The organism is Bacillus sp. C1, assembly GCF_054570475.1.
Genome location: NZ_JBTMZT010000004.1, coordinates 1 through 461,373, shown reverse-complemented (window position 1 = coordinate 461,373; position 461,373 = coordinate 1). Strand labels below are relative to the sequence as shown.

General features: G+C 36.6%; 445 protein-coding genes, 1 tRNA gene, 1 rRNA gene, 1 other RNA gene, 7 pseudogenes, 3 riboswitches and 2 other annotated features (1 of these 460 only partly in view). Of the genes and pseudogenes, 337 read left to right on the top strand and 118 right to left on the bottom strand.

The features are described 5' to 3' along the window. The 4 genes from acdA to pyrG form a co-directional block, all read left to right on the top strand. On the top strand, positions 1 to 629 hold the 3' portion of the coding sequence (gene acdA / locus ACX5JI_RS16050) for an acyl-CoA dehydrogenase AcdA (protein WP_459502020.1). It extends 511 nt beyond the left edge of the window; 629 of the gene's 1,140 nt are visible here — the last part of the coding sequence; the start codon falls outside the window, past its left edge; its stop codon occupies positions 627 to 629. A 63-nt stretch (positions 630 to 692) separates the two neighbouring features. Beyond that, positions 693 to 1,322 (top strand): TetR/AcrR family transcriptional regulator, encoded by a 630-nt coding sequence (locus ACX5JI_RS16045; protein WP_459502019.1) that lies wholly within the window; start codon positions 693 to 695, stop codon positions 1,320 to 1,322. Positions 1,323 to 1,674: 352 nt separating this feature from the next. Beyond that, on the top strand, positions 1,675 to 2,196 hold the full coding sequence (gene rpoE / locus ACX5JI_RS16040) for a DNA-directed RNA polymerase subunit delta (protein ID WP_459502018.1): 522 nt from the start codon (positions 1,675 to 1,677) through the stop codon (positions 2,194 to 2,196). Between the two features lie 257 nt (positions 2,197 to 2,453). Then, entirely contained in the window at positions 2,454 to 4,061 is a 1,608-nt protein-coding gene (gene pyrG / locus ACX5JI_RS16035) for a CTP synthase (protein ID WP_459502017.1), read from the top strand. 35 nt (positions 4,062 to 4,096) lie between these two features. On the opposite strand, the gene ACX5JI_RS16030 is transcribed toward pyrG, so the two are convergent. Continuing rightward, entirely contained in the window at positions 4,097 to 4,624 is a 528-nt protein-coding gene (locus ACX5JI_RS16030; protein ID WP_459502016.1) for a DUF2529 domain-containing protein, read from the bottom strand. A 205-nt stretch (positions 4,625 to 4,829) separates the two neighbouring features. Between ACX5JI_RS16030 and spo0F the strand changes: the two genes are divergently transcribed. The 14 genes from spo0F to ACX5JI_RS15960 all read left to right on the top strand — a co-directional run bounded on the left by spo0F (position 4,830) and on the right by ACX5JI_RS15960 (position 18,583). Continuing rightward, positions 4,830 to 5,198, top strand: a complete 369-nt coding sequence (spo0F, locus tag ACX5JI_RS16025; RefSeq protein WP_000398590.1) for a sporulation initiation phosphotransferase Spo0F — start codon at positions 4,830 to 4,832, stop codon at positions 5,196 to 5,198. 211 nt (positions 5,199 to 5,409) lie between these two features. Further along, on the top strand, positions 5,410 to 6,267 hold the full coding sequence (locus ACX5JI_RS16020; RefSeq protein ID WP_459502015.1) for a class II fructose-bisphosphate aldolase: 858 nt from the start codon (positions 5,410 to 5,412) through the stop codon (positions 6,265 to 6,267). A 421-nt stretch (positions 6,268 to 6,688) separates the two neighbouring features. Further along, complete coding sequence (gene murA / locus ACX5JI_RS16015; protein WP_459502014.1) at positions 6,689 to 7,978, top strand: UDP-N-acetylglucosamine 1-carboxyvinyltransferase; 1,290 nt, start codon at positions 6,689 to 6,691, stop codon at positions 7,976 to 7,978. A 309-nt stretch (positions 7,979 to 8,287) separates the two neighbouring features. Beyond that, entirely contained in the window at positions 8,288 to 9,253 is a 966-nt protein-coding gene (glpX, locus tag ACX5JI_RS16010; protein WP_459502013.1) for a class II fructose-bisphosphatase, read from the top strand. A gap of 514 nt (positions 9,254 to 9,767) precedes the next feature. Next, complete coding sequence (rho, locus tag ACX5JI_RS16005; RefSeq protein ID WP_459502012.1) at positions 9,768 to 11,039, top strand: transcription termination factor Rho; 1,272 nt, start codon at positions 9,768 to 9,770, stop codon at positions 11,037 to 11,039. A gap of 377 nt (positions 11,040 to 11,416) precedes the next feature. After that, a complete protein-coding gene (locus tag ACX5JI_RS16000; protein ID WP_000643436.1) occupies positions 11,417 to 11,662 on the top strand; it encodes a type B 50S ribosomal protein L31 in 246 nt (81 codons plus the stop codon). 108 nt (positions 11,663 to 11,770) lie between these two features. Next, positions 11,771 to 12,355 carry a thymidine kinase gene (locus ACX5JI_RS15995; RefSeq protein WP_459502011.1) on the top strand — a complete coding sequence of 195 codons (585 nt, stop codon included), beginning with the start codon at positions 11,771 to 11,773 and terminating at the stop codon, positions 12,353 to 12,355. 271 nt (positions 12,356 to 12,626) lie between these two features. Continuing rightward, a complete protein-coding gene (prfA, locus tag ACX5JI_RS15990; RefSeq protein ID WP_459502047.1) occupies positions 12,627 to 13,694 on the top strand; it encodes a peptide chain release factor 1 in 1,068 nt (355 codons plus the stop codon). Next, positions 13,694 to 14,545 carry a peptide chain release factor N(5)-glutamine methyltransferase gene (gene prmC, locus ACX5JI_RS15985; RefSeq protein ID WP_459502010.1) on the top strand — a complete coding sequence of 284 codons (852 nt, stop codon included), beginning with the start codon at positions 13,694 to 13,696 and terminating at the stop codon, positions 14,543 to 14,545. The genes prfA and prmC overlap by 1 nt, the downstream gene beginning before the upstream one ends. 360 nt (positions 14,546 to 14,905) lie before the next feature. Continuing rightward, entirely contained in the window at positions 14,906 to 15,730 is an 825-nt protein-coding gene (gene spoIIR, locus ACX5JI_RS15980; protein WP_459502009.1) for a stage II sporulation protein R, read from the top strand. 50 nt (positions 15,731 to 15,780) lie between these two features. Next, a complete protein-coding gene (locus tag ACX5JI_RS15975) occupies positions 15,781 to 16,239 on the top strand; it encodes a GNAT family N-acetyltransferase (protein WP_459502008.1) in 459 nt (152 codons plus the stop codon). A 109-nt stretch (positions 16,240 to 16,348) separates the two neighbouring features. Then, positions 16,349 to 17,392: an L-threonylcarbamoyladenylate synthase gene (locus ACX5JI_RS15970; RefSeq protein ID WP_459502007.1), complete on the top strand. Its 1,044-nt coding sequence runs from the start codon at positions 16,349 to 16,351 to the stop codon at positions 17,390 to 17,392. A 205-nt stretch (positions 17,393 to 17,597) separates the two neighbouring features. Next, positions 17,598 to 18,146: a manganese efflux pump MntP gene (locus ACX5JI_RS15965; RefSeq protein WP_459502006.1), complete on the top strand. Its 549-nt coding sequence runs from the start codon at positions 17,598 to 17,600 to the stop codon at positions 18,144 to 18,146. Positions 18,147 to 18,307: 161 nt separating this feature from the next. Next, complete coding sequence (locus ACX5JI_RS15960; protein ID WP_459502005.1) at positions 18,308 to 18,583, top strand: DUF3935 domain-containing protein; 276 nt, start codon at positions 18,308 to 18,310, stop codon at positions 18,581 to 18,583. 174 nt (positions 18,584 to 18,757) lie between these two features. Here the strand turns inward: ACX5JI_RS15960 and ACX5JI_RS15955 are convergent, their stop codons facing one another. Then, the gene (locus tag ACX5JI_RS15955; RefSeq protein ID WP_459502004.1) at positions 18,758 to 19,369 is read right to left on the bottom strand and encodes a flavin reductase family protein; all 612 of its coding nucleotides are present in this window, start codon (positions 19,367 to 19,369) and stop codon (positions 18,758 to 18,760) included. A 526-nt stretch (positions 19,370 to 19,895) separates the two neighbouring features. Then, on the bottom strand, positions 19,896 to 20,282 hold the full coding sequence (locus ACX5JI_RS15950; protein ID WP_459502003.1) for a DoxX family protein: 387 nt from the start codon (positions 20,280 to 20,282) through the stop codon (positions 19,896 to 19,898). 390 nt (positions 20,283 to 20,672) lie between these two features. Here ACX5JI_RS15950 and ACX5JI_RS15945 point away from each other — a divergent pair, with 390 nt between their 5' ends. The 34 genes and pseudogenes from ACX5JI_RS15945 to spoIID all read left to right on the top strand — a co-directional run bounded on the left by ACX5JI_RS15945 (position 20,673) and on the right by spoIID (position 49,571). After that, positions 20,673 to 21,170, top strand: a complete 498-nt coding sequence (locus tag ACX5JI_RS15945; protein WP_459502002.1) for a PTS sugar transporter subunit IIA — start codon at positions 20,673 to 20,675, stop codon at positions 21,168 to 21,170. A gap of 399 nt (positions 21,171 to 21,569) precedes the next feature. Then, on the top strand, positions 21,570 to 22,010 hold the full coding sequence (locus ACX5JI_RS15940) for a low molecular weight protein arginine phosphatase (RefSeq protein ID WP_459502001.1): 441 nt from the start codon (positions 21,570 to 21,572) through the stop codon (positions 22,008 to 22,010). Between the two features lie 139 nt (positions 22,011 to 22,149). Then, positions 22,150 to 22,593, top strand: coding sequence for a ribose 5-phosphate isomerase B (gene rpiB / locus ACX5JI_RS15935; protein WP_459502000.1), 444 nt, complete (start codon positions 22,150 to 22,152; stop codon positions 22,591 to 22,593). Positions 22,594 to 22,648: 55 nt separating this feature from the next. Continuing rightward, entirely contained in the window at positions 22,649 to 23,221 is a 573-nt protein-coding gene (locus ACX5JI_RS15930; protein ID WP_459501999.1) for a TIGR01440 family protein, read from the top strand. 253 nt (positions 23,222 to 23,474) lie between these two features. Beyond that, positions 23,475 to 24,716 carry a serine hydroxymethyltransferase gene (gene glyA / locus ACX5JI_RS15925; RefSeq protein ID WP_459501998.1) on the top strand — a complete coding sequence of 414 codons (1,242 nt, stop codon included), beginning with the start codon at positions 23,475 to 23,477 and terminating at the stop codon, positions 24,714 to 24,716. A gap of 289 nt (positions 24,717 to 25,005) precedes the next feature. Continuing rightward, positions 25,006 to 25,635, top strand: a complete 630-nt coding sequence (gene upp, locus ACX5JI_RS15920; protein WP_459501997.1) for a uracil phosphoribosyltransferase — start codon at positions 25,006 to 25,008, stop codon at positions 25,633 to 25,635. A gap of 368 nt (positions 25,636 to 26,003) precedes the next feature. Beyond that, positions 26,004 to 26,117 (top strand): DUF4024 domain-containing protein, encoded by a 114-nt coding sequence (locus tag ACX5JI_RS15915; protein WP_459501996.1) that lies wholly within the window; start codon positions 26,004 to 26,006, stop codon positions 26,115 to 26,117. A gap of 26 nt (positions 26,118 to 26,143) precedes the next feature. Beyond that, positions 26,144 to 26,368, top strand: coding sequence for an AtpZ/AtpI family protein (locus ACX5JI_RS15910; RefSeq protein WP_459501995.1), 225 nt, complete (start codon positions 26,144 to 26,146; stop codon positions 26,366 to 26,368). Next, on the top strand, positions 26,368 to 26,760 hold the full coding sequence (locus tag ACX5JI_RS15905) for an ATP synthase subunit I (protein WP_459501994.1): 393 nt from the start codon (positions 26,368 to 26,370) through the stop codon (positions 26,758 to 26,760). Before ACX5JI_RS15910 ends, ACX5JI_RS15905 begins: the two co-directional genes overlap by 1 nt. A 7-nt stretch (positions 26,761 to 26,767) precedes the next feature. After that, the gene (atpB, locus tag ACX5JI_RS15900; RefSeq protein ID WP_459501993.1) at positions 26,768 to 27,490 is read left to right on the top strand and encodes a F0F1 ATP synthase subunit A; all 723 of its coding nucleotides are present in this window, start codon (positions 26,768 to 26,770) and stop codon (positions 27,488 to 27,490) included. A 59-nt stretch (positions 27,491 to 27,549) separates the two neighbouring features. Continuing rightward, on the top strand, positions 27,550 to 27,768 hold the full coding sequence (gene atpE / locus ACX5JI_RS15895; protein WP_000052064.1) for a F0F1 ATP synthase subunit C: 219 nt from the start codon (positions 27,550 to 27,552) through the stop codon (positions 27,766 to 27,768). A 127-nt stretch (positions 27,769 to 27,895) separates the two neighbouring features. Next, positions 27,896 to 28,402 (top strand): F0F1 ATP synthase subunit B, encoded by a 507-nt coding sequence (gene atpF / locus ACX5JI_RS15890; protein ID WP_459501992.1) that lies wholly within the window; start codon positions 27,896 to 27,898, stop codon positions 28,400 to 28,402. Continuing rightward, complete coding sequence (locus tag ACX5JI_RS15885; protein ID WP_459501991.1) at positions 28,399 to 28,941, top strand: F0F1 ATP synthase subunit delta; 543 nt, start codon at positions 28,399 to 28,401, stop codon at positions 28,939 to 28,941. Before atpF ends, ACX5JI_RS15885 begins: the two co-directional genes overlap by 4 nt. An 11-nt stretch (positions 28,942 to 28,952) precedes the next feature. Then, positions 28,953 to 30,464, top strand: a complete 1,512-nt coding sequence (gene atpA / locus ACX5JI_RS15880; RefSeq protein WP_459501990.1) for a F0F1 ATP synthase subunit alpha — start codon at positions 28,953 to 28,955, stop codon at positions 30,462 to 30,464. A 210-nt stretch (positions 30,465 to 30,674) separates the two neighbouring features. Next, positions 30,675 to 31,535 (top strand): F0F1 ATP synthase subunit gamma, encoded by an 861-nt coding sequence (atpG, locus tag ACX5JI_RS15875; RefSeq protein WP_459501989.1) that lies wholly within the window; start codon positions 30,675 to 30,677, stop codon positions 31,533 to 31,535. Between the two features lie 236 nt (positions 31,536 to 31,771). After that, a complete protein-coding gene (gene atpD / locus ACX5JI_RS15870) occupies positions 31,772 to 33,166 on the top strand; it encodes a F0F1 ATP synthase subunit beta (RefSeq protein ID WP_459501988.1) in 1,395 nt (464 codons plus the stop codon). 20 nt (positions 33,167 to 33,186) lie between these two features. Further along, the gene (gene atpC / locus ACX5JI_RS15865; protein WP_459501987.1) at positions 33,187 to 33,588 is read left to right on the top strand and encodes a F0F1 ATP synthase subunit epsilon; all 402 of its coding nucleotides are present in this window, start codon (positions 33,187 to 33,189) and stop codon (positions 33,586 to 33,588) included. Between the two features lie 199 nt (positions 33,589 to 33,787). Beyond that, positions 33,788 to 34,576 carry a DUF975 family protein gene (locus ACX5JI_RS15860; RefSeq protein ID WP_459502046.1) on the top strand — a complete coding sequence of 263 codons (789 nt, stop codon included), beginning with the start codon at positions 33,788 to 33,790 and terminating at the stop codon, positions 34,574 to 34,576. 89 nt (positions 34,577 to 34,665) lie between these two features. Then, positions 34,666 to 35,319, top strand: a pseudogene (locus ACX5JI_RS15855) (DUF975 family protein). Positions 35,320 to 35,589: 270 nt separating this feature from the next. Then, positions 35,590 to 35,958 carry an NADH-quinone oxidoreductase subunit A gene (locus tag ACX5JI_RS15850; RefSeq protein ID WP_459501986.1) on the top strand — a complete coding sequence of 123 codons (369 nt, stop codon included), beginning with the start codon at positions 35,590 to 35,592 and terminating at the stop codon, positions 35,956 to 35,958. Then, positions 35,949 to 36,467 (top strand): NADH-quinone oxidoreductase subunit NuoB, encoded by a 519-nt coding sequence (gene nuoB, locus ACX5JI_RS15845; RefSeq protein WP_017153544.1) that lies wholly within the window; start codon positions 35,949 to 35,951, stop codon positions 36,465 to 36,467. Before ACX5JI_RS15850 ends, nuoB begins: the two co-directional genes overlap by 10 nt. Next, on the top strand, positions 36,464 to 37,513 hold the full coding sequence (locus tag ACX5JI_RS15840) for an NADH-quinone oxidoreductase subunit C (RefSeq protein ID WP_459501985.1): 1,050 nt from the start codon (positions 36,464 to 36,466) through the stop codon (positions 37,511 to 37,513). The genes nuoB and ACX5JI_RS15840 overlap by 4 nt, the downstream gene beginning before the upstream one ends. A gap of 3 nt (positions 37,514 to 37,516) precedes the next feature. After that, positions 37,517 to 38,617 (top strand): NADH-quinone oxidoreductase subunit NuoD, encoded by a 1,101-nt coding sequence (nuoD, locus tag ACX5JI_RS15835; RefSeq protein ID WP_459501984.1) that lies wholly within the window; start codon positions 37,517 to 37,519, stop codon positions 38,615 to 38,617. Further along, positions 38,617 to 39,618: an NADH-quinone oxidoreductase subunit NuoH gene (nuoH, locus tag ACX5JI_RS15830; protein ID WP_459502045.1), complete on the top strand. Its 1,002-nt coding sequence runs from the start codon at positions 38,617 to 38,619 to the stop codon at positions 39,616 to 39,618. The genes nuoD and nuoH overlap by 1 nt, the downstream gene beginning before the upstream one ends. Positions 39,619 to 39,643: 25 nt before the next feature. Next, positions 39,644 to 40,063, top strand: a complete 420-nt coding sequence (gene nuoI / locus ACX5JI_RS15825) for an NADH-quinone oxidoreductase subunit NuoI (RefSeq protein ID WP_042981023.1) — start codon at positions 39,644 to 39,646, stop codon at positions 40,061 to 40,063. Next, positions 40,060 to 40,584 carry an NADH-quinone oxidoreductase subunit J gene (locus ACX5JI_RS15820; protein ID WP_459501983.1) on the top strand — a complete coding sequence of 175 codons (525 nt, stop codon included), beginning with the start codon at positions 40,060 to 40,062 and terminating at the stop codon, positions 40,582 to 40,584. The genes nuoI and ACX5JI_RS15820 overlap by 4 nt, the downstream gene beginning before the upstream one ends. Beyond that, the gene (gene nuoK / locus ACX5JI_RS15815; protein ID WP_459501982.1) at positions 40,577 to 40,891 is read left to right on the top strand and encodes an NADH-quinone oxidoreductase subunit NuoK; all 315 of its coding nucleotides are present in this window, start codon (positions 40,577 to 40,579) and stop codon (positions 40,889 to 40,891) included. Before ACX5JI_RS15820 ends, nuoK begins: the two co-directional genes overlap by 8 nt. Before the next feature lie 28 nt (positions 40,892 to 40,919). Continuing rightward, positions 40,920 to 42,779: an NADH-quinone oxidoreductase subunit L gene (gene nuoL / locus ACX5JI_RS15810; RefSeq protein ID WP_459501981.1), complete on the top strand. Its 1,860-nt coding sequence runs from the start codon at positions 40,920 to 40,922 to the stop codon at positions 42,777 to 42,779. Beyond that, on the top strand, positions 42,779 to 44,281 hold the full coding sequence (locus ACX5JI_RS15805) for an NADH-quinone oxidoreductase subunit M (protein WP_459501980.1): 1,503 nt from the start codon (positions 42,779 to 42,781) through the stop codon (positions 44,279 to 44,281). The genes nuoL and ACX5JI_RS15805 overlap by 1 nt, the downstream gene beginning before the upstream one ends. A 7-nt stretch (positions 44,282 to 44,288) precedes the next feature. Next, a complete protein-coding gene (gene nuoN, locus ACX5JI_RS15800) occupies positions 44,289 to 45,803 on the top strand; it encodes an NADH-quinone oxidoreductase subunit NuoN (RefSeq protein WP_459502044.1) in 1,515 nt (504 codons plus the stop codon). Between the two features lie 216 nt (positions 45,804 to 46,019). After that, positions 46,020 to 46,256, top strand: coding sequence for a DUF1146 family protein (locus tag ACX5JI_RS15795; protein ID WP_003202077.1), 237 nt, complete (start codon positions 46,020 to 46,022; stop codon positions 46,254 to 46,256). A gap of 52 nt (positions 46,257 to 46,308) precedes the next feature. Next, the gene (locus tag ACX5JI_RS15790; protein WP_459501979.1) at positions 46,309 to 47,016 is read left to right on the top strand and encodes a YwmB family TATA-box binding protein; all 708 of its coding nucleotides are present in this window, start codon (positions 46,309 to 46,311) and stop codon (positions 47,014 to 47,016) included. Between the two features lie 35 nt (positions 47,017 to 47,051). After that, positions 47,052 to 48,356: a UDP-N-acetylglucosamine 1-carboxyvinyltransferase gene (murA, locus tag ACX5JI_RS15785; RefSeq protein WP_459501978.1), complete on the top strand. Its 1,305-nt coding sequence runs from the start codon at positions 47,052 to 47,054 to the stop codon at positions 48,354 to 48,356. 201 nt (positions 48,357 to 48,557) lie between these two features. Next, positions 48,558 to 49,571, top strand: coding sequence for a stage II sporulation protein D (gene spoIID, locus ACX5JI_RS15780; protein WP_459501977.1), 1,014 nt, complete (start codon positions 48,558 to 48,560; stop codon positions 49,569 to 49,571). Between the two features lie 145 nt (positions 49,572 to 49,716). On the opposite strand, the gene ACX5JI_RS15775 is transcribed toward spoIID, so the two are convergent. Next, positions 49,717 to 49,905: a hypothetical protein gene (locus ACX5JI_RS15775; RefSeq protein WP_459501976.1), complete on the bottom strand. Its 189-nt coding sequence runs from the start codon at positions 49,903 to 49,905 to the stop codon at positions 49,717 to 49,719. Positions 49,906 to 50,249: 344 nt separating this feature from the next. Here ACX5JI_RS15775 and ACX5JI_RS15770 point away from each other — a divergent pair, with 344 nt between their 5' ends. From ACX5JI_RS15770 to ACX5JI_RS15370, 81 genes and pseudogenes are all read left to right on the top strand, one after another. Beyond that, positions 50,250 to 51,257, top strand: coding sequence for a LytTR family transcriptional regulator DNA-binding domain-containing protein (locus ACX5JI_RS15770; protein WP_459501975.1), 1,008 nt, complete (start codon positions 50,250 to 50,252; stop codon positions 51,255 to 51,257). A 190-nt stretch (positions 51,258 to 51,447) separates the two neighbouring features. Further along, the gene (locus ACX5JI_RS15765; protein WP_459501974.1) at positions 51,448 to 52,290 is read left to right on the top strand and encodes an ABC transporter ATP-binding protein; all 843 of its coding nucleotides are present in this window, start codon (positions 51,448 to 51,450) and stop codon (positions 52,288 to 52,290) included. Beyond that, positions 52,290 to 52,994, top strand: coding sequence for an ABC transporter permease (locus ACX5JI_RS15760; protein ID WP_459501973.1), 705 nt, complete (start codon positions 52,290 to 52,292; stop codon positions 52,992 to 52,994). The genes ACX5JI_RS15765 and ACX5JI_RS15760 overlap by 1 nt, the downstream gene beginning before the upstream one ends. 161 nt (positions 52,995 to 53,155) lie before the next feature. After that, complete coding sequence (gene spoIIQ / locus ACX5JI_RS15755) at positions 53,156 to 54,079, top strand: stage II sporulation protein SpoIIQ (protein WP_459501972.1); 924 nt, start codon at positions 53,156 to 53,158, stop codon at positions 54,077 to 54,079. A 142-nt stretch (positions 54,080 to 54,221) separates the two neighbouring features. After that, complete coding sequence (locus ACX5JI_RS15750) at positions 54,222 to 54,356, top strand: ABC transporter ATP-binding protein (RefSeq protein ID WP_459501971.1); 135 nt, start codon at positions 54,222 to 54,224, stop codon at positions 54,354 to 54,356. Between the two features lie 329 nt (positions 54,357 to 54,685). Next, positions 54,686 to 54,958, top strand: a complete 273-nt coding sequence (spoIIID, locus tag ACX5JI_RS15745) for a sporulation transcriptional regulator SpoIIID (RefSeq protein ID WP_000544009.1) — start codon at positions 54,686 to 54,688, stop codon at positions 54,956 to 54,958. 161 nt (positions 54,959 to 55,119) lie between these two features. Beyond that, positions 55,120 to 56,121 (top strand): rod shape-determining protein, encoded by a 1,002-nt coding sequence (locus tag ACX5JI_RS15740; protein ID WP_459501970.1) that lies wholly within the window; start codon positions 55,120 to 55,122, stop codon positions 56,119 to 56,121. A gap of 306 nt (positions 56,122 to 56,427) precedes the next feature. After that, entirely contained in the window at positions 56,428 to 56,823 is a 396-nt protein-coding gene (gene tagD, locus ACX5JI_RS15735) for a glycerol-3-phosphate cytidylyltransferase (RefSeq protein WP_459501969.1), read from the top strand. Between the two features lie 6 nt (positions 56,824 to 56,829). Beyond that, positions 56,830 to 58,008: a CDP-glycerol glycerophosphotransferase family protein gene (locus tag ACX5JI_RS15730; RefSeq protein ID WP_459501968.1), complete on the top strand. Its 1,179-nt coding sequence runs from the start codon at positions 56,830 to 56,832 to the stop codon at positions 58,006 to 58,008. A 136-nt stretch (positions 58,009 to 58,144) separates the two neighbouring features. After that, complete coding sequence (locus ACX5JI_RS15725; RefSeq protein ID WP_459501967.1) at positions 58,145 to 59,344, top strand: CDP-glycerol glycerophosphotransferase family protein; 1,200 nt, start codon at positions 58,145 to 58,147, stop codon at positions 59,342 to 59,344. A 1-nt stretch (position 59,345) separates the two neighbouring features. Beyond that, complete coding sequence (locus ACX5JI_RS15720) at positions 59,346 to 60,149, top strand: ABC transporter permease (RefSeq protein WP_459501966.1); 804 nt, start codon at positions 59,346 to 59,348, stop codon at positions 60,147 to 60,149. A 15-nt stretch (positions 60,150 to 60,164) separates the two neighbouring features. Further along, positions 60,165 to 61,814 (top strand): teichoic acids export ABC transporter ATP-binding subunit TagH, encoded by a 1,650-nt coding sequence (gene tagH / locus ACX5JI_RS15715; RefSeq protein WP_459501965.1) that lies wholly within the window; start codon positions 60,165 to 60,167, stop codon positions 61,812 to 61,814. A gap of 160 nt (positions 61,815 to 61,974) precedes the next feature. Continuing rightward, the gene (locus ACX5JI_RS15710) at positions 61,975 to 63,567 is read left to right on the top strand and encodes a CDP-glycerol glycerophosphotransferase family protein (protein ID WP_459502043.1); all 1,593 of its coding nucleotides are present in this window, start codon (positions 61,975 to 61,977) and stop codon (positions 63,565 to 63,567) included. Between the two features lie 63 nt (positions 63,568 to 63,630). Continuing rightward, complete coding sequence (locus ACX5JI_RS15705; protein WP_459501964.1) at positions 63,631 to 66,867, top strand: CDP-glycerol glycerophosphotransferase family protein; 3,237 nt, start codon at positions 63,631 to 63,633, stop codon at positions 66,865 to 66,867. Between the two features lie 14 nt (positions 66,868 to 66,881). Continuing rightward, positions 66,882 to 68,090 (top strand): glycosyltransferase family 4 protein, encoded by a 1,209-nt coding sequence (locus ACX5JI_RS15700; protein ID WP_459501963.1) that lies wholly within the window; start codon positions 66,882 to 66,884, stop codon positions 68,088 to 68,090. Between the two features lie 201 nt (positions 68,091 to 68,291). Continuing rightward, positions 68,292 to 69,173, top strand: coding sequence for a UTP--glucose-1-phosphate uridylyltransferase GalU (galU, locus tag ACX5JI_RS15695; RefSeq protein WP_459501962.1), 882 nt, complete (start codon positions 68,292 to 68,294; stop codon positions 69,171 to 69,173). Between the two features lie 788 nt (positions 69,174 to 69,961). Then, positions 69,962 to 70,660, top strand: a complete 699-nt coding sequence (locus ACX5JI_RS15690; protein WP_459501961.1) for a YveK family protein — start codon at positions 69,962 to 69,964, stop codon at positions 70,658 to 70,660. After that, positions 70,650 to 71,309, top strand: a complete 660-nt coding sequence (locus ACX5JI_RS15685; protein ID WP_459501960.1) for a CpsD/CapB family tyrosine-protein kinase — start codon at positions 70,650 to 70,652, stop codon at positions 71,307 to 71,309. Before ACX5JI_RS15690 ends, ACX5JI_RS15685 begins: the two co-directional genes overlap by 11 nt. A gap of 385 nt (positions 71,310 to 71,694) precedes the next feature. Further along, complete coding sequence (locus ACX5JI_RS15680) at positions 71,695 to 73,509, top strand: polysaccharide biosynthesis protein (RefSeq protein WP_459501959.1); 1,815 nt, start codon at positions 71,695 to 71,697, stop codon at positions 73,507 to 73,509. Between the two features lie 93 nt (positions 73,510 to 73,602). Further along, entirely contained in the window at positions 73,603 to 74,769 is a 1,167-nt protein-coding gene (locus ACX5JI_RS15675) for a glycosyltransferase family 4 protein (RefSeq protein WP_459501958.1), read from the top strand. Next, positions 74,732 to 75,799 carry a glycosyltransferase gene (locus ACX5JI_RS15670; RefSeq protein ID WP_459501957.1) on the top strand — a complete coding sequence of 356 codons (1,068 nt, stop codon included), beginning with the start codon at positions 74,732 to 74,734 and terminating at the stop codon, positions 75,797 to 75,799. Before ACX5JI_RS15675 ends, ACX5JI_RS15670 begins: the two co-directional genes overlap by 38 nt. An 11-nt stretch (positions 75,800 to 75,810) precedes the next feature. Next, positions 75,811 to 76,923 carry a glycosyltransferase family 1 protein gene (locus ACX5JI_RS15665; protein ID WP_459501956.1) on the top strand — a complete coding sequence of 371 codons (1,113 nt, stop codon included), beginning with the start codon at positions 75,811 to 75,813 and terminating at the stop codon, positions 76,921 to 76,923. A gap of 27 nt (positions 76,924 to 76,950) precedes the next feature. Next, the gene (locus ACX5JI_RS15660; RefSeq protein ID WP_459501955.1) at positions 76,951 to 77,853 is read left to right on the top strand and encodes a glycosyltransferase family 2 protein; all 903 of its coding nucleotides are present in this window, start codon (positions 76,951 to 76,953) and stop codon (positions 77,851 to 77,853) included. Positions 77,854 to 77,994: 141 nt separating this feature from the next. Next, positions 77,995 to 79,062, top strand: coding sequence for an EpsG family protein (locus tag ACX5JI_RS15655; RefSeq protein WP_459501954.1), 1,068 nt, complete (start codon positions 77,995 to 77,997; stop codon positions 79,060 to 79,062). A gap of 49 nt (positions 79,063 to 79,111) precedes the next feature. Next, entirely contained in the window at positions 79,112 to 79,876 is a 765-nt protein-coding gene (locus tag ACX5JI_RS15650; protein WP_459501953.1) for a glycosyltransferase family 32 protein, read from the top strand. Then, positions 79,869 to 80,486: an acyltransferase gene (locus ACX5JI_RS15645; RefSeq protein ID WP_459501952.1), complete on the top strand. Its 618-nt coding sequence runs from the start codon at positions 79,869 to 79,871 to the stop codon at positions 80,484 to 80,486. Before ACX5JI_RS15650 ends, ACX5JI_RS15645 begins: the two co-directional genes overlap by 8 nt. Positions 80,487 to 80,571: 85 nt before the next feature. Continuing rightward, positions 80,572 to 81,774 (top strand): glycosyltransferase, encoded by a 1,203-nt coding sequence (locus ACX5JI_RS15640; protein ID WP_459501951.1) that lies wholly within the window; start codon positions 80,572 to 80,574, stop codon positions 81,772 to 81,774. Positions 81,775 to 81,862: 88 nt separating this feature from the next. Next, positions 81,863 to 82,894 (top strand): glycosyltransferase, encoded by a 1,032-nt coding sequence (locus tag ACX5JI_RS15635; RefSeq protein ID WP_459501950.1) that lies wholly within the window; start codon positions 81,863 to 81,865, stop codon positions 82,892 to 82,894. A gap of 18 nt (positions 82,895 to 82,912) precedes the next feature. After that, positions 82,913 to 84,073, top strand: a complete 1,161-nt coding sequence (locus ACX5JI_RS15630; protein WP_459501949.1) for a polysaccharide pyruvyl transferase family protein — start codon at positions 82,913 to 82,915, stop codon at positions 84,071 to 84,073. Positions 84,074 to 84,087: 14 nt separating this feature from the next. Continuing rightward, complete coding sequence (locus ACX5JI_RS15625) at positions 84,088 to 85,278, top strand: glycosyltransferase (RefSeq protein WP_459501948.1); 1,191 nt, start codon at positions 84,088 to 84,090, stop codon at positions 85,276 to 85,278. Positions 85,279 to 85,290: 12 nt separating this feature from the next. Next, positions 85,291 to 86,484, top strand: a complete 1,194-nt coding sequence (locus ACX5JI_RS15620) for a glycosyltransferase (RefSeq protein WP_459501947.1) — start codon at positions 85,291 to 85,293, stop codon at positions 86,482 to 86,484. Between the two features lie 48 nt (positions 86,485 to 86,532). Beyond that, the gene (locus tag ACX5JI_RS15615) at positions 86,533 to 87,093 is read left to right on the top strand and encodes an acyltransferase (protein ID WP_459501946.1); all 561 of its coding nucleotides are present in this window, start codon (positions 86,533 to 86,535) and stop codon (positions 87,091 to 87,093) included. A 39-nt stretch (positions 87,094 to 87,132) separates the two neighbouring features. After that, positions 87,133 to 88,314, top strand: coding sequence for a glycoside hydrolase family 88 protein (locus tag ACX5JI_RS15610; RefSeq protein WP_459501945.1), 1,182 nt, complete (start codon positions 87,133 to 87,135; stop codon positions 88,312 to 88,314). Between the two features lie 114 nt (positions 88,315 to 88,428). Further along, positions 88,429 to 89,517 carry an acyltransferase family protein gene (locus ACX5JI_RS15605; protein ID WP_459501944.1) on the top strand — a complete coding sequence of 363 codons (1,089 nt, stop codon included), beginning with the start codon at positions 88,429 to 88,431 and terminating at the stop codon, positions 89,515 to 89,517. Between the two features lie 279 nt (positions 89,518 to 89,796). Further along, the gene (locus tag ACX5JI_RS15600; RefSeq protein WP_459501943.1) at positions 89,797 to 90,678 is read left to right on the top strand and encodes a glycosyltransferase family 2 protein; all 882 of its coding nucleotides are present in this window, start codon (positions 89,797 to 89,799) and stop codon (positions 90,676 to 90,678) included. A gap of 1 nt (position 90,679) precedes the next feature. Then, complete coding sequence (locus ACX5JI_RS15595; RefSeq protein ID WP_459501942.1) at positions 90,680 to 92,221, top strand: lipopolysaccharide biosynthesis protein; 1,542 nt, start codon at positions 90,680 to 90,682, stop codon at positions 92,219 to 92,221. Between the two features lie 643 nt (positions 92,222 to 92,864). Beyond that, positions 92,865 to 93,482: a sugar transferase gene (locus ACX5JI_RS15590; RefSeq protein WP_459501941.1), complete on the top strand. Its 618-nt coding sequence runs from the start codon at positions 92,865 to 92,867 to the stop codon at positions 93,480 to 93,482. Beyond that, positions 93,473 to 94,108, top strand: a complete 636-nt coding sequence (locus ACX5JI_RS15585; RefSeq protein ID WP_459501940.1) for an acetyltransferase — start codon at positions 93,473 to 93,475, stop codon at positions 94,106 to 94,108. Before ACX5JI_RS15590 ends, ACX5JI_RS15585 begins: the two co-directional genes overlap by 10 nt. 13 nt (positions 94,109 to 94,121) lie before the next feature. After that, entirely contained in the window at positions 94,122 to 95,291 is a 1,170-nt protein-coding gene (locus ACX5JI_RS15580) for a DegT/DnrJ/EryC1/StrS family aminotransferase (RefSeq protein WP_459501939.1), read from the top strand. Between the two features lie 538 nt (positions 95,292 to 95,829). Further along, positions 95,830 to 97,767: an asparagine synthase-related protein gene (locus ACX5JI_RS15575; protein WP_459501938.1), complete on the top strand. Its 1,938-nt coding sequence runs from the start codon at positions 95,830 to 95,832 to the stop codon at positions 97,765 to 97,767. Between the two features lie 14 nt (positions 97,768 to 97,781). Next, entirely contained in the window at positions 97,782 to 97,913 is a 132-nt protein-coding gene (locus ACX5JI_RS15570; RefSeq protein WP_141497346.1) for a paeninodin family lasso peptide, read from the top strand. Between the two features lie 108 nt (positions 97,914 to 98,021). Further along, positions 98,022 to 98,951 (top strand): aldolase, encoded by a 930-nt coding sequence (locus ACX5JI_RS15565; RefSeq protein ID WP_459501937.1) that lies wholly within the window; start codon positions 98,022 to 98,024, stop codon positions 98,949 to 98,951. Further along, the gene (locus tag ACX5JI_RS15560; protein ID WP_459501936.1) at positions 98,951 to 99,250 is read left to right on the top strand and encodes a lasso peptide biosynthesis PqqD family chaperone; all 300 of its coding nucleotides are present in this window, start codon (positions 98,951 to 98,953) and stop codon (positions 99,248 to 99,250) included. The genes ACX5JI_RS15565 and ACX5JI_RS15560 overlap by 1 nt, the downstream gene beginning before the upstream one ends. A gap of 45 nt (positions 99,251 to 99,295) precedes the next feature. After that, positions 99,296 to 99,748: a lasso peptide biosynthesis B2 protein gene (locus tag ACX5JI_RS15555; protein ID WP_459501935.1), complete on the top strand. Its 453-nt coding sequence runs from the start codon at positions 99,296 to 99,298 to the stop codon at positions 99,746 to 99,748. 22 nt (positions 99,749 to 99,770) lie between these two features. Further along, complete coding sequence (locus tag ACX5JI_RS15550; protein ID WP_459501934.1) at positions 99,771 to 100,955, top strand: nucleotidyltransferase domain-containing protein; 1,185 nt, start codon at positions 99,771 to 99,773, stop codon at positions 100,953 to 100,955. Between the two features lie 2 nt (positions 100,956 to 100,957). Then, complete coding sequence (locus ACX5JI_RS15545) at positions 100,958 to 102,760, top strand: ABC transporter ATP-binding protein (protein ID WP_459501933.1); 1,803 nt, start codon at positions 100,958 to 100,960, stop codon at positions 102,758 to 102,760. 968 nt (positions 102,761 to 103,728) lie between these two features. Then, positions 103,729 to 104,163 carry a 3-hydroxyacyl-ACP dehydratase FabZ gene (gene fabZ, locus ACX5JI_RS15540; RefSeq protein ID WP_098338285.1) on the top strand — a complete coding sequence of 145 codons (435 nt, stop codon included), beginning with the start codon at positions 103,729 to 103,731 and terminating at the stop codon, positions 104,161 to 104,163. Positions 104,164 to 104,237: 74 nt separating this feature from the next. Then, on the top strand, positions 104,238 to 104,390 hold the full coding sequence (locus tag ACX5JI_RS15535; protein ID WP_459502049.1) for a hypothetical protein: 153 nt from the start codon (positions 104,238 to 104,240) through the stop codon (positions 104,388 to 104,390). 8 nt (positions 104,391 to 104,398) lie between these two features. Continuing rightward, positions 104,399 to 104,497 (top strand): annotated as a pseudogene (locus ACX5JI_RS15530) (UTP--glucose-1-phosphate uridylyltransferase); the annotation flags it as partial. 464 nt (positions 104,498 to 104,961) lie between these two features. Next, entirely contained in the window at positions 104,962 to 105,699 is a 738-nt protein-coding gene (locus ACX5JI_RS15525) for a YveK family protein (protein ID WP_459501932.1), read from the top strand. Beyond that, positions 105,689 to 106,378, top strand: coding sequence for a CpsD/CapB family tyrosine-protein kinase (locus tag ACX5JI_RS15520; protein WP_459501931.1), 690 nt, complete (start codon positions 105,689 to 105,691; stop codon positions 106,376 to 106,378). Before ACX5JI_RS15525 ends, ACX5JI_RS15520 begins: the two co-directional genes overlap by 11 nt. Positions 106,379 to 106,450: 72 nt before the next feature. Continuing rightward, complete coding sequence (locus ACX5JI_RS15515) at positions 106,451 to 107,218, top strand: tyrosine-protein phosphatase (RefSeq protein ID WP_459501930.1); 768 nt, start codon at positions 106,451 to 106,453, stop codon at positions 107,216 to 107,218. 242 nt (positions 107,219 to 107,460) lie between these two features. After that, positions 107,461 to 108,342 carry a UTP--glucose-1-phosphate uridylyltransferase GalU gene (gene galU / locus ACX5JI_RS15510; protein ID WP_459501929.1) on the top strand — a complete coding sequence of 294 codons (882 nt, stop codon included), beginning with the start codon at positions 107,461 to 107,463 and terminating at the stop codon, positions 108,340 to 108,342. A 120-nt stretch (positions 108,343 to 108,462) separates the two neighbouring features. Next, positions 108,463 to 110,271, top strand: a complete 1,809-nt coding sequence (locus ACX5JI_RS15505; protein WP_459501928.1) for a polysaccharide biosynthesis protein — start codon at positions 108,463 to 108,465, stop codon at positions 110,269 to 110,271. A 34-nt stretch (positions 110,272 to 110,305) separates the two neighbouring features. Next, entirely contained in the window at positions 110,306 to 110,821 is a 516-nt protein-coding gene (locus ACX5JI_RS15500) for an acyltransferase (protein WP_459501927.1), read from the top strand. Further along, positions 110,818 to 112,053 (top strand): oligosaccharide flippase family protein, encoded by a 1,236-nt coding sequence (locus tag ACX5JI_RS15495; protein ID WP_459501926.1) that lies wholly within the window; start codon positions 110,818 to 110,820, stop codon positions 112,051 to 112,053. Before ACX5JI_RS15500 ends, ACX5JI_RS15495 begins: the two co-directional genes overlap by 4 nt. Positions 112,054 to 112,101: 48 nt before the next feature. Then, complete coding sequence (locus ACX5JI_RS15490) at positions 112,102 to 113,337, top strand: O-antigen ligase family protein (RefSeq protein ID WP_459501925.1); 1,236 nt, start codon at positions 112,102 to 112,104, stop codon at positions 113,335 to 113,337. Between the two features lie 80 nt (positions 113,338 to 113,417). Then, positions 113,418 to 114,548: a glycosyltransferase family 4 protein gene (locus tag ACX5JI_RS15485; RefSeq protein WP_459501924.1), complete on the top strand. Its 1,131-nt coding sequence runs from the start codon at positions 113,418 to 113,420 to the stop codon at positions 114,546 to 114,548. A gap of 21 nt (positions 114,549 to 114,569) precedes the next feature. After that, positions 114,570 to 115,697, top strand: a complete 1,128-nt coding sequence (locus ACX5JI_RS15480) for a glycosyltransferase family 4 protein (protein ID WP_459501923.1) — start codon at positions 114,570 to 114,572, stop codon at positions 115,695 to 115,697. Positions 115,698 to 115,705: 8 nt separating this feature from the next. After that, complete coding sequence (locus tag ACX5JI_RS15475) at positions 115,706 to 117,847, top strand: bi-domain-containing oxidoreductase (protein ID WP_459501922.1); 2,142 nt, start codon at positions 115,706 to 115,708, stop codon at positions 117,845 to 117,847. 3 nt (positions 117,848 to 117,850) lie between these two features. After that, positions 117,851 to 119,950 (top strand): alginate lyase family protein, encoded by a 2,100-nt coding sequence (locus ACX5JI_RS15470; protein WP_459501921.1) that lies wholly within the window; start codon positions 117,851 to 117,853, stop codon positions 119,948 to 119,950. 6 nt (positions 119,951 to 119,956) lie between these two features. After that, positions 119,957 to 121,186, top strand: a complete 1,230-nt coding sequence (locus ACX5JI_RS15465; protein ID WP_459501920.1) for a glycosyltransferase family 4 protein — start codon at positions 119,957 to 119,959, stop codon at positions 121,184 to 121,186. A gap of 12 nt (positions 121,187 to 121,198) precedes the next feature. Further along, positions 121,199 to 122,494 carry a nucleotide sugar dehydrogenase gene (locus ACX5JI_RS15460; RefSeq protein WP_459501919.1) on the top strand — a complete coding sequence of 432 codons (1,296 nt, stop codon included), beginning with the start codon at positions 121,199 to 121,201 and terminating at the stop codon, positions 122,492 to 122,494. A 9-nt stretch (positions 122,495 to 122,503) separates the two neighbouring features. After that, on the top strand, positions 122,504 to 123,124 hold the full coding sequence (locus ACX5JI_RS15455; RefSeq protein WP_459501918.1) for a sugar transferase: 621 nt from the start codon (positions 122,504 to 122,506) through the stop codon (positions 123,122 to 123,124). Next, the gene (locus tag ACX5JI_RS15450; protein ID WP_459501917.1) at positions 123,121 to 123,744 is read left to right on the top strand and encodes an acetyltransferase; all 624 of its coding nucleotides are present in this window, start codon (positions 123,121 to 123,123) and stop codon (positions 123,742 to 123,744) included. Before ACX5JI_RS15455 ends, ACX5JI_RS15450 begins: the two co-directional genes overlap by 4 nt. A gap of 31 nt (positions 123,745 to 123,775) precedes the next feature. Beyond that, positions 123,776 to 124,936, top strand: a complete 1,161-nt coding sequence (locus ACX5JI_RS15445) for an aminotransferase class I/II-fold pyridoxal phosphate-dependent enzyme (RefSeq protein WP_459501916.1) — start codon at positions 123,776 to 123,778, stop codon at positions 124,934 to 124,936. Between the two features lie 58 nt (positions 124,937 to 124,994). Further along, entirely contained in the window at positions 124,995 to 125,276 is a 282-nt protein-coding gene (locus ACX5JI_RS15440; protein ID WP_459501915.1) for an NAD-dependent epimerase/dehydratase family protein, read from the top strand. 1,052 nt (positions 125,277 to 126,328) lie between these two features. Then, on the top strand, positions 126,329 to 126,475 hold the full coding sequence (locus ACX5JI_RS15435; RefSeq protein ID WP_459501914.1) for a hypothetical protein: 147 nt from the start codon (positions 126,329 to 126,331) through the stop codon (positions 126,473 to 126,475). Between the two features lie 108 nt (positions 126,476 to 126,583). After that, positions 126,584 to 127,104: pseudogene (locus ACX5JI_RS15430) on the top strand (class D sortase). 78 nt (positions 127,105 to 127,182) lie between these two features. Beyond that, a complete protein-coding gene (galE, locus tag ACX5JI_RS15425) occupies positions 127,183 to 128,217 on the top strand; it encodes a UDP-glucose 4-epimerase GalE (RefSeq protein ID WP_459501913.1) in 1,035 nt (344 codons plus the stop codon). A 294-nt stretch (positions 128,218 to 128,511) separates the two neighbouring features. Beyond that, positions 128,512 to 129,423: a polyisoprenyl-teichoic acid--peptidoglycan teichoic acid transferase TagU gene (gene tagU, locus ACX5JI_RS15420; RefSeq protein ID WP_459501912.1), complete on the top strand. Its 912-nt coding sequence runs from the start codon at positions 128,512 to 128,514 to the stop codon at positions 129,421 to 129,423. Positions 129,424 to 129,598: 175 nt separating this feature from the next. Continuing rightward, the gene (locus ACX5JI_RS15415) at positions 129,599 to 131,545 is read left to right on the top strand and encodes a BglG family transcription antiterminator (RefSeq protein WP_459501911.1); all 1,947 of its coding nucleotides are present in this window, start codon (positions 129,599 to 129,601) and stop codon (positions 131,543 to 131,545) included. A 152-nt stretch (positions 131,546 to 131,697) separates the two neighbouring features. Further along, positions 131,698 to 133,629, top strand: a complete 1,932-nt coding sequence (locus ACX5JI_RS15410; protein WP_459501910.1) for a fructose-specific PTS transporter subunit EIIC — start codon at positions 131,698 to 131,700, stop codon at positions 133,627 to 133,629. A 17-nt stretch (positions 133,630 to 133,646) separates the two neighbouring features. After that, positions 133,647 to 134,591: a mannose-6-phosphate isomerase, class I gene (manA, locus tag ACX5JI_RS15405; RefSeq protein WP_459501909.1), complete on the top strand. Its 945-nt coding sequence runs from the start codon at positions 133,647 to 133,649 to the stop codon at positions 134,589 to 134,591. Positions 134,592 to 134,842: 251 nt separating this feature from the next. After that, positions 134,843 to 135,871, top strand: coding sequence for a UDP-glucose 4-epimerase GalE (galE, locus tag ACX5JI_RS15400; RefSeq protein ID WP_459501908.1), 1,029 nt, complete (start codon positions 134,843 to 134,845; stop codon positions 135,869 to 135,871). Between the two features lie 217 nt (positions 135,872 to 136,088). Next, on the top strand, positions 136,089 to 137,081 hold the full coding sequence (gene galE / locus ACX5JI_RS15395; protein WP_459501907.1) for a UDP-glucose 4-epimerase GalE: 993 nt from the start codon (positions 136,089 to 136,091) through the stop codon (positions 137,079 to 137,081). Between the two features lie 111 nt (positions 137,082 to 137,192). Continuing rightward, entirely contained in the window at positions 137,193 to 137,864 is a 672-nt protein-coding gene (locus ACX5JI_RS15390; protein ID WP_459501906.1) for a response regulator transcription factor, read from the top strand. Positions 137,865 to 137,875: 11 nt separating this feature from the next. Further along, the gene (locus ACX5JI_RS15385) at positions 137,876 to 139,306 is read left to right on the top strand and encodes a HAMP domain-containing sensor histidine kinase (RefSeq protein WP_459501905.1); all 1,431 of its coding nucleotides are present in this window, start codon (positions 137,876 to 137,878) and stop codon (positions 139,304 to 139,306) included. Between the two features lie 66 nt (positions 139,307 to 139,372). Further along, positions 139,373 to 140,155, top strand: coding sequence for a DUF3919 family protein (locus ACX5JI_RS15380; protein WP_459501904.1), 783 nt, complete (start codon positions 139,373 to 139,375; stop codon positions 140,153 to 140,155). Continuing rightward, a complete protein-coding gene (locus tag ACX5JI_RS15375) occupies positions 140,152 to 141,186 on the top strand; it encodes an ABC transporter substrate-binding protein (RefSeq protein WP_459501903.1) in 1,035 nt (344 codons plus the stop codon). Before ACX5JI_RS15380 ends, ACX5JI_RS15375 begins: the two co-directional genes overlap by 4 nt. Before the next feature lie 19 nt (positions 141,187 to 141,205). Further along, positions 141,206 to 142,546 (top strand): MFS transporter, encoded by a 1,341-nt coding sequence (locus tag ACX5JI_RS15370; RefSeq protein WP_459501902.1) that lies wholly within the window; start codon positions 141,206 to 141,208, stop codon positions 142,544 to 142,546. A gap of 237 nt (positions 142,547 to 142,783) precedes the next feature. On the opposite strand, the gene ACX5JI_RS15365 is transcribed toward ACX5JI_RS15370, so the two are convergent. The 3 genes from ACX5JI_RS15365 to ACX5JI_RS15355 all read right to left on the bottom strand — a co-directional run bounded on the left by ACX5JI_RS15365 (position 142,784) and on the right by ACX5JI_RS15355 (position 144,004). Continuing rightward, positions 142,784 to 143,200: a PH domain-containing protein gene (locus ACX5JI_RS15365; RefSeq protein WP_459501901.1), complete on the bottom strand. Its 417-nt coding sequence runs from the start codon at positions 143,198 to 143,200 to the stop codon at positions 142,784 to 142,786. A gap of 99 nt (positions 143,201 to 143,299) precedes the next feature. Then, on the bottom strand, positions 143,300 to 143,809 hold the full coding sequence (locus tag ACX5JI_RS15360) for a DUF3278 domain-containing protein (RefSeq protein ID WP_459501900.1): 510 nt from the start codon (positions 143,807 to 143,809) through the stop codon (positions 143,300 to 143,302). A gap of 3 nt (positions 143,810 to 143,812) precedes the next feature. After that, the gene (locus ACX5JI_RS15355; protein ID WP_459501899.1) at positions 143,813 to 144,004 is read right to left on the bottom strand and encodes a helix-turn-helix transcriptional regulator; all 192 of its coding nucleotides are present in this window, start codon (positions 144,002 to 144,004) and stop codon (positions 143,813 to 143,815) included. A 386-nt stretch (positions 144,005 to 144,390) separates the two neighbouring features. Between ACX5JI_RS15355 and ACX5JI_RS15350 the strand changes: the two genes are divergently transcribed. From ACX5JI_RS15350 to ACX5JI_RS15320, 7 genes are all read left to right on the top strand, one after another. Then, on the top strand, positions 144,391 to 144,819 hold the full coding sequence (locus ACX5JI_RS15350) for a helix-turn-helix domain-containing protein (RefSeq protein ID WP_459501898.1): 429 nt from the start codon (positions 144,391 to 144,393) through the stop codon (positions 144,817 to 144,819). A gap of 239 nt (positions 144,820 to 145,058) precedes the next feature. Next, a complete protein-coding gene (locus ACX5JI_RS15345) occupies positions 145,059 to 145,502 on the top strand; it encodes a hypothetical protein (protein WP_459501897.1) in 444 nt (147 codons plus the stop codon). Between the two features lie 347 nt (positions 145,503 to 145,849). Beyond that, positions 145,850 to 147,040 (top strand): efflux RND transporter periplasmic adaptor subunit, encoded by a 1,191-nt coding sequence (locus tag ACX5JI_RS15340; protein WP_459501896.1) that lies wholly within the window; start codon positions 145,850 to 145,852, stop codon positions 147,038 to 147,040. Further along, a complete protein-coding gene (locus ACX5JI_RS15335; RefSeq protein ID WP_459501895.1) occupies positions 147,037 to 147,717 on the top strand; it encodes an ABC transporter ATP-binding protein in 681 nt (226 codons plus the stop codon). Before ACX5JI_RS15340 ends, ACX5JI_RS15335 begins: the two co-directional genes overlap by 4 nt. Further along, positions 147,714 to 148,913: an ABC transporter permease gene (locus ACX5JI_RS15330; RefSeq protein ID WP_459501894.1), complete on the top strand. Its 1,200-nt coding sequence runs from the start codon at positions 147,714 to 147,716 to the stop codon at positions 148,911 to 148,913. The genes ACX5JI_RS15335 and ACX5JI_RS15330 overlap by 4 nt, the downstream gene beginning before the upstream one ends. A 335-nt stretch (positions 148,914 to 149,248) precedes the next feature. Beyond that, on the top strand, positions 149,249 to 149,923 hold the full coding sequence (yknW, locus tag ACX5JI_RS15325; protein WP_459501893.1) for a YknW family membrane protein: 675 nt from the start codon (positions 149,249 to 149,251) through the stop codon (positions 149,921 to 149,923). Between the two features lie 414 nt (positions 149,924 to 150,337). Further along, a complete protein-coding gene (locus tag ACX5JI_RS15320) occupies positions 150,338 to 150,805 on the top strand; it encodes a sigma-70 family RNA polymerase sigma factor (RefSeq protein ID WP_459501892.1) in 468 nt (155 codons plus the stop codon). Between the two features lie 53 nt (positions 150,806 to 150,858). Here ACX5JI_RS15320 and ACX5JI_RS15315 read toward each other — a convergent pair whose 3' ends face one another. Beyond that, positions 150,859 to 151,338: a competence protein ComK gene (locus tag ACX5JI_RS15315; RefSeq protein ID WP_459501891.1), complete on the bottom strand. Its 480-nt coding sequence runs from the start codon at positions 151,336 to 151,338 to the stop codon at positions 150,859 to 150,861. Between the two features lie 251 nt (positions 151,339 to 151,589). Between ACX5JI_RS15315 and ACX5JI_RS15310 the strand changes: the two genes are divergently transcribed. Beyond that, a complete protein-coding gene (locus tag ACX5JI_RS15310; protein WP_459501890.1) occupies positions 151,590 to 151,991 on the top strand; it encodes a DUF4359 domain-containing protein in 402 nt (133 codons plus the stop codon). A 21-nt stretch (positions 151,992 to 152,012) separates the two neighbouring features. Here the strand turns inward: ACX5JI_RS15310 and ACX5JI_RS15305 are convergent, their stop codons facing one another. Together ACX5JI_RS15305 and ACX5JI_RS15300 are read right to left on the bottom strand one after the other, a co-directional pair. Then, complete coding sequence (locus ACX5JI_RS15305; RefSeq protein WP_459501889.1) at positions 152,013 to 152,228, bottom strand: DUF2922 domain-containing protein; 216 nt, start codon at positions 152,226 to 152,228, stop codon at positions 152,013 to 152,015. Between the two features lie 28 nt (positions 152,229 to 152,256). Beyond that, positions 152,257 to 152,481, bottom strand: coding sequence for a DUF1659 domain-containing protein (locus ACX5JI_RS15300; protein WP_459501888.1), 225 nt, complete (start codon positions 152,479 to 152,481; stop codon positions 152,257 to 152,259). Positions 152,482 to 152,591: 110 nt separating this feature from the next. Here ACX5JI_RS15300 and ACX5JI_RS15295 point away from each other — a divergent pair, with 110 nt between their 5' ends. Beyond that, positions 152,592 to 153,077, top strand: coding sequence for a VanZ family protein (locus ACX5JI_RS15295; protein ID WP_459501887.1), 486 nt, complete (start codon positions 152,592 to 152,594; stop codon positions 153,075 to 153,077). A 29-nt stretch (positions 153,078 to 153,106) separates the two neighbouring features. Here the strand turns inward: ACX5JI_RS15295 and ACX5JI_RS15290 are convergent, their stop codons facing one another. Next, on the bottom strand, positions 153,107 to 155,863 hold the full coding sequence (locus ACX5JI_RS15290) for a DEAD/DEAH box helicase (RefSeq protein WP_459501886.1): 2,757 nt from the start codon (positions 155,861 to 155,863) through the stop codon (positions 153,107 to 153,109). Then, complete coding sequence (locus ACX5JI_RS15285) at positions 155,847 to 157,466, bottom strand: SWIM zinc finger family protein (RefSeq protein WP_459501885.1); 1,620 nt, start codon at positions 157,464 to 157,466, stop codon at positions 155,847 to 155,849. The genes ACX5JI_RS15290 and ACX5JI_RS15285 overlap by 17 nt, the downstream gene beginning before the upstream one ends. A gap of 155 nt (positions 157,467 to 157,621) precedes the next feature. On the opposite strand from ACX5JI_RS15285, the gene ACX5JI_RS15280 reads away from it, so the two are divergent. The 3 genes from ACX5JI_RS15280 to ACX5JI_RS15270 are packed head-to-tail and all read left to right on the top strand — an operon-like array spanning position 157,622 to position 161,049. Further along, a complete protein-coding gene (locus ACX5JI_RS15280; protein WP_459501884.1) occupies positions 157,622 to 158,113 on the top strand; it encodes a zinc ribbon domain-containing protein in 492 nt (163 codons plus the stop codon). Between the two features lie 5 nt (positions 158,114 to 158,118). Next, positions 158,119 to 159,657 carry a zinc ribbon domain-containing protein gene (locus ACX5JI_RS15275; protein ID WP_459501883.1) on the top strand — a complete coding sequence of 513 codons (1,539 nt, stop codon included), beginning with the start codon at positions 158,119 to 158,121 and terminating at the stop codon, positions 159,655 to 159,657. Positions 159,658 to 159,669: 12 nt separating this feature from the next. Next, entirely contained in the window at positions 159,670 to 161,049 is a 1,380-nt protein-coding gene (locus ACX5JI_RS15270) for a zinc ribbon domain-containing protein (protein ID WP_459502042.1), read from the top strand. 260 nt (positions 161,050 to 161,309) lie between these two features. On the opposite strand, the gene ACX5JI_RS15265 is transcribed toward ACX5JI_RS15270, so the two are convergent. Next, the gene (locus ACX5JI_RS15265) at positions 161,310 to 161,582 is read right to left on the bottom strand and encodes a DUF3910 family protein (RefSeq protein WP_459501882.1); all 273 of its coding nucleotides are present in this window, start codon (positions 161,580 to 161,582) and stop codon (positions 161,310 to 161,312) included. A gap of 324 nt (positions 161,583 to 161,906) precedes the next feature. After that, positions 161,907 to 162,785: a cell wall-binding protein EntA gene (locus ACX5JI_RS15260; protein WP_459501881.1), complete on the bottom strand. Its 879-nt coding sequence runs from the start codon at positions 162,783 to 162,785 to the stop codon at positions 161,907 to 161,909. Between the two features lie 735 nt (positions 162,786 to 163,520). On the opposite strand from ACX5JI_RS15260, the gene opuD reads away from it, so the two are divergent. Next, a complete protein-coding gene (gene opuD, locus ACX5JI_RS15255; protein ID WP_459501880.1) occupies positions 163,521 to 165,038 on the top strand; it encodes a glycine betaine transporter OpuD in 1,518 nt (505 codons plus the stop codon). A 488-nt stretch (positions 165,039 to 165,526) separates the two neighbouring features. Next, complete coding sequence (locus ACX5JI_RS15250; protein WP_459501879.1) at positions 165,527 to 165,661, top strand: hypothetical protein; 135 nt, start codon at positions 165,527 to 165,529, stop codon at positions 165,659 to 165,661. Positions 165,662 to 165,843: 182 nt separating this feature from the next. Here ACX5JI_RS15250 and ACX5JI_RS15245 read toward each other — a convergent pair. From ACX5JI_RS15245 to ACX5JI_RS15225, 5 genes and pseudogenes are all read right to left on the bottom strand, one after another. Beyond that, a pseudogene (locus tag ACX5JI_RS15245) lies at positions 165,844 to 166,098 on the bottom strand (dGTP triphosphohydrolase); the annotation flags it as partial. Between the two features lie 32 nt (positions 166,099 to 166,130). Continuing rightward, positions 166,131 to 167,342: a NupC/NupG family nucleoside CNT transporter gene (locus tag ACX5JI_RS15240; protein ID WP_459501878.1), complete on the bottom strand. Its 1,212-nt coding sequence runs from the start codon at positions 167,340 to 167,342 to the stop codon at positions 166,131 to 166,133. A 336-nt stretch (positions 167,343 to 167,678) separates the two neighbouring features. Beyond that, a complete protein-coding gene (locus ACX5JI_RS15235) occupies positions 167,679 to 169,367 on the bottom strand; it encodes a C40 family peptidase (protein WP_459501877.1) in 1,689 nt (562 codons plus the stop codon). A 210-nt stretch (positions 169,368 to 169,577) separates the two neighbouring features. Beyond that, positions 169,578 to 170,462: a D-amino-acid transaminase gene (locus ACX5JI_RS15230; RefSeq protein WP_459501876.1), complete on the bottom strand. Its 885-nt coding sequence runs from the start codon at positions 170,460 to 170,462 to the stop codon at positions 169,578 to 169,580. 721 nt (positions 170,463 to 171,183) lie between these two features. After that, on the bottom strand, positions 171,184 to 173,112 hold the full coding sequence (locus ACX5JI_RS15225; RefSeq protein ID WP_459501875.1) for an LTA synthase family protein: 1,929 nt from the start codon (positions 173,110 to 173,112) through the stop codon (positions 171,184 to 171,186). 661 nt (positions 173,113 to 173,773) lie between these two features. On the opposite strand from ACX5JI_RS15225, the gene ACX5JI_RS15220 reads away from it, so the two are divergent. The 8 genes from ACX5JI_RS15220 to thiC all read left to right on the top strand — a co-directional run bounded on the left by ACX5JI_RS15220 (position 173,774) and on the right by thiC (position 184,106). Next, positions 173,774 to 174,139 carry a YkvA family protein gene (locus tag ACX5JI_RS15220; protein ID WP_459501874.1) on the top strand — a complete coding sequence of 122 codons (366 nt, stop codon included), beginning with the start codon at positions 173,774 to 173,776 and terminating at the stop codon, positions 174,137 to 174,139. A gap of 15 nt (positions 174,140 to 174,154) precedes the next feature. Beyond that, positions 174,155 to 174,649 carry a metal-binding protein gene (locus ACX5JI_RS15215; protein WP_459501873.1) on the top strand — a complete coding sequence of 165 codons (495 nt, stop codon included), beginning with the start codon at positions 174,155 to 174,157 and terminating at the stop codon, positions 174,647 to 174,649. A 408-nt stretch (positions 174,650 to 175,057) separates the two neighbouring features. Further along, entirely contained in the window at positions 175,058 to 176,713 is a 1,656-nt protein-coding gene (locus ACX5JI_RS15210; protein ID WP_459501872.1) for a lactate permease LctP family transporter, read from the top strand. Between the two features lie 514 nt (positions 176,714 to 177,227). Further along, positions 177,228 to 178,124, top strand: coding sequence for an N-acetylmuramic acid 6-phosphate etherase (gene murQ / locus ACX5JI_RS15205; RefSeq protein WP_459501871.1), 897 nt, complete (start codon positions 177,228 to 177,230; stop codon positions 178,122 to 178,124). Positions 178,125 to 178,178: 54 nt separating this feature from the next. Continuing rightward, positions 178,179 to 179,600, top strand: a complete 1,422-nt coding sequence (locus ACX5JI_RS15200; RefSeq protein WP_459501870.1) for a PTS transporter subunit EIIC — start codon at positions 178,179 to 178,181, stop codon at positions 179,598 to 179,600. Between the two features lie 218 nt (positions 179,601 to 179,818). Continuing rightward, positions 179,819 to 180,847, top strand: coding sequence for a MupG family TIM beta-alpha barrel fold protein (locus ACX5JI_RS15195; protein ID WP_459501869.1), 1,029 nt, complete (start codon positions 179,819 to 179,821; stop codon positions 180,845 to 180,847). Between the two features lie 114 nt (positions 180,848 to 180,961). Continuing rightward, positions 180,962 to 181,807: a MurR/RpiR family transcriptional regulator gene (locus tag ACX5JI_RS15190; protein ID WP_459501868.1), complete on the top strand. Its 846-nt coding sequence runs from the start codon at positions 180,962 to 180,964 to the stop codon at positions 181,805 to 181,807. 205 nt (positions 181,808 to 182,012) lie between these two features. After that, positions 182,013 to 182,128, top strand: a riboswitch (TPP riboswitch). Between the two features lie 217 nt (positions 182,129 to 182,345). Beyond that, positions 182,346 to 184,106: a phosphomethylpyrimidine synthase ThiC gene (thiC, locus tag ACX5JI_RS15185; RefSeq protein WP_459501867.1), complete on the top strand. Its 1,761-nt coding sequence runs from the start codon at positions 182,346 to 182,348 to the stop codon at positions 184,104 to 184,106. Positions 184,107 to 184,378: 272 nt separating this feature from the next. On the opposite strand, the gene ACX5JI_RS15180 is transcribed toward thiC, so the two are convergent. After that, a complete protein-coding gene (locus tag ACX5JI_RS15180; protein WP_459501866.1) occupies positions 184,379 to 185,401 on the bottom strand; it encodes a cytochrome d ubiquinol oxidase subunit II in 1,023 nt (340 codons plus the stop codon). Beyond that, a complete protein-coding gene (locus tag ACX5JI_RS15175; protein ID WP_459501865.1) occupies positions 185,394 to 186,749 on the bottom strand; it encodes a cytochrome ubiquinol oxidase subunit I in 1,356 nt (451 codons plus the stop codon). The genes ACX5JI_RS15180 and ACX5JI_RS15175 overlap by 8 nt, the downstream gene beginning before the upstream one ends. A gap of 266 nt (positions 186,750 to 187,015) precedes the next feature. Here ACX5JI_RS15175 and ACX5JI_RS15170 point away from each other — a divergent pair, with 266 nt between their 5' ends. Then, positions 187,016 to 187,159: a hypothetical protein gene (locus ACX5JI_RS15170; RefSeq protein WP_459501864.1), complete on the top strand. Its 144-nt coding sequence runs from the start codon at positions 187,016 to 187,018 to the stop codon at positions 187,157 to 187,159. A gap of 217 nt (positions 187,160 to 187,376) precedes the next feature. After that, positions 187,377 to 188,201, top strand: a complete 825-nt coding sequence (locus ACX5JI_RS15165; RefSeq protein WP_459501863.1) for a class C sortase — start codon at positions 187,377 to 187,379, stop codon at positions 188,199 to 188,201. Between the two features lie 478 nt (positions 188,202 to 188,679). Here ACX5JI_RS15165 and ACX5JI_RS15160 read toward each other — a convergent pair whose 3' ends face one another. Further along, positions 188,680 to 189,567 (bottom strand): LysR family transcriptional regulator, encoded by an 888-nt coding sequence (locus ACX5JI_RS15160; RefSeq protein ID WP_459501862.1) that lies wholly within the window; start codon positions 189,565 to 189,567, stop codon positions 188,680 to 188,682. Between the two features lie 151 nt (positions 189,568 to 189,718). On the opposite strand from ACX5JI_RS15160, the gene ACX5JI_RS15155 reads away from it, so the two are divergent. Beyond that, positions 189,719 to 191,722, top strand: coding sequence for a YhgE/Pip family protein (locus ACX5JI_RS15155; RefSeq protein ID WP_459501861.1), 2,004 nt, complete (start codon positions 189,719 to 189,721; stop codon positions 191,720 to 191,722). Positions 191,723 to 191,942: 220 nt separating this feature from the next. Here the strand turns inward: ACX5JI_RS15155 and ACX5JI_RS15150 are convergent, their stop codons facing one another. After that, entirely contained in the window at positions 191,943 to 193,112 is a 1,170-nt protein-coding gene (locus tag ACX5JI_RS15150; RefSeq protein ID WP_459501860.1) for an acyltransferase family protein, read from the bottom strand. 113 nt (positions 193,113 to 193,225) lie between these two features. Next, complete coding sequence (locus ACX5JI_RS15145) at positions 193,226 to 194,440, bottom strand: dicarboxylate/amino acid:cation symporter (protein WP_459501859.1); 1,215 nt, start codon at positions 194,438 to 194,440, stop codon at positions 193,226 to 193,228. Positions 194,441 to 194,854: 414 nt separating this feature from the next. Here ACX5JI_RS15145 and ACX5JI_RS15140 point away from each other — a divergent pair, with 414 nt between their 5' ends. The 8 genes from ACX5JI_RS15140 to chbG all read left to right on the top strand — a co-directional run bounded on the left by ACX5JI_RS15140 (position 194,855) and on the right by chbG (position 201,253). After that, positions 194,855 to 195,172 carry a PTS sugar transporter subunit IIA gene (locus tag ACX5JI_RS15140; RefSeq protein WP_459501858.1) on the top strand — a complete coding sequence of 106 codons (318 nt, stop codon included), beginning with the start codon at positions 194,855 to 194,857 and terminating at the stop codon, positions 195,170 to 195,172. Between the two features lie 372 nt (positions 195,173 to 195,544). Next, the gene (locus ACX5JI_RS15135) at positions 195,545 to 195,994 is read left to right on the top strand and encodes a LytTR family DNA-binding domain-containing protein (RefSeq protein WP_459501857.1); all 450 of its coding nucleotides are present in this window, start codon (positions 195,545 to 195,547) and stop codon (positions 195,992 to 195,994) included. A gap of 4 nt (positions 195,995 to 195,998) precedes the next feature. Next, entirely contained in the window at positions 195,999 to 196,412 is a 414-nt protein-coding gene (locus ACX5JI_RS15130; RefSeq protein ID WP_459501856.1) for a DUF3021 domain-containing protein, read from the top strand. A gap of 621 nt (positions 196,413 to 197,033) precedes the next feature. Then, positions 197,034 to 197,336, top strand: a complete 303-nt coding sequence (locus tag ACX5JI_RS15125; protein WP_459501855.1) for a PTS sugar transporter subunit IIB — start codon at positions 197,034 to 197,036, stop codon at positions 197,334 to 197,336. A 16-nt stretch (positions 197,337 to 197,352) separates the two neighbouring features. After that, positions 197,353 to 198,660, top strand: a complete 1,308-nt coding sequence (gene celB / locus ACX5JI_RS15120) for a PTS cellobiose transporter subunit IIC (RefSeq protein WP_459501854.1) — start codon at positions 197,353 to 197,355, stop codon at positions 198,658 to 198,660. A 182-nt stretch (positions 198,661 to 198,842) separates the two neighbouring features. Continuing rightward, complete coding sequence (locus ACX5JI_RS15115; protein WP_459501853.1) at positions 198,843 to 199,166, top strand: PTS lactose/cellobiose transporter subunit IIA; 324 nt, start codon at positions 198,843 to 198,845, stop codon at positions 199,164 to 199,166. Positions 199,167 to 199,169: 3 nt separating this feature from the next. Next, positions 199,170 to 200,495, top strand: a complete 1,326-nt coding sequence (locus tag ACX5JI_RS15110) for a 6-phospho-beta-glucosidase (protein WP_459501852.1) — start codon at positions 199,170 to 199,172, stop codon at positions 200,493 to 200,495. Between the two features lie 53 nt (positions 200,496 to 200,548). Next, complete coding sequence (chbG, locus tag ACX5JI_RS15105; RefSeq protein ID WP_459501851.1) at positions 200,549 to 201,253, top strand: chitin disaccharide deacetylase; 705 nt, start codon at positions 200,549 to 200,551, stop codon at positions 201,251 to 201,253. A gap of 204 nt (positions 201,254 to 201,457) precedes the next feature. On the opposite strand, the gene ACX5JI_RS15100 is transcribed toward chbG, so the two are convergent. After that, positions 201,458 to 202,621: a chromate transporter gene (locus ACX5JI_RS15100; RefSeq protein WP_459501850.1), complete on the bottom strand. Its 1,164-nt coding sequence runs from the start codon at positions 202,619 to 202,621 to the stop codon at positions 201,458 to 201,460. Between the two features lie 295 nt (positions 202,622 to 202,916). On the opposite strand from ACX5JI_RS15100, the gene ACX5JI_RS15095 reads away from it, so the two are divergent. Next, positions 202,917 to 203,342 (top strand): CHRD domain-containing protein, encoded by a 426-nt coding sequence (locus tag ACX5JI_RS15095; RefSeq protein WP_459501849.1) that lies wholly within the window; start codon positions 202,917 to 202,919, stop codon positions 203,340 to 203,342. 43 nt (positions 203,343 to 203,385) lie between these two features. Here ACX5JI_RS15095 and ACX5JI_RS15090 read toward each other — a convergent pair whose 3' ends face one another. The 3 genes from ACX5JI_RS15090 to tagO form a co-directional block, all read right to left on the bottom strand. Continuing rightward, positions 203,386 to 206,061 (bottom strand): sigma-54-dependent transcriptional regulator, encoded by a 2,676-nt coding sequence (locus ACX5JI_RS15090; RefSeq protein ID WP_459501848.1) that lies wholly within the window; start codon positions 206,059 to 206,061, stop codon positions 203,386 to 203,388. A gap of 103 nt (positions 206,062 to 206,164) precedes the next feature. Next, positions 206,165 to 206,902 (bottom strand): polysaccharide deacetylase family protein, encoded by a 738-nt coding sequence (locus tag ACX5JI_RS15085; RefSeq protein WP_459501847.1) that lies wholly within the window; start codon positions 206,900 to 206,902, stop codon positions 206,165 to 206,167. Between the two features lie 191 nt (positions 206,903 to 207,093). Continuing rightward, positions 207,094 to 208,167 carry a UDP-N-acetylglucosamine--undecaprenyl-phosphate N-acetylglucosaminephosphotransferase TagO gene (tagO, locus tag ACX5JI_RS15080; RefSeq protein ID WP_459501846.1) on the bottom strand — a complete coding sequence of 358 codons (1,074 nt, stop codon included), beginning with the start codon at positions 208,165 to 208,167 and terminating at the stop codon, positions 207,094 to 207,096. 573 nt (positions 208,168 to 208,740) lie between these two features. Between tagO and ACX5JI_RS15075 the strand changes: the two genes are divergently transcribed. Together ACX5JI_RS15075 and wecB are read left to right on the top strand one after the other, a co-directional pair. Beyond that, positions 208,741 to 210,066, top strand: a complete 1,326-nt coding sequence (locus ACX5JI_RS15075) for a UDP-glucose dehydrogenase family protein (RefSeq protein ID WP_459501845.1) — start codon at positions 208,741 to 208,743, stop codon at positions 210,064 to 210,066. Between the two features lie 252 nt (positions 210,067 to 210,318). Then, positions 210,319 to 211,437: a non-hydrolyzing UDP-N-acetylglucosamine 2-epimerase gene (gene wecB / locus ACX5JI_RS15070; RefSeq protein ID WP_459501844.1), complete on the top strand. Its 1,119-nt coding sequence runs from the start codon at positions 210,319 to 210,321 to the stop codon at positions 211,435 to 211,437. Positions 211,438 to 211,496: 59 nt separating this feature from the next. On the opposite strand, the gene ACX5JI_RS15065 is transcribed toward wecB, so the two are convergent. Together ACX5JI_RS15065 and ACX5JI_RS15060 are read right to left on the bottom strand one after the other, a co-directional pair. Further along, positions 211,497 to 212,588 carry an LCP family protein gene (locus ACX5JI_RS15065; protein WP_459501843.1) on the bottom strand — a complete coding sequence of 364 codons (1,092 nt, stop codon included), beginning with the start codon at positions 212,586 to 212,588 and terminating at the stop codon, positions 211,497 to 211,499. 24 nt (positions 212,589 to 212,612) lie between these two features. Continuing rightward, positions 212,613 to 213,254, bottom strand: a complete 642-nt coding sequence (locus ACX5JI_RS15060) for a YigZ family protein (protein ID WP_459501842.1) — start codon at positions 213,252 to 213,254, stop codon at positions 212,613 to 212,615. Positions 213,255 to 213,491: 237 nt separating this feature from the next. On the opposite strand from ACX5JI_RS15060, the gene ACX5JI_RS15055 reads away from it, so the two are divergent. From ACX5JI_RS15055 to ACX5JI_RS14975, 17 genes and pseudogenes are all read left to right on the top strand, one after another. Continuing rightward, positions 213,492 to 214,334 (top strand): DegV family protein, encoded by an 843-nt coding sequence (locus ACX5JI_RS15055; RefSeq protein ID WP_459501841.1) that lies wholly within the window; start codon positions 213,492 to 213,494, stop codon positions 214,332 to 214,334. A 335-nt stretch (positions 214,335 to 214,669) separates the two neighbouring features. Further along, a complete protein-coding gene (locus ACX5JI_RS15050; protein WP_012096183.1) occupies positions 214,670 to 214,984 on the top strand; it encodes a winged helix-turn-helix transcriptional regulator in 315 nt (104 codons plus the stop codon). A gap of 136 nt (positions 214,985 to 215,120) precedes the next feature. Continuing rightward, positions 215,121 to 216,576, top strand: a pseudogene (locus tag ACX5JI_RS15045) (C40 family peptidase). Between the two features lie 312 nt (positions 216,577 to 216,888). Beyond that, entirely contained in the window at positions 216,889 to 218,235 is a 1,347-nt protein-coding gene (locus ACX5JI_RS15040; RefSeq protein ID WP_459501840.1) for an ATP-dependent helicase ComFA, read from the top strand. Continuing rightward, positions 218,235 to 218,939 (top strand): ComFC family protein, encoded by a 705-nt coding sequence (locus ACX5JI_RS15035; RefSeq protein WP_459501839.1) that lies wholly within the window; start codon positions 218,235 to 218,237, stop codon positions 218,937 to 218,939. The genes ACX5JI_RS15040 and ACX5JI_RS15035 overlap by 1 nt, the downstream gene beginning before the upstream one ends. 126 nt (positions 218,940 to 219,065) lie before the next feature. Next, complete coding sequence (cspC, locus tag ACX5JI_RS15030) at positions 219,066 to 219,263, top strand: cold shock protein CspC (protein WP_001162040.1); 198 nt, start codon at positions 219,066 to 219,068, stop codon at positions 219,261 to 219,263. 613 nt (positions 219,264 to 219,876) lie between these two features. Next, positions 219,877 to 220,419, top strand: coding sequence for a ribosome hibernation-promoting factor, HPF/YfiA family (gene hpf, locus ACX5JI_RS15025; protein ID WP_459501838.1), 543 nt, complete (start codon positions 219,877 to 219,879; stop codon positions 220,417 to 220,419). Positions 220,420 to 221,148: 729 nt separating this feature from the next. Then, a pseudogene (gene secA, locus ACX5JI_RS15020) lies at positions 221,149 to 221,868 on the top strand (preprotein translocase subunit SecA); the annotation flags it as partial. A 1-nt stretch (position 221,869) separates the two neighbouring features. Next, positions 221,870 to 223,877 (top strand): preprotein translocase subunit SecA (gene secA / locus ACX5JI_RS15015; protein WP_459501837.1); only part of this gene is annotated, 2,008 nt, incomplete at its 5' end. 172 nt (positions 223,878 to 224,049) lie between these two features. After that, positions 224,050 to 225,151 (top strand): peptide chain release factor 2 gene (gene prfB, locus ACX5JI_RS15010; RefSeq protein ID WP_459501836.1). Its coding sequence is split into 2 segments (ribosomal slippage): positions 224,050 to 224,121 and positions 224,123 to 225,151, totalling 1,101 coding nucleotides; the frame shifts between segments, so codons are not numbered across the junction. A gap of 439 nt (positions 225,152 to 225,590) precedes the next feature. Continuing rightward, complete coding sequence (cccB, locus tag ACX5JI_RS15005) at positions 225,591 to 225,914, top strand: cytochrome c551 (protein ID WP_459501835.1); 324 nt, start codon at positions 225,591 to 225,593, stop codon at positions 225,912 to 225,914. Positions 225,915 to 226,430: 516 nt separating this feature from the next. After that, positions 226,431 to 227,120: a cell division ATP-binding protein FtsE gene (ftsE, locus tag ACX5JI_RS15000; protein WP_459501834.1), complete on the top strand. Its 690-nt coding sequence runs from the start codon at positions 226,431 to 226,433 to the stop codon at positions 227,118 to 227,120. Next, the gene (gene ftsX / locus ACX5JI_RS14995) at positions 227,110 to 228,003 is read left to right on the top strand and encodes a permease-like cell division protein FtsX (RefSeq protein WP_459501833.1); all 894 of its coding nucleotides are present in this window, start codon (positions 227,110 to 227,112) and stop codon (positions 228,001 to 228,003) included. The genes ftsE and ftsX overlap by 11 nt, the downstream gene beginning before the upstream one ends. 118 nt (positions 228,004 to 228,121) lie before the next feature. After that, positions 228,122 to 229,558 carry a S41 family peptidase gene (locus ACX5JI_RS14990; protein ID WP_459501832.1) on the top strand — a complete coding sequence of 479 codons (1,437 nt, stop codon included), beginning with the start codon at positions 228,122 to 228,124 and terminating at the stop codon, positions 229,556 to 229,558. A gap of 95 nt (positions 229,559 to 229,653) precedes the next feature. Continuing rightward, positions 229,654 to 230,856 carry a PDZ domain-containing protein gene (locus tag ACX5JI_RS14985; protein ID WP_459501831.1) on the top strand — a complete coding sequence of 401 codons (1,203 nt, stop codon included), beginning with the start codon at positions 229,654 to 229,656 and terminating at the stop codon, positions 230,854 to 230,856. A 356-nt stretch (positions 230,857 to 231,212) separates the two neighbouring features. Continuing rightward, entirely contained in the window at positions 231,213 to 232,928 is a 1,716-nt protein-coding gene (locus tag ACX5JI_RS14980) for an ABC transporter ATP-binding protein (protein WP_459501830.1), read from the top strand. 119 nt (positions 232,929 to 233,047) lie between these two features. Continuing rightward, on the top strand, positions 233,048 to 233,359 hold the full coding sequence (locus ACX5JI_RS14975; protein ID WP_459501829.1) for a heavy metal-binding domain-containing protein: 312 nt from the start codon (positions 233,048 to 233,050) through the stop codon (positions 233,357 to 233,359). A 123-nt stretch (positions 233,360 to 233,482) separates the two neighbouring features. On the opposite strand, the gene ACX5JI_RS14970 is transcribed toward ACX5JI_RS14975, so the two are convergent. Next, complete coding sequence (locus ACX5JI_RS14970) at positions 233,483 to 234,391, bottom strand: LysR family transcriptional regulator (RefSeq protein ID WP_459501828.1); 909 nt, start codon at positions 234,389 to 234,391, stop codon at positions 233,483 to 233,485. A 224-nt stretch (positions 234,392 to 234,615) separates the two neighbouring features. On the opposite strand from ACX5JI_RS14970, the gene ACX5JI_RS14965 reads away from it, so the two are divergent. From ACX5JI_RS14965 to ACX5JI_RS14875, 19 genes are all read left to right on the top strand, one after another. Beyond that, the gene (locus ACX5JI_RS14965) at positions 234,616 to 235,635 is read left to right on the top strand and encodes a YeiH family protein (RefSeq protein WP_459501827.1); all 1,020 of its coding nucleotides are present in this window, start codon (positions 234,616 to 234,618) and stop codon (positions 235,633 to 235,635) included. 20 nt (positions 235,636 to 235,655) lie between these two features. Next, on the top strand, positions 235,656 to 235,805 hold the full coding sequence (locus ACX5JI_RS14960) for a hypothetical protein (protein WP_459502048.1): 150 nt from the start codon (positions 235,656 to 235,658) through the stop codon (positions 235,803 to 235,805). A 327-nt stretch (positions 235,806 to 236,132) separates the two neighbouring features. After that, a complete protein-coding gene (locus tag ACX5JI_RS14955; protein ID WP_459501826.1) occupies positions 236,133 to 236,894 on the top strand; it encodes a MerR family transcriptional regulator in 762 nt (253 codons plus the stop codon). Next, positions 236,891 to 237,493 carry a hypothetical protein gene (locus tag ACX5JI_RS14950; RefSeq protein WP_459501825.1) on the top strand — a complete coding sequence of 201 codons (603 nt, stop codon included), beginning with the start codon at positions 236,891 to 236,893 and terminating at the stop codon, positions 237,491 to 237,493. The genes ACX5JI_RS14955 and ACX5JI_RS14950 overlap by 4 nt, the downstream gene beginning before the upstream one ends. Positions 237,494 to 237,571: 78 nt before the next feature. Then, positions 237,572 to 238,036 carry a DUF4362 domain-containing protein gene (locus ACX5JI_RS14945; RefSeq protein WP_459501824.1) on the top strand — a complete coding sequence of 155 codons (465 nt, stop codon included), beginning with the start codon at positions 237,572 to 237,574 and terminating at the stop codon, positions 238,034 to 238,036. A 162-nt stretch (positions 238,037 to 238,198) separates the two neighbouring features. Further along, positions 238,199 to 240,175 (top strand): excinuclease ABC subunit B, encoded by a 1,977-nt coding sequence (gene uvrB, locus ACX5JI_RS14940; protein ID WP_459501823.1) that lies wholly within the window; start codon positions 238,199 to 238,201, stop codon positions 240,173 to 240,175. A 5-nt stretch (positions 240,176 to 240,180) separates the two neighbouring features. Then, positions 240,181 to 243,051: an excinuclease ABC subunit UvrA gene (uvrA, locus tag ACX5JI_RS14935; RefSeq protein ID WP_459501822.1), complete on the top strand. Its 2,871-nt coding sequence runs from the start codon at positions 240,181 to 240,183 to the stop codon at positions 243,049 to 243,051. 339 nt (positions 243,052 to 243,390) lie between these two features. Continuing rightward, positions 243,391 to 243,765, top strand: coding sequence for a phage holin family protein (locus ACX5JI_RS14930; protein ID WP_098491795.1), 375 nt, complete (start codon positions 243,391 to 243,393; stop codon positions 243,763 to 243,765). 461 nt (positions 243,766 to 244,226) lie between these two features. Then, entirely contained in the window at positions 244,227 to 245,156 is a 930-nt protein-coding gene (hprK, locus tag ACX5JI_RS14925) for an HPr(Ser) kinase/phosphatase (RefSeq protein WP_459501821.1), read from the top strand. Between the two features lie 23 nt (positions 245,157 to 245,179). Further along, positions 245,180 to 245,992: a prolipoprotein diacylglyceryl transferase gene (gene lgt, locus ACX5JI_RS14920; protein ID WP_459501820.1), complete on the top strand. Its 813-nt coding sequence runs from the start codon at positions 245,180 to 245,182 to the stop codon at positions 245,990 to 245,992. Positions 245,993 to 246,048: 56 nt separating this feature from the next. Then, complete coding sequence (gene ppaX / locus ACX5JI_RS14915; protein WP_459501819.1) at positions 246,049 to 246,687, top strand: pyrophosphatase PpaX; 639 nt, start codon at positions 246,049 to 246,051, stop codon at positions 246,685 to 246,687. Between the two features lie 21 nt (positions 246,688 to 246,708). Then, on the top strand, positions 246,709 to 247,230 hold the full coding sequence (locus ACX5JI_RS14910; protein ID WP_459501818.1) for an acyltransferase: 522 nt from the start codon (positions 246,709 to 246,711) through the stop codon (positions 247,228 to 247,230). A gap of 131 nt (positions 247,231 to 247,361) precedes the next feature. After that, positions 247,362 to 248,873: a tetratricopeptide repeat protein gene (locus ACX5JI_RS14905; RefSeq protein ID WP_459501817.1), complete on the top strand. Its 1,512-nt coding sequence runs from the start codon at positions 247,362 to 247,364 to the stop codon at positions 248,871 to 248,873. A gap of 78 nt (positions 248,874 to 248,951) precedes the next feature. Beyond that, positions 248,952 to 249,905, top strand: a complete 954-nt coding sequence (trxB, locus tag ACX5JI_RS14900) for a thioredoxin-disulfide reductase (protein ID WP_459501816.1) — start codon at positions 248,952 to 248,954, stop codon at positions 249,903 to 249,905. A gap of 375 nt (positions 249,906 to 250,280) precedes the next feature. Further along, complete coding sequence (locus ACX5JI_RS14895) at positions 250,281 to 250,739, top strand: NUDIX hydrolase (protein ID WP_459501815.1); 459 nt, start codon at positions 250,281 to 250,283, stop codon at positions 250,737 to 250,739. A 20-nt stretch (positions 250,740 to 250,759) separates the two neighbouring features. Then, the gene (gene rapZ, locus ACX5JI_RS14890) at positions 250,760 to 251,641 is read left to right on the top strand and encodes an RNase adapter RapZ (RefSeq protein WP_459501814.1); all 882 of its coding nucleotides are present in this window, start codon (positions 250,760 to 250,762) and stop codon (positions 251,639 to 251,641) included. A gap of 3 nt (positions 251,642 to 251,644) precedes the next feature. Further along, positions 251,645 to 252,598 (top strand): gluconeogenesis morphogenetic factor MgfK, encoded by a 954-nt coding sequence (gene mgfK, locus ACX5JI_RS14885; protein ID WP_459501813.1) that lies wholly within the window; start codon positions 251,645 to 251,647, stop codon positions 252,596 to 252,598. A gap of 87 nt (positions 252,599 to 252,685) precedes the next feature. Next, positions 252,686 to 253,636, top strand: coding sequence for a DNA-binding protein WhiA (gene whiA / locus ACX5JI_RS14880; protein WP_459501812.1), 951 nt, complete (start codon positions 252,686 to 252,688; stop codon positions 253,634 to 253,636). A gap of 22 nt (positions 253,637 to 253,658) precedes the next feature. Continuing rightward, on the top strand, positions 253,659 to 253,916 hold the full coding sequence (locus ACX5JI_RS14875) for an HPr family phosphocarrier protein (RefSeq protein WP_459501811.1): 258 nt from the start codon (positions 253,659 to 253,661) through the stop codon (positions 253,914 to 253,916). Positions 253,917 to 254,244: 328 nt separating this feature from the next. Here ACX5JI_RS14875 and clpP read toward each other — a convergent pair whose 3' ends face one another. The 9 genes from clpP to ACX5JI_RS14830 form a co-directional block, all read right to left on the bottom strand. Beyond that, entirely contained in the window at positions 254,245 to 254,826 is a 582-nt protein-coding gene (clpP, locus tag ACX5JI_RS14870; RefSeq protein ID WP_459501810.1) for an ATP-dependent Clp endopeptidase proteolytic subunit ClpP, read from the bottom strand. A gap of 252 nt (positions 254,827 to 255,078) precedes the next feature. Next, a complete protein-coding gene (locus ACX5JI_RS14865; RefSeq protein WP_459501809.1) occupies positions 255,079 to 255,948 on the bottom strand; it encodes a DUF421 domain-containing protein in 870 nt (289 codons plus the stop codon). Between the two features lie 21 nt (positions 255,949 to 255,969). After that, a complete protein-coding gene (locus ACX5JI_RS14860; RefSeq protein WP_459501808.1) occupies positions 255,970 to 256,176 on the bottom strand; it encodes a DUF1657 domain-containing protein in 207 nt (68 codons plus the stop codon). Positions 256,177 to 256,187: 11 nt separating this feature from the next. After that, a complete protein-coding gene (gene spoVAE / locus ACX5JI_RS14855) occupies positions 256,188 to 256,538 on the bottom strand; it encodes a stage V sporulation protein AE (RefSeq protein WP_459501807.1) in 351 nt (116 codons plus the stop codon). After that, the gene (spoVAD, locus tag ACX5JI_RS14850) at positions 256,539 to 257,552 is read right to left on the bottom strand and encodes a stage V sporulation protein AD (protein WP_459501806.1); all 1,014 of its coding nucleotides are present in this window, start codon (positions 257,550 to 257,552) and stop codon (positions 256,539 to 256,541) included. Beyond that, positions 257,553 to 258,029 (bottom strand): stage V sporulation protein AC, encoded by a 477-nt coding sequence (gene spoVAC, locus ACX5JI_RS14845; RefSeq protein WP_459501805.1) that lies wholly within the window; start codon positions 258,027 to 258,029, stop codon positions 257,553 to 257,555. A gap of 34 nt (positions 258,030 to 258,063) precedes the next feature. After that, the gene (locus tag ACX5JI_RS14840; protein WP_459501804.1) at positions 258,064 to 258,552 is read right to left on the bottom strand and encodes a YhcN/YlaJ family sporulation lipoprotein; all 489 of its coding nucleotides are present in this window, start codon (positions 258,550 to 258,552) and stop codon (positions 258,064 to 258,066) included. A gap of 93 nt (positions 258,553 to 258,645) precedes the next feature. Beyond that, positions 258,646 to 258,852 carry a DUF1657 domain-containing protein gene (locus tag ACX5JI_RS14835; RefSeq protein ID WP_459501803.1) on the bottom strand — a complete coding sequence of 69 codons (207 nt, stop codon included), beginning with the start codon at positions 258,850 to 258,852 and terminating at the stop codon, positions 258,646 to 258,648. 148 nt (positions 258,853 to 259,000) lie between these two features. Next, positions 259,001 to 259,192, bottom strand: coding sequence for a hypothetical protein (locus ACX5JI_RS14830; protein ID WP_459501802.1), 192 nt, complete (start codon positions 259,190 to 259,192; stop codon positions 259,001 to 259,003). A gap of 182 nt (positions 259,193 to 259,374) precedes the next feature. On the opposite strand from ACX5JI_RS14830, the gene ACX5JI_RS14825 reads away from it, so the two are divergent. From ACX5JI_RS14825 to ssrA, 17 genes are all read left to right on the top strand, one after another. Continuing rightward, positions 259,375 to 259,450: transfer RNA gene (locus tag ACX5JI_RS14825), tRNA-Arg, on the top strand. A gap of 432 nt (positions 259,451 to 259,882) precedes the next feature. After that, positions 259,883 to 261,187 carry an RNA polymerase factor sigma-54 gene (gene rpoN / locus ACX5JI_RS14820; protein ID WP_459501801.1) on the top strand — a complete coding sequence of 435 codons (1,305 nt, stop codon included), beginning with the start codon at positions 259,883 to 259,885 and terminating at the stop codon, positions 261,185 to 261,187. 9 nt (positions 261,188 to 261,196) lie between these two features. Next, positions 261,197 to 261,442 carry a glutaredoxin family protein gene (locus ACX5JI_RS14815; RefSeq protein WP_459501800.1) on the top strand — a complete coding sequence of 82 codons (246 nt, stop codon included), beginning with the start codon at positions 261,197 to 261,199 and terminating at the stop codon, positions 261,440 to 261,442. Between the two features lie 135 nt (positions 261,443 to 261,577). Continuing rightward, on the top strand, positions 261,578 to 262,606 hold the full coding sequence (gene cggR, locus ACX5JI_RS14810) for a gapA transcriptional regulator CggR (RefSeq protein ID WP_459501799.1): 1,029 nt from the start codon (positions 261,578 to 261,580) through the stop codon (positions 262,604 to 262,606). 26 nt (positions 262,607 to 262,632) lie between these two features. Further along, on the top strand, positions 262,633 to 263,637 hold the full coding sequence (gene gap / locus ACX5JI_RS14805; RefSeq protein ID WP_000161236.1) for a type I glyceraldehyde-3-phosphate dehydrogenase: 1,005 nt from the start codon (positions 262,633 to 262,635) through the stop codon (positions 263,635 to 263,637). 135 nt (positions 263,638 to 263,772) lie between these two features. Further along, positions 263,773 to 264,957, top strand: coding sequence for a phosphoglycerate kinase (locus tag ACX5JI_RS14800; protein ID WP_459501798.1), 1,185 nt, complete (start codon positions 263,773 to 263,775; stop codon positions 264,955 to 264,957). 32 nt (positions 264,958 to 264,989) lie between these two features. After that, positions 264,990 to 265,745 carry a triose-phosphate isomerase gene (tpiA, locus tag ACX5JI_RS14795; protein ID WP_459501797.1) on the top strand — a complete coding sequence of 252 codons (756 nt, stop codon included), beginning with the start codon at positions 264,990 to 264,992 and terminating at the stop codon, positions 265,743 to 265,745. Then, on the top strand, positions 265,742 to 267,271 hold the full coding sequence (gpmI, locus tag ACX5JI_RS14790; protein ID WP_459501796.1) for a 2,3-bisphosphoglycerate-independent phosphoglycerate mutase: 1,530 nt from the start codon (positions 265,742 to 265,744) through the stop codon (positions 267,269 to 267,271). Before tpiA ends, gpmI begins: the two co-directional genes overlap by 4 nt. Positions 267,272 to 267,304: 33 nt before the next feature. Next, complete coding sequence (gene eno, locus ACX5JI_RS14785; protein ID WP_459501795.1) at positions 267,305 to 268,597, top strand: phosphopyruvate hydratase; 1,293 nt, start codon at positions 267,305 to 267,307, stop codon at positions 268,595 to 268,597. Between the two features lie 324 nt (positions 268,598 to 268,921). Further along, positions 268,922 to 269,290 carry a CidA/LrgA family holin-like protein gene (locus tag ACX5JI_RS14780; protein ID WP_459501794.1) on the top strand — a complete coding sequence of 123 codons (369 nt, stop codon included), beginning with the start codon at positions 268,922 to 268,924 and terminating at the stop codon, positions 269,288 to 269,290. Then, positions 269,287 to 269,979: an LrgB family protein gene (locus tag ACX5JI_RS14775; RefSeq protein ID WP_459501793.1), complete on the top strand. Its 693-nt coding sequence runs from the start codon at positions 269,287 to 269,289 to the stop codon at positions 269,977 to 269,979. Before ACX5JI_RS14780 ends, ACX5JI_RS14775 begins: the two co-directional genes overlap by 4 nt. Before the next feature lie 92 nt (positions 269,980 to 270,071). Continuing rightward, on the top strand, positions 270,072 to 270,305 hold the full coding sequence (secG, locus tag ACX5JI_RS14770) for a preprotein translocase subunit SecG (protein WP_459501792.1): 234 nt from the start codon (positions 270,072 to 270,074) through the stop codon (positions 270,303 to 270,305). 183 nt (positions 270,306 to 270,488) lie between these two features. Then, positions 270,489 to 271,229, top strand: coding sequence for an alpha/beta hydrolase (locus ACX5JI_RS14765; protein ID WP_459501791.1), 741 nt, complete (start codon positions 270,489 to 270,491; stop codon positions 271,227 to 271,229). 324 nt (positions 271,230 to 271,553) lie between these two features. Beyond that, complete coding sequence (gene rnr / locus ACX5JI_RS14760) at positions 271,554 to 273,968, top strand: ribonuclease R (protein ID WP_459501790.1); 2,415 nt, start codon at positions 271,554 to 271,556, stop codon at positions 273,966 to 273,968. Between the two features lie 489 nt (positions 273,969 to 274,457). Next, positions 274,458 to 275,639, top strand: a complete 1,182-nt coding sequence (locus tag ACX5JI_RS14755; RefSeq protein WP_459501789.1) for a hypothetical protein — start codon at positions 274,458 to 274,460, stop codon at positions 275,637 to 275,639. Positions 275,640 to 275,983: 344 nt separating this feature from the next. Next, on the top strand, positions 275,984 to 276,451 hold the full coding sequence (smpB, locus tag ACX5JI_RS14750; protein WP_459501788.1) for an SsrA-binding protein SmpB: 468 nt from the start codon (positions 275,984 to 275,986) through the stop codon (positions 276,449 to 276,451). A gap of 128 nt (positions 276,452 to 276,579) precedes the next feature. Then, positions 276,580 to 276,938, top strand: a transfer-messenger RNA (tmRNA) gene (gene ssrA, locus ACX5JI_RS14745). Positions 276,939 to 277,092: 154 nt separating this feature from the next. Here the strand turns inward: ssrA and ACX5JI_RS14740 are convergent. The 3 genes from ACX5JI_RS14740 to ACX5JI_RS14730 form a co-directional block, all read right to left on the bottom strand. Beyond that, positions 277,093 to 278,373: a purine/pyrimidine permease gene (locus ACX5JI_RS14740; RefSeq protein ID WP_459501787.1), complete on the bottom strand. Its 1,281-nt coding sequence runs from the start codon at positions 278,371 to 278,373 to the stop codon at positions 277,093 to 277,095. Between the two features lie 127 nt (positions 278,374 to 278,500). Further along, positions 278,501 to 278,950, bottom strand: coding sequence for a cyanase (cynS, locus tag ACX5JI_RS14735; RefSeq protein WP_098474169.1), 450 nt, complete (start codon positions 278,948 to 278,950; stop codon positions 278,501 to 278,503). 34 nt (positions 278,951 to 278,984) lie between these two features. Next, positions 278,985 to 279,566, bottom strand: coding sequence for a beta-class carbonic anhydrase (locus ACX5JI_RS14730; protein ID WP_459501786.1), 582 nt, complete (start codon positions 279,564 to 279,566; stop codon positions 278,985 to 278,987). A 167-nt stretch (positions 279,567 to 279,733) separates the two neighbouring features. Between ACX5JI_RS14730 and ACX5JI_RS14725 the strand changes: the two genes are divergently transcribed. From ACX5JI_RS14725 to ACX5JI_RS14700, 6 genes are all read left to right on the top strand, one after another. Continuing rightward, entirely contained in the window at positions 279,734 to 280,165 is a 432-nt protein-coding gene (locus ACX5JI_RS14725; RefSeq protein ID WP_459502041.1) for an Lrp/AsnC family transcriptional regulator, read from the top strand. A 929-nt stretch (positions 280,166 to 281,094) separates the two neighbouring features. Next, complete coding sequence (locus tag ACX5JI_RS14720; protein ID WP_459501785.1) at positions 281,095 to 282,150, top strand: DUF5105 domain-containing protein; 1,056 nt, start codon at positions 281,095 to 281,097, stop codon at positions 282,148 to 282,150. A gap of 678 nt (positions 282,151 to 282,828) precedes the next feature. Continuing rightward, the gene (locus ACX5JI_RS14715) at positions 282,829 to 283,701 is read left to right on the top strand and encodes a YitT family protein (protein ID WP_459501784.1); all 873 of its coding nucleotides are present in this window, start codon (positions 282,829 to 282,831) and stop codon (positions 283,699 to 283,701) included. Between the two features lie 297 nt (positions 283,702 to 283,998). Next, complete coding sequence (locus tag ACX5JI_RS14710; RefSeq protein WP_459501783.1) at positions 283,999 to 284,913, top strand: NERD domain-containing protein; 915 nt, start codon at positions 283,999 to 284,001, stop codon at positions 284,911 to 284,913. A gap of 268 nt (positions 284,914 to 285,181) precedes the next feature. Next, positions 285,182 to 285,586, top strand: a complete 405-nt coding sequence (gene psiE, locus ACX5JI_RS14705; protein ID WP_459501782.1) for a phosphate-starvation-inducible protein PsiE — start codon at positions 285,182 to 285,184, stop codon at positions 285,584 to 285,586. 326 nt (positions 285,587 to 285,912) lie between these two features. Next, positions 285,913 to 286,710, top strand: coding sequence for a cell wall hydrolase (locus ACX5JI_RS14700; protein ID WP_459501781.1), 798 nt, complete (start codon positions 285,913 to 285,915; stop codon positions 286,708 to 286,710). A gap of 44 nt (positions 286,711 to 286,754) precedes the next feature. On the opposite strand, the gene crcB (ACX5JI_RS14695) is transcribed toward ACX5JI_RS14700, so the two are convergent. Both crcB (ACX5JI_RS14695) and crcB (ACX5JI_RS14690) read right to left on the bottom strand, forming a co-directional pair. Then, the gene (gene crcB, locus ACX5JI_RS14695) at positions 286,755 to 287,117 is read right to left on the bottom strand and encodes a fluoride efflux transporter CrcB (protein WP_459501780.1); all 363 of its coding nucleotides are present in this window, start codon (positions 287,115 to 287,117) and stop codon (positions 286,755 to 286,757) included. After that, positions 287,114 to 287,542, bottom strand: a complete 429-nt coding sequence (gene crcB, locus ACX5JI_RS14690) for a fluoride efflux transporter CrcB (RefSeq protein WP_459501779.1) — start codon at positions 287,540 to 287,542, stop codon at positions 287,114 to 287,116. The genes crcB (ACX5JI_RS14695) and crcB (ACX5JI_RS14690) overlap by 4 nt, the downstream gene beginning before the upstream one ends. Positions 287,543 to 287,594: 52 nt before the next feature. Then, positions 287,595 to 287,654: riboswitch (Fluoride riboswitch) on the bottom strand. Positions 287,655 to 287,787: 133 nt separating this feature from the next. On the opposite strand from crcB (ACX5JI_RS14690), the gene ACX5JI_RS14685 reads away from it, so the two are divergent. From ACX5JI_RS14685 to ACX5JI_RS14665, 5 genes and pseudogenes are all read left to right on the top strand, one after another. Beyond that, positions 287,788 to 288,183: an SET domain-containing protein gene (locus ACX5JI_RS14685; RefSeq protein WP_459501778.1), complete on the top strand. Its 396-nt coding sequence runs from the start codon at positions 287,788 to 287,790 to the stop codon at positions 288,181 to 288,183. Between the two features lie 119 nt (positions 288,184 to 288,302). Then, a complete protein-coding gene (locus ACX5JI_RS14680) occupies positions 288,303 to 288,863 on the top strand; it encodes a sigma-70 family RNA polymerase sigma factor (RefSeq protein ID WP_459501777.1) in 561 nt (186 codons plus the stop codon). After that, a complete protein-coding gene (locus ACX5JI_RS14675; RefSeq protein ID WP_459501776.1) occupies positions 288,833 to 290,227 on the top strand; it encodes a DUF4179 domain-containing protein in 1,395 nt (464 codons plus the stop codon). Before ACX5JI_RS14680 ends, ACX5JI_RS14675 begins: the two co-directional genes overlap by 31 nt. Positions 290,228 to 290,765: 538 nt before the next feature. Next, positions 290,766 to 291,680, top strand: a complete 915-nt coding sequence (gene murB / locus ACX5JI_RS14670; protein WP_459501775.1) for a UDP-N-acetylmuramate dehydrogenase — start codon at positions 290,766 to 290,768, stop codon at positions 291,678 to 291,680. Between the two features lie 345 nt (positions 291,681 to 292,025). Next, positions 292,026 to 292,379: pseudogene (locus tag ACX5JI_RS14665) on the top strand (S4 domain-containing protein); the annotation flags it as partial. A gap of 402 nt (positions 292,380 to 292,781) precedes the next feature. Here the strand turns inward: ACX5JI_RS14665 and ACX5JI_RS14660 are convergent. From ACX5JI_RS14660 to ACX5JI_RS14650, 3 genes are all read right to left on the bottom strand, one after another. Beyond that, positions 292,782 to 293,960: an NAD(P)/FAD-dependent oxidoreductase gene (locus ACX5JI_RS14660; RefSeq protein ID WP_459501774.1), complete on the bottom strand. Its 1,179-nt coding sequence runs from the start codon at positions 293,958 to 293,960 to the stop codon at positions 292,782 to 292,784. A gap of 44 nt (positions 293,961 to 294,004) precedes the next feature. Then, the gene (locus ACX5JI_RS14655) at positions 294,005 to 294,445 is read right to left on the bottom strand and encodes a DUF1641 domain-containing protein (protein ID WP_459501773.1); all 441 of its coding nucleotides are present in this window, start codon (positions 294,443 to 294,445) and stop codon (positions 294,005 to 294,007) included. Between the two features lie 433 nt (positions 294,446 to 294,878). Beyond that, complete coding sequence (locus ACX5JI_RS14650; protein WP_459501772.1) at positions 294,879 to 295,229, bottom strand: winged helix-turn-helix transcriptional regulator; 351 nt, start codon at positions 295,227 to 295,229, stop codon at positions 294,879 to 294,881. A 369-nt stretch (positions 295,230 to 295,598) separates the two neighbouring features. On the opposite strand from ACX5JI_RS14650, the gene ACX5JI_RS14645 reads away from it, so the two are divergent. The 4 genes from ACX5JI_RS14645 (at position 295,599) to ACX5JI_RS14630 (ending at position 299,339) form a co-directional block, all read left to right on the top strand. Next, on the top strand, positions 295,599 to 296,783 hold the full coding sequence (locus tag ACX5JI_RS14645) for an MFS transporter (protein WP_459502040.1): 1,185 nt from the start codon (positions 295,599 to 295,601) through the stop codon (positions 296,781 to 296,783). Further along, on the top strand, positions 296,783 to 297,622 hold the full coding sequence (gene pgoN, locus ACX5JI_RS14640) for a glyoxal/methylglyoxal reductase (protein ID WP_459501771.1): 840 nt from the start codon (positions 296,783 to 296,785) through the stop codon (positions 297,620 to 297,622). Before ACX5JI_RS14645 ends, pgoN begins: the two co-directional genes overlap by 1 nt. A 136-nt stretch (positions 297,623 to 297,758) precedes the next feature. After that, complete coding sequence (locus ACX5JI_RS14635; RefSeq protein ID WP_459501770.1) at positions 297,759 to 298,319, top strand: biotin transporter BioY; 561 nt, start codon at positions 297,759 to 297,761, stop codon at positions 298,317 to 298,319. Between the two features lie 117 nt (positions 298,320 to 298,436). Beyond that, on the top strand, positions 298,437 to 299,339 hold the full coding sequence (locus ACX5JI_RS14630; protein WP_459501769.1) for a thioester domain-containing protein: 903 nt from the start codon (positions 298,437 to 298,439) through the stop codon (positions 299,337 to 299,339). A 302-nt stretch (positions 299,340 to 299,641) separates the two neighbouring features. On the opposite strand, the gene ACX5JI_RS14625 is transcribed toward ACX5JI_RS14630, so the two are convergent. Then, positions 299,642 to 300,280: an NAD(P)-dependent oxidoreductase gene (locus ACX5JI_RS14625; protein ID WP_459502039.1), complete on the bottom strand. Its 639-nt coding sequence runs from the start codon at positions 300,278 to 300,280 to the stop codon at positions 299,642 to 299,644. Positions 300,281 to 300,608: 328 nt separating this feature from the next. Between ACX5JI_RS14625 and ACX5JI_RS14620 the strand changes: the two genes are divergently transcribed. The 3 genes from ACX5JI_RS14620 (at position 300,609) to ACX5JI_RS14610 (ending at position 305,088) form a co-directional block, all read left to right on the top strand. Further along, a complete protein-coding gene (locus ACX5JI_RS14620) occupies positions 300,609 to 302,045 on the top strand; it encodes an alanine/glycine:cation symporter family protein (RefSeq protein ID WP_459501768.1) in 1,437 nt (478 codons plus the stop codon). Positions 302,046 to 302,349: 304 nt separating this feature from the next. Continuing rightward, positions 302,350 to 303,531 (top strand): NupC/NupG family nucleoside CNT transporter, encoded by a 1,182-nt coding sequence (locus ACX5JI_RS14615; protein ID WP_459501767.1) that lies wholly within the window; start codon positions 302,350 to 302,352, stop codon positions 303,529 to 303,531. A 375-nt stretch (positions 303,532 to 303,906) separates the two neighbouring features. Beyond that, a complete protein-coding gene (locus ACX5JI_RS14610; protein ID WP_459501766.1) occupies positions 303,907 to 305,088 on the top strand; it encodes a NupC/NupG family nucleoside CNT transporter in 1,182 nt (393 codons plus the stop codon). Between the two features lie 184 nt (positions 305,089 to 305,272). Here the strand turns inward: ACX5JI_RS14610 and ACX5JI_RS14605 are convergent, their stop codons facing one another. The 3 genes from ACX5JI_RS14605 to ACX5JI_RS14595 form a co-directional block, all read right to left on the bottom strand. After that, positions 305,273 to 306,445 (bottom strand): DUF418 domain-containing protein, encoded by a 1,173-nt coding sequence (locus ACX5JI_RS14605; RefSeq protein ID WP_459501765.1) that lies wholly within the window; start codon positions 306,443 to 306,445, stop codon positions 305,273 to 305,275. A gap of 176 nt (positions 306,446 to 306,621) precedes the next feature. Next, positions 306,622 to 307,128: a ferritin gene (locus ACX5JI_RS14600; RefSeq protein ID WP_459501764.1), complete on the bottom strand. Its 507-nt coding sequence runs from the start codon at positions 307,126 to 307,128 to the stop codon at positions 306,622 to 306,624. Positions 307,129 to 307,183: 55 nt separating this feature from the next. Further along, positions 307,184 to 307,507, bottom strand: a complete 324-nt coding sequence (locus ACX5JI_RS14595) for a MazG nucleotide pyrophosphohydrolase domain-containing protein (RefSeq protein WP_459501763.1) — start codon at positions 307,505 to 307,507, stop codon at positions 307,184 to 307,186. 73 nt (positions 307,508 to 307,580) lie between these two features. Here ACX5JI_RS14595 and ACX5JI_RS14590 point away from each other — a divergent pair, with 73 nt between their 5' ends. Continuing rightward, positions 307,581 to 308,159: an LOG family protein gene (locus ACX5JI_RS14590; RefSeq protein ID WP_459501762.1), complete on the top strand. Its 579-nt coding sequence runs from the start codon at positions 307,581 to 307,583 to the stop codon at positions 308,157 to 308,159. A 29-nt stretch (positions 308,160 to 308,188) separates the two neighbouring features. Here ACX5JI_RS14590 and ACX5JI_RS14585 read toward each other — a convergent pair whose 3' ends face one another. Continuing rightward, complete coding sequence (locus ACX5JI_RS14585) at positions 308,189 to 308,404, bottom strand: hypothetical protein (protein ID WP_459501761.1); 216 nt, start codon at positions 308,402 to 308,404, stop codon at positions 308,189 to 308,191. A 608-nt stretch (positions 308,405 to 309,012) separates the two neighbouring features. After that, a complete protein-coding gene (locus ACX5JI_RS14580) occupies positions 309,013 to 309,450 on the bottom strand; it encodes a Dps family protein (RefSeq protein WP_459501760.1) in 438 nt (145 codons plus the stop codon). Between the two features lie 195 nt (positions 309,451 to 309,645). Between ACX5JI_RS14580 and ACX5JI_RS14575 the strand changes: the two genes are divergently transcribed. The 4 genes from ACX5JI_RS14575 (at position 309,646) to ACX5JI_RS14560 (ending at position 313,547) form a co-directional block, all read left to right on the top strand. Next, positions 309,646 to 310,080 carry a DUF3920 family protein gene (locus tag ACX5JI_RS14575; protein WP_459501759.1) on the top strand — a complete coding sequence of 145 codons (435 nt, stop codon included), beginning with the start codon at positions 309,646 to 309,648 and terminating at the stop codon, positions 310,078 to 310,080. A gap of 115 nt (positions 310,081 to 310,195) precedes the next feature. Further along, entirely contained in the window at positions 310,196 to 310,606 is a 411-nt protein-coding gene (locus ACX5JI_RS14570) for a MarR family winged helix-turn-helix transcriptional regulator (RefSeq protein ID WP_459501758.1), read from the top strand. Between the two features lie 49 nt (positions 310,607 to 310,655). Next, positions 310,656 to 311,354 (top strand): pirin family protein, encoded by a 699-nt coding sequence (locus ACX5JI_RS14565; RefSeq protein WP_459501757.1) that lies wholly within the window; start codon positions 310,656 to 310,658, stop codon positions 311,352 to 311,354. 543 nt (positions 311,355 to 311,897) lie between these two features. Then, positions 311,898 to 313,547: a M4 family metallopeptidase gene (locus ACX5JI_RS14560; RefSeq protein WP_459501756.1), complete on the top strand. Its 1,650-nt coding sequence runs from the start codon at positions 311,898 to 311,900 to the stop codon at positions 313,545 to 313,547. A 58-nt stretch (positions 313,548 to 313,605) separates the two neighbouring features. On the opposite strand, the gene ACX5JI_RS14555 is transcribed toward ACX5JI_RS14560, so the two are convergent. Then, positions 313,606 to 313,920, bottom strand: a complete 315-nt coding sequence (locus tag ACX5JI_RS14555; RefSeq protein ID WP_459501755.1) for a metal-sulfur cluster assembly factor — start codon at positions 313,918 to 313,920, stop codon at positions 313,606 to 313,608. Between the two features lie 569 nt (positions 313,921 to 314,489). After that, entirely contained in the window at positions 314,490 to 315,311 is an 822-nt protein-coding gene (locus ACX5JI_RS14550; protein WP_459501754.1) for a class I SAM-dependent methyltransferase, read from the bottom strand. Between the two features lie 115 nt (positions 315,312 to 315,426). Continuing rightward, positions 315,427 to 315,699, top strand: a binding site (T-box leader). Between the two features lie 51 nt (positions 315,700 to 315,750). Between ACX5JI_RS14550 and metG the strand changes: the two genes are divergently transcribed. Beyond that, a complete protein-coding gene (gene metG, locus ACX5JI_RS14545; protein ID WP_459501753.1) occupies positions 315,751 to 317,385 on the top strand; it encodes a methionine--tRNA ligase in 1,635 nt (544 codons plus the stop codon). Between the two features lie 387 nt (positions 317,386 to 317,772). Here metG and ACX5JI_RS14540 read toward each other — a convergent pair whose 3' ends face one another. Beyond that, positions 317,773 to 318,669, bottom strand: a complete 897-nt coding sequence (locus ACX5JI_RS14540) for an EamA family transporter (protein WP_459501752.1) — start codon at positions 318,667 to 318,669, stop codon at positions 317,773 to 317,775. 857 nt (positions 318,670 to 319,526) lie between these two features. Here ACX5JI_RS14540 and ACX5JI_RS14535 point away from each other — a divergent pair. Beyond that, positions 319,527 to 320,141: a DedA family protein gene (locus ACX5JI_RS14535; protein ID WP_459501751.1), complete on the top strand. Its 615-nt coding sequence runs from the start codon at positions 319,527 to 319,529 to the stop codon at positions 320,139 to 320,141. A gap of 112 nt (positions 320,142 to 320,253) precedes the next feature. Here ACX5JI_RS14535 and ACX5JI_RS14530 read toward each other — a convergent pair whose 3' ends face one another. Next, positions 320,254 to 321,018, bottom strand: a complete 765-nt coding sequence (locus tag ACX5JI_RS14530; protein WP_459501750.1) for a hypothetical protein — start codon at positions 321,016 to 321,018, stop codon at positions 320,254 to 320,256. A 164-nt stretch (positions 321,019 to 321,182) separates the two neighbouring features. Here ACX5JI_RS14530 and ACX5JI_RS14525 point away from each other — a divergent pair, with 164 nt between their 5' ends. The 9 genes from ACX5JI_RS14525 to ACX5JI_RS14485 all read left to right on the top strand — a co-directional run bounded on the left by ACX5JI_RS14525 (position 321,183) and on the right by ACX5JI_RS14485 (position 328,090). Next, positions 321,183 to 321,404 carry a helix-turn-helix transcriptional regulator gene (locus ACX5JI_RS14525; protein WP_459501749.1) on the top strand — a complete coding sequence of 74 codons (222 nt, stop codon included), beginning with the start codon at positions 321,183 to 321,185 and terminating at the stop codon, positions 321,402 to 321,404. 1 nt (position 321,405) lies between these two features. Continuing rightward, on the top strand, positions 321,406 to 322,107 hold the full coding sequence (locus tag ACX5JI_RS14520; protein ID WP_459501748.1) for a DUF3169 family protein: 702 nt from the start codon (positions 321,406 to 321,408) through the stop codon (positions 322,105 to 322,107). Positions 322,108 to 322,134: 27 nt separating this feature from the next. Beyond that, complete coding sequence (locus ACX5JI_RS14515) at positions 322,135 to 323,214, top strand: M50 family metallopeptidase (protein WP_459501747.1); 1,080 nt, start codon at positions 322,135 to 322,137, stop codon at positions 323,212 to 323,214. Positions 323,215 to 323,356: 142 nt separating this feature from the next. Then, positions 323,357 to 323,497: a DUF3985 family protein gene (locus ACX5JI_RS14510; RefSeq protein WP_459501746.1), complete on the top strand. Its 141-nt coding sequence runs from the start codon at positions 323,357 to 323,359 to the stop codon at positions 323,495 to 323,497. Between the two features lie 131 nt (positions 323,498 to 323,628). After that, positions 323,629 to 324,357: an ABC transporter ATP-binding protein gene (locus ACX5JI_RS14505; protein WP_459501745.1), complete on the top strand. Its 729-nt coding sequence runs from the start codon at positions 323,629 to 323,631 to the stop codon at positions 324,355 to 324,357. Further along, positions 324,354 to 325,175 (top strand): ABC transporter permease, encoded by an 822-nt coding sequence (locus tag ACX5JI_RS14500; protein WP_459501744.1) that lies wholly within the window; start codon positions 324,354 to 324,356, stop codon positions 325,173 to 325,175. Before ACX5JI_RS14505 ends, ACX5JI_RS14500 begins: the two co-directional genes overlap by 4 nt. A 10-nt stretch (positions 325,176 to 325,185) precedes the next feature. Beyond that, the gene (locus ACX5JI_RS14495) at positions 325,186 to 325,956 is read left to right on the top strand and encodes an ABC transporter permease (protein ID WP_459501743.1); all 771 of its coding nucleotides are present in this window, start codon (positions 325,186 to 325,188) and stop codon (positions 325,954 to 325,956) included. A 14-nt stretch (positions 325,957 to 325,970) separates the two neighbouring features. Beyond that, entirely contained in the window at positions 325,971 to 326,663 is a 693-nt protein-coding gene (locus tag ACX5JI_RS14490; protein ID WP_459501742.1) for a response regulator transcription factor, read from the top strand. Beyond that, a complete protein-coding gene (locus ACX5JI_RS14485) occupies positions 326,657 to 328,090 on the top strand; it encodes a sensor histidine kinase (protein ID WP_459501741.1) in 1,434 nt (477 codons plus the stop codon). The genes ACX5JI_RS14490 and ACX5JI_RS14485 overlap by 7 nt, the downstream gene beginning before the upstream one ends. A 66-nt stretch (positions 328,091 to 328,156) precedes the next feature. On the opposite strand, the gene ACX5JI_RS14480 is transcribed toward ACX5JI_RS14485, so the two are convergent. Continuing rightward, the gene (locus ACX5JI_RS14480; RefSeq protein WP_459501740.1) at positions 328,157 to 328,543 is read right to left on the bottom strand and encodes a DUF3938 domain-containing protein; all 387 of its coding nucleotides are present in this window, start codon (positions 328,541 to 328,543) and stop codon (positions 328,157 to 328,159) included. A 549-nt stretch (positions 328,544 to 329,092) separates the two neighbouring features. Between ACX5JI_RS14480 and ACX5JI_RS14475 the strand changes: the two genes are divergently transcribed. After that, positions 329,093 to 329,362: a hypothetical protein gene (locus ACX5JI_RS14475; protein WP_459501739.1), complete on the top strand. Its 270-nt coding sequence runs from the start codon at positions 329,093 to 329,095 to the stop codon at positions 329,360 to 329,362. A gap of 268 nt (positions 329,363 to 329,630) precedes the next feature. On the opposite strand, the gene ACX5JI_RS14470 is transcribed toward ACX5JI_RS14475, so the two are convergent. After that, the gene (locus ACX5JI_RS14470; RefSeq protein WP_459501738.1) at positions 329,631 to 330,524 is read right to left on the bottom strand and encodes a YitT family protein; all 894 of its coding nucleotides are present in this window, start codon (positions 330,522 to 330,524) and stop codon (positions 329,631 to 329,633) included. A gap of 251 nt (positions 330,525 to 330,775) precedes the next feature. Here ACX5JI_RS14470 and ACX5JI_RS14465 point away from each other — a divergent pair, with 251 nt between their 5' ends. The 7 genes from ACX5JI_RS14465 (at position 330,776) to srtD (ending at position 337,425) form a co-directional block, all read left to right on the top strand. Further along, entirely contained in the window at positions 330,776 to 331,060 is a 285-nt protein-coding gene (locus ACX5JI_RS14465; RefSeq protein WP_459501737.1) for a hypothetical protein, read from the top strand. A gap of 28 nt (positions 331,061 to 331,088) precedes the next feature. Next, positions 331,089 to 331,871 carry a membrane protein insertase YidC gene (locus ACX5JI_RS14460; RefSeq protein WP_459501736.1) on the top strand — a complete coding sequence of 261 codons (783 nt, stop codon included), beginning with the start codon at positions 331,089 to 331,091 and terminating at the stop codon, positions 331,869 to 331,871. A gap of 359 nt (positions 331,872 to 332,230) precedes the next feature. Then, positions 332,231 to 332,468 (top strand) — a binding site (T-box leader). Between the two features lie 65 nt (positions 332,469 to 332,533). Further along, positions 332,534 to 333,847, top strand: coding sequence for an APC family permease (locus ACX5JI_RS14455; protein ID WP_459501735.1), 1,314 nt, complete (start codon positions 332,534 to 332,536; stop codon positions 333,845 to 333,847). Between the two features lie 395 nt (positions 333,848 to 334,242). Beyond that, positions 334,243 to 335,418: an MFS transporter gene (locus tag ACX5JI_RS14450; protein WP_459501734.1), complete on the top strand. Its 1,176-nt coding sequence runs from the start codon at positions 334,243 to 334,245 to the stop codon at positions 335,416 to 335,418. 76 nt (positions 335,419 to 335,494) lie between these two features. Beyond that, on the top strand, positions 335,495 to 335,653 hold the full coding sequence (locus ACX5JI_RS14445; RefSeq protein ID WP_459501733.1) for a hypothetical protein: 159 nt from the start codon (positions 335,495 to 335,497) through the stop codon (positions 335,651 to 335,653). Between the two features lie 473 nt (positions 335,654 to 336,126). Beyond that, a complete protein-coding gene (locus tag ACX5JI_RS14440) occupies positions 336,127 to 336,726 on the top strand; it encodes an excalibur calcium-binding domain-containing protein (protein WP_459501732.1) in 600 nt (199 codons plus the stop codon). A 57-nt stretch (positions 336,727 to 336,783) separates the two neighbouring features. Next, positions 336,784 to 337,425: a class D sortase, LPxTATN-specific gene (srtD, locus tag ACX5JI_RS14435; protein ID WP_459501731.1), complete on the top strand. Its 642-nt coding sequence runs from the start codon at positions 336,784 to 336,786 to the stop codon at positions 337,423 to 337,425. 87 nt (positions 337,426 to 337,512) lie between these two features. Here srtD and ACX5JI_RS14430 read toward each other — a convergent pair whose 3' ends face one another. Beyond that, positions 337,513 to 338,271, bottom strand: a complete 759-nt coding sequence (locus ACX5JI_RS14430) for a TrmB family transcriptional regulator (protein WP_459501730.1) — start codon at positions 338,269 to 338,271, stop codon at positions 337,513 to 337,515. A gap of 233 nt (positions 338,272 to 338,504) precedes the next feature. On the opposite strand from ACX5JI_RS14430, the gene ACX5JI_RS14425 reads away from it, so the two are divergent. The 8 genes from ACX5JI_RS14425 (at position 338,505) to ACX5JI_RS14390 (ending at position 350,224) form a co-directional block, all read left to right on the top strand. Beyond that, positions 338,505 to 338,807 carry an MTH1187 family thiamine-binding protein gene (locus tag ACX5JI_RS14425; protein WP_459501729.1) on the top strand — a complete coding sequence of 101 codons (303 nt, stop codon included), beginning with the start codon at positions 338,505 to 338,507 and terminating at the stop codon, positions 338,805 to 338,807. A gap of 109 nt (positions 338,808 to 338,916) precedes the next feature. Beyond that, positions 338,917 to 347,220: a carboxypeptidase regulatory-like domain-containing protein gene (locus ACX5JI_RS14420; RefSeq protein ID WP_459501728.1), complete on the top strand. Its 8,304-nt coding sequence runs from the start codon at positions 338,917 to 338,919 to the stop codon at positions 347,218 to 347,220. A 301-nt stretch (positions 347,221 to 347,521) separates the two neighbouring features. Next, positions 347,522 to 347,770, top strand: coding sequence for a YusU family protein (locus tag ACX5JI_RS14415; protein ID WP_459501727.1), 249 nt, complete (start codon positions 347,522 to 347,524; stop codon positions 347,768 to 347,770). 108 nt (positions 347,771 to 347,878) lie between these two features. Further along, the gene (locus ACX5JI_RS14410; protein WP_459501726.1) at positions 347,879 to 348,070 is read left to right on the top strand and encodes a hypothetical protein; all 192 of its coding nucleotides are present in this window, start codon (positions 347,879 to 347,881) and stop codon (positions 348,068 to 348,070) included. A gap of 88 nt (positions 348,071 to 348,158) precedes the next feature. Continuing rightward, positions 348,159 to 348,368 carry a hypothetical protein gene (locus tag ACX5JI_RS14405; RefSeq protein ID WP_459501725.1) on the top strand — a complete coding sequence of 70 codons (210 nt, stop codon included), beginning with the start codon at positions 348,159 to 348,161 and terminating at the stop codon, positions 348,366 to 348,368. A gap of 1 nt (position 348,369) precedes the next feature. After that, positions 348,370 to 348,591, top strand: coding sequence for a DUF4176 domain-containing protein (locus ACX5JI_RS14400; protein WP_459501724.1), 222 nt, complete (start codon positions 348,370 to 348,372; stop codon positions 348,589 to 348,591). After that, complete coding sequence (locus ACX5JI_RS14395; RefSeq protein ID WP_459501723.1) at positions 348,588 to 348,869, top strand: hypothetical protein; 282 nt, start codon at positions 348,588 to 348,590, stop codon at positions 348,867 to 348,869. The genes ACX5JI_RS14400 and ACX5JI_RS14395 overlap by 4 nt, the downstream gene beginning before the upstream one ends. Before the next feature lie 437 nt (positions 348,870 to 349,306). Then, the gene (locus ACX5JI_RS14390; protein WP_459501722.1) at positions 349,307 to 350,224 is read left to right on the top strand and encodes a proline dehydrogenase family protein; all 918 of its coding nucleotides are present in this window, start codon (positions 349,307 to 349,309) and stop codon (positions 350,222 to 350,224) included. A 24-nt stretch (positions 350,225 to 350,248) separates the two neighbouring features. Here ACX5JI_RS14390 and ACX5JI_RS14385 read toward each other — a convergent pair whose 3' ends face one another. Both ACX5JI_RS14385 and ACX5JI_RS14380 read right to left on the bottom strand, forming a co-directional pair. Next, a complete protein-coding gene (locus ACX5JI_RS14385; protein WP_459501721.1) occupies positions 350,249 to 351,088 on the bottom strand; it encodes a D-alanyl-D-alanine carboxypeptidase family protein in 840 nt (279 codons plus the stop codon). A gap of 254 nt (positions 351,089 to 351,342) precedes the next feature. Then, the gene (locus tag ACX5JI_RS14380) at positions 351,343 to 351,489 is read right to left on the bottom strand and encodes a YuzL family protein (RefSeq protein WP_012096049.1); all 147 of its coding nucleotides are present in this window, start codon (positions 351,487 to 351,489) and stop codon (positions 351,343 to 351,345) included. Positions 351,490 to 351,725: 236 nt separating this feature from the next. On the opposite strand from ACX5JI_RS14380, the gene ACX5JI_RS14375 reads away from it, so the two are divergent. The 7 genes from ACX5JI_RS14375 (at position 351,726) to ACX5JI_RS14345 (ending at position 360,234) form a co-directional block, all read left to right on the top strand. Continuing rightward, complete coding sequence (locus ACX5JI_RS14375; protein WP_459501720.1) at positions 351,726 to 354,107, top strand: 3-hydroxyacyl-CoA dehydrogenase/enoyl-CoA hydratase family protein; 2,382 nt, start codon at positions 351,726 to 351,728, stop codon at positions 354,105 to 354,107. Positions 354,108 to 354,128: 21 nt separating this feature from the next. Then, entirely contained in the window at positions 354,129 to 355,304 is a 1,176-nt protein-coding gene (locus tag ACX5JI_RS14370) for an acetyl-CoA C-acetyltransferase (protein WP_459501719.1), read from the top strand. Between the two features lie 158 nt (positions 355,305 to 355,462). Further along, positions 355,463 to 357,247, top strand: coding sequence for an acyl-CoA dehydrogenase FadE (locus ACX5JI_RS14365; protein ID WP_459501718.1), 1,785 nt, complete (start codon positions 355,463 to 355,465; stop codon positions 357,245 to 357,247). A gap of 312 nt (positions 357,248 to 357,559) precedes the next feature. Continuing rightward, complete coding sequence (locus ACX5JI_RS14360; RefSeq protein ID WP_459501717.1) at positions 357,560 to 357,745, top strand: hypothetical protein; 186 nt, start codon at positions 357,560 to 357,562, stop codon at positions 357,743 to 357,745. Positions 357,746 to 357,758: 13 nt separating this feature from the next. Then, positions 357,759 to 358,007 carry a spore coat protein gene (locus ACX5JI_RS14355; RefSeq protein WP_459501716.1) on the top strand — a complete coding sequence of 83 codons (249 nt, stop codon included), beginning with the start codon at positions 357,759 to 357,761 and terminating at the stop codon, positions 358,005 to 358,007. Between the two features lie 242 nt (positions 358,008 to 358,249). Next, positions 358,250 to 359,200, top strand: coding sequence for an L-lactate dehydrogenase (locus tag ACX5JI_RS14350; RefSeq protein WP_459501715.1), 951 nt, complete (start codon positions 358,250 to 358,252; stop codon positions 359,198 to 359,200). Between the two features lie 20 nt (positions 359,201 to 359,220). Continuing rightward, positions 359,221 to 360,234, top strand: coding sequence for a PTS sugar transporter subunit IIC (locus ACX5JI_RS14345; protein WP_459501714.1), 1,014 nt, complete (start codon positions 359,221 to 359,223; stop codon positions 360,232 to 360,234). Between the two features lie 175 nt (positions 360,235 to 360,409). Here ACX5JI_RS14345 and ACX5JI_RS14340 read toward each other — a convergent pair whose 3' ends face one another. Beyond that, positions 360,410 to 361,063, bottom strand: coding sequence for a phosphatase PAP2 family protein (locus ACX5JI_RS14340; protein WP_459501713.1), 654 nt, complete (start codon positions 361,061 to 361,063; stop codon positions 360,410 to 360,412). Between the two features lie 141 nt (positions 361,064 to 361,204). On the opposite strand from ACX5JI_RS14340, the gene ACX5JI_RS14335 reads away from it, so the two are divergent. The 14 genes from ACX5JI_RS14335 to sufB all read left to right on the top strand — a co-directional run bounded on the left by ACX5JI_RS14335 (position 361,205) and on the right by sufB (position 372,644). After that, the gene (locus ACX5JI_RS14335) at positions 361,205 to 361,735 is read left to right on the top strand and encodes a hypothetical protein (protein ID WP_459501712.1); all 531 of its coding nucleotides are present in this window, start codon (positions 361,205 to 361,207) and stop codon (positions 361,733 to 361,735) included. Between the two features lie 247 nt (positions 361,736 to 361,982). After that, entirely contained in the window at positions 361,983 to 362,348 is a 366-nt protein-coding gene (locus ACX5JI_RS14330) for an arsenate reductase family protein (protein WP_026049293.1), read from the top strand. Between the two features lie 41 nt (positions 362,349 to 362,389). Further along, positions 362,390 to 362,773: a glycine cleavage system protein GcvH gene (gene gcvH, locus ACX5JI_RS14325; RefSeq protein ID WP_459501711.1), complete on the top strand. Its 384-nt coding sequence runs from the start codon at positions 362,390 to 362,392 to the stop codon at positions 362,771 to 362,773. Positions 362,774 to 363,090: 317 nt separating this feature from the next. Continuing rightward, positions 363,091 to 363,435: a toprim domain-containing protein gene (locus tag ACX5JI_RS14320; RefSeq protein ID WP_459501710.1), complete on the top strand. Its 345-nt coding sequence runs from the start codon at positions 363,091 to 363,093 to the stop codon at positions 363,433 to 363,435. 3 nt (positions 363,436 to 363,438) lie between these two features. Then, entirely contained in the window at positions 363,439 to 363,747 is a 309-nt protein-coding gene (locus ACX5JI_RS14315) for a thioredoxin family protein (protein ID WP_459501709.1), read from the top strand. A gap of 152 nt (positions 363,748 to 363,899) precedes the next feature. Next, positions 363,900 to 364,244 (top strand): hypothetical protein, encoded by a 345-nt coding sequence (locus ACX5JI_RS14310; protein WP_459501708.1) that lies wholly within the window; start codon positions 363,900 to 363,902, stop codon positions 364,242 to 364,244. A 125-nt stretch (positions 364,245 to 364,369) separates the two neighbouring features. Then, positions 364,370 to 364,479, top strand: a riboswitch (SAM riboswitch). A gap of 228 nt (positions 364,480 to 364,707) precedes the next feature. Next, positions 364,708 to 365,733 (top strand): methionine ABC transporter ATP-binding protein, encoded by a 1,026-nt coding sequence (locus ACX5JI_RS14305; protein WP_459501707.1) that lies wholly within the window; start codon positions 364,708 to 364,710, stop codon positions 365,731 to 365,733. Next, positions 365,726 to 366,391, top strand: a complete 666-nt coding sequence (locus tag ACX5JI_RS14300) for a methionine ABC transporter permease (protein WP_459501706.1) — start codon at positions 365,726 to 365,728, stop codon at positions 366,389 to 366,391. Before ACX5JI_RS14305 ends, ACX5JI_RS14300 begins: the two co-directional genes overlap by 8 nt. 26 nt (positions 366,392 to 366,417) lie before the next feature. Further along, positions 366,418 to 367,224, top strand: coding sequence for a methionine ABC transporter substrate-binding lipoprotein MetQ (metQ, locus tag ACX5JI_RS14295; RefSeq protein ID WP_459501705.1), 807 nt, complete (start codon positions 366,418 to 366,420; stop codon positions 367,222 to 367,224). Between the two features lie 239 nt (positions 367,225 to 367,463). Next, positions 367,464 to 368,249, top strand: a complete 786-nt coding sequence (sufC, locus tag ACX5JI_RS14290; RefSeq protein WP_000929159.1) for a Fe-S cluster assembly ATPase SufC — start codon at positions 367,464 to 367,466, stop codon at positions 368,247 to 368,249. Positions 368,250 to 368,264: 15 nt separating this feature from the next. Next, a complete protein-coding gene (sufD, locus tag ACX5JI_RS14285; protein WP_459501704.1) occupies positions 368,265 to 369,557 on the top strand; it encodes a Fe-S cluster assembly protein SufD in 1,293 nt (430 codons plus the stop codon). Next, entirely contained in the window at positions 369,557 to 370,777 is a 1,221-nt protein-coding gene (gene sufS, locus ACX5JI_RS14280) for a cysteine desulfurase SufS (protein ID WP_042980694.1), read from the top strand. Before sufD ends, sufS begins: the two co-directional genes overlap by 1 nt. After that, on the top strand, positions 370,767 to 371,198 hold the full coding sequence (gene sufU, locus ACX5JI_RS14275; RefSeq protein ID WP_459501703.1) for a Fe-S cluster assembly sulfur transfer protein SufU: 432 nt from the start codon (positions 370,767 to 370,769) through the stop codon (positions 371,196 to 371,198). Before sufS ends, sufU begins: the two co-directional genes overlap by 11 nt. 48 nt (positions 371,199 to 371,246) lie before the next feature. Then, positions 371,247 to 372,644, top strand: a complete 1,398-nt coding sequence (gene sufB / locus ACX5JI_RS14270) for a Fe-S cluster assembly protein SufB (protein ID WP_001118827.1) — start codon at positions 371,247 to 371,249, stop codon at positions 372,642 to 372,644. A gap of 257 nt (positions 372,645 to 372,901) precedes the next feature. Here sufB and ACX5JI_RS14265 read toward each other — a convergent pair whose 3' ends face one another. From ACX5JI_RS14265 to ACX5JI_RS14250, 4 genes are all read right to left on the bottom strand, one after another. Continuing rightward, positions 372,902 to 373,507: an ABC-2 transporter permease gene (locus ACX5JI_RS14265; RefSeq protein ID WP_459501702.1), complete on the bottom strand. Its 606-nt coding sequence runs from the start codon at positions 373,505 to 373,507 to the stop codon at positions 372,902 to 372,904. After that, positions 373,500 to 374,366, bottom strand: coding sequence for an ABC transporter ATP-binding protein (locus tag ACX5JI_RS14260; protein WP_459501701.1), 867 nt, complete (start codon positions 374,364 to 374,366; stop codon positions 373,500 to 373,502). The genes ACX5JI_RS14265 and ACX5JI_RS14260 overlap by 8 nt, the downstream gene beginning before the upstream one ends. A gap of 5 nt (positions 374,367 to 374,371) precedes the next feature. Further along, entirely contained in the window at positions 374,372 to 374,743 is a 372-nt protein-coding gene (locus tag ACX5JI_RS14255) for a GntR family transcriptional regulator (protein WP_459501700.1), read from the bottom strand. Positions 374,744 to 374,995: 252 nt separating this feature from the next. Next, positions 374,996 to 375,280 carry a hypothetical protein gene (locus ACX5JI_RS14250; protein ID WP_459501699.1) on the bottom strand — a complete coding sequence of 95 codons (285 nt, stop codon included), beginning with the start codon at positions 375,278 to 375,280 and terminating at the stop codon, positions 374,996 to 374,998. 182 nt (positions 375,281 to 375,462) lie between these two features. Between ACX5JI_RS14250 and ACX5JI_RS14245 the strand changes: the two genes are divergently transcribed. The 4 genes from ACX5JI_RS14245 to ACX5JI_RS14230 all read left to right on the top strand — a co-directional run bounded on the left by ACX5JI_RS14245 (position 375,463) and on the right by ACX5JI_RS14230 (position 378,474). Beyond that, the gene (locus tag ACX5JI_RS14245; protein ID WP_459502038.1) at positions 375,463 to 376,878 is read left to right on the top strand and encodes a bifunctional metallophosphatase/5'-nucleotidase; all 1,416 of its coding nucleotides are present in this window, start codon (positions 375,463 to 375,465) and stop codon (positions 376,876 to 376,878) included. A 67-nt stretch (positions 376,879 to 376,945) separates the two neighbouring features. Continuing rightward, a complete protein-coding gene (locus tag ACX5JI_RS14240) occupies positions 376,946 to 377,248 on the top strand; it encodes a YunC family protein (protein ID WP_459501698.1) in 303 nt (100 codons plus the stop codon). Positions 377,249 to 377,303: 55 nt separating this feature from the next. Then, complete coding sequence (yunB, locus tag ACX5JI_RS14235; protein WP_459501697.1) at positions 377,304 to 378,044, top strand: sporulation protein YunB; 741 nt, start codon at positions 377,304 to 377,306, stop codon at positions 378,042 to 378,044. 121 nt (positions 378,045 to 378,165) lie between these two features. Next, a complete protein-coding gene (locus ACX5JI_RS14230) occupies positions 378,166 to 378,474 on the top strand; it encodes a hypothetical protein (protein WP_459501696.1) in 309 nt (102 codons plus the stop codon). A gap of 277 nt (positions 378,475 to 378,751) precedes the next feature. Here ACX5JI_RS14230 and ACX5JI_RS14225 read toward each other — a convergent pair whose 3' ends face one another. Then, a complete protein-coding gene (locus ACX5JI_RS14225; RefSeq protein WP_459501695.1) occupies positions 378,752 to 379,750 on the bottom strand; it encodes a M23 family metallopeptidase in 999 nt (332 codons plus the stop codon). A gap of 190 nt (positions 379,751 to 379,940) precedes the next feature. Between ACX5JI_RS14225 and lipA the strand changes: the two genes are divergently transcribed. After that, positions 379,941 to 380,837 carry a lipoyl synthase gene (gene lipA / locus ACX5JI_RS14220; protein WP_459501694.1) on the top strand — a complete coding sequence of 299 codons (897 nt, stop codon included), beginning with the start codon at positions 379,941 to 379,943 and terminating at the stop codon, positions 380,835 to 380,837. Between the two features lie 95 nt (positions 380,838 to 380,932). On the opposite strand, the gene ACX5JI_RS14215 is transcribed toward lipA, so the two are convergent. The 3 genes from ACX5JI_RS14215 to ACX5JI_RS14205 all read right to left on the bottom strand — a co-directional run bounded on the left by ACX5JI_RS14215 (position 380,933) and on the right by ACX5JI_RS14205 (position 383,007). Then, positions 380,933 to 381,409, bottom strand: coding sequence for a YbaK/EbsC family protein (locus tag ACX5JI_RS14215; protein ID WP_459501693.1), 477 nt, complete (start codon positions 381,407 to 381,409; stop codon positions 380,933 to 380,935). A gap of 141 nt (positions 381,410 to 381,550) precedes the next feature. Next, positions 381,551 to 382,096 carry a histidine phosphatase family protein gene (locus ACX5JI_RS14210; protein WP_459501692.1) on the bottom strand — a complete coding sequence of 182 codons (546 nt, stop codon included), beginning with the start codon at positions 382,094 to 382,096 and terminating at the stop codon, positions 381,551 to 381,553. An 89-nt stretch (positions 382,097 to 382,185) separates the two neighbouring features. Further along, entirely contained in the window at positions 382,186 to 383,007 is an 822-nt protein-coding gene (locus tag ACX5JI_RS14205) for a YhfC family intramembrane metalloprotease (protein WP_459501691.1), read from the bottom strand. 110 nt (positions 383,008 to 383,117) lie between these two features. Between ACX5JI_RS14205 and ACX5JI_RS14200 the strand changes: the two genes are divergently transcribed. Then, positions 383,118 to 383,852: a MerR family transcriptional regulator gene (locus ACX5JI_RS14200; RefSeq protein WP_459501690.1), complete on the top strand. Its 735-nt coding sequence runs from the start codon at positions 383,118 to 383,120 to the stop codon at positions 383,850 to 383,852. A gap of 172 nt (positions 383,853 to 384,024) precedes the next feature. On the opposite strand, the gene ACX5JI_RS14195 is transcribed toward ACX5JI_RS14200, so the two are convergent. Next, positions 384,025 to 384,597 (bottom strand): YhcN/YlaJ family sporulation lipoprotein, encoded by a 573-nt coding sequence (locus tag ACX5JI_RS14195; protein ID WP_459501689.1) that lies wholly within the window; start codon positions 384,595 to 384,597, stop codon positions 384,025 to 384,027. A 154-nt stretch (positions 384,598 to 384,751) separates the two neighbouring features. Between ACX5JI_RS14195 and ACX5JI_RS14190 the strand changes: the two genes are divergently transcribed. Further along, positions 384,752 to 385,018 (top strand): YutD family protein, encoded by a 267-nt coding sequence (locus ACX5JI_RS14190; protein WP_459502037.1) that lies wholly within the window; start codon positions 384,752 to 384,754, stop codon positions 385,016 to 385,018. A gap of 39 nt (positions 385,019 to 385,057) precedes the next feature. Here the strand turns inward: ACX5JI_RS14190 and ACX5JI_RS14185 are convergent, their stop codons facing one another. The 3 genes from ACX5JI_RS14185 to glpX (ACX5JI_RS14175) form a co-directional block, all read right to left on the bottom strand. Beyond that, entirely contained in the window at positions 385,058 to 385,558 is a 501-nt protein-coding gene (locus ACX5JI_RS14185) for a S4 domain-containing protein (RefSeq protein ID WP_459501688.1), read from the bottom strand. Positions 385,559 to 385,930: 372 nt separating this feature from the next. Further along, positions 385,931 to 386,197, bottom strand: coding sequence for a DUF3055 domain-containing protein (locus tag ACX5JI_RS14180; protein WP_003208880.1), 267 nt, complete (start codon positions 386,195 to 386,197; stop codon positions 385,931 to 385,933). A 17-nt stretch (positions 386,198 to 386,214) separates the two neighbouring features. After that, positions 386,215 to 387,186: a class II fructose-bisphosphatase gene (gene glpX / locus ACX5JI_RS14175; protein ID WP_459501687.1), complete on the bottom strand. Its 972-nt coding sequence runs from the start codon at positions 387,184 to 387,186 to the stop codon at positions 386,215 to 386,217. 147 nt (positions 387,187 to 387,333) lie between these two features. Between glpX (ACX5JI_RS14175) and ACX5JI_RS14170 the strand changes: the two genes are divergently transcribed. From ACX5JI_RS14170 to nucF, 3 genes are all read left to right on the top strand, one after another. Continuing rightward, positions 387,334 to 387,774, top strand: coding sequence for a DUF86 domain-containing protein (locus tag ACX5JI_RS14170; RefSeq protein ID WP_459501686.1), 441 nt, complete (start codon positions 387,334 to 387,336; stop codon positions 387,772 to 387,774). An 82-nt stretch (positions 387,775 to 387,856) separates the two neighbouring features. Then, positions 387,857 to 388,489, top strand: a complete 633-nt coding sequence (locus ACX5JI_RS14165) for a helix-turn-helix transcriptional regulator (RefSeq protein ID WP_459501685.1) — start codon at positions 387,857 to 387,859, stop codon at positions 388,487 to 388,489. A gap of 99 nt (positions 388,490 to 388,588) precedes the next feature. After that, a complete protein-coding gene (gene nucF, locus ACX5JI_RS14160) occupies positions 388,589 to 389,353 on the top strand; it encodes a 5' nucleotidase NucF (protein WP_459501684.1) in 765 nt (254 codons plus the stop codon). Positions 389,354 to 389,644: 291 nt separating this feature from the next. Here the strand turns inward: nucF and ACX5JI_RS14155 are convergent, their stop codons facing one another. The 8 genes from ACX5JI_RS14155 to ACX5JI_RS14120 all read right to left on the bottom strand — a co-directional run bounded on the left by ACX5JI_RS14155 (position 389,645) and on the right by ACX5JI_RS14120 (position 397,008). Further along, positions 389,645 to 390,226, bottom strand: coding sequence for an NAD(P)H-dependent oxidoreductase (locus tag ACX5JI_RS14155; protein ID WP_459501683.1), 582 nt, complete (start codon positions 390,224 to 390,226; stop codon positions 389,645 to 389,647). Between the two features lie 72 nt (positions 390,227 to 390,298). Then, on the bottom strand, positions 390,299 to 390,562 hold the full coding sequence (locus ACX5JI_RS14150; RefSeq protein WP_459501682.1) for an MBL fold metallo-hydrolase: 264 nt from the start codon (positions 390,560 to 390,562) through the stop codon (positions 390,299 to 390,301). Between the two features lie 17 nt (positions 390,563 to 390,579). Next, positions 390,580 to 391,248 (bottom strand): vWA domain-containing protein, encoded by a 669-nt coding sequence (locus tag ACX5JI_RS14145; protein WP_459501681.1) that lies wholly within the window; start codon positions 391,246 to 391,248, stop codon positions 390,580 to 390,582. Between the two features lie 37 nt (positions 391,249 to 391,285). Next, positions 391,286 to 392,098 (bottom strand): HAD family hydrolase, encoded by an 813-nt coding sequence (locus ACX5JI_RS14140; RefSeq protein ID WP_459501680.1) that lies wholly within the window; start codon positions 392,096 to 392,098, stop codon positions 391,286 to 391,288. Continuing rightward, complete coding sequence (locus ACX5JI_RS14135; RefSeq protein ID WP_459501679.1) at positions 392,095 to 393,213, bottom strand: cysteine protease StiP family protein; 1,119 nt, start codon at positions 393,211 to 393,213, stop codon at positions 392,095 to 392,097. The genes ACX5JI_RS14140 and ACX5JI_RS14135 overlap by 4 nt, the downstream gene beginning before the upstream one ends. Beyond that, the gene (locus ACX5JI_RS14130) at positions 393,210 to 394,598 is read right to left on the bottom strand and encodes a phosphoribosyltransferase family protein (RefSeq protein WP_459501678.1); all 1,389 of its coding nucleotides are present in this window, start codon (positions 394,596 to 394,598) and stop codon (positions 393,210 to 393,212) included. The genes ACX5JI_RS14135 and ACX5JI_RS14130 overlap by 4 nt, the downstream gene beginning before the upstream one ends. Beyond that, a complete protein-coding gene (locus ACX5JI_RS14125) occupies positions 394,525 to 395,739 on the bottom strand; it encodes an HpcH/HpaI aldolase/citrate lyase family protein (RefSeq protein WP_459501677.1) in 1,215 nt (404 codons plus the stop codon). The genes ACX5JI_RS14130 and ACX5JI_RS14125 overlap by 74 nt, the downstream gene beginning before the upstream one ends. Positions 395,740 to 395,751: 12 nt before the next feature. Continuing rightward, the gene (locus tag ACX5JI_RS14120; protein WP_459501676.1) at positions 395,752 to 397,008 is read right to left on the bottom strand and encodes a TerD family protein; all 1,257 of its coding nucleotides are present in this window, start codon (positions 397,006 to 397,008) and stop codon (positions 395,752 to 395,754) included. Positions 397,009 to 397,173: 165 nt separating this feature from the next. Between ACX5JI_RS14120 and ACX5JI_RS14115 the strand changes: the two genes are divergently transcribed. After that, on the top strand, positions 397,174 to 397,659 hold the full coding sequence (locus ACX5JI_RS14115; RefSeq protein WP_459501675.1) for a GNAT family N-acetyltransferase: 486 nt from the start codon (positions 397,174 to 397,176) through the stop codon (positions 397,657 to 397,659). 116 nt (positions 397,660 to 397,775) lie between these two features. Here the strand turns inward: ACX5JI_RS14115 and ACX5JI_RS14110 are convergent, their stop codons facing one another. Next, positions 397,776 to 398,051 carry a stage V sporulation protein S gene (locus ACX5JI_RS14110; RefSeq protein ID WP_459501674.1) on the bottom strand — a complete coding sequence of 92 codons (276 nt, stop codon included), beginning with the start codon at positions 398,049 to 398,051 and terminating at the stop codon, positions 397,776 to 397,778. Between the two features lie 428 nt (positions 398,052 to 398,479). Then, a complete protein-coding gene (locus tag ACX5JI_RS14105; protein WP_459501673.1) occupies positions 398,480 to 398,971 on the bottom strand; it encodes a phosphatidylglycerophosphatase A family protein in 492 nt (163 codons plus the stop codon). Positions 398,972 to 399,091: 120 nt separating this feature from the next. On the opposite strand from ACX5JI_RS14105, the gene yutH reads away from it, so the two are divergent. Then, positions 399,092 to 400,093, top strand: a complete 1,002-nt coding sequence (gene yutH / locus ACX5JI_RS14100; protein WP_459501672.1) for a spore coat putative kinase YutH — start codon at positions 399,092 to 399,094, stop codon at positions 400,091 to 400,093. Between the two features lie 164 nt (positions 400,094 to 400,257). Here yutH and ACX5JI_RS14095 read toward each other — a convergent pair whose 3' ends face one another. After that, positions 400,258 to 400,494 carry a NifU family protein gene (locus tag ACX5JI_RS14095; protein WP_000431179.1) on the bottom strand — a complete coding sequence of 79 codons (237 nt, stop codon included), beginning with the start codon at positions 400,492 to 400,494 and terminating at the stop codon, positions 400,258 to 400,260. Between the two features lie 209 nt (positions 400,495 to 400,703). Between ACX5JI_RS14095 and ACX5JI_RS14090 the strand changes: the two genes are divergently transcribed. Together ACX5JI_RS14090 and ACX5JI_RS14085 are read left to right on the top strand one after the other, a co-directional pair. After that, entirely contained in the window at positions 400,704 to 401,012 is a 309-nt protein-coding gene (locus ACX5JI_RS14090; protein ID WP_459501671.1) for a YuzD family protein, read from the top strand. 75 nt (positions 401,013 to 401,087) lie between these two features. After that, positions 401,088 to 401,888 carry a nucleotidyltransferase domain-containing protein gene (locus ACX5JI_RS14085; RefSeq protein WP_459501670.1) on the top strand — a complete coding sequence of 267 codons (801 nt, stop codon included), beginning with the start codon at positions 401,088 to 401,090 and terminating at the stop codon, positions 401,886 to 401,888. 92 nt (positions 401,889 to 401,980) lie between these two features. Here the strand turns inward: ACX5JI_RS14085 and ACX5JI_RS14080 are convergent, their stop codons facing one another. The 5 genes from ACX5JI_RS14080 to ACX5JI_RS14060 all read right to left on the bottom strand — a co-directional run bounded on the left by ACX5JI_RS14080 (position 401,981) and on the right by ACX5JI_RS14060 (position 405,284). Next, positions 401,981 to 402,139 carry a YqbF domain-containing protein gene (locus ACX5JI_RS14080; protein ID WP_081811128.1) on the bottom strand — a complete coding sequence of 53 codons (159 nt, stop codon included), beginning with the start codon at positions 402,137 to 402,139 and terminating at the stop codon, positions 401,981 to 401,983. Between the two features lie 185 nt (positions 402,140 to 402,324). Next, positions 402,325 to 402,588, bottom strand: a complete 264-nt coding sequence (locus tag ACX5JI_RS14075; protein ID WP_459501669.1) for a zinc ribbon domain-containing protein — start codon at positions 402,586 to 402,588, stop codon at positions 402,325 to 402,327. Between the two features lie 66 nt (positions 402,589 to 402,654). Beyond that, the gene (locus ACX5JI_RS14070; RefSeq protein WP_459502036.1) at positions 402,655 to 403,443 is read right to left on the bottom strand and encodes an ABC transporter permease; all 789 of its coding nucleotides are present in this window, start codon (positions 403,441 to 403,443) and stop codon (positions 402,655 to 402,657) included. Further along, on the bottom strand, positions 403,427 to 404,086 hold the full coding sequence (locus ACX5JI_RS14065; protein WP_459501668.1) for an ABC transporter ATP-binding protein: 660 nt from the start codon (positions 404,084 to 404,086) through the stop codon (positions 403,427 to 403,429). The genes ACX5JI_RS14070 and ACX5JI_RS14065 overlap by 17 nt, the downstream gene beginning before the upstream one ends. Before the next feature lie 127 nt (positions 404,087 to 404,213). Beyond that, on the bottom strand, positions 404,214 to 405,284 hold the full coding sequence (locus tag ACX5JI_RS14060) for an NAD(P)/FAD-dependent oxidoreductase (RefSeq protein ID WP_459501667.1): 1,071 nt from the start codon (positions 405,282 to 405,284) through the stop codon (positions 404,214 to 404,216). A gap of 462 nt (positions 405,285 to 405,746) precedes the next feature. On the opposite strand from ACX5JI_RS14060, the gene ACX5JI_RS14055 reads away from it, so the two are divergent. The 4 genes from ACX5JI_RS14055 to ACX5JI_RS14040 all read left to right on the top strand — a co-directional run bounded on the left by ACX5JI_RS14055 (position 405,747) and on the right by ACX5JI_RS14040 (position 408,081). Then, positions 405,747 to 405,986: a YuzB family protein gene (locus ACX5JI_RS14055; protein ID WP_017150175.1), complete on the top strand. Its 240-nt coding sequence runs from the start codon at positions 405,747 to 405,749 to the stop codon at positions 405,984 to 405,986. Positions 405,987 to 406,325: 339 nt separating this feature from the next. Further along, positions 406,326 to 407,192 (top strand): diaminopimelate epimerase, encoded by an 867-nt coding sequence (gene dapF / locus ACX5JI_RS14050; protein WP_459501666.1) that lies wholly within the window; start codon positions 406,326 to 406,328, stop codon positions 407,190 to 407,192. A 41-nt stretch (positions 407,193 to 407,233) separates the two neighbouring features. Next, positions 407,234 to 407,587, top strand: coding sequence for a HesB/IscA family protein (locus tag ACX5JI_RS14045; protein WP_459501665.1), 354 nt, complete (start codon positions 407,234 to 407,236; stop codon positions 407,585 to 407,587). A 140-nt stretch (positions 407,588 to 407,727) separates the two neighbouring features. After that, positions 407,728 to 408,081 carry a YxeA family protein gene (locus ACX5JI_RS14040; RefSeq protein WP_459501664.1) on the top strand — a complete coding sequence of 118 codons (354 nt, stop codon included), beginning with the start codon at positions 407,728 to 407,730 and terminating at the stop codon, positions 408,079 to 408,081. Positions 408,082 to 408,113: 32 nt separating this feature from the next. Here the strand turns inward: ACX5JI_RS14040 and ACX5JI_RS14035 are convergent, their stop codons facing one another. Then, positions 408,114 to 408,566, bottom strand: coding sequence for a 2-thiouracil desulfurase family protein (locus ACX5JI_RS14035; RefSeq protein WP_459501663.1), 453 nt, complete (start codon positions 408,564 to 408,566; stop codon positions 408,114 to 408,116). A gap of 84 nt (positions 408,567 to 408,650) precedes the next feature. On the opposite strand from ACX5JI_RS14035, the gene ACX5JI_RS14030 reads away from it, so the two are divergent. Further along, the gene (locus tag ACX5JI_RS14030) at positions 408,651 to 409,532 is read left to right on the top strand and encodes a helix-turn-helix domain-containing protein (protein WP_459501662.1); all 882 of its coding nucleotides are present in this window, start codon (positions 408,651 to 408,653) and stop codon (positions 409,530 to 409,532) included. A gap of 18 nt (positions 409,533 to 409,550) precedes the next feature. Here the strand turns inward: ACX5JI_RS14030 and ACX5JI_RS14025 are convergent, their stop codons facing one another. The 4 genes from ACX5JI_RS14025 to ACX5JI_RS14010 all read right to left on the bottom strand — a co-directional run bounded on the left by ACX5JI_RS14025 (position 409,551) and on the right by ACX5JI_RS14010 (position 413,180). Further along, positions 409,551 to 410,798, bottom strand: a complete 1,248-nt coding sequence (locus ACX5JI_RS14025; protein WP_459501661.1) for an MFS transporter — start codon at positions 410,796 to 410,798, stop codon at positions 409,551 to 409,553. A 217-nt stretch (positions 410,799 to 411,015) separates the two neighbouring features. After that, entirely contained in the window at positions 411,016 to 411,333 is a 318-nt protein-coding gene (locus ACX5JI_RS14020) for a magnetosome magnetite crystal formation protein family (protein WP_459501660.1), read from the bottom strand. Positions 411,334 to 411,896: 563 nt separating this feature from the next. Continuing rightward, positions 411,897 to 412,124 carry a hypothetical protein gene (locus ACX5JI_RS14015; protein WP_459502035.1) on the bottom strand — a complete coding sequence of 76 codons (228 nt, stop codon included), beginning with the start codon at positions 412,122 to 412,124 and terminating at the stop codon, positions 411,897 to 411,899. 66 nt (positions 412,125 to 412,190) lie between these two features. Beyond that, the gene (locus ACX5JI_RS14010; RefSeq protein ID WP_459501659.1) at positions 412,191 to 413,180 is read right to left on the bottom strand and encodes an NAD(P)/FAD-dependent oxidoreductase; all 990 of its coding nucleotides are present in this window, start codon (positions 413,178 to 413,180) and stop codon (positions 412,191 to 412,193) included. A gap of 469 nt (positions 413,181 to 413,649) precedes the next feature. Here ACX5JI_RS14010 and ACX5JI_RS14005 point away from each other — a divergent pair, with 469 nt between their 5' ends. Next, on the top strand, positions 413,650 to 414,858 hold the full coding sequence (locus tag ACX5JI_RS14005; RefSeq protein WP_459501658.1) for an NAD(P)/FAD-dependent oxidoreductase: 1,209 nt from the start codon (positions 413,650 to 413,652) through the stop codon (positions 414,856 to 414,858). 253 nt (positions 414,859 to 415,111) lie between these two features. Here ACX5JI_RS14005 and ACX5JI_RS14000 read toward each other — a convergent pair whose 3' ends face one another. Next, positions 415,112 to 415,546, bottom strand: coding sequence for a DUF5391 family protein (locus ACX5JI_RS14000; protein ID WP_459501657.1), 435 nt, complete (start codon positions 415,544 to 415,546; stop codon positions 415,112 to 415,114). Positions 415,547 to 415,767: 221 nt separating this feature from the next. On the opposite strand from ACX5JI_RS14000, the gene ACX5JI_RS13995 reads away from it, so the two are divergent. From ACX5JI_RS13995 to ACX5JI_RS13980, 4 genes are all read left to right on the top strand, one after another. Beyond that, positions 415,768 to 416,262, top strand: coding sequence for an NUDIX domain-containing protein (locus ACX5JI_RS13995; RefSeq protein ID WP_459501656.1), 495 nt, complete (start codon positions 415,768 to 415,770; stop codon positions 416,260 to 416,262). A gap of 16 nt (positions 416,263 to 416,278) precedes the next feature. After that, positions 416,279 to 416,596 (top strand): YuiB family protein, encoded by a 318-nt coding sequence (locus ACX5JI_RS13990; RefSeq protein WP_459501655.1) that lies wholly within the window; start codon positions 416,279 to 416,281, stop codon positions 416,594 to 416,596. Positions 416,597 to 416,682: 86 nt separating this feature from the next. Beyond that, positions 416,683 to 417,309: a 3D domain-containing protein gene (locus ACX5JI_RS13985; protein WP_459501654.1), complete on the top strand. Its 627-nt coding sequence runs from the start codon at positions 416,683 to 416,685 to the stop codon at positions 417,307 to 417,309. Between the two features lie 332 nt (positions 417,310 to 417,641). Then, entirely contained in the window at positions 417,642 to 419,126 is a 1,485-nt protein-coding gene (locus tag ACX5JI_RS13980; RefSeq protein WP_459501653.1) for a leucyl aminopeptidase, read from the top strand. Between the two features lie 63 nt (positions 419,127 to 419,189). Here ACX5JI_RS13980 and ACX5JI_RS13975 read toward each other — a convergent pair whose 3' ends face one another. The 4 genes from ACX5JI_RS13975 to cdaS form a co-directional block, all read right to left on the bottom strand. Then, complete coding sequence (locus ACX5JI_RS13975; RefSeq protein WP_459501652.1) at positions 419,190 to 420,329, bottom strand: mannosyltransferase family protein; 1,140 nt, start codon at positions 420,327 to 420,329, stop codon at positions 419,190 to 419,192. Between the two features lie 129 nt (positions 420,330 to 420,458). Next, positions 420,459 to 421,478 (bottom strand): glycosyltransferase family 2 protein, encoded by a 1,020-nt coding sequence (locus tag ACX5JI_RS13970; RefSeq protein ID WP_459501651.1) that lies wholly within the window; start codon positions 421,476 to 421,478, stop codon positions 420,459 to 420,461. A gap of 215 nt (positions 421,479 to 421,693) precedes the next feature. Beyond that, positions 421,694 to 422,047: a hypothetical protein gene (locus tag ACX5JI_RS13965; RefSeq protein ID WP_459501650.1), complete on the bottom strand. Its 354-nt coding sequence runs from the start codon at positions 422,045 to 422,047 to the stop codon at positions 421,694 to 421,696. 91 nt (positions 422,048 to 422,138) lie between these two features. Then, the gene (gene cdaS / locus ACX5JI_RS13960) at positions 422,139 to 422,747 is read right to left on the bottom strand and encodes a sporulation-specific diadenylate cyclase CdaS (RefSeq protein WP_459501649.1); all 609 of its coding nucleotides are present in this window, start codon (positions 422,745 to 422,747) and stop codon (positions 422,139 to 422,141) included. 212 nt (positions 422,748 to 422,959) lie between these two features. Here cdaS and ACX5JI_RS13955 point away from each other — a divergent pair, with 212 nt between their 5' ends. From ACX5JI_RS13955 to ACX5JI_RS13930, 6 genes are all read left to right on the top strand, one after another. After that, a complete protein-coding gene (locus tag ACX5JI_RS13955; protein ID WP_459501648.1) occupies positions 422,960 to 424,687 on the top strand; it encodes a phospho-sugar mutase in 1,728 nt (575 codons plus the stop codon). A gap of 551 nt (positions 424,688 to 425,238) precedes the next feature. After that, on the top strand, positions 425,239 to 426,129 hold the full coding sequence (galU, locus tag ACX5JI_RS13950; protein WP_459501647.1) for a UTP--glucose-1-phosphate uridylyltransferase GalU: 891 nt from the start codon (positions 425,239 to 425,241) through the stop codon (positions 426,127 to 426,129). A 150-nt stretch (positions 426,130 to 426,279) separates the two neighbouring features. Further along, positions 426,280 to 427,287 (top strand): glycosyltransferase family 2 protein, encoded by a 1,008-nt coding sequence (locus ACX5JI_RS13945; RefSeq protein WP_459501646.1) that lies wholly within the window; start codon positions 426,280 to 426,282, stop codon positions 427,285 to 427,287. Positions 427,288 to 427,299: 12 nt separating this feature from the next. After that, complete coding sequence (locus ACX5JI_RS13940; protein WP_459501645.1) at positions 427,300 to 427,722, top strand: GtrA family protein; 423 nt, start codon at positions 427,300 to 427,302, stop codon at positions 427,720 to 427,722. 93 nt (positions 427,723 to 427,815) lie between these two features. Then, the gene (locus ACX5JI_RS13935; protein ID WP_459501644.1) at positions 427,816 to 430,488 is read left to right on the top strand and encodes a YfhO family protein; all 2,673 of its coding nucleotides are present in this window, start codon (positions 427,816 to 427,818) and stop codon (positions 430,486 to 430,488) included. Between the two features lie 105 nt (positions 430,489 to 430,593). Continuing rightward, positions 430,594 to 433,146: a YfhO family protein gene (locus ACX5JI_RS13930; RefSeq protein ID WP_459501643.1), complete on the top strand. Its 2,553-nt coding sequence runs from the start codon at positions 430,594 to 430,596 to the stop codon at positions 433,144 to 433,146. 24 nt (positions 433,147 to 433,170) lie between these two features. Here the strand turns inward: ACX5JI_RS13930 and ACX5JI_RS13925 are convergent, their stop codons facing one another. The 5 genes from ACX5JI_RS13925 to ACX5JI_RS13905 all read right to left on the bottom strand — a co-directional run bounded on the left by ACX5JI_RS13925 (position 433,171) and on the right by ACX5JI_RS13905 (position 438,915). After that, positions 433,171 to 434,550, bottom strand: coding sequence for an O-antigen ligase family protein (locus ACX5JI_RS13925; RefSeq protein WP_459501642.1), 1,380 nt, complete (start codon positions 434,548 to 434,550; stop codon positions 433,171 to 433,173). A gap of 12 nt (positions 434,551 to 434,562) precedes the next feature. Next, a complete protein-coding gene (locus ACX5JI_RS13920) occupies positions 434,563 to 435,627 on the bottom strand; it encodes a glycosyltransferase (protein ID WP_459501641.1) in 1,065 nt (354 codons plus the stop codon). Further along, a complete protein-coding gene (murJ, locus tag ACX5JI_RS13915; RefSeq protein ID WP_459501640.1) occupies positions 435,620 to 437,176 on the bottom strand; it encodes a murein biosynthesis integral membrane protein MurJ in 1,557 nt (518 codons plus the stop codon). Before murJ ends, ACX5JI_RS13920 begins: the two co-directional genes overlap by 8 nt. A gap of 354 nt (positions 437,177 to 437,530) precedes the next feature. Next, the gene (locus ACX5JI_RS13910; protein WP_459501639.1) at positions 437,531 to 438,121 is read right to left on the bottom strand and encodes a biotin transporter BioY; all 591 of its coding nucleotides are present in this window, start codon (positions 438,119 to 438,121) and stop codon (positions 437,531 to 437,533) included. Positions 438,122 to 438,171: 50 nt separating this feature from the next. Next, positions 438,172 to 438,915: a DUF3298 and DUF4163 domain-containing protein gene (locus tag ACX5JI_RS13905; protein WP_459501638.1), complete on the bottom strand. Its 744-nt coding sequence runs from the start codon at positions 438,913 to 438,915 to the stop codon at positions 438,172 to 438,174. Positions 438,916 to 439,008: 93 nt separating this feature from the next. Here ACX5JI_RS13905 and ACX5JI_RS13900 point away from each other — a divergent pair, with 93 nt between their 5' ends. Beyond that, positions 439,009 to 439,392: a hotdog fold thioesterase gene (locus ACX5JI_RS13900; protein ID WP_459501637.1), complete on the top strand. Its 384-nt coding sequence runs from the start codon at positions 439,009 to 439,011 to the stop codon at positions 439,390 to 439,392. A 114-nt stretch (positions 439,393 to 439,506) separates the two neighbouring features. Here the strand turns inward: ACX5JI_RS13900 and ACX5JI_RS13895 are convergent, their stop codons facing one another. From ACX5JI_RS13895 to ACX5JI_RS13885, 3 genes are all read right to left on the bottom strand, one after another. Further along, positions 439,507 to 441,378: an LTA synthase family protein gene (locus ACX5JI_RS13895; RefSeq protein ID WP_459501636.1), complete on the bottom strand. Its 1,872-nt coding sequence runs from the start codon at positions 441,376 to 441,378 to the stop codon at positions 439,507 to 439,509. A 274-nt stretch (positions 441,379 to 441,652) separates the two neighbouring features. After that, positions 441,653 to 443,029, bottom strand: coding sequence for a glycine--tRNA ligase (locus ACX5JI_RS13890; protein ID WP_459501635.1), 1,377 nt, complete (start codon positions 443,027 to 443,029; stop codon positions 441,653 to 441,655). A gap of 746 nt (positions 443,030 to 443,775) precedes the next feature. Beyond that, positions 443,776 to 444,468 (bottom strand): DNA alkylation repair protein, encoded by a 693-nt coding sequence (locus ACX5JI_RS13885; protein ID WP_459501634.1) that lies wholly within the window; start codon positions 444,466 to 444,468, stop codon positions 443,776 to 443,778. 98 nt (positions 444,469 to 444,566) lie between these two features. Between ACX5JI_RS13885 and ACX5JI_RS13880 the strand changes: the two genes are divergently transcribed. Next, positions 444,567 to 445,028, top strand: a complete 462-nt coding sequence (locus tag ACX5JI_RS13880; protein WP_459501633.1) for a hypothetical protein — start codon at positions 444,567 to 444,569, stop codon at positions 445,026 to 445,028. A gap of 258 nt (positions 445,029 to 445,286) precedes the next feature. On the opposite strand, the gene ACX5JI_RS13875 is transcribed toward ACX5JI_RS13880, so the two are convergent. Continuing rightward, a complete protein-coding gene (locus ACX5JI_RS13875) occupies positions 445,287 to 446,612 on the bottom strand; it encodes an ArsB/NhaD family transporter (protein ID WP_459501632.1) in 1,326 nt (441 codons plus the stop codon). Between the two features lie 278 nt (positions 446,613 to 446,890). Between ACX5JI_RS13875 and kapD the strand changes: the two genes are divergently transcribed. Continuing rightward, positions 446,891 to 447,514, top strand: coding sequence for a 3'-5' exonuclease KapD (gene kapD, locus ACX5JI_RS13870; protein ID WP_459501631.1), 624 nt, complete (start codon positions 446,891 to 446,893; stop codon positions 447,512 to 447,514). Between the two features lie 42 nt (positions 447,515 to 447,556). On the opposite strand, the gene kapB is transcribed toward kapD, so the two are convergent. Continuing rightward, positions 447,557 to 447,940, bottom strand: a complete 384-nt coding sequence (gene kapB, locus ACX5JI_RS13865; protein ID WP_459501630.1) for a kinase-associated lipoprotein KapB — start codon at positions 447,938 to 447,940, stop codon at positions 447,557 to 447,559. Between the two features lie 57 nt (positions 447,941 to 447,997). Between kapB and ACX5JI_RS13860 the strand changes: the two genes are divergently transcribed. The 4 genes from ACX5JI_RS13860 (at position 447,998) to ACX5JI_RS13845 (ending at position 449,637) form a co-directional block, all read left to right on the top strand. Next, positions 447,998 to 448,138, top strand: coding sequence for a hypothetical protein (locus tag ACX5JI_RS13860; RefSeq protein ID WP_459501629.1), 141 nt, complete (start codon positions 447,998 to 448,000; stop codon positions 448,136 to 448,138). A 106-nt stretch (positions 448,139 to 448,244) separates the two neighbouring features. Beyond that, the gene (locus tag ACX5JI_RS13855; protein WP_459501628.1) at positions 448,245 to 448,826 is read left to right on the top strand and encodes a DJ-1/PfpI family protein; all 582 of its coding nucleotides are present in this window, start codon (positions 448,245 to 448,247) and stop codon (positions 448,824 to 448,826) included. Positions 448,827 to 448,848: 22 nt separating this feature from the next. After that, positions 448,849 to 449,025, top strand: coding sequence for a hypothetical protein (locus ACX5JI_RS13850; protein ID WP_459501627.1), 177 nt, complete (start codon positions 448,849 to 448,851; stop codon positions 449,023 to 449,025). Positions 449,026 to 449,094: 69 nt separating this feature from the next. Next, complete coding sequence (locus ACX5JI_RS13845) at positions 449,095 to 449,637, top strand: superoxide dismutase family protein (protein ID WP_459501626.1); 543 nt, start codon at positions 449,095 to 449,097, stop codon at positions 449,635 to 449,637. A gap of 373 nt (positions 449,638 to 450,010) precedes the next feature. On the opposite strand, the gene ACX5JI_RS13840 is transcribed toward ACX5JI_RS13845, so the two are convergent. After that, a complete protein-coding gene (locus ACX5JI_RS13840) occupies positions 450,011 to 451,162 on the bottom strand; it encodes a MalY/PatB family protein (protein WP_459501625.1) in 1,152 nt (383 codons plus the stop codon). 116 nt (positions 451,163 to 451,278) lie between these two features. Here ACX5JI_RS13840 and ACX5JI_RS13835 point away from each other — a divergent pair, with 116 nt between their 5' ends. After that, the gene (locus ACX5JI_RS13835; RefSeq protein ID WP_459501624.1) at positions 451,279 to 451,530 is read left to right on the top strand and encodes a DUF1871 family protein; all 252 of its coding nucleotides are present in this window, start codon (positions 451,279 to 451,281) and stop codon (positions 451,528 to 451,530) included. A gap of 65 nt (positions 451,531 to 451,595) precedes the next feature. On the opposite strand, the gene ACX5JI_RS13830 is transcribed toward ACX5JI_RS13835, so the two are convergent. Together ACX5JI_RS13830 and ACX5JI_RS13825 are read right to left on the bottom strand one after the other, a co-directional pair. After that, positions 451,596 to 452,435, bottom strand: coding sequence for an alpha/beta fold hydrolase (locus tag ACX5JI_RS13830; RefSeq protein WP_459501623.1), 840 nt, complete (start codon positions 452,433 to 452,435; stop codon positions 451,596 to 451,598). Positions 452,436 to 452,684: 249 nt separating this feature from the next. Then, the gene (locus ACX5JI_RS13825; protein WP_459501622.1) at positions 452,685 to 453,647 is read right to left on the bottom strand and encodes a 2-hydroxyacid dehydrogenase; all 963 of its coding nucleotides are present in this window, start codon (positions 453,645 to 453,647) and stop codon (positions 452,685 to 452,687) included. Positions 453,648 to 453,861: 214 nt separating this feature from the next. Between ACX5JI_RS13825 and ACX5JI_RS13820 the strand changes: the two genes are divergently transcribed. The 3 genes from ACX5JI_RS13820 (at position 453,862) to yugI (ending at position 456,167) form a co-directional block, all read left to right on the top strand. Next, a complete protein-coding gene (locus ACX5JI_RS13820; protein ID WP_459501621.1) occupies positions 453,862 to 454,359 on the top strand; it encodes an Lrp/AsnC family transcriptional regulator in 498 nt (165 codons plus the stop codon). Further along, positions 454,356 to 455,546, top strand: a complete 1,191-nt coding sequence (locus ACX5JI_RS13815) for an aminotransferase (RefSeq protein WP_459501620.1) — start codon at positions 454,356 to 454,358, stop codon at positions 455,544 to 455,546. The genes ACX5JI_RS13820 and ACX5JI_RS13815 overlap by 4 nt, the downstream gene beginning before the upstream one ends. Before the next feature lie 276 nt (positions 455,547 to 455,822). Next, a complete protein-coding gene (gene yugI / locus ACX5JI_RS13810; protein WP_459501619.1) occupies positions 455,823 to 456,167 on the top strand; it encodes a S1 domain-containing post-transcriptional regulator GSP13 in 345 nt (114 codons plus the stop codon). 114 nt (positions 456,168 to 456,281) lie between these two features. Here yugI and ACX5JI_RS13805 read toward each other — a convergent pair whose 3' ends face one another. Next, entirely contained in the window at positions 456,282 to 456,515 is a 234-nt protein-coding gene (locus ACX5JI_RS13805; RefSeq protein WP_459501618.1) for a DUF378 domain-containing protein, read from the bottom strand. A 303-nt stretch (positions 456,516 to 456,818) separates the two neighbouring features. Here ACX5JI_RS13805 and ACX5JI_RS13800 point away from each other — a divergent pair, with 303 nt between their 5' ends. Next, positions 456,819 to 458,171, top strand: a complete 1,353-nt coding sequence (locus ACX5JI_RS13800) for a glucose-6-phosphate isomerase (RefSeq protein ID WP_459501617.1) — start codon at positions 456,819 to 456,821, stop codon at positions 458,169 to 458,171. A 160-nt stretch (positions 458,172 to 458,331) separates the two neighbouring features. Then, a complete protein-coding gene (locus tag ACX5JI_RS13795; protein WP_459501616.1) occupies positions 458,332 to 458,748 on the top strand; it encodes a YugN-like family protein in 417 nt (138 codons plus the stop codon). On the opposite strand, the gene ACX5JI_RS13790 is transcribed toward ACX5JI_RS13795, so the two are convergent. Then, a complete protein-coding gene (locus tag ACX5JI_RS13790) occupies positions 458,729 to 459,724 on the bottom strand; it encodes a potassium channel family protein (RefSeq protein WP_459501615.1) in 996 nt (331 codons plus the stop codon). The two genes, ACX5JI_RS13795 and ACX5JI_RS13790, sit on opposite strands and share 20 nt — an antisense overlap. 155 nt (positions 459,725 to 459,879) lie before the next feature. Next, on the bottom strand, positions 459,880 to 460,560 hold the full coding sequence (locus ACX5JI_RS13785; RefSeq protein ID WP_459501614.1) for an MgtC/SapB family protein: 681 nt from the start codon (positions 460,558 to 460,560) through the stop codon (positions 459,880 to 459,882). A gap of 494 nt (positions 460,561 to 461,054) precedes the next feature. Between ACX5JI_RS13785 and ACX5JI_RS13780 the strand changes: the two genes are divergently transcribed. Then, positions 461,055 to 461,373, top strand: a 16S ribosomal RNA gene (locus ACX5JI_RS13780); the annotation flags it as partial.

Below are 461,373 nucleotides of genomic sequence, written 5' to 3'. Positions count from 1 at the left end.
TAACTGATCCAGAATCGAAGCAACGTGGTACAAGTGCCTTCATTGTAGAAAGTGATGCACTAGGATTTTCAGTTGGTAAGAAAGAGAGTAAACTTGGGATTCGCTCTTCGCCGACAACAGAAATTATGTTTGAAGACTGCCGCATCCCTGCTGAAAACTTACTTGGTGAAGAAGGGCAAGGGTTCAAAATTGCGATGCAAACACTGGACGGTGGACGGAATGGAATCGCAGCTCAAGCTGTTGGTATCGCGCAAGGAGCTTTAGATGCTTCAGTGGAATATGCAAGAGAAAGGCATCAATTTGGGAAGCCGATTGCCGCGCAGCAAGGAATTGGTTTTAAATTAGCGGATATGGCGACAAACGTTGAGGCAGCACGTCTATTAACGTACCAAGCTGCTTGGCTAGAATCTGAAGGGCTTCCGTATGGAAAAGAATCAGCGATGTCGAAAGTATTTGCTGGGGATACGGCAATGAAAGTAACAACTGAAGCAGTGCAAGTATTTGGTGGATACGGCTATACGAAAGATTATCCAGTAGAACGTTTTATGCGCGATGCGAAGATTACACAAATTTATGAGGGAACACAAGAGATTCAAAGACTTGTAATTTCTCGTATGTTAACGAAATAAGGGGAAAAAGCGTAGGGATTTTCCTACGCTTTTTCCTTCCAAATCATAGAGAGAGGTGAAGGGATGGTTAAGCATAATGTGCATGCGTCTGTAAAGGATGAGAAGTTGGTCGCACTAAGGCGTGAACAGATGATTAAAGGAGCGGTACAGCTTTTTAAACAAAAAGGATTTCCGCGTACAACAACGAGAGAAATCGCGAAAGCTGCAGGGTTTAGTATTGGGACACTGTACGAGTATATTCGTACGAAAGACGATGTTTTATATTTAGTATGTGATAGTATTTACGAACATGTAAAAGAAAGATTAGAAGAAGTAGTCTGCACAGAAAAAGGAAGCGCCCAAAGTTTAAGAATTGCGATAACAAATTATTTTAAAGTAATGGACGAATTGCAAGAAGAAGTCTTAATTATGTATCAAGAAGTTCGATTTTTACCGAAAGAATCTCTTCCGTATGTGTTAGAAAAAGAGTTTCAAATGGTGGGAATGTTTGAAAATATTTTAGAGCAGTGCACGAGAAATGGTACATTCACATTAACAAAAAAGGAAATACAACTGCTCGCTCATAATATTTTTATTCAAGGACAAATGTGGGGGTTTAGGCGCTGGGCGTTGCAAAAACTTTACACATTAGAGGAATATACAGAAATGCAGATTAGGTATGTATTGAATGGGGCACATATGGTTCCGAAATAAAATGTAAAAACCTCTTTTTTAGGTGAAAGAGAGAATCCACCCGAGCAAAGAAGCGGTCAGCTCTTTTTTGGCCCTATGTGATGTGAAACAAGAAGGAGAAAATGAGAGGAAGTCCGCTTTTTTATTCGTAGTCGCAATTTATATGTTTGAAAATCATAATGGATGTACATTATCTTTACAGGTCAATCTCGTAAGTAATAGTCCATAATCTCTTTTATCAATTCCTCCAAAAAGTTTCCCGTTTTTTTTTGTAGCATATTTGTTGGAGTTTTGTTTATAATGAATAGTATGGATTTTTTTAAACAGGCCGTTATATATAGTATTATATTTTAAGAAAGGAAGTGCCGCATAAGTGGATTTTAAGCAATATTCACCAGAAGAGCTACAAGAATTTTCCATGATTGAAGTTGTACATAGTGTTTTAGAGGATAAAAGACAGGCAACGTCATTCAATGATTTAGTTCAAGAAATCGCTCAAGTGCTGGGACTATCTCAAGAACAAGTTGCTGCGAAGATCGCACAATTCTATACAGATTTAAATATTGATGGACGTTTCATCAATTTAGGAGAAAATCGTTGGGGACTACGTAGCTGGTATCCATACGAGCAAATCGATGAAGAAATCTTACCTCAACCAAAGCCTAAGAAAAAACGTAAGGTTGAAGAGGAAGAAGAGTTTGATGACTACATTGAAGAAGACGAAGACGGCTTCGATAGTGAAGACGACAGCGATGACGATGATGTAGAAGATTTGGACGAGGTTCTTGAAGAAGACGATGATCTTGATGATTTAGAAGATGAAGATGAAGACGAATTCGCTGATGAAGAACTTGAGTATGATGAAACAGAAGAAGAGGAAGAGGAAGAACTGTAGTTCTTGACTTTTCAGTATCGTCCATGTAGAATCATTTTTGGGCTCTTTAAAACAGGACGATAATACTTTTAAAGTGTAAATATAAGAGAAAATTGCTCCCTACTTATTACTTTTGGTAATGAGGGGAGCAATTTTCTTTTTTGTTTTTTGTTTAGAAAATAAAAAGAGTCTAACAATAAGATAGATACAGCGTTATCTACATACGTTGCACTTTGCAACGGTGATTATATAACAACAAAGTAGAAGGGAGTACTTTTATGACTAAGTATATTTTCGTAACAGGCGGTGTAGTATCTTCTTTAGGGAAAGGGATTACAGCAGCATCTCTTGGAAGACTTTTGAAAAATCGTGGTTTAAATGTAACAATTCAAAAATTTGATCCATACATTAACGTAGACCCAGGGACAATGAGCCCATACCAACACGGTGAGGTATTCGTAACAGATGATGGTGCAGAAACAGACTTAGACCTTGGTCACTATGAGCGTTTCATTGACATTAACTTAAACAAATACAGCAACGTAACAACAGGTAAAATTTACTCTTCAGTTCTTCAAAAAGAGCGTCGTGGTGAATATTTAGGAGGAACAGTTCAGGTTATTCCTCACATTACAAATGAAATTAAAGAGCGTGTATATCGCTCAGGCCGCGAAACAAATGCGGACGTTGTTATTACAGAAATCGGGGGAACTGTTGGGGACATCGAATCTTTACCATTCCTAGAAGCAATTCGCCAAATTAAGAGCGATATTGGTCGTGACAACGTAATGTACATCCACTGTACATTAATCCCGTACTTAAAAGCAGCGGGTGAAATGAAAACAAAACCAACGCAACATAGCGTTAAAGAACTTCGTAGTTTAGGTATTCAGCCAAATATTATCGTTGTTCGTACAGAATTGCCTGTTTCTCAAGATATGAAAGACAAGCTAGCATTATTCTGTGACATCGATACAAAAGCAGTTATCGAAGCGCGCGATGCAGATACTTTATATGCGGTTCCATTATCTCTTCAAGAGCAAAATATGGACCAAATCGTTTGTGATCACTTAAAACTAGATAATCCAGCTGCAGATATGACAGAGTGGACTGCATTAGTTGAGAAAGTACGTAACTTATCTAAGAAAACAAAAATTGCGCTTGTTGGTAAATATGTAGAGCTTCAAGATGCATATATTTCTGTTGTCGAAGCACTTCGTCATGCAGGATATACATTTGATACAGATGTAGAAGTGAAATGGGTAAACGCTGAGCACGTAACAGCAGAAAACGTAAAAGAATTAGTTGGCGACACAGATGGTATCCTTGTACCAGGTGGCTTCGGCGATCGCGGTGTAGAAGGAAAAATCGCTGCAATTCAATATGCACGTGAAAATAAAGTTCCATTCTTAGGAATTTGTTTAGGAATGCAACTTGCATCAATCGAATTTGCGCGTAACGTTTTAGGATTAGAAGGAGCTAATTCTTCTGAGATTAATCCTGATACACCTTATGCAATCATTGACCTATTACCAGAACAAAAAGATGTAGAAGACTTAGGTGGTACACTTCGTCTTGGTCTATATCCATGTAAGCTTACTCCAGAAACAAATGCTTACAATGCGTATAGCGAACCGGTTGTATACGAGCGTCATCGTCATCGTTACGAGTTCAACAACGAATTCCGTAAAGACATGGAAGGTGCTGGATTTATTTTCTCTGGTACAAGCCCAGATGGTCGTTTAGTAGAAATCATTGAGTTACAAGATCATCCTTGGTTCGTGGCAGCACAGTTCCATCCAGAACTTGTATCTCGTCCAAATCGTCCACAACCACTGTTCCATGATTTCGTGAAAGCTTCTATTACGAATAAAGAAGGCAAGTAAGAAAAAAGGCGTCCAAATTCGGACGCCTTTTTCCTTTACTCGTATTCGTTTATCATTTCATCAATTGTAAATTTTAATCCGTGATAAGCAAAGAGAGATAAGATTAAACTTGGGAACCCGTAACGATTTCCTTCATCATCGGGGATTAACCCTTTTAGCAATTTTGTATCAATATGTACATCTGTATATTGCTCTAAAGATTCTACGCCTTCTTGAACAGCTGAAATACCGACAATGGATTGTCCTTCTGCTTGTAGTTTCTTGGCGATTGAAACGATTTCTTTATCTGTTGAAAAACGACTGATAAGAAGCACGCGGTCTGCTGAGGTAACTCCGGCTTGGTTACCACTTTCTATTAAGCGCATCGCTTGTTTTAAAGGCTCTTCGCCGTATAATGCTTCCGAAACAACGCCTTCCATTTCATTTGTACCGTGTAAATAGACAATGCCATCACCAATTAACGCTTGAGCAAGTAGACGGGCACTATCTTCTATATTCATCTCTTCTTTTTGAGAAATTCTTGTGAAATATCCGCTCAATTGAGTAGAAAAAATTTTTAACATTGTGTTGCTCCTTTCAATTGTATTAGGCGGCTTTCATTATAGCTTATTTTTGTACAAAGGCGAAGTGATAGGAGTGGCATAACAAAATGATAGACGGTAAAATAAGAAAGAATTAGGAAGGAATTTGGTAAAGAATAGCGAAAATAAATCGAATGAGATATAAGAAGCTTTTAATCTTGTATTTACTATAGAAAGGTTGGGGATTATGGAAGGGAAAATTTTAATCGTTGATGATCAATATGGCATTCGTGTGTTATTGCATGAAGTGTTCCAAAAAGAAGGTTATCAAACGTTCCAAGCAGCAAATGGATTTCAAGCTTTAGATATCGTGAAAAAGGATAATCCAGATTTAGTTATTTTAGATATGAAAATTCCAGGTATGGATGGTATAGAGATTTTAAAACATGTAAAAGAGATTAATGAAGACATTAAAGTGATTTTAATGACTGCTTACGGAGAGCTTGATATGATCCAAGAAGCGAAAGATTTAGGAGCGCTTATGCATTTTGCTAAGCCATTCGATATTGACGAAATTCGCCAAGCTGTACGAAATGAAATTGCTGTAGAGGCTTAAAAAATGAATTTTTTATAAAAAATATGGAAAAAAGCGTTTACATGGACGTATGAGCAGGTGAATACAGTTGAGTTTTTGAGTACAAGTTGTTATCCTATTGAGTGTAGAAAAAAGTCCGGTATGTATATATACATATTTTTCCTTATTCTGGTCATACTACCAGCGATAAGAACTTATCGGATACAAAAAACGTTTTTTAGGAGGATTCACCATGCCTTTAGTTTCCATGAAAGAAATGCTAAACACAGCACTAGAAGGAAAATACGCAGTTGGTCAATTCAACATGAACAACTTAGAGTGGACTCAAGCTATCTTAGCTGCTGCGGAAGAAGAAAAATCTCCTGTAATCCTAGGTGTATCTGAGGGTGCAGCTCGTCATATGACTGGTTTCAAAACAGTTGTAGCTATGGTTAAAGCTTTAATCGAAGAAATGAACATCACTGTTCCTGTAGCGATTCACCTTGACCACGGTTCAAGCTTCGAAAAATGTAAAGAAGCAATCGATGCAGGTTTCACATCTGTAATGATTGATGCTTCTCATCACCCATTCGAAGAAAACGTTGAAACTACTAAAAAAGTAGTAGAATACGCGCACGCTCGTAACGTATCTGTAGAAGCTGAGCTTGGTACAGTTGGCGGACAAGAGGACGACGTAATCGCTGAAGGCGTTATTTATGCTGATCCTGCAGAGTGTAAGCACCTTGTTGAAGCAACAGGTATCGATTGCCTAGCTCCAGCTTTAGGTTCTGTACATGGCCCTTACAAAGGTGAGCCTAACTTAGGATTTAAAGAAATGGAAGAAGTTCGTGACTTCACTGGTGTACCTTTAGTACTTCACGGTGGTACTGGTATCCCAACTGCTGATATCGTGAAAGCTATCTCTTTAGGTACTTCAAAAATCAATGTAAACACTGAGAACCAAATTGAGTTTACAAAAGCTGTTCGCGAAGTATTAAACAAAGACCAAGAAGTTTACGATCCTCGTAAATTTATCGGACCTGGTCGCGAAGCTATCAAAGCAACTGTTATTGGTAAAATTCGTGAATTCGGTTCTAACGGTAAAGCGTAAGAATAAAATTCCGTTTTGGAAACCGTCTAGTCTTTTAGACGGTTTCCTTTCATTGTATAATGAAAGCGCGAACAAGTCTTAAGATTAATTAAATTTATACATTTCTTTGTATTATCTATCTTTAAAAGGAGTTTTCTACTTCTTTTAAAGATAGAAATGGAACATAATGTGCATAATCCTATTAATAAATGTAATAACGTATCTAAAGTAATCGGTGAATAAATATTGACAGGCAGCTAGCTTTCATCTGCTCACTTACCGTTATTATTTTTAGGTGAGGTCTTGCTGTTTGTTAAGTTTAGAGTAGAGAGTATGGTATTAATAGTTTGTTGAACGAATGTGATTCTTAAGGATAGGCTTTCTATTTTCTTTATAGAAAGGGGAATGGAAAGTAAATACATTCACAAGAAGGGAGCTCAACATGGAAAAGTTGCTGATTGAAGGTGGACGACCTTTAAACGGATCAATTCGCGTGAGCGGTGCGAAAAATAGTGCTGTTGCTCTAATTCCAGCAACCATTTTAGCTGATACTCCAGTGACCATTGGTGGTATACCTAATATTTCAGATGTGAAAATGTTAGGAGACTTACTAGAGGAGATTGGGGGAGTTGTAGCATACAATCAGGAGGAAGAGATGACGGTTGATCCTTCCAAAATGGTTGCGATGCCTTTACCAAATGGGAAGGTGAAAAAATTACGCGCTTCTTATTACTTGATGGGCGCGATGCTTGGCCGTTTTAAAAAAGCTGTAATTGGGCTTCCTGGTGGATGTCACTTAGGACCAAGACCAATTGATCAGCACATTAAAGGGTTTGAAGCACTAGGGGCACATGTGACAAATGAACAAGGTGCAATCTATTTAAGAGCGGACGAATTACGAGGAGCGCGAATTTATTTAGATGTTGTTAGTGTAGGAGCGACAATTAACATTATGCTAGCAGCTGTGCGTGCGAAAGGTAGAACAGTGATTGAAAATGCTGCGAAAGAACCAGAGATTATTGACGTAGCTACATTGCTAACAAGTATGGGAGCACGAATTAAAGGTGCTGGTACAGACGTGATTCGTATTGATGGCGTCAATTCTCTGCACGGTTGTCACCATTCTATTATTCCAGACCGCATTGAAGCAGGTACGTACATGATTTTAGGGGCGGCGTCTGGCGGTGAAGTAACAGTTGATAATGTAATCCCGCAACATTTAGAGTCAATCACTGCAAAACTACGCGAAGCTGGTGTACAAGTTGAGACGAACGACGATCAAATTACGGTAAATGGGAATCGTAAACTTCGGATTGTTGATATAAAAACACTTGTGTATCCAGGGTTTCCGACAGACCTGCAGCAACCTTTCACGACTCTTTTAACAAAGGCGCATGGAACGGGAGTTGTAACGGATACGATTTACGGTGCTCGCTTCAAACATATTGATGAATTGCGCCGAATGAATGCACAGATCAAGGTAGAAGGTCGTTCTGCTATCGTGACAGGTCCTATCGCGTTACAAGGAGCAAAGGTAAAGGCGAGCGACTTACGAGCTGGTGCTGCACTTGTAATTGCAGGATTGATGGCTGAAGGGATTACAGAAGTGACTGGTCTTGAACATATTGACCGAGGCTATGAAAATATAGTAGACAAGCTGAAAGGTCTTGGAGCAAACATTTGGCGAGAACAAATGACGCAGCAAGAAATTGAAGAAATGAAAAATGCATAAATTGCAATGATTATTAGCAGTGTACCTCTTGCAGGGGACAAAAGAGGGGCACTCCCGTTAGTGGGGGACGAAAATCACTGCTGGCGGGAGTTTGTATAGAAAGAGACAGGTTATAAAATACGGCATAAAGTGAAACTTTAATCGGTGGGGGTTTTCTTCATCCCCCACTGATTATTAGTTGAACGAATCGGGCTTTTACGGGCAGTTGATCTCCCACCTAACTTCTTTGCATTCGCTGAACTTTGAGGTGGGAGTCTTACTGTCCGTTAATGCGGGATAAATATTAAGGCTTAAAGGAGAGGGATTATTGTGGAAAGAAGTTTATCTATGGAGTTAGTACGTGTAACAGAGGCTGCAGCATTATCATCAGCGCGTTGGATGGGACGCGGGAAAAAAGATGAAGCAGACGGTGCAGCAACATCTGCAATGCGTGACGTGTTCGATACAATTCCGATGAAAGGTACAGTTGTAATTGGTGAGGGTGAAATGGATGAAGCGCCAATGCTGTACATCGGAGAAAAATTAGGAACAGGATACGGTCCACGTGTCGACGTTGCGGTTGATCCGCTAGAAGGAACAAATATTGTGGCAGCTGGAGGCTGGAATGCCCTTGCTGTTATTGCAATTGCGGATCACGGTAATTTGTTACATGCTCCTGACATGTACATGGATAAAATTGCGGTTGGCCCAGAAGCAGTTGGTGCAGTTGATATTAATGCACCAATTATTGATAACTTACGTGCCGTTGCAAAAGCAAAAAATAAAGATATTGAAGATGTTGTAGCGACGGTGCTAAACAGACCACGTCACCAAGCAATTATTGAAGAAATTCGTAAAGCTGGTGCTCGTATTAAATTGATTAATGATGGCGATGTAGCTGGAGCGATCAATACAGCATTCGATCGCACAGGCGTTGATATTTTATTCGGTTCTGGTGGTGCACCTGAAGGCGTTCTTGCAGCAGTTGCCTTAAAATGCTTGGGTGGAGAAATTCACGGGAAGCTTCTTCCTCAAAACGAGGCTGAGTTAGCTCGTTGCAAAAAAATGGGCATCGAAGATATAAATCGTATTCTTCGTATGGAAGACTTAGTAAAAGGTGACGATGCAATCTTTGCAGCAACAGGTGTAACAGATGGCGAATTACTACGAGGCGTTCAATTTAAGGGTAGCGTTGGTACAACTGAATCCCTTGTTATGCGTGCAAAATCCGGAACAGTTCGCTTTGTTGACGGACGTCACAGTTTAAATAAAAAACCAAACTTGGTTATTAAATAAAAAGCGGAGGCGGCTCGCTTAGAATCGCAGGGCATTGGAGCTCTCGACCAAGAAGCGCTTTTGGCTTCGTCAGAGAGAGCGAAATGACCGGAGATTCTAGCCGCTGAAGCTGGATTAAAATAAAAACAGAGGCGGCCCGATCAGAATCGTAGGGCATTGGAAATCCTGACGAAGAGGCGTTCTTTTCCTCAGAAGAAGGGATGAAATGACCGTTCCTTCTAACTGCCAGGGCTGGATAAATAAAAAGTGGAAACGGCTTGATCAAATCTGATTTTTCCCTCATTCAAATGATTTAAAGAGAAAAACTGAAGCGATATAAAAAGCGGAGACAACTTTTCTTGTCTTCGCTTCTTGTATTTGTGATACAACGTATTGATTAAAACTAGATAAAAGGGTTACAATAGTGAATATTACCCTACTTGAACTTATTGCCTTTCATTATTATGTATTTGCCTTCCGTATATTTTCCCTTTACCCATGTGAAAAGAGAATAATGTTAAAGTGTGGTGTCTGAATGAATTTGTCAATAGCAGCATTAGAAAACATGAAGTTAAAAGAGTTATATGAGCTTGCGAAAGAATTTAAGATTTCGTATTACAGCAAATTAACAAAGAAAGAGTTAATTTTTGCAATATTAAAAGCTCGCGCAGAAAAAGAAGGTTTCTTTTTCATGGAAGGTGTACTGGAAATTATTCAATCAGAAGGATTTGGTTTCCTACGTCCAATCAACTATTCTCCAAGTTCAGAAGATATTTATATTTCAGCTTCGCAAATTCGTCGTTTTGATTTGCGTAATGGGGATAAAGTTTCTGGTAAAGTACGACCTCCGAAAGAAAATGAACGCTATTTTGGTTTGCTGCAAGTCGAGGCTGTAAATGGTGACGATCCAGAATCAGCAAAAGAGCGTGTGCATTTCCCTGCGTTAACACCGTTATATCCAAATCGTCAAATGAAATTGGAAACGGAAACAAAGAAATTATCAACACGCATCATGGATTTAATCGCACCAGTTGGATTTGGACAACGTGGTTTAATTGTCGCGCCTCCAAAGGCTGGTAAGACGATACTGTTAAAAGAAATTGCTCACAGTGTCACAACAAATCACCCAGAAGCAGAACTAATCGTACTTTTAATTGATGAACGTCCAGAGGAAGTAACCGATATTGAACGTTCTGTTAAAGGTGATGTTGTAAGTTCTACGTTCGATGAAGTACCTGAAAATCATATTAAAGTAGCTGAGCTTGTATTAGAACGTGCGATGCGTCTTGTAGAACATAAAAAAGACGTTATTATTTTAATGGATAGTATTACCCGTTTAGCACGTGCTTACAACCTCGTTATTCCACCAAGTGGACGTACATTATCGGGTGGTATCGACCCAGCTGCGTTCCATAGACCAAAACGATTTTTCGGGGCAGCTCGAAACATTGAAGAGGGCGGTAGCTTAACGATTTTAGCAACAGCACTTGTTGACACAGGGTCTCGTATGGATGATGTGATTTACGAAGAGTTTAAAGGAACAGGTAATATGGAACTTCATTTAGATCGTTCGTTAGCTGAGCGTCGTATCTTCCCGGCAATTGATATTCGTCGTTCTGGTACGCGTAAAGAAGATTTATTAATTCCGAAAGAACATTTAGACAAGCTATGGGGTATTCGCAAAACAATGCGCGATACACCAGACTTCGTTGAAAGTTTCTTACGTAAGTTACGTCAAACGAAAACAAATGAAGAATTTTTACAAAACATTGTTGCAGATTCCAGAAGATATGTAACAACGAAGTAAAGGGAAACGGTGATGACTCGCTTATTTTTATGCTAAGCGAGTTTTTTATGTTTTTTGAGGGGGAATTTTATCCGGTTAGAGCTGGATGAGTCGCTTCCGCTTTTATTTTATATCTAGCTCCAGCGGCAAGAATGGTCGGTGGCTTCGCGTCTTCCTACGAGGCAAAAAGCGCCTTGTGTGCGAAAGAACCTTAGCCCGTCAGAGCTGGACGAGCCGCTTCCACTTTTATTTTTACAATGCTAAAAACAGGTAGTTGCAAAATGAAGTTAGCCTTGTTATAATTTCATCATATGTGTTTCATCATTATAGTTGTATTTGCAGCTAAAGATGAAAAACTCTGTTTCGAAAATGATTCAGGGCGGAAGGAGATGAAAAGAATGAAAGCAGGAATTCATCCGGATTACAAGAAAGTTGTATTCATGGACACAAACACAGGCTTCAAATTCTTAAGCGGATCTACTAAAGGATCTAGCGAAACGGTTGAGTGGGAAGATGGAAACACTTATCCATTACTAAAAGTTGAGATCAGTTCTGATTCTCACCCATTCTACACTGGACGTCAGAAGTTTGCTACTGCAGACGGACGTGTTGACCGCTTCAACAAGAAATACGGTCTTAAGTAATAAAAAACATAAAACAGGCAAGTGTATCTATTCGCTTGTCTGTTTTTTTTGCGAAAATATTAAACCTTTACCCTACTTTGGATAAGAAGTAGATGAAAGGAGAGCTCCATGTACTTAATAAATCAAAACGGTTGGATTGAAGTGATTTGCGGGAGTATGTTTTCTGGAAAATCGGAAGAGCTCATCCGCCGCGTACGCCGTACACAATTTGCAAAGCAACATGCAATTGTATTTAAACCATGTATTGATAACCGTTATAGTGAAGAAGATGTTGTCTCACATAATGGATTAAAGGTAAAGGCAGTTCCTGTTGCAGCTTCAAAAGATATATTTAATCATATAACAGAAGACATGGACGTTATTGCAATTGATGAGGTGCAATTCTTTGATGGGGACATTGTGGAAGTGGTGCAAATATTGGCAAATCGTGGCTATCGTGTCATTGTAGCCGGTTTAGACCAAGATTTCCGTGGTCTACCATTTGGACAAGTTCCTCAGTTGATGGCGATTGCTGAACATGTAACAAAATTACAAGCGGTGTGTTCTGTATGTGGATCTCCGGCGAGCCGTACACAACGTTTAATTGATGGTGAACCAGCGGCGTTTGATGATCCAATTATTTTAGTTGGTGCTTCAGAGTCGTATGAACCACGTTGTCGTCATTGTCATGCAGTACCCACAAAACAAAGATAAGTGAAACTCGCTACAATAGGGCGAGTTTTTTTCGAAAATAGATGAAGAGTAGTGCGAACCGCCTGCGCTTTAAAGATATATCTAGCTCCGGCGGCAAGAATGGTCGGTGGCTTCGCTTCTTCCTACGAGGCAAAGAGCGCCTCTCTGTCAGAAGCTCCATCCCCCTCCCATTCTGAGCGAGCCGCCTGCGCTTTTAAAATATAATTTGCGTTTTTTTGATTAAGTACCATATACTATTTGTATTAGATACTAGGATGTTGAGGTGAATGATGTGTTAGATCGTTTGCAAGCTGTAGAAGATCGTTATGAGAAGTTAAACGAGTTGTTAAGTGATCCAGCAATTATTAGTGATTCGAATAAACTTCGTGAATATTCAAAGGAACAATCTGATATGCAAGAAACGGTAGAGGTATACCGTGAGTATAAAGATGTTCGTGAGCAATTAAAAGATGCAAAAGCAATGCTGGAAGATAAGTTAGATGCTGATATGCGTGAGATGGTAAAGGAAGAAGTTTCTGAGCTAGAAGGACAAGAGAAAGAATTATCAGAGCGTCTGAAAATCTTACTTGTTCCAAAAGACCCGAATGATGATAAAAACGTTATCGTTGAGGTTCGTGGTGCTGCTGGTGGTGATGAGGCAGCTCTATTTGCTGGTGATTTATATCGTATGTATAGCCGTTATGCTGAGGTACAAGGTTGGAAAACTGAAATTATCGAAGCGAGCTATACAGAATTAGGTGGATATAAAGAGATTATCTTTATGATCAACGGTAAAGGCGCTTTCGCAAAGCTGAAATTTGAAAATGGTGCGCACCGTGTGCAACGTGTCCCAGAAACAGAGTCTGGAGGACGTATCCATACTTCAACAGCAACTGTAGCTGTATTACCAGAAGCAGAAGAAGTAGAAATCGATATCCATGAAAAAGATGTTCGTGTTGATACATTTGCTTCTAGTGGTCCTGGTGGACAAAGTGTTAATACAACGATGTCAGCGGTACGTTTAACGCATTTACCGACTGGTGTAGTTGTTTCTTGTCAGGATGAGAAGTCACAAATTAAGAACAAAGAAAAAGCAATGAAAGTATTACGTGCGCGTGTTTATGATAAATTCCGACAAGAAGCACAAGCTGAGTATGATCAAAACCGTAAACAAGCTGTTGGTACGGGGGATCGTTCAGAGCGTATCCGTACGTATAACTTCCCGCAAAATCGTGTTACAGACCATCGAATTGGTTTAACGATTCAGAAGCTAGATCAAATCCTACAAGGTAAGTTAGATGATTTCATCAATGCCTTAGTAATGGAAGATCAAGCGCAAAAGATGGAGGCAGCTGAGTAATGCGTGTCTATGAAGCCCTGAAATGGGCTTCTTCTTTTTTACAAGAAAATGGACGAGATGAAAATGCGGGAGAAATTGTCCTTTGTCATGTATTAAAGACGAACCGAACAGGTTTAATGATGAATATGCGTGAAGAAATGTCCCTGGAACAAGAGGGAATATTTATGAATTTTATCCATAAACATGTGGATGGAATTCCAGTTCAATATATGATTGGATATGAAATGTTTTATGGTCGTTCATTTTTGGTAAATGAGGAAGTATTAATACCGAGGCCTGAAACGGAAGAGCTTATCGTCGGTGTGCTAGATAGAGTTCAGCGTATGTTTGGTAATCAGGAAATTCATGTAGCTGATATCGGAACAGGAAGTGGAGCGATTTCAATCACACTTGCTTTAGAAAATAAAAACCTTCGTGTATATACAGTAGATATCGCACAAGAATCTATTGAGGTTGCGAAAGAAAATGCGAAAGCATTAGGTGCAAATGTAACGTTCTATCATGGGGATTTATTATCACCATTTTATGAAACAGGACAAAAATTAGATGTCGTTGTTTCAAACCCTCCGTACATTCCAGAAGAAGATTGGAGAGGCCTTTCTCCGGTCGTAAAAGAGCATGAACCAAAGCGTGCACTTGTAGGCGGAGAAGACGGGCTTGATTTTTATCGCCGCTTTACGGAAGAATTGCCAAGCGTTTTGCAGAAAAAAGCGATTGTTGCTTTTGAAGTAGGGGTAGGGCAAGGTGAGGATGTAAAAGAATTATTGAAACAAGCATTTCCGCATGCAGATGTAGAAGTTGTCTTTGATATTAATGGAAAAGATCGCATGGTCTTTGCAGAGATGGAGTAAGGATAAACCTTACTCCTTTTTTTATATAAATCCATTTGCATAGCCGGATGCTCTTACCCATCTAAAAAAGAAAAGTGGTATGTTTGATTCTCCACTTTACTTCTATATCAATTCATGTTGATTGTAGTCACGGCTATGAAAGTAAATAAAGACCTCCACTCATTTTCTCCTTGTGTTTTCACATGGCATGGGGTGAAAAAAGGCACTGACCGCACCTATGCAGGGCTGGACGCTCTCGCCCATCCAAAAAGAAAAGGGTTTGTATCCGTTCTTTAAAAGTTTTTCTATAGATTTAGAATTTAATAGTTTAGAAAGAGACAAGAGTGTCTACACTGTTGACAGAAGGGACGGTGCAAAGACATGAAAAAACAAGCGATTGCCTATTTTCTTTTACTATTAATTGGTGCACAACTACTTGTGCAATTTGGATATATAAAAGCTGATGCGGAGGGGAAGACGGTCATCCCGAAAGAAGCGGTTCGATTACGCATTTTAGCGAATAGTGATTCAAAGGAAGATCAAGCGTTAAAGCGTAAAGTGCGCGATGAAGTAAAAGCGCAAATTGATGGCTGGGTAGCAGATTTGAAATCATTCGAAGATGCGCGTCGTGTTATTCAAAGTCACATCCCGGAAATTGAAAAGACAGTTGCTGCAACATTAAAGCGAGAAGGAAGTAAAGAATCATTTCAAGTTACATTTGGAAAAAATATTAAATTCCCCACAAAAGTATACGGAAATTTTATTTATCCTGCTGGGGATTATGAAGCAGTACTTATCTCGATTGGAAAAGGTGAAGGCGCAAATTGGTGGTGTGTACTATTCCCGCCAATGTGTTTTCTAGATTTCTCAAGTGGATCAGCTGTAAAAAAAGAAGAGCATGTTGTAAAAGCGGAATCAACGGATGAGGAAGAACAGCCAGTAACACTAGAGGAAGAAAAAGTAGAAGTATCGACGCAAGCAACAAAGCAAGAAAAAACTAAAAAAGAGGTTGTTGCAAAAGAAACAAACGAAAAGGTTGTACAAGAAAAAAGTGTAAAGCAGGAAGAAAAAATGCCTGTGGAAAAAGCGGAACCACCTGTTGAAAAGAAACAAGAAGAAACAATTGAAACGATAGAAGAACAAGAAGAGGAGCCAGAAGTTAAATTGTTTATTGTAGAAGCATTCTCCTCGTTATTTTCTAAATAAGTACTATTTTTTGAGCCCTCCTCATATATAGAAATGAGGGGGGATTTATGGTGAGAAAGACGTACTTTGCTACAAAGAATGATATCGAGAAGTTGCATGCTTTTTTCGGACAGGCTAATACAAAAGATGATAAAATAAATAAGTTATATGAGCAATTTATGATATTGGAAGATAACGGAGAAATTCAAGCTGTCATTGGTTATGAACAAGAAGGAGAGAATGCGCTCATTCGTTCTTGTTTGTTCACACCTGCTGTGGATAACGGGACTTTCTTATATTTTTTTGAAATGTTTTTGCAGTATATGAAAGAAAAAAATATCGGACAGGTATATTTACTCACAAATCATCCACAATCGGTGACGATATTCCAGTTTTTCCACTTTGATCCTGTGGAAAAGGATAAAGTTCCTGAGGATATCCAGCGGTTAGAACATTTTTGTAAAAATATAAAACAGCAGAATGTAATAATACTAAATTGTCAGCTATTCACAAAGTTATCCACCGATTAATCAGGTTTATCCACATTTTGTGGATAAACCTTGTTTGTCTTTTGGATAAAACTCATAGTAAACTAACAATAGACAAGTATTTCAATGGAAGAAAAGGACGTGTGAAAAAATGCATACAAACATGTGGATTGTGGATAATATTGTGGAAACAAAAAAAGATTATCCACAATTACAAGAAGCAGCAAGATTATTAAGAGAAAATGAAGCGATTGCCTTTCCAACTGAAACTGTGTACGGGCTAGGGGCAAATGCAATGAATGATGAAGCGATTGCGAAAATTTTTGAAGCAAAAGGGAGACCGAGTGATAATCCACTTATTGTCCACATTGGTGCAAAATCACAATTAGAGGGAATTGTTAGAGAAATCCCGCCAGTTGCTGAGGTATTAATGAAGCATTTTTGGCCGGGGCCTTTAACAATTATTTTGCCGAAAAAAGAGGGGATTTCAGAGAAGGTTACAGCAGGGTTAGATACAGTTGGAGTAAGGATGCCGGATCATCCAGTGGCACTTGCTCTTATTGAAGAAGCGAATGTACCTGTCGCAGCACCAAGTGCCAATCGTTCTGGACGACCAAGTCCAACACTTGCACATCATGTATATGAAGATTTAAATGAGAAAATTGCTGGTATTGTTGATGGCGGTGCAACGGGGGTTGGTGTTGAATCAACAGTAATAGATTGTACAAGTGACGTACCAACGATTTTACGTCCGGGCGGGATTACGAAGGAGCAATTAGAAGAAGTGATCGGAACTGTTGCTTTGGACCCTGCACTAAAAGATGAAACAGAAAAACCGAAGGCACCCGGAATGAAATATACTCATTATGCACCGAAAGCACCACTTAGTATTGTAGAAGGATCACGTGAGTTTATTCAACAACTTGTGGATAAGAAGAAAAGTGAAGGTTATACAGTTGGTGTATTGACGACAGAAGAGAATCAACATGTGTATAAAGCAGATGTGGTATTATCTTGTGGTATGCGAAGTGATTTAGCAAGTGTTGCGACGAAATTGTATGATGTACTTCGAACGTTCGATACTAGTAAGGTAGAGGTAATTTTTAGTGAGTCATTCCCGAATGAAGGGATTGGGAACGCGATTATGAACCGTTTAACGAAAGCGGCAGGGCATCATATTATTATTGAAGAGTAGGCGAGTTGAAAAAGAGGTACAGCCCATTTTTTTAGGGGGAAGAGAGGATCCGCTCGTGGCTAGAAGCGGTCAGTGCCTTTTTTAACCCCATGCTATGTAAAAACAGAAGGAAGAAACAAGCATGGGGTCACCTTTTGTTTTTCATAGATTCTAATTTTCCTCGGATGAGCATATTGTGAAGTAGCAAGTCCGAGGAGGGACGAGAATGAAGATTGAACAACTACTACCTTTGTTTATAATGGCATTTGCCTTAGGGATGGATGCATTTTCTGTAAGCCTCGGCATGGGGATGGTAGCCCTTAGAATGCGACAAATTATGTATATCGGTATGACGATAGGCCTGTTTCACATTGTTATGCCGTTTCTTGGGATGATACTAGGACGTTTTTTATCAGAGACATTTGGTCATATGGCGACTGTTGCCGGGGCTATTTTGTTAATTGGATTAGGATTTTATATTGTGTACTCTGCTATTGTAGAAGAGGAAGAGACAAGGGCTGCGCCGGTAGGGATTAGTTTGCTTGTATTTGCGTTTAGTGTGAGTGTTGACAGTTTTTCAGTTGGGCTCAGTCTTGGGATTTACGGAGCACAAATGATTGTAACAATTTTGCTATTTGGGCTGGTCAGTATGATATTAGCTTGGGGCGGTTTACTAATTGGAAGACATGCCAAGCGTTTTCTTGGTATGTATGGTGAAGTACTTGGCGGTATCATTCTTATTGGTTTTGGATTATGTCTTCTTTTTCCAATATAGTTACAAAGGCTTGATATTTGGAGTTTTTTTATAAAGAGCCGCACTGAGCGAGCTTAAGTTAATTCGTGTTGCGTGAATATAAAGTCCTTTCTGTTCAAAACATTTTTTATAACAGTCTTTGTTATAATGAAAAATATTATATAGTAGAAGGGATGATAGAAATGACAAGAATCAAACAAATTTTTGGCATTATTATTAGTTTTTTCGTATTTTGGTTTAGTATGCTCGGTGTACAAATGTTTGCTGAGTTTCTAAATATAGATTCTTTAAAATTCATTCAGGGAAAAACAGAGGCGGCTCGTATGTTTTATTCCCCATATCCATTTGTTATCGTTTTCCTTATTACGTTGCTTTCTTTATATTTCTTTGTTGTGAAACTTGGAAGGCCAAAGAAGGAGAAGGTGCCTGGGTTAGAGGCAAAACGCGAGGAAGTATAAGATATAGAAGAAGACCAGCTTAAGCATCTTGCAAGCTGGTCTTTTGTATTGTAAGCAACTTTAAGTTCCAGTGGCAAGCTCGTCGCATCTAAGAACCTTCCGCCCAAAAGGTAAAGAACGCCTTTGGGGCGAAAGAACCTTAGCTGGTCAGAGCTGAACGAGCCACTTCCGCTTTTAAATAGGCCTTACAAGTTCGAATTGTTCCCCTAATTTCGCATAGTTGTGTCCTGCGAGTCGGCTTACTGGTTTTAGCCCTTCTGCATGAATCCGGCCGTTTTCATATAAATGTTCTGCGACGTGGAAGCGGACGATGCGGCCGATTAGTAAGTCACATGCTGGCGAGTCTTCCGTTCCGCCTAGTGGGATAGCTTGTTCTAATACACACTCCATACGAATGTTCGCTTCTTTTACCCCTGGTACCGAGATGACATCGCTTTCGATAGGGGTTAGTTTCGCTAATTCAATTTCACTTTGAGTTGGTGGAAGGTTTGCAGCGGTTTCGTTGATGGCTTCCACATAGGATTCATCGGAGATATGTACAACAAATTCACCTTGTTCAATTGCGTTTCGAGAAGTATCTTTTCGCTCGCCTTCTTTCCGTTGTACAGAAACAGAGATGAGCGGTGGATTAGCGGCAACAATATTAAAATAGCTGTATGGAGCTCCGTTTAAAACTCCGTCTTTTGTTACAGAAGTAACGAATGCAACGGGGCGTGGAATGATGCTCCCTGTTAATAATTTGTAATTATCTTTTTCTGTTTGTTCATTTGGGTTAATCGACAGCATGTTTGTAATCTCCCTTCCTTTATATGAATCCTTCTTTGTTTGTTTACAAGATAATGGGGGGAAACTCCTGCTAAAAAAATATTTTTTTGGCGGTTTTTGTAAATGAATTCAAAAAGAAAAAGGTGAAGTTAGGTTTTTAATAGAAAGAACGAGTTTTTAGCGATGACTATGTATTGTATAAAAGTGTTCGTTTTTTAACGCGTTATAAAAGATAAAGTAATGAAAATCTTAAAAAATAGGCGCGAGTTAAAGCCGCAAGACCACCAAATTCTTTACTTGGTGGTCTTAACAGGCCGTGGAGAAAGGGGAATGCTACAAAATTATAAAAAGAAACATGGTGATTTGGTGAGGTTGGTTCGGATAAAATGGTGAATGAAATTTTATCGGCGATTTTTTAAATATATCGATCGTTTCTCATCATATATCAGCGATTCGACAAAGGATATCGACTAACCAACAAAAAACGACAAAAAACAGGAGCCCCTAGCTCCTGTTTCCCGATAAACTGAAAATTTGAATGGTGTAATTAAAGTAAAACGTAAGCGCCAGGTCCAGTTAATGCAACGCCAACTGCAATGGCAATTAAGATCATGTTATATTCAAAACCGTTTTGTGTTACCCAGTAGCCATTTTTTCCATGTACAGTAAAGATTGCAACTAGCATTGTACCAACGATAAATAATGATCCAACCCAAGTGAAGATCCCTGCTGCGAATAAGAAGCCACCTAATAGCTCAGTTGCGCCTGCCATAAATGCCATGAATACGCCAGGGCGTAAACCGATCGATTCCATCCAGCCACCTGTTCCTTTCAGGCCGTGACCGCCAAACCAACCAAATAATTTTTGAGTACCATGACCCATGAATGTAATACCGATAATAAGACGAATAATAAGAAGACCGATGTTCATCATTTATAAAACCTCCAAAAAGTTATTTACTTACCTTATGTAAGTTATAATAAATCAGTTACTTACTTTAGTCAAGTTACTTTCTAAAAAAACAAGAAGAAAATTTTACAAATCAATAACAAAAAATAAAATGCTGTAAAGACCTCTAGACAAGTTGAGGAAAAAAAGAGAAAATACAAGTAAGAAGTTTATGTTCATTATTGTTAGTCAGACAATTTGAATTGACTGGAATTTTGCAAAGCGATACAATAAGGCTCTATTAGTAAGAACGTAATTTTTTTTCGAAAGCGTTTTTACAATGTATTATTTGAAGTATGAGGTCTTACGTGTATCGTAATCTCTACTAGGGATTGCTCTATACATTTTTAATCTAACTATAAGGAGGACCATCCTATGTTTAAAAAATTATTTGGTCTTGGATCTAAAACAAATGCAGAAACAATCGTAGCTCCATTAACTGGAGAAGTGAAAAATATTGAAGAAGTACCAGATCCAGTATTTGCTGGTCGTATGATGGGTAACGGTGTTGCAATCGTTCCAACTGAAGGTGTAGTTGTATCACCAGTAGATGGTGAAATCGTACAATTATTCCATACAAAACACGCTGTTGGAATTAAAGCGAAAAATGGTACGGAAATTTTAATCCACGTTGGTTTAGAAACTGTAAAAATGGAAGGCGAAGGTTTCGACGCTCACGTATCTGAAGGACAAACTGTGAAAGCTGGCGACAAATTAATTTCTTTCGACTTAGAATTAATTCGCGAAAAAGCAAAAAGCACAATTACTCCAATCGTTATTACAAACACAGATGCAACAGAATCTATTGATACAACTGTAGGCGTATCAGCTACAAAAGGTGCAACTGAAGTTATGAAAGTTACAATGAAATAATGATTTTTTGTAAGGAATCCATTTTATGTGAAATGGATTCCTTATTCTATATCAGTATAAAAATTCTTGTGTGGGATATTTTTCTTTGCCCGGCACTTGGAATTAGGGTTTCATATATATATGGATAAGGCGTATTTCTCTTAGGAAACATAAGGTGAAACTTTAATCAGTAGGGGTTTTCTTCATCCCCCTGATTATTAGTTGAACCAATCGAGCTTTTACGAGCAGTTTGACTCTCACCTAACTTCTTTACTTTCGCTGAATTTTGAGGTGAAAGCCTTATTGCCCGTTAATGCGGGGTAAAGGAGCAATGCGCCTTTTGTATATTCGCATTGCTTTTGTTCTAATGTAATGTACGTTATGATGAGTGTAGAACATTCACCATAAGGGGGAATTTAGATGAAGCGAGTGTTGTTTGTTTGCACTGGAAATACATGTCGTAGCCCGATGGCAGAGGCGTTGCTTCGTCATTATGGAGAAGAGAAGTTTGAAGTAAAGTCTGCTGGTGTTTTTGCTAGTCCTGGAAGTGATGCATCTTTGCATGCAAAAGATGCGTTAGCAGAAAAAGGGATTAAAGAAGCGCATGCTTCGCAGCAAATAACGGAAGAATTACTTGAGTGGGCTGATATGGTACTTGCGATGACGGAAAGTCATAAACAACTTGTGCTTGGGTACTATCCGAGTGCAAGTGAGAAAGTGGATACATTCTATGAATTTGTTGAGGGTACAAGTAAAGATATTTCAGACCCATTTGGCGGTTCCTTCTCTATTTATCAATCAACATTAGAAGAGATGGAAAAACTTGTACAAACTTTATTGGAAAAACATTCAGAAGGTTAATGTTTCGTGTATAATACGTTATTGGAGATGATCTTACTTGGAATGAGCAAGTAAGTGTTAAATTTTTGCAATCATTCATCAGTGGGTATGAAGAGTCCTATTTGATGGAGGTTTCACAAAAGTTTTGGAGGGGTAAAAAATGAAAGTAGTAGTAGCATCTGATCACGGTGGAATGAATATCCGCAAAGAAATCGTAAGTTTATTAGAAGAATTAAACATCGAATATGTTGATTTAGGATGTGAATGCGAAGCAGGTTCTGTTGATTACCCTGATTTTGCATTTCCAGCAGCAGAAATGGTTGCTAATGGTGAAGTAGATCGCGGGATTTTAATTTGTGGAACAGGTATTGGTATGTCAATTGCAGCAAATAAAGTACACGGTATTCGTTGTGCGTTAGTTCATGATACATTTAGTGCAAAAGCAACAAGAGAACATAATGATAGCAATATGTTAGCGATGGGTGAGCGTGTAATTGGTGCTGGATTAGCGCGCGATATCGCGAAAATTTGGTTAACAACTGATTATGAAGGTGGACGTCACGAAAATCGTGTAGGAAAAATTAAAACATACGAAGCGAAGTAATCTTCTATTGGGATGTACAATATTGTTGCACCAATCTGTGAAAGGAAGAGGCGTCATGACGGAAGTAGTAAAAGTAAGAGAGCAGCTACAAGCATTGCTTTCTGATTTTCAAGAACAAGCTTCACTGCAAAGCGGTCAAATTTTTGTAGTGGGCTGTAGCACGAGTGAAGTGCTCGGGAAGAGAATTGGAACATCAGGAACGATGGAAGTGGCGGAAGCGATTTTTTCTGAACTAAAACAATTTCAAGAGACAACTAGTATTGAGCTCGCATTCCAATGTTGTGAGCATTTAAATCGGGCTTTAGTAGTAGAGAAAGAAATAGCAATGAAATATCAATTTGAAATTGTAAACGTTATGCCTGTTAGATCAGCTGGTGGTGCATTAGCAACATATGCTTACGATCATTTAAAAAATCCTGTAGTGATTGAATTTATAAAAGCAGATGCAGGCATGGATATTGGTGATACATTTATTGGTATGCACTTAAAGCATGTAGCAGTGCCAATTCGTACAAGTGTAAAAGAGATCGGAAGTGCACACGTCACGATGGCGAAAACACGTGCGAAACTGATTGGCGGTGCACGTGCTGTATATAGGGCAGTAGAAGAGACGGTTACTTGTAGTTAGAAGTAAAGAAATAGAAAGTGATGTAATCTCTCTTTATTATGTATAAGAGGTATGTAGTCTGACTTTATTATGAATAAGAAGAAAAGGCCAAACTTGGTCTTTTTTTTCTTTTATGATATAGAAAGTCATGTTAGAATGTAGTTGAAAACATGAAGGTTCGAAAGAATTACAACTTTAATTTTCGTTTTTTCTAAAAAAAAATAGAAAAAACGATCGGAAATTGGTGTAATTCGTTCAGAAAAGGGGGATTTTGGTGGATCATTTAAAACGTCAAGATGAAAAGGTATTTGCTGCAATTGAAGCAGAACTAGGAAGACAGCGTTCAAAAATTGAATTGATTGCTTCAGAAAACTTCGTAAGCGAAGCTGTCATGGAAGCGCAAGGTTCTGTTTTAACAAATAAGTATGCAGAAGGATATCCTGGCAAACGTTACTATGGTGGTTGTGAGCATGTAGACGTAGTAGAGGATATTGCACGTGATCGCGTAAAAGAAATTTTTGGCGCAGAGCATGTGAATGTTCAACCGCACTCTGGTGCACAAGCGAACATGGCTGTATACTTCACGATTTTAGAGCATGGCGATACAGTACTTGGTATGAACTTATCCCACGGTGGTCATTTAACACACGGAAGCCCTGTTAACTTTAGTGGGGTACAATATAATTTCGTAGAGTATGGCGTTGATGCTGATTCACATCGTATCAATTATGATGATGTGTTAGCGAAAGCAAAGGAACATAAGCCAAAATTAATCGTTGCAGGTGCAAGTGCCTACCCTCGTGTGATCGATTTCAAGAAATTTCGTGAGATCGCGGATGAAGTTGGCGCATACTTAATGGTAGATATGGCACATATCGCAGGTTTAGTTGCAGCGGGCTTACATCCAAACCCAGTGCCACATGCACATTTCGTTACAACAACAACACATAAAACATTACGTGGCCCACGCGGTGGTATGATTTTATGTGAAGAAAAATTTGCGAAGCAAATTGATAAATCAATCTTCCCTGGTATTCAAGGTGGACCACTTATGCATGTAATTGCTGCGAAAGCTGTTGCATTTGGTGAGGCCCTGCAAGAAGACTTTAAAACATATGCACAAAACATTATTAATAACGCACAGCGCTTAGCAGAAGGTCTTCAAAAAGAAGGGATTACACTTGTTTCTGGTGGTACGGATAACCATCTTATCTTAATCGATGTTCGTAACCTAGCTATTACAGGTAAAGTTGCAGAGCATGTATTAGATGAAGTAGGTATTACTGCAAACAAAAACACAATCCCATTTGAAACAGCAAGTCCATTTGTAACAAGCGGTGTACGTATTGGTACAGCAGCGGTAACATCTCGTGGATTCGGCCTAGAAGAAATGGATGAAATTGCAGCAATCATCGCTCATACGTTAAAAAATCATGAGGATGAAGTGGCGTTAGAAGAAGCACGTAAACGTGTAGAAGCATTAACAGCAAAATTCCCAATGTATACAGGTCTATAATAAATTGAAAGAGACTGCTGAAACGTATATTGTTTCAGTAGTCTTTTTTGCTTTAGAAAATGAATTGTTATTAGATCGGTTTATAATATGTATATAAAATGTGATTAAATTTTGGAGAAATAATGAAGGATACGTTTCCCATAATTGGTAAAGATATTGGGTAGATTCATAATGGGATTGAAACTTTTCCAAATTTGCCCTTGAATATTAGTAGCGTTTTCTTTACAATCGTAAATAGTGCAAAATGGCGTGTACACACGCATGAATATCATCTGAAGGAGAGATTCACATGGGAAAACTGTATGTATTTGATCACCCGTTAATTCAACATAAGATTACATATATTCGCGATAAAAACACAGGTACAAAAGAATTTCGTGAATTAGTGGATGAAGTAGCAAGTTTAATGGCATTTGAAATTACACGCGATCTTCCACTTGAAGAAATCGAAATTGAAACTCCTGTAAGCAAAGCAAAAACAAAAGTGATCGCTGGTAAAAAGCTTGGTTTAATTCCGATTTTACGTGCAGGTTTAGGAATGGTAGACGGAATTCTGAAATTAATCCCAGCAGCAAAAGTAGGGCACGTTGGTTTATATCGTGATCCGGAAACATTGCAACCAGTAGAATACTATGTGAAACTTCCAACGGATGTAGAAGAACGTGACTTTATCGTACTTGATCCGATGTTAGCGACAGGTGGTTCCGCGGCTGAAGCGATTCAATCTCTGAAAAAGCGCGGTGCGAAACAAATTAAATTAATGTGTATCGTAGCTGCACCAGAAGGCGTAAAAGTAGTACAAGAAGAACACCCTGATGTTGATATTTATGTAGCGGCATTAGATGAGAAATTAAATGATCATGGCTATGTTGTTCCAGGACTTGGTGATGCTGGTGATCGTTTATTTGGAACGAAGTAAGACAACAGACGAGAGGGATTTCCTCCTCGTCTTTTTTTTATGTATAAACACGGTGAGGGAATGGGATTTTTTGTATATGCAACATAACTTGCATATAATCCACATATAATATAGAAGTCGAACGTCTAATAAGCTCTATAATATAGAAGGAAAACGTTATATCGTAAAAACATAATCGTGACAAACTTGTGAACTTTTTCTTCTATTATAAGAGAAGAATTTCTAGAAATTGCATATCTTTCACCAGTATTTAGAAGGGGAACGTTTTCATTTTTTGGTAATAAATTACTAATACTCAAATTTTTTGATTTTTTACGATTTCTCGTTGACAGTGCTAATACCCTATTGTATGCTAACAACGGGGATAGATGGTAGGGCTTTCAGTGACAATTTTATATCTATTCCGTGACGAAAAAGTTAACTTTTTATTTTGTATAGGATTTATGCAAAGAAATGAGTTATTATTAACACATCGTGAATGAGGGTTACATATTGGAGGGATGAATCCTTGCAAAAAAACGATCGCAACCCAGTAAAAGCATATGCTTTAATGACAGGAATTCTTGCTCAATTAGTCGGTTCTATTCTTGTTGGAATCTTCGGTGGGCAATGGATTGACAGTAAGGTTGGAACGTTTCCAGTGTTTCTTATCATAGGTTTATTGCTAGGATTAGGAACAGGGATTTACGCAATGATTCGACTCATTCGACACTACTATTCGGGAGAGCAATGATGATAGATGTACATGGACTTGTCCAAAGACAAAAGAAATATATGTACTACTTGCTTGCGCTTTTTGTCCTAGGATGGGGCTTTACCTCTTACAAGGATGTATTTCTTGGACTGATTATCGGGACGATTTTCAGTTTTCTTAGTTTGCGCATCATTGCACGTAGAACAGACAAGCTATTAGACCGCGTGACCAATGGGGAAAGCGTGAAGTTTAAGGCGACCGCTGTTAGTACATATTCGAGATTTGCCACGATTGGGTTATTGATTTTATTTGCAGCAAAATATCAGCATTTAATTGCGATGTGGAGCTTAGGTGTAGGATTGCTGACAGGCTATCTTGTCATGATCATAGATTTTCTTTATTTAGAGTATAAGAGCAGGGAAGAGAGGTGAATTACTAGTGGAACACGGTAAATTAGTTGAATTTCTAGGTTTAACGTTCGATTTGTCCTCAGTCATGATGGTTACTGTGGCGGCAGTTATTGTTTTCTTAATCGCTGTTATAGGGACACGCACATTGGCTCTTCGTCCAACAGGAATGCAAAACTTCCTTGAATGGGTGTTAGACTTCGTGAAAGGAATTATTAACAGTACAATGGATTGGAAAACAGGTGGACGCTTCTTAACACTTGGCGTTACGCTTATGATGTTTATCTTCGTATCAAACATGCTCGGCTTACCATTTATGTATTCAACAACTGAGGCTGGTGAACACATTGCATGGTGGAGATCACCAACGTCTGACCCAGCAGTTACATTAACATTAGCCGTGATGGTAGTTACCCTCACCCATTATTATGGAATTAAGATGAAGGGTACAAAAGAATATCTCAAAGGTTATTTCCAACCTATGTCGTTCTTATTTCCTTTAAAGGTTATTGAGGAGTTTGCTAACACATTAACGTTAGGTCTTCGTCTATTCGGTAACATCTATGCAGGTGAGATTTTATTAGGATTACTTGCTAAATTAGGTGGAAGCGGAGCTGTACTTGGAGCGTTAGGTGCAATTGTACCAATGTTAGCATGGATGGGATTCAGTGTATTCGTTGGTTCAATCCAAGCGTTTATCTTTACAATGTTAACGATGGTGTACATGGCTCATAAAGTAAGTCATGACCATTAATATACTTTCATAAGTAAGAAAAAATTTATTTTTTTATAATACAAAGGAGGACGAATTAAATGAGTTTAGGTGTAATCGCAGCTGCAATTGCAATTGGTTTATCAGCATTAGGTGCAGGTATTGGTAACGGTCTTATCGTATCACGTACAATTGAAGGTGTTGCTCGTCAACCAGAATTAAAAGGCGCACTTCAAACAATTATGTTCATCGGGGTTGCATTAGTTGAGGCACTTCCAATCATTGGGGTAGTTATCGCATTCATCGTAATGAACAAATAAGGGAGACTCCCCTTACATAGATGGCGAAGAGTGTTTTTGGACTTTCTTCGCCATTGCTTTATGAACGAAATGTATGTCTTTTTTTTTCATATAGTAAATTTAGATATCACGAAGGGAGTGAATCCTTGTGCCAACTTTAATGTTAGGAGCTGCCATTCCATTTGGAACGATCGCTTATACATTGGTCGTTTTCCTAATTTTATTAGTAATGCTACGTAAATTTGCTTGGGGTCCTTTAATGGGAATTATGAAGGAACGTGAAGAGCATGTTGCTAGTGAAATCGACGCTGCAGAACAAAATCATGCAGAGGCGAAGAAGCTAGTAGAAGAACAACGTGAAATGTTAAAACAATCACGTGTTGAAGCACAAGAGTTAATCGAAAGAGCGAAGAAACAAGCAGAAGACCAAAAAGATGGTATTGTTGCTGCTGCAAAAGAAGAAGCAGAATCTATTAAAGCATCTGCTGTACAAGAAATTCAACGCGAAAAAGAGCAAGCGATTGCTGCTCTGCAAGAACAAGTCGCTTCTTTATCTGTTCAAATTGCTTCTAAAGTAATTGAGAAAGAACTAAAAGAAGAAGATCAAGTGAAGTTAATTCGCGATTATATTAAAGAAGTAGGAGAAGCGCGATGAGCAATGAGATTGTAGCAAAACGTTATGCTGTCGCTCTTTTTCAAATTGCAAAAGAAAAACACGTATTAGAAATGTTTGAAGAGGAATTACGTCTTGTACAACACGTTTTTGTAAAGAACGAGGAACTACATAGCTTTTTAACACAACCGAACATTTCAAAGGAACAGAAAAAAACGTTTCTTTCTAACGTATTCTCTTCTGTTTCTGAGTCTATTTTAAATACGTTATATATTTTGGTTGATAACAAACGCATTGAAATTCTACCTGAAATCGCAAATGAATACGTTGTTCTTGCTAATGAAGAACGTAACGTAGCAGATGCAACTGTATATTCGATTCGTTCTCTATCTGAAGAGGAGAAGCTTAACGTTGCGGAAGCATTTGCAAAGAAAACAGGAAAAGATGCAATTCGTATTAATAATATTGTAGATGAAGATTTACTAGGTGGCATTAAAGTGCGCATCGGAAATCGAATTTACGATGGAAGCTTACAAGGAAAGTTAGCACGTATTCAGCGTGAACTTATGAAGAATAGATAGGGGTGAAGCACATGAGCATCAGAGCTGAAGAAATTAGCGCACTGATAAAGCAACAAATTGAGAACTATCAGTCTGAAATCGAAGTTAGTGATGTTGGTACAGTTATCCAAGTTGGTGATGGTATCGCACGTGCTCATGGTCTTGATAACGTTATGGCTGGTGAACTTGTAGAGTTCTCTAACGGCGTTATGGGACTAGCACAAAACTTAGAGGAAAACAACGTAGGTATTATTATTTTAGGACCTTACACAGAAATTCGTGAAGGTGACGAAGTTCGTCGTACTGGTCGCATCATGCAAGTACCAGTAGGGAAAGAACTAATCGGTCGTGTTGTAAACCCATTAGGTCAACCAGTAGATGGTTTAGGCCCAATCAATACAACAAACACTCGTCCAATCGAAAGTCCAGCACCAGGTGTAATGGATCGTAAGTCTGTTCATGAGCCACTTCAAACAGGTATTAAAGCGATTGACGCGCTTGTACCGATTGGCCGTGGTCAACGTGAGTTAATCATCGGTGACCGTCAAACAGGTAAAACGGCAGTTGCACTTGACACAATCATCAATCAAAAAGATGAAGATATGATTTGTATCTACGTTGCAATTGGACAAAAAGAATCTACAGTACGTAACGTAGTAGAAACTTTACGTAAGCACGGTGCGTTAGATTACACAATCGTTGTAACAGCATCAGCTTCTCAACCAGCTCCATTATTATACTTAGCTCCTTATGCTGGTGTAACAATGGGTGAAGAGTTCATGTACAATGGTAAACACGTATTAGTAGTATATGATGACTTATCGAAACAAGCAGCTGCTTATCGTGAACTTTCATTACTATTACGTCGTCCTCCAGGTCGTGAAGCGTATCCAGGGGATGTATTCTACTTACATTCTCGCTTACTAGAGCGTGCGGCAAAATTAAGTGATGCAAAAGGCGGCGGTTCTTTAACAGCTCTACCTTTCATCGAAACACAAGCAGGGGACGTATCAGCTTACATCCCAACAAACGTAATCTCTATCACAGATGGACAAATCTTCTTACAATCTGATTTATTCTTCTCTGGCGTACGTCCAGCAATTGATGCAGGTACTTCAGTATCTCGTGTTGGTGGATCTGCTCAGATTAAAGCGATGAGTAAAGTATCAGGTACACTTCGTCTTGACCTTGCATCTTATCGTGAGTTAGAAGCGTTCGCTCAGTTCGGTTCTGACCTTGATAAAGCAACACAAGCGAAATTAAACCGTGGTGCTCGCACAGTTGAAGTATTAAAACAAGGATTACACAAACCGTTACGAGTAGAGAAACAAGTTATCATTCTTTACGCTCTAACACGTGGATTCCTAGATGATATCCCAGTAGCAGATATCACTCGTTTTGAAGAAGAATTCCATGCTTGGTTAGATTCAAATGCAGCTGAATTATTAAGCGAAATCCGCACAACTAAAAAACTTGCGGATGACGACAAATTTGCTGCAGCAATTAACGGATTCAAAAAAGTTTTCGTAGCTTCTGAAGCATAAAAAGCGGAGGCGGTTCACGCCGCTGAAACTAGATTATATAAAAGGTAATTCTTACAGGAATTACGAACGGTTATGTAAAGGAAAAGAGTAGGTGCACCTATTCTTTTCCTTCAATCATGAGCAAGAATATCTTGCAACGTAGATTAGGAAGATGAACCAAAAGGATTCTTACTAATCGTGCCAACTTCCGGAAAAAGGTGGTGAAAACCTGTGGCATCTTTACGCGATATAAAAGCGAAAATTAACTCGACAAAGAAAACGAGTCAAATTACGAAAGCGATGGAGATGGTATCTGCATCGAAGTTAAGTCGTGCAGAGCAAAATGCTAAATCTTTCGTTCCGTATATGGAAAAAATTCAAGAAGTAGTAGCGAGCATTGCACAAGGAAGCAAAGGAATTAATCATCCAATGCTAACAGCGCGTCCTGTGAAACGTACAGGATACATCGTTATTACATCTGATCGCGGACTAGCAGGTGGTTATAACAGCAACGTATTACGTACGGTAAGTAACGTAATACGTGAACGTCATAATATGGATTCAAACCAATATTCAATTATTGTGCTTGGACGACTAGGACGTGATTATTTAAAACGTCGCGGTTTTAATATTATTGATGAAGTAGTTGGGTTATCTGATCACCCATCATTTACAGATATTAAAGACCTTGCTTCTCGAGCAATCGCGATGTTCGCAGACGGTGCTTATGATGAGCTGTATATTTACTACAATCATTTCGTAAGTAAAATTTCACAAGAAGTAACGGAAAATAAAATTTTACCGCTTACGGAAGTGAAGTCTGACAAACCGACGACAGCTTATGAGTTTGAACCTTCTGAAGAAGATATCTTAAAAGTATTATTGCCACAATACGCAGAAAGCTTAGTGTACGGTGCATTACTAGACGGTAAAGCAAGTGAACACGCGGCGCGTATGACAGCAATGAAGAGTGCTACAGACAACGCAATGGAAGTTATCGATTCACTTACACTTTCATTCAACCGTGCTCGACAAGCAGCGATTACACAAGAGATTACGGAAATCGTTGGTGGAGCAGCAGCGTTAGAGTAGTAATATAAGGCGGAAGCAGCTCGTTCAGAATGGCAGGGGGATGGAGCTTTTGACGTAGAGGTGTTTTGTGTCTCGCAGGAAGAAGCGAAGCCCCCGAGCATTCTAGCCGCTGTAGCTAGAGTAATATAAGGCGAAAGCGGTTCTTTTAGAAGAATCGCCTAAGCTACACTAATAAAAAATGAAAGCCGACTCTCATAGAAAGCTGGCTAATTTAAAGAAAGCTAGGAGGGAACCCGATGAATAAAGGGCGCGTTACGCAAATCATGGGTCCGGTTGTAGACGTTAAGTTTGACGGCGGAAAGCTACCTGAAATCTACAATGCCCTTAGAATTAAAAAAGATGAAGTTAACTTAACTTTAGAAGTTGCACTTCACTTAGGTGATGACACAGTTCGTACGGTTGCGATGTCTTCTACTGATGGACTTGTTCGTGGTACAGAAGTAGAGGATACTGGTAAAGCAATTTCTGTTCCAGTTGGTGATGCAACACTTGGTCGTGTATTTAACGTATTAGGTGATGCAATTGACTTAGATGGTGAAATGCCAGCGGATGTACACCGTGATCCAATTCATCGTCAAGCACCTGCATTTGAAGAATTATCTACAAAAGTAGAAATTCTTGAAACTGGTATTAAAGTAGTAGATTTACTTGCACCATATATTAAAGGTGGTAAAATCGGTCTATTCGGTGGTGCCGGTGTAGGTAAAACAGTATTAATTCAGGAATTAATTAATAACATCGCACAAGAGCACGGTGGTATCTCTGTATTCGCTGGTGTAGGTGAGCGTACTCGTGAGGGTAACGACTTATACCACGAAATGAGCGATTCTGGCGTAATTAAGAAAACAGCGATGGTATTCGGACAAATGAACGAGCCACCTGGTGCACGTCAACGTGTTGCATTAACAGGGTTAACAATGGCTGAACATTTCCGTGATGAGCAAGGACAAGATGTACTATTGTTCATCGATAACATCTTCCGTTTCACGCAAGCGGGTTCTGAAGTATCTGCCCTTCTTGGTCGTATGCCATCTGCGGTAGGTTACCAACCAACACTTGCAACTGAAATGGGTCAATTACAAGAACGTATTACATCTACAAATAAAGGGTCTATCACGTCTATCCAAGCGGTATATGTACCAGCCGATGACTATACTGACCCAGCACCAGCTACAACGTTCGCTCACTTAGATGCAACAACAAACTTAGAGCGTCGTTTAACACAAATGGGTATTTACCCAGCGGTAGATCCATTGGCATCTACATCTCGTGCGCTTTCTCCAGAAATCGTAGGAGAAGAGCATTATGAAGTAGCTCGTCAAGTACAACAAACGCTTCAACGTTATAAAGAGCTTCAAGATATCATCGCTATCTTAGGTATGGATGAGATTTCTGAAGAAGATAAGTTAGTTGTACAACGTGCTCGTCGCATTCAGTTCTTCTTATCACAAAACTTCCACGTAGCGGAACAATTTACAGGTCAAAAAGGTTCTTACGTACCTGTAAAAGAAACAGTTCGTGGTTTCAAAGAAATTCTAGAAGGAAAATATGATGACCTTCCAGAAGATGCATTCCGCTTAGTTGGTGGCATTGAAGAAGTTATTGAAAACGCGAAGAAAATGATGGCGTAAGGCCTTAGGAGGGACGAATTATGAAGACATTTCCAGTCAGTATTGTAACTCCTGATGGACCGGTTTACGAAAAAGAAGTAGAAATGGTAAGCGTAAAAGCGGAAAGTGGGGAAATGGGGATCTTACCGGGTCACATTCCAACTGTTGCACCGCTGAAAATTAGTGCAGTTCGTTTGAAAAATGGTGGACACACTGATTATGTAGCAGTAAGTGGTGGCTTTATCGAAGTTCGTCCAGATAAAGTAACAGTATTAGCGCCGTCTGCTGAAGGAGCAAACCATATCGACATCCATCGTGCAAACGAAGCGAAGCGCCGTGCTGAACAACGTATGCAAGATAAACAAGTACATGTTGACTTCAAGCGTGCAGAACTTGCGCTGCAACGTGCAGTTAACCGTTTGAACGTTTCCGATATGAAATAAGAAAATCCGTAAAGGGTCATCCCTTTACGGATTTTTTTTATTTCATTAAAAAATTATTGCAATAAAAAAATGATATTGTGTCGTATCTTTTTTATGATAAATCCCAAAAATATTTCCAAAACTGGTATAATTACTCTGCCTGTTTATAGAGTTAAAGTATGTGAATTGTCCAATTTGGACTGGGGAAGGAGATGAGAAAGTGATTAGTGAAATGAAACGAGAAGCTTTACAATCACTAAAAGGGAAATGGGGACTGGGCGTAGGTTCAACAATTTTATATGTTATTTTAAGTTATGTTATATCAACAGTTGCAACTATTGTTGTTATCATTCCTTTTGTAATTTTACTATTGTCATTAGGTAATTCAATCAATGTATTGGAAGAAGAAACAGTGACGATGGGACTTATTATTACCGGTTGTCTTTTTTATTTTTTAATGGTAATTGTGAACCTTGGGACATACGGTATTACGGCGTATGGCTACACGAACGTGTCGTTAAAGCTTAGCAGAAGACAAGGAGCAACAATAGATGCTTTATTTGAGGGATTTCGTGGTTTTAAAAGAATGTTGACTACGATGAAAGCGATGCTCTTGATCTGTTTATATTCTGGAATGTGGATTCCATTCGTTTTACTAGTTATTATGGGGTTCTTAGCAGAAGGTGGAAGAAGTGCTGGAGAAGGATCAGCTATTGCCCTATTTGTTTTATTATTTATTTCATTCATTGTTATTATTATTGCTTATTTTTCATATGCAATGACGTATTATGTAATGATTGATCATCCGGAATATGGTGCTTTACAAGCGATGAAAGAAAGTAAAGAAATCATGAAAGGGCACAAAATGGATTTATTTCTTCTATGGCTGAGTTTTATCGGTTGGGCAATATTAGCGGTTATTCCGTTTGGACTTGGGCTTCTTTGGCTGTCTCCATACGTTAGTACAACAACAGCGCATTTTTATCAAAGTATATCAGAGGAAAGATAGTGTGCACTTAAATTTATGGGTATAATGAAAGAAATGGTATGTTGATATAATAATATCGACATACCATTTCTTTCATTAGGAGGTTATATATGATTAGCCAATTAAAACGAGAAGCACTTGATGCGTTAAAAGGAAAATGGGGATTAGCGGTAGGGGCGACTCTATTAATCGGAATCCTTATTGGTGCTGTGGAGTTAGTAACTACATGTATTTTCTCAATGTTTTGGGGCTGGAAAGAGGCGCAGGATTCTCTTACAGTAAGTATTGTAGCGATGCTTATTATCGGTCCATTAACGCTCGGTGCTTATTATATTGTGTTAAACGCAATTCGTGGGACAGAGGTTCGTATCGGTCATATATTTGAATGACTAAGTGATGGAAATAAGTTTATTAAATCATTTTTAACATACTTATTAATGACTGTGTATCTTGTGTTATGGACATTGCTTCTTATTATTCCAGGAATTATTAAATCATTTTCTTACGCCATGACGTATTTCATTTTAAATGATCATCCAGAATATACAGCGAATCAAGCAATTATTGAAAGTCGCCGTATGATGAATGGACATAAAATGGACTATTTCTTATTATGCTTAAGTTTTCTAGGTTGGTTTCTATTAAGTGTCGTTACGTTAGGGATTGGTTTCTTATGGTTAGCTCCATATTTTTACACGACATCTGCAGCATTTTATGAGGAAATTTCAAAAGAATATTATAAGAAAGAAGATACTACTTTTTAGAAGAATGACTAGCATGAAAGGAATCATTTCATGCTAGTTTTTTTGAGAATGAAATGAGTTGCAATTACTGTACACCAAGTAACATAAGGGAAAATCTTTCTCTAGTTACTTGGTTTTTCTTTTTCCCAATATATCGACATTGGAATTTGAAGTTTGTTATAATGAAAATAGTCTCATTATTTAGAAAAATTTAAAAATAATAAATTATGTAGATGGGACATATTGTTTACTAAGTGAATTTGTTCTTCATTTAAAGGGAGGGGTTCAGGGGTGGCGAATGTATATGAAAATAGTTATATGATTGTTGGGATCTTTTTACTATTAGGTATATTGCTACCGGTAGTGGCTCTTACATTAGGAAAAATGCTGCGCCCATATAAACCAAGCGCAGCAAAGGAAATGACGTACGAAAGTGGTATGGAACCTTATCATGATGCAAATGTTCGTTTTCATGCTCGTTATTATATGTTTGCGTTATTGTTTGTTATTTTTGATGTGGAAACTGTATTTTTATATCCGTGGGCTGTTGCATATGACAAGCTTGGTTTGTTTGCGCTTGTTGAAATGTTGATCTTTGTCATTATGTTACTTTTTGGATTGGCATATGCTTGGAAAAAGAAGGTGTTACAATGGCTATAAATTTCGAAGAATTACATCCACAGGAACGTGCGGAATTAGAGCGAAATATTTTCTTTACAACGTTAGAACAAGTAAAAGGGTGGGCAAGGAGCAATTCTTTATGGCCGATGACATTTGGACTTGCATGCTGTGCGATTGAAATGATGGGAGTTGGTTCATCACATTATGATTTAGACCGATTTGGATCATTTTTTCGAACATCACCGAGGCAATCAGATGTCATGATTGTTTCAGGAACAGTAACGAAGAAAATGGCACCAATTGTGCGTCGTTTATATGATCAAATGCCAGAACCGAAATGGGTTATTGCGATGGGGTCCTGTGCAACAGCTGGTGGTCCATATGTGAACTCATATGCTGTTGTGAAAGGAGTGGACCAAATTGTACCTGTAGATGTGTACATTCCAGGATGTCCTCCGAACCCAGCTGCTTTAATTTATGGGATTAATAAATTAAAAGAAAAGATTCGTTACGAAGCGAAGACTGGAAAGCAGGTGACGAATAGATGAGCGATCAGAATAAAGAGATAGAGGCTATGAAAAGAGAAGCGGCAAGACATGCGAAAGAAGAAGCGCGGAAACGGCTTGCTGCTAAGAAAGAGGAATTGTCTAATGAGACACAAGAAAAAGAGAAAGCGCTATCAAAAGAGGGTGAGATAAGTATAGAAGAGGCAAAACGCCGTGCTGCAGAGGAAGCCAAAGCGGCCGCGCTAGCGAAGCAGAAGGCAAAAGAAAGTGAATCCTCTACAGAAGAAGACAAGGCAAAAGCAAAGGCGAAAGCAGCAGCCGCAGCAAAGGCGAAAGCGGCCGCATTAGCGAAGCAGAAAGCGAAAGAAAACGAATCCTCATTAGAAGAAGACAAGGCAAAAGCAAAGGCGAAAGCAGCAGCCGCAGCAAAAGCCAAAGCGGCCGCATTAGCGAAGCAGAACAGGGCAGAAGGCAGTGAGGTATCGGAAGAGGAAAAAGAAAGGGACAAAGCGAAGGCAATCGCAGTAGCGAAAGCAAAGGCCGCGGCAGCCGCCAAGGCAAAAGGTGCTGCAGGTAAGACAGAAGAAGAGCCGAAGCAGGAGGAAGTATCACCGAAGCAGTCGTATTTGGATGCTTATGTAGAGGCTATTAAGGAGAAAGTAGGTGAACATTCATTAGAGGATTACTATATTAATAAACTCTCTAAGGATGTGCCAACGATTGTTTTGAAGCAGGAGTGTTACTACGAAGTAATGGAACTATTGCGAAGTCATGAAGGACTTGCTTTCGATTATATGTCGGAGCTGCATGCGACGGATTTCGTTACCCATATGGAAGTATACGTTCACTTATTTTCATATGGCAAGAGACAATCTATAGCAGTGAAAGTGAAGGTAGATAGGGAATCGCCGCGGGTCAGGTCGGTTACGCCTTTATGGCAGGGAGCGGATTGGCCAGAGCGAGAAGCGTATGATTTGCTTGGTGTCGTTTTTGAAGGGCATCCGAATTTAACGCGTATTTTAATGCCGGATGATTGGGATGGTCATCCGCTTCGAAAAGATTATGAGCCGCTCGATGTGGAGGTGTAGCATATGATCCGTACAGAGGAAATGCTTTTAAATGTAGGACCACAGCATCCGAGTACGCATGGTGTATTTAGGCTTGTTATTAAAATTGATGGGGAAATTATTAAGGAGGCGACACCTGTCATTGGTTACTTACACCGCGGGACAGAGAAAATTGCAGAGAGTTTGCAGTATACGCAAATTATCCCTTATACAGACCGGATGGATTATTTATCAGCGATGACGAATAACTACGTGATCTGTCACGCTGTTGAGACAATGATGGGGCTTGCGATTCCAGAGCGGGCTGAATATTTGCGCGTACTTGCGATGGAGCTTGGCCGCGTTGCGAGTCATCTCGTTTGGTGGGGCACGAATCTTCTTGATATTGGAGCGGTTAGTCCATTTTTATATGCATTTCGGGAGCGAGAGATGATTATTAATCTTTTAAATGAGCTTTGCGGTGCGCGGCTAACGTTCAATTATATGAGGGTAGGCGGTGTGAAGTGGGATGCTCCGGACGGATGGATCCACAAGGTTCGTGAATTTGTTCCGTATATGAGAGAGCAGTTGAAAGGATATCATGATCTTGTGAGCGGAAATGAAATTTTCTTACATCGTGTGAAGGGGGTTGGGGTATACAGTGCGGAAGAGGCGCTTTCTTATTCGCTTAGCGGGGCGAATTTACGCTGCACCGGTGTGAAGTGGGATCTTCGTAAGGATGAACCGTATTCTATTTATGACCGCTTTTCTTTTGATGTTCCGGTCGGAAGTACGGGGGATGCTTGGGATCGTTACGTGTGCCGAATGGAGGAAATTGAGGAATCCCTTAAAATTATCGAGCAGGCAGCCCAGCAGTTCCCACCAGAAGGACCAATATTGGCGAAAGTGCCGAAAATTATTAAGGTTCCAAAGGGAGAGGCGTTTGTTCGCATCGAATCGCCGCGCGGAGAGATTGGCTGTTACATTGCGAGTGAGGGGAAGAAAGAGCCGTATCGTTTGAAGTTCCGCAGACCGTCTTTTTATAATCTCCAAATCTTACCGAAATTGCTTAAGGGGGAAAATATCGCGAACTTAATTACTATTTTAGGCGGCGTTGATATTGTACTTGGGGAGGTTGATGGATGATGATAGAACGCCTCTTAGAGTCATCTGCGGGTTGGACGAATTTTTTCATTTTTTTCGGATTAGCGGTGCTTTTATTGTTTGCCGTCCTTGGATTTGTTACATACGGGATTTTAGCAGAGCGAAAAGTGATGGGATTTATGCAAGGACGGATTGGGCCGAACCAGGTCGGCGGTAGATTTGGTTTATTACAAACAGTTGCTGACGTTTTAAAACTTCTATTGAAAGAAGATAGCATTCCGAAAGCCGCAGATAAGCCGCTGTTTATATTGGCACCTGTTATCGCATTTGCCCCAGCTTTTATGGTGCTGGCGGTCATTCCATTTACGGATAAATTTCAGTTTGCAGATATTGGAGTTGGTCTTCTCTATTACATCGCTGTATCCGGGATTACAACGATTGGTGTTGTAACGGGAGGATGGGCATCAAACAATAAATATTCCCTTTTAGGCGGAATGCGTGCGGCAGCGCAAATGATTTCCTATGAAATTCCGCTTGTGATGAGCGTGATTGGCGTTGTTTTATTAGCTGGCAGTCTCAATTTAAATGAAATCGTAGCGGCACAGGAGAAGATTTGGTACATTTTTGCGCAGCCGATCGGTTTTGTAATCTTCTTAATTGCCGCGGTTGCAGAATTGAATCGGACACCGTTTGACTTACCAGAAGCGGAGTCGGAACTTGTTTCTGGATATCATACAGAATACTCTGGGTTTCGCTGGGCGTTCTTCATGCTCGCCGAGTACGTGTACTTCTTTGGAATGGCTTCGCTTACTACGGTGCTCTTCCTAGGAGGATGGAATCCGGTTATGTTTCTTAGTTTTATTCCTGGCGCTGTATGGTTTGCCTTGAAGTTTAGCGCGGTAATCTTTCTCTTAATTTGGTTCCGTGTTACATTCCCGCGTCTTAGGGGCGACCAGTTGATGGAGTTTGGCTGGAAAGTATTGTTGCCAATTGCGCTTGCAAACATTTTCTTAACGGCATTGATTAAGGAGTTATTCTTCTAATCTACGAGAGGGGTGCCAGTAGAATATGAAAGGACTATTTAAAGGCTTAAAATATACGCTTAGTAATTTAAGTAAGAAAAAAGTAACGTACGATTATCCAAACCAACCACTACCACTACCAGATCGCTTCCGAGGAATTCAAAAATTCTATCCAGAAAAATGTATCGTATGTAACCAATGTTCGAACATTTGCCCCACTGACTGTATTCAACTAACAGGAAAGAAACATCCAGATCCTACGAAAAAAGGAAAAATTATTGATACGTATGATATTAATTTTGAAATTTGCATTCTTTGTGATTTATGTACAGAGGTTTGTCCGACAGAGGCAATTGTTATGACAAACAATTTCGAGTTAGCAGAGTATACGCGGGATGATTTGTTTAAAAATTTGCAGTGGCTTGATGAAAATGATGAGAACGTCAGAAAGGAGAATAAAGCATGACTGGCGAGTTGATAGCGTTTTTTCTACTATCCTTAACGGCGATTATTGGCGGTATTCTTATGCTGAACTTAACGAAAGTAATGCATATGATGCTCGCCCTTGTGTTTACATTTCTTAGCATCGCGGGATTGTATTTTCTATTATCGGCAGAGTTTGTCGGGGTCGCGCAAATTTTAATTTATTCTGGGGCAATTACGATTATTATGATTTTCGGTATTATGCTAACGAAACATGACGCTGAAAATGATTCTAAGTTTAGTTTTCGTAAGCTACTCGTCTTCTTTGCAGTCGTCGTGTTTGGTGGGGTGATGTACTTTGCTGTTAATAATATAGATTTCGCAAATCGAAGTATAGAAGGAAGCGTACCACTTCATGAACAAAATACACTGCAAATCGGTACGCTTTTGTATTCGAAATATGTTATTCCATTTGAGTTAACGTCGGTTATTCTACTTGTTGCGCTTGTTGGGGCAATTGTACTTGCGAAGAAGGATGAGAAAGAGGGGGATTCAGGTGAGTAGTGTTCCAGCTTCTGCCTACTTAGCTCTTGCGATTATTCTGTTTTGCATCGGTTTATTCGGGGCTTTAACAAAGCGGAATACGGTCATTGTCTTAGTTTGTATGGAACTCATGTTAAATGCAGCGAACTTAAACTTAGTTGCTTTTAGTAAATTAGGTTTTTTTCCGAATTTAACAGGACAAATCTTTTCACTGTTTACGATGTCTGTTGCGGCGGCGGAAGCAGCAGTTGGACTTGCGATATTAATTGCGTTATACCGCAAACGTGCAACAGTTAACGTAGATGAAATGGATTCGCTGAAAGGGTAATGGTGACCGAAAAAGGGGGAAGGAAACAATGATCGATTATGCATGGCTCATACCGCTTTTCCCGCTTGCTTCGTTTTTTTTGCTCGTTATATTTGGGAGGAAATTGAGAGAAGGAAGCAGCTTGCTTAGTATCTTTCTCACATTTCTTTCCTTTGTGGGTGCGGCGATTGTATTAATAGAAAGGTTTTCATCAGAAACAGTAAAGCATCAATGGCTATGGCTTAGAATCGGGGATGTAGACATTTCGTTCGGTTTTGAGATTAACGCATTAAACGCTTTAATGCTTTTTATCGTGACACTCGTTAGTTTCCTCGTGCATGTGTACTCGAAAGGATATATGCAAGGTGATGAGAGGTTACCTATCTTTTATGCATATTTAGGGCTCTTTACATTTGCAATGCTTGGGCTTGTCATTTCAACAAATTTACTACAGCTCTATATATTTTGGGAGTTAGTAGGGCTTGGCTCGTTTTTACTAATTGGGTTTTATTTCTTTAAAGAAGAGGCAAAGGCCGCTGCGAAAAAAGCATTTATTATGACGCGTATTGGAGATGTCGGTTTATTTATCGGGATAAATTTACTCTTCTGGCAGGCGGGGAGCTTTGAATATGAAGTTATTTTTCAAGCTATGAAGATGGGAGATATATCACCTACTATGATCACGCTCACGGCAATTTTAATCTTTATTGGTGCTATGGGGAAATCAGGTCAGTTTCCGCTTCATACGTGGCTTCCAGATGCGATGGAAGGACCAACACCTGTATCAGCACTCATTCACGCAGCTACAATGGTCGCGGCAGGGGTGTACTTAGTGGCAACGATGTTTCCGCTATTTTCTGCCAGTGCTGTCGCGATGCAAACTGTCGCAGTTATCGGCGCCTTCACAGCAATATTTGCTGCATCCATCGGCCTCGTACAAACGGATATAAAAAGAGTTCTTGCCTATTCAACAGTGAGCCAGCTTGGCTATATGATGCTTGCACTTGGCTCAGCGGGGTATGTGGCCGGGGTCTTTCATTTAACGACACATGCTTTCTTTAAAGCACTACTTTTCTTGGCAGCAGGGAGCGTCATTCATGCGGTGCATAGGCAAAACATTAATGAAATGGGCGGATTGCAGAAGAAAATGAGAGTGACGGGAGCGCTCTTCTTAATCGGTACGCTAGCAATTAGCGGTGTTCCGCTACTTTCAGGATTTTTTAGTAAGGATGAGATTTTAGCGGCGACTTGGGTGCACGGTAATTATGTGTTGTTTGTTCTCGCTGTTTTGGCAGCATTCTTAACGGCGTTCTACATGTTTCGGTTATACTTTCTCGTCTTTACAGGAGAGGCGAAGAAAGAAGAGGATGTGCATGAATCGCCGCGCGTTATGACATTTCCGATGATTGTCCTTGGTATTTTCGCAGCTTTGGTAGGTTACACCAATACGCCGTGGTTTGGAACATTTCTTGGGGACTGGCTTACAAAGGATGCCTTATTTCAAGTAGAGAAAAGTCATGGTCCGGTGTGGATCATGATCGTTGCAACGCTCGTTTCATTCGCTGGTATTCTATTGGCGTACTTGATTTATGGAAAGCGATCGATTCCGAGAGATTGGGCTGGAGGGGAAAAGGCAGCGCTGCACAGTCTTCTTGCGAAAAAGTATTATGTAGATGAAATATATAGTGCGGTAGTGTTCACGCTCGTAAAAGGAATCGCTTATGTGCTTCGTTTCTTTGAAGTATACATTGTGGAAGGAATCGCTCAGTTTATTGGCATCCTGATAAGAGGAGCGAGCAATGCGGGTTCTAAGCTTCAAAATGGAAACGTACAAGTATATGGAACAGCGGTGCTCGTTTCGTTGGCGGCATTAGTTGTCATTTTGCTATATACAGGGGGGTATTGGTAATGAATGGATTATTATTATCGTTCTTCATTTTCTCCCCGTTTTTAGGGATTTTCTTACTTATGTTCATACGGAAAACAGAAGTGCGTGCAGTACGAGGAATCGGTTTATTCGGAACCATCCTTCCGCTTGGCATCGCAATTGTTTTAGCGAGTACGTACGCTTCCGGAAAGAGTTTAACGATTTTTGCTGAGAAGGTAAAGTGGATTCAATTTGGCAGTTTTCCAGACGTAGAGGAAAAGTTGTTTTCTATTTACTATGAGGTTGGCATTGATGGTTTTTCGCTTCTGATGATGATACTCACAGCACTGTTAGCAACACTGGCGGCGATTACTGCCTTTTCCATTCAAAAGAATATAAAAGGTTTTTACATGCTGCTATTAACACTTGAAATTGGGATGCTTGGCGTCTTTGCAGCAGAAAACTTACTTCTCTTCTTTGTCTTCTTCGAACTTACATTACCACCGATGTTTTTGCTCATTGGAAAGTGGGGGAAATGGAACAGTGAAAAGGCCTCCTACAGTTATTTGATTTATAACGGAATTGGGTCAGCGATTCTACTCATTGTTTTCACGATCCTCTTTGCAAAAACGGGTACAACAAATATTACAGCGTTAAGAGATATTTTGAATGGGACGCAAATCTCGCTCCTAGGCGATATTTCAGGTGCATTACAGCTCAGTTTATTCATCGCTCTTATGATGGCCTTTGCGATTAAGCTACCGGTATTTCCTTTACATCGCTGGATGGTGAATGTGCATGTAGAGGCCCATCCTGCAGTGGTGATGCTTCATGCGGGTGTTTTACTCAAGATCGGGGCATACGGCATCATTCGCTTTGGGAAAGGGCTATTCCCGGAGCAGTTTCAAGATTTTGCGACGCTTATAGCGATATTAGGAGTAATCAACTTGCTGTACGGTGCGTTTCTGGCCATCATTCAAACAGATTTCCGAAAGATGCTCGCTTACTCTAGTATTTCGCATATGGGAATCGTGTTAATGGGACTTGGGGCATTGAACGCATTCGGTATGAAGGGAGCGCTATTTCAAGTTATATCTCACGGATTTATTGCAGCGTTACTATTTTGTTTGCTCGGCATAATTGAGCAGCGCTTTGGCACTTCTGATATTACGAAGCTTGGGGGCCTCGCAAAACAAGTGCCGGTGCTAAGTGGCTTTTTATTAGCTGGGAGTATGGCTTCGCTTGGTCTCCCGGGCATGTCAGGGTTTGTTGGCGAGTTTCTTGCTTTCCTCGGATTATTTCAAGGGAATCCGGTACTTGCGGCGTTCGGTACGCTCGGCATTATTTTAACAGCGGTATATGTTTTAAGGGCTACCCTTCAAGTGACATTTGGGAAGAAGGAATGGGAAGCGCGGCCGGATGTCTCTGGCTGGGAATACGTTCCGGCCTTGCTATTACTTACTTGTATTGTCGTAATTGGTATTATGCCAGAGCTGCTAGGGACGCCGCTCGAATACACAGTGAAAATATTGGGGGTGAGATAGGATGGATATGAATACATTGCTTAGCTTATCTTGGCATCTTATGGTGCCGGAATTCATCATTCTTTTGGCGGCCATCCTGCTCTCGCTTCTTGATTTATTTTTAAAGTTTGATCGTAAGTATTTAGGGATTGGAGCAATTGTAGCAGTGGTGCTAGCACTGGTAGCGTTACTGACATTGTATAGTGAACCGGCTGGAGATATTTTAAGTGGTTCATTTGTACTAGATGGATTCTCAAAAGGTTTTAAAACGTTGCTACTAATTGGGGCGATCCTCATCTTATGCGTGGCGATGAGTGATGATAAAAAAGAGCCGATTCAAGATAAAGGAGAATACTATTACTTATTTTTAATGGCCGTTCTTGGGGCAATGTTCATGGCGTCTAGCGTTGATTTTATTACGCTCTTTATTGGCTTAGAATTGTTGTCATTGTCTTCGTATATTTTAGTAGGGATTCGAAAGAAAAATCGTGCTTCGAATGAAGCTGCGATGAAATATGTTATTAATGGTGGAATTGGCACCGCTATTACACTCTTTGGAATGAGCTATTTATATGGTATTACGGGATCGACCAATATGATTGGTATGCAGGAAATTCTCATGCAAGGAGTAGATGGGAGTATTCAGCTCTTGTTATCACTTGCCTTTTTACTTCTGTTTGTTGGGTTATCCTTTAAAATTGCGACAGTGCCGTTTCATATGTGGGCACCGGACGTGTACGAAGGCGCGGCGGTTCCTGTTACAGCTTTCTTAGGGACGATTTCTAAAATCGCCGGCTTTATGATGATGATTAGATTGTTCCTTATGGTATTTGGCGGCGTACCGGTTCAGGGAAGTGAGCAATCTGTATTTGGCAATATGAGCGTATATATTGCTGTTCTGGCGATCATTACGATGGTTATTGGTAATGTTATAGCATTAAAGCAACATAATGTGAAGCGTTTGTTTGCCTACTCGGGCATAGCGCACGCTGGATACTTACTTGTTCCGCTCGTAGCGTTATCGCCTTTTACACTAGATAGTATGTGGTTTTATATGCTGGCATATGTGTTAATGAATATAGGAGCTTTTGCAGTCATCCACGGATTAATCTTACAAAGCGGGAAGGAAAATATAACAATTTTTTCCGGTTTATCGAAACGTTCTCCATTCGCCGCCGCAGCGATGACGATTTTTATTCTGTCTTTGGCAGGAATTCCAGGAACAGCCGGCTTTATCGGAAAGGTTCATATTTTCTTAAGTGCCTTTACAGCTAGTCCAGCTCATTACGTGCTAGCATCTGTCATGATGGGCACAACGGTTATATCATTTGTATATTATTTCCGTATTTTGCAGCATATGTTTTTTCGGGAGAGTGCTGAAGAGGAACGGGTGAATTTACCAATCAACTTAAAAGTCGTCATTAGCGTTTGTGTAATTGCAACCTTGTTACTCGGAATTCTACCGGCAATTGGCTACAATTTCTTTTATGAATATTTTCCATTAATGAAAGATTTCTTCTTTAAAGGGAACGTGGTACAATAGTGAAAACAAAAAGTGTAGAGTCACCGCTCTACGCTTTTTATTGTGGCGTAAGGAGCATCACTTTCTCTTTGGAAATGTGATGTGCTAAAGTGGGTAGTCCTTTTTATAGAGGGAACTTTATATTGCCTATTTGGCGGGAAAAAGTGTGGTTTCCATTTGGATGGGATCGTTTTGCATCCTAGGTGATGGTAAGCCAAACAAAAGGAGTCGATTTTTTTGGCGCAACTTTTAGGGCAACAAGCACTAATTGCGATTGTTTCGCATTTATTGTTTATTACCATTACGTGGTGGGCCTTACAAGGTATCCATATCGAACGCTTGATGAAATCTGGAAAGGTATTGCAGACGAGGATATTGCTCATTTTGGTGACGATTGCAATCGGGACATCTGTCAGCAACTTTTTCCTTGATTATTTAGGGTATTCGAAGAGTTTAACGTATTTAGTAAAGTAAGTGTATAGAACCTCATATCTCCGTTAACAATGGGGGTAGGAGGGGATGAAACGTGAAACATTTGAAAACAATTCTTATCGTTGTCATAAGTGTTGTCGTATTCTTGGTCGGGTATAAACAGATAAAGCCCGTAAGTGACGAAGAGAAGATGGAGAGTATAATCGCAGCTCTTAAAAAAAATGGAGCAGAAGTAAAGCAGTGGTCATGGTTAGCACGAGAAACTACAACCACTTCCGATATACATACGTTTCAAAAATTGTTAAATGAAGTGAAAGAAAAAGCGGATATTCAAAAATGGGAAGTGGAATCGTCCCATAACGGATATAAAGCAACAGCACAAAAAAAGTTTTCTTCTTATGAAGAACGAATAGTAGTAACTTGGAGTAAGGAGAATACTAAAGAAAACACTTTCATTATCTTTGAAGTGAGCGGGTCAAAGTGGGACCCTGAATATATTCAAACAATGGATAAAATTTTTAGTACAAAACCTGAAATTTACACTTGTGTTCAAGGTGTACTGAGTGATAAGATTGAAGGTGTTTTGCAAAATAAAACCAATCAGGTTTTGAAAGATCTTTCAGCAAGAGCGATCGAAAAGATAGAAGAAAGAGCATTTGTGTCAGTTTCCGCATATAATAAAAAGTGGAATGACGCTCTTTCAACAAATAGAGAGAAAATCAATGTGCAAATAGCAATACGTTCTACAGACAACAAAGATACAATTGTGGTTGGCACACCGATCATAACTTCTGAGTATTGAATAGATATTGAAAAAAGGACACGGAGGGGAATAAATTGGAAAAAATCATCGTCCGTGGCGGAAAGCGGTTGAACGGCACAGTGCGTGTTGAGGGCGCGAAAAATGCTGTATTACCTATAATCGCTGCAGCCCTATTAGCGAGTGATGGAAAGAATGTACTATCTGAAGTACCAGTTTTGTCTGATGTATACACAATTAATGAGGTATTACGTCATTTAAACGCTGAAGTCGTATTTGAAAACAATCAAGTAACAATTGATGCTTCAAAAGAATTAAATATTGAGGCACCATTTGAATATGTACGTAAAATGCGTGCGTCGGTTCAAGTAATGGGACCATTATTAGCGCGTAATGGCCGTGCTCGTATTGCACTTCCTGGTGGATGTGCAATTGGTTCACGTCCAATTGACCAACATTTAAAAGGCTTCGAAGCAATGGGAGCAAAAGTAAAAGTTGGTAACGGATTTGTTGAAGCTTATGTAGACGGACAATTACAAGGGGCGAAAATTTACTTAGACTTCCCAAGTGTAGGCGCAACAGAAAACATTATGTCTGCTGCTACATTAGCAAAAGGGACAACAATCCTTGAAAACGCAGCGAAAGAACCAGAAATCGTTGACTTAGCTAACTTCTTAAATGCAATGGGAGCGAAAGTACGCGGAGCTGGAACTGGAACGATTCGTATTGAAGGCGTTGATAAATTATATGGCGGACACCATTCTATTATTCCTGACCGCATTGAAGCAGGAACATTTATGGTTGCAGCAGCAATTACTGGTGGAGACATCTTAATTGAAAATGCTGTACCAGAACATTTACGCTCTATTACAGCGAAAATGGAAGAAATGGGTGTTAAAATTGTTGAGGAAAACGAAGGTGTACGTGTTATCGGCCCAAGTAAATTAAAAGCCGTTGACATTAAAACAATGCCTCATCCAGGTTTCCCAACAGACATGCAATCACAAATGATGGCATTGTTATTACATGCTGATGGAACAAGCATGATCACAGAAACGGTATTTGAAAACCGCTTTATGCATGTGGAAGAGTTCCGTCGTATGAACGCTGACATTAAAATTGAAGGCCGTTCTGTTATTATGAATGGACCTAACAAATTACAAGGTGCAGAAGTAGCAGCAACTGACTTACGTGCTGCAGCGGCATTAATTCTAGCTGGTTTAGTATCAGATGGTTACACTCGTGTAACAGAATTAAAGCATCTTGACCGTGGATATGTAAACTTCCATAAAAAACTTGCTGCACTAGGTGCAACAATTGAACGTGTAAATGAAAAAGTAGCAGAAGTAAAAGAACAAGAAGTTTCTGACCTTCACGCTTAATTAAAATCGTCTTTATGTCTTGTGACATAAGGGCGATTTTTTTTCTATTACTGTTATAGTCAGAAAATGCCCAATTTATGCATGTTCCATTAAAATTTTCTGAAAATTCTTTCCTTTGAAGAAGTATCTCCCGGTATGTTCTAAAAACAATTCATACTCCATAAGAATGAAAGGAGTCTAATTTCATAGCGGGGGAAAAAGATGAAAATTTCAAAGCCACTGTTCATTGTAGTAGCGCTCTTAGTAGCGCTCGTCATTATGGTACCAGCCATACTTGTCATTCCATTTCCGAAAGTGACAGGAAGTAAGCCGTCTGAACATCCTCCGGCTGCGCAAAGTGTACCAGCTCCTAAACAAGTAAATACCGCTGTCCAAGTAAATGTGTATCGCGATGCCCAAAAGAAAATAGAAACGATGCCAATGGAAGAGTATGTGACAGGGGTAGTAGCTTCTGAGATGAATGCCAGTTTTGAAATGGAGGCACTAAAAGCGCAAGCATTAGCAGCAAGGACATTTATTGTACAACGTATGCTAAGTGGAAGTAAGAAGAATAATGCGGATGTGACAGATACGGTCAGTGATCAAGTGTACAAAAGTAAAGAAGAATTAAAGAAGACATGGGGAAACAACTATGAGAAAAACTTGAAGAAAATTGAAGAAGCTGTATCTAAAACAGCCGGACAAGTTTTAACGTATGAAGGGAATCCGATTACAGCGTCCTTCTTCTCAACAAGTAACGGCTATACGGAAAATGCTGCAGACTACTGGGGAAGTGATCTCCCGTATTTAAAAAGCGTAAACAGTCCATGGGATCAAGCGTCTCCAAAATTTGCGAGTGAACAAACATTTACTGTAGCCGATTTTCAACAGCGTCTAGGTGTAAAGATACTCGACAACGGAAAAGTCGGTACGATTAAAGAGCGTACAACAGGAAAACGGGTAAAGGATGTAGAGTTTCAAGGGAAAACATTAACAGGAAAAGAAGTGCGTGAAAAGCTAAATTTACGCTCCTCTGACTTTACGTGGAAACAACAAGGGAAGAACATCGTCGTTACAACGAAGGGCTTTGGCCATGGCGTTGGCATGAGTCAGTACGGTGCGAATGGAATGGCGAAAGAAGGAAAAGAATATACAGACATTGTTGCTTATTACTATAAAGGCATCGAAATTAAAACATTAAACGATTATGAAGGAAAGTTAATGGCGAGAAACTAAATAAGAAGTAGTACGGAGTCCATCGTGATAGATGGGCTTTTTTCTTTCATACATTTTACTCACGCAAATGATCTGCATATCAAAAACACTTTGATATGCAGATCATTTGTATGATAAATATTAAAATAATTGCAGAGTAATGAACTTACATGAATGCTTTTAAAAGTTCTTGTGCTAATGGGATTACGCCACCGATAAATTTTAAGACAGCCATTGCGATTTCCATGTGATTACCTCCTGTTAGTTTGAATATTAAAATGTATAAAATCTTTATACTTTTATTATAGTAAGCGTTTTTTGCTTTATCAATGCATTTGTAAATGCAATTTTGCATAATGAATTAGAAAGCGAGTAATACATAATTCATGTGATAAAATACTACTTGTGAATGCATTCTATAAAGCGAAATTGATTATAAAGTTTAAGTTTAGTCTCTTTTGTATGTGTATACTAACAGTCTTGTGAAAATAAATGATTCTGTTTTATAGGATGCGTTTACGTAGAGTAGAGGGAATTTTTCATACATGAAGGCAGAAGGTAGTTCGAGTCGAAGAAGGGGATATTCAAAAGTAGCGATTTAGCTATTTTTGGATATCCCCTTGTTTTTAGAATAAATATCATAATTTTCCATTAATTATTTGCTATAATAAGATAAAAAACTCATTTGGAGGAGAAAGAATGGCGTTGTTTGAGTTGAAACAATTGGAGAAGACGAATCAGTTACATGCAATTGAGCTAGAAATTGAAAAAGGACAATGTGTTGTGCTGCAATGTAACAATCATACGGCGAAGGTGTTGCACCGTATTATAATCGGTCAAGAAGAAGCATCATCTGGAAGTGTTTTGTTTGATGGAGAGCCACTTCAAAAAAAGGCCTACTCACGCATTGGTTTTTGCTTTTTAAAAGATGAAGCGTATGACCGTTTGAAAGTGAAAGAGTACTTTTCTTTTTTATCCAAATTGTATGACTCAAATATTCGAATAGAAGAAGTTGTTCAACACGTTGGATTACTCGATAAAATGAATGTCAAAATTGGAAAACTATCATTTTCTGAAAAACGCCGCCTTCATATTGGTCGGGTCATGATTCATAACCCCGACCTTATTATTTTTGAAGAACCGGAACAAAATGTTGATATAGAGAGCACAATTATGATTCGAAAAGCCATTATGAAGTTGAAAGAACAAGGAAAGGCGATTTTTATTACATCATCCTTTTTATCAGATGCACTTTCCTTAACGGAAGACGTATACATATTCAATCAAGATGGCGTGAAAAAAGTAGAAATTGAACAGGAAGCAGCGGAAGAGGTAGATGCAGAAAAAGTCATTCCAATAATTCCGCAAATGAAACTCGAAAGAATTCCTGCAAAGGTGAATGACAAAATCATTTTGCTTGATCCGATGGAAATTCACTTTATTGAAACGCAAAATGGAACGACGCATATTCATATTCGTGAAGGAGACTTTGTGTGTGCGTTAACATTAAGTGAATTAGAAGAGAGATTAAAAGGGTTTGGATTCTTTAGATGTCATCGTTCTTATCTTGTTAACTTACAGCGTGTACGAGAAGTCATTACTTGGACCCGTAATAGCTTTAGCTTAATTTTAGATGATGAACGAAAAAGTTCCATTCCACTCTCAAAAGGCCGAATGGATGAATTAAAAGGTGTAATTGGACTGTAATGATGCTCCATTAACCTAAAAATAAGGTTCATTCACCGGTGAAAATACTCCTTTTACCGGTATTTTACTGCGTAACCCCTTTGTTTTTCATATGATTGAGTTAACAACAGCGTAACCAAAAAGCGGAAGCGGACAAATGAGCCGCTGAAGTACATTTTAACTATAAAAGAAAAACAAAGGGGATGAAGAAATGGCACTAGCAATTGAAATGAAGGATGTCATGAAATCTTTTGACGGGAAAACAGCACTTCGAAATGTAAATATTGAAGTGAAGCAAGGAGAAATTTTCGGATTTCTTGGACCAAGTGGATCAGGAAAAACAACAACAGTGAAAATTTTAACATCTCAGTTGCTTCATAGTGTCGGGAAAGTGAGAGTACTAGGGAAAGATCTTACAGGCCCAAGCAGCATCGATTACAAGCGAATCGGTATTTTAACAGATAACAGTGGTCTATATGAAAGACTAAGCATTTATGATAACTTACTACTATTTTGTGATTTATACGATTGTAAAAAAGAACGAATCGATGAAGTGCTCTCGCAAGTGAACTTAATAGAAGATAAAAAAATGCTAGTAAAAAAATTGTCAAAAGGGATGAAGCAGCGTGTGACGCTAGCAAGAGCGATCCTGCATAAGCCAGATATTCTTTTCTTAGATGAGCCAACATCAGCGCTCGATCCAGTCAACGTTCAAAACATTCATAACATCTTAAAAGACTTAAATAAAGAAGGAACAACCATTTTCTTAACAACGCACAACATGGACGAAGCAGAAACGCTGTGTAACCGCATCGCCTTCTTATGCGGCGGTGAAATTGTCGCACTTGATACACCAGAAAACTTAAGACTTCAATATGCAAAAGACAAAATTGAAGTCGTGTTAAAAGATAAGAAAAAAGAAACCGTGCAAAAAGATGAATTGGGCGCAAAGCGTATTTCTGAATGGATGAAAAAAGGTGAGCTTTTATCAATTCATTCGCATGAGCCGACTTTAGGGGATATCTTTATTGAAGTAACTGGGAGGGGATTGTAATGACATTTTCTATGAGACGTGTATCAGCGATTTTGCGGAAAGAGATGCAGGATTTGAAAAATAACGCACAAATATTATTGATGGCGATTTTACCACTTGGATTGGCGTTGTTTTATAAGCAAATGGGACAAAAGGAGTTTATGGGGGGCTTTGTAATTGTCATGATATTATGTATGGTTACAACAATCTCACAGGCAACCCTCATTGCGGAAGAGAAGGAGAAACATACATTACGAGTACTTATGCTATCTCCGGCCTCTTCATTTGAAATCATTATTGGAAAAGCAATACCAATCATTGTTTTAACATTTGCTATAAGCTTTCTTAATTTATTTATACTTGATGTTTTAAAAGGGAATATGTTGTTCATGTTTCTGTTAATGTTATTAGGAACATTAGTATTCATCATATTTGGAACAATCATTGCTCTTTTAGCTAAAAATTTAGTGCAAGTTAATGTTATCGCATCACCAATTGCAATGGTTTTGCTCATGACTCCAGTTTTAAGTAATATTATAAAAAATGACATTGTGAAAAACATACTATCGTATTTACCGACTAATCATATTTTAGAAGCGTTCGTAAGTATTTTAGAGGGAAAAGGTTTCTCTGCAATTGCTGCAGATATAATGAATATCTCTATTTGGTTAGTTATTTCAATTATTGTCTGTCTCTTCGTCTATAAAAAGAAACAACTCGACTAAAAAACTGAGCCAAAACGCTCAGTTTTTTCTTTTTTCATCATTTCCTCGGAAATTCTGCAACTTGTATACATATTTTTACAGATTTTGTCGAAAGATAATTAGTTATAGGTTGTATAGGATGAATGAATATTGTTCAGAATGATTGCTGAGGTGATGATAGAATGCGAGGAAGGAATAATAAAAAGTCGCAAAAGGTAGTACATTTATTTCAAAAACGGTGGGTATTTCCGGCACTCTATATTGCATGTGCAGCGGTAATTTTGACGGTTGCATTATGGTTCCAGGCAGCGAACCAAAAGAAAGTACCGAATAAAGAGCAAGCCGCTCCGTATAGTCAAACGGAAAATCCAGCAGTACCAGTAACAAAATCTTCAGAAGTTGTGAAAATGCCAGCTGCAACGAATGTAGATGTTGTAGTACAGAAGAAGTTTTATGAAGATGGAGCAGCAGAGAAGGAGCAAGAACAAGCACTTGTCTTTTATAACAACACATACTCTCCTAACAAAGGCATCGATCTTGCAGCGAAAAATGGGAAAGAATTCGATGTTACAGCTGCTTTAAGCGGTAAAGTAGTAAAAGCGGAAAAAGATTCGCTTCTTGGTTATGTCGTAACAGTTGAGAACGGAAATGGTCTTACAACATCTTATCAAAGCTTAGGCAGTGTACAAGTAGAAAAAGGTGCACAAGTTGCACAAGGTGAAGTATTAGGAAAATCCGGCCTAAGCGCAATGAATAAAGAAGCAGGCTCTCACGTACACTTTGAAGTACGTAAAGACAATGTCGCTGTAAATCCAGAGCGTTACTTGAACAAACTTGCGACAGATGTAAAAGCAGAAGTGGGATCCGCAAAATCAACAAGCGGCAAAGCTGATGAAAAGTCGCAAAAAGAAGAGAAATCAACAAGTGGCTCGGCTGATGAAAAATCGCAAAAAGAAGAGAAATCAACAAGTGGCTCGGCTGATGAAAAATCGCAAAAAGAAGAGAAATCAACAAGTGGCTCGGCTGATGAAAAGTCGCAAAAAGAAGAGAAATCAACAAGTGGTTCTACAGAATCATCTAGTGATCCTTCTTCTACACAGGAGTAGTAAAACAGAAAAATCAGCTCTCATTAAGGGAGTTGATTTTTTTATTTCTATATAAAAATCATTCATTTTAAGAGATAAAATCGTAATAACAAGGAAAATGGACGAAATTCTCGAATATATATTAAGAAAAGGAGGGGATTCTATGTCGTTTTTGTTTGTTCTGTCGATTGCTCTTATTTTAGTTTTTGTTTTATTTACTTTATATTATTACATTGCCAGTAAGAAAGAAGTTCCCCACCATCAATTAATAGAGGAAGAATGTGATGCTGAAGAATGACGCCTTTGACAAGAGGCGTCATTTTTTATTCTCGCAAGGACGCTTATTTAGTGAAAAATGTAATTGTTAACGTATTTCTCACACAAAATGTAATTTTTTTTGAACTTAGTCCGTAAAAATACCGAACTTATAGCATATATCAGTAGTGCGAGCAATACAATGATTATAAACCAATGCAAAGAGAGTGTTTGAGGTGAGAAATCGTGAATCATTTCATTATAAATACCAGAATGTTTAACGCTTACAAACAGCACTCGAATTTACTTCTTAGTCATATGCAGCGAGTCTCATTTCACACTTCTCACATCCAATTTAGGGAGGCGAGTGGTGTGCACGATTACATCAAAGAGAGAACTATCAAGATTGGCAAGTATATCGTGGAGACAAGAAAGACAGTTCGCGTGATCGCAAAGGAGTTTGGGGTATCAAAGAGTACAGTTCATAAAGATTTGACAGAACGTTTACCAGAAATTAATGCAGAGCTCGCAAATGAAGTGAAAGAAATTCTGGATTATCATAAGTCAATCCGCCACTTAAGGGGCGGAGAAGCGACAAAGCAGAAGTACAGAAAAGAAGATGTAGAAAAGCCTGTGCGACAATAAAGGGGTAAATGGCAAACATTCCTTGCGGATAACGGAAGATTTTTCGGGAAAATTATCTTTTCAAATATTACGTTTCCGTTAAATTTATGATAAAATCAGAAATTAGGTGCAAAAGTATTCGGGTACAACCTGATTTTAAATATCAAGGAGGAAACACAGGAATGTTTGCGAGAGATATCGGCATTGACCTAGGCACGGCTAACGTTTTAATTCATGTAAAAGGGAAAGGGATTGTTCTAAACGAACCGTCTGTTGTAGCAATTGATCGTAATACTGGTAAAGTATTAGCGGTAGGTGAAGACGCAAGAAGTATGGTAGGACGTACACCTGGTAATATTATAGCGATTCGTCCGCTTAAAGATGGTGTAATTGCAGATTTCGACATTACAGAAGCGATGTTAAAGTATTTCATTAACAAACTGGACGTGAAGAGCTTCTTTTCAAAACCTCGCATTTTAATTTGTTGTCCAACAAATATCACATCTGTAGAACAAAAAGCAATTCGTGAAGCTGCTGAACGCTCAGGTGGTAAAACAGTATTCTTAGAAGAAGAACCAAAAGTAGCTGCTGTTGGTGCTGGAATGGAAATCTTCCAACCGAGCGGAAATATGGTTGTTGATATCGGCGGAGGTACAACAGATATCGCTGTCCTTTCAATGGGTGATATTGTTACCTCCTCCTCTATCAAAATGGCCGGCGACAAGTTTGATATGGAAATCTTAAACTATATTAAACGTAAGTATAAGTTATTAATCGGGGAACGTACATCAGAAGATATTAAAATTAAAGTCGGTACAGTATTCCCAGGTGCACGTAGTGAAGAACTTGAAATTCGCGGACGTGACATGGTAACGGGCTTACCACGTACGGTTACAGTATGTTCAGAAGAAATTACAGAAGCATTAAAAGAAAATGCAGCTGTCATTGTACAAGCTGCAAAAGGTGTATTAGAGCGTACGCCACCAGAACTATCTGCAGACATCATTGACCGCGGCGTTATCTTAACAGGCGGCGGTGCATTATTACACGGTATCGATATGCTTCTAGCTGAAGAATTGAAAGTACCAGTATTAATTGCTGAAAACCCAATGCACTGTGTTGCTGTTGGTACAGGCATTATGTTAGAGAATATTGATAAATTGCCACGTCATATGTTGAAATAGTCATATAAAGGGTAGTGAAAGTGCGAAGGGAATATTTCCTTCGCACTTTTTTGTTGGTAAAAGGAAGTGAGATGTTAATTAATAAATTGGACAATAAATGTTACAGCGGTTGCATAGTTTGTAAATGAAAATTATGATATAATCACCTTTGTGAACTTCGTGTGAACTTAATGTAAATTTCTTGTAAATTTATGTAAGATTTGAGTGCTTCCCACTACTCATCAGTATAGGAAAAGCTCTAATATAAATATATTTATCAACTAAATAATTATGAAATAATAATGGTAATTCATGGGGGGAAGGATTATGAAAAAAGTTATTACATATGGCACTTTCGATTTACTGCATTGGGGACATATTAATTTATTGAAGAGAGCGAAAGATTTAGGGGACTATTTAATTGTTGCTGTTTCTTCAGATGAGTTTAATAAATTGAAAAATAAAAAATCGTATCATAGCTATGAAAAGCGTAAAATGATTTTAGAAGCGGTTCGTTATGTAGATGAGGTAATTCCTGAAAATGATTGGGAGCAAAAAGTAGAAGATGTTGTTAATCATGATGTAGATACTTTTGTTATGGGTGATGATTGGGAAGGGAAATTTGATTTCTTGAAGGAACACTGTGAGGTTGTTTATTTACCAAGAACAATTGGGATTTCTACTACTAAAATTAAACAGGAGCTAGTACTAGTTGCTAGGTAGTATAGTATGTTTCGAGAATTTATTATAACAGTATACCTCATTCTATTCAAAGTTCTATTTAATATAGCAAAGTTATTTCCTCTTAAAAATAAGATAACTTTTATTATGTCTTATGGGGAAAATCTTATTTTTATATATGATGAAATGAAGAAGCAACAGATAGATTGTGAAGTTGTTTTTTTGTATAAATCAACTTGTAAGTATGAAGTGAAAAGTTATTCAGATGTAAAATCATTTGCATTTGAGACTAAAAATATCATACAAACGATACAATCAATATATCATTTAGCAACATCTCAACATGTTATTATTGATAATTATTTTGGATCATTATCAACAGTCCGATTTAAGAGTGGAGTACAATGTATCCAACTTTGGCATGCAGCAGGTGCCATCAAAAAATTCGGATTATTAGCGCCTTCTTTTAAAAAGCGTAGTACATATGCCCAAAATAGATTTTTAAGGGTATATAACAATTTTCATAAGATTGTTGTTGGATCAGATTCATTAGCAGAGATTTATATAAATGCATTTGGAGTAACAACAGAAAATATATTAAAAACAGGTATTCCACGTACGGACTTGTTTTTTAATAAAAATGATCAAAAACAGATTATCCGTAATCTTGTGCGTAATAACCCAAACTTAAAAAAGAAAAAAGTAATTTTATATGCTCCAACTTTCAGAGATAAGGAGCTAGAAGATTTTGATTTACATTTAAATATTAATGCAATGTATGAAGCTTTAAAAGACGAATATATTCTGGTTATTAAACTCCACCCCGCTATTAGGAATAACTTGGAACACAAAGAAAGGTATAAAGATTTCTTGTATGATTATTCTTTATATCCTAATATAAATGATTTATTTCTAGTGACAGATATTTTAATAACAGACTATTCCTCTGTGCCTTTTGAATTTTGTTTACTACATAAACCAATGATATTCTTCACATATGATTTAAAGAAATATGCGAAGAAAAGAGGGGTCATTGGAGATTTCATGTCAGATGCCCCTGGACCTGTTGTGTATAGTTCCACTGAAATTATTGAGGCGATACAAAAGCATTCGTTTGATATTAAAAATTTGGAACAATTTAATGCACGGTGGAACCAATATTCAAATGGTAATTCAAGTAGGAATTTAGTGAATTACTTATTTGATCGAAATGAAAGTGAGTTCTAAGCTATGGCATAAGTAGTAAATGGAAGAGGCTAAGTGAGATTTGTGAAAATTACTTAGCTTTTTTATTTGTGTAAGTCCTTTGTTAGTGTGGTAATTTATAAAACGGTTAATCGTAGTTAGAAGGTGATTAATAATAATGAGTATAATCAAAAGGATAAAAAATCATCGAATCGTAAAGGTTGTTTGTAAAATGATATTTGTTACTTGTAGCCATTTACCTGTTCGAAAAAAATTGGTTATTTTTGAAAGTTTTTCTGGTAAACAGTATAGTTGTAATCCGCGTGCGATATATGAGTATATGAAACAGCAAGATGAAGGATTCCATATGGTTTGGAGTGTGAATAAAAATTATACAGCAAATTTTAAAGAGGCAAACATTCCGTATATTAAGCGTTTTTCACTTCGCTGGTTTGTTTTAATGGCACGTGCGCAGTATTGGGTTACAAATAGTAGGATGCCATTGTGGTTACCTAAACCGAATCACACTACTTATGTACAAACTTGGCATGGTACACCACTAAAGAAATTAGCCATGGATATGAAGGAAGTTCATATGCCAGGAACAACTACGGAAAAATATAAGGAGAATTTTAAAAGAGAAGCACAAAATTGGGATTATTTATTATCGCCCAATGTATATTCCACAGAGATTTTCCAAAGAGCATTTCAATTTAAGAAAAATGTAGTTGAAGCAGGATATCCTCGAAATGATTTTTTATACGTAAATAATAATTGCAAGAAAATTGAAGAGTTAAAGAAAAAGAATGGTTTACCTGTGGATAAAAAAGTTATTCTATATGCCCCAACATGGAGAGATAATCAATTTTATAGTAGAGGGCATTATAAGTTAGACTTGCAATTGGATTTAAGTCTTTTACAACAAAATCTAAGTTCTGACTATATTGTTTTATTAAGGATGCATTATCTAGTAGCAGAGCAATTTGATTTAACACCTTATAAAGGATTTGTTTATGATTTTTCCCATCATGTTGATATTAATGAATTATATGTGTTAGCAGATTTGCTAATAACAGATTATTCTTCTGTCTTTTTTGATTATGCAAATTTGAAAAGACCTATAATTTTTTATACGTATGATATTGACTCATATCGTGATAAATTAAGAGGCTTTTATTTTGATTTAGAAAAGGAAGCCCCTGGACCAGTTGTTTCGACAAATGAGGGTGTATTAGAAGAGATTATGAAGTTCGCAAGGAATGGATTAGGCGAATTTGAAAAAAAATATGATGCTTTCTATAATAATTACTGTTATTTGGAAGATGGTTTTGCATCTAAACGTGTAGTAGAGAAAGTATTTTTTGGAGAGGCACAATAAAATGAATGCAATGATTATGGTATTAAAAGAACAGATAAATAGTCTTTATTTAATTAAACGTCTGTCTATTTATCAAGTTAAAAGTACAAATAAAGATAACTATCTAGGCATTGTTTGGGAAATGTTAAACCCTTTAATTCAAATGAGTATTTATTGGTTTGTTTTTGGAATTGCAATAAGAGGCGGTTCAGCTGTTAATGGCGTTCCGTTTGTTTATTGGTTGATTTCTGGTGTATCGGTATGGTTCTTCATTAATCCTGCAACTTTGCAAGCTTCTAAATCTATTTATACAAGATTAAATATGATTTCAAAAATGAGTTTTCCAATGAGTATTATTCCTAGTTATGTAATTATGTCTAACTTATATCAACATTTAATATTAGTAGGTATCGTTACTTTTATATTTTTAGTATCGGGTCAAGGGATTTCAATCCATTATATTCAATTGATTTATTATATGTTTGCTACAGTTATGATCATTTTTGCATTTTCTTTAATTACTTCTACATTAGCAACAATTGTGCGTGATGTACAAATGATGGTGCAATCTTTAATGCGGATGCTACTCTATTTAACTCCTATTTTATGGACGCCAGAGAAGTTACCGCTCGCTCTACAAAAGATTATGCAACTTAATCCATTATGTTATATTGTGGAGGGTTATCGTAAAGCCTTTTTGGGTACAGGTTGGTTTTATGAAGATATAAAATATACGCTCTATTTCTGGGGCATTGTGTTCGTTATGTTATTGATTGGTACAGCAGTACATGTGAAATTTAGAAAACATTTTGTAGACTACCTATAATGAGGATTGTAAAAAATGAATTATTCAGTGAAGTTTCATAATGTAACAAAAAAATATAAAATGCATAGTAAAAGTTCTGATAAATTAAAGGATATTATGTATCCTGGCGGATTTGGTGAAGATTTTTATGCGTTAAGAAATTTAAGTTTTGAGGCTCAAAAAGGTGATGTAATAGGTATTATTGGCGTAAATGGATCTGGTAAATCAACAATGTCTAATTTAATTGCTGGTATTACACCACCTACAACAGGAACTATTGATATAGAGGGAAAAATAGCACTTATTGCTATAGCTGCCGGACTTAATAACCAATTAACGGGTCGGGAAAATATTGAATTGAAATGCTTGATGATGGGATTAAGTAAAGAAGAAATTCAAGCATTAACACCGGAGATTATCGAGTTTGCCGATATTGGCAAGTTTATTGATATGCCTGTAAAAAAATATTCTAGTGGTATGAAATCTCGTCTTGGTTTTGCAATTTCTGTGAACATTAATCCAGACGTTTTAGTTATTGATGAAGCATTGTCAGTAGGTGATCAAACATTTACAGATAAGTGTTTAAAGCGAATGAATGAATTTAAAGAACAAGGGAAAACAATCTTTTTCGTGAGTCATTCATTAGGACAAGTGAAACAATTTTGTACCAAAGCATTGTGGCTGGAATATGGTGAAATTAAGGATTATGGGCCTATGCAAGATGTAATGCCTAAATACGAACAGTTTTTAAGAGAATACCGTGCTATGAGTAAAGAGGAGCAACAAAAGTTCAAAGAAGAAGCACAACGAAAACAGGCTGGTGAGGAGATTGAGAAAAAAGAGGCTGAAAATATAAACATCGAGTCGCCTGTATACGAATACGGTGCATTAAAACGAAGAAAAAGTAGTAAAAAGAAAAAAAATGTAATTGCTATGGCCGGATTAGCTTTATGCATAGGATTAGGCAGTACAGCTTACTTGAAAAAAGACTTGTTATTTCAGTCCCCACAAGCGGAAGCAGTAAGTAAAAAGAAAATGGTATCTAGTGAAAAGAAAAAAACTCCACTAGCAGAATTAGATGTGCGATATGTGAAGTCAGCAAAAGCACGTATCAGAAGTACGCCAAATTTAAATGGTGAGCAAATAAACATGATCGAATTTGGTACACCATTTATTGTTAAGGCACAGCAAAAAGATGAGGAAAACGATATAAATTGGTTGAAAATGGTATATGAAGATGGGACAGAAGGCTGGATTAGTGAGAGTGTGTCTAGTACGATTCCTTTTAACTCAGCTTTACATTATGAGGATCTCTTTAACAATTTAAAAGAGCTATCAGGCTCAAAACAAGATTTTGAAAGTGGGATATCTTTATTAGGAAAAACGCAACAAGATGTACAAAATATAATGGGAAAGCCGCAAAATATTGAAAGTTTATTGGAAGGCACAGTGAATAGTTATAAAAATATCACTGTTCTATATAACAATGAGACCACTGTAAAACAAGTGACAATGCAGAATATGTCTATCCCTAAAGCTGCGATGTTGGAGAAGTTAGGTCAAGCACAATTAATAAGTGAAGACGGAGCATCGTTTATATATCGCTCTGATAAATATGACTTTAAATTCTTATCCATAGACGGTATAACTGTTAATCAGTTATCTGTATTTTTACATGTTAATTAAATGAAATGAAGTATTTATATGGTTCCGGTAGAATTAAACCCTTCGTACATCGCTCATAATTGAGTTATAACATACAGATTACTTAGAAGTCTAAGGTGCGTAGCGTCTATTTAACTATATCAATTTAATCCGTTGAAATGCTGAGGAAAGAGTGAAGCGAATGGTAGAATCCTCTGGAAAATTAATTGCTAAAATGCGAATAACATCGTTTAAGAAGAGAAAAGAAAAGTGGCAATTTGCTATTAGAATAAAATGTACAGGTAAATGTGAGACACAGGATGTAACTTTAAAAAAAAGGGGAGAAGATAAATTTTATCATCTCCCGTATCAAGAAAGTAATGTAAATGAATTTGAAAAAAAGATTGTCTTCGAAGTAGAATTGAGTCAAATTGAGCTAGGTCCATTTTTTTGGGATTTTTATGTGCATTTGAAATCTGATGAACTTAAAAGTTATCGAGTTAAACATCCTAGCTATATTGTTAATAAAAAGATAAACAATCGCTTACAGCGTGACCATCATACTGAAGATGGGTATGTAGTGTATCCATATGTGACTGTTAAAGGTGGACTCAGTTTACAATATCGAAAAAAGGGAACTTATGACCAGTTAAAATATACCTTGAAAGAAAAGTTGGCATTAATGATATACTATGCATTCAAATGGTATTGGGATCGAAGAGGCATTGTATTAGTATATGAGAAATTTAGTCAAACCGCACAAGATAACGCTTATTATTTCTTTAAATATTGCTATGATCATAAGCAAATTCCTAACCTATATTATGTAATTAATAAAAAATCCCACGACTATAAGATGCTTGAGCAATATGAGGATAAAGTTATTGATTTTATGAGCATTAAGCATATGATTTATCTCCTTGCTAGTACATTTATGATATCTTCTGAGTCAAAAGCACACTGTTATATATGGAAAGAAAACAGAGGAACGTTAAAGAAAGTTATTCATGATAAAAAACACGTTTTTTTACAACATGGTGTATTAGGCTTGAAAAAGGTAGATTCAATTTTTAAAAAAGGTAGTCCCAATGGAACGAATCTATTTTGCGTATCTTCCGCATACGAAAAAGAAATTGTAAAACAATTTTTTAATTATACAGAAGATGAAGTCATTGTGAGTGGATTAGCAAGGTGGGATCATTTGCAAAATAGGAGCGGGAAGCGAAAGCAAATTCTATTGATGCCGACATGGCGTGAGTGGCTAGATGAAGTATCAGAGGAAGCGTTTTTAAATAGTCAATTCTTTAGGCAATATGAAAGGCTACTAAATGATACAAAACTAGCTGAACAATTAGAGAAAAATAACATTATATTAAAATTTTGTATGCATCCAAGAATTCATAATTCTATTCATTATTTCCGATGTCGTACCCCGAATGTACAGTTTGTTAAATATGGGGATATAAAAATTAATGAGTTGATAATGGAATCTTTGTTGCTTATAACAGATTATTCTAGTGTTTCTTGGGATATGTACTATTTAAAAAAGCCAATTATTTTCTTTCAATTTGACGGTATGGTAAATGGGTATTTAGATGTAGAGCATGACTTGTTTGGAGATAGGTGTGACCATGTAGAGAAGCTAATACCATTGCTAACCTTTTATATAAATAATGGATTTAAGGAAAAAGAAAAGTATACATTGCTTAGAAATCGCTTATTTTCATATGTCGATCAAGATAATTCAAAGAGGATTGCGGAAGGGCTATTTGAAAAAGCTAATCAATTAAAGTAATAGCTGAAGATTATGTGGTTAATGGATAAATTGAACTGTTAGTAGAAGAAAGGAGAGAGAAAATTGAAAGTCAAATTGTTACTAGAAGAAATAAACAATATTCCAAAGGGAAATGTTAAGTTAGATATTTCCGTGAAAACAGATGGAAAGATTGAAGAAATTTATAAGAGAATAAAGGGATTATTTATTCAAAAAGGAAGTTTGAAAAAGCAATTATTGTCATCTAGCGCAGAATTTCATGAAGATAGAATGGTATATACGTTACCAATTTCTGAGCTATCAAAAATAATGAATTATGGAAAATTAAATCTTTGTTTACAATTAGATCGAGACATAATGTTTATCCCTATATATAACAATATAAAGGAAGACTTCTATATATGTCAAAAACAAACGGTATTTCAATTGAATACTAGTGATTCGATTGAAAAAGTTGTTGAGTTTAGTAGAAAAGATTCCGTAAGTATTAGCGTTTCTGTAACTGAAGTTAGTGAAAATAAAGAAAAAGACCTCCTAATACTAGGGGATTTTTCACCAGAGTTTAAACGTAAGGAAGTATGCTTAAAAGAGTTGTTCTTGAAAAATAACCTTACAAACGAAGTTAGGAAACTAATTGATTTAAAAGTGAACAATCATACAAATGAATATCAAGCAATATTAAAGTTACAAGATAATCCACTATATGATGGCAATTGGGAAATGTTTTGTTCAGGAACCTTTAATGATAAGCCTATATCAATAAAGGTTAAATACACAAAAGTAGATGAAGTAGTGGGTAGTTATTTTAGTAATCGTGATCAATTATACTATCATGTGTTTTCTTGTAATGATAAATATGAAGTAGTTATGAATATTAAAAAGAATACAGAACAAATGGTTTCTACTCAAATTGACAATATAGAATTGGATCAAAATAAGTTAATTATTGAAGGCGAAGTTCAATTTTTAAGCTCCATAGATACGGAAAATCAAAGAGCAGAGTTGTTGTTTATTCACCGAGATACCAAAAGAGAAAAATCTCATTCTATTTCTGTAACAGACAAATATTTTGAATCAATTGTTGATTTTGGAGAAGAGAATATCTTTGAAGAAAAAGGAATTTGGGATGTATTTATAAGCTTTGAAATACAGGAGATCAGAGGTAAAGTCAAATTAGATGTAGGTTCTAAATCGGATTTTGTGATTATTCCTAAGACAGTTTACAATCAATCTAGTGGTATAAAGAGAATTCGACCATATGTGACTTTAGACAATAGCCTAGCATTATTGATTAGAGATGAAGGAGTATATTGTGATGTAATCAGTGTTGATTATGAGGCTAGTAATCTGATAGTAAAAGGATTTGTAGACATTCCAGATATTGATTATGTTGTAAAAAACGTGTATCTGTATGAAGAGTCTCTCGAATTGAAAATAAAATGTATAAGTGAGTTTGTAAAAGAAGATGAGGGATATTATTTTAATAGTTCATATAATTGGAATGCATTCGATATTAAGCGCTATGGTGAATTGAATTTAAAGCTTATGATCCATATTGAGAGTAATGGGCATAGTATTGAATTTAGTTTGGATTCTAACTTAGACGATATAGATAATAAAGCAAAAGCAATTATCTATCCGCCATTAAACCAAAATATCAATGGGTATCCAATGCAAATTCAGCCATATTACACAAATCAAAATGAATTATCGGTAGCTGTACAAAATTCGTTACAAGCATATTGTATTACAGTTGATTCCAGAAGAGATAATATAGACCTTGTTATTGGTTCAATAGTGGAAGAGCAATTTGAAGTTCGAGATACAAGGTTAATCTTTAAAGAAAGAACAACAGGTCAGACTTTTATACAAAATGGTAAGCAAAATAAGTTGAATGAGTATCAATTTCATATTGATAGATCCCTTCTACAAACAAATGAAATTTATAATACAGGGAAATGGGATATTTGTTTTGCTGCAAAAGTTAATAATAATGACATTACAACGAAGGTATCGTGTAATGATATAAACATCATAAATCAAAATGCAACTTTTAAGTCGAACGCAATAAAAGTTGGAAGTGATTTATATGGCTCTATATTCTTTGATAAAAAGAGTAAGGTGATGTCGTTTGAAACGCGAAACTTAAAAGCACATGAGAAGAAAAAGGAAAAAGTTCGATTCTTAATGGCTAAAGGGATTGCTAAAGTATGGAGCAAATTTAGGAAGAAGCCAGTATGGCTTATCGGGGAGAATTTAGGAGAAGTTGCGCAAGATAACGGATTTGCCTTTTTTGAATCATGTGTTAAGAAGAATGTTTCAGAAGACTATTATTATGTAAGTAAAGCGGAAAATAAGAATATGGATAATCTAGAGCCATATAAAGATAGGGTTATTCGCTACGATAGTTTTAAACATCTTTGCCTATATCATTTAAGTAATTACCTTATTGTAAGTCATGGAATTCGAGATGTTATTCCAAATATTGTTCATCCTAAAATGGGCAGTAACACAAAGCCAATTATTTACTTACAACATGGTATTATTGCAATGAAAAAGTTAGAGTTCAATAGAAAATCGTATAATGGGATGATTAAAAAGTTTGTTGTTTCTTCTATGCATGAAAAGAACATTTTAATAAATGAAATGAATTTTAAAGAGAAGCAAATAATGACTACAGGTTTAGCGCGATTTGATTCGCTAGTAGATAAAAGTAAGAATAAAAAGACTAGGGAAATTCTCCTTATGCCTACATGGCGAGAGTGGATAATTGGCTCAAAAGAAGGGTTTTTAGAGTCGGACTTCTTTGTATACTATCATGGGTTATTACAAGATAAAAGATTACATGACTTGCTCGAAAAAAATAATTTAGTACTCAAATTCTTCCCTCATATTGAAATACAAAAGAAGTATAAGGATGAATTCGCAAACTTAAATGAAAGAATACAAGTTGTTAATCTTGGTGAAGAGAGTGTAAAAGAACTGATTCAAAATAGCTCTTTAATGATTACGGATTACTCAAGCGTTGTCTTTGATTTTAATTACTTGAAAAAGCCAACAATCTTTTATCATTTTGATGTGAATGATTATTTGAAACACAGAGGGTCTTATGTAGATTTAAATAAAGATTTAGTTGGAGATATAGCATATAAAAAAGAAGAAGTAATAAAATACATTAGCGAATACGTTAAGAATGATTTTAAATACAAGTCTCAGTATCTTATTAAATCTAAAAAGTATTATGCTTACGATGATGAAAAAAACTTTGAACGAATTTATAAAGAAATAAAAAAAATATCAAATGAAAAAATAAAGAAATAGTGAGGTATAGAAGGATGAAAATTACTTTCCTTGTATATAATATTTACGGAATGGGAGGAACTGTAAGGACAGTTGTGAATACTGCTAACTATTTTGTCTCTCAAAACTATGATGTAGAGATTGTAAGTGTTAGAAGAACGAGTGCAAAACCGATGTTTGATATTGATAAAAAAGTAAAGCTTACTCCTATTTTTGATGCTAGAAGAGGAAAGTTATTCGGAAGAAACACACCTCTGTATCAGAAAGTAATAAAGAAAATTTTAATGAAAATGCCTAGTTTTTTCATAGATAAAAGTGAAGATTTATATCATATGTTTAATCTTTTTGTCGATTTTAAAATTATTGCTGCGCTAAGAAAGATTAATGAAGGCATTTTAATTACAACAATACCTTCATTTAATATCTTAGCAGCTAGATTTGTAAGTAATAATGTAATCAAGATTGGTCAGGAACATAAGTATTTTGGTGGCCATGAAAAATGCTTACAAAATAAAATTGAAAAATATTATGGGAAATTGGATGCTTTAACATGCCTAACAGATTCAGAAATTAACGACTATCAATCACTATTAAAGGGAACTGGAGTAAAGTTATATAAAGTAGAAAATGCCACAGCAATTCCTGAAGAAACAGCTGAATTGGACAAAAAAGTAGTAATTGCTGCGGGTAGATATGTACCTCAGAAAGGTTTTGATCTTTTAGTCCCTGCGTTTGCTAAAGTGATAGAAAAATATCCGGATTGGAAGCTGAAAATATTTGGTTCGGGAGAAGATGAACAACTTCTTCGACAACAAATTTTTGATCATAAAGCTTATAATAATATTTTCTTAATGCCAAAAACGAACGATATTATTGGTGAAATGCTTAATTCATCAATTTATGTTTTAAGTTCTAGATACGAACCTTTTGGCATGGTTATAATTGAGGCCATGTCAGTAGGGGTTCCTTGTGTAAGTTTTGCATGTACAGGACCTGTCGAAATAATAAAAAATAAAGAAGATGGCTTACTTGTAGAAGAAGGAAATATTGATGAACTTGCTAATTCGTTAATGACCTTAATGGAATCCGATGAATTAAGAAAAGAGTATGGTCGTAAGGCTAAACAGAATGTTGACAGATATACTTTTAATGTTGTTGGTAATAAGTGGGAAAATATTTTAGAAGAGCAAGTGCAAAAAAAGTTAAAACAGAGTAAAAAGGTATTATCGGGGATATCGATATAATATTCTATTGATTTTGTATTAGTAATATTTGTAGTCATAGAATAATAGTGTCGAAAATATTAAGAGGTAAAAATCATAAAATTAAAATAGGGAATATATAAATGATTTATTTTGCATTGTAATTAAATTGTTTGATATTTTTTATAGTAGGTAAATTTATGGTTTATATAAATATGTTTTAGAATACTAGGAGGGTTATCAGTGAAAAAAGTAAGAAAAGCCATTATTCCAGCTGCAGGATTAGGAACGCGATTCCTACCAGCAACGAAAGCAATGCCAAAGGAAATGTTACCGATTGTTGACAAACCAACTATTCAATATATTGTTGAAGAGGCAATTGAGTCCGGAATCGAAGATATTATTATTGTAACGGGAAAAGGAAAACGAGCAATTGAAGATCATTTCGATCATTCTTTTGAGCTAGAACAAAACCTACTTTCAAAAGGGAAATATGAAATTCTTGAAAAAGTACAAGAATCTTCAAAAATCAATATTCATTATATTCGTCAAAAGGAACCAAAAGGTCTAGGACATGCTGTTTGGTGTGCTCGTAAATTTATTGGGAATGAACCATTTGCGGTACTACTTGGTGATGATATTGTTCAAGCGGATACGCCATGCTTACGTCAATTGATGAATCAATATGAGAATACACAATCATCAGTAATTGGCGTTCAAACTGTTCCAGAGAATGAAACACATCGTTATGGCATTATTGATCCGTTAGAACAAAAGGATCGCAGTTATCAAGTGAGTAAGTTTGTTGAAAAACCAGCTAAAGGAACAGCACCATCTAATTTAGCAATCATGGGACGTTATGTGTTAACGCCAGAAATCTTTACGTTCTTAGAAGATCAACAAACAGGAGCAGGTGGAGAAATTCAGTTAACGGATGCGATTCAGCGTTTAAATGAAATTCAGCGTGTATTCGCATACGATTTCGAAGGAAAACGTTATGATGTTGGAGAAAAGCTTGGTTTCATTCAAACAACTATTGAAATGGCATTGCAGCATGAAGAGTTAAAGAAAGAGCTACTAAATTATATGGAAAAGTTAGTAGAAAATGAAAAGGTTTGTAACTAATTTTTAACGATACAAAAAAGAACTCAAGTCTATTTTATTAGAAGTGGGTTTTTTTTTGATTTCAGCCAATATGTTTGGGGAAAGTTAAGTCTAGGTTAGTTTTGAAATTGGATTTTCTAAGGTTATTTCCCTTTCAGTAATCTTTGAAAGGGGATAATATTGTTTCATTTATTCATAAATGATTGCAAGTTACTTATAGTAGGATACTATTGTTTATTTTTAATAAGGGATTTTAATCCTATAATGTAACAATTGTTTTTAAAACTTTTTATAAGAGCAGTTGCCGGACATGTAGATACCGTCACAAAAATTAAATTTGGTAATATGTATATGACTATCCGATCTTTACTTCCTTGAAATAATTATTTATGAGATTATGTGTGAATTTATATGAAGGGAATTGAATAGGGTATTCTAGGGGGAGAGTGAATTGGACGTATAAATTTATATTGACGGGGGTATTATCAAGAACTAAAATGAATAATATATGAGTATATTATGATTAATGAAACAAAACGTTTGTTTTGCTAATCAAATTTATACTTGAAAGGCTCAATTTTCTTATCTTGTATTAAAATATGTTGAATATATATATAATAATTTAAGTATACACGTTAACGCTAGGATAAAAATGTACAATTTTGATTGATTCTGTACATTTTTAAATAAGTGGAGATGTGTATATTCGTATGTTTATTTGTAAATATATTCAGATGTAAATTAAATGATGTTGTTTAATATACATGTAACTTCATTTTGAATCAATTAAATAATAGTGGAGGGGAAGTATGGAGAAGGAAATAAATTTAAAAAACTTGTTTAATATTATAAAAAGAAGATTTTGGATTATTGCAGTACTCACCATATTGGCCGGATTCGTTGGTGGGATATACAGCTTGTTTATGAAAACACCTTTATATTCGTCTTCCGCAAGGATCCTTATTCCGGCAAATGCTGAAGCAATGGGTACACTTAAAGTGATGATTAAAGAACCCGTTGTTTTAGAAAAAGTAGCTCAGCAACTAAATTTACAAAAATCAGCGGGCGCATTAAGCGGACAGATAAGTGTTGGAAAGGTGGAAGAATCGCAAGTTGTCATTATAACAGCTTTAGATACTAATCCAGTGCAGGCTGCCAAAATTGCTAATGCTACAGCAAATGTTTATAAAGAAGAAGCAAAATCTGTTATGAATTTCGGAAGTGTTCGTGTCTTAACAGAAGCAAACGAGAAAGGAAATCCTTCACCAGTAAACTTAAATCATACAGGTGCAATAGAACTGGCCATGGCTGCTGCATTTCTATTGGGTATAGGGCTCGTTTTCTTATTGGATTCCCTTGATGACACGGTTAAGTCGGAACGTGATATTGAAAAGTTACTACCGATCCCTATTTTAGGAAGTGTTTCTCAAATGAAAAAAAATAATATATTAGATAAAAACAGTAAGAAAGAAAGTGTAATCGTAGGAGGGAAAACAGTTGATTCTTAATAAAAAACAAAGTCGACCTCTTGATAATAGTGATTTGATTGCGCATGTAGCTCCGAATTCGAAGGTTGCTGAGGAATATCGAACAATTCGTACCAACCTTCAGTTTGTATCTGAAGCGGATAAAAAAAGAACTATACTAATTACTTCTCCTGGATATGGGGAAGGGAAAACCATTACTGTGGCAAATTTGGCGGTTTCTATGGCTCAGCAGAATGAAAGGGTCTTAGTTATTGATGCGGATTTAAGAACTTCAGAACTACATAAAATTTTTGAAATAGAAAATAAGTCGGGATTAACAAATATTCTAGAGGGAAAGGCAACGCTAGAGAAGGTGGTAATTCAGACGAAAATCAAAAATGTACATGTTCTAACAAGTGGTTCTGAAGTTAATAATCCAGCTGAGCTGCTTAGTTTACCAGCTATGCAAGATTTAATTAACAAAGTAATAGAACAATATGACGTTATTTTATTTGACTCTTCCCCCCTTCTGGAAGTAACAGACACAAGTATACTAGCTAGTCAGTGTGATGGTGTATTGTTGGTATTAAGTTGCAATCGAACTGCTAGTGAAGCAGTAGTTGAAACAGAAAGGGTACTAGGTTTAAGCAACAGTAGGCTTCTAGGAGCTATTTTGAATAAAAAGGTATAAGAGGTTTATTCAAATTAGTCATGCAGGCAATGCTCATACATTACTTTTTAGCCCATAGGGTAAGGAGGAAGGACATTCTTCGGTAGAGAATGAAAGGTTACCTATAAAAAAGTATCGGATACGGTGATGTCTCCTTACCGCTACCAATGGAGGCACTCGATTGTGCTGTGGGTTAAAAGACCTTAGACGTTAGTCGTCAAGAGCGTGATGTGAGGGAGGGTTAAATGCCCGTATTTATTTGAAGTTTCTGTCTAGAAAGTCTTTTTAAAGGATCTTGTAGACAGGAACTTTATATGAGTTATGCATTTATTTCCTTCCTTAAACCTTTAGTTTTATATATATAAATAAAAATGTTAGTTGTAAAAAATTGAGAGAGGGGCTTATTATGACGTATCATCAAAGGTTGTTTCTATTAATTTTAATAGATTCCCTAATTGTATTAACCACGATTTTCTTTAGTTGCTTTTTAGTAAGTGCTGATTTCCATGTCATAACATTGCCTATTGTAGTAAGTGCGGTGACTTTGCTTCTTAGCCATCATATTTTTTCTTTTATTTATAAGCTGTATAAAAAAGCATGGGAGTATGCAAGTATAGGCGAACTACTCATTGTTTTGAAAGCAGTTACACTTTCTATTATCACAACAGCAGTAGTGCAACAAATATTGCTCCATGATATTTATTTCCGTCTACTTGCTGTCACTTGGATGATCCATGTTTTATTAATCGGAGGATCACGTTTTTTATGGCGGATGTTCCGAGATACTTATATCCAAAATAATGACAACAAAAAACGAACATTAATTATTGGTGCAGGTTCTGCAGGTACAATGGTTGTACGGCAGCTGTTGAATAATAATGAGACAGAATTACTACCAGTTGCGTTTATTGATGACAATATAAAGAAACACGGACTGGATATACTTGGAATACCGGTGGTTGGAGGAGTGGATCGTATTGAATCTACTGTTCAGCAATTGGGCATCGACAGTATCATAATAGCAATTCCTTCACTTAGTAAGGAAAAATTAAATATGATTTTCCAAGAGTGTTCTAAGACAAAAATGAAAACACAAATTCTTCCGATGCTAGAGGATTTAATGACTGGAAAGGTTTCCGTAAATGAATTTCGTGATGTTCAGGTAGAAGATTTATTAGGGCGTGAGCCGGTTGAATTAGATATTGAAAGTATTTCAGATTTTATAACGAATAAAGTTATTTTAGTAACTGGTGCAGGTGGCTCAATTGGGTCTGAAATTTGTCGTCAAATCGCACATTTTAACCCAAAACAATTGATTTTATTAGGCCATGGTGAAAATAGCATCTATTCCATTGAAATGGAATTAAAAGAGCTATACAGTGATACCGATATTATTTTTACTACAGAAATTGCTGACGTACAGGATGATATGAAAATGATGTCAGTCATGGGTCAATATCATCCTCAAGTTGTTTATCATGCTGCCGCACATAAGCATGTACCCTTAATGGAGCGTAATCCTGAAGAAGCGATAAAAAATAATTTGATCGGGACAACAAATGTAGCAACAGCAGCAAGTTGGCATGGAATCGAGACGTTTGTAATGATTTCTACAGATAAAGCTGTGAATCCTACGAGTGTAATGGGAGCGACAAAAAGGCTTGCTGAGATGGTAATCCAAAACTTAGACAAAACAAGTAGTACGAAATTTGTGGCTGTACGATTTGGAAATGTATTAGGAAGCCGTGGTAGCGTTATACCACTTTTCAAAAAGCAAATTAAGCAAGGGGGACCAGTGACTGTCACTGATCCAAAAATGATTCGTTACTTTATGACAATTCCAGAAGCATCTAAACTTGTAATACAAGCCGGGGCATTAGCTAAAGGTGGGGAGATATTTGTTTTGGATATGGGTGACCCTGTCAAAATAGTGGATCTTGCGAAAAACTTAATTACATTATCAGGACATTCATTAGATGAGATACAAATAAAGTTCACTGGAATGAGACCTGGAGAAAAGCTTTTTGAAGAGTTGTTAAAAAAAGAAGAAGTACATGAGCAACAAATACATCCTAAAATTTATATAGGTAAAAGGTCAGATCTTTATATAAAAGAAATCGAAGAAATTATTAACACGTATCCTAATATGGAGAAATCCGAGTTAAGGGAACAGATATTAAATTTGGCAAATAGACGTACCGTTCCGAAAAACATAGTGTGAATGTCAATTTGAGTACGTGTGTGTAGATACGTATTTTACTATTTAGAAAAGCAAATTGGTTAAACAGATTATAACGAGTGTAGGGTGATATATGTGGGAAATAAAGTATTATTCTGTGCAACAGTTGATATTCATTTTAAAGCTTTTCACTTGCCATATATGAAATGGTTTAAAGAACAGGGATGGGAAGTTCATGTTGCTGCTGCGGGTAACATGGAACTCCCTTACGTGGATAAGAAGTATGAGCTTTCTATCCAACGATCACCTTTGCAGTCCAAGAATATTAAGGCGTATAAAGAATTGAAAGCGATCATTGATGAAAATGGGTACAAAATTATTCATTGTCATACACCAATGGGGGGCGTAATTACACGTTTAGCGGCAAGAAGTGCTAGAAAATATGGAACGAAGGTTTTATATACTGCACACGGGTTCCACTTTTGTAAAGGTGCCCCGCTTATAAATTGGTTATTATATTATCCTATTGAAAAAGTGATGGCAAATTACACAGACTGCCTGATCACAATAAATCAAGAGGATTATGATTTGGCTGTTCAGCGGCATTTCAAAGCAACTAAAATTGAGCAAGTGCACGGAGTGGGAGTAGACACAGAATACTTTCAACCAGCTGATGAGATTCAAAAGCTTTGTACGAAGAGTGAGATGGGATATAAGCCCAATGATTTCTTGATGTTCTATGCAGCTGAGTTTAATAAAAATAAAAATCAACAATTGTTGATTCGATCATTGGCTTTAATAAAGGATAGTGTTCCAAATGCAAAGCTTCTATTAGCTGGAAACGGTCCCTTATTAGAAGAGTGTAAAGACTTGGCTAAACAAATTGGCGTATTTGAAATGATAGAATTTCTTGGTTATCGGAATGATATTTCGAAAATTTTATCCGCCTGTGATATTGCGGTTGCATCGAGTCTTCGCGAAGGTCTGCCGGTTAATATTATGGAGGCAATGGCTTGTGGGTTACCGATAATTGCAAGTGAGAATAGGGGACATTTGGAGCTTGTAGAAGATGGAGTGAATGGTTATATTATTTCCGATCAAGATGCTCAAGTGTTTGCTTTAAGAGTAGTAGAGATCAGCAAATCAAAGGAATTACTTGTGAAAATGGGTATTGAAAGTGAACGAAAAATACATAAATATTCGATTGTTCAAGTTAAATCGGAATTGAGTTCTATTTATTGGAAATATATTCTGGAGGAAACAGATGAAGCCGAAAGTAAGTATAATAGTTCCTGTTTATAATGTTGAAACTTTATTAGGAAGATGTTTAAACAGCTTAATATCACAAACACTTGAAGATATTGAAATTATCATGGTAAATGATGGTTCAACAGATAAGAGTGCAGATATACTTAAGAGGTATGCAAAGAAAGATAAAAGAATCATAGTGATTGAAAAAGAAAACGGTGGTGTTTCTTCAGCAAGAAATGCAGGTATACAAGCCGCGAGCGGAGAATATATTGGGTTTGTTGATCCGGACGATTGGATAGACATGGAAATGTATGAAACCTTGTATAAGGAAGCAGTTCAAGGTAAGGCCGACGTTGTTATGTGTACATATACTCGTGAATTTGGAAGTCATTCAAAAGAGAAGAAATTTGATCTCCCTGAAAAAATTTGTTATGAAGGCGAAGAAATTAAAGCGAATGTAATGAGACGTTTAATTGGTCCTATAAATGAAGAAATGGGAAATCCAGCATTCTTAGATGCTTGGGGGACTGTTTGGTCAAAGCTTTATCGTTCTACGGTTATTAAGGAAAATGCTATTCAGTTTGTAGATTTGAGTTATATTGGTACAAATGAAGATTCATTATTTAATATACAGGCGTTTTATTATATAGATAAATTTATTTTCTTAAACGAGCCATTTTATCATTATTGGAAAACAAATGCGGCTTCGGTGACATCTAATTACAAATCGGAATTGATGAACCAATGGTTTAACTTGTATGATATTATTGAGAGATTTTTAAAAGATAAAGGGCTATCAGGGAATTTTCAATTAGCTTTAAAGAATCGTATTTGTCTTAATACGCTCGGACTTGGTCTGAACACAATCAGTAAAAGTAATCGTGTATCGCCATTAAAGAAATTTAATATATTAAGTAAAATACTGAATGATGATCGTATAAAACGTTCTTTTAAACAATTAGAAATGAATTACTTTCCGATTGTTTGGAAGGCGTTTTACTTTTGTGTGAAATACAGGTTTACTGCAGGATATTATTTCATGTTAGTGGCAATAGATTCACTCAGAAAGATGATTAGATAGGAGTGGTACTCTTGAAACCTATTCGTATACTTCAAGTAGTTACTGTTATGAATCGTGGCGGGCTTGAAACTATGTTGATGAATTATTACCGAAGAATAGATCGTAGCAAGATTCAATTTGATTTTATGGTACATAGAACAGATAAGGGACATTATGATGATGAAATTGAGAGGCTTGGTGGAAAGATTTATCGAATGCCACAAATACGTCCTGGCAATTATCGCCGTTATTTTAAATTACTCAATGAGTTCTTCGCTACTAATCCTGAGTATAAAGTAGTACATTCCCATATCAATGAGAACAGTAGTTTTGTATTGAGAGCAGCAAAAAAAGCAGGTGTTCCGTGCCGTATTGCTCACAGTCATTTAAGTGATTTAGGTATCGATATAAAACTTCCTTTTCGATTATATGCAAGATTCACAATGAAAGAAAATCCAACTGCATATTTTGCATGTTCAAAAAAAGCAGGGGAATGGTTGTTTGGGAAGAAAAGAGCAAGTTCTAATGAAGTTAAAGTTCTAAATAACGCAGTGAATGCTGCAGAATTTAAATATAACGAAAGTAACAGAAATAAAGTAAGGGAAGAAATTGGAGCAAACGATAATACGTTAGTTATCGGGCATGTTGGAAGATTTAATAAGCAAAAAAATCATGAATTTTTAATAGATATTTTCCATGCTGTACATAAAAAGAACCCAGAATCTATACTGCTTCTCATAGGGGAGGGTACCTTACGTGCAAGCATTGAAAAAAAAGTCGCTGACTTAGGGTTGTCTTCTAAAGTCAGATTTCTAGGAACTAGAACCGATATTCCGCAATTGATGCAAGGATTTGATGTTTTTCTATTTCCGTCGCTTTTTGAAGGCTTGCCAGTTGTACTCGTGGAAGCACAGGCTGCTGGTTTAAATTGTGTGGTGTCTGATGCAATTACTAGTGAATCTAACTTGACTGGCCGAATGAAATTCATGGATTTAAAGAGTTCAACGGAATTATGGGCAGATTCAATTCTATCCTCATCATTAGAGCATGAGGATACAACAAATATCATGCAAAATATGGGCTATGATACGGCTACTATGGCAAATTGGCTGACAGATTACTATTATGCACATGCCTATAAATAATAAAAACTTGATGCAGGAGGGTTTGCAATGACATCACTTTTAACCGTTTTTACGCCTACATATAATCGTGCATATACCCTTCATTTATGTTACGAAAGTTTAAAGAGACAAAAATGTAAAGATTTTATTTGGCTAATCATTGATGATGGCTCTACTGATAATACAAAGGAACTTATAGATACTTGGATTGCAGAAGATGTCGTTCCCATTCGCTATCATTACCAAGAAAATCAAGGTATGCACGGAGCACACAATACCGCTTATGAATTAATTAATACAGAGTTAAATGTTTGTATAGACTCGGATGATTATATGGCTGAAGATGCCGTTGAAAAGATTGTTTCATTTTGGAAGACGCATGGGAGTAAGAAATTTGCTGGAATAGTTGGATTGGATGCGAAACAGAATGGAGAAATCATTGGAACTAAAATGCCATCTCATATTAAATCATCCACATTGTCAGGTTTGTATGGTCTTCATGGGGTTAGCGGCGATAAGAAACTCGTTTATCGTTCAGAGTTGACAAGAAATTCTTTGCCATATCCTATATTTTCAGGAGAAAAATATTGTCCGCTCAGTTATAAGTATATTTTAATTGATCAACAATGCCCCTTACTCATTATGAACGAAGTTTTATGCCATGTGGAATATTTAGATGATGGTTCAAGCATGAATATGATTAAACAATATAAGAAAAATCCGCGTGGCTTTTTATTCTTCAGAAAGGTTGCTATGAGGTATGCTCCATCCTTTAAGGAGAGATTTCGGGAATCTATACATTATGTATCGAGTAATTTAATGATCAGAAATTATGCTTTTCTTAAAGAATCACCATGTAAGGGTACTACTTTCTTGGCGATACCTTTCGGGATTATTCTTTATCTTTATATACAGAATACAAGTAATAAAACTGTTTCGAAGCGCCATTAGAATGATAAAGGTTTGCCGGTAATTGCTATTTAAGATGGCGATAATTGGTTGATATATTTATGTGTAAAGATATCTACTTTTTTCCTTTGTCTTTGCTTGTTTAAGTTACTTGCTTGTTTGCTCTGTGAAGGGAGTTATGGAATGACTATATTATGGATAAACCTTTTTGTAGTTTACATGTTATCTTTTTTTGCAAGATATTCTGCAAAGAGCATGAGCAATGGGATCGTTCCAGTTCAACCAAATAAAATGTTTAGTTTCTTGGCAATGACATCTCTTGTTATTGTATCGGGACTTAGAAATAATATTGGTGATACTTATTTTTACATGTATTCCTATGACCACAATGAATTTAGTTGGAGCAGTATTGATTTCTCAGGGGATTTTGGGTTTGACATTTTACAGATGTTTCTACAGCATTTCTCAAAAGATTCACAAATAATGGTGTTTTTTGTCGCTTTAGTGACAAATATATTAATTGTAATAACTCTTTATAAATACTCCCGGATGTTTGAATTAGCTTTATTCGTATACATTACAGGTGGAATGTATTTGGTATCCATGAATGGAATTAGACAGTTTTTAGCAGCATCCATTGTCTTTCTGGCCACGAAATATATATTCAATGGGAATTTCAAAAAATATATTTTAATTGTACTTTTAGCAGCTATGATTCATAAATCAGCGCTTGTCTTAATCCCAATTTATTTTTTGGTTAGGAGAAAGGCTTGGGCTTGGGATACGTATGTACTGCTGTTCTTCTCGGTTATTATAGTGATTGGGTTTAACCAATTCTCATCAGCTTTATTCTCGGCATTAGAGTCAACTCAGTATGGACACTATAAGAACTTTGCAGAGGGAGGAGCAAATGTATTACGTGTTGCAGTTAGTGGTGTCCCATTAGTTATTGCATATCTTGGAAAAGAAAAATTAAGAGAAGTTTTCCCGAAAAGTGATTACATTGTAAACATGTCTTTAATTGGTTTAGTGTTTATGATTATTTCAACGCAAAATTGGATATTCGCGAGATTTACCATTTATTTCAGTTTATATCAATTAATTTTAATTTCATGGATTGTTGTATTATTTTCTAAAAAGGATAGGAAACTCGTATATTACGGACTTTTACTATGTTATCTCATTTATTACTTTTATGAGAGTGTAATAAGTTTAGGTATCATTTATACAAGTAAATATATATCTTTATAAATTTTTTTAGTAATACTACGTCTAAGTATATCGAGGGAGCGTGTATCAATTGGAGAACGTGAGGAAAATTCCATCAACTATACATTATTGTTGGTTTGGTGGTAGAGAGAAACCTGAGATTGTACAAAAATGCATAGATAGTTGGAAGAAGAACCTCCCAGAATATGAAATTATTGAATGGAATGAAAATAATTTTGACATAGAATGTAACTTATATGTCAAAGAAGCCTATGATTCGAAAAAATTTGCATTTGTAAGTGATTATGTAAGGGTATATGTTCTGTATAAGTTCGGAGGTATTTATTTAGATACCGATGTAGAGGTATTCAAACCTTTTGATAATATGCTCCATCATGATTCATTTTGGGGATTTGAACAAGAAAATTATATAGCTACAAGTACTATAGGAGCTATGAAAGGAAATAAGTTAATTAAAATATTTTTAGATTCATATGAAGGGAAAGAGTTCATCAAGGAAGATGGAAACCATGATGAGTTAACCAATGTGGCTATTGTAACGAATATATTAAAAAATGCAGGATTGAAATTAAATGGAGAATATCAAGAAATAAGCGGTATGGGAGTTTTTTATCCACAAACATATTTTTCTCCATATGATTATATCAATTGTAGAAAATTTATAACTGAAAATACATATGCAATGCATCATTTTTATAAAAGTTGGTTGCCGCTCAAAGTAAGAATCAAGGGTAATATAAAATTGATCTTAGCGAAAATAATAGGTGGAAATAATATTGCTAGGTTAAGAAGTATAACAGGAAAAGAAGGTTTTAAGGGGAATACACATGATTAAGGTATTCAAGAAGATTATTCAAACAATAGTTGCAGAAAGCCGTAATAGAGGACTATATTTCACTGTACTCATGAATATATCACATGTAATAGGTGCATTAAGAGGTGCCTTCTATAAGGTACTATATTTCCGGAATATAAAATGCTCAATCTTTTTTCTTCAAGCAAATAGCAAAATTGAGATCTTTAATAAACGTTCAAAAGTTAATGTTGGAAAGTTTGTATTTGTAAGAAAGAATGCCAGCATTAGACTGGATTTTGACGGAGTATTAGATATAGAAGAAAAAGTATTTATTAATGATAACTGTAATATCAACTGTGTAAATAGAATATCGATTGGAACGGGTACAAAGATAGGACCCAATGTGTGCATTAATGACCATGACCATAATTATAAAGACCCTACAGATGGCCATCTGGTAAAAGGTGAAGTAAAGATAGGGAAGAATGTTTGGATTGGTTCGAATGTAGTTATATTAAAGGGAACTGTTATAGGCGATAATACCGTAATAGCCGCTGGAAGCGTTGTAAAGGGGCAGATTCCTTCTAATACGTTATTCGTGAATAAAAGGGAGAATATGTGTATTGATCGTAATAATTTAAGTAGCTAATGAAAAGTTTATTCCATATGAATTCACATAATACGATTATTTTCATTTACTTACATCGAAATAAAACATGAATGTGAGGGAGCGTATGAAAAAAAATGTTTTAATCTCTATCTATGATATGGAAATCGGTGGAATAGAAAGAAGCTTAATTAATATGTTGGAAAGCTTCGACTATGATACATACAACATAGATTTATTAATATTTAATCATACCGGAGAATTCTTAAATCTAGTACCTAATAAAGTTAACGTACTACCACAGATAGGTGGATATACCGTCTTTAGGAAGTCAATTGTGCAATGTGTACGTGAAGGATATTTTGGGGCGGTAATCACAAGAATAATAAGTAAGTATATGGCGGGTAGAATATCGAAAAAGAGACAGTTAAAAGAAGGTCCAGGATATGTTCAGATGCAGCTTGTGTCAAAGTATGCAGCATATTCTTTGCCTAAGCAGAAAAAAAAGTATGATGTTGCGATTAGTTACGCATGGCCACATGATGTTTTAGCTGATAATGTCAGCGCTGATAGGAAGATTGCTTGGATTCATACAGATTATAGTACGTTAGAAATTGATAATGAAATTGATTTTGCTATGTGGAATAAATTTGATCACATAGCATCAATATCGGAAGAATGTACAAAGGCTTTTTTAACTGTATATCCATCGCTAAAAAATAAAATTGTACAAATAGAAAATATTACTTCACCCCAATTTATCCGAAATATGGCTAAAAGCACTGTGAATTTTCATAAACAAAGTAACGACACCTTTAATATTTTATCGGTTGGAAGGTTGTCATATGCGAAGGGGTTTGATGTTGCTATAAAAGCCCTTAAAGCATTACATAATAAAGGGTTAAGCAATATAAAATGGTATGTCATAGGTTACGGATCGGACGAATCTATCCTTAAAGAACTGATAACGGAACAACAGTTAGAAGACAGTTTTATATTATTAGGCAAACAAACGAATCCATATCCTTATATGAAATCATGTGATTTATACGTTCAACCGTCCAGATATGAGGGGAAGGCCGTTACAGTTACAGAAGCCAAAATCCTTGAAAAACCCATATTGATAACCAATTATCCTACTGCGGCCAGCCAATTGGATGAGGGGATTGAGGGCGTTATATGTGATTCAAGTGTAGAGGGATTAGTCAAAGGTATCGAGAATTTATACAGAGATGATGAACTACGGGAAACATTAATCAATAATTTGCGAGAGCGAGATTATAGCAATAACGCTGAGTTAAACAAGCTATATCAAATTATAGACGTCTAAACAATTAATACATTAAGTGTAAGGAACAAAAATAGCAGTGTATTTATGATAGTGGCGTAAGAGATTTCTCCTAAAGGTGTGATTAGGTATGAACCCAAAAGTAAGTGTAATAATACCAGTTTATAACGCAGGAAAATATATCACCCAGTGTATAGAATCACTTTTAAATCAAACACTTCAAGAGTGTGAGTTTATATTTGTGAATGATGGTTCAACAGATAACAGCAGAGAAATAATTGAGAAGTATAGAAAATTAGATGGCCGGATTATACTTATCAACCAAAGAAATCAAGGTGTAAGTGTTGCTAGAAATAGAGGGCTAGATTTAGCCGCTGGGGAATATGTCGGGTTTGTTGACGCTGATGATTCTGTAAAAAGAGATATGTATAGGGTGTTATATGATTCAGTAAAAGAAAATAATTGTGATGTAGTTATATCCAATTTTGAGAGTGAAATGGAAGGACATAAGGTAACTACAAAATATCCATTTCCTATAGATACTGTTCTTAAAAGAGATTATATAGAGCAAGAATTATTACCTTATTTTCTAAAGGCGGATAACTTGAATACTGTTGTAAATAAGATGTATCGAAATCATATAATTAAAGAAAATGACGTTAAATTCCCAAATGGAATTGCATTGGGGGAAGATGGAATGTTTAACGTTGAATTCTTTAGTATCGCAACCCGTATGAAATATATTAATTATACAGGTTATCACTATAGAGAAGTAGTTGGTAGTGCCACTAGGAATATATCGGAAAGAGATTACTTTGAGAGGGCTGTAGAGGTATATACTATGGAATTGCCCAAAATATATACTGATAAACTTAATAAAGTAAAGATAAATCAATTAAAATCAATAAAGTTTATGAACAGTGTAATGTCCTATATACATGTTTATTTTACCCCATCTAAAGATATAAGTTTTGGTAAGCGGTATAAATACGTAAAAAGTATGATACGAAATAAACATGTGAGAGAGGCACTGCCTATGTATTATAGTGAAATTTATAACAAATTAGGCAGGTATGAACGCTTAATAATAAATTTAATAAAGAGACAATCAACTGTGGGGCTTTATTGCGTTACAGCCTACAGTAGATTCAGAAATAAGTAATAGTGAGGGAGTTTAAGTATGAAAATTATGATGTTTGCCCATGGTGGAAGTCTTAATAGAGGATGTGAGGCTATTGTTCGATCCTCTACTAATATCATAAAAGAAAAGGTAGATGGAGCAAAGATATATTTGGTATCAAGTAAGCCTGAAACAGATAAGATTATAACAAAATTAGATGGAATATATGATGGTTCTACTAAGAGTATAGCGAAGTACTCATATGATTGGTGGATGGCTTTACTGAAAGTGAAATTGTTTAATGATGAATCTTATGCAATAGCTAAAATGGAAGATAATATAATTAAACATATAAAAAATGTGGACGTATGCTTATCTATAGGCGGAGATAATTATTGTTACGGGGAGCAGCCTGCGTTGTATGAAATAGATAAAAGAGTAAAAGCAGCAGGAAAGAAATTAGTGTTATGGGGATGTTCTATAGGTGAAGAGGATATGTCTGAGAGAAAATTAGGAGACTTAAAACAGTTTGACCTAATATTAGCTCGTGAAACTCTTACCTATAATATGTTGAAAAACAAGGGACTTAATAATGTTAAATTATGTGCAGATCCTGCATTTACTATGGAGAAAGAAGAGTTGGAATTACCTAAAGGATGGCAAGAGGGGAATACAATAGGCCTTAATTTCAGTCCACTTGTATGGAAGAGAAATAAGGATTCACAAGTTGCAGTAAGAGATTTAATTAATCATATACTGGATACTACAAATTCAACAATCGCTCTCACGCCGCATGTTATGCAGGATGGAAATAATGATTATGAAGTTCTATATACATATTATGAAGAATTTAAAAATACAGGTAGGGTCATTATATTACCAAACAATTTAAATGCAATACAATATAAAGGGTATATAGCTAGAATGCGATTCTTTATAGGAGCTAGAACACATGCAACGATAGCGGCTTACTCAAATTGTGTTCCAACTATGGTATTGGGATACAGTATAAAGTCGAAGGGAATAGCTAAAGATTTATTTGGAGAAGAGAAATTAGTCTTAAATATTGAAGAAATATCTAATAGTAATAAATTAAAAGCTAAATTCGATGAGATGATAAGAGAAGAAGATCAATTGAAGAGCAAACTAGAGCAAACTATGCCTAATATTAAAGGAATGTCATATAAAGCGATAGAATACTTACAAGAATTAGCTAAGTAAATCGAGGTTATATTATGAAAAAAAAATTATTATTTGTTATGCCTAGTCTATCTGCTGGTGGTGGAGAAAAGAGTCTGGTAAATTTACTATCTCAAATAGATTATCAGTTATATAGTGTAGATTTATTTTTGTTTAACCATGAAGGTATATTTATGGAATTTTTGCCAAAACATGTACAAATTTTGCCTATACCAGAAGCATATAAGACGTTTACTTTACCTTTGGTTAAATCGGTCAAAGCATTTTTATTAAAGGGAGAAATATCGCTAGCATATAATAGATGTATGTTCACCATAAAGAATAGAAGGGGAAAAAATACATCGATACAGGAACAATACAGCTGGAAATATATTGCTAAGTCTTTAAATGAAATTGAGAAACAGTATGACGCTACTATTGGGTTCTTAGAAAAAACCGCTACATATTTTTGTGTAGATAAGGTGAAAGCACATAAAAAAATAGGATGGGTACATATTGACTATAATAAATTAGGAATGGATTCGAATTTTGATACTGTGTACTTCGAAAAGCTAAACAATATAGTTACAGTATCGGAAGCGTGTGCCAATATCCTAGAAGACAGATTTCCTAATCAAAAAGATGAGATAAGTGTTATTTACAATATTGTATCACCGACAATGATACATAAAATGGCTAATCAAGAAGATAAGGATGTTTATGTTAAGAAAGACGATGAAATTATTATCCTTTCAGTAGGTAGGCTTCACTATCAAAAAGGCTTTGAACTGGCTATAGAATCTTGCAAGAAACTAATAGATAAAGGGTACAAAATAAAGTGGAATATTATAGGTGAGGGAGAGGAAAGAGAACAACTGACTAATTTGATAAAAGCAAATAAATTAGAAAACAATTTCAAATTGTTAGGGTTAAAATCTAATCCTTACCCGTATATAAAACAAGCAGATATTTATGCACAGACATCTAAATTTGAAGGGAAATCTATAGCAATTGATGAGGCAAAGATATTGAATAAGCCTATACTTGTTACTGATTTTAGTACTGCAAAAGATCAAATTGACAATGAGATAAATGGGTTAATTGTAGACATGAAACCAGAGGCTATTGCAGAGGGAATTGAGAGACTTATAAAAGATATAGAACTAAAGAAAAAATTAGTAAGTAATCTTTCGAAAGAGAAATTAGGAACGGAAGAAGAAATATATAAGTTATATGAAATTCTATAATGGGTGAAGTTCATGAAAAAAAATATATTATTTATAATGAATAATTTAAATTGTGGTGGGGCTGAAAAAGCCCTAATTTCTTTATTGGAAGTTATAGATTATTCTAGATACAAAGTAGATTTATTCTTATTTAAGCATGAAGGAATATTTATAAATAAGTTACCAAAAGAAGTCACTGTATTACCGGAACCAATAAAATATAAATATTTTGATATGCCTATAAAAAAATCTTTGACCGAATTAATGAAAATAGGGGATTTTAAAACGATATTTTCTAGAGGAATATTAGGTTATCTGGCGAAGACAGAAACAAATGGAGCCATAATTGAGCAGAAAATATGGAAATACATGTCGGATTCAATAGGTGAGATCAATAAGGAATATGATGTAGCTATAGGATTCCAAGAAAAAAATCCTATATATTTTTGTGTAGACAAGGTAAAAGCGAAAAAAAAGATTGGATGGATACACACGGATTATAATAAATTAGGGATTGATTATAGTAAAGAAAAATCTTATTTTGGTAAATTGGACCATATAGTGACTGTATCAGAAGAGCTAGTAAATATTTTAAAGGATATTTTTCCTGAATATGAAAATAAAATCGGATGCATACACAATATAGTTTCTTCAAAAATGATAAGGAAAATGTCATTAGAGAAAGTTGATTTTAAAGAAGAAAACGATAGCAGTATATCATTAATTTCAGTAGGAAGGTTGGCTAAAGAAAAGGGATTGGATATCTCTTTAGAAGCATTTAATATACTCATAAAAAAAGGGTACGATCTTACATGGTATTTGATTGGAGAAGGCAACGTAAGAGAAGAACTTGAAAGAATTATAAAGGAAGAAAAATTAGGAAAAAGAGTAAAATTATTAGGTGTAAAAGAAAATCCATATCCATACATAAAACAATCAGATATATATATACAGACATCTAGATATGAAGGTAAATCTATTTCTATAGATGAAGCAAAAATACTTGCAAAGCCAATAATAATTACTAATTTTGAGACAGCTAATAATCATATAAGAAATAATATCAATGGAGTAATCGCAGAGATGAACCCTATGTCAGTGGCAAATCATCTTGAATTATTAATAAAAGATGAAAAATTAAGAAGTAAGTTCATCGATAATCTCAAGAAAGAAGAATTGGGGACAGAGGATAAAGTCGATCATTTGTATAATTTAATAGAGGATTAAATCTAGCATTTGAAAGTACGTTAAATAATACATCCATTGGAGGCCATTATGTTTAATTGGATAAAAAAATCCTTAATGGTAAGATTGGGAATGGTATGTCTTGAAGATTTAACAGTAGAAGCGTGTGTACAAAGAGGTATGAAGGTAGGAGAAAATTGTAGTGGATTAGCTGGGAGTACAATTGACTATGCTCATTGTTGGCTCATAGAAATAGGTGATAACGTTACATTTGCACCTCAAGTATATCTCCTTGCACATGATGCCAGTACGAAACGATATCTAGATTATACAAAAATAGCGAAAATAAAAATAGAAGACAATGCATTCATAGGAGCAAGGGCTTTAATAATGCCTGGAGTTACAATAGGGAAAAATGCTATTGTGGCTGCGGGAAGTGTAGTAACAAAATCGGTTCCAGAAGAGTGTATTGTTGGTGGGAATCCCGCGAAAATTATAGGGAAAACAAAAGATTATATCAATAAGCACAAATTAAATATAAAGACAGCACATTGTTATGATAAAAGCTGGACAATAGGTGAGAATATTACACCAGATATGTGTACGAAAATGTCGGAAGAATTAGGTAGTACGGTTGGATATGTTAAATGAGTATTTAAATTATTTTCACGTTGAAAGGGCAATATAAAGATGATATTTCAAGTTTTGAGCTACATTATAATTTTTATTATTTTAATGATTATTACCATAGACTTAGTACCTGTAATAAAAGATTGGGTACTAAGAATTCATATAGGGAGATATGAAAGTAAAGCCACATGGAATAAGACTATAACGAAAAAAGGGTCTAAGTGGTTACTAAATACACCGAAAATAAAAGTAACAGACAATACAAGATTGGTTGTATTGGATATGCTGAAAGGAAATTATACGAAAAGTACGATACAACATTGGCAAGAAGCATCATTAGTATTAGGTTTATCTGAGTATTTAAAACATAATGATGATAAGGAAATGAAATCAGAGATTGAAAGATTTTTGAATTCAAAATTTGATAGTAGTGGTCAATGGGTGGAAAAACCTAAGCATATAGACGGGGCTATACTCGCTTACGCCATTATGAAACTAGATTACATTGATATAAATAAATATAAAAAAGCATTAGATTATACATGGGAAATGATTAAGGACCATATAGGTGAAGATGGTACAGTAGAATATAGGAAGTTTATGAAGAGCTACAGATATGTAGATACGATAGGGTTTATATGCCCCTTTTTAGTTTGTTATGGTACTAGATATAACGAGGAAGAGTGTATAGATCTAGCGGTGAAACAAATTCAGGAGTATGAAAAGTATGGAATGTTACATAAACATTCGCTACCATGTCATGTCTACAAAATAGAGAATAAAGTCCCTCTTGGATTATATGGATGGGGAAGAGGTCTTGGGTGGTTTGCTATTGGTCTTATAGATGCTTGGAATGAATTGCCCCAAGATAGTAAGTATAAATTATCATTTGAGGAGAGTGTGAAAAGATTTGCGAAAACTGCAATGAGTTTTCAACAAGATAATGGAAGTTGGAATTGGACGGTAACTAGAAATGAGAGTAGACCTGATTCTTCTGCTACGGCTACACTTGGATGGTTTATGTTAAATGCCTCAAAGATAGATGGAATTTCAAGTGAATGCATGGATAGCGTAGAGAGAGCCATGCATTATTTAATGCAAGTTACAAGAAAAGATGGGGCAGTTGAATTTTCTCAAGGAGATACAAAAGACATAGGAGTGTATTCCACACTGTTCAATATATTGCCGTTTACTCAAGGGTTTTGCGTTAGATTAATCAATGCATATTTAAGTAGGAACTAAACCTTCATCCCCTTTACTCGTATTTGTATGAGGTAACTGTATTGATAAAGAAAATAAATGATTTGAAAATTCGAACCATTTATTTTTGGGGAAAATGAGAAAGGTGGGAATCCTATGTTAAACTCTTTAACGTCATTTAGATTTATTGCTGCGCTAATGGTTTTCTTATTTCATATGGGTGTGTTTAGCCAATATCAATTAGGTTCAGCGGGCGTTCAATTCTTTTTTATTTTATCTGGTTTTATTTTAGCTTATAATTATCATTCTAAATTTACTGAACTAAATAAACACAGTATTAAAAAATTCTATAAAGCAAGATTTTCTAAAGTATATCCAGTTCATGTATTAACCTTTTTTCTTTCTGTACCATTAGTTATTTTATACTTTCACCCTAATAGTTTATATTTTATAAAACTTGCTTTTATGTCAATCATTAATTTGCTATTGGTACAAAGTTTTGTACCTAGTCAGGGTACTTATTTTAATTTTAACGGCGTTTCGTGGACATTATCAGTTGAAGCTTTCTTTTATGTTATGTTTCCTTTTTTGCTATGGGTATTTATGAAACTTAAAGTTAAAAAGAACATTATTACATCCATATTGATATTCTTGGTAGCATGGATAATTTTATTTCTATTGAATAAAAACTTGGATGAGAATAATCCATTTTTTATTTGGTTATTACATATTTTCCCTGTTACTAGATTGTTCGAATTTTCAACGGGTATACTTTTGGGATTGATCTATATTGAAAAATCCGATAAAGCAAACTTTAACAAAAACATATTTACTGTTTTAGAACTCCTATGTTTACTTTTATCCATTGCAGCATTATCGTATTCGATAAAATTAGATGCAGGGATTGTTCGTGGTGTTTATTTTGTTCCACTATGGTGCTTGTTAATTTTCACTTTTTCATTTCAAGGCGGTATATTTTCAAAATTATTATCACAAAGGCTATTTGTTTACTTAGGTGAAATTAGTTTCTCATTTTATATGATTCACCAATTAGTGATACGATACTCGGGTTTCTTGAAGTTAGAAAATACATATAGTTTTGTGGTTTGTTTAATAGTTTCTTTATTGTTCAGTGCAGTAATTTATCAATTTTATGAAGAGCCGTTACGTAAGAAACTTCGTTTTGGTTTTCAAAAAAAACATCAAAAGATACAAGTGTCTTCACCAAAAGAATGCCTTAAATAAGAGGTTTTTATAAAAGATTATTGTTAAATGTAGTCCTAGAAAACAAACATTTTCCTCTTCATAGCTCGAAAAAATTAATATCTAAAGATAACAAATAGAATAAAGTGTAATAGATTTAGTACGTAAATGAGAGGGAGTATAAATGGATTTTCTTTTTGTGATATTAAAAGATATATTTTCATTTGTAGAAGTTAAGTTTTGAAATAGGCAAACAATTAACTGAAATGATTACTGTGAATAGATGGAAAGAAAAAGTTAGGATAAAAATGAGGGAATTAAATGAAAATAACAGTCTTCACTCCAACATACAACAGGAGTTATATCATAGAGAAATTATATAGATCGTTACAAGAACAAACATATACAGATTTTGAATGGTTAGTTATTGATGATGGATCAAGTGATAATACAGAAGAATTATTCGAAATGTGGAAACTAGAAAAAAATTCATTTTCTATACGGTATTATAAAGTTGAAAATGGCGGGAAACATAGAGCGATTAACAAAGGTGTTGATTTGGCTGAGGGAGAAATGTTTTTTATAGTAGATTCTGATGATCATATTACAGAGGATGCGTTAGAAAGCATAGTAGAATGGGAAAATAGTTTGGAGGATAAAAAACTATTTTGTGGTGTTTCTGGTAATAGGGGAGGGAGCAGTAAGGATTTTTTAGGAACAACGTTTAAAGGTGAATACGTTGATGCAACTTCTCTTGAACGGAATAAATACAATATAACAGGAGATAAAGCGGAAGTGTTTTATACCGATATACTAAGGAAATACAAGTTTCATGAGTTTGAAGGGGAAAAATTTATGACAGAGGATACGGTATGGAATAGGATAGCTTATGAAGGTTATAAAATAAGATGGTTTAATAAGACAATATACATATGTAATTATTTAGAGGATGGCTTAACAAAAAATATGAGGGATATATTTGCCAAAAGTCCTAAAGGTACAGCCTATTACATAAATCAGCAAATTGAATTTTATAGGTGTGGCCTGAAAGGTAAATTATCCTATTATAATTTATATTATGATTTTGTTAAGTCTAATTTAAATGTAAAGAAAGCAGCAGAGTATTTGGGTATTCATTCGTTTACTTTACGATCAGCTATCTTGTTGACTACGTGTAAAAAAATTATATCAAGAAGGTTTTAATATGAGAGTAAAAAATTCCATAATTAATATATCTGCTGGAATCGGAAATCAAATTATTGTCACATCTTTAAGTTTTATTTCACGAACCGTATTTATTAATAATCTGGGCATTGAATATCTAGGTATAAATGGATTCCTTACCAATATATTGTCTATGCTTTCGCTAGCGGAGGCAGGAATAGGCGCTAGTATAATGTACAGTCTTTATAAGCCAGTCGCGGAAAATGATCAAGAAAAAATCAATATACTTATGAGATTGTATCGGAAAGCATATATGGTAATCGCTTTGATTGTCTTGTTACTCGGATTGTCTCTAATGCCGTTTCTTGGATATTTTATTAAAGACTCGAATGTAGAAAACATCCATTGGATTTACCTTATATTTTTATTCAATACAGTTGCTCCTTATTTGTATATGCATAAGAATTCATTTTTAAGTGTTTCTCAGAAGGGTTATATTGTAACGGGGATATATTCCATATCTTCAATTGTATCTGCTTGTCTCAAAATTGGAATCCTTCATTTTACAAAAAATTATATTTTATATTTAGTTATTGATAGTGTAATAACAGTTACTACTAGCATTCTTTTGGCAATCATAGTCAACAGAATGTACCCATTTTTAAAGGATAAAGTTTCGGGTGTATTAGATGCTGAAACGAAAGAAAAAATTGTTAAGAATGTGAAAGCAATTGTGTTGCAAAACATAGGTAATTACTTAGTATTAGGTACGGATAATATTCTTATATCTTCATTTATTAGTGTAGCGGCAGTTGGACTGTATTCTAACTACAATATGTTAATAGAAATTTGTAGGAATTTTACTTATCAAATTTTTAATAATACATACCATAGCGTAGGGAATTTAGTAGCAAAAGAAAGTATAGAGAAGGTTTATAGTGTGTATAAAGTCTATATGCTTTTGAACTTTTGGTTATACTCATTCTTTTCTATACTCTTATGTATTATAATGGAGCCCTTTATCACTTTATGGATTGGATCAGAGTATCTTATGAGTAAAAGTGTGTTGTTTATATTAGTAATTATTTTTTATGAAAGGGGCATGAGGAACTCCATAACAACTGTGAAAACTACAGCAGGTGTTTTCCATGAGGATAGATATGCACCTTTAGTTCAAGCTGCTGTCAACCTAGCTGTTTCTATTGTGTTAGTTAAATATATGGGGATAATGGGTGTATTTCTTGGTACCCTTGTAAGTGTGATTACTGTTCCTTTCTGGATTACTCCTTATTTAGCATACAAAAATGTATTTAATAGGTCTGTAATGGATTATTTCTTTAAATACTCCTACTACACAGCGCTAGGTATAGGAACGTATTTTATTACCAGTTTTGTGAGCAATTTCAACTTATCAAATAATTTTTTTGAGTTATTGTTAAAGGGAATCATTTGTATCATAGTTCCTAATGTGATTTATATATTAATTTTCTATAAAACAACTGAATTTAAATATTTATTTGGAATTGTTAGAGGGATTTCACAAAAGTTATTAACAAAATTCAAGTTAAATAGGGGAATGTAAACGCTAGAATAAATTTTACCTGTTTCACTAATATGAACTTTGCACTTTCATCTACATGTGTTGCCCACTTTATTTGCAGTAACAGCCGTGGTTCTTTTAATATCAAGGTTGTTTATTAATTCTGTAGAGGCTCCATGTCAAGTAGATTATGCGCACTTAAAGTGTAAAAGAGAACGTAGCAGAAAGTGTAAAATGCACCTTGGTGGTTACATTAAAAATGATGGTGCCAATTCTGTTGTTTTTATCATTACGCACAGTTGTTTAGAAGACACTCTACTTAGTTTACGTTGGTTAACTATGGAAAAGGCGATAACTATAGTTAAATGTGTATTTAATAATGTATCTACTGATATAAGTACAACTACTAGATCGATAGCTAATACTATTATTAACTGAATATAGAAAGAAAAAAACGCTATATTTTCATAAAAATATAGCGATTTTGTTATTGAGTTTAAGCACCTAATCTTTAGGGGATGAGGACATGTATTTATAATATACTGACTGAAATTCATAGCAGAATGTAAGTTGCGAATTGGTTTGATTTTATACAGGTGTAGAGTTAAATTGGCCACCCTAAAGGTAGTTGAAAGATTTCTGTGGGAAGCGCCGTAAAAAATTTTTGATTGGAGTATAATTACTTATGAAAAGGCTTTTTGATTTGTTCGTTTCTTTGTCATTAGCAGCGTTGTTTTCAATTCTTCTTATAATAGTAGCAATTTTAGTTAGAGCTAAGTTAGGTTCCCCTATCTTATTTAAGCAGCAACGCCCAGGATTACATGGTGCACCTTTTTTTCTATATAAGTTTAGAACGATGACCGATGAGACGGATGGTGAGGGAAATATGCTTCCAGATGATGTAAGACTTACTAAGTTCGGTAAATTTCTTAGAAAATATAGTTTGGATGAATTGCCACAGTTAGTTAATGTTATAAAAGGTGATTTAAGTTTGGTGGGTCCGAGACCATTATTGATGGAATATTTGGAGTTATATACAGAAGAACAGGCTAAGCGGCATAATGTAAGACCAGGAATTACAGGATGGGCGCAAGTGAATGGAAGAAATGCAATCTCATGGGAAGAAAAGTTCGATTTTGATGTGTGGTATGTGAAAAATCGAACTTTTCTTCTGGATATGAAAATTTTGTTATTGACGGTGAAGAAAGTATTTAAATCAGAAGGAATTAACCAAGTTGGACATGTAACTATTGAGAAATTTACTGGCCCAAAGACTTTTGAGGAGGTGAATGAATGCAAATAGTCATGATTGGGGCAGGTGGCCATAGTAAGGTTATTCAAGACATTATACTATCATCATATAGGGATTATAAAATTGTTGGCCGATTAGATGATATGTATGAACAATTAAGGGTTAAGGATGGCGTTTATTTTGGACCTATTTCTGCAGCTGAAAAGCTAATGAATGAGCATACAGATGTAAGGTTCGTAGTAGCTATAGGGAATAACAGAATACGAAAACGAATTATGGAGCAGTTAGGGATTCCTAGTCATCGTTATGTGACGCTTATACATAAACAAGCTATCGTTAGTTTAAGTGCAACGATTGGAAATGGTACGGTTATTATGCCAGGTGCAATCGTGAATGCAGATGCTGAAATTGGAGATCACGTTATTATCAATTCAGGTGCTATTGTTGAACATGATAATAAGGTAAGCGATTTTGCACATATTTCCCCAAAGGCTGTGCTTACAGGGACTGTAACTGTAGGAAAAGGCGTACATATAGGGGCAGGGGCTAATGTAATTCCAAATATTACAATTGGTGAGTGGTCTGTTATCGGTGCCGGGGCAACAGTGATCTGTGATATTGCAGCAAATTGTATAGCAGTGGGCGTTCCAGCTAGAGTGATAAAAAAAGAACTGTAGGATGGTGTTTAAAGTGGTATATGCACAAGAAAAAACAAGAATCTATCTCTCCGCCCCACATATGAGCGGTAATGAACAAAAATATATAAAAGAAGCATTTGATATGAATTGGATCGCTCCACTTGGTCCAAATGTTGATGCGTTTGAAAGCGAGATTTCATCCCACGTGGGAGTTCGGGATGCAGCTGCAGTTAGTTCAGGAACCTCTGCCATTCATTTAGCGTTGCGTTTACTGGATGTAAAAAATGATGATACGGTATTTTGTTCAAGTCTTACTTTTATAGCGAGCGCAAATCCAATTTTATATTTAGGGGCTACACCGGTTTTTATTGATTCAGAGCCTGAAACATGGAATATGTCACCACAAGCTTTAGAATGTGCATTGCATGATGCAGCCGAAAAGGGAATGCTGCCAAAAGCAGTAATTGTTGTAAATCTATATGGACAAAGTGCTAAGATGGATGAAATTCTTTCATTATGTAATAAATATGAAGTTCCAGTAATTGAGGATGCAGCAGAATCACTTGGTTCTTACTACAAAGGTAAAGCGAGCGGAACATTTGGGAAATTTGGGATTTATTCGTTTAACGGGAATAAAATCATTACAACCTCAGGTGGAGGAATGCTTGTATCTAATGATGTTGAGGCTTTAAGAAAAGCAAGATTTTTAGCTACTCAGGCAAGAGATCCTGCCCCGCATTATCAACACAGTATAATGGGATATAACTATCGAATGAGTAATGTTTTGGCAGGTATAGGTAGAGCGCAGTTGCAAATCCTCAAAGATAGGGTTCAGGCAAGAAGAAAAATATTTGATAGATACTATCAAGAATTATCTCAGATTCCAGGTATACAGTTTATGCCTGAGTTAAAGGATACTTATTCGAATCGATGGCTTACAGTTCTTACTATAGATGAAGAAAAAACGGGAGTATCGATTCAGGAATTAATAAAACACCTGGAAAATGAAAATATTGAGGCGCGCCCTGTTTGGAAGCCACTTCACATGCAACCTCTATTTAAGGGAATAACGTATTACCCTCATAGTGGTTGTGAAGATATTGCTAGAAAATTATTTGAAACGGGCTTATGTCTTCCATCTGGATCAGGTATGACAGAGAAAGATCAGGCAAGAGTTATTACATGCATCAAAAATGCATTGACGATAAGTTTTAGTATATAAAAGAAAAAATGGTACAACTATAAAAAGTTATTTGCTTTCTGTTCAATTATCAAGTAGCAGCCATGTTGAATGACATGGCTGCTACTATTAAAGCAGCGGGAGAAAATATAACAAAATTTATTCGTTTTTTAGCTATCCAAAAAAGAGAAATTAATATTTGTTATTTTGATTATATAGATGCTTGACAATGCAATAGTGAAATGATAACCTGAATTTATATTCTTTATAAAGAATATAAATGTTTTATTAGTATATTAAAATTATATATATTTTTATTTGAATGAACAAAAAATACATAATAATTTTTATTGAAAATAAGGAAATTATACCCTTGTTCTTTTTTGATATCAAAATGAGAATGCAAGGGTTTGTTATAAGGTAGATAGCCTAAAAATTACAACTTTAAAATCTGTTATGCGGAAACACGGTAGTTTGAGAAAGGGTTTTTCTGGAATATAAATAATGTTTTATTGATATATCTGGTAATTATCTTGTTTATCGAGTTTGCCCTTACTTGTTTCGTAGCGGGAGGAAAGAAATGAGCGCAATAGCTGGAATTTATCATTTAAATAAGGAACCCATACCGTTTGAGCATAGCACTGGAATCATGTCAGCTTTATCTCGTTATCCAGCCGATAGTACCGATACGTGGCACAAGGAAAATATTTTTTTGGGTGCCCATATGAAATGGATAACATCTCAATCTATCAACGAACAGTTACCTTATTATGATTATGAAAAGCAATTGGTCATAACGGCTGATGCTATTATTGATAATCGTGATGAATTATTTGATAGATTGCAAGTGGAACGAGCATTTAGAAGAGAAATATCTGACAGTAAGTTGATTTTACTGGCTTATCAAAAGTGGGGGGAAGATGCACCGAAATATTTAATTGGTGATTTTACCTTTATGATTTGGGATGAAAGAAAACGTTTACTTTTTGGCGCGCGTGATTTTTCGGGAAGCCGAACGTTTTACTTTTTCCGTAACCAAAATCAATTTGCCTTTTGTACCAGCATAGGGCCGCTATTTTCCTTACCTTACGTCGAGAAGGATTTAAATGAGCAGTGGTTAGCTGAATATTTAGCGATACCGAATATGCTGGATACGATAGATGCATTTTCTACAGTCCATAAAAATATAGAACAAGTGCCTCCTTCTCATACTATCTCTGTAATTGATGGAAAAGTTAGTATTTCGAAATATGATGCGTTATTTGTAGGAGAGAAGTTGCAGCTCAAATCAAATCAGGAGTATGAAGAGGCATTTCAAGACGTGTTTAAAAGTGCAGTGACATCAAGATTGCGTACTCATCGTAATGTTGGTTCCCATTTAAGTGGGGGATTAGATTCAGGTGCCGTTGCTAGCTTTGCTGCAGGAGCCCTGCAGAAGGAAAATAAAAAATTATATACATTTAGCTCTGTACCTGCAGAAGGATTTATTGATTGGACTCGTAGTCATACCATTGCAGATGAGAAGCCGTTTATCCAATCTACAGTACAGCATGTAGGAAATATGAACGAACACTATTTGAATTTTCCAGGGGAAAATTCATACTCTGAAATTGATGACTGGCTTGATATTATGGAAATGCCTTATAAATTCTTTGAAAACTCTATTTGGGTAAAGGGAATTTATGAAAAGGCACAGCAACAAGGAGTTGGAGTGCTCTTAAATGGGGCAAGAGGAAATTTTACCATCTCTTGGGGACCAGCTTTAGATTATTATGCAACTTTACTTAAAAAGTTCAAGTGGTTCCAACTTTATCGCGAAATTGATTTATACGGTAAAAACGTTGAAGTTAAAAAATCACGGATACTGAAAGTTATAGGAAAGAAGGCGTATCCATCTATAAACAACATGTTCTCTCCACAACAACAATATGAATTGCCGACGTTAGTCAATCCAGAACTTGCAAAACGTACTGATGTATTCAACAAACTTGAGGAACATGGTGTTAAAGCAACGGGAGCTTCTATACCTAACATATATGAAATAAGACAGAAACATTTTGAACAGTTAAATGTATGGAATACCACTGGTACAAGTGGAACAAAACTTTCCTTGCGCTATGGCTTGCAGGGGCATGACCCGACGAATGACTTACGGGTAATTCGATTTTGTTTATCTCTACCACTCGAACAATTTGTTCAAAATGGCTTCAATCGGGCACTTATCCGAAGAGCTACAAAGGGATTGCTTCCTGACAAAGTAAGATTGAATCAACGTGTGCGTGGGATACAGGCTGCCGATGTGGTTCATCGCATGATTCCTTCATGGAAAATGTTTATCGAGGAGCTACAACAACTTAGCACAGATCCTGTAGCCGCTAACTTTTTTAATATGGAAATCATTAAGAGTGCGATTTTGAAAATTCAAGGGAAACCACAGCCAGAATACGTGTTTGATCCTGATTTTAGAATTTTAATGCGCAGTCTTATCGTTTATCGATTTATCAAGAAGTTTATTTGAAGGGAGGTGAAATTATGAAACAAGAATGGCAATCACCAGTATTAGAAGAGCTTGATATAAACATGACAATGGCTGGACCTGGAAAACGACTTGTTGACCAAGTGTTTGAAGATGAGGATGAGCAAGGCGCACTTCACCACAGCTAATGCACTAATATTTAAATGAGATTTATATGCTTTACAGCCCTTATATAGTTTAACAACGGTATAAGGGTTTTTTTCTAATCAATTTTTCAACTATTTGGAGTGAGAAAGATGATACATACTGTAAAGAAAGTGGTTTACAAAGCCTTCGGATTAACTCTATTAAGTGAGATTCCTCTGCCGGAATTGCCTCTAATAAGCAATTATGAAAATAAAGTAGACATCAGAATCGAAACTGCAGACTTGTCTAAGTTATGGGAGGAGTTGTCCTCTCCAAAATCAGTATTCGTAGTCGAAGAAGATTTAATTATGTTCCAAATCCCCGAAACTGCCACGTTTTGTATTCAAAATGGAGAAAAAATTATCGTTTCACCTATGGAAGGATCTGATCAAGATAAGATTAGGCTTTATATTCTTGGAACTTGCATGGGTGCATTATTGATGCAAAGAAAAATACTTCCTTTGCATGGGAGTGCAATAGCCATCGATGGGAAGGTATATATTTTTATAGGAAGATCGGGAGCTGGAAAGTCAACTCTTGCATCAGCTCTCTTGAGCAAGGGGTATCAACTTTTAAGTGATGATGTAATTGCGGTATCTTTTTCTGAGGATAATATTCCGTTTGTTACACCCTCTTATCCACAACAAAAGTTATGGAAAGAGAGCCTTGATCAATTTGGAATGGAAACAACGCATTATCAGCCTTTATTTGAAAGAGAGACTAAATATGCTGTACCAGTGTCGTCAAACTTTTTCAATGAGCCGTTACCGCTTGCTGGTGTATTTGAATTAGTGAAAACGGAAAATGAGAATGTTGAAATTCAACGTATTGAAGGGCTAGAAAGGTTACGTACATTACTACGCCATACATATCGAAATTCATTAATCCCACGGTTGGGGCTGATGGAATGGCATTTTATGAACTCTACAAATATCGTAAATAAGGTGGAGATGTTTCAATTAAGGCGCCCTATTTCAAAGTTTACGGCGCAGGATTTAGTATCCACAGTTCTAAAATCTTTAAAAGAGGAGGAAAAATAATGATTACTAACAAAAAAATTTCATTAAACAGTTTTATCGTACAGGGTCAAGAAAATGTAGTGAGTGATATGGATGGAGAGAAAGTTATGATGAGCATCCATAATGGAAAATACTACAATTTAGGAGGGATAGGCGGTGAAATTTGGGAGTTAATAAATGAATTAATATCCGTTAAGCAATTGGTTGATATATTAATGTCCCGATATATGGTTGAAGAGGCAGAATGTCAGGAACAAGTATTCTCTTTCTTGAATCACTTGGATGCAGAGGGCTTAATCTTGGTTAAGGATAAAAATTGATTTATAGCTGAATGTTTCAGATTTAATAGGTTAGGAGTAGGATCGATGAATATCAAAAATAAAGCAAAAGCTTTCTTATCGTTCGATACGGGAACAAAATTGTTACTAGTAGAAGCTTTCTTTTATTTAGGCTGGGCTCGTATTCTTAAAAGTATACCGTTTTCTAAAGCTGCTCCTATGTTAGGAATTCACATGGATGAAACGTCTTTAAGCTATAATGAATCGGAAAAAATCATGTTAAGGAAAATTTCTCAAGCAGTACATATGATGAGCCGTTACACATTTTGGGAGAGCCAATGTCTTGTTAAAGCTATTGCTGCAATGAAAATGCTGGAAAAACGCCATATCGAGAGTACGCTTTATTTAGGAACCGCGAAAGATGAGATAGGAAACATGATTGCCCATGCGTGGTTACGCAGTGGGCCCTTTTACATTACCGGTGCAGAGGAAATGAAGAGATTCACGGTTGTTGGTAAATTTGCAAAAAGGATAGGGTAAAAAAATCTTGAAGGAGAATGAGATGGATACAGGTTGTAATCTTAATTTGAGCCATTTACCTAAAGAACTGAAACTGTTACTTGAAATTATAAAGAAAGAAGATAAAGAGCTACAAACAATTCCAAAAGATTGGTTTATCGATATTGATTGGAACAAATTTTTGAAATTGGCACTGCATCATCGCATGTATGCCTTCATCTACACAAAGATGAAGAACATCGATAAACAACGAATTCCTTCACAGGTTGTGCAAGTGTTAAGTACATACTTTAAAAGGAATACATTCCATATGCTTCATCTAAGTGGAGAAATGGGAAAGGTAAGTAAATTATTCGCCGAAAATCAGCTTCGTCTCCTATTTTTGAAGGGACCTATTCTTGGGATAGATCTGTATGGAGATATTTCTCTTAGAACATCTGGAGATTTGGACGTTCTCGTTCCTATGGATGATCTTGAAAAAGTAAACGAATTACTTGTAAAGAATGGTTATGTTAAAGAGGAAGATTTTCCAACAGTTATGAATGAATGGAAGTGGAGACGCCATCATACAACTTATATGCATCCAGTGAGTAAGGTGAAATTGGAGATTCATTGGCGATTACATCCGGGCCCTGGAAAGGAACCAAAATTTGATGAGTTGTGGGGACGGAAAAGAATGAGCCCTATTACAAATTATCCTGTCTATTTTCTAGGTAGAGAGGATTTACTTATGTTTCTTGTTTGTCATGGGGCTAGACATGGGTGGTCAAGGCTTCGATGGTTAGCAGATATCGATCGTATTGTAAGGCAAGAGGTGGATTGGAAAGAGCTTAATGTTCTATTGAAAAAGTATCAATGTAAGCATTTAGTAGGTCAGGCACTTATTTTATCTTCCCAGCTGTTAAATACTCCAATAACAGAAGAAACAAGAGTATTCATGTCAGAGAAGCGGTTAACAGAATTAGCACAGCTTGCGATCTATTATTTGGAAAGTATGATTAATTTGCATACAGATCCTGTTCCTGAAGAGGTTTCAGAATATCATGAACGGTATTTATATTCGTTAAAGACAATCCATCAAAAATTACTGTTTCATCTTAGCTGGTTGTATCCTTATCCTCAGGATGTGGAAACTTTACCACTACCAAAACAATTGCATGTTTTGTATTTTCCTTTGCGGCCAGTTTTATGGACTTGGAGGAAAACAAGATACCATAAGGGGATGTGAAAATGAGAAATATTTTATACTTTACAAAGCAGTTATACTCTTTTACTGGAAACATTCTCATTGTTAATCTCTTGGGAATGGTATCTGTCAGTCTCGTAGAAGGAATCGGTATTTTATTATTAATTCCTATGCTAAGTATTAGTGGGATTGCGAAAATGAATGAGAAAGCAAGCCCGCTTTCAGGAGTATTGGGATTTTTAAATGATTTCCCTACAACTTTAGGGTTACCACTTGTATTGGGGATCTATCTCGTATTGGTTGTGGGACAAGCCGTTTTGCAAAGAAATATAACGATTCGCAATGCGAAAATTCAGATACGCTTTATTAATCATTTGAGATTGGAAACGTATCGTGAATTATTGCAGAGCAATTGGAGTTTTTTTGTAAAAAAAAGGAAGTCGGATCTTATTAACTCTTTAACAACGGAATTAGGGCGTGTCAGTGCAGGTACTAACTTATTTTTACAATTGCTTACTTCGTTGATTTTCACATTCATACAGATTGGTTTTGCTTTTTGGTTAGCAGCAGACATAACACTCTTTGTATTATGCTGTGGTGTAGTACTTGCCTTTTTTTCTCGAAAATTTATTAAGAAATCAAAACGGTTAGGTGGAAGGACCTCAGAGAATTCGAAAGCTTATCTGGCAGGCATAACGGATAATTTTAATGGGATTAAGGATATAAAGAGTAATCTCCTAGAACAATCTCGTTATATGTGGCTACGTAATTGGGTGAAGGATGTAGAACGTGAACAATTTGCATATATTAAGGTGAGAAATAATTCCCAGCTTTTTTATAAGATAGCATCAGCGTTTTTCATAGCCTTTCTGATTCTACTATCGGTTAATCTGTTTCAGACACAAACTGAGCAATTATTATTAATTATTCTTATATTTTCTCGATTGTGGCCGCGATTTTCAAGTATACAATCAAATATGGAGCAAATTGCAGCGAATCTTCCTGCTTTTAAAGCTTTGCTAGAATTACAGCAAGAATGTAAGCAAAGCGTGGAATTACAAAATGTAGAGCAGGATTATAATTGTGTGAATCCTATTCAGATAGAACAATCTATTGAGTGTAGGAATATCTCTTTTCGTTACAATAAAGAGAATTCCGTATATGCGCTGAAAGATATCAATTTATGTATACCATCTAATTGTATGACGGCCATCTCAGGGCGTTCTGGTGCTGGGAAGAGTACATTAATTGATATTGTAATGGGGCTTCTGCAACCAGAAAATGGTCAATTATTAATAGATAATAAACCGTTAACGAGTAAAAATCTATTGTCATTGAGGAAGACGATTAGCTATGTTCCTCAAGATCCATTTTTATTTAATGTTAGTATAAGGGATAATTTGAGAATGGTTGAGCCCAATGCGAGTGAAGAGGAAATTTGGGAGGCATTGGATTTTTCTGCTTCTACGGAATTTGTCAGTAAGCTTCCACAGGGATTGGATACACTTGTTGGTGATAGAGGAGTTAAACTCTCAGGAGGAGAACGACAACGACTTGTTCTTGCGAGAGCGATACTTCGGAAACCATCTATTCTAGTATTAGATGAGGCAACAAGTGCATTGGATGCTGAAAATGAAGCGAAAATACAAGATGCATTAGAAAGATTGAAAGGGAGAATGACAATTATTGTCATTGCACACAGATTGTCCACTATACGTAAAGCTGATCAAGTAATTGTAATAGATCAAGGACAAATTATTCAAAGTGGTAGTTTTACTCAATTAGCAAAAGATAAAAGTGGATTGTTTAGCAGTCTACTTGATCAGCAAGCTAAGGTAAACATTTAAATATGACTAGTCACAATTATTTTTTATAAATTAGGGAATACACTGCCTTTATTTCTTTTGGACCGGTACACAATTGGATTATTTCTGATTTGGAGGATAATTGGTATTTATATATTAGTCTTTTTATGGATATATGAGCTTAATTTAATGGTGTGACCAGAAAAAAATTAGAAATACTTGTTGTAACTTATTAATATACCACCTATATACATTTGTATATACATATGTATATACAAATGTTATAATTTAAGGTGGAACCTAGTTTTATTTATACTAGACAACAAACGCAGTGAGGCCCCTCGTTTTTAGGACTAGGGGTCTCTTCTATTTTCATTTTAGAAAATGAGATCTGTCTATATAATTGTGATTTAAGGATAACTAGATTTTGTTTTTATGTATTGTTAAATAGATTTGAAAAGAATTTATATACGGAATTTAATGTTTTTATAAAATATGAATATACCTTTTGTGAGGATATTTTATATGACTTTTATTAAAGGTTAATCCACAAAGATTTAGTTTTTTATAAAGTCTAGTAGTGTTCTAAATGAAGAATCTTAATTTCCAAATATATTATTTAAGATAATATAAGAGAAATGCAGAAATTTGTAGAAATTTGTAGAAAAACCAGCTTATGATAGTAAAAACCAGTAAATATTAAGTTTCTCTTTCTTATTTTTGTCCTTTATAATGAGCTATGAATACGACACATGAGGCAAATAATGTATATTGCCTCTCCCTAACTTTGATATACACCTTTTTTTCTAACCTCCGTGTTAATTGCTATTATGTTGTTATACCTATTTTAGCGAGGGGAAAAAGGGTGTATCTTTTTTGTATACATAGTCTTAATAGATATTTGGGATAGAAAGCATTTCTTGTTTTTCGTGACAAAAACAAGAGAGAATGGGATAATAAAGACAGTGTATTAGTGGTATGACCAATTTGATGTGTAAGGAGAGAGTAATATGCTAGATATAGGGCAAATTAAAGAAATTATTCCACATCGTTATCCATTTCTACTTGTCGATCAAATCCTAGAAGTAGAAGAAGGAAAGCGTGCGGTTGGAATTAAAAATGTAACGGCAAATGAGGAATACTTTAATGGACACTTTCCAGATTATCCTGTAATGCCAGGTGTTCTAATTGTAGAAGCATTAGCGCAGGTAGGCGCTGTTGCGGTATTAAAAAAAGAGGAGAATCGTGGACGCCTCGCATTCTTCGCTGGTATTGATAACTGCCGCTTCAAGCGTCAAGTACGTCCCGGTGACCAACTTCGTTTAGAAGTGGAAATGACACGTGTACGTGGACCAATTGGAAAAGGGAAAGCAGTTGCAACTGTAAATGGTGAAATTGCTTGTGAAGCTGAGATTACATTCGCGCTTGGTGATAAAAAAGAATAGATATGTTTTACTTTAGGAGATGAATAGGACATCCTCATTTGTCTCCTTTTTTCATGAACAAAGGTCGAGCTGATTTGGAACTTGAGAAACTGAATAATCTTATTATTAAATTATTAGTATTAATGTATATAATAGAAGTAAGAAAAGCAATTATTCCAGCGGCTGGTTTAAAAACACGTTTTTTGCCTGTACCAAAGGCGATGATATCATGCAAGCGGGCGAGCTAGCTAGCTAGCTAGGATTTATTCAAACAACAATCGAAATAGCGGTGCAACACGAAGAATTAAAACAGGATCTTCTAAATTATATGAAGAAACTTTTAGAATATGAACTTAGCGTTACGAAATGGAAGAAGAGTAAGAGAGTTTTTCGACAAGATCAATCCTCTTTTTTCATACACCTTAAAAATTGTATCAGTATGATTTTTAAGGTGTATGAAAAGCGATAAAAAAATGTTGTAAATATCTTCTTTGAAAGGTATTATAATCATAAGGTTTATCTAATTATTAATTATAAATAAATATACGGATATAATAATTCATAGTAAATAAATGTCTATACATGTCGAAAAGAATCGATACATGTCGGATTTAGTATTATTTTATTTGTCAACTCTATAAATAATTTTCTCAAGTTTATTGCTATACTAATGTTAGTTATGTAATATAATAAATGATTCCCTATTCCTAAACATTGTGAGAAATAGAGAATAGATTTTTCAGTGTCAGATTAAAATCTGACATTTTATTTATATGTGAAAGTTTTTTTATGACAAATTATTGAAAGCTGGAGGAAGGCATGGAAGAAACAATAAGTTTGAAAGAACTATTTACTATTTTAAGAAAACGTTTGATTATGATCCTCGCAATAACGATTGGGGCAGCACTTGTAAGCGCAATTGTAAGTTTCTACTTTATGACACCCATTTATCAATCTTCGACACAAATTCTTGTTAACCAAAAGAAGCAAGAAGGTGTTTTCCAACCAGGCGAAGTGCAAACAAGCCTTCAATTAACAAATACATATAAAGTCATCGTTAAAAGCCCTGTTATTTTAGATCAGGTAAAAGAAAAGTTAAAACTGAATATATCAACTGGAGCATTAAATAATAAAATTAACGTAGCAAATGAAAAAGATTCGCAAGTTATTGCTGTTACAGTACAAGACAAAGATGCAAAACTAGCCCGTGATATTGCAAACACGACAGCGGCAGTATTCAAAAGTGAAATTGCGAAAATTATGAGTGTTGATAATGTAACAATTCTATCAAAAGCAGAAATGGCGGAGGGAAAATCTCCAATTAAGCCTAACAAGATGTTAAATGTAGCTATTGCATTTGTCGTTGGTTTAATGGCCTCTGTTGGACTTGCATTCTTACTAGAATATTTAGATAACACATTCAAAAAAGAAGAAGATATCGAAAAATTTCTAGGTCTACCAGTTCTTGGAACAATTTCTCATATGGAAGAAGGCAATGTAAAAAGAAAAAGTCTATCAAGGGAAAAGAGAGTAGGAGGGCATACAATTGGTTCTTAAGAAAAAGGCATTACGCGCACGTCGTCAGCTTATTGCATATGAACAACCGAAATCATCTGTTTCGGAACAATATCGAAATGTACGAACAAATATTGAATTTGCATCCGTGGATAAAAAAATTCGTTCTCTTGTAGTTACATCTGCCAATTCAAGTGAAGGAAAGACAACAACAGCGGCTAACATTGCGATAGTCTTTGCGCAGCAAGGTAAAAAAGTATTGCTCATTGATGCGGATTTACGTAAACCAGCATTACATCAAATGTTACAAGCTGAGAATATTTTTGGGTTAACAAGTGTATTAACACGTAATAAAACACTTGAGACATGTGTAACAAATACACAAATTAGAAATTTAAGCTTCTTGCCATGTGGGCCAATCCCACCAAACCCAGCTGAATTGTTGGGGGCAAACTCGATGAAAGCTTTACTTTCAGAGATATATGGCATGTATGATCTCGTTATCTTTGATACATCACCAATTTTACCAGTTACTGATGCGCAAGTTATGGCAAATCAATGTGATGCTTCTGTGCTCGTGATTCGAAGCGGTGCAACAGAAAAGGATGCAGCATTAAAAGCGAAGCAAGCATTAGATAGCGCTAAGGCTACACTTCTTGGCGTTATTTTAAATGATAAAGAACAAAACGGATCCGAATATTATTATTACGGATCTAACTAAATAAGTAAGAAGGGAAGATACAGTGTTATCTTTTCTTCTTATCTTGATCATGAAAAGAGAGGATGCATGAGAATGATTGATTTACATTGTCACATTTTGCCGGGAGTTGATGATGGTGCACAATCAATGGAAGATAGCATTGCGATGGCAAGAGCTGCATGTAAAGAGGGGATTCATACGATCGTTGCTACGCCGCATCATCAAAATGGTGTTTATATCAATCCAGCAGAAAGTGTTCTTCATCAGGTAAAGCAGTTAAATAATAGATTAAAAGAAGAAGAGATACATTTAACCATTTTACCTGGTCAAGAAATCAGGTTGTACGGAGGACTGTTAGAAGATTATCAATTAGGGGAAATTCTTACACTTAATTGTACGGATGTATATACAACTATTGAGTTTCCAGCAAACCATGTTCCGCGCTATGCAGAAAAAATGTTATACGAACTGCGTGTAAGAGGAATTACGCCAATCATTGTACATCCAGAGCGAAATACGGAAATAATTGAACGCCCCGAGTTGTTGTATAAGCTCGTTCATCAAGGAGCCCTTACACAAATTACGGCGGGAAGCGTAACAGGGAAATTCGGAAAAAAAATTAAAAAATTTACAATGCAACTTATTGAGCATCAGTTAACACACGTGATCGCATCAGATGCTCATAACACGAGTTCGCGTTCGTTTCACTTACAATTGGCTTATGAAACAGTAGAAAAAACATTTGGGAGTTCTACACTTTACTACTTCAAGGAAAATCCATACTCACTAATAGGTGGAAAAATGATTTACCGAGAAGAACCCGAGAAAATAAGGCGTAAAAAAATATTCGGTATCTTTTAAAGAAAAACATTTGGTGATGCCTCCTAACCAATATCAACGGAGACACTCGGCTATGCTGTGGGTAGAATATTTCTACCTTAGATGCGTTCGTTGTCAAAAGCATGGTGTGAGGTCGGGTTAGATGCCCGTTATTATTATTTTGTTAGAAGTTATAACTATATCTTTTAGAAATATAGAAGGTATAGTTATAACTTTTATTATATTTAAATATATAAATATATTCAAGTGGGAGGATATAAAAGTTGAAACAAGTAAAAAAAGCAATCATTCCAGCAGCTGGACTGGGGACAAGATTTTTACCAGCGACAAAAGCAATGCCGAAAGAAATGTTACCAATCGTTGATAAACCGACGATTCAGTACATCGTAGAAGAAGCAATTGCATCTGGAATTGAAGATATTATCATCGTAACAGGTAAAGGAAAACGCGCAATCGAAGACCACTTCGATCACTCTTTTGAATTAGAACAAAACTTACTTGAAAAAGGGAAGTACGAAATGCTTGGAAAAGTACAAGCATCTTCCAAAATTAACATTCACTACATACGACAAAAAGAACCAAAAGGATTAGGACATGCAGTATGGTGCGCACGTAAATTTATTGGGAATGAGCCATTTGCAGTATTACTTGGCGATGATATTGTACAAGCAGACACGCCGTGCTTACGTCAATTAATGAACCAATATGAAGCAACAAACTCATCCGTAATCGGTGTACAAACCGTACCAGAAAATGAAACGCATCGCTATGGCATTATCGATCCGTTAGAACAAAAAGGACGTAGTTATCAAGTGAGTACATTTGTTGAAAAGCCAGCGCAAGGAACAGCACCATCAAACCTCGCAATTATGGGACGCTACGTATTAACGCCAGAAATCTTTATGTTCTTAGAAAATCAACAAACAGGTGCTGGCGGAGAAATTCAGCTAACAGATGCCATTCAACGCTTAAACGAAATTCAACGTGTATTTGCATATGACTTTGAAGGAAAGCGCTATGACGTTGGTGAGAAATTAGGGTTTATTCAGACGACGATTGAGATGGCGCTGCAGCATGATGAGCTAAAAAATGAGCTTGTGAAGTACATGGATAAACTTGTGCAGAAAGAACTTTTAAAATTATAGGTTTTATATAATTAGGAAGTAGGTTGTTTTTTATACAAAAGTATAGGATATGGTTTATAAAATTTTAGGTGTGGGAAGAACCCTTGTCTCAAAGTTATATAAAAGAAAGGAATATGTATCTTGAGTTATCAAAAGAGGCTCTCATTATTAGTATTGCTAGATTCATTTATTGTGCTAACATCGGTGTACTTGAGTTATTGGTTTATTCACCCCGATGCATTAAATAATATACCGACTACACTTATTATTAGTTCAATTACATTACTCGGTAGTCATCATGTTTTCGCTGCAATTTACAAGTTATACAAAAAAGCTTGGGAGTATGCAAGTATAGGGGAGGTAGCAAATATTTTTAAAGCTGTTACATTCTCTATTATTGTGACTGCAATCGTTCAACAAATTATCAATCAAGATATCTATGTTCGTATTTTAGTAATTGCATGGATGCTACATATGTTACTTATTGGTGGTTCACGTTTTATATGGCGTATTTTCCGAGATACATATATTTCAAAGAAAACGGACAAAGTTCGTACATTAATTGTTGGGGCTGGATCAGCAGGAGCGATGGTTGTACGCCAGTTGCAAAAAAATCATGAGGCACCTTTAGAAGCAGTTGCGTTTGTTGATGATGATAGAAAAAAACAAAGGTTAGAAATGTATAATGTTCCTGTTGTAGGAGCAACAGAAGATATTCAGCAAGTTGTTGATAAATTTCAAATTGAACATATTATTATCGCGATTCCTTCGCTTAGTCGTAAAGAAGTAAATGGAATTTTTGAAGCATGTACAAAAACGAAAGCAACAACTCAAATTGTACCCATGCTAGAAGATATTCTAGACGGAAAAGTTTCTATTAATGAATTTCGTGATGTACAAGTGGAAGATTTACTTGGACGCGAACCTGTGAAATTAGATGATGTGGGTATTGGTGAAAAGATTAAAGGAAAAACAATATTAGTAACAGGTGCTGGTGGATCAATTGGCTCGGAACTTTGTCGACAAGTAATGAAATTTAAACCAGATAAAATTGTATTACTTGGTCATGGAGAAAACAGTATTTATACAATTGAAATGGAATTGCGTTCGCTATATAAAGATTCTATCGAAATTACAACAGAAATTGCAGATGTACAAGACCGAGATAAAATGTTTGAAGTAATGAAAAAGCATACCCCATACATTGTGTATCATGCAGCGGCACACAAACATGTTCCACTTATGGAAAGGAACCCCGAGGAAGCTGTAAAAAATAATATTATTGGTACGAAAAATGTTGCGGAAGCATCGGCTACTTTTGGTATAAACACATTTGTTATGGTTTCTACTGATAAAGCTGTTAACCCAACAAGTGTAATGGGCGCAACAAAACGTATTGCTGAAATGATTGTTCAACATATGGATACTGTAAGTGATACGCGTTTTGTAGCTGTCCGTTTTGGGAATGTACTTGGGAGTCGGGGAAGTGTTATTCCTTTATTTAAGAAACAAATTCAGCAAGGTGGACCAGTCACTGTTACACATCCTGATATGGTTCGTTATTTTATGACAATTCCAGAGGCTTCACGTTTGGTTATTCAAGCTGGTGCTTTGGCTAATGGGGGAGAGATTTTTGTGTTAGATATGGGGGATCCAGTTAAAATCTTGGACTTGGCTAAGAATCTTATTAAGCTCTCAGGTTATAAAGTTGAAGAGATTGGGATTGAATTCACAGGGGTAAGACCCGGGGAGAAATTGTTTGAGGAACTTTTAAATTCTAAAGAAGTAAACAATAATCAAATATACCCTAAAATATACGTGGGTAAAAAAATAGCAATACCGTTGTCCGATGTCCGAGAAATTTTAGATAGTTACAGTCAGATGCAAAAATTAGAATTAAAGGGAAAACTACTTAATCTTACAAATGATAAATCTATGACTTTGTCTTAAAATTTTATTATAAAATATCTTAGGGGAATATCTTATGCATACTCTAATTAAATATTTAAAAAGAATTAAATTTTATTTTTTTATAAAATTAATTAATTTAATACCCTTTACAAGGTTTTACCGATTCAAACGTTTCTTATTAATACAAGCTGGTGTGCAATGTGGTATAAATGTTAGAATCGGTGGGAAATTAAAAATTTCTACTGATAATGTGAGTTTTGGAGATAATATATGGATTGGAAATAATACGACCATTTATAATTCAGGATACTCTATGGTTATTTTTGGAGATAATATTGACATTGCTCCTAACTGTACATTCTGTACTGGTAGTCATGAAATTGGAAGTCAAATACAAAGGGCTGGAAAAGGTTATACAAAAGATATTAAAATCTGTTCAGGGACTTGGGTAGGAATAAATACAACTATACTAGCTGGGGTAGAAGTGGGGAAAGCAAATATAATTTCAGCAGGGACAATTTTGACAAAGAGCACAGAAGAAAATTCTTTAGTTGGAGGAGTTCCTGGAAAGATGATTAAGAAATTATGACTAAACAGTTAGCATATTTAATTAACTATACTATCTCGAAATTTTTCCCAGCGTTATTGAGTTTATTATTTCTACCCATTATGGTAAGAATGTTAAATGTAAAAGAATATGGCGAATTAAACATTAATACGCAACTTTTCTTTTTATTAAATACAATTTTGCTTTTAACAACGTATTATGTACAAAGGAATTTTAAAAAAAATCCATCTTGCTTAAATGAGGCCATGGCAATTACTATTCACCTATCCTTATATGCAACAATTATATTTTCTGTTATTAATTATATTATATTTGGTAATTTTAATTTGATATTTAATATAATTATTGCGTTGAATTATGTTGCTTTAGGCATATATCAAAATAATATGACTGCTTTAAATGTTATGGAAGAAAGTAAAAAATATGCAAGTTATCAAACAATTTATTCACTTTTAAAAACGTTGTTTGGTATATTATTTGTTTTTCTAGTAGATAATTATATTGGTGTTTTTTTAGGCATGCTTGTGCCTTTGTTGCTTATTAATAAGCAATTAATTAACTTTAATAAAGCTAATGTACGGCTAAATCTAAAGAGATTAGATTTAGCCGTATTTAAAAAGTATTTTAAATTTGGGATTCCGTTAGCTATTTTTTCTTCTTTAGATATCATCCTAAGTTATTTAGATGTATTAATGGTAAAATCTTTCTTAGGTATTAATTTTAGCGGATATTATTCAGGGATATATAATATATTAAATTTTATAGTATTATTCCCACAGTCTATATTAGTACTTTGGGGATTACCCAAGGTGATAAAATTTATAGATAACTATGAAATTCGTAGAGTTAAAAGTTTATTGGTAGTTATAATTGCAACATATCTGATGTTTTCAGTATTTTTAATATTAGCTTTTTATCTATATGGCAATCAAATCATATCTATACTTCTAACTCCTGAGTATTCTAAGTATAGTCAGGTTGCTTTAATCCTAATACCTGGTTTGTTTTTTGCAGGATTAATGAAGATATTAATTATGTTATTCCAAGCTATTAATAAGAAGTTTTATGTGGTAAATATAGCTGTAGTAATTTCAATAATAATAAATTTCAGCTTAAATATATTATTAATACCATTTTATAAATTATTCGGGGCTGCTTTCGCTACTCTGTTTTCTTATATGCTAGTTAATAGTATTTTAATTGTTAACATTAGATCACTATTTAAATCAATAACAAGTAAACAAGGCTATTAAGGGGGCACGAATAAAATTTTAAAAATAAGATAATGAGGATAGGGTATTATGATTCTATTAACATATAGGTATAACTTTATGTTATTTTTATTGTTTTTCATGAACACATTAGCATTTACATATATTTTTTATAGCAATGTATTAAGTATGCTAAGGATTCCAATGGTTGTGTTTCTATTAATAGTGTATGTACTAGTAAACTTTAGAAATAAGATTGTATTTCCAAAAGCTGAGTTAGGTGTACTATCCATTATTTATCTGTTTGTTTTTTGGTTATTAGGTGGAGTTATTACATCCTTAGATCCAATAAATTCTTTGGTATATTTCTTGTGGCTATTTTTAAATATCTGTTTAATTTATGGGATAACTAGCAAGGTTAAAACGGATGCTGATGTTTTGAATTATATATTTTCACTAATAATAGTGATTTTTATATTTCATTTAATTTCAGTAATTTTATTTAATGGAAATAGTATTGTGCATAGAGGAGAAAATATAGGTTTTAAAGGGATTTTTCAGAACAATAATACGTTCGGAATGATTTCGATGCTAGGTTGTATATCGACCATCTGTATGTTGGGATTCAAAAGATATTTTAGTAAAAGGGTATTTGTTTTTCTACGTATCAATATTATAATTACCTTTTTGACAACTGTACTCTCTAATTCAAGAGCATCTATTGTCGGGTTAGTTTTAGCTTTCGTTATGTTATGTATATTTAATAAGAAGTTTAAAAGAGTACTCGCTTTATCCTCTCTATTTATACTCATATATAGCATTAGTATAGATAAAATCTATGAATACTTTAGAATTAACTCTCTTCAAGAGCATGGATTATTTAGCGATAGAACGGGCCTATATAATTTTGCAGTTAAATCATTTAAAGATATACCTATTCAAGGATTAGGAATTGGTAGGCAAGAAGATTTATGGAGAATTAGTAAAGAAAGCTATCCAATCAACTTATCAAATGAATTAATTGGTTTTTCATTTCATAACAGTTATTTGCAAATTATAATAGAAACTGGATTTCTAGGTATGGTACTCTTTTTGATGATTATATTTGTAACAATATATAATTTTAAAAAGATAAAAACAGTCGAGTATAAGAAGGTTGCACAAGCAGTTGTAGTGATACTTAGTGGATTATTATGTAATGGTTTTTTTGAATCGTCCTTATTATTACCAGGCAGTCCAATTTCTATAGTATTTTGGTTGTTAATTTTATTAATTAATAAGATTTATTATCTAGATAGTAAAAGTGAAAAAAAACAAAGAGGCTAGATGTTAGTATTTCTAGTTTTTTTGTTTTTTTATTTTGAAAAAATTTAATAAATTTAGGAGATATCGGGTGAAAATACACTATGAAAAAAGTAGCGCTTATTAAAAACATTCCTAGTCCTTATAGGCAAGGATTATTTGAAGAGGTAAACAGACGTAATAATATAGATTTGACAGTTTATTATTGTGCAAAGACAGAGAAAACAAGAGATTGGAATATAGCTTATAGTAATTATAAGTATAAAGTATTACCAGGCTTCACTTTTAAAAACATATTTCATGTTAATTTAAGTATATTAAAGGAATTATTTAAACATAAATATGATGTCGTTATATTAGGGGGATATGCAATTCCTACTTTACAATTGGCGTTTTTATATGCAAAGTTAACTAATACTTCTTTAATTCTATGGTCTGAAAGTACATTAGGAGACCATAATCAGGAAGGGAATTCCTTGAGAAAAAAATTCAAAAAACGATTTTTAAAATATATGGTTAAAAGGTTCGATAAATATATAGTTCCGGGTACTGAGGCTAGAAAATACTTGATGAATTATGGTGCTGAAAATAATAATATTATTACCGCCCCAACAACATGTGATATTACCTATTTTAGAGAGAAATATCAATATTACAAAGAGTCAATCAAAGAAATAAAAGAAAATCTTGGTATTGATACGAGCAAAGTAATATTAAACGTTGGACGTTTAATAGATGTTAAAGGCATAGATGTATTGTTAAAATCATTTGCAAGTTATCAACTTTTAAATAAAGACGTCACCTTATTATTAGTGGGAGATGGAGAAAAGTTTGAAGAGTATAAAAAGATTGTAGATGAACAAAACTTAAAGGTTATTTTTACTGGTTTTATACAAGTAGAAGAGTTGCCGAAATATTATGCAATTAGTGATGTATTTGTTTTCCCATCAAAAGGAGATGTATGGGGGTTAGTAGTAAATGAGGCAATGGCCTCTAGTTTACCTATTATTACCACGAATAAGGTTGGGGCTAGTATTGATTTAGTAACTTCTAAGAATGGTAGGATAGTAAAAGCAAATAATGTGGATGAACTATATTATGCAATAAAAGATTTACTAGACAATGAAGAATTAAAAACGATGGGAAAAGAGTCTTGGGAAAAAATACAGGATTTTTCGCATACACATGCTGCTATTGGATTTGAAAGGGCTGTAAATGCTATTAATTCTAAGTAATATGGAGGTTGAAAAGAGTCTATGAGAGTTGCAATAAACACATTATATGTTGTGCCAAATAGAAATGGGGGTGGAGAAGTATTTTTAAAAAATCTAATTAAGAGCTTAGTTAATACAGATAGTGATATTTTGTTTTATATTGTAGTGAATAAACAAAATGAAGAGTTATTTCAATTTAATAGTGAAAATGTTAAATATGTATATGCTCCATCGTGGACGTCGAAAAACCATTTTAGAATTTTGTATGAGAATTTTATATTACCTTTTTTATTATGGAAGCATAAAATAAATATACTTTTAAGTTCAGGAGATACAATTCCGTTAGTGAGTTTTACTAAAAATGTTTTGGTAGTTCAAAATATAAAATATTTTCAAGATAAGGTTGAAACAACTAATATACTTTCGAAAATCAAATGTTATTATTTTAAATTTATGACGCCTAAATCTATTATGAAAGCAAATAGAGTTATAGCAGTTTCAAATGAAACTCAACGTAATATTATTAACTACTCAGAAAAATTAAATAAATACAAGGGTAAGATAACAGTAATTTATGAAGGTGTGACAAAAAATTTCAAATTACTAAAAAAACCTAGTAATCAAGGAGATATATTAAGTGTAGCAAGTTATTCACCTCATAAAAATATAGAGGAATTAGTTAGTAATTATATATATACTATAAAGGAAACGGGACTTACAAATAAACTTATACTAATAGGAAATGATAATAATGCATTGGCTAAGAGATTAAAGGAAAAAGTTAGATCTTTAAATCTTACAGAACAAATTATTTTTAAAGGTTATGTTCCAAATGATAAATTAGTAGATTACTACAATGAAGCGAGTATAGTAGTATTGCTGTCCTCTGTAGAATCTTTTGGACTTCCATTAGTTGAGGCAATGGCATGTGGTCGTCCAGTAATAGCAAATAATACTAGTGTAATGCCAGAAATTTTAGGTGAAGCAGGAATCTATGTAAATAATGTAAACGATAAGGAAGAGTTTAAAAGGAAAATATTAGATATTATGAACGATAAAGAAAAAATAAGTGAATATTCACGAGCATCTTTAAATAGAGCAAAGGAATTTTCTTGGGATATTGTTGCTAAACAATATATAAAAATATTTAAATCAATCGATTTTAGGTAGGTGCTAAAATGTTTCAGGTATTGCAAAATTTGAAAACAGGTCAAACAAAATTAACTACAATTCCAACACCACAATTGAAAAAGGGTCATGTATTAGTTAAATCTATGTCAAGTGTAGTTTCAGCTGGAACTGAGCGTATGCTTGTGGATTTCGGAAAAGCAAATTATTTAGAAAAAGCAAAACAACAACCTGAAAAGGTAAAGCAGGTACTAGATAAAATTAAAACGGATGGTCTAGGTCCAACAATGCATGCAGTTCAAACAAAATTAGATCAACCACTTCCATTAGGATATTCTAATGCAGGTATAGTAGTTGCTGTGGGCGGTGGTGTTGAAGAATTTAAAGTAGGAGATCGAGTTATTTCTAATGGACCACATGCTGAAATCGTATGTGTACCAAAAAAATTATGTGCTAAGATTCCAGATAATGTTGATTTTGAATCGGCTGCTTTTACTGTTATTGGATCAATTGGATTACAAGGTATTCGTCTAGCTCAGCCTACATTGGGTGAAACATTTGTGGTTATTGGTTTGGGGTTAATTGGTTTAATAACTATTCAATTATTGAGAGCACATGGCTGTAAAGTTATTGCAACAGATTTTGATAAGAAAAAATTAGAATTAGCTAAAGAATTTGGTATAGAAGTAGTGGACCTTGCTGCTGGTATCAATCCAGTTGAATTTGCTAATCAATATACAAATGGTAGGGGAGTAGATGGAGTAATTATTACGGCTTCTACTAAAAGCAATGATCCAGTTAAACAGGCTGCACATATGTGTCGCAAACGAGGACGTATTATCCTTGTTGGGGTGACGGGCCTTGAATTATCACGAGCAGATTTTTATGAAAAAGAATTAAGTTTTCAAGTTTCATGTTCTTATGGGCCAGGTCGTTACGATTCTAATTATGAGCAAAAGGGACAGGATTATCCAATTGGTTTTGTAAGATGGACAGAACAGAGGAATTTTGAAGCGATTTTAGACATGTTATCGATTGGAACAGTAAATGTTCAACCATTAATTACAAACCGATTTAAGTTTGAAGATGCGACGGATGCGTATCAAACTTTAACTGAGGATAAAACAGCTATTGGTATCCTTCTAAACTATGATGAACATAAATATGATTTGGATAAGATGGAAGAAGAACGGACGATTGTACTAAATAGTAATCATGAGAAGGCGACAGAAAAAGCTGTTATTGGGTTAATTGGTTCAGGGAATTATACTAATGCTACATTATTGCCTGCGATGAAAGGATGTAACGCTACATTAAAAACAATAGCGAGTAGTGGTGGTGTAAATGGTGTTCATGTAGGGAAAAGATTCGGGTTTGAAAATACGACAACTGATGCTAGTGAGATTAATCAAGATTTAGATGTTAATACTGTTATTATCACTACAAGGCATAATACTCATGCTCAATTTACAAAAGAAGCGTTATTAGCTGGAAAGCATGTATTTGTAGAAAAACCTTTATGTATTAATCGAGAAGAATTAGAAATGTTAAAATCACTGGATTATTCATCTTCACAAATACTAATGGTTGGATTCAACCGAAGATTTGCTCCGCATATTCAAAAGATGAAGAGCCTATTAGATAATGTTTTAGAGCCAAAAACAATGATTATGACGGTTAACGCAGGAGAAATTCCTATTGATCATTGGACTCAAAATCCAAACGTGGGTGGAGGAAGAATAATCGGAGAAGCAATTCACTTTGTGGATTTACTTCGCTACTTAGTAGGGCATAAAATTGTAGATGTTTCGGCTACGATGATAGGGGATGCTCCAGGGGTTGCTGTATGTGAAGATAAAATGACAATTACTTTATCTTTTGCAGATGGTTCAATTGGAACAGTACATTATTTTGCAAATGGTAGTAAGTCATACCCGAAAGAAAAGCTAGAGGTATTTGCTGGTGGGAAAATACTTTCATTAAACAACTTCAAAACATTAGAAGGATATGGATGGTCAAACTTTAAGAAAATGAAATTATGGAATCAAGATAAAGGGCATAAAGCTGGTATACATGCATTTATTGAAGCAATTAATAATGGTTTACCATCTCCAATACCTTTTGAAGAAATTATAGAAGTAACAGAAGCTAGCTTTAATATTGTAGAAAATGCTCGCTCTAAGAGGGGATAAACGATGAAAAGAAAGCTTGAACTAGTGAAAAATATGGGGATAGGTTGGACAACTTATAGAATTACATATGAGCTCAGAAAGAGAATCGGGTTACTGGAAAGGAAATATCCAGTAACCTTTTTTAGTGATGAACAGTTATTATCAACTATAACGTCATATAAGTCTTCAAAAAATGAATTTGTTTCATGGTGGAAAGAGAATTCAATACCATTTTTTTCATCAGTTGAAACATCTAGTCATGAAACGTTGATCGATCTTTTAGAAAAAGAGAAGGATAAGGTAATTAAGGACGCTAATGAAATTTGTGATTATACGTTTACTTATTTTAGTAAATGGAAAGTTAAGTATAAAGATTTAGATTGGCATTATAGTCCTATTACTAAGAAAAATTCCCCTAAAGATAAGCATTGGATGAAGATTCCTGATTTAGTAGGAGAGTTTGGAGATATAAAGTATATTTGGGAATTATCTCGATTTTCTTTTGTTTATACACTAGTACGTGCCTTTTCCATAACAGAAGATGAGAAATATGTGCAAACCTTCTGGAATATCATTGAGGATTGGATTGAAAATAATCCAAATCAACTTGGAGTTAACTATAAATGTTGTCAAGAGATGTCTATTCGGGTTATGGCTTGGATTTTTGGTTTACATGCTTTTAAGAATCATCCATTATCTACTAGCGATAGAATATTTTCATTGTTTAAAACAATATATCTGCATGCAGATCATATAGAAAAACATTTTGAATTTTCTTTGAGGGCTGTTAAAAATAATCATACAATTACTGAAGCGGTAGGAATGTATACGATCGGATTGCTATTTCCCTTTTTTGATAAGTCTAAGTTATGGAAGAAAAAAGGATTGAAGCATTTACAACAAGAGGCTATGAAGCAAATTTATACCGATGGTTCATATCTTCAACATTCTATGAATTATCATCGATTAATGCTACAGGATTATACTTGGGCAATTCAATTAGGGAAGATTAATGGTGAACAGTTTTCTATTGAATTTTTAGAGAGAGTAAAAAAAGCTGTGCTTTTTCTATATTATCATCAAGATAAAAATACAGGGAAACTTCCGAATTATGGTATGAACGATGGGGCGCTTATCCATCCTTTATCAACTTGTGATTACTTGGACTATCGTCCTCAACTAAATGCTGCGTATCACATTGTAACTGGTAAGAGACTATATGAATCGGGTATTTATGATGAGAATCTTTATTGGGTACGTGGTAGAGAGGCATTAACATCAGAAATAGAAAAGATAGAAAAGCAGTCGAAGTTATTTGAGCAGGGTGGTTACTATATTTTAAAAGGTAAACAATCATCTGGAACAGTTCGCTGTGCTACTTATAAACATCGACCGTTTCAAGCGGATATGTTGTCATTAGATTTATGGTGGGAAGGGGAAAATGTACTTACAGATGCGGGTACTTTTTCTTATAATACCGATGATAAATGGCTAAATTATTTTAATGGAACGAGGTCACATAATACAATTATGCTAAATCAAAAAGACCAGATGGAAAAAGGGTCCCGATTTATTTGGTATAAATGGCTAAAATCTAAAGTTAGAAAATTTGATGTAAATGATTATTTTTCTATTTTTGAAGGTGAACATTATGGTTATAAACCATATGTTCATAAAAGGACAGTGTGTAACATTCAAGATAGTTGGGTCATAATTGATGATATCTTAGGGGATAGTTTTATAGAACCAATTACATTGAATCAAAGTTGGTTATTTGGAATCCAAAATGTGCAATTTAATTCCAATACTATTGAATTAAATTTAAAAGATACGAAATTAGAATTGTTAATGCTAGATGAAAATGATTCCAAAAATCTTTTCTATTATGGTGATGAAGAGAATAGTAGAGGCTGGCGATCTTTATATTATGGGGAAAAGGAACCAGTACAACAGATGGTGAGAAAGCTGAAGATTAATAATAATACAAGACTTATAACGGTAATAAAGCCAAAAGAATATAAGGTAACACGTGTGTCTACTTCTTCCATAAGCATTGCAGGACACGTTATACATCTAAATGATATTGGTATAAATTCCATAATATCCAATATAGAGAAGGAGTAGTTTAATATGAAAATTCTATTAATTCACCAGTACTTTTTAGGAAAAGATGATCCAGGGGGTTCAAGATTTAATCAATTTGTTAAGTACTGGGAAGAGCAAGGGCATGAAATTACTGTTGTAGCTGGAACAGTACATTATGCAACGGGAAATAAAGAAGAAAGGTATAAAGGAAAATGGATTGTAGAAGAGCAGTACTCTCCTAATGTAAAAGTATTAAGAACTTATGTATCAGAGGCATATAACAAGTCATTTTTGGGAAGATTATGGGGGTATTTTTCGTTTACGGTTTCTTCATTAACGACAACTTTATTTAAGGTAAAGCGACATGATGTTGTGATTGTAACATCGCCACCTCTCTTTGTAGGGGTTACTGGTATTTTAACAAAATGGTTTAAACGAATACCTATGATATTTGAGGTTCGTGATTTATGGCCAGAATCCGCTATTGATACAGGAGTTTTAAAAAGTAAGCCATTAATAAAAATGGCTTATTTTGTTGAAAAGCTTTCATATAAGTTTGCTAATAAAATTAATGTACTAACACCAGCTTTTAGAAATGTGCTAATAGAACGGAAAAATATCTCAAAGGATAAAATAAGCTTTATACCTAATGGTGCAGATTTAGACATTTTTGAACCAGGCCCAAAAGATAATTGGGTTCGAGAAAAATATGGATTAAAAGATAAATTTATAATCACTTATATGGGGGCACATGGATTAGCGAATAATTTGGACAGCCTCTTAAATGTTGCTAAAGCTTGTGAAGAAAATAAAGATATAGTCTTTCTATTAATTGGGGATGGAATGGAAAAAGGAAGACTGAAGAAAAGGGTTGAGGATGAAAATATCCAAAATATCCATTTTGTTGATTCGCAGCCGAAGGCAGTCATTCCAGATTTCTGCAATGCATCAGACATTTGTACGGCAGTTTTGAAAAAAGTAGATACATTTAAAACAGTATATCCCAATAAAGTGTTTGATTATATGTCATGCGCTAAGCCGATTCTACTAGGAATTGATGGAGTTGCTAGAGAGCTAGTAGAAGATAGTGAGTGTGGGGTGTATGTTGATCCAGAGGATACAATTAAATTTAAAGAAGCAATAATGGATTTATACCAAAATCAGGATCAGCTAAAGGAAATGGGTTCTAATGGATATAGTTTTGTACAACAACAATTTAGTAGAAAAGTATTAGCAGATAAATATATTGAGGAAATTGCAAAAGTAATTAAATAGGGGGACCTAAAAGTGAATAAAAATCTATGTGTGATAGGATTAGGGTATATTGGATTGCCAACATCTGCGATGTTTGCAAAAACAGGTTATTATGTAACTGGTGTAGACGTAAATCCAATTGCAATAGAAATGATTAATCAAGGGGAAATTCATATTGAAGAAGTTGGTTTAGGAGAATTAGTTAAAGAAATGGTTGAGAAGGGAAGATTAAAAGCTAGTCTCCAACCGTCTCATGCAGATGCGTATATTATTGCAGTGCCGACACCACATAAGGCGGATCATACAGCAAACTTAGATTATGTAATTGAAGCGACAAAATCTATTGTACCATTTGTGAAACCAGGAAATGTAGTTATTGTTGAATCTACAATTCCTCCGAGAACAATTGATGATGTAGTGGCGCCAATTTTTAAAGAACATGGATGGATTGTAGGAGAAGATATTTATCTAGCTCATTGCCCAGAAAGAGTATTACCAGGACGCATATTAATTGAGTTAGTTGAAAATACACGAATTGTTGGAGGAATCAATGATATTTCTACTATAAAGGCTGCAGAGTTATATCGTAGCTTTGTTACAGGACAGATATTAGAGACTACTGCTGTCACAGCTGAAATGTCTAAGTTAATGGAGAATACATACCGTGATGTTAATATTGCACTTGCAAATGAATTGGTTAAAATTTCTCAAGAGTTAAATATTAATGCATTAGATGTAATTCGTTTAGCTAACCATCATCCACGTGTGAACCTACACCTACCAGGTCCAGGTGTTGGAGGGCATTGTTTAGCAGTCGATCCTTATTTCATCATTGAAAAGGCACCAGGGCAATCCGTATTAATCTCAGATTCTAGAGAAATTAACAATTCTATGCCTACATTTATTACAGATCAGGTAGAAAAAATGGTTCCAGCTAATGGGAAGATTGCTGTTCTAGGGATTACTTATAAAGGAAATATCGATGATGTTCGAGAAAGTCCTGCGATGACAATTGTAGACTTATTAACAGCTAGAGGATATGAAGTAGCAGTACATGACCCGCATGTTCATCAACAACAAGTAGTATTTAATCTATATGATTTTGAAGAAGCGATTACAGGTGCAGATTGTGTACTTGTTTTAACAGATCATAATGAATTTAAATACCTGAATGAAACAAGTATTTTAGAACATGCAAAAAAACCTGTTATTCTAGATACACGTAATTGTGTGAAATGTGAAAATCCAGAAATAATTTATATTAATTTTAATAACTTATATGAACTTAAAGATTTAGATGTTGCTGAGAAGCGATTAGTAAACAATTAAAGGCGTGTGATGGGTGTTATGAAAAGGGCTTTTGATGTTCTTACTGCAGGTTTAGCCCTGATGTTGTTATCTTTTGTAATTTTAATTGTTGCCCTTCTTGTGAGGATTAAATTAGGGAGTCCTATTATTTTTAAACAACAACGTCCAGGATTACATGGAAAATCCTTCTATGTATACAAGTTTCGGACAATGACAGATGCAAAAGATAAAGAGGGTAATTTCTTACCAGATGATGTTCGTTTAACATCATTTGGTAAGTTGCTTAGAAAGTTAAGTCTAGATGAATTACCACAGCTTATTAATGTAGTCAAAGGAGATATTAGTTTAGTGGGACCTCGTCCATTATTAATAGAATACCTCCCACTGTATACACCTGAGCAAGCGAGACGCCATGAAGTACGTCCTGGTATTACTGGATGGGCGCAAGTAAATGGACGAAATGCAATTTCTTGGGAAGCTAAATTTAAATTAGACGTTTGGTATGTAGATAATCAGTCCTTTTGGTTAGATATCAAGATTTTATTTTTAACAGTTGCAAAGGTTTTTAAGTCAGAGGGAATTAGTCAACAAGGTCATGTGACGATGCAGAAATTTACAGGATCAAACTCAAATAAAGAAGTGGTGAAATGAAAAGGATAGCTTTAATTGGTCAAGGTGGACATGCGAAAGTTATTACAGATATGATTCATGTAAATACGGGTTATAAGATTGTTGCTGTATTTGATGATAAATATGAATGCTTAAGTAAGGAACAGGACATATGTTATGGGCCAATCTCTTCTATTAAAGAAATAATAAAAGAGATTGGATTTAAACTTGTGATTGCAATTGGGAATAATGCTGTACGAAAAAGGATAGCCCAGCAGTTAGAATTGAAGGATGAAAGTTATGAGACAATTATTCATCCAACTGCTGTAGTGAGTGAGTCTGCTTCCATTGGATTCGGAACTGTTATTATGCCTAAAGTAGTTATTAATGCGGATACTGTAATTGGAAGTCATGTTATTGTTAATACTGCAGCAGTGATAGAACATGATAATCAGATTGGTAACTTTGCACATATTTCTCCAAATGCAACGTTAACGGGAACAGTTTTTGTTAATGAAGGTACGCAGATAGGTGCAGGAGCAATCGTTATCCCGAATCGAAAAATTGGTGAATGGAGTATAATTGGTGCAGGAGCAACAGTCATTCATGATATGCCACCTTCTTGTACAGCGGTAGGTTCGCCAGCAAGAGTTATAAAATAAGTTATGTTACCATAAGGAGTGTAATGGAATCATGGAAAACAAAAGGATCTTTTTATCACCACCACATATGAGCGGAAATGAACAAAAATATGTAAATCAGGCATTCGAGCAAAACTGGATAGCGCCATTAGGTCCTAATGTAGATGCATTTGAACATCAAATTGCAGAGTATATTGGGGTGAAAAGTGCAGCAGCTGTTAGTGCAGGTACTGCAGCGATCCATTTAGCACTTCAACTGTTAGATGTTACTAGAGATGATACTGTATTTTGTTCTTCATTAACATTTGTAGCAAGCGCAAATCCAATTGCGTATCAAGGAGCTGAACCAATTTTCATAGATTCAGAGCCTGATACATGGAATATGTCTCCGGTTGCACTTGAGAAAGCTTTTGAAGATGCAAAAGCTTCAGGGAAGCTTCCTAAAGCAGTAATTGTTGTTCATCTATTTGGACAAAGTGCGAAGATGGATGAAATTATGGCTGTTTGTGATAAGTATGGTGTGCCAGTTGTGGAAGACTCTGCGGAATCACTTGGAACAACATATAAAGGCGAGCAAACTGGTTCATTTGGTAAGTTTGGTATTTTCTCTTTCAATGGTAATAAAATTATAACGACTTCGGGTGGTGGCATGCTTGTTTCTAATGATGAAGCGGCGATTCAAAAAGCACGTTTCCTTTCTACACAAGCACGTGATCCAGCAGTTCATTATGAACATAGCCATATTGGTTATAACTATCGAATGAGTAATATTGTGGCTGGTATAGGACGAGCGCAGTTGGAAGTATTAGATAGTCGTGTGCAAGCACGTCGTGATATTTTTGCTCGTTATAAAGCAGCTTTAGGTGGATTACCTGGAATTACTTTTATGCCAGAATTCAAAGATGCAGTTCCAAATCGTTGGTTATCTGCATTATTAATTGATGAAACAGTAACAGGCGTCACATATTTAGATGCAATTGACGCTTTATCAGCACAAAATATTGAGGCACGTCCAGTTTGGAAGCCGCTTCATAAGCAACCTGTCTTTGTTGGGTCTAAATATTATACACATGGTAAAACAGAGAGTATCTCTGATAAGTTGTTTAGCCAAGGCTTATGTTTACCTTCTGGTTCAAGTATGACAGTAGAAAATCAAGAAAGAGTTATTGCTGCTATTAAAGAGGTATTAGCAAAGCAAGTTGTAACGAAATAAAAGAAAAAAGTGCATTCCTGTTTGGGGGGCACTTTTTTTCTTTTAAGTAGTTGATTGTGTGATACTAGTAATCATTGGTGCGGGTTATATAGGAAGTTATGTTGGAAAAGAATTATTATCACAAAAACATCGAATTGTTGTATTAAATAATTTATCAACAGGGCATCGTGAAAGTTTTGATCGAAAAGTGAGTTTTGAAAAAGGCGATCTTCATAATAGTGCTGATTTAGAGACAGTATCCTTGCGGTATAGTATTGGAGCTGTCATGATGTTTGCTTGTGTCATAACGAGTTTGAATTATCGTATTATTCAATGTACTCTGCTAAAAGTAATATTGTAGCGACTCTTCAATTTTTAAAAATGATGATCAGATATCTAAACATTTTGTTTTTTATTATCTATATCAATTCACTGTATGCCTTATAAAAATCGAGTGCAGGAAACATATGCCACATTCCGAGTTGTTTCTCAGTGGAATTCTAACCCTATTATTGAACAGGATTTAGAAGATTTTTATAAGGCATATGATTTACGTTATATGTCTCTTTGTTATCACAATACTATAGGCGCTCATACAGATAAAACAATAGGTGAAGACTATTGTCCAGAAACACACATTGTACCAAATGTTTAATTGCACATGGTAAAACAACCAGAAGAGAGTTTTATAATAGGTGGTGTCTACGGTACCAAAGATAGTAGTGCGGTAGGTGATTATGTCCATGTCATGGATGTAGCGAAAGCACATGTGCTAGCACTCCATAGTTTATGAGAAGGCTATATTAAAATAAACGAAATTTATCATGTAGGGCATGGTGTGGAAACTTTAGAATATGAATTGATCCAAGTGTGTGAGAAAACAACAAGTGAAAATATGAATGTACTCTTTAATGATTTTATAAGAGATAAGGATCATTCACTTTTATGTCTGGTAAAAAGATATGTACAAAATTAGGATGGAAACAAAAGTATAAGGTATTCATTCAGCTTGGAAATGGTACAGTAACCATCCGAACGGTTATGAGAATTAGCCATTTTTATATCAAAAAATGTTTAGTTCTGAGATTTTATGTAACAGGTCCCTCTTAAGAGATTGTGGTTAAGTTATCCTACTAAGGATTACTTATGTTATATTTAAATAGTAGGATTTTTAGATTGTTATAACAAGGAGAAATAACCATGAGTGTCAAATTTGTTATAAAAAAGGTCTATTAGTCGCTGCACTAGCTCTTGGTTTAAACGTATGGAAAATAAGCTTAACAAAAGCTTATTAATGTATTAAAAACTTTAAATCCTGGTCATATGGACTCCTTATATGCATATTGGCAAAAAATGAGCTTAACTGATTAAGGTAAGTTCAAATTAATGCAAATGCTTTTTGGTGTGAATAATGTGATGGATTTAATAAATGTACGAAAAGCAGAAGCACTTCGCCTATTCTTAGAGGAGGCAAAGCTTGCTCATTTACAAGTAGCAATTGTGAATGGTAAAGAGCATGATTTAGATTTTTTAAACTATCAGTTTAAGGGAATGTATTAATTTAATTAAACGATTTAGATGGTAAATTATTTGCGACGATTAATCCAACAAGAGATATGGTAAAAGTGAAAGAAAGTACATAAGAGTAAATCACAATGGAGATGTGGAATTATTGGGATTCACGTTTCTATTATTTTGTTTGATCTTGGGATGATTGCCTTTTTTCGGTGAGGAGTTAACGAAGCTAACGTTATTGCTAGTTCATGCAATCAGTACGCTATACAAGATGGCGGAACTAGAAAAGAAGTTTAAACAAATTCGATCTAAGATTCCTGATCCAGGAGAGAAGCGTGGTGAATTTAAATCAGGAGCTGGACATTTTACTGGAAGTATGTTGCTAGGACAGGGCGGAAATGTTGTGTTAAGCGGGCACCGGAATATGAGTTTTCGTAAGCTGGAAAATGTGAATAAGAGCGATCTAATCAAATTTGCAAAGCCATATGGAGAGTTTGTATATGAAGAAACGGGTTTTAAAATTACGGATGCGAAGGATAAGGAAAATTATTGTGTCAACAGATTGTGAAACTTTAACGTTAATGGCATGTTATCCGTACGAGTGTATCGGTGACACATCAGATCGTTTTATCGCTTATACGAAGCTTGTATCTCAGCCGGATGGAGAGAAGTGATCTTAGTCTTTCTTTAGGTGAAATGAAAATCTTATAAATAAGAAATAAATAAATAAATAAATCTAGGAGGTTTTCATTATGGCAATACTTGTAACAGGTGGAGCAGGATATATTGGTAGTCATACATGTGTAGAGTTATTAAATAATGGTTATGAAATAGTAGTGGTTGATAACCTTTCTAATAGCTCAGTAGAATCATTAAATCGAGTAAAAGAGATAACAGGAAAACAATTTCGTTTCTATAAAGAAGATCTTTTGAATCGCGAAGCAATTGATATGATTTTTAAAGAAAATACGATTGAAGCAGTGATTCATTTCGCTGGTTTCAAAGCGGTAGGTGAATCAGTAGCAATTCCGCTTAAGTATTATCACAACAACATTACAAGTACATTAGTATTATGTGATGTGATGCAGAAGCACAATGTGAAGAAAATGATATTTAGCTCGTCAGCAACGGTGTATGGTATTCCTGAGACATCACCAATTACAGAAGAGTTTCCTTTAAGTGCAACAAACCCATACGGTCAAACAAAATTAATGATTGAACAAATGATGCGTGATATAGCTGTAGCCGATTCTGAGTGGAGTATTGCATTACTTCGTTATTTCAATCCGTTTGGTGCACATAAAAGTGGGCGCATTGGAGAAGATCCAAACGGTATTCCAAATAACTTAATGCCATATGTAACGCAAGTAGCAGTTGGTAAGTTAAAAGAATTAAGTGTCTTTGGAAATGATTATCCAACAAAGGATGGTACTGGTGTACGTGATTACATTCATGTTGTTGATCTTGCGAATGGCCATGTAAAAGCTCTTGAAAAAGTATTACAGACAACAGGAGTGGATGCGTATAATCTTGGTACAGGTACTGGTTATAGTGTGTTAGAGATGGTACAAGCATTCGAGAAAGTTTCAAAAAAGGTTATTCCTTATAAAATTACAGAGCGCCGTCCTGGAGATGTTGCTGTATGCTATGCAGATGTATCTAAGGCAAAACGAGAATTAGGATGGGAAGCGAAGCGTGGACTTGAAGAAATGTGTGCGGATTCATGGGAATGGCAGTCGAATAATAAAAATGGTTATGCAGAAGCACAGCTTATATATACGAAATAGAAAGTTTTGATTTAATTACAGTAAGAAAAACATTCTTAGTTTGAAGAATACAGCCCCACTGTTTTGACCAGTGGGGCCATACTTATATTAGAGAGTAAAAGAACATCCCCGCCTTATCCAGTTTTATGGATAAGGCGGGGATGTTCTTTTTGTATAGATAAGAGGTTATATGAGAGAATGTTAAGCGTGAAACAAAGTATAGTTTGATGGGGAACTCTAATTGCATGTATAATGAATTTGGTACTTTATCCCTTGAAAAATTTATAAAGCCGATTTAAGAAGGAAGGTTACATAATGAAAAAGGTTCTATTTTGGATACTTGGTATTATTGGTGTTCTTGTCATTGCAGGTGGCGGTTACGCGTATTATATGTATTCATCTGTTACGGGTACGTTAGATAAGGTTCATGCGCCACTTGATCGTGATCATTCTACGAAGCGATCTACAGATGTAAAACTTGGGAATAAACAACCTATTTCTATCCTATTGCTAGGGGCAGATGAGCGTGGGAAAGATAAAGGTCGTTCGGATTCGATTATGTTGTTAACATTAAATCCGAAGACAAATTCTATGAAGACGGTAAGTATTCCTCGTGATACGTATACAGAGATTGTTGGTAAAGGTAAGAAGGATAAAATCAACCATGCATTTGCATTTGGTGGAATTAATATGTCTGTAAATACAGTTGAGAATTTCTTAGATATACCGGTTGATTATTATATTGAAGTAAATATGGAAGGTTTTAAAGATATTGTTGACGCTGTTGGCGGAGTTGATGTGTATAATGATATAGCATTTACACTTGAAGGTATGTCATTTGAAAAGGGTAACATTCATTTAAATGGTGAACAAGCACTGAAATATACACGTATGCGTAAGCAGGATGCGCGCGGTGATTTCGGTCGTCAAATGCGCCAACGTCAAGTGCTAGAAGCGGTTATTAGTAAAGGTGCGAACATATCATCCGTTACAAAGCTGGGCACGATGTTAGAGGCTGTTGAGAAAAACATAAAAACAAATTTAAACCAAGATCAAATGTGGGATCTTCAAAGCAACTATAAATCTGCGATGAATAAGAAAGAAGAGATTCAAATCCCTGGTGATGGTCATAAACAAGATGGAATTTGGTACTATTTCGTGTCAGAGAAGGATCGAAACGATCTTTCTAATAAGTTAAGAGAGCACTTAGAATTACCTAAGCAGTAACGTGTATGTAAAGCCCCATTTCTCATCCAAATGAGAAATGGGGCTTTTTTGTGACGGAAAAAATGAACAAATTTCAAACTATGAGCTGTAGAGATGTACGAGCCCGGCAATATGGTATGATGAACGCACGAAGTAACATCCTTTTTGTGAGGGATAAACAGGACGGGTGAGGCAGATGAATAAGAGACAACAAGAGATTTTATATAGTTTGTTATCTGAATCTGATGGGCATGTATTGGTACAAGAGCTTGCGGATCGTGTGAGTTGTTCGGAGAAAACAATTCGTAATGATTTTAAAGTCATTGAGGAGTATATGGCGAAGTACTCGCAGGCACTGCTTGTCCGGAAACCGGGGTTAGGAGTGTACTTAGAGATTGAGGAATGTGAAAAGATAGATTTATTTAATAGATTGTATGGTGTTCATCGGCGTACAAAGTATGAGTCGGATGAGGAAAGAGTGTTGCAGATTGCGTATCATTTATTAATGAATGTAAAGCCTGTCACGGTACAAGATATGGCGGATCAGCATTTTGTGAATCGGGCTACTATAAAGAAAGATGTAAAGCAAATTGAACAGTGGTTAAGTCGTTTTGATGTTACGGTTGTTTCAAGGCAGCGGGTGGGAGTGCATATTGAGGGAAGCGAAAAGAATAAAAGAAAAGCGTTAGCTAGATTATCAGATTTAATTCATAATGTCGATTTGGCAAATCAATTTATTAAAGATCAATTTTTATATCATGAAGTTGAATTTGTGATGAATGAATTGAAAGCGCTACAAAATAGACGGTCGTTATTTTTTACAGATGATACGTTTGAAAGTTTGTTAATTCATACGTTATTTATGGTACGAAGGATGAAGCTAAATCAGTCTATTTCTATTTCGGAACAAGAAATGAAAATAGTGAAAGACACGAAGGAATATGAATGGACGTTGGAATTTTTAGAGCGATTAAAGTCGGTTTTTGCGGTTCATTTTACAGAAGAAGAAGTGACGTGTTTAACGGCTCATATTTTAGGAGGGAAGTTCCGCGCTCCAGATAAAGTAGGAGAAGAGAGTGCATTTTCGGAGAATAATCCGATGCTTTCTCAAGTTGTGCAGCAGTTGGTGCAGCGTATGTCACAGTTACATGGAATGGATTTCAGCAAGGACCAAGTTCTTATAGATGGTTTATATGTTCATCTATATACAACATTGAATCGTTTAAATTATAATCTATCACTATCAAATCCAATGCTTCATGATATAAAAAGAATGTATCCGTATATGTTTGATATGTTGATTAGGGTATTAGAAGAAATCAACGCGGACTTGACGGTGTATATTCCAGAAGAAGAGGCAGCGTATCTTACTTTGCACTTTGAAGCATTTGTTGAACGCTTGCATCATGAGGAAAAATTAAGAAATGTAATTATTGTGTGTCATATGGGGATTGGAATGTCACAGCTGTTGCGAACGAAGATTGAACGAAAGTTTCGTCATGTTCATGTGATGGACTGTGTTGCGAAAGCTGATTTGGAGGAGTGTGTCATGAAGAATCATGATGTGGAACTTATTATTTCTACTATTGCTCTTCCGGATATTACGATCCCTCACCTCGTTGTATCTCCGTTATTAAATTGGACAGAAGAAAAGAAACTAGAAGACTTTATTAAACAATTGAGTGAACCGAATGATAAAGAGAAAAAAGATTTTGTTATGTTACATTACACAACTCCATTTTTAGTATTTTTACAACAAGAGATCAAACACCCTTATGAATTAATTGAAAAGTTAGCGCACGCTTTACATAGTAAAGGTTATGTGGAGAAAGAGTATGCGGAACATGCGATTATAAGAGAAAAAATGTCAGCAACAACGATTGGAGCAGGAATTGCGATTCCTCATGCGAATCCGAAGTTTATTAAAGAGTCAGCGATTGCCATTGCGACATTAAAGGAACCGGTTGATTGGGGACAAGAGAAAGTATCGCTTGTATTTATGCTTGCAGTTAAGAGTGATGGACAAGAGGTAACGAAGCGATTATTTCATGAGCTATCTTGTATAAGTGAACAACCATCTTTTATTCAAAAGCTTACGAAAGAGACGAATATCTTAAAGTTTTTATCTTATTTACAGGAGTAAGCAAAAAGTGAGGTGTAACGATCTCGCTTTTTTTACTGCGGTAAAAGGTTTATTTTTCCGGAAACTACGGTAAAAAACAAAACTTTTGCCATTCTTGTATTGATATATAGTAAACGTAGGCGCTTACCAAAACGGTATGAGGAGGGTTAAAAATGAAATTGTTAGCGGTTACATCGTGTCCGAATGGAATTGCCCATACGTATATGGCAGCGGAAAATTTGCAAAAAGCGGCGGATCAATTAGGCGTTCAAATGAAGGTTGAAACCCAAGGCGGGATTGGGGTAGAAAATGAACTAACAGAACAAGATATTCGCGAAGCAGACGGTATTATTATCGCTGCTGATAGAGTGGTAAATAAAGATAGGTTTGTAGGAAAGAAATTACTCGTTGTTGGGGTACAAGATGGTATTCGTAAACCAGAAGAATTAATTCAGAGAGTAGCAAGTGGGGATGTACCTGTTTATCATTCGCAGTCTAAAGCGGTAGAAAGTAACCAAGAGGGAAAAAAACAAAATCCAATTTATCGTCATTTAATGAATGGTGTGTCGTTTATGGTTCCGTTCATTGTAGTGGGTGGATTATTGATTGCGATTGCCTTAACGCTTGGTGGGGAAAAAACACCTGGAGGTTTAGTCATTCCAGATGATTCTTTTTGGAAAACGATTGAACAAATTGGCGCTGCGTCATTTGCGTTCATGGTTCCAATTTTAGCTGGATATATCGCATATAGTATAGCCGATAAACCTGGACTTGTTCCTGGTATGATTGGCGGATATATTGCAGTAACAGGAAGTTTTTATGGAAGTGAGAGCGGCGCTGGTTTCCTTGGCGGAATAATCGCTGGTTTCTTAGCAGGTTATGTAGCATTAGGGATTAAAAAGTTAAAAGTTCCAAAAGCGATTCAACCCATTATGCCAATTATTATTATTCCGGTATTTGCGTCACTGCTTGTTGGTTTAGCGTTTGTATTTATTATTGGAGCTCCTGTAGCGCAAGTTTTCGAGTCACTAACAGCTTGGTTAGCTGGTATGCAAGGGTCAAGCTCCATTCTTTTAGCATTAATTTTAGGAGCGATGATTTCATTTGATATGGGTGGCCCAGTCAATAAAGTAGCCTTTCTATTTGGTTCAGCAATGATTGGGGAAGGAAATTATGAGATTATGGGGCCAATTGCTGCGGCAATTTGTATTCCACCAATTGGAATGGGACTTGCTACGTTTATCGGGAAGAGAAAGTTCCAAGCTTCTGAGAGAGACATGGGGAAAGCATCATTTACAATGGGACTATTTGGGATTACGGAAGGTGCGATTCCGTTCGCAGCACAAGATCCACTTCGTGTTATTCCAAGTATTATGGCGGGTTCGATGACAGGTGCTGTTATTGCAATGATTGGTCATGTAGGAGATAGGGTAGCACATGGTGGTCCGATCGTTGCTGTATTAGGAGCCGTAGATAATGTGTTTATATTCTTTGTTGCTGTCATTGTTGGTTCTACTGTGACCGCTATTGTAGTCAATGTGCTCAAAAAAGATATTGAAAAAGTAGATACACCAGAAGTAAACGAAATGAAAGAAGTATTAGCGGCACAAGAAATGCCACAAGTAAAGGAAGAAACGCAAGTAGAGATTAAAAAATTAACAGACATTACAAGTTTAGAGTTAATTGAAACGCATTTAACAGGAGATACACGCGATGAAATTATTGATGAAATGATTCAAAAATTGAATCATGCTGGTGCGCTATATTCAAAGGAAGAATTTAAACAAGGGATTATGGATCGTGAAGAAGAAAGTACGACAGGTATTGGTATGAACATTGCGATTCCGCATGGGAAATCAGATGCTGTTAAGAAACCACGTGTCGTATTTGGAATGAAGCAATCAGGCGTAGATTGGAAAAGCCTTGATGGAACGGAAGCAAAATTAATATTTATGATTGCCGTACCAAAAGAAAGTAAAGGAAATGAACATTTAAAAATTCTTCAAATGCTTTCTCGAAAATTGATGGATGACAGTTATAGAGAGCGATTATTATCCGTCAAAACAAAAGAAGACGCATACAAACTACTAGATGAGATTGCATAGAATGGAGGATTTTAATCATGACTGAACCATTGTTTTTTGAACCTGTGTTTAAAGAAAGAATTTGGGGTGGAACAAGGTTAACTTCTTTTGGGTATGAGATCCCTTCAGAGCAAACGGGAGAGTGCTGGGCTTTTGCAGCACATTCACATGGACAAAGTGTTGTGAAGAACGGAAAGTATAAAGGGTTATCTCTAGGTGAATTATGGGAAGAACATCGAGATTTATTTGGAAATGTGGAGGGGGGGCGCTTCCCTCTCCTTACAAAAATTTTAGATGCGAATCAAGATCTATCTGTTCAAGTTCATCCAAATGATGAGTATGCGAACGTGCATGAAAGTGGAGAACTGGGAAAAACAGAATGTTGGTATGTGATCGATTCCGTAGAAGATGCAGAAATTATTTATGGACATCATGCGAAAACGAAAGAAGAATTCATCGCGATGATTGAACAGAAAGAATGGAATCAATTGTTACGGCGTGTAAAGGTGAAACCAGGAGATTTCTTTTATGTACCAAGTGGAACGGTTCATGCGATTGGAAAAGGGATTTTAATATTAGAAACGCAGCAAAATTCTGATACAACGTACCGGTTATATGATTATGATAGACGAGATTCTGACGGGAATTTACGTGATCTTCATTTGGAGAAGAGTACCGAAGTAACCGAAGTACCATTTACAGAAAAGCAGCTAGCGGTGAAACATGGAAAAATAGACGATTTGAGTATAACGAGCTTTATCCAATGTCCTTATTTTTCAGTGGAAAAGTGGGAGCTAGATGGGTCAGCGCATTTAGAGCAGCAAAGTCCATTTCTCCTTGTGAGTGTTATTGATGGAGAAGGTGAGCTAATAAAAGAAGATAAGCATTATTTCTTTCAAAAAGGAGATCATTTTATATTACCAAATCAGTTAGGAGCGTACGAAATGGTGGGTAGTGCGAACTTCATTACCGCTAAAGTATAATATTAAGATTTAAAGTGATTAATGAGAATTAAAGAGAACGGCACATACCGTAGTGTGTAAAAATCCCTCAGATGCTTTTGCATCTGAGGGATTTTTACTATTTTCATTTTCCTGCATATGAGCTCAACTTATTTTCTCCACCTGTTTTTACAGGGTGCAGATAAGGTTTTTAGAATTGACCCTGCTAGAAGCTCATAAAGTAATAAAAGATGCATAAATAAGCAGGAAATCATTCTGAGGGGGCCTTCATTATGGCTATACTCGTCACAGGTGGAGCAGGATATATCGGGAGTCATACGTGTGTGGAATTATTAAACCGTGGTTATGATATTTTAGTAGTTGATAACTTTTCAAATAGTTCAGTAGAATCATTGAATCGAGTGAAAGAGATAACAGGAAAGCAGTTTGCATTTTATAAAGAAAGCCTGCTCAATCGTGATGCAATCGATATGGTTTTTAAGGAGAATAAAATTGAAGCTGTTATTCATTTAGCTGGTTTCAAATCAGTAGGAGAATCGGTAGCATTTCCACTTACTTATTATCATAACAACATTACAAGTACGTTAGTGTTATGTGAAGTGATGCAGAAGTATAATGTGAAGAAAGTAATTTTTAGTTCATCAGCAACGGTGTACGGTACACCTGAAACCTCACCAATTAATGAGAATTTTCCTTTAAGCGCCACAAATCCGTACGGTCAAACGAAATTAATGATTGAACAAATGATGCGTGATGTCGTAATCGCGCATCCTGGATGGAGCATTACGTTTCTTCGTTACTTTAATCCATTTGGCGCACATGAAAGCGGACGGATTGGAGAGGATCCAAACGGAATTCCTAATAATTTAATGCCATACGTCATGCAAGTCGCAGTTGGAAAGTTAAAGAAACTGAGTGTGTTTGGGAATGATTATCCGACGAAAGATGGTACGGGTGTAAGGGATTATATTCACGTTGTTGATCTTGCGGAAGGGCATGTGAAAGCTCTTGAAAAAGTGTTAAGTACGACAGGGATAGAGGTGTATAATCTTGGTACAGGTAGAGGTTATACTGTGCTTGAGATGGTGAAAATATTTGAGAAAGTTTCAGGAAAGAGCATCCCCTATAGGATTATTGGGCGCCGTCCTGGCGACGTTGCGGTATGTTTTGCAGATGTATCTAAAGCGAAGCGTGAATTAGGATGGGAAGCAAAGCGCGGGCTGGAAGAGATGTGTGCGGATTCATGGAAGTGGCAAGTAAATAATAAGAATGGCTACCAAAGTGCAGGAAATTTGAAATGAATATAATGTTGTAAATGGTTTTTATGAGCTGATATATCATCAAATGTTTTGAAGAAATAATGGAAATGCCTGGTTGTATCCTCTGTCGGATACGGCCGGGCATTTGTTATATTTATTTGTTTATTCTATGAAAAAAATGGAATTTGCCTTGTCATATAAAGTAAAAGTAGCTAAGCTATAGTTTATAGATAAAAAAACGAAAAGTTGGGTGGAAAATATGGGTTCTATTTTAGTTTGTGGCGGAGCTGGTTATATTGGCTCTCACGCAGTAAAGAAATTAGTTGATGAAGGACAATCTGTAGTTGTAGTTGATAATTTACAAACAGGTCATGAAGATGCGATTACAGAAGGTGTAAAGTTTTATAAAGGCGATCTTCGCGATAAAGGGTTCTTAAGAGACGTGTTTAAGATGGAAACAATCGACGCGGTTATGCATTTTGCAGCGGATTCTTTAGTTGGTGTGAGCATGGAAAAGCCGCTTCAATACTATAATAACAACGTATATGGTGCACTATGTTTATTAGAAGTGATGGAAGAGTTTGAGATTAATAAGTTTATCTTCTCATCAACTGCTGCGACATATGGAGATGTAGATGTTGCGTTAATTTCAGAAGAGACACCAACAAACCCTACGAATACATATGGTGAAACAAAATTAGCGATTGAAAAAATGTTGCATTGGTATAGCCAAGCTTCTAATTTGAAATATAAGGTCTTTAGATACTTTAACGTAGCTGGTGCAACGCCAAGTGGTATTATTGGTGAAGATCATCGTCCTGAAACGCATTTAATTCCGCTTGTATTGCAAGTGGCTTTAGGACAACGTGAGAAAATCATGATGTTTGGTGATGATTACAATACACCAGATGGTACATGTATTCGTGATTATATCCACGTTGATGATTTAGTAGCTGCACATTTCCTTGGACTGAAAGATTTACAAAATGGTGGAGACAGCGACTTCTACAACTTAGGGAACGGTAACGGATTTAGTGTGAAAGAGATTGTAGAAGCAGTGCGCGAAGTAACACATCATGAAATTCCAGCAGAAGTTGCGCCAAGAAGAGCTGGAGATCCAGCGCGCCTTGTAGCATCTTCTCAAAAGGCAAAAGAAAAATTAGGCTGGAATCCGCAATACACAGATGTGAAAACGATCATTGAACATGCGTGGAATTGGCATCAAAGTAAGCCGAGCGGATATGAGAAGTAAGAAGAGAGTATAACAAAAGAGTGTATTATCGTTCAAAGTATGTTCGATGATGCACTCTTTTTTGTGTCATATATTTGCTATACTAAACTGTACTGCGGAAGGAGGGTGTGCATGAAAATACTTGTTGTTGATGATGAATCGAGTATTCGAAACTTAATTCGGATGCAGCTAGAAATGGAAGGGTATGAAGTTCTTACAGCGGCTAATGGGAAAGAGGCACTGCAAAGGTGGATCGATGAGCCGGATGTATTAATTTTAGATGTGATGCTTCCAGATACGGATGGCTATGAACTGCTTCGGCTCTTTAGGGAGAAGGACCGAGATATTCCCGTCCTTATGTTAACGGCGAAGAGCCAGATGAATGATAAGTTACTTGGACTTCAGCTTGGTGCAGATGATTATGTAACAAAGCCGTTCAATTATGCAGAGCTAATTCTTCGGGTGAAAAATATGGCGCGGCGCGTGGCGAAGAAAGAAATATCCAAAGGCGAAGAAATGATTCGTGCTGGTGAATTGGTTATTTATTTGAAAGAGCGGAAAGTATATGTGAGCGGAGAAGAAATTCATTTAACATACCGTGAGTTTAATTTGTGCCAGCTGTTTGCTTTACATCCGGAGCGTGTGTTTATGCGTGATGAGCTGTTAGAGAAAGTGTGGGGCTTTGAATATAGCGGAAATACGAGAGCGGTTGATATTATGGTGCAGCGCCTTCGGAAGAAGCTTGGAGAAAACGGAGAGTGTATTAAGACAATTTATGGCGTTGGGTATAAGTTAGAGTGTTAAAAGGTGATAAGATGTCGTTAAAACGAAATATGGTAGTTGGTATTGTAGGCTTATTAATTCCGATCTTGTTCCTTCTTTATACGGTCGTGTACATTGCGCTAGAAAAGAATATGTATCATAATGCGGCAGGTTCACTTGAGAAGTTAAGCTTAGAGGCGCAAATTTATACGATGAATTATTTGGAGAAGGAAGCAGATGTGGAGACAATCGGACCCAATTCACTGCTCATTGCTTCTTATTTAGCGAAGCGGATGGATATTCGTGTGCAGATGATTGGGAAGAATGGAGACGTTGTTGCGGATACGGAGAAAGGAGCTTTGCTTTATAAAAATATCGATATTGCTGAGTCGCTGAAGGGAAAGAAAGCATATGTGTTTGAAAATGCAGATCCAGCGCCGCTTCTTTTATTTTCAAGTCCAGTTTATCATGGCAATGATGTCATTGGAGCAATTCGCTTTATTGATGAACTAGAAGATGAGAAAGAAGTTTTAACGAACGTAAGCTGGACATTTCTTATTACATCGATTTGTTTAGCAAGCGGCGGGATTTTCTTTGCGATTCGTTTAGCGAAGTCTCTTCATAAGCCGATTGATCAGTTAAGACAAATGGCACAACGGCTCGCAAATGGGGATTATAAAAGCAAAATTGAGCTAAATGAATATGTGGAAATTGCCCAGTTATCAGCGTCTTTTAATGCGATGGCTGATGCGATTGAATTACATGTAACGCAGCTAAAGGAAGAGAAAGAGAAGCAGAGGGATTTCTTAGATAGAATTACACATGAGTTGAAAACGCCGCTTACGGCAATTATTGGATATGTAGATTTAATTCCGAAACTACAATCTACGCGAGATGTAGAGGAAAGCCTTCATTATGTTTCAATTGAAAGTCAGCGTTTATTAGCGCTCGTTGAGGAGTTATTACAATCTTCGAAGTATGGAAAGAGTACGTTTGAAGTTTCGCCAACGATTGTTGATATGAAGCAAGTTGCAGAAGAGGCAATTTCGATTGTGAAGCCTCGTCTTCAGCAATATGAAATAGAAGTGATAAATGAATTAATAGAAGCGCATGTTGTTGCTGATTTTGATAAAACGAAGCAAATTTTCTTAAATGTGTTTGATAATGTGATTAAATATAGCGATGCCACGAGAATGAGGCTGAATGTTGCTAAAAATGAACAGGAAGCACAAGTTTTAATTCACGATGATGGAATTGGTATAGATGACGAGGTGCTTGCTGAATGGAATCGTTCTCCAAAAGGAAAAGTACTGTCTTCTAGCTATGGGAATGGATATGGTTTATTCATTTGTCAGGAGATTATGAATAAGCAAGGTGGGAGTATACAAATTGAAAGCAGTGAGGAAATGGGAACGACGGTGGTTATCAAATTTCTGTTACCACGGTATATGGAAGATATAAAAAAGTTGAAAGCGGTTAAATGATACATTTATGAAACAATTATGCGGTATTTTCGAAACAACGTTTTTTTATTGTGGAGGTAGGCAGAAATGAAAAGGCTATCATTTCAAGTTCTTTTGTTTGTTTTTAGCGCGATTCTAGCTGTTATATTATTTTATTGTGTAGAGAAGCAATTGTATAACCGCGTTACAATCGTGGACGACAAGCAAACTGTTTTAGAAAGAGCAAGTGAATCTCTTCCTACCGAAATGAAAGTAAGACATGAGAAGTGGGGAGAAGTCGTTGTAACAGATGAAGTGCGCTTACATACGATTGTTTCATTCTTTGACCGAATTCGAATGAAGCAAACAGAAGCGAAAGTTCACGAACAAGTATTTACTGGAGAAGTAACGTACTTGAATGGTCATAGGCGTACTTTTGCAGTAGGTGACTTGTTTCAGTACGAGGAAAACGTATACGGGAAGAGTGGTACAGATCCGATGATTTCTGCTTTCCAAACGTATTTGCTTAGTCTATATTATACGCCAGAGCGTATTGGCAATTTCTTTGCATCAGCAAAGGAAGTCATTTTGCGGCAAGGAGAAGTAGTGCGAACTATGAATCTCTCGCCAATATTTGATTCAATCCGCCAAGCAAAGCAAATTACGGACTATGGAGAAATACAGAAATTACTGCAAGCGCAGAAGGATCCAATCGCTTATATGACCGCCTATCAAAATGGGAAACATGTACAGAATGAACGTGAGGATATTGTCACAATTTCGATATATCCTTCTTATTTTGTTGTACAGTATCTTGGCGATAATAACGGGAATGTAATGTATATGAAAGGCTCCCTAGCAGATCTATTTGTAAAGGAGAGTGTTTCATGAGAAAGATAGCCTTTTTCTTCTTTTTGCTAGTAATTGGAGGAGCGATGTCTAGTTGCTCTCGAGATACTACCTCTATCAAATATAGTAAAAATGGTCTTCCAAATTTAAAAGATCGTCATCTTGTCGCGTACGTAGCAGCGCGTGAAGAAGTTGGTGAAGCACTTCTATCATCGTTTTGTAAACCACGGGGGTGTACGTATGAATTCATTCGCCTTTCGACCGAAGAGCTTCTGCGAAGAGTGGAAGAAGAAGCGGGGAATCCGAAGGCAGATATTATTATTGGCGGCACAGTAGATGCGCATCAAACGATGAAAGAGAAACGATTATCGATGCCTGTTACAAATAAGCGAGCAAGCAGTATTTCAGAAGCCGTTAAAGATAAGGATAGTTATTGGTACGGTTATGAAGTAGAACAACTTGCCATCGTTATTAATAAAGAGCGATGGAAACAGGAGATGGAGCCGCTTGGCATTTCGTATCCGTCAGAATGGAAAGATTTATTACATCCTGCGTATGCTGGAAAGATTATTATGCCTGACCCGAATGTATCAGGAACAGCATATACGTTTTTTCAGTCCCTTATTGATACATTTGGCGAGGCAGAAGCTAGTCATTATGTAAAAGGGCTTGCAGGGCAAGTTGCAGAGGTGACGGTGAATGGGTACATGCCTGCTGAGTATGTGGCAAGCGGTGAGTACATGATCGGTATTAATTTTATGGGGGATCAACGGATGCTTCAAAAACAAGGCTTTCCGATTGTGAGTAAAGTTCCGGCAAGGACAGGATTATCAGTCAATGCGATTTCGAAACTAAAACATGCACCAAGTGGTATTATAGCGGATTTATTCATTGATTATTGTTTATCAAAAGAAGCGGGGCATATTTTAGAAAAGGTTTCGTTTGGCGTGCCAACGATGCTCACAGAAACGCAGAAGGAAATAGAAGGTCAGCCTGTTGGAAGAACGGACAAACAGCTAGTAGATAGTGGAATGATCGAGTTATGGAATAGACAACGTCTCTCTCAAAAGTGAGAAAAGGAGAAGAGATGATATGTTTAATTGGCTTAAGCCAGCGCCAATAATAGAGCGCTTACCAGCAGACATGATTGATAAAGTATACAAACTTTTGCGTATCCGCGTGTTACTGGGAATTTCGATTGGGTATGCAGCGTATTATTTAGTTCGTAGTAACTTTACGTTATCGAGTACGTACTTAATAAAAGAATATGGTTTTAGTGCAACGGAATATGGTTTATTAGGTTCCGTTACGGCGATTGTGTATGGGCTAAGTAAGTTCTTTATGGGAAATTTATCAGATAAAGCGTATGCTCAGCGTTTTATAGCGGTCGGTTTATTTTTATCAGCAATTATAAATATTTGTTTTGGGTTTGCATCTTCATTTGGAATGATTTTAACATTATTAGTTTTCAATAATATTTTCCAAGGGATGGGGGCACCGCCTTGTAGTACCGTAATGACGAAGTGGTTCTCGAAGAAAGAGCGCGGTACAAAAACAGGACTTTGGAATATTTCACATAATGTTGGTGCGATGCTTGTACCACCGCTTGTTGGAATTGGTGTTGGTATTTTCGGTGAAAGTCATTGGCAAGCTGGCGTGTTTATCTTCCCAGCGATCATTGCAATGGTCATTTCAATTCTTATGTGGATAAATGCGAAGGACACACCAGAATCTGCTGGTCTTCCATCAATTGAAGAATATCGCAATGATTATGAAGATCTTGAGAAAGCAGATAATGCTAGCAAGATGTCACCAAAAGAAATCTTGATGAAATATGTAGTGAAAAACAAATTCGTTTGGTACTTATGTATTGCAAATGCATTTGTGTATTTAATTCGATTCGGTGTAATTAACTGGGTACCAATTTATTTAACAACAGTTAAAGGCTTTACAAAAACAGAAGCGCATGCAGCATATTCAATTTTTGAAGCAATGGCAATTCCAAGTTCATTAATCGTAGGTCTGTTAAGTGATAAGTTATTTAAAGGGAAACGTATGCCACTATGTGTGTTTAGTATGGTTGGTGTTGTTATCGGAACGTTAGTATATTGGCAAGCATCGAATGTACTTGTTGTGAGTGCGGCAGTTTCGATTATTGGTTGTTTAATTTACGTACCACAGTTCTTAATTGGTTTAAGTGCAATGGAATTAGTACCAAAATTTGCAGTAGGTACAACAGTTGGTATGTGTGGCCTGTTCGGCTATTTAGGAGGAAGCCTTGTTGCAAACGCAGCGATCGGTGTTATCGTTGATCGCTCTGGTTGGGACGGCTGTTTCATTCTATTATTAGCAGGCGGTATTTTATCTACTGTATTCTTATTTATCGTTCAATTTGGCCATGAGAGAAAAGGTTCTGAGAATAAAATAGCATAATCGTGTATTGAAAAGGGCTATCTAAAAATACTTTTAGATGGCCCTTTTCATTTATATATAAATCCAATTTGATTTTATAACAGATACATTATGGTTATGAAAAATAGACAGAGACCTTCACTCATTTTCTCCTTCTGTTTCCACATGGAATGGGGCTAAAAAAGGAACTGACCGCTTTTATGCATGGCTAGATGCTCTCTCCCACCTAAAAAAATGATTTGATGTTACTTTTTTCAATTATAGATTAACGGGTCTATCAATAATTTTCATGTTAGGACATTTGTCTTTCAATAAACGAATGAATTCGTCTTCTTCTTGTGGTACACCCGCTGTTAGTGTATCGAATAACCCATACATGATTTCTAGTCGTTGTCTTGTCCATTTGTTTGAATGTAATGACTTCCCGGAGTACTTAATGTATTGAACATCTTCAAATGGTATTTCAGTGTTTGCAAAATAGTATTTAATGATTACTGATTTATCTGTGATCGTGTAGGTGGAGCGATAAGTGAATATAAGGTTAAGTATGTTTAAAATCGTGCAGATTAAGAGTGTGCTGTTAGTGCCTTGTGTGAATAATAAAGCGATAAAAATAAAAATAGTTATGAAAAGTATAAGTAGATGAATAGGGTTTTGTTTTACTTTGAACTTCATTTATAATCAGTCCTTTATATGAAATGACTTCCTGAGCAACATAGGATGTTATTTTATATAACATCTAATTATATTAACTTATTTATTTATTATTATAAATTAATATAATTTCTTTAAATTGAATGATCCAATTACATACATGGACAATCCGAAAAATGCTCCCGCGCAGCTATAGGTAATAACGTTAAATAAAGAAATGGAGATTTCCTCTGAACGTAAATAAGGAAAAACATAAGACATTAAGATGAACATTTGGACTCCCCAAGTTAAACCTTGTTTTACACTGGATTTTCTTAATTGTTTCTTTTTTTCTTCATATTCTTCTTTTGTTGCACACTCTGTATCGTTTAATTTTTTCTTTTCTATTTTCTGAAATATATATAATGAGGAAATCATATTAACAAGAAAAATCAATATAGTTCCGATAGAGATTGTATTGTTCATAGTATCAACGATGAGCATAATAAACATGACTAATATATTTAAATACCATAAACCAACGCCTGCAATTGCTAATTCTTTATTAATTTCTTGTTTTTGATATTCATCTCTTTCACTCATTGCGCCGATAAAGCGAGTGTATATTTTTTCTTTCCATTTCTTTTTCATCGTTTAATCTACCTCCCAGAATAAAGTGTTTAAATCTGTTTGTAACGCTTTTGCTAATTCAATACATAAGGATAGAGAAGGATTATATTTATTGTTTTCAATTAAATTGATTGTCTGTCTAGCAACCTTCACTTTTCTAGCTAATTCTAATTGGGAAAGCCCTGCTAATTTTCGGTATGTCCTTACATGGTTCAAATATAAGCCTCCTTTTCAATCTATCGTCTTAGAAAAAATGTCATCTATATATGACATTTTATGTTGGGAGGGATAAAATGTCAATTATATGTGACAAAAATATTTAGAATGCAGTTGATCCTTATAGGGGAAAAGAAGGGGGGAGTTAGTGCAAGGTGGCGTGAATTCAATGATTAAGGGAGAATGGAAGAAAATTAATATGTAAAAGTTTACTCTATGTTTTTTGGATTCTTTTTTGTATTCTGATAATATATCGTTGGTTGAATGTAGATGTAAGTGATGTAGCAAGAATTTCAATATGTGAACCATTGGTTTACATCGATTAAACTGATGGTTTCTTTATGAATTAGGGTTTTATATGTAATAATTTTTTAGAGGTGAATAATATGAATTTAGGTCCGCAATTAAAAAAGTTCCGTGAATCCAAAAAATTTTCACAAGAAGATGTAGCTCGAAAGGTTGGAGTAACTAGACAAGCCGTTTATAAATGGGAGAGTAATAAAAGTTATCCGGATATTGAGAATTTGATTTTACTTAGCAAATTGTATGAAGTAACAATTGATGAGTTAATAAAGGAACCAGAAGATGTTAGTGAGGAGTTAGATAAAGAAGATAAAGATGAATGTGAGGACGATGATAATGAGAATGATTTTGGCTTTTTTATAGGTATTGCACTCATATTTATAGGGATATTTATTGGTATTGAGGGGATTTCTTTATTTATAACTATATTGGGGATGCTGATAATGGTATTTTATACTGATGTCAAAAAAGCGATCATTCATGAATTTAAAATAAATAGAAGACCGAACTAGATCGCTTTTCTAGTTTGATCTTCTTTTGTTTTCATACTCGTAATTTTGAATCCTGTTTATAGAAATAGAGCCTATCAATTGGTGGGTTCTAAGTGTTTAATCAAACGTTTGTTTAAAAAAATTATGTATCCATTATATATAGAAACTTAACATTCATTTTACAGTATCTTCAAAAATGAATGTTAAAATTTAGTAGAAGTTAGCAAGACAAATTATATGTATAAAGGAGATGCTGGAACGTGGGAATTTTCGTATCAGAAGTAGAAACATTTTTATTTTGTTCAGCAACTGTCACACAGCGAGATTGTACATTTGATTTTGTCGTTCGTAGCACGCCGATAGGGATTGCGATTTGTTTAGTAGAAGATTATGAAGTAGAGTGGCTTCCGATGAGAGTAGAGACATATTTAGAAGTGAATGGAAGTATGTTTTCAGATGAAGAGGCAAAAGAGGAATTTCGCAACCAATTAAATAGTGAAACGGGCTGGATGCTAGATAAGCAAGGAGATCATGACGGCATTGTTCAAAGAGCGATGCGAATAGATGAATATGAAGCATTTCAAACGGTAGAAAAGAATATTCCGCGTGAGATGAGAAAAGATGCGACACCTCTTCAAGTGGAGTATGACTTAGATGAAGAGAGAATAAATCTTATAAGAAAACGTTCAAACCGCCTTATGTAAGGCGGTTTTCTTTGCTTTCTTAAAACCTGCTTAAAAGATAAGCTATTATATTTCGTAACATTTGAATTTTTGTTACAATATAAGTGATAGTGTAAAACTTTGTAAAGAAAGCGTAATAATGTAAAAATCCATTTTGAGTTTTCGGTATATACGTCACTGTTATGAGAAGTCGAAGGTGACCTGCACTTATTTTCTCTAACTATTTTGAATTAGTATGGGGCTAGCTGCTTTCTCTTATCTAAAGAGAACAGGTATATTGTTTTTTATTAGGATTTCTATCATTGTTATTTTCTGAAAGTTTTATATAATCAAGAATCACTATATTGAGATATAGAAAGGGCGAGAGTATGATACCAAATACCGTTCGTACGCCAAACAAAAAGAAGAAATGGATTATCATTGGGGTTATTGCATTAATTGCTATCGTTGCAGCCGTCAATATTTTTATTATGCAAGGAAATAAAAAAGGCGCGGCTAAGGACGACGCTGTAAGTTTTGAGAAAGTAACGGAGCGTTCACTTAATAATACGAAGTTGATTTCCGGACAAGTAAAACCTGGGAATATTGAGAGCTTCTACGCAGATCCTGCAAAGGGAAAAGTAAAGGATATTGAAGTGAAAGAAGGACAGGAAGTAGAAAAGGGTGCGAAATTATTCTCTTATGATAATGAAGAAATTAATTTACAAATGAAGCAAGCTGAGCTGGATCAAAAAATGGCTGGCATGCGCTACGACCAAGCACAAAAGAAAATCGATTCATTAAAGAAAGACATTAAGAAAGCAAAAGATAGCGGCGCTGGGAAAGAAGTAACAGATCCGTTAGAAGAGCAAGTAAGTGAACTAGAAATACAGCAAAAAACAAGTGATCTTGAGAAAGAAAAAGGACAATTACAAGTACAAGAGTTAAAGAAAAAACAAGGTGAATTCACAATTTATAGTGATTTTGCAGGTGTTGTCCAAAAGCTAGATAAAGATGCAGCGCAAAGTTCAGCGCAAGCAGCGGGTGGACAAGGAAAAGCATTCCTACAAATCGCATCGAAAGATCCATTCCAAATTCAAGGAACATTAACAGAACTTCAAAAATCACAAATTCAAAAAGATCAAACATTTACTGTAACTGCAAAAGCAAATAGTAAGAAGAAATGGACAGGGAAAATTACAGAAGTAAGTGAATTCCCAACGAGTGCAGAGATGGCACAAGCAGCTGGAGCGGGTGAAGGCACGCAAAATATGTCTCAGTATACATATAAAGCAAGTCTTGATGGGCAAGAAGGTTTATCTCCAGGCTATCACGTATCATTGCAAGTAGATTTAGAAAATAAGAAGATGATTGCAGTTCCTAGTAAGAGCATTGTAGAAAAAGGTGAAGATGCATTTGTTTATGTTGAAGATAAAGGAAAACTTCGTAAACAAAATGTGAAAAAAGGTGCTACTGATGGAGATTGGACAGAAGTTCTTGAAGGCGTAACAGTGGGGCAAAAGGTGGTTAAAAATCCTTCCGACAACGTGTATGACGGAATGGAAGTGAAAGAAAAATGATTACGTTAAACAATATTCATAAAACATATTATCAAGGGCAACTTGCAGTACCCATTTTGCATGGTATTAATTTAACGATTCAAAACGGTGAATTTGTTTCCATTATGGGACCGTCTGGTTCTGGGAAATCAACGCTTATGAATATTATTGGTTGTTTAGATCGTCCAACAGAAGGTGAATATATGCTGGATGATGTGAATATCTTAACAGCAGACGAGACAAAACTTGCTCTTATTCGTAATGAATATATCGGCTTTGTCTTCCAGCACTTTAACTTACTACCACGTCTATCAGCAGTAGAAAATGTAGAATTACCGCTTATTTATGGTGGTCTAAAGAAAGCGGAGCGTCGCCAAAGGGCTCTTGAAGCGCTTGGGAAAGTTGGATTATCAGATCGGGTACATCATTTGCCAAGTGAATTATCAGGTGGACAAAAGCAGCGTGTAGCTATCGCGAGATCGATTGCAAATGATCCAACGTTTATTATGGCCGATGAGCCAACGGGGGCTCTTGATACAAAATCAGGTGAACAAGTTATGGATATATTCACGAAGTTAAACGCAGAAGGTACAACGATCGTTATGGTTACTCACGAGGAGGAAGTTGCGGCATATTCTTCGCGCCGAATCGTGCTAAGAGACGGGAAAATTACAGAAGATAGAAGGTGTGCGGTATGAGTTTACTAGATAGTATCAAAATTGCCCTCTCTTCTATTTTAGCTCATAAACTACGCTCAGCACTGACGATGCTCGGGATTATTATCGGCGTCGGTTCTATTATTACCGTTGTTGCGATTGGGCAAGGCGGGGAAGCGATGTTAAAGTCGCAAATCGCTGGTTCTGGTAATAATGTTATGCCAATTCAATTTACTGCGGATATTAACGATCCATATGGAATGGGAGCAAGTGAGAGACCAAAAATAACGGAAGAAGACATCTTTGAAGTGAAAAAAGTTCCGGAAGTTTCTCATGTTATTACAACCAATAATACGATGGAACCACTTGAGATTAATGATAAAAAAGAGATGGTTAATGTTATCGGGTTAGATAATGAATATTTTGCAGTCAATAAAACGAAAGTAGTAAAAGGTCGCTCACTCAATGAAAACGATATTTCACAAGGAAATAACGTGGTCATGATTAGTACAAAAATGGAAGATGAGTTGTTTAAGAAAGAAAACCCTGTTGGGAAAATTATTGAAATGAAAGGCCAACCGATGCAAATTATCGGTGTGTATAAATCAGATAATTCGTTTATGGGAATGGGGCCTTCAGAAGCATTAGTTCCGCTTACATTATGGCCAACCCTATACGGAACAGATGAAATTCAAAGTATTTCAATACAGGCGAAAAATGTAGATAATTTAGAGTCTGCTGGTAAGAAAGCAGTTGAAGTATTAAATAGTCGTAAGCCGAGTGAAAATACCGGTAAATATGAAATGGTGAACTTAAAAGAATTCCAGGATGGTGTTTCGAAAGTAACAGGTATTATGACAATGATCATCGGTGGTATCGCCGGTATTTCCTTAGTTGTTGGTGGTATTGGAGTTATGAATATTATGCTTGTATCCGTAACAGAGCGTACGCGCGAAATTGGGGTACGTAAAGCACTTGGGGCAACGCGTAGTAAAATCTTACTGCAATTCTTAATTGAAGCTGTTATGCTAACGCTTCTAGGTGGATTGATCGGAATCGGTCTTGGATACGGTGGGGCATATATTGTTTCTACATTTGCAAAATGGCCACCGCTCGTTTCATGGGAAGTTGTCGTAGGCGGCGTATTATTCTCTATGACGCTTGGTATTATTTTTGGATTAATTCCAGCGAACAAAGCAGCGAAATTAGATCCAATTGAAGCACTTCGTTACGAGTAGATTGTTAGTGTAGTAGAGAGAGCTCTCTACTACATATAGAAATATAAAACTCTATTTTTTAGGGGAGAGAGAGGATCTGCCAGAGGATAGAGGCGGTCAGGTCCTTTTTTGGCCCTATGCGGCGTGAAGACAGAAGGAGGTTGTGAGCGTAAGGCTTCTTTTCTAGTCATAACCACGTTTAGATCTTTTTGTCCTTATGCTAGGTGAAGCGAAAGAGAGAGCAAGGGTATAAGTCAATTTTTATATTGTTCTAACGGGCGATTTGCTTCTTCTCATAAAGAGGATGTGAACCGCCCGTTAGAACGGGTTACATAAATAGAAGGAGGTTTTTTAGAATGGAACCGAATGTTAATGCACAAAAGGTTAGTGGAGAAAAACCATCTTTACTCGGAATGATTATATCTCCTGGATTGCAGTTTGAGAGAATGAAGAATAGTAATGCGGTATGGGGTGCATTTTGGTTAGTGACCGTATTAGCTGGTATTGTAGGGGCTCTTGCATCTTATTTATATTCTCAAGATCCTGCGACTATAGCGAGCAATAAAGAGCTTGGAATAGAATTACCATTAGCATTTACATTAGGCGGTGGTTTTCTTATTGCAGCTGTTGTTGTTATCATTACATTCTTTCTTAGTGCTGTTGTGTATAAAGTGTTAATGATGTTTATGAGCAATGATACTTCTTATAAAAAGTTATTAACGATCACTGTTTATTCTAGTATTATCGGTACACTTGGTATTATTATAAATATGGTAATCGCGTTTATTATTGGTGGAAATGGGCAGGAGATGTACACAGGTTTAGGGACAGTATTTGCTTCTACTGGCGGCGTTGTACATGGTATTTTGAAAAATTTTGAGGTATTTACAATTTGGGGACTATTGGTAACTGGATTAGGACTACACATTACAGCTGGTCTAAGTAAGAAACAAGCAACGATTCTTGTTGTCGTTTTCTTTATTTTAACATTAGCTTTTAGTGCAATCAGCGCCATGATCCCGGGAATGTAATATAGGATATATGTATGAAAACGGCTCATAAGGAGCCGTTTTTTTTCAGCTTGTTGAGAAACAGGGGCTCGGGGGATCCTGTTTTTTTGTCGTTTTTTGTTAGTTAGTCGATATCCTTTGTCGAATCGCTGATATATTCAAATTTGCGCCGATATATGATGAGAAACGATCGATATATTTGAAAAATCGCTGATAAAATTTCATTCACCACTTTATATGAACACCCGATGCCGCTTTTTTATTTTTGTATGTATTTCAAATATCCATTTTAGAATTTGAAATTCCCCCTAGCCAAATTTGAAATTTCCCTAGAGAGAATTTCAAATACCCTCCCATGAAACTCCCATTCTCTTCTTATATTGTAAAGGTACCGCGGAATAACAAAGAGGTATACCTTTTAGAAATAGGTATGAGATGAAACCGGCTACTTTTACAGAAACTGTTACGTCGTATGAGAAGATGATTAAAAATCAAATGAAGAAGCTTTGTCTGTATAAAGATTATGAAGAGTATTATCAATGCGGCTTAATCGGACTTTGGATGGCATATGAAAAGTATGAGGAAGAGAAAGGGACCTTTTCAGCTTATGCCTTTGTAACGGTGCGTGGCTATTTATTGGAGAAGTTGAAGAAAGAAAGTCGATTTCAAAAGCGACATACATTTGCCGGTCAGGAAATGTTGCAAAATGTGTGCGGAGCGGAAATATCGTCAGAAGTTTGGGAGTATATGAGTTTGTTAGATGAGAAAGAGAAACGTGTGATTTCAGAGTGTTTTTATGTAGGGAAGAAGATCCATGAAATTGCTGACGAGATGGAGATGACGTATTATCAGGTGCGCTGGATTTATCGGCGGGCGCTAGAGAAGATGCGCATTAAGAAATAAAAAATAAAATGGAGACGAGGGAATATACCTTGTCTCCATCTCTTACATGTATGTTAGAAGTTATTACGAAAATCGTCGAGCATCATTTGGGCGATAAGATTACCAGTTTTTCGCCATTGTTGTTTCATTTTATAGCAGGATATGGGAAGAATGGTCGTTTCTCCATTATGAAAACGGAGTATCGCTCGATTATTTGTGCCTTTTTGAATATGTTTAATACTTTTGTAGAAGACCCAGATGCAATCCCAAGCGGCCGGTGATTTGGTTGGAATGGCACAAATGAAGAGACGATGATTAATGGGGATCGGTGTATTTTGTCGTAAATCCCATTTTTTAATAATTGCTTTTCGTCTTCCTTCGTATGTGGAATAATTGTGTGAGAGAATGAGTTCTTTTATGAGTTGTAATGGTGTATTTTTTGAGTAGAGAATTCCTTTGGTGGTATGGATTTGCGTACGATAAAAAGGGTCTTCATAAGACGACATCATCATTACGGCACTAGACATGGCATACAAATTAGTTAGCTCATGCACCTGAATAGCCTCCTTTAAAAGTTAGTGGTCTTACATATTCTATTATATAGATGAAATTTGGAAATGAATGTAAATATTTGTAAAACTTTGTTCGAGTTTGTAAATGATAGGCTTTCCATATAAAGTTATTGTGAATTTTCGACTTTTTCCTCCTTAAAAAGGGTTTCTATCTTTTTTTCAATTTAAATTTATATAATTTGCATCGCTTGTACATATATATGACAATAGAACTAGTTAGGCGGTGATAGAATATGAAGCGGAAATATATTATTATTGTGGCATTTGTTGCCATTCTTTTCGTATACTTAGCAAGCAGTAATCCTAGTAAAACGGAATATACAGAGTGGGCAGCAAAACAATTTATGAATCGCAATGATATTAGCAAAAAGTTAACAGAGGTTGAGGAAGAAAATCCAGATGGACTTGTTGGTGAACTGGCGACAATTGGTAAGAAGTTAGCGAAGAAATATGTCGAGCCACAAGTTGATTTGCTCATCAATCATTATACAAAGCGTGACGATTATATGTTCTTTTCGACATATACGACAGAATTTACACTAGGGAAAGAAAATTATAAATATGTTTCAGTCGGGTTTTCTCACATTTTTATTCCGATTGAGATGCCGAAGAAAAAAGACGAAGCTGCAAAGTAGTGCAGCTTCGTCTTCTTTTATTTAAGGAGAGACGTTTAGTTCTGAGATAGTCTTTTCAACAAGTCGTGCTCCTTTTTTACGGGTATTTCCATCTAGTGACAAGAAAATGCCCGAGGAGAGAATTTTGTCCATCACGCTGTTAATCGTTTGTTCATTCACAGGTGTAATTGGGTTGTCGATAGAGAAGACAACTGTTTTCCCATCTTCTTTCAAGAAAATTAATTCTAGTACGTTCATTTGGATTTACCTCCTTTTCATGAAAAGTTTACGGATTTGAGATATCGGATGTACTTAAAAGCTGAACGGCATGAAGCTTTAATTGTTGTAAGGAAGCAACTGCAAGTGCCACTTCATGTACTTTTGCTACATCGGCATTTTGTTTAACGCGTTTAAATTGTTTGTTCTTTAAAATTGCTTTTCCGTTTGCGCCTGTACCGCCGTTTAGGACAAGGCGTAAGCTTAAATCAGTTACAATCGTTTCAATCGCCATGTTTTTCACCCCCTTTTCGTCATATATATAGGAGGTAAAGATCATATTTTGGCGTGAATTTTTTTCTTTTTTTTGGTACTCTTAGAAGAATAAGAGAGGAGTTTCTAAAGATGAATCGTAAATGGTTAGTTTGGATTCCCGTTTTACTATGGATGGGGATTATTTTTTATTCTTCGGCACAGCCGTATCAAAAACAGGATCTGCGCCCAAATATTGTGCAGTATGTGAATGTAGAATTTGTGAAAGAACATTTTTCGTGGGTATCCATTGATTATGGCGGGGGTACACCAGTTAGTATTGAGAATAAAGGTGTTGATGGTTTTATTGAATTTTTCCTTCGTAAAGGGGCTCACTTTATGGTCTTTTTTATGCTTGGTGCGTTGACATATTATGCTTTGCAGCGCTCAGGGTATAAAAGAGGGCGTGCCTTCTTATTTTCACTTTTCTTTGTAGCAGGATATGCAACATTTGATGAAATTCATCAGTGTTTTACTGGTGACCGTACGCCGATGTGGCAAGATTCTGTGTTAGATACGTCGGGCGGATTGATAGGCATTATTATAAGCAATTGGTTTTGGCATAGAAAAAGGAGCTAACCCGTTCGGGATAGCTCTTTTTCTGCATGTTATACACCAAGTAACTCTTTCAATTCGTCTGTTGATAGTTCTGTCATCCAACTGTCACTTGTGATAATAGCACTACTTAGCGATTGTTTACGCTCTAGCATTTCATCGATTTTTTCTTCAAGTGTACCTGTTGTAATGAGTTTATGAACGTGTACGAATCGCTTTTGACCGATGCGATATGCACGGTCGGTTGCCTGGTTTTCCACAGCTGGATTCCACCAGCGGTCATAGTGAATGACGTGATTTGCGGCAGTTAAATTTAGACCTGTACCACCAGCTTTTAATGAGAGAATGAAGATGTCGTATGTCCCGTTTTGGAATTGTTCAATCATCTTATCTCGTTCCATCTTCGGTACACTACCGTTTAGAAAGAGAACACGTTGACCAAATTTCTCTTCTAATATTTTTTGTAACATATTTCCCATTCCAATATACTGCGTGAAAATTAGGCAGCTTTCGTTTTGATCTTTAATATTTTCAATAAGATCCATTAATGTTTGTGTCTTCATCGAGCGCTGCACAATATCTTTTGGCGCTTCTTCTTTTAAATACAGCGCAGGGTGATTACAAATTTGTTTTAGCTTACTGAGCATCATTAAAATAAAGCCGCGTCTTTCAATACCTGTTAAGCTTTGGATGTTTTGCAGTGTATCTTGTACGAGTTGTTCATATAATGAAGCTTGTTCCCCTGTTAGCGGACAGTATTCTTTTTGTTCTTGTTTTTCCGGTAAGTTCAATGAGACTGTTTGGTCTTGTTTTGTTCGGCGCAGTAAGAACGGTGAGATGAATCTTTGTACTTGCTGAATTTTCGCTTCGTCACGATCTTTTTCAATTGGCGAGACGAAACGGCGCTGAAATTGACCTAGACTCCCAAGATATCCGTGGTTTAAGAAGTCAAAAATTGACCACAGCTCTGCTAAACGATTTTCCATCGGCGTACCTGTTAAAGCAATTTTGTGATTTGCTCGCAGTTGCCGAACCGCTCTTGATTGTTTCGTTTGTGGATTCTTTATATTTTGCGCCTCATCTAAAATAATCGCATCCCAGCACTCTGTACTAAGCTCTTCCTCATCAAGTTGTGCTAGTGCATAAGAAGTTAATACAACGTCGGCACTTTGCAAGAATTCTTTAAACGAATCGCCTTTTGAACGGTTGCTTCCATAATGTAATTGCACGCGTAGGTTTGGCGCAAAGCGTTCAAATTCTTTCTGCCAGTTTCCAAGAACAGATGTCGGTGCAATAATAAGTGCCGGGCCTGTTTGGAGGTTATTTTCTTTTACATATAATAAATAAGTAATGGTTTGGATACTTTTACCGAGACCCATATCATCGGCTAGTAATGATCCGAATCCGAGCTCTCGTAAATATAAGAGCCATTCTACGCCATGCTCTTGGTATGGCCGAAGTGTGGCTTGTAAAGAAGATGGTATTTGAACTTTCGAAATGTCACCGATATGCAGGAGCTTTTGGAAAAGCTCTTCGTAATAGCCATCTAGTTCAATTTCAATGTCTGTAAATGGATTGTCTTCTTCTACAATTTCTGCTTCAGCAGTGTTTGATAAATGCTGCTGTAAGACATCTTTCATTTCGAGACCATATTTATCTGCGCGCTTCATTAATTTTTTTACTTCTTCAATAAAGGCAGGATCAAGTCTCATCCACTGTCCATTTACATGAAAGAGTCGTTTGTTTTGTTCGACTAGATCAAAAAACTCACTCTCTGATAGGTCGATACCGTCTGTGGAAATGCGCCAGTCGAAATTGACGAGAGTGTTCATACCGAAGAAGGATTCGGTTTGATTCGTGTTCTGCTTCAATTGCACGCGTAACTTTGGTTTTGTTGCTTTTAAATTTTGCCACCAAGACGGTAGTAAAATATCAACGCCAGCTGCTAATAGTTCATTACTTGCTTCGGTTAAGAAGTTCCATGCTTCCGTTTCATAGAGCTCATTTCGAAAGTGATTATTTTCCTGAAGCCATGGAATTAGCTTGCCGAATCCTTCCTGCGTTTCTTGAATACGTTCTTCATAGTTATGCCATCTCTTTGGTAGTGAATCGATGCCATTATATACATAAATCCGGTGGGCTCCGCGTTTTGTTGTAATAATTGTTTCAAGCTTCCACATTTCAAAATCATCTTGCGGCTCTTGGAGACGAAGACCAATTGTAAAGGGAAGATCATCCTCGATGTAACCGATTTTTCGGAACCAATCTTCTTCGTGCATCGCTGCGGCAAGTTGTCTTTTCGCGAAATCATAGTGTTCATATAGTCGCTTCGCATTTTCCCAGCCATCACTTGAGCGCGTGTCTTGCAGAATACTCTCATTAACTGCCTGAGAGAAAAGGGATGAGAGTGTCTCATCATCAGTTGAAATATCATTCACTTTCCATGCTGGATGATTGGTCCACAGCTTCATATCAGGTATAAAGCTTCCAGTTACAAAGGCGTTCCATAGTTCTTTTGCATCGTTTGTAAGCGCAGTAACAGGACCATTCATTTTCAGCTTAGCAAATGAATTCATTGGCCTATTGGCGATATATTCAAATGCCTGAACATTCGTTAATATAATCCCGCTGCGTCCTTCATAACTAGCTTCTTTCAAGAAGGTGCCGAAAAAGGACGTTGCATGCCATGTGAAGGCGTGTTGTTTCCACTCTTCTATCGGTAAGAGGGTACCAGCTTTATCTTCTCCCCAAAGGAACCAACCTTGATTTACGTGCTGGAGCCGAATCGTTACTTCAGTTTGTATGATCATCGATTAATTTTCCTTTCCGCAGCTCTTCCTGTAGTGCTCTTAGGCGTGAATATAAGTTAGCGGTTTGGATAATGAAAGTGTTCCATTCATCCGTTCGTTTGAGCCGCTTATAGAGCATACGCAATTTCTTTAAGTAACGGACCGCGCGGCGATATGATTTGCGATTCCTTTCTTCAATTGCTTGCATCGCTGCAAGATGATAGAGCGGAAGAGCTGCATCTGGTGCTTCTTTTTCAATTTCTTTTAGAGGCTCTTTTAGTAATTCGATTGCTTCAAATCCGTATAAGAGATGAAGTTCTGTCCATTCATAATATTGCTTTTTTGCTAGTGCGTATTGCTCGTAGTTTATGAAGCTGTATGGCAATAGTTCTTGCAAAATCATTTCTAAACCCGCTTGTTCATTTATGTGCGTCGCATATGTTTCATACATCATGATGAACAAACGAACGATATCTTTTACAAAAAGAGGATCGGCCTGATCATGTATTGTTTTCTTCACTTGTTTATAGGTGAAAGAAAGCCAGCTCTTGGCGCGCTCCCATTGCATTGTGTTCAGTAATTCTTCGAGCCAGTCGAAATAAAGACCGACAACTTCTGTTGGTTGTGTTTCCAGTAAGTCCATGGCGGCGTTGTCTTCTTGGTTTAAAAAGAGTAGATGAGAAGAGGCGAGTGCTTTCGAGAGTGGATGCATCTTCGCGTCAATTCGTTTTTCTTCTTCTCGTATCCAAGATGTTTCTGTGAGAAGCTCGCCCCATATATGCCGGTAAATAAAGAACCTTTCCTGTGTGTAGGAATTGGTGGAGAAGAAAATACTGTGCACTTGGCGAGCTGTTTCTTGCAAAATTGGTTTACATTCACTTGGAATCGATTCTGATTTCAAGTCACGTACAAGCGCTTCAACTTTATCGACAAATAGACGAACAACGTGAATGGGTTGGTGATAGGAATACGTTTTGTTTGTCTCAAATTCCTGAATTTCTTCTAATAACTTTTGAAAGCAAAATAGGGCGCTATGTAATTTGAACAACTCATGTATAGCAATAACGCGCGGTGCTTTTCGTTCTAATTTCATATGAAAGTCTGTAAAGATGCTCATAAGAAAATACATTTGTTTATACGTGAGCCGTGCTTGTTCTTTTTTAAATGCGTCATATTCATTTTCAAAATATGCGTGCCAACTTTTAAAATCCGTATCTTCAAAGGCAGATGATTGTAATATTTGCCGTGCTGTTCGAATGGGAGGGAGTGATGGTTTTGTTTTATTTTTAAATAATGTTAATACTTCTCCCACTTGTCCGAAGCTAGAAGCTGCAGATAGTAAAACAGCGAGCATATGCTCACACTGCGTCGGCGCAAAGCAATCACAATAGCTTTCCGCGATATTACGAATCGGAATATGAACGCTATACACATTTCCTTCAGCATCTACGGTTCCTGATAAGGTATAGCCATCAAAATCAACATTGTAGACAAGGCCGCTGCGATATAAGTGACGGGCTGTGGCAACATGTTCTTGATCGGCTGCTTGCTGCGGATCGAGTCCTTGAACAAATTCATTCGCGATCATCATAATTTCGTCTTTCGTAATTGAATGTTGCAGCATAATTTTCCTCCGTACAAAAGATTTCTTTCCTTTACCATTATAAACAAAAAGTAGTGAAAACAGAAAAAATGAATTTGATCGTACAAAAAAGGGTAAATATGGTAACATATAATTGGTAAAATATATTAATTTTTCTATTTAGGGGGAGAGTTAATTTGTCAGATTTGCAGACGAAATTAGGAAGCGGTATGAATAAGTTGCAAGAAGGAATTGAGCAGGGGAAGATGAAGTTGCAGGTTGCGCAAGAGATCGCGCAATTAAAAAAGGAAATACAAGTGCAAATTCAGAAGAAGACGGAAGTTTTAGTAGAACTTGGCCAAAAGGTGTATGTTCAGCTTCGGGACACGGGAGTGCAGGAAGCTGAATTACAGTCGTTAATTACTCCTATTCAAGACTTTGATGTGGCAATTTATCAAGCGCGGAAACGAATTGTGGAACTGCAAAAACAACAAGGAGAGAAAGCGATATGTGAGTGCGGGGGGGCTTTATCGATCAGTGATAAATTTTGTGGTTCGTGCGGGAAACCCAATCCAATGTTAAGGGTAGAGAGTAGTGTTGAAAAGATTGCATGTCTATCATGTAATGAACATATCACAAAAGACTCCATCTTTTGTCCAGTTTGTGGTACTAAACAAGGTGGGGAGTGAGCGAGATGTATTGTCGCATGTGCGGGAATCAACATGGTGAAGAAGTGAATTACTGTCCTAACGAGGGAAGTATGACAATGGTGGCTGGCGACAGTGTTATGCTGGAACGAGATACCGTTACATATTGCCGCGGTTGCGGTTCTGAAAATGATCAGCAAAATTTGTATTGTCAAACGTGTGGGCATTCTTTATTTACCGTCAAGAGGAAGGAAAGTATGGTGATGGGACCGAGTGTAGAAAATGGTTCTAAAGTAGAACTCGGGTTACATAAGAGCGGGTTAATAACGGGTGTAATTGGTGGAGCGATTGCGAGTGTTCTGATGTTGCTTGCAGGATGGATTGGAAGTGTAGTTGTTTCAGAGATAATGGGGAAAATATTTTATACGTTTGTTAGGGAATTACCAATGTTACCTGACTTTTATGCGAGCGCAACTTCTACACTATTAAGCTATCATTTACTTGGATTTTCAGCAGGAGATACAAATGAAGTTGTTATGACACTCTCTTGGGACACCCCATTTTTCTTATTATTAATCATTCCATTTCTTATTTTATGTGGAGTAGGAATTTGGATGGGGAAACAACGTGTTGCTAAGACAATTGGAGAACAGATTATATTAGCGGCAACGGTTGGTATTATGTATGGCTTATTTTTATTTGTCATCAGTTTTATTGCCTCGAAATCAGCATCATTCCCAGAAGTAGGAATGATAACAGTTGGGTACTCTTCATTTAAAAGTTTAGTAAGTGGTTTTATATGTGGAACTTTGTTTAGTTTATTCGGATTGATTGCACATACAAGTCGAAATCATATAGCAGATGCGTTTCAGGAGTTACTTCCATACGGATCCGCGCTATATTATGGCATGACGGCGATGGTGAAGGGGTTTTTATTAACAGCTGTTATTTTGTGTGTGACGACATTGATTGCATTATCTGGTAGTAATACGAAGTCATTTGAAAATATATTACCTACAACTTCTTCTCGAGCAATGGTAGCATTGCAACTCACACCAAGTATATGGAACATGATTCATCTGGCACCAGTAGAAATAAAAACTCCCCTCTTACAAAAGGAATTGTCTAAAGTAGTGACAACAGGTGACAAAAGCATAATGGAATTTTCATTTGTATCAGGTATATCTGCTGGCGGCGTTAAAATAAAAGATATTTTAATCGCTGAAGGTGCTCCGGTATTAATAATGGAAGTGTATGATGAGATAAATAGTAAATTCCACCTTGGTTTACTGCTCCTTATTATTCCATTCTTCTTTATGTTTAGAGCAGGACAAAAGTTAGCGAAGGTTCCATTCTCTAATATGTATGTAACGTTAGCTGTATGTAGCGGTGCTTATACATTGATGATGATTGTAATGAATTTGCTTTCTAAATTTGAAGTGAATGTAACCGGAGAGCTAGCAAGAGGATTGGGGACAGTTGGAACCGTATTTTCTATGCACAACAGCTGGCTCTATTTAATACTCGGTAGTTTTGTTTTGACTTATATAGCTGCCTTTTCCGGAATGAAGTTAGCAAAAAAGTAGGGGGAAATGATGTTGAAATTTTGTGGAACGTGTAAAAAGCAAGTCGCAGATCATTTAAACTTTTGTCCAGAATGCGGAAGTAAAGTGGAAGTAATTGAAGAAAATGTAGCTGCTTCAAGAGCGGATATACAGCGGGACATGCAACCAAAGAAGAGTAAGAAAAATATTATTCTCTTCCTTGTATTTGTCGTAATAGCGGCGTTACTGTTTGGCGCATATAAATTTGGTGCATATAAATTTTCGAAAGAGAAGCAAGTCAATTTATTAATTGAAGCTTTCAATAAAAAGGATATAAACACAATTGATTCTTTTGTAAAATCGGATGATCCGGGGTTGAAAATGAAAACGGAAGATATTAAATCTTATTTACAGTATTTAAAAGAAAATCCTTCGTATAATAAACAGTTATTATCATATTTACAAAAGCAAACTGTGGATCAAAAGCTCGCAGATAAGGAGACTTTTGTGGATGGACAGATTGTAGAAGACGGAAATGAATGGTTCTTGTATCCGAAATATAAGTTCAGCATTAAGTCGTATTTCATGAAGGTTAGCACAACTGCAAAATCTGCTGAAGTATATGTAAATGATAAAAAAGAGACTGAAATTTCTAGTGAAAAGTCTTCTAAAGAACTTGGACCTTATTTGCCTGGGACGTATGTTGTAAAAGCAAAGGCGAAGACGGAGCTGACTGAACTAGAAACGGAAAAGGAAGTTGAGTTAGCTGGAGAAAAAAATGGAAAAGTGGATGTAGAGTTATCACTGGAAGGAAAATACGTTACTATCTCTTCTGATGAAAATAGTGCGAGTGTTGTTGTAAATGGTAAGAAACGTGGGAAACTGGAATATGGTAGATATAAACTTGGTCCAGTACCAACAGATGGAACCGTTGAAGTTCATTTAGAGAAACAAAACGACTTTGGTGTTGTGAAAACAGAAAGCGTAAAAATTGTTGAGGAAGAAAGCTCATATTATTTGAAATTCCCAACGCAAACATCGGATATGGCAATCGGTGATTTCGTTCGCAGCCATATTTATAATAATGTACGTGCTATTTCTTTAAATGATTTTAGTTTAATTGAAAACGATTATGATAAGAGCGGAAAGTCGTATAAGGAAGACCGTGATTACTTGAGTTATTTAAAGAAAAAAGGAATTACTGAGGAGTTACTGAATTTTGAAGTGCGCAATGTTGAACGTCAAAGCTCTACGAAATATAAAGTAACAACATATGAAGAATATAATATTCGTTATGGTGATGGGTCTGTGAAGTTCAAAAGCTTTAATAATGAACACATCGTTACCGTAAATGCGGATGGAAAAATATTATATCATTCCATTGCTGCAAACAATACGTTGAAATCAGAAGAAGTATCTGGTCCAACACGTTAATATATAAATCCAAATTAAAAAAGTAACATCAAACCATTCTTTTCAGGTGGGTGAGAGCATCCGGCCATGCATAGAAGCGGTCAGTGCCATGATTAACCCCATGCCATGTAAAAACAGAAGGGAAAAATGAGTAGAAGCCTCTTTTTGTTTTTCATAGCCTCAATTTATATGTTAGAAAATTAAATTGGATATATAGAACGTGAAAATACTATCTCTTTTAGAGCAAGAGATAGTATTTTTTTGTAAATATCGTAGTACTTTTACAAAATACCAAAAGCCTGTACATATGGATCTTGTAGAATTCTTTTTATTAACGGAAGCATGTCTTCTTGAAATGGTATATCGATTGGAAATGGTTTTTGTGATCCCGGCTTCGTTCCGTATTGAACGAGCTTATACGGAACAGATTGATCGTGCCTCCGCACCATTAATTTATAACGATTATCGTCTTGTTCCAATGAAAAATCAATTGTATATCCGTCGTTGTATGGTTTTGGGGTACCAATCCAGTCTGTTTTTGCATGTACGTTCATCTTGTAACCCTCCTTATCGTCATTATATCGAATTCTTTCGATTTTCCAACATATAAGTTGTTGTTATGAAGAGCAATATGTGACTCACACTTAAGTTTTCTTTGAATGTATACAACGAAAAAGACCATGGCGCTTCTTTCTATGAGCGAATGCTTTCTTCCATTTGAAAAGAAAAGTAGATTTTGACCCATCTTGTCTTATTGTTTTAAACGGGGCATGGCGCTAAAAGGGCTCTGTTCCACCTAAAAGTGTGTTCTTTTTATAAAAAATAAAAGCCAGCTCTCAAATAATAAGAGAGCTGGCTGAACGTTTAGCAGTCATTGGTTATTTTAAAATTTTCACTTTAATCGTTTTACGTCCCCATTTGTCAGCAGCTGAATCAGAGCCAACTAGAACGTCGATACGGTTACCTTTAATTGCACCGCCAGTGTCACCAGCGATTGCTTCTCCATATCCTTCTACCCATACTTTTGATCCTAATGGAATCACTTTCGGGTCAACAGCAATCATTTTCATGTTTGGATTGGCTGTTAGGTCATGACCCATTGCAGTTAAGACACGGCCACCATATGTGCCGCCATTTTCGCTCGGATGAGCTGTATATGCTGTAGCTTCAACTGTTAGCTCACGGCCGCCAGCAGGAGCGTTCGTTGTCTCTTTTTTTGCAACAGGCTTAGTAGCTGGTTTTTCTTGTGCTACTGGCGCTTCTGTTTTAGCAGGTGCTTCCGATTTAGCAGGAGCAGACGTTTCTTGTTTTTCAATAACAGGTGCTGTACCTGTTAAGAATGGAACGTGAACGTAAGCTGTTTTCCCATTATATTCGAATTGTAACCACTCATTTTGTACTTGGTTCGTTGTTTCAATCATATCGTCTTTCTTCAGCGTACCAAGAATTTCTGAGTTTGTATTTGCTTCAGCACGTACGTTTAATACGTTTGCTGTTACGTAATAGATGTTTTTTGTGAAATCTGCACTTACGAATACGTCTTTACCATCTAATTTGATTTGTGACCATCCGTTTTCTGTATTTGTAACATCTAATTTATGACCATTTAATAATTTTCCTACAACTTGTGATTCAGTAGTTGGGTTCTCTCGTACATTTAATACGTCTGTTGTTACAACAGTTTCTGCTTTTGCAGAAGCAGTGAAAATCCCAAGACCAAAAACCGCTGCCGTTGCTATACCAATTAATTTTTTCATGATAGCCTCCATTGCGTTTGTTTTCGTGTCCTCATTATAGCAACAGTTTTTTTCGGGATTTGGGAAAACACACAATTACAAACCATTCGTAACAAACCATTAATACTTTGTAATATAGAAAAAAAGTGGAGAAAACGGTTTTCATTCCGTATTTTTAGGAGGTTTCGTATATATCCTTATTATTGGTAGCGCAGAGGATGTTTTTCAGTTGAACCAAAAACATTACGACAATATTACAATAATGTTACTAAACGATTGCATTCCTTGAGTAATTCGTCGATTTATGACTAAAATAGTTATATAAACATAAACAATTTGTTTGTTTGTTCACAAAGAAGTGCTATATCCTTACAAAAACAACCGCATAATTGTTACAAAAAGAAAGAAGTGCAATCCGTGCATCTCCCTTTTTTCTAACTGTAACACATCGTTTTTTTGGAAAAATACACGTTTCCATCCGCATTTTTCTTATACCAATGAACGATTATATTCTTCTTTCTTATTTTTAAAGGAAATATAACTTATTCACTTGGAGAAAATTCATTTTCGTGGGATGTAAGAAAAACACCACAAGAAACATTTCACTTGATCCGGCTACTTGCGGACAGCAATACACTTATCTCAATATGTAGAAATCTGATAAGTATTAGTGTGGGGAAAAAACCATACTCATTTTAAATTATGATTTATCCGATTTATCGCATCGGAATTATATATTTTATGAAGGGGGATTTTATGAGGAAAGTAACAAAAACATTTATTATCTCATTATCATTATGTATCGCATTTACAATTTGGGGGAGTATCCCTGAATCTATTATCGGAGAAGGTAGTTTAGGCAATGTAACAACGACAATTCAAACGGCGTTAGTAAGTAAGTTTGGATGGTTCTATATTATATCTGTTTCGCTATTTTTAGGTTTAGCTATCTTTTTAATTTTTTCAAAATATGGTTCGATCCGTTTAGGGAAAGACAACGATAAACCAGATTATAGTTATTTCACATGGTTTGCTATGCTATTTAGTGCTGGTATGGGAATCGGTTTGGTTTTCTGGGGTGTTGCGGAACCGTTAAATCACTTACAAGTACCACCGTTTGGAGAAGGTGCATCAGAAGAGAGTGCACGTCTTGCACTTCGTTTTTCATTTTTCCATTGGGGATTGCATCCGTGGGGGCTATATGCACTTGTAGCACTATGTATTGCTTATTTTACGTTCCGAAAAGGAAAACAAAGCACAATTAGTGGAGCAGTGGGTTCTTTATTTAAAAGTGGTGAAAATGGACGTTTTGCGCGTTCCTTTGATGTATTAGCTGTATTTGCGACTGTATTCGGTGTTGCAACTTCATTAGGGTTAGGAGCAAAACAAATTGCAGGTGGCGTTAGCTACTTAACATCAATTCCGAACTCATTAACGACGCAAATTATTATCATTGCGATTGTAACGGTTCTATATATGTTATCAGCACAAACAGGATTAGATAAAGGAATTAAGTATTTAAGTAATGCAAATATCGCACTAGCATTTGCTCTCATGATTTTTGTATTGTTTGCTGGTCCGACAAACTTTATTATGAATTATTTTACTTCGACAATTGGTTCTTATATTCAAGAGTTACCAAGCATGAGTTTCCGCTTAAGTCCGTTAGATGAGGGTGGAAATCAGTGGATTCAATCGTGGACGATTTTCTACTGGGCATGGTGGATTGCCTGGTCACCATTTGTTGGTACATTTATTGCCCGTGTGTCACGTGGACGTACGATTCGTGAGTTTGTCATTGGCGTATTACTCGTTCCGACTCTTATTGGTGCGCTTTGGTTCTCTGTATTTGGGGGGACAGGTATTCATATGGAGTTATTTGAAGGAACGAACATTCATGGTCAAATTCAAGAGATGGGTACTGAAATTGGACTCTTTGCTATGTTCCATGAAATGGGAAGCTTTGGCCCAGCGTTATCAGTCCTCGCGATTTTGCTTATTGCAACATTCTTTATTACATCGGCAGATTCAGCGACATTTGTACTTGGTATGTTAACGACAAACGGTAGCTTAAATCCACCAAGCCGTATTAAATTAGTTTGGGGTCTTGTACAAGCATTTTTAGCAGGGATCTTACTATATGTAGGCGGACTTGAGGCATTACAAACGGCTTCCATTATTGCAGCATTCCCGTTCATATTTGTTATCTTCTTTATGGCTATTTCTTTATTTAAAGAACTACAGAAAGAAGTTCATTCCGAGCATCATAAATAATAGAAGGAAAGAGCTGATGTTGAATCAGCTCTTTTTCAGGTCTTGATTATAAAAAGAATTATGGTAATTTGACGAAGTTGGTTCGTATAAAATGGTGAATGAAATTTTATCGGTGATCTTTCAAATATATCAATCATTTCCCACAATATATCAGCGATCTTTCAAATATATCAATCATTTCCCACAATATATCAGCGATTTTTTAAATATATCAATCATTTTTCATAATATATCGACGATTCGACAAAGGATATCGACTAACCAACAAAAAATGACAAAAAACAGGAGCACCTAGTTCCTATAGGGTGTCATGAGTTGTTGAATCGCCGATATATGTCAAAAAGAAAGGTACATTATGAAAAGAAATCCAAATTTTTGTCAAAAAATTGTCGGAAATGTGTTGTCACTTTTCTGTATATGTGCTATATTATTTGCTGTAAGCGATTTCAAATAGTTTTTAAGCGTATTCAAGGGGGACAACTAGAATAATGAAGCGTTACGAAAGAAAGTGGAAGCATATTTGTTTGAAACGTGTGGCACATCGTAGTGTTCAAGAAAACACGGAACCAAAGACTGGGGTATCTAAAGAACAACAAGAGAAGCAATTGGTTTTACAAAAATAGCAGTCACTTTTTCGTATATATAATGAAAGTAGATCGTTCGTTGGGGGATGGACGTGAAAATTACTTTCGACTAAGGGGTATTGTCTGATATATAGATTTACGGTAAAAATAAGCACAGAGCATACGGCGCTCTGTGCTTATTTTTTTTGAACAAACGTTTGTTTAGTTTTGAAAGAGTCGCCGCGCTTTTCAAATTCTTGTCTTGTTAATAGCTTTGTTTCTCCGATGTATTGTTCGAGCTTTTGAACTTGCTTTCGCAGGCGTCTATTTTCATTCACGAGTTTTTTTAACATATAGCTCGATATATATATAAGAAAGAAATTTGCGATTGCTAGGAAATGACCGATGATATAGGTAGATTGTGTGGAAGTACTCCATAAATGTAACCATGCTTCAGAAAATAAATAGAAGATGGAGGATATGTACATAAAAAAAACTGACCCGAAATTCGGATCAGCTTTTGTACAATTTAAAGGAACATCATACCCGCAACTGCTGCGTTTAAGAAGTTTGCAAGTGTTCCAGCAATTACTGCTTTAATCCCTAATTGTGCAATTTGTTTACGGCGAGAAGGAGCAAGTGTCCCTGTTACACCTAACTGAATTGCGATAGAAGAGAAGTTGGCAAATCCGCAAATTGCGAATGTTAAGATCATATTTGTTTTATCAGAGAAGTCTGCCATATGTGGTCCTAAGTTTGCGTAAGCAACGAACTCGTTGATTGCAAGTTTTTGACCGATGAAACCAGCCGCTTGTACAGCTTCGCTTGGTGAAACCCCGATTAAGATAGCGAATGGTGATAGTAAGTAACCAAAGATTAAATCAAGGCTAAGCTTAATGTGGAACCAAGACCCAACCCATCCTAATAAGCCATTTAATACAGCGATTAAGGCGATGAATGCCATTAACATTGCAGCTACGTTAATAACAAGTTGCATCCCTTCAGATGCACCACGTGCAGCTGCATCGATAACGTTAGCATCTTCACGCTCTGTAGAAAGTGTTACATTGTCATCAGGCTTTTCTGTTTCGGGCATGATTAACTTGGCAATTAATAAGCTTGACGGTGCTGCCATAATTGCAGCTGCTAATAAGTGCTCTAGCGGAATCCCCATTGCTGCATAACCAACAAGAACGGATCCGGCAACAGCTGTCATACCGCTTACCATAATCGTGAAAAATTCACTGTTTGTTAAACGTGTTAAGTACGGTTTGATTAAGATTGGTGCTTCTGTTTGTCCTAAGAAAACAGTTGTTACTGCATTTAAGCTTTCTGCTTTAGAAGTTCCAAGAAGTTTACTTAGTGCACCACCAACAATACTAACGAACCATTGCATAATACCAAAATAATATAAAATTGCTACTAATGAACTAATAAATACAATTGGAAGTAGTGCTTGAATTACGAAAACGAAGCCCCAAGGACCTTTTGCGTTAACTAAATCCCCGGCAACGAATTTGATCCCCTCATAAGAAAAGTTAATTAAGCCTTGAACACCGTCAGAGGCAATTTTTAACCCTGCTTTTCCAGCATCCCATCGTAACACGATGAAAGAAAATGTAATTTGTAACGCTAGCGCGATTAAAATCGTACGCCAATTAATAGCTTTGCGGTTGGAAGATAGTAAGAAAGCAATCGCTAAAACTCCAATCACGCCGCCAATTCCCCATAAAAAATTCATGCAGTGTAAATCTCCTTTCTCATAGTAAAAAAGTATAAATAAAAAGATGCCTATACTTTTGCAAAAATAGCATCTTAAGTAACGTATCATACCGGACATCGGAGGTCAAACGTCTACAAAAAGTTTAAATAAAAAGAAAATTTTGCGAAAAAACACATATCGATCCTAAAATGAAGAATTTAGTTATGTTTTTTAAAAAAAATACATCATTATTATGGTGTTTTAGCACATTTTTGCGGAATGTAGTGTCTAAAATGAGAAGAAGACTACACATTTAAAAATCTATCAAACTAAAAAAGAGCCTTCTAGTAATCTAGAAGACTCTTAAACTATGATTTAAGGTGCTTTTGTGTATCCTAAGAAGTGGCTGCTCCAGTAAGAGTTATTTAATGAAACGATTTTCACGCCATTATCGCCAGCTTGAATGAATGATCCACCGCCAAGGTAGATACCCATGTGAGAAGGACCTGGCTTATAAGTGTTTTGGAAATAGACTAAGTCGCCTGGTTGTGGATTTGAAGTTTTTGGTAGGCTGCTCCAATATCCCGCAACACTTTGGCGGCTAATGTTATGACCAAATTTGTTAAATACATGGAAGATGAAACCACTGCAGTCAACGCCATTAGCAGAAGTACCGCCCCATACATATGGCACACCTTGCATTGATTTTGCGTATGCAAGGATCGATGATGCATCACCACTATTGCCTGTATTATTGTTATTGCCATTATTATTATTATTATTGTTGTTTGGTTTATTCGTATTGTCTACAGCACCGCCAACTGGTGTTTTTGATAGGAAACGAGTTCCTACATAGCCAGTGCGACCGTTGTAGTTAATTTTGCTCCATCCGTAATGTTCAGAAATAACCTGGACTTTTTGGCCTTGAGGAAGAGCGCCAATTACACTGTAATTTGTACCTTCGCCGCTACGTACATTTAATGCAGCTACATTAATGTAGTATTCGCCAACTGTTGTTTGTGGTTGCTCTGGTTTTTCAGGTGCTGTTGTGCCACCTTTAACGAATTTCACAAATTCGCTACTTACATAACCTGTTTTACCGTGGTGATTAATTTTGAACCAGCCGTTTTCAACGCCAGTTACGTCTAATGTTTGTCCGTTTAAGACGCCGCCAATTACACCATGGTATGTAGCTGGGCCCGTACGAACATGTAAAGATGTTGCAGTTACAACATAAGTACCACCAGTTTGAACAGTACCATTGTTATTCGTTTCTTGTTGATTATTACCCTCGGCAGTACCGTTATTAGAACCGCCTTTTGTTACGTAATCTTTGCTAATATATGCTGTTTGTCCTGCATAGTTAATTTTGAACCAATCTTGAACTTCACCCACAACTTGTACAACTTGTCCTTTATGAACAGAGCCTAAAGTTGTATGAGAAGTACTAGGACCTGTACGAACACGAAGGGAAGATACGTTTACAGTATAGTTTCCGCTTGCAGGCTTAACAGTTGTCCCATTATTCGAAGAAGCACCAGATACAAACTCTCCGCTAACATAACCTGTTTTACCATTATGATTAATTTTAAGCCAACCGTTTTCTTCGCCAATAACTTGTACGGTTTGTCCTTCGTATACACGTCCCATAATAGAACTAGAAGCATTTGGACTTGTGCGAACGCGTAATACGTCAGCAGTAACTTTATGACTACCACCTGTGCTTACGTTTGTTTTAGAACCATCTTTTGATACAAATTCTCCACTAACATAACCTGTTTTACCATTATGGTTAATTTTAAACCATCCGTTTTCTTCGCCAATTACGTCTAATGTTTGTCCCTCATATACGCGAGAGATGATGTCGGAAGAAGTATTGGATCCAGAGCGAACATGTAGTACATCAGCAGTTACTGTGTAAGTTGAATTGTTTTTGGATGCAGCTTGAACAGATTGTGCAGCAGGTTTTGCTGTATTTTCAGGGGCAGCTTGAACGGTATCTAATGTCGGGGCTGCGCCTCCTGCTACAGACACTGCCGCAAGACCGGCAAGATATTTTTTCATGTTTGTCGATTCCTTTCTGTCTGTAATATAGTGATGTGAAATATTTACCAACTGTTAAAAATTCTAAAAGGCATGTCGATTACTGTCAAGGTTTATGCTGGAATCTGAATATGTCAAAAGTATTACAAAAAAAACAAGGTGTATGCTCCGCCTTGTTTTTTTTATGGAAATACATATATTAAGTTGGCATTCAGATGAAATGATCCGTTTTTAAGGTAATGGGATGTTAGAATTTGAAAAACTCTGGCTAAATGCTTTTTGTAGTAATTTAGTAATTTGTCCAACTTGTCCATTTTGAATGGCAGTTCCATCAAGATGTGTCATGGGCAGAATTTCGACAGTTGTCCCTGTGAAAAAACATTCGTCAGCCTGATAGACATCACGAACGCTGAATAGTCCTTCTTGTACTGTAAGGTGTAGTTTGTTTACTAAAGAGAGAATGTACTGGCGGACAATCCCATTTAAAATTAAATGGTTGGCAGGATGTGTATAAATGATCCCGTTTTTTACAAAAAAGAAGTTTGAGTGACTTCCCTCCGTAACAATTCCGTTACGCACAAGAAGGGCTTCTTTACATCCCTTTCGTTCTGCTTTTGTGGCAGCTAGTACATTTGGCAATAAATTTAAAGATTTAATATCACAGCGGAGAAAGCGTGTATCAGGTTCTGATATAGCACGTATTCCATATTCAATCCATAAAGCGGGCCGTTCTTTTTTTGAGATATAAGCATAGATTGTTGGAGTTAAATCAAAAGAGAATGTGTGTGCACGATGTTGCACGCCTCGAGAAATTTGTAAGTAGATAATCCCATCCTCTTGGAAGGCATTATTTTCAAGTAATTTGTAGAGCAAAGTAATGAGTTCGGCTTTAGAGAAAGGTAATGTTAATTCTATTTCATCCATTGAACGATATAAACGAGTTAAATGTGGATCTAATAAGTGAAAGTTTCCTTTGTAAATGCGGATTACCTCATAAACCCCGTCTCCAAATTGTAAGCCGCGTTCTTCTAATTGTATGTACGGTGTTGTTTTATTTGTATCAATAATTTGATCGTTCCATAATATAAATCTTTCGTATGCCATTGTACTTCCCATCCTTTCTTAATTGGTTAAATGATGCGTGGTGGATCATTTATGTTGGAACTTTCACCCTAATGTATTTCGCATATACAAATTCGTAAATAAGAAATGAGAATCCTGCTTTTTAGAAGTAAAAAAAAAAGCAACATTCATATAGAACGTTGCTCGCAACAATGTTGCACAAGGAGGGTAGCTTGAATTATAGGGATATTGTCTTCCTATAGCTTAAAAAGGCACCATATTAAGACAATGGATGTTACTTGAAAGTAACATTAAAGGCATTGTTACACAAATGATTCTGTTATTCCCCAGGGAGACCTTTCAGAAAGGTGTGAGATGATAGGTGGGGAATAGGAGAACATTGTCTACAAGTTCTATTATAGAGATGCTTCATGAATTTTATGTAAATATTTGGTGAAGATTGTGTAATTTTATTAGTGTAAATTCCAATATATCGACCTTGTGACAAAAATAGAAACTGAACAAGCTGAAAAAAACGCTGAGAAAGGGAAATGCTACAAAATTATAAAAAGTAACATGGATGATCTGAGATCTGACGAGGTTTGTTCATATAAAATAGTGAATGAAATTTTATCAGCGATTTTTCAAATATATCGGCGCAAATTTGAATATATCAGCGATTCGACAAGGGATATCGACTAACCAACAAAAAACGAAAAAAAACAGGAGCCCCTTAGCTCCTGTTTCCCAACAAGCTAAAAAAAAAACGCTGAAATTACTCAGCGTTTTTTTGGTCTTCTTTAATAACGGTTTTTACTTCACCTGTTTTCACTTTGTTGCTTTCAGAGAAGCGAAGTAAGTCTCCTTCAATAAGCTTATCAGACATGCGCAATTCATTTTGTGCACGATCAATCATTGCTTGAGCTTCTTCTTTTGGTACTTCTACAATTTCTCCTGTTGTACGATCATAGAATGTAGTGTTTGTATACATATATTTCTCTGTTATAAAGCTACCATCACGAAGTACAACGAATGATTTATAATCTGGTGAGAATACGTCATGACCAAAGCTAATGTCATTGCTTGAATCAACACCAAGTAAGTTTAGAATCGTTGGTTTAATATCAATTTCACCTGTTGGTTTTGAAATTGTTTTACCTTCTTTTTGACCTGGAACATGAATGTACATTGGTGTACGTTGTAAGTTCATATGATCAAATGTTGTAATTTCTTCTTTGCCTAAGAATTGTGCCATTGCACGGTTATGGTTTTCAGAAATACCATAGTGATCACCGTAGAAGACGATAACAGAGTTATCATAAAGGCCTTCTGCTTTTAGGCGTTCAATAAAGTTTTTCAGTGCTTCGTCTAAGTAACGAGCTGTTACCATGTAACGGTCAAATACTCCATCACCAGAGTTGTAAGGTTCAATTAATTTTGTGTCATCATCATACGTAAATGGATAATGGTTGGTTAAACTAAGGAAGCGAGTATAGAATGGTTTCTTCACTTGTTTTAACATATCCACTGATTGGTTAAAGTACTCAATATCTTTTAATCCCCAGTTTAACTTTGTTTCTGGTGTGATTTTGTAATCAAGTTCGTTATAGTAACGATCGTAACCAAGTGCAGGATACATGATGTTACGGTTCCAGAATGTTGCGTTGTTTGCATGGAATACAGCTGTGTAATATCCTTGCTGACGCAGAATTTCTGGTGTTGCAGTATATTCGTTATTACCATGGGTAAAGAACACAGCACCGCGGTCTAACGGATATAGTGATGTATCAACTAAGAATTCAGCATCCGATGTTTTTCCTTGTCCAGTTTGGTGGAAGAAGTTATCGAAGTAATAACTTTCTTTTGCGAATTGGTTTAAGAATGGTGTAACTTCTTGACCATTTACTGTTGCACCAATTAGGAATGTTTGCAAGGACTCAAGAGAAACGACAATTACGTTTTTCCCTTTTGCAGCGCCAAACATATTTGGATCTGGTTTTTCTTTAAGTGTTTTCACATAGTTTTCTGCTTCTTGTAATTTGCTACCATCAGCAAGTGCTTTTTGTGAACTTGATTTTGCTTGTAAACCAAGATCATATAGTTGATGTGTGTATAAACCTAAGTTCTTTACAAGCATAACACGGTCAAATGAACGTGTTAGTAGTTCCGGACGCTCAGTTTCTGCAAGACCTAAGTTTGCAAAGAAAATAGCAACCGTTGATACGAAGTATAAAGAACGCATTGGGCGTGATACACGCTCAGTTTTTGTAAAGTTTTTCTTTTTCTTTAATAGAACAGAGAAGATAATAATATCAGCAAATGCAACGATAATTTTGTAATTAAATAGTTCTTTTACACTAGAGCCTAGTTGTCCGAAGTTGGATGTTTGCCCAAGTACCGGTAAAGTAACGAAGTCATTGTAGAATCCGTAGAACATTACGTTACCAACAAGAACGATTGTTAAAACAAAATCAATTCCAAGTGCTATATAATTACGTTTCTTTCCTTTTGTGAATAATGCAAGACCCACAAGCAGTAATGATGCTGCTAACGGACTAATGAATAAAATAAATTCTTGCATGAAAGATTCAAGTTTCAAATCAAAACTCGTACGCGTTATGATGTAAGTTTTTAGCCATAATGCCAAAGCAACAAACAAAGTAAAGCGCACATTAAGAAATTGTGATTTTAAAGATTCCTTCATCCATTTCCACCCTTTCTCTATCAGGCTTGGTCGATTTTGGAGCGAAAAAAGCTAAAATAAAAAATACATAGTTTCCTTGGCCATGAGCAGAAGTTTCTATATCTCTCATATACGACTTTAACTATGCATACCCTTTTGGTTTCCTACCATTTCTTTTGTTGATCCATAAGTATAACGTCATTTTTGTATTATACAACAAAATTCAATTCTTAGAAACACTATAACATTTTACAGTTTTTGTATTTTTTATTGTTGCTGCCAGAGAAAACTTTAACATTGGTTTATATGCGCGTCAACTAGAAAATATAACAAAGATAATAAAGAATAGTAAGAGAAATAGAACATTGGATATTGAGAAATATTGAGAATGTAAAAACCTTTCTTTTTAGGTGGAAGAGAGGATCCGCCTGGGCGTAGAAGCGGCCAGTGCCCTTTTTTACCCCGTGCCGAGTTAAGAACAAAAGGATGGAGAGAGAGTAGAATTATTTCGTCTTTAAGGTTGCGAACACTTGTTCTTTTAGCTGTTGTCTGTTAAAATAAGTTTTCGTTGGTCGATTATGTGTCTATTTGATGAACTTTTCATTTGTGAGGCGAGCTTTTCTTTTGAAGGCGTATCTACTTTTTGCATATAATGAAGAAAATGAAACATGGAGGCCGTTATATGGAACGAAATTTTTCAGTTGAAGCGTTTTGGAATAAAGTGAAACATGTAGCGAAGCAAGCGGGACAATCGGTTATTTATGCGAGTTTATTGTTGTTTTACGTTATGCAAAGACGAGATGTTCCAAAACGAGTAAAGGCGATGATTATTGGAGCACTTGCGTATTTTATTACGCCAATTGATGCGATTCCGGACTTTTTGGCTGGAATTGGTTATACGGATGATTTAGGAGCATTAACAGCCGCACTGTTACAAGCATCTATGTATGTAAATGAAGATGTAAAAGAAAAAGCACAGATGAAATTAGCAGATTGGTTTGGTTCGGATATAGACACATCGTTTATCGATCAAAAGTTAGAACTATAAGCGAGGAAGTGTGCTATGCCATCAGGAAAAACACATACGAAAATAAATTTACTGTCTCTTCCTATTGTTTTGTTTATGCTCGTTTCGTATGGATTAACAAATTTTGATTTTTTACTTACATTTGCGATGGGATTTTTAGCCGGTACGTTTTTCTTAACACCAGATTTGGATATTCATAGTAATGCCTATAATAAATGGGGATTACTGCGTATTTTTTGGTATCCGTATCAATGTGTGATGCCGCATCGTTCGTTTTTAACGCATACGCTTGTAATCGGTGATATTATTCGTATATTGTATATGCTGCTCGTCTTTTCTCCATTCCTATACATAGTAAATAAAACGGTATTAGATGGAAGGTTGCTTGAGATTGTAAAGGAACATGAAGTTGCTTTAACGGCATTTGTAATTGGAGTCATTGCTGCGAGTGCACTCCATATTATAGCGGATCGCTTGAACACGCGCCGAAAAAAGCTTATGAGACGAAAGAAAAAAAGAAGAAGAAGGTAAGACACTTGCAAATTGCGAGTGTTTTTCTTTTTTAATCAAACGTTTGTTTAAAACGGAATCCATTGAAATGACAGCCTTTTCTACTATTAATCAAACGTTTGTTTAAAAATAGTAATCTTTTGAAAAAGATAGTATCGAATCAATTGTAAAAAATAGAGTGTTTTTATCCAGGATCATGCAGATTAGTAATATAAAACGCATAATTAATCAGAAATCCGGTTTGAAATAATAAAATTTTCAAAAAACTCTTTTTAAAATAAAAACGGTATGATAAAGTATAAATACGCTAGATGAAAACGTTTTCTCAAAACGTTTTTTATTTTGGCTTTAAAGGTGTGATGACCTGGTGGTCTATTGATTAGGTTATAAGTTTTTTGAAAACAGGGGATGACAGAAAGGGAGAGGACAATGAGCACATGGATACAAGTTTACGATCCGTTCGGTAATATTTGGGTTTCTGCAGCGGTAGCACTTATTCCAATTATCTTTTTTTTCTTGGCTTTAGCAGTTTTTCGAATGAAAGGTTATGTAGCAGGATTTATTACAGTTGTACTCACAATTTTAGTTGCGCTATTTGCGTATAAAATGCCGTTTACAATGGCGATGGCAGCAACCGGATATGGCTTTCTATATGGGCTATGGCCAATTGCATGGATTATTGTGATGTCGGTATTTTTATATAAAATTTCTGTTAAAACAGGACAGTTCGATGTGATCCGTGCATCGGTACTATCGATTACGAATGACCATCGTTTGCTCGTTATTTTAATTGGCTTTTCATTTGGTGCATTTTTAGAAGGGGCAGCAGGATTTGGGGCACCAGTAGCAATTACGGCAGCGCTCCTTGCTGGTCTTGGTTTAAACCCATTATATGCAGCAGGACTTTGTTTAATTGCAAATACAGCGCCAGTAGCGTTCGGGGCAATGGGGATTCCGATTACAGTTGCGGGGCAAGTAACGGGTATTGACGCTCACAAAATCGGACAAATGGCGGGGCACCAATTACCGCTATTATCACTATTTGTTCCATTCTTTATCGTATTTTTAATGGATGGCCTAAAGGGTGTTAAACAAACATGGCCTGCATTATTTGTAGCAGGTGGTTCTTTTGCGATTACACAATTTATTACAGCGACGTTCTTAGGGCCAGAACTTCCGGATATTACATCAGCGCTTGTCAGCTTAGTATGTTTAGCGTTATTTCTAAAAGTGTGGCAACCGAAAGAAATCTATCAATCGAATCAAGTAAACGCGGAAGCGGCAGCAACAACTGTATCTACGCCGCAATTAACAGCAGGAAAAGTTGTAAAGGCTTGGTCACCATTTATTATTTTGACGATTATGGTAGTTATTTGGAGTCAAAATTTCTTTAAAGCATTATTTGCTTCAGGCGGAGCGTTAGAAAGTCTCGTATTTAAGTTTCAAGTTCCAGGTTTGCACAATGTAGTAATGAAAGCAGAACCAATTGTTAACAAACCAACGCCTTACGATGCGGTATTAAAATTCGATGTTTTATCAGCAACAGGAACAGCAATTTTAATCGCATGTATTATTTCAATATTTGTATTAAAAATGAGTGCAAAACAAGCTGTAGAAACATTTAAAGAGACATTACAAGAATTAAAAATGCCAATTCTATCTATCGGTTTCGTATTAGGGTTCGCATTCATTGCAAACTATTCTGGTTTATCGTCTACACTAGCGTTAGCATTAGCGGGGACAGGGGGATTATTCCCATTCTTCTCACCATTTCTTGGCTGGTTAGGTGTATTCTTAACAGGGTCAGATACATCGGCAAATGCACTATTCTCTAATTTACAAGCGATTACAGCGCAACAAGTTGGTGTAAAAGAAGTACTGCTTGTTGCGGCAAATACAACAGGTGGTGTAACGGGTAAAATGATTTCGCCCCAATCGATTGCGATCGCGTGTGCAGCAGTAGGACTTGCTGGAAAAGAATCTGATCTATTCCGCTTTACAGTAAAACATAGTTTATTCTTCGTAATTATTGTTGGTATTATGACGTATGTACAAGCTTACTATTTCACGTGGATGATACCGTAATGGTCATTATGAAAGAAATTATCAAGGTGAAGACTTAGAAATAAAAGGACATAGCGAGCATGCTATGTCCTTTTTCTGGTTGTGGAGAAAGGAATTTGGTGATCTGACGAAGTGGGTTCGGATAAAATGGTGAATGAAATTTTACCACGCATTAATGGGCAGTAAGATCCCCCCACTGATTAAAGTTTCACTTTATCGACGATTTTTCAAATATATCGACCGTTTCTCACCATATATCGGCGATTCGAAAAGGAATATCGACTAACTAACAAAAAACGACAAAAATGGGAGTCACCTAGTTCCTGTTTCCCGACAAACTGAAAAGGCCATAGCGAGCACGTATCCGGCAACTTAACATGGTTGAAATGTGAGTTTTGTTAACAAAATCTTTGAAATTAAGTTTTATTATATTTAAATTTTATTTGAAATTAAATTTCAAAGGTGCTATTCTATATTTGTAATAAAGAAAGCGCTTTCGATAAGTGATTTTAATAAATACTTTCAATCAAAAAGGGTGGTATATATGTTAGAAAATTTAACGACTGAAACGCGTAATGAAAAAACGATGAATTTAGATGAGATGTCAACGATAGAGTTTCTTAAAGTAATGAATGAAGAGGATGCAAAAGTAGCAGATGCAGTGAAATTAGAACTTCCACAAATTGCGAAGGCAGTAGAAGCAATTGTAGAAGCAAAGAGAAAAGGCGGACGCTTAATTTATATTGGGGCTGGAACAAGTGGACGTATTGGTTTGTTAGATGCGGTTGAATGTCCCCCGACCTTTGGTACAGAACCTGAAGAGGTAATTGGATTAATCGCTGGTGGCGAGAAAGCTTTCATTAAAGCAGTAGAAGGTGCAGAGGATAGTAAAGAATTAGGAGTTCAAGATTTAAAAGCTATGAATCTCTCAGAAAAAGATATTGTAGTAGGAATTGCAGCCAGTGGACGTACGCCATATGTAATTGGTGGATTAGAATATGCCAATTCTATTGGAGTACAAACGATAGCAGTAAGTTGTAATAAAGGTTCAGCAGTTGGCAAAGAGGCAAATATTGCGATTGAAGTGAATAATGGACCAGAGGTATTAACAGGGTCTACTCGATTGAAAGCTGGTACTTCTCAAAAATTAGTTTGTAATATGCTTTCAACGGCATCTATGGTTGGGCTAGGAAAAGTATATGGAAATTTAATGGTAGATGTACAATTAACAAACGAAAAGCTTGTGGAACGCGCAAAACGTATTGTAATGGAAGCTACGTCTTGTGATTATGAAACAGCTGAATCATATTTAGAAAAGGCTGATAATAAGCCGAAAATTGCAATTGTAATGATCTTGGCAGGTTTTTCAAAGGAAGAAGCTATACAACGATTAGAAAAAACAAAAGGTTTTATTCGTCAAGCTATTAAATAATGTGCATAGCCTTGTTTAACTCCCGAGCCTGAAAGAATAGAAGGAGGAAAGATCATGAGTAAATACCGAAATATGGCAACCGAAATTTTAGATGCTATTGGAGGCAGTGGAAACGTTTCCTCGTATACAAACTGTATGACACGTCTTCGCGTGACACCTATAAATCGTAGCGCAATTAATGAAGAAGCTTTAAAGAAAGTTAACGGAGTTCTTGGCACGGTGGATGATGAAACGTATCAAATCATTCTCGGACCAGGTGTTGTTACAAAAGTAGCAGAACAATTTGGTATTGTACTAGAAGAAAAAAGGAAAAGTGGTACTTCAGAGGCTCCTTCTGCAGAAGAATTACAAGCAAAGGGCGCAGATATGAAGGCGGCATTAAAGAAAAAAAATAACACACCTTTTAAAAACTTTTTAAGAAAAGTTGGTAACATCTTTATTCCGCTTATTCCAGCATTTGTTGGGGCAGGGTTAATTGCGGGTATCGCATCGATTTTGTCAAATAATATTACGGCCGGAAACTTAGATGGAGATACTTGGAATCAATATGTAACGATATTAAATGTTATTAAAAATGCTATTTTTGCTTATTTAGTAATTTATGTAGGGATTAATGCAGCGAAAGAATTTGAAGCAACTCCAGCTCTTGGTGGGGTAATCGGTGGAACAACGCTATTGTCAGGAATGACGCCAGACAATCCTATCCACAATGTCTTTACTGGTGAACCTTTATCAGCAGGTCAGGGCGGGGTAATTGGAGTATTATTAGCTGTATGGATTTTAGCAATGGTCGAAAAGCAATTACGTAAAGTGATTCCTGATGCAATTGATATTATTGTGACACCTACCATTGCATTATTAGTAGTAGGTCTCGTAACGATTTTCTTAATTATGCCTTTTGCAGGGTTCATTTCAGATAACTTAATCGGTTCGATTAACTGGGTATTAGCCCGCGGTGGTGCATTCTCAGGATTTGTTCTTGGTGCAGCGTTCTTACCACTTGTTATGTTAGGATTGCATCAAGTATTAACACCAATTCATATTGAGATGATTAATTCAACAGGTGCGACACAATTACTTCCTATTCTTGCGATGGCAGGAGCAGGTCAGGTTGGTGCAGCAATTGCAATTTGGATTCGTTGTCGCAAAAATAAATCGTTAACGAATATGATTAAAGGTGCACTTCCAGTTGGGATTCTTGGAATTGGTGAGCCACTTATTTATGGTGTAACGTTACCATTAGGAAGACCATTTATCACAGCATGTATCGGCGGTGGTATTGGAGGGGCGGTTATCGGATGGCTTGGTCATGTCGGTGCAATTGCGATTGGACCATCAGGTATGGCATTAATTCCGTTAATTGCTGGTGGATTATGGCTGAAATATATCATTGGCTTACTAGCAGGATATGCGGCTGGATTTGTTCTCACATATTTCTTCGGTGTACCAAAAGAAGCAATGGTGGAACAAGAGTAACAATCAGTGGGGTTTCTTCATTCCCACTGATTATTAGCTCTCACTAATTGTACTTTTAAGCGCTATTTGCCTGAATTGAAAAGAATTGTTTCATGAATCTAAACAAATTTGATACTTCCATAAAAAGTACGATTGAGCTTTTGGCCAATTGTATTTTTTGTATAAATGGTAGCTAGACTTTTACAACAAAACGTCAACTCATTTTAGGAGTGATACTCATGCTAGGATACTCAATTTATTTTTCACAACTAAATATGTCCTTTGTTCAGAAAATGGATGAAAAGGGAATAAAGACAATCTTTACTTCTCTCCATATCCCTGAAGAACAAATGACGCATCAAATGATCCGAAATTTTTTGAAGGATTCAAAGGAAAACAATAGAGACGTTGTTATTGATATTTCTCCTAATACTCTTCAAGTAATTGGTGTTGATGATTACCTTGAAATGAAAGAGCTTGGAGTGAAGACAGTTCGTATTGATTTTGGCATTAGTGATGAGGAAATTGTAGAATTGCAAAAGCATTTTCGGATTGTACTAAACGCTAGTACCCTCGATGAACAAAAAATTTGCGAGTTACAGGAAAAAGGATTCAACCTGGGGCATGTGATCGCTATGCATAACTTTTATCCGAGAGAATATACAGGGATATCAATGGAGTTCTTTTCTAATAAAAACAAAGTGTTTCAAAAATATGGAATTAAGGTTTGGGCATTCATTCCAGGAGATAAAGTATTACGAGGCCCGATTTTTGCAGGATTACCAACTGTTGAAAAACATCGAAATCAATCCCCGTATGTAAGTTATGTGGAATTATCACAGGGGTACGATATTGATGGGATCTTTATTGGGGATCCTCAAATAGATGATAACGCATTGGATATGATAAATAGATTTGAAAAAGAAGGAATTATTACTTTACCTACAAGTGAGTTGTCTCCTTACATTCCAAAAGACATGATTTATAACAATCGTCTTGATGAATCAGAAGCTGTTATAAGAATTGAACAAGGAAGAGAATTGTTTTCTAAGAAAGAAGCGTTATATACGACTACAAAATCCGGCGAAAGATTGATAGGAACAATTACTGTAGATAATGCTAAGTATTTACGATATATTGGTGAAACACAAATTATGAAACAAGATTTACCAGAGGATCCGCGAGTAAATAACGTTGGAAATATACATGATGAATATGTAAATCTGTTAGAGTATGTGAGAGCAGGAACGAAAATTAAATTTCAATAACGAAGAGGGCAATACCTATGTACTAGAGGAAAAAAACTGGTCATAGGTATTTTTGTAAGAAGAAATGCTATAGTGAAATAAAGTATAAATAGAAAGAAGCTGAAATAATTGCCGGTGAATAGTATTCGAACACAAGTAGAGTTAGTTTTAGGGGAGTTACCTGATTCGGAGAAAAAAATAGCAGAATATATTCTTTCTCATGCAAAGGAAGTAACCCAGATGACGATACATCAATTAGCAAAAGAAGCAGACGCAAGTAGTGCGGCTGTGGTTCGCTTTTGCCGATCATTAGGGGTGGCTGGTTTTCCGGATTTGAAAGCACGTCTATATGCTGAAGTAGAGCATGTACATCCTGTAGGATATTTTGATATTGAACCGAATGAAAAAGTGCAGTCAATTATTGATAAAACGTTATCGAATACAGTGCAAACACTTCATGATACAGTGGGCCAATTGGAAACGGAATCGATTGGAAAAGTAGTTCATTTCTTAAAAGAGGCAGAAGTTATTTATATTTATGGTGTGGGAGCATCTTTTCTTATTGCAGAGGATGTAGCGCAGAAATGGATTCGTTTAGGTAAAAAAGCTTATGCAATTTCAGACCGTCATTTGTTAGCAGTAGCAATGGCGACTCAATCTGAAAATGCATTATTTTGGGGGATTTCTTATAGTGGAGAAACGAGAGACGTAATAGAACTAATGAAAACAGCAAAAGAGCTTGGATTAAAGACCATTAGCCTTTCACGTTTAGGAAATAGTAAGATTGCTGAGCTAGCAGATGTATCTTTATTTACAGCACGAGCACCGGAAGCAAAAATTCGTAGTGCAGCAACAAGTTCTAGATTTGCTCAACTATTAGTAGTCGATGTTGTTTTCTTTGCATACTCATCTTCTCAATATGAATTTACCGTACAGCAATTAGAAAAGACAAAACATGCTATACACAATCTGCGTGAATAAAAGCTTTTTGTGACAAAGTTGCGAAGGGAAGAAGTTACGTAAGTCTTGAATTAAAAATTGTAGTTGTTTAGCGTATAATCAGTGAGGGATAGAACGATCCCACTGATTAAAGTTTTACATGAAATATAAAGTCAAAAATTAAAATTTGGTTCTTTGCATTTTTCTGATTATCGTGTATGATGAGAAAGTATTGAAAATTAAATCAGTGATAAACTAGGGGTGCCCAAGCTGTGCGTGGGCTGAGAGAGAAGCGCGAGAACTTCTTAACCCTTTGGACCTGATCTGGCTCGTACCAGCGTAGGGAAGTTAACGGCTTTACATAACGATGTCTTTATGAGCCAGGTCCTTGTTTTACTATGGACCTGGCTCTTTTTATTTTGGCATGCGCTGGCCACAAGTTCTCTTCTCGTCCTAAAGCTGAACCGATCACTCTGGTCGGATGAAGTGCAAATCAAGATAGCTGAAATTACTCAGGGTTGGTTGGAGGCTCTGAGTAAGGAAGGTTTCTTGAAACGATAAAGGGGAGGAAACACAAATTATGAAGCAATCTGTTTCAGCTGAGCAAATTGAATTGAAGTCGAGTTTACCAGGGAGTAAGAAAGTTTATATTGATGGTCCGCGTGAAGGTATGAAAGTACCGATGCGTGAGATTGAGCAAAGTGATACAAACGGTGTACCAAATCCATCCATTCGTGTTTACGATACAAGTGGTCCGTACACAGATCCTGAGTACAAAGTAGAGCTAGAAAAAGGGATTCCAACACCTCGCCGCAGCTGGATTGTTGAGCGCGGAGATGTAGAGGAGTATGAAGGGCGCGAAATTAAGCCAGAAGATGATGGTGTAAAAGCAGCATCTAACCATACTCCTGTGTTTCCGCAGATGGATCGCAGGCCACTTCGTGCAAGAAAAGGTGCAAATGTGACGCAGATGCACTATGCACGTAACGGCATCATTACATCTGAGATGGAATATATTGCGATTCGTGAAGGGGTAGAGCCTGAGTTTGTTCGAAAAGAAATTGCCGAAGGACGCGCTATTTTACCAGCAAACATTAATCACCCAGAAGCAGAACCGATGATTATTGGCCGCAATTTCCATGTGAAAGTAAATGCCAATATCGGCAACTCTGCTGTTTCTTCTTCCATTGCAGAAGAAGTAGAGAAGATGACATGGGCAACGCGCTGGGGCGCAGATACAATTATGGATTTATCGACAGGGAAAAATATTCATACAACTCGCGAATGGATTATTCGCAACGCTCCTGTACCAGTTGGAACAGTGCCGATTTACCAAGCGCTAGAAAAAGTAAATGGCATTGCTGAAGATTTAACGTGGGAAGTATATCGCGACACGTTAATTGAACAGGCAGAGCAAGGCGTTGACTATTTTACAATTCATGCAGGTGTATTACTTCGTTACATTCCAATTACAGCAAAACGTACGACAGGGATTGTTTCACGCGGCGGGTCTATTATGGCGCAGTGGTGTTTATATCATCATAAAGAAAACTTTTTATATACTCACTTTGAAGAGATTTGTGAAATTATGAAACAATATGACGTGTCATTCTCTTTAGGAGATGGATTACGTCCAGGTTCGATTGCGGATGCAAATGATGAAGCACAATTCTCTGAGCTTGAAACGCTTGGTGAGTTAACGAAAATTGCTTGGAAGCACGATGTTCAAGTTATGATTGAAGGACCAGGTCATGTACCGATGCACTTAATTAAAGAGAATATGGATAAAGAACTTGATATTTGCCAAGGTGCACCGTTCTATACACTCGGACCTTTAACAACGGATATTGCACCAGGTTATGACCATATTACATCTGCGATTGGTGCAGCGATGATCGGCTGGTTTGGTACAGCAATGCTTTGCTATGTAACACCGAAAGAGCATTTAGGTTTGCCAAATAAAGATGACGTTCGCGAAGGGGTTATTACGTATAAAATTGCAGCGCATGCGGCTGACCTTGCGAAAGGACACAAAACAGCACACCAACGTGATGATGCACTTTCAAAAGCTCGTTTTGAATTCCGCTGGCGCGATCAATTTAACTTATCGTTAGATCCTGAACGTGCAATGGATTTCCACGACGAAACATTGCCAGCAGAAGGAGCAAAAACAGCTCATTTCTGTTCCATGTGTGGTCCGAAGTTCTGTAGTATGAGAATTTCGCATGACATTCGTGAATATGCGAAAGAAAATGATTTAGAAACAACAGAAGCAATTGAAAAAGGTATGAAAGAGAAAGCAGAAGAATTTAAAGAAACTGGTAGTCATTTATATCAATAATTGAATTTGAGATGGGGTACGAATACTCGCAAGCAGCGAGAGATATGTACTGCCCCGAACACCTTTTTACTTGATTGATCACGTGTACCTAATTGAAATATAGAAGAAGCCCCCTTTGCTAAGACGGTAGCAAAGGGGGCTGTTGTTTTTTAGAGGGATAACGTTATAACTGTTGTGAGCGGAATGGTAATATTTGTGAGATGAAAAGAAGCTATTCTTCAAGAATCCCTATCTTCCGTAAATGTTTGGAATAGCCTCTTGTTTCATCTTTATTATTCTTTTAGAAACGTTCGATCCTTCAAGAATAAATTCCAGAAGAAAATAAAGCCTGGCAGTAAAATCGCGATGCCGACTGCATAGAGGATGAGTAGTGCATAGAATGTTTCTTTCGTTGTAAAGCTTGTAAATACAGTAACGTCTGGATAAATGATATACGGTAAATGTGCAACGCCATACGCATAGCTCGCAAATGCATATTGGGCAACAACTGCTAATACTGCAAGGCGAGGCCAGCCGAGTGAGCCGTGTTTTTTATTCGTCCACCAAAGAGAAGAATAACCGATTACAAATAAAATAATGGAGACTGTGAACCATGGAAATTGTTTGATTAATCCTTGCATGAGCCAGTGTGTTTCTGGATCCATAACAACAAGGGCGATGATGGCGGTAACGAGTGTTGCTGGGCCGAGTATGATGGCGTTGCGTCTATACAGACGATACGTATCTTCTGAGCGCTGTTCTCTCGCAAAGTCAGCTAGAAATAGAGAAGATAGGAAGAGCTCAGAAGTTAATCCGAACAACATATACCAATAGATAACAGGGCTTGATAGTAGTTTCCCATATAATAGAACTTCTTTTCCGCCAGCGGTCGAAATGTAGGCACCTTCTGTTACTGGCAACACTGTAATTAATAAGGCTGGGATTAAAAGTCCGGTAATGCCAGAAATGAAGCGCAGGACATGTTCGTATTTTGGAACAGAGTAAGCAAACACCATAAATGTACTTCGAATCGCAACGAGAACTAAAATTAGTGTTACAGGAACGAACATAACTGTTGCGAGTGTAAATGCTGCTTTCGGAAAGAAGCCAAGAAAGGCGACAACAACAAAGACGAGAAATGTATTTGTTACTTCCCATGTTGGAGATAAATAACGATTGGCTAGTTTTCCAGCTAGCGTCGGATGTTTCGCGTATACCATGCCCCAAAACCCGGCCCCAAAATCAATGGAACCTAAAATGCTGTATACGAAGATAATGGCCCATAAGATGATAATCGCAATATTTGCCTCATGCACGAGGATCTCCTCCTTGCTGCTTTAGATCGTTTTTTAATGGATGTCTTCTAAAGAATGTTCGTAGTACGAAAATCGTTAAAGCGCCAAGACCAATATACAAAATGATGAATAAAACAAATAAGGGCCCGACGAAATCAGCGCGCGTAGCGGCATCCGTTGTGCGCTGCATCCCATAAATTGTCCAAGGCTGACGACCGCTACAGCTGAAAATCCACCCAAATTCAATACCGAGCATCATAATCGGTCCACATGCAGCGGTAGCCCATAGAAGCCATTTTGGTAATGCCGCTCCTCTTTTTCGATAGATGAAGTACCAATATACAAGGGCAATCGCGGCTACAGCAAAGGTAAATGCAGCTGTACCGACCATTAAATTAAAGAACGTATGCGTATAAAATGGCGGCCACGTTTCTTGCGGAAATTCCTTTAATCCTTTAACAACGGTGTTGGGGTCTAAGCCAACGAGTAAGCTGAGCATATTTGGGATTTCTAGACCGTATTTTAGTTCATGGGTTGCAGAATCAACAAACCCGCCAATTGCAAGTGGAGCGTGTGATGTTGTATCAAATAATGCTTCCGCTGCTGCTAATTTTTCCGGAGAATGTTCATGTAAAGCGATAGCGGATTCATGCCCAGACAGCCACATGATTGCACCGGTAATAAATGTGACAACGAGGCCTAAAAATAGTCCTTTTTTATGATAAGTAATTTCACGTGCATCTACATTTCGTTTTAATAGTTTAAAGCCAGCGATAGAAGCGATGACGGCGGCTCCTGTTGCATAAGCCGTAATGACAACGTGAAAGGAGCTTGTGAAGAAACTTGGATTAAAGAACGCTTTCCACGGATCAACGTTAAAAACAGAGCCATCAGGGTTCATAGAAAAGCCCGCAGGTGTATTCATCCATGTGTTCGCCGAAGTAATTAACACAGCGGATGCAGTGGCACCGAGCATCACAAAAAAGAGTGAGATTAATCGCATAAATGGGGGCAATTTATCTGCTGCATAGACATAAATGGACATAAATAAAGCCTCTAAGAAGAAGGCGAAAATCTCAATTTGAAATGGAACAGAAATGACTTGACCGACAATTTTGGCGAATCCAGGCCAAAGAAGTGAAATTTGTACACCGACGATTGTTCCAGTAGGAATCGCCACACCAAGAAGGATGGCGAAGGCCTTTGTCCACCTTTTTGCCATAATGGCGTAATCGGAATCTTTCTTCCAGTGGTATAATACTTCGCTTATAAAAATCATTAAAGAGAGTCCGATTCCAAGGGTTGCAAAAATAATATGGAATGCGAGTGACGATCCAAAGAAAGCTCGTGACAATGTAACAGTATCCATAACTCTACACCTCTTCATTTTTGCCATTATTTTCTGATTGAACTGGAAAATTTATTCAAAAAACTGCCAAAAATATATATGTATTTTAAAAACTGATTATGATATTATGTTTTTTGAAATCTTCTGAAAAATGTACAAGGAAAATAATTTTATTTGTATTTTAAAACAAAATCTTTTATAATTCTTTTGCGAACGTTAGTTCTGTTTCGGAGCGATCGAAATTAATAAATGAAGAAGTTCATGTAAAAACGGAGGAGGATGTTTGTATGTATCCTGAAGTCATTAGAAAAATGGCGTTTTCGAAAGAGCATAAAGATTTATTATTAAAGTTATACAATAAAGAAATTACAAGACGTGAATATGATCACCTTGTTCAATCACTGTACCGCCCTAAGAATGAGGCTAATTAAGAAACGTATGAAAGAATAGAAAATGAGGGGCAACCTAAAGGGTTGTCTTTTAAACGTTTCCGTATGTTCTGTCAAGATTGCGGTAATTTTATTTGTTTTTTAGAAGAAAGCCTGCAAAAAACTAATGTTATAGGAAAATAAGATGGTATAATGTGAAACGTGGAAGAGTAAACGACTTTCTCTTTTCAACATTTTAACAGAATTAAAGGGGCATATTATGAAGCGTAATATCATTTTTGGATGTGTTTTTTTATTAGGCCTTAGTATTTTTTTATATCCAACTGTAAGTAATTGGCTAGCGACAAGGGCACATTATTCTGAAGTTAGCACGTATGATAAGAACGTAAAAGCACTTCAAAAGAAAGAAATCGAGCGTTTGGAAAAAGAAGCAAACGAATATAATAAAAAGGTTCAAAATGAGAATCAATCATTTACAGATCCATTTAGTACAGACAAAAAGGGCGATTCGAAATCTTATGCAGATGCGTTAAACTTAGGAGAGGTAATGGGGTATGTTGAGATACCGACAATTGATGTAAAACTTCCTATTTATCATGGGACTTCTGAAGAAGTTTTAAGTAGAGGAGTGGGCCATATCGAGCAGTCGTCTTTACCGGTTGGTGGAGAAAGTACGCATACCATTTTGACAGGGCACCGCGGGCTCCCTTCAGCATTGCTGTTTACTAATTTAGATAAATTAGTGGAATCTGATATTTTTTATATTCATTCACTAGATAAGGTTCTTGCTTATAAAGTTGATCAAATTAAAGTGGTATTGCCGAATGAAATAGATGACTTAGGAGTTGTAAAAGGGGAAGACTATGCCACTTTAATTACGTGTACGCCTTATGGTGTGAATACACATAGGTTATTAATTAGAGGGCACCGAGTTCCTTATAATGTAAAAGAAAAAGAAGCAGTTATGCAGAAGGCATCTACGATAGACAAAAGGCTAGTAGCAGCTTCTGGAGTTGTTGTTATAGGTGGACTTGCATTTCTCATTTATAAGAGAAGAAAGAAGAAGAAACAGATTTCTGAATAGGAAAAGCTGTCCTAAATAGGAACTGATAAAGTGAAACTTTAATCAGTGGGGAGTTTCTTCATCCTCCACTGATTATTAGCCCTCACCAATCGGGCTTTTACGGGCAGTTGATCCCCCACCTATCTACCTTGCTTCTCTCTGAATTTTGAGGTGGGGGTCTGACTGCCCGTTAATGCAGGATAAAAATAATAGCTCTTCTCATGGCCGAAAAAGGTTATGAGAAGAGCTATTATTTTTTTGCTAGGTTAGTTATCCGGAAATCTGAAATTCGTATCTCTATGTAAATCCATTTTGGTTTTTCGACACATAACCCGCTGCTATGAAGAACAAAAAGTGAACTACACTCATTTTCTCTCTTTGTTTTCACTTGGCATGGGGCAGGAAAAGGTGCTGACCGCTTCTATGCATGGCCGGATGCTCTCTCCCACCTAAAAAGAATGGTTTGATGTTAGTTTTTTAATTTGGATTTATATATGTGCTACTTTGATGAAATGTTTGAAAAATAATGAATCACAAATTCACGGAACTGCCGCGCAGCCGAGGATAAGTAGCGGCTTTTTGACCAACCTAATCCGATGGTTCGCTTACAATTTGGTTCGATAATATGCAGCCGGTTTGATGAAAGATTAGGATTTCGGAATAAAGTAAGACTTGGAACAAAGGCAATACCTAAGCCTCGGTTAATTAATTCATTGATGACTCCAGGTTCGTCCACTTCAAAAGCAATATGTGGTATAAAGCCAGCTTCTTTGCAAAATTCATCTGTTAATTGACGAAAGCCATATCCTGTATTCATGCTAATAAATGGTTCGTTTTTCACTTCATGAAGATGGATACTACCGCGATTTGCTAAAGGATGTCCAGAAGGAACAACTAAGAAAATCTCTTCAGTCATGAGTGGTTCCCAAATGATTTCAGGACCTTCAATTGGAACAGAAGAAATGCAAAAATCAATTTCCATCTCTTCAAGTTGACGTTTCATAGAAGAAGTAGATTCTAGAAATTGTTGGAATCGAACATTAGGCTGTTCATTTAAAAACGAACTGAGCAGTTCTGGCAATATTCTAGGTATAGAGACGGCTAATGTAATAGAATTTTGATGGAATTCGGCTAAATCTTTAATCTCCCGTTTTCCTTCGCTTAATTCATGAAAAGCTCGTTCTACCCGTTTTAAAAATACTTTGCCAAATGAGTTTAATGTTATTTTTCGCCCTTGTCGGTCAAACAAAGGGACTCCTAAATCTTTTTCTAAGCGAGCGATTGTTTTACTAAGTGAAGGCTGGGCAATGCGTAGTTCTTCAGCTGCTTTTGTCATATGTTCTAACTTGGCAACAGTTTGAAAGTATTTCAATTGAAGAAGTTCCATACTTTTTCTCCTTCTTATAGACTTAAAGGAATGAATTGATAATTAAAGATGTATTATACAATATGAAAAGTGACGTGTATAGTAAATCTGTTACACGGTTGAGAACCTTTAAGTGAGCAATCGTGATTAGGTAGAAGAAGGGGCACGTAACATGAAAGGAATTCAACTCATTTTTAAAGATTGGAAGGCGATGTGGGCCCATAAGCACGGAAGAATTGCTCTAATGTTTCTGCTAATTGTTCCTTTAATTTATGCAGGATTCTTTTTAGCTGGATATTGGGATCCATATGGCCGATTAGATAAACTCCCTGTTGCAGTTGTAAACATGGATCAAGGAGCTGTAATGGATGAAAAATCCATTCAGGCAGGGGATGACTTTGTTGAAAATCTAAAAGAGAATAAGGAACTCGCATTTCATTTTGTGTCTGCAAAAGATGCAGAGCAAGGATTGAAAGAAGACAAGTATTATATGGTTGTTACGGTTCCAAAAGATTTTTCTCAAAAAGTAAGTACGCTCATGGATGAACATCCTAAGCCGGCGCAGCTACAGTACGCAGTAAATCCAGGGAAAAACTTTGTGGCGGCTCAAATTGGGACAACAGCGGTCGAAAATATGAAAACAAAAATTTCAAATAGTATTACGAAATCATATACAGAGGGAGTCTTCTCGAAGTTTCAAGACTTAGCAAACGGATTAAAAGATGCAAGTGAAGGTGCAAAAAAATTAAATCAAGGAACGACAGAAGCTAAAGATGGAACAATGCAGCTTGCTGATGGCATTCATCGTTTTAATGATGGAACGGGGCAATTAAAAGAAGGTAGTAATAAACTTGCAGAAGGTCAAGTTGCTTTAGTACAGGGTGCACAAGAACTAAAGCAAGGAACACAAGCACTTCACGGTGGTATGGAGCAGCTATCTCAAGGTGAGCAAGCATTACAACAAGGCGTAGGTCAATTAACTGCTGGAACAAATGAATGGATCGCTGGAAATGAAAAGTTGGCTGAAGGTCAAGAGAAAGCGGATGATGCGGCAAGCTCTTTAAAAAAACAATTAGCGGATTATGTACAAAATCATCCAGAATTTCAGCAAGATCCTGCTTTTCAAAAAATTATTGCGACAGCGAATGGTGTAGCAAGTGCGACAAATACATTGAATAGTAGTCAACAACAGCTATCTCAAGGAGCAAAGAAATTAGCTGAGGGACAAGCGCATATAGAAAGTGGCATGAACCAATTTAGTAGTAAGCTTGGTGAAGCTACTGTAGGAGCAAAGAAATTATCTGACGGTGCTACGAAATTGGATAATGGATTTAATCAATGGAGCAAAGGATTTGGTGCTATACATGATGGGATTGATCATCTTGTAAGCGGCGGAAAAGAGCTGAATAATGGCGCCGATACATTAACGAATGGTCTTGTTCAATTAGAAGATGGCTCGAATGAATTATATACGAAATTAGGCGAAGGAGCAGAAAAGACAGCCAATGTTCGTAATAATGATGCGGTGACATCTATGTTTTCAGAACCTGTTCAACTTGTGAAATCATCTGTTTCAGAAGTACCGAATTACGGTTCTGGAATTGCGCCTTATTTCTTATCGCTTGCGTTTTATGTTGGTGGAATTATGGCATCAAATATTTTACCGCTTGGAAGAAGACAAAATATGAAGGTAAGTGGAACGGTTCATTTTATTAACAAATTAGGTTTAGTTTACTTAATTGGATTGATTCAAGCACTTATTGTAGATACGGCCGTTCTTGGAATATTGAAACTAGAAGTTGCAAGCGCGCCGTTGTTTATTGTATCAAGCATTATTATTTCTTTTACATTCATGACATTTATTCTTATGTTAGTAACGGTATTTGGTATTGTTGGGAAGTTTTTAGCAGTAACTCTTCTCGTTCTTCAGCTTGCGACAAGCGGCGGGACATTCCCGGGAGAATTAAATATAGCGGTATTAAGTAAGATTGGTGAATTCCTTCCAATGTCTCATTCGCTCAGAGGACTTCAGGATGTTATCTCGCTAGGAGATTGGTCACAATTACGAATGCAAATTTTAATTTTATTATGTTATGTAGTTGTTGCGGGTGGAATCGCTTGGATTACAAGTCATCTGCAACATAAAGAAACTGCTGTAGAACAGGTTTCTTCTTAATAAGAAAGGGAACTGCCTTAATTTGATGAGGTTGGTTTGTATGTATTGGTGAATGAAATTTTATCGGCGATTTTTCAAATATATCGACCGTTTCTCACAATATATCAGCGATTCGACAAAGAATATCGACTAACCAACAAAAAACGACAAAAACGGGGGCCCTTTAGCTCCTGTTTCCTAACAAACTGAGAAGTTGTCCAAATAAATTGGACAACTTCTTTTATTTTTTGCTTCTTAATAATGGTAGGGAAGGCATGGGCACCAGCCATTTTAATACGGGTGCTGGAGAAGGGCCTGTAATCCATGTATGGAAGGGAAGTATGCTACATAGAACCATTGTGATGATAGAGAGTGTTGCTGTGAGAAAAAATAGTAATAAACTATATAGAATTGTATTTGTTTGTATTGGAAATAGAGATAGTAAATTTGTGATAATCTGTAGAAAGAAAAAGTGTGCTAAATAGGATCCGTACGTGTAATTTCCGATAAAACGTAATGTTTTATATAACACGCCTCGCCGCTGAACAATCATGATCGATAACATGTATAGTATTAAAATTTCGCATACAATGTATAAAAACATAGATGGCTTTAAATAGGTAGATACAGTAAGGTGAATGGAATTTACACCATAAAAGCTAAATAGTTCATAGTTGATGAATAAGAATAGAATAAAAAATAAGATCGTTATAAGTGGCATATGTTTGATTACAAATAAACGAAAAGCTCGAAGTGCTACAGCTGCGATTCCTCCCATAACAAAGTAAAATGAATAAAAGAAGAAGGAACGATCTGTATAATGCAAAATGGTTGATTGCGTGAGGACTTCGCCATTAAAAATATAGTGGGAAGAGTACCACATTAAGAGAAAATAGATGCTAGCAAAAACGATCATATATTTGTATAAGTCTTGCTGATTATGTGCTCGTATTTGAAACCAATGGAACACTCCGCATAGCAAGGGAAACATTAAATGAATTTGGAACATCATAATGACATACCAAAGGTGAGGAGCAGCGGTTCCAAGGAACAGGCTTTTTATTCCGTTTTGCATTGTTACGACTTGATTTGTTGTAAATAAGTACACGATGGACCAAAAGAAGTAAGGAGCAAGCAAGTGTGTTGTTTTTTCATAGATGTATGCTGTATAAACAATTCGCTTTGTGTATTGTCGTATTAAATGGAACCCAACAATGAAGATGAATGCGGGTGCTGAAAATTTTGCGAGATTAAACAGCATTCCCATAATGAGAGATTGTTCTAATGCGATGTTTCCTTGGTTTATTGTATATAGTAGGGAAGTTTGCAAAACAACAGCAAGAAATGCAATGCTTTGCAAAACTTTAAATTCTGGTGCGTTTTGTGTCATAGTTTCCATCTCCTTTGTCATACATGATTATAGTACGAAGGAGGGGAAAGGGCTGTGGAAACTTTGTGAAATATATAACAAAGTTATGAAAAGTGAAAAGAAGAGGATGCCCATTTTAAGCATCCCCTTCTATATTATGCAAGTTTGTTTTTTACCCAATCTTTTCCTTCAACAAGACGAGCTGTTAAAACGGCACAAGCGTTATCGCCTGTTACGTTTAACATCGTTGCTGGTGGATCAATGATTGTACTAATAGCTGCGATAATTGGTAGTGCTTCTGGCGGGAAACCATATAGAGATACGATTAACATTTCACCGATCATACCGCCGCCAGGAATGGCACCCATTACGGTTCCAACTAGTAGGGAAACAACAAGTGCGATTGCTAATGTTTTTGGACTTGAGAATTCCATATTGAAAATCCCGAATAAGAACGCGATTTTAATGACGCCACCTAAAACAGATCCGTCTTTATGCAGCGTAGAACCAAGAAGGACAACCGTTTCACGTATATCAGAAGAAATACCCATCTTCTTCGTTGCTTCTAAGTTCGCTGGAATACTGGCTGCACTACTACAAGTTGCAAGTGATGTAACTGTAGGAGAAACCATGTTTCTCCAAAAGATTTGTACACCTTGCTTACGTCCAGCGAGGTAAGCATAAAATGTGAAGAAAACAAAGAAATATATGATAGAAGCTGGGTAGTATACCATTGCTGCTCGGAAATATGTTCCAAGAAGCTGTGGTCCAAATTCACCAACTAACGCTGCGAAGTAGGCAGCAAGTCCAATTGGAGCATAGTACATAATGAAAGAAACAACTTTCATTGAGATTTCTGCACCAGATTGTAAGAAGGTAGCGAATGGTTTTCCTTTTTCGCCAACTGCTGAAGTTGCTACTCCCATTAAAATAGAGAAGAAAATAAGAGCTAGCATATTTTCGCGAGATAGTAGCTTAGAAAAATCTGATACTGTAAAGATGCCAACGATTTGATCGGCAACGCTAATATTTGCAACTTTATCAGGCTTTGTTAATTCTAAGACAACACCTTGGGCGGGCGGGAATACTTTCACAACAATAATCATAAAAATAGCAGCAATAATACTTGTAAATAAGAAAGTCCCAGCCATGCTAGACATAATTTTTCCGAAACGCTTTAATCCATCCATATTGGCGATAGATGAGGCAATGCTAAAGAAAACGAGAGGTACAACAATCGTAAACATTAAGTTTAAGAAAATGTCACCAAGCGGTTTTAAAGCAACTGCATCGGTACCCATGAAATAACCAATGAAACCACCAATTAGGATGGAAGATAATAAAATAAGTGGAAAGCGGTAAGCCTTCATAATATATATCCTCCTATCTATTTGAAAAAAATCTTACTGAACCATTATAACGAGTTGAAGTATTCTTTGCTAGGAAAACACAGATAGAGGAAAATGATCGAAAATAGAGATTTTTTTGTTTTTATATTCGTCATATGAAAGGTTATTTAAACTAGAAATATTGTAAAAAAATTCCCCTTTTTCAAAAAAACATAAGAGTTGTTTGAAGAAGGGTTCATTTACTATAATGTCTTTAGTAGTTAATGTTGGAATCGCTTACAGAGCAGGGTGGTCTTGAGACGAAAAAAGAGATATCAAATATGACAAATCGATACAGATAGTTTTAGGGTTACGATGGTATTCTTTATTTAAGATTTATAAAAGTATAGAATAAGCAATAAGTAGCGCAAGGAAAAAGGGGCGTAAAGAGATAAGATGGATACAGTAGAGACAAAAGCTTTTCATTTAATTTTACATGGTGGAAATGCAAGAAGTTGCGCAATGGAAGCAATTGATTATGCGAAGCGTGGAAAATTTGAAGAAGCGGAAGCTAAATTGCAAAGCGCGCTTCAAGAATTACATGAAGCACATCGTTTGCAAACAGACTTGATACAAAGAGAAGCTGCTGGGGAAAAAACGGAAGTTAAACTGCTTATGGTTCATGCACAAGATCATTTGATGAATGCCATAACGGTGAAGGAATTAGCGAGCGAATTTGTAGAACTATATAAGAAAATGTTAGTGAAAGAATAAGACTTTGCGTATGCAAGGTCTTCAGAGTGTTAGGGAACAGGAGCTGGGTAACTTCTGTTTTTTTTGTTGTTTTTTGTTGGTTAGTCGATATCCCTTGTCGAATCGTCGATATATTCAAATTTGCGCCGATATATGATGAGAAACGATCGATATATTGGAAAAATCGCTAATAAAATTTCATTCACCACTTTATAGGAACACATCATATTTCTTTTTATAATTTTGCAGCAGTTCCCTTTCCACGCGGCCTGTCTAGTCTTATTTATGTAGGAAAAAAGGTCGGTTATGTGAAAAAGATAACCACTTATGTGCGAATCTATTTCCTTTTTCCAATTATATGTAACAATAAAAGTGTAAGGGAGGTGGAAAGGAGTGAAGATTCACCTTGAATTAAATCCATCACAAGATGAAATAGAGATTATTATAAAGACAAAAGAAGTAACCGATGAAGTGCAGCATCTTTTAAAAAGGATAGAAGGAGGGGGTACGAAACAAATTGTTGGAATTTTAGGTCAGCAATATTATTTATTAGAACTGAAAGATATTTATTGGTTTTATGCAGAGGATCGAAAGGTAATGGCTCAAACGCCGAAAGGAATTCTTGAGGTGAAATCACGTTTATACGAATTAGAAGCAAAATTACAAGGTGATCGCTTTGCACGATTTTCAAAGTCTACCCTTGCTAATTTACAACATGTAACAAGCTTTGAAATGTCTTTTAGCGGAAGTATGTGCGCCCACTTTTCTAATGGAATGAAAGAGTATGTTTCCAGAAAATATGTAACTCTTATTAAAGAGGTTTTAAATATAGGAGGGGGTTAAAGCAGTGGTTACTTTATTTGATAGAATCGGCGCTAAAGTTATTGGGGGAATGGCGATGGCGATGGCGTATAGTTTATTGTTTTTAGGGATCGGCTATGTAAATGGCATGGATGTACTAGAGACAAAGACATTGCTTATTCATCTTGTAACAGCAAATATTGTAGGGCTCATTTTCTCATTTGCCTCATTTGTGTTTGAACGAGAAGAATGGGGGATTTTGAAGCAAACAATCATTCACTTTATCCTTTTACTCGGCACATTTTTACCGATTGCGATTTGGATTGGTTGGGTTCCGGGCCGTCTTGTTCCGATCCTTATTTGCACGGGGAGTTTTCTCATTATTTACTTCATTATATGGTTTGCGATGACAATGTATTGGAAGAAAAAAATTGAAGGCTTAAATAATGGATTGAAATAGGCTTAGGGGAGATTTCCTTTAGGCTCTTTTTTTGGTTTGGCATAGATGTAATTTCCGTTCTATTTTATTTTGTGTAAAAAATAGAATAAGCTTGGACAATCGGTTTTTTGATATATAAATCCATTTTGATTTTAGGGCACATAACCCGCTGCTATGAAGAACAAAAAGTGAACTACACTCATTTTCTATCTTTGTTTTCACTTGGCATGGGGCAGGAAGAGGGGCTGACCGCTTCTATGCATGGCTGGATGCTCTCTCTCGCCTAAAAAGGATGGTTTTATGTCATTTGTTCAATTTGTATTTATATATTTAAACACACTAACCGGCCATCTTTTGCTATTTTTCGATAAAAAAATAAAATTTTTGTTGTAACATGCAACTAGACAACTAAACACTAACCTGTTTTTATACAAATATGTGTTAAAAGCGTGTTGTTTTGTAACACACTACTGATATTTTTGATAACACACTTTTTGAAAGCGGTAACACACAAGAAAAACATTTGATAAAATGTTATTTTTAAGCGGTTTTTAAAAGTTGGCACGGTACTTGCATTAATAAATAGCGTAAAGAAAAATAAAAAAACATAAATTTTTTATATCACACAAGGGGGACTTATTAATGAATATTTTACTTTGTTGTTCAGCAGGGATGTCTACAAGTTTACTAGTTACAAAAATGGAAGCGGCTGCAAAAGCTCGTGGCCTTGAAGGAAAGATTTGGGCTGTATCTGGGGATGCAGTAAAAAACAACATTGATGAAGCAGACGTATTATTATTAGGACCACAAGTTCGCTATATGCTGTCTTCTATGAAAGCGCTTGCTGACGAAAAGAACGTTGGTATCGACGTTATTAATCCAATGCATTACGGCATGATGAATGGGGATGCAGTTTTAGATCACGCAATAACACTTAAAAAATAATTAGGGGGAAGAAATAATGCAAAAGTTTATTGCATTTATGGAGAAGTACATTGTTCCAGTCGCTGGTAAAATCGGATCACAACGTCATTTAGCTGCGATCCGTGACGGATTTATTGCAGTTATGCCACTTATCTTAGTTGGTGCATTTGCATCACTGATTAATGGTTTTCCATCTGAAGCTTTCCAAAACTTTATGAAAGATACATTTGGAGAAGTTTGGAAAGATATCGGTGGTGGAATGTGGACTGGTTCTTTCGCAATTTTAGCACTGAGTGTAGCATTTACAACGGCTTATAATTTAGGGAAATCTTATAATGTTGATGGGCTATCAGCAGGTCTTATTTCATTTTGTTCTTTAATTATTCTTACACCAACAACACCAAAAGAAGGCGGTTTGAATTTCCTTTGGACGGGTGCCCAAGGGTTGTTCGTAGCGATTATTGTAGCACTTCTTGTTACTGAGGTATTTCGTTTCTTCGTTCAAAGGGAAATTACTCTTAAAATGCCGGATGGGGTACCACCAGCAGTTATTAAGTCATTTGCAGCGTTAGTTCCAGCTTTTGTAATTTTAACTGTAGTTGCAGGAATTAAATTAGCAATGAAATTAGCAGGTACAAGTGTTCATGAATTTATCTTTAATACACTTCAAGTACCGCTACAAAGTTTAGCAGGTACATTACCTAGTGCAATTGTTATCGTTTTATTCGTTCATGTTCTTTGGTTCTTTGGTTTACATGGTCCAAATATCGTTGCTGGTATTATTGAACCGTTATACTTACCAGCAATAGAAAAAAATGTTAAATTATTCCAAGATGGAACATCTGCATTTGATGTTCCAAACATTATTACAAAACCATTCTTTGATACATTCGTATATCTTGGTGGTTCTGGTGCGACATTAGCATTCTTAGTAGTGGTATTAATTGTAGCAAAAAGTGCACAATTACGTGGTGTATCTCGTTTATCAATTGGGCCAGGTGCATTCAATATTAACGAACCAGTAATTTTTGGTACACCAATCATTTTAAACCCAATTTTATTCATTCCATTTATTGTAACACCACTTGTATTAGTTATTACTTCTTATATGGCAATTTCTCTTGGCTGGGTGCCAAAAACAGTTGCGATAATTCCGTGGGCAACACCACCAATTATTAGTGGTTATCTTGTAACAGGTGGACACATTTCTGGTGCAATTCTACAATTATTCAACTTTGTGATTGCGATGGTCATTTACTATCCATTTGTTGTGTTATGTGACCGTTCCGTTGTTCGTACTGAAAAAGCAGCAGCGCAGGGAAATAATCAATCCGTAACTATGTAACACAGTATTGTTCTCACAGGCTAACGTAGCCTGTGAGAACAACACCTTTATATCATGTTCCGAAAGATGGCACACATCTAGAAGAACACCAAAACTAGATTAATAAAATAATAATATGATAGACACGTTCAAACTGAAGGGGTATGTCAAATCGGTGGAACTTAATAGAGAGGGCGGTATTTATGATGACTACAGCAGAACAAATTCCATTTCAATTAATTTTACACAGCGGTAACGCAAGAAGTTATGCGATGGAGGCACTGCAATATGCAAAACAGGGGAAATTAGTAGAAGCAGATGAAGCGATGGAAAAAGCGAAAGAAGCCATTAATGAAGCACATCATTTCCAAACAGAGCTTATTCAAGGAGAAGCAAGAGGCGAAAAAACAGAGATTAGCGTTCTTTTAATTCATGCACAAGATCATTTAATGAATTCAATGACTGTAAAAGAGTTAGCAGCAGAATTTATTGATCTTTATAAAAAACTTGATGCAAAAGGAGAATAACATATGAGCGGAATTAAAATTGCTACAATCGGTGGTGGATCTAGTTATACACCAGAATTAATTGAAGGATTTATTAAGCGCTATGATGAGCTTCCGGTTCGTGAAATTTGGCTTGTTGATATTGAAGAAGGAAAAGAAAAGTTAGAAATCGTTGGTGATTTAGCAAAGCGTATGGTGAAAAAAGCTGGTTTGCCAATTGATATTCACTTAACACTGGATCGCCGTGCGGCACTTAAGGGCGCTGACTTTGTAACAACACAACTTCGCGTTGGTTTATTAGAGGCACGCGCGAAAGATGAAGCAATTCCATTAAAATATGATGTAATCGGTCAGGAAACGAATGGTCCTGGTGGATTGTTCAAAGCATTGAGAACGATTCCGGTTATTTTGGATATTTGTAAAGACATGGAAGAGCTTTGTCCAGATGCTTGGCTTATTAACTTCGCTAATCCAGCTGGTATGGTAACAGAGGCTGTACTTCGCTATACAAGCATTCAAAAAGTGGTGGGATTATGTAACGTTCCAATTGGTATTCGTATGGGGCTTGCGAAATTATTAGAAGTCGATGCAAGTCGCGTTCATGTTGATTTTGCAGGTTTAAATCATATGGTATATGGATTAAATGTGTATGTAGATGGAGTAAGTGTGATGGATCGTGTGCTAGAACTCGTAACGGATCCAGAAAATCAAATTACGATGGAAAACATCGCAGCTCTTGATTGGGAGCCAGATTTCATTCGTGCTCTTCGTGCAATTCCATGCCCATACCATCGCTACTACTATAAAACACGTGAAATGCTAGAAGAAGAAAAACAAGCTTCGCTTGAAAAAGGTACACGTGCAGAAGTTGTGAAACAATTAGAAGCTGATTTATTCGAGTTATATAAAGATCCAAATTTAGATATTAAGCCACCGCAATTAGAAAAACGGGGCGGAGCTTATTACAGTGATGCGGCATGTAGTTTAATTACATCTATTTATAATAACAAAGGTGATATTCAACCTGTTAATACGAGAAACAATGGTACAATTGCAAGCTTGCCACATGATTCAGCTGTTGAAGTAAACTGTATGATTACAAAGGATGGTCCGAAGCCGATTACGGTAGGAGACTTACCAGTTTCTGTTCGCGGTTTAGTTCAGCAAATTAAATCATTTGAGCGCACAGCAATTGAAGCGGCTGTTACAGGGGATTATTATAAAGCGCTGCTAGCTATGACAATTAATCCGCTTGTACCATCAGATAAAGTAGCAAAACAAATTTTAGATGAAATGTTGGAAGCACATAAAGAATATCTTCCGCAGTTCTTCCAAAAAGTTGAAAAATAATAAGCGGCGCTGACAAAGCCCGCTTTTTTTTATGCAATTAGGAGGGAAAACGTATGATTCAATTAATCGTAAATGCAGATGATTTTGGTCTTACAGAGGGAGTAAATTATGGAATTATTGAAGGCCATGTAAATGGGCTCGTTAATTCTACAACAATGATGATGAACATGCCAGGAACGAAGCATGCGGTACGCTTAGCGAAAGAATATAAGACACTTGGGGTAGGGGTGCATCTCGTTTTAACAGCGGGCAAACCGCTGCTTACTGATGTACCATCACTTGTAAGTGAAGATGGTTTCTTTCATAAGCAACGTATTGTAAGAGAAGGACGTATAAATCCTGAAGATGTTGAAAGAGAATGGACTGCTCAAATTGAAAAGTTCTTATCTTCTGGACTAACACCAACTCATTTCGATAGCCATCATCATATACATGGTTTACCAATTTTACATGATGTTCTAGAAAGGTTGGCAGAAAAATATAATGTACCGATTCGCAGATGTGACCAAGAGAGAGCAGTACAGCCATTTTCGGATGTGTTTTACAGTGACTTCTATGGTGATGGTGTGCAGAAAGATTATTTTGTTAAGTTAAAAGAGCGTGTGAAGGATGGCGAGTTAGTAGAGGTGATGGCGCACCCTGCTTATATTGATCCTGCGCTTGTGAAGCTTTCTTCTTATGTAATAGATCGTGTGAAAGAGTTACGCATTTTAATAGAATGTGAGTTGCCAGAAGGGATAGAGCTTGTGAAGTTTTGATATATATAACCTGAAATTTTGGTTGGAAAAGAGGATCCGCTTATGGATAGAAGCGGTCAGAGCTTTTTTTATTCCCATGCCAAGTGAAGCCAAAAGGAGTAAGAGAGAGGAGATCTTCTTTTGGTTCCCAAGCCATGATTTATATGCTTGAGAATCAAAATTTCTAGAGTAGAAAAGACGGTTTATTAAGACCGTCTTTTTGTATTAATAGATAATAGAAATAATATAGCCGCTGAAAGCACCCAGAACAACTATGATCCATGGTGGTGTTTTCCAAAATGTTACTAGACAAAATAGGAGAGAGGCAATGACAAAGTCAGACGTACCTTGGATGGAGCTTGTCCAAATTGGATTGTAAAAAGCAGCTAGTAAAATGCCAACAACAGCGGCATTAACGCCAAGGAGTGCGCCTTGTACATAAGATAAGCGTCTAACTTGATCCCAAAATGGCAGTACGCCAATGACAAGTAAGAATGCAGGGAGGAAGATAGCAATTGTCGCAAGAGTAGCTCCTAACGTCCCATCTAGCACAGCTCCTATGTAAGATGCAAATGTAAACAGAGGACCTGGAACGCCTTGTGTTAGGCCGTATCCTGCTAGAAACTGTTCTTTTGTCATCATCCCATGTAATACAAATTCATTTTCGAGAAGAGGAAGAACGACATGTCCCCCGCCAAACACGAGTGAGCCAGAGCGATAGAAACTATCAAACATGGCGATCCAGTGTGAAAATGGTCGTAAGATTGGTAACAGGAATAATAAACTAAAGAATAGTAGGAGACATGTGGCGGCTGTTATACGTGAAACAGGAATATGTGTTTTACTAGCAGGCGAAATTTCATGCTTACGATATAAGAGCCAACCGATAAGACTAGCAACTAGAATAAGTGCAACTTGTGTCCAAGCACTTGGAAATAACAATGCGATTGCAGCAGTAAGGATGACAATGGTTGCTCGGTTTCGGTCTAGTATTAAATTTTGAGCCATTCCCCATATTGCATGGGCAACAATTGCTACTGCTACAAGTTTTAAACCATGAATCCAACCAGCATCCACTACATAAAACTGCTGGAGTAGTGAAGCGGAAAAGACAAGAATAAAAACTGATGGGAGTGTAAATCCGGCCCAAGCGACTATAGCTCCAAGAAGTCCTCCGCGCGATAAACCGATGCCAATTCCAACTTGACTGCTTGCAGGGCCGGGAAGGAATTGACAGAGTGCCACTAAATCTCCATAGCTTCGTTCATCTATCCATTTTCGTTTTTGTACATATTCGTGATGGAAGTATCCAAGGTGAGCGACAGGTCCTCCAAAAGAAGTAAGGCCTAGTTTAAGTGATACGAGAAAAATTTCTATTATAATTTTCAAGAGAGCCTCCTTAGTACATGTAAATATATAAATGCCAATTGAAAAAATGAGATAAAATCATTCTTTTTTAGGTGGGCAAGAGAATCCAGATTTATATATACATGTATTATACAAGAGTTAGTTTGATGAGTGGAATTAGGATTACGTAAAGTTTTCGTAAAGATTCTTTGATAGGAAGAGGAGAACGTATAAAAAGCAACGTTGAAACAGTCATAATTGGTCGTGCCTTGGCAATAAATTAGTTAAAGGGATATCAGTATGCATTTGAAATTTAGATAAGGAGAATGTTGCTAGTATGACAAAACACTTTGTTGCTAAGCTAAAAGGTGATAATGAATTACCTCCTGTAAAAACAAAAGCCTATGGGGTAGCAGAATTGATCTTTAATAGCGATTTCACAAAATTACATTATAGGGTTATTTTGAAAAATATTGAGAAGGTAACATCTTGCCAAATTCATTTAGGAAAAGGGGATCAGACAGGACCGGTAGTTATTTTTTTATATGGACCTATGAAGCCGGGAATTAGCGTGAAGCAAGGAGCGATAACGGGTGTGGTGTCTGCTGAAGAGTTAGAAGGTCCTTTACAAGGAAAGAAATTTGAAAATCTTGTGCAGGCAATTGATGCAGTGAATGCATATGTAAATGTTCATACAAAGGCACATGCGCGGGGAGAAATTCGCGGGAACGTAAAGGAGTATAGTCGATCGATGAGCCGCTAAGTAAACACATCCGTGAATATGAGTATTCACGGATGTGTTTACGTTATTCTTTTTTTTCTGGTTGATTCTTTATGAAAAAGTCCATTACATAAAACACTTCGTCATCTGGAATTTGTACGTCAAATGTATTTTCAATCGGTTGCAGAGCTTTTTTCACTTTCATATACATCCAGTATTCATCTTGTCTACGAGTTTCTTTATCAGGATAAGGGAGGAGTTTTTCTCCCTTTTGCAATCGGTCGATCATACAGCTCATATGCAAAATAACGCCCATTAAACTATCAGGATTTAACTGTAAGGAGATGAGCTCTTGAATTGTATTGAGTGCATATCGTATTGTTTTTATCATTAGTGCTCCATCATCGCGCTGCATTTGTTGCCCGAGAATGTCAGCCATTTTTGCGTATGTTTCTTCATATGTAATTAATTCTTGGATTGGTTGAATCGCTTTGTAGTTTACAATATCTTGGAAATGATACGTTAAACATGGGACTTGTACATCAAAGTTGGTGACAATACAAATCATATTGCGTTCTTTTTTTATGTTTTCGATCATTTTTGTTAAGTCTTTTTCATGAACAATACTAATTGGAATAATTTCTATTAAATCTTTATCAAATCTTAAATAGTTTTCCAGCATTTTTTGGATGGCCAGTGCGCTTCCTTCTCCTGTTAAACAAGCTGTTAAAATGACTGATTTCATTGGAGCGAGTGGCTTTTTCTTTTCTTCTTGTACGTTCAGGTAAAATGGTGTTAAGTTTTTCACAGTTTCATATAACGCATCTAACGAGTAACCGAGCTGGGCCTTTCGAGCTGCTTCTAGTACGTGCGGCGTACTTGTCATTGAGAGAACACGTACAGGGATATGAAATTCAGTCTCTAATATATCGCCAATGTAAGCGAGTGATCCCATATCAACAAGTAAAAGAAGACCATTTATAGACCCGAGTGTTTTCATATATACTTTTACTCGTTCTAAGAAATCTTTCGGTGATTCATGAAGCGGCATATCAATTCCTGTTACTTCATCAATACCGAGAAGCTCGTTGGCGACATTTGCCATTTCTATTGCGATACCATTGCCGTGAGCCAAAATTAATACTTTTACTTCTGTTTGGGATGCTGGAATAGGATCGACAACGAAAAACATTGTTAAAAATCCTGCTTCATCAATTGGCATTGTAACTTGTAATTCTTCTTCTAGTAGCTGAATGCACTGCATGGCTACCGAGAAGGCTTCTTTATATTTTGTGCGAATTTGATTGAGCTGCGGGTGGTGAATTTGTTTCCCGCCTTGCAATCGTTGTAAAGTTGTCTGTACATGTAAACTTAAAGCGAGAAATACTTTCTCATCGAATGTTTTAGCTAAATGTTTTTCTGCCAGTTCAGCAATTTTTTCGCAAACGGAAACGATATTTCGATCGACAATTTTGAAGACGTTTTCATGAGTTGTCTTTTTTGACATTTGATTAAAATATTGAACGAAGAAGCTTTGGATATCGTTGTCGATGAGCAATTCTAATTCTTCTTCTTCAATCCCGCGTGCTTGTAGTTCTTCATATTTATGGTCAATGTAATCATAAATGGAAGAGCGTGTATCTTCTGTTTTATGTTTACTCCATCCTTTATCACTTGTAAACACAAATGTTTCATTTGGTACTTGATATAGATGGCGGCTTTTTCTTTCGATAAATAAGCCTTCTTTCATGTACCATGGTAAATCAGTACTAGAAACGCGTACAAAGTCTCTTTTCTTTGTGACAAAATCAGAATAAGCCTTTGCGCAGGCAATTTGTACATCGGTTTTTAATTGCCCGATATTGTTTGGACATTGATAAAAGACGAAAGCGCGCATTGTATTTGGGCTAACATGAATTTTCTTTCGCAAGCGAATCGCTTCATTTGTAAAGAAGAGTTGCAATAGGGTGAAGCGTTCCTGATACGTGCGCTCACGAAGTGGTGGAAGCGTTACAGTCATCGGAATGCGCCTTGTAAATGTTTTGAGTAAAAATGAGTTCGGTTCTTCTGTTGTTGCTGTAATAATGAGTACGCGTGCCTGACGTTCGTTTTCTGTTTCTCCAAGGCGACGATACACGCCGCGATCAATAAATGTAAAGAGCATTTCTTGTCCTTCTGGCGGAAGTCGGTGCACTTCATCTAGAAAGAGAATGCCTTCATGTGCTTTTTCGATTAATCCTTTTTGGTCACTTGCACCAGTGTAAGCACCTTTCTTAATCCCGAAAAGTTGTCCAAGAAGAAGCTGTGGATTATTTGCGTAATCCGCACAGTTAAAAACGATAAACGGTGCCGATTTTGGAAGCTGATTGACTTCAATTGCGTATTCATGCATTAAAGATGCAAACATAGACTTACCAACGCCTGTTTCCCCAAGTAGTAATGTATGCATACCATTTGGAGGATAGAGTACAGCGGCTTTTGCTTTTTCAATTGCAATTTTGAGACTTGTGTTTTCTTTGGCAAAGGCATCAAGTGAAGTATCATCATTTGAATGCGTTTCCATAGGAAGGTTAACTTCTAAATAGAAACGGACAGGACGAGTTCCTGTTTTAGATAAACGACCATCTTTCACAAGTTTATTTAAATCACTGCTTACATTTGCACGATCTAGCTTTAAAAGTGTAGCGAGTTCAGACGCTGTTACACCTTCTGAGTAAGTCCCTTTTTTTATTGCATTATAAATGAGGTCCACTCGTTTCATTTTTCTTCACCTCGAAACTTCATCACTATTTAAAATTTTACACAAAAATAGGAAATGTGGGAAGAAAAAAGAATAAACAGCTCCAGTATTTATACTCAAGCTGTTATAATCTTGTGTCCTTCCAAAAATTAACTTCTAAATGAGAGGAAGGATTATATGGGAGAAGTGTGTATCCCTTCGCCTTAAGGTAGTCAATTACTTTTGGAAGAATTTGCACGGTGACGCTAGAGTCGTGCATTAAAATAACTTCAACTTGTTCGTCACTTTGGTTTATTACCCGTTCTAGTATAGCAGAAGGATTGTGATAACTTTTCCAGTCATATGTATCGATTGTCCAGTCCCACATTTTGTACCGAGCAGAAACAAGTGCATCACGATAATTCTTTTTTAAATAAGGCATACTACCATATGGAACGCGGACGAGGTGTGTATCCAAACTTGCTATATGGCTGACAATTGAGCGGGCTTGTTCCATTTCGGTAATTAAAATGGAGGGATCACCAGTGTATAGACGTTTCACATCATGAGACATGCTATGAAGCCCGATATAGTGACCTTCTTGTACGAGTCGTTTCATTGTTTTAGGATAATGTGAAACTTTGCCGCCAATTACAAAGAAGGTTGCTTTTCCTTGTTTTTGTTTTAAGATGTTTAAAATTTGTGTTGTATATTTGTTTGGTCCATCATCGAATGTTAAGTATGCAATTTTGGATGGAAGAGCCGCTTCCTGAATTGGAGATTGATGTATACGTGGGGAGTTAGCGGCAGCTTCGGTATAGGATACTGAACATGTAGTCATACACAAAAATATAATTGTGCATCGAAATATTTGCTTCATCATCATACTCACCCTCAGTCTAACAGTCATGAAGAAGGAATGCAGATCCATTTTCATTATTCCCTTTATATGTATATCTTTCTCCAATAGAAGAACTCTCAAACAAACTATATTTTGGAAATGAAAATAGCACCCTTTCTAAAAAAGAAAGAGTGCTATTGGAATATTTTTTATTAGTAAAGGCTATACTACAATTATTCTTCGCGTTTTTTTACTTTTTTATAGAAGGAAATAATTGGTTGGTAACGTTCGTGTACAATACCAATGATCTCTGCTACTAATTCCGTGAAGAAGATTAAAGCGAACAGTAGGATAACGGATAACCATAATGTTGCGCTCGTGAATATAATCGCATTGACGCTAAAGAAAATCCCAAATGCGTAAATAATTAGTACCGTTGTACGGTGAGAGAATCCCATTGCTAATAGACGATGATGTAAATGGGACTTATCTGGTGCAGAAATTGGTTTTTTATTTACAACACGACGAATAATCGCAAAGGTTGTATCGAATACTGGTACACCTAAAATAATAATTGGAACAACAAAGCTGAATAATGTTACGCTTTTGTATAGTCCAAGTAACGAGATAACAGAAATACAATATCCTAAAAACAGTGCACCTGTGTCTCCCATAAAAATTTTTGCTGGATGGAAGTTATAGAATAAAAATCCAAGTGTACTTGCAAGTGCAATAAGTGCCAACGGTAAAATAATGACAGCACCAGTACCGATAGGACTAGTAAAGGCCATATATGCTAAGGTAGCAAGGACGATAGATGAAATCCCAGCGGATAGTCCATCTAATCCGTCAATTAAGTTAATGGCATTTGTAATACCGACAATCCAGAATACTGTAATTGGATATGCAAGTAGCCCAAGCTCTGTATCACCTAGTATTGGAATGTATAGAACTTGCACTAATAATCCACTTTTTACAATGAGTGCGGCAATCATTAGTTGTCCACCAAATTTTACCTTTGCTGATAATTCATACATGTCATCTAAAATACCGATAATGACGATGATGACAGCTCCTACACTAATTGACATCATTCTTTCTTCGTACAATCCACTAACAAAAAATCCTACAGCTACACCAATGAAAATTGCTAGTCCGCCTAGGCGAGGCATAATTTTTTGGTGTACTTTACGTGCGTTTGGCTTATCGGTTGCTCCGATTTTTAATGCTAATTTGATGACGAAGGGAGTAACGGCTAATACGGTAATGAAAGATGCCAAAATTGCATAAATCACTTGTGAGTCCATTAATACCCCACCTTTTATATTTTAACGTAGTTTTTCTTTTTAATTATCTGAAAATTTTGATGCTTATTTGCAGGCTCATAACATATGGTATCACAAAAAGATTAGAATTCAATCTTTTTTCTTTTACACCGTAATTGAAAATGAATAAAAAATATGACGAATGCGATGTCTTATAAAAAGGTTGCGATATAGTTGCTCCTGAACTTATACCGCTTATCTTTGAATTTGTAGTATCGATTTATCATTTGTACATACGAGTTCTTTTCGTAAGTAGGAATGTTATGACGCCGCTGGTAATCAATCTCTTTACTATAAGTGTTGCACGTTAAAATACGTATGTTTCATGTTAAAGTATGGAAATTTCTAATATGTTTGATAATAGAACAGTTTGTAAAGAAATGCATGCAAATAAATGATGGTATTTTACAAAATCTTAAAAAAAGAAAGAGAAAACGTCTCATATAATAGGGAATAGGAGCCAGCGTGCGAGTTCCATGTTCATTTTTCGTATGAGAGGGGGAAGGACAGAGTACGTAACCGCATCCATGTTACGTACTCTGTGCGGAGCGTGTAATGAAAATTACAGTGATAGGTACTGGATATGTTGGATTAATTACTGGGGTAGGATTAGCCACATTAGGTCATTCAGTTACTTGTTTTGATATAGATCAAGAGAAAATAGCGCGAATAAAGCAAGGAGAAATGCCTATTTATGAACCGGATTTAGAGGGATTTATAGAGACCACTGTCCAAGAAAAAAAGCTCGTGTTTACATCAAGTCAACTAGAAGCATTTAAGCAGGTAAGTTTCATATTTGTAGCAGTAGGCACACCTTCTTTACCAGATGGAACAGCGGATTTAACATATATTCGTAATAGCTGTTATGCAATTGGTACGTACGCCAATTCAGATGTAATTGTTGTTACAAAAAGTACAGTTCCTGTAGGGACAAACAATCAAATGAAGGAATGGATCGAGGAGAAATTGCAAGGGCGACATACGATACAGATCGTATCCAATCCAGAGTTTTTACGTGAAGGTTCTGGTATATATGATTTTTTTCATGGTGATCGTATCGTCATAGGATCAGAAACAGAAGAAATTGCCGAGAAGGTAGAGTGGTTATATAGTAAGCTGTCCATTCCGACGTTTGTTACAGATATTCGCAGTAGTGAGATGATTAAATATGCTTCAAATGCTTTTTTAGCCACAAAAATTAGCTTTATCAATGAAATCTCTCATATATGCGAGAAAGTGGATGCGGATGTATTAGAAGTAGCAGTTGGTATGGGGATGGATCGGCGAATCAGTCCTCACTTTTTACAAGCAGGTATTGGGTATGGGGGTTCATGTTTTTCAAAAGACACAAATGCTCTCGTTCAAATTGCGGGTAATGTTGAACATGATTTTCGGTTACTAAAAGCGGTCATTGAAGTGAATAATAAACAACAAATGATGCTTGTTAAAAAAGCGAGAAATGTACTAAATATGAGGGGAAAGCAAGTTGCGGTGTTAGGTGCGGCCTTTAAACCGAATACAAATGATATTAGGGAAGCGCCGTCGCTGCTCGTTATAAAAGAATTATTAGAGATAGGAGCAAAGGTAAGTGTATATGATCCGCAGGCTATTGGGCATATGCAACAGTTGTTTAGAGACAAAATAAAATATACAACTGATTTAGATGAGGCCATCATAGAAGCTGATGCAGCGTTTATCATAACGGAGTGGGAATCTATACGAACGTACCCATTAGAGAAGTATGTGAAGCTGATGCGTGAACCTATTTTATTTGATGGGAGAAATTGTTATACTGGGGAAGATGTTGAGAAACATAGAATAGACTATTATTCTATTGGCAGAAAGAGCATCTGTAATAGGAAAAGTTTTACTGCCTATTAAGAACGCTTTCTTTTGTCCTTGTATACTCTCCTATATAATGGGGGGAACAATGCTGTATAAAACCATGTGGATTTGCCGGCAATTAAGTTGTGATTATGAAAAAGAAAGGAGATTTTTTTTATCTTTTTTTTTCACTTGGCATGGCGTTAAAAGCAGGTCTAGCCTATGCATAGACGCTCGCTCCCACTTAAAATGATAGGTTTTATGTTAATTTTTACATATTGTAACTATTGAAAGAAAAGAGGCAATAAAATGACTGAGCGTTTAAAAGTAATGACGATTTTTGGAACACGTCCAGAGGCAATTAAAATGGCACCTCTTGTATTAGAGTTACAAAAACACCCTGAGCGAATTGAGTCAATTGTAACAGTAACAGCGCAGCATCGCCAAATGTTAGATCAAGTATTAGATATTTTTGGTATTACACCAGATTTTGATTTGAATATCATGAAAGACCGTCAAACATTAATTGATATTACAACACGTGGTCTACAAGGTTTAGATAAAGTAATGAAAGAAGCAAAGCCGCACATTGTTCTTGTACATGGAGATACAACAACTACCTTTATTGCAAGCCTTGCTGCTTTTTATAATCAAATTCCGATTGGTCATGTGGAAGCTGGTTTGCGCACATGGGATAAATATTCTCCATATCCGGAAGAAATGAACCGTCAATTAACAGGTGTAATGGCAGATCTTCATTTCTCTCCTACAGCAAAATCAGCAACGAACTTGCAACAAGAAAATAAAAATGAAGCACATATTTTCATAACAGGAAATACAGCGATTGATGCACTGAAAACGACAGTGAAAGAAAAATATAGTCATCCGGTGCTTGAGAAGCTTGGAAATGACCGACTTGTACTTATGACAGCACATCGTCGTGAAAATTTAGGAGAACCAATGCGTAACATGTTCCGTGCAATTAAGCGCCTTGTTGAAAAGTATGAAGATATACAGGTTGTATATCCAGTACATATGAATCCTGTTGTGCGCGAAACAGCTAACGATATTTTAGGGGATCATAACCGTATTCACTTAATTGAACCGCTAGATGTTATTGATTTCCATAACGTTGCCGCACGTTCATACTTAATGTTAACAGATTCTGGTGGTGTACAAGAAGAAGCGCCATCTCTTGGTGTACCGGTTCTTGTCCTCCGTGATACGACAGAGCGTCCAGAAGGTATTGAAGCAGGTACGTTAAAACTAGCAGGAACAGATGAAGAAACAATCTTCACACTTGCAGATGAATTGTTATCGAACAAAGAAGCGCATGACAAAATGGCGCAGGCATCTAATCCTTACGGTGATGGCCTAGCTTCAGAGCGTATTGTAGAAGCGATTTTACAATATTTTAATAAAAAGTAAGTAAAAAGAGCCTCTTCCCCTATCTGTCGATCTAGGGAGAGGCTCTTTGTTTTGCTGCTTTATTGATGATTCCGCATTAACCATTCTGCGTTCGCGTTCGTCGAAGGAAGTTCTTCCTCCTCCTTTTTCTTAGTAGGTGGAGTGTTTGAATTTGTATTTGAATCAGTTGTAGCATTCGTGTTTGTCTTATCCTGTTCTAAGTTTTTCGAAAGGATATTGCGAACGTTTTGAACGCTTTTTTCGTCTGGGATAAAGTAATAAATATCGTTTATTTTTTTATCGGCACCTTCTAATTTAATCGTTTGTATAGTAGAAGGGTCGAAGCCAGCAAACTTACTATATAAGGACAGACCGTCAGAGACAGGTATATCAGTTTTTATATATTTTCCAACAACTTCTGTTAAGTCTTTAATTTTAAAGACAGTGGAAGCGGAATTTAGTTTATGAGCAACTGCAGCAAGTACTTGTCGTTGTCTTGCAGCACGGCCATAATCCCCATTTGGGTCTTGTTTTCGCATACGGACATAAGCGAGTGCTTCTTCCCCATTTAATTCTTGTTTACCTTGTTTAAACTGAATGAGTTTGTAGTAATCGATATCAGATCGTTCTTCAAAATCGAACGGAACATCAACTGTAATGCCGCCGACAGCATCGACAATGCCTTTAAAGCCTTTGAAATCGATTTTAATATAATGGTCAACAGGTACACCAAAAAACAGCTCGACGGTATCTATGGCCATTCTCTCTCCGCCATAAGCATGTGCGGCGTTAATTTTATCTTTTTTATTTTTTCCAGCAATCGTAACACGTGAGTCACGTGGAATACTCATAAGCGAAACACTTTTAGTTTGTGGATCAATTTTTGCGAGCATAAGGGAATCTGTTCGTCCATTTTGTCCATCTGTGGCATAATCTTCAATTCCCATAATGAGGACATTGAAAGGTTCTTTTGTAATTTTTACATTTGTTTCACGTAATTTGGATTTATCACGAGTATAACCACTATACATCTCCATAAGCGATGAATAAGAATTAAATGCATAAAGTCCTACACTACTAATGAGGCCTATAACAATGAGATAGATGAAAAATCTACGTCTACGCTTTTTTTTAATTCTTCTCTTTTGGAGATGATGATAACGCTTTTCCATACATAATCTCCTTTTAATTATATGTTATTGTTGCATAACGTTTTGCTCTAAATAAAGCATATCGTCTTCTTGTATTGTACATTTCCCATTTGTTAACTCAATCATCCAATTTGTGAAAACTTGTTTTTGATCTTCTTCCACATAAGTGTCAAAGGTCACATTTTCTAGGTAATGTATATCTTTAATTGCATAGTTGGAGTGACGTAATTCGTTTTCAATTTTTCCGAGCAGTGTATAGTCGACTGCTGTTTTCATAACTCGCATTAATTTTCTTTCAACGACACCTACATGGTTAATTCCTTCGCTTGTACATTTTCCATATGCGCGAATTAAACCACCAGCACCAAGTTTAATACCACCAAAATAGCGTGTGACGACAACGACGGTATCTTTTAAGCCTCGTTTTTTTAATACCTCTAGCATCGGCACACCAGCTGTACCACTTGGTTCCCCGTCATCATTTGCCTTTTGAATTTGATCTTGTTCTCCAATTAAATAGGCCGAACAGTTATGCGTTGCGTTCCAATGTTGCTTTTTTATTTTTTGAATAAATTCTTGCGCTTCTTCCTCTGTTTTCGCGCGGCTTATATAGCAAATGAAACGTGATTTTTGAATGACAATCTCGTGCTCACCGTATTCTTTAATTGTTAAATATTGTAATAGCAATGGTATGCTCCTACCTTTCAAGATTACTAGTACTTTTTATTGTAAAAGGGGGCGTTTTCAGATTCAAACATTTTTTGTAATAAGATAATAAATTATATGATAAATGGAATGTTTTTATTGTAAATTGCCCTGCTCCTGATTATAATCGTAAACCGGCATTTTTCATACAGTAATGCACCTTTTTCTATTTTCGTGTAAAATTAAGAGATAAAAATTTTTTATAAGGCAGGTACGAAGATGAGAACAGCTATTGTTACGGATAGTACAGCATATATACCGAAGCATATTCGTGAAGAACTCAATATATATATGATCCCATTGAATGTAGTTTTTGGGACGGAATCTTATCAAGAAGAGGCAGAGATTACAGCGGAGGATTTTTATGTAAAAGTACGTGAACAGAAAGAACTTCCGAAAACTTCTCAACCAGCAATTGGAAAGTTTGTAGAGCTATTTGAAGAGCTATCGAAAGAATACGATGCTGTGGTTAGTATCTTTCTTTCAAGTGGATTTAGTGGTACGTATCAAACAGCAACGACAGCTGGACAAATGGTAGAAGGAATTGATGTATATACGTATGATTCTGAAATTAGTTGTGCCGTACAAGGGTTTTATGTATGTGAAGGTGCAAAACTGGCGAATGAAGGGAAAACGCCAGAAGAAATTTTAGCTAGGCTGGATGAAATGAAACAAACAATGGATGCATATTTTGTTGTAGATGATTTACATCATTTACAACGTGGTGGTCGCTTAAATGGTGCACAGGCGTTTATTGGAAGTTTGTTGCAAGTAAAGCCTATTTTATATTTTAAAGATAAAGTGATTGTTCCGTTTGAAAAAATTCGTACACGTAAAAAAGCGCTGAAGCGTATCGTCGAAATTCTTGATGAGCAGGCAAGTAAAGGTCTGCCAATGGAAGCTGTTGTTATTCATGCGAATCGTGAAGAAGAGGCGAAAGAGTGGCAGCGAGAATTACAAGAAAAGTATCCAAATGCTACAATTAGCATTGGCTATTTCGGTGCTGTAATTGGAACGCATTTAGGAGAAGGTGCACTAGGCTTAGGCTGGTATATAAAATAATAAAAATGTAAAAGCTCTCTTTTTGTAGAGAGTTTTTTTACGGATATTCATATTGAATTGGTAAGTTAAAATTGGTAAAATTTAACTTACGAAAGAGCGATAAAAAAGCATTTTTTTAGGTGGTAGAGAGGACCGTTCATAGATAGAAGCGGACAGAGTCGTTTTAAGCCCTATGCTATGTGAAAACAGAAGGAGAAAAAGAGAGGGAGTTTCTTTTTGTTTTTCATAGCTGCGATTTATATACTGGTAAATCAAAATGTTTATATAGAATGGGGAAAGTTTTATTGCTTACTTTTTATAAGAAACTATTTTATAATGAAGGAGAGGTGAAACATATGGAGCATAATTCTTGTTTATGTCCAAAGTTTGAGTCGGCTTTTACACTACTTAGTAAAAAGTGGACGGGCTTAATTATTAAATCTTTGCTAGAAGAACCGAAACGCTTTAGAGAAATTGCGGATATTATCCCGAATATGAGTGATCGTATGTTGTCAGAGCGTTTAAAGGAATTAGAGAGTGAAGGTATCGTCGTACGTAATGTTTATCCAGAAGTACCTGTTAGAATCGAATATGGATTGACAGATAAAGGAAAAGCGTTAGAAAGTGTTATGAATGAAGTCCAAAACTGGGCTGAAAAATGGGTGAAATAACAGAGTAATCGATGAATAGGGAAAAAAATCACAAGGGAAACTCCTTGTGATTTTTTATGACAATTACACAAAAATATAGCGTGATTGTCTTAAGATTCTACAAAGAAATACAGGATTAGAAGAGAAATGTCAGGAAATGACATGCGAAATATTACATTTATTTTACAAAAGCGTAACATTGATAAAATATGTCCTGAAATATGATATAAATTTTAATAGATTATATACGGAAAAGAAAAAAAGAAAGCGGTGTAAAAAACAAAATGAAAAAGCTAAAAATGGCGTCTTGCGCATTGGCTGCAGGATTTATGATGTTTTCGGTAGTAACACCAAATGTGTTTGCGGAAAAGGCTGAGGATGTAAATACACAAATTAACGCACAAAATGACACTTTACATAAACAACAACAAGAACGTGATGAGCTTCAAAAACAAATGAATGACTTAAATAAAACAGTTCAAGGTTTAGATAAGTCTGTTCAAGAAAACGCTGGAAAACTTGAAGAAACAACGAAAAAAGTAGAAGAAACACAAGCACTAATCGAGAAGAAAAATCAAAATATTGCAGAGTTACAAACAAAAATCGCAAAGCGTGAAGATTTATTAAGAAAGCGCTTAGTAGCACTTCAAGAGCAACCAAATACGAACATCGTAACTGAAGTTGTTGTAAACTCTAAAAATATTGCTGATTTAGTAGATCGTTTAACTTCTGTTTCTAAAATTTTTGAATCTGATGAAGATATCATGAAAACACAACAAGAAGATCAAACAAATGTGAAAAAAGATGTTGAAACGGTAAAAGAAAAACAAAAAGAATTAAAAGAAGCACAAGTGAAAATCGAAGATGTAAAGAAAGAACTTGATGTTGAAAAAGCAAAAAAACAAGAAGCAGTAAATGATTTAAGCGGTAAAATGGATACAGTTGTAAACAGCATGACAAGCACAGAAGAGCAATTAAAAGATCTTGAAAAACAAGCGTTACAATTACAACGTATAGCTGAAGAAGAAGAGAAAGCAAAAGCTGCACAAGAAGAAGCTGCGAAGAAACAAGCAGAAGAAGCTCAAAAACAACAAGCAGCACCTGCAGAGCAAGCGGCAGCACCAGCAAAAGCAGAAGAGCCTAAAAAAGAAGAAGTTAAGAAAGAAGAACCTAAACAAGAGCAACCTAAAAAAGAAGAGTCTAAAAAAGAAGAGCCTAAAAAAGAAGAGAAAAAGCAAGAGAAAAAACAAGATACGCCAGCACCAAATACAGGTGGCGTAATTGGTAAAGCACAACAATACCTTGGTCTTCCGTATGTATGGGGAAGTGCATCTCCATCAAATGGCGGTTTTGACTGCAGTGGTTTCATCTCTTACATTTTTGGTGTAGGTCGTCAAGATGTTGCTGGTTACTGGAACTCAGTTTCTAAAGTAAGTAGCCCACAACCTGGAGACTTAGTATTCTTCCAAGGTACTTATAAGGCGGGTCCTTCTCATATTGGTATTTACGTTGGTAATGGCCAAATGATTCATGCTAGTGATAAAGGTATCGCATACGGTGATATTAACAGCAGCTATAATCAAAAACATTTCTTAGGTTACGGTAGATTCTAGGATTTGAATGATATAAAACATGTGTATAAAGTCGATAGCTTACTATTTTAAAAGTAGGTTATCGGCTTTTTTGCGTTTTTACGAGAGAAAGAGAAGGCGGTATAGTACAGTTAAGCGATGTAAGTACAAATAAAAACATCTTTTTTAGATAGGAGAGAGCGTCCGTCCATGGATAGAAACGGTCAGTTCTTTTTTAAGCCCCATGTGGAAATCTAATGGGAAATGAATCCGATAGAAGTCCGATTACTGAGGGTGAACAAGTAGTGGAGAGGAAAAACATTGATTAAAACTTCACTTTATAGGGGTGTTACGATGTTAGCAGGAAGACAGGTGTTGTTAGAAGAGCTATTCGTTACAAAGGATGAATTAGATCGTATGGAAGGACAAGGAAAGATCTCTTTAGAAAGAGGTGTTATCAAGAAATCTTCACGCTATGTATGTCAGCGCTGCGGAAATATGGAAGGGCGGTTATTTGCTTCGTTTTTATGTAAAAAGTGCAATCAAATGTGCACATATTGCCGAAAATGCATCACGATGGGGCGAGTGGGAGAATGTACCGTGCTCGTTCGAGATATACGAGATGTAGTATGGGAGAGTTTGCCGAATCCTTTACGATGGGAGGGGAAATTATCACTTGGACAGGAGAGGGCAGCTAGCGGAGTAACAGAAGCAGTACGCCAAAAAGAATCTTTTTTTATCTGGGCAGTATGCGGAGCTGGCAAGACAGAGATGCTGTTTTATGGAATAGAAGAGGCGCTCAAAAAAGGAGAGCGGGTTTGTATTGCGACGCCGCGGACCGACGTTGTGTTAGAGTTAGCACCTCGTTTACAGGCTGTTTTTCCTGATGTATTGATTGCTGCACTATATGGTGGTAGTTTCGATCGTGAAAAGGAAGCAAGACTCTTTGTTTCTACAACACATCAGTTGCTTCGTTATTATAGAGCATTTGATGTCATGATTGTGGATGAGATTGATGCCTTTCCATATGCGGCGGACAAGATGCTTCATTATGCAGTAGCGCAGGCGAGTAAAGAGAATGCAGCACACATTTACTTAACTGCAACGCCAGCAGAAACATGGAAGCGTAAGTTAGCGAACGGGAAACAAAAAGGGGTAATTATTCCAGGGCGCTATCATCGTCATCCTTTGCCAGTCCCGAGATTCAGGTGGTGCGGCAATTGGAAAAAGGCGCTAAAGCGACAAGGAATTCCGCTCGTTGTTTTAACATGGTTAAAGTATCATCTCCTCAAACAATCTCCTATTTTTCTATTTGTTCCCCACGTACGTTACATTGATGAAGTAACGGCATTGTTAAAACCATTAGATAATCGAATTGAAGGTGTTCATGCGGAAGATTCAGAGCGGAAAGAAAAAGTAGCTGCGTTTCGAAAAGGGGAGATCCCGTTATTAGTAACGACGACGATTTTAGAACGCGGTGTGACGGTAGAAAATTTACAAGTAGCTGTGTTAGGGGCGGAAGAAGCCATTTTTTCAGAAAGTGCACTTGTACAAATTGCTGGCAGGGCTGGTAGAAGTCATCGTAAGCCAGATGGTGATGTTTTTTATTTTCATTATGGAAAAACAGAAGCAATGGTACACGCGAAAAAGCATATTCAATCTATGAATGCGAGGGCGAAACGAGAAGGATTGATAGATTAATGCATTGTTTACTTTGTGATGATTTTATTTTAGAGAGTGTTAGCTGGCATTCATTTTTTATTAAGTTTGAAAGGCGATGTATATGTGAGAGGTGTGAACGGAAACTTCCCCATATTATAGGAGATATTTGTGATGACTGTGGTAGACCTTTTGAGTTTCTTTCAAAGGAGTATAGAGAAGGGAATGTTTGTAAGGATTGTATAAGGTGGAAGAAGGCGGACCGATTTTTACCTATAAAGAATCGATCTGTGTACATTTATAATGATTGGATGAAGGAGTTGTTAGCTCAGTTTAAATTTCGCGGTGATGCTGAGCTTGTTCAAATTTTTCAAGCGGATTTTGTAGCGACGTTTCGCAAGTACTTTTTAGATTGTCATGCGATTATTCCAATTCCGCTTAGTAAGGAGAGGGAATATGAGCGTGGCTTTAATCAAGCGGAGTTGTTAGCAGTTTGTTTACCAAATATGGTGCTGCAAACGTCTTTGAGTAGAAAAGATACGGAAAAGCAAAGTAAAAAAAGACGTATTGAAAGACTGAGGGGAACGAATCCTTTTTATTTTCGTAAAGAAGAAAGGTTTACTGGGCAGCATCTGTTACTTATTGATGATGTATATACGACAGGAATTACGGTTAGACAAGTTGCGGCGTGTTTATATGATGCAGGTGCTCAAACTGTTTCTAGTCTTACCCTTTGCCGCGGATAACATGTGAATGTCGAAAGATACAATAAAAAGACGACAAGACTTCTTTGACTTGATATGTTGTCAGTCGTTATAGTCAAATTACGGGGGAAATCCCCTTATTTTTAGAGTGAAGGGAATGGAACGAGCATGCAAGGAAGAGTAAAATGGTTTAATGCAGAAAAAGGATTTGGGTTTATTGAGCGCGAAGATGGTGATGATGTTTTTGTTCATTTTTCTGCAATTCAACAAGATGGTTATAAGTCGTTAGAAGAGGGACAAAAAGTAGAGTTTGATATTGTAGATGGTGCGCGTGGGCCACAAGCAGCAAATGTTGTGAAATTATAATTTTGTGTTCAAGTTTTTGGCGAAGCATAAAGCTGTAGTTGTGGCAACGGTTTATATATATTTAATTGGATTAGTGGCTATATAAATTATGACTATGAAAAGCAGAAGGAGACGTCTATTTGATGTCTCCTTCTGCTTTTGCATGGTGTTGACCACGTCTATGCATGAGTGGATGATTTTTTTATTGAGAGCTTTTTTTCGATTTGTAATCCTAATTGGATCTTCTAATATATAAATTACGGTTATGAAAATAGAAAGAGATGTCCACTCATTATTTCTTTCTGTTTTTACATGGCATGGGGCTAAAAAAGGCCCTGACCGCATCTATACATGAGCGGATGATCTCTTCCATCTAAAAGAAAGGGGATAGGTCTTTCAATACAATGATAAAAATGTCAAAAAGTTGCCTCTTTTCTGTAACGAATTCTCCATACTTACCTTCGTTAACTACGGTGTTAATAGGGTAAAATAAAAGCATAGAAACGATGCATCTTTTCTTTTCAACAAAAAGCGATAATAAATTGCAAATTTATTAACTTTTTTAAAAAGTTAAAAGGAGTTTTTAAGCCGTTGTCGAAATTATATACATAGGCTTGAAAGGAGGAATTCATCTATGAAATTCAACATTCGTGGTGAAAATATTGAAGTAACTCCAGCATTAAAGGAATATGTAGAAAAAAAACTTAGCAAATTAGAGCGTTATTTTGATACATTTCCTGAGATTAAAGTTAATTTGAAAGTATACTCTGACAAACAACGTGTCGAAGTAACAATCCCATTCACAGATTTATTACTTCGCGCTGAAGAAACTCATAGCGATATGTACGCTGCAATTGATTTAGTTGTTGATAAAATTGAGCGACAAATTCGTAAACATAAAACAAAAGTAAATCGTAAATTACGTGAAAAAGGTTCTGCTAAAACTGCATTTATTCTTACAGAGCCAGCGGCTACTCAGGAAGAAGTGTATGAGGATGAATTAGAACTTGTACGTACAAAACGATTTGACTTAAAACCAATGGATGTAGAAGAAGCGATTTTACAAATGGATATGTTAGGACATAACTTCTTCGTCTTCACAAATGCCGATACAAATGAAACTAATGTTGTATATGGCCGTAAAGATGGGAAATATGGCGTAATTGAAACAAAATAATAAGTAAAAAACGCAGCTGTAAAAGGCTGCGTTTTTCAGTTTATTGGAAAACAGGAGCTAGGGGCTCCTGTTTTTTGGCGAATCGTCGACATATTCGGATTTGCGCCGATATATTGTGAGGAATGGTTGATATATTGAAAAAATCGTCGATAAAGTGAAACTTTAATCAGTGGGGGCTTCATCACCCGCTGATTATTAGCCCTCACCAATCGGGCATTTACGGACAGCCCGACTCCCACCTATCTTCCTTGCATTTCTCTGAATCTTGAGGTGGGGATCTTATTGCCCGTTAATGCGGGGTAAAATTTCATTCATCACTTTATACGAACCCACGTCGTCAAATTTCCATGTTTCTTTTTTAATTGAATGGTACTTTAGCAGAAGTTCTTATAGCTAAGCTGGTAGGTATTGATCCTACCTGATGATCGAGGTTTTACGGGCAGTTGGTCCTACATCTAAAGCGAACTCTTTTACTTTCGATGTAGTTTGAAAGAACAAGATAAAACTTTTATTGATCAAAGTTTCTGCTAATTTCGGTCATGCATTTGGCCAGTTGTTGTCATAGTTATAAAACAAGTGTTACAATTATCATTAGGTTTATACATTTGTTTTTATAGTAGGAGAGAAATTGGCAGTAAATAAATGAGCTATTTATAACGACTGATTTGTGAACAGAAATATAGAGCGCGATCAGAAGTTTTATTTTAATAAAAGAGGAGCGTATTCCCTATGATCGGTATTTTAAAAAAGGTGTTTGATGTAAACCAACGCCAAATTAAACGTATGCAGAAAATTGTGGATCAAATAGAAGGTTTAGAATCATCTATTAAGCCACTAACGGATGAACAGTTAAAAGGGAAAACAATTGAATTTAAAGAGCGTCTTACGAAAGGTGAGACAGTAGACGATTTATTACCGGAAGCTTTTGCGGTTGTTCGTGAAGCAGCGACACGCGTTCTTGGTATGCGCCCTTATCCTGTGCAATTAATGGGGGGTATTGCCTTACATGAAGGAAATATCTCTGAGATGAAAACAGGGGAAGGTAAAACGCTAACGTCTACTTTACCAGTGTACTTAAATGCTTTAACAGGTAAAGGTGTGCATGTTGTTACAGTCAATGAATACTTAGCACAGCGTGACGCGAGTGAAATGGGACACCTACATGAGTTCCTAGGTTTAACAGTGGGAATTAACTTAAATAGTATGTCACGTGAGGAAAAGCAAGCTGCTTACGCGGCTGATATCACATATAGTACAAATAACGAACTTGGTTTTGACTATTTGCGCGATAACATGGTTCTGTATAAAGAGCAATGCGTTCAACGTCCGCTTCATTTCGCGATTATTGATGAAGTCGATTCCATTTTAGTTGATGAAGCACGTACGCCGCTTATCATTTCAGGACAAGCGCAAAAATCAACAGAACTATATATGTTTGCAAATGCCTTTNCGCGGCTGATATCACATATAGTACAAATAACGAACTTGGTTTTGACTATTTGCGCGATAACATGGTTCTGTATAAAGAGCAATGCGTTCAACGTCCGCTTCATTTCGCGATTATTGATGAAGTCGATTCCATTTTAGTTGATGAAGCACGTACGCCGCTTATCATTTCAGGACAAGCGCAAAAATCAACAGAACTATATATGTTTGCAAATGCCTTTGTTCGTACGTTACAAAATGAAAAAGAATACTCATTTGATGTGAAGACGAAAAATGTCATGTTAACAGAAGATGGGATTACGAAGGCTGAGAAAGCTTTCCATATTGAAAACTTATTTGATTTAAAACATGTTGCACTTCTTCATCATATTAATCAGGCACTTCGTGCACATGTTGTGATGCACCGCGATACAGATTATGTTGTACAAGAAGGCGAAATCGTAATTGTAGACCAATTTACTGGTCGTCTTATGAAAGGACGCCGTTATAGTGAAGGATTACACCAAGCGATTGAAGCAAAAGAAGGCGTAGAAATTCAAAATGAAAGTATGACGCTAGCAACCATTACGTTCCAAAACTACTTCCGTATGTACGAAAAGTTATCAGGTATGACTGGTACAGCGAAAACGGAAGAAGAGGAATTCCGTAATATTTATAATATGAATGTTATCGTAATCCCGACAAATAGAGAGATTGTTCGTGATGATCGTGCAGATTTAATCTTCAAAACGATGGAAGGTAAGTTTAATGCGGTTGTTGAGGACATTGTAAAACGCCATAAACAAGGACAACCAGTTCTTGTTGGTACTGTTGCGATTGAAACGTCTGAACTTATTTCAAATATGTTAACGCGTAAAGGTGTACGTCATAACGTTTTGAATGCGAAAAACCATGCACGTGAAGCTGATATTATTACAGAAGCAGGATTTAAAGGCTCTGTAACGATTGCGACAAACATGGCTGGTCGTGGTACGGATATTAAACTAGGCGAAGGTGTAAAAGAAGCAGGCGGTCTAGCAGTTATTGGTACAGAACGTCATGAAAGCCGTCGTATTGATAATCAGTTACGTGGTCGTTCAGGACGTCAAGGAGACCCTGGTGTGACGCAGTTCTACTTATCAATGGAAGATGAATTAATGCGCCGCTTTGGTTCCGATAATATGAAATCAATGATGGATCGTCTTGGTATGGATGACTCACAGCCAATTGAAAGTAAAATGGTATCTCGTGCTGTAGAATCTGCGCAAAAACGCGTAGAAGGAAATAACTATGATGCACGTAAACAACTTCTGCAATATGACGATGTACTTCGCCAACAACGTGAAGTTATTTACAAACAACGTCAAGAAGTGATGGAATCTGAAAACTTACGTGGCATTATCGAAGGTATGATGAAATCTACTGTAGAACGTGCTGTTGCCCTTCATACGCAAGATGAGATTGAAGAGGATTGGAACATTAAAGGCTTGATTGATTATTTAAATACAAACCTTCTTGAGGAAGGCGATATTAAGGACGAAGAATTACGTCGCCTTGCACCAGAGGAAATGAGCGAGCCAATCATTGGAAAATTAATGAAGCGTTATGATGAAAAAGAAAAACTTCTACCAGAAGAACAAATGCGCGAATTTGAAAAAGTTGTTGTATTCCGCGTTGTCGATACGAAATGGATGGATCATATCGATGCGATGGATCATCTTCGTGAAGGTATCCATTTACGTGCTTACGGTCAAATTGATCCACTTCGTGAATATCAAATGGAAGGATTCGCAATGTTTGAGTCAATGATTGCTTCTATTGAGGAAGAAATTTCTCGTTACATTATGAAAGCAGAAATTGAACAAAATCTAGAGCGCCAAGAAGTAGCGCAAGGTGAAGCGGTTCGTCCAAGCGATGACGGTGAAGAAGCGAAAAAGAAACCTGTTGTAAAAGGTGACCAAATGGGACGTAACGACTTATGCAAATGTGGTAGCGGCAAAAAATATAAAAACTGCTGTGGCATTGGGAAATAAGTAAAAGCGGAGCTGGAACGCCGATTGTTTAACCCACAACGTTTCATTTTCCAAATGGAAAAAATTTAGGAATATCCATATAATAAGAAGGGATAAACTCTCTCTGTAACAAGCGGAGGGAGTTTCCCTTGTTTTATATAAAAGCGAAAGCAATTACATAGAGGTGAAGAGCATGGAATTAGTAGAAATTAGGCAAGAATTAGAAAAAATGGCTAAGAGATTAGCGGCTTTTAGGGGGTCTCTTTGACCTTCCTACAAAGGAAAATCGCATTGCAGAATTAGAAGAGACGATGATGGGTGCAGGCTTTTGGGATGATCAACAAAGTGCACAAACAGTTATTAACGAAGCGAATGCGTTAAAAGAAATGGTTGGAAAGTTTCGTCAGTTAGATGAAACATTTGAAAATTTAGAAGTGACACATGAACTTTTAAAAGAAGAATATGATGAGGATTTACATGAGGAATTAGAAGCTGAGGTAAAATCTTTAGTTCAAGAAATGAATGAATATGAACTTCAGTTATTATTAAGCGATCCTTATGATAAAAATAATGCGATTTTAGAGCTGCACCCAGGTGCTGGTGGAACGGAATCACAAGACTGGGGTTCTATGTTATTACGCATGTATACACGCTGGGCTGAAAAGCGTGGGTTTAAAGTGGATACAGTTGATTATTTACCAGGTGATGAAGCTGGAATTAAAAGCGTAACATTATTAATTAAAGGTCATAACGCTTACGGTTACTTGAAAGCAGAGAAAGGTGTACACCGTCTTGTACGTATTTCACCATTCGATTCTTCAGGCCGTCGTCATACATCGTTCGTATCTTGTGAAGTTGTACCTGAATTTAATGATGATGTCGAAATTGAAATACGTACGGAAGATTTAAAAGTAGATACGTACCGTGCGAGTGGTGCAGGTGGACAGCACGTTAATACGACGGATTCCGCGGTTCGTATTACGCATACACCAACAAATACAGTAGTAACATGTCAATCAGAGCGTTCACAAATTAAAAACCGTGAACATGCGATGAAAATGTTAAAAGCGAAATTATATCAAAAGAAATTAGAAGAACAGCAAGCAGAGTTAGCTGAAATTCGTGGTGAACAAAAAGAGATTGGTTGGGGGAGTCAAATTCGTTCTTACGTATTCCACCCATATTCTTTAGTGAAAGACCATCGTACAAATACAGAAGTTGGTAATGTACAAGCGGTTATGGATGGAGAAATTGATCCATTTATTGATGCGTATTTACGTTCTCGTATTTCTTAAGAAAAAAGCCAACGGAATGTTGGCATTGGTGAGGAAATAGAGAGGGTATAAAGAGGCATATCTTGTCTTTATTGATTAGAGAAGTTGGATAACAACTTCTCTTTTTAATGGGGCTTAGTTGTATCATACAAGTTCGTATATTGTTTTGTAAAAAGAAGAAAATATAAGAATCGAGCTATATATGGTAAGGAAACTTAGTAGGTTTTTTACTTTTTGTTTTGTAAAAGCAGTATCTTTACAGTGAAATCCATTTGTTCACAGAATTGAAACAATTGGTGAAAGCTTTATATGAATAGGGTTTTCATTGTTTTTGTGAAAAATATCCTATTAAGGTTGGTTTTTCTATAAAGAGATAATTATTATAATGACAAGTGAGTGCTATGTGAAAGTATGGCTATATCAATAAGAAGAAGGATATCAACAATAGGGAGCGATATAAGTGAAAAAGAAATTGTTGGCTATTGCATTAGGAACATCATTAGCTCTTACTGTAGGAGCATGTGGAAAGAAAGAAGAAGGCACGTCTTCAAACCAATCTGCAAGTACTGATAGTGCAGAACAAATCTTTCAAAAAAGTTGTGCAGGTTGTCATGCTAGCGATTTATCTGGTGCAACTGGACCAGATTTACGAAAAGTAGGCGGTAAATACGACGCGGCGGAGATTGCAGATATTATTAAAAAAGGGCGCGGTTCGATGTCGCCAGGACTTATTCAAGGTGAAGATGCAAAAAAAGTATCAGAATGGTTAGCAGAACATAAATAAGAAAAGCAGAGGCGGCTCGTCCAACATCCTACGATTTTGGACGCCGTAGCTTATTTTATGAAATATTAAAAAGCTAGATTATAAGATCATTCATCGTTTAGTAGTAATTGTGTATAAACCCGTTTTGATGTTACAACATATAAATTACCGCTATAAAGGAACAGGTGATTTGCACTCATATTCTCGTTCTGTTTTGAGCGACTGTTACTATGTATCTAGTCCAAAAGAAAGGGTTTTATGTTATTTTTTCACCGTCCGCACTGCTGTAACATAACTGTAACAAAAATGTATCCGAATTGGAAACTGAATGATGTTACAATGTAGTTTGTAGAAATTTGCTGAAACATGTACATAAAACAGTAATAGGTTATATATGCTGTTATTTGAAACAACAGAAATACTCCTATAAGTTTGTAATGCAACAGAGTATAAGTAAGAGTGGAAGCTTTTACTTTCATGTTCAGATAGACAGGAAAGTGTGTCGAAAAAAAATCATTAAGTATTGGGTGATAAATAATGATAAAAATGACGAATGTTTATAAGGAGTATCCAAATGGTATGAAAGCCATTAATGGACTCACAGTTAACATTAAGCAGGGTGAATTTGTATACGTAGTTGGACCGAGTGGAGCCGGGAAATCTACATTTATTAAGATGATGTATCGTGAAGAAAAACCAACAACAGGATCAATCAATATAAACGGTCTTACAATTGAAACGCTAGCAGAGCGAGATGTACCATATTTTCGTCGTCAGCTAGGCGTTATTTTCCAAGACTTTAAATTGCTACCTAAATTAACGGTATATGAGAATGTGGCATTTGCTTTAGAGGTAATTGAAGAAGAACCTGAGGCAATTCTAGAGCGTGTTACTGAAGTGTTAGGTCTTGTAGGTCTTGAAGATCGTGCGGATGCACTTCCAGGTGAACTTTCGGGCGGAGAACAACAGCGTGTGGCAATTGCAAGAGCAATTGTAAACAAACCAAAAGTTGTGATTGCCGATGAGCCGACAGGAAACTTAGATATTGATACAGCGCTTGATATTATGGATATTTTTAAACGTATTAATGAGAAGCGTGATACAACAATTATTATGGCGACGCATAATGCGGATATCGTAAATACAATTCGTCATCGCGTAATTGCGATTGAAGGCGGAAAAATTGTTCGAGATGAGATTGAGGGAGGATATGGATATGAAGACTAAAACCCTTAGTCGACATTTACGAGAAGGTGTAAAAAATCTATCCCGTAACGGATGGATGACGTTTGCTTCTGTAAGTGCAGTAACAGTTACATTATTACTTGTAGGTGTCTTTTTAACAGCGATTATGAATATGAACCACTTCGCAACGAAAGTGGAGCAAGATGTAGAAATTCGTGTACACATTGATCCAGCAGCAAAAGAAGCGGATCAAAAGAAATTGGAAGAAGATATTAGCAAAATTGCAAAAGTAGATTCTGTTAAATATTCTTCTAAAGAAGAAGAATTAAAACGTTTGATTAAAAGCTTAGGTGACAGTGGAAAAACGTTTGAGCTATTTGAGCAAGATAACCCACTTAAAGACGTATTTGTTGTAAAAGCGACAGAGCCAACAGATACAGCTACAATTGCGAAAAAAGTTGGGAAAATGCAATTTGTAAGTACAGTTCAATATGGCAAAGGCCAAGTTGAAAAATTATTTGATACAGTAAAAACAGGTCGTAATATTGGGATTGTATTAATTGCTGGTCTTTTATTCACAGCAATGTTCTTAATCTCTAATACAATCAAAATTACAATTTATGCACGAAGCACAGAGATTGAAATTATGAAACTTGTTGGGGCAACAAACTGGTTTATTCGTTGGCCGTTCTTATTAGAAGGTCTATTCTTAGGAGTACTCGGTTCGATTATCCCAATTATCGTGATTTTATCTGTTTATAATTCACTTCAAGGTGTGTTTAATGAAAAGCTTGGTGGAACGATTTTCGAGCTTCTTCCATATAGTCCGTTTGTATTCCAACTTTCCGGTTTATTAGTGTTAATTGGCGCATTAATCGGTATGTGGGGAAGTGTCATGTCAATTCGTCGCTTCTTAAAAGTATAAAAAGTTGCAAACATAATTCGTACAAGCTTATCATATAGTAGAAATAGGTAAAGGCATCACACGTTGTGTGATGCCTTTTGCTACACCACCTGTGTGCTTTGGAAAGGGGAATTCCGCATTGAAACGTAGAGTTGCGATTATTGGAATGGTTGTTACATTTTTAATTGGTGCTGGCGGAATGTTTGTAGGTATGTATGTGTTTGGAATTAATCCAGCGTATATGGCGCAAACAATATCAAAAGATAGTGTTAGCACAACACAAGGAAATTTGGCAAAAATTAATGAGGCGTATGCACTGATTGATTCACGTTATGTGGAAGACGTGAAAGACGACAAGCTTGTTGAAGGTGCAATACAAGGAATGTTGTCTACGCTGAAGGACCCTTATTCCACGTATATGGATAAGGAAACAGCGAAGCAGTTTAACGAATCACTTGATCCTGAACTTGAAGGTATTGGTGCTGAGGTGAACAAAACGGATGGGAAACTAATCATTGTATCCCCAATTAAAGGCTCGCCAGCAGAAAAAGCAGGGATTAAACCGAATGACCAAATTTTATCGGTAGATGGAAACAGTGTAAAAGATTTATCACGTGAAGAAGCGGTCTTAAAGATTCGTGGTAAGAAAGGAACGGACGTTACGCTTGAGATCAAACGTTCAGGAGTGGCAGATCCAATAGAATATAAAATTAAGCGTGAAAAAATTCCGGTTTTCACTGTGTTTAGTTCTGTAAAGAAAGAGAAGGAAACAGATATTGGTTATATTCAAATTACATCTTTCTCTGAAAATACAGCGAAAGAATTTAAAGATCAATTAAAAGAGCTTGAAAAGAAAGATATAAAAGGTCTTATCATTGATGTACGTGGTAATCCAGGAGGCTACTTAAATAGCGTGCAAGATATTTTAGGATTAATCATGACAGATAAAAAGCCAATGATGCAAGTTGAACAACGAAATGGTGAGAAAAAGAAATTCTCAACGGAATTAAAAGAGCGAAAGTCATATCCAATTTCAGTATTAATTGATAAAGGAAGTGCATCAGCTTCAGAAATTTTAGCAGGAGCATTAAAAGAAGGAGAAGGATATGATTTAGTTGGTGAGAAAACATTTGGAAAAGGCACTGTTCAGCAAGCTGTTCCGTTTCAGGATGGCAGCAATATTAAACTGACAATGTTTAAATGGCTTACACCAGATGGCAATTGGATTCATAAAAAAGGAATTGCCCCAACAGTGGAAGTGAAGCAGCCAGATTATTATCATGCAACGCCAATTCAAATTGAGAAAACACTTTCTTATAATGCAAATGATGTACAAGTGAAACATGCACAAGAAATGCTGAAGAGCTTAGGATATGTGCCTGGACGTGAAGATGGTTACTTTAGTAAAGAAACAGAGTCGGCGCTTAAGGCCTTCCAAAATGCAAACGAAATGGAAGCAACAGGTGAGCTTGATAAAAAGACAGCTGAAGTGCTTCAAAATAAAATCATTGAAAAGATCCGCTCAGGAGAAAATGATCTGCAATTACAGGCAGCATTAAAATTGATGGCGAAGTAAGAAGAAATACAGGCATATGATTGCCTGTATTTTTTTGTGCGCGTTAAACAAACGTTTGATTAGTTGTGATAAGATAAAAAGAAATGACTATATAAATGGTGGTGAAACAGTTCGTGGAGGCGTGGTCTTTTGAGATAATGCGAGCGGTTGGGCGTTTTTTCTTACACCCTGCTGTCTATGTGTTTTTAATAAGTAGTATTTTTGCTGGATATTTGCGTGTATTACGAGAGAGAAAAAATTTCTCTTTTAAAGTATATGATGTTTTGTTTGAACTGCGAACATCTTGGTTTGCGGGCATTGGATACGGACTTATTGTATCTGTTCTTACAATTGGCGCGGGGTTAGTATTATCAGAAGCGAGTATATGGGTGATTTTAATTTGGACACTCATATTTGGACTAGCTACAGGGTATCGATATTTATCTGCAGCTTACACATTTGGCGTAGCGATTGTAGCAGTTTTATTATCTTCTAAGCTCCCAATCTCTTTCTTACAGCTTGGAGAAGGAGAAGAGAGTACGATTGCATCACTTGCCATTTTGCTTGGCTTGATGCTAGTTGTAGAAGGGTTATTAATTTCGAAAAATGCGGTGCAGTATTCAACACCTAAAATGCGCAAAGGGAAGCGTGGTTTAAACATTGGATTGCATGAATCAAAGCGCCTATGGCTCGTTCCGATTTTTATTCTTGTGCCGGGAGATGCTGTTACACAATTTGTTTCGTGGTGGCCGGTCGTTTCTGTTGGCTCAGAAACGTATTCTTTATTCCTTGTACCATTTTTACTTGGCTTTATGCGAACCATTAGAAGTGAGGAACCGACGAAGGCTTTATTATTTACAGGAAGACGCATATTTGGCTTAGCGACTCTTGTTCTTGTATTAGGTGTAGCGAGTTATTGGTGGTCCATTTTAGCAATCATTGCAATGGGAGTTGCGATGCTTGGTCGCTTTACAATTTCGATGAGGGAACGGATAGCTGACGAAACACGTCCACCTTACTTTGCAGTGCGTGATGATGGATTAGTTGTATTAGGAATAATTCCGAATACAGTCGGTGCAGAAATGAATTTGCGGCCTGGAGAGGTTATAACGAAAGTAAATGGTATTGTTCCTAAAAGCACAGAGGAGTTTTATGATGCACTTCAGTCTAAGACAACAGGAGCATTTTGTAAATTAGAAGTACTAGATACGAACGGTGAGCTTCGTCTTGCTCAAACAGCACTATACGCAGGGGGACATCATGAGTTAGGAATTGTGTTTGTCGAGCAGGAGCATAAGTGGGATACGGAAGCTGTGTAATGTAAAGGACCTTCATAGATGAAGGCTTCAGGCCGTGGAAAAAGGCGGCGAAAGAAACATGGTGATATGACAGATGGTAAATGAAATTTTATCAGCGATTTTTCAAATATATCGACTGTTTCTCACAATATATCAGCGATTCGACAAAGGATATCGACTAACCAACAAAAAACGACAAAAAATAGGAGCCCCTAGCTCCTGTTTCCTAATAAGCTGGGACCTTCATTTATGAAGGTCTTTTTTCGATTAGGAGCTTTGTAAGCAGATAGCTTGAATAATCATTTGATAATGGTTATCATTTAATGGGGCTTTGTTATGATGCAAAGTCCTTTTATTTTGATTATAGGAGGTAATGTATGCTGCGCCGATTTTTTTCTTACTATAAGCCATATAAAGGTTTATTCGTGCTCGATTTTTCTTGTGCTGTCATTGCAGGGCTACTGGAACTTGGCTTTCCACTTATTGTGAATCAGTTTATCGATAAGTTATTGCCAGGACAAGATTGGGCCCTTATTTTATGGGCATGTATTGGCTTATTAGCCATCTATATGCTAAATGCAGGGCTTCAATATGTTGTTACATATTGGGGGCATATGCTCGGAGTTAACATTGAAACAGATATGCGTCAAAAATTGTTTGATCATATTCAAAAGCTATCATTCCGATTTTTTGATAATAATAAGACAGGTCATTTAATTTCACGTCTTACAAATGATTTAATGGAAATTGGTGAAATTGCCCATCACGGGCCAGAGGACTTATTTATTGCAATTATGACTTTAATTGGGGCCTTTTCATTTATGATGATGATTAACTGGAAGTTAGCGCTTCTTACGTTTTTCGTTATTCCATTTTTACTTTGGTTGGCGCTGTATTTCAACCGTAAGATGACAGGTACGTTTAGACGTTTATTCTCAGATGTTGCAGATTTTAATGCGTGTATTGAAAATAATGTAGGGGGAATCCGTGTTGTTCAAGCATTTGGAAACGAAAAGTTTGAGAAAGAGCAATTTGCGGTAAATAACGCTCGTTTTCGTACAACAAAGTTGATGGCGTATAAGATTATGGCTTTAAATTCATCGATTAGTTATATGTTAATGCGCCTTGTTACATTGTTTGTTTTAATATGCGGAACTTGGTTTGTTCTGCAAGGAGAATTAACATATGGCGGATTTATTGGTTTTGTATTATTAACGAATATTTTCTTCCGTCCAATTGAAAAAATTAATGCAGTTATTGAAAGTTATCCGAAGGGAATTGCAGGTTTTAAAAGGTATGTGGAACTGCTCGAAACAGAACCAGATATCGTAGATGCTAAGGATGCTATGGAAGTAAAACAAGTACATGGTGATATTGAATATAAAAATATTACGTTTGGATACGATAAACAAGAGCCGATCCTAAAAAATATCGATTTGAAAATTCATGCGGGAGAAACGGTTGCCTTTGTTGGGCCATCAGGTGCTGGGAAAACAACATTATGTAGCTTATTGCCTAGGTTTTATGAGACTATAGATGGCTCTATTACAATCGATGGAATTGATACGAAGGATATGACGCTTTCTTCACTTCGTAAGCAAATTGGGATTGTGCAGCAAGATGTATTTTTATTCTCTGGAACAATCCGAGAAAATATTGCTTACGGAAATTTACAAGCTCCAGAAGCTGAGATTTGGCAAGCAGTTAAACGTGCACAATTAGAAGATTTGATTTACTCGCAACCAGATGGATTAGATACAGTTATTGGTGAGCGAGGTGTGAAGCTTTCAGGAGGACAAAAGCAGCGTTTAGCAATTGCTCGTATGTTCTTGAAAAACCCGCCAATATTAATTTTAGATGAAGCAACTTCTGCGCTTGATACAGAGACAGAACTTGCGATTCAGCAATCACTTGCGGAACTATCAGTTGGGCGTACAACATTGGTTATTGCCCATAGACTTGCGACGATTAAAAATGCAGACCGTATTGTCGTTGTAAATAAAGATGGAATTGCAGAGCAAGGTTCACATGAAGAACTCATTGAACAAGGCGGAGGATATAGCAGGTTATACGAAGCGCAATTTAGTTCTTAAGAAGGAAAGTTGTATTTGCTGTCTTAAATAAAAAACCTTTGTATATGTAAATTTGGTGGGATTAGCGTACCATATAGGTAGGTAAGGAAAAGATACATATAATAAGGAGGTTTTCAAATATGATCGTAACAACAACTTCGACTATTCAAGGGAAAGAAATTGTGGAGTATATTGATATTGTGAACGGAGAAGCGATTATGGGTGCAAATATCGTCCGTGATTTATTTGCTTCTGTTCGTGATGTTGTCGGTGGCCGTTCTGGCGCATATGAAAGTAAATTAAAAGAAGCACGCGATATTGCGATGGAAGAGATGAAAACTCTTGCGAAGCAAAAAGGTGCGAATGCTATTGTCGGTATCGATGTAGATTACGAAGTAGTTCGCGAAGGGATGTTAATGGTTGCGGTCAGCGGTACAACTGTCCGTATATAATGTAAAGCCGTGCTAATTGCACGGCTTTTTTGTTGGATAGTATGGAACCACATGATATCCTCTGTCGAATTATACATATTTCTTGGGAAATCGAAAAAGCTTCGTCGATATATAGGGAAGACATTAGCGTGCTTCCTTACAACTCTGTTTTTTTGCAAATGATTGAACGTGATCTAAGAAAACTTGAATTGCTTTAGAAGGGATGAAATATTTACCGCGCACGATGGAGAAGGGACGAATCAGTTTTTCATTGGGAACGTTGATATGGAAAATCTCCTGAGCTTGTAACTCTTTCCTTACAGTCCAGTCAGAAAGGATTGCAATGCCAAGCCCCGCGCTAACGGCTTCTTTCACACTTTGAATACTACTAAATGTAAAGAAGCGCTTCATTTTTAAATGGTGCTGATGGATAAAACGGTCGCTGTAAGCGCGTGTTCCAGATCCGCTTTCCCTTAAAATCCATACTTGATTTTGTAAGGATATTTCGTTAATTTCCTTTGTGTGCAAAAGGGGATGGTTTGGCGGAACGACAAGCTTCATCTCATCTTCCATAAAAGATTCTACATCCATATCAGTATATACAACCTGTCCTTCTACTAAACCGATATCAATTTGATTGGAACGAATGCTTTGAAGAACCTCTTCTGTATTGGAGATGAATGTATGTACTTCTACGCGTGGGTTTTCATTCGCATAATGCGCTAATATTTTAGGAAGTAAGTACTCGCCAATGGTGAAACTGGCTCCGATGCGTAATGTCCCTGTTACGACATTATGTAATTCGTTAATTTCTTGCTTAGCTTCTTCATATAACGATAGCATCTGTCTTGCATGCGTATATAAAATGTTACCTGCTTCCGTCACTTGGACATGCTTTGGAGAACGTTGAATAAGCGTTGTACCAAATTCATTTTCCAAATTACGAATATGCATGCTAACGCCTGGCTGTGAAAGGTTTAATAATTCAGCAGCACGCGAGAAATGCTGCTGTTCGACTACGGTAACAAATATTTTTAAAATATCAACGTTCATTATATTTGCTCCTTTACTCTTTTGTTATTGATTTAGAGAGATGCTTGTCCGCTTTTTATGTAATCCAGCTCCTTTTGGGCGGGACACCTCCGTTTTTTATAGTTTATCATAAGTTTTTCTGATGATTGATATTATTTATTGGTATTAAACTTATTATTGAACTCCTTTTATAATGGAAATATAAGAAACAAGGATGTTTCAATACGGTTATTGGAGTGGTTCAAATGGAACAAACACTTTCTATACAGAAGAAAGGCTTCGGTTTTGCGCAAGGGATCGGAATTACATTGCTAATCGCTATTGTTGCGAAATATTTAGCAGAGCTCCCATTTTTAAGTATTATGGGACAATTAGTAATCGCTATTCTGATTGGAATGATTTGGCGAGCGACAATTGGTGTTCCAACATACGCGGTTGCAGGTACAAATTTTGCAAGTAAGAAGTTACTTCGCTTCGGAATTATTTTACTTGGTATGCGTTTAAATCTTGTTGATATTGCAAATGCAGGACCAAAAGTATTGGTGATTGCTGCGGTTGTGATTGCCTTTACACTTGTTGTTGTATACATGTTAACGCGTGTGTTTAAAGTAGAGAAAAAACTTGGGATTTTAACAGCGTGCGGGACAGCAATTTGCGGCGCGGCTGCAGTCGTGGCAATTGCGCCGCAAGTTAAAGCGAAGGATGATGAAACGGCAGTTGGAGCAGCGATTATTGCAATTTTAGGTACAATTTTTACGCTCATTTATACGTTATTATATCCAGTGCTTGGTTTATCTCCTTACGGTTACGGAGTCTTTTCTGGGGCGACGCTTCATGAAATTGCGCACGTTATCGCTGCGGCAGCGCCAGGCGGGAGCACAGCGGTTGATATTGCGGTTATTGTGAAGTTAACGCGCGTTGCTATGCTTGTACCGGTAGCGATTTTAATTGGAATTTGGTTTGGACGTAGTGAAGGTGAAGGGAAAAAAGGTTCATGGCGTGATCTACCGATTCCGTGGTTTATTTTTGGATTTTTAGCAGTGAGTGCTGTTCATTCGTTAGGAATTATACCGGAGTTTATCGCAGGTTATATCGTGGTCATTGCTTACATGCTTATTGCGATGGCGATGGCAGGGCTTGGTTTAAACGTAGAATTTAAGACGTTCCGTAAATTAGGTAGTAGAGCATTTGTAGCTGGGTTAATCGGATCGGTTTGCTTATCGGTTCTTGGCTATATTCTTGTATATGCATTAGGATTTATGTAAAGAGGTAGAAGGAGACATTATTGATATGTCTTCTTTTTGTTATTGGCGTCGTTGGGTTATCGTATTATTTACTAGCATTAGCGCATTATCATAAAACGGCAACAAGCGTTTTAGTGGGAGCGATTGTTTTAGCATGTGGACGCACAATTCCAAAAATACTATTTCCGTAAAAGTTGGTTGGGAAACAGGAGCTAGGGGCTCCTGTTTTTTTGTTATTTTTTGTCGGTTAGTCGATATCCTTTGTCGAATCGCTGATATATTGTGAGAAACGGTCGATATATTTGAAAAATCGCCGATAAAATTTCATTCACCACTTTCTACGAACAAACCTCGGAAAATCACCCTGTTTCTTTTTATAATTTTGTAGCATTTCCCTTTCTTCATGGTCTGGTAAAATTTGATAAAACAGAGGGGTGTAACAAGCATTTTTGTATTTTTTTACAAAAACGCTTGAAAGTTACGTTACGTCATCTTTTACAATAAAAGAGGAAAGGGTGATGGAAATGATTTCGATTCAAGAACTTACAAAGGAAACGGGAGTTACGGTAAGAACGCTTCGTTATTATGATCAAATTGATTTGCTAAGACCGAGCGGAAAAACCGAAGGGGGACACCGTTTATATAATGAAACGGATGTGATTCGCTTACAGCAAATTTTATTTCTAAAAGAAATGGGTTTCTCATTGAAAGAGATTATGAATATGTTAGTAACAGATGAATTCAGCTTAAAAGAATCATTAGAAAAGCAGCTTAAGTTTGTGCAAGAAGAGCAGCGAAAATTCAATCGGATGGAACGAATTTTACAGGCCGTTGTGTATTCAGCGGAACTTGAAGGAGAGTTAGATTGGAAAATTATGTTCGAGTTAATTCAATTGTCAAAGCAGTCTCCTCGTATACGTGAAATGTTTCAGAAACAGACCTTTTCAGGTGAAGAGCAAAAGCTTCTTCACAATTTACCGAATATGAGTGAGGAAGATAAAAATGTTCAAGAATGGGTGGACTTGTTGAAGCAGTTGCGTAGCTTTATGCAAGAAGGGAAAAGTGCATCTCATGATGAAGTACAAGGGGCTACGAAAAGGTTAATGGCGAAATGTATAGAGATGGCAAACGGTGATGAGGCATTTCTAGAGAAATTGTGGGAAGTAAGAAAATCGAAAGAGGATTCGCAAAAGATGAATATGTATCCAATTGAAGATGAGCTTCTAGCGTATATGGATGAGGCTTTTCGTATATATGATGAGAGGGAGAGGAGAAAATGAGTATACTTGCAGAATATCGTTGGTACTTTCTAATTGGTGCAGAAATTGTATTTTGGGTATCGGCGATTGGTTTCTTTTTATTACGTTACGGTTTGCGCTTACAGAAGGCGAGTTTCATTGCGGGGATTGTATTACTATTTAATGAAGTGTTTATTTTAGCACTGGGCGCTATTGATTACTATCAAACCGGTACGTTTTCTAACTTTCAAATCATCACAGTAATCATATTATTATATGCGCTTTTATATGGAAAAAAGGATTTGAAAAAGTTAGATGTATGGGTGCAAAGACGTGTTGCGAAATGGCGAAATGAACCCATGCCTAATGTGGAACGGTTAGAAGGATGGGCTTATACGAAGCAGGAGCTTAGCCAATGGAGCTTACATCTTGTTATGTTTATTGCGATTCATATTATATTCTTCTTTACGTATGGGCTGATGCCGGTTGAACAGTGGGGCGATTGGTTTGAAAAAGGGATTGTATTAAATAAGGCGGCAAGTCGGGTAAGCCAAGTATGGGGCATTGTATTTTTAATCGATACGATCATTACATTTTCATATGTAATTTTTCCAAAAAAAGAAAAAAAGCTGTCGTCCTAATTAGGGAAACAGCTTTTTTTCTAGCTAATCTTATGTGAAATAATAGTATAAAGTGAAACGAAGCTGGGGAGGATGAATGTGAAAAAAGGAATTGTTACACTGTGTTTTTTATTTTGTATTGGCAGTTTAGTAGGGTGTTTATCTTCTGCGGAATCTACAGGAGATAAACAGGGAAATGGTGAAGTAAAACTTGATAGAAAAAATGATATAGTTGGAAAAATGGGCGGAGTGACCAACTTAGATAAGTTTGAGAAATTTCTTGTTCATGTTAAAAATGGTCAATCGGATAAAGTGCGTATTGTGAATTATACAGATGAAGGGAATCCAATCTTTCAAACATTAGAGTATGATGGGATGAATATAAACTATATGTTTGATGATTCAAATGATAAGTTTGGTGGTACTCATAAAGGAAAAAAGAGTGATGTGTGCAGAGGTGTTATTAAAGAGGGAAGTGGGGAAAGTATAAATTATAAATTAGGTGAATGCCAAAAAAAACTCGCGTACATAAACTATTTTTTGTTGAAGGTACCTAGTGAGTAAAAAAGATACTTATATGGATAGGTATCTTTTTTGTTATTGCACTTTGATTGGGTGAAATGAATGTCGAAAACTTTACCGAATATCTGTTCGTTTTCTTGGTTTTTTTATGAGTATTCGTGGTAAAATGAGAATACAGATTTTTCACGAGGAGGTCGGTTTTGTTTGGAACATCAATTTGAAATTGTCTCAGAATATTCCCCGCAGGGCGATCAGCCAAAAGCGATAGAGCAGCTAGTAGCAGGGATTAAAAGTGGTAAGAAAAAGCAAGTGTTGCTTGGAGCGACAGGAACGGGTAAGACATTTACGATTTCGAATGTCATTAAAGAAGTGAAAAAACCAACACTTGTAATGGCTCATAATAAAACGTTAGCAGGACAGCTATACAGTGAGCTGAAAGATTTCTTTCCGAACAATGCGGTTGAATATTTTGTTAGTTATTACGATTATTATCAGCCAGAAGCGTATGTACCACAAACGGATACATTTATTGAGAAGGATGCGCAAATTAATGATGAGATTGATAAATTGCGCCACTCAGCAACATCAGCTTTATTTGAACGAGATGACGTCATCATTGTAGCGAGTGTTTCTTGTATTTACGGTTTAGGTTCACCTGAAGAATATCGTGAGCTCGTTGTTTCTTTGCGTGTTGGTATGGAGAAGGACCGCAATCAATTGCTTCGCGAACTTGTTGATGTGCAGTATGGCCGCAATGATATTGATTTCCAGCGCGGGACATTTCGTGTACGCGGGGATGTAGTTGAGATCTTTCCAGCATCGCTTGATGAACATTGCATCCGAATTGAGTTTTTTGGAGACGAGATTGATCGAATTCGTGAAGTGAATGCTTTAACAGGTGAAGTATTAGCAGAACGTGAGCATGTGGCAATCTTCCCGGCATCGCATTTCGTTACACGTGAAGAGAAACTGAAAGTTGCGATTGAAAATATTGAAAAAGAATTAGAAGAACGATTAAAGGAATTAAATGATAACGGTAAATTGTTAGAAGCGCAGCGAATCGAGCAGCGGACGCGTTACGATTTAGAAATGATGCGCGAGATGGGATTTTGTTCAGGTATCGAAAACTACTCGCGGCACTTAACGCTTCGTCCAGCTGGATCAACGCCATATACATTAATAGATTATTTCCCTAAAGATTTCCTAATTGTGATGGATGAGTCACATGTAACTGTACCGCAAGTAAGAGCGATGTATAACGGGGATCAGGCACGTAAACAAGTGCTTGTGGATCATGGATTCCGTTTGCCATCCGCACTAGATAACAGGCCGCTTACATTTGACGAGTTTGAAGAGAAAACGAATCAAGTTGTGTATGTATCAGCGACGCCAGGGCCATACGAATTAGAGCATACACCAGAAGTTGTGGAGCAAATTATCCGTCCAACGGGCTTGTTAGATCCGGAAATTGATGTGAGGCCGATTGAAGGACAAATTGATGATTTACTAGGAGAAATACAAGACCGCATCTTGAAAAATGAGCGCGTTTTAATTACGACATTAACAAAGAAAATGTCCGAGGACTTAACAGATTACTTAAAAGACGTCGGGATTAAAGTAAACTATCTTCATTCTGAGATTAAAACGTTAGAGCGAATTGAGATTATTCGCGATCTTCGCCTTGGTAAATTCGATGTGCTTGTTGGGATTAACTTATTAAGAGAAGGACTTGATATTCCGGAAGTATCGCTTGTAGCGATTTTGGATGCGGATAAAGAAGGTTTCTTGCGTTCAGAGCGATCATTGATTCAGACAATTGGCCGCGCAGCGCGTAATGAACATGGCCACGTAATTATGTACGCAGACCGTATAACAAAGTCAATGAATATTGCGATGGAAGAGACAAAGCGTCGTCGTCAAAAGCAAGAGGCTTACAATGAAGAGCACGGTATTACGCCGAAAACGATCCAAAAAGAAGTGCGTGATGTAATTCGTGCAACGACAGCAGCAGAGGAAACCGAAGTATATGAGGCGGCATCTACTAAGAAAATGACGAAGAAAGAAAGAGAAAAAACAATCGCGAAGATAGAAGAAGAAATGAAAGAAGCAGCAAAAGCGCTAGACTTTGAACGTGCAGCTGAGCTGAGAGATTTACTACTAGAATTAAAAGCGGAAGGGTGAAGAGAGTGAGCAAAGACTTTATCGTTGTAAAAGGTGCGAGAGCGCACAACTTAAAAAATATTGATGTAACCATTCCGAGAAATCAGCTCGTTGTTGTGACAGGGTTATCTGGTTCAGGAAAATCATCATTAGCATTTGATACGATTTATGCAGAAGGACAACGTAGATACGTGGAGTCCTTATCGGCGTATGCGCGCCAGTTTTTAGGACAAATGGATAAACCGGATGTCGATACGATTGAAGGATTGTCTCCAGCGATTTCAATTGATCAAAAAACGACGAGTCGTAATCCGCGTTCAACAGTGGGAACAGTGACGGAGATTTATGACTATTTACGTCTATTATTTGCGCGTATTGGAACGCCAATCTGTCCAAATCATGGGATCGAAATTACATCACAAACAGTAGAACAAATGGTAGACCGTGTGCTTGAATATCCAGAACGTACAAAGTTACAAGTGTTAGCACCGATTGTGTCGGGACGTAAAGGTGCACACGTGAAAGTATTAGAGGATATAAAGAAACAAGGTTATGTTCGCGTTCGTGTTGATGGAGAAATGCTTGATGTGTCGGAAGAGATTACGTTAGATAAAAATAAAAAGCATTCCATTGAGGTTGTAATTGACCGTATCGTTGTAAAAGAAGGAATCGCAAGTCGTCTTGCGGATTCCCTTGAAAGTGCGTTAAAACTTGGCGGAGGGCGTGTGTTAATCGATGTAATCGGGGAAGAGGAGCTTTTATTTAGTGAGCACCACGCTTGTCCGCATTGCGGGTTTTCAATCGGTGAACTAGAGCCACGTATGTTCTCTTTCAATAGTCCGTTTGGAGCTTGTCCGACTTGTGATGGACTTGGTTCAAAATTAGAAGTAGATTTAGAACTTGTCATTCCAAATTGGGATTTGTCGTTAAATGAGCATGCGATTGCCCCTTGGGAATCGACGAGTTCGCAATATTACCCGCAACTACTGCAGTCGGTGTGCAATCATTACGGAATCGATATGGATACGCCTATTAAAGATATTCCGAAAGATTTATTTGATAAAGTATTATACGGCAGCGGAGAAGAAAAGGTATATTTCCGTTATGTAAATGACTTCGGACAAGTGAAGGAAAGCGAGATTTTATTTGAGGGCGTGATTCCAAATGTTGAGCGTCGTTATCGTGAAACGAGCTCTGATTATATTCGTGAACAAATGGAAAAGTATATGGCGGAGCAGGCATGTCCGAAATGTAAGGGTGGCCGCTTGAAGCCAGAAAGCTTAGCTGTTTTTGTTGGTGAGAAAACAATTGCGGATGTAACGAAGTACTCTGTTCAAGAGGTGTATGGTTTCTTCTCAACCATTGAGTTAACGGAGAAGCAAGAAAAGATTGCTCGGTTAATTTTACGTGAAATTAAAGAGCGTGTCAGTTTCTTAATTAACGTTGGACTTGATTATTTAACATTAAGCCGTGCCGCAGGAACATTGTCAGGTGGGGAAGCGCAGCGTATTCGCTTGGCAACGCAAATAGGTTCTCGTTTAACAGGTGTATTATATATTCTAGATGAGCCGTCTATCGGTTTACACCAGCGTGATAACGATCGCTTGATTCGTACATTGCAGGAAATGCGTGATTTAGGAAATACGTTAATCGTAGTTGAACATGATGAAGATACAATGATGGCGGCCGATTATTTACTTGATATAGGTCCAGGCGCAGGAATTCATGGGGGGCAAGTTGTCTCAGCTGGTTCACCAGATGAAGTGATGAATGATGAAAATTCATTAACTGGTCAATATTTAAGCGGTAAGAAGTTTATCCCGGTTCCACTCGAAAGACGTAAAGGGGATGGGCGCAAGGTTGAGATTATTGGTGCGAAAGAAAATAACTTAAAAAATGCGAAGATGTCATTCCCGCTTGGGGCATTTGTAGCAGTAACAGGCGTATCTGGTTCAGGAAAAAGTACGATGGTTAACGAAGTTTTGTATAAATCGTTAGCACAGAAATTATATAAAGCGAAAAGTAAGCCAGGAGCACATAAGGATATTAAAGGGCTTGAGCATTTAGATAAAGTAATTGATGTTGACCAATCACCAATTGGGCGTACACCGCGTTCAAATCCAGCGACATATACAGGTGTGTTTGATGATATTCGTGATGTGTTCGCACAAACGAATGAAGCGAAAGTACGTGGATATCAAAAAGGCCGCTTTAGTTTTAACGTGAAGGGTGGCCGCTGCGAAGCTTGCCGCGGTGATGGTATTATAAAAATTGAAATGCACTTCTTACCAGATGTATACGTTCCGTGTGAAGTGTGCCACGGGAAGCGATATAATCGTGAAACATTAGAAGTGAAATATAAAGATAAGAATATTTCTGAAGTGTTAGGAATGACAATTGAAGATGGGGTAGAATTCTTTGCGAATATCCCGAAAATTAAACGGAAGTTGCAGACACTTGTTGATGTAGGGCTAGGTTATATGAAATTAGGACAACCGGCTACAACATTATCAGGTGGCGAAGCACAACGTGTGAAACTAGCATCTGAATTACATCGCCGTTCTACAGGGCGTACGTTATATATTTTAGATGAGCCGACAACAGGATTACATGCACATGATATCGCGCGTCTTCTAGAAGTATTACAGCGCCTTGTTGAAAGTGGTGAAACAGTACTTGTCATTGAACATAATCTAGATGTAATTAAGACAGCAGATTACATTGTTGACCTTGGTCCAGAAGGCGGAGACAAAGGTGGTCAAATCGTTGCGTCAGGTACACCAGAGCAAGTTATAAAAGAAGAGCGTTCCTATACAGGAAAGTATTTAAAAGAAATTTTAGAGCGTGATACAACTCGTATGAAAGAGAAAATGAAAGAGGTTGAAGTAGGGAGCTAAGCCAATTGGTTAGCTCCTTGTTTTCATTTGAGAGAAGAGTTAGCATGATAGGTATACAAATATAAGGTATGGAATAATTCTTTATATAAACTCGCTTTTTCAATTTATAAACTTATTTCGGTTTTCCGCCTACAAAGCTAAGAGGAAACTTCATCGCATCTCCTTTCTTCTATTTTTACATAGAAGAAAGGAAAAAGGATCTGACCGCTTCTATGCATGGACGGATGCTCTCTTCCCATCGAAAAAGAAAGATTTTTCTTCGTTTTTTTTATGGTGACTTGGCGTTTCCTATTCATTAGCGTATGATTACATATATATGTCAAAAGGATGTGTGAGAAAATGAGATGGATTCTATCACTTCTTGTAAATAGCGTTGTGTTAATTGTAGTATCAGGTCTTTTAAAAGGAATTGCACCAGACGCATTTTACATAGAAAATATACAGACTGCGATTATTGCGAGCATTATTTTATCGATTTTAAATGTGTTTGTAAAACCGCTATTAATTTTAATTACGTTACCGATTACTGTTTTAACATTTGGTTTCTTCCTCATTGTAATTAACGCAATTACGTTAAAAATGACAGATTCTTTATTAGGTGACGCTTTTAACATATCAGGATTTGGTGTAGCAATTCTTGCGGCAATTTGTATTTCGATTTTAAATATGCTAATTGATAAAGTAATTGTCGAGCCATTGTCTGAAAAGAAATAGGAAAATGACAAAGAGAAAAACATTTCATGGAGCTCATGAAATGTTTTTTGAGTTTGTTGGGAAACAGTAGCTAGGCGCTCCTGTTTTTTTGTCGTTTTTTGTTGGTTAGTCGATATCCTTTGTCGAATCGCTGATATATTTCAATTTGCGCTGATATATGATGAGAAACGATCGATATATTTAAAAAATCGTCGATAAAATTTCATTCACTATTTTATATGAACAAATCTCGGCAAATCAACAAGTTTCTTTTTATAATTTTTTAGTATTTCCCTTTCTCAATGGCCTGGAAAAACATTTCATGTAGCTCATAAAATAGATTCAAACGATTCATGTGAGAAGATTTTTTCTATTTAGTAGAAACGACATTTCTTGTTTTAAGAAAAAAATGGTACAATATCGGTTAGAATGGAATGTTACATCAAATGAGACTGAACCCGCAGCGGAGTGGAGGTTTACATATGCCAAAAGTAAGGACAAAAGATTTAATTGAACAATTTCAACTGGAGTTAGTAAGTGGTGAGGAAGGAATTCATCGTCCAATTGATACAAGTGATTTATCGCGACCTGGAATTGAAATGGCAGGATTCTTTACATATTATCCAGCAGATCGTGTACAGCTTCTTGGAAAAACGGAACTTACGTTTTTTGATACGTTAACGAGTGAACAAAAGCAAGAAAGAATGAAGGTCCTTTGTACAGAAGAGACGCCGTGTATTATTGTTACACGTAGTCAAGATGTACCTAAAGAATTACTGCAAGCATCACGTGAGTCTGGTGTGCCTCTTTTACGTTCGTCCCAAACGACGACAAGACTATCAAGTCGTTTAACAAACTATTTAGAGGGTAAGTTAGCACCGACAACTGCTGTTCACGGTGTATTAGTAGATATTTACGGGGTTGGCGTTTTAATTACAGGTCAAAGTGGTGTCGGGAAGAGTGAAACCGCACTTGAGCTTGTAAAACGTGGTCATCGCTTAGTTGCAGATGATAGTGTAGAAATTCGTCAAGAAGATGAAGATACGTTAGTAGGAAGTTCTCCAGATTTGATTGAGCATTTATTAGAAATTCGCGGTTTAGGGATTATTAATGTAATGACGTTATTTGGGGCAGGTGCGGTGCGTAATTATAAACGTATTACACTTGTAATTAGCCTTGAGATTTGGGATCAAAAGAAAAATTATGATCGACTTGGTCTTGATGAAGAGAAAATGAAAATTATAGATACAGAACTTACGAAGATTACATTGCCAGTTCGCCCTGGTCGAAACTTGGCTGTTATTATTGAAGTAGCAGCGATGAACTTCAGATTAAAGCGAATGGGAGTTAATGCAGCTCAGCAATTTTCTGAGCGTTTGATGAGTGCGATTGAACTAGGAAATCAAGAGTAAGTTGGGAGAGGGAGGTTATACATATGCTGTTAGGTTCTGTACCACAGCTAGATCGTGTAGCGATTCAACTTGGGCCATTCCCAGTGTATTGGTATGGGATTATTATTGGGACAGGTGTACTCTTAGGGCTTTGGCTGGCTACGCGCGAGGGTGAACGATTAGGTATTCAAAAAGATACTTTTATCGATCTTGTTTTAATCGCGGTACCAATCGCGATTCTTTGCGCGCGCGCATATTATGTTATTTTTGAGTGGGAATATTATATGCAAAACCCGAGCCAAATTATTAATATTCGTCAAGGTGGCTTGGCGATTCACGGTGGTTTAATTGGGGCCGTTATTACAGGCATTATCTTTGCGAAAAGACGCGGCGTTTCCTTCTGGAAGCTAGCTGATATTGCAGCACCAAGTATTCTTCTTGGACAAGCAATTGGTCGATGGGGAAACTTTATGAACCAAGAAGCTCATGGTGATGAAGTAACAAGACAGTTTTTAGAAGGCTTACATTTACCAGATTTCATTGTGAATCAAATGTATATTGATGGCGTATATTATCATCCAACATTTTTATATGAATCATTATGGAATTTTGCAGGGGTAATTTTATTATTATTATTACGCAAAGCGAATTTACGCCGCGGTGAATTATTCTTTACATATTTAATTTGGTATTCAGTTGGCCGCTTCTTTGTAGAAAGCTTACGTACAGATAGCTTAATGTTAGGGCCGCTTCGCATTGCGCAAGTGATGTCTATCGGACTTGTTGTTATTTCTATCATTTTCATTATTGTGAGACGTAAACTAGGGCAAGCTGATAAAAGATATTCAGAAAAGTAGCATCTTATATGAGATGCTGCTTCTTTCATATTCAGGCAGCGAAAGGACCTTATCATATGAAAATAAATACAGTGTTATTCGATTTAGATGGAACATTAATAAATACAAATGAACTTATTATTTCTTCTTTTTTACACACGTTAAATAAATACTATCCAGATCAGTATAAGCGCGAGGATGTATTGCCGTTTATCGGCCCATCTTTGCATGAGACGTTTCGTTCAATGGATGAGGAAAAAGTGGATGAGATGATTCAGTGCTATCGCCAGTTTAACCATGACCACCATGACGAACTAGTGGAAGAATATGAAACTGTCTATGAAACAGTTCAGGAATTAAAGAAACAAGGTTATAAAATTGGAATTGTAACAACGAAAGCAAGACAAACAGTAGAAATGGGTTTAAAACTTTCTAAATTAAACGAGTTCTTTGATGTTGTTGTGACGATTGATGATGTCGAGCATGTGAAACCACATCCAGAACCAATTCAAAAGGCGCTCAAGTTACTACATGCAAAACCGGAAGAAACGATAATGATTGGCGATAATCATCATGATATTGTAGGTGGACAAAACGCAGGTACAAAAACAGCAGCAGTGGCATGGACGATTAAAGGTAGAGCGTATTTAGAATCGTATAAGCCAGATTATGTGTTAGATAAAATGAGCGATTTGTTATCGGTTTTATCTGAATAGTAGATAGAGGGAGAGAAAAAAGTGCGACGTACAACGCGCTATCCTGTTTCAGGAGCAAATTCGTTATGGAATGTATATAAAACAGTGTCTTTCTTTAAGGTTATGAAAAATTTTATTGTCATTCAAATTGCGCGCTATACGCCATTTTTATCGGTGAAAAATTGGTTATACCGCACATTTTTACGAATGAAAGTCGGAGAGAAAACAGCATTTGCCCTTATGGTAATGCCAGATATTATGTTTCCTGAAAAGATTACAGTTGGGACGAATTCAGTAATTGGCTATAACACAACGATTTTGGCTCATGAATATTTAATTACGGAATACCGCCTCGGAGAAGTGATAATCGGGAATGAAGTGATGATTGGGGCGAATTCAACAGTGTTACCAGGTGTGGAGATTGGAGACGGTGCTATCGTTTCAGCAGGTACACTTGTCCACAGGGATGTACCAAGTGGTGCTTTTGTGGGTGGAAATCCAATGCAGATCATATATACGAAGGAAGAAATGGCAGAAGGGAGAAGGTCGATGTTAAAAATGTAACATTTCCCTTCTCTTTTTATGAATAAAAAGGAAATAATTGAGTATAATATACTGTTTTGTTTTTTACGGAATCGTTTATACTTATAGATAAAAGAATGTGTGAGCGAAGAAAACAAAAAACTGGAGGATATATGGGGAAAAATCAAAGAATATTTAAGGAGAACGGACAAGTTATCTCTTTTAATCAATTGGCTGATTTCTTTTATAAAAAAGGGATGAGATCTTATCAAGGTAATAAGTTACAAGATGCAATTAAATATTTTCGAAGAGCGGCACAAAGTGAGAAAGAGCCGTTTATTTTATGCCAATTAGCAACGGTGTTATCTGAAGTGGGGGAGTATCAAGAATCGAATCAAATTTTCTTGAACCTGATTCGTTCACAACCAGATATTGAACAGTGTTATTATTTTATAGCAAGTAATTACGCATATCTTGGTTTGTTTCAGCAAGCGAAGAAATACGCTGAGCAATATTTAGAGATTGCTACAGAGAAAGAGTTTGTGGAAGAGACGTTAGAATTACTTGAGATTATGGAAGAAGAATCGATGGATGCGGAAGAGTTTGAAGATGAAGATGAGCTAATTGTCATGCAGGAAGAAGCGAATCGTTACATTCGCAACGGACAATTAGAAGAAGCGATTGCTACACTTGAAATTGTGACGAAAGATTATCCGGAATTTTGGTCGGGCTATAATAATTTAGCAATTGCTCATTTTCAGTTAGGAAATGTAGATACAGCATTAAAGTTAACAGAGATGATTTTAGAGAAAAATCCTGGTAATATGCATGCATTATGTAATACGCTTATTTTTCTATATTCAATTGGAGAGAACAAACAAGTAGAATCATTAGCTGAACAACTAAAATCAGTATATCCGATGTCATTTGAGCATCGGTTGAAGTTAGGGACAACATTTGCAACAATTGGTCACTTTGAATCAGCGTATAAATGGTTAAAATTATTAAAGCGTCAAGGTTATGAAGGAGATGTTAGCTTTTACTATTGGTTCGCATACTCTGCCTATATGATAAAGGATCAACAGACAGCAGAAAAGATGTGGCAATCTGTTGTAGAATTACATCCTGATAAAAAGGGGAAAGAACCGTGGAATGCTTTAAGCTTAGCTGATGAAGGACAGAACATGTTGTTTAAAGAGCTGCAAAAATCTTTCAGGAAAAGCGACACGTTGGAAGAGCAAATGCTAGCGTTATATTTAATGAATGAATTAACAACACCTGAGAAAATTGGCTTTTTCTTTGATGTGACGCAGGCGGAAAATCGTGTGCCGATTGTTTCGCAATTAGCGAAATATTTCTTTTTGGTGAGCAGTCATAAGAGTATCCCAGGTGAATTACAGCCATTTGAACAGTGTATTAGGATTGCGGATGCTTTATATAACTATACAAGTAAAGATGATGAATTGATTGAAGAATGTTTGCATTTTTGGTTTTGTACTTTTATACGTTTATATACATCTGGAATGGCTTTTACGAATGTCTTTGGGTGGTCGGCGGCAATCGAATACATTGTGCGTGGTCAGCGGAGAAATAAAATGACACAGGCCGAACTAGGAAATATATATAATGTATCTGTGGCAACTGTGAGGAAATATGTGCAAGTGGTAAAGCGTACTCACGCATAGGCAAATCATTGGGAAAAAACAGATGCTAACAGTATAATGAGGGTAAGTTACGTGTAGGAATGAATAGGAGTGAGTAGTGTGTCAGAAGAAAAAATTTATGATGTCATTATTATTGGTGCTGGACCAGCTGGGATGACAGCTGCAGTGTATACGTCTCGTGCAAATTTAAGCACACTTATGCTTGAACGTGGTATTCCAGGCGGACAAATGGCAAATACAGAAGATGTAGAAAACTATCCAGGTTATGAATCCATTTTAGGGCCTGATTTATCAAATAAAATGTTTGAGCATGCGAAGAAATTTGGTGCTGAGTATGCATATGGTGATGTGAAAGCAGTTATCGATGGCAAAGAATATAAAACGGTTGTAGCTGGTAAAAAAGAATATAAAACACGTTCAATTATCGTTGCAAGTGGTGCAGAGTACAAAAAAATTGGTGTACCAGGTGAAAAAGAACTTGGCGGCCGCGGTGTATCATACTGTGCAGTATGTGATGGCGCATTCTTTAAAGGGAAAGAACTTGTTGTTGTTGGCGGCGGAGACTCTGCTGTTGAGGAAGGTGTATATTTAACACGTTTCGCATCAAAAGTAACAATCGTTCACCGTCGCGAGGCTCTTCGTGCACAGAAGATTTTACAAGATCGTGCTTTTCAAAATGAGAAAGTAGACTTCATTTGGAATCATACTGTGAAGGAAATCAATGAAGAGAATGGTAAAGTAGGTAGTGTAACGCTTGTAGATGTTAACACTGGTGAAGAGCAAGAGTTTAAAACAGATGGTGCTTTCATTTACATTGGTATGTTACCATTATCAAAACCATTTAATGAGCTCGGTATTACAAATGAAAATGGTTATATTGAAACGAACGAGCGTATGGAAACGAAAGTTCCTGGTATTTTCGCAGCTGGTGATGTTCGCGAAAAGATGCTTCGTCAAATTGTAACAGCAACTGGTGATGGTAGTATTGCAGCGCAAAGTGCACAACACTACGTAGAAGAGTTGTTAGAAGAATTAAAGGCTGTAACAGAATAAGGATATAAAACTGTTTAGGGAAGAAGGCTACCTGTATAAAGGGTAGCTTTCTTTATTTTTTGATTAGAAATGTAAAATATTTGTTGCATTTCTAATGGAGTACATAAAGCGAAATTTTAAGTAAGTAGAAAACTGTTTTCATCGCCATAGCTTATAGGCCAGAAAATTAAAATGAATTTACATAGCTGAGTTCCCTTGACGATAAAATTCGTTAAGGGATTTTTTATCCTGCTATTTGCGGGCAGTAAGACTCCCGCCTCAAAGTTCAGCTTATTTAAGGCCTAGTCTCCTTCATTGTGACAAACTGTTTTTGATAGTATAATGAAATGAGTATGTGATGAAGAAATTTGTCATAAGTAGCTGAGGTGAAGAAGCATGCAAAGGGTCACAAACTGTGTGTTAATTAAAGGTAATGAAGTTCTCCTATTACAAAAACCACGCCGGAACTGGTGGGTTGCACCTGGCGGGAAAATGGAACGCGGTGAAACAGTAAGGGACTCCGTTGTTCGCGAATATCGTGAAGAAACAGGTATTTATTTAAAGAACCCAGCGTTAAAGGGGGTCTTCACTTTCGTCATCCAAGAAGGTGATAAAGTTGTTTCTGAGTGGATGATGTTCTCCTTTTTAGCGACAGATTTTGCAGGAGAAAACAAATTGGAAAGCGAAGAAGGCATCATTGGTTGGCATACATTTGATAAAATTGATGAATTACCAATGGCGCCTGGAGACTATCATATTATTGATTATTTAATTAAAGGAAATGGAATCATTTACGGGACGTTTGTATATACACCAGACTTTGAATTACTTTCATATCGATTGGATCCAAGCTAAATCTTCAAGGAGGGGATACAATGACAGCAAATAATGATATTAAAATGGTGATTATTACAGGAATGTCCGGTGCAGGAAAAACAGTAGCTCTGCAAAGTTTTGAAGATTTAGGATATTTTTGTGTAGATAACTTACCACCTATGTTATTGCCGAAGTTTGTTGAACTGATGGCAGATTCAAAAGGGAAAATGAATAAAGTGGCACTTGGTATTGATTTACGTGGCCGTGAATTTTTTGAACATTTATGGGGAGCACTTGATGATTTATCAGAACGCACTTGGATCATTCCGCATATTTTATTTTTAGATGCGAGAGATAACACGCTTGTAACGCGTTATAAAGAAACGAGACGTTCGCATCCGCTCGCGCCAACGGGACTTCCGCTAAAAGGAATTGAGGCTGAGCGTAGTTTATTAACAGACATGAAGGCTAGAGCTAACATTGTACTTGATACGTCTGAGCTAAAACCGAAAGAATTACGCGAAAGAATTGTTCATTTATTTTCTACAGAAAATGAGCAAGCATTTCGTGTAAATGTAATGTCATTTGGATTTAAATACGGTATTCCAATTGACGCAGATTTAGTATTTGATGTTCGTTTTTTACCAAATCCATATTATATTCCACAGATGAAGCCGTTAACAGGACTAGATGAAGAAGTTTCGTCATATGTGCTTAAATTTAATGAGACACATAAGTTTTTAGAAAAACTGACGGATCTTATTACTTTCATGCTTCCACATTATAAAAGGGAAGGTAAGAGTCAGCTTGTAATTGCAATTGGATGTACAGGTGGACAACATCGTTCTGTTACACTTACAGAGTACTTAGGAAAATATTTGAAACCAGAATATATCGTTCATATATCTCATCGTGATGTGGAGAAGAGAAAGGGCCATTAAGGGATGAAAAAAGAGAGAAAACCTAAAATTGTTATCATGGGGGGCGGAACTGGACTGTCTGTTTTATTACGAGGGTTGAAACAGTATCCCGTTGATATTACGGCGGTTGTTACAGTAGCCGATGATGGTGGCAGTTCGGGTAGATTACGTGATGAGTTAGAAATTCCACCACCGGGTGACATTCGTAACGTGCTTGTTGCGTTATCAGATGTCGAACCGCTTGTGGAAGCTTTATTTCAACATCGTTTTACATCCGGAGAAGGTTTGACGGGTCATGCATTAGGTAATCTATTGTTAGCTGGTATGACCTCGATTACAGGAGACTTTTTCCACGCTATTACCGAAACGAGTAAAGTATTAAATGTGAGAGGGCGTGTTTTACCAGCGGCCAATCAAAGTGTGGTACTTCACGCAGAACTAGAAGATGGAGAAATTGTAACAGGTGAATCGAAAATTCCGTATTTTGGGAAGAAAATCAATCGTGTGTTTTTAACACCTGGTGATGTCGAACCGCTGCATGAAACGTTGGCAGAAATTCAGCGGGCAGACTTACTTGTCTTCGGACCGGGTAGTTTGTATACGAGTATTTTGCCAAACTTAATTGTGAAAAAAATAGGTGATGCTGTTCTTCATGCAGATGCAAAAAAAATATACGTATGTAATGTTATGACGCAAGCTGGGGAGACAATGGGGTATACAGCATTTGATCATGTGCAGGCTTTGCATGATCACCTTGGAGCGCCTTTTATCGATACAGCGATTGTAAATAATCGTAACATTCCTGCTGAGTTACGTAGTCTGTATGCAGAAGAGATGTCTGCACCTGTTGTAGTTGATGAAAAACGTTTTGCTGAAAGTAACATTTGTTTAATTCAAGATGAATTAGCAAAGTATGATGATCAAGTTGTAAGGCATGATACATTAAAATTAGCTTCTATCTTATATTCATTGTTATAAACATGCGTTATCTCAGAATGAGATAACGCTACTCATTCATATAGGACAAGATTTTTGTTCCGAAATATTGTATAAGGAGGTGGGGCCGTGTCATTTGCATCAGAGACAAAGAAAGAACTGACAAAGCTTGAGATGAAGGAGTGTTGTGAGAAAGCAGAACTATCAGCGCTGCTTCGAATGAACGGATCACTTTCTTTTTCAAATCGTCGTCTTTCAATTGATATTCAAACAGAAAATGCAGCAATTGCGAGAAGAATTTACACATTGCTCAAAAAAGGATATGACGTGACGGTAGAATTGCTTGTTCGCAAAAAAATGCGACTGAAGAAAAATAATGTATATATCGTTCGGCTTGTTGAGAAATCCCGTGAAATATTAGCAGATTTGCATATTGTCAGGGAAGACTTTTCGTTTATTCGTAATATCTCACAGGAATTGATTGAAAAGAAATGCTGCAAACGATCATATTTACGAGGGGCATTTCTAGCAGGTGGTTCAGTAAATAACCCAGAAACATCATCTTATCATTTAGAGGTCTTTTCGTTATACAAGGAACATAATGATTCTATATGTGAATTGATGAACGGATTTGATTTAAATAGTAAGACGTTGGAAAGGCGTAAAGGGTATATTACGTATTTAAAAGAAGCGGAAAAAATAACGGAGTTTTTAAATATTATTGGCGCGCATAATGCATTGTTAAGATTTGAAGATATTCGTATTGTTCGCGATATGCGTAATTCGGTCAATCGTCTAGTGAATTGTGAAACCGCCAATTTAAATAAAACAATTGGTGCCGCTTTAAGGCAAATTGAAAATATTCGTTACATTAATGAAACAGTGGGACTGGATGTTTTGCCAGATAAACTGCGAGAGATTGCACAATTACGTATTAGTTATCAAGATGTAACATTGAAAGAATTAGGCGAGATGGTATCTGGGGGGAAAATCAGTAAATCAGGTATTAATCATCGCTTGCGTAAAATCGATGAAATTGCAGAGAAATTACGCGCGGGGGAACCGGTAGCAAAAAAATAACGGTAAAGGGGAAATGGGAGCTATGGTTCAGAAACAAGTTGAGGTGGCATTAAAAAATGGTTTGCAAGCACGTCCGGCTGCGTTGTTTGTACAAGAGGCAAATTGTTTTCACGCTGATATTTTTATTGAAAAAGATGGGAAAACAGTCAATGCGAAGAGCATCATGGGGATTATGAGCTTAGCTATTGGGTCTGGCAGCAATATAACGATTATAACAGAAGGTTCAGATGCAGAAGAAGCGTTAGAAGCGTTAGCTGCTTACGTGCAAAATAAACAGTAAAAGCTATCGCATGGAGCGATAGCTTTTCAGTTTATTTGGAAGCAGAAGCTAGGGGGCTCCTGTTTTTTTGTCGTTTTTTGTTGGTTAGTCGATATCTTTTGTCGAATCGCTGATATATTCAAATTTACGATATATTGTGAGAAACGGTTGATATATTTGAAAAATCGCTGATAAAACTTCATTCACCATTTTATATAAACAAACCTCGTCAGCTCACCATGTTTCACTTTATAATTTTTTAGCATTTCCCTTTTCAGGCTGTTGAAGGATATATTGTGAATGGCAGTCAACAAAAAATGCTATCGCACGTGGCGATAGCATTTTTTGTTTAGTGTTTTGTAAAGATTTTATCGATTAAGCCGTATTCTAGTGCTTTTTCTGCTGTCATGAAGTTGTCACGGTCAGTGTCGCGTTGTAGAACTTCTAATGGTTGACCTGTGCGATCAGCAAGAATTTGGTTTAATTTTTCACGTAAGAATAGGATACGCTTTGCAGCGATTTCGATTTCTGTTGCTTGTCCTTGTGCACCGCCAAGTGGTTGGTGAATCATTACTTCACTGTTTGGAAGAGCGAAACGTTTTCCTTTTTCGCCTGCTGCAAGTAGGAAAGCACCCATAGATGCAGCCATACCAATACAAATTGTTGATACGTTTGGTTTAATAAACTGCATTGTATCATAAATTGCCATACCTGCTGTAATAGAACCACCAGGGCTGTTGATGTATAAATGAATATCTTTTTCTGGATCTTGAGATTCCAAGAATAGAAGCTGAGAAACGATTGAGTTTGCTACGTTATCATCAATTGCGCTACCAAGCATAATGATGCGGTCTTTTAATAAGCGAGAGTAAATATCGTAAGCGCGTTCTCCACGATTTGTTTGTTCAATTACTGTAGGAATTAAATTCATCTGTTATTTCCTCCTTTGAAAGCTTTCTTAATCTTATAATACAATTATGGTCAATAAAGGTCAAACAAAACCACTTTAAATCAAAAAAATATGTAGTTGTAACATGATTTATTCGCTATATTTTTGGAATTCCCTGCTTATGTATCTTCAACATCATAACCGAATTATATAAATTTAAACGTACGGAGAGAATCATGTTGTTTGTGAAAAAACGAAAGAACGCTTTTTCTTATAGAAGCGTTCTCTTGTTTCCTATTCTTTTAAGAGGTAGGTTGCTTTATTTAGGATCTTTTCGATTTGTTTTGCATTTTCATTATACATTTGACTTGCTGATTTTGATTTCGTTTCTAAAGAAAATAATTCTAGATCCGCTTGGCATTTTTTTAAAGAAGCTAAGAGTAACGGCTTAGCTTGAGGAGAAGGTATTTGAATTTTATCATCATAAATATCGACAGTGAGTTGTCCGTAAGAATCAACTTGTCCAAGAAACACATTTTCTATTACGACTCCGATTTTTTCTAGTTCAGCATGAAGCCAAGCGCGATTATGACCACTAGCCGAAAGAGGTTCATCTAGTACGTTTCCATCCATAATTACCGTTTGTGTTTCTTTTGCAGGTGCGACTTGTAAACCGATATCTTTTGGAGTAAGCGGCTGCTTGTCTCTTTTTAACAAGACATTGAGTTCGCCGCCAGATTCCAATACAGCAAATTCAACATCAGATATGTTGAATACACTCCTTTGTCTTAGAAGTTCTAGTAACTCATCGATCGTATAATTTTCCTTTTTTAAATTATCTTCAAGGACTTTTCCATCTTTTATAAAAACCGTCGCTTTTCCTTCAATAAAATTTCTGAGATGTTTATTTTTTAAGGCAATTAGACCTGCGAAAAATGGAATGAGAGAAAAAACAAGCATACTAGAAATACCGTGCCAAAAGTTCCGCTCAAGCCCTGTCGATACTTCAGCTGCGATGTTACCGATTGTTAAGCCTGCAACGTATTCGAAAAATGAAAGCTGTGAGATTTGTCTTTTTCCAAGCAGCTTTGTTATTGAGAATAAAATAATTAAGATAGCGAAGGAACGTATAATGACAATCAGCCAGTCTGGTAAATGCGGCATAGTTTATTCCCTCCTGTTTTCCTAAAATCCTTTATATTGAGGTTCTTCTCTTTCTAATACAGAAATTCTACTGTTAAGGTCAGCGATTACACTGTCCATCTCCATCATACATTCATGGAAGACCCGTTTTGCTTCTTCATCAGAGGCATTTTGGGAAAGTGTACTTAAGCTTGCCTGTGCACTTTTTAAACTAGCGAGACATGTTTTTACACTCGCAATAACAGTCATGAGAACACCTCTTATCCTTTTGGTTTAAAGAGTAGTGCGCCGATAAATCCGAAAATAATGGCAGCAGATATACCAGCACTGGTTACTTTGAACATTCCCGTTATAACACCGACAATGCCATGTTTTGCAGCTTCAGCCATAGCTCCATGAACAAGAGCGTTTCCGAAACTTGTAATGGGAACTGTCGCACCAGCTCCTGCGAAATCAATTAAAGGCTCGTATAGACCGAATCCATCTAGTATTGCACCAGCGACAACGAGCGTTGACATTGTGTGAGCGGGCGTAAGTTTACCGACATCAAATAGAAGTTGTCCGATTACACAAATCAATCCGCCGATTACAAAAGCCCAAAAAAAGATCATCTATTGTACACCTCCAGTTTCAATTGATACGGCATGAGCAATGCATGGAATGGTTTCTTGTTGCTGGAAGGTAAGCGGAGATAATAGTGCGCCAGTAGCTACGACAAGTATTTTGCTGAACTCACCTTTTTTCATTCTGTTTAACAAATGTCCGTATACGACGGCCGCAGAGCAGCCTGGGCCACTTGCGCCTGCGATTACAGGCTGACCTTCTCTATAAATAAGTAATCCGCAATCTTGAAATTGTTCGCTTGTTACTTTCGTTCCGTGCTTATGCAGTAAATCATAGGCTATTTCTCGTCCGACATGACCAAGATCGCCTGTTACGATTAAGTCATAGTAGGATGCATCAACTTGTCTTTCGCGTAAATGTGCTTCGATTGTATCGACAGCAGCGGGAGCCATTGCGCCTCCCATGTTAAAGGGATCTGTTAAGCCCATATCAACAACGCGTCCAATTGTCGCTGACGTAACGCGAGGACCTTCACCTTGATCACTCAAAAGAGCGGCGCCAGCTCCTGTCACAGTCCACTGAGCGGTAGGTGGTTTTTGTCCACCGTATTCAGTCGGATAGCGGAACTGTTTTTCAACAGCAGTATTGTGACTTGAGGCTCCGGTTAATAAATATTTTGCTCCTTTTGCATTTACAATACTGGCACCAAGAGCGAGGCCTTCCATAGAAGTAGAACAAGCACCAAATAACCCAATATAGGGAGCACCGAGTGTACGGCAAGCGAAGCTAGAGGGCGTAATTTGATTAATAAGGTCACCCGCTAAAATGAATTGAATGTCTTCTTTTCGGAGATTGGCTTTTTCAGTTGCGCGACTGCAAGCTTCCTCAAATAAAACTCTATGCGCTTTTTCATAAGAATCTTGTCCGAGCCATAAATCTTCATGAAGGGTGTCGAAGTCTTCAGGAATTTTACCATTTGCCTCAAATGGTCCACCGATGACACCTGTTGAAATAATGACTGGTTTATTTTCAAATATCCATGTTCGGTGTCCTAGTAACATTTACAGTCCCCCCAATTGAATGAGAATGGTCTTAATAAGACCGATAACAAAAGCGGCAAATACACCGAATAGAATAACAGATCCGGCTAATTTAAACATATTGCCACCTACTCCAAGGACAAAACCTTCTGTCTTATGTTCAATACAAGCAGAGATAACGGAATTTCCAAATCCGGTAACGGGTACAGCTGTACCAGCGCCGCCGAACTGGGCGAGGCGGTCATATACACCGAAGCCTGTAAGTAACATAGAAATAAAAATTAGTGTTGCGACGGTAGGATTTCCTGCTGAACGTTCTGTGAAATCAAAGTATGTGATATAGAAGGTAGAAATAAGTTGACCGATGAAGCAAATGAAACCACCTACAAAAAAGGCTTTTATACAATTTTTTACTACGGGCCGCTTCGGTTCGCGCTGTTGTTCAAATTTTTTATATTCTTGTTGTACGGGTGTTAAATCTTTATCTTTACTTGCCATGTGAATCCATCCTTTTCTTTTAGAGAACGTACAATTAAGTATTGGAGTTCATTTCTGTGTGAACTGTTTTTAGTTTGTTTTTAATGTATTCTTTATCAGCCTCTTTGTTCTTAACTTTCTTTTCCAGCTTATCTAGTAGCATGAAAATCTTTCGATCAGTACTGACATAGATATTGAAAGTGGGGTTCTCTTTTTTCAATTGTTTTTTAATTTTTGTTTTTAATGATTTTAATTGAAAACGTTCATGATGCTCTGGTTTAACAGCTATGTAAAGATCTGTGTTAGAGTTAGCAGCCCTAGCTTCTAGTATTTCTTCCATGGCAAGTACATTTTTCTTCGCGTCATGTGATATAGATTGATTAAAAGATTGCTCCATGCTTACTTTCGTTAACTGAGGTTCCTTTTTTTTCTCTGTTTTTTTATGTGTTTCTTGTTTTACTTCTTTATCTAAATGACTCGTACATCCTGTTATGAAACCTAGTAGAAGCACGAATAATACGGTAATGGTGCTAAATTTTCGCATTGCAATCATTCCATTTCTATTGCTTTATGTAATGTAATTGCAACAAGATGATCTAAGATCACCTTGTTGCGGTGCATCATAGAGGATGATGCACTATTGTTGTGAATATTGGGGCTCTTCTTGCTGAACTTCTTCGATTCGTGGGTTTAAAGAATCGATAACCGATTGCGTTTGTTGTGCAGCTGTTTGGAAAAGTTGTTTCGCTTGCTGATTGTCTGTATCAAGAGCGAAGCCTTCTAAACTTGCTTGTGCACTTTTTAACCCAGAAACAGTTTGTTTTAATTTTGTAATAACAGTCATTGAATAAATCCCCCTTATTGGATGTGCATTCAAAGCTTATAATTTGTAAATCGGCTTCAAAATATAATTTCCAAATTTAGGTTTGTTTCTTTAGAAGTATTGAGATTTGGGAATAAAAAAGAGGGATAATGACGCTTTATATACGTCGTTATCCCTCTTTTTTGTAAGAGTGTTTCGTTTCACTGGCGATGGTCCATCCAATCATCACTAATAGTGCTGCAAATATTTTGATGCACAGTTTATAAATGTAAGGTAGGTGTTGAAGATAAAGAACAGCAAAAACAGCAATAGCAGCACCGACTATTGCAAGAAGTAACCCGTTGTATTTTTTTAAGAACATGTAGGATCTCCTCTCTGTTGTAATAAAATCCTTTTACATTCGTAATGTAGGATTTGTAGATATAACGAAAGATAATAGGCTAAAATAAGTCGTACTTTAGAAAGATACTGTGACAGTATTTTTGCATCATAGTGGTTGCGTACATTAGCATAAGGAGATATAATTACCAATATACTGTTTATGCGCCCATAGCTCAGTCGGATAGAGCGGTGGTTTCCGGTACCACGTCTGCCGGGGGTTCGAATCCCTCTGGGCGCGTCAAAAGGTCTTAACTTACATTTGTAGGTTAGGACCTTTTTTATTTTTCTCTTGTTATATCTAGTTATAGGACTTACTATTAATATGTAGTTATGATTTATGTAAATCTAAATGAAAAATCAACATCAAACTATGCTTTTTAGGTGGATGAGAGTATCCAATTATGCGTAGAACAGTTTGTATTTTTACAGCCAAAGCAAATAAGTCGGAAAATCAAAATGGATTTATAGAGGAGCAGAAAAAGATAAATCACTTTTCTTAATTAGATGTATATATATTTTTTTATTATTTTCTCTCAATATTATTCATTTTTCGGTTGTAAGATGCGACTTTCATTAATACATATAAATTAATAATATTCGGAATAAGGATATATGCAGGATTTTCCTTTTCGTAAACTTATTGTACAATAGAAACAAGGGGGAGATTAGTTTGAAGGCAAGTCTTTTACAAGAACAAAGCTTACGTTTGACGATGACACAAGAGTTAAGGCAAGCGATTACAATGCTCCAATATAATGTGCAAGAACTATCGGAATTTTTGTATGAGCAATCGTTAGAGAATCCCCTTATTGAGTTAGGTGGCTTTGAGAGGGAGAAGAAAAAGAGTTCGAAAAGTAAAAGTACAAGCAAACAAGTCGAAAATCAAATGGAAATTTATAGCGTGGATTCGGCAACGGTTCAGCAGCATTTATTGGATCAAATACAGTATTACAAAATAGATGAAATAGAGCGAAAGATAGCTTCGTTCATCATTATGAACATGGATGAAAATGGTTATTTACAAGAAACAAATGAAGAATTAGCAGCATTGCTTGCCGCACCTATCCATATAGTAGAACGTGCTATGGAGCTCGTTCAGTCATTAGAGCCAGCAGGGGTGGGAGCTCGTAATATTCAGGAGTGTTTATCCCTTCAGTTGAAGCGCTTACAAAAAAGAGATGTACTTGCGGAAATGATTGTAGATGAACATTTTTCTTATTTTGTTAAGAAAGATTGGCGCAAACTTGTTCAAATGATGAAATGCAGTAATGAAGAATTGCAAGCTTCTGTTGATTGTATTACATCGTTACAGCCGAAGCCAGGGCTTGCGTTTTCTGCTGAGAAACCACTTTATATCGTCCCGGATATTGCAGTGAAAAAAGATGGTGATCGTCTCGTTTTACAAATGAATGAACGGAATATGCCAAGAATTGAAATTCATTCAGAATATAGTGCGCTTCTTCATAATAGTGAGAGTGAAGTTGCTTCTTATGTATCAGAGAAATATCAGCACGTACAATGGATTATGCGGAGTTTAAAACAGCGGAAACAGACGATTTTACAAGTGATGGGAATCATTATAGAAAAGCAACGTGATTTCTTTTGGAATGGTCTGGCATATTTAAAACCACTTTCTTTGAAAGAGGTGGCGGAGGAACTAGGAGTACATGAATCTACTATTAGCCGTGCTACACGTAATAAATATGTACAAACGCCGCACGGATTATTTGAGATGAAATCCTTTTTTAGTAATGCAGTGGTGACAACAGAAGATGAAGTTGTTTCTACAAAGCGTGTTAAACAATTGATTCAAACGCTTGTAGAAAAAGAAAATAAGAAAAAACCACTTTCCGATCAAAAAATTTCCAAATTGTTAGAAGAAGAGCATGAAATTGTTATTTCTCGTAGAACAGTTGCAAAATATCGAGAACAAATGAATATTCCCGCTTCTTCTTTACGAAAAACAATTGGATAGGTGAAGAAGATGAAAGTTGTTTTATATACGAAGAGGGACTGCGGCCTTTGCGAAAAGGCGAAATCTGTCTTAAAAGAAGTGCAAAAGGTGTATTCTTTTGAAATTGAGGAAATAGATATATATGAAGATGATGGGCTCTTAGAAAAGTATCAAATTATGATTCCTGTTGTAGAAATTAACGGAAAACAGGCGGAATGCGGTGTCATTCACAAAGACGTCATAATAAACTATATAAACAATGCAGTTAAGAGTTGAATAAGTTTCTATCTCCTGTTACAATAATACACGTAGCAGGGATTATTTTTTTAACCTATGTGGGACATAAAATGTCACTACGGGACATAAAGTGACCACAATGGAAAATGAACCAATGTAGTGAGGAGAAAAAATATGCGCTCATGGATTCAGAACACAAAAAAATTATTACCTGATCTGCTACCTGTTATGCAAACAAGAATGCAAATTCTTCAGTACATTCGGCTTATGCAGCCGATCGGAAGAAGAAACTTATCTGCAAGTCTTGGTATGACAGAACGAGTATTGCGAAGTGAAGTGCAAGTTTTGAAAGAACAAAACTTAGTTCACGTCGCTTCTTCTGGAATGACTTTGACAGAAGAAGGAACAGCTTTAGTTCTTGCTTTGGAAGACTTTATGAAAGAAATTTCCGGGTTAAAGGTTTTAGAAAAACAACTTAAGGAAACATTAGACTTGGATGAAGTTTTCGTTGTCCCTGGTGATAGTGATGAATCACCGTGGGTCAAACTGGAGATGGGCCGTGCTTGTGTTACTTGTATAAAAGACCGTCTGACAGCGAATAATATCGTTGCTGTGGCTGGAGGAACAACGCTAGCTGCTGCTGCGGACATGATGCAACTAGATTGCAAGGATTTACATATGCTATTTGTCCCAGCACGTGGTGGAATTGGAGAAGGCGTGGAATTAGAAGCTAATACCATTTGTGCGAAAATGGCACAAAATACGATGAGTAATTACCGCTTATTGTATGTTCCAGATCATGTAAGTAGCGAAGCATATGCGTCCATTGTGACGGAACCTTCCGTGAAAGAAGTTCTTGAGTTGATTCGATCTTCCAATATCGTCATTCATGGAATAGGTGATGCGTTAACGATGGCACGTCGCAGAAGTACTTCAGAAGCAGATTGGATGAAAATTAAAGCAAGTGAAGCAGTCGGCGAGGCTTTCGGTTATTACTTCAATGAACAAGGTCATGTTGTTCATAAAGTACAAACAGTGGGCATGCAACTTAAAGATTTACAAAACGTATCTCATGTTGTTGCGGTCGCTGGAGGATCTTCAAAGGCAAAAGCAATACAAGCTGTAATTAAACAAGGGCACACTTCAATTCTAATTACAGATGAAGGTGCAGCAAAACAGTTAACAAAGGGTATTACCCTTTAATATAATCCCCCAAGGAGGAAATTCAAATGACTAAAATTGGTATTAATGGATTTGGACGTATCGGACGTAACGTATTCCGCGCAGCTCTTAACAACTCTGAGGTAGAAGTAGTAGCAATCAACGACTTAACAGATGCTAAAACTTTAGCTCACCTTTTAAAATATGACACAGTTCACGGAACTTTAAATGCAGAAGTATCTGCTAACGAAAACAGCATCGTTGTTAACGGTAAAGAAATTAAAGTTATCGCTGAGCGTGACCCAGCTCAATTACCATGGAGCGACTACGGAGTAGAAGTAGTAGTAGAATCTACTGGCCGTTTCACTAAAAAATCAGACGCTGAAAAACACTTAGGTGGATCAGTTAAAAAAGTTATCATCTCTGCTCCAGCTTCTGACGAAGATATCACTGTAGTAATGGGTGTTAACCACGAACAATACGATGCAGCTAACCACAACGTAGTATCTAACGCTTCTTGTACTACAAACTGTCTAGCTCCATTCGCTAAAGTATTAAACGAAAAATTCGGCGTAAAACGCGGAATGATGACAACAATTCACTCTTACACTAACGACCAACAAATCTTAGACTTACCACACAAAGATTTACGTCGTGCTCGTGCAGCAGCTGAAAACATGATTCCAACATCTACTGGTGCAGCTAAAGCTGTAGCATTAGTATTACCAGAACTTAAAGGTAAATTAAACGGTGGCGCTGTACGTGTTCCAACTGCTAACGTTTCTCTTGTTGACTTAGTTGTTGAACTTGACAAAGAAGTAACAGTTGAAGAAGTAAACGCAGCATTCAAAGCAGCTGCTGAAGGCGAATTAAAAGGTATCCTTGGATACAGCGAAGAGCCATTAGTATCTATCGACTATAACGGATGCACAGCTTCTTCTACAATCGATGCATTATCTACAATGGTAATGGAAGGTAACATGGTTAAAGTACTTTCTTGGTACGATAACGAAACTGGTTACTCTAACCGTGTAGTAGACTTAGCTGCATACATGACTTCTAAAGGTCTTTAATTCTTAGTTTATAAGTTATCAATGACAAAACGAGGGAGAGGGTTTGTTCCCTCTCTCTCTTCTTTCGTTTTAAAGGCAAATGTGATAAGCTTTTGAATGGGTTTTGTCAATCCTAACTAGTCGGAGGGAAATCCAATGAACAAAAAATCAATTCGTGACGTAGATTTAAAAGGTAAACGTGTATTTTGCCGCGTTGACTTCAACGTACCTATGAAAGAAGGCAAAATTACAGACGAGACTCGTATCCGTGCAGCTCTTCCTACAATTCAATATTTAGTAGAGCAAGGTGCGAAAGTTATTTTAGCAAGTCACTTAGGCCGTCCAAAAGGTCAAGTAGTAGAAGAATTACGTCTTACTCCAGTAGCAGCACGTTTAGGTGAGCTTCTTGGTAAAGACGTGAAAAAAGCAAACGAAGCATTCGGACCTGCTGCACAAGAAATGGTTGCAGCAATGAACGAAGGCGACGTATTAGTTCTTGAAAACGTACGTTTCTATGCGGGCGAAGAAAAGAACGATGCTGAACTTGCGAAAGAATTTGCAAATCTTGCTGATATCTTCGTAAACGATGCATTCGGTGCAGCTCACCGTGCTCACGCTTCTACTGCAGGTATTGCAGAATTCTTACCAGCGGTATCAGGTTTATTAATGGAAAAAGAATTAGAAGTACTAGGAAAAGCACTTTCTAATCCAGATCGTCCATTTACAGCAATTATCGGTGGTGCGAAAGTAAAGGATAAAATCGGTGTAATTCGTCATCTATTAGACAAAGTAGATAACTTAATTATCGGTGGAGGTCTTGCTTACACATTCGTTAAAGCGTTAGGTCATGAAATTGGTCTATCTCTATGTGAAAATGACAAAATTGACTTGGCAAAAGAGTTTATGGAACTTGCGAAAGAAAAAGGCGTAAACTTCTACATGCCGGTTGATGTTGTAATCACAGAAGAATTCTCTGAAACTGCAACAACTAAAATTGTTCCTATCGACTCTATTCCTACTGATTGGGAAGGCGTAGATATCGGACCAAAAACACGTGAAATTTATGCAGATGTAATTAAAAATTCTAAGCTTGTTGTATGGAATGGACCAATGGGTGTATTCGAAATGACTCCATTCTCTCAAGGTACAAAAGCAGTAGGACAAGCATTAGCAGATGCAGAAGGTACATACTCTGTTATCGGCGGTGGTGACTCTGCAGCAGCTGTTGAAAAATTCGGTATGGCTGATAAAATGAGCCACATTTCTACTGGCGGCGGTGCGTCATTAGAATTCATGGAAGGTAAAGAACTTCCAGGTGTAGTTTGTCTTAACGACAAATAAGTAGCAGCCAAAGAAAAAGGACGGTGCAAAGCATGCGTAAACCAATTATCGCAGGTAACTGGAAAATGAATAAAACTCTAGCTGAAGCAGTTAGCTTCGTAGAGGAAGTAAAAGGTCAAATCCCAGCAGCTACAGCTGTTGATGCAGTAGTTTGCTCTCCAGCTCTTTTCTTAGAGCGTCTTGTAGCAGCAACTGAAGGAACTGACTTACAAGTAGGTGCACAAAACATGCACTTCGAAAAAAATGGTGCATTCACTGGCGAAATTAGCCCAGTAGCACTTAGCGACTTAAAAGTAGGCTACGTAGTACTTGGTCACTCTGAGCGTCGTGAAATGTTTGCTGAAACAGACGAGTCAGTAAACAAAAAGACTCTTGCAGCATTTGAACACGGTTTAACACCAATCGTTTGCTGTGGTGAAACTTTAGAAGAACGCGAAAGCGGAAAAACATTTGATCTAGTAGCAGGTCAAGTGACAAAAGCACTTGCAGGTTTAACAGAAGAGCAAGTTAAAGCTACTGTTATCGCTTACGAGCCAATTTGGGCAATCGGTACAGGTAAATCTTCTTCTTCTGCAGATGCAAACGAAGTATGTGCGCACATCCGTAAAGTTGTTGCAGAAGCTGTTTCTACAGAAGCTGCAGAAGCTGTTCGTATTCAATACGGCGGTAGCGTAAAACCAGAAAACATTAAAGAGTATATGGCACAATCTGACATCGACGGCGCTTTAGTTGGCGGTGCGAGCTTAGAGCCTGCTTCTTTCTTAGGTCTTCTGGGGGCGGTAAAATGAGAAAGCCAACAGCTTTAATCATCCTTGACGGTTTCGGACTACGTGAAGAAACTTACGGGAATGCTGTAGCGCAAGCTAAAAAACCTAATTTTGACGGTTACTGGAATAAATTCCCTCACACAACGCTTACAGCGTGCGGTGAGGCAGTAGGTCTTCCAGAAGGTCAAATGGGTAACTCTGAGGTTGGTCACTTAAATATCGGTGCTGGCCGCGTAGTATATCAAAGCTTAACACGCGTTAACGTTGCAATTCGTGAAGGTGAGTTCGATAAGAACGAAACTTTCCAAAATGCAATTAAAAGCGTAAAAGAAAAAGGTACTGCTCTTCATTTATTCGGTTTACTTTCTGATGGTGGTGTGCACAGTCACATGAACCACATGTTTGCTCTTCTTCGCTTAGCAGCAAAAGAAGGCGTGGAGAAGGTTTATATCCATGCATTCTTAGACGGCCGCGATGTTGGACCACAAACAGCAAAAGGTTATATCGATGCAACAAATGAAGTGATTAAAGAAACAGGAGTAGGACAATTCGCGACTATCTCTGGTCGTTATTACTCTATGGACCGTGACAAGCGCTGGGATCGCGTAGAAAAATGTTACCGTGCTATGGTGAATGGTGAAGGCCCTACTTATAAATCAGCAGAAGAGTGTGTAGAAGACTCTTATGCAAATGGTATCTACGATGAATTCGTATTGCCGTCTGTAATTGTGAATGAGGATGAAACGCCAGTTGCAACAATCAATAATGATGATGCAGTCATCTTCTATAACTTCCGTCCAGACCGTGCAATTCAAATTGCTCGTGTATTTACAAACGAAGACTTCCGTGAGTTCGATCGTGGTGAAAAAGTACCTCACATTCCTGAATTCGTTTGTATGACACATTTCAGTGAAACAGTAGATGGTTACGTGGCATTTAAGCCAATGAACCTTGATAACACTTTAGGTGAAGTTGTTGCGCAAGCGGGATTAAAGCAACTTCGCATCGCGGAAACTGAAAAGTATCCGCACGTTACATTCTTCTTTAGCGGTGGTCGTGAGGCTGAATTCCCAGGAGAAGAACGTATCTTAATTAACTCACCGAAGGTTGCAACATATGATTTGAAACCTGAAATGAGCATTTACGAAGTAACCGACGCTTTAGTAAATGAAATTGAAAATGATAAACATGATGTTATCATTCTTAACTTTGCAAACTGTGATATGGTGGGCCATTCTGGGATGATGGAGCCAACAATTAAAGCAGTAGAAGCAACTGACGAATGTTTAGGAAAAGTTGTAGAAGCGATTCTTGCAAAAGATGGTGTAGCACTTATTACTGCTGACCATGGTAATGCCGATCAAGAGTTAACTCCTGATGGTGGGCCAATGACAGCTCATACAACAAACCCGGTTCCTTTCATCGTTACAAAGAACGATGTTGAGCTTCGTGAAGGTGGTATTTTAGGAGATATCGCCCCAACAATGCTTACACTTTTAAATGTAGAACAACCGAAAGAAATGACAGGTAAAACAATTATTAAATAATGAAATTGTATATATAAAAGGAGAGAAAATATTATGTCAACAATTATTGATGTTTATGCTCGCGAAGTCCTTGACTCTCGTGGTAACCCAACTGTAGAAGTAGAAGTTTACACAGAAAGCGGCGCATTCGGACGCGCTATCGTACCAAGTGGTGCATCTACTGGTGAACATGAAGCAGTAGAATTACGTGACGGTGACAAATCTCGTTACCTTGGTAAAGGTGTAGTTAAAGCAGTAGATAACGTAAACGAAATTATCGCTCCAGAAATCGTTGGTTTTGACGTAACTGACCAAGCTGGTATCGACCGTGCTATGATCGAATTAGATGGCACTCCAAACAAAGGTAAATTAGGCGCTAACGCTATTCTTGGTGTATCTATGGCAGTAGCTCACGCAGCAGCTGACTTCGTAGGTCTTCCATTATACCGTTACCTTGGTGGATTCAATGCGAAACAATTACCAACTCCAATGATGAACATCATCAACGGTGGTTCTCACGCTGATAACAACGTTGACTTCCAAGAGTTCATGATCTTACCAGTTGGTGCTCCAACGTTCAAAGAAGCAATCCGTATGGGTGCTGAAGTATTCCATGCATTAAAAGCTGTATTACATGACAAAGGTCTTAACACTGCAGTAGGTGACGAAGGTGGATTCGCTCCAAACCTTGGTTCTAACCGTGAAGCATTAGAAGTAATCATTGAAGCTATCGAAAAAGCTGGTTACAAAGCTGGCGAGAACGTATTATTAGGAATGGACGTTGCTTCTTCTGAGTTCTACAACAAAGAAACTGGTAAATATGATCTTACAGGCGAAGGCCGCAGCATGACTTCTGCAGAAATGGTTGATTTCTACGAAGGTCTTTGCAACGACTTCCCAATCATCTCTATTGAAGATGGTTTAGACGAAAACGATTGGGATGGTCACAAATTATTAACTGACCGTCTTGGCAAAAAAGTTCAATTAGTTGGTGACGATTTATTCGTAACGAACACGCAAAAACTTGCTGAAGGTATCGAAAAAGGTATCTCTAACTCAATCTTAATTAAAGTTAACCAAATCGGTACTTTAACTGAGACTTTCGAAGCAATCGAAATGGCTAAACGTGCTGGTTACACAGCAGTTGTATCTCACCGTTCTGGTGAAACTGAAGATGCTACAATCGCTGACATCGCAGTTGCAACTAACGCTGGCCAAATTAAAACTGGTTCTATGAGCCGTACTGACCGTATTGCAAAATACAACCAATTATTACGCATCGAAGACGAACTAGCTGAAATCGCTGTTTACGATGGTTTAAAATCTTTCTACAACTTAAAAAAATAATTGTAGAAAATAAAGACAGACCGTGAGAAATCACGGTCTGTTTTTTTGTTCACAAATATATATATGTTTTTTCTCAGTGAATAGAATACCTTTCTGTATTTGTTATATCGAAATAATAAACGTTAAAATTCAGAAAATAAAAACTTTTATTTTTAGGTCAATGTTTTTGACGTAATTTTCAATGGTAAATTCAGTCATACCAAGGGTGTAAGCGTATAAAAAATGCGATTTTTTCCATTAAGTTGATAAATTGCAGGTTTTTACATTTTATACTATGATAAGAATAGAAAATAGAAGATCGTATAAACATGAGGGATGATGAACATGAAATTTACAAAGATTATTGTTCAAGTTGCCGCTCTTTACGTGTTTTACATGATTGGAACATGGGTGCAAGAAATGTTGGATATTCCAATTCCAGGAAGCTTGATTGGGATGTTTTTGTTACTTGTTTTATTAAGCCTTAAAGTTCTTCCTGTGAAATGGTTTGATGTAGGAGCAGAAACACTCGTTGCTATTATGCCGTTTTTATTGATTCCGCCAACAATTGGTTTAATGAATTACGGTGCTTTTTTTATGGATAAAGGAATTTCTCTTTTCATTACGGTTGTAGCGAGTACATTTTTAATTATTATTGTCGCAGGACATACAGGACAATATCTTGCGAATAGAAAGGAAAAAGAGACGAGATGAGCCAAATATTAATCGGAATTGGTTGGGTTATTCTTACAGTGCTATTATATCAATTATCGAAAAAGATTTATAAAGTATTGCCAACACCATTTACCATTCCAATGATTGTAGCAACGGCACTTATGATTATTTTATTACTTGTGTTGGATATACCATACCAAACATATATGCAAAGTGGTGGTGGCTGGATTTCCAAATTGCTTGGTCCAGGTGTAGTAGCATTTGCAATTCCACTATATAAACAGCGTCATGTGCTCCGAAAATATGTTATACCAATTGCAGGTGGTGTATTAGTCGGAACAACCGTTGCGATTGCAAGTGACTTAGTAATCGCGACGCTTATGGGAACAGATAAAAGCTTAATTTTATCTTCTTTACCAAAATCAGTAACAATGCCAGTTGCAATGAGTGTATCAGAGCAAGTTGGCGGCGTTCCATCGTTAACGGCGGCATTCGTTGTTGTCGCTGGGATTACAGGAACCATTACAGGCCCGCTTCTATTGAAATGGAGCCGCGTTACAAACTCTGTTGGTAAAGGAATCGGTTTTGGATGCGCATCACATATTATGGGTGTGATGAGAGCAATGAAAAATAATGAACATGAAGGTGTTATTGGATCGGTAACAATGACATTAACTGCAATTTTAACTTGTTTGCTCGGACCGTTATTTGCAGGTTTGTTTATATAATGAAGAAAAGTGAGAGCGGCGAACAGCTCTCGCTTTTCTATTGGATTTGTGCTAAAGTTGGATTAACTGAATTTTTGTAGGAGGAACGCCCGATGCATACGTTATTATCAGTTTTACTTATTGTTGTATCGATTTTCATGATTGTTTTAGTACTTATGCAGTCTAGTAATAGTTCAGGCCTTTCAGGTGCAATTTCAGGCGGTGCAGAGCAATTATTTGGTAAGCAAAAAGCACGTGGAATTGAAGCGGTATTAAACCGTATTACTGTAGTTGTAGCTGTACTGTTTTTCGCACTAACAATTGGTGTTACGTACTTAAGCATATAGTAAAGGCTTGCTTTTTAACGATATGGAAAAGAAGAAGTGTTTGCACACTCGTGTGAATAGTTCTTCTTTTTTATTATGTAGAAAAAGTTTCTAATTAGATTATGGAAATGGAACTATGGTAAACTAAGGAATATATAGAAACAATACGACTAGATTACAGAAGAGAAAGAGGAGAAGATGATGATGAAATTAGCATCTCCGAAACCATTTACATTTGAAGGCGGGGACCGTGCTGTTTTATTACTACACGGATTCACGGGGAATTCAGCTGATGTACGTATGCTTGGGCGTTTTTTAGAGAAAAAAGGCTATACTTGTCACGCCCCGATTTATAAAGGACACGGTGTACCGCCAGAACAGCTTGTTCATACAGGTCCTGAAGACTGGTGGAAAGACGTTATGGCTGCGTATCAACATTTGAAAGATCAAGGATATGAGAAAATCGCCGCTGTTGGACTATCACTTGGTGGTGTCTTCTCGTTGAAACTTTCTTATACATTACCAATTTTAGGGGTTGTCCCAATGTGCGCGCCAATGTACATTAAGAGTGAAGAGATTATGTACCAAGGGATACTGGCATATGCTCGTGAATATAAAAAACGTGAACAGAAGTCACCAGAGAAAATTGCAGAAGAAATGATGGAATTTAAAAAGACACCAATGAATACGTTAAAAGCACTGCAAGAATTAATTCGTGATGTTCGCAATAATGTTGACATGATTTATGCGCCAACATTTGTTGTACAAGCACGTCATGATGAAATGATTAATACAGACAGTGCAAATATTATTTATAACGGTGTAGAATCCACGTTGAAAGACATTAAGTGGTATGAAGACTCTACGCATGTCATTACGCTTGATAAGCAGCGTGATGAGCTACACGAAGATGTATATAACTTCTTGGAGCAACTAGATTGGTAAGATCTAGTTGCCTCTTTTTTTCATAGGGAATTAAAAGCATTTTTTAGGTTGGGAAGAGAGGATCCGCCCGAGGATAGAAGCGGTCAGGGCCTTTATTAGCCCTATGCGGAGTTAAAACAAAAAGTGGAGAGTTTCTTTTATTTTCATAACCGCGACTTAGGTGTTTGAAAAGCAAAAAGGATTTATATAGAAAGAAGCTTTTAATAGGAGCATGATGCAGAGAATAAATGGTGAAAAATAGGTGTTTATAGAAGTTTCACTTTATACATCGTTCACCTTTCGGATACACTAGATAATATGAGGATTTAAAGGAGGTATTTGTGCTTGGAAGAGATCATTCAAGAACATATTGATAAGTTGTTATTATTTATGAAAGAAGAAGCGTATAAACCGCTAACGATACAAGAATTAGAATCGGCTTTTGGGATTGAAGATTCCGCAGGTTTTAAAGATTTTGTTAAGGCACTTGTTATGATGGAGGAAAAGGGACTTGTTGTGCGTACGCGCAGCAATCGCTACGGTCTTCCGGAGAAAATGAATTTAGTGCGCGGTAAATTAATTGGACATGCACGTGGTTTTGCATTTGTTGTTCCAGAAGAGAAGAAAACTGGGGATGACGATATTTTTATCCCACCTACAGAATTAAATGGTGCACTTCATGGTGATACAGTATTAGCTCGTATTAGTTCACAAACTAGTGGATCGCGCCAAGAAGGTACAATTATTCGTATTGTAGAAAGAGGTACGAAGGAGTTAGTTGGTACATATACAGAGTCAAAAAATTTCGGGTTTGTACTTCCAGATAATAAGCGCTGGACAAGTGATATTTTCATCCCGAAAAGTGCGTCGATGGGTGCAGTAGAAGGTCATAAAGTTGTTGTGAAAATTACAAGTTACCCGCAGGATCGTTTAAGTGCGGAAGGCGAAGTAATTCAAATTCTCGGTCATAAAAATGATCCAGGTGTAGACATTTTATCTGTTATTCATAAAAACCACCTACCACTAACATTCCCAGAAGATGTGATGGAACATGCGAACAGTGTACCAGAAACGATTTCAGAAGAAGATTTAAAGGATCGCCGAGACCTTCGCGACCAAATGATTGTGACGATTGATGGTGCAGATGCAAAAGATTTAGATGATGCGGTAACCGTAACAAAGCTTGAGAACGGTAACCATAAACTTGGCGTTCATATTGCGGATGTAAGCCATTATGTCCAAGAAGGTTCTCCAATTGATGTGGAAGCAGCGGAAAGAGCGACGAGTGTGTATCTTGTAGACCGTGTTATCCCGATGATTCCACACCGTTTATCAAACGGAATTTGTTCATTAAATCCAAAAGTTGATCGTCTTACACTATCTTGTGAAATGGAAATCAATCACCTTGGTGATGTTGTTAGTCATGAGATTTTCCAAAGTGTAATTAAAACAACAGAGCGTATGACATATGCAGATGTAAGAAGCATTTTAGAAGATGAAGACGAAGCGTTAATGGAGCGTTATGAGCCGTTAGTACCAATGTTTAAGGAAATGGCACAATTAGCGCAAATCTTACGTGACAAGCGCATGAGACGCGGCGCGATTGACTTTGATTTTAAAGAAGCAAAAGTATTAGTAGATGAAGAGGGTAAACCAACGGATGTTGTAATGCGTGATCGCTCTGTATCAGAAAAACTCATTGAAGAATTCATGCTTGTAGCCAACGAAACAGTAGCGGAGCATTTCCACTGGATGAACGTACCGTTTATGTACCGCGTCCATGAAGATCCGAAAGAAGATAAGTTAGAGCGTTTCTTCGAATTTGTAACAAACTTCGGTTACGCGGTAAAAGGACGTGCGAATGAAGTACATCCTCGCGCGCTGCAACAAATTCTTGAAATGGTAAAAGGACAACCTGAAGAAGTCGTGATTTCAACAGTGATGCTTCGTTCCATGAAACAAGCACGTTACGATGCAGATAGCTTAGGACACTTCGGTTTATCAACTGAATTCTATACACACTTCACATCACCAATTCGTCGTTATCCAGATACAATTGTTCATAGATTGATTCGTGAATATATTATTAACGGTAAAATTGATCATGAAACACAGGCGAAGTGGCGTGAAAAATTGCCGGAGATCGCAGAGCATTCCTCTAATATGGAACGCCGTGCTGTTGAAGCAGAACGCGAAACAGATGAACTGAAAAAAGCAGAGTATATGCTTGATAAAATTGGTGAAGAGTACGACGGTATGATTAGCTCTGTCACAAACTTCGGTTTATTCGTAGAGTTACCGAATACAATTGAAGGTCTTGTTCACGTAAGTTATTTAACGGATGATTACTACCGTTATGACGAGCAACACTTCGCGATGATTGGTGAGCGTACAGGGAATGTCTTCCGCATCGGTGATGAAATTACAATTCGCGTTATTAACGTAAATAAAGATGAGCGCGCAATTGATTTTGAAATCGTCGGTATGAAAGGAACACCAAGACGTAAATTCAAAGATCGCCCAGTTGTTATTGAACAACCAAAAGGTGGTAGGAAGAGACGCAATGGTCGCGCCGAACGTAATAACGAGCGTAGTGGTAGCGCACGTGGCAATGAACGCGGTAGCGGACGCAAACACGAACGTGGTGGACAAGGGAAAGCATCCGGCCGCCCGGGACAAAAAGATGGCAATGGTAAAAAGAAAAAGCCATTCTTTGAAAATGTACCAGGATTTAAGAAGAAAAAGAAAAAACGTAAGTAAGAAATAAAAAAGATGGTTTCAGTATGATTGTGCTGAAACCATCTTTTTTAAGATTCATTACATAGTGAAACGTAAAAAGAATAGTTGCTGTAGTCTATATCGTGTTGGTTTTACTGAATCCTTACTATATTGACATTCGCTCCTGTTATTGTTCTAACGCCACCTGCATTATTAACTAACGTTAATATATTCGGCGCAGCACCAGTAGTAAGGACGGCTCCTGACGATAAAGATACTGTACTCCCACCCGTTTGATTTGTTGCTCTAGATTGTGTTCCGCCAACTATAGCTCCATTTAATTGAAATTCTAATTCTGCAGTACCAGTTCCTACACCAGATTCAGCTTCGAAAAAAATCCAGTATGTTTGGTTAGGTGATAACGAAATATCAGTAGATCCTGCTGTATGTGTAATCGCTGTACCATTAATTTCAGCATTAGTCGCGAAGGGAACTGCTGCTCCATCAGCGACATTTTGTCCGGCAGCATTAATGATACGGGCACTATCAGCGGTTATGTTAGGTCCAGTGTTGCCAGTCGGTCCAGTGTTGCCGGTCGTCCCGGTATTGCCAGTCGGTCCAGTGTTGCCTGTCGCCCCGGTATTGCCAGTCGGTCCAGTGTTGCCTGTCGCCCCGGTATTGCCAGTGGGTCCGGTGTCGCCAGTGGGTCCGGTGTCGCCGGTAGTCCCGGTGTTGCCAGTCGGTCCAGTGTTGCCTGTCGCCCCGGTATTGCCAGTCGGTCCGGTATTGCCAGTGGGTCCGGTGTCGCCAGTGGGTCCGGTGTCGCCAGTAGTCCCGGTGTTGCCAGTGGGTCCGGTGTTGCCAGTAGATCCGGCACTGCCAGTGGGCCCGATGTCGCCGGTAGTCCCAGTGTTGCCAGTCGGTCCAGTGTTGCCAGTCGGTCCAGTGTTGCCAGTAGTCCCGGTGTTGCCAGTAGATCCGGCACTGCCAGTGGGTCCGGTGTTGCCAGTGGGTCCAGTATTGCCGGTAGTCCCGGTGTTGCCAGTAGATCCGGCACTGCCAGTGGGTCCGGTATTGCCGGTAGTCCCGGTGTCGCCAGTGGGCCCGATGTCGCCGGCAGGTCCGGTGTTGCCTATCGGTCCAGTGCCGCCAGTAGCTCCGGTGTCGCCAGTAGTCCCGGTGTTGCCAGTGGGTCCAGTATTGCCGGTAGTCCCGGTGTCGCCAGTGGGCCCGATGTCGCCGGTAGTCCCAGTGTTGCCAGTCGGTCCAGTGTCGCCGGTAGTCCCAGTGTTGCCAGTCGGTCCAGTGCCGCCAGTAGCTCCGGTGTCGCCAGTAGTCCCGGTGTTGCCAGTGGGTCCAGTATTGCCAGTAGTCCCGGTGTTGCCAGTCGGTCCAGTATTGCCGGTAGTCCCGGTGTTGCCAGTAGATCCGGTACTGCCAGTGGGTCCAGTATTGCCGGTAGTCCCGGTGTTGCCAGTAGATCCGGCACTGCCAGTGGGTCCGGTGTCGCCTGTCGGTCCAGTGTTACCAGAAGGTCCAGTGTTACCAGAAGGTCCAGTGTCGCCAGTAGTCCCAGTATTGCCAGTGGGTCCGGTGTTGCCAGTAGATCCGGCACTGCCAGTAGACCCAGTATTACCAGTCGCACCCGTGCTCCCGGTAGGCCCTATGCGGCAAGTGGGATCAATTGGTGGAAGCGGAAATGGACAAAAATAATTACAATAGGGACTCTTTTTTCTGTCCTTATCTTTAGACATTGTCTACCTCCTTATATGTATGAGAAAAATCTCTTATTTTTCATTCGGTTACTATCTATAAAATGTTAGGCAGCGAACAAATAATACTATAAGGGATATATTTTATTTTTTTGTTTTGTTTGGATAGATTTAGTGATAGCCCAAATTTCATTTAGAGTAAGTATAAGGATAGTGGATGATAAGAAAGGAATGTACGAGAAGAATAAGAGAAGTTATGTAGGAATCCTTATTTATGTTTGATCAGTAGCTTCTTCTGCTATATTTTGCTACAATAGTACAAAATGGAGGGAGGCAGCAAGAGACATGCCAAAAGGTCAAGGGAAAGTAATCGCACAAAATAAAAAAGCATTTCATGATTATTTTATCGAAGAAACATACGAGGCAGGACTTGTCCTTCAAGGAACGGAAATTAAGGCAATTCGCGCTGGGCGTGTTAACTTAAAGGATGCGTTCGCACGTATACATAATGGTGAAGTATGGGTATATAATATGCATATTAGTCCGTATGAACAAGGGAATCGTTTCAATCATGATCCGCTTCGTACAAGAAAATTACTTCTTCATAAAAAAGAAATTGAAAAGCTTATGGGTTATGCAAAAGAAACTGGTTATTCGTTAATTCCAGTTAGAATCTATTTGAAAAATGGATTTGCAAAAATGGCACTTGGTTTAGCAAAAGGTAAGAAACAATATGATAAGCGCCATGATTTAAAAGAGAAAGAAGCAAAGCGTGAAATTGCACGTGCGTTCCGCGATCGTCAAAAGATGTAATACAGAAATTTACATTTGTAAAATGAGAAACGTATGATATAATAATTTTTGTAAGGCCAGTTGAACATTGAAAAACAGCTCATTAAGTAGCTATCACGAATATACTTCGTATGCTCCATTTCTTATATGGGGACGTTACGGATTCGACAGGGGTAGTTTGAGCTTAAGTTGCGAGTCGAGGGGATCGGCCTCGTTAAAACGTCAAAGCCAATAACTGGCAAACAACAAAACAACTTCGCTTTAGCTGCTTAATACAGCTTAGCGGTTCCTCCCTCCATCGTCCATGTGGTAGGGTAAGGGACTCAAACTAAGTGGACTACGCCGGAGTTCGCCGTCTGAGGGCGAAGGAAGAGAACAATCAGACTAGCAGCTTGGAAGCCTGTCGATAGGCCGAAAAGTTTGCGAAACGCCAATATATCGACTATGCTCGTAGAAGCTTAAGTGGCAATATCTTTGGACGTGGGTTCGACTCCCACCGTCTCCACCAATACATATTTGGTGGTTTTTTTATTTTGTATATAACAAGAAGCATAAGATGGCCGTTTTGGCCAACTTATGCTTCTTTTAGTTTACGGTCAATTTATGCTTCCACCAAGTTAAACCTTCTAATACTCCTTTTTATAAAAAAGCATATAAATACTTTAATCTTTCCAAAACTGTTCCAGTAGAATGACAATCATGGTACCTACGAGTAATCCATTACTTAAAACATATTGTAAGGAAGGAGGAATTCCGCTAAATGCACTTTCTGGAAGAAACATTATTCCCAAACTGATTAATAATGAAATTCCTAATATAGTTAATCGACGTTGATTTAATTCTTCACGTAAAATCGATTGAAATGAAATTCCTATTATTTGGACAAATGTTGCTAAAAGTGCAGCATTAGCAATAGGACCTGGTAGCAAGGATATAAAGCTTACAATTGAGGGAATAAAAGAAATTCCTGCTAATATAAGACTTGCTATAAGGAACGACTTCACTTTTCTTTGTCCTGTTAGTTGAATAAATCCTGCTGATGCAGGTAATGGTACAATTCCAATTGTAGAGAACAACGACGAGATAATATGTGATATACCTCCGACCCATACACCACGATTCAGTGTTTGCTTTTCATTTTCTTTAGATAACGGAGCCACTTGTTTTACAGCCGAAATAGCAGCAATCGTATTCGCAACTAAAAGAAATGTAAATAAAGTTGCAGTTAGAGTCATTCCAATATCGAATCTAGGTGTGCCCCAAGCAAATATCTCTGGTAACTTAACTAACGGTGTGTGAGAAGGCATATGAGATGATTTTCCTAATAAAGCATACAAAAGCCAACCACATGAAATTCCGATTAACACAGCGTAACTTTTCATCCATCCTTTCCCTTTAATTGATAAAAAAGTAATAAGGGCAAAAGCAAAGAGCGCAATAGTAGCTGTTGTATAATCAGGTTGAGTTACAGATCCTTGTAATCCCATCATTCCTTTTAGTAACACACCACTAAGCTGAAGAGCTAAGATTAAAAGAAAAGTTCCTGTAACCAAAGGTGTAAATAAACGTAAGGTTCGATGCACAAGCCCTGTTATACCAAAGACGAAGAGTAATATACCTGCAATAATTAATCCGCCTTCTAAAAGTTGTAATACATCTTTTGCACTTTGTCCCTGATGCATAGCGACTTGTCCCAATATGACAAATATACTTACCCATGAACCGGCTGGACCATCTGCAATGGGATAGCGATGCCCAAACCATGCTTGTATAAATGAACTTACTCCCATAACTAAAAAAGTTTGTTGCATTAATGTTGAGATATCTTCTATTGATAAATGGAATATGCCACCAATAATGATAGGCAATGCAATTGCATTTGCTAATAGAAACACAAACCACTGTAGAATACTAAAGCTCGTATCAAAATATTTTTTATTCATATTACTCTCCTTTGCCGAAAAAGAATCTCATAGTAAAAATCCATCCTTTCTACACAGTTAGATTAAAAAGGATGGATTTTTTTAGAACTATAAATTATTTTAATTGTATAGATAGATTTTCAATTAATTACCATGTACGGAATGGTAAGAATTTCCCGTTAAGTGTAATAACAATACGAGGATCGCCACCTTTTGGATCTTCTTGTGTGTCCACACCTAGATTGAAGTTAATTGCACTCATTACACCTTCGCCAGCTTTTTCTAAGATTAGTTCTCTAAGAGTTGGTGCGTATTGTAACATCATTTCATATAATCGATATAAGATTGGGTCAGTAGGAGGCATTTGCATTACTTGACCTCTAAGTGGAACTACTGTTAATGCTTGAACTACTTCTTCATCTAATTCTAATAGTTTACCGATTTTTTCTGCTTCTGAACGTGTCATTGTAGCTTGTCCTAATAACGCTGTTACAACCCAAGTCTCAGAGTTTTCACTTACTTTTGAAATTTCTTCCCATGTTAAACCTTTTTTAATTTTTGCTTCCATAATTTTTTGTGTAGCTTCTTGTCTATTCATATCTAATAACTTCCCTTCATTTAAGTAATAATAATTAATTTTCCATATCATTTAATGCTTTATATCCATCAACTACTAAATCTAATTTACCTGTGTGAGGATCAATAACTAAACCATGTACAGGAACATCTTTGGGAATAAGTGGATGATTTCTTACTAAATCAACATTAGCTTGAGTTGAATCGCAGACATCATCGAATCCAAATAACCATTTTTCAAGGTCAACACCAGCATATTCAATAGCTGATAAAATTTCTGGTGAAGCTACTCCACGATCTAATATTTTTTGAAGTGTTCCTTTTGGATTAGTTTGACTCGCACCACATCTATGGTGTCCGATAAGAAAGATTTCATCTGCATTTAGATCATATACTGATGCTACAACACTTTGCATAACACTATCGAAAGGAGAAGCAATCTTACCACCTGCATTTCTGATAACTTTTGCATCACCATCGTGTATATCTAAAGCTTTTGGAAGTAGCTCAATTAAACGAGCATCCATGCAAGAAACAACAACCATACGTTTTTTAGGCATTTTTGTCGTTTCACGAGGAGCGTATTCCTTGTTTTCTACAAATTGTTCATTGAACGATAAAATATCTTGTAATAACATATTTGTAACCTCCTTTAAATCTAGATGTATTTTTTTGTTGTGTCCTCTGTGTTATAAGTAAATATAACTGATAAACAATGTGATGTAAGAGGATAAACTAAGTATAGTGAATTGTATCGATAAGCAGAATAAGTTGGCGAAACACTTTCTGGCTTTCTACTTTCATGGTGAAAGGATTGGTTTATATCATTGATCAAACAGATTTTGAGATACTGAAATTATTAGGAGAAAACTCAAGAATACAATGGAAAGAACTTGGTCAAAAAATACATATGACGGGGCAGGCTGTAGGAAATCGAATTCGGAGATTAGAGGATTTAGGGATTATTGAACAATATACAATCGCAATAAACCGAATCAAACTAGGACAAATAGTGACTGCATTTGTTACTTTGTTTGTAACAACAGCTAATCACCAAGAGTTTATGAATTTCTTTCAAAAAGAAGAAGGAATTTCTGAAGTACATCGTATAAGTGGTGAAGGATGTTATCTATTAAAAACACATTTTGCTTCTAATGAAGAATTGGATAACTTTCTAGGGCGACTATTAAAGTATGGGAATTATCGTGTTAACCTATCAATAGGAAAGTTAAAATAAGGTTTCTTTTCTTCGGAGGGGATAGTAACGTTATTTGCTAATCCCTATTTGTATAGAGATAATAAAGTCGTTAACTTTTTATCTTGGATAGTAAGGCTTTTTAAAGTTGTTTGAAAAATGCGAGTCATTCTATTCAACAATTGGGCTGAATTGTTGAGGGAAACAGGAGACAGTTTTTGCAAGGGAATCATAAACAATTGTGATTAATAACAGGTATACATCCCATTTCTTTAAGAGCTATTCTACGGAAGTCACAAAGGCTACCGTAGAATAGCTCTCCTATCATTAAGTTATTATACAAAGACACTTTTGTTAGAGTTAATGGGTTTATCATATAAAGATTCTAATGAATAAGATAGTAATTTTGAATATCCTATGTTGCTATAGGTATTTTTATTTGCTGTTTTGTAGAATTCACGGCCAATTTATGCTTCTAATTCCGTTGAATAATTAGATAATCACCTACAAAATAAGTGTTTTCTGGTCAACTTACGCTTCCAACTGCGGCCAACTTATAGGTAAAGTGACAGCTGTTAAAATAATATCTTTCTTGAATTGTTTTCCTTTAAAATACCTCATGTTTGAGTCTCCTAGATCTTGTTTTCTAGAATGTAGCTTCATGTAGAAAACTTTGCAACAGAACTGAAAAAAGTTTAACCGTTTATAAGAAGTGTGAGTTGAAAATATTTACGTTTTGTTTATTTCAAATTAAGAATTTCACAGCAGTCTTCAAAGGGATAAAAGAAGAATCAACTGTTCGTAAAAGTTCGGTTCAGAAGGCTGATAACCAGTGAGGAAAAAAGATAATCACTTAATATTAATCTTGAATGAAAGTTAAAGTTAAGATATGTACAAACCTTTAAATTTTGTTATAAAATGGGAGTTGAAGAAATTCTTAGAATTATTAAGGGGAAAGGCGGAAATGCAGCATGAAGATTAAGCAGTTTATGAGTGTGTGTTTTGCGGCTATTCTTACAGTAGGTTTTGTAAGTGGCTGTGATTCATCCAAAAGCTCAACGAAAGTAAAAGAGAATAAGGTATATGAAGTTGGGGATACGGGAAAATCACAAAATATTGAGCTGAAATTAGAAAGTGCGGAATTTGTCTTACCAGGACAATTTGCGAAACAAACAAATGATAGAATTTTAAAAGTGAAGGTGAGTTTGAAAAATAAAGGGGATAAGGTAATTAAAATGTTGCCACAAGATTTTTCACTATACCAAAAAGATGAAAAAACGAACCTTTATTATACGGCAGATCCAAGTGAGTTAAAAGGAGGAGATGTCGATAACGGGAAGAAAGTATCTGGAACCATTTATTATGATGTGAAAGATTCGTCTTCTTATGAATTAGTTTATAAAAAGTACATTATGAATCCGGAAAAAGAAAAAGAAGAGAAAATTTCATTTAAAATCCAAGGAAAAGAATTGGCGAAAAAAGCAAAAGAGCTACAAAGACCAGCTGAGGCTCTGAATGCATATTTAAATGCAGCCTTCTACGATAAAGATTCTGATAAAATTAATGATTTATCAGGCGAAGATGGTACTGCGTTTGTGAAAGGCGTAGAATCTTCTTTTAAAAGTACAAATGAAAGAATATTTAACAATCAAATTGATGAGCAAGGGATGTTAAATTACTATAAAACTTTAAAAACAGCATTTCAAAAAAATGTAAAATTCGAAACGAAGGTAGTATCCCTAGATGGAGATCGAGCTCAAGTTGAACTAAAAGCAAAACCAATTATGTTGAACGAGTTGAGATCTAGAGTTCAAAGTGAAGCGATGACAATCGCAAATCAAAACCCAAATATCACCAAAGAAGAGTTGACGAAGAAATTATTCGATTATGCAGTACAGTTAATACCGGAAGCAAGAACCAGTGATACGGAAGAAACAGTTAAAATTACTATGCTGAAACACGGGGAAAATCAATGGACTTTAGATACAACCTTTGCAGATCAAATTATGAAAGTATTTATTAAATAATCATAAACATTTTTTGTTAGGATATGTACCTCTTATAAGTTAACGTAATACCTGATGGTGTTATAAACGAAGTCTGTTCATTTACCATTATTGTAAAATTCACATATGTTTTTCAATAAAATGGTAAACTCGAATTGAATGACGGTAAGGAAAAAGATGATACTCGGTTAGTAAAACAAAAATAAATGTATGAAAAGGATTAGGTCTTGAAACCTAATCCTTTCTTAATAAGGAGGTATAGCGAACGTCAAGTAGCCCGGAAATATACTACAGGATCGTTGTATTGCGAGCCTGATTTTTGTTGGGTTTATTCCTTATAAAGAAATTAATCGATCACATTAAATAAGAGCTTGTAGCAAAGTTTTTAAAAGTAAGTTGCATTTTTGTAAATTAAAGCGAGGAATGAAAGTCATTGAAAAAACACTTCATATTACATCAGCATACAAAAAAACGAAAAGGAGTTCATCACCTATATAGTAGGCGATGAACTCCTTTTTTCTTATGAAGTGGACTTTTTCAGTGTCCTCCAAAAATAGTATGAATATTTCTGTTTTTAGGGATGAAACATTCCAATAAGTATTCTGATGGCAATGTGGTAGAATAGTTAGTAGGAATAAACCTAGCTGGCTAAAAATGTGTAGGAATGAACAGAGAAAATAGTTTGAAATGAGGAATGGTATGAGTACAATCAAAAAACGAAAGCCCAATAAGCTAAAAATCATTTTACGGGTATTAATGATTATGATTGGGGCATTTATAACAGCATACGGATTAGAAGCGGTATTAATCCCAAATAACGTTTCAGACGGTGGTGTAACAGGTTTAAGTATCGTGAGTTCGCAATTATTTGGATTGCCATTAGGACTTCTAATTGCAGTCATTAACATCCCTTTCGTTTGGTTAGGGTATAAACAAATTGGTAAAAATTTTGCTATTTATTCGGTTATCGGTATTGCCTCACTAGCGGTCGGTACGGTTCTTATGCACAACGTACACACAATTATTGAAGGTGATACGTTATTAGTTACCGTTGTCGGTGGGATTATCATCGGTTTTGGGATGGGACTAGCACTCCGTAATGGTGGCGCATTAGATGGAATCGATATGTTAGCTGTATTACTTTCTCGAAAATTACCTTTTGGGACAAGTGATCTTATCTTATTTTTAAATATGTTTGTTTTCATTGTTGTCTCAACAGTGTTTGGCCTTCAAGGGGCTATTCTTTCGGCAATTGCTTACTTTATTGCCTCGAAAGTCATTCATATCGTTGAAGTTGGTTTAAGTGGTTCTAAAACATTTAAGATTATTACAAAGGAACCAGAATTAATGGTGGAAACGATTCGAGATCGTTTAGGTCGAAGTGCAACGTATAATGAAGTGTACGGCGGTTATTCAAAGGAACAATTTAAAGAAATCACTTGTGTAATTAACCGTTTAGAAGAAAGTAAAATGAAAGAAATCATTCATGAAATTGATGGAAGTGCCTTTGTTACGGTATATGACGTAGCTGAAGTAAAGGGCGGAAATTTCAAAAAGCATGATATTCATTAATAATAGCTTAGACAACTTGAATATAGTCTCGCAAAAAATCACCTTTTTCGTTTGACGAAAAGGTGATTTTTTATGTTTTATAGTCGCAATGTGGATATGTATAATTTAAAAGTGTAGTGTTTTTTGTCGAATGGTTGATATGTTGTGTCGAATCGCTGATATATTTCAATTTGCGCAGATATATGATGAGAAACGATCGATATATTTAAAAAATCGCTGATATATTTTAAAGGGGTGCTTGAAATGATTGTAAAAGAGCGGAAAAAGCCGATTTATTTGCGTTAGTTAGAAGCATTATTGAGGAGGTTGCCCGTTAATCATCCGAAAAGGGATATAATCGCTGAAAAATTTGCAAAATATATGGCGGGTTATAAAGGTGAAGAAGCTATAGATTATCCGCTAAGCTTTCTACCGGATCAAGAGTACAGTGTTTTACATGATGTACGACTGTTTGATCAGAAACATTACTTTCAAATTGATACCCTTATCGTATCCACACGTTTCATTCTTTTTCTAGAAATTAAAAATATGACGGGTACATTACTTTTTGATACTGAGTTTAATCAACTTATCCGCATATCCGAACAAAATTCAGAGGGGTTTCCAGATCCAATGTTACAAATTAAAAGACAGGAAATACAACTGCGGGCATGGTTACACTCACATGGATTTTCAAACTTCCCAATTGAATCCCTCGTAGTAATTAGTAAACCGCATACAATTGTTAAAGCAGCGTTCCATAATCAAGAACTTCCTCAAAAAATTACTCATAGCGCAAATCTTCCAAATAGAATTAAGCAGTTAGAAAGTGTGTATGTAAAAAAATGGTTATCAGCAAAAAAACAACAAAAATTAGTACAGCATATTATGGCGGAACATTTTCCGTTACAGCCAAATATTCTTGAGCAATACAGTGTTGCGAAAGATGAATTAATAAGAGGTGTGCAATGTCCAGAGTGTCTGTTTATTTCAATGGCTAAAATAAAATCTGGATGGCAGTGTAAGGAGTGTAACACGTTTTCGAAAGAAGCACACAAATATGCCATGCAAGATTATGCGCTTCTTTTAGGAACGACTGTTACAAATAAAGAACTGAAAGAATTTCTAAATATTGAATCGAGTTCAGTAGTGAGAAGATTAATTCACATGATGGAGTTGTCTTATACAGGTGAGAATAAAGGGAGAAAGTATGATTTAACGCTTATGGAATAGCAAGAAAACCACTTCTTAAGTAGTAGAAGTGGTTTTCGCTTTCTTATAAATTGAAACTTTAACCAGCCCTCACTAATCGGGCTTTTACGGGTTGCCTATCTTCCTTGCTTTTTTCTGAATCTTGAGGTGGGGTCTTACTGCCCGCAAATAGTGGGATAAAAATCGTTAATGTAAGGTATATAGAGTTAACGTTTCCCGAATATATATATCGGGATAATTTTGCTATAATATCTGAGTACGATTCACCTATAAAGGAGTGTTAAAAGAAATGAAATCATTTAATGTTGATGAATTTATTGCTAGCGTTTTACAATGGATATTAAATATAGCCCTTATTATATTATCCATTGTTCTATCTATCTTTTTAATTAATGAAACCATTACATTTGTACAATACATATTTTCTGCAAAAAAATATACATCATATAAATTAGTTGAAAGTATTATTGTTTACTTTTTATACTTTGAATTTATCGCATTAATTATTAAGTACTTTAAATCGAATTATCATTTTCCGTTACGTTATTTTATTTATATAGGAATTACAGCTCTTATTCGATTGATTATTGTTTCTCATGAAGAGCCATTTGAAACATTATTATATGCAGGATCTATTCTCATTTTAGTGGTTGCTTTATATATATCTAATTTGAGGGATTTGAAAAAACATTGAAAAAGTAGTACAGACTGAGTAATTGGTTTGTGCTACTTTTTTCTTATGTAAATGGGTTGCTAATACGGGATGAAAATGTATTCATTAATATTTTAAAATTACAATAAAATGAATAATAAATGAATATAAAATTTGAAGGTGAAATATGTTTAATAGGGATATTAACTATATTAAGATTAAAAGATGCAGTTATATACAGTGGTGACGTGTCCTGTTTAATTTGGTACTATATAAGTAGGTAGATTGTAATTATAGAATAAATAGTCATATGTGTTTATATTTATTCGTAAATATGTATGCTTCAAATGTTTTCAGGAGGTTTTCGAATGAAATTACATAAGTTGAAAAATTTGTTACCTTTATCTGCTGCAACAATTACACTAGTATCTAACCAAGGGACGGCTGAGGCTGCAACGGTTCATACTGTTAAAGAGAATGAAGCTCTTTGGAGTATTAGTAAACAATACGGGGTATCTATTCAATCAATTAAACAAGCGAATAATAAAACGAATGATCGAATTTATGTTGGCGAACGTTTAAACATTCCAACTGCTACTACATCAAGTGAATCAGTCTCTCAAAATAATGAAACAGCTACAAATCATTCACTTCAAGCTGTTTATCAAGTTCAAAGAGGAGATACATTAGAAGCAATTGCAAAGCGGTATAATGTATCAATAGAAGCAATTAGACAAGCTAATGGTACAAATGGGGACCGAATTTATGCAGGTCAGCATTTAATTATTACGACAGGGATTTTGGAAAAAGAAATCGATTTAATGGCTCGCCTCGTAACGGCAGAAGCTGGCGGGGAACCTTATGCAGGAAAAGTTGCAGTGGCGAAAGTCATATTAAATCGTGTAGATGCAGATGGATTTCCAAATACAATTACAGATGTAGTTTATGAGCCTATTAAATATGGCTATGCATTTACACCTGTTACGGATGGAAGGATTAATCAGCCAGCAACACGTGAAGCGAGAATGGCGGTAGAAGAAGCGATTTCTACGAAGGGAACGAATTCTGATTGGGTATATTTTTATAATCCAAAAACTTCTACCGATAAATGGATTACGACACGCCAAACAGTTGCTGAAATTGGTAATCATTTGTTTGCGAAGTAATGATATAACAAAAGGATCGTGATTTTTTAGTCACGATCCTTTTGTTATATGCCCCCTAATTTCATTCCAAGAAATGCGAAGAGAATACCAATCGTATAAGTAGCACTTACATATAAAAAGAGTGTCGCTAATTTTTTAGTGGTGAATAGTTGAATGGATTCTAATTTAAAAGTAGAAAAAGTAGTGAAGGCTCCCATGAATCCTGTTCCTAATAATAGTTGCCATTCTGCACTAATTCCTTTACTAAGTAGATAGCCAAGTAAAAAGGAACCTGTTATGTTAATGAGAAATGTAGCAACCGGAAAAGAGGTGGCGTTTCTTTTCTTGAACCAATTACTAATTCCGAAACGTGTAATAGCTCCAAAAAAACCCCCAATTGCTACGAATAAAGCGTAATATCCTGTCATTGTTTCGTACCTCCTTTTGACAGTGAGAAGGGCTGTTTTTGTGTACGCTTTTCGTATGAAATATCTCCAAGTTTATAACCTAATCCAGACATGAAAAGGCCACCTAATACACTGCATACTACATATACAATCGCAAAAGTCCATTCTGAATGATTGATGAATGTAACCGTCTCAACACTAAAAGTAGAAAAAGTAGTAAATGCTCCAACAAACCCCGTTCCGATTCCGGTTACGATTTCTGCAGGAAGTAGTTTCAATCGAGAAATATAAGTAGTGATCCAACCTAATAAAAAACAGCCAACTAAGTTAATAAACAGTGTAGCGAGTGGAAATGGATGATGCCAAAACAAACCGATGCTTATTCCTAAATAGTAACGAGATAGGGCGCCTAATATTCCTGCTATCCCAACAATAATATATACCATTGTTTCACCTCTTCTATAGATTGCTCGAAAAATAGACTCCTACCAGTTTGATACACTGGTAGGAGTCATTAGCTAAGTAGCAGTTATGGCGAACTCCGTCGCCGTATGTATTTCAAATATTAGTGTACTAAATATTTTTGAGGATTTCTAATGAATATGTCTGTAATGAATTGCTTTTCTCCTCATTATCTGCCAAGCTTAAGAAGATAAAATATTTCAGAGAAAGAAATGTATAGGTGAAGAATATGATCGAAATAAAGACTTCCACACTTAGCGATGGAGAATTCAATAGAGGTGTATTTGCGACGCGTGATATAAAAAAAGGTGAACTTATACACGCAGCGCCAGTTATTTCTTATCCGAATGAGGAGCATGTTTTCATAGAGAAAACGTTACTTGCTGATTATGCATTTGAGTATGGAGTGAACCATACTGCAATCCTTTTAGGGTACGGTATGCTATTTAACCATTCTTACACGCCGAATGCGACGTATGAAATCGTGTTTGAGAATCATACGTTTAACTTCTTTGCTTACAAGGATATAAAAGCAGGGGAAGAGATACTCATCAACTATAACGGTGAAGTTGATGACGATGAGTTACTATGGTTTGATAAAGAAAAAGAAGAAAACGATAAATAGTATAGGGCACATGAAAAGAGCGCATTCCATTGGATGTGCTCTTTTGTATGGAATAAAAATATAATTTTTTGAAACCAAATAGACCAGTCGGTTATCTAATAAGTGAAAGGAGGGATACGATGGATGAAATAAAATTGGTTAAAAAAGCAAAAAAAGGTGACGATGAGGCTTTTGAGCAATTGATTTGTTTATATCAAGATCAGTTGTATCGCACTGCATATATATATGTACAGAATAAAGAGGATGCACTAGACGTTGTACAAGAAACAGTATATAAAGCATATCTATCCATAGAACAGTTAAAGAAACCGAACTATTTTCTAACTTGGTTAACGCGTATTCTTATACATAATGCTTATCAGTTACTAGGTGAGAAGAAGAAAGTGAAGAAGATAGAAGACGGAAGAGAAACAAATACATATGGTGATTTGCGAAATACAGTATATCAAATTGAACAAAATATTGATTTGCAGGGAGCAATTCAAAGGTTGGATGAAAATTATCAAACTGTAATCATTTTATATTATTATCATGATCTTCCAATCCAACAAATTGCTTGGCAAATGAACATACCAGATGGAACAGTAAAAACATATTTATATCGAGCGAGACAATTGCTAAAAAAAATATTAGGGGGGAGTGACGAGAATTGGATAAACAGTGGTTTCATGATGAAGTAAATAAAATTGAAGTTCCAAAGCAGGAATTGAATTTGTCTATCAAGCAAGGTATAGCTAGAGCGAAGGCAGAAAAACCAGTGAAAAAGATACATAAGAAAAGAAAAATCGCTTTGTTAACAGCAGCTTCAATATGTATTGGTGTACTAGGGTCGGGATTTGTATTCCCGCAAATGACTCGTGTATTAGCAGAAGTTCCGCTCATTGGGAAAATTTATTCGCATTTTCATGATTCAATTGGTCAAAATCTGTCGGCAAGCAAGCTTGTAACAGAGTTAAATCAGCAAGCAGTGAGCAATGGGATTAGTGTAACGATGAATAGCGTGTATTATGATGGCGGCAGAATTGGGATTACATTTAAAGTAGATAATCCAGATGAAGTAGTAATGAAAAATAATTCGGGTAGAGATTTTTATTATGATTTTAAACTTGTTGATGACAGTCCGAAATGGGGGCGTGCAGCTTCATTTAATGGGAAGATAACTAAAGACGGTTGGCTTGGTAACATCCATATTGATTATCCAGAAAAAGAGCTTCCGCAAAATACAACATTGCCGATTACGATTACATCTATTGGAGACACAAAAGGGATTTGGAAGTTTGATATTCCAGTGCAGCAATTAGAAAATAAAATCATTACGCCGCAGCAATCAGTAAGTAGTGAAGATAAAGAACATACATTTAACTTTGAAAAGATTACAGTTGGAAAAGGATCCGTTGCGATCGACTATAAAGCCATTTATCCACTTATAGGCGAAAATGATTTAGCGAGAATTGGAAAAGTGACGGATGATAAAGGAAATGAAATTGATTTTAAAACATCGGGTATTGAATTTGGGCGAAACAAAGTTGGGAATCGGATAGAATCTGATGAACGGTCTATTTTTGGGAAAATCCCAAATGATGCAGAATATATTACGCTACATCCAAATGTAAGGTTGTCGGAGAAGCAACCTATACATGTATTGAATGAAGCAACACCATTTGAAATAAAAAGTACTCGTAGTGATTTCAAGATGATTGTTAATAAAATTCAACAGAAAAAACAGCGATTGATCGTGCAGTATACGCTTCAAAATGTTGATACAAAGCAGATATCTATGGATGAATTGATAAATTACGGAGAAGTTATGAATGTAACAGATTCTTCTTATTTAGATGAAGAGTTTGCGCCAATTGGTCATGTTATAAAGGGAAGCGATGTGAAGGTGTTAAATAAGGAGAAATTACAATTCCAGGCAACGTTTCAGTTAGACGGAGAATATGGTGTAAAGAATTTTAGTTTAAAGGATTATGTATTAGAAGTAGAGATGTCACCATATCATCCCGAAAAACCATTACCACCAGTTCGAATTCAATTAAAATAATATGCAAAAAGGTGCCACTTTAAATAAGTAGGCATCTTTTTGCATATTACAAATGATTTACAGCTTCTTCATATTTATTTTTGATATGACAAAACACAGACATTCTTTGCAGTTTGAAAAGTTCCTTCTTTAAACATATTTTTTCACGTTGACATGCGATATAATAGACTTTTGTAAAGGTAGAGATTTTCTAGCTTGCATTTCGTGATAGAGGGAATTTTTTGAAGGTAAAGTTTTCTTCGTGATTTTTTGATAAAATAGAGATAGAAGCTATCTTACTAAACTATTCGGGTAATCTATGTGGTGGCCGATTACCTACTTATTTTCAGCATGGTATTACAAGTAGTGTAGTGAATGAACTTGTAAGCGGAATGGAAGAGAATAAGGAGAATGGTTTTAAGAATGGAAAACGATATAGCCATCTTGAATTGCTAACATGTTGCTTCTCTTTTCTACTGAAAAAGAGAGGCTTTCTGTCGGTTTTTCAATTTGTATTTCATAGGCCATTAATCATTAATAGAAATAGAGGAATCATAATATGAATATGCAGGAAGTATATGAAAATTTACGTACGATATTATCAGAAGAACATGTGAAGCAAGATGAAATGTTAAAGGATCATACGCATATTAAAGTAGGCGGGAAAGCGGATGTGTTTGTAATACCTACTACGTATACTGAAATTCAAAAAGTAGTAAAGTATGCTAGTGAACATAACGTTCCTATTACGTTTTTAGGAAATGGTTCAAATGTTATTATAAAAGACGGTGGTATTCGCGGAATCACGTTGAGTTTGACTCATATAACGAATGTTACTGTAACTGGAGAGACGATTGTAGCACAGTGTGGTGCGGCGATTATTGATGTGTCAAGAATCGCGCTCGAGCATTCTTTAACAGGACTTGAGTTTGCTTGTGGTATCCCAGGATCAGTTGGCGGAGCTCTATATATGAATGCAGGTGCGTATGGCGGTGAGGTTGCATACGTACTGACGAAAGCGGTTGTGATGACAGACGAGGGAGAGTTACTTACTCTTTCAAAAGACGATTTTGATTTTGGATATCGTAAAAGTACATTCGCGAATAATCATTACATTATTCTTGAGGGGACTTTTGAACTTGAGAAGGGTGAGTATGCAGAGATTAAAGAGAAAATGGATGATTTAACATACAAGAGAGAATCGAAACAGCCGTTAGAATATCCTTCATGTGGTAGTGTTTTCAAGCGTCCGCCGAACAACTTTGCTGGTAAGTTGATTCAAGACTCTGGACTGCAAGGAAAGAGAATTGGTGGTGTGGAAGTTTCTACGAAGCACGCTGGATTTATGGTGAATGTGGATAACGGAACAGCGCAAGATTATATCGATTTAATTCATTTCGTTCAAAAAACGGTTGAAGAAAAATTTGGTATAAAGTTAGAAAGAGAAGTACGGATTATTGGAGAAGATAAGTAATCATTTGTTTAGATAAAGACGTATGAAAATGTGAATGATTTTTGGCTATGATTGACAATTTAGTTTTCGTTCAATATAATGGCTAATAATTTAACATATCAAATACGTGGAAAGAGCCCGGTAGCAGTTTGTCACTGTTATGAAGAAAGCTAGGGGTTGATGCAACCTAGCACAAACAAACTTGTGAATTACACTCTGGAGTATCCTTAGGTAATGCTAAGCGGAATGGCAATCGATATTATTGCTGTGAGTGATATGAATAGCTATGCTATTTATGCAAACTGGGTGGTAACACGGTGAATAATCGTCCCTATGTCTATTGTAGACATAGGGATTTTTTGTTTAAAAATTGTTCATGGTGAGGATGCATTCATGCAAGCGGTAAAAATTACAAAGGCGCTATTTAGTGGGGATATTAAATCGTTAACTGCGGATGAAATTGAACAAGGGTTTAAAGATATGCCGACATTCCATGCGGCAAAGGAAACGAAAAATATTGTGGAATGGTTAGTCGATTTAGGAATTGAACCTTCTAGACGGCAAGCAAGGGAAGATATTCATAATGGAGCCATTCTGTTGAATGGAGAGAAAGTAACGGATGTAAATATAGATGTTACGGTGGAAAACTCCTCAGGGGGAAGAATTATCATTATTCGTAAAGGTAAAAAGAATTACAGTTTGGTGAAGTTAGGAGAGTAGGGTTTCCATTCCACAATTTTGTCACAAAAAAATCAGTATATTAAGGCTATTATAGAGGTTTATTGAGCCTTTTTGCCGAATAAAAATAATATATAAATTAGATGTTTTAAACTAGGCATGAGTAGATAACCTCTTCCTCTCAAAAAGAAAGAGATTATCTAGTATTTACAAAAAAATGATGTGTATAAAATTCCTTAGTCTTTATAATACAAAGCACTGCTTCGAAGAAAAAAGGGGTCTTGCACTTATTCGCTCCTTTTGTTGTAAACATGGTATGGGATAGAAAAGGGAATGGACCGTTTCTATGCATGAGCGGATGCTCTATTTTGCCCAAAAAAGAAAGTTTTTTTTAATAAAAAAGCCCAAATCATGATGAACCATGATTCGGGCTAATTACTTGGATTAGTAAGCTAAGCTGAATAATCCTTTAATGTGTGATAAGTAACGAACGTTACTTGCTTCTTTCATTAATGATGCTGGTAAGCCTTTAAGTGGAGTTGAGCTTGCTCCGATTGTTGCAACAGCATCTTTACGTCCTAGACTTGCAAGTGTTCCAGAGTTTACTGGTGCAAACTCTTCGAATGCTTTGCCTTCTAGTGCTGCGTATAAGTTATATCCAATTAACTCACCCATTTGCCAAGCGATTTGTGCAGTTGGTGGGTATGGACGACCTTCTGGACCGAAGACAACAGCGCTGTCTCCAGCAACGAATACGTCTTTGTGAGAAGTAGATTGTAGGTATGCATCAACAGTTGCACGACCGCGGTTTACTTCAAGACCTGATTCGCCGATTAATGGGTTACCTTGTACGCCGCCTGTCCAAACGAATGTATTTGCAACGATTTTTTGACCGTCTTTTAAGTCGATTTCATTGCCAGCAACGTTTGTTACAGGAAGACCTGTTAAGAATTTAACGCCGCGTGCTTCTAAGCTAGTAGTTGCACGTGCAATTAAATCGTCTGGTAATACTGGAAGGATTTTTGGACCTGCTTCAACAAGAAGTAATTTAACTTCTTTCGGATTTACGCCGTGGCTTTTTGCAAGTTTAGGCATAATGTCAGCAAGTTCACCAACTAGCTCAACACCAGTTAATCCGCCGCCGCCGATTAAGATTGTAGCATCAGCTTCATTTTTTGTTTTTGCGTATTCGCGAATACGATCTTCAACGTGTTTGAAGATTTTGTTTGCATCAGCAGCAGATTTTAATACCATGCTGTTTTCTTCTAGTCCTGGAATGCCGAAGTAAGCAGTTTTACTTCCTAAAGCAACTACAAGTGCATCGTAAGATAAAGTAGTGCCACCAGCTAGTTTGATTTCTTTTTTATCTACAGAGAATGACTCAACAGTTGCAATTTTAAGATCGATGTCTTTGCCTTTGAAAAGTTTTGTAAGAGGCATTGCAATTGCTTGCTCAGAAACGTTACCTGCTGCTAAGCGGTGTAATTCTGTAATAATTTGGTGTGTTGGGTATTGGTTAATCACTGTAACTTGTGCTTCTGATTTGCTGTAGTATTTACGTACGTTTAAAGCAGCAAGAAGACCGCCATAACCAGCGCCTAAGATGACAATTTGTTTTGACATAGTATGATATCCCCCGTCTTTACTAATTGTTGTTATAAGATAAATTATTTATTATTGCGTTCTGCACTAATTTGAAGATAAGCATTGACAAAGCGGAACATTTTTTGTGCTTGTGGATCTTTTAGTAATTTTAACAGACCGAAAAGACCGATAACTTCTGTGCTTTCATCAGCGCGATCTTTCGCTTCGATTGCAGTTGCAGCCATGCTTTTCACTGTATCTTTTACAGGCTCTACAATCTCTTGGATTGCGCCAACAGTGTCACTTTTTAATACTTCGTCAGTAGCAACAGTTTGAGCGAAGTCATAAGACTTAGTTAAAATGTTAACAAGCTCAGTTAATTTTGGAAGCTGTTCTACTAGTGTAGTTAATGATTCTTGTACCTCAGGTTTTAACAATTGATCAAGTACATCAAGTTGTCCTTGGCTAGCAGAAATTTGTAAAGATTCTTGTTCAGGCTTTGTTTGCGTCATAGTTTCTGGCATCTCCAATTCTCCTTTACGATAGCAATACTCTTATTTTTTTAGGAATAAACATTCCCGATTAGCAGGTAAGCGTTAGCAAAAGTTTATACAACTCTTCACAAAACGCAATAAAATGCTTTTAAATTTATGACTGTGAGTAGTAACTTGGTCATAAATCCAAAACCATAATTTCTTACCTGTTATTTATGAACTGACCGATACATGGCTTGTCCGTATAATAGAAAGTTCCTTTATCGGAAAGTGTATATAATATATCTTATATTATATACTATATACACTCATGTTAACATAAAAATGATCTCTAATTATTCGAATTTGAGTCTGTAACCTAGTATTAGCAAGGGAAAAGAGTATATATTTTATTTTACTGTTACTTAAATAGATAGAAAAAAAGGAAAAATGAGCAGATGACTGTTCTTTTTTCCTTTTTTGGTTAGGATTGATTTCCTTGCGATAGGAGCATCGAGGAATTTCCGTTCTTCTCGAGATGGCATTCTCCCCAAGTGCAAAGGGAATCAAGGATCGCTTCTAAGGACCAACCGTAGTCGGTAAGGGAATACTCAACTTTTGGTGGAACTTGATTATATACTTTTCTTTGAATAACACCGTCTTCTTCTAATTCACGCAATTGTTGTGTAAGCATCTTTTGGGTAATACCGGGCATTAAACGTTTTAGTTCGCTCGTTCTTTTTGTCCCTTTTGTTAAGTGACAAAGAATAACAACTTTCCATTTCCCGCCGATTACTTCTAAGGTTGCTTCTACAGGAATATTGTATTTCTTCATATATTACAACCCCCTTTAATGAGTATTTTATAGTCATATGTTACTTTTTAGTGCCTATAGAACTTAAAAGTACGTACTGTTTTTTATGTTGAACATGTTTCATAATAGCATACGTAAGAGGCAAATGAGTAGTACGTTACAAAAAGGTACCTAAGTTACTTTTAGGTACCTATCGTACTTTCAAGTGCGTTCTTTCAAATAAGAATGAAACCATTCATAATAGCAGTTAAGAGCAGTAACATTATATGTATCACAAGATAAAAGGGCCTTTTTATCACACTATTATGATTGGATTTCTCGCATTAAGGAGGAGTTCAATTGAGTTCATATACGGCACTTTCTTCAGGTGTTCAAACAAATCGAAGAAGTATGTTTGCTTTATTAGCACTAGCGATTAGTGCATTTGGCATTGGGACAACTGAATTTATTAGCGTTGGTTTATTACCATCGATTTCAAATGATTTACATGTTTCCGTTACAACCGCTGGTTTAACAGTTTCTTTATATGCATTAGGAGTAGCGTTTGGTGCGCCGGTCTTAACGGCACTAACAGCTAGTATGTCACGGAAAACATTATTAATGTGGATTATGATCGTCTTCATTATTGGTAATAGTATAGCGGCGATGGCAACGAGTTTTGCAGTATTACTTAGTGCGCGAGTTGTATCTGCATTTGCGCACGGTGTATTTATGTCAATCGGTTCAACGATTGCAGCCGAACTTGTACCAGAACATAAACGTGCGAGTGCAATTGCTTTTATGTTTACAGGTTTAACAGTTGCGACAATTACAGGTGTACCAATTGGAACGTTTATTGGTCAACAATTTGGTTGGAGAGCTTCTTTCATGGTTATCGTAGTGATTGGAGTCTTTGCTTTAGTGGCGAACAATATTTTGATTCCATCAAATTTACGCCAAGGTACGCGGGTATCATTTCGTGATCAAGTAAAACTTGTAACAAATGGAAGATTGCTACTTGTGTTCATTATTACGGCGCTTGGGTACGGTGGAACATTCGTAACATTTACGTATTTATCACCACTGTTACAAGAAGTGACTGGTTTTAAACCGAGTACTGTTACGATTATTCTATTTGTGTATGGAATTGCCATTGCGATTGGAAATACGATTGGTGGAAAACTATCGAATCGTAATCCGATTCGTGCGTTATTTTATATGTTTTTCATTCAAGCGATTGTACTATCCGTACTTACATTTACAGCGCCATTTAAGGTTGTAGGAATAATTACAATTATTTTAATGGGGTTATTCGCATTTATGAATGTACCGGGATTACAAGTGTATGTTGTGATGTTAGCTGAGCGCTTTGTCCCAAGTGCTGTAGATGTTGCGTCCGCTATGAATATTGCAGCCTTTAATGCTGGGATTGCACTTGGTGCATACTTAGGTGGTATTGTAACGAATTCATTAGGATTAATTCATACAGCGTGGGTTGGAGCTATTATGGTAGCTGGTGCAGTCGTGTTAACGGCATGGAGTATGAGGTTAGAAAAGAAAGATCAAATAAAAGAATTAAAGGAGAGAACAGCATAATGAAAAATTTACAAAGTACAACAACATTGCATAATGGCGTAGAAATGCCTTGGTTTGGTTTAGGTGTGTTTAAAGTAGAAGAGGGGCCAGAACTTGTTCATGCTGTAAAAACAGCAATTAAAGAGGGGTACCGCAGTATTGATACAGCAGCAATTTATCAAAATGAAAAAGCTGTAGGAGAAGGTATTCGCGAAGGGATAAAAGAAGCTGGTATTTCACGAGAAGATTTATTCATCACTTCAAAAGTTTGGAACGCAGATCAAGGATATGAAACGACGTTAGCTGCATACGAAGAAAGTTTAAACAAATTAGGTCTAGAGTATTTAGACTTATACCTTGTTCATTGGCCTGTAGCTGGCAAATATAAAGACACATGGAAAGCGTTAGAAACACTTTATAAAGAAGGACGCGTACGTGCAATTGGTGTGAGTAACTTCCAAATCCATCATTTAAAAGATGTAATGGAGGATGCAGAAATCAAACCGATGATTAACCAAGTAGAATATCATCCGCGTTTAACACAAAAAGAATTACAAAGCTTCTGCCGTGAGCAAGGCATTCAAATGGAAGCTTGGTCACCTTTAATGCAAGGGCAGTTATTAGATAACGAAACATTACAAGAAATTGCAGATAAATACGGTAAAACGACTGCACAAATTATTTTACGCTGGGATCTACAAAATGAAGTTGTAACGATTCCGAAATCAACAAAAGAACACCGTATTATCCAAAATGCGGACATCTTCGGCTTTGAATTAACGAAAGAAGATATGGAAAAAATTGATGCGTTAAATCAAAATCATCGCGTCGGTCCAGATCCGGATAATTTCGATTTCTAATCGTGTGAACAAGAAGGGTGCAAGGGTGCACTCTTCTTTTTTGTTTGTAAAAATTGAATATTCTAACAAAAATATTTACTCCTTATATAAAATGGGATATCTTAAATTTATAATATAAAATTTGTAGGAGGCATATATGAATAACAATCGAACAAGTCATTTCCGAATGTTAATTACTACCGCGCTATTCGCTGCTATTATCGGTATTTTGGCACAAGTTACAATTCCGCTTCCGCTGGTCCCTATCACGGGCCAAACGCTAGCGATTGGACTGACTGCTACAATTTTAGGATCTCGTTATGGTACGTTATCTGTATTGTTGTATGTGTTAATCGGTGCAACTGGAATCCCTGTTTATGCAGGGTTTAGTGGTGGTTTATCAGTTTTATTTGGTCCGACAGGTGGTTTTTTATTCGCATTTATCCCAACTGCATTTTTAATTGGTTTTTTAACGGAAAAAATGAAACTTACATTTTTGAATTCATTAGTAGCGAATATTTTAGGGATGCTTGTGACGTTAACGATTGGAACTGTATTTTTAAAATATGTAGCATCATTAGGATGGCAAGCGGCTTTCCTAGGTGGATTTGTTCCTTTTTTAATTGTAGGAGTGATAAAGGCTGCGCTAGCAGCGTGGATTGGAATAAAAGTACGAGGTGCGTTAGTGCGTTCTAAATTACTTCTTCAAGAAAATTAAATCATTGTAACGTGAAAAGTATAGGTGATCCTATGCTTTTTTTGATGGCTATCATGCATAAAAGAAAACTTTAACTTAATACTATACAGTAGTAAATTGGTTATTTTATAAGGAGTTGTGAACATGAAACAATCGTATAAGGTATTGGTTGCTGTTTTTGGTGTTTTATTTGTATTTGCGAATTTATTATTCCCACTTCAAAAAGCATTTGCAATGGTTATGGATCATACAAAGTATGAACTGGACTGGACCTATAGTAACGTTCTAAAGAGAAAGATTCAAACAGACTTGATTAAAACAGATGATGGAAAAATTGTCTTTTGTTTAAACGAGCCGTTACTATCTCCAAGTGGTCATGATTTACCTGAAATGGGTAATGTGGATGTCGGTGTATACCGTGTATTATTAAATGGATATCCACAAAAAAGTCCACAAGAATTAGGTGTTTCAGATTGGAAAGAGGCGCATTATGCCACGCAACTGGCTGTTTGGCTTGCGTTAAAACAAATTAATATGGATGATTTAGAATTCCGTAATAAAAATGTGGAAAAGTTAACGAAAGATATTGTAGCGAAAGCAAATAGTAGTACAGAGGTACAAGACATTACGATGAGTGTTACACCGACAGAAAAACAAGAAGCGACATTGAAAGATGGATTTTTTGAAACAGACTTATATACAGTACAAACAAATGCAACAAGTGGAACGTACCGAGTGCAAGCGACAGGAGCACCTGAAGGCGTAAAGTTTGTAAATGAAAAAGGTGAAGCGAAAACAGAATTTAATGTAGGAGAAAAGTTCCGCATTTTAATTCCGAAACAAACTCCATCAGGTGAATTTAGCTTTAAAGTATCAGGAACGTTAACGAAATTAAAAGGCATTGCCCATAAAGGGACAGCGACGATTCAAAATGCAGTCGTTTTATTAGAGCGTAGTGAGGAAAAAACAGGACCAGAATTGGCGGTAAGTTGGAAAAAAGGAGAAGCTCCACAAAAGCCGAATAAACCATATAAAAGATAAGAAAGCACTGGCGAATTGCCAGTGCTTTCTTCAGAGTGTTGGGAAACAGGAGTTAGGGGGCCTCCTGTTTTTTGTCGTTTTTTGCTGGTTAGTTGATATCCTTTGTCGAATCGCTGATATATGATGAGAAACGATCGATATATTTGAAAAATCGTCGATAAAATTTCATTCACCACTTTATCCCGCATTAACGGGCAGTAAGACTCCCACCACAAGATTCAGAGAGAAGCAAGGAAGATGGTTGGGAAAGCCCCCACTGATTAAAGTTTCACTTTATACGAACCAACCTCGTCAGATTACTATTATTCAGCTTCTGAAACAACTGTGAAGCGTTCGTTCACATGCTTTGGATTTTCGATTTCATCAAGTGCAGCTACAGCGAAATCTTCGTAACTTACGTAGCTATCACCTTTTTCGTTAACAAGAAGGTGATCTTTACCCGCCTTGTAAGAACCAGTACGCTTCCCTAATGCAAATAGTGCAGAAGGGCTGATGAATGTCCAAGTAATATCAGTTGTTTGTTCTAGAATTTCAAGGTTTTTACCTTGGTTTTGAGCTGTCGCAAGGTATTCATTTGGGAAACCTGGTGTTTCAAATACACGCGTTGTTTTTGCTTCATCTACAAATAAGCTTCCAGCTCCGCCAACAACAAGTAATTTTGTGTTTGGAGCACCTTTCATTGCTTCGATTAATACGTTTCCTGCATCTACATGAAGATATTCTCTTCCTGCTGGAGCAGCAAATGCATTTACAACTACATCAAATACTTGAAGATCATTAGCAGTAAGATCAAATACGTCTTTTTCCAAGGTTTTCACATTATTTTCTGTGATTTTTGCAGCATTTCTTACGATTGCAGTAACTTCGTGACCACGATCAATTGCCTCTTTTAAAATACGACTTCCCGCTTTTCCGCTTGCTCCGATAATTCCGATTTTCATCATGTATCCCTCCAAGTGTTTTTTATAAAATTAATGCTTAAAATGTATGTCTGAAAATGAATAGATGTCTGTAAATCAGGTTGTTTATCACCCGATGTAACCATTATAGTTACAGGTTTATTTTTTGTCAATTGCTTTGTTTATAAAAATTATTTCTTTATGTAGTATGTGCGTTTCTTAAAATAACGAGTCATATATCCTTTCATATAACATGGATATGTAATAAAACCTAACATATGGAAGTGAAATTTTGTCGAAAAATGTTGATTTTTGAATATTTTTTAAATATAATTCGATTTATGAGGAAAAAATGGAGGGGACTAACAGTATGAATATTTTAGAACAGTTTGTTTCATCAACGAATACGTTTCTTTGGTCATATATTCTGATCGCAATGTTAATTGGCTTAGGGCTTTATTTTTCTTTTAAATTGAAATTTGTACAAATTAGCCATTTAGGGGAAATGGTACGATTGATGAGTGACGGACTAACTGGAAAGACACGTAAAAAGGGAAGCGTATCTTCTTTCCAAGCTTTCTGTATGAGTTCAGCAGCCCGCATTGGGATCGGTAACTTAGCTGGTGTAGCGTTAGCGATTTCTATGGGAGGACCTGGCGCCGTATTTTGGATGTGGGTAATTGCAATTATTGGGGCATCTTCCAGTTTCGTAGAAAGTACACTTGCACAAATTTATAAAATAAAAGATGGCAGTGGATTCCGTGGTGGTCCTGCTTATTATATGGAAAAAGGTTTAAATAAACGTGGGATGGGAATTTGGTTTTCTATTCTTATTACAATTAGTTACGGTTTAATTTTCAACTCAGTACAGGCGAATACAGTTACATTAGCATTTGAAAATGCTTTCGGTTTTGAACGTTCAATTGTTGGGATTGCGTTAGCTGTATTAATCGCGGTTATTATTTTTGGCGGTGTTAAGAGTATTGCACGTATGTCAGAAATGATTGTTCCACCAATGGCAATCCTTTATATTGGAGTGGCTCTTTTCGTTGTTATTAAAAACTTCTATTTACTACCAGATGTTTTTACCGAAATCTTTAAAGGTGCATTCGGTTTAGATTCAGCTGTAGGTGGTGGTATTGGAGCAGCGATGAAGTACGGGATTCAGCGCGGATTATTTGCGAATGAAGCAGGTATGGGGAGTGCACCAAACGCGGCTGCAACAGCAGATGTAACACACCCAGCTAAACAAGGATTTATTCAAACAATTGGAGTTTTAGTAGACACATTTTTAGTATGTACATCAACAGCATTTATCGTACTATGCTCTGGAGCATATAAGGCAACAAATTTAGAAGGAATTGAATTGACGCAAAAGGCGCTAAGCTCACAAATTGGTCCATGGGCAAGTAGCTTTTTAGCAATTATTATTTTCCTATTTGCGTTCAGTTCACTTCTAGGAAACTATTATTATGGTGAAACAAATATCGAATTTATTAAGAAAAGTAAAACATGGTTAATGGTTTACCGTGCTGCAGTAGTTGGAATGGTTCTATTCGGTTCTGTTGCAACGCTAAAAATTGTTTGGAGTATGGCAGACTTATTTATGGGGTTAATGGTAATCACAAACCTAATTGCGATTACACTTCTTGGCCGATTTGCATATGCTGCGTTGGCAGACTATGTAAAACAAAAGAAGCAAGGGAAAGACCCAGTCTTCCATGCAGACTCGATTCCGGGTTTGAAAAACACAGAGTGTTGGGGAGATTCTAAGGTAACAAAAGAAAAAGAAGAACAAGCTGTATAATAGGAAAAGAGGCATCAGAAAAAATCTGATGCCTCTTTTCTATTTTGACGTAAAAGACGAACATTAATAGTTTTTTTGTGTTTATTGTAATTTTTTTTGAAAATCTGAAGATGTCAGTTGGAAATTATGTTAGAATGGTTAAGGTCTTTCCAGATAAGAGATAAGGTGGATTTTTATTCAGATCAGATGTCTTTTTATAGGTTAGGTGAAAGTTCGGATTATTTCTTGTTTTACATGGTCAGACGTTCAACGTTTTAATACATTGCCGGAACGTTGAATAAGGTTTAAATGGAGGATTTTATATATGAAGTTTGTTATGTTTCTTGTAGGATTACTTGTTGTATTTGTACTCGGTTTTCTTATAAGTGCGGATCGCAAGAAAATTAAGTATAAACCAATTGTGGTTATGCTTGTTATTCAGTTGGCATTATCGTACTTTTTATTAAATACGCAGATTGGTTATATTTTAGTAAAAGGAATTTCTGACGGATTTGGGGCATTACTTACATATGCGGAATCTGGAATCGTTTTCGTATTTGGTGGTCTTGTTAATAAAGGAGAGGTTTCTTTCTTCTTAACAGCATTATTACCAATCGTGTTTTTTGCCGTATTAATTGGAATTCTGCAGCATTTTAAAATTTTACCGTTATTTATTCGTTCAGTTGGTTTCTTATTAAGTAAAGTAAATGGTTTAGGTAAACTAGAATCATATAACGCGGTAGCGGCAGCTATTGTTGGGCAAGCTGAAGTGTTTATTACAGTAAAAGATCAACTAAGCAAAATACCAAAGCATCGCTTATATACACTTTGTGCATCGTCTATGTCGACAGTATCGATGTCAATCGTCGGCTCTTATATGAAAATGATTGAACCAAAATATGTAGTAACAGCACTTGTATTAAATTTATTCAGTGGTTTTATTATTATTCATATTATTAACCCGTATGATGTTACAGAAGAAGAGGATACACTTAAGTTAGAAAATAAACAAAAGCAATCGTTCTTTGAAATGTTGAGTGAATATATTATGCTTGGTTTTACAATTGCAGTAACAGTGGCAGCAATGTTACTTGGTTTCGTGGCGTTAATTACAGCAATTAACAGCCTATTTGATTCTATTTTCGGTATTACATTCCAAGCGATTTTAGGATACATTTTCTCACCACTTGCATTTGTAATGGGAATCCCGCAATCAGAAATGGTAACTGCTGGACAAATTATGGCGACAAAATTAGTATCAAATGAATTTGTTGCTATGCTTGACCTTGGAAAAGTAGGAGGAGAATTATCGGCTCGTACAGTTGGAATTTTATCTGTATTCCTTGTATCGTTTGCCAACTTCTCATCTATTGGAATTATTGCAGGAGCAACGAAAGGGATTGATGAAAATCAATCAAATGTTGTATCTTCATTTGGATTAAAGCTTGTGTATGGTGCAACGTTAGTAAGTATTTTGTCAGCGATTATCGTTGGTGTTATGTTATAAGGAAATAGATTGAAAAAACTTAAGAGGACCTGTTCATGGGTAGATCCTTTTGTAGTTTCGTATAAAGATGGTTTCGGTATTAGACCGTAACCATCTTTTTTTATGTGTCAGGAATAAATTTACATATCATTTCTTTAAAAAATTATGTTGCATTTCAAATAGATAACGCTTACAATTTGTTTGTGGGTGGCATCATTTCCATACTTTCAAATAAGTAAAGAGGAAGAGGCTACTAATTGAAATTTATGTAAACGCTTACTGATTTTAGGCGATATTGTAAAGTGAATAGTATGTAAGGGTTCTATTTTTTTAAAATCTATGGTCAGACGTCATTCGTTGGACGACCAATAATTCATGGAAGTGGAGGATTCACATATGAAGCTAGTTATGTTTCTAGTCGGTTTACTTGTTGTATTTGTACTCGGTTTTATAGTAAGTTCAGATCGGAAGAAAATTAAATATAAGCCGATTGCAATTATGCTTGTTATTCAATTAGCATTGGCATACTTCTTATTAAATACAAATATTGGATTGGCATTAGTAAAAGGAATTTCAAATGGTTTTGGTGCCATTTTAAAATATGCGGAAGCAGGAGTTAATTTCGTATTTGGTGGTTTAGCGAATGATGGACAAGCACCATTCTTCTTAACGGTATTATTACCAATTATTTTCTTAGCGGTATTAATTGGGATATTACAACACTTCAAAATTTTGCCGGTTATTATTAAAGCAATTGGATTTGTATTAAGTAAAGTAAACGGTCTAGGTAAACTAGAATCATATAATGCAGTAGCTGCTGCGATTGTTGGTCAAGGGGAAGTATTTATTACAGTAAAAGATCAACTTAGCAAATTACCAAAAAATCGTTTATACACACTTTGTGCATCTTCTATGTCAACAGTGTCAATGTCGATCGTCGGTTCTTATATGAAAATGATTGATCCTAAGTTTGTAGTAACAGCACTTGTTTTAAACTTATTTAGTGGATTTATTATTGTTCATATTATTAATCCTTATGATGTAAGTGAAGAAGAAGACATTTTAGAATTACAAGACGATAAGAAACAAACATTCTTTGAAATGTTAGGCGAATATATTATGCTGGGGTTCTCGATTGCAGTAACAGTAGCAGCAATGTTAATTGGATTCGTAGCATTGATTACAGCAATTAACGGTGTATTTGATTCTATTTTCGGTATTACGTTCCAAACTATTTTAGGATATGTATTCTCACCGTTAGCATTTGTTATGGGTATTCCAACATCAGAGATGCTAGCTGCAGGACAAATTATGGCAACAAAATTAGTAACAAACGAATTTGTGGCGATGCTTGATTTAGGAAAAGTAGCTGGTGACTTATCAGCTCGTACAGTAGGTGTTTTATCAATTTTCCTTGTATCTTTCGCAAACTTCTCATCTATCGGAATTATTGCAGGGGCAACGAAGAGTATTGATGGAAAACAAGCAAACGTTGTATCTTCTTTCGGATTAAAGCTTGTATATGGTGCAACATTAGTAAGTGTATTATCAGCAGTTATCGTTGGAGTTATGTTATAAAATGAAGAAAGCAATGAGCGGATCGCTCATTGCTTTTTATTTGGAGAGAAACATGATAATCTGACGAGATGGGTTCGGATAAAAGGGTGAATGAAATTTTACCAGCGATTCGACAAAGGATATCGACTAACCAACAAAAAATGACACAAAAACAGGAGCTCCTAGCTCCTGTTTTTGCATCGATTTAACTCACTTTCTTTAATTGTCGCTTAAAAGCAGGTCTTTTCAAATAAGTCCCAAGCCTCCAGACGTATTCAACTGGTCCCATACGATATTTTCGTAACCAATACGTGCTAACGTATAATTGAATGACGTAAATGAAAATTGTTAATACAATGCCAAAGAAGTAACCTATTTTTCCATATAGGCCGAAACCGTACGCATAAAAAATTGTAGTCGCAATGATAGATTGAGCTAAATAGTTACTAACGGACATTTTCCCCATATTCGCCATATAAGTTAGTAAGCGTGATGCTTTTTTGTACTGGAATAATAAAAGGATAGAGCTTCCGTAAAAAAGAGTCATACTGAGCGGTGTCACACTGTCTGTTAACATAATAAGAAGCGGTTGTTTTGTTACGAGTGCTAAAATTTTTACCGAGAAAGAAAAAATACCACTAATTAGGCAGATCTTTTTGAGGGAAGGCAAATGTTTATCTATTTCAAAAAGCCAACCTTTTTTTCCGACATACATTCCTAATAAGAATAATGGTGTCATGAAAATCAGTGCGAACAATGTTATGAAAAATGTGCCGAAAAAACCAGTGATTCCTAAATATTCAAAAGGGTTTTCATTTAGCCGGAAGTTTACATGATCCATATAGCTACCAGTTTCATGAACGTCGCGTTCTTTGGCGATATAAGGTGCAAAGTCTTTGGCCATATTGGCATCTGATTCGGTAGGATAAGACATGAATATTGTTAATACTAGTAATATGGAGGCCCAAATCAGTAATGTTTTTGGTTTGCGATTTATAAAGATCATTAATAAGATTCCAATAATTCCATAACCGAATAAAATATCTCCATCCCAAATAAAGGTGCCGTGAATATATCCGATGAGTAATAAAATGATGATGCGTCTTATATAGACAGGAAAGAACCGTTTTTCTTTTGCGACAATGCTTTTTTGCAGCATGATGATACTAAGTCCAAATAAAAAAGAAAATAGGGAGATGAAATTGTGGGTTCCAAAAAATTGTATAAACCAGTTGGTGCCCTCATCGATCTTCCCAAGAACATAAGTAGGCTGTTCATCGCTAAACATGCCAAATTGAATTAATGTCATATTCACGAGCATAATACCGAATAAAGCAAAACCACGAATAGCATCGATTGCTTCTACACGTTGATTCATCGTTTTTTCTCCTCTTATTTTTATTTTCCCTTTACAAATCATACCATTCTCAAGGGCATTCCTATGTAAAATGAACGAAGAATTAAGCTGATTTTAATCAAGTGTTAAGGTAAGAGGAGATGTACAGGAGTGCATAAAAAATCACCTTAACAAACTCGGTTAAGGTGATAAGAGTTTTACTCAGCAGGAGGAGTAAAAGTACGTTTTTCTAATTCTGCATCTAACATAAATAGAGCGTTAGAATCATTTGTAATGCGTTTTAGTTTTTGAATAATGCTGTCAAACGAAGCTTCTTCTTCAACTTGTTCGTCAACGAACCATTTTAAGAAGGTAATTGTAGCGTGTTCACGCTCATCCCAAGCGATATCAGATAAGTTGTAAATCCGCTTTGTTACTTCACGCTCATGCTCAAGTGCGATTTCAAATGCACTTAAAACAGATTCATATTCATTATTTGGATGTTCGAATCCAGTAATAATGGCACGTTCCCCGCGGTCATTGATGTAATTATAAAGCTTCATTGCGTGGAAACGCTCTTCTTCTGCTTGCACAAGAAAGAAATTTGCAAATCCATCGTAGCTTTCTGATGTGCAGTAAGCAGCCATTGCCATATAAACATGAGCAGAGTAAAATTCGAAATTCATTTGATCGTTAAGTGCGTCGTGTAATTTAGTAGATAACATTGAAATCCCCCTTACTATTATATCGGAAATATTATAACATAATTGAAAAGTGTTCTCATTTCGTTTCTTGAAATCTTCTAGAAAGTTTTTCTACATGTGCTTCCATAATATCTTGCAAGTCCAAATCATATTTTTGAGAAAGAATAATGAGATTAGCGAGTACATCCCCAAGTTCTTCTTTTAATTCAATTTTCAATTCTTCTACTCGTTTTTCCTGTTCATCAGGGCGATCACGTCCAATTTCAATGGCGCGTACAACCCTTGAAACTTCTCCCACTTCTTCCGTTAAGAAATTTAGGCGAATAAAAGAATTATACTGTGACCAGCTTCGTTTTTCGTAAAATTCTTCAACCCAACTTTGAAATTCAATTATATTCATTTCTTTCTCATCCTCTCAATATGTTGTACAATACTTATTGTATCATAACAATATATAGTTTCGGGGTGTAGGTATGAGAAAGGTTTGTGTGTTTGCAGGTTCTAACCTAGGGGAGAGACCTGAGTTTAAGGAGCAAGCGATTAAGCTTGGAGAAGTACTAGTTCAAAATAATTGTGAACTAGTATATGGCGGTTCATGTGTTGGTTTAATGGGGGAAGTAGCCAATGAAGTGCTGCGCTTAGGCGGACGTGTCACTGGTGTTATGCCTCGTGGTTTATTCCGAGGTGAAATTGTTCATGAAGGATTAACAGAATTAATTGAAGTGGAGACAATGCACGAGCGTAAAGCAAAAATGGCAGAGCTTGCGGATGCATTTATTGCACTACCTGGTGGATACGGAACATTTGAAGAGTTGTTTGAAGTAGTATGTTGGTCACAAATTGGAATTCATGATAAACCAGTGGGTTTATTGAATATTAAAGATTTTTACGAGCCGATTCTGCAAATGGTTAATCGTGCAGCAGAAGAAGGATTTATGAATCCATCGAATAAAGAGCTGATTGTTTCGGCAGATAATGCAGAAGAATTATTGCTTCATATGAAAAATTATAAGCGCCCTGTTGTGGGGAATAAGTGGAAGCAGTTATCATAATAAGATCAATAAAAAAAGAGGCATTCCGTTCATTTCGGAATGCCTTTAGATTTTTCTTTCGGAAATTTTTTATAAAAGTACCAGCCACCCCAGCCACCAACTATCGTGATACAGATAAGAACAGGATAGCTTTCTACATCTAGGTTTATACTTAAAATATGGGCTATTATGAAAGTAATTCCAACAGCTAATGAAGCGAAACATACTCGAATCAAATAGTCTTTCAACTGAACCACTCCCGTCATTTGATGGTGATATGACCTAAATGATGAATTTGGAAAAGTATTATTTAGACGTAACGATTAGAATGCTATTTTCTATATTTTAACATGGAAATGGTTAGGATTTATTCAGTTTATTAGGAAACAAGAACTAGGGGAGAGCCTGTTTTTTGTCGTTTTTTGTTAGTTAGTCGATATCCTTTGTCGAATCGCTGATATATTGTGAGAAACAGTCGATATATTGGAAAAATCGATGATAAAATTTCACTCACTGATTTATACGAACAACCCTCATCAGATCAACATGTTTCTTTTATGATTTTGTAGCATGTCCCGTTCTCCACAGACCTAATAAATCCCCTCAAGTGAATTGAGGGGATTTATTAGGTGAGCCGCTTGCGCTTTTAGGGATATCCAGCTCCAGCGGCAAGAATGTTCGGTGGCTTCGCATCTTCCTGCGAGGCAAAGAGCGCCTCTACGTCAGAAGCTCCATCCCCCTTACAATCTGAGCGAGTGGCTTGCGCTTTTAGTTTATCCAGATCTTCGGTCGTTTCGTCCCCTTGGATGAAGCAAAAAGCGCTTCTTCCAAGAAGCTCCAACGCCCTGCGATTTTAAACGAGCCGCTTGCGCTTTTAGTTTAAGAATGCACGTAGCATCCAAGTGTGTTTTTCTAGTTCTGTGTAGATGCCGAGTAGTAAGTCAGATGTCGTTTCGTCGTCAGCGTTTTGGGCGATTTCCATGCCTTTTTTTAGTTCGCTTAACATCATTTCGTAGTCTTTCATAATTGCTTCTACCATCCCTTCTGCAGTTTCTCCGTAAGCCGCTTCTTGAATAGAAGTTCGTTCTAAGTACTCTTTCATTGTTGCGACTGGTTGACCGCCAATTGCTAAAATACGTTCTGCAATTTCATCAATGTGTTCAGCTGCTTCTGTATAAAATTGTTCGAATTTCTCATGCAGTGTAAAGAATTGTGGTCCTTTTACATACCAGTGGAAGTTGTGTAGTTTTGTGAATAATACGTTCCAATCGGCTACCTGTTTGTTTAAGACTTCGATTACTTGTGCGTTCATATGATCAATCTCCTTTTGAATTATTATACCAATTACTAATTTATAATTATTATAATATAGTAGTTAATATAAATCAATCTTTTACAAACATTATTTTTGAACTGGATATAATGTTGTATTGCAATATACGTTTATTTTTTACTAGATTGTGGCATATGTATAGGAAAAGGGAAGGTAGAAAGGGGAATGGGGTCAATGGAACTCCAGTTTCAAAACGTATATCAGCAAGCTGGGAATTGGTATGTGCTGGATTCAGAATTTCCATGGGATATTCAACGAGTGAAAGATGATGTATTTTCACTTATTGATAAGCGCGAAATTCCGGTTATTTTTTGCGATACGTGTGATACAAATAATGTCCTTGTAAACTTGGGGGAAGAGGAAGAAGAATTTTTATTTCCTTTAAGCGGTTTTTATCATAAAAAAAGACAACTAATTTTTGTTTGTATGTGGGAACAGTATGAACAAGTGCTGAAAACTTTACTGCACGAGTTTCGCCATTCGATGCAGCATGAGGAGAACATATTGTATATAGGAAAAGAAGTATATGAAGAACGCTGGATTGAAAAAGATGCCAGGGCATTTGCGGAACGTAAAATGAATGAATATATAAGAAGGAACTTAAGTTAAAGTGTAGTGAGGAGAAAATCACTATACTTTTCGTTTTTTACTTACTAAAATAAAGTGATTGACTTTTTATAAGTTTAGTTCTAAACTAAAGGCATCAAGTAAGCGAGGTGATGAAATGAAAGCAGAAGAACGATTAGGATTATTGTTATGGTTTCGTTTATCACGCTTTTATAACAGAAGCATTCGTGAGACAAATCAACATTTGAAAAAGTGGGGTTTATCTGCTGCTCAGTTTGATGTGCTAGCCCAAATTGGTGGGCAAGACCGATTAACACAGCAGGAGCTCGGAACAAAGCTATTTGTTACAAAAGGGAACATCACGCAGCTTTTAAATAAAATGGAACAGCTTGGATTTGTGAGAAGAGAACAAGAAGGTACGACGAAGTATCTTTCCTTAACAGAAAAAGGGAAAGCTTTGTACGAAGAAGTCGTTCCACCACAGGAAACGTTCCAAGCTGAACAATTTGAAAAATTAGAGCGTAATGAACAAAAACAACTACTAGAATTACTGAGAAAGTTACAATAAAAAATTTTAAATAAATATCTCGAATTCGAGATAATATGAGGTGAAGGATATGTTTAAAAAAATTGATCATAAAAATATGGGAAGAGCAAATCATGGTTGGTTAAATACACATTTTCATTTTTCATTCGCAGATTATTACAATCCAGATAATATGAACTTCGGAGCGCTTCGTGTTATTAATGATGATTTAGTAGCGGCGCAAACAGGATTTGATATGCATCCGCACCGTGATATGGAGATTATTTCTTATGTTGTAGATGGTGCATTAACACATCAAGATAGCATGGGAAACCGTGGCACAATTGAGCGTGGACATGTTCAATATATGAGCGCTGGTACAGGGGTGTTTCACAGTGAGCATAATTTAGGAAATGAAACGTTACGTCTATTACAAATTTGGATTTTACCAGATCGTGTAGGTCACGAGCCAAATTACGGTGAGTTTAAATTTGATTGGAATAAACGTGAAAATACATGGTTCCATATGGTATCTCCAGTTGAAGGAGGAGCGCCGATTGGAATTCACCAAGATGCGAATTTATATTCGTTATCGTTAGAAGCAGGAAAAGAAATTTGCTTCCCTGTTAGTGAAGGACGCCAAGTTTATCTTGTACAAATTGAAGGAAGCGGTGTTGTAAATGGTGAGCAACTAGTAATGCGCGATGCAGCAGAAGCAGTTGAAGAAGATCTTCACATTCAGGCAAAAGAGCAATCTCATTATTTAGCAATTGAAATGAAAAAACAATAACGGACGTCGTTCATAAAAAGAAGTAGCGCATCAAAAAGATGCGCTATTTCTTTTCGATTTTTACTATTTTTTTCTCAAGTTTTTGAGAGAACAAACTTTAATATAGCAATTACAAATAAATTTGCTAAGGTGATACATGTAAAGAAAAGAATCAAAACAAATTCATTTAATCCGTTATTGAATAAAAATTGGATATAAAAAAGAATCCCAAGTATTGCTGAAAATATAGCAGGGAGAAAATGGAGGAATGGTTTTTGACGTAGTTTCATAGTCAGTAAAAAAGTGACGAATAGTGTGACCGGAAAGAAGAGATCCATCGTAATTTGCAGGAGTATGATGATCACCCCCTTTTGTCCATTATATTTTGGTTGTAGAAAAAGGTATTTCATTTTAAATATACATGTATTTGGAATATTTTACAGTTTATTTTCGGATGAAGTTGTAAGAAAACTATTTCTCAACATTTTTTGACAGGATATATTTTCCTCTCTTAGAAATGTATAAGAGTGTCAAAAAAATTTTTGGGGAATGGGGAGTGTTAGATTGAAAAAGCAAGTCGTTTCATCAGCATTAGCTTTATCCGTTATATTTGGAGGTTTTGGTGCATTTGGAGCAACAAACACAAAAGCGGAAGAACAGCAAATTCAATACCACCAAGAATTTAAAACACCCGCTTACATAGGTGAGGAATGGAAAGCTCCAGCAGGATTGGACAAAAAAGAAACAGTATTTCAATATTTAGAGAGTAAGAAGGAAATGTTTAAATTAGCAGGAAATATTAAAAAGCATTTTAATGTTGTTGGGGAAGAAAAGGATGCAGAATCAGATACAACACATGTAAAGTTAGTGGAGAAATATAATGATGTTCCTGTATATGGATCAGACCAAACAGTTGCACTTGATAAAGACAACAATGTAAAGGCGTTCTTCGGACAGGTTATTCCGAATTTAGAAGATAAAAATATTCCAGCATCAGCGAATATTAGTGATGAGCAAGCAGTCAATATTGCGAAAGCTGATATTGAGAAAGAAATTGGAAAAGTGGATAAATATGATGGTGTGAAAAAAGATTTATATGTGTATGAAAAAGATGGAAAATACTATCTTTCATACCTTGTTAAAGCATCTGTTTCAAAACCAGCTCCAGGTTACTGGCATTATTTTGTCGATGCAACGAATGGAAATGTGATTGAGAAATATAACGCAATTGATCATATTACAGGATTCGGCTACGGTGTTTTAGGTGAGAGAAAATCATTTGAAATTGCTCAAGATGAAAAAACAGGGGCATTTAACTTGTTTGATGGAAAACGAGGAAACGGTGTTCATACGTTCGATGCGAAAAATATGGACGAGAACTGGTTTAATATTTTCTCACAATGGTTTGGCTATACAGGTGAGGAAGTAGAAAGTAAAGCGAAATTCTTCGAGGATAAAGCTGCTGTCGATGCACATGTAAATGCAGGGAAAGTATATGACTATTATAAAAAGACATTTAATCGTAATTCCTTTGATAATAAAGGTGCGAAGTTAATTTCTACTGTTCACGTAGGTGAAGGATGGAATAACGCAGCGTGGAATGGTGTCCAAATGATGTATGGTGATGGAGATGGGGAAACATTCATTCCATTATCAGCAGGATTAGATGTTATTGGACATGAGTTAACACACGCTGTCACAGAGCACACAGCAAATCTTGTTTACAAAGATGAGCCAGGTGCATTAAATGAATCATTATCTGATATTATGGGTGTCATGGTTGAGAAGAAAAGCTGGGAGTTAGGTGCTGATATTTACACACCTGGTGTAGAAGGTGATTCGCTTCGTTCTCTAAGTGATCCAGCGTCTATTCCGAATCCATTAAAACCTGGTGAAGGTTACCCAGATCATTACAGCAAACGTTATACAGGTCCATATGATAATGGTGGAGTTCACATTAACAGTAGTATTAATAACAAAGCGGCATACTTAGTGTCTGAAGGAGGCACGCATTACGATGTGAAAGTAGATGGTGTTGGCCGTGAAGCAACAGAAAAAATTTATTACCGTGCGCTGACAAAATATTTAACGGCGAACTCTGACTTTAAACTAATGCGTCAAGCTGCACTTCAAGCTGCGACAGATTTATATGGTGGAAATTCTAAAGAAGTACAAGCAGTAACGAAAGCGTATGACGCAGTAGGGGTAAAATAATGCAAAAGACCTGACGCTTGGCTGTCAGGTCTTTTTTTTTGCAGTATGTTGTTGTCAGTTAGTCACGAATACCGAGCGCGATCTTTGCCATACGTGACATACGTTCTTTGGACCAAGGCGGATTCCAAACGACATTGACTTCGATTTCATTTACTTCAGGTACATTTGTCGATAATACTTTTTTTACATCGGATACGATCTGTCCAGCCATCGGGCAGCCGATAGAAGTCATCGTCATTGTAATAACAGCATTATTATTTTCATCGGCTGTTACATCATATACTAAACCAAGATTGACAATATCCACACCTAATTCAGGATCGATAACAGCTTCTAAATTGGCAAATAATTTCTCTTCGAACGCTTGCGACATGCACAACACTCCTAATATTAATGATATCCATTCTCATTATAAAGGAAATACGATAAAGATGCAGGGAAATAGCTCACAGTATGATAATCTTTCTGATACTGATTCTATATAAATCCAAATTAAAAAACGAGCAGTAAACCATTCTTTTCAGATGGATGAGAGGATCCGGCTATGGATAGAAGCGGTCAGTTCCCTTTTTAGCCCCATGCCATGTAAAAACAAAAAGAAGAAATAAGTGGGGAGTTCCTTTTGTTTTCATAACCGCAATTTAGATGTTGGAAAACCAAAACGGATTTATATAGCTCACAGTATGATAATCTTTCTGATACTGATTATAAAATAAAAAAATACGAACTTGCTATTGTCTTTTTCATATACATCATGTATACTTCTAATTAGTTGATAACGATTATCAATATCAACTAAAACATTGTTCTTCGTTATGTTGGTCATACCCCTTTTGACTACGTAAGTCAGAGACAAAATGTTGAAATACCTTGTGTCCTATTCTACAGAATTATGGTAATCTCCAACCTCAACTTATATGCGCTTAGCGTGCAAAAAGGATCCTATCCGTGAAGGGATCCTTTTTTGCATACTGTTTTCGCAATTAATGTGTAAAGGCCTGGGACACGTTCTTCCATTCCTTCTGGAGCTGAAGGAGGAAAGACCCAGCGCTGATGTGAACCATGCTCTTCAATAAGCTTTTCAAGGCACAGGTTCGCCTCTATGACTGCTGTAATAATTTCTCCTAACGTCCAGCGGCGAATCATCGTTTTTGGTAATGTTTCTTGCTGCGCTTTATCAAGGAGAATGCTATAAGCGACGTGCTCTTCTACCACTTCTTCAGAGAAATAATCTCCGCTTGCCTTAAATTTTTGATCATCTATCGCTAATAACTTTGTATAAAGGGGATGGTAGTCACGAAGTATAAATGTACCATTGTTTTTAAGCAGTCCCGAGATAAGCTCAAAAAGTGGTTTGAGATCTAAAAAGTAATGAAGGACACCGAGTTCTAACAAAACAACATCGAATGATTGAGAAGGCATTATTTCAAGTACATCTGATACGATATATTCAATAGATACTCCAGCAGCATCGGCTAGTTCAGTTGCATACTTTGCGTTACTTTCAGAAAGATCTACAACAGTTACGTCAGCACCTAATAATGCGAAGGCAACAGCTTTATTACCTTTAGAGCCGAGTAAATTGATAATCCGCTTTCCTTTCGGATTTTGTGTGTAGGGTAAGTAGTAGGCTACTTCATGGGCAGGATCTTGCATGAGTTTCTTTGCATACTCTTTTGGTGTACCGTGCCGATTTGTCCATGCTTCATAAGCAGCGGCATTCCAGCTTTTTTGATTAATGGTACTGAATTGCTGTTGATTCAATAGAACCCCTCCTTTTTCTAAACATATAAATATTCGGAAGGAATTTTGTATTTCCTGTTTATTTGTAAAAAAGTTTGATTTTTCTGTGTTTTAGTCGTAAAATACGTGTTATATATGAAAAGCGTTGAAAAGGAAAAGTAGAATGAAACGATTCTTTCCAGAGAGCTTCGGAAGCTGAGAAGAAGCAAGAATGTTCATTTGAACAATGGCCTTTGAGCTGCGTCCTGAACTTATCAAACGATAATAGTAGGCGGCGACGAGAGTTGGTTCTCGTTATCAAAACCACAGTATAAGAGCGTAATTTGCTCCGTACTTGATGAGGTCAGTTATGCGAATAACGGACGAAATAAGGTGGTACCGCGACTGTTTATACAGCCCCGCCCTTATCTTTTTTAAAGATAGGGGCGGGGCTTTTTATATTTAAAAGGAGGAATGTAGGATGAGTATTTTTATTGGAGGCGCTTGGCCGTATGCAAATGGATCTTTACATCTTGGACATGTTGCGTCGCTATTACCAGGGGATATTTTAGCGCGTTACTATAGAGCGAAAGGAAAGAATGTTCTTTACGTATCAGGAAGCGATTGTAATGGAACTCCTATTGCCATTCGGGCAAAGCAAGAAGGGGTTACAGCAAAAGAAATTGCTGATCACTATCATGAAGAATTCGAGCGATGTTTTGAGGAACTTGGTTTTACGTATGATTGTTATACGCGTACAGATAGTGAGCATCATCATGAAACAGTACAGAAGATTTTCTTGCGTTTATTAGAAGAAGGGTATATTTATAAAAATACGGTTGAGCAAGCGTACTGCGAAGTATGTACACAATTTTTACCGGATCGTTATGTGGAAGGAATTTGTCCACATTGTCATGAACCAGCGCGCGGAGATCAATGTGATGCATGTTCAGCCATTTTAGATCCACTCGATTTATTAGAAAAGCAATGTAAGTTATGCGGAAATCCGCCAGCAGTTAAGGAAACGGAGCATTTCTACTTTGCATTGCGTAAATTTCAGGAACAGATTACAGAGGCAGTAACAGCTGCAAAACGAGAAGGGGCATGGCGTGATAATGCGATTCAATTAACAGAGCGTTACTTAGAAGAGGGATTACAAGATCGTGCTGTATCACGTGATTTACCAATTGGTGTGCCAATTCCAGTTAAGGGATATGGAGATAAGAAAATTTATGTGTGGATTGAAGCAGTTGCTGGTTATTATTCAGCAAGTAAGCGCTGGGCTGAAGAAACAAGGCAAGATGATGGAGCGTTTTGGAATAGTCGTGCGAAGACGTACTATGTACACGGTAAAGATAATATCCCATTTCATTCTATTATTTGGCCAGCTGTATTACTTGGAACCGGAGAAAAGGCGATTCCGCGTCATATCGTTTCCAATGAATATTTAACGGTAGAGAAACGGAAATTATCGACAAGTAAAAACTGGGCTGTATGGGTGCCGGATATATTAACGCGATATGATCCAGATTCGATTCGTTATTTCTTAACGATCAATGCACCTGAAAATCGTGATACCGATTTTTCTTGGCGTGAATTTATTTATAGTCATAATGGTGAATTGCTAGGGGCATATGGGAATTTTGTAAACCGAACTTTAAAGTTTATTGAAAAATATTATGGCGCGGTAGTGCCGAATGGAAATATAAATGTAGAACTACAAGAAAAGATTGAAGCGTTATATGACAAAGTAGGAAGTGCAATTGAGCAGGCCCATTTTAAAGTGGCACTAGAACTCATTTTTGAAACGGTGCGCTTTGCAAATAAATATTTTGATGAGCGAGCGCCTTGGAAACAAAGGGAAGAAGACCCTCTTGCCTGTGAAGAAACAATTTACAACTGTTTATATTTCATTGTGAACTTTGTACAGTTATTGGAGCCATTTTTACCGTTTTCTAGTGAAAGGGTGCGGGACATATTATCTATTACGAATGTAAATTGGAAAGGCGAAAATATATTACCAGAGCGGATTGGTCATGTGCAACCATTATTTGAGCGAATTGATGTGAAACAAATTGATAAAGAGGTCGAAAAGCTATATGAGGCAGTAAAGTAAAACAGAGCATACGATATGCTGTTCTTATTAAGAAAGCTGTGGAGGTTTCGTTGTGAGAAGGATGCAGGTGCAATAATAAAAAATGAAAGACTGCTAGCTAGGACATTCAGTCTTAGTTAGCAGTCTTTTTGTTTTATATAAATAGTAAAAGAAACGTATGCGTTTCTTTTATCGGATTGATGCATATGCTGAACATAAAATAGAAGAGCCCCGTGCAATAGGGTGCTGAGGGAATCAGGGCTCTTCTATGTGGATGTTACCGAGTAATGAAGGGTAACTCGGTAAAGATATATTATCATAATTTTCTGCAAAGTAAACGTGGTAAATGTATCCAATTTTCTCATCCGTAACGAGGGGATGTTACGGATGAGAAATATAACACAATTTTTATAGATGTATAGTGTGTTTCCTTGTTTTTCTTGCGCTCAAAATTTGTGGTGTGAATATTCCAAGTACGATACAAATAATACCAAGCCATTGCAGTGGTGAGACGACTTCATGAACAAGTGTAATGGAAGCGATGATTGCTGTTGGGAGTTCCGCAGCTCCTAAAATGGTTCCAAGTCCTGTTCCTACTTTCGGAACACCGATTGAGAAGCAAACGACCGGTACAACAACACCGAAGAGTCCAAGGAAAAATGCGTATTTCCATAATCCTGCTTGTAAAGCACCATCCGTTAAGAAGGTTGGCGGAAAGATGAAGCAGATGATAAGTGTAGCACTTGTTGTCATCAAGAAGCTTTTTGTATAGGGTGGTACATTTGTCGCAACGCGGCCACTTACAAAAACATAAAAGGAAAATGAGACAGCGGCTAATAGTCCAAATATAATGCCTTTTGCTGAGAAGTTTTGTCCAAGTCCTTCAAACAGACCACCTGCAAATAGTGTCCCGGCAAATAAAATGATAACTGAGATTACCTTTTCACGGCTTGGTAATGTTTTATTAGCGAATGCTTCAATGACTACCCCAATCCATGTAAATTGAAAAAGAAGAACAACAGCAATAGAAGCAGGTAATTCCTCTACAGAAATGGCGTAGAAAATGCCAGTCATGCTCATCGTTGTTCCGACAGCTAGTAGGGAGAGTGCTTGTTTTTTTGAAACTGTATGACGGGAGAAGAACAGAACGAGTAGTAGTAGTCCGGTCCAGCCGAATACATATTGTCCGCCTAGTAGTTCATGTGCAGAAAATCCATTTAGAAAGCCAAGTTTGAAAATGGTAGAAAGTATACCGTAGCTACAGGCTCCTAATAAAACTAATAATGAAAATTTAACCTTTTCCATAAAAAAATCCTCCTTTTGAAAATAAAAAAACGCCCGCTGTCCAATAGAGGACAACGGGCGAACGAAACAGAGTACAGACTCTACAAAATTCCGCCACTCACAAACTTGTGTGAGTTTGGGTATAGAATAATTGAAAAAACGACATAACCTCGTTCCCCTTTCTAAGGGAGAGGTATTCGGCCACATTTTGTTTTTAATTGTAAACGAAAGTGGATATATAGTCTGCCTTTAGTTTATAGCAATCCCTTTCTCATTTTCAATATAAAGTATATAAATATAAATTGGAAAAATGACATAAAACCATTCTTTTTAGGTGGGAGAGAGCATCCAGCCATGCATAGAAGCGGTCAGCCCCTCTTCCTGGCCCATGCCAAGTGAAAACAAAGAGAGAAAATGAGTGTAATTCCCTTTTTGTTCTTCATAGCAGCGGATTATGTGTCGGAAAATCAAAATGTATTTATATATAGTAATTTTTTTATGTTTCTTTTAAAGGTACAGGTGGGAGTCGGGCTGCCCGTAAAAGCTCGATTCGTGAAGGCTAATAATCAGTGGGGGATGAAGCCCCCCCGCTGATTAAAGTTTCACTTTATGGGATAAGTGAGTTTTTTAGCGTGCTGAGCGAGGAAAATGGCGAAAAACGTTATTTTTTCATATATAATGAAGGAGAAATGAAAAAAATCGAAAATATATAATAGATATTAAGAGAATTCGTATGAATATGGGTTATTTTAGTTGTTTCCTTACAAAAATGTAATCTAAATGTAAGCTATTGTGATAGTTATTTCGACAATTTTTTTATACAATAAATAGTAACGAGTTGTACGTGATTTGTAGATAAGAGAGAAGGAGAGATCGACATGGAATGGATTCATGAGTTGTTTCAGCAATATGGTTATTATGTAGTGCTCGTTGGGTTGCTGCTTGAGTACATTGCTTTTCCTTTTCCTGGAGAGCCAACTTTAGCGTATGCAGGTTTCTTGGCCCATAAAGGTGATTTACATTTACCTATTTTAATTATTTTATCATTTATTGGTACAAGTGTTGGGATGACAATTCAATACTTTTTAGGAAATAAACTCGGTATGCCGTTTGTACAGAAATATGGGAAGTATGTATTTTTAACACAACGAAAAATTGATTTAACGAGAATGTGGTTTGATAAATATGGCTATTTCCTTATTTTTATCGGATTCTTTATTCCAGGTGTTCGCCATTTTACTGGATACTTTGCGGGGATTATTAATTTACCGTTCCGTCGCTTTGCAATAACAATTTACACGGGTGCTCTATTTTGGGTATCTTTCTTCTTAATCGGTGGCTATTGGTTAGGAGGAAATTTACACGATATTTTTGCTGTGTTTGGGCAACACATTGGAAAAATTATTTTCGGAGTGATTGTCATTATAGCCATTACACTAGGAGTTCGTTTCCGTAAGCAGTTAAAACGTGCATTGGTGCAAAGTGTAAATTAATATGAAATCCATTCTATGTCGATAATTGGAAGGGGCAGTGTGAAGAGACACTGCCTTTTTTGTTTTTCTATAAGCAGGTTCCATCCTCCTCACATTCAGAGCGAGCCGCTTTTTAGTATATTTTCCAATTTGCTTTTATTGTACCTTTAAGTTTGTCACCAGTAACTACGATATAATAGGTTCCAGTTTGCATTACTGAAAGTTGGTTAGTGTCTTCGTTTATTTCTGACATAGATTCTATTTTGTTAAACTCACTAGACACATGGAATCCATATCCGCCGGTTATAGGAAAGGAGAGCGTAAATTCGAGTGTTTCTCCTTTTGTAAGGTGAATAAGGATTTTATGTTCCCCATTAAAATAAGAAAAAGTTGCTTCAAATTCATTTTTTGTCGTATGTTCTACCCATTGTTCTTTCTCTGTAAAGTCAGTTGATGCAATCGTAATCCATAAAATGGAGATCAGAATCGGAGTACTATATCGAAACCATTTCTTTTTTTGTGCGATATAGGTGTAGTAGTAAAAGAAAACAGCGCAAATGGCTCCAACTGTTCCTGCAATGAAAAAGATACTAAATGATACATCGCTGAACAAGTGAAAAGGAAGGAAAAATAGATAACCACAAATGATATACAGAAAAACTTTTTTGGCAACGCTTGGATGTTCCAGAGAGAGCTTATCAATGATAAATGAACATAACAGCGCATAGCAAAGGAGAACATAAAACCAAGGACTATATGGCAGTCCGGATAATAATTCTGATAGTCTATAAAGATTAAATTCATCTTGTATAAAGGCAAAAGATAGAAAAGAAAAAGTGAGAAAGCAGATTGCCGAAAGTTTGATGAGAAGATAAGAGGCGATCTTTTTTTTATCCATATTTCATCCCGCATAGTATGTATTTTACATACATTATATAGGATTTCTGAATCAGAATGTATAGTTTATTGTGACATATATTCACGTCAAAATGACAATGATAATTGACAAACGAAAGGATATTATTTACTATTTAATTAAATAAATGAAAAAGAGGTTTAAGTATGAGGCTTCAAAATCGAGTGAGAGAACTCAGAGCAAAGCACCGAATGTCACAGGGAGACTTAGGGAAAGCAATTGATTCATCGCGGCAGACGATCAGCTTAATTGAGCGGGGAGATTATGCGCCTTCCATTGTGTTGTCGCTTAAGATCGCGCGTGTTTTTGGGGTAGCAGTGGAGGAGATATTTACGTTAGTAGAGGGAGAAGAGGAAGGTGGAGAATAGCATGAAGGGGAAGAGTGTCCCAGTCTTGAAAGTTCTAGTAGGTATGGTATGTGGTTTTTTTGTAGGTTTTATAGTAGCGGATGCTTTTGTTCCAGGGCGAAGAATCGTACCTACGTCTCGTTACGTAGTAAGTATTGCGCTTATTGTATTGGTGATAGCGATTATATATCAAATTTGGAAAACGACACGTTTCTTAAATAAATTACGTGACGAAGAGGAAAGTATGCAAGGTAGATGGTTAGGATCACAATTAATTTACTTACGTGCAAGTGAAATCATTGTACCGTCTTGGGGGGCTTATGCATACATAGTTTGCTATCGTTCTTATACAACAAATACAATGTCACTATTTGAAATTGGGAATGTTATTGCATCTTCAGTCGGGATTATTGTCGTTATCTTATTAGGTTTTATGATGAAAAATCGATATAACGCACTGTACCCAGAACAAAGTGTAACGTATTCGCAATCACTGGAAATGTGGGCGAAAAACGCAGATGAAGGACAAAGTCATATTGTTCATGAAGCGGGGTATAGAGCGTATCAGTCTACCAATGTGGTCCTTGTGTGTGCATGGTTAACGGCAATTTTTTATACACTTTGGTCAGGAGAAGGTTTCTTCTTTATCGGTATCATTTCATTTGTTTGGGTCTTACATATCGGAAAATACATGTATGAAATGCATAAGAAAATGATTTATTAAATGATAGGGTGCTGAGGGGAGAAAGCGATGGATATTCTCAAAAGGCCACTGTTTACACTTGTCGCTGCTTTTGTATGTTCAAATGCATATATATGGATTCGACCAGATAAGATGCAAGTGTTTATAAATATGTGGGGAATATTGGTGATTGGGGTACTTGTTTTGGCGATTCATGAACTAGGACATGTTGTTTTTGGATTGTTAAATGGTTTGGAATTTAGCTTTATGGCAGTAGGGCCGATTATGGTTCGAAAGGAAAGAGAGAAGATACGGATAAGAGAAAATAAAATGTGGCTTTACTTTGGCGGAGTAGCAATGCTGTTGCCACCTTCTATACATATACCGAATCTTTCAAAGAAATGGGCGTGGACGATTTTAGGAGGGCCATTAACTAGTTTTGTTTTTAGTATCTTATCGTGTTTTGTATTTTTATGGGGTAATAATGAATTTGTTTTATACTTTGCGATGTTTCATTTTGTTATTTTTCTTGCGACAGCCATTCCTCTGAAAGGAAGAGCTTTTTATACAGATGGAAAACAGTTTTTAATCTTAATCAAAGCTGATGAGAAGGCAGAACGACATTTACAAAGTATTCGCGTAATGAGTGAACTTTGTGGTTCGAGACAACCAAAAGATTGGGATCATACAGTAATAGAGAGAAGTAAAGAACAAGTACAGTGTAATTGTGATGTAAGAGAAAGTATGAGTGAATGTATGCTAATGTTTTATTATACGAGTGCTACAGAAGGGATGGAAAAGGGGATTGCTTGCTTAGACCACGTATTACAAATCCCCGTGACAAAAGAAAATAAGTACTTTGTTGGAGGATTCCATAGTTGGTATATCGTATATAAAGCACTACATGATAGGGAGCACGTATCTTTAGAGGATATAAAAAAGCATGTTCAAGCGGTACCAAGACTCGATTTATATCAATACTATCGTGCACATGCCATTTTAAAATATGTAGAGAAAGATAGAGATGCATTTCATGCCTATATGAAAAAAGCTGAAAAAGAGATGAAAGATGCTGAGAAAATGGGATTTGGTTATTTGCAACTAGAACGGGAATGGTTTCAGTGTTTACAACAGAAACTAGTCCTTTAATTAGAAGAAAAAGGATATCTTACGTAAAGTGAGATATCCTTTTTTCTATATGTAATCTTATTTGGTTCCATAAATGCTAGGAGGGGAGTAGAATGAAAGAACTTCCTAAATAGGAAGAAGATGTGGTTTGGAGGCGTTACATATGGGTATTTTGGCGCTTATTTTACTACTATTGCTCATTTACATGTTTTGTAAAGTGACATATGTAGCATTAAAGCTATTAGCGATCGTATTAATTATCGTGTTTATTATTCAATTTGGAGAAAAGTTACTCGGTCTTTGAGAGTTTTAGGTATATTGTATTTTATTGGATCTAATGTATGAAAGAGAAGCTGCATGTTTACAGCTTCTTTTTTATTTGTTTATAAATTGTTTATTTTTACCTCTTATTGTAAAGGCAAGGAGGCGATGATAATGAAAGAAGCAGTGTTAGAAGTAAAGGATGTAACGAAAAGGATAAAAGGGAGAAGTTTGTTAAATCATATGTCTTTTTCTGTTTATAAAAATGAAATTTGCGGGTTTGTTGGGCCGAATGGTTCAGGGAAAACGACATTGATTCGGATGATTATGGGATTGATTAAGCCGAATGAAGGAGAGGTTTTGATTCATGGTGTTAGTGTACAAAAAAATCGTGAAGAAGCACTTCAGTATGTTGGTGCGATTGTAGAATCTCCAATCTTCTTTCCGTATATGTCTGGACGGAAAAATTTACGAAACCTAGGTAGAATTACGCTGAACTCTGGAGGAGAAAATTTAGAGCGAAAAGTGGAACAAGTGTTAAAGGTTGTTGGGTTAGAAAATCGTGCCGATGATAAGGTGGGCACGTATTCATTAGGAATGAAACAACGATTAGGAATTGCCCAGGCGCTTCTCGGAGATCCGGATTTCATTATTTTAGATGAACCTTCGAACGGATTAGATCCAGTTGGGATTAAACAGCTTCGAAGAATTGTCCTTGATTTACAACGTGAGAAAGGAATTACTTTCTTTATTTCAAGTCACTTAATTCGTGAACTCGAGCTTATGTGTGATTCATGGGTGATGATTCGAGATGGAGCACTCATTTGGCGCGGGACAACAGAGGAATTAAAAGGTAACAATAAAGACTTAGAAGATATCTTTGTGGAGATGATGAGCTCATGATGATGTTAGTGCGCTCTGAGTGGGAGAGACTTTGGGCGAAGAAGGTGACTTGGCTTTGTTTTATGTTAATACCAGTGATGTTGTTTGCTTCAGCAAAGTATTATATCGGACATAATCAAGTTATTGCAAAAACAGCTGTAGATTATACGTATTCCAATACATTTCCTGTTATGGGTTTAGCAGAAATGCTAATTAGTGCATTTCATCTTATCTTGCTTGTTACAATGGCTCTTATGATTTCTCATGAATATCATAGCGGGCAAATGCGAATGGTATTGCAGCGAGCTTATACATATCGGCAAATTTTACTCGGGAAAATGATTACAATGTGTCTGATGATGGCTTTATTTTTCCTTGTGTACTTCATTTTTAGCTATGTAATTGGTTATTTTTGTTTTCATTTTAATCCAAATATTTTTCTCTTTTATTATGAACAGCCAACGAATAGTGGAATGGAGGTTTTTCTTTATACACTGAAATATTACGGTATGGCCTATGTAATGACGGTTTGTGTAATAAGCATCTTTATGATGCTTACAGTACTTAGTAAATCTACAACGAGTGCAATTGCATTAGGTATCGGCTTTATTATTCTTTCTTTTGGGGTTCCAGAAATTATGCAGCATTTTGTACCGACTAGGCAAGCCGTATTTGTGCGTTACTCATCGATTGTAAATTTACAGTATGAGGGGATTGCATTATCACTTATAGGAAAAGGCAAGTTTATGTATCTTTGTTTAATGGTATTAAGCGTCTATATTACTATCTCTAATTTTATTACGTTTTACGTCGTAGGAAAGAAAGATCATTTTGTGTGAGGTGATTGGAATGAAGCAATTAATAATAAGTGAGTTTGAGAGGATTTTTTCTCGGAAAAAGTCAATCGTATTATGTAGTGTTTTTTTCTTTTTGTTACTAATAGATTGTCTCTCGATACAACATTGGGGCGTCGCAATTTACAATCCAGAAGGGGCTTCAGCACCAATAAGCCAATTGAATTTTCAAGTTGCTGTAGGGAAAGAAGTATATATCATTTTATCATTATTAATCTTTCCAATTTTATTTATTGATAGTTTTAATGGAGAGCGGTCATCTGGTTCTTATCGTCTCGTTTGCATAAGGCCCATTAAGAGAGAGAAATTGTTAGTGGCTAAATGGCTCACTCAAAGTATTGTCGTATGTTTACTGTTACTTCTTATGTTTGTCGTAAGTTGTATATACGGTAAATTATTTATTTCGTCAGCCGAGTATACAACATTTTTACATCAAGATATCAAATATAATGCAGTAGAAGCCCTTTTATATACATTAAAATTCTACGGGATTTTGGTATTCATTACAGCTGGGAGTTTACTGCTAGCGAGTTTCGTAAGTCTATGGATGCCAAATGTTGTCATGGCTTTCTTTATGACAATTGGAATCATGTTTGGTGCACTTTATATTCATAATCGTTTCCTTTACTTTATTGCTGCTGGTCAAGAAGCAATTCGTATTATAAGTAATGGAGATTCCATATTCTACCTTGTGAATGGTACAATTTTAGTAGTTTGTATGTTATTAAGTTTTATAACGTGGCGAACGAAAGATTTGTATGAGTAAAGGGGAAGATGGCCATGGCACAGACGATTTTAGTTGTTGATGATGAAGAAGATATTTTAACGTTTATTACAGATAGTCTTGCTATGGAAGGGTACCATGTCCGTACGGCTTTAAATGGTCAGGAAGCATTGCGTCAATTAGATGATGATGTCAGTTTAGTTTTGCTAGATGTGATGCTTCCGGATATGAATGGATTTGAGGTATGCGTGAAGATTAGAGAGAGGCAAACTTGTCCCATTTTATTTGTAAGTGCCGATAGCAGGGAACAATCACGGATTGAAGGATTGATGATTGGTGGGGACGATTATATTAGTAAGCCTTTTAGTTTAAAGGAACTAAAGGCGCGCATCATTGCTAATTTACGCCGGGTTACAGATTTACAAGAGCAGTCTGAGAAGCATGTTCTTCGGTACGGAAACATCTTAATTGATTTGCAGAGTTATGAAGTCTCAGTAAAAAATCAAACAATTCATTTTACAAAGAAGGAATTCGAGGTTGTAAAGATGCTGGCACTTCATTCTGGCCAAGTGTTAACAAAGGAACAGCTTTTTGAGAAAATTTGGGGTTACGATAATGAAAGTGATGTGTCTACTGTTGTTGAGCATATGAAGAAGATACGTACAAAGCTTAGTATGTATGACCAGAAGCACACGTATATTCAGACGGTGTGGGGGATTGGATATAAGTGGAGTGTAAAATTATGCTAGAAAAGCTCTCTATAAAAAAACAGTTAATTGTTGGGTTCATTACTATAATAGTGGGTAGCATTCTTTTATCTATTGCAACGCTTGGAGCATTTGTATATTGGTGGAAGAAGAGTGGAGAGCAGTTGATGCACCCGGCTAATTACTATGAAAAAAAGATCCCAATGATTCAAGAGTATGCAGGCAAAAAAGGAGATCTTTTATTAGATAAAGAAGAGCAACAAGAATTAGAAAAGTTAATTCCAAAAGAAGGAATTACATATCAAGTAATCGATGTAAAAGGAAATAAGCAGTATGGAACATATACAAGACGGATAATAGATCCCAATAATCCACTAGCTAATAATCTAAATATAAGTTTACATGTAGAAGATATAGATAAAAACACAACTTATTATACGCCGCTTTTGAATGCTGATGGAGAGTTAAAAGGGGCATTAGGGCTTAACTATACGTTACATGTTTCTTATGCAAATGGCTGGATTGCCTTATTTGCTGTATTTGTATTTGGATCCCCTTTTGTATATGTTAGTTTGTTATCGTATATTGTTTCTCATAGAATTGGAAAAAGGTTATCCAGACCAATGAGAGAGTTAGTAGATGCTTCTAAACGAATCGAAGCACGTGACCTAGATTTCCATATAGACTACAACGCAAAAAATGAAATAGGTGAATTAGTTAGGTCGTTTGAAAGTATGCGTGCAGCACTAGCCGATAGCCTATCCCGCCAATGGGAATTAGAAGAAGAAAGAAGAGAATACGTCAGAGCCATTTCTCATGACTTAAAAACACCAATAACAATTATCCAAGGACATACAGAAGGTTTACAAAGTGGTCTATGGAAAAATGAAGATTTGTTGCAGCGTTATTTACAGACGATTGAGCGGAATACAAATCGGATGGCGAAGCTTCTTGGGGAGTTCAATACGATAAATGAGCTAGAAAACTTTTCATTTCAATTATTGTTAAGTGAAGTGAATTTAGAGAGTTTCTTTCATAAGAAAATAGAAGAGTATGAGTATATCGTAAAGAAGAAAGAGATAGAGTGGGACGTTCTGTTCGAAATTGATGATCAAAAGGCGTTTTTATTTGACCGAGAGAGAATAAGTCAAGTAATGGATAATCTTGTGATGAATGCGGTTCGTTTTACGCCAGAAGCAGGTAAAATTTTGCTAAAAGTATGTATCCATCATGATGCATTTCAGTTTCATGTGTATGATTCCGGGTCTGGTTTTCAATTTGCTGATGTACAAAAAGTATTTCAGCGTTTTTATCAAGAGGATCACTCACGTTCAAGTAGTAAGGAACACTCGGGTCTTGGATTGTATATTGCGAAGACGATTGTAGAGAAGCACGGCGGAAATATATTCGCAGAAAATAGTGTAGTATGCGGCGGAGCGCATGTGTGGTTTCGGATTCCGAGCGCTTGATACATTTCGAATCGCCGACATATGAAAAAAAGAGGCTAGAAGATGTATCTTCCAGCCTCTTTTTTATTAAGAGTTGCTTTCAATGCTCCGTCCGTTTTCTTCTTCAGGGTCTTGTAATAGGTTGAACACATCTGCTAAGCAAAATGCGATAAACCAAGTCCAAAGACCGTGGAAGAAAGCTGAACTTAATTGTAGTGGCATTGTATAGTTTGTCATCGAGAAGGAGATGCATCCTCCGACGATTCCGATCATTGTTAATAGCATTGTTTTTTGAGCATTCTCCTCTGGATTAAAGAGGAAGTAAATATATCCACCTAATATTGAAGCGCTTACAAGTGATTCGATTCCGTTAAAAATGATATGTTCTCCAAGCTGAATGTTTGTCCAGAAGCAAATCATGCCGCCAACAATAGCAAACAAAGCAGCTACCGCGTATCGTATATATTGATTCATATGTTCATCTCCCTATGTAATAAGATGATTTGGAAGTCAAAAAGGTAGGTATAGTAAATAGAAGTTAATGTTAAGTAGAAGAATAACTAAGATAATCGGTCATTTAAGCCGTTTTGTATACGATGTGAAAGTAATGAATTACTATGTAAACTTGCATCTGAAATATACCTGACTTCTCGTTTTTTACTTATGAAAGTAAGTGAAGCTTCCAAGTCTATACATTCTTTTTTGTAAGTCTTACTGTATTATAGCATATTTAGAGGAATAATAATAGGAATTATCTGATTTTGTAATAATTGTAAATACATTTTGAATTTAGGGCACATAACCCGCTGCTAGGAAGAACAAAAAGTGAACTACACTCATTTTCTCTCTTTGTTTTCACTTGGCATGGGGCAGGAAGAGGGGCTGACCGCTTCTATGCATAGCCGGATGCTCTCTCCCACCTAAAAAGAATGGTTTTATGTCATTTTTTCAAGTTGTATTTATATTCCATTTCGTTGTACAATAAATTTGACTGAATTTTCAATTATTAAAGGAGGGCATTCGATGGGGACACAAAAGCAGCATATTATTGTTACACCTACGAAAAGTATAGGGATTTCTTTAGTATTAACATTTTTATTCGGTTCTTTTGGCATGTTATATTCCACTATTATTGGTGCAATTATTATGATCGTTATTGAGTTAATTGTTGGGATTGTAACATTTGGTCTTGGGCTTTTTGTGACACATTTCATTTGTATGGTTTGGGGAGCACTCGCTGCTCATAATTACAATCAAAGATTACTGAGTGGAACGGGTACATATACATCGTAATGGATAGCGGATTGTAAATAAAAACGCAAGGAATAGTCATTCCTTGCGTTTTTCTATCATATCTTTCGAGAGGACTCCCACCTCTAAACATATGTGAAGGTGGTTGGGTGAATATTTTACGAAAAGTAGTCCCGAATACATGGAAAAACGGGATAGAGGAGTTAGGCGTGAAACAGCCCGCTAGTGTGTTAACTCCACTGACGTTAATCGTCCGTTAGGCCGAAACGTTAGAAACCCCCACTTCAAGCTTTGCTAAGTGGGGGGGGATTCATATTCGTTTGAAACGTCCAACGATTTCAACGGTTTCTGTAATATTCATAAACGCATGATTGTCCACATGACGAATGATACGCTTTATTTCTCCTAATTCGTAACGAGTTACGACGGTGTAAATCATTTTTTTCTTATGGTTGGTATAGCCGCCGACAGCATCTACCATCGTCACACCACGTATGCCGTGATGCAGTAGTGCACTTTTAATTTCCTCGCCTTTTTCTGTAATTGTCATGATCGTTAATTTAATGTGCTTTGTATGTACAGCATCGATTACTTTGCTGACTACAAAACGGCTAATTAACGTGTACAGTGTAATATCCCATCCGAAAATAAAGCCAGCGACAACAAGTAAGGCTAAGTTGAAAACAAAAATAATAGCACCAATCGAAATGTCTTTATGTTTCGCGACAATCAATCCAACAATATCAAAACCACCAGTTGATGACGCGAAGCGGAAGATAATTCCTGAGGATGCACCGCAAATCACACCACCAAATACAGAAGAAAGTAAAATGTCTTCCGATACTTGATGTACTGGGATAATGTTCATGGCTATAGATGATACAGCCACGAAGTAAGCTGTTAAGAAAGTTGTTTTCTTTCCTAAGTAAAAGTGACTTAGAATAAGTAGTGGGATGTTTAATAAAAAGATAAGTGCACCGATATTATAGTGCGTTACATAACCGATAATCATCCCTACACCAGAAAAACCACCGCTAATCATATTATGCGGGATAAAAAACATATTCATCGAAATGGCATACAAAATGGAAGCTACAAAAATAACAATCAACTGTATTATAAATTCCAAGTGAAATGTTCTAGCTGCTGGGAAGGATAAAAAGGCGGTATCGGGAACGTAATCGGCGTCTCCTAATTGACCCATAGTATGTTTCATCTCCATATTCATTTTTGATTACAAGAAGAGGATAATGCTTTTTTCAAAAACTGGCAATAGTTTTATTGGAATGAATAAATGTTATAAAATTCTAAAAAAATAAGTGCTATCCATATATATATTTGAATATAAAAAAGAAAGCGAATACAGTGGTTTTTTATATCTTTTTCTTAAAAATAAAAGAAAATAGAGAACGTTTAGAGAATGTGTTAAAATGAGTGTAGTAAGGATGTGAATCGATGGAATTTTTATTGCAAGATGTGGCTTTATATATATCTGTTGTAACGACAGCGCTTTGTTTATTAGAAGTCTTCTTTCTTGCTAATGTTTCTCGCTTTGTACGGCAGCAAGCATCAAGTGGTAGACGAACAGCTTTTGCGCTTGTTCATACATGTGAAGAAAATCCTGGTAATATTTCGCTCTTTTCTATTTTCTATAAGTATGGAATGGTTCGTTCGGTTCGTAGACAAGAATCGAGTGAAGAGAGTGATGAGGGTGGTCCGTATACACCAATGTTTCGATAAATAATTACGAAACATTGGAGGAATGGAAATGTTAAAATCATACCGAGCTGTGCTCGTTAGTTTATCATTATTACTTGTTTTTGTTTTATCTGGTTGCAGCAATAGCGGCACAATTGATGCAAATAGTACTGGAATTTGGGATCACTATTTTGTATACCCAATCTCACTTATGCTTCAATTTGTCTCACATCATATACCTGACGGGAGTTTCGGGATTGCGATTATTATCATTACGCTCGTTGTTCGTTCAGCGATGATTCCGTTAGCTGTTTCGCAATACCGTGGTCAAATGAAAATGAAAAAAATGCAACCAGAGCTGCAGAAGTTGAAAGAAAAGCATGGTGATGTCAGCAAAGATATCGAAAAACAAAAACAATATCAGAAAGAAATGACAGAACTAATGAAAACAGGCGGTTGGAATCCGCTTGCTGGGTGCTGGCCAATCTTAGTACAAATGCCGATCTTCTCAGCATTGTATTATGCGATTAGTCGAACTGAAGAGATTCGTACATCTTCATTTTTATGGGTAAACTTAGGACATGCAGATCCGTATCATATTTTACCGATTCTGGCAGCACTCGCTACGTTTATGCAAATGAAAATTATGCAATCAAATACTCAGGCAGGAGAACAGGTTCCGATGCTTAAAGTGCAACAGTTTATGATGCCAGCCATGATTTTATTTATGGGGTTTGCTGCACCATCAGGACTTGTTGTGTACTGGATTACAAGTAACATATTTACGATGTTGCAAATGATTGTATTACGAAAAGTAATGGAACGTGAAGAAGGACAATTACAAAATGCATAAAAGGAAGCCACTCTATTAGGAGTGGTTTTTTTGCGCGATTGAAGTTTGCTATCGCATGTACAGGCGGAAATGTGAATCAAAAATTGGAGGAGGCAATGAAACAAAAAGTAAAAATGATTATGAAAAACGTGCGGAACTAGATGGGATCAACTGCCCGGAAAAGCCCGATTGGTAGGGGCTGATAATCAATAGGGAATGGAGAAAACGCTACTGATTCAAGTTTCATTTTAGCGGAAATTAGAGAAATGTATTCGTTTTTGTTATAATATAAGAAGAAATATTTTTGTGTGTTATACAAAAAACATGTTGATTATTTTTAAAGATTCAATATAATGAAAAATAACTACAAAATTCGACATCAAGAAGTAATGATGAGGACATGATCAATTTTTTACGATTCTCAGAGAGGGAGGCCTTTGGCTGTGAGCTTCCTAATACGGAAAAATGGATTACCACCTCTAAACTGCAGCAGTGAACGAACAACTAGTAATTGCTTGCCGGCAAACACCGTTATCTAGACTTGAGGAATTGGTGAAGTATGTTTTATTTTACTGATTAAACAAGGGTGGAACCACGAATACAACACTCGTCCCTTTTTTAGGGAGGAGTGTTTTTTTATTTCATTTTTGCATCACACTAGAATTGGAAGGAGGAAATGCGGTATGCATCATGATGAGAAAAACAAAATTGGTTTAACAGTCGCACTATCTATCGTTGTAGGAACAATTATTGGATCTGGTGTATTCATGAAGCCAGGTAGCGTATTAGATTACTCAGGAAGTTCAAATATGGCAATTCTTGCTTGGGTCATAGGTGGCTTGTTAACTTTAGCTAGTGGTTTAACAGTAGCTGAAATCGGGGCGCAAATTCCGAAAAATGGTGGATTGTATACGTATTTAGAGGAGATTTATGGAAGCTTTTTGGGATATTTATCGGGCTGGATGCAAACAATTGTTTATGGACCAGCTATTATTGGAACGTTAGGCTTATATTTTAGCTCTTTAATGATTAATTTTTTCTATTTAGATAAAGTATGGAATTTACCAATCGCAATTGGGACAGTTGTATTCCTTGGGGTGGTAAATAGTATGGGAACAAAATACGGGGGCATTGTTCAAACCGTTACAACGGTCGGAAAGATGATTCCAATCGTATTAATTGTTGTGTTAGGTTTTTGGAAGGGAAATAGTGATATCTTTAATGTTGTTGTACCAATATCAGAAAATCAAAGTATTGGAATGGCTATTTTAGCAACTTTATTTGCGTATGACGGTTGGATTTTACTTGCTTCTATCGGTGGTGAAATGAAAAATCCAACAAAGTTATTACCAAAGGCGATGACAGTAGGGATTTTAATTGTAACAGCAGCTTACGTATTAATTAACTTAGCACTATTGAAAGTATTACCAGCAGCAAAAATTGTTAATCTTGGAGAGAATGCGACAGCGACAGCAGCTGGTATGTTACTTGGAGAATATGGCGGTAAGATTATTAGTATTGGGATTATCATTTCTATTTTTGGATGCTTAAACGGAAAGATTTTAACATTTCCGCGTATTCCAATGTCGATGGCAGAACGTGGACAACTTCCATTTTCTAAGTTTATTGCAAAAGCGCATGAAAAGTTTAAAACACCAGCAAATGCGATTACTTTTGAAATTATACTTGGTATTATTTTAATGATTATTAGTGATCCAAATAAGCTATCTGAGATTTCCGTATTTATTATTTATATTTTCTACGTGATGACATTTATTGGTGTCTTCATTTTACGAAAACGTAATGAAGGGAAAGAGCGTGCATACAGCGTACCGCTGTTCCCAATTGTCCCAATTGTAGCGATTTTAGGGTCATTGTTTGTTATTGGTAGTGCGATTATTAATGATCCACTAAGCTGTTTCTTATCAATTGGAATGGTATTTACAGGTCTTCCGGTTTATTGGTACTTAAATAAGAAGAAAGAAACACAGTCTTAAGGAATGATATATAAATACAAATTTAAAAAATGACATAAAAGCATTCTTTTTAGGAGGGAGAGAGCATCCGGCCATGGATAGAAGCGGTCAGTGCCTCTTTTAGCCCCATTCCATGTGAAAACAGAAGAAGAAAATGAGTGAAGGTCTCTGTTTGTTCTTCATAATCATAATGTATTTGTTAGAAAATCAAATTGGATTTATATATAAATAACAAAACGACATAAACTTGATCTTTAAGTTGGAAGATTAACAGGGATATATAGTAGGCGTATAATACGCCTACTTTTTTATTTGTGAATATTTTCTAAACGTATACGGGAGAATTTTATACTTGATTGCACCTTCTCTTTTGGTTACTATAGTTGTAGTAACCAAAAGAGAAGGTGTGAGATAACGTGAATTTTCGTGTATATATTTTAGCGATTGCGGCATTCGTAGTTGGGACGGTCGAACTAATTATTGGTGGAACGCTCGATTTAGTCGCAAATGATTTAGGGGTATCGATTCGCGCAGCGGGTCAATTGATTACAATATTCTCGGTTGTATTTGCGCTTTCAGGACCGATTTTATTAGCGGTGACAGGAAAGTTTGAGCGTAAAACATTGTATATTGGGGCATTATTTATTTTCTTAATAGGGAATGTCATCTCGGCTTTGAGTGTGAATTATGCGATGTTAATGTTTTCGCGGGTGATTTGTGCCGCAAGTGGGTCACTTATTATTGCATTGTCGGTAACGTTAGCTTCTAGTGTGGTAGCACCACATTTCCGTGCGCGTGCAATCGGAATTATTTTTATGGGGATTAGTGGATCGCTTGTACTTGGCGTACCGCTAGGACTTGTACTTGGAAATGCATATGGATGGCGTGTACCATTTATTTTAATTGCAGTATTAACCGTGATCGCGATTATAAGTATTTCATTATTTTTAACGAAAGTTCCGCCAGTAGCGGTCTTATCTATAAGAGAACAAATTGCTACTTTGAAAGATAAAAAGATCGTGAGTGCGCAGTTTACATCATTTTTATTTTTAACAGGGCATTTAACACTATATGCGTACTTAACACCATTTTTAAAAGATGTGATGCATGTAGAAGCAAACTGGATTAGTGTATTTTACTTTATTTTCGGTATTGCAGCAGTCATCGGCGGAGGAGTTGGCGGCCTTCTTGCAGATAAGTGGGGATCGCAGAAAAGTATTATTTCGATTATTATCGTTTTTGCATGTGCGATCTGTATGTTGCCGCTTGTGACATTTTCCTTCCCATTATTCATTATTATGATGGGAATTTGGAGCATGTTAAGCTGGGCCATTTCACCAGCGCAGCAAAATTATTTAATTGAAATTGCGCCAGAATCAGCTGGCATCCAGCAAAGTTTAAATAATTCAGCACTGCATTTAGGAATCGCACTTGGTTCGGCTGTTGGCGGAGTTGTAATTGAACAATCGTCTGTTATGTATAATGCATGGGTCGGAGGAGTCTTTGTCATATTAGCGCTCCTGTCTGCAATTTTCTCGATTACGAGAGGACAGTCTACTCGTGCGGCAAAGAAAGAATCTATCATTGGATAGGTTCTTTTTTGTTTGGAGAGAAGGGAAGGATTCACTCGTTTTGTATGGAATGATAGAGGGAGAGGAGTGAAGGGATATGGATTTCGAGTCAATAATAGGTTTCGTAGCGATGGTATTACCGGTTGTTATGATTGCTTTTGTACTAAGGTGGATCCGGTTTCTGTATCATAATTCTGAAAAACAAGTTCAGCAGAATGAGAAAATGATTCAGTTGTTAAGTGAGATCCAAAAATAAAATAAAAAGTAGGAAGAATCGACAGTTTTTCGTAATAAAAGAATGTGTTGTACGCTAGTAATGGACAAATATACCGCACATTCTAATTGGATACATTTACCACGTTTTCTTTTTAGAAAATTATGATAATATATCTTTACCGAGTCACCCTTCATTACTCGGTAACACTCATATAAGAGCCCTGAGCCCCGAATCCCGAATCCCTAAACCCCATTTCCGTTGCTTCAGGGCTCTTACTAATAAAAAAATGATTGTTCTGTAATTATATAAAGTTGAATTAATGAAAGTATAAAAAGCACTCACATTTTGAGGGCTTTTTATACTTTCATTAAACAATATGGAATTTCTTCTAGATGATAGAGTATGAACTATCATTTGAAAATTATATTATTTGTAGATAAATATTGAATTTTGTCATATTTATATGTAAAATATTTCAATGTAAATACATAAAATGGGAGAAGGGGAAAAAAATGAAAAAAACGTTAGTTTCAGTATCTGCGTTAGCGCTTTTAACTATGGGGTATAACTCATCTGCATATGCAGCAAAGAGTCCTAACGACACAAAAAACTGTAGTGATTTTAAAAGTCAAAAGGACGCACAAGATTTTTGGAATCAAAATGGATATAGTGTTGGCAACGATCCGCATCGCTTAGATAATGATAAGGATGGTATCGCTTGTGAAAATTATAAATATCCTGTAGATACAGCTGCTACAACAGAGAAAAAAGAAGAAAATAAACAAGAGCCTAAACAAGAGCCTAAACAAGAGCCTAAACAAGAGCCTAAACAAGAGCCTAAACAAGAAAATAAACAAGAGTCTAAACAAGAAGTTGCTAAAAAAGAAAACAATCAAGCAACTACTAAACAAGAGCAAACAAAAACTGAAAAACCAACAACAACAAAAGAAATTAAAAAAGATACTACTGTAAAAGCGAAAAAAGATACGAAAAAACAAGGTGAGAAATTGCCAAACACAGCGTCAAATGGTCTTACAATGATGCTAGCAAGTGCTTGTCTAGCATTAGTAGGTTCAGCGTTAATGTTCCGTCGTAAAAAAACAAACGCATAATATAAATTCTTAAAGCGGCAGGAGAAATCCTGTCGTTTTAATATAAAGGTGAATAACATGAATAAAAGGCAATGGTTTGGTTTATGTTTGATTATTATAGGTTTAACAGCTTGTTCTTATTATTTTATACAGTGGTATCAAGCAAAGAGTTCCGCTCAATCTTTAACAAAAGAGGAAGTCAATCAATATAAAGAAGCTGAACACTCTTCGTCCATAATAGAGGACACAGAATCAAAAGAAACTGAACCTTCAAATATACAAACTCCATCTTCGCAAGTACAGCATCAACAAGGTGAGAAAGTAGCGCTTTTAATTATTCCTAAAATTGAACAAAAGTACTCTGTATATTGGGGAACGGATGACAAAGTACTAAAAAAAGGAGTTGGAATGTTTGTAAGTGATCTTACGACTACTCCTTCTGGGAATGGTCATACTGTTTTAAGTGGTCATAGGGATACGGTATTTACTGAACTTGGTAAATTACAAGAAAACGACACAATAATTGTAAAATATGATAATAAAACGTATACGTATCAAATTAACCGTCATTGGGTTACACATGCTGATGATCGAACGGTAATTGTGGAAAAAGATCAGTCAACATTAACTTTAACAACTTGTTATCCTTTTGATTATATTGGTGACGCTCCAGATAGATATATCATTGAAGCAGGTTTAATCTCGGCTAATGAAGGGTAACTGATTTTGTAAATCAAAAAGGGAGTGGGTTGTAATAGATATACAAACACTCCCGATAATCAATATAAAGTATCATGCAATGAAGCATTAATACCTCAATTTCACTAAAATATTCCGTATTTCCTCATCATTCATAAAGAGATCATGATGTTTTTCTGTAATTTTTGCAAGTGCTACATCATGGTAGAAGAACTCTGTAAAAAATTTTACGAACGGTGGAGACATTGTTTTCATCGCCTGCCAAGAATTTTGTTCTACCCCAGCAAATAAAATTTCGCGATCGTCGGCAATAAGTAGTAAGTAACGCTCTAATGCGTTCGGTTCTTCAGTTGGAATGAGAGTGTGTACATTTGTTAGTTCTGTGTTCACATTTCCAACGACAAGCGCTTCGATATCAATGCCTTGTTTTGCCTTTTCTTCCAGTATAGGAAGATATTCTAAAAAGGTATCATTCCAAGCAGAAATACGAATAGAGTGTTGCGCCTCTTCTACAATTTGCTTGCTTTGCACTTGAATAGAGGACTGCATTTTTAAGCTCCAAACACGGTCATCTGTAAAGGAGCGTTTCGAAATATTTGTTTGGAGTTCTTTAATATGTGACTGGAATTCTGTTGTTAATTTTTGAATAGCAAGGTCTAGTGATAGGGCGGTATACAGTTTTTTCTTTTCTGAAACAGAATCCATGACCATTCCTTTATCGATAAGGCGTGTTAATACTTCATATATTTTTGCTTTTGGCACACCTGAATGTTTTACAATTGTTGTCGCATCTAGTGGTTCATTACTTGAGACTATTACTTCATATGCCTTGCTTTCATATTGTGAGAAACCGAATTTTTGTAACATAGTACCTCCCGAACAAGTTAGATTCTATATTAAGAATAAAGAAGTATGTGCGTTTATACAAGTGCTTCATGTTTAGAGAGGTGAATAGAAAGAATAGAGCCAAAGTTACCTTTTCCTTTCAAAGGATAACATCAATATATTAGAGAAAATTAAATTACAAGTATGGTTCCAGTTAGTAAAGTAAGACATATTTTTGTACAATAGAAATGAAACGAACATAAGGAGGAACTACCATGGCAATTGTTGATGTATCGATTATTCCAGTTGGAACAAGTAATCCGAGCGTAAGTGAATATGTAGCGGGAGTACAAAAAGTGTTAGAGAAAAATGCAGATCGCGTGAAATATCAATTAACACCGATGAATACAGTAATTGAAGGAGATCTTCCTGTATTACTTGAAGTGATTCAACAAATGCATGAAGTACCATATACAAAAGGTGCAAAGCGTGTAGCGACAACGATTCGTATCGATGATCGCCGAGATAAAGAAAGTACAATGGAGAAAAAATTAAATTCTGTGAAATCGAAGTTATAGAATGAAAAAAGGCATCCCTACTATGGGATGCTTTTTTGTGTGCGTAAGAACAGGCACTTATGGAAAATGAGCCAATAAAATAATAATGATAAGAAAGGAGGAACATGATTTGGGATTTCCAACGAGTGTACAATTTACACCTGTTTTAGTAAATGGAAATGTATATGCTGATATTGTTGGAGACCACTCTCCTGCAAGCACGGATATTGTAGGGAGTTCTTCATTTCCATCTTTTTACTATGCATATGATGGAGTAAATATATATTTTCGCCTGCGTTTACATGCTGATCCACGTAACAGTAAACAAACAGGTTTTCAAAATTTTGCATGGGGCGTTTTATTTAATACAAGTGGTGTAGTAGGTACGTACCAATGGTTATTAAATGTGGATGGGAATACGAGTACAGTCAACTTAATTCAAAATGTAATAGAAGAGTTTAATTCCTGGAACGATCCAGCTGAAGGGACTAATGGGCGAGGTGGAGCAAATTTTAGCCGGCCGATTGTAAATTTTGACGTAGCTCGCGTCGTCCAAGCGGATTCTAATTTTGGCGGGGATCCAGACTACTTTTTAGATTTTTTTATACCAATAGCGACTCTTTTTTCGTTTTTAGGAATTACAGCAAATTCTAATCTTAACCTACTTGCTTTTACTTCTGCGAATTCGAATAACTATAATAAGGACTCTTTGCAAACAGCGGAAGGGTTTCAATTCCAGCAAGCACAGTCGAACCTACTTAAATCAAATCAGGGAGATGTACGTGCGGCGCTTAGTCTAGAAAAAACGTTATTGTCAGGTCCGACTACGATTGTAACTGGAGTGCAGGGAGAATGGACGGGAAGTATTACATTAACAAATATCGGTAAAAGTACAGCGACGACATTGTTTGTGAATGATGTGATTTCTTTAGACATTCTTGACTCTGTTCAAGTAACGAGTGTTTCACTAGGGACAGCTGTAATTAACGGTTCTACAATTACATGGAATGTCGGGAATTTGTCTGCTGGCGCTAGTGCGACATTACAATTTGTTCAAAAAGGTAGCTTTATTACAGCGGGAAACCGAATATTAAATACAGCGACGGTGACGGGAATTGATAGTTATTCAGGGGGAGTGATTACTGCTGCTTCAAGTAATCTTACGGTGACCGCGCAAACGACTGGTGGGGTTACAGGTACTGTAACGAATGGGGTAACCGGGGTTCCTATAGCCGGGGCAAACGTTCAAGTTTTATTAAATGGAAATCCAGTAGGGGGAACAATAACTGATTCTGCTGGTTCATATAGCTTACCGAATATTACTCCAAATGCAAATTATGTACTGCAAATCACAGCTACAAATTATGTGACAAGTACAAGGCCTCTCACGATTCAATCCAATGTTACTTCTATGGTAAATGTAACGCTGACACCTGCGCCGGGAAATGTACAAGGGACTGTTATAGATGGTCAGACAAATGTTCCAATTGTCGGAGCGGCTGTCACGATTACGAATACGTTAGGTGCAATTATCGCGCAAACAACAACAAATGGTAGCGGACAATATGTGGTGAATGCGCTCATACCTGGCACGTATAATATTGCAGCTGTTGCAGCGAATTATCAATCACAAACGCAAGCGGTATTGGTGCAATCAAACGTGAGCAGCACAGCAAACTTTTTACTTGTTGCCAATCCAGGGACGATTCAGGGAACGGTTCGAGATAGCGCAACAAATATAACTATAGCAGGAGCAAATGTAACTTTACGTGATAATAATGGAGTGCTTGTTAGTACAACAACGACAGATGGTGCAGGAGCATATACGTTTTCTGCATTAGCGCCGGGCTCATATCGTGTGATAGCGAATGCTATTAATTATGATACACAAATAGTAGGAGCCGTTGTTTCAGCAAATCAAGTGACAAATGCAGATATAAATTTAATTGTGAATCCAGGGTCGTTATCTGGAACGGTAATAGATTCTCAAACAGGTACCGGGGTTAATGGAGCGACAATACGTGTAGTCAATCAATTTGGGATTACTGTTGCGACAACGCAACCGAATAATATAGGAGCATATACAGTTCCGTCTTTAGCACCTGGCACGTACTCTGTGATATTTGCTGCAGATGGGTATGGTACACAAACGGTAGGGGCAGTGATTGCTTCCAATCAAGTATCAACGACAAATGTGTCTCTTATCCCGTTAGCCGGAAGTGTAACTGGTGAAGTCATTGATAGTCAAACAAATCTACCGATTAATATGGCATCAGTTTCCATATTTTTAAATAATGTTTTGATTGCGAATACAATTACTAATGTTGCGGGGAACTATACGTTTACAGGATTGACACCAGGGAATTATACAGTATCATTTAGTGCTCAAAATTATGGTACACAAATAGTAGGGGCAATCGTTCAAGCAAATATGATGATTACGGTAGATGAATCGCTATCTCCATTACTAGGTAATTTACAAGGAAATGTGACTGGTAATAACCAAGCGATTGCGGGAGCTGTGCTTCTTGTTCGAGATGCGAATTCGGATGTGATTGTCACCCGGAGTGTGACGGATGCGAATGGGGGATATGACGTACAAAATGTAGCACCAGGCACATATAACGTAACCGTTTCAGCTCCTGATTTTCAAACGAGTATTAAAGGGATCACTATTGCTGCAAATGCTACTTCTCAACTTAACTTTATTTTATTACCGAATCCGGCAGCCGTCACAGGTGTTGTTACAAATGCACAAACTGGAACACCAATTGCAGGCGCAAATATACAAATCCGAGTGCTTGATGCAAATGGTGTTGTAATTGCATCTGTCTTTAGTGATAGTAATGGGATATATTTTGTTCATAACTTAGGTCCGGGCACCTACAGTGTTATCGCGTCGGCAGATAATTTTCAAACGAATATTACAACGGTTACGTTATCGCCTGGTGAAACAGAGACTACCAATATTGCGTTACTTCCAGACCCGGGGTTTATTACAGGAACTGTAAGAGACGCTATTACAAATGCTCCGATTGCAGGAGCTGCTGTGAATATTTCTGATAGCCAAGGAGTGCTATTAGATACAGTTTTGACTGATAATAATGGGAATGTGATAACAACGGGATTACCGCCAGGCATTTATACAGTTACAGTCATTGCTCAAGATTATCAAAATCAAATTGTTGGAGCGATTGTATCAGCAAATACTACGACTCCTATTTCGGTATCATTGCAACCAAATCCAGGGGGAATAGCAGGGGTGATAAACCCTACGAATATAAATGCGATTGTACAACTATATACAACAGATAATTTATTTATTAATAGCATTGCAGTCGATGACAATGGAAACTACCAATTTACGAATTTAGCACCAAGTATATATATTGTGAAAGCTGCAGCTCCAAATTACGCAGCATCACAGGCGGGGGCAACAGTTCATGCAAATCAAACAGCAATTGTAAATTTAACAACTAGTCCAAATCCGGCTCAAATTCAAGGGTTGGTTCAAGATAGTGTAGGTGCTCCGGTCATCAATGCTACAGTTAAAATAATTGATTCGGGTGAGACTGTTATTGCTACTGGATTAACAGATCAAGAAGGACGATATAGCGCTGGAAGTATTCCTCCAGGTATTTACAATGTTATTGTAACAGCACCGCAGTTTCAAAGTGAACAACGCGGGGTATCCGTGGAAGCAAATCAAATTGTTACCAATTTTGATTTCACATTACAGTCAAATCCAGGAGCAATATCGGCGCAAGTTACAGATCGAATAACGGGAAATCCATTGGCGGGAGCAACGATTTTAATTAGAGATAGTCAAGATGTATTAGTTGTATCTACTGTAACAAGTCCATTTGGTAATATTGTGGTTTCAGGATTAAAGGAAGGAAGTTATACAGTTACAGCTACAGCGCCAAATTATAGTACGGAAATTATAGGAGCAATTGTAAGAAGAGATGAGACAACAGCTGCCAATCTCTCATTAACAAGTATAGTAGGAGATATTAGCGGAATCGTTGTTGATGAAGATCAAAATCCAGTGACAGGAGCAAATATTCAAATTCATTTATTAAATGGAACAGGAGTACCGCTGCAATCCTTTTTAGCGAATCCAGACGGCACATTTACGGTGCAGGATTTAGAACAAGGACAGTATTTACTAAATGTTATAGCGCCAAATTATGCGGCAAGCACGGTTTCAGTCATAGTTGAAGTAAATCAGACGACGAATGTAACGGTCCCATTAACCTCGTTACCAGGTATTATTACGGGAACGATTACAGATGGGCAAACAGGTGTGGGGATTGGTGGCAGTACAGTAACAGTCACATCTAATACAGGTATTTTTCTAGGAAAAGGGATTACAGACGAGAATGGAAATTATACGATTACAAATTTACCGCCTGGGGTATTGAGTATTACCGTTATGGCTTCTTCTTATGGAAGTGTAGCGACGACGACTACGTTATTAGCGGATGAAATACAAAATGTCTCCATCGCTTTACAAGCAGATGTCGGTACAATTACAGGATTTGTAACAGATTTCGATACGGCTTTGCCAATTCCAGGTGCTAATGTTGTTATTACAACATTAGGGAATATTGTAATTGCAACTGCTGTTACTGATCAAACAGGTAGGTATGTTGTGGGGGGATTAGCACCTGGTTCTTATCGTGTTATAGCGAGTGAATCACAATATTCAACGGGAGTATTAGCAGTAGTTGTAATCGCAAATGCAGAATCATTGGCAAGCTTCGTATTATCGCCAAATCCTGGGTTTATTACAGGGGTGGTAATCGAAAAAGTGGGGGGATTACAAAGTTTAGAATTTGCGAAGAAAACGATAAACGAGAGGCCATTACAGAACATTAATATTCTAGTCCGCTATTTAACAATTAATGGTCCTGTCATTCAGACGTTATTAACGGATGGAGAAGGAAGATATATTACGGGTGGTTTAGCTCCAGGCACATATGCATTAACTGCATTTAGTAACGAATATGGCGATCAAACATCTTCGATTTTAGTTGTAAGAGATACAACAACGACCCTTAATTTTGTATTGTCACCTAATATAGCTTCGTTGCAGGGAGTGGTGGTAGATGTTAATGGTCTGCCTCTTTCTGATACCATTATTCGGTTATTTGATAGTAATAATGCTCTTATTCAGGCGACTGAAACGAATGCAAATGGTTTGTATGTTTTAAATGGAATTACGCCTGGAGAGTATACGGTAGTTGCGATTCACCCAAACTTCGAAAGACAACAAATTGCTTTTACGGCTATCGCGAATGAAACCGCAACGGTTAATTTTGCTTTAAAGGGAATTCCAGGGAATCTTGGAGGAGCCATTAAAGATAGTGAAACGCATACACCGCTAGCAGGAGCACTTGTAGAAATATTTCCAAGTGGCAGTACGTTAGCTGTGGCACGTAGAACAACTGATGGAACAGGGAAATTTAATATTTCAAGCTTAGAACCTGGAAACTATACAGTAGTAGCATCTAATTTGAATTATGAGTCCAATACGGTTGGAGCGATTGTTGTCTCTGGAGATACAACGAATGTTGAGATTTTATTGTTTCCAAATCCCGCTCTAGTTTCAGGAACAGTTACAGAAGTAAACGGGAACCCAATCAATAATGCTGGTTTATCCTTTTTTAATCAAAGTGGAATTTTAATTGGATCAACTGTAACAGATGTAAATGGAAATTACGTAATGGGAGGTTTACCAGCAAACTCCTATACAGTAGTAGCATCAGCTCCTCAATTTGCACACGTAAGTAAAGGATTAATCGTAGCTCCAGGACAAAATATAACAAACTTTAACTTTGAATTAACGAGAGATGTTGGGAAAATTATAGGCACTATTACAGGAGATGGAATCCCGCTTGTAGGGGCAACGGTTTCTCTACTTGAAGATAATGTATTCATCGTAGCGGTAGTTACTAGAAGTGATGGAACATATATGATTGAAAATGTTGCTCCAGGAGTCTATACAGCCTCTGCTAGTGCCTCAGGTTTTAGTGTGAATCAAGTAGGAGCGGTGTTAGAAGCGAATACGACTGTAGAAGCAAATATAGAACTGAGCTCTTTGACGGGAACAATTGCTGGAATTATAACAGATACATCTGGGGTGCCTATTGCAAATGCCCTTGTTATCATTCAAATTTCGGATATACATGGGCAAGTGCTCCGCATCGTGCAAGCAGATCATATCGGCGCATTCGTTATAACTGGTTTAGCCCCTGGGTCTTATGTAATGACGGCAAGTGCACCTCAATATCAAACGAGTACAGTAGGGGTAAATGTAAAAGGAAATGAAACAGCAAATGTAACGATACAGTTGCCAAAAACAGCGGGAATCCTTACTGGCACCGTTGTAGAGTTTGGCACTAATAAACCGATTGTCGGTAGTAGTGTAAAGGTTATAAATATAAATGGTTTTATTATCGGGACAGCAGTTACAGATGAGAGCGGGAGGTTTCAGATTGAAAACCTTCCAGTTGGTACAGTCAATGTGATCGCAAGTGCAGCAGGGTACGCGTCCATTTCTCGTGCAGCTATTATTCTGCTAAATGAGACGGTCGATGTGACGTTGCCATTGCAATTAAATCCTGGACGGATTGTCGGGACAATTACTAATATCCAATATATTCCAGTAAGCGGAGCAGTAATTACTATAATTGACAGTACAAATGCAGTGATTACGACAGTTGTGACACAAAATGATGGCAGCTACCTTGTAGAATCCCTTGCATCAGGCACGTACACCATTATAGTAAATGCAACTGGATATCGTCAGGGGATTTCAAGCGGATTTGTAGTGGCTGATCATACAACAGAGGTTTCATTACAATTAATAGAAAACGCGGGGACAATTGTAGGAATAGTGGAAGATGATGAGACACATTTACCTATAAAAGGAGCAGATATTCAAATTCGTTTTCTAAATCCGTCAGGCCCTATTGTACTAACAACGGTAACGGATATGGATGGAGGTTTTATAGCTGCAAACTTAATACCAGGAGTTTATGCAGTGACTGCTTTTGCAGAAGGGTATGGAAATGATACTGTTTCGATTCAAGTGATAGTCAATGAAACAGCAAATGCTATATTATCTTTACCAAGACTAGTTGGGGCTGTAAGAGGAAAAGTAACGGATACAATAGGAATGCCACTAGTAGATACACTAATTAAGATTATAAGTGAAGGAGGGATCGTACTTCGGGAAGTACAATCAGATATAGCAGGAAATTATCTTATTGATAATATAATGCCAGGGAATTATACATTGGTATTTATTAATGCTAATTATCAAAATGTTGTTATACCTGTAACGATACTAGCTAATGAAACAAAAATAATCGATGTTGCTTTACAACCCAATCCAGCTTCTATCATTGGAACAGTGGTGGATGCCAATTCAGGTATACCCATCATTGGTGCTGTAATCCAAGTATTAAATGAAAATGGTCACTTTATTACCAATGCTATTTCAAATGTAGAAGGTAAATATATTATCAACGGATTAACAGGTGGACCGTATACAGTCGTTGCCACGATGCAAGGGTATATCGCGAGTAGTTGTAATATTTCATTACCCCCAGGTGGCATCGTTCAGGCTGATTTTAGCTTAGTTCCAAATCCTGCTTCTATTCAAGGAAGAATCGTTGATCAAAATGGAAATCCAGTTAATGATGCTTTCGTTCGTGTACTTGATCAAAATGGAAATCCAGTTAATGATGCTTTCGTTCGTGTACTTGATCAAAATGAATTGTTCATTAATTCTGGTGTTTCGGATGGGAATGGAATATATATCGTAGGAAATCTTCCGCCTGGAGAGCTTCGGGTTGTTGTTTCAGCAGCAGGATTTCCGCGTGCAATACGTGTTGTTACGGTGCGCGCTGGCGAACAGTTGGAAAATGTAGATTTTATTTTGGGCGTGGATAGTTCGGGAGGAATTCAAGGGAACGTATGTAATCAACTCACGAAGGAACCGATTGCAAATGCGAAAGTTGAAGTGCGAAACGCTATTGGTACTTTAGTAACTGTGCATACAGATGCCTCTGGGGATTTTACTGTTTCTTCTCTTGCTGCGGGCACCTATACTTTAATTATTTCAAACCCATCGTATCGAACGAAGACAATTATAGTGGACGTAGAAGTAGGTGAAACAACTCGTATTACAGTTGGCCTAGATCCAATCTTTATTCCGCCATCTCCAGGAAAACCAATATATATTATTTTTTTCAAAGAGACAGGAAAGGCATTAAGTATTCCGTGTACTTCAAATCCGACTGTATTCCAAATTGTTCAAGTAGATCGAAATAGAGATTGTGCGACATTTTCTTATACAGATATAGTAGGAGTAATAAAATATGTAACATTGGATTTGCGGTGTGTTTGGGTGATGAAAATCTAAAATAGGGAACCATTTTTTATAAGAAAGAGGAATAAGATAGGAAATTTGTGTCATTTTATAAACTCCTTTAGTATGAAAAGAAAGAATATATAAATCCAAATTAAAAAACGAACATAAAACCATTCTTTTCAGATGGATGAGAGGATCCGGCCATGGATAGAAGCGGTCAGTGCCTTTTTTAGCCCCATTCCATGTGAAAACAAAAGGAGAAAATGAGTGAAGGTCTCTATTTGTTCTTCATAACCATAATGTATCTGTTAGAAAATTAAATTGGATTTATATAGTAAAGGAGAGAGTAGAAATGAGTGAAGAATTTAATGAACAGTTTGATGGTTTATTGGAAAAGTATACAGAATTATTGTTAGGAGAAAGCAACGAAGAGAGAAAAGAACAAGTACAAAAGTGGGCGATGTATTCGTACATTGCGAAAACAATGCCAGCTTTAGTGAAGCATTGGAATGAGACGTATCCAGATGCAAAAGAAGAGATGGTCCAGTTAATTTCTAGTATTAAGAAGTTAAATGAGGAACATCGTAACCATAAAGACTAAAAGCCACTCATAGAGTGGTTTTTTATTATCTTCGACATAATATGACATTGTACAATTTATATGTTTGATATTATTTATTTAAATTTATATATAAGGGGAGAAATGAAAGTGGATGCTGAAAAGAAGTCAAAGGTTTGGGAGTATATCGGATGGTGCGCAATTGTCGTAGTTGGCGCTTTTACTACATTTATGTTGATGATGCTTATTTTTGGCGATCCGAAAACGAAATACAAAGCGGAAGAAGTGACAACAGATAGACAAGAGGTTCAAAACGCCGAAAAGGATTTGAAATATAGATAAGGCTAAATATTGTTAAAGAAGGATTGTTGTAGGCTTTATGGGGATTTGGTTTAGAAGTTACTGTTAAGGAATAAAGGAGATAATTAGTATGAATAAAAAAGTGAAAAATTTTAAATATCTTATGATTATATTAGCTTGTATTGCAATTTTTGGTACAATTTTACCTAATGCATTAGATCCGAATGAAACATTAGCAGGTAATATTTCAGTTGCAGTTTTTGGTATAATTGGTACTTTTTTATTATTTTCTATTACTTATTTTATTATAAAAAAAGCTATTTTAAGAAGGGGAAAATAAGATGGAACAAAATTTAGAATTACTTCCAATAGGTTCTGTTGTAATGTTTAAAGATTGGGAACATCCATTAATGATTTATGGAAGAAAACAGATGGACTCTGAAACGAACAAAATATGGGATTATGTATGTTGTTATTTTCCTCATGGTAATATTTTTTCTGAGTATAACTTTCTTTTGAATCATGAAGCTATTTCTAGTGGAAAGGTAGAATATATAATATGATTTTAGGAATGTCATATTTTGATATTTTTTGTATTATAACTATTGTCTCGTTTTTTTTCGTTTTTTGGCGATTGAATGTGTGGTATAACAAGAAATATAATGTTCCTGAGGTTTTTCAATGGTTTCCTAGAAGATGGGGGAAAAGAAAAGTTTCAGAGCATTTATCTCAACTAAATAAAAAGTTAGAAGCTGAAGGAAAGGGAATTTTAGTTACAATTTATGCTATAGATTTATATATTGTAACTATTCCTTGTACAGTGAAAAAATATAAATCTTGATACATATATATTTAAAGAAAAGACATTTCTATAATCATAAAAGAATTAAGGAAAAACTAAAAGGCATGAAACGCCTAATGAAATAACGTGTCTAACTTTTTGGGGTCACTTCAAAATAAGTGGTCTTTTTCTATTTGTATTTATAAGAGTTTGTATTGTATTAATATTTTTATATAATTTGTTGGGCGAAATAGGAAGTTTGATGGAGCGTGTCGAATTTTAATTTCAATTTCTTCCACTGACCTATTTTTCTCGATTTTTTCTAAATGTCGAAAAATTTTTTTGCGTGCAAAAAAGCGACAAATCAGGATTTTGAACATTATTATAGTATTTTGTAAATTATCTAAATAATTATTTGTATCAAATAATTTTAAACAATGATATAATTCTAAAGAGGGGTAAAAAACAGACAAAGTACAGTCATAGGGGTGAAGTACATGGAACAATTAATGCGCAATTCGTTTCTTTTTTTGTCAAAAAATAAAGCGCTAACAAAACTTGCTAAGAAATATGGTTTACGCTTTGGTGCAGGACGCTTTGTTGCAGGGGAGACAATCGATTTAGCGGCGGCTGCTATTAAGCAATTAAACAAACAAGGTCTTTGTGTGACAATCGATTATTTAGGTGAGTTCGTTGACAATGAAGCAGAAGCAAATGAAATGGCGGACCAATCGATTGAAGCAATTCGCGCAATTGGACGCGAGAAACTTGATTCACAGCTTTCTTTAAAAATGACTTCTATGGGGTTAGATATCTCAGATGAAATCGTACTGAATAATATGCGCCGTATTTTAGAGGCGGCAAAAGAAAATGGTGTGTTTGTTACCATTGATATGGAAGACTATACACGCTGCGGGAAGACAATTGAAATCTTTAAACAATTGAAATCTGAATACGATAATATCGGTACCGTTATTCAAGCTTACCTATATCGTACAGAGAAAGACATCGAGGATTTAAATGCATATAGTCCGAATCTACGTCTTGTAAAAGGGGCTTATAAAGAACCTGAAGAAGTAGCGTTCCCGGATAAGAAAGATGTAGATGACAATTATAAAAAAATTATTAAAATGCACTTATTAAATGGAAATTATACTGCAATCGCTTCACATGATGAGGCAATTATTGAATATACAAAGAAACTTGCTGAAGAACATAATATTTCACGTGATCAATTTGAATTCCAAATGTTATATGGTATTCGTACAGAACGTCAGCTTGAACTTGTAAAAGAAGGATACAAAATGCGTGTTTATGTGCCGTATGGAAATGATTGGTATGGCTATTTCATGCGCCGTCTAGCAGAACGACCAGCAAACGTTGCGTTCGTTTTAAAAGGAATGGTAAAAAAATAACCAAGGAGATGACATACTCCTTGGTTATTTTAGTTGCTCAAGTGCATAATGTGCCATCTTTTTTGTATCAGGGTACAACTCTGTACGACTAGAAGAAAAGACAACGTTAATAACGCGCTTTCCATCTTTTTCATCGACTGTGATGGCAGTGTAACGTCCTAAAGTAGATAAACCGCTTTTACTTCCAATTGCATATGGATCATCGTAAAGTTCCTCGCGTCCATAGTTTGCAAGTTTTTCTGTGCGCTCTGAAGTATGTAATGTTGTACGAGTTGAATTCATATAATCTAGCACAATTGGATATTTTAAAGCTTCTTTCGTAATGATTGCGATGTCGTAAGGTGATACTTTATTACCAATTGCGTCAGCACCGCTCGCATTTTTAAAAGTGGCATGTTTTGTCCCAAGTTCTCTCGCTCGTTTATTCATCATTTTGACGAACTCGTCTTTTGATCCAGCAATATGTTCAGCAATGGATTCAGAAATCGGATCAGCGCTAATAATTAGCATTAGTTTCAATGCTTCATCTCGTTTTAATTTTTCGCCTGCACGCAGTTTAATTTTCTTACTTTGACTCTCCGTTGTTATCGCGTTTTCTGTAACTGTAATTTCTTCCTCTTTTTTCACATTCTCTAGTAAAAGAAGGGTTGTCATCATTTTTGCTACGCTAGCTGGATGAGAGCGTTCTTGTTCTCGCTTTCCATATAGAATTTCACCAGTATCAGCATCTATCGTAACGGCGTATTTCCCTGCAATAGCAGGCTGATTCTCTCTCTCGTTTGTTTGTCTTTGTGCATAAGAGAAGAAAATCATACTTGTAAATAGTGAGGCAATCATCACAATTATGACTATTGTTCGTTTCATTATTTCAATCCCTCTTTTTTATGTATACAAATAAATGGGGCAGAAAAAGCGGCCCAATACTCATTATGCCACGTTCTCTGCCCAAAAATATAGCGGAAGTTCAAAAATTCCGGTAAAGATGGGCGTCCGCTTTCTTCGTTACATCGCCAGTCCGGTACTCATGTAGTTCCACCTACACTTCGCCTACTTCCGGCTTCCGCGCTTCGAACTGCTCGGCTCCCTTTATCTTCCTTTTTGAACAAGCGCATATCGCGTTATTTTTCACCCATATTGTGCTTTTTATATTGTTGGTTATTTCCTTGGCGACCTTTTTCAATGCCGCGATCAGTCGGTCCTGCATTGCCTGTTACACTAGCTGCGCTAACACCTGCTTTTGATGGATCTTTTTTCAGTTTCGCCATATATATGCCTCCAGTTTCATCAAAGTATAAAAAGAAAAAAGCGTATTCTATTAAGAAATACACAGTTATAAAGTGCCCAAATAAAAGAAAAATACTTATTTCAGAAAATTTTATCAATAAATATATTGCGAAAATTGAAACAGTATCATATATTTATTAGTAGAGGCTCACTCATTGATTGCGACTTATGTCGAAAAATTGAATGAGCATTCATTCAAGAATAGGGGGAGAAATGGATGTTCCAAATTAAAAAGGCTGCTGTTCTCGGTTCTGGCGTAATGGGTTCAGGGATTGCAGCACACTTAGCGAATATCGGTATACCAACATTATTGCTTGATATTGTGCCACAGGCGCTTACGAAAGAAGAGGAAGCGAAGGGGCTTACATTAGAACATAAAAGTGTAAGAAATCGTTTTAGTAATGGGGCACTACAAAAACTAGTGAAACAAAAACCAGCTCCTCTTACAGTGAAAGATAATTTGGCACTAATTGAAGCAGGTAATTTAGAAGATGATATTGCGCGTCTTGCTGATGTAGATTGGATTATTGAAGTTGTTGTTGAAAACTTAGACATTAAAAAGAAACTATTTGAAAAAGTAGATGCTGTTCGTAAACCAGGCTCGATTGTGAGCTCAAATACATCAGGTATTTCTGTTGAAAAAATGGCAGAAGGTCGTTCAGACGACTTCCAAAAACACTTCTTAGGAACGCACTTTTTTAACCCACCACGATATTTAAAACTTCTAGAGATTATACCGACAAAAGAAACAGATCCACAAGTATTAAACTTTATGAAATTATTTGGCGAAGATGTTCTTGGAAAAGGCGTTGTTATCGCAAAAGATACACCAAACTTTATCGGGAATCGCATCGGTACGTACGGCTTACTTGTAACGTTGCAAGAGATGATCAAACGCGGCTATAGCGTCGGAGAAGTTGATTCTGTAACAGGTCCATTAATTGGTCGTCCAAAGAGCGCAACGTTCCGTACGTTAGATGTTGTTGGTTTAGATACGTTTGTTCACGTTGCGAACAATGTATATGAAAACGTACAAGAAGAAGAACGCGATGTATTTAAAGTACCAGCTTTCATGCATGACATGTTAAATAAGAAATGGCTTGGAAGTAAAACAGGCCAAGGTTTCTTCTTAAAACAAGGAAAAGAGATTTTAGAATTAAATCCTGAAACGATGGAATACGAGGCGCGTAAAAAATTAAAAGCTGCATCCGTAGAGTTAAGCAAACAGGAAAAAGGATTAGCAAACAAATTGAAAGCGCTTGTATACGCGAAAGATCGTGCGGGAGAACTATTATGGAATATCATCACGCCAACTTTGTTATATTCAGCGAAGCTTCATAAAGAAATTGCAGATGACATTGTTGCAATTGACCAAGCGATGAAGTGGGGATTTGGCTGGGAGCAAGGACCATTTGAAATTTGGGATGCAATTGGCGTAGAAAAATCTGTTCAAAAGATGGAAGAGGATGGAAAAGTTGTTCCGGCATGGGTGAAAGACATGTTAGAGAAAGGGTTTAGCACTTTCTATAAACATGATAACGGTGAAAGCTATTACTACGATAATAGCGAATACAAATTAATTGAACGCAATAAAAAAGCAATTTCTCTTAAACAATTAAAAGAGAAAAATGGCGTATTAAAGAAAAATAGTGGTGCAAGCTTAATCGATTTAGGAGATGGCATTCTTTGCTTAGAATTCCATTCAAAGAGCAATGCGATCGGTATGGACATTACACAAATGATTAACTACGCTGTTGACGAAGTTGAAAAAAATTATAAAGGGCTTGTAATTGGAAACCAATCGAAGAACTTCTGCGTTGGTGCAAACTTAGCGATGATTTTAATGGAAGCACAAGATGATAACTACTTTGAAATTGAGTGGGTCGTGAAAAACTTCCAAGATGCAATGATGAAAATTAAGTATAGCTCTAAGCCGGTTGTTGCAGCGCCATATGGCATGACACTTGGCGGTGGCACTGAAGTTTGTTTACCAGCAGCTAGCATTCAAGCTTCTAGCGAAACGTACATGGGACTAGTAGAAGTTGGGGTTGGCTTAATCCCTGGCGGTGGCGGTAATAAGGAACTATATATGAAACATTTAAACAAGATGGCAAACGGTGTAGAGTTTGACTTGCAAAAAGTTGCGAATAAAGTGTTCGAATCAGTTGCGATGGCGAAAGTTTCAACATCTGCACAAGAAGCAGTTTCTCATAATTTCTTAGGCGATAAAGATGGTATTAGTGTGAATGGCGATCACTTATTATATGATGCAAAACAAAAAGCACTTGCTTTATATGAAGCGGGCTATAAAGCGCCGATTCGTAAAAAGGTACCAGTTGTCGGTGAAACAGGATATGCAACGCTTTTACTTGGAGCTGAAGCAATGCACTTATCTGGTTACATTTCCGAGCATGATCTGCACATTGCGAAAAAACTTGCATATGTCATTGCTGGCGGAAAAGTACCGTACGGAACAGAAGTTGATGAGCAATATTTATTAGATGTAGAGCGTGAAGCATTTATCAGTTTAGTAAGTGAGATGAAATCACAAGCAAGAATGCAGCACATGCTTGTAAAAGGAAAGCCATTACGTAACTAATAACGAGGGGAGATATCGTTCATGAGAGAAGCTGTCATTGTTGCGGGAGCAAGAACGCCAATTGGTAAAGCAAAGAGAGGTTCATTGAAAACAGTTCGTCCGGATGATTTAGGAGCATTAGTAGTAAAAGAGACGTTAAAGCGTGCAAATAATTATGAAGGACCAATTGATGATTTAATTTTTGGCTGTGCGATGCCAGAAGCAGAACAAGGTTTAAATATGGCGCGTAATATCGGCGGATTAGCGGGACTATCTTATGACGTTCCAGCGATTACAATTAACCGTTACTGTTCTTCAGGATTACAAAGTATCGCTTACGGTGCAGAACGCATTATGCTTGGTCATTCTGAAGCGGTATTATCTGGCGGAGCTGAATCTATGAGTTTAGTGCCAATGATGGGTCACGTCGTTCGTCCAAATAGCCGCCTTGTAGAAGGGGCGCCAGAATATTATATGGGCATGGGACATACAGCGGAGCAAGTTGCTGTGAAATATGGGATTTCTCGCGAGGAGCAAGATGCGTTTGCGGTAAGAAGTCACCAGCGTGCGGCAAAGGCATTAGCTGAAGGGAAATTTGCCGACGAAACAGTGCCGGTTGATGTAACACTTCGTACAATTACAAGTAATAACAAGATTCAAGAAGAAACAATTACATTCGCACAAGATGAAGGCGTAAGAGCAGAGACAACGTTAGACATCTTAGGAAAATTACGTCCAGCCTTTAACGTTCGCGGTTCTGTAACAGCTGGTAACTCTTCACAAATGAGTGACGGGGCAGCCTCTGTCCTTCTTATGGATCGTGAAAAAGCAGTGAGCGATGGCATGAAGCCACTTGCGAAATTCCGCTCCTTTGCAGTAGCGGGTGTACCACCAGAAGTAATGGGAATTGGTCCAATTGCGGCAATTCCAAAAGCGTTAAAACTAGCAGGATTAGAACTATCTGATATTGGCCTATTTGAACTAAATGAAGCATTCGCCTCTCAATCAATCCAAGTTATTCGTGAACTTGGATTAGATGAAGAAAAAGTAAACGTAAATGGCGGCGCAATCGCACTTGGTCATCCACTTGGCTGTACAGGAGCGAAACTAACATTAACTCTTATTCATGAAATGAAACGCCGCAACCAGCAGTTCGGTATTGTAACAATGTGTATTGGCGGCGGCATGGGAGCTGCTGGAGTGTTTGAATTACTATAAAAAAAGTAGAAGCGGTTCGTTCAGAATATGAAGCGAAGCCACCGGAACTAGATTAAATAAAAAATGGAAGCAACAAAAGGGTATGAAAAATAAAGGGAGAGCCGACTTTTCTCAAAATGAGGGAAGCGGCTTACGAAAATATGAAGGAGGAAATTTTCATGGAAAAAACAGTGGGAAATGCAGTAAAAGGCGGTAGCTTTTTAGTTGATGAGATTACGATTGATCAAGTATTTACACCAGAGGATTACACTGATGAGCATAAAATGATAGCGAAAACAACAGAGGACTTTATCGTAAATGAAGTTCTCCCAGAGCTTGAATATTTAGAGCAGCATGAGTTTGATCGCTCTGTCCGCTTATTAAAAGAAGCTGGAGAGCTTGGTCTATTAGGCGCTGATGTGCCAGAAGAGTACGGCGGAATTGGTCTTGATAAAGTAAGTTCAGCATTAATCGCAGAGAAATTCTCTCGCGCTGGCGGTTTTGCAATTACACACGGTGCGCACGTTGGGATTGGATCATTACCAATCGTATTATTTGGTAACGAAGAGCAAAAGAAGAAGTATTTACCACCACTTGCAACAGGTGAAAAGCTTGCGGCATACGCATTAACTGAGCCAGGTTCTGGGTCTGATGCATTAGGTGCAAAAACAACAGCGCGTTTAAATGCAGAAGGTACACATTACGTTCTAAACGGCGAAAAACAATGGATTACAAATTCAGCGTTTGCTGATGTATTCATCGTATACGCAAAAATAGATGGTGAGCACTTCTCAGCATTTATCGTAGAGAAAGAATATCCAGGTGTATCTACAAGCCCTGAAGAAAAGAAAATGGGGATTAAATGTTCGTCAACTCGTACATTAATTTTAGAAGATGCATTAGTGCCGAAAGAAAATGTACTTGGTGAAATTGGAAAAGGCCATATCATTGCCTTTAATATTTTAAATATTGGTCGTTATAAATTAGGTGTTGGTACAGTAGGTTCTTCCAAACGTGCGTTAGAACTTTCAGCACAGTATGCAAATCAGCGTCAACAGTTTAAACAACCAATCGCTCGCTTCCCGTTAATTCAAGAAAAACTTGCGAACATGGCAGCGAAAATTTATGCAGCGGAAAGTTCTGTATACCGTACAGTTGGCTTATTTGAAAGCCGCATGAGCACATTATCAGAAGAAGAAGTAAAAGATGGCAAAGCTGTCGCAGCTTCAATTGCTGAATATGCAATTGAGTGCTCTTTAAATAAAGTATTCGGTTCTGAAGTATTAGACTACGTAGTAGATGAAGGTGTTCAAATCCATGGTGGTTACGGATTTATGGCAGAATACGAGATTGAAAGAATGTATCGCGACTCTCGTATTAACCGTATTTTCGAAGGAACGAACGAAATTAACCGCTTAATCGTACCAGGTACGTTCTTACGTAAAGCAATGAAAGGTGAATTACCACTTCTGCAAAAAGCGCAAAAATTACAAGAAGAGTTAATGATGATGATGCCAGAAGAAGTAGGCGATGAGCCATTAGCACTTCAAAAATATTTAGTAAAGAACGCGAAGAAAATCGGTTTAATGGTAGCTGGATTAGCTGCTCAAAAATACGGTAAAGCATTAGATAAAGAGCAAGAAGTTCTTGTTAACATTGCGGATATCGTAAGCAACTTATATGCAATGGAATCTGCGCTGCTTCGTACAGAAAAAGCAATCAAAGAAACGGGTCTTGAAAAGAATAAACAAAAAGTATTATACACTGAAGTATTCTGCCAAGAAGCGTTCAACCAAATTGAAGCAGATGCGAAAGAAACAATTATCGCAGTTGAAAGTGGTGATATGCTGCGTATGATGTTATCAGCGCTTCGCAAATTCACTCGTCACACACCGCTGAACGTAATTCCGAAGAAACGTGAAATTGCTGCGAAAGTGTTAGAGGATGAGCGTTATACAGTTTAATAAGTAAGGGAAAGCAGTAGCCATGTTTGTGGCTACTGCTTTTTCAGAGTGTTGGGAAACAGGAGCTAGGGGCTCCTGTTTTTTGTCGTTTTTTGCTGGTTAGTCGATATCCTTTGTCGAATCGCTGATATATTTCAATTTGCGCCGATATATGATGAGAAACGATCGATATATTTGAAAAATCGTCGATAAAATTTCATTTACTATTTTATGCGAAAAAACGAATATAATGTGCCATGATTTTTCATGCATACGATTCAAAAAGAACGAAATACTAAACGAGGAATGCACAAAGAAAGGCAGGTATGTTCGATGCATAATTTAACAGAACTTGAAGTGGAAAATTTACGCCATTTAATTGGTGGACATGCGACGATTATTAATAAATTGGAGCAGTATGCCCAAGGCTGTACGGACCCGCAGCTCAAGCAAATGTTGCAAAAGGATGCGCAAGATGCGAGAAATACGAAGCAGCAATTAATGACTTTTTTAGGATAGGAGGAAGCGGGATATGAATGAAAAAGATATGGTAAATGATTATTTAGCGGGACTTAATGCAAGTTTAACAAGTTATGCAAATTACATTGCACAATCGGATAACGAGCAGTTACATCAAACGTTAATTCAAATTCGTAATCAAGATGAAATGCGTCAACGTAATTTATATGAGTATGCTAAGCAAAAGAACTATTATCAACCAGCAGCCCCGGCAAACCCAATGATTGTACAGCAATTGAAAAGTCAATTAAGTGCACAGTAATATGGAAAAACGAGTGAATGTAGGTAATGATTCACTCGTTTTTGTATTTGTATATATCAATGTATATGAGAGAAATATTTTTTGAGTTGTAACAAATATGATGAAAATATAGTGTAGCATTTCACAAAATATACATATGAATGTTCAATATTTCACAAAGTATCCATGGTTTCTACAGTGAGAACCTTTATAATAATAAGTGTAAAGAACAAATATTACATAATGACTTAGGAGAGGTTCTTATGAATAGAAATACAAGAAAAATCGCAATTATTGGTACTGGATTAGTCGGATCAAGCTGTGCGTATTCAATTGTGAATCAAGGAATCTGTGAGGAACTAGTATTAATTGATATAAATCATGAACGTGCAGTTGGTGAAGCAATGGATTTATCACACTGCGTTAACTTTACAAATACAAGAACAAAAGTATATGCAGGCCATTATGAAGACTGCAAAGATATGGACATTGCCATTATTACAGCAGGGCCAGCGCCAAAACCAGGACAAAGTCGTTTAGATACTTTAGGGGCAAGCGCGAAGATTATGGAAAGTGTTGTGGAAGACGTAATGGCAAGTGGATTTGATGGCATTTTCTTAATCGCATCAAACCCAGTTGACATTATTACTTATCAAGTTTGGAAATTGTCTGGCTTACCAAGAAATCGCGTGCTTGGTACAGGAACATCTTTAGACTCTTCACGTTTAAGAACAATTTTATCTGAAATGCTTGAAGTGGATCCTCGTAGTATTCACGGTTACTCATTAGGGGAACATGGTGATTCTCAAATGGTTGCTTGGTCACATGTTACAGTTGGCGGAAAACCAATTTTACAAATTTTAGATGAACAAAAAGAACGTTTCAGCGAAATTAGTTTAGATGACATTGTGGAGAAAACTGCCAAAGCTGGTTGGGAAATTTACAAACGTAAAGGAACTACTTATTACGGCATTGGTAACTCACTCGCTTATATAGCAAGCTCTATCTTTAATGATGATCATCGCGTAATTGCTGTTTCAACAATTTTAGATGGTGAATATGGCGAATATAATCTTTGTACAGGTGTACCAGGGGTTATTACAAGAGAAGGTGTGAAAGAGATTGTAGAACTCAACTTAACAGAAGCTGAAGAAAGCCGCTTCGCACAATCAAATGATATTTTACGTGACTATATGAAAATAATCGGTTACTAAACTAGGAGAAGGTGAAACAAATGAAGAAATATATAATGTCTCGTGTCTTTAAAGGTTCTGCCGGAATTGCACAAGGTATTTTCGTATCCCTTGGAATTGGTTTACTTATCGAAAATATAGGGAGAATTGTTGATATTCCGATGTTGATTACAATTGGAGTTGTTGCAAAATCACTTATGGCACCAGCAATTGGAGCAGGGATTGCTTTCATGCTTGGAGCAAATGGACTTGTCATTTTCTCAGCGATGGTTGCCGGGGCGATTGGAGCAGGATCCATTTCAATTACTGAAGCTGGTTTAATCATTAAAACTGGTGAACCGATTGGTGCGTTATTAACAGCAACTTTAGCAGTGTATATCGGTAAACGATTAAGCGGAAAAACAGCTGTAGATATGATGCTTGTTCCATTTGCGGCAATATTAGGTTCTGGTTTAGTTGGCATTTGGTTGGCTCAACATATTAGCCCTGTCTTAAATACAGTCGGCGCATTTATTAAAGATAGCTCAGCTGGTAGTCCATTTATTGCTTCTATTGTACTTGCAGTTGTTTGGGGACTATTACTTATTTCTCCAGCTTCATCTGCCGCTCTAGCAATTGCACTTAGCCTAGATGGTGTTGCAGGCGGGGCGGCACTTGCAGGATGTGTTGCTCAATTTATCGGATTTTCTGTTATCTCTGCAAAAGAGAACAATTTAGGCGGTATTTTAGCACAGGCACTTTGTACTCCGAAAGTACAGTTGCCGAATATTACTAAAAATCCAATGATTCTCGTCCCAACTGTCGTTGCCAGCGCAATTGTGGGTCCTGTATCTGCACTGATTTTTCAACTGGAAGCAGGTAAAGAAATTGCAGGTCTCGGATTAAGTTCTTTTATTGCACCAATTAATTTGATTTCTAGCCAAGGGGTCGGTGTTGTACCAGCCATGGTCATCACTTATATCATAATTCCAGTAGCTGTTTCTTATATTATTTACATTGCATTAAAAAAAGCAGGTCGCATCCATTCTGGCGACATGACTGTGCCACAATCTTGAATCATGATCCCAAATCTCCTTTCTATAGATAAAAGCAGACTGAAGAAGCTACAGTCTGCTTTTTAGTTATATTATATATAAATCCATTTTGACTTTTCGACACATAGCCCGCTGCTATGCATGGCCGGATGCTCTCTCCCACCTAAAAAGAATGGTTTTATGTCATTTTTTTAATTCATATTTTATATGTTTGTTTTACTGGAACCGTAACAGTTTCTTTTCTGTTAACTAATAATAATTGCACACCGAAGTATAATGTGCTCGCCAATGCTATACCTGAAACGGCATCTAAGAAAGCGTGTTGCTTTGTAAATAGAGTCGATAAGATAATGAGAGTACCAAAGAAAGTAAGAATTGAATATTCCCACTTATGTTGCTCTCTTCGCTTATAAGCCGCTAGCATAATCACAAATGTTGTGAGAACGTGGATGCTAGGAAAACAGTTTACCGGTTGATCGATACTATAAATATAGCGAACTAAGCTAGAAAATACATCTGTTCCTACTACAGTAGGACGAGGTACTGTTGTTTGCCAAAAATAATAGATCGAAAAGCATGCGAGTTTTCCAAGAATAACGCCGCTTAATGTTATATAGTACTGTTTTCGATTAGCGAAACAATAATAAATGAGTGCTCCATATAGATATGGAAACCAAAGTAAATATGGAATGATAAATGCCTTTACAAATGGAATCCAATCATCAATTACTGTTGTAACATTAACAGCGTGTGTTCCAGATTTATTGAGTACATCGTAAAGGGGGCTTACGAGTACGAGTAGAAGTATATAACTTAATGGAAGAAAAGATGAAAGCTTATATTTTTTCATGATGATCTCCTAGTGTTTAGTAATATAAGTAAACCTTGTTGATTATAATATAGAAACTCTAAAGGGGCTATTGATTTTACTTACATTTTCTTAAATGAACCTTACATTTTTGTCACTTGACTTTGAATGGAGGGGTTAGATATGAAACGTTTGTGGGGGCTGTTAGTTCTCATATTGTTCTGTCTAGTGGGAGCGGGTTGTGAAAAGAAGAATGTGCCGCCTATCCAAGAGTATAACGGGAGGGCACTAAAGGTTGGAGTTGTCGGCGAGGCGCCCAAGGATACATTTAGAAATATAAAGTTTGTAAATGTAAAGTTAGAAGAAATGAAGGAGAAGTCTGAGGAGGTTGATGGATTTCTCGTTATGAAAGAATATTTTGAAGAAGCATCAACAGAAAAATATACGGACTTATTTTTAAACTTAAAAAAGCCAGTGTTTTTTATTGGCTTAAAGGATCGACCGTATATAATTTTTACTAATAAAGATTTAGATTATAGTAATGCACCGAAAGATGGGGCAATGATGTATACGCAAGGGTTTGTAAACGCTGGAAGAAGCACAGGCCAGTATTGGGGGATGGGATTATATAATGATACCTTTTCAGAGCAAAGTATTCACAATATGTATATAACAGTATTTCAAACGATTGCGGATTATTTGAGTAGGCAGTAAGGAGCTCTTGATTTAGGAGCTGCTTCTTTTTTTATTTAATCAAACGTTTGTTTAACATATATGTTCGGGTGCAACCGTAAATCGAGAGAAAAAATTTTATATATAGAAATGGCGGAAAAATGCGAAAAATTTGCAGGATAAAAGAAAATTATCACGAAATAAGTTAGAGTTTGGAGAAGAATCGTTTGAAATAAGAGAATGTTTTCTATATGATAAAGATAAAGGTTAGTAAAAAGTAGGTGAATTTATGACAGTAACATTTTATTCATATCCAAAGTGTGGCACATGTCAAAAAGCAAAGAAATGGTTTGAGGCAAACGATGTAGCATATGAAATGATTCATATTGTTGAAAATCCACCGTCAAAAGAAGATTTACGTAATTTACATGCGAAAAGTGAATTGCCATTAAAAAAATTCTTTAATACAAGTGGAATGCGTTACCGTGAACTTGGCTTAAAAGATAAGTTAAAGGATGCAAGTGAGGACGAAATGTTTGAACTATTAGCGTCTGACGGCATGTTGATTAAACGTCCAATCGTAACAGATGGCACGAATGTAACACTTGGTTTTAACGAAGAGCAGTTTGAAAGTGTGTGGAAAAAGTACCAATAAGGTATTTTTACATAATTAATACATTCACTGGAGGTACAGTCATGAGCATTCCAAATCATTTACGTTACTCTGAAGAACACGAATGGGTAAAAACTGAAGGCAACGAAGTTGTTATCGGTATTACTCATTTTGCACAAAGTGAGTTAGGCGATATCGTATTCGTTGAACTTCCTGAAGTAGGTGCAACAATTGAAGCTGACGAGCCATTCGGAAGCGTAGAATCTGTTAAAACAGTTTCTGAATTATACGCACCTGTAAGTGGTAAAGTTGTAGCAGTAAACGAAGACTTAAGCGACCAACCAGAACTTGTTAACGAATCTCCATACGAAGGTGCATGGATGGTTAAAGTTGAACTTTCTGATGCAAGTGAATTAGAGAAGTTATTATCTGCAGAAAAATACGCAGAAATGACAAACCAAGACTAATTTTAGTCGAGATAAAAGGGACAGCCTATGTGCTGTCCTTTTTGTTTTGCATTTTGTGAGCCAACGACCTCCTATTCTGAGCGAGCCGCTTGCGCTTTTCATTGTCTAGCTCCAGCGGCTAGAATGTTCGGTGGCTTCGTGTCTTCCTGCGAGGCAAAGAGCGCCTCTACATCAGAAGCTCCATCCCCCTCACATTCTGAGCGAGCCGCTTGCGCTTTTCTTCTTTACAAAAATAAACAGGAAACAACATGAAAATATCGAATATACTATATACTAATAAGGTTGTTTTATAGTACATGGTGATCGGGTGATGACATATGGTTTATGTAGAGAAAGTCATTATTGTCGAAGGAAAGTCAGATAGAAGAAAGATTGAATCTATTATTCGAGAACCTGTGGAAATTGTTTGTACAAATGGTACAATTGGTTTGTCGAAAATGGATGAGTTCATTGATCAGTTTTTTGATAAAGAAGTATATGTGCTAGTGGATGCAGATGATGCAGGGGAGAAGCTAAGAAAGCAATTTCGTAAGGAATTTCCGCAAGCTGAGCATATTTACATTGATCGTTCGTATCGTGAAGTGGCAACTGCGCCGTCTTCGCATTTAGCGAATGTATTATGGGGAGCTGACATCGACGTTTATACAGAATATTTACGGTAAGGAATGATAGAAGTGATTGAGTGGACAGGTGCTGAAGCTACAGCTCTAATAGCAGACCAAGAAAAAATAGTGTTATATGTATATACACCGATGTGTGGAACATGCCAATTAGCAAAGAAGATGCTAACGGTGGTAGAGGCTACTATAGCTGAATTAGAAATAGGAATGCTAGATTTAAACTATGCCCCTTATTTAGCGAGAGAGTATGAAATAGAAAGTGTACCTTGTTTACTTGTATTTGAAAGAGGAGCACTGATGAAGAAAATATATGCATTTCATTCGGTTGAATATTTATATAAAGAATTACAGTAGGCGGCAAAGTTTTTGCCGCCTCGACATATTTCTTGGGAAATATGCTTGAAAGATAGAAGTGCTACATTATTTGTCGAGAGAAAGTAACAGGATTGCCCTTTGAGGAGATGGAATGGTATGTAGTAGAAAGTGATATGAAGGATGTGACTAGAATGGAATTATATTCGTTGCTTCAATCATTTGTAACGTATGCCAATAGCCAATATCACCTCGAGCCACTTTTACGCCAAAGAGAGAAGACAATTAATATTTGTTTTAGGGATGAGTGTTACTCACTTCAAATTTCAAGAGAGTATATACAACTTTTGAAAGAGGCGAGGGGAACAGAGCAACTTGTTTGTTTTCAAGAGGAAGATTTACGGCGATTAGTAACTGGAAATGTACGATTACAAACGCTTTTAAATAGTGGGCGTGTTCAATATAACGGAACGTATCGTACGATGTTATTATTGGAATCTGTATTTCATATATGTAAACCAATGTCTGTCGGGGCTTAATATTCTGAAGTTTCTCTTTTTGCGAAAATTTCTATTGACATAATGGTTGTATATTGATACAATTCAAGTCATAAAATATAGACAATTTCATAAATTTTAAATCAGACGAAAATTCAATCTGATTTCTCTTATCAAGAGAGGTGGAGGGACTGAGCCCTATGAAACCCGGCAACCGTCAACTTTTATGTTGAAATGGTGCCAATTCCTGCAAAGCAAATGCTTTGAGAGATGAGAGGAAGGGATAATGTTGATATACGCATATAAACCTTTCTGCTCATTCTAAAAGCAGAAAGGTTTTTTGTTGTTTGAATGAGGAGGACATTCGAATAATAAGAAGAGCTAACAAGAAATTTAGCTATAGCGACAGTTAGGTTTAAGCAATTCTCACATTAAAAATAAAAAATTGTGGGAGTAAATCAGAACGAGCTGCTTACGCTTTTTAACTAAAAAAGGGGTGAACATCATGATTTTATTAGAGAATGTAAAGAAAATATATAAGTCAAAAAGTGGTGATGTCACTGCTGTGGATAATGCCAATTTAAAAATAGAGAAAGGTGAAATTTTTGGCGTTATTGGATATAGTGGCGCTGGGAAAAGTTCTTTAATTAGATTGTTTAATCAATTAGAGAAACCAACTTCCGGACAAATTACGATAGCAAATCGTGTGATTTCAGCGATTACTGGAAGTGAGCTTCGAAAAGCAAGGCAAGAAATTGGTATGATTTTTCAGCACTTCAACTTACTTTGGTCACGAACGGTTCGTGAAAATATTGCGTTTCCACTTGAAATTGCAGGTGTAGATAAAGAACAAAGAAAAAAACGTGTGGATGAGTTAATTCGTCTTGTTGGATTGGAAGGAAGAGGCGATGCATATCCGTCTCAACTAAGCGGAGGACAGAAGCAGCGCGTTGGGATTGCAAGAGCATTAGCGAATGACCCGAAAGTACTCCTCTGCGACGAAGCGACATCAGCACTTGATCCAGAAACGACAGATCAAATTTTAGATTTACTATTAGATATTAATAAACGTCTTGGTTTAACGATTGTACTTATTACACATGAAATGCATGTCATTCAAAAAATTTGTAATCGCGTTGCAGTAATGGAAAAAGGGAAAATCGTAGAGACAGGTCCTGTACTAGATGTATTCCGTAACCCGCAGCAGGAGATTACAAAGCGATTTGTACAACAAATAACAGATTCAGAAGATACGAATGAAACGATTGAGAGCCTATTAGAGAAATATCCAGAAGGTAAAGTGATTCGTTTGCAGTTTATTGGCGATTCTGTAGAGCGGCCGGTACTTCAGAGATTGATGAGACGGGATGATATAGAAGTGAGTGTGCTGCAAGGGAATATTGCACAAACAAATAATGGATCTTATGGAAACTTAGTCGTTCATTTGAATGGTACAGAGGCTGCAATCCAGCAAGCAATCGAAGGAATTCATCAAGAACAAGTAGAGCTGGAGGTGATTGCGCATGGATAAGTTACTTGCAAACGTAGATTGGAATCAAATGCTAGAAGCAACAGGTGAAACATTATACATGACGGCAATTGCAGCGCTTGCTACATTTGCTTTAGGTCTCATTTTAGGATTATTACTCTTTATGACAGCAAAAGATAATTTGTGGGAAAACAAGATGGTTCATACTGTGATTGGAGCGTTTGTGAATATTTTCCGCTCGATCCCATTTATCATTTTAATTATTTTATTAATCCCATTTACGAAGCTTCTTCTTGGAACAATTCTTGGAGCGAGTGCAGCGCTGCCAGCTTTAATTATTGGGGCAGCACCGTTTTATGCAAGGATGGTTGAAATCGCGCTTCGTGAAATTGATAAAGGTGTGATTGAAGCTTCAAAAGCAATGGGAGCAAAAACGAGCACAATCATTTGGAAAGTATTAATACCAGAATCATTACCAGCGCTCGTATCGGGTATTACAGTAACAACAATTGCTCTTGTAGGTTATACAGCAATGGCAGGTGTTGTCGGTGCTGGAGGTCTTGGGACACTTGCTTATTTAGATGGATTTCAAAGGGGACATAATGATGTAACAATTGTTGCGACAATTTGCATATTACTCGTTGTGTTTTTGATTCAGATTATTGGGGACCTTGTTACAACTCGAATTGATAAACGATAAATAAAAAGGGGAAGGGTGTTTATAACATGAAAAAATTATTACTGTCAGCACTTATTACAACGTCAATTTTTGGGTTAGCGGCTTGCGGAGGAAAAAGTGAAGATAAGCTTGTTGTTGGTGCTTCTAACGTACCACACGCTGAGATTTTAGAGAAGGCAAAACCGTTACTTGAGAAAAAAGGAATCGAATTAGACATTAAACCATTCCAAGATTACGTATTGCCGAATAAATCGTTAGCAGATAAAGAGATAGATGCAAACTACTTTCAACATATTCCGTACTTAGAGAAAGAAATTAAAGATAAAGGTTACAAGTTTGAAATTGCAGGGAAAATTCATTTAGAACCAATTGGTGTCTATTCTCAAAAATATAAGAGTTTAAAAGAACTTCCAGATGGAGCGACAATTATTATGAGTAACTCGGTTGCTGACCATGGGCGTGGTTTAGCCATTTTACAAAAAGCAGGTATTTTAAAAATTAAAGAAGGTGTAGACCCAGTTAAAGCTACTCCAAAAGATATTGCGGATAATCCGAAAAACTTGAAATTCAAAACGGACATTGAGCCTGGCTTATTACCGCAAGTGTATAACAATAAAGAAGGCGATGCTGTTTTAATTAATTCTAACTATGCGATTGATGCGAAATTAGATCCAGCGAAAGATGCGATTGCGATTGAAGATAATAATTCTCCATATGCAAACGTTGTTGCGGTTCGTAAAGGTGATAAGGATAAAAAAGAAATTAAAGCTCTTGTAGAAGTGTTACATTCAAAAGAAATTCAAGATTTCATTAAGAAAGAATATAAAGGGACAGTTGTTCCTGTAAAAGAATAATGACTTGAAAAAGGGCTGAGAAATCTCCAGCTCTTTTTTCTTTATATAAATAAGAAGAAAGATGTATCATAGTAGAATGTGAAGGAAATACTTATATACATTTGTGAAAAAATTGTTACATTTTCTCAACGTTTGCGATATCATTTTATTTGATATAAAATTAGAATGAGAATAAAATGAGAATATGAACGTTTTAGGAATTTTTAAAATGTATATAGAGGATTAATGGAGGTATTGAGATGGCTGGTTCTACATTAACGGTTAAAGATTTACATGTATCAATCGATGGCAAAGAAATTTTAAAAGGTGTAAACCTTGAAGTAAAAGGTGGAGAAATCCACGCAATTATGGGACCTAACGGAACAGGTAAATCAACTTTATCTTCTGCAATTATGGGTCACCCAAAATATGAAGTAACAGAAGGTAGCATCATCATCGACGGTGAAGATGTATTAGAAATGGAAGTAGATGAGCGTGCACAAGCGGGTCTATTCCTAGCAATGCAATATCCAAGTGAAATTAGCGGAGTAACAAACGCTGACTTCTTACGTTCTGCAATTAATGCACGACGCGAGGAAGGCGATGAAATTTCTCTTATGAAATTTATCCGTACATTAGATAAAAATATGGAATTCCTAGAAATGGATCCAGAAATGGCACAACGTTATTTAAACGAAGGTTTCTCTGGCGGTGAGAAAAAACGTAACGAAATTCTTCAATTAATGATGATTGAGCCGAAAATCGCAATCTTAGATGAAATCGACTCTGGTCTTGATATCGATGCATTAAAAGTTGTATCTAAAGGTATTAACGAAATGCGCGGTGAAGAATTCGGTTGCCTAATGATTACGCATTACCAACGTCTATTAAACTACATCACTCCAGACTTCGTTCACGTTATGATGAACGGTCGCATTGTTAAATCTGGTGGCCCTGAGCTTGCACAACGTCTAGAAGCTGAAGGTTACGACTGGATTAAAAAAGAATTAGGTATTGAAGACGAAACAGCAGAGCAAGAAGCGTAAGAGAGGAGCATAAACATGACAATTGGTACATTACCTTTCGATCAAGAAACAATCCGTCAGCGCGCTAGCGAAGTAAACGAAGCTGCTTGGTTGACTGAGTTCCGCTTACAAGCTCTTGCACAAGCAACTGAACTTCCAATGCCAACGCCTGATAAAACAAAAATCGATAAATGGGACTTTATCGGAAAAGGCGACGCTGCTAAGCAAGAGCCTGTAAGTTCTTTAGCAGAGCTTCCAGAAGCAGTGAAAAATTTAATTGATGAAAATAACAGCGTATTAGTACAGCGTACTGGTACAACAGCATTTGCTTCTTTATCTGCCGAAGCAAAAGAAAAAGGTGTTATTTTCACAGATATCATTACAGCTGCAACTGAGCACGCTGAATTAGTACAAAAGTACTTAATGAAAGACGGCGTGAAAGTGGATGAGCATCGCTTAACAGCACTTCATGCAGCATTAATCAACGGCGGTGCATTCGTATATGTTCCGAAAAACGTTGTTCTTGAAACACCACTTCAAGCTGTATTTTTAGTAGACGGCGAAGAAGCGAACGTATATAACCACGTATTATTCGTAGCGGATGCTAACAGTTCTGCAACATATGTAGAAAACTACGTAGCGAACGAAATGATTACAGGTATTGCAAATATCGTGGCAGAAGTAATCGTAGAACAAGGTGCACAAGTGAAATTCGGTGCGGTTGATCTATTAGCGAAAAATGTAACAGCTTATGTAAACCGCCGCGGTACAGTAGGACGCGATGGACGTATTGAGTGGGCATTAGGTCTTATGAACGACGGAAATACAATTTCTGAGAACGTAACGAACTTAATGGGCGACGGATCATTTGCTGATACGAAAACAGTAACAATTGGCCGTGGTAACCAAACACAAAACTTTACAACGAAAGTTGTTCACTTTGGTAAGCACTCTGAAGGATTTATTTTAAAACACGGTGTACAAAAAGATAGCGCAACATCTATCTTTAACGGAATTGGCAAGATTGAACACGGTGCATCTAAATCAAATGCACAACAATCTTCTCGCGTTCTTATGTTAGATGAGAAAGCTCGCGGTGATGCAAACCCAATTCTTTTAATTGATGAAGATGATGTAATGGCAGGTCACGCAGCTTCAGTAGGTCGCGTAGATCCAATCCAACTATACTACTTAATGAGTCGTGGTATTCCAAAACGAGAAGCAGAACGTTTAGTCATCCATGGATTCTTAGCACCTGTAGTTAATGAGCTTCCAATTGAAGGAGTAAAAACACAGCTTGTTGAGGTAATCGAAAGGAAAGTTCGCTAATGAATATTCATGAAATACGCAAACAGTTTCCAATTCTTGATCAAAAAGTGAACGGCAAACAACTTGTTTATTTCGATAGTGCAGCAACTTCTCAAAAACCAATTCAAGTTATTGAAACGTTAGAACGTTACTATAAAGAATATAATTCTAACGTGCATCGCGGTGTTCATACGCTCGGTACGAAAGCTACCGATGCGTATGAAGGTGCACGTGAGAAAGTTCGCAAGTTTATTAATGCGAAATCAATGGAAGAGATTATTTTCACGCGCGGAACGACAACTGCATTAAATACAGTAGCGGCTAGCTATGGTCTTGAAAATGTAAAAGAAGGCGATGAAATCGTTATTTCTTACATGGAGCACCATAGTAACATCATTCCGTGGCAACAAGTTGCAAAGAAAACTGGCGCAACTTTGAAATATCTTCCACTTCAACCGGATGGGACAATTTCAATAGAAGATGCTCGTCAAACAATTACACCGAATACAAAAATCGTTTCGATCATGTATGTGTCTAACGTACTTGGAACGATTAACCCTGTAAAAGAAATCGGAGCAATCGCACACGAAAATGGCGCAATTATGGTCGTTGATGGTGCGCAAAGTACACCTCATATGAAAGTAGATGTACAAGATTTAAACTGTGATTTCTACGCATTATCTGCTCATAAGATGTGCGGACCTACAGGTATCGGTGTATTATATGGTAAGAAAGATTTGCTAAACAATATGGAGCCAATTGAATTTGGCGGTGAAATGATTGATTTCGTAGATTTACAAGAATCTACTTGGAAAGAACTTCCGTGGAAGTTTGAAGCAGGTACACCGATTATCGGTAATGCAATCGGACTTGGTGCGGCAATTGATTTCCTAGAAGAAATCGGTCTTGATAATATTGAAAAGCATGAGCATGAATTAGCGCAATACGCTTTAGAAAGACTATCAGAAGTAGATGGCGTTACAATTTATGGTCCAAAGCATCGCGCTGGTCTTGTTACATTTAATATTGAAGACGTACATCCTCACGATGTAGCAACTGTATTAGATGTAGAAGGTATTGCGGTTCGCGCAGGACATCACTGTGCACAACCACTTATGAAGTGGCTTAAAGCTTCTTCAACAGCACGTGCAAGCTTCTATTTATATAATACAAAAGAAGAAATTGATACATTTGTTGAATCGCTAATCAAGACAAAGGAGTATTTCACAAATGTCATTTAATAATTTAGATACGTTATATCGTCAAGTTATTATGGATCATTATAAAAATCCTCGTAACCATGGCGTGCTAGAAGATAGTGTTACCGTTAACTTGAACAATCCAACTTGCGGCGATCGTATTCAACTTACGATGAAAGTAGAGGATGGTATTGTGAAAGAAGCGAAGTTTGAAGGAGAAGGTTGTTCGATCTCTATGTCTTCAGCTTCGATGATGACGCAAGCAGTAAAAGGAAAGAAAATGGAAGAAGCACTTCAGCTTTCTAAAATTTTCTCTGACATGATGTTAGGAAAAGAGTATGACGATAGCGTAGATTTAGGGGATATTGAAGCATTACAAGGTGTATGCAAGTTTCCAGCGCGTATTAAGTGTGCAACATTAGCTTGGAAAGCGTTAGAAAAAGGCTTAAACGAAGATAAGTAATGTTAGAGGTTCCGAAACGCGAGGTTATCTAAGGAGGGACATACCAACATGGCGAAGCAACTGCCAGATATCGGCGATTATAAATATGGTTTCAAGGATAAAGACGTTTCGATTTTCCGTGCTGGACGCGGTTTAACAAAAGAAATCGTTGAAGAGATTTCACGTATGAAAGAAGAACCACAGTGGATGTTAGACTTCCGTTTAAAATCACTGGATAAGTTCTATGAAATGCCAATGCCACAATGGGGCGGCGACTTAAACGACTTAGATTTCGATGAAATTACGTACTACGTAAAACCATCTGAGAAATCTGAGAAGTCTTGGGATGAAGTACCTGATGAAATTAAAGCGACATTTGATAAATTAGGTATTCCAGAAGCTGAGCAAAAATATTTAGCTGGTGTATCAGCGCAGTACGAATCTGAAGTTGTATACCACAACATGAAAGAAGACCTAGAAGCTCTAGGAATCGTCTTCAAAGATACAGATAGCGCATTAAAAGAGAACGAAGATATTTTCCGTGAGCATTTCGGAAAAGTAATCCCACCAACGGACAACAAATTCTCTGCATTAAACTCTGCAGTTTGGTCTGGTGGATCATTCATCTACGTTCCAAAAGGTGTAAAAGTGGATACACCACTTCAAGCGTATTTCCGTATTAACTCTGAAAATATGGGACAATTCGAGCGTACGCTTATTATCGTAGACGAAGGCGCACATGTACACTACGTAGAAGGTTGTACAGCACCTGTTTACACAACTAACTCACTACACAGTGCGGTAGTAGAAATCATCATTAAAAAAGATGCATATTGCCGTTACACAACAATCCAAAACTGGGCAAACAACGTATATAACCTAGTTACAAAACGTGCGGTTTGTGAAGAAAATGCAACGATGGAATGGATTGACGGTAACATCGGATCTAAATTAACGATGAAATACCCAGCAGTTATCTTAAAAGGCGAAGGCGCTCGTGGTTTAACATTATCTATCGCGATTGCTGGTAAAGGCCAACACCAAGATGCTGGTGCGAAAATGATTCACTTAGCACCAAACACATCTTCAACAATCGTTTCTAAATCGATTGCAAAACATGGTGGTAAAGTAACGTACCGTGGTATCGTACACTTCGGACCAAAAGCGAAAAACTCTCGTTCTAACATCGAGTGTGACACGTTAATTATGGATAACCAATCTACATCTGATACAATTCCTTACAACGAAATCAAAAACGATTACGTTTCACTTGAGCACGAAGCGAAAGTATCAAAAGTATCAGAAGAACAATTATTCTACCTAATGAGCCGCGGTATTTCTGAGCAAGAAGCTACAGAAATGATCGTAATGGGCTTCATCGAGCCATTCACTCGCGAACTTCCAATGGAATACGCAGTTGAAATGAACCGTCTGATTAAGTTTGAGATGGAAGGCAGTATCGGTTAATTTGAAAGTGGAAGCGGCTCGTTTAGAATGTGAGGGGGATGGAGCTTCTGACGTAGAGGCGAAGCCACCGAACGTTCTAGCCGCTGGAACTGGATAATAAGTAGAATTAGGGAAGCGTCCTGCTCGGCAGGGCGCTTCTTTTGGTACGCGAGTAAATATATCGGCGCTTCCACATAAAAACTCGAGATCTAACGGTTTAGATCTCGAGTTTTTCTCGTTTAAAAAGGAGATTGCATCATAATAAAGAAAATTCTGAATCAAAAAACTTTACGTTGATAAATATTTAATGATACCCCCCATGAAACGATATAAACACATACGATTATAGCTGTAGCTATGCTATACAATGCAGGTATAGATAAGCTGAAAATAGCATCGGTAACTGTACTAAACTCTGTTGCAAGAAATTGTACAGCAGGTGGGCCAAAAGCAGTTAATACGAAAAATAAAGCGATAATAATCGAAAGTAGATGATTTTGATTAAATTGATAAAATAGTGGAAAGGTAAAGGCTGCAAATAGCAAAAACAATGCATTGCTCATTACAATATGCTCTATAGTAAATGACTTTTGAAAGATGATAAGCATTGCGCTTGTTACTACAATTGCCAGCAACATGTAAATAATTGCTCCAATATAACGTGAAGCGACAATTTCCTTACGTGTATAGGGTAAAGAATTTAATAAAATATTTGTTTCTGTCTTTGTATCGTAGGCAGGCGTACTAAATGGAATAAAAATACTTGCAATCGTAAATGTTAAAATAGGGTGCTTGTTCATTACAATAAAAAAGACGATACAGCCTAAATAAATGAGTAATTGTTTCTTCTGTAAAATTAAATCGCGTTTGATTAAATTAAGCATGATGCCCTACTCCTTTCGAGTAATACATAATATCTTCTAATGAAGCTCGTTCAATCATAACTTCATTACCAAAAATTTGTTCCACTTCAGTTACATTATTCGTTAATGCCTCAAAGCCAGTTGGTGCACGATGAACATGCATAAAGGCTTTTTCTGTATCGCGGTCTAATAAATCCGTATTCCCTTTTACTAACGCATAGTTTTCTTCTACCTCATGGATGGAATGATTAAAGATTAATTGTCCCTTTTTTACAAAGGCAATAAAATCAGCAATGCGATCTAAATCTGTTGTAATATGTGTCGAGAAAAATAGTGTACGATTGCCATCAAGCATTAATTCATGTAGTAAACTAAGTAACTCACGTCTAAATATTGGGTCTAGACCTGCTGTTGGCTCATCCATAATAATCAACTCGGCATGATGTGATAGCGCAAGCGCTAGTGAAGCCTTCATCTGCATTCCTTTTGAAAAAGTTTTAATCGCTTTGTTCATTGGTAATTCAAATTGTTCTATATAGCGCTTAAATATCGTTTCATCCCAATTTTTATAAGCAGGCGCGACCATACGTTTAATATCCTTTAAATTTAACCCTTCATAAAATACGTTGCCATCAAAAACAAAACCGATGCGCTCTTTAATTTCTTTTTCATGTGTTGCGTAGTCTAAGCCGAAAATTTTAACCTCGCCCGCATCCGGCTTTAATAAGTTCATCATTATTTTAATGATTGTCGATTTACCGGCACCATTTGTGCCGATGAATCCTGTTACAAAGCCTTTTTTGATTTGTAAATTGAATTGCTTTATTGAAAAGTCTTGAAATGTTTTACTAACATTGTGTAGCTCTACTACATTTTCCATATATATCACTCCTCATATAAAATAGTTAATAATTCTCGCAGTTCCGCTAGCGGTAGCCCAATTTCCTTACTATTAGTAATGACAGACATTAACTGCTCTTCAATCACTTTTAATTTTTTCTCACGCACTACATCTAAATTTTGTTCAGCAACAAACGAACCTTTACCTACAATCGAATAAATAAAGCCTGCTTTTTCTAGTTCTTCATACGCACGCTTTGTCGTAATAATACTAATTTGCAAATCTTTTGCGAGCTGGCGCATTGATGGAAGTGGTGATCCCTCTGTTAAATCACCAGTTAAAATGAGCGATTTTATTTGATTGGTAATTTGTTCGTAAATTGGCTCCTTCGAACTATTTGAAATAATTATTTGCATGCAAATCCCTCTTAGTCTTTATATTGTATATACACTCTATATACAATATATATATTATGTATCGAAAATGCAATGTTTTTTCAGAAAATTCTTATGAATAGTGTTTGGAAACGGGAGTTAGGGGACGTCTGCTTTTTGTCGTTTTTTGTTGGTTAGTCGATATCCTTTGTCGAATCGCTGATATATGATAAGAAACGATAGATATATTTGAAAAATCGTCGATAAAATTTCATTCACCACTTTATCCCGCTTTTACGGCTCTCTAAATCCAAAAACTCCAATAAGAACTGGAGTAAGTAATAGGAATATAATTGCGGCAAGGAGAACGAAAATACCGACGAACTTCCATTTGCTAGGTTCGTTTTTGCTTATGGCAATCATGCTAAATATGAGACCGAGAATGATACAAGTGAGACTAGTAAAGAAGAAAATGCTTGGTAAAAAGTTTGAAGTTGCTGCGAGGGCATAACGAATTAGAAAGAAAATAACGCCAGCTAATGCCAGCCACAGTGAGAGAAGACTATATCTATTAGACATGTTTATCTACCTCCTATTACATATAGTGTAATATAAAAACTCCACATAAAAAGGAGAATCTTTTGCTTTTTCTTTTAATGAGAGTACAATGTAAAATAGCAAGAAAAGGCGAAAAGTATTTACAGGATTATTACAAGTAAATAACGTAAAAGGCAGTAAGGAATTGAGAGGAGGTTTTTTCTCTGGATATAAATAAAGAAACAATCATCCACCTTTATCATACAAACGATATACATAGTCATTTTGAAAACTGGCCGCAAATTTCTCGGTTTGTACGAGAGGAGAAAAAGCGAAGACAGGAAGCAGGAGAGTCCGTTTTAACGTTAGATATTGGCGATCATGTGGATCGGTTTCATCGAATTACGGAAGCGACAAATGGACTAGGGAATACGAAGTTATTAAACGAGGCGTTATATGATTATGTAACGATTGGAAATAATGAAGGAATTACATTAGCGAAGAAGCATTTAAACCATTTATACAATCATGCTGGATTTGAGGTGCTCGTAGCAAATTTATTTGAAAAAGAGGGCGTACGTCCTACTTGGGCGAAGCCGTATAAACTTCATACAACGACAGATGGTATTACAATCGCTTTAATCGGTTTAACGGTAGCTTATCCAGAGTTCTATCAAATGTTAGATTGGCATATTGAAGATCCAATGATGCATTTAGAATCCATCTTAGCAGAAGTAAAAGAGAAAGCGCATATAACAGTTGTACTTTCGCATCTTGGGAAAACTGCTGATGAGTATATGGCGGAGAATTATGATATTGATGTAATTTTAGGAGCGCATACACATCACTTATTTGAGCGTGGTGTTCTTATGAATGGGACGTTGCTTTGTTGCTGTGAAAAGTGGGGGCATTACGTCGGACATGTTCAGCTTACTGTGGATAAGGAAACGAAGCAATTGTTGAAAAAGGATGGAAGAGCAATTAAAACCGAGCGTCTAGGCGCTTATGGGGAATCGTTATCCACAATTGAAATGTTGCAAGAGGAAAGCAAAAACATAATGGCGGATCCTGTTATTGAATTGAAGGAGCCGTTACCAATTGATTGGTTTAAGGAAACAGCATTTGCTAGTATGCTGGCAAGCGCGTTAAAAGAGTGGTGTAATGCGGAAGTTGGCATGGTGAATGCAGGTGTATTATTAGAAGGATTAAACGAAGGAATTGTCACACGAGGAGATATCCACCGCATTTGTCCACATCCTATTAACCCGTGTGCGTTACAAGTCCCAGGGAGAACATTACGGGAAGTTATTTTAAAAGCACGTCGTCCAAATATGGAAGAGCTTGAAGTAAAAGGGCTCGGGTTTCGCGGAAAAGTGATGGGGAAAATGATTTATGATGGTATCGAAGTGATCCCAGATACGATTCCTGGAAATAAAGTTTTACTTAAAGATGTGTTAATTAATGGGGAATCTTTACAACTAGATCGCGTATATACGGTTGGAACGATTGATATGTTTACGTTCGGGTACTTATACCCAGAACTATCCACACTTTCTGAAAAGCAATATTATATGCCAGAACTGCTGAGAGATGTAGTAACAGAGATGTTAATAACGTATACATCTTCCATTAAACTATAGGCTAGTTAATCTGTAACACTCATTTTTCTCTTTTCATAAAGATAAGAAAGAGAGGAGTGTGTGTGCGATGGTGAATGTAGAACCAATTATTATTGATAACTATACGTTTATAGCTGTTAGTGTAAAGCTGCCGAAAACAACTTTGTTGGCGGTTATGAGCGATAAAGGATATATTATGTGCGGAGCTTTAGATGTCGGTCTATTAAACGAGAAGTTAGGAGACCGAGGGATTATTGCTGGCCGCGCGGTTGGCGTGAGAACGATTGAGCAACTGCTTGAAGCGCCGCTTGAATCGGTAACGACTGGAGCTGAGGCTTTAGGTATTCCGGCAGGAACAATTGGAAAAGATGCGTTATTAAAAATGATATAAGCATATATCGTCCCTCTTTCTTGCATAGAAATGATATAAGAAGGAGGGTTTTCTTATGCGTACATTTCGTCCAAAAGCTTCGCGGTTTCGAAAAGGACCGCTTCCTTTTCGGCATGTACTACTCATTTCGTTTATCATTTTTTTATTGTTAACATTACAAGGAGTTTGGATTGTAAATAAAAGTATTCAACCGACATTGATTAAGTATGGAGAAGTGCAGACACATAAAATGGCAACGGCTGTGATGACGAAAGCGGTAAAGGATCGGATTCAGGAAGGATTTGATGTGGATTCATTAATGAAAGTACAAAATGATAAAAATGGAAAAGTATCCACAATCGATTTAAATACAAAGCAAGTAAATGAGATTTTAACATCGACTACTGCATACATAGAAAAATATTTGCATCAAGTGGAGGAGGGAGATATGAAAGTGCTTGGTCTGCCAGAAGAGAGCGGCGTGTCGATGTCTGTTCCCCTTGGACGCATAACGGAGAATGCACTTCTTGGTAACTTAGGACCAGATATTCCAATCGATTTTACAACAATTGGTCATGTGAATACAGATATTAAGCAAAATGTAAAACCGCATGGCATTAACAATACTGCCATTGAAGTCGTTATGGAAGTGGATGTTACGCTGCAAGTGATTATTCCTTTTCGTACAAAAGAGATTACAGTGAAGCAAAATATCCCGATCGCAACGCGAATTGTACAAGGGGAAGTGCCAACTTATTATGGAAGTGACGGGGTTGTTGTACCGGAGGGGAAAGAAGGGAAGAAAGCGGATGAGTAAGTCATTCGCTTTTACTTATTTTTGTAAAATGGGAAGATAAATCAAATGATATATCAGTTCGTATTTATAATAGAAAGAGATTTGGGAAGTTGAAGGCATTAAAATAAGTGCGGGGGATAAAATGGGAGAAATACTTTTCTTTTTAGGAATCGTATCCGCAATAACTTGTCATGTGTTAAGCCACAGAAAAATGGATTCAACCAAAAAGAAGTTGTATTTTATAAGTCTGATTTTTACTACCATATTTGCCTTTATTCCTACAACAGGACCAAGTGATGGGGAATTTCTTTATTTTGGTAGGGGGATGCTTGGTTTTAATCCATTAGGGTTTATCGTTAACTTTTTTGTGTTTTATTGGTTTTTTAAGTTGATACTAAAGTTGAGGAGATTTTTGTTAAAAAAACAGAGGATTAACAGAAAACAACCGTAGCAATTAGCTACGGTTGTTTTGAGTTTGTTGGGAAACAGTAGCTAGGGGCTCCTGTTTTTTTTGTCGTTTTTTGTTGGTTAGTCGATATCTTTTGTCGAATCGCTGATATATTTCAATTTGCGCTGATATATGATGAGAAACGATCGATATATTTAAAAAATTGTCGATAAAATTTCATTCACCATTTTATATGAACAAATCTCGGCAAATCAACAAGTTTCTTTTTATAATTTTTTAGCATTTCCCTTTCTCCACGGCCTGAAAATAAACGTAGCAGTTAGCTACGGTTGTTTTTTAACTTCGTACGTTCTTTTCGTTCCCATAAGTTTAAATGTATATACGGATCAAAAGCCCATTCTATATATCCATTGTCTTTATACATTCCGAAATGTAAGTGGGGAGGGAATTTACCGGCTGTACCAGGAGGGCCATACCCAGTGCTACCAACAAAGCCAATCACTTTTCCTGGTTCGACGATTTGTCCAAGTTGTATTTCTTTGGAAAATCCGCCTAAATGTGCGTAATAATGATAGTTGTTATATAAATCACGAATACCGATGCGCCATCCTCCAAGGCGGTTCCAGCCTTTTGTTTCAATAATTCCGTAGCAAGTAGATCTTACGGGTACGCCATATCCTGCAAAAATATCGGTACCTTCATGAATTCGCCTTCCGCCAAAGCTACGCCCAGCTCCAAATGTGCTACGGTAGCTATGGTCACTATAGACAGGAAGTGGAAAAGCGTTTCCTTCTAAGTTAATACGGCCATAGTGCTTATAGATATGAGCATACGCGGTAATTAATTCAACCGTTTTCGCCCGTCTATAATATTCCCACAGCATAATTTTAATCCGATCTTCTGACGTTCCTTGCATCTTTATAATCGTTGCCATTGTATGCAAAAGATCTCGGTCGTTGTTTGCATCTGCCAGCCCATCTTTATCACCATCTAAACCAATCCCGCCAAATAAAGAGATTGTATGAGGAAGAGTATCATTTGCGGAGCTATTGGCAGGTCCAGTCCAGATTTCTGGTTTGAAGTATATTGAAACGATAGCATTAGGTTTTTTTGGAATATCTTTTCTTACGCTTCGAATATTGCGCTCATATTGATCAATTGCAGCTACAAAATACCATGGAATATGAGTATCTTTTTCAGTTTCTTTATATAATGTCATCCGTTTTTCGTATATTTGATTTTGATCCATTTCACCATAGGCAATACTTTGCCCAAGAAAAAAGGAAATAGAAAGAAATAGGGCGATCTTTCGAAGCATGTAAATAAACTCCTTTCACAACATCACTCTTTTTAGTGTGGGATTTACGAGATATTTCATTATAGTAAATCATTGGTAAAATTTTTGGGCATCTTCATTTGAGCAAATCGCTTTCATACGTTAGAATAGATATGTTACATTGGAAGAAGCGAACACGGTAAACTATTTCATATTGTGCGGAGTTGATAACATGACAAAACAAACAGAATATAAGCGCAAGCCCGAATGGTTGAAAATTAAGTTAAATACAAATGAAAACTATACAGGCTTAAAGAAAATGATGCGTTCTAAGCAGCTTCATACCGTTTGTGAAGAAGCAAAATGTCCGAATATTCATGAATGCTGGGCGGTAAGAAAAACAGCAACGTTTATGATTTTAGGTGCGGTTTGTACACGTGCTTGTCGTTTTTGTGCGGTTAAAACAGGCTTACCAACAGAGCTTGATTTACAAGAACCAGAACGCGTAGCAGATTCTGTAGTACAAATGGGCTTAAAGCACGTTGTTATAACAGCGGTTGCACGTGATGATTTAAAAGACGGGGGAGCAGCTGTTTTTGCTGAAACAGTGCGCGCTGTTCGTCGCAAAAACCCATTCACGTCTATCGAAGTACTGCCATCTGATATGGGTGGAGTAGAAGAAAATTTAAAAATGTTAATGGATGCAAAACCAGATATTTTAAACCATAACATTGAAACAGTAAGTCGATTATCTAACCGAGTTCGCGCTAGAGCAAAATATCCTCGTTCATTAGAGTTTTTACGTCGTGCGAAAGAAATGCAGCCTGATATTCCAACTAAATCTAGCATTATGGTGGGATTAGGTGAAACAAGAGAAGATTTAATTGAAGCAATGGACGATTTACGTGCGAACAATGTGGATATTTTAACACTTGGACAATACCTACAACCATCGAAAAAGCATTTACCAGTTATTAAATACTACACACCAGCAGAATTTGCAGAGCTAAAAGAGATTGCACTTAGCAAAGGCTTTAGCCACTGTGAAGCTGGTCCACTTGTGCGTTCTTCTTATCATGCGGACGAGCAAGTACGTTCTGCGAAAGAAAAAACAGCAGAAGCGAAATAATGAAAAAAGAGAGCTGAAAATTAGCTCTCTTTTTTATCTCGTAAAAGCCCGATTGGTGAGGGCTGATAATCAGTGGGGATGAAGCCCCCCACTGATTAAAGTTTCACTTTATATTCTAAAACCGTATTGTGACATGTGGATAAAATCTTTTTCAATTCCGCTGTGGATAATTCAATTGTAAATTCCGGAACACCAGGTGTAATTAAAATTTTCTCATAGACATAGATGGAATGATCCACAATAATTGTTACATCCTGTGAATAACCAAAAGGAGCAACACATCCGGGAATACAGCCTGTTTTTTCTCTTAATTCATTAGGTGAACAAATGGATAGGCGCTCACCAGTGAGTTCTTTCATTTCGTTTCGTTCTAGACGAGTACCTTCTAATGTGAAGAAAACGTAATACGCTCCAGATTTTGATTTTAAAAATAAGCTTTTACTAGGAGTTCCTTGTAAACCGAGACGTTCACGAACGATTCGATCTGTTTCGTAGTCGAGAACGGGCTCGTGTTCAAATTTTTCATAGGAAGCATTTGTTTTATGTAATAAAGAAATTATTTCCTCGTACATCTTTTTGTGATACCCCTTTCTATATTTGCTGCATAGTCCTCTTTAATTTTTTTGTACTTGAAATTTCCATATGTTTTGAAGGCACAAGGTGCATACAGTGTATCTTCTCGTGATGTCAACTGAATGCAGTCTAAAGGAATGTTACGTTTTCCACAATCTGTGGATTGTTGTTTGTTCACCCATTGTAATTTCATAAACATCAGGATTGCTTAAGCTTTTCCAATCTTTAAAACCAATTGTATGATCGAAGTGTTTTAAAATGAGTGTTAATAAGTTTCCATGGGTAACAAGCAATGTCGTTCTATGGTCTTGCTGTAAAATACCTTGAACAAGCGATACGGCGCGCTCCATCGCTTGTTTTGTTGACTCTCCGCCCGAAAAGGCAATATCTATATTGGTAAAAGTATGTTCTAGTTTGTATAGCCAATCTTTCATTGGCGCATTGCTTAATATGCGTTCTGTTAGTCTTTCATCTTTTTGAATCGGTAAATGTGATTGTAATGCAAAGGGCGCAATGGATTGAATGGCTCGGGTGAAAGGGCTTGAAATAATGGAATCTATTTGCAGGTTACTTTGCATGAGGAAATTAGTAAGATGGTGTGCTTGTTCTTTTCCTGCAATTGTTAATTCAGCCTCTCGCTCTTGTCCGGTTGCTTGGCAGTGACGCACTACGATAAGTTTTTTCAAAATCTATCCCTCATTTTTTCAAGTTGACCATATATACTTCGACAAATAGGAAAAAAATCCTCTATAGAAAAAAGCTAAGCCCTGTGGACTTAGCTTTTTTCTGATCCTATTGTTAAGTTGTCTTTCATTTTTCGGATGAGAATAAAAGCAAAGATTGCCAAAATAAAGATGATACCTTCTGCAACAAATACATTGATTACTTGTCTTTGATAAAGAGCGGCAAAGAAATCCACAAATGCATGGAATAGTACAGCATATACGAGGAAAATATATTTTTTCTGTTTTACTGCGTATATGACAAGCATTGTGAAGGCGATTTGTAAGACAAGCGCCATAATTCTTTCTAAGCCACCGAGTAAATATAAGTAGGCAGGTGCCTGAATTAATGCATCTTGCACACGGCTTAGCTCCGGTAATTTTTCAACCATTTGAGCGAAGCTACCATTGTTAATGGATATTGCAAAGGTAAGAGTTTGTAGACCAGCAAAACCGCCGATTAGAATAGATTCAATTCCGCCATGTCCAATTCCATATGCGAGACCATCTTTATACTCTTGATATTTTTTTAATAGGAAGAAGAAGGCAACAAAACGTCCTAATTCTTCAAAAATACCAGCAGTAAGTCCGCCGTAAATCGCAAAGATATATGGGTTTTCTAAAACTTTAGCTGTTGCTGGATTTCCGCGCATGAATAAGTGGAATGGTGTTTCGAGGATTTGGGTAAATCCAATAAAGATAAGTATACCAATTCCAACCACTTTCCAACTAATATGATATTTTTTACGGAAATAAACGAGCGCAATAATTGGAACCAGAATCGAGAGAGCGAGTTGAATTGTGATACTGGCAATTACAGTATTTGAAACCATACTTTCACCGCTTTCTAATATATGTACATATATATTATGCACGAAATGTAGGAGAATGTGGAGGAATGAAGTTTTTAGAAGCGAAAAAGAAGTTTTTTATTGACTCTAACGTTGCGTAATACTTTATCGTATGTAGTAAGGGGGAGACATACATGACAATGAGGGTGAAAGAAGTAGCTGATTTAGTTGGTATTAGTGTGCGCACACTGCATCATTATGATGAAATTGGGCTTTTAACCCCAGACGAGACGACGGAGTCAGGCTATCGTCTGTATTCCAATGAAAATCTAGAGCTATTACAACAAATTTTATTTTTCAAGGAGCTTGGCTTCCCTTTAAAGAAAATTAAAGAGATTATCAATAGTCCTTCATTTGACCGAGAAGAGGCGCTTCAGTTGCACCGGAAACTGCTACTCGAAAAGCGTGCCCGCTTAGATAAAGTGATTGCGACAATTGATAAAACAATTCAGCATACAAAAGGAGAAATTGAAATGACGAATAAAGAGAAGTTTGAAGGGTTTGACTTTAGTCATAACCCATACGAAGAAGAAGCACGCACAAGATGGGGAAATGAAGCTGTAGATAAAGCGAATAAAGCGGCAGCTAGTATGAGTAAGGAAAAACAAGAGGAATTTAATACTATTTATAGGAAGCTTGCTACCCTTCGGCATAGTGCTCCTGATTGTAAGGAAGCGCAAGACGCGATCCAAGTATGGTATGATTACTTGCAAAAATTTGGTCAATATTCATTAGAGGCGTTTAAAGGATTAGGGCAGATGTATGTTACGGATGAACGTTTTACAAAAAATATTGATCAGTTTGGAGAAGGATTAGCGCAGTTTATGTGTGATGCGATGGCGATTTATGCAGATCGTAACAAAAGATAGAAAGGATGAAAGGTGTCTAAAATAGGCTGTTTTAGTGATGGTGTTGGTTAGCTGAAATGGTAAATGAAATTTTATCAGCGATTTTTCCAATATATCAGCGATTCGACAATGGATATCGATTTTGCAAAAAATAACGACAAAAACAGGAGGCGGCAGGCTCCTGTTTTTGTCGTTATTTTTTCATCATGTCATGTAGTGTGGCATTTTGACTATTATTTAAATGTGGATTTTTACTCATTTCACGTTTTAACATATCAATGCTTTGTTCATATTCTGTATCGTTTAATGTACCAGACTGAAGTCCTTGAATTTGCGAGATCAGTTTTTGGTCTGTTGATACATATGCTTTATAATAGCGAGGAACGATGGAAAGTGCAGTTTTATACACTTGATCGGTTACAAGTGGGGGATTCGTTGTATTGGCACGATATACAACAAATACTTCATCATCCGTAACAAGCGTAGCTGCATTTGTTACATCAGGGAGCTTAACGATCAAGCTTGTAACCATTTCAGCAACCTTTTCACGGTTAATCGCTCCTACTTGTTTGTTAGATACTTCATCCTTTTGTTTAGAAGAGTAGCCGATTTTAGTGAGCTTTGTATTGTCAGTATGGTACATACCCTTTTTATTGGAAACGAGAACACGACTACCTTCCTCACGTTCCATTTCAGCTTTATTTGTTGTTTGGCAGCCTATAAATAAAGAAAGTGTGAGAAGGAAGAGTATTATTTGTTTTTTCACGAGTAATCACCTCCTTCTCCATAGCATGTACTACTTTTCAATTTTTTGTATTTGAAATTGTTGGTTGCTATGCTTTGTGATACGATAAAAAGAAGAATGCTTAGAAAGGAAGTTCATGATGGAGCAAAAGCAAGAGATGTATGCTACGTTGAATATGAATAATGTTCAGTACGAAGTAATTAAAGACTATCGTAACGGTTTTCGTGAAGAAGCATTTAAAGAGCGCTACGCAGAAATTTTAAATAAATATGATTATATCGTTGGAGACTGGGGCTACGATCAACTCAGATTACGCGGATTTTTTGATGATAGTAACCAACGTGCGACATATGATACGAAAATTAGTACGTTATCGGAGTACTTATATGAGTACTGTAATTTTGGTTGTGCACACTTTGTATTGCGAAAAGTGAAAAAGTAACAAGAACTCCTCTTACGATAAGTGTAAGAGGAGTTTTTGTTACAAGCAAATTGAAATAAGATCACCTTCCGAAAGGGTTGTATTTGGTTTCATCTGTTTTCCATTTAGCTGAATGTGCCCGTTCTTTATTCTGTCTACAATCAAGGTGCGACTCCAATCTGAAATATATGTTGATAAAGCTTTGTCAATGCGATGGGAGCCCACGACTGTTTCTAATACAATGGTTATTTCTGTTGTACCATTTTCTTTATATTGCATAAGCGAGATTGTAGTTGTTATTTCATCTCGTTCTGTCTGGAACACATCAAGCGTTTCGACATGATCAGAAAACGATTTATAAATGTGAAGTTTTTTATTCCACGTATGGCCTTTTGGACATTTATAAATGGCAAAGCGGTAAATGTTCTTTCCATTTGCGTTATGCCTACGAATGTTTGTATCAGTAAATAGGGCTGTATGCCCGCAATTTTTACAATGTTTTTCAATAGTCGTTTCAAATGCATTTTCATATAAATTCCAAGAAAGTTGTACTTTCTGCATTTTCCTTCACCTCGTATATAGTGGTAAAGGAACGTAATACAGCTATTTGGATGTCTTGCAGTATGAATTGGTACGCAATAGACAAAAATAAAAAGAGGTTCCCTCACGAGGAACCTCCGTAAAACATCATACTACAGATGTGTTACGTTCCTTTGTAATGGGAAATGGGCAGACTACTCCCTTGAAAAAGCACACAGCTTTTTTGAGAGTAATGCTATCCAATTGCTGATCCATTACAAAGTAAATGTTGGCATACGTAGTAGACGTCCTTTCTTCCAAATAGATTTGTTCATAAGTATAACACAAGAGATTGAAAATTCAAAATAAATGACGTGAAAAAACACCAGCTACTATGGTAGCTGGTGCATCACACTATATAAGTTCGAATAAAAATGAGCGTAATTCTTCTGCGATTTCTTCAGATACAGAAAAAGCGTGCTCTAAGTAGCCAGGTTCGTTTAAATCATCAGTGCCAATGATTGCAAATTTATTGCGCTGCATATCAAGGACGATGGTTTTACCGTAATGACGATCAGAATATAAAAGCGCTAAATCGTGGCGCTCGTTTTCTCCCATAAAGCTAACGAAACGCGTTTTTGTATCGACTGTATCGTCGTAAAGAAAGAAACGTTCTTCCATATATACAGGCTCCTTTTTTAAATATCTAAGTTTAAGTGAGGCTTATGATCTAAATGGTGATGCGTTTTAATAAAGCGTACCGTTCTTGTTTTGTAGCGCATAACGATAGAATACGTTTCTGCTAAATCTCCACCAAGGAATTTAACACCATCTAATAGCTCGCCAGCAGATACACCTGTCGCTGAGAAGATTGCGTCGTCACCAGATACTAGGTCATCTAGCATAAGAAGTTGACGGGGATCTTCTAATCCCATTTCACGGCAACGTGTTTCTTCTTCTTCGTTCATTGGAACTAAGCGTGCTTGCATTTCGCCTTCAAGACATTTCAGTGCTGCTGCAGAGATAACGCCTTCTGGAGCGCCGCCAACACCAACGAATAAATCGATACCTGTTCCAGGAAGAGCTGTTGCGATTGAGGCACCAACATCGCCATCACCGAATAGTTTTACACGTGCACCTTTTGCACGAACACGGTCAATGATATCTTGATGACGTTCACGTTCTTGGATGATAACCGTTAGATCACGAATTTTTTTATTGTTTGCTTCTGCTACAATTTCAATTGTTTTTTCAATTGGATCATCTAAGCTAATTTTACCAGCTGCTTTTGGACCAACCGCGATTTTTTCCATGTACATATCCGGAGCATGAAGAAGATTTCCTTTATCTGCGATTGCGATAACTGCCATTGCGTTTGCAAGACCCTTTGCAACAATGTTTGTACCTTCTAATGGGTCAACGGCGATATCTACTTCTGGACCGTTACCTGTTCCGAGTTCCTCACCAATATAAAGCATTGGTGCTTCATCAAGTTCTCCTTCACCGATTACAACAGTACCTGCCATGTTTACTGAATCAAACATATCACGCATAGCTGTAGTTGCTGCATCATCTGCTTCGTTTTTCTTTCCGCGGCCCATCCATTGTGCGGATGCTAAGGCTGCTGCTTCTGTTACACGGACAATTTCTAATGCGAGTTCACGTTCCAAGGTGACATTCCTCCAATTTCAAAAATCATACAGTTATAACTATAACAAATAACGAAGAAAAGGTGAATTCGAAAAATTGTCGATTTTTTCAGAAGAAAGGGTTACAATTAAAATGTAAATGCTTTTATTTCCAGGTAGGTGACATTCATGTACTTTGTAGACAGAAAAAAGATAGAGCAAATGTTAACATGTTTAGAGCAAGTAGTAGATACATTTCAAGAGAAGCAGCAATATGAAAGCGCTTTTGAAGATTACGCATTAGAGCGTATGTCGCATCTTATCATTGATTGCATATTAGATGTTGGAAATGCAATGATTGATGGATTTATTATGCGTGATCCAGGAAGTTATGAAGATATTATTGATATTTTAATGGATGAAAAAGTCATAAGCGCGGAAGAGGGACGAGGAATAAAAGAAGTAATTGTCCTTCGGAAAATGCTTATGCAAGATTATATTCACATGAACCATGAAGAATTATATACAACGATTCAAAAACAAATTGCCGTGGTACAAAAATATCCTGCGAATATTCGCCGTTATTTAGAAAAGGAATTAGGACCTGTATCTGCATTCGTAGCAGAATAAGCGCATGGATTAAGATCCCCATTCACCTTTTTGGGGGTCTTTTTCATCTATAGGAACGGCGAGAAAGGGGGAAGGGTGAAAAATGGGGGAAGCACGTACAACGAAAGAAGAAATTGTACAACTTTTGAAAATAAACGGTGAACGAACGGTTGGAGCGCTAGCTGAAATTTTGGAGATTACGGAGATGGCTGTACGGCGTCATTTAAGTAAGCTTGAGAAAGAAGGAACTATTCAGTCAAAGATGGTGCGTCAACATGTTGGAAGACCAACATATGTATATGGCCTAAGTCAAAAAGGAGAAGATTTATTTCCGAAAGATTATAAGCAATTCGCTTTAGAAGTGTTAGAGGATTTAGAGGGAATCGGTGATGAAACACTTGTAAATGCTATTTTAAAGGCGAGGACGAATCGTATGGAAAAGCATTTACAAAAGCGAATGAGCCGCCAAGATACTGTATTGCAAAAGCTCCGGGAAGTTGCCGCTATTCAAGAGAAAAATGGATATATGGTACAAGTGAAGCAGGAAGATGGGAAATCATACATATTACAAAAACAAAATTGTCCATTACAGGCTGTTGCTGAAAAATATCCACAGCTTTGTTTGGAAGAGGAAAATATGTATAAGCGATTGTTTTCTTCGGAACATGTGAAAGTCTTATCAAATATGTGTGATGGTGACTGTCACTGTTCGTATCATATAGAAGAGAAAAAATGAACGTTATGGGACGCTTTGACACGAAGCGTTTTTTTCTTTTGGAAAAGCGGTTAATATAAGAAGGGTATGAACGTTACGACAAAAAGGAGAGATACATACATGTATAAAGGGTATTTAATTGATTTAGACGGTACAATGTATCGCGGTGAAGAACAAATTGAAGAAGCAAGCGACTTTGTAAAGGCTTTAGAGGAGCGTGGTCTTCCGTATTTATTTGTGACGAATAACTCAACGCGCAAACCAGAACAAGTGGCAGAAAAGCTTGTTCGTTTTGATATTCCAGCGAAACCAGAACAAGTATTTACAACGAGTATGGCAACAGCGAATTTTATTTATGAGCGTAAACAAGATGCATCTGTGTATATGATTGGTGAAGAGGGCTTGTATGAAGCACTTGTGGAAAAAGGATTTAAGCTTGTGGATGAAAATCCTGATTTTGTCGTTGTTGGATTAGATCGTGAAATTACATATGAAAAGTTGGCGAAAGCATGTCTTGCTGTACGTAATGGTGCGACATTTATTTCAACAAATGGAGATATTGCAATTCCAACTGAGCGTGGTTTGCTACCTGGGAACGGTTCACTAACATCTGTCGTTGCAGTATCCACAGGTGTAGATCCAATTTTCATCGGAAAACCAGAATCCGTTATTATGGAGCAAGCATTAAAAGTACTTGGCATAGCGAAAGACGAAGCATTAATGGTTGGGGATAACTATGACACTGACATTTTGGCAGGGATAAACGCTGGTATGCATACACTTCTTGTCCACACTGGAGTCACAACTGTGGAGAAGTTAACAGAATATGACGTGCAACCAACGCAAGTTGTGCATAACTTAACGGAGTGGATTGAGAAGATGTAAGAAGAGACGGGGGAGTTAGAAAACATTTTACAATGATATATAAATCTAAATTAAAAACCTAACAAAAACCATTCTTTTTAGAGGGATAAGAGCATCCGGCCGAGTGTAGTAGCGGTCAGATCCCTTTTGAGCCCCATGCCATGTAAAAACAAAAAGAAGAAATAAGTGGAGATTTCCTTTTGTTTTCATAATCGCAATTTAGATGTTAGAAAATCAAGTTGGGTATATATATCTTCCTAAGCTCACTATAAAATAAAAACACGCCACCTTCTTATAGGGTGGCGTGTCTTATTAAAATACGCGATTCACAACTTCTTTTACTTCTTCAAGATATTCTTTTCGTACTTCGTCATCCACAGAAGGAACACTCGTATAGAATGTGTGCTCTAACGTTTCAATTCCTGTAAATTCAAAGATTCCAGCATCGCTCGTTTTCTTCATTGCATCAAACATACCGCTTGCTGTATAAGCTTCTTTCGTATTTCCCATTGTGGATAATAGCAACCCTTTTTTACCAGTTAGTAACTTTTCAATGCCATTTTCACCATAAGCATACGCAAACCCATGGCTAAACACGCGATCAACATATCCTTTTAAGAGTGCTGGAAGACCAGCCCACCAAACTGGATAAATGAAAGTAATGCTATCAGCCCAAGTGATATGGTCTTGCTCTTCTTTAATATCAGCTGGCGTATTTCCTTGAGAAAATGAGACGAAATCAGAAGAACCTAATACTGGGTTGAAGTTTAACTCGTATAAATCACGAACTCGTACTTCATGACCTTTTCCTTCTAGCTCAGATTTTACTGTTTCTAAAACGGCATGATTGAAGCTTTGTGGATTTGGATGTGCATAAACGATTACATGTTTCATGTTGTTTCCTCCTATTTGTGGGTATGTAGATAGTTTGTTCAAATAATCTAATATTTAATGTAACTATTATAGTTACGATGTGGTTATCTCGTCAAACGATGTGATTCTATCCACAGGTACATGTAGCTGTTCTCTTAATGCTTGTGCACTGCCAAAATGATCAAAGTGCCCATGTGTTAATAAAGGTAACGAAACATCTGCGGAAGAGATGTTTCGTTTTTTTAGTGCTTGTAAGATCAGCTTCTCATCTCCAGGTCGTCCTGTATCTACAATAATCGTTTTATCACCACGAATGAGAAAAATATTAGAAAACCCTAATAGTATTTGCTCAATCAAAATAACACCTTCTATATTTAGAATAAAATCCGTTTCTCCTTCGCCTCTTTTATCCACTGTGGAAATTCATTCAACAAGTTGTTATATAACGTTTCATCTGTTGTTTTCTCGATATCTCGAATGTAGAAAAAGTTAGCATTATCAATGAAACGGCCTTCCATTTCGTCTAGTTTTCTAAGAACATCAAATTTACCGTTCCCAATCCCAACAAACTGCCAAAAAATTGGTTGGTTAGAAGAGGATATAACCGGTTTTTGAATGCCTTTTTTACAGCCGCCATCGTTAATAAAAATAACAAAGGCAGGTTCTTCACTTTTCTCTTCAATGGTGTACTTTCTAATAATATCTTCCATTACTTGCGGCTCTTCATTTCGGCCGAATTTATGGATAGCGTTATTATTTAAAATGTGTTTTTCTACATAACTAGCAAAGTCTTTTTCAGTAACGGCTGGTAATCTTGAAAATTCGTTATCATATACCCAAATATCTAGTGAGCCGTCATCATCAAATTGACTTGCGACCGCAAGAACACGTTCCACAACTTCCTGAACAGTGCCGTTTTTATAAAGTGTTCGCATAGATCCAGAAATATCTAATACGAGTGCAACTTTTGCGACAACGCCTGTTAATTTCTTTTTCTCCAATACAACGCGTACTGCTTCTTTTCGTAATGTAATTGTACTCATGTATAATCGCTCCTTTTTTATCATGTGAATGTATAGATTACGCAGTAGGAAGAGAATTATGGATCATTTGGAGTACGTTACTCACGATGTCCTCCGCTGCATATATACCCATTTCAGTTGTTCTTACAATATGAGGTGATAAATTTCTTTGCTTTGTTTCAAGTTCACCGTGAAGAGGTGCAATTGCGTAATTTGATTTTTCTAGCATGCATAAATCAAGTAATGAATCTCCAGCTGTAATGACTGTTTTTGCTTGGATTTTTTCTTGTACATACTGGACAGCATCCCATTTGTTCACAGGCTTTGGCACAAAATATAATTTTCTACCTTGCAGTGAATGAGTCCATCCTTGTGTGTCTAGCCAATCTGTGAAGGTGGTTAGTTCGTCATACGGAATGTTTTCTCGATTAATGATGCAATAATGAAATAAGTTATCTGCTGTTTTTTGTGAAAGAACCCATTCCTTATGGGAGATATTTTGAAATTCTGTTAAAATGTCTTCTTTCTCCATACATGCTGCTAAGCGTTTCGTTTGTATGCTTCTCCAAGTGCTATCTTGCTTACCGTTGTGAAGAATAGTACCGCCGTTACTCGTAATCGCATATTCTGGTATGATCTCGTTTTGAAATAGTGTAATACGTTGAAACTGTTCAATCGTTCGTGTTGTAACTGGGATGAATTGTGATTGTCGTTGTAATTGTTTTAATAAAAAAATGGTTTTGTGTGTGATAAAAGAAATTTCTTTCCCATCTAATGTCTCAATAAGCTGAATCTGTTCGTCTTCTATATGAGCGCGAAACGCTTTACGTGAATAAATGAGTGTTTGATCAAGATCACTTGCAAAAATCATGAAGTTGTCCTCCCAAGCGGTTTAATGAGTCCGCAGCACGAGTACGCCATATTTTTATAGAGTTCTACTGGTACATTTTTTTCTTTTGCAAGAAGTAAAATGTGTCTTAAATCTGGATTGTTTTCGCTTTGGATTAAAATTTTCCATGGTACTCGTCTAAGTAAAACACGTGTGGTCTCCCCGACACCTGGTTTAATAAAATGTATATTTTCTATTCCAAAATGATTTTGAATAGAGATAACATCTTGCATACCTTGCCAAGATGGTTCCGCATAGGTAGTAATAATGTGCTCTAGTTCTGTTGTGACGTCGGCATTAATAGTAGGGAATAACGCTGTAATTTCTTCAATGAAGAAATTAGATACATCTTCTGTTTCTAATTCTTTATAATATTTGGCGCCGTGGAAATCGTTCGGACCAATATAAGTTTCATTTAAAACTGTGCGGCTCATTAATCCTGATACGGTTGCGTTTAAACAAGCGCTTGGAATGAGAAAATCTTCTCGTGTTCCGTATATAGAAGTACAATGGCCTGAATCAGCGAGCACTGCCATGCAGTCTGAAACATATTCATGATTCTTTTCGTTAAATGTATGCACAGATTGGCGTAGTTCTTTTTTTATCGCACCTTTGCCAGTCCAGCCATCAATGAACTGAATCGTTTGGTTTGGATGCTGCTGTAAAATATAGTGCAGTGCGTTTTCATCGATGCCGCGGCCTCGAATAATAGAAATACTATAATGCGGCAAGTCGAGATGATATTGATAGCGAATGTATCGTTTTATTAAAATGCCAATTGGTGTACCGGCTCTCGCTAGTGAGACGAGAACAAGCTTCTTTCCTTTCGTCTTTATAATTTGCTCAGCTACTACACCGACTGCAATAGCTAATTTCCGCTTGTATTGCTCGAGTGAAGCGAAAAATAAATCTAGATAAGGCTTAGATGGTTTATATTCAATCGGAAGCATTTCAGCGTAATGTATGCCCGATTGAATTGCTTGTTCCCTTTCCTCTGTTGCACGTTCTTCTATGGCATTACTAATATCCTTTAATAGAAAAATAGCATCCTCTTTCGCATAACTACCGATAAGATGAGGGGTTTTGGCCCTGGTCATACTTCGTCACTCTCGCTTTCTACTAAGCTCTTAAATGAAACGATATGAATGAGCGGAATAACTGCTTGTAATTGTTTGAGAAGGGGACGTAAAGCAACCTCATCTAAATCACGCTCTATAAAAAGAAAGACTTCGTCGTAGTCACCAGGATGGACGTTATAAAAATAATTTGTAACGGCTTTATCTTCAGGATTTTCATAGGAAAAGCGATTATGAATCGCGTATTGCGTATGAGAACTATAAGGATGAATCGGACTTCGCGTTGTTGATTGATAGGAAATATTTTCTCCCATTTCAGCAGCGATTCGCATTGGAATGTACATAAATTCACCAGTTCCTAAGCAGAGTGTACATTTGCCTTTTCTGGCTTTTTTTAATTTGCTGCCAACATTTCTAGCAAAAGAGTCGATATGATTTTGATCATCGGATGAAATACCAAAGCGACCTGTATAGTTGATGTAGTTGGCCTTATGTTGCCCGGATGTATAAGGAAGAGTAGGACATGAAATCATATGTCTTTCTATCGCGGGCTCTATTGATTTGTAAGCTGGTTTATTATGTGAATCGGAAGTAACAACAGGACTACCGATTACGTGAATGGAACCGCTTAATAAAGAAATCACATGAATCGTAATATAAAGTTCTTGTTCGAGCTCTGTAAATTGTTTTCGATGCGCATCTGAGCGCCAATCTAATAAAGAGACAACAATGTATTCTTTTCTTGGAAATTTTTCTTGGATGGACTTAATTATATTAAGCACGGTTTTTCCCGTTGTCATTTCGTCATCCACAAGGACGATAGGTTGTTCATTTTGGAAATAGCTTTTGTCCACATAGCAACGATGCGATGTCGCATGAGAATGTTCCTCTTCGAATGTAATGATAGGATCGATTTGTGAGACCATCTCCCTTGTTGTATGAACATATTTTGCATTTTGGAAACATTGAAACATTGAGTGACCTAATGCGGTAGCTGTTTCTGCAAACCCGATAAATAAGACTTCTTTTGCTAGCGGAAATTGATAATGAAGGATGCTCTCTAGCTCATTATGGGTACTGTCTTTAGAAGAAATTAGGCTAAGAATTTCTTTTTGATATGGATGATTTGTATGATGTAGCACTTCCATATATCTTGCAGCAAGAGCAAATCCACTAGCTAAAGCAGTTTCAGATTGAACAGGAAGATGTTTTCCTAAAATGGTGCTTACAAATAAAAAACTGCGTTTCTTATTCATTCTAGCGGCCATTTGAAAGAGTCGATCTGGCGATAATAAATATGGATTATGTAACACATCTATATGAACTGTTATTTTATTTAATATGTGGTATGTGTACGTTTTGCTTTGATTTTTCGGTAAGGAGATCGATGAAAGTTTGTTGTTCATGCAGCACCCCGTAAATGTTAGATTTTAAAAGTGTTTTACGAGCCCAATTATAATGTGGCTTCACTTCATTCATTTTGTTAGAAAAGCTGCTTTTCATTACGCCGTTATATGTCTTCGCAACTTCGAAAATCGTTTTTGCATCTAAATAATCCTCTAATGTTACAACATGCATAGCTTGTACGAGTTTAATGTGGGAAGGGTGGATGACCGTTTTTCCAACCAATCCATTTGCTTGATCAAGCAAGACTTCATGAAGTAACCCATCCTCGTACCGATGAAGCATATCTTCACGCATTGTAAGCCCAGCGTTGCCTAATGATTCACGAAATGGTGTTTGCCGGAGCTGTGGTTTCAGTACGCGTTGATTGTTTCCGAAGTACTCCCACACTGGCCCAGATATAACATATTCATCTGCCTTTCTAGCAAAAATATTGATAATATCAGAAATACAATCGCGAATAATAGAAATGTCATAAATCGTCGTATCCTTGTTACGGCGAATGCCAAATAGACCTGAAAAATCAGTCGCACCAATTCGGATATTTAAAATAAAATCACGATAAGAATCTAAGATTTTTTTAATTGCTAGTAGCGTATCAATCCGCGTTTCTTTATAAATAATTTCCGGAGACTCTAAAATAGGCATCCCATAAAGTGAAAGCGAATATGTTTCGTTTATATCCGATAGTTCATGAATGTAAGACAGTCCGTTTGCCGGAGTGAACTTAGGAAAAACAAAACCGCTTATATACTGAATGGCACTCCCAAGTTCATGAATGAGTGAACGCATTTGTTTTGGTTCACGAATCCGGATAAAGAGAAGTGGTATATCTGATGGAAGAGATTTATTTATATCAACCATATGAGCCAATAGTTGTATTTGTATGACGACGTTTTGCTCGGCAAGTTTCACGTCTTCATCACTAATGGAATCTTCTAAACAAAGTACAATCGATGCTGTACCTTCGTGCCTTTTTCTAACGATGTCATCTGCAATGGTTCTCTTTGTTCCAGGTGTATATAGAGTAGCACCTAATGCATAAGCTAATTGGTCTTTTTGTATGTTTTTTGAAAACTCAATAGGCTGCTGATAGAAAAGTTTTTGCTTTTCTTCAACAGAGAGGTAAGAAAAATACTTCAAATTGTCACCACCTTATTTAGAGCCTGCGACCCAGTTCATGTTCCATTTGTAATGTCGATCCATTTCTAGGTGCCCTCTAAAATATTTCACCAGCCTTTGTACTTTGAATGTTTCATTATTTACATTTTCGAGCATTGCAATTGCACATGTGTTGAAACCGTTGCGGTACTCGTTCATTTTTACAATAATATCTGGGCCGTTTTCCTGTTTTAATGTGACAATACCATCAACCTGTGACCAGTTAGCTACGCCTTCATAAATATAAGAGAAAATTAATATCCTTTTTATTTCATGAACCATATCCCCGTTAATACGTAAATTCTCCCCTTTATTCGAAGCGCCAGTACGATCGTCTTGATCTAAATGAATGTAAGGCTCACTATAAAATGAACCAAATACATTTCCGAGCGGCTGTACAACGCCTTTCCATCCATCTTTAAATTCAAACAAACAACCTAGATCTAAATCTACTTGAGGTGAGAAGTTTGACGATAAAGATGAGAAAAATCCTTTTTGTTTTGGGGTACTTTGTTTACTCCAGTTTAAATTCACTGTAATTTCTCCAAGAGGCTTGTCCGTTTTTTGCAGGTTAATCGTATCTCCAGGTTTTTTTAGTTCAATTTTAGAAAGGTTACTCCTTTTTGAAATTGAAGAAGGTACAGGAGTCGCCTTTGCAAAAAAATCAAGTGGTATATGGGATAAACCAAATTGTTTGGCCAGTTCGATAAGCCCGCCTTGCAAACCACGACCGATAGCACCAAATTTCCATTCTTCTTTGTAACGATAGACTTCACAGACGATTAGTGCCGTTTCGGATGCGAAATGTTCTTCAAGATTATAGCAGAACATTTCTTCATCGTTTGCTGAGTTTAGAATGCGGACGTAAGAGTGAGCTATTTGTCCAAATGTTTGTAGACGAGTTTGTGCCTCATGAATCGTAATAGTAAAAATAATGCGTTCAATATGAGATGGGAGTTTAGAAAGGGCGATAAGAAGCTCCTCGTCATCGCCAGATCCTGCTCCTGTAAGATTGTCTGATGAAAGTGTAATCGCACCTTGTAAAGCAGACTGTTGTTTATAAAAGATAATATGGTCTGTTGTTGTCAAACGTCCGTTTGCATCTAATAAAAAAGCAGCAGCATCTAAATCGAATGTATGTGCATTTGATTTTGTAGGAAGGTCCCAGCCAAGACCTATTTTTATATGAGTTAATGTAGGGTTTGTTTTTGTTAAATCTACCTTTTGTCCTTTACATAACTGTAGGGGCATTTCGATTTCACCTCATTTAGAATAATTAATTCAATCGTAACACGCTAACAAAAAATTTCCAATTTACTATTCGTAAAATTTACAAACTTTTCAAAAATAGAAGGTGAATTTCAAGGTTTTTGTAGAACTTTGTTAGTGAGTAGTTTTTAGAAAGGAAGAGGACAGATGGATATACACAAACTAACAGAGGAAGAAGCAAAAGAAATCAATACATGGCAATATGAGAGGCCGTATTCATTATATAGCTTTTCAGGAAGTGAGGAGGTAATAGAAGAACTATTAGATGGTACATATTATGGCTGTTGTAATGAACACGGAAAACTAATTGGCTACTTTTGTTTTGGGGAAAATGCACAAGTGCCAGGGGGAAGGGAGGCAAAATTATACGTAGGAGAAGATACTATAGACATTGGGCTTGGCATGAAACCGGATTTAACAGGGAAGGGGCTTGGTCGCACTTTTTTTCGGGTAGGAATGCAATTTATGGAAGAGAAATTGCAACCAAAGAAGATTCGTTTAAGTGTGGCAGGGTTTAATCGACGTGCAATTGCGTTATACGAGAAGATAGGTTTTACAGCAGAAGCAACTTTTTTTAGCCGAGGAAGAGAGTTTATTTTAATGATATATTCCTGTAGTGAAAAGAAGGATTGAAGTATTACATAAGAGAAAATCAGGTTAAGGTACAGCATATGAAATAAAAAAAGGCCGATTTTTCATCGGCTTCTTATATTTCATATGGATAGTCTCAAGGAGAATCTATTATTTTTCTACGATCTAATTTTTCTAGGACCGATCATTAATTTGATTGCTGTACTTTTCTCATTGTTGATTACAATATCTGAAAATGCTGGGATGATAACTAAGTCCATACCGCTAGGAGCTACGAAGCCTCTTGCAATCGCAACGGCTTTTATTGCTTGGTTCAAAGCACCGGCCCCAATGACTTGAATTTCTGTATTACCTTTTTCCCTTAATACACCGGCAATTGCACCAGCAACTGAATTGGGATTCGATTTTGATGATACTTTTAATATATTATCCATATACACTGCTCCCTTTGTCATTTAGTGTGTTTTTTTTGAATAATAAAAGGAATGTAAGTAACATATCTTTCATACATATTCAGATTCCAATCAAGCAGAACTGTTAAACTTAATCATTCGCTATTTTTTAGGTTATTCCTGTTTGTGAGGATAAATAAAAGATGAGAGTTGTATGAAGCAATTGTCACTGGCTATATAAAAAGAGGTTTATATTGAAAAAAACGGACCTAGTATATGGGTCCGTTTTTTGGTATCTAGCTCCATCCTCCTCACATTCTAAGCAAGCCGCTTGCGCTTTTAAAGATATCTAGCTCCAGCGGCTAGAATGTTCGGTGGCTTCGCTTCTTCCGTCGAGGCAAAAAGCGCCTCTATGTCAGAAGCTCCATCCTCCTCATATTCTGAACGAGCCGCTGCTGTTTTTATCTTTTTTAATCAGCATGCTCCGCACGATGCGCCAAACGACTGGAAGCAGCAGCGGCGATACCTCCAACGATATCGTCAAGGAATGTATGAACTTTTCCAGATGATTTATCGTTTAAGTGTTCTAAAATCCCTGGTTTTAATTTGTCGATATATCCAAAGTTTGTAAACCCGATGGAGCCGTACACGTTGACGATAGAAAGGGCGATAACCTCATCAATTCCGTATAACCCTTCATCACGTTTAACGATATCTTGTAACGGTTCACTTAACAATCCCTTTTCAGCAAGGACATCTAGTTCGATTCCTGTAATAAGGGCGTTTTGTACTTCACGTTTTGATAGTACACGTTCTACATTATAACGGCATTCGGCCATCTCTAAATTAGGATGGTATTTCTTTTGAAGGAAATGAACAAGCTCAGCGATATCATCAATTGTTACACCACGCTCTTGTAGTAGTTGTAATGCTCTTTCTTGTAGTTGATTTGATTCTTTCATGTTTATCACCTTTTTTTCTTTTTATTATTTGTATACGTTTTACTGCTTTATCATATGCATAGGAATGAAAGGCGGGCACAGGCTCATATATATATAGAAAAAACATAGGTGGCGACGATGATGATCCAGCACATTTATGAGCATTATCATATGCATGTCCAAGAATTAATCCCCCTTGGCCCCTATAAAAGTTTTTGGGTTCGCAATAAAATTTATGTACTTCTTCCGATTGGAAATATGGAGGAAGAGGTACTTGTTGAAATGAAAAAATTAAGCGATTATATGAACCAGCAAGGGGATATGACTGTTGCGACTTTCGTTCCGACAGTGCACGGTTACTATGTAAGTGAGATGGGAGAAAAAAATTACTGTTTATTAAAAGGTATGCGTTTGCTTGATCGAAATGCTCTTTCGTTAGGTAGTGAGCTTTCTTTATTTCACAAACGAGGTGCCTTTTTTCCAGAAGCAATTGAACAATTAAGTCGCATTGGTGAATGGAAGGCATTATGGGAAAAAAGACTTGATCAATTAGAGCGATTTTGGCAATCCCAACTTATAAATCATCCGTCAGATGTATTTGATCAACTATTTATTGAGTCTTTCCCATATTATTTAGGCATTGCTGAAAATGCAATTCAATATGTTGTGGATACAGAAATAGATGATATACCTCAGCTTGCCGATGCAGCAACAATCTGTCAAGAACGCTTTAGCCCTTTATTATGGCAGCAAACTAATAAATTAAAAATCCCTATCGATTGGGTATTTGATCATCCAAGTAGAGACTTGGCGGAATGGATCCGGTATGTATCGGTAGAAAAAAAGAAAGATTGGGAACAAACCATTTTTCAGTTTGTAACAGATTATGAGAAAAATTACGTGCTCTCTTCTTTCGGATGGCGTCTGCTATTTGCGCGTCTCCTCTTTCCACTTCACTACTTTGAAACGGTAGAACGATATTACTTGACGAGCGATGAAGAGCAAAAAAGCATGTACCGAGACCACTTAGAAGACATTTTAAACGATGTGAACCGTTCAGAGCAATTTATGAAGCATTTTTACGGATTTCTTCGTCGGCCTGCTGATAAGCTTGGAATTCGAAAATTAGATTGGTTGTCTTAAATGAATTTTACAAAAAAGAGACCGATATTGGTCTCTTTTTTGTAAAGGATCTAGTGTCAGCGGCTAGAACAGTCGGCCATTTCGCCCCTTCCTGTGAGGTAAAGAGCACCTCTTCAGGGTCTTCAATGTCCTCCTGTTCTAAACGAGCCGCTTCTGCTTTTAATTTAAAATACTTGTTCTACTTCGATAACGCCTGGTACTTCTTCAAGTAGGGCGCGTTCGATACCAGCTTTTAATGTGATTGTAGAACTTGGGCAGCTACCGCATGCACCCATAAGGCGTAGTTTTACGATACCTTCTTCAATATCTACTAATTCAACGTCACCGCCATCACGAAGTAAGAACGGACGTAATTTATCTAATACTTCTAGTACTTGTTCTTGCATATTTGGGTTTTCCATTTTTATCGACTCCTTTCATCCATTTTATTATAATCAAGATACAGCGGAAAATCTATTTTTTCTGTTCTTGTTTTATTGTCGAAATATTGTATCATGTTTTACAATGTGTTTTTTCAGTATAGTGGACAAGAATTGAGCTTGTAAAGAGATGTGCTTATAAAATGAGTCATTTACGTGTACTGTTAGAACAGAGAAGTGGGGGAGAAATAATGGTAAATGTTCAAGTATATGGGGCAAAAGTAATTTGTGCGAGCTGCGTTGGGATGCCATCGTCGACTGAAACATTCGAATGGCTACAAGCTGCAATCGGTCGCAAATATGAAGGGAAAGATAATGAATTTAAGTTTGAATATATTGATATTCAAGAAGAACAAGCAGATGCTGAGAAAAAGGCTTTTGCAGAGCGTGTCATTGAAGAGGATTTATTTTATCCAGTTGTTCTTGTGAACGGAGAAATTGTCGGAGAAGGGAATCCTCGTTTGAAGGATGTATATGAAGAAATCGAGAAATATTTATAATACAAAAGCCTTTGCGGTTGCAAAGGTTTTTCTTACATATTTATATGGAAAAAATAGTTAGTGAGAGGGATGGATATGGAAAGTGTAGTGAAACAGGGGTTACCAGAGGAAGTAAAGGGTCTTATGGACCAATATGTGATGGGATTACAGAGTATCTTTTTTAAGGAAGAGTTAATTGGGATATATGTATATGGTTCGATCGCTTTAGGAGCATTTCATTTAGATACAAGTGATGTTGATTTTATTACAGTAACGAGAGAGCCGATCAGTGAAACGAAGAAGCTACAAATAACCGAGTTACATAAAAAACTGAGTAAAAGCATGTTAGGAAGACGAATGGACGGTATGTATATTCCCCTTGCTGATTTAGGAAAGGCTAATGAAGAAATGTCGCAGTATGTCTATTGTGCAGAGGGAAAATCCCATACAGGACATTGGGATGTGAATGCGGTAACGTGGTGGACGTTAAAAAATCAAGGGATTACTGTAATTGGAGAGGAAGCAAATGAGCTTCCGTTTCAGACACCATGGAGTGATGTAGTAGAAACGATGCAGTATAATGTAAAGCAGTACTGGAGTGAAAAAGCATCACGACCATATTTGTTTTTAATTGAAGAATGGGTAGAATCAGCTGTTGTAACGATGGGGCGTATTTTGTATACGTTAGAGCATAAAACAATTGTTTCAAAAGATGAGGGATTACAATATATGATAAAATTGTCAGCTGAAGAATGGATGCCTTTGCTACAAGAGGTAGAGCGGATACGTCATAATAAGGGAGCGAAACGAACGATTTCCATTTGGAAGCGGGCAAATATGACGAAGAAGTATTTGCTTAGTGGGATAGAGGAATGCCGGAGGAAGTGGGAAGCGTAGTATAAGCAAAATGTAGATAATACCAACCTAAAAGTAAGGCCTCTATAGTCATCACTATAGAGGCCTTTTTGTACACTACTTAGCTACTTTTATTATGCGGTAGAGGTATCTTCGTCTTTCCGCACTTCAAAAAATTCATTTTTGCACAGGTATTTAAAAATTCTTTGTGTAACTTGTTCTTCTTGATCTAATAAGAAGCGGTGATCAAACGCATAGAATGATTGTCCTTGAATTAATTTGACGTAGTACATCATACATACCTCCATTATAAAACGATCCAAATTAAAAGAGTCACCACTTATAATGACCATAAATTGGAATTTGATACTTAGAATATTCATTTGGGATGTGAACTGGGAGGATGCAAAAACATTTGTAACTAATAGAGAGAGTTAATATAAAACGAGTTCACAATAGGATGCGAACTCGTTTTATATTAACTATTTTTCCAACGATCTAATTTATGAATATTTCGTGTGAAAAATTTAGACAAAAATCTAGGGAAACCAAATGAAACCATTTTATTTTCCACAAGCTGTTTCATCTCATCTACTGTGATATGTGGATGAGTGAATTCTCCATTTTCATAGCAATGACTGCAATACGTTGTACTTTTGTCGCCATTTTTTTCTGTGCCGCCACCTTTTTCATCTTTTGAAAATGGCATGCCGCAGCTTTGACAATTCTTATGTTTTTTCATGAAAGTCGCCTCTAATTTATATAGTCTCAATGATTATAGTATGTTTTTTTTAGAGACACAATGCCTTTAAGGTTCCAGATTTTTCAACTGACACCGCGTGTTAAAGAAGGTTTTATACCCAAGTTGTAAAAAGATAATGACAGAAAAAGCTGTACTTCCGGAAATACCAAGTATAATGGCAATTTGATATTGAATGGCGGTAAACGGTGAAACACCTGATAAGATTTGTCCTGTCATCATTCCTGGGAGACTAATGATGCCCATTCCGACCATGGAATTAATCGTTGGTAAAATGGCAGAGTCGAAAGCATCCCTTATAAGCGGAGCAGTTGCTTGTTTTGGCGTTGCTCCAAGCATAAGCGCACCTTCAATGTGTTCGCGTCTTGATTTCATGTTGTTTAAGAATGTATTTGCACCAAGGGATATACCAGTCATAGCATTTCCGATCAGCATTCCGGCGATCGGAACAATATACTGAGGGGCATACCAAGGATCGTGTCCGATAATGACAAAGATAAATAACAAAAGCGGCCCAATCGATCCCGCAATCATGGAGAGAGCGGCCACGCGTTTTAATTCTTTTGACATAGGTATATTTATGCGTTTATAAATGTTAAAAATAGCAAATGTCGTAATAGAAGTGATGATAGCGATTGTATAAAATGGACTGCTATTTTCAAATATGTATGTAAGTACGTATGCAACAAGTACAAGCTGAATAGTCATACGAAGTGTAGCAATGGCAATTTGTTTTTCACGTGGTATGCCTTTTAATTTTACAAGTCCGATTAAAATGATAATGAAAATATATGCCGCAGCAAGTTGCCAAATTTGTAGTTCAATAACGCCCTTCAAGTGCGTACACTTCCTTTCTAATAGCGCCTTTCGTTTTACTAATTTCAATAATGTCATCAGCGATTTCTGCTGGAAGCTGTTGTGAATGGGTGATGAAAATAACAGTTTTCTTTTTTTGTTTCGCGGTGGCAATGAAATTTTTCATGACACGTCTTTCTGTCTCAGCATCTAGTGCAGAAGTTGGCTCATCCAATAAATAAACAGATGGGTCCATAAGGAAAACACGAGCTAAGGAGAGCCTTTGTTTTTCACCACCGGATAATGAAGAAGCAACACTTGTTAAATCTTTTTCCAAACTTACAAGTGCTAAAACTTCTTGTAATGATTCATCAGTTGGGAATGGTTTTTCTGAAAAGCGAAGTCCAATTAACAGATTATCTTTTACCGTTCCATCAAATATGGGAGGCATTTGCCCGAGCATAACGACTTCACGACGTAACGGAATAGGTGGATAAGACGAAATAGGTACCCCGTTATAGTTGATTTCGCCAGAAGTTGGTGATTGTAGATCGTTGAGCATGCGAAGCAGTGTACTTTTACCGCTTCCGCTTTCACCGATAATACAGGTGACTTTTTCTCTGTGAATTTCGAGGTAAGGAATATGTAAGATATCTTTAAATGTTACGTTTTTTAATAGAAACATAATTTTCCCCTTTCTGATTTGATATAAGTCGTGGCTATTAAAATAAAAGTAAACTTTCCCTTGCTCACTTTATTTTAATATGGTGTGGGATAAAATGTAAAAAACAAGAGCGCATCGCTCTTGTTTTTTAACCATTATGATATTTATACATCCAAAGAAGACCGGATTTTAAAAGCCGAGGAACTCGTCCCATTAACGGCTGATTTGCTAACAGTCCGAACCCGTGTTTTTTGCCAAGCGAACCGAGAACACCTTTTAATTTAATAACAGGTAGTTCATCAGGAAGTGGTTCATTGTTCCAACGTTTTAATAATATTTGGACAATTTGTTCACCTTGACCTTCAGCAAGTTGTGCAGATGGTGCGTGTGGAAGGGCTGCACAATCTCCTACAACATAAACGTGTTCGTTGTTTGGAATATTATGATATTTTGTTAATACAACCCGCCCGCTACTATCTTGTTCGACTGGAAGGTTCCGAACAACTTCGTTCGCTTGAATGCCTGCTGTCCATACAATGGCATCACATTCAAGTGGTTCATCGTGGTTGTATACAATGTTCGGTTCTACTTTCGTAATATTAGAGTTTCTTATAATGGTAACATTATGTTTTACAAACCAATCTTCTACGTATCTACTTAATTTTTCTGGGAACGGGAATAAAATACGATCCTTTCGGTCAAATAAATAGATTTTTAAATCCGAACGGCTTTCTCGTAGCTCACTTGCAACTTCAACGCCGCTTAAACCAGCACCGACAACAGCGACAGTTGCATTTGGTTCTAAACTGTTTAATTGTTCATATGTTTTACGAGTTTGTTCAATTGATTGAAGGCTATGTGTATATTCTTTCGCACCCGGAACGTTATGATATTTGTCTTCGCAACCAAGACCGATAATTAAGTCGTCATATTCGACAACTTCGCCTCCATCGAGATGAACGGCTTTGTTTTCAAGGTCAACATTCGTTACAGTACCGTATTGAATGTTGAGGCGTGGGTGTTCTGGAAACGGAATGCGAATATGCGTCTCTGAAATGGTGCCTGCTACTAATGCGTAATATTCTGTTTTAAAACAGTGGTATGGTACTTTGTCGATTAATGTCACTTGGACATCATCTGGAAGTTGATTGTTTGGAAGAAGCCGTTGTAGAATTCTCATTCCGCCATAGCCCCCGCCCAGTAATACGAGGTGTTTCATGATGGATTACCCCTTTTCTGTTGAAATATCCCCTAATCATACAATTTTATATTGAAAAAATATTTTGACTTTACTCATTCAAATTATATCGAATTTGTGAACAAATAACAATGCATGAATGTGTACTCTGTTGTACAATAGGAAGAAAAGTGGGGGGCTGTTTTAGTGAAAAACAACAGAAACCATTTCTTTTCGTTTGAAGAGAGCGTCCGCTGATGGATAGAAGAGGTCAGAGCCTAATTTTTCCCCGTGCGGTGTGAGACCAGAAGTAGGAAGTAAGTGAAGGTTCTTTTTTGTTTTCATGGTAGTGATTTGTATGGTGGAAAATACATAGAAAAATCTTTTGCTTCGAAATAAAATAGTCAAGTAGCTAAATAGTTTATTAGGTGTAATGAAACCAACAAGAAACAACAGAGTTTTCTTTATATAAATTGATTTTATATAGATACAGGGGGGATTATTTTGATTAAGCCGTTAATTGAATTTTGTGTAGGTAACCTTGCAAGCGGCTCACAAGCAGCGTTAGAAAAGTTAGAAAAAGACCCGAATCTAGATGTTATGGAGTATGGCTGTCTTGGATATTGTGGTATTTGTTTTGAAGGGCCGTTTGCGCTTGTAAATGGTGAAGTCGTACAAGGAGCAACGGTAGAGGAACTTGTGAAAAATGTATATGATTATTTAGATGAAAACCCAATGTTTTAAGGCGTTGCACATAAGCAACGTCTTTTTTTGTGGTTGCACCGGTGTAAAAATTTTTGCGGAGGAAATGCTAAGAAAGACTTTGAACGTTAGAGCTGACAGAATGAACAGTATTGGGCAGATTTGCAAATGTACTCAGCGCTGCAACTATAGGGGTGTTTGGATGAATAAAAAAAGCCCTTTCCGAGAAGGGCTTTTTTCTTACACAATTTGTGTAAGAGCGGCTTTTATATATAAGCCATCAAAATGTTGTCAAATATGAGAAACGGGGACGTTCTTATTGTGTTCCAAAAGCATGCATTTTATACTTGAAATAACAAATTTTTTTTGGAGTGAATGAGGATGAACCAATTTTCTTTTACAAAAATGCATGGTCTTGGGAATAGTTATATATATGTCAATATGTTTGAAGAGCAAATTCCGGAAGAGGAGCTATCTCTTGTAGCGGAAAAAGTGTCCAATATTAACACGGGAATTGGTGCAGATGGGATGATTTTAATTTGTCCATCAGAGGTAGCACCAGTGAAAATGCGCATGTTTAATAATGATGGATCGGAAGGGAAAAGCTGCGGGAACGGGCTACGCTGCGTAGCAAAATATGCGTATGAGCATAAGCTAGTAGAAGAGAATGTTTTTACAATAGAAACATTGGCAGGAATTGTAACGGCTGAAGTAACAGTAAATGACGGTATCGTTACATTAGCTAAAATTGATATGGGAGCACCTCGTTTAACCCGTGCAGAGTTACCAATGCTTGGTGAGGGAGAAACACCATTTATTCGTGAAAATTTCCTATACAATAATCATCGCTATGCGTTTACTGCTGTTTCGATGGGGAATCCGCACGCGGTCATTTTTGTTGATGATGTGGAAAAAGCGCCGCTGACAACATTAGGACCGGTACTTGAAACTCATGAAATGTTCCCAGAACGAGTGAATGTGGAATTTATTGAAATTGTAAATGACAATGAAATGAACTTCCGCGTTTGGGAACGTGGATCAGGTGTGACACAAGCTTGTGGAACAGGGGCGTGCGCAGCAGTTGTAGCAGCTGTGTTAAATGAAAAAATGAAGCGCGGTGAGGAAATTACAGTTCACTTAGCAGGCGGTGATTTAATGATTGCCTGGACAGAAGAAGGGAACGTTTTAATGAAAGGACCAGCCGAAGTCATTTGCCGCGGAGTGTATGAGTACAAGATAGAAGCGTAAAGATGTATAATAGAACGAGAGAAGAAAGGAAGGTGGATTTCATGATTGATGTAACAGAACAAGCAGCATTTCAAATTAAAGATATGTTAAAAGATGCTGAAGATGGAGAAAAGTACGTTCGTCTTGCTGTACATGGCGGTGGATGTAGCGGTCTTTCTTACGGCTTAGGATTTGAAAGAGAACCAAATGAAGACGACACAGTGCTTGAATTTTTCGGTGTTGAATTTGTTATTGATAAAGAAAGTGCTCCGATTGTAAAAGGAGTAAAAGTTGATTACAAGCAATCGATGCTTGGCGGTGGATTCACAATCGATAATCCGAATGCAATCGCATCATGCGGCTGTGGGTCATCGTTCCGTACAGCGACGAACGCTGGTAAGCCGGAAGAGTGCTAATCAAAACCTTCTCACAAATGAGTGAGAAGGTTTTTACTATCTTACAAAAGTGTAATGTTCATGTCATGTTTTTGAATTTCGCCTCATGTAAAAAGAGATTATGATAACAATATAATAAACGAATATATGAGGTGAAGGACATGAAAAAATATATTGCACTTTTTAGTATTTTAGTTGTATTTGCAAGCTTGTTAGCTGGTTGTGATTTAAATCGCATTGGAACAGATGAATACTATGTTCAAATTACAGCTGATGGAAAAGAAGGAATTTCACAATCCAATTCTGGTGAAAAGTATAAGCAATACGAGTATAAGTTAACTGGATTTGATAAAGAAGGAAAAGAAAAAGAATTAGAATTTACTGCTCCAAAAAATCTGCGTAAAGAAGCATTTTTACGTATATACTATTCTGAGAAGAAAGGCGTCAAGTCTTGGGAAGAAGTGAAAAAGGACGAGCTTCCTGCAAAAGTGAAAGAAAAATTAAGTGCGAAATAATGAAGAGGGAGTTGGCGTATGAGCCAGCTCCTTTATTTGTTTACAAAATCTTCTTCTGAAATGACTGTAAAGCCATGTCTTCGAAACAAAGCGGTTGTTACACCATAACCATCTTGCTTGTTTCCATTAAATTCTCCTGTATAGATGATAGAGCTTCCGCAAGATGGACTTCGTTCTTTTAAAATAATATATTCAGGTTTTAAATGTTCAACCTTTTGTAACGCTTTATAAGCTCCTTGGATAAAAGCTTCTGTTACATCATTTCCGTTTTGGTCTATAACTTTTGCATTTCGATCTAATACGTCATCACCATTCCCGCCAATTATTTCTGCTGATGGACGAGGAGTAGGTAATCCGCCTAATACTTCTGGACAGATGAGGACAGTGTCTTCTTTTTGCACAAGCTCTTCTATTCTGGAAATGAGATTGTCATTTCCGTCGTAACGACAAGCAATCCCCGCTAAACAAGCACTAATTACAATCATGTTTTCTACCTCGGTTCATCAAAAAATTTTTTAAAAAGTGCCCCTGTTTCTTCCTGACACCTATGTATATATGGGGTGATAAAAATGGGAGCTTTTTATAATTTAATGAAAACATATAGCGAATTTCAAAGTAAAGAAGAATTCAATATGTATCAGCAGCAAATCTTTACGCGTTATGGAGCTGACATAAATAAAACAGATTTTTTAGTGATTCGTTTGTTAGGAAGATATGCCGTTAATGAAAAACAAAAAACAGTTGGAGTTGCTTGTCCGTTAATGGAAACAATTGCGACCAAAATAGGAAAAAGTATTCGTACGGTTCGTCGTTCCGTTGCGAAACTGGAGGAACTCGGGATTATTGAACGAATTCCTACGAAAGAAAGACATAAGCGCGGAGGATATAGTGCGAACTTATATGTGTTTCGTAAAGGCGCTGTTGACCGCATGGATGACCGTATGAAAATGACCGCATGTAGAAAGGTGGAAAGTGTAGATGGTTGTAAGAAGGAAGAGGTGCAAGAAGAAAGGGAAACGATTCTTTTTAAAAACCTCCCTAAAGAAATACAAAAGAAAAATATAACGTATGAACTTGATGAAACATATTGTCGTCATGATGTTCCATTAACATTTATACAGGCGATTGTACCGATGTCGCGAAATCCGCAAACGATCAATGTGCTTTGGAGTAAAGTAGAACTTGCTTATAAAAAAAGTGGTCTACTCGAACAGGGCGTATTGCTGGAACAATTGATTACGGATGAAGACATGTATTCTCAGCTCATTCGTCGTACGAAAAGTGTTGTGAGAGCGTATAAGTTAGGGGAGATTCGTAAAGATGTTAACGCTCTTTTGTATAGCGCGATGCGGGATCTATTTTTAGAGATTGGATTAGAGTGGGGAGCAGCTATAAGAAGGAGCATGAAGGTAGATTTATTTAATCCATTCAAAAAAGAGTCATGCGTGTAAGTAACATGACTCTTGTCATTAATCAAATTTGCGTACGACAGGAACGCGAATTGCGACAAATAATACGAAGACAATAACGGCGATCGCGCCGCTTTTCATAATTGTTACAATCGGAATGCCAGCAGCAAGTGCGAGGGATGTAAATGCATAAGAAAGCGGGATGAAGCCCATGGATGAGAGCATGAGTAAGCTCATGACACGTCCCATCATTTCTTCTTTTACAGTTGATTGAATCATCGCCATTAATGGAACGATGGCCATCGCGATTGTAATGCCGTAAAATGCACCTGCAAGTAGCGCTTGCCAAAGTGTTGTACTAAAGTTAATGGATAAGAAGAAAACACCAGATAACAGCATCATAATAATACAAAACAAGCCGCGCCTACGATTAATGTTTTTAAGACCAACAATGACAGCACCGATTCCCATACCTGCTCCTACAGCAGCTTCTAAATAACTAAATTGAAGTGAGTCACCATGAAGAACATTTTTGACAAATAGCGGGAAACCAACTTGCATTGGGCCGATTAAAAATAGATTTAAAAAGGCGCTACAGATAAGGAAAGTAGAAAGAAAGGGTGACTCTTTTACATATAAAATTCCTTCTTTAATAGATGTAAACATTCCTTTTTCTGAACTCGGCTTTTCTTGTAATGTAAATTGAATTTTTTGAACGAGTAAAGCAGCAATAATGAGGAGCAGAATGGTAATGGTAAAGATGGTCTCATAATTACTAAACTTAATGAGAATCCCGCCCAGTACAGGTCCTAAAATTACTGATGCTTGGTTCGTCATTTGTGTAAGAGAATTCGCCTGTGTTAAACGATGTTTTTCTACAAGTTCCGGGAGAATGGAACCGTCTGCTGACCAAAAGAATGCGTCCGCTAATCCGAAAAATAAAGCAAACAAAGCAAATGTATATAATGTCACATGACCAACGATAAACCAAACGAGAATTGTTACGACGAGAAGTGCACGGATGATATTAGAATAAAACATAATATTTTTTTTCGGGAATTTATCTGCGACAGCTCCGCCAACAATCATAAAGATGAGTCGTGGGACGCTAAGTGCAACAAAGACAACGCCTAGTGAAGCTTCAAGATTTAATGTTTTTGCTATGTACCATGTTTGAGAAAATGTAAAAAAAGCTAAAGCAAAGCTTGAAGATAGAGTAGCTGCCCAGAGAAATAGGAAATTTGTATTTTTTAACAAAGGTGTCCCATTTTCTACTAAAGCAGATTTATTTTGTTGTAGTTCCTCCATATTGTGTCCTTTCTATGTACCAATTTTGAGTGGATATAAAATCTTATTAACAATCGTTTTATACAGTTTTGAGTCTTTCTATACTGCACTTTTTCATTGTAGACAAAAATCCCACATTTGCCCAGCGGATTTTTTTTTGATAAAAGATTTTCCAGTAGAAAACAGAAAAAAACCATCAGACGTTCTCTTCCCTTGGAGTGTTTGATGGTTTTTCTTGTTATGATTTTATAACTTTGATCCCTTTTACGATATTCCAAATAAAGAAGTATAAGCTAATAATCCCGCAAATGCATACAGTGATAATGGCACCGATTCCAAGTGTTACATCTGGTTGATCAGAACCAAGTCCCATAATTCCTAATACAATCATAGATATAAAAGCAGCAATGCTTGGAATGATATGTGTCCATAAAGCTCGTTTTGCATGAGCTTTCGTCTCGCTATCACCGATAATCCAAACGATGATTGGGAAAAGAAGCGGTGCAAAGAAGATACTCCAGTAAGAAAAAGCAGATAATAATTTATTTCCGTTCAAATCGGTCACCCCATAAGTTAGTGTTTGTTTTTATACTTTTAGTATGCAGGAAAAAGGAATAACCTACTATTCATTTAGCTTACAAAAACATAACAGTTTTGTAAGATTTGTTGAAATTAGACGTATGATGTCGATTATATAATAAAATGGAGTGGAATTATACAAAAAACGCAGCGAATAATTGCTACGTTTTTGCAGACGGTGGAGAAAGGAAAATGCTAAAAAATTATAAAAAGAAACATGCTGATCTGACGAATTGTGTCCGTATAAAGTGGTGAATGAAATTTTATCGACGATTTTTCAAATATATCGATCGTTTCTCGTCATATATCGGCGCAAATTGAAATATATCAGCGATTCGACAAAGGATATCGACTAACCAACAAAAAACGATAAAAACAAGAGCCACCTAGCTACTGTTTCCCAACAAACTTCAAAAACGCAGCGAATAATCGCTACGTCTTTGAGAAGTGTGTATAAAGAAATGAATGAAAGATCAATTTGCATATCTCTTGGAGTGATAGCTTGTTGTTTAAGCACTATCGTTTAGAGTTTTTTTTGATCTATGCTATTTTAGTTACCCAAACTTTATAAACAAACGAATCTGTATCCGTATGAACGCTGAAGTGAGGAACGGAAGCTAAGAAAAATGAGAGGGCATAAGCAATCTTATAATCAGGGGTGATGTACCCGTCAATTGTTCTCCCGTGTATTTCGTTTGCAATTGAGTCTGCCCATACTTCAGATTCCCTTAGTGTGTCAAACATAATCTCCTCTATTTTCCACCGAATGTCCATGTCAGCCCACCTTTTAAAAAAACTCCCTTCATAAGAAAGGAGTCCGTTTCATTCTATACATTAAAACATACTAGAACTATGCATTGGCTGTAGTTTTGCATTTGGATCAAAGTAAGCTTTTGCATTGTTAACTGCTGTTGGTGCTTCGCCAAAGCCACATGCAATTAGTTTTACTTTGCCCTCATATGTGCAAATGTCGCCGGCTGCGTAAATACCAGGGATGTTTGTTTCCATTTTAGAGTTTACAACGATGCTGTTCTTTTGAATGTCTAAGCCCCAGTCTTTAATTGGACCAAGAGAAGAAACAAAGCCGTAGTTTACGATGACATCATCAACATCAATAATCACTTTTTCTTCTGTTTTCACATGTTGCAGAACAACTTGTTCGATTTTATCTGCACCAATTAGCTCAACTGGAACGTAAGGTGTTTTGACATCTGCACGCGAGTTCATTAAGCTTTCTACACTATGCTCATGGGCGCGGAATTTGTCACGGCGATGAATGATTGTTACTTGCTGGGCGATTGGTTCTAACATCATTGTCCAGTCTACGGCAGAGTCGCCGCCGCCAAATACAACGACACGTTTTTCAGCGAATTTATTCATATCATCAACAAAATAGTGCAAATTTTTCTTTTCGAATTTTTCTACGCCTTCTAGTTCTAAGCGGCGCGGCTGAAAGGCACCATTACCAGCTGTAATAATGACAGATTTAGAATAGTGAGTGCCTTTATTTGTTACGAGTTTAAATACGCCATCAGCTTGTTTTTCAAGTGTATCAACGGATTCTTCTAAGCAAACAGTCGGTTCGAACTTTTTCATTTGCTCTTTTAAATTATTAACAAGTTCTTGCGCACGTACTTTTGGAAATCCCGCAACGTCGTAAATATATTTTTCAGGGTATAGTGCGGATAATTGTCCTCCAAGCTGCGGTAGGCTTTCAATAATTTTTACACTTGCTTGTCTCATCCCGCCATAAAACGCTGTGAATAATCCGGTCGGGCCTCCACCGATAATCGTTATGTCGTAAATTTTTTGATTTTCTGTCACTATTTATTCCCCCTATAGCTGGAATTTTCATATTGATTCCATATATTGTTCATATGTATACGGAAATCCTGCAAATAAGATTGCATTTTACAATAAAAATGATAACATATTTCAGTTTAGAATACTGCAAGAAATGACTGAATTATATGTAAGCTTGTGCATAGATAAATTGAAAGTGTATACAATATATCAAAAGGAAAATACATGAAAAAAAGGCTAGAAAACCCTTGAAAACGCTATGTTAATTTAAAATATTGATAATTCTCTAGACGCTTGAATTATGAAATAAAACCGACTAATATAGGAAAGTATTATGTTAATTTTTTATGACAAATTTCGTACGATTTTTTGAATACGTTTTGTTATGCTTGAGAATGTGAGGAATTCCACATTCTTGACAAATTGAGTGTTTATCACTTTGGTCTTATTGTTTAGTATTTCATTATATAAAGAAAAGGGTTGTGATTTGGTGAAAACTCCAAAAATCGTAGTTTTAGGTGCAGGTTATGGCGGCATGATTACGACTGTTCGTCTGCAAAAAACATTATCTGTAAGTGAAGCTGAAATTACGTTAGTAAATAACAACAGCTATCACTACCAAGCAACTTGGTTACATGAAAGTGCAGCTGGTACATTACATGATGATAAAATCTGTCTAGATATTCAAGACGTTATTGATACAAATAAAGTGAACTTTGTACAAGATACAGTAGTAGAAATTAAAGCTGCTGAAAAACGTATTATCTTAAAAAATGGTGAATTAGAGTATGATTACTTAGTAATCGGACTTGGTTTCGAATCAGAAACGTTCGGAATTAAAGGACTAAAAGAGCACGCATTCTCGATCACTAACATTAATGCAACTCGCCAAATTCGTGAGCATATGGAAAACAAATTCGCTCAATATGCGACTGAAAAACGCGATGAGTTAGTAACAATCGTTGTTGGTGGTGCAGGATTTACTGGTATCGAGTACGTAGGTGAGCTTGCAAATCGTATTCCAGAGCTTTGTAAAGAGTATAATGTTCCACGTGAAAAAGCACGTATTGTTTGTGTAGAAGCTGCTCCAACAGCACTTCCTGGTTTTGATCCAGCATTAGTTGAGTATGCTGTAAAACAGTTAGAGAAAAAAGGTGTAGAATTCCGCATTGGTACAGCAATTAAAGAGGCAACTGAAGAAGGTATTTTAGTTGCAAACGGCGACGATGTTGAGTTACTTAAATCTGAAACTGTTGTTTGGGCAGCTGGTGTTCGTGGTAACGGTATTGTGGAAGAGTCTGGTTTTGAAGCAATGCGCGGACGTATTAAAGTGGATGAGTATATGCATGCTCCAGGTCATGAAGATGTATTTATGGTTGGTGACGCTGCGTTAATCATTAATGAAGAAATTAATCGTCCATACCCACCAACAGCACAAATTGCAATTCAACAAGGTTACAACATTGCACATAACTTAGCTGTATTAGTTCGTGGTAAAGGCGAAATGAAAAAATTCGTGTTTGATAATAAAGGGTCTGTATGTTCATTAGGACATGACGATGCAATGGGTGTTGTTATGGGTAAAAAATTAACGGGATGGAAAGCTTCTTTCATGAAGAAAGTAATCGATAACCGTTACTTATTCTTACTTGGTGGACCTTTATTAGTTCTTAAAAAAGGTAAATTGAAGTTCTTTTAATATATAAATATAAATGAAAAAACTTTTCTTTTTGATGGAAGAGGGCATCCAGCCATGCGTAGAAGCGGTCAGTGCCTTTTCCTACTCCATGCCATGTTAAAACAGAGGGAGTAAACGAGTGGAGATCCACTTTTGTTTTCACAGCTGTGTTTGATATGATGGAAAATCAAAAGAGATATAGTAGAGAAAAGCAGAAATGGCCATGAGCTGTTTCTGCTTTTTGTGTACTACAAGCTTTTCTTACACTGCTATTTCATCGTACATTCAGTGCATAAGTAGAAGTTCTTTTTGGGCGAAAAGCAACAAAAAACCAAGTTATATTTGTGAGTATTACCGCTGCGCAAAGAATGATGACCCATAAGAAAGAGGTGATGTTATAGTCACCTGTGCGTATTGTAAAAGATACAATTGTAAGTATCACGAGATGTATGAATATCCCCATACCGCAAAGAAAAGCCATGATGAATCGTATTGCCTTCAGCCCTACGATATAAAGAAGTAGAGGTACGATATAAAATAGTAAAATCGTGCCGATTGATTTCCACATGCCTAAAGAGTTAAATTTATTTGCGTTAGGTCCTAAATCAGCAAGAGGCGAAAGTGGAATGACAGCTAAGACAGAGCAGAAGAGCAATGCGGAAACGAGTGCCACAAATGCAATACTGGTCTTTTTGGGTTGATTTCTCATTTTATTTTTTCTCCTTTCACAATGAATAGGTGTGATGTTATATTCAAAATAGGCAATACACTATATTAACAATATATCAAATTTATGGAAAATAAAGAAGGGTAGAAAGAACTGGAGTAACTAAGGAACAAGGAAGATTATATTATTCTTACTGAAAAATATAGTATAATACATAGAAAAGAATGAATATTCTGTTCGTTTAATTGGAAGGGGTTTACATCATGGGGAAGCGTGGGAAAGTTTGGTTAGCTGTAAGTGGAATGGTGGCGACAAAAGATGGTCGTTGGCTCTTCGTTAAGAAAAAATATGGAGGTTTAAAGGGGAAATGGTCATTGCCAGCTGGTTTCGTAAACGAAGGAGAGACGATTGACGAAGCTGTTAAACGTGAGATTTTAGAAGAGACAGGCATTGTTGCTCATGTAAAAGGAGTGATTGGCATTCGTTCTGGTGTTATTCGTGATGAGATTAGCGATAATATGGTTATTTTTCGACTCGAACCAGAAGGAGAAGAGATCACTGTACAAGAAAAGGAATTGTCTGAGGTAGCATTTTTACACCCGAAAGATATTGCTTATAATCAAGATGCTTCTATATTAATTCGATATTTACTGGAGGGTCATACAGAATCACTTCTTGAAATGGATCCAACATTAAATCCAGGAGATCAATTTGGATATACAGCCTATCATGTGTTTACGGCAGGAGATAAGAAATAGAAGGGGCGTGGGAAACGTGAGTATTCCGGTATTACTTATTTCAATGATGTTGTTTTTAATACTATTCTTCGGAATTGGATTTTTGCTTAACATGATTTTACGTGCGACTTGGGTAATGGTTATCATTTATCCAATTGTTTGCATACTAATCATTAGTAAAGCAAGTGTCTGGGACTACTTTTCAAAACCGAAAGAAACATTTTCCTCATTTGGAACAAGTGTCTCGCATCTTGGACAAGCGGATCTTTTTATTTTATCAACAGGATTAATAGGAGCGATTTTATCAGGAGTTGTGATAAAGCAGCTTCGGAAAAGTGGATATCAAATGTTTTAATCTCCAGTTTACTTGGAGATTTTTTTTTTGCATATTTCTAAATCGTATAGGGAATGATGAACGATGAAGGAGTGTGGAATATAAAAATGTTAAAACGATATGGTATTCGCATTATGATGACTTGTTTACTTGTAGCCGCATTATGTGTGACATGGCAAGCATTCACGGGAGTTTCTCTACTAGAGATTGTAAAAACATATCAAGAAAGAAATGTACAAGAAGTGCATGCAGCAGAGCCTGAAAAACAGGTTGTTCCGAGTAAAGAAGTGATAAGTGCTTTAGAGCAGGGAAAAAACTGGTCTAAATATCGTGTGCTGGAAATGACAGCAACTGGCTATACGTCAGGTGTAGAATCAACCGGTAAAAGACCTGGTCATCCAGAGTATGGTATTACATATTCCGGTGTAAAGGCAAAAAGAGATATATATTCTACAATCGCAGCTGATTTACGTGTGTTTCCGATTGGAACCATTCTTTTTGTACCAGGCTACGGATATGGTGTGGTAGCAGATAAGGGCGGTGCTATAAAAGGAAACAGACTCGATTTATATTATGAAACGGTACAAGATGTGTATAGTGAATGGGGTAAGAAAAACGTTAAAGTATACATTGTAAAAATAGGTAACGGTAAGTTAACAGAAGAGCAGTTAACGATGCTGAACCAAGATGAAACGTTGCAAGTGTTCCGAAGTCAATATTTAAAGCAGAAATAGTCTAGTGAGGTTAACACTAGACTTTTTGTTTGAAAAAAGCTTCATTAATATATAAATCCAAATTGAAAAAATGACATAAAACCATTTTTTTAGGTGGGAGAGAGCATCCGGCCATGTATAGAAGCGGTCAGTGCTTTTTTTAGCCCCATGCCAAGTGGAAACAAAGAGAGAAAATGAGTGTAGTTCACTTTTTGTTTTTCATAGCAGCGGGTTATGTGTCAAAAAATCAAAATGGATTTATTTATATATAAGCGGGAAGAGAAGTTAGAATTATCGCATTTCTATAAAAATATAGTTATAATGAACAGAGAGAAAGATAGGGGGTTTTGAATATGTTTCAAGTACAAAAAGAATTAGCAAGCCATGAGGCGGTTATCGTTGCTTTATTCCAAGAAGAAACATCGAGTCGCTTTATAACGGAACTAGATCAAGCGTTTGAAGGACAATTACAAGTTTTAATAGAAGAAAAAGAACTTTCTGCTAAGAAAAAAGCTATTTCGAAAGTACATAGCTTAGGAAAAACAACTGTAAAACGTTATTATTTTGTTGGTCTTGGCAAAAAAGAAGCATATACAACAGAAACATTACGTGCTTCACTTAGCAAAGCATTTAAAACAGTAAAAGCTGATAAAGGAAAAGATGCAGCTATTTTACTTGATTCTTTCGTAACAGATAAGTTAGATGCAATCGATGTTGCACATATTGCAGCGGAAGTGTATTGCCTAGGTACATATGATTTACAAACATATAAAACGAATAAAAAAGAAAATGTAGAGTTAGAAAACTTTGCAGTTATTACAGCAGAAGATGCAAAAGAAATCAAGGCCGCATTAACAGTAGGATATGTGCATGGCCGTGCGACAAACTCAGCTCGTACACTTGTAAATATGCCGCCGAACGTATTAACAGCAACAAAGCTTGCAGAATATGCCGTTGAATTAGCAGATACATACAACATGGAGTATAAAGTGCTTGAGAAAGAAGAGATGGAAGAGCTTGGTATGGGTGCATTACTTGCAGTAAATCAAGGTTCTACCGAGCCGCCGAAAATGATCGTTCTTATTTATAAAGGAAAAGAAGAGTGGACAGATGTTATCGGACTCGTTGGGAAAGGAATTACCTATGATACAGGTGGTTACTCTTTAAAACCACGTGAAGGCATGGTTGGTATGAAGGGGGATATGGGCGGTGCCGCAGCCGTTCTTGGGGCAATGGAAATTATCGGTGAACTACGTCCTGAGCAAAATGTAGTTGCTGTTATTCCATCAACTGATAATGTTGTGAGCGGTACAGCCTTTAAGCCAGATGACGTGATTACCTCTATGAGCGGTAAAACAATTGAAGTATTAAATACAGATGCGGAAGGTCGCTTAGCGTTAGCAGATGGTATTACGTATGCGAAGAAGCTAGGGGCAAATTATCTTGTTGATGTGGCAACATTAACAGGTGGTGTCATCGTTGCGCTTGGAAACCATACGACAGGTGCGATGACGAATAATGAAACATTGTTTGAACACGTACTAGAAGCATCAATGGAAACGGATGAGCCAATTTGGCAATTACCGATTTTTGAGCGTGATAAAGAACGTGTTCGTAACAGTAAATTTGCAGATTTAAATAACTCACCAGGCCGCGACGGTCATGCAGTAATGGCTGGTACATTCCTTGGTGAATTTGCAGAAGAAACGCCATGGGTACATTTAGATATTGCTGGAACTTCTGATACAACGAGTGCACATGATTTAGGGCCAGCTGGAGCAACGGGAGCGATGGTTCGTACACTGGCAACACTTGTTGAACGTCTTGGCGAAGAATAAGAAAGTAAAAAAAAGCTGTTCCAAAAGGTTTTTGTAAACCTTTTGGAGACAGCTTTTCTTACGTTACAGGTTCCATATGTGATGAGTGAAATTCCATGCACTCATAAATGATACGATCGCAAAGAAAATAATTAAAAGCCCTCGAAGTGGTTTCGGTAAAACAAGTGCCATAACAGCATATAATGGGAATAATACACTTAAATATCGCAGTGTACTATGCATTGGCATATTTCGAGTACCAAAACTGTATGTGAAAATAACTGTAATGACAACAAACAGAATTGCGCCAAGGCTCTCCCATTTTACAGTTGATCGTAAACGCCAAATAAAGACGGTACCAAAGAAGGCAAATAAGACTGCTAGTGTCCATAACCCTTGGCGAATTTCTACGAGGCCAATTGCAAAATCATTGTGGAATCCTTCAATAATTTGCACCCACGGTAAAACAGAATAGTGGTCCCAATGTTTTTCTTGTGTTGTGGAGAAGATCATTGGATCTCCAAAAGTAAAGTGCAGATATACCATGTAGCATAATAAACCGATTGTACAACTCATTCCCCACAGTAAAGAGTTTCTCACCATTTTCCAATCTTTTTTCCATAATGACATAAGGAAAAGAACGAACGGGAAAATACCAAATATTAAGGCAGTTGCCCGAGTTGATGATAAAACTGCAGCGAATAGACAAGCGTAAAACCATCTTCCTTTCACTGCCATATGAAGTGAGGCAAGAGAAAATAGAACGGTCCATACTTCTGTATAAAGTGTCGCGTAGTAAATTGCACAAGGATTTACTGCAAAGAACCAAATTCCTGCTTTCATTTGAGATTCATTCAGTTGAAAACGTTTAAAGAACTCTCGCAATAAATATAAGCAAAGGAAAAAGGCAATTTGTGTAATTCCAATGACAATATAACGGCTTCCAAAGATTTTAAGTAAGATAGGTACAAATGGAAAGAATGCTGCCGCTTTTTCCGATTCATATCCTCTTTCCGCAATCCCGATATACCATTCAGTATCCCAATTAATTAAGGCGTGCTTTAAATGTTCTATTGTCATACCCTCTTGGATATTGTTATAGTATGGCAATAAAATTGCGATAATTAATAACAGATAATGTACAAGAACAGGTTTAAACCACCAAGTCTGTGTAATGGATGTTTTTGGATGTAAATCCGACCTTTGTAGTACTTGATTGTTCATATCATTCACTCCTTTTTCGATAAAAAATAAAATACTAGATTTTTATTCATTTTATGTTAAATTTAGGGTTTTTCATTTAAGTGAATAAATAAATATCCTTATTTCAAAAAATAAGGATGTTTATTTACGTTAAATTGATGTCGTTAGTACTTTTTCATGTCCTTGTTTCTCTGTCTCTTTTGGAGCAGAATATAAATCTACTTCAACAATATATTTTGGACGGGCTTTTGTTTCTTTGTATATTTTTCCAATATATTCACCGACTAAGCCGATACCCATTAACTGGATTCCACCGATAAACCAAATCGATAGCATTAAAGATGTCCATCCTGAAACTGTTTCTCCGGATACTTTTTGAACTAATGTGTAAATACTAATAATGATGCTAAGAATTAAGAAACTGATACCTACAGAAGTGATTAATCGGATTGGTGTAACACTGAAAGATGTGATCCCTTCAAAAGCAAAAGTAAGCATTTTTTTCAGTGGATACTTTGATTCACCTGCAAATCTTTCATGTCTGTCATAATATACTTCTGTAGATTTAAAGCCAACTAAAGGCACAATTCCACGTAAGAATAAATTTGTTTCCTTAAATTCTTGAAGATGCATTAATACTTTATGGCTGAGTAAACGATAATCTGCATGGTTATATACAATGTTAACTCCCATTTTATCCATTAAGCGATAGAAAAGTAGCGCTGTATTTCGTTTGAAAAATGTATCTGTTTTTCTTTCCTGTCTTACACCATAAACAACTTCATATCCTTCATGGAATTTTTCGATGAAGCCTTTAATTGCATCGACATCGTCTTGTAAGTCAGCGTCGATGGAAATGACGCAATCGGAAGATTTTGCAGCAACATTTAAACCAGCTAGTAATGCGTTTTGATGACCTACATTACGAGCTAATTTTAGCCCCTTTACAAATGGAGAGTGTTCATGTAATTCGTCGATAATCTCCCATGTCTTATCTTTACTGCCGTCATCAACATATAAAATTTTACTTGTTGATGAAATGGAGTGATTATGTATTAACTCTTCTAATACTTCTCCAAGTCTTTTCGTTGTTTCATGTAATACTAGCTCTTCATTATAACAAGGAACTACAATTGTTAAGATTGGTTCGTCCCCACCAAATTGATACATGTGAAGCCTCCTACTTATATGTATTTTCGTAAACGAATCATTTTTTTAATAGAGAATGAAAATTTACAGTTTAATACATTTTTTTTGCATTTTATTGGTAATGTCATACAACTAACAATAATACCAAAAAAATGAGTGAATGGCATCTTAATTTTGAAATGTCCATATGTGTGCAAAATGAAATAGAGAAAGGCGCGATTGCGCCTTTCTCTATTTCACTGATTATATCCAATAATTTCATTTGTCTCTATATCAACATATACATTAAGATGTTCTGCTGTATCAGAGGGGAAATGAACAAGATAGACGGTTTCTCCTTCGTAAGCTTCGTTTGTTTCGTGGCTATTGTATTTATGCAGCACAGTTTTTGTCATCGTTGCATGTTCCCAAGCTCCAATAATATGTTGTTTTTCTTGATTGGATAATTGGTTCCATACTTCTTTTTTTACAGTTTTTTCTGCTTCATACATTTGAGATAAATTGTTTTCTAATAAGTTTGAGCTCATGCATCCCGAGCATATAAATAAAGTAAAGAGCATGGCAATCCATAAATAAAATATATTTTTCATCATGCATCCCCTCACTATCTCCAAGTAATGTGCAATATTCGATTTCTAAATAGAAAATTCCTGTTTCATTCAGAAAGAATGGTAAGGGGGTCTATAACCTAAATGTATATAGTGTTCCAGCTAATGCAAAAGATGTTTTTCCAGTTTCTTCAGATACAACAAGGACAAGTGCATCACTTATTTCAGAAAGTCCAATTGCAGCACGGTGACGAGTTCCGAGCTTTCGATCAGTTGTTAGTGTTTGCTGTGATAATGGTAAAATATTTGCTGCTGATATAATGTGATTATTTTTTACAAGAACAGCGCCATCATGGAGAGAAGTACCGGGATAAAAAATAGATTCTAACAACGGAGCGGTTAATTGAGCATTGAGCTGTATTCCAGGTTGAATAGATGGCCCGAGTGATTGTTCCCTTTCCACAGCAATGAGAGCGCCGTGTCTTTTTTCGGATAAATGATGGATTGCTGTTAGTAGATGCATGTAGCAGTCTGTATAAGGAGATAAATATGTTTTGACATAGTAAGAAGCAGTTGTTGCTTGAATATGTAGTAACATTTTTTGGATATCTTCTACTTTACATAAAATGCACTCATCGTTATGATCTAATGCAATTTTCATATTTTGAAGAGTATGTGCAATTTCGTCAATTGTTGCTCGAACATGCTGCTTCAGTGTGGTTGTTAACGCCCATTCTTGCATGATATTCACCCTGTTAGAAAATATATTTGTTACGTATAGTTTTTCGTTTCATGCAAAAGTTATGCGTAAAGGAAGCGATATATTTTTACAAATAGGTTATGAAGTATTAGATTAATGGAAGGCAATATTTTGTAAAAGTATAAAATGCTATTGAGGAAAGCGTTATTTTTTTCATATAATGAGGTTATGTTTGACTGAGAGGAGAGATTTAAATGAAATGGCAAGCAGAATATGAACGTTGGAATAGCTTTGCGAATTTAGATGCAGAGTTAAAGCAACAATTAGAGGAAATGAAGCAAGATCCAAAGAAAATCGAGGATAGTTTCTATAAAGATTTAGAATTTGGTACAGGTGGTATGCGCGGTGAGCTTGGCGTGGGAACAAACCGTCTAAACGTATATACAGTACGTAAAGCGACAGAAGGATTAGCGCAATTTATTGAAAAACAAGGTAACGAAGCAAAAGCACGCGGCGTTGTTGTTGCATATGATTCTCGTCATAAATCACCAGAGTTCGCGATGGAAGTGGCAGCGACACTTGGTGCGCATGGTATTAAAACATATGTGTTTGAAAGTTTGCGTCCAACACCAGAACTTTCATTTGCAGTTCGTTATTTACATACATATAGTGGTATCGTTCTTACAGCGAGTCATAATCCGCCAGAGTATAATGGATATAAAGTGTATGGTGAAGATGGTGGGCAGTTACCTCCAAAAGAAGCAGATGAATTAATTTCTTATGTAAATGCAGTAAGTGATGAATTAGTAGTAGAAATTGCTGATACTGAGCAATTAAAGCAAAATGGTTTATTAGAAATCATCGGACAAGATGTAGATGATGCATATTTAGAACAATTAAAAACGGTGATTATTAATAAAGAATTAGTAGAAAAACATGGAGAAGAACTGAAAATTGTCTTTACACCATTACATGGTACTTCTAATATTCCGACTCGTCGTGGTTTAGAAGCAGTAGGCTTTAAAAATGTAACGGTTGTAAAAGAGCAAGAACAGCCAGATCCTAACTTTTCTACTGTAAAATCACCAAACCCGGAAGAGCATGCGGCGTTTGAATTAGCAATTCGTTACGGTGAAGAAGTTCAGGCAGATGTTTTAATTGCTACAGATCCAGATGCAGATCGTCTTGGTGTTGCAATTCGTAATCATGCTGGTGAATATCAAGTGTTAACAGGAAACCAAACAGGTGCATTAATGCTTGATTACTTATTATCTCAAAAGAAAGAAAAGGGAATTCTGCCAGCAAACGGTGTTATTTTAAAAACAATCGTTACTTCAGAACTAGGACGTACAATTGCAAAAGCTTACGGGCTGGATACAATTGATACGTTAACTGGATTTAAATTTATTGGTGAAAAGATTAAGCAATATGAAGAAAGCGGAGAGTATGAATTCCAATTCGGTTATGAAGAAAGTTATGGATATTTAATTCGTCCGTTCTGCCGTGATAAAGATGCTGTTCAATCTGTATTGTTTGCATGTGAAGTAGCAGCGTATTATAAAGCGCAAGGCAAAACATTATATGATGGATTGCTTGAAGTGTTTGAGAAGTACGGATATTTCCGTGAAGGACTTGTTTCCCTAACATTAAAAGGAAAAGATGGTGCAGAACAAATTCAAACCATGATGACATCTTTCCGTGAGAATCGACCAGTAGAAGTAGCTGGCTTAAAAGTTACGATTGCAGAAGATTATAAAGCGAGCGTACGAACAAAAGCTCTAGAAGAAGCAACGGAAGAGATTCATTTACCAAAATCAAACGTATTAAAGTATTACCTTGAGGATGGATCTTGGTTCTGCCTACGTCCATCTGGTACAGAGCCGAAAATTAAATTCTACTTTGGTGTGCAAGGTGATTCTCTGCAACATAGTGAAGAGAAATTGGAAAATATTAAGAACGATATTATGAACCGCGTTCAATAAGTATAAATAAGGTGTCCTGAGAGTGATTAAATGATCATTCTTAGGGCACCTTTTATAAATGAATGAGAGAAAATCATACTTTATATAGAAGGAATTAAAAAAAATCTTCCATATAAAGAAAATCATACAATTGATTTAGGAATTTAACTTTTGTCTTGTCTTGTTTTGTAAATCGTACAAAGTGAGACAAGGCAAAAGTTTTAACTGGTTAACCGTTCGTTTATTGTGCTGTAATTTTTCTTTGTGCACATTAAAAAGCGAGATGGTCATAAGAAATAGCTGTATAATAACCATGAATAAGAGACCTTGACGAATAAAGAGGCAATCATGTAGAATTTGTAGGAAGTGTCATTCAGAGTAAGTGAAAAAAGTAACATACAAAAATAAGATGACACTTAGATTACTAGAGAGATAATATGAGAGGTTACGTTTTTTAGAGACTGTCTTGTATACAGAAAGAAATGCATCCGATAAATACGGGTGAGCAGGGCAAATTAAAGATAATATTTGATGAGTGCACATATAACACAATAAAGAAAGAGGTAATCAGAATGAAGAGAGTAAAAAAAGCCATTATTCCAGCTGCTGGTCTTGGGACACGTTTTTTACCAGCAACGAAAGCAATGCCTAAAGAAATGTTACCAATTGTTGATAAACCAACAATTCAATATATCATTGAAGAAGCTGTAGCGGCTGGTATTGAAGATATCATTATCGTTACAGGAAAAGGAAAACGTGCGATTGAAGATCACTTTGATAATGCGTTTGAATTAGAGCAAAACTTATTAGAGAAGAAAAAATATGACTTACTTGAAAAAGTGCAAGCATCTTCTAAAATGGTAGATATTCACTATATTCGTCAAAAAGAACCAAAAGGTTTAGGACATGCAGTATGGTGTGCACGTAAATTCATTGGTGATGAGCCGTTTGCTGTTCTTCTTGGTGATGATATTGTGCAAGCTGAAAAACCTTGTTTAAAACAACTTATTGATGAATATGAGCATACACTTTCATCTGTAATTGGTGTACAATCTGTTCCAGAAGATGAAACACATCGCTACGGTATTATTGATCCATTAGAACAAGATGGTCGCCGTTACCAAGTGAAGCAATTTGTTGAAAAACCAGCGCAAGGTGAAGCACCTTCAAACTTAGCAATTATGGGACGTTACGTATTAACACCAGAAATCTTCCGCTTCTTAGAAGAGCAACATATTGGTGCTGGTGGTGAAATTCAATTAACAGATGCAATCCAACAGTTAAACGAAATTCAACGCGTATTTGCATATGACTTTGAAGGAAAACGTTATGATGTTGGTGAAAAACTAGGCTTTATTCAAACAACAATTGAAATGGCTCTGCAGCATGACGAGCTAAAAGAAGACTTATTAGCAATTATGCAAGAGCTTGTAAGTGAACGAAAAGATACTGTAAAAAATTAGTTTTCCTATAAATGTGTAAGCTTAGACATAGTGAATTGGAGAAAGAGGCATTCTAAGACAAACATCCAGTTTACTATGTCTAATCTGTGCTTATAAAATATTCTTTATGAGAAAGCTTGAGAAAGCTTGAGAAAGAAAGGAGTACCTTCTTTGAAGACTATTACTATTTTAGTACCGGCATATAATGAAGAAGAGGTATTAGACCAATTATATAGTCGGCTAACAGGAGTATTTCAAGGGATTCCAAATTATAACTTTGAAATTTTGTTTGTTAACGATGGAAGTAAAGATCGTACATTAGATATTATTAAGGAATTTAGAGCGAATGATAATCGCATTTCATATGTGGATTTATCACGAAACTTCGGAAAAGAAACAGCAATGATTGCAGGACTTGATCATGCAATTGGAGATGCAGTCATTATCATCGATGCTGACTTACAAGATCCACCAGAGTTAATTCCTGAGATGATTAAGTACTGGGAGCAAGGATATGATGATATTTATGCAAAACGACGCTCTCGTGCAGGTGAATCATGGGCAAAGAAATGGACTGCGGGTAAATTCTATGGCTTGCTTAAGAAAACAACAAGAATTCCGATTCAAGAAAATACAGGCGATTTCCGCTTATTAGATCGTCGTTGTGTTGAAGCATTAAAGAAAATTCGTGAAACACAGCGCTATACAAAAGGGATGTTTAGCTGGATTGGTTATAATAAGAAAGAGATTTTATTTGACCGTGATCCACGTGCTGCTGGTGAAACAAAGTGGAACTATTTCAAATTAATGGATCTTGCAATTGAAGGAATTACATCCTTTACAACAGCTCCATTGCGCATTGCATCATTCATGGGATTTACTGTTTCATTTGGAGCATTTATCTACATGATCTGGATTATTATTAAAACACTTATGTATGGGGAATCAGTAACTGGATACCCATCTATGATGACAGCTATTTTATTCATCGGTGGTGTACAGTTAATTTCTATCGGGATTATCGGTGAATATTTAGGACGTATCTTCAATGAAACAAAACAACGCCCACTATACTTTGTGGATGAATATAACGATGATAAAGTAACGAATATAGACGGCGATCAGAAGATGGCGAAATTATACAGTGTAGAAGATCGTCAAGTAAAATCAAATCACTAGGGGATTAGAAGCGTGAATAATAAAGCGAAGGAAATCTTTAACTATTTGCTTTTCGGTGGTTTAACGACGTTAATCAACATTGTAACGTATTTTGTTTGTGCAACGTTAATTGGAATGGATTACAAAATAGCAACAACAATTGCTTGGATTGTATCTGTACTGTTTGCATATATTACAAATAAGAAGTACGTATTTAACAGCCAACAAACAAGTTTTGCTCATGTAATAAAAGAATTTGTTTACTTTATGGGCTTCCGCGTTTTATCTTATTTCATTGATATTGGATCCATGATCGCTTTAATTGAATGGCTAGGTATGAATGATTTAGTAGCAAAAATTATCGCAAACGTCATTGTTGTAGTTGTAAATTACTTTGCAAGTAAATATATTATTTTTAAAAAGAAGACCGATGTAGAGAACGGTCAAAATGCATAAAAACAAATAGCTGGGCTTTATGCCGGCTATTGTTTTTTATACATATAATTTTTTAGGATAAATGATCAACCTAGAACGATATGGAGGAGTATAATGCAACAAATGTTAGATTTATTTAAGAAAAAGAAGTTTTTATATACATTTGCCTTTTTACTTCCGTTTTCCATTTATAGTGTAATTTTCATGTTGCTTGGTGTTGCACCATTTGGCCCAAAGTCCATTCTTGTGACAGATTTACATTCGCAATATGTACAATTTTACACGTATTTGTATGATGTTTTAAAAGACGGAAAAAGCATATTTTATAGTTGGGAAGGCGGAATGGGGCTCAACTTTATTGGGGTATTCGCCTATTATTTAGCAAGTCCATTTTCTATTTTAATTCTTTTCTTTGATCGTGCGCATATCCCAGAAGCGATTATGTTGATGACGTTATTAAAGGTTGGATTAGCTGGCACAACGATGACATATTATTTAAGTCATATGATGAAGCGCCGAGAAGTTGCTATTACGCTATTTTCAACTTTTTATGCATTAATGTCGTTTGTAACAGTGTATTCGTTCTGCGTGATGTGGTTGGACAGTATTTATTTACTTCCGCTCATTTTGCTTGGTGTTGAAAAGATTTTAACAGAGAAGAAATGGATGTTATTTACGTTTAGTTTAGCTCTTACATTTATTTCAAACTTCTATATTTCTTATATGGTAGGAGTTTTTACATTCATTTATTTTGTAGCACGATATTGTGTACTTCACGATATTCGAAATGTAAAACTTTTTATGCAAAGATTTGTTTGGTTCTGCCTCGGAACAGGATTGGCAGGGGGCATGTCTGCGTTTATTACGTTACCAACATATATGGATTTAAAAAGTAATTTTGTTGAGCGGGCAAAGATCCCATTTTCAACAGCATTTAACTTCGATCCATTTGAGTTTTATTCACGATTCTTTAATGGAATCATTGATACGACAGTAAATGGAATGCCAAATGTTTATGCAGGTGTATTAACGATATTACTTGTGCCGCTATTCTTTATTACAAAGAAAATTTCGTTAAAAGAAAAAATTGTATATGGAGTAGTCCTACTGTTCTTAGTTCTTTCTTTTGAAATTCCATTTTTAAATATCGCTTGGCATGGTTTTGAGCCACCAACGAATTTCCCATATCGCTATTCATTTACATTCTGTTTTGTACTGATTTATGTAGCGGTTCGAACATTTATGGTGTTTGAAGAAGAGTTAGTACCAGCCTTAAAGAAGGTTGTATTCTTTAACATATTTATGTTGTTGTTACTTGGAAAAGTAGCACCGAGCTATATGCAATCGAATAAAATAATGTTAAATGCATTTTTCATTGTTGTATATGCATTACTGTTATTCGGTAAAGTACGCCTGAAGAAAAATAAAGCAATGATTTCATTCGCTTTAGTGGCTGTGGTAGGCCTTGATGTTGCTCTTAATACGGTGTATATGGTTAAGTTAATGGGGTATGAGTACGGTTATATTAATCGTCAGGAATACGCTTCTCCATATCCAAAATACGAAGAAACGATCCAAAAAGTCGCTGAGAAGGATAAAGGATTGTATCGTATGGAAACGACAAGAGGTGTTACATGGAATGATGCACTGCGTTTTGGGTATAAAGGTGTAACACACTTTAATTCTGTAGCAAATGGACATTTGAACCTATATATGCAAGATTTGGGCTACGGCTATTTAGAAGCACTCATCTTACAAAACGGTAAAGGGATTATTTCTACAGATGCACTTCTCGGAATGAAGTATATGATTTCAGACGAACCACTTAACAAGTATGGATGGTCTGAAATTGATCGTGTAGGTACGAACTATGTATATGAGAATAAAAATGCTCTTCCATTTGGATACATGGTAAACAAAGATGAATTTGATATAAAAGGGAAAGATAAGTTAAAGGTTCAAAAAATTAACTATGTAAATTCCTTTACAAAGCAAAATGAATTTATTGGAAAATTAAATGGACAAGATGTTAGCTATTATAACCCGCTTGAACCAAGTGCTGTAGAATACAATAACTTGGCAGTTGTAGAGAATGAAAAAACGAAGCAACAATTAGCGGATGAAAAGAAAAAAATGGCTCAAACAAACCAAAAGCCAATTGAATTAATAAAACAACAAGATGGACAACCTGCTAGCATTAAGTATGTATTTGATGTAAAAGGCAAACAGCAGTTGTATACGAAATTGCGTGTCGAACCAACTGATGTGACAAAAGTGTATGTAAACGGAGAATCACTTGGTAAGAAATTTACAGAGTATCCACGTTACTATTGGAATAATGGTATTTTAGATTTAGGATATTTTGAAAATGAAAAAGTAGAAGTTGAAGTGAAAGTCACTCGTAATGCAGTGGAAATAGAACAACAATTATTCTATGGTCTTGATGTTGATGCATTTGACAAGCGAGTGAATGAACTAAAACAGCAGCCTCTTGAGGTAACGAATTACACAAGTCGTACTGTAACAGGAAAGATTGATACAAAAGAAGATAATTATTTATTCTTATCGATTCCATATGATAAGGGCTGGAAGGCAACAGTAGATGGAAAAGATGCAAAGTTACTGAAATTAAATGATGCGTTCCTTGGAATTGAATTATCCAAAGGCACACATACAATTGAATTGAAGTATACATCTCCAGGATTTATGCTCGGATCTATAGTGTCTGTTATTAGTTTCCTTATAACACTCATATTTGGGGTTATCGTTTGGAAGAGAGGAAAATAATGTTGTAAGAGAATCCTCTCCAAGTAGGAAGAACAGTGCCTGCTTTGAGAGGATTTTTTCTATAAATAAGTAGTATGTTAAACACGATAGAAGGGGGAACGTAAGATGATAAAGATATTAAGAAGTTTACAGGGTATTCTTTTCTTCTTAGTTCCATTTGGAATATTGCTTACCAGTTTTGCGTTGTTTGGTGTGTATCCATTTGGAGAGTATTCAGTTTTAATTAGTGATTTGAATACACAATATGTTCAGTTTTATTCATATTTACATAGCGTATTTACAGAGGGAAGTAGCCTGCAGTATACTACCCAATTGGGTGGGGGAATGAACTTTATTGGGACATTCGCTTATTACTTATCGAGTCCATTCTCGCTACTGCTATACTTCTTTAACAAGGAGAGTATCCCAGAATTTATCTTTTTAATTACGCTTTTAAAAGTTGGATTTGCGGGCGTAACGTGTGGTTGGTTTTTACGTTATTTGATTGGTAAAGAACATAAGGGGTTATTATTATTCTCTACGGCATATGCATTATCTGGTTATGTGATGGCCTATTCATTCCATGTTATGTGGCTAGATGGAATTGTATTATTGCCTGTGATTTTTATTGGGGTTGAAAAGCTTTTACGAAACCAAAATGTGATTTTCTTTACAATTTCATTAGCGGTTATGTTCATTGCTAACTTCTACATTTCATTTATGCTCGGGATCTTTACATTCCTTTATTTTGTCATTCGTCTTTTCTCAAAATATGAGATAAGAAAGATAAAAGAATGGTTTAAATATTTCATTTTATTTTGTTTAGGTACAGGACTAGCGGCAGGAATGGGAGCCGTTATTATTTTACCGACTTATGAGGCTTTAACAAACAGTCCATATAATGTTAGTTCAGTACAGTTTTCATTTGAATGGAATTTAGATTTATTAATGTTTTATTGGAAATTATTATCGGGAGGATATGATTCAAGTTTATTTGGGATTCCTAACGTATATGTATCGACACTTGTATTAGTGTTAGTACCTCTTTATTTCGTCAATCGGGAAATTAAGAAAAAGGAAAAGTTTTTGTTTATAGCGCTGTTTCTATTCTTGATTTGCAGTTTTGCCATTCCATCCTTAAACTTAGCTTGGCATGGAAATAAACCACCAAATGCATATCCGCATCGTTTTGCATTCGCCTTTGTCATGCTAGTTATTATAATGGCAGCGCGAGTGTTTCAACATCTAGATCGTAAGTATATGAAGCCATTATGGATTTTTTATGTTGTGCATCTGGTCCTACTATATAGTCTGTCTGTAAAAGATGCTGAAGTCATTCATAATAACATTTTAATTTTCAATGCAGTGTGTATTACGATTATGACCGTTTTACTTCATATTAGAATGATGAAGCCAACGCTTTCTAAAGTAACAACTACCTTGTTATTGGCATGTTTAATCTTTGATATAGGATTCAATACAAGTACTTATATTGATGGGCTTCATAAAGAAATGAAGTATGCAAAACATAAAGAATATAAACTAAATAAAGAAACGAGAAACGCAATTCAATATGTAAATGAAATCAATTTAGATCATCAACGGGTAACTTCTAAATATTACCGAACATTAAATGACTCGTTGCAATATGATTATCCAGCTTTCCAAACGTTTAATTCAATGGCGAATGGTGGTTTTCATCGCTTTTTAAAGAGAGCGGGATATTCTACCTCTCCGGATTTCTTAGTAGCAAATAACCATGGAGATACGTTATTATTAGATGCGATTTTACGCATTGGTTACAGACTGGAAGATGGGCATTCTCCGGAATATGGATATGAACAAATAAACCAATTCAATTTTGTACATGTATACGAAAATAAAAATATTATTCCATTCGGTTATCCAATTGAACAAACACCTAATAAAGATGAAACAAATCCTTTCATCTTCCAGGAACAATTAGTTGGTGCAAAAGAAGGAACGTTATTTAAAAAATTAGAAGAGCCAAAGATCACGCTACAAAATATGGTTGCTTCAAAAGAAGAAGGAAAATATGAAAGAGTAAATAAAGCGGAACCTGGTTATATGACGCTTCAAGTAAATGTCCCAAAAGAATTGCAACTATATGGGACAGCTGAAGGGATTGAAGAGTGGAAAGATCTATCAGTAAATGATCACTATACGAATTATTTACCACCAGACTTAGAGCAAACATTAATTGATTTTGGATATTTCCCTTCAAAAGGTGTAGTAACAATGAAAATCAAGGTTGAAAATAAAGATGTCTTTTCATTGAAAAAGTTAAACTTATACGGATTAGATATTGAAAAATTCAATGAGACAATCGCGAGTTTACAAAAAAACACAATGAAAGTTACTGAAAACACAGGGAAAATGGTCAAGGGAACGATTCAACTAAAGAAAGATGCAACATTTGTATTCCCGATCCCTTATGATAAGGGATGGACAGTTACTGTTGATGGAAAAGAAAGAAAGATGGAGAAAGTAGCTGATGGCTTATTAGGAGTGAAGGCTACAGAGGGAAATCATGAAATTGTCCTCTCATTCTCTTCTCCAGGTTTTAACTTAGGTTTCATCTTGTCGGGTATAAGTATTGTGCTGACAGGGCTATTAGCGGCTTGGCAAATGAAAATATTTAGAAGGAAAAGTAACTAGAACGTAAAAGAAGCTACTGAAATATCAGTAGCTTCTTTCTATTTTTTTAGGATATAAATAACCAATTGCTAAGAAGAGATACAACATAAATATATTGTTTTCTAATATGTTGTAAAAAGCACTACCTATAATGGCACCAACCATTATGTATAAAAGTAACGGGGAGAGTGCATGTTCTTTTTTGAATGGCCATATAATCGAGAACACCCCTAATGTAAAGATGAAGATTAAAATGGTACCAATAATCCCTGTCTCTGCAAGGACTTGAATGTACTGGTTATCCGAATAAAAGTTCCATGTAATATCGTAGTGCTTATAAATTGGTGAAGAATGTGTTTGCGTAGCAGCATCACCAAATGTACCAAAACCATATCCTGTGATTGGTTTGTCCTTGAAAATTTCTATTGCTTTTTTCACATAATAGATGCGCCCATCTTGCTTACTGAGTTCAACAGTTTCTTCTGATAATGCTTCTGAAAAACGTTTAGCTCCAAGAGCATCGCCTTCTAAATAATTTGTTAAAGAAGAGATACCTGCGGCAAATAAGGATGATATGAGCAGCACGGAAAGTAATGATTTCCAATACGGTATACGTCGATGAATGATGATATAAACAGCTGCAAAGAACATCACTGTTAAAAAGGCGCCGCGTGAATATGTTAACCATAAAGTCGTTGCGATAAGCGTGAGTCCGATATAGACGATATATTTCATTTTGGCCGAAGCATTTCGTAACAAATAGAGAGAGACGAGAAATGCTAATATTAAATAAAGGGCTAATTCATTTGGCCCACCAGCCATCCCATATATACGTATTTTATTTGTAGGGGCTAGCACGAGCTTTTCCCACGCTTCTGGAAGAAACATACTTCGAAGCGAGAGTTTTTCAATTAAACCATGTATTGAAATAATTACAGAAGCGATGAATGTTATTTTTGCAAAGAATAGCAAATCATCGTGCTGGAAAGAAAGCCGCGATACAATATAGAACACAAGATAAAATAGTAAAAGGGTATGCATTTGCATTACAATTGCTGCAAGCGAAACGCCATTTAGTATTCCTAAAATAGCTCCAAATAAACAAAATAGAAAATAGGCAATCTCAAAGTAATGAAATGAGAATAGCTTTGCAATATGATGTCGATATTGTAAAACTACCTTACATAATAAAGCAAAAATAATGAGAAAACCGATCAATTTGAATCCAGCGTTATAAGCAGTAAGAAAAGGACGCATCGGAATAAATAATAATAAATAAGCAATACCGAGTTTTTCATCTCGGAAAGCAGAGACTGCTAATAAAACTGAAATGAATAGCCCGGTATAAGTTGATGGAAATAGTATTCCAAGTGTAACAAGCAAAATGCTTAGTATTATATAGTGAAATCGAGTAAGTTGTATCATATATAGTCTCCTTTAACATGATGATATGCGATAAATATCGTTCACTTCTTGTATCATTTTAGAGAAAGTGAAGTTTTGTAAATAATATTCACGTCCGCATTCTGCCAAGGAATGATATAGTTTTTCATCTTGTAATAATGTTGCTAGGGCAGTTGCTAATTGTTGTTCATCTCCATATGGGATAGAGATGCCAGATCGCTCTGGCACAATAACTTCTGGTAACCCACCAATATTTGTCGCAATCACAGGTTTTTTCATGGCGATTGCTTCGATTGCAACGTAGGATAGTCCTTCGTTTTTTGACGGAATTACGATGATATCATGTGCTTCGTATTCTTTTATAATGTCATCTTGAAAACCTAATAAAGATACGGAATCGTTTAACTGTAACGTCTCGATTAAGTTCTCTAATTGGCTTTTTAATGGCCCATCTCCAATAATATTACATTGCCATTGTAAAGACGGATATTGTGTTTTTAACTTGTATAAGCTTTTCACAAAAAAAGGTTGTCCCTTTTCCTCACTTAGTCTGCCAATTACAGCGATTTTCATCGGTTTATGAAGAGTAGGTAGCGCATTGGAATAAGGGTCTTCTAAACCGTTATAAACCATTTTTAATTTATCTTTTTGGACACCTTTTTCAAGTAGCTGTTGTTTCATAAATTGTGAAATGCAAATAATTGTGTCATTGTAACGAGTAAAAAACGAGTTGCACAATCTTAAAGGTCGTGCCATTGGAACATCGACATGATATGTCCAGATGACACGTATGGGTGCACCTAACATCTTCGCTAAGATTGCAATGTAATTTTCACGTAAAAATTGTGCATGAACAATATCCACTTGTTCTTTTGCGATAACTTTCTTCAGTTTTCTGGCAGCTTGTATATCAAAAGGATGATTCATTTCTATACGATATATGGGTATGTTTAGTTTTTTAAACTTATGTAAGAAAGGGCCAGGAGTAGAATATACAAGAACACAACGCTTTGGATCAATAGATTGAATTAAATCTAGGACATATTTTTCCGACCCACCGTCCCCGACATAATTCAAAAGGTACATAATTTTATTCATTTATATCCTTCCTTTTACCTAAAAATAGCGATAGCAATTGTTGTAGCTCTTTTACTCTTAATATGTAAGTAATAAGTAAGTAAATGATAGCACCGACTGTTATTGCTAATAAGATAAGTAATTTTGTGTCATGTGAGAAATGAAGCAGTAGTTTGGAAGCATACAAACTTACAAAAGATGCAACGGTACATTTTAATAAAAAGCTAGTGTAGTGCAAATTTATCTGTTCTTTCTCTTTCATATACTTTTGTAGCATCCATAATAACAGAAATACTGTACTTACTGATGCAATAGAGGTTGAAAGTGCTGCACCAGCCAAACCAATATAATGAACGAGTATGATACACAAGATCACATTAACGATCATAGAAACGATAGATACGTACATAATATAACGATTCAGCTTGAGTGAAAACAGCAAGCGATCAAGTAAATCTTTTAACGGTTGCATAAGAGCTGCGACTGCATAAAATTGTAGTGCAGTTGCTGTAAGCGCAATAGAATCTTCTCCAAATGCACCGTAGTTATAAATCATTTTTACAATTTCTTCAGTAAAGAATGTAAAGTAGATACAGACTGGAATAAATAAAAATAATAATACTTTAATATTCATTTCAATGAGCTGAGTAAATGCTTTCCAATTCTCCCCGTTTACATATTCAACAAATTTTGGGTACATTACTGTCAAGACAGGAGCGGCAATTAATCCAAGTGGAATAAAATACAACTTTTGAGAGTAATTAAGGGCTGCAATCGATCCTTCTCCTAGTCCAGAAACTAACGTCCGATCTACAAGTAAATTAATTTGAATGGACACACTTGTAATGAATGCAGGAACACTTAAAACCATCATTTTTTTTAAGGAAGGATCTTTCCAATCAAGTAAAAATTGATAGTGGTATCCTTCGCGTCTAGAAGCAATGTAGACAAGTATAGTTTGTACGATATTTCCAAGTACAACACCTAATGCAAGTGCATAAATTCCAATCCACTGTACGAGTAAAACGAAGATAAGCAGTGTAATTCCATTTAATACAACCCATTGTATACTTGTAATTCGAAATTTATGTAAACTGTTTAAATAAGCATTGAAGATATCAATAAAAAATGTACAAAATACAGTTGGGAAAATGATTTGCAGCAAGTAGGCTGATAATACTGCTGTTTGTTCAGGTAGACCATGTGCAAACATTTTAACGAAAAAATGTGGCTGTAGTTCAATGAACAAAAGCGGAATAAGGAAAATCAGTAAAATAATATTTAAAAAGTTATTCATAAATCGATATGCTTTAAGAGGATCTTTCCCCTTTAATTCCATGAAAATAGGAACGAATGAGAAAGCAAATGCCCCCGTAATACCGGTGAATACAATTGTTGGTATATTTAAAGCAACTACATATGCATCTACAGCATAATTTGTACCGAAATAAGCTCCGAGTGTAATTTCTTTTGCAAATCCAAGTAATTTGCCTAAAGCTGTCCCAAGTGTGAAAAATAATGTTACGATGAGAAATCTTTTTGCCTTATCTTGAGAGGCTGTTCCTATCATTAATAATCAATTCCTTATACGATTTTAATTCTTTTCAAGCATAATTTATTTATATGTAAAAATCAAATTTATATCTAGTAAATAAGCGATGTTTTAACAGAAAAGGGTGTGTCTAATAAACCTCTAAAATAAAACAAGTGGAGAAAAACGGTTTGTTTTTCTCCACTTGTTTTTATGTCTTTTTGATTTTCTTTTGAAGATAGTTGGTGGATGGTTTGGATCCATGCAACAATTACAAATTCGACATAGAATCGCTCCATATGTTGGAACAACTCTTTTTTAATGTTATTTCGAGACTTGAGAGCGGCTTTATCTCAAAGTTCAATGATAACTCCCGCTTGGTAAACTTTTACTTTATAGTGCCGAATGCGACTGCCTGTAAGCAGAACTACGAACAGCATAATATATACGAGGCGCGATAATGGCACCAAACATTGTAAAGATGACATCTTTTACAGCAAACCACATCATAATTTTCCAAGCCGCTGTGTAACCCATATTTCCGCCCATCCAAACGTTTACAGCTACATACATATAAGTGGTACCAATGATATAAGTTAAAATAATTCCTATAGCAGATGCAATTGCAAATGTAGCAAACTTTGGTTTTTCTTTCTGTTCTACTAGTTTTCCTGTTATATAAGCAACAATAATGAATGCGATAATAAAACCACCAGTAGGGTCTAACAGTGCGCTAAATCCAGCTTGGAATTTAGCGAAAATGGGTGCTCCTGCAACGCCAAGTAACATATAAACGGTCATAGACAAGGCACCGAGTCTGCTTCCAAGAAGAAGGCCTGCTAAAATTGCGAAGAATGGTTGCATCGAAAGAGGAACACCAGCCACTTGTAAAAACGGTGCCCATGATACGATATTCGCACCGAGTGCCATGAGTGCTACAAACATAGCCGCTATTGATAAATCTAAAGCACGTAATTGTTTCATAATGTTAACCTCCTGTTGTAGTATGGTTAACATTATAGTAGCTAATCAGTTTATCCATTGTCAATCAAAATATTTTGATAAGTAGACTTCAATGAATCCCTTAGTAATGTGTATGGAATACGAAATTGCGGAATTCCACTTGAATAAGGTGCGATTTCATATAATGAGAAATAAATGACAAGGTTATTTGGTTCTAAAAAGTAGTTGAATTTTTTTGTACTCATTACTTTTTCAGTTGCATCTGGGAAGTAAATATTTTCGTTTTGTTTAATCTGTCTAACGATTTCTGTACGGATGATATCTTTATAGTTGCTGCCCTGTTGAAATAAGTCAGTGAGACTGATGAGCTTCTTTTCATGTAAGTCAAACGTATTTGCTTTCCATGTGTATATGCCATGTGCGCCCCCTGTATATTGATAATAATTTACATATAAGCTTAGCAAAGGGGCGTTTTTTAGTGTCACTTTATAATCGACATTTGCAACATAGGGATGAAAAGGAGTATTTGATTCTTGAAATTCTTCATAGTACTTTTTTGCATCTTTTGCTATTGTTTTTTTAAAACGATCAGCCGTTGTTTTATAGTATGTATTTAACTTTTGCTGAAACTTTTCATCATGAAAATTATGAAAAGAAGGTCTGCTAATGTCATACTCTAAATATGGTTTCTTACCTTTTTGCGTGACAGGCTTTATATCGATTGTCAGGTTAGAAGGGTGGGCTGCATTTGTACAATTTGGTACAATAATGAGCAAGGAGACGAAGAGGAGTAGAATACAGAATTTGTTTTTCATCTAGATAGAACCTCCTTATGTAAATGTTATGGATAGTTTGAAATGAAACAGGTAAAATTATACATTTTTAAATAAGAAAAAGGGGGAAGTAGTATGCCGAAAACATTAATGGATGCACTTGGAATTGAACTGTTAGAAATGACAGAGGATAAAGTGGTAGCAACGATGCCAGTAGATGGACGCACACACCAACCATTTGGTTTTTTACACGGTGGTGCATCGGTTGCGTTGGCGGAAACTGTAGCGAGCGTAGGAGCTTATAATTTAATTGATCAAGAAAAATGTATTTGTTTTGGACTTGAAATTAACGCGAATCACATTCGTTCCAAACGCGATGGAATTGTAACAGCAATCGGCATGCCAATTCATAAAGGGCAAACAACAATGGTTTGGGATGTGCGAATCATTGATGAGAATGATGACTTGCTTTGTATTTCAAGATGTACAGTTGCGATTAAGGAAAAAAGAAGTCAATAGAGAAATCGCATTGTAAAGGTATAGTGATTTCTCTATTGGAGAGTTATCAAAAGCATTTTGAACAGAGGTTGCATATGTGAAAAAGAGGCATCCCACTGGTGGGTGCCTCTTTTCTTATTTCCTTACCTTTGGAATTAAATTTCCTTCTAAAAATAAGTCAGAAGTTGTTAACCTGTAATTCACATTCTCAAAATCTACCTTCGATAATCCATTTTCTTGTTGTTCCGTTTTAAAGTTCCATACATTTTCTTCATTAAAGGAGCCAGTTGTATTTAAGAAGATATAATCTCCTTTTGCAAAGGAACCATCTCGGAATGGAACGTAGTGATTTTCGCTATTTTGATCAAATAAAGGCTGTCCTAAAAAATATTTATCGTCTTGTGAAACGCCTAATAAATATAAAAGTGTCGGTGAAATATCTAAGTGCCCGCTCGCTCGTTCATCAACTACACCTTGTTGGTTTGTGAGTGCTGTGCTATGAATAAGGAACGGTACCTTATCAAATTGACGATCAAATTGTTGTGTTAATCCGATTTTTTCTAATTCCTCTAATGGCAATCCCGCATCATGGTCACCATATATTGCGATTAGAGAAGAATCGTATAGTCCTTTTTCTTTTAGAGTGTCAATGAAAGCGCCAAGTGCTTTATCGAAATAATGAGCAGAATGAAGGTAATTCCCCATTAATGAGTCCTCTAAATCCCCAAGCTGTAATTCGCGGTGCTCTGGTGGTAATTCAAAAGGATGATGATTAGTTAACGAAATTAAAAAGCTGAAAAATGGTTGTTTTAAATTTGGTAACGTGTCTCCCATTTGATTTAGAAAGTCCATATCAGATAATCCCCAGCCTATATTTTCCCCAGACTTTAAATTGCTTGCAAATAAAGATTTTTGAAATCCTAGACTTCGGTGCATAAATGCCCTGTTCCAAAAATCCCCTTCATAGCCATGGGCTGATAATGTAGAATATCCATGTTCTCCTAAAATCAATGGTAATCCTTCAAAAGTATTATCTGCAAAGTTAAAATAAATACTTCCGTTAAATCGTGATGGATGCATGGAGACTAAAGTTGTAAATTCTCCATCGGATGTTCTTCCTTGGTCTGTTTGATCAAAGAAGTTAGGGAAGTATACACTTTCCTTTTTTAAGCGGTTTAAGTTTGGTGTAATTTCCTGATCATCAATAGTTAAATCGATGACAAAATTTTGAAGAGATTCAGCTTGAATAAGAATGAGATTTTGACCTTTTGCTTTTCCAAAAAGGTCACCTTTTGTAATTTCTTTATTTTGATTGTGATACCATGTCTTTACCTCATCCACTTTTTCTTGTGAGACTTCTTCTTTCAATATCATATTATTAACATAATTGTAAATATCAAATATGTGATAGTTTATAATCCCTAAATGATCTGTTACCCATATATTTGAAAAGCGGGCATTGGCTATTCCCGCTGCTTCTACATACTTATATCTTTCTCGGAGAGGAATGCATATAAGTAGTACGATTATCAAAAATACAATAACGTGACTGATAAAGCGTTTAGATTGCGAAAACCAATTTTGTCTAGACATAATGATGTAAACAATAATTAGCAGAGGGATATCGACAAAATAAATGATATCTTTCCACTCAAACAATGTCCAAATGCTATCTGTTAAACTAGATACTTGCCCAGATTGTTTAATTAAGCTAATAGAAAGTAAATCATGAAAATAGCGATAATAAATGATATTAGATAGCAATAATAAACTACATAAGGTATCTAATACAAGTATAGAAATTATGCGCCACTTTTTAGAGAATAGATGGAAAATTACTGGTAATAACAAGATTTCCAACAACGTAATATAGGTTCTAGTTGCTGATGGTTCTGATAGGAAGGAAGTGTAAAACAGCTGGAGCTTCCACCAAAGAAAAATTGTAAAAATAATAAGATCTAATTTTGATACTGTAAACCTTTTTAAATATGATAATAATGTAGACATAAAAAAACCCCTTTTTCTATGAATCCCTAGTTGCAACAAAAAAAGCCTATAATGAATTGCTTTCATAATAGGCTTTTTCTTATTGTAACATAAAATAGGGAACATTCTCCAAAGAATGAGAGACTGAACAGAAGAGATTGCTTCTATTCCTGTAATGTATCCCGCTAATATCCCTACATCAAAATTCAGCAAAAAGCAAAGAAGTTAGGTGGGGGAAACTGCTTGTAAAAATCAGAGGGGGATGAAGCCCCTCTGATTAAAGTTTCACTTTATATTAAAATTGGATCTTCTTCTCTAAGAAGCCTTTTAATTCGCTAATTGGCATACGAACTTGTTCCATTGTGTCACGGTCACGTACTGTAACGGCTTTGTCTTCAACTGAGTCGAAGTCATATGTGATACAGAATGGTGTACCGATTTCGTCTTGACGACGGTAACGTTTACCGATAGAACCAGTTTCGTCAAAGTCTACTACGAAGTCTTTTGCAAGTTCTGCGAACACTTCACTAGCGCCTTCAGATAACTTTTTAGATAGTGGTAAGATAGCTGCTTTATATGGCGCTAAAGCTGGGTGGAAACGAAGAACGGTACGAGAATCATTCTCTAATTGCTCTTCTTCGTATGCATCACATAAGAAAGCTAATGTTACGCGGTCTGCGCCAAGAGATGGCTCGATGCAGTATGGTACGTAACGTTCATTCGTTTGCGGATCAATATAGTTAAAATCTTCGTTAGAATGTTCCATGTGACGTTTTAAGTCGAAATCAGTACGAGATGCAACGCCCCAAAGCTCGCCCCAGCCGAATGGGAATTTGAATTCAATATCAGTTGTTGCGTTACTGTAGTGAGATAATTCTTCTTCACCGTGGTCACGAAGGCGCATGCTTTCTTCGTTCATACCAAGTGATAGTAACCAGTTTTTACAAGTATTACGCCAGAATGTGAACCATTCTAGTTCTTCACCAGGTTTACAGAAGAATTCAAGTTCCATTTGTTCAAATTCACGCGTACGGAATGTGAAGTTACCAGGTGTGATTTCGTTACGGAAACTTTTACCGACTTGGCCAATACCAAATGGAAGTTTTTTGCGCATTGAGCGTTGTACGTTTTTAAAGTTTACGAAAATACCTTGTGCTGTTTCAGGACGAAGGAAGATTTCATTTGTGCTTGATTCAGTAACACCTTGGAATGTTTTAAACATTAAGTTGAACTGACGAATTTCTGTGAAGTCTTCGCTGCCGCAATCAGGACATTTTACTTCGTGTTCTTTCATTAAGTCAGCCATTTGATCAAAAGTAAGACCATCAACGATCATTTCGATGCCTTTTGCATCTAATGCGTCCTCAATTAATTTATCAGCACGATGACGCGCTTTACATTTTTTACAGTCAATCATTGGATCGTTAAAGTTACCGACATGACCAGAAGCAATCCAAGTTTTTGGATTCATTAAAATTGCTGCGTCTAAACCAACATTGTATGGAGATTCTTGAATGAATTTTTTCCACCAAGCTTTTTTAACATTATTTTTTAATTCGATACCAAGTGGACCGTAATCCCAAGTGTTTGCAAGACCACCATAAATTTCAGATCCAGGGAAAACAAAACCACGATGCTTCGCTAAGTTTACAACTTGTTCCATTGAATACATAATAAAAATCCTCCTTTTAAAAGTTAACGTATTGGCGATGACGGGGCGTACTTGTTGAAAGGCAGAGACGTATGCGCTTTTAGTGGTATCTAGCTCTAGCGGCTAGAATGTTCGGTGGCTTCGCTTCTTCCGCTGAGGCAAAGAGCGTCCCTATGTCAGAGGCTTCATCCTCCTCACATTCTGAGCAAGCCGCATCCGCTTTTACATATAAAAAAGCTCGTCTCTAGGCATTAATGCCTAGGGACGAGCTTGTATATACCCGCGGTTCCACCCTAGTTGATATGCGCATAAACACATATCCGCTTTATGACGTATTGCTCGAGACTGCCGTTTCCTCGCTGTTTCAGGCTTTCACTATCCCTGAATCGCTTTTTATGCAAGTACTTATAAGTCCGTCATCGCTACTATATTTAATAATAATGACCATATTCTATCATGTTCTTTTTTAAATCACAATAGAGGAACAAGCCTATCTGTGTAGATACAATATAAAAACCGATATAAAACCATTCTTTTTAGGTGGAAGAGAGCGTCCGCCCATGGATAGGAGCGATCAGTGCCTTTTTTCGCCCTATGCCAAGTGAAAAACAAAAAGAGGGAATGAGAGCATGTTTGTTTTGCACTTATAGCCGTGAGTTATATGTGGGAAAATCAATAGAGACATATAAATTGAAAATCCTGTATAAACCCAGCTTTTTTAGATGGAAGAGAGCGTCCCTTCATGGATAGGAGCGATCAGTGCCTTTTTAGTTTGTAGAGTTGTTCATAGTAGAGTAAATATGTTTAATCGCCTCGCGTTTACTTAGCGGAGCGAGTTCATGGGTTTGAACGTATTCCCATACAACTTTTGGACTTGTTTTTGCATATTCACGTAGTACCCAGCCGATTGCTTTTTGAACAAAAAATTCTTTTGAAGTGTTAAGTTGTCCAATGATTGAGAAGAGAAGTTCTTCATCCATTTGTTTTTTATATTTTAGCTGAAATAAGATTGCGGAGCGCTGTAACCATATGTTTTCTGAAGCGATCCATTTCGGAATATAAGTGGGAATGGATTCTGGATGTTGCAAGAAAATACTTCCTAGAAATGTTGGAACAATGCCATCAACGGAATCCCACCATGACTTTGTTGTAATAAGTTCTTCTAAAAATGGAATATGAGTTTCATTGAGATGTTTTTTATATTTCTGTAATAAATCGAGGGCTACAGCTTGAAATTCGCGTTCAGGTAAAGACCAAAGTTCACGAATGATGAGCTGGAAATCCTCTTTTTCGGGAAGGTTATGTACTTGTATGACTTCACGTAACAACTTCCTTCTTTCTGGTGTTTGAATACCGAGAAATGGGAAGTGATTTTTCATATAACGAGCCATCGGTTCAGCTTTTTGAGGATTTTGATGTGTGACAAAATGTTGCTGCAATGCTTCTACAAATGAATGCATAAAATTGTTCTCCTTTCAGGTTTCTCTCTCATATTATATAAAGAAGTAATACGAAATTAATACAAGAAATATGATCAGGATAGAAAGGAGAGGAAAAGGTGGAAGATCAAAGCATATTAGCAGGCTTTTTTGCCCTTAGTTTTACTTTCATTTTAATTATTGTAATTTGGGGTATCCTCGCGTATGTATTAACAGCATTTGCACTTTATACAATGTCCAAAAATGATGGTGCTGAGGATGGGGTTCTTGCTTTTATTCCATTTTTAAATAGTAAAGTTTGGGGAGACTTAGGAAGGGAGAAATTACCTAGCTTTTTGAAAGAAGAGGCAGGATGGAAAGTGTTTGGAATATATGTTTTATGTTTTATTTTAAGTTTTGTTCCTATTTTGAATTTATTGGCAGCAGCGGTTTCGCTCGTGCTTTCGATTTATTTAATATACGTTATTTTAGATCGGTACGGTACGAATGCGGTATTATTTACAATCATTCACGTGATAACATGCTCTATTTTTCTTCCGATTCACTTGTTTTTGATTCGAAATGAACCAACGAAATATTAGAATTTATCGGGATAGTTATGTTATATATTGTCGAACAATCGATATGTTGTGTCGAATCGCTGATATATGTTGAGAAACGATCGATATATTTGAAAAATCGCTGATATATGTTGAGAAACGATCGATATATTATGAAAAGGGCTATCGCTGCGTGCGATAGCCCTTTTTCATAATAGTTTTTGACGAGCCGCATCCATTTTTTAGTGAATCTAGCTCCAACGCGCTGCGATTCTGAGCGAGCCGCTTTCGCTTTTGTAATTACATTAAGTAACGTAAATAAATGTAAATATGAGAAATGATAAGTGATACGATCATAATTGGAAAACCGACTTTTAGGAAGTCCATGTAACTAAATCGGTGTCCTTCACGGTTTGCAATTCCTGCTACGATTACGTTGGCTGAAGCACCGATTAATGTACCGTTTCCACCTAGACAAGCTCCGAGTGCCAATGCCCACCATAGTACGTCAATTTGTGCATCAGAAGGTGATAGGCCAAGGCCGACTGCCATATCATTAATAAGTGGGATCATTGTTGCAACGAACGGAATGTTATCGATTGTTGCTGATGCAATACCGGATACCCATAAAATAAGGATAGATGCGTAGGAAATATCCCCGCCTGTTACACCAATTACTTTTTGGGCTAATGTTTTGATAAGTCCAATATCAATAAGTCCACCAACGAGTACGAATAGACCAGCAAAGAAGAAAATAGTAATCCATTCTACGTGAGCGAATACTTCTTCAATTTCATGTTCTTTTACACCGATTAGCATAAGGACTGTAGCTCCCGTTAAGGCGATTACTGCTGCATCAATATGGAATATAGAGTGAGTCATGAAACCTAGAATTGTAAGACCAAGTACTGTTAAAGATTTTTTCATTAATACAGCATCTTTAATGTATTTCTTTTCATCTAAGCTCATTAATTTTTTTACTTGAACAGGATCAGCAATTAATTCTTTCCGATACATAAAGAAGATCATTGTTGCGGTTACAGCAATAATGATAATTACGATTGGAGCTAAGTTGAATAAGAAGGCATTAAAATCTAAATGCTTGTTCGCAGAGCCAATCATAATGTTTGGTGGATCACCAATTAATGTTGCAGTTCCCCCGATATTTGAAAAAATAATTTCAGAAAGTAAATATGGGACAGGATTTACTTGTAAAATACGCGTAATAGATAAAGTAACTGGAACAACAAGAAGTACAGTTGTTACGTTATCTAGAAATGCGGAACCAAGCGCGGTAAGCAGAGAAAGGGAAATTAAAATTTTAATTGGATTTCCTTGTGCTTGTTTAGCGGCTTTAATTGCAACATATTGGAATACACCAGATTTGCTCGTAATATTCACTAAAATCATCATGCCGATTAGTAGTGTAATAGTCCCCCACTCAATATGCTTTGTAAAAGCAGTGTGTAGATCGACAATGCCGAAGATTACCATCATTGCAGCGCCGAGAAGTGCAATAACAGCGCGGTTAATTTTCTCTGAAATGATAATAGCGTATGTAATTAGAAAGACTGCGATTGCAAAGTAATATTGCCAGTTTGCGATTTCTTGCGTTGTTTCGTGCAAAAATTCCATCTCCTTTCGGGTATCTGTTTAGCGTTTCATATATGTACGAAAGAAACACACTTAAAGTCATTATAAAGTAGGAAAATGTGTGATGTAAATGGAAGGGGGGTGTTTTGTCGTATTTTCTGTAAAAGTGATTTTTTCTTGTTTTTGAAAATATTAGCGGTTATTTGACATATACATAAGATACATCTAATTTGAATGTATTTTATGTATATAGCATTCGAGTCTATTCGTGTAGAGGTACAAAGTAGACACAATGATAAGGAAGGGATTGTATGGATGAACAACAATTTTTATTTTTAGATTTTGAGTTCACGATGCCGCAACATAGGAAGAAGCCGAAGGGTTTTTTTCCAGAAATCATTGAAGTGGGACTCGTATCGGTTGTTGATTGTATAGTAGAAGATACGTACTCATCTTATGTAAGACCAGAAACTTTTCCGAGTTTAACAGATCGATGTAAAAAATTTTTAGGAATTAATCAGGGCGCGGTAGACGGAGGGATCTCCTTTTTGGAACTTATCGAGAAACTGATGCAGTATGAAAAACGCTGTCAAACGACAATTGTAACGTGGGGTAACATGGATATGAAAGTACTAAGGCATAATTGTGAGACTGTAGGTGCGGCGTTTCCTTTTTCGGGACAGTGCCGAGATTTATCGCTCGAGTATAAACGTTTCTTTGGCGAACGGAATCAAACTGGATTATGGAAAGCGATTGAAGCATACGGAAAAGTAGGCACAGGGAAGCATCATTGTGCGCTTGATGATGCGATGACGACCTATAATATTTTTAAGCTAGTTGAAAAGGATAAAGAATATTTAGTAAAGCCATCTCCTCCAACGTTAGGTGAGCTTGTTGATTTTTCAAAGGTGTTAAAGAAAGTGAGTACACAATAGCGACCAAATTACACAGTTTGTAATTTGGTCGCTATTGTTTTTTTACAGCTTGTAATCTTGTTTTAATTGCTTAAGTACGTGCAAACTACGCTGTGCAAAAGGAGAATCATCTTCTTGAAGTGCATTCATTTGTGTTTCTAATGCGGATTTCAGAGATGCTGTATAATCCGGGATATTCCCTTCATATTTTTTAACCATTGCTTGTGGAATATTTGTTTGTTCACGAAAAGCTAAAGCACGTCGTTCATGGAAGAATGGTACATCAGCTTGCTTTACATTATGTAAATCACCTTGCGTAGGATGTTTTAAAACAGCTAATACTTTCATAACATAGCTTCCAGGACGGCTGTTTGTAATTTCACCGATATATTTTCCTGTTTTATAGATACCCGTAACAATCTCCCCAATTTGAAATGTTTCATTCATATTTTTCACCTCAATTTTTATAGTAAGGAAAGTGGAGAAGGGAGTCAAAGAAATCGTTTGTTGAATAATGAATTTGGGAAGTTAAGTGCGTTTATCCCGCTATTTGCGGGCAGTAATATCCCACCTCAAAATTTAGTAAAAGCAAAGAAGTCAGGTGGGGGGCGGGCTGTCAGTAAAAGTCCGATTGGTGAAGGTTAATAATCAGTGGGGATGAAGAATCCCCACTGATTAAAGTTTCACTTTATGAATAGAGAGGTGTTATAATTCAAAAAGATATAACAGAAAATTCTGAGGAGTTGAAAAGATGAAGGTATGCATCGTTTGCTTCGATGAATTCACAGATATAGATGTATTTTTGCCATGGGATTTACTGAATAGAGTAAGGATTGTTGGAAGAGTAAAGGATTGGAAAGTTAAGATTGTAGGAACGAAAGCAGTACATACATCGGTGGCGGGGCTTACTATTCCTATGTCGGGAACAATTGAGGATATGAAAGATGCGGATGCAGTTATATTTGCTAGTGGATCAGGAGTACAACGGCTTATTCGCGATTCGAACTATTTAAATGGGCTGCAATTGAATCCTGACAAGCAACTTATAGGATCCATGTGTTCGGGTGCTTTAATACTTGGGGCGCTTGGATTATTAACCGAAAAAAGAGCAACTACTTATCCGACAGTAATGAAACAATTATCAAAATATGGTGTTCAAGTTGTAGAAGAAAGCTTCGTGAATGTTGGTAACATATCGACTGCGGCAGGATGTTTAGCTGCACAAGATTTAGTATCTTGGATTATTGAGTCACTGGTTGGAGAAGACATGGTTCATAAGGTATTGGAAAGTGTGAAACCAGTAGGTGAAGCATTACAGATAGAAAAGCTGTAAAAAAGACAAAGGAGTGGTATTTATGATGCCTTTATATTTTCCAGAAGATAAAACAGAGTATATTATCCCAGGGATTGTTTGTGTTTTATTTATAATTGGAGCAATTGCGACGTGGCGCATGTTTATTCGCGTATCAAAGAGAGAGGCAGAACGTTTGCAGAAAGTGGAACAAAAGTTGTTAGCGGAAAAGAAACACTAATTCATTTTTGTATGTTTCCCTCTATGCTCGGACAATCTAAGGACAGAATGTATTTTGGAGGGAACTGTAATGAAAAAGCAGCTGTTATTCGGTTGTTGCTTACTGTTTTTTATGGCAGGGTGTGATAAAGGAAAACCAAAAGAAATTGATGTGAAATTATATAATGCTTCTGGTGATAACGTTGGAACAGCAAAAGTGGTTCAGCAAACAAGTGGTGTGAAAATATCCATTAAGGCAGAGGGATTTACGCCAGGAGCACATGGGTTACATATTCATGAAATAGGAGAATGTAAAGCGCCGCGTTTTATATCAGCTGGTAATCACTTTAATTTAGATAAAAAAAAGAAACATGGACTTATGAATGAAAAGGGTGCAGAGAACGGTGATTTGCCAAATATCACTGCTGATAGTACAGGAAAGATTAAGGCGGAGATCGAGGCGTCTCAAGTATCGCTTGAAGAAGGAAAGACAACTCTTCACCGAAAAGATGGTGCCTCAATTATTATTACTGAAAATCCGGATGATGGTATGACGCAGCCTGCTGGTAATTCCGGGAATCGGATTGTTTGTGGTGTCATTGTAGAAAAAGCATCAGCCGCTAAGAAAAAGTAGAAGCTACCTGATTGCAGGTAGCTCCTCAGTTTGTTGGGAAACAGGGGCTAGGGGGCTCCTGTTTTTTGGCGTTTTTTGTCGGTTAGTCGATATCCTTTGTCGAATCGCTGATATATTCAAATTTGCGTCGATATATTGTGAGAAATGGTTGATATATTAAAAAAATCGCTGATAAAATTTCATTCACCAATTTATCCTGCTATTTGCGGGCAGCCCGATTCGTGAGGGCTAATAATCAATGGAGGGATGGAGAAAACCCTCACTGATTGAAGTTTCACTTTATACGAACAAACCTCGTCAGCTCACTATGTTTTTTATAATTTTGTAGCATTCCCCTTTCTCCACGACCTGAGAAGCTAGCTTCTTCAGGCTCCTATGAAAAGGTATGCTGGAGTCTGTTCAGTATTTCTGTAAGCTGTGCTCTTGAACATCCAATGTTAATACGAATATAGTGCCCCCCGCCCGTTCCATATTTTTCACCGGGTTCAACGATGATTTTTCCTTTTTCTTCAAGTTGTGTTGTGCGTTCTTTTTGAGACAGTTCAAGGCGAGAACAGTCAACCCATAATAAAAAAGTACCTTCTGATTGAATGACAGAAAGTGCAGGAATGTGCTGCTTAATAAATTCATGAGCAAACCGCGCGTTTTCTTCTATATATAAACGGATATGTGTTAACCATTCGTCGCATTCTGTATAGGCACTTTGCATTGCTACATAAGCTAATGTATTTAACCCATGAAAACCTTGGCGCTGTTGCACAGATGTAAAGGCATGGCGAAGGTTTTTGTCAGGGATAATAATAATAGATGCCTGCAGTCCTGCAATGTTGAATGTTTTACTTGGTGCCATGCAAGTGATGGTACGCGCTGCTAATGATTCAGATAAGGAAGCAAGTGGTGTATGGGTATGATTTGAGAAAATAATGTCCGCATGGATTTCATCTGCGGCAACAATTACATTATAGCGCTCGCATAATGTCCCTAGTTTTGTTAACTCACTTTTCGTCCAAACGCGGCCGACAGGGTTATGAGGGCTACAAAGAAGCATGAGCTTTACACCTTGCTTAAATTTGGTTTCTAAATGTTCGAAATTCATTGTGTATGTTTCGTTATGGAAGAGTAATGGACTTTCGCATACATGACGGTCATTTTTTGTGACCATATCAAAGAATGGCGGATAAATAGGTGGTTGCACAAGGACAGCGTCATGTTCAGTTGTGAAAGCTTGTATACTCGTACTAAGAGCCGGAACGATGCCGGAGCTAAATACAATCCACTCTTTTTGTATATCCCAGTTGTACGATTTTTTTGTCCAACGACAAATAATCTCCGTGAGTTCTTCAGGGGGCATTGTATATCCGAAAATAGGATGTTCTAGGCGTTTTTTCAGTGCCGATTGAATAGGGTTTGGAATGGGAAAATCCATATCGGCAATCCATGCGTGTAATAATTCTTCATTTTTATATGTATCCCACTTTACACTATGAGTCCCGCGGCGATTTACAGTTGTATGAAATTGCTGCATCGTGTTTCCTCCTTTTACTTTCATCAATGGTTTTGTGAAAGTTCCTCATTTCTTCTAGCATAGCTGATATGATACGATAAAGAAAAGAGTGAAAAATAGGAAAAGGCGGGAAGTAGATGGGTGCATATGAAAAGATGGTGGAAATGGTGAAGGATTGGGATCCGTTTCAAATGGGACCAGAATTTTATGAAACAGAAGCAAGCGATGTCGTGTACGTAGTAAGTGCATTTGACGATCCGAAATATATTGCGAAAAAAATACAGCATATTTATTTCATGTCGTTTGAAGAAGTACCAGCTATTGAAAAATGCGAGAAATTAGCAGAGGCATTACTCGTATTAAAAGAAGGCGGAAGCTGTTCATTGTAGGCTGTCGGGTGTCCCGGCAGCCTTCTTTAGTAGAAATTTTATTTGTAGTCGATCATATACGGATATTACTGAGCTGAAAATGCTATGATTTCGTCATAGACATGCTCTGGCTTTTCCTCTGGCAGTAAATGTCCTGTCTTTTCATATGAAATAAATGTCGAGTTCGGTAAGTCTTTATGTAACCGGTGCCCGACATGAACAGGAACAACGCGGTCCTCTTCACCCCAAATGAGTAAAGTTGGGGTTTCAATTTTTCGTAATTCAGCTGACGATAAATCTCCTTCCCGATCCCTTATCATGCGCGTTAAAGCCGGGAAAATCCGGTTATCGTAGAAGGGAGCAGCGTAGCCCGCCATCATTTCATCATCAATTAAAGAGTGATCATGAACGACATTCATTAAATTATGGACAATGCCTCTTCGGATAATCCAATTTTTTACGTATAAATGAAAGAATGGTAAGTAGGAAGAGTAGATGAGTGGGAATTTTGCTCTTGTTAAGTAACTTGAGCTACATAGTAAGATTGTTTTTGTAATTAAATCAGGACGGATACGATTAACATAGAGCGAGATTTGTCCGCCCATTGAATGGCCCACTAGTACAATGTTTTGCAATGCTAAATGTTCCATTAAATCGATAATTATCGTTGCTAAATTATGATAGGAATAGGTAAATTGATTTGACTTATCACTTTTTCCAAACGGTGGTAAATCAAGGGCGACAACAGTTCCTTCTTTTGCAAGTAGCGGGATGAGGCGACGATAACTAAATGAGGAAGATAGAAAACCATGAACGAGTACGAAATTTGGCTTTTCCTCATTACTATGGTGCTCATACAACTCGTAATGAACAGTAGTACCGCGAGTGGAAAAAGTGAAATAAGGGTGCTTTATCTCATGTTGCATTTTTCTTCACTCCATTTATTTTTTTCATATCATCTCCTAGTAGACAAAAATTTATCCCGCTATTTGCGGCCAGTAAGACTCCCACCCAAAAATTTAGCGAATGCAAAGAAGTTAGGTGGGAGCCATGTTGTCCGTAAAGCCCGATTCGTGAGGGCTAATAATCAGTGGGAGATGAAGCGCACCATTGATTAAAGTTTCATTTTATAGTAACAAAAAAAAGCAAGATGGAAGGCCCATCTTGCTTTTTTATTATTTCATTACTGTATAAGGTGGCGTTGCTCCTTGTAACCCTGTAACTAAGTTTTCAGCAGCTGTCATTGCCATTTTGTATCTTGTTTTTAATGTGGCAGATCCGATGTGCGGCAATGTAACAACATTTGTTAATGATAACAACGGATTATCTTTTTGGACCGGTTCTTGTGTAAATGTATCGATGCCTGCTGCAAAGATTTTCTTTTGTTCCAAAGCGTCAATTAATGCAGCCTCATTGACTGTTTTCCCGCGGGAAGCGTTAATGAAAATGGCTGTTTCTTTCATTAATGAAAACTCATCTTCTCCAATGAGGTGATATGTTTCCTCTGTTAAAGGAGTTAGAAGAACGATGAAATCTGATTGTGCGAGTAGTGTGTGTAAATCACAGTACGTCGCTTCAAATTTTTGTTCAGCGTCTTCTTTACGGCGACGATTATAGTATAGAACGTTCATATCGAATCCAAATTTTGCACGTTTGGCAACAGTTTCCCCAATTCGGCCCATACCAATAATTCCAATCGTACTATGATGTACATCTAGTCCGAAATGTTCTTTTGTAATTTCAGCATCCCAATTACCGTTTTTTACATATGAATTAAGCTCGCATACGCGCCGGCTAGCTGAAAGCATGAGAGCGAAAACGAGATCAGCAACGGTATCATCTAATACGTATGGAGTATTTGTACCGATGACATTTCTAGCCTGCATGGCCTTTAAATCAAAATTATCATAGCCAACAGAAATATTGCTCACAACTTTTAAGTTAGGAGCTGATTGTAGTAATTCCTCATCAATTTGTGCTCCGAAGTTGAGCAAACCATGCTTATCTTTTACTTTTTCTAATAGAACTTCACGAGGTATCTTCTCACTACTATCCCATTTTTCATATTCACAATGCTCAGAGATATATGTTTCTACAAATTTTGGAACGCGTTCAGCAATATATACTTTTGGTTTCACAGTTTCGGCCCCTTTCTTGTTCTCACTGTTATAGATAGTAAAATCCTCAGTTAAAAAGATGATAGGTAATGGTTCATAATCAGCGGGAAACGAAGCAACAACCCACTGATTAAAGTTTCACTTCATTTTTACATAATTCTCAAAAAAAATCTTCTTTTCAAACATAAAAAGGTATCTGTATAATTTAGAAAAAAGAAAAGGAAGGATGAAGAATATGATGACTGAAAAAGAATTAGAGTTATTAGCTTGTCTTGAAAAAAGCAGTCGTTTGTCCGTGGAAACTTTAGCGAAAATGTTAAATATAGAAGTAGAAGCTGTAAAAGAAATGGTAGAGAAATTAGAAAGAGAAAACATTATTGTTGACTATGTTACACATATAGATTGGACAAAAGTAAAAGAATATCACGGTTTAACGGCGATGATTGATGTGAAAGTTACACCGAAGCACGGCGTTGGCTTTGATTCTGTTGCAGAGCAAATTTACCGCTATTCAGAAGTAAAATCGGTTTATTTAATGTCAGGGACATATGATCTTTCGATTACGCTAGAAGGAAAAAGCATGGCTGAAGTAGCAACATTTGTTTCGGAAAAATTAGCAACGATTGAATCTGTTGTTTCAACAACAACGCATTTTATTTTGAAGAAATATAAACATGAAGGCATCATTTATGAAAAAAATGATGATGATAAACGAATTGTGGTGGCACCATGAAACAATTTGCACTATCAAAAGCAGCAGAGTCTTTACAACCATCAGGTATTCGTAAGTTTTTTGATTTAGCAGCAGGAATGAAAGGTGTTATCTCACTTGGAGTGGGTGAGCCCGATTTTGTTACACCTTGGAATGTAAGGCAAGCATGTATTCGCTCTTTAGAACAAGGATACACAGCTTATACTGCAAATGCAGGATTATTAGAGTTGCGTCAAGAAATAGCAAAGTATCTTCAAAGGCAATTTCATGTTTCGTATGATCCAAATGAAGAAATCATTGTCACGGTTGGAGCGAGTCAAGCATTGGATGTTGCGATGCGCGCCATTGTAAACCCTAGCGACGAAGTGATTATTATTGAACCGAGTTTTGTATCGTATGCACCACTTGTTGCATTAGCTGGTGGTATACCAGTTCCGGTGGCAACTTCTTTAGAAAACGCCTTTAAAATACAACCAGAGCAAATTGAAGCAGCTATTACAACAAAAACAAAAGCAATTTTACTTTGTTCGCCGAATAATCCAACAGGGGCACTTCTAAATAAGTCTGAATTGGAAAAATTAGCTGAAATTGTTGAAAAGTATAATCTCATTGTACTATCTGATGAAATTTATGCAGAACTTGTGTATGACGAAGCGTATACGAGTTTCGCGAGCATTCAAAATATGCGCGACCATACCATTTTAATTTCAGGATTTTCAAAAGGGTTTGCGATGACGGGATGGCGCCTTGGTATGATTGCGGCACCTGTACATTTTTCAGAATTGATGTTGAAAATCCATCAGTATGCAATGATGTGTGCACCGACCATGTCTCAATTTGCGGCACTCGAAGCACTTCGATCAGGAAATGATGAGGTCGTTCATATGAGAGAAAGTTATAAAAAGCGCCGTAATTTTATGGCAACGTCATTTAATGAAATGGGTTTAACCTGCCATATGCCAGGGGGAGCGTTTTATGTGTTTCCTTCGATTTCTTCAACAGGATTAACCTCAGCAGAATTTGCAGAACAATTATTGTTAGAAGAAAAAGTAGCAGTTGTACCTGGAAGTGTATTTGGCGAGAGTGGTGAAGGGTTTATTCGTTGTTCGTATGCGACGTCACTTGAACAGTTAATGGAAGCGATGAAGCGAATGAAACGATTTGTCGACAATAAAAAAAGGACAAAACAGAATACGTTTTGTCCATAAAAGGGGGGGAATACTAGAAAGCCATGTGTTAGTATTCTATCCCAATATTTGAAAATTATACTTACTTAAGGAAAGTTTTTTATGAATTTTGAATGAAAGGGGAGCTGGTGGTATAATTTACTAATATAAAGTGAAAATTTTCTTATGAGGGGGGAGATTCGATTCTCCTCTGAGAATGATTTTTCACTAATCGGATATTTAGGAGCAGTTGCAGCTGCTAATCTTTTGCTCCCTGCAAATGGTAGGGAAAATGGTAAGCGTATAGGGGTGTTTCATATGTCAGAACAATACACAACAGGAGTGATTGTGAAGGGGAAAGTGACTGGAATTCAAGATTACGGTGCATTTGTAGCATTAGATGCCGAAACGCAAGGACTTGTGCATATATCTGAAATTACAAATGGATATGTAAAAGATATTCATGACTTTTTAAAGGTCGGAGATATGGTAGAAGTAAAGGTACTTTCAGTTGATGAAGAACACAGAAAGATGAGTTTATCGTTAAAAGCGGCAAAGCGTAAGCAAGGAAGAATTATCGTACCGAAGCCATCTGATAAAGGGTTCAATACGCTTCGTGAAAAGTTAACAGAGTGGATTGAAGAATCAGAGGTAATAAAATAAAAAAGGATCGCTGAATTAGCGATCCTTTTTTACTTTACTATGATATATTTTAGCAAATATGATTGCATGCAATCATATTCGTATGTCGGATGGGAAGTGCGGAGTTACGTTTTGTTATCGAACTTCGCGTGTTTCTGGGTGTGTTCCAAGATTTTCAGATGGTTTAAACAATAAACCGAGATTGATAAGCCCGGAAATACCAACAATACCGTAAATGATTCGGGCAAGTGCGGAACTTTGTCCACCGAAGATAGCTGCTACGAGATCAAATTGAAAGAACCCGATAAGTCCCCAGTTGACAGCACCAATTATAGTAAATACTAATGCAATACGTTGTAAAGTACTCATCTTGAATAGTCCTCCTTACATTTGAAGCATAAGATAAGCCTTGTATGTTTGGCAGTATAAACCGAAATCCGAAAATGGAATTACGCATTATACAATGTAATTCTCTTATAGAATGACTCACCTTTATTGTTTTTATACATAAAAAATATCTACTACAAGGTGTATATACATCTATACTGAAAAATGAACTTTTTTCAAAAAATAAATATTGATTGCGTTTACAATTTGCCAATTGCTTGATTTACAACCTCAGTTTCGCTAAAGTGAATACAGAAATACATATACATAATTGGAGGGAAAAAGATGAGCACACATGTAACGTTCGATTATTCTAAAGCGTTATCGTTCATCAGTGAACATGAACTAACTTATTTACGTGATGCTGTAAAAGTATCGCACCATGCAATCCATGAAAAAACTGGAGCTGGGAACGATTTTCTTGGGTGGGTAGAGCTTCCGCTTCAATATGACAAAGAAGAATTTGCTCGCATTCAAAAGAGTGCAGAGAAAATTAAAAACGACTCTGATATTTTACTTGTTGTAGGTATTGGTGGTTCTTACTTAGGAGCACGTGCAGCAATTGAAATGTTAAATCACTCTTTCTATAACACGCTTTCTAAAGAACAACGTAAAACTCCACAAGTGCTATTTGTTGGACAAAACATTAGCTCCACTTATATGAAAGATTTAATGGATGTATTAGAAGGTAAAGATTTCTCCATTAACGTTATTTCAAAATCAGGTACAACAACAGAACCTGCAATTGCATTCCGTCTGTTCCGTAAACTATTAGAAGAGAAATATGGAAAAGCAGAAGCGCGTAAACGTATTTATGCAACAACTGATAAAGCGCGTGGTGCTTTAAAAACATTAGCTGACGAAGAAGGATATGAAACATTTGTAATTCCAGATGATGTTGGCGGTCGTTTCTCTGTATTAACACCAGTTGGTTTATTACCAATCGCAGTGAGCGGTTTAAATATTGAAGAGATGATGCAAGGTGCAGCTGCTGGTCATGATGACTTTGCAAAATCTGAGTTAGAAGAAAACCCAGCTTACCAATATGCGGTTGTACGCAATGCTCTATATAATAAAGGGAAAACAATTGAAATGCTTGTTAACTACGAGCCAGCACTTCAATACTTTGCTGAGTGGTGGAAACAGTTATTTGGTGAAAGTGAAGGAAAAGATCAAAAAGGTATTTTCCCATCTTCAGCAAATTTCTCAACTGACTTACATTCTTTAGGGCAATACATTCAAGAAGGACGCCGCGATCTATTCGAAACAGTTCTTAAAGTAGGGAAATCTACACATGAACTAAAAATTGAATTAGATGAAAATGATTTAGATGGTTTGAACTACCTTGCTGGTGAAACAGTAGACTTCGTAAACACAAAAGCATACGAAGGTACACTACTTGCTCATAGCGATGGCGGCGTACCAAACTTAATTGTAAACATTCCAGAATTAAATGAGTATACATTCGGTTACCTTGTATACTTCTTCGAAAAAGCATGTGCGATGAGCGGCTACTTATTAGGCGTAAATCCATTTGACCAACCAGGTGTAGAAGCGTATAAGAAAAATATGTTTGCTTTACTTGGAAAACCAGGATTCGAAGAATTAAAAGCAGAATTAGAAGAACGCTTGAAGTAAGAAAAGCTGTTGGGATATTCCCAGCAGCTTTTCTTATTGTTTAAAAAGAGGGAGAGCAAATGTTAGAGAAAGGTTGATGAGTTGTGGAAGAACAACGATATATTGTTGCTAGAATGAGTATGAAGGGGCATGCTAATAAAAAAAGAAGGGGGGAACCTGCTTGATTCCTATTCAATCAAAATTAAAAGGTCATACATATGCCCTTTTTACATTAGAAGAAACATTAAAGCCACTTGGTTATAGTATCGGTGGTAATTGGGATTATGACAAAGGGTGCTTTGATTATAAATTAGATGAGGAAGAGGGGTATCAATTTTTAAGAATCCCCTTTACAGCAGTGGAAGGAGAGTTAGATGTACCAGGAGTAGTTGTTCGCCTTGACACGCCATACATTCTTTCGCATGTATATCAAGACGAACTGGATGAGCAAACAAATACGTTCGCTGCCGGAGTGAGTTTAGATCAGTTTGCGAAGCCGAAAGATGCAGATGGGAATATAAAAAGAAAGTATGTTGATATTGGAAAAGTATTAATAAATGAATTAGAAAAGCATCTTATTAATGATGAATTACAATAAGAACGTCACTTTCAATGATGACGAAGGAATGGCCGGGATTAATGTGATATTGTTCATCTCGCCTTACACCTAGTAGTAAAATGTTTTTCTTTAAAAGTAAGGTACTGCAATCTGCAAAGGTTTTCTGAATATAGGATGAAGGTGGATCCATTAGTTGTAATTTACTGTCGGAGATTTCGTTGTAAAGCGTAAATAATACACCTGAAATAGAAGGAAATAAAAGAGAGGCAGTAAAAACATAGCTAGTTAATTTATTTCCTTCTATAATTTCTGTTGCGCCTGCCCTTGTGGCATTTTGAATTTGTTCAGAAGTGAGCAACTCAGCGATACAATGAATATCGGGATTTAGCCCTTTAGCAGTTAAAATATTTAAAATAGACTGCGTGTCAGCTAAGGTTTCATTTTTTTCTTTATCTGCTGTTATTAAAATCGTATGGGCTGTTTGAATATTTGCTTTTAACAAAGTTTGATCATGATGGGGACATCCCTTAATGAATTCTAAGTGATGGAAAGATTTTGGAAGCAGAGAAAGGGTTTCATCGATAAGTACGATATCAAGATTCGGCTTTAGGACATGCATTTGGCTTACGACCTGTTTAGCACGTTCATTCCAGCCGACAATAATCATATGCCCATGACAAGAAGCGGCTTCTTCACCTTTAATTTTCATATACTGTTTACTTATCATTTCGGTAGCGAATAATACCATATAGTAGGAGCAAAAGCCTGTTCCTAATAAAATGAGAAGCATACCTGTCACTTTTCCTACAGGTGTGTGCGGAACAAAATCGCCGTAACCGACAGTAAAAGTTGTAACAAGTGCCCACCATATGCCATCGAACCATGTAGAAAAATAAGTAGGCTCAAATTTATATATAAGGAAACCAAAAACAGCAATTAGTATGACGATGAAGCAAAATAACCGAAAAATAATGGAATCACGAAAAGCATCTATTAGATTCATGCGAGTTTTCAAATTGATATTCCTCCTCATTTTGTATATAAATCGTTGCTGTAAAGAAAAGTTGATTCCGTGTTATGTCTTTTTTAATCTGTGCTTATGTATATTGTTACCATTATGAAAAAAAGAAAAACTCTCTATTTTGTAAGAGAGTTCCTTGGAGAGGGATACTACATGCTTTCAACTTCTGTTTGCTGTACCCGTTCTAAATGTTGCAGCGCATAATAAACATCAGCTGTATGTGTTTTTTGATCAACAGACAATTTTAGGTGTAAAAAGTGTAAACCATTTTCCAATGTTTTGAGTTTCATATTTTTCACTTTGATGTCCATTTCTTTTATTTCTTCAATAACAATAGGGATATTGTTCATATGGCTTACAACAAGTTTGACAGCGATATCTCGTTGTCTAAGTGACCTAGGGCCTAAAAGGTTCATTGTTAATGGAATGAGCTCGACGCTGATCATAAGAAAACACATACCAAAAATTGCTTCCATATAAAAACCAGCTCCCACAGCAATCCCAATGCCAGAAGCTCCCCAAATCATAGCGGCAGTAGTTAAGCCCGCGATACTATCGTTTCCTCTTCTTAAAATAACACCAGCACCTAAAAAACCGATTCCTGAAACAATTTGAGCTGCAAGACGAAGAGGATCCATGTTGATGTGATCTGTATGAGGTAAGTTATAAGCAGATTTAATAGACACAATAGTAAGAAGGCAACTAATAATTGAAATGACTAAGCAAGTTTTTAAACCAAGTGGTTTTCTTTTTAATTCACGCTCTAAACCGATAGCAAATCCCAAAATAGCAGAGAGACCTAGTTTGATTAATAAATCTGTATAGTCCATATGTATTCCTCCTTGTAAGTGTGGTTGCTGTAAAGGCGAGTGTAATATTAGAAGAAAAGTGTTTCTTAACTATAAATAAAACCTTTCATGAGCAAGGATAGTACTTCCTGCCTAAAGAAGAATTAAATTTTTTGTACAGAATGCTAGATAGTGCGTGAATAAAAATGGATTATGCTGAAAAAGGATATGAATAAAGTGAGGAATAAAAAGCATTTTATTTAAGTATATGGCGTAAATGAAGAAACTTGGCTATTTTTTATAAAAAGTTTTAAAAGAGTGTTGCATTTCATTTTTTTACATGCTATATTAATAACCGTCGCCGATGCGAAACAGCAGAAAGCGAAAAAAGAAATTAAAAAACTTAGTTGACATCGAAAAATGAAGATGTTAACATAAGGAAGTCGCAAATGAGCGACAAACAAGTTCTTTGAAAACTGAACGAAACAAACAACGTGAAACGTCAATTTTTATTTTAGATGCTAGACAAACTAACTTTATTGGAGAGTTTGATCCTGGCTCAGGATGAACGCTGGCGGCGTGCCTAATACATGCAAGTCGAGCGAATGGATTAAGAGCTTGCTCTTATGAAGTTAGCGGCGGACGGGTGAGTAACACGTGGGTAACCTGCCCATAAGACTGGGATAACTCCGGGAAACCGGGGCTAATACCGGATAACATTTTGCACCTCATGGTGCAAAATTGAAAGGCGGCTTCGGCTGTCACTTATGGATGGACCCGCGTCGCATTAGCTAGTTGGTGAGGTAACGGCTCACCAAGGCGACGATGCGTAGCCGACCTGAGAGGGTGATCGGC

Bases quoted from the DNA above. Each gene is read 5' to 3' on its own strand.
- ACX5JI_RS16045 (WP_459502019.1), top strand. From the start codon at position 693: ATGGTTAAGCATAATGTGCATGCGTCTGTAAAGGATGAGAAGTTGGTC.
- pyrG (WP_459502017.1), top strand. From the start codon at position 2,454: ATGACTAAGTATATTTTCGTAACAGGCGGTGTAGTATCTTCTTTAGGG.
- ACX5JI_RS16030 (WP_459502016.1), bottom strand. From the start codon at position 4,624: ATGTTAAAAATTTTTTCTACTCAATTGAGCGGATATTTCACAAGAATT.
- spo0F (WP_000398590.1), top strand. From the start codon at position 4,830: ATGGAAGGGAAAATTTTAATCGTTGATGATCAATATGGCATTCGTGTG.
- ACX5JI_RS16020 (WP_459502015.1), top strand. From the start codon at position 5,410: ATGCCTTTAGTTTCCATGAAAGAAATGCTAAACACAGCACTAGAAGGA.
- murA (WP_459502014.1), top strand. From the start codon at position 6,689: ATGGAAAAGTTGCTGATTGAAGGTGGACGACCTTTAAACGGATCAATT.
- rho (WP_459502012.1), top strand. From the start codon at position 9,768: ATGAATTTGTCAATAGCAGCATTAGAAAACATGAAGTTAAAAGAGTTA.
- ACX5JI_RS16000 (WP_000643436.1), top strand. From the start codon at position 11,417: ATGAAAGCAGGAATTCATCCGGATTACAAGAAAGTTGTATTCATGGAC.
- ACX5JI_RS15995 (WP_459502011.1), top strand. From the start codon at position 11,771: ATGTACTTAATAAATCAAAACGGTTGGATTGAAGTGATTTGCGGGAGT.
- prmC (WP_459502010.1), top strand. From the start codon at position 13,694: ATGCGTGTCTATGAAGCCCTGAAATGGGCTTCTTCTTTTTTACAAGAA.
- spoIIR (WP_459502009.1), top strand. From the start codon at position 14,906: ATGAAAAAACAAGCGATTGCCTATTTTCTTTTACTATTAATTGGTGCA.
- ACX5JI_RS15970 (WP_459502007.1), top strand. From the start codon at position 16,349: ATGCATACAAACATGTGGATTGTGGATAATATTGTGGAAACAAAAAAA.
- ACX5JI_RS15965 (WP_459502006.1), top strand. From the start codon at position 17,598: ATGAAGATTGAACAACTACTACCTTTGTTTATAATGGCATTTGCCTTA.
- ACX5JI_RS15960 (WP_459502005.1), top strand. From the start codon at position 18,308: ATGACAAGAATCAAACAAATTTTTGGCATTATTATTAGTTTTTTCGTA.
- ACX5JI_RS15955 (WP_459502004.1), bottom strand. From the start codon at position 19,369: ATGCTGTCGATTAACCCAAATGAACAAACAGAAAAAGATAATTACAAA.
- ACX5JI_RS15950 (WP_459502003.1), bottom strand. From the start codon at position 20,282: ATGATGAACATCGGTCTTCTTATTATTCGTCTTATTATCGGTATTACA.
- ACX5JI_RS15945 (WP_459502002.1), top strand. From the start codon at position 20,673: ATGTTTAAAAAATTATTTGGTCTTGGATCTAAAACAAATGCAGAAACA.
- ACX5JI_RS15940 (WP_459502001.1), top strand. From the start codon at position 21,570: ATGAAGCGAGTGTTGTTTGTTTGCACTGGAAATACATGTCGTAGCCCG.
- rpiB (WP_459502000.1), top strand. From the start codon at position 22,150: ATGAAAGTAGTAGTAGCATCTGATCACGGTGGAATGAATATCCGCAAA.
- ACX5JI_RS15930 (WP_459501999.1), top strand. From the start codon at position 22,649: ATGACGGAAGTAGTAAAAGTAAGAGAGCAGCTACAAGCATTGCTTTCT.
- upp (WP_459501997.1), top strand. From the start codon at position 25,006: ATGGGAAAACTGTATGTATTTGATCACCCGTTAATTCAACATAAGATT.
- ACX5JI_RS15915 (WP_459501996.1), top strand. From the start codon at position 26,004: ATGGTAGGGCTTTCAGTGACAATTTTATATCTATTCCGTGACGAAAAA.
- ACX5JI_RS15905 (WP_459501994.1), top strand. From the start codon at position 26,368: ATGATAGATGTACATGGACTTGTCCAAAGACAAAAGAAATATATGTAC.
- atpE (WP_000052064.1), top strand. From the start codon at position 27,550: ATGAGTTTAGGTGTAATCGCAGCTGCAATTGCAATTGGTTTATCAGCA.
- ACX5JI_RS15885 (WP_459501991.1), top strand. From the start codon at position 28,399: ATGAGCAATGAGATTGTAGCAAAACGTTATGCTGTCGCTCTTTTTCAA.
- atpA (WP_459501990.1), top strand. From the start codon at position 28,953: ATGAGCATCAGAGCTGAAGAAATTAGCGCACTGATAAAGCAACAAATT.
- atpD (WP_459501988.1), top strand. From the start codon at position 31,772: ATGAATAAAGGGCGCGTTACGCAAATCATGGGTCCGGTTGTAGACGTT.
- atpC (WP_459501987.1), top strand. From the start codon at position 33,187: ATGAAGACATTTCCAGTCAGTATTGTAACTCCTGATGGACCGGTTTAC.
- nuoB (WP_017153544.1), top strand. From the start codon at position 35,949: ATGGCTATAAATTTCGAAGAATTACATCCACAGGAACGTGCGGAATTA.
- ACX5JI_RS15840 (WP_459501985.1), top strand. From the start codon at position 36,464: ATGAGCGATCAGAATAAAGAGATAGAGGCTATGAAAAGAGAAGCGGCA.
- nuoD (WP_459501984.1), top strand. From the start codon at position 37,517: ATGATCCGTACAGAGGAAATGCTTTTAAATGTAGGACCACAGCATCCG.
- nuoH (WP_459502045.1), top strand. From the start codon at position 38,617: ATGATAGAACGCCTCTTAGAGTCATCTGCGGGTTGGACGAATTTTTTC.
- nuoI (WP_042981023.1), top strand. From the start codon at position 39,644: ATGAAAGGACTATTTAAAGGCTTAAAATATACGCTTAGTAATTTAAGT.
- ACX5JI_RS15820 (WP_459501983.1), top strand. From the start codon at position 40,060: ATGACTGGCGAGTTGATAGCGTTTTTTCTACTATCCTTAACGGCGATT.
- nuoL (WP_459501981.1), top strand. From the start codon at position 40,920: ATGATCGATTATGCATGGCTCATACCGCTTTTCCCGCTTGCTTCGTTT.
- ACX5JI_RS15805 (WP_459501980.1), top strand. From the start codon at position 42,779: ATGAATGGATTATTATTATCGTTCTTCATTTTCTCCCCGTTTTTAGGG.
- nuoN (WP_459502044.1), top strand. From the start codon at position 44,289: ATGAATACATTGCTTAGCTTATCTTGGCATCTTATGGTGCCGGAATTC.
- spoIID (WP_459501977.1), top strand. From the start codon at position 48,558: ATGAAAATTTCAAAGCCACTGTTCATTGTAGTAGCGCTCTTAGTAGCG.
- ACX5JI_RS15775 (WP_459501976.1), bottom strand. From the start codon at position 49,905: ATGCAAAATTGCATTTACAAATGCATTGATAAAGCAAAAAACGCTTAC.
- ACX5JI_RS15770 (WP_459501975.1), top strand. From the start codon at position 50,250: ATGGCGTTGTTTGAGTTGAAACAATTGGAGAAGACGAATCAGTTACAT.
- ACX5JI_RS15765 (WP_459501974.1), top strand. From the start codon at position 51,448: ATGGCACTAGCAATTGAAATGAAGGATGTCATGAAATCTTTTGACGGG.
- ACX5JI_RS15760 (WP_459501973.1), top strand. From the start codon at position 52,290: ATGACATTTTCTATGAGACGTGTATCAGCGATTTTGCGGAAAGAGATG.
- spoIIQ (WP_459501972.1), top strand. From the start codon at position 53,156: ATGCGAGGAAGGAATAATAAAAAGTCGCAAAAGGTAGTACATTTATTT.
- ACX5JI_RS15750 (WP_459501971.1), top strand. From the start codon at position 54,222: ATGTCGTTTTTGTTTGTTCTGTCGATTGCTCTTATTTTAGTTTTTGTT.
- ACX5JI_RS15740 (WP_459501970.1), top strand. From the start codon at position 55,120: ATGTTTGCGAGAGATATCGGCATTGACCTAGGCACGGCTAACGTTTTA.
- tagD (WP_459501969.1), top strand. From the start codon at position 56,428: ATGAAAAAAGTTATTACATATGGCACTTTCGATTTACTGCATTGGGGA.
- ACX5JI_RS15730 (WP_459501968.1), top strand. From the start codon at position 56,830: ATGTTTCGAGAATTTATTATAACAGTATACCTCATTCTATTCAAAGTT.
- ACX5JI_RS15725 (WP_459501967.1), top strand. From the start codon at position 58,145: ATGAGTATAATCAAAAGGATAAAAAATCATCGAATCGTAAAGGTTGTT.
- ACX5JI_RS15720 (WP_459501966.1), top strand. From the start codon at position 59,346: ATGAATGCAATGATTATGGTATTAAAAGAACAGATAAATAGTCTTTAT.
- tagH (WP_459501965.1), top strand. From the start codon at position 60,165: ATGAATTATTCAGTGAAGTTTCATAATGTAACAAAAAAATATAAAATG.
- ACX5JI_RS15710 (WP_459502043.1), top strand. From the start codon at position 61,975: ATGGTAGAATCCTCTGGAAAATTAATTGCTAAAATGCGAATAACATCG.
- ACX5JI_RS15700 (WP_459501963.1), top strand. From the start codon at position 66,882: ATGAAAATTACTTTCCTTGTATATAATATTTACGGAATGGGAGGAACT.
- ACX5JI_RS15690 (WP_459501961.1), top strand. From the start codon at position 69,962: ATGGAGAAGGAAATAAATTTAAAAAACTTGTTTAATATTATAAAAAGA.
- ACX5JI_RS15680 (WP_459501959.1), top strand. From the start codon at position 71,695: ATGACGTATCATCAAAGGTTGTTTCTATTAATTTTAATAGATTCCCTA.
- ACX5JI_RS15670 (WP_459501957.1), top strand. From the start codon at position 74,732: ATGAAGCCGAAAGTAAGTATAATAGTTCCTGTTTATAATGTTGAAACT.
- ACX5JI_RS15660 (WP_459501955.1), top strand. From the start codon at position 76,951: ATGACATCACTTTTAACCGTTTTTACGCCTACATATAATCGTGCATAT.
- ACX5JI_RS15655 (WP_459501954.1), top strand. From the start codon at position 77,995: ATGACTATATTATGGATAAACCTTTTTGTAGTTTACATGTTATCTTTT.
- ACX5JI_RS15645 (WP_459501952.1), top strand. From the start codon at position 79,869: ATGATTAAGGTATTCAAGAAGATTATTCAAACAATAGTTGCAGAAAGC.
- ACX5JI_RS15640 (WP_459501951.1), top strand. From the start codon at position 80,572: ATGAAAAAAAATGTTTTAATCTCTATCTATGATATGGAAATCGGTGGA.
- ACX5JI_RS15635 (WP_459501950.1), top strand. From the start codon at position 81,863: ATGAACCCAAAAGTAAGTGTAATAATACCAGTTTATAACGCAGGAAAA.
- ACX5JI_RS15630 (WP_459501949.1), top strand. From the start codon at position 82,913: ATGAAAATTATGATGTTTGCCCATGGTGGAAGTCTTAATAGAGGATGT.
- ACX5JI_RS15625 (WP_459501948.1), top strand. From the start codon at position 84,088: ATGAAAAAAAAATTATTATTTGTTATGCCTAGTCTATCTGCTGGTGGT.
- ACX5JI_RS15620 (WP_459501947.1), top strand. From the start codon at position 85,291: ATGAAAAAAAATATATTATTTATAATGAATAATTTAAATTGTGGTGGG.
- ACX5JI_RS15615 (WP_459501946.1), top strand. From the start codon at position 86,533: ATGTTTAATTGGATAAAAAAATCCTTAATGGTAAGATTGGGAATGGTA.
- ACX5JI_RS15610 (WP_459501945.1), top strand. From the start codon at position 87,133: ATGATATTTCAAGTTTTGAGCTACATTATAATTTTTATTATTTTAATG.
- ACX5JI_RS15605 (WP_459501944.1), top strand. From the start codon at position 88,429: ATGTTAAACTCTTTAACGTCATTTAGATTTATTGCTGCGCTAATGGTT.
- ACX5JI_RS15600 (WP_459501943.1), top strand. From the start codon at position 89,797: ATGAAAATAACAGTCTTCACTCCAACATACAACAGGAGTTATATCATA.
- ACX5JI_RS15595 (WP_459501942.1), top strand. From the start codon at position 90,680: ATGAGAGTAAAAAATTCCATAATTAATATATCTGCTGGAATCGGAAAT.
- ACX5JI_RS15590 (WP_459501941.1), top strand. From the start codon at position 92,865: ATGAAAAGGCTTTTTGATTTGTTCGTTTCTTTGTCATTAGCAGCGTTG.
- ACX5JI_RS15585 (WP_459501940.1), top strand. From the start codon at position 93,473: ATGCAAATAGTCATGATTGGGGCAGGTGGCCATAGTAAGGTTATTCAA.
- ACX5JI_RS15575 (WP_459501938.1), top strand. From the start codon at position 95,830: ATGAGCGCAATAGCTGGAATTTATCATTTAAATAAGGAACCCATACCG.
- ACX5JI_RS15570 (WP_141497346.1), top strand. From the start codon at position 97,782: ATGAAACAAGAATGGCAATCACCAGTATTAGAAGAGCTTGATATAAAC.
- ACX5JI_RS15565 (WP_459501937.1), top strand. From the start codon at position 98,022: ATGATACATACTGTAAAGAAAGTGGTTTACAAAGCCTTCGGATTAACT.
- ACX5JI_RS15560 (WP_459501936.1), top strand. From the start codon at position 98,951: ATGATTACTAACAAAAAAATTTCATTAAACAGTTTTATCGTACAGGGT.
- ACX5JI_RS15555 (WP_459501935.1), top strand. From the start codon at position 99,296: ATGAATATCAAAAATAAAGCAAAAGCTTTCTTATCGTTCGATACGGGA.
- ACX5JI_RS15550 (WP_459501934.1), top strand. From the start codon at position 99,771: ATGGATACAGGTTGTAATCTTAATTTGAGCCATTTACCTAAAGAACTG.
- ACX5JI_RS15545 (WP_459501933.1), top strand. From the start codon at position 100,958: ATGAGAAATATTTTATACTTTACAAAGCAGTTATACTCTTTTACTGGA.
- fabZ (WP_098338285.1), top strand. From the start codon at position 103,729: ATGCTAGATATAGGGCAAATTAAAGAAATTATTCCACATCGTTATCCA.
- ACX5JI_RS15525 (WP_459501932.1), top strand. From the start codon at position 104,962: ATGGAAGAAACAATAAGTTTGAAAGAACTATTTACTATTTTAAGAAAA.
- ACX5JI_RS15515 (WP_459501930.1), top strand. From the start codon at position 106,451: ATGATTGATTTACATTGTCACATTTTGCCGGGAGTTGATGATGGTGCA.
- ACX5JI_RS15500 (WP_459501927.1), top strand. From the start codon at position 110,306: ATGCATACTCTAATTAAATATTTAAAAAGAATTAAATTTTATTTTTTT.
- ACX5JI_RS15495 (WP_459501926.1), top strand. From the start codon at position 110,818: ATGACTAAACAGTTAGCATATTTAATTAACTATACTATCTCGAAATTT.
- ACX5JI_RS15490 (WP_459501925.1), top strand. From the start codon at position 112,102: ATGATTCTATTAACATATAGGTATAACTTTATGTTATTTTTATTGTTT.
- ACX5JI_RS15485 (WP_459501924.1), top strand. From the start codon at position 113,418: ATGAAAAAAGTAGCGCTTATTAAAAACATTCCTAGTCCTTATAGGCAA.
- ACX5JI_RS15480 (WP_459501923.1), top strand. From the start codon at position 114,570: ATGAGAGTTGCAATAAACACATTATATGTTGTGCCAAATAGAAATGGG.
- ACX5JI_RS15475 (WP_459501922.1), top strand. From the start codon at position 115,706: ATGTTTCAGGTATTGCAAAATTTGAAAACAGGTCAAACAAAATTAACT.
- ACX5JI_RS15470 (WP_459501921.1), top strand. From the start codon at position 117,851: ATGAAAAGAAAGCTTGAACTAGTGAAAAATATGGGGATAGGTTGGACA.
- ACX5JI_RS15465 (WP_459501920.1), top strand. From the start codon at position 119,957: ATGAAAATTCTATTAATTCACCAGTACTTTTTAGGAAAAGATGATCCA.
- ACX5JI_RS15455 (WP_459501918.1), top strand. From the start codon at position 122,504: ATGGGTGTTATGAAAAGGGCTTTTGATGTTCTTACTGCAGGTTTAGCC.
- ACX5JI_RS15450 (WP_459501917.1), top strand. From the start codon at position 123,121: ATGAAAAGGATAGCTTTAATTGGTCAAGGTGGACATGCGAAAGTTATT.
- ACX5JI_RS15445 (WP_459501916.1), top strand. From the start codon at position 123,776: ATGGAAAACAAAAGGATCTTTTTATCACCACCACATATGAGCGGAAAT.
- galE (WP_459501913.1), top strand. From the start codon at position 127,183: ATGGCAATACTTGTAACAGGTGGAGCAGGATATATTGGTAGTCATACA.
- tagU (WP_459501912.1), top strand. From the start codon at position 128,512: ATGAAAAAGGTTCTATTTTGGATACTTGGTATTATTGGTGTTCTTGTC.
- ACX5JI_RS15415 (WP_459501911.1), top strand. From the start codon at position 129,599: ATGAATAAGAGACAACAAGAGATTTTATATAGTTTGTTATCTGAATCT.
- ACX5JI_RS15410 (WP_459501910.1), top strand. From the start codon at position 131,698: ATGAAATTGTTAGCGGTTACATCGTGTCCGAATGGAATTGCCCATACG.
- manA (WP_459501909.1), top strand. From the start codon at position 133,647: ATGACTGAACCATTGTTTTTTGAACCTGTGTTTAAAGAAAGAATTTGG.
- galE (WP_459501908.1), top strand. From the start codon at position 134,843: ATGGCTATACTCGTCACAGGTGGAGCAGGATATATCGGGAGTCATACG.
- galE (WP_459501907.1), top strand. From the start codon at position 136,089: ATGGGTTCTATTTTAGTTTGTGGCGGAGCTGGTTATATTGGCTCTCAC.
- ACX5JI_RS15390 (WP_459501906.1), top strand. From the start codon at position 137,193: ATGAAAATACTTGTTGTTGATGATGAATCGAGTATTCGAAACTTAATT.
- ACX5JI_RS15385 (WP_459501905.1), top strand. From the start codon at position 137,876: ATGTCGTTAAAACGAAATATGGTAGTTGGTATTGTAGGCTTATTAATT.
- ACX5JI_RS15380 (WP_459501904.1), top strand. From the start codon at position 139,373: ATGAAAAGGCTATCATTTCAAGTTCTTTTGTTTGTTTTTAGCGCGATT.
- ACX5JI_RS15375 (WP_459501903.1), top strand. From the start codon at position 140,152: ATGAGAAAGATAGCCTTTTTCTTCTTTTTGCTAGTAATTGGAGGAGCG.
- ACX5JI_RS15370 (WP_459501902.1), top strand. From the start codon at position 141,206: ATGTTTAATTGGCTTAAGCCAGCGCCAATAATAGAGCGCTTACCAGCA.
- ACX5JI_RS15365 (WP_459501901.1), bottom strand. From the start codon at position 143,200: ATGAAGTTCAAAGTAAAACAAAACCCTATTCATCTACTTATACTTTTC.
- ACX5JI_RS15360 (WP_459501900.1), bottom strand. From the start codon at position 143,809: ATGAAAAAGAAATGGAAAGAAAAAATATACACTCGCTTTATCGGCGCA.
- ACX5JI_RS15350 (WP_459501898.1), top strand. From the start codon at position 144,391: ATGAATTTAGGTCCGCAATTAAAAAAGTTCCGTGAATCCAAAAAATTT.
- ACX5JI_RS15340 (WP_459501896.1), top strand. From the start codon at position 145,850: ATGATACCAAATACCGTTCGTACGCCAAACAAAAAGAAGAAATGGATT.
- ACX5JI_RS15335 (WP_459501895.1), top strand. From the start codon at position 147,037: ATGATTACGTTAAACAATATTCATAAAACATATTATCAAGGGCAACTT.
- ACX5JI_RS15330 (WP_459501894.1), top strand. From the start codon at position 147,714: ATGAGTTTACTAGATAGTATCAAAATTGCCCTCTCTTCTATTTTAGCT.
- yknW (WP_459501893.1), top strand. From the start codon at position 149,249: ATGGAACCGAATGTTAATGCACAAAAGGTTAGTGGAGAAAAACCATCT.
- ACX5JI_RS15320 (WP_459501892.1), top strand. From the start codon at position 150,338: ATGAAACCGGCTACTTTTACAGAAACTGTTACGTCGTATGAGAAGATG.
- ACX5JI_RS15310 (WP_459501890.1), top strand. From the start codon at position 151,590: ATGAAGCGGAAATATATTATTATTGTGGCATTTGTTGCCATTCTTTTC.
- ACX5JI_RS15305 (WP_459501889.1), bottom strand. From the start codon at position 152,228: ATGAACGTACTAGAATTAATTTTCTTGAAAGAAGATGGGAAAACAGTT.
- ACX5JI_RS15300 (WP_459501888.1), bottom strand. From the start codon at position 152,481: ATGGCGATTGAAACGATTGTAACTGATTTAAGCTTACGCCTTGTCCTA.
- ACX5JI_RS15295 (WP_459501887.1), top strand. From the start codon at position 152,592: ATGAATCGTAAATGGTTAGTTTGGATTCCCGTTTTACTATGGATGGGG.
- ACX5JI_RS15290 (WP_459501886.1), bottom strand. From the start codon at position 155,863: ATGATCATACAAACTGAAGTAACGATTCGGCTCCAGCACGTAAATCAA.
- ACX5JI_RS15285 (WP_459501885.1), bottom strand. From the start codon at position 157,466: ATGCTGCAACATTCAATTACGAAAGACGAAATTATGATGATCGCGAAT.
- ACX5JI_RS15275 (WP_459501883.1), top strand. From the start codon at position 158,119: ATGTATTGTCGCATGTGCGGGAATCAACATGGTGAAGAAGTGAATTAC.
- ACX5JI_RS15265 (WP_459501882.1), bottom strand. From the start codon at position 161,582: ATGAACGTACATGCAAAAACAGACTGGATTGGTACCCCAAAACCATAC.
- ACX5JI_RS15260 (WP_459501881.1), bottom strand. From the start codon at position 162,785: ATGAAAAAATTAATTGGTATAGCAACGGCAGCGGTTTTTGGTCTTGGG.
- opuD (WP_459501880.1), top strand. From the start codon at position 163,521: ATGAGGAAAGTAACAAAAACATTTATTATCTCATTATCATTATGTATC.
- ACX5JI_RS15250 (WP_459501879.1), top strand. From the start codon at position 165,527: ATGAAGCGTTACGAAAGAAAGTGGAAGCATATTTGTTTGAAACGTGTG.
- ACX5JI_RS15240 (WP_459501878.1), bottom strand. From the start codon at position 167,342: ATGAATTTTTTATGGGGAATTGGCGGCGTGATTGGAGTTTTAGCGATT.
- ACX5JI_RS15235 (WP_459501877.1), bottom strand. From the start codon at position 169,367: ATGAAAAAATATCTTGCCGGTCTTGCGGCAGTGTCTGTAGCAGGAGGC.
- ACX5JI_RS15230 (WP_459501876.1), bottom strand. From the start codon at position 170,462: ATGGGAAGTACAATGGCATACGAAAGATTTATATTATGGAACGATCAA.
- ACX5JI_RS15225 (WP_459501875.1), bottom strand. From the start codon at position 173,112: ATGAAGGAATCTTTAAAATCACAATTTCTTAATGTGCGCTTTACTTTG.
- ACX5JI_RS15220 (WP_459501874.1), top strand. From the start codon at position 173,774: ATGGAACGAAATTTTTCAGTTGAAGCGTTTTGGAATAAAGTGAAACAT.
- ACX5JI_RS15215 (WP_459501873.1), top strand. From the start codon at position 174,155: ATGCCATCAGGAAAAACACATACGAAAATAAATTTACTGTCTCTTCCT.
- ACX5JI_RS15210 (WP_459501872.1), top strand. From the start codon at position 175,058: ATGAGCACATGGATACAAGTTTACGATCCGTTCGGTAATATTTGGGTT.
- ACX5JI_RS15200 (WP_459501870.1), top strand. From the start codon at position 178,179: ATGAGTAAATACCGAAATATGGCAACCGAAATTTTAGATGCTATTGGA.
- ACX5JI_RS15195 (WP_459501869.1), top strand. From the start codon at position 179,819: ATGCTAGGATACTCAATTTATTTTTCACAACTAAATATGTCCTTTGTT.
- thiC (WP_459501867.1), top strand. From the start codon at position 182,346: ATGAAGCAATCTGTTTCAGCTGAGCAAATTGAATTGAAGTCGAGTTTA.
- ACX5JI_RS15175 (WP_459501865.1), bottom strand. From the start codon at position 186,749: ATGGATACTGTTACATTGTCACGAGCTTTCTTTGGATCGTCACTCGCA.
- ACX5JI_RS15170 (WP_459501864.1), top strand. From the start codon at position 187,016: ATGTATCCTGAAGTCATTAGAAAAATGGCGTTTTCGAAAGAGCATAAA.
- ACX5JI_RS15165 (WP_459501863.1), top strand. From the start codon at position 187,377: ATGAAGCGTAATATCATTTTTGGATGTGTTTTTTTATTAGGCCTTAGT.
- ACX5JI_RS15160 (WP_459501862.1), bottom strand. From the start codon at position 189,567: ATGGAACTTCTTCAATTGAAATACTTTCAAACTGTTGCCAAGTTAGAA.
- ACX5JI_RS15155 (WP_459501861.1), top strand. From the start codon at position 189,719: ATGAAAGGAATTCAACTCATTTTTAAAGATTGGAAGGCGATGTGGGCC.
- ACX5JI_RS15150 (WP_459501860.1), bottom strand. From the start codon at position 193,112: ATGACAAAGGAGATGGAAACTATGACACAAAACGCACCAGAATTTAAA.
- ACX5JI_RS15145 (WP_459501859.1), bottom strand. From the start codon at position 194,440: ATGAAGGCTTACCGCTTTCCACTTATTTTATTATCTTCCATCCTAATT.
- ACX5JI_RS15140 (WP_459501858.1), top strand. From the start codon at position 194,855: ATGGATACAGTAGAGACAAAAGCTTTTCATTTAATTTTACATGGTGGA.
- ACX5JI_RS15125 (WP_459501855.1), top strand. From the start codon at position 197,034: ATGAATATTTTACTTTGTTGTTCAGCAGGGATGTCTACAAGTTTACTA.
- celB (WP_459501854.1), top strand. From the start codon at position 197,353: ATGCAAAAGTTTATTGCATTTATGGAGAAGTACATTGTTCCAGTCGCT.
- ACX5JI_RS15115 (WP_459501853.1), top strand. From the start codon at position 198,843: ATGATGACTACAGCAGAACAAATTCCATTTCAATTAATTTTACACAGC.
- ACX5JI_RS15110 (WP_459501852.1), top strand. From the start codon at position 199,170: ATGAGCGGAATTAAAATTGCTACAATCGGTGGTGGATCTAGTTATACA.
- chbG (WP_459501851.1), top strand. From the start codon at position 200,549: ATGATTCAATTAATCGTAAATGCAGATGATTTTGGTCTTACAGAGGGA.
- ACX5JI_RS15095 (WP_459501849.1), top strand. From the start codon at position 202,917: ATGACAAAACACTTTGTTGCTAAGCTAAAAGGTGATAATGAATTACCT.
- ACX5JI_RS15090 (WP_459501848.1), bottom strand. From the start codon at position 206,061: ATGAAACGAGTGGACCTCATTTATAATGCAATAAAAAAAGGGACTTAC.
- ACX5JI_RS15085 (WP_459501847.1), bottom strand. From the start codon at position 206,902: ATGATGAAGCAAATATTTCGATGCACAATTATATTTTTGTGTATGACT.
- tagO (WP_459501846.1), bottom strand. From the start codon at position 208,167: ATGGACTCACAAGTGATTTATGCAATTTTGGCATCTTTCATTACCGTA.
- ACX5JI_RS15075 (WP_459501845.1), top strand. From the start codon at position 208,741: ATGAAAATTACAGTGATAGGTACTGGATATGTTGGATTAATTACTGGG.
- wecB (WP_459501844.1), top strand. From the start codon at position 210,319: ATGACTGAGCGTTTAAAAGTAATGACGATTTTTGGAACACGTCCAGAG.
- ACX5JI_RS15065 (WP_459501843.1), bottom strand. From the start codon at position 212,588: ATGGAAAAGCGTTATCATCATCTCCAAAAGAGAAGAATTAAAAAAAAG.
- ACX5JI_RS15055 (WP_459501841.1), top strand. From the start codon at position 213,492: ATGAGAACAGCTATTGTTACGGATAGTACAGCATATATACCGAAGCAT.
- ACX5JI_RS15050 (WP_012096183.1), top strand. From the start codon at position 214,670: ATGGAGCATAATTCTTGTTTATGTCCAAAGTTTGAGTCGGCTTTTACA.
- ACX5JI_RS15040 (WP_459501840.1), top strand. From the start codon at position 216,889: ATGTTAGCAGGAAGACAGGTGTTGTTAGAAGAGCTATTCGTTACAAAG.
- ACX5JI_RS15035 (WP_459501839.1), top strand. From the start codon at position 218,235: ATGCATTGTTTACTTTGTGATGATTTTATTTTAGAGAGTGTTAGCTGG.
- cspC (WP_001162040.1), top strand. From the start codon at position 219,066: ATGCAAGGAAGAGTAAAATGGTTTAATGCAGAAAAAGGATTTGGGTTT.
- hpf (WP_459501838.1), top strand. From the start codon at position 219,877: ATGAAATTCAACATTCGTGGTGAAAATATTGAAGTAACTCCAGCATTA.
- ftsE (WP_459501834.1), top strand. From the start codon at position 226,431: ATGATAAAAATGACGAATGTTTATAAGGAGTATCCAAATGGTATGAAA.
- ftsX (WP_459501833.1), top strand. From the start codon at position 227,110: ATGAAGACTAAAACCCTTAGTCGACATTTACGAGAAGGTGTAAAAAAT.
- ACX5JI_RS14985 (WP_459501831.1), top strand. From the start codon at position 229,654: ATGGTGGTGAAACAGTTCGTGGAGGCGTGGTCTTTTGAGATAATGCGA.
- ACX5JI_RS14980 (WP_459501830.1), top strand. From the start codon at position 231,213: ATGCTGCGCCGATTTTTTTCTTACTATAAGCCATATAAAGGTTTATTC.
- ACX5JI_RS14975 (WP_459501829.1), top strand. From the start codon at position 233,048: ATGATCGTAACAACAACTTCGACTATTCAAGGGAAAGAAATTGTGGAG.
- ACX5JI_RS14970 (WP_459501828.1), bottom strand. From the start codon at position 234,391: ATGAACGTTGATATTTTAAAAATATTTGTTACCGTAGTCGAACAGCAG.
- ACX5JI_RS14965 (WP_459501827.1), top strand. From the start codon at position 234,616: ATGGAACAAACACTTTCTATACAGAAGAAAGGCTTCGGTTTTGCGCAA.
- ACX5JI_RS14955 (WP_459501826.1), top strand. From the start codon at position 236,133: ATGGAAATGATTTCGATTCAAGAACTTACAAAGGAAACGGGAGTTACG.
- ACX5JI_RS14950 (WP_459501825.1), top strand. From the start codon at position 236,891: ATGAGTATACTTGCAGAATATCGTTGGTACTTTCTAATTGGTGCAGAA.
- ACX5JI_RS14930 (WP_098491795.1), top strand. From the start codon at position 243,391: ATGAGATGGATTCTATCACTTCTTGTAAATAGCGTTGTGTTAATTGTA.
- hprK (WP_459501821.1), top strand. From the start codon at position 244,227: ATGCCAAAAGTAAGGACAAAAGATTTAATTGAACAATTTCAACTGGAG.
- lgt (WP_459501820.1), top strand. From the start codon at position 245,180: ATGCTGTTAGGTTCTGTACCACAGCTAGATCGTGTAGCGATTCAACTT.
- ppaX (WP_459501819.1), top strand. From the start codon at position 246,049: ATGAAAATAAATACAGTGTTATTCGATTTAGATGGAACATTAATAAAT.
- ACX5JI_RS14905 (WP_459501817.1), top strand. From the start codon at position 247,362: ATGGGGAAAAATCAAAGAATATTTAAGGAGAACGGACAAGTTATCTCT.
- ACX5JI_RS14895 (WP_459501815.1), top strand. From the start codon at position 250,281: ATGCAAAGGGTCACAAACTGTGTGTTAATTAAAGGTAATGAAGTTCTC.
- rapZ (WP_459501814.1), top strand. From the start codon at position 250,760: ATGACAGCAAATAATGATATTAAAATGGTGATTATTACAGGAATGTCC.
- mgfK (WP_459501813.1), top strand. From the start codon at position 251,645: ATGAAAAAAGAGAGAAAACCTAAAATTGTTATCATGGGGGGCGGAACT.
- ACX5JI_RS14875 (WP_459501811.1), top strand. From the start codon at position 253,659: ATGGTTCAGAAACAAGTTGAGGTGGCATTAAAAAATGGTTTGCAAGCA.
- clpP (WP_459501810.1), bottom strand. From the start codon at position 254,826: ATGAATTTAATTCCTACAGTAATTGAACAAACAAATCGTGGAGAACGC.
- ACX5JI_RS14865 (WP_459501809.1), bottom strand. From the start codon at position 255,948: ATGCCGCATTTACCAGACTGGCTGATTGTCATTATACGTTCCTTCGCT.
- ACX5JI_RS14860 (WP_459501808.1), bottom strand. From the start codon at position 256,176: ATGACTGTTATTGCGAGTGTAAAAACATGTCTCGCTAGTTTAAAAAGT.
- spoVAE (WP_459501807.1), bottom strand. From the start codon at position 256,538: ATGATCTTTTTTTGGGCTTTTGTAATCGGCGGATTGATTTGTGTAATC.
- spoVAD (WP_459501806.1), bottom strand. From the start codon at position 257,552: ATGTTACTAGGACACCGAACATGGATATTTGAAAATAAACCAGTCATT.
- spoVAC (WP_459501805.1), bottom strand. From the start codon at position 258,029: ATGGCAAGTAAAGATAAAGATTTAACACCCGTACAACAAGAATATAAA.
- ACX5JI_RS14840 (WP_459501804.1), bottom strand. From the start codon at position 258,552: ATGCGAAAATTTAGCACCATTACCGTATTATTCGTGCTTCTACTAGGT.
- ACX5JI_RS14835 (WP_459501803.1), bottom strand. From the start codon at position 258,852: ATGACTGTTATTACAAAATTAAAACAAACTGTTTCTGGGTTAAAAAGT.
- ACX5JI_RS14830 (WP_459501802.1), bottom strand. From the start codon at position 259,192: ATGTTCTTAAAAAAATACAACGGGTTACTTCTTGCAATAGTCGGTGCT.
- ACX5JI_RS14815 (WP_459501800.1), top strand. From the start codon at position 261,197: ATGAAAGTTGTTTTATATACGAAGAGGGACTGCGGCCTTTGCGAAAAG.
- cggR (WP_459501799.1), top strand. From the start codon at position 261,578: ATGCGCTCATGGATTCAGAACACAAAAAAATTATTACCTGATCTGCTA.
- gap (WP_000161236.1), top strand. From the start codon at position 262,633: ATGACTAAAATTGGTATTAATGGATTTGGACGTATCGGACGTAACGTA.
- ACX5JI_RS14800 (WP_459501798.1), top strand. From the start codon at position 263,773: ATGAACAAAAAATCAATTCGTGACGTAGATTTAAAAGGTAAACGTGTA.
- tpiA (WP_459501797.1), top strand. From the start codon at position 264,990: ATGCGTAAACCAATTATCGCAGGTAACTGGAAAATGAATAAAACTCTA.
- gpmI (WP_459501796.1), top strand. From the start codon at position 265,742: ATGAGAAAGCCAACAGCTTTAATCATCCTTGACGGTTTCGGACTACGT.
- eno (WP_459501795.1), top strand. From the start codon at position 267,305: ATGTCAACAATTATTGATGTTTATGCTCGCGAAGTCCTTGACTCTCGT.
- ACX5JI_RS14780 (WP_459501794.1), top strand. From the start codon at position 268,922: ATGAAATTTACAAAGATTATTGTTCAAGTTGCCGCTCTTTACGTGTTT.
- ACX5JI_RS14775 (WP_459501793.1), top strand. From the start codon at position 269,287: ATGAGCCAAATATTAATCGGAATTGGTTGGGTTATTCTTACAGTGCTA.
- secG (WP_459501792.1), top strand. From the start codon at position 270,072: ATGCATACGTTATTATCAGTTTTACTTATTGTTGTATCGATTTTCATG.
- ACX5JI_RS14765 (WP_459501791.1), top strand. From the start codon at position 270,489: ATGAAATTAGCATCTCCGAAACCATTTACATTTGAAGGCGGGGACCGT.
- ACX5JI_RS14755 (WP_459501789.1), top strand. From the start codon at position 274,458: ATGATACGGGCACTATCAGCGGTTATGTTAGGTCCAGTGTTGCCAGTC.
- smpB (WP_459501788.1), top strand. From the start codon at position 275,984: ATGCCAAAAGGTCAAGGGAAAGTAATCGCACAAAATAAAAAAGCATTT.
- ACX5JI_RS14740 (WP_459501787.1), bottom strand. From the start codon at position 278,373: ATGAATAAAAAATATTTTGATACGAGCTTTAGTATTCTACAGTGGTTT.
- cynS (WP_098474169.1), bottom strand. From the start codon at position 278,950: ATGAATAGACAAGAAGCTACACAAAAAATTATGGAAGCAAAAATTAAA.
- ACX5JI_RS14730 (WP_459501786.1), bottom strand. From the start codon at position 279,566: ATGTTATTACAAGATATTTTATCGTTCAATGAACAATTTGTAGAAAAC.
- ACX5JI_RS14720 (WP_459501785.1), top strand. From the start codon at position 281,095: ATGAAGATTAAGCAGTTTATGAGTGTGTGTTTTGCGGCTATTCTTACA.
- ACX5JI_RS14715 (WP_459501784.1), top strand. From the start codon at position 282,829: ATGAGTACAATCAAAAAACGAAAGCCCAATAAGCTAAAAATCATTTTA.
- psiE (WP_459501782.1), top strand. From the start codon at position 285,182: ATGAAATCATTTAATGTTGATGAATTTATTGCTAGCGTTTTACAATGG.
- ACX5JI_RS14700 (WP_459501781.1), top strand. From the start codon at position 285,913: ATGAAATTACATAAGTTGAAAAATTTGTTACCTTTATCTGCTGCAACA.
- crcB (WP_459501780.1), bottom strand. From the start codon at position 287,117: ATGACAGGATATTACGCTTTATTCGTAGCAATTGGGGGTTTTTTTGGA.
- crcB (WP_459501779.1), bottom strand. From the start codon at position 287,542: ATGGTATATATTATTGTTGGGATAGCAGGAATATTAGGCGCCCTATCT.
- ACX5JI_RS14685 (WP_459501778.1), top strand. From the start codon at position 287,788: ATGATCGAAATAAAGACTTCCACACTTAGCGATGGAGAATTCAATAGA.
- ACX5JI_RS14680 (WP_459501777.1), top strand. From the start codon at position 288,303: ATGGATGAAATAAAATTGGTTAAAAAAGCAAAAAAAGGTGACGATGAG.
- murB (WP_459501775.1), top strand. From the start codon at position 290,766: ATGAATATGCAGGAAGTATATGAAAATTTACGTACGATATTATCAGAA.
- ACX5JI_RS14660 (WP_459501774.1), bottom strand. From the start codon at position 293,960: ATGTCAAAACAAATTGTCATCTTAGGCGCTGGTTATGGCGGTCTTCTT.
- ACX5JI_RS14655 (WP_459501773.1), bottom strand. From the start codon at position 294,445: ATGCCAGAAACTATGACGCAAACAAAGCCTGAACAAGAATCTTTACAA.
- ACX5JI_RS14650 (WP_459501772.1), bottom strand. From the start codon at position 295,229: ATGAAGAAATACAATATTCCTGTAGAAGCAACCTTAGAAGTAATCGGC.
- ACX5JI_RS14645 (WP_459502040.1), top strand. From the start codon at position 295,599: ATGTTTGCTTTATTAGCACTAGCGATTAGTGCATTTGGCATTGGGACA.
- pgoN (WP_459501771.1), top strand. From the start codon at position 296,783: ATGAAAAATTTACAAAGTACAACAACATTGCATAATGGCGTAGAAATG.
- ACX5JI_RS14635 (WP_459501770.1), top strand. From the start codon at position 297,759: ATGAATAACAATCGAACAAGTCATTTCCGAATGTTAATTACTACCGCG.
- ACX5JI_RS14625 (WP_459502039.1), bottom strand. From the start codon at position 300,280: ATGAAAATCGGAATTATCGGAGCAAGCGGAAAAGCGGGAAGTCGTATT.
- ACX5JI_RS14620 (WP_459501768.1), top strand. From the start codon at position 300,609: ATGAATATTTTAGAACAGTTTGTTTCATCAACGAATACGTTTCTTTGG.
- ACX5JI_RS14615 (WP_459501767.1), top strand. From the start codon at position 302,350: ATGAAGTTTGTTATGTTTCTTGTAGGATTACTTGTTGTATTTGTACTC.
- ACX5JI_RS14610 (WP_459501766.1), top strand. From the start codon at position 303,907: ATGAAGCTAGTTATGTTTCTAGTCGGTTTACTTGTTGTATTTGTACTC.
- ACX5JI_RS14605 (WP_459501765.1), bottom strand. From the start codon at position 306,445: ATGAATCAACGTGTAGAAGCAATCGATGCTATTCGTGGTTTTGCTTTA.
- ACX5JI_RS14600 (WP_459501764.1), bottom strand. From the start codon at position 307,128: ATGTTATCTACTAAATTACACGACGCACTTAACGATCAAATGAATTTC.
- ACX5JI_RS14595 (WP_459501763.1), bottom strand. From the start codon at position 307,507: ATGAATATAATTGAATTTCAAAGTTGGGTTGAAGAATTTTACGAAAAA.
- ACX5JI_RS14590 (WP_459501762.1), top strand. From the start codon at position 307,581: ATGAGAAAGGTTTGTGTGTTTGCAGGTTCTAACCTAGGGGAGAGACCT.
- ACX5JI_RS14585 (WP_459501761.1), bottom strand. From the start codon at position 308,404: ATGACGGGAGTGGTTCAGTTGAAAGACTATTTGATTCGAGTATGTTTC.
- ACX5JI_RS14580 (WP_459501760.1), bottom strand. From the start codon at position 309,450: ATGAACGCACAAGTAATCGAAGTCTTAAACAAACAGGTAGCCGATTGG.
- ACX5JI_RS14575 (WP_459501759.1), top strand. From the start codon at position 309,646: ATGGAACTCCAGTTTCAAAACGTATATCAGCAAGCTGGGAATTGGTAT.
- ACX5JI_RS14570 (WP_459501758.1), top strand. From the start codon at position 310,196: ATGAAAGCAGAAGAACGATTAGGATTATTGTTATGGTTTCGTTTATCA.
- ACX5JI_RS14565 (WP_459501757.1), top strand. From the start codon at position 310,656: ATGTTTAAAAAAATTGATCATAAAAATATGGGAAGAGCAAATCATGGT.
- ACX5JI_RS14555 (WP_459501755.1), bottom strand. From the start codon at position 313,920: ATGTCGCAAGCGTTCGAAGAGAAATTATTTGCCAATTTAGAAGCTGTT.
- metG (WP_459501753.1), top strand. From the start codon at position 315,751: ATGAGTATTTTTATTGGAGGCGCTTGGCCGTATGCAAATGGATCTTTA.
- ACX5JI_RS14540 (WP_459501752.1), bottom strand. From the start codon at position 318,669: ATGGAAAAGGTTAAATTTTCATTATTAGTTTTATTAGGAGCCTGTAGC.
- ACX5JI_RS14535 (WP_459501751.1), top strand. From the start codon at position 319,527: ATGGAATGGATTCATGAGTTGTTTCAGCAATATGGTTATTATGTAGTG.
- ACX5JI_RS14530 (WP_459501750.1), bottom strand. From the start codon at position 321,018: ATGGATAAAAAAAAGATCGCCTCTTATCTTCTCATCAAACTTTCGGCA.
- ACX5JI_RS14525 (WP_459501749.1), top strand. From the start codon at position 321,183: ATGAGGCTTCAAAATCGAGTGAGAGAACTCAGAGCAAAGCACCGAATG.
- ACX5JI_RS14520 (WP_459501748.1), top strand. From the start codon at position 321,406: ATGAAGGGGAAGAGTGTCCCAGTCTTGAAAGTTCTAGTAGGTATGGTA.
- ACX5JI_RS14515 (WP_459501747.1), top strand. From the start codon at position 322,135: ATGGATATTCTCAAAAGGCCACTGTTTACACTTGTCGCTGCTTTTGTA.
- ACX5JI_RS14510 (WP_459501746.1), top strand. From the start codon at position 323,357: ATGGGTATTTTGGCGCTTATTTTACTACTATTGCTCATTTACATGTTT.
- ACX5JI_RS14505 (WP_459501745.1), top strand. From the start codon at position 323,629: ATGAAAGAAGCAGTGTTAGAAGTAAAGGATGTAACGAAAAGGATAAAA.
- ACX5JI_RS14500 (WP_459501744.1), top strand. From the start codon at position 324,354: ATGATGATGTTAGTGCGCTCTGAGTGGGAGAGACTTTGGGCGAAGAAG.
- ACX5JI_RS14495 (WP_459501743.1), top strand. From the start codon at position 325,186: ATGAAGCAATTAATAATAAGTGAGTTTGAGAGGATTTTTTCTCGGAAA.
- ACX5JI_RS14490 (WP_459501742.1), top strand. From the start codon at position 325,971: ATGGCACAGACGATTTTAGTTGTTGATGATGAAGAAGATATTTTAACG.
- ACX5JI_RS14485 (WP_459501741.1), top strand. From the start codon at position 326,657: ATGCTAGAAAAGCTCTCTATAAAAAAACAGTTAATTGTTGGGTTCATT.
- ACX5JI_RS14480 (WP_459501740.1), bottom strand. From the start codon at position 328,543: ATGAATCAATATATACGATACGCGGTAGCTGCTTTGTTTGCTATTGTT.
- ACX5JI_RS14475 (WP_459501739.1), top strand. From the start codon at position 329,093: ATGGGGACACAAAAGCAGCATATTATTGTTACACCTACGAAAAGTATA.
- ACX5JI_RS14470 (WP_459501738.1), bottom strand. From the start codon at position 330,524: ATGGGTCAATTAGGAGACGCCGATTACGTTCCCGATACCGCCTTTTTA.
- ACX5JI_RS14465 (WP_459501737.1), top strand. From the start codon at position 330,776: ATGGAATTTTTATTGCAAGATGTGGCTTTATATATATCTGTTGTAACG.
- ACX5JI_RS14460 (WP_459501736.1), top strand. From the start codon at position 331,089: ATGTTAAAATCATACCGAGCTGTGCTCGTTAGTTTATCATTATTACTT.
- ACX5JI_RS14455 (WP_459501735.1), top strand. From the start codon at position 332,534: ATGCATCATGATGAGAAAAACAAAATTGGTTTAACAGTCGCACTATCT.
- ACX5JI_RS14445 (WP_459501733.1), top strand. From the start codon at position 335,495: ATGGATTTCGAGTCAATAATAGGTTTCGTAGCGATGGTATTACCGGTT.
- ACX5JI_RS14440 (WP_459501732.1), top strand. From the start codon at position 336,127: ATGAAAAAAACGTTAGTTTCAGTATCTGCGTTAGCGCTTTTAACTATG.
- srtD (WP_459501731.1), top strand. From the start codon at position 336,784: ATGAATAAAAGGCAATGGTTTGGTTTATGTTTGATTATTATAGGTTTA.
- ACX5JI_RS14430 (WP_459501730.1), bottom strand. From the start codon at position 338,271: ATGTTACAAAAATTCGGTTTCTCACAATATGAAAGCAAGGCATATGAA.
- ACX5JI_RS14425 (WP_459501729.1), top strand. From the start codon at position 338,505: ATGGCAATTGTTGATGTATCGATTATTCCAGTTGGAACAAGTAATCCG.
- ACX5JI_RS14415 (WP_459501727.1), top strand. From the start codon at position 347,522: ATGAGTGAAGAATTTAATGAACAGTTTGATGGTTTATTGGAAAAGTAT.
- ACX5JI_RS14405 (WP_459501725.1), top strand. From the start codon at position 348,159: ATGAATAAAAAAGTGAAAAATTTTAAATATCTTATGATTATATTAGCT.
- ACX5JI_RS14400 (WP_459501724.1), top strand. From the start codon at position 348,370: ATGGAACAAAATTTAGAATTACTTCCAATAGGTTCTGTTGTAATGTTT.
- ACX5JI_RS14395 (WP_459501723.1), top strand. From the start codon at position 348,588: ATGATTTTAGGAATGTCATATTTTGATATTTTTTGTATTATAACTATT.
- ACX5JI_RS14390 (WP_459501722.1), top strand. From the start codon at position 349,307: ATGGAACAATTAATGCGCAATTCGTTTCTTTTTTTGTCAAAAAATAAA.
- ACX5JI_RS14385 (WP_459501721.1), bottom strand. From the start codon at position 351,088: ATGAAACGAACAATAGTCATAATTGTGATGATTGCCTCACTATTTACA.
- ACX5JI_RS14380 (WP_012096049.1), bottom strand. From the start codon at position 351,489: ATGGCGAAACTGAAAAAAGATCCATCAAAAGCAGGTGTTAGCGCAGCT.
- ACX5JI_RS14375 (WP_459501720.1), top strand. From the start codon at position 351,726: ATGTTCCAAATTAAAAAGGCTGCTGTTCTCGGTTCTGGCGTAATGGGT.
- ACX5JI_RS14370 (WP_459501719.1), top strand. From the start codon at position 354,129: ATGAGAGAAGCTGTCATTGTTGCGGGAGCAAGAACGCCAATTGGTAAA.
- ACX5JI_RS14365 (WP_459501718.1), top strand. From the start codon at position 355,463: ATGGAAAAAACAGTGGGAAATGCAGTAAAAGGCGGTAGCTTTTTAGTT.
- ACX5JI_RS14360 (WP_459501717.1), top strand. From the start codon at position 357,560: ATGCATAATTTAACAGAACTTGAAGTGGAAAATTTACGCCATTTAATT.
- ACX5JI_RS14355 (WP_459501716.1), top strand. From the start codon at position 357,759: ATGAATGAAAAAGATATGGTAAATGATTATTTAGCGGGACTTAATGCA.
- ACX5JI_RS14350 (WP_459501715.1), top strand. From the start codon at position 358,250: ATGAATAGAAATACAAGAAAAATCGCAATTATTGGTACTGGATTAGTC.
- ACX5JI_RS14345 (WP_459501714.1), top strand. From the start codon at position 359,221: ATGAAGAAATATATAATGTCTCGTGTCTTTAAAGGTTCTGCCGGAATT.
- ACX5JI_RS14340 (WP_459501713.1), bottom strand. From the start codon at position 361,063: ATGAAAAAATATAAGCTTTCATCTTTTCTTCCATTAAGTTATATACTT.
- ACX5JI_RS14335 (WP_459501712.1), top strand. From the start codon at position 361,205: ATGAAACGTTTGTGGGGGCTGTTAGTTCTCATATTGTTCTGTCTAGTG.
- ACX5JI_RS14330 (WP_026049293.1), top strand. From the start codon at position 361,983: ATGACAGTAACATTTTATTCATATCCAAAGTGTGGCACATGTCAAAAA.
- gcvH (WP_459501711.1), top strand. From the start codon at position 362,390: ATGAGCATTCCAAATCATTTACGTTACTCTGAAGAACACGAATGGGTA.
- ACX5JI_RS14320 (WP_459501710.1), top strand. From the start codon at position 363,091: ATGGTTTATGTAGAGAAAGTCATTATTGTCGAAGGAAAGTCAGATAGA.
- ACX5JI_RS14315 (WP_459501709.1), top strand. From the start codon at position 363,439: ATGATAGAAGTGATTGAGTGGACAGGTGCTGAAGCTACAGCTCTAATA.
- ACX5JI_RS14310 (WP_459501708.1), top strand. From the start codon at position 363,900: ATGGAATTATATTCGTTGCTTCAATCATTTGTAACGTATGCCAATAGC.
- ACX5JI_RS14305 (WP_459501707.1), top strand. From the start codon at position 364,708: ATGATTTTATTAGAGAATGTAAAGAAAATATATAAGTCAAAAAGTGGT.
- ACX5JI_RS14300 (WP_459501706.1), top strand. From the start codon at position 365,726: ATGGATAAGTTACTTGCAAACGTAGATTGGAATCAAATGCTAGAAGCA.
- metQ (WP_459501705.1), top strand. From the start codon at position 366,418: ATGAAAAAATTATTACTGTCAGCACTTATTACAACGTCAATTTTTGGG.
- sufC (WP_000929159.1), top strand. From the start codon at position 367,464: ATGGCTGGTTCTACATTAACGGTTAAAGATTTACATGTATCAATCGAT.
- sufD (WP_459501704.1), top strand. From the start codon at position 368,265: ATGACAATTGGTACATTACCTTTCGATCAAGAAACAATCCGTCAGCGC.
- sufS (WP_042980694.1), top strand. From the start codon at position 369,557: ATGAATATTCATGAAATACGCAAACAGTTTCCAATTCTTGATCAAAAA.
- sufU (WP_459501703.1), top strand. From the start codon at position 370,767: ATGTCATTTAATAATTTAGATACGTTATATCGTCAAGTTATTATGGAT.
- sufB (WP_001118827.1), top strand. From the start codon at position 371,247: ATGGCGAAGCAACTGCCAGATATCGGCGATTATAAATATGGTTTCAAG.
- ACX5JI_RS14265 (WP_459501702.1), bottom strand. From the start codon at position 373,507: ATGCTTAATTTAATCAAACGCGATTTAATTTTACAGAAGAAACAATTA.
- ACX5JI_RS14260 (WP_459501701.1), bottom strand. From the start codon at position 374,366: ATGGAAAATGTAGTAGAGCTACACAATGTTAGTAAAACATTTCAAGAC.
- ACX5JI_RS14255 (WP_459501700.1), bottom strand. From the start codon at position 374,743: ATGCAAATAATTATTTCAAATAGTTCGAAGGAGCCAATTTACGAACAA.
- ACX5JI_RS14250 (WP_459501699.1), bottom strand. From the start codon at position 375,280: ATGTCTAATAGATATAGTCTTCTCTCACTGTGGCTGGCATTAGCTGGC.
- ACX5JI_RS14240 (WP_459501698.1), top strand. From the start codon at position 376,946: ATGGTGAATGTAGAACCAATTATTATTGATAACTATACGTTTATAGCT.
- yunB (WP_459501697.1), top strand. From the start codon at position 377,304: ATGCGTACATTTCGTCCAAAAGCTTCGCGGTTTCGAAAAGGACCGCTT.
- ACX5JI_RS14230 (WP_459501696.1), top strand. From the start codon at position 378,166: ATGGGAGAAATACTTTTCTTTTTAGGAATCGTATCCGCAATAACTTGT.
- ACX5JI_RS14225 (WP_459501695.1), bottom strand. From the start codon at position 379,750: ATGCTTCGAAAGATCGCCCTATTTCTTTCTATTTCCTTTTTTCTTGGG.
- lipA (WP_459501694.1), top strand. From the start codon at position 379,941: ATGACAAAACAAACAGAATATAAGCGCAAGCCCGAATGGTTGAAAATT.
- ACX5JI_RS14215 (WP_459501693.1), bottom strand. From the start codon at position 381,409: ATGTACGAGGAAATAATTTCTTTATTACATAAAACAAATGCTTCCTAT.
- ACX5JI_RS14200 (WP_459501690.1), top strand. From the start codon at position 383,118: ATGACAATGAGGGTGAAAGAAGTAGCTGATTTAGTTGGTATTAGTGTG.
- ACX5JI_RS14190 (WP_459502037.1), top strand. From the start codon at position 384,752: ATGAATAATGTTCAGTACGAAGTAATTAAAGACTATCGTAACGGTTTT.
- ACX5JI_RS14185 (WP_459501688.1), bottom strand. From the start codon at position 385,558: ATGCAGAAAGTACAACTTTCTTGGAATTTATATGAAAATGCATTTGAA.
- ACX5JI_RS14180 (WP_003208880.1), bottom strand. From the start codon at position 386,197: ATGGAAGAACGTTTCTTTCTTTACGACGATACAGTCGATACAAAAACG.
- ACX5JI_RS14170 (WP_459501686.1), top strand. From the start codon at position 387,334: ATGTACTTTGTAGACAGAAAAAAGATAGAGCAAATGTTAACATGTTTA.
- ACX5JI_RS14165 (WP_459501685.1), top strand. From the start codon at position 387,857: ATGGGGGAAGCACGTACAACGAAAGAAGAAATTGTACAACTTTTGAAA.
- nucF (WP_459501684.1), top strand. From the start codon at position 388,589: ATGTATAAAGGGTATTTAATTGATTTAGACGGTACAATGTATCGCGGT.
- ACX5JI_RS14155 (WP_459501683.1), bottom strand. From the start codon at position 390,226: ATGAAACATGTAATCGTTTATGCACATCCAAATCCACAAAGCTTCAAT.
- ACX5JI_RS14145 (WP_459501681.1), bottom strand. From the start codon at position 391,248: ATGAGTACAATTACATTACGAAAAGAAGCAGTACGCGTTGTATTGGAG.
- ACX5JI_RS14140 (WP_459501680.1), bottom strand. From the start codon at position 392,098: ATGATTTTTGCAAGTGATCTTGATCAAACACTCATTTATTCACGTAAA.
- ACX5JI_RS14135 (WP_459501679.1), bottom strand. From the start codon at position 393,213: ATGACCAGGGCCAAAACCCCTCATCTTATCGGTAGTTATGCGAAAGAG.
- ACX5JI_RS14130 (WP_459501678.1), bottom strand. From the start codon at position 394,598: ATGAACAACAAACTTTCATCGATCTCCTTACCGAAAAATCAAAGCAAA.
- ACX5JI_RS14120 (WP_459501676.1), bottom strand. From the start codon at position 397,008: ATGCCCCTACAGTTATGTAAAGGACAAAAGGTAGATTTAACAAAAACA.
- ACX5JI_RS14115 (WP_459501675.1), top strand. From the start codon at position 397,174: ATGGATATACACAAACTAACAGAGGAAGAAGCAAAAGAAATCAATACA.
- ACX5JI_RS14110 (WP_459501674.1), bottom strand. From the start codon at position 398,051: ATGGATAATATATTAAAAGTATCATCAAAATCGAATCCCAATTCAGTT.
- ACX5JI_RS14105 (WP_459501673.1), bottom strand. From the start codon at position 398,971: ATGAAAGAATCAAATCAACTACAAGAAAGAGCATTACAACTACTACAA.
- yutH (WP_459501672.1), top strand. From the start codon at position 399,092: ATGATCCAGCACATTTATGAGCATTATCATATGCATGTCCAAGAATTA.
- ACX5JI_RS14095 (WP_000431179.1), bottom strand. From the start codon at position 400,494: ATGGAAAACCCAAATATGCAAGAACAAGTACTAGAAGTATTAGATAAA.
- ACX5JI_RS14090 (WP_459501671.1), top strand. From the start codon at position 400,704: ATGGTAAATGTTCAAGTATATGGGGCAAAAGTAATTTGTGCGAGCTGC.
- ACX5JI_RS14085 (WP_459501670.1), top strand. From the start codon at position 401,088: ATGGAAAGTGTAGTGAAACAGGGGTTACCAGAGGAAGTAAAGGGTCTT.
- ACX5JI_RS14080 (WP_081811128.1), bottom strand. From the start codon at position 402,139: ATGTACTACGTCAAATTAATTCAAGGACAATCATTCTATGCGTTTGAT.
- ACX5JI_RS14075 (WP_459501669.1), bottom strand. From the start codon at position 402,588: ATGAAAAAACATAAGAATTGTCAAAGCTGCGGCATGCCATTTTCAAAA.
- ACX5JI_RS14065 (WP_459501668.1), bottom strand. From the start codon at position 404,086: ATGTTTCTATTAAAAAACGTAACATTTAAAGATATCTTACATATTCCT.
- ACX5JI_RS14060 (WP_459501667.1), bottom strand. From the start codon at position 405,284: ATGAAACACCTCGTATTACTGGGCGGGGGCTATGGCGGAATGAGAATT.
- dapF (WP_459501666.1), top strand. From the start codon at position 406,326: ATGAACCAATTTTCTTTTACAAAAATGCATGGTCTTGGGAATAGTTAT.
- ACX5JI_RS14045 (WP_459501665.1), top strand. From the start codon at position 407,234: ATGATTGATGTAACAGAACAAGCAGCATTTCAAATTAAAGATATGTTA.
- ACX5JI_RS14040 (WP_459501664.1), top strand. From the start codon at position 407,728: ATGAAAAAATATATTGCACTTTTTAGTATTTTAGTTGTATTTGCAAGC.
- ACX5JI_RS14035 (WP_459501663.1), bottom strand. From the start codon at position 408,566: ATGATTGTAATTAGTGCTTGTTTAGCGGGGATTGCTTGTCGTTACGAC.
- ACX5JI_RS14030 (WP_459501662.1), top strand. From the start codon at position 408,651: ATGGGAGCTTTTTATAATTTAATGAAAACATATAGCGAATTTCAAAGT.
- ACX5JI_RS14025 (WP_459501661.1), bottom strand. From the start codon at position 410,798: ATGGAGGAACTACAACAAAATAAATCTGCTTTAGTAGAAAATGGGACA.
- ACX5JI_RS14000 (WP_459501657.1), bottom strand. From the start codon at position 415,546: ATGAGAAATCAACCCAAAAAGACCAGTATTGCATTTGTGGCACTCGTT.
- ACX5JI_RS13995 (WP_459501656.1), top strand. From the start codon at position 415,768: ATGGGGAAGCGTGGGAAAGTTTGGTTAGCTGTAAGTGGAATGGTGGCG.
- ACX5JI_RS13985 (WP_459501654.1), top strand. From the start codon at position 416,683: ATGTTAAAACGATATGGTATTCGCATTATGATGACTTGTTTACTTGTA.
- ACX5JI_RS13980 (WP_459501653.1), top strand. From the start codon at position 417,642: ATGTTTCAAGTACAAAAAGAATTAGCAAGCCATGAGGCGGTTATCGTT.
- ACX5JI_RS13975 (WP_459501652.1), bottom strand. From the start codon at position 420,329: ATGAACAATCAAGTACTACAAAGGTCGGATTTACATCCAAAAACATCC.
- ACX5JI_RS13970 (WP_459501651.1), bottom strand. From the start codon at position 421,478: ATGTATCAATTTGGTGGGGACGAACCAATCTTAACAATTGTAGTTCCT.
- ACX5JI_RS13965 (WP_459501650.1), bottom strand. From the start codon at position 422,047: ATGAAAAATATATTTTATTTATGGATTGCCATGCTCTTTACTTTATTT.
- cdaS (WP_459501649.1), bottom strand. From the start codon at position 422,747: ATGCAAGAATGGGCGTTAACAACCACACTGAAGCAGCATGTTCGAGCA.
- ACX5JI_RS13955 (WP_459501648.1), top strand. From the start codon at position 422,960: ATGAAATGGCAAGCAGAATATGAACGTTGGAATAGCTTTGCGAATTTA.
- galU (WP_459501647.1), top strand. From the start codon at position 425,239: ATGAAGAGAGTAAAAAAAGCCATTATTCCAGCTGCTGGTCTTGGGACA.
- ACX5JI_RS13935 (WP_459501644.1), top strand. From the start codon at position 427,816: ATGCAACAAATGTTAGATTTATTTAAGAAAAAGAAGTTTTTATATACA.
- ACX5JI_RS13930 (WP_459501643.1), top strand. From the start codon at position 430,594: ATGATAAAGATATTAAGAAGTTTACAGGGTATTCTTTTCTTCTTAGTT.
- ACX5JI_RS13925 (WP_459501642.1), bottom strand. From the start codon at position 434,550: ATGATACAACTTACTCGATTTCACTATATAATACTAAGCATTTTGCTT.
- ACX5JI_RS13920 (WP_459501641.1), bottom strand. From the start codon at position 435,627: ATGAATAAAATTATGTACCTTTTGAATTATGTCGGGGACGGTGGGTCG.
- murJ (WP_459501640.1), bottom strand. From the start codon at position 437,176: ATGATAGGAACAGCCTCTCAAGATAAGGCAAAAAGATTTCTCATCGTA.
- ACX5JI_RS13910 (WP_459501639.1), bottom strand. From the start codon at position 438,121: ATGAAACAATTACGTGCTTTAGATTTATCAATAGCGGCTATGTTTGTA.
- ACX5JI_RS13905 (WP_459501638.1), bottom strand. From the start codon at position 438,915: ATGAAAAACAAATTCTGTATTCTACTCCTCTTCGTCTCCTTGCTCATT.
- ACX5JI_RS13900 (WP_459501637.1), top strand. From the start codon at position 439,009: ATGCCGAAAACATTAATGGATGCACTTGGAATTGAACTGTTAGAAATG.
- ACX5JI_RS13895 (WP_459501636.1), bottom strand. From the start codon at position 441,378: ATGTCTACATTATTATCATATTTAAAAAGGTTTACAGTATCAAAATTA.
- ACX5JI_RS13890 (WP_459501635.1), bottom strand. From the start codon at position 443,029: ATGTATTCAATGGAACAAGTTGTAAACTTAGCGAAGCATCGTGGTTTT.
- ACX5JI_RS13885 (WP_459501634.1), bottom strand. From the start codon at position 444,468: ATGCATTCATTTGTAGAAGCATTGCAGCAACATTTTGTCACACATCAA.
- kapD (WP_459501631.1), top strand. From the start codon at position 446,891: ATGGATGAACAACAATTTTTATTTTTAGATTTTGAGTTCACGATGCCG.
- kapB (WP_459501630.1), bottom strand. From the start codon at position 447,940: ATGAATGAAACATTTCAAATTGGGGAGATTGTTACGGGTATCTATAAA.
- ACX5JI_RS13855 (WP_459501628.1), top strand. From the start codon at position 448,245: ATGAAGGTATGCATCGTTTGCTTCGATGAATTCACAGATATAGATGTA.
- ACX5JI_RS13850 (WP_459501627.1), top strand. From the start codon at position 448,849: ATGATGCCTTTATATTTTCCAGAAGATAAAACAGAGTATATTATCCCA.
- ACX5JI_RS13845 (WP_459501626.1), top strand. From the start codon at position 449,095: ATGAAAAAGCAGCTGTTATTCGGTTGTTGCTTACTGTTTTTTATGGCA.
- ACX5JI_RS13840 (WP_459501625.1), bottom strand. From the start codon at position 451,162: ATGCAGCAATTTCATACAACTGTAAATCGCCGCGGGACTCATAGTGTA.
- ACX5JI_RS13835 (WP_459501624.1), top strand. From the start codon at position 451,279: ATGGGTGCATATGAAAAGATGGTGGAAATGGTGAAGGATTGGGATCCG.
- ACX5JI_RS13830 (WP_459501623.1), bottom strand. From the start codon at position 452,435: ATGCAACATGAGATAAAGCACCCTTATTTCACTTTTTCCACTCGCGGT.
- ACX5JI_RS13820 (WP_459501621.1), top strand. From the start codon at position 453,862: ATGATGACTGAAAAAGAATTAGAGTTATTAGCTTGTCTTGAAAAAAGC.
- ACX5JI_RS13815 (WP_459501620.1), top strand. From the start codon at position 454,356: ATGAAACAATTTGCACTATCAAAAGCAGCAGAGTCTTTACAACCATCA.
- yugI (WP_459501619.1), top strand. From the start codon at position 455,823: ATGTCAGAACAATACACAACAGGAGTGATTGTGAAGGGGAAAGTGACT.
- ACX5JI_RS13805 (WP_459501618.1), bottom strand. From the start codon at position 456,515: ATGAGTACTTTACAACGTATTGCATTAGTATTTACTATAATTGGTGCT.
- ACX5JI_RS13800 (WP_459501617.1), top strand. From the start codon at position 456,819: ATGAGCACACATGTAACGTTCGATTATTCTAAAGCGTTATCGTTCATC.
- ACX5JI_RS13785 (WP_459501614.1), bottom strand. From the start codon at position 460,560: ATGGACTATACAGATTTATTAATCAAACTAGGTCTCTCTGCTATTTTG.